This window comes from Streptomyces sp. M92 (assembly GCF_028473745.1).
GTDB lineage: Bacteria > Actinomycetota > Actinomycetes > Streptomycetales > Streptomycetaceae > Streptomyces.
The window spans coordinates 4,495,571-4,956,943 of the sequence record NZ_CP101137.1 but is presented as its reverse complement, the minus strand read 5'-3'; the positions used below and the strand labels follow the sequence as shown (position 1 = coordinate 4,956,943).

Annotated in this window: 373 protein-coding genes, 4 tRNA genes, 13 pseudogenes and 1 riboswitch (2 of these 391 only partly in view); of the genes and pseudogenes, 170 read left to right on the top strand and 220 right to left on the bottom strand. The window is 72.4% G+C overall.

Features of this window, described 5'->3' with window-relative positions; genetic code table 11:
- The 3 genes and pseudogenes from M6G08_RS22230 to M6G08_RS22220 form a co-directional block, all read left to right on the top strand.
- Positions 1–204, top strand: the 3' portion of a protein-coding gene (locus M6G08_RS22230; protein WP_272588913.1) for an ATP-binding cassette domain-containing protein. 684 nt of this gene lie to the left of the window's left edge; 204 of the gene's 888 nt are visible here — the last part of the coding sequence; its start codon lies beyond the left edge, outside the window; its stop codon occupies positions 202–204.
- Complete coding sequence (locus M6G08_RS22225) at positions 201–1,157, top strand: ABC-2 membrane transporter-related protein (RefSeq protein WP_272588912.1); 957 nt, start codon at positions 201–203, stop codon at positions 1,155–1,157. The genes M6G08_RS22230 and M6G08_RS22225 overlap by 4 nt, the downstream gene beginning before the upstream one ends.
- 62 nt (positions 1,158–1,219) lie before the next feature.
- Positions 1,220–2,019 (top strand): annotated as a pseudogene (locus M6G08_RS22220) (class I SAM-dependent DNA methyltransferase).
- Between the two features lie 21 nt (positions 2,020–2,040).
- Here M6G08_RS22220 and M6G08_RS22215 read toward each other — a convergent pair.
- Complete coding sequence (locus M6G08_RS22215; RefSeq protein ID WP_272588911.1) at positions 2,041–2,346, bottom strand: hypothetical protein; 306 nt, start codon at positions 2,344–2,346, stop codon at positions 2,041–2,043.
- 197 nt (positions 2,347–2,543) lie between these two features.
- On the opposite strand from M6G08_RS22215, the gene M6G08_RS22210 reads away from it, so the two are divergent.
- A complete protein-coding gene (locus tag M6G08_RS22210) occupies positions 2,544–4,205 on the top strand; it encodes an alkaline phosphatase D family protein (RefSeq protein ID WP_272588910.1) in 1,662 nt (553 codons plus the stop codon).
- A gap of 181 nt (positions 4,206–4,386) precedes the next feature.
- Positions 4,387–5,763, top strand: coding sequence for an alpha-lytic protease prodomain-containing protein (locus M6G08_RS22205; RefSeq protein WP_272588909.1), 1,377 nt, complete (start codon positions 4,387–4,389; stop codon positions 5,761–5,763).
- A gap of 68 nt (positions 5,764–5,831) precedes the next feature.
- On the opposite strand, the gene M6G08_RS22200 is transcribed toward M6G08_RS22205, so the two are convergent.
- The 6 genes from M6G08_RS22200 to M6G08_RS22175 all read right to left on the bottom strand — a co-directional run bounded on the left by M6G08_RS22200 (position 5,832) and on the right by M6G08_RS22175 (position 11,300).
- A complete protein-coding gene (locus M6G08_RS22200; protein ID WP_272588908.1) occupies positions 5,832–6,923 on the bottom strand; it encodes a serine hydrolase domain-containing protein in 1,092 nt (363 codons plus the stop codon).
- Positions 6,920–7,840, bottom strand: a complete 921-nt coding sequence (locus M6G08_RS22195) for a DUF6895 family protein (protein WP_272588907.1) — start codon at positions 7,838–7,840, stop codon at positions 6,920–6,922. The genes M6G08_RS22200 and M6G08_RS22195 overlap by 4 nt, the downstream gene beginning before the upstream one ends.
- A complete protein-coding gene (locus M6G08_RS22190) occupies positions 7,837–8,778 on the bottom strand; it encodes a DUF6895 family protein (protein WP_272588906.1) in 942 nt (313 codons plus the stop codon). Before M6G08_RS22190 ends, M6G08_RS22195 begins: the two co-directional genes overlap by 4 nt.
- Positions 8,775–9,482: a hypothetical protein gene (locus tag M6G08_RS22185; RefSeq protein WP_272588905.1), complete on the bottom strand. Its 708-nt coding sequence runs from the start codon at positions 9,480–9,482 to the stop codon at positions 8,775–8,777. The genes M6G08_RS22190 and M6G08_RS22185 overlap by 4 nt, the downstream gene beginning before the upstream one ends.
- Positions 9,483–9,503: 21 nt before the next feature.
- On the bottom strand, positions 9,504–9,689 hold the full coding sequence (locus M6G08_RS22180) for a hypothetical protein (protein WP_272588904.1): 186 nt from the start codon (positions 9,687–9,689) through the stop codon (positions 9,504–9,506).
- 144 nt (positions 9,690–9,833) lie between these two features.
- The gene (locus tag M6G08_RS22175; RefSeq protein ID WP_272588903.1) at positions 9,834–11,300 is read right to left on the bottom strand and encodes an aminotransferase class I/II-fold pyridoxal phosphate-dependent enzyme; all 1,467 of its coding nucleotides are present in this window, start codon (positions 11,298–11,300) and stop codon (positions 9,834–9,836) included.
- A gap of 174 nt (positions 11,301–11,474) precedes the next feature.
- Between M6G08_RS22175 and M6G08_RS22170 the strand changes: the two genes are divergently transcribed.
- Positions 11,475–12,665 carry an amidohydrolase gene (locus M6G08_RS22170; protein WP_272588902.1) on the top strand — a complete coding sequence of 397 codons (1,191 nt, stop codon included), beginning with the start codon at positions 11,475–11,477 and terminating at the stop codon, positions 12,663–12,665.
- A 40-nt stretch (positions 12,666–12,705) separates the two neighbouring features.
- Here M6G08_RS22170 and M6G08_RS22165 read toward each other — a convergent pair whose 3' ends face one another.
- Together M6G08_RS22165 and M6G08_RS22160 are read right to left on the bottom strand one after the other, a co-directional pair.
- On the bottom strand, positions 12,706–13,341 hold the full coding sequence (locus tag M6G08_RS22165; RefSeq protein WP_272588901.1) for a class I SAM-dependent methyltransferase: 636 nt from the start codon (positions 13,339–13,341) through the stop codon (positions 12,706–12,708).
- A 129-nt stretch (positions 13,342–13,470) separates the two neighbouring features.
- A complete protein-coding gene (locus M6G08_RS22160; protein WP_272588900.1) occupies positions 13,471–14,475 on the bottom strand; it encodes a mechanosensitive ion channel family protein in 1,005 nt (334 codons plus the stop codon).
- 214 nt (positions 14,476–14,689) lie between these two features.
- Between M6G08_RS22160 and M6G08_RS22155 the strand changes: the two genes are divergently transcribed.
- Together M6G08_RS22155 and M6G08_RS22150 are read left to right on the top strand one after the other, a co-directional pair.
- Positions 14,690–14,905, top strand: coding sequence for a hypothetical protein (locus M6G08_RS22155; RefSeq protein WP_272588899.1), 216 nt, complete (start codon positions 14,690–14,692; stop codon positions 14,903–14,905).
- Between the two features lie 124 nt (positions 14,906–15,029).
- Positions 15,030–15,452 (top strand): PPOX class F420-dependent oxidoreductase, encoded by a 423-nt coding sequence (locus M6G08_RS22150; protein ID WP_272588898.1) that lies wholly within the window; start codon positions 15,030–15,032, stop codon positions 15,450–15,452.
- A gap of 16 nt (positions 15,453–15,468) precedes the next feature.
- Here M6G08_RS22150 and M6G08_RS22145 read toward each other — a convergent pair whose 3' ends face one another.
- The 6 genes and pseudogenes from M6G08_RS22145 to M6G08_RS22120 form a co-directional block, all read right to left on the bottom strand.
- Positions 15,469–17,562 (bottom strand): MMPL family transporter, encoded by a 2,094-nt coding sequence (locus M6G08_RS22145; RefSeq protein ID WP_272588897.1) that lies wholly within the window; start codon positions 17,560–17,562, stop codon positions 15,469–15,471.
- Positions 17,563–17,764: 202 nt separating this feature from the next.
- A complete protein-coding gene (locus tag M6G08_RS22140) occupies positions 17,765–18,271 on the bottom strand; it encodes a MarR family winged helix-turn-helix transcriptional regulator (RefSeq protein WP_272588896.1) in 507 nt (168 codons plus the stop codon).
- A 65-nt stretch (positions 18,272–18,336) separates the two neighbouring features.
- Entirely contained in the window at positions 18,337–18,669 is a 333-nt protein-coding gene (locus M6G08_RS22135) for a DUF3140 domain-containing protein (protein ID WP_272588895.1), read from the bottom strand.
- Between the two features lie 6 nt (positions 18,670–18,675).
- The gene (locus tag M6G08_RS22130) at positions 18,676–18,906 is read right to left on the bottom strand and encodes a hypervirulence associated TUDOR domain-containing protein (RefSeq protein WP_272588894.1); all 231 of its coding nucleotides are present in this window, start codon (positions 18,904–18,906) and stop codon (positions 18,676–18,678) included.
- Between the two features lie 236 nt (positions 18,907–19,142).
- Positions 19,143–19,682: a DUF2269 domain-containing protein gene (locus M6G08_RS22125; protein WP_272591404.1), complete on the bottom strand. Its 540-nt coding sequence runs from the start codon at positions 19,680–19,682 to the stop codon at positions 19,143–19,145.
- Between the two features lie 210 nt (positions 19,683–19,892).
- A pseudogene (locus tag M6G08_RS22120) lies at positions 19,893–20,216 on the bottom strand (hypothetical protein); the annotation flags it as partial.
- Positions 20,217–20,329: 113 nt separating this feature from the next.
- On the opposite strand from M6G08_RS22120, the gene M6G08_RS22115 reads away from it, so the two are divergent.
- A complete protein-coding gene (locus M6G08_RS22115; RefSeq protein WP_272588893.1) occupies positions 20,330–20,677 on the top strand; it encodes a tetratricopeptide repeat protein in 348 nt (115 codons plus the stop codon).
- A gap of 69 nt (positions 20,678–20,746) precedes the next feature.
- On the opposite strand, the gene M6G08_RS22110 is transcribed toward M6G08_RS22115, so the two are convergent.
- Positions 20,747–22,168: a PepSY-associated TM helix domain-containing protein gene (locus tag M6G08_RS22110; RefSeq protein ID WP_272588892.1), complete on the bottom strand. Its 1,422-nt coding sequence runs from the start codon at positions 22,166–22,168 to the stop codon at positions 20,747–20,749.
- 140 nt (positions 22,169–22,308) lie between these two features.
- Here M6G08_RS22110 and M6G08_RS22105 point away from each other — a divergent pair, with 140 nt between their 5' ends.
- The gene (locus tag M6G08_RS22105) at positions 22,309–22,965 is read left to right on the top strand and encodes a peptide deformylase (protein WP_272588891.1); all 657 of its coding nucleotides are present in this window, start codon (positions 22,309–22,311) and stop codon (positions 22,963–22,965) included.
- Between the two features lie 296 nt (positions 22,966–23,261).
- Here the strand turns inward: M6G08_RS22105 and M6G08_RS22100 are convergent, their stop codons facing one another.
- Positions 23,262–24,698: a dihydrolipoyl dehydrogenase family protein gene (locus M6G08_RS22100; RefSeq protein WP_272588890.1), complete on the bottom strand. Its 1,437-nt coding sequence runs from the start codon at positions 24,696–24,698 to the stop codon at positions 23,262–23,264.
- A 120-nt stretch (positions 24,699–24,818) separates the two neighbouring features.
- On the opposite strand from M6G08_RS22100, the gene trxA reads away from it, so the two are divergent.
- Positions 24,819–25,217: a thioredoxin gene (trxA, locus tag M6G08_RS22095; protein WP_272588889.1), complete on the top strand. Its 399-nt coding sequence runs from the start codon at positions 24,819–24,821 to the stop codon at positions 25,215–25,217.
- Between the two features lie 7 nt (positions 25,218–25,224).
- Here trxA and M6G08_RS22090 read toward each other — a convergent pair whose 3' ends face one another.
- Entirely contained in the window at positions 25,225–26,259 is a 1,035-nt protein-coding gene (locus M6G08_RS22090; protein WP_272588888.1) for a LacI family DNA-binding transcriptional regulator, read from the bottom strand.
- A gap of 100 nt (positions 26,260–26,359) precedes the next feature.
- Entirely contained in the window at positions 26,360–27,028 is a 669-nt protein-coding gene (locus M6G08_RS22085; protein WP_272588887.1) for a TetR/AcrR family transcriptional regulator, read from the bottom strand.
- A 145-nt stretch (positions 27,029–27,173) separates the two neighbouring features.
- Here M6G08_RS22085 and M6G08_RS22080 point away from each other — a divergent pair, with 145 nt between their 5' ends.
- Positions 27,174–27,737: an NAD(P)H-dependent oxidoreductase gene (locus M6G08_RS22080; RefSeq protein ID WP_272588886.1), complete on the top strand. Its 564-nt coding sequence runs from the start codon at positions 27,174–27,176 to the stop codon at positions 27,735–27,737.
- Between the two features lie 65 nt (positions 27,738–27,802).
- On the opposite strand, the gene M6G08_RS22075 is transcribed toward M6G08_RS22080, so the two are convergent.
- Positions 27,803–28,768 carry a TerC family protein gene (locus tag M6G08_RS22075; protein WP_272588885.1) on the bottom strand — a complete coding sequence of 322 codons (966 nt, stop codon included), beginning with the start codon at positions 28,766–28,768 and terminating at the stop codon, positions 27,803–27,805.
- Positions 28,769–28,965: 197 nt separating this feature from the next.
- Here M6G08_RS22075 and M6G08_RS22070 point away from each other — a divergent pair, with 197 nt between their 5' ends.
- Together M6G08_RS22070 and M6G08_RS22065 are read left to right on the top strand one after the other, a co-directional pair.
- Positions 28,966–30,189 (top strand): polysaccharide pyruvyl transferase family protein, encoded by a 1,224-nt coding sequence (locus M6G08_RS22070; RefSeq protein ID WP_272588884.1) that lies wholly within the window; start codon positions 28,966–28,968, stop codon positions 30,187–30,189.
- Between the two features lie 32 nt (positions 30,190–30,221).
- The gene (locus tag M6G08_RS22065; protein ID WP_272588883.1) at positions 30,222–31,649 is read left to right on the top strand and encodes an FAD-dependent oxidoreductase; all 1,428 of its coding nucleotides are present in this window, start codon (positions 30,222–30,224) and stop codon (positions 31,647–31,649) included.
- A gap of 12 nt (positions 31,650–31,661) precedes the next feature.
- On the opposite strand, the gene M6G08_RS22060 is transcribed toward M6G08_RS22065, so the two are convergent.
- The 5 genes and pseudogenes from M6G08_RS22060 to M6G08_RS22040 all read right to left on the bottom strand — a co-directional run bounded on the left by M6G08_RS22060 (position 31,662) and on the right by M6G08_RS22040 (position 36,048).
- Positions 31,662–32,678: a sigma-70 family RNA polymerase sigma factor gene (locus M6G08_RS22060; protein WP_272588882.1), complete on the bottom strand. Its 1,017-nt coding sequence runs from the start codon at positions 32,676–32,678 to the stop codon at positions 31,662–31,664.
- A gap of 38 nt (positions 32,679–32,716) precedes the next feature.
- On the bottom strand, positions 32,717–33,061 hold the full coding sequence (locus tag M6G08_RS22055) for a DUF6343 family protein (RefSeq protein WP_272588881.1): 345 nt from the start codon (positions 33,059–33,061) through the stop codon (positions 32,717–32,719).
- Between the two features lie 32 nt (positions 33,062–33,093).
- A pseudogene (locus tag M6G08_RS22050) lies at positions 33,094–33,582 on the bottom strand (CBS domain-containing protein).
- Entirely contained in the window at positions 33,579–34,022 is a 444-nt protein-coding gene (locus tag M6G08_RS22045) for a PPC domain-containing DNA-binding protein (RefSeq protein WP_272588880.1), read from the bottom strand. The pseudogene M6G08_RS22050 and the gene M6G08_RS22045 overlap by 4 nt, the downstream one beginning before the upstream one ends.
- A gap of 55 nt (positions 34,023–34,077) precedes the next feature.
- Positions 34,078–36,048 (bottom strand): AfsR/SARP family transcriptional regulator, encoded by a 1,971-nt coding sequence (locus M6G08_RS22040; RefSeq protein WP_272588879.1) that lies wholly within the window; start codon positions 36,046–36,048, stop codon positions 34,078–34,080.
- A 162-nt stretch (positions 36,049–36,210) separates the two neighbouring features.
- On the opposite strand from M6G08_RS22040, the gene M6G08_RS22035 reads away from it, so the two are divergent.
- Together M6G08_RS22035 and M6G08_RS22030 are read left to right on the top strand one after the other, a co-directional pair.
- Positions 36,211–37,089, top strand: a complete 879-nt coding sequence (locus M6G08_RS22035) for an alpha/beta fold hydrolase (RefSeq protein ID WP_272588878.1) — start codon at positions 36,211–36,213, stop codon at positions 37,087–37,089.
- Between the two features lie 75 nt (positions 37,090–37,164).
- Positions 37,165–38,448, top strand: coding sequence for an MFS transporter (locus M6G08_RS22030; RefSeq protein WP_272588877.1), 1,284 nt, complete (start codon positions 37,165–37,167; stop codon positions 38,446–38,448).
- 141 nt (positions 38,449–38,589) lie between these two features.
- On the opposite strand, the gene M6G08_RS22025 is transcribed toward M6G08_RS22030, so the two are convergent.
- Both M6G08_RS22025 and M6G08_RS22020 read right to left on the bottom strand, forming a co-directional pair.
- The gene (locus M6G08_RS22025) at positions 38,590–39,678 is read right to left on the bottom strand and encodes a hypothetical protein (RefSeq protein ID WP_272588876.1); all 1,089 of its coding nucleotides are present in this window, start codon (positions 39,676–39,678) and stop codon (positions 38,590–38,592) included.
- Between the two features lie 82 nt (positions 39,679–39,760).
- Positions 39,761–40,189 (bottom strand): VOC family protein, encoded by a 429-nt coding sequence (locus M6G08_RS22020; protein WP_272588875.1) that lies wholly within the window; start codon positions 40,187–40,189, stop codon positions 39,761–39,763.
- A 162-nt stretch (positions 40,190–40,351) separates the two neighbouring features.
- On the opposite strand from M6G08_RS22020, the gene M6G08_RS22015 reads away from it, so the two are divergent.
- Positions 40,352–40,993 (top strand): LysE family translocator, encoded by a 642-nt coding sequence (locus tag M6G08_RS22015; protein ID WP_272588874.1) that lies wholly within the window; start codon positions 40,352–40,354, stop codon positions 40,991–40,993.
- 43 nt (positions 40,994–41,036) lie between these two features.
- On the opposite strand, the gene M6G08_RS22010 is transcribed toward M6G08_RS22015, so the two are convergent.
- A complete protein-coding gene (locus M6G08_RS22010) occupies positions 41,037–41,462 on the bottom strand; it encodes a PPOX class F420-dependent oxidoreductase (protein ID WP_272588873.1) in 426 nt (141 codons plus the stop codon).
- A gap of 83 nt (positions 41,463–41,545) precedes the next feature.
- Positions 41,546–41,723: pseudogene (locus tag M6G08_RS22005) on the bottom strand (NAD(P)-dependent oxidoreductase); the annotation flags it as partial.
- Here M6G08_RS22005 and M6G08_RS22000 point away from each other — a divergent pair.
- Positions 41,689–41,841 (top strand): hypothetical protein, encoded by a 153-nt coding sequence (locus M6G08_RS22000; protein ID WP_443048875.1) that lies wholly within the window; start codon positions 41,689–41,691, stop codon positions 41,839–41,841. The pseudogene M6G08_RS22005 and the gene M6G08_RS22000 sit on opposite strands and share 35 nt — an antisense overlap.
- Here M6G08_RS22000 and M6G08_RS21995 read toward each other — a convergent pair.
- Entirely contained in the window at positions 41,826–42,665 is an 840-nt protein-coding gene (locus M6G08_RS21995) for a TIGR02452 family protein (RefSeq protein ID WP_272588872.1), read from the bottom strand. The two genes, M6G08_RS22000 and M6G08_RS21995, sit on opposite strands and share 16 nt — an antisense overlap.
- A gap of 286 nt (positions 42,666–42,951) precedes the next feature.
- Here M6G08_RS21995 and egtA point away from each other — a divergent pair, with 286 nt between their 5' ends.
- From egtA to egtD, 4 genes are read left to right on the top strand one after another with little or no spacing between them, the layout of a single operon-like run.
- Entirely contained in the window at positions 42,952–44,253 is a 1,302-nt protein-coding gene (egtA, locus tag M6G08_RS21990) for an ergothioneine biosynthesis glutamate--cysteine ligase EgtA (RefSeq protein WP_272588871.1), read from the top strand.
- Positions 44,250–45,605: an ergothioneine biosynthesis protein EgtB gene (gene egtB / locus M6G08_RS21985; RefSeq protein ID WP_272588870.1), complete on the top strand. Its 1,356-nt coding sequence runs from the start codon at positions 44,250–44,252 to the stop codon at positions 45,603–45,605. Before egtA ends, egtB begins: the two co-directional genes overlap by 4 nt.
- Entirely contained in the window at positions 45,605–46,405 is an 801-nt protein-coding gene (egtC, locus tag M6G08_RS21980; protein WP_272588869.1) for an ergothioneine biosynthesis protein EgtC, read from the top strand. Before egtB ends, egtC begins: the two co-directional genes overlap by 1 nt.
- On the top strand, positions 46,402–47,364 hold the full coding sequence (gene egtD / locus M6G08_RS21975) for an L-histidine N(alpha)-methyltransferase (protein WP_272588868.1): 963 nt from the start codon (positions 46,402–46,404) through the stop codon (positions 47,362–47,364). The genes egtC and egtD overlap by 4 nt, the downstream gene beginning before the upstream one ends.
- A gap of 30 nt (positions 47,365–47,394) precedes the next feature.
- Here the strand turns inward: egtD and M6G08_RS21970 are convergent, their stop codons facing one another.
- Entirely contained in the window at positions 47,395–48,657 is a 1,263-nt protein-coding gene (locus M6G08_RS21970) for an extracellular solute-binding protein (protein WP_272588867.1), read from the bottom strand.
- 251 nt (positions 48,658–48,908) lie between these two features.
- Between M6G08_RS21970 and M6G08_RS21965 the strand changes: the two genes are divergently transcribed.
- A complete protein-coding gene (locus M6G08_RS21965) occupies positions 48,909–49,124 on the top strand; it encodes a dodecin (protein ID WP_272588866.1) in 216 nt (71 codons plus the stop codon).
- Between the two features lie 29 nt (positions 49,125–49,153).
- On the opposite strand, the gene M6G08_RS21960 is transcribed toward M6G08_RS21965, so the two are convergent.
- Positions 49,154–49,645, bottom strand: a complete 492-nt coding sequence (locus M6G08_RS21960; protein WP_272588865.1) for a phosphatase domain-containing protein — start codon at positions 49,643–49,645, stop codon at positions 49,154–49,156.
- A 59-nt stretch (positions 49,646–49,704) separates the two neighbouring features.
- Between M6G08_RS21960 and M6G08_RS21955 the strand changes: the two genes are divergently transcribed.
- Both M6G08_RS21955 and M6G08_RS21950 read left to right on the top strand, forming a co-directional pair.
- Positions 49,705–50,724, top strand: a complete 1,020-nt coding sequence (locus tag M6G08_RS21955) for an LLM class flavin-dependent oxidoreductase (RefSeq protein WP_272588864.1) — start codon at positions 49,705–49,707, stop codon at positions 50,722–50,724.
- 64 nt (positions 50,725–50,788) lie between these two features.
- Entirely contained in the window at positions 50,789–53,134 is a 2,346-nt protein-coding gene (locus tag M6G08_RS21950) for an ATP-binding cassette domain-containing protein (RefSeq protein WP_272588863.1), read from the top strand.
- Positions 53,135–53,177: 43 nt separating this feature from the next.
- On the opposite strand, the gene M6G08_RS21945 is transcribed toward M6G08_RS21950, so the two are convergent.
- From M6G08_RS21945 to M6G08_RS21920, 6 genes are all read right to left on the bottom strand, one after another.
- The gene (locus M6G08_RS21945) at positions 53,178–54,110 is read right to left on the bottom strand and encodes a PRC and DUF2382 domain-containing protein (protein WP_272588862.1); all 933 of its coding nucleotides are present in this window, start codon (positions 54,108–54,110) and stop codon (positions 53,178–53,180) included.
- Between the two features lie 72 nt (positions 54,111–54,182).
- Positions 54,183–55,001, bottom strand: a complete 819-nt coding sequence (locus tag M6G08_RS21940) for a lysophospholipid acyltransferase family protein (protein WP_272588861.1) — start codon at positions 54,999–55,001, stop codon at positions 54,183–54,185.
- Positions 55,001–55,774, bottom strand: coding sequence for a GNAT family N-acetyltransferase (locus M6G08_RS21935; RefSeq protein WP_272588860.1), 774 nt, complete (start codon positions 55,772–55,774; stop codon positions 55,001–55,003). The genes M6G08_RS21940 and M6G08_RS21935 overlap by 1 nt, the downstream gene beginning before the upstream one ends.
- Before the next feature lie 204 nt (positions 55,775–55,978).
- Positions 55,979–56,725, bottom strand: a complete 747-nt coding sequence (locus tag M6G08_RS21930; RefSeq protein WP_272588859.1) for a succinate dehydrogenase/fumarate reductase iron-sulfur subunit — start codon at positions 56,723–56,725, stop codon at positions 55,979–55,981.
- Complete coding sequence (locus M6G08_RS21925) at positions 56,722–58,671, bottom strand: fumarate reductase/succinate dehydrogenase flavoprotein subunit (protein ID WP_272588858.1); 1,950 nt, start codon at positions 58,669–58,671, stop codon at positions 56,722–56,724. Before M6G08_RS21925 ends, M6G08_RS21930 begins: the two co-directional genes overlap by 4 nt.
- Position 58,672: 1 nt before the next feature.
- Positions 58,673–59,344, bottom strand: a complete 672-nt coding sequence (locus M6G08_RS21920) for a succinate dehydrogenase (RefSeq protein WP_272591403.1) — start codon at positions 59,342–59,344, stop codon at positions 58,673–58,675.
- Between the two features lie 132 nt (positions 59,345–59,476).
- Between M6G08_RS21920 and M6G08_RS21915 the strand changes: the two genes are divergently transcribed.
- Together M6G08_RS21915 and M6G08_RS21910 are read left to right on the top strand one after the other, a co-directional pair.
- A complete protein-coding gene (locus M6G08_RS21915) occupies positions 59,477–60,361 on the top strand; it encodes a LysR family transcriptional regulator (RefSeq protein WP_272588857.1) in 885 nt (294 codons plus the stop codon).
- Between the two features lie 24 nt (positions 60,362–60,385).
- Entirely contained in the window at positions 60,386–61,687 is a 1,302-nt protein-coding gene (locus M6G08_RS21910; protein ID WP_272588856.1) for a hypothetical protein, read from the top strand.
- Positions 61,688–61,756: 69 nt separating this feature from the next.
- Here M6G08_RS21910 and rmdA read toward each other — a convergent pair whose 3' ends face one another.
- The 3 genes from rmdA to M6G08_RS21895 all read right to left on the bottom strand — a co-directional run bounded on the left by rmdA (position 61,757) and on the right by M6G08_RS21895 (position 65,888).
- Positions 61,757–63,901, bottom strand: coding sequence for a cyclic Di-GMP phosphodiesterase RmdA (rmdA, locus tag M6G08_RS21905; protein WP_272588855.1), 2,145 nt, complete (start codon positions 63,899–63,901; stop codon positions 61,757–61,759).
- On the bottom strand, positions 63,898–64,710 hold the full coding sequence (locus tag M6G08_RS21900) for an SAM-dependent methyltransferase (protein ID WP_272588854.1): 813 nt from the start codon (positions 64,708–64,710) through the stop codon (positions 63,898–63,900). The genes rmdA and M6G08_RS21900 overlap by 4 nt, the downstream gene beginning before the upstream one ends.
- A 227-nt stretch (positions 64,711–64,937) precedes the next feature.
- Positions 64,938–65,888, bottom strand: coding sequence for an SCO0930 family lipoprotein (locus M6G08_RS21895; RefSeq protein WP_272591402.1), 951 nt, complete (start codon positions 65,886–65,888; stop codon positions 64,938–64,940).
- 707 nt (positions 65,889–66,595) lie between these two features.
- On the opposite strand from M6G08_RS21895, the gene M6G08_RS21890 reads away from it, so the two are divergent.
- The 3 genes from M6G08_RS21890 (at position 66,596) to M6G08_RS21880 (ending at position 68,208) form a co-directional block, all read left to right on the top strand.
- A complete protein-coding gene (locus M6G08_RS21890) occupies positions 66,596–66,727 on the top strand; it encodes a hypothetical protein (protein ID WP_019330432.1) in 132 nt (43 codons plus the stop codon).
- A 16-nt stretch (positions 66,728–66,743) separates the two neighbouring features.
- Positions 66,744–67,508, top strand: a complete 765-nt coding sequence (locus M6G08_RS21885; protein WP_272588853.1) for a bestrophin-like domain — start codon at positions 66,744–66,746, stop codon at positions 67,506–67,508.
- Positions 67,509–67,695: 187 nt separating this feature from the next.
- Positions 67,696–68,208, top strand: a complete 513-nt coding sequence (locus M6G08_RS21880; RefSeq protein WP_272588852.1) for a hypothetical protein — start codon at positions 67,696–67,698, stop codon at positions 68,206–68,208.
- A 139-nt stretch (positions 68,209–68,347) separates the two neighbouring features.
- Here the strand turns inward: M6G08_RS21880 and M6G08_RS21875 are convergent, their stop codons facing one another.
- Positions 68,348–68,842: a hypothetical protein gene (locus M6G08_RS21875; protein WP_272588851.1), complete on the bottom strand. Its 495-nt coding sequence runs from the start codon at positions 68,840–68,842 to the stop codon at positions 68,348–68,350.
- 331 nt (positions 68,843–69,173) lie between these two features.
- On the opposite strand from M6G08_RS21875, the gene M6G08_RS21870 reads away from it, so the two are divergent.
- Positions 69,174–69,839 carry a class F sortase gene (locus M6G08_RS21870; protein ID WP_272591401.1) on the top strand — a complete coding sequence of 222 codons (666 nt, stop codon included), beginning with the start codon at positions 69,174–69,176 and terminating at the stop codon, positions 69,837–69,839.
- A gap of 30 nt (positions 69,840–69,869) precedes the next feature.
- Here M6G08_RS21870 and M6G08_RS21865 read toward each other — a convergent pair whose 3' ends face one another.
- The gene (locus M6G08_RS21865) at positions 69,870–70,706 is read right to left on the bottom strand and encodes a polysaccharide deacetylase family protein (RefSeq protein WP_272588850.1); all 837 of its coding nucleotides are present in this window, start codon (positions 70,704–70,706) and stop codon (positions 69,870–69,872) included.
- Between the two features lie 110 nt (positions 70,707–70,816).
- Between M6G08_RS21865 and M6G08_RS21860 the strand changes: the two genes are divergently transcribed.
- Together M6G08_RS21860 and M6G08_RS21855 are read left to right on the top strand one after the other, a co-directional pair.
- Positions 70,817–71,278, top strand: a complete 462-nt coding sequence (locus tag M6G08_RS21860; RefSeq protein ID WP_272588849.1) for a universal stress protein — start codon at positions 70,817–70,819, stop codon at positions 71,276–71,278.
- 170 nt (positions 71,279–71,448) lie between these two features.
- Positions 71,449–72,242: pseudogene (locus tag M6G08_RS21855) on the top strand (amino acid permease); the annotation flags it as partial.
- A gap of 60 nt (positions 72,243–72,302) precedes the next feature.
- On the opposite strand, the gene M6G08_RS21850 reads toward M6G08_RS21855, so the two are convergent.
- Together M6G08_RS21850 and M6G08_RS21845 are read right to left on the bottom strand one after the other, a co-directional pair.
- A complete protein-coding gene (locus M6G08_RS21850; RefSeq protein WP_272591530.1) occupies positions 72,303–72,815 on the bottom strand; it encodes a hypothetical protein in 513 nt (170 codons plus the stop codon).
- The gene (locus M6G08_RS21845; RefSeq protein ID WP_272588848.1) at positions 72,812–76,690 is read right to left on the bottom strand and encodes a polymorphic toxin-type HINT domain-containing protein; all 3,879 of its coding nucleotides are present in this window, start codon (positions 76,688–76,690) and stop codon (positions 72,812–72,814) included. The genes M6G08_RS21850 and M6G08_RS21845 overlap by 4 nt, the downstream gene beginning before the upstream one ends.
- A 290-nt stretch (positions 76,691–76,980) precedes the next feature.
- Here M6G08_RS21845 and M6G08_RS21840 point away from each other — a divergent pair, with 290 nt between their 5' ends.
- A complete protein-coding gene (locus M6G08_RS21840) occupies positions 76,981–77,508 on the top strand; it encodes a hypothetical protein (protein WP_272588847.1) in 528 nt (175 codons plus the stop codon).
- A gap of 316 nt (positions 77,509–77,824) precedes the next feature.
- Entirely contained in the window at positions 77,825–79,750 is a 1,926-nt protein-coding gene (locus M6G08_RS21835; protein ID WP_272588846.1) for an FG-GAP-like repeat-containing protein, read from the top strand.
- Positions 79,751–79,937: 187 nt separating this feature from the next.
- Here the strand turns inward: M6G08_RS21835 and M6G08_RS21830 are convergent, their stop codons facing one another.
- Complete coding sequence (locus M6G08_RS21830) at positions 79,938–81,098, bottom strand: CapA family protein (RefSeq protein ID WP_272588845.1); 1,161 nt, start codon at positions 81,096–81,098, stop codon at positions 79,938–79,940.
- Between the two features lie 232 nt (positions 81,099–81,330).
- On the opposite strand from M6G08_RS21830, the gene M6G08_RS21825 reads away from it, so the two are divergent.
- The 3 genes from M6G08_RS21825 (at position 81,331) to M6G08_RS21815 (ending at position 83,346) form a co-directional block, all read left to right on the top strand.
- Entirely contained in the window at positions 81,331–81,885 is a 555-nt protein-coding gene (locus M6G08_RS21825; RefSeq protein WP_073729034.1) for a sigma-70 family RNA polymerase sigma factor, read from the top strand.
- A gap of 141 nt (positions 81,886–82,026) precedes the next feature.
- Complete coding sequence (locus tag M6G08_RS21820; RefSeq protein ID WP_272588844.1) at positions 82,027–82,542, top strand: hypothetical protein; 516 nt, start codon at positions 82,027–82,029, stop codon at positions 82,540–82,542.
- Between the two features lie 150 nt (positions 82,543–82,692).
- Positions 82,693–83,346, top strand: a complete 654-nt coding sequence (locus M6G08_RS21815) for an anti-sigma factor family protein (RefSeq protein ID WP_272588843.1) — start codon at positions 82,693–82,695, stop codon at positions 83,344–83,346.
- A gap of 17 nt (positions 83,347–83,363) precedes the next feature.
- Here M6G08_RS21815 and M6G08_RS21810 read toward each other — a convergent pair whose 3' ends face one another.
- The gene (locus tag M6G08_RS21810) at positions 83,364–84,227 is read right to left on the bottom strand and encodes an Fpg/Nei family DNA glycosylase (protein ID WP_272588842.1); all 864 of its coding nucleotides are present in this window, start codon (positions 84,225–84,227) and stop codon (positions 83,364–83,366) included.
- A 58-nt stretch (positions 84,228–84,285) separates the two neighbouring features.
- Positions 84,286–86,376 (bottom strand): SpoIIE family protein phosphatase, encoded by a 2,091-nt coding sequence (locus M6G08_RS21805; RefSeq protein WP_272588841.1) that lies wholly within the window; start codon positions 86,374–86,376, stop codon positions 84,286–84,288.
- A 122-nt stretch (positions 86,377–86,498) separates the two neighbouring features.
- Here M6G08_RS21805 and M6G08_RS21800 point away from each other — a divergent pair, with 122 nt between their 5' ends.
- The gene (locus tag M6G08_RS21800) at positions 86,499–87,911 is read left to right on the top strand and encodes a lipase maturation factor family protein (RefSeq protein ID WP_272588840.1); all 1,413 of its coding nucleotides are present in this window, start codon (positions 86,499–86,501) and stop codon (positions 87,909–87,911) included.
- Positions 87,912–87,930: 19 nt separating this feature from the next.
- On the opposite strand, the gene M6G08_RS21795 is transcribed toward M6G08_RS21800, so the two are convergent.
- The 6 genes from M6G08_RS21795 to M6G08_RS21770 are packed head-to-tail and all read right to left on the bottom strand — an operon-like array spanning position 87,931 to position 95,529.
- Entirely contained in the window at positions 87,931–90,951 is a 3,021-nt protein-coding gene (locus M6G08_RS21795; protein WP_272588839.1) for an alpha-mannosidase, read from the bottom strand.
- Entirely contained in the window at positions 90,944–91,081 is a 138-nt protein-coding gene (locus M6G08_RS21790) for a hypothetical protein (RefSeq protein WP_272588838.1), read from the bottom strand. The genes M6G08_RS21795 and M6G08_RS21790 overlap by 8 nt, the downstream gene beginning before the upstream one ends.
- The gene (locus M6G08_RS21785) at positions 91,078–92,364 is read right to left on the bottom strand and encodes a glycoside hydrolase 5 family protein (protein WP_272588837.1); all 1,287 of its coding nucleotides are present in this window, start codon (positions 92,362–92,364) and stop codon (positions 91,078–91,080) included. The genes M6G08_RS21790 and M6G08_RS21785 overlap by 4 nt, the downstream gene beginning before the upstream one ends.
- Positions 92,365–92,405: 41 nt before the next feature.
- Entirely contained in the window at positions 92,406–93,332 is a 927-nt protein-coding gene (locus tag M6G08_RS21780; protein WP_443048873.1) for a carbohydrate ABC transporter permease, read from the bottom strand.
- A complete protein-coding gene (locus M6G08_RS21775; protein ID WP_272588836.1) occupies positions 93,329–94,234 on the bottom strand; it encodes a carbohydrate ABC transporter permease in 906 nt (301 codons plus the stop codon). The genes M6G08_RS21780 and M6G08_RS21775 overlap by 4 nt, the downstream gene beginning before the upstream one ends.
- Before the next feature lie 5 nt (positions 94,235–94,239).
- On the bottom strand, positions 94,240–95,529 hold the full coding sequence (locus M6G08_RS21770; protein WP_272588835.1) for an extracellular solute-binding protein: 1,290 nt from the start codon (positions 95,527–95,529) through the stop codon (positions 94,240–94,242).
- 217 nt (positions 95,530–95,746) lie between these two features.
- On the opposite strand from M6G08_RS21770, the gene M6G08_RS21765 reads away from it, so the two are divergent.
- Positions 95,747–96,793, top strand: coding sequence for a LacI family DNA-binding transcriptional regulator (locus M6G08_RS21765; RefSeq protein WP_272588834.1), 1,047 nt, complete (start codon positions 95,747–95,749; stop codon positions 96,791–96,793).
- A gap of 313 nt (positions 96,794–97,106) precedes the next feature.
- Here the strand turns inward: M6G08_RS21765 and M6G08_RS21760 are convergent, their stop codons facing one another.
- Both M6G08_RS21760 and M6G08_RS21755 read right to left on the bottom strand, forming a co-directional pair.
- Complete coding sequence (locus M6G08_RS21760; protein WP_272588833.1) at positions 97,107–97,589, bottom strand: GNAT family N-acetyltransferase; 483 nt, start codon at positions 97,587–97,589, stop codon at positions 97,107–97,109.
- Between the two features lie 44 nt (positions 97,590–97,633).
- Positions 97,634–97,810, bottom strand: a complete 177-nt coding sequence (locus M6G08_RS21755; protein WP_272588832.1) for a hypothetical protein — start codon at positions 97,808–97,810, stop codon at positions 97,634–97,636.
- A 487-nt stretch (positions 97,811–98,297) separates the two neighbouring features.
- Between M6G08_RS21755 and M6G08_RS21750 the strand changes: the two genes are divergently transcribed.
- Complete coding sequence (locus tag M6G08_RS21750) at positions 98,298–98,741, top strand: hypothetical protein (RefSeq protein WP_272588831.1); 444 nt, start codon at positions 98,298–98,300, stop codon at positions 98,739–98,741.
- A 204-nt stretch (positions 98,742–98,945) separates the two neighbouring features.
- Here M6G08_RS21750 and M6G08_RS21745 read toward each other — a convergent pair whose 3' ends face one another.
- The 6 genes from M6G08_RS21745 to M6G08_RS21720 form a co-directional block, all read right to left on the bottom strand.
- Positions 98,946–100,448 (bottom strand): SDR family NAD(P)-dependent oxidoreductase, encoded by a 1,503-nt coding sequence (locus M6G08_RS21745; protein ID WP_272588830.1) that lies wholly within the window; start codon positions 100,446–100,448, stop codon positions 98,946–98,948.
- 103 nt (positions 100,449–100,551) lie between these two features.
- On the bottom strand, positions 100,552–101,892 hold the full coding sequence (locus M6G08_RS21740; protein WP_272588829.1) for a wax ester/triacylglycerol synthase family O-acyltransferase: 1,341 nt from the start codon (positions 101,890–101,892) through the stop codon (positions 100,552–100,554).
- A 281-nt stretch (positions 101,893–102,173) separates the two neighbouring features.
- Positions 102,174–104,786 (bottom strand): PA14 domain-containing protein, encoded by a 2,613-nt coding sequence (locus M6G08_RS21735; protein WP_272588828.1) that lies wholly within the window; start codon positions 104,784–104,786, stop codon positions 102,174–102,176.
- 180 nt (positions 104,787–104,966) lie between these two features.
- Entirely contained in the window at positions 104,967–106,187 is a 1,221-nt protein-coding gene (gene glgC, locus M6G08_RS21730) for a glucose-1-phosphate adenylyltransferase (RefSeq protein WP_272588827.1), read from the bottom strand.
- Positions 106,188–106,236: 49 nt separating this feature from the next.
- Positions 106,237–107,412, bottom strand: a complete 1,176-nt coding sequence (gene glgA / locus M6G08_RS21725; protein ID WP_272588826.1) for a glycogen synthase — start codon at positions 107,410–107,412, stop codon at positions 106,237–106,239.
- A gap of 38 nt (positions 107,413–107,450) precedes the next feature.
- On the bottom strand, positions 107,451–108,293 hold the full coding sequence (locus M6G08_RS21720; protein ID WP_443049015.1) for a (2Fe-2S)-binding protein: 843 nt from the start codon (positions 108,291–108,293) through the stop codon (positions 107,451–107,453).
- 209 nt (positions 108,294–108,502) lie between these two features.
- On the opposite strand from M6G08_RS21720, the gene M6G08_RS21715 reads away from it, so the two are divergent.
- A complete protein-coding gene (locus tag M6G08_RS21715) occupies positions 108,503–109,606 on the top strand; it encodes a DMT family transporter (protein WP_272588824.1) in 1,104 nt (367 codons plus the stop codon).
- Here the strand turns inward: M6G08_RS21715 and M6G08_RS21710 are convergent.
- The gene (locus M6G08_RS21710; RefSeq protein ID WP_272588823.1) at positions 109,596–110,861 is read right to left on the bottom strand and encodes a transglycosylase family protein; all 1,266 of its coding nucleotides are present in this window, start codon (positions 110,859–110,861) and stop codon (positions 109,596–109,598) included. The genes M6G08_RS21715 and M6G08_RS21710 overlap by 11 nt on opposite strands.
- Before the next feature lie 278 nt (positions 110,862–111,139).
- Between M6G08_RS21710 and M6G08_RS21705 the strand changes: the two genes are divergently transcribed.
- Complete coding sequence (locus M6G08_RS21705; RefSeq protein ID WP_272588822.1) at positions 111,140–113,260, top strand: PQQ-dependent sugar dehydrogenase; 2,121 nt, start codon at positions 111,140–111,142, stop codon at positions 113,258–113,260.
- 267 nt (positions 113,261–113,527) lie between these two features.
- Positions 113,528–114,982 (top strand): NADP-dependent phosphogluconate dehydrogenase, encoded by a 1,455-nt coding sequence (gnd, locus tag M6G08_RS21700; RefSeq protein ID WP_272588821.1) that lies wholly within the window; start codon positions 113,528–113,530, stop codon positions 114,980–114,982.
- 486 nt (positions 114,983–115,468) lie between these two features.
- Here gnd (M6G08_RS21700) and M6G08_RS21695 read toward each other — a convergent pair whose 3' ends face one another.
- From M6G08_RS21695 to panD, 3 genes are read right to left on the bottom strand one after another with little or no spacing between them, the layout of a single operon-like run.
- Positions 115,469–116,107 (bottom strand): aspartate/glutamate racemase family protein, encoded by a 639-nt coding sequence (locus tag M6G08_RS21695; RefSeq protein ID WP_272588820.1) that lies wholly within the window; start codon positions 116,105–116,107, stop codon positions 115,469–115,471.
- Between the two features lie 33 nt (positions 116,108–116,140).
- The gene (locus M6G08_RS21690; RefSeq protein WP_272588819.1) at positions 116,141–116,485 is read right to left on the bottom strand and encodes a GNAT family N-acetyltransferase; all 345 of its coding nucleotides are present in this window, start codon (positions 116,483–116,485) and stop codon (positions 116,141–116,143) included.
- Between the two features lie 33 nt (positions 116,486–116,518).
- Complete coding sequence (gene panD / locus M6G08_RS21685) at positions 116,519–116,938, bottom strand: aspartate 1-decarboxylase (RefSeq protein WP_272588818.1); 420 nt, start codon at positions 116,936–116,938, stop codon at positions 116,519–116,521.
- A gap of 249 nt (positions 116,939–117,187) precedes the next feature.
- Between panD and M6G08_RS21680 the strand changes: the two are divergent.
- Positions 117,188–117,742, top strand: a pseudogene (locus M6G08_RS21680) (LysE family translocator); the annotation flags it as partial.
- Positions 117,741–117,986: pseudogene (locus M6G08_RS21675) on the top strand (GNAT family N-acetyltransferase); the annotation flags it as partial. The pseudogenes M6G08_RS21680 and M6G08_RS21675, both read left to right, overlap by 2 nt.
- A 375-nt stretch (positions 117,987–118,361) precedes the next feature.
- Here M6G08_RS21675 and M6G08_RS21670 read toward each other — a convergent pair.
- The 7 genes from M6G08_RS21670 to M6G08_RS21640 all read right to left on the bottom strand — a co-directional run bounded on the left by M6G08_RS21670 (position 118,362) and on the right by M6G08_RS21640 (position 124,351).
- A complete protein-coding gene (locus M6G08_RS21670) occupies positions 118,362–119,126 on the bottom strand; it encodes a non-ribosomal peptide synthetase (RefSeq protein ID WP_336299007.1) in 765 nt (254 codons plus the stop codon).
- Between the two features lie 291 nt (positions 119,127–119,417).
- On the bottom strand, positions 119,418–119,609 hold the full coding sequence (locus M6G08_RS21665; protein ID WP_272588816.1) for a hypothetical protein: 192 nt from the start codon (positions 119,607–119,609) through the stop codon (positions 119,418–119,420).
- A gap of 76 nt (positions 119,610–119,685) precedes the next feature.
- Positions 119,686–120,120: a VOC family protein gene (locus M6G08_RS21660; RefSeq protein WP_272588815.1), complete on the bottom strand. Its 435-nt coding sequence runs from the start codon at positions 120,118–120,120 to the stop codon at positions 119,686–119,688.
- Positions 120,121–120,149: 29 nt separating this feature from the next.
- Positions 120,150–121,172 (bottom strand): ABC transporter substrate-binding protein, encoded by a 1,023-nt coding sequence (locus tag M6G08_RS21655; RefSeq protein ID WP_272588814.1) that lies wholly within the window; start codon positions 121,170–121,172, stop codon positions 120,150–120,152.
- Positions 121,173–121,216: 44 nt separating this feature from the next.
- Entirely contained in the window at positions 121,217–121,990 is a 774-nt protein-coding gene (locus M6G08_RS21650; RefSeq protein ID WP_272588813.1) for an ABC transporter ATP-binding protein, read from the bottom strand.
- Entirely contained in the window at positions 121,990–123,105 is a 1,116-nt protein-coding gene (locus M6G08_RS21645) for a FecCD family ABC transporter permease (RefSeq protein WP_383143828.1), read from the bottom strand. Before M6G08_RS21645 ends, M6G08_RS21650 begins: the two co-directional genes overlap by 1 nt.
- A gap of 271 nt (positions 123,106–123,376) precedes the next feature.
- On the bottom strand, positions 123,377–124,351 hold the full coding sequence (locus M6G08_RS21640; RefSeq protein ID WP_272588812.1) for a LysR family transcriptional regulator: 975 nt from the start codon (positions 124,349–124,351) through the stop codon (positions 123,377–123,379).
- Between the two features lie 211 nt (positions 124,352–124,562).
- Here M6G08_RS21640 and M6G08_RS21635 point away from each other — a divergent pair, with 211 nt between their 5' ends.
- The 4 genes from M6G08_RS21635 (at position 124,563) to M6G08_RS21620 (ending at position 129,850) form a co-directional block, all read left to right on the top strand.
- Positions 124,563–125,078 carry an ATP-binding protein gene (locus tag M6G08_RS21635; protein WP_272588811.1) on the top strand — a complete coding sequence of 172 codons (516 nt, stop codon included), beginning with the start codon at positions 124,563–124,565 and terminating at the stop codon, positions 125,076–125,078.
- A gap of 26 nt (positions 125,079–125,104) precedes the next feature.
- Positions 125,105–126,526 (top strand): aminopeptidase P family protein, encoded by a 1,422-nt coding sequence (locus tag M6G08_RS21630; protein ID WP_272588810.1) that lies wholly within the window; start codon positions 125,105–125,107, stop codon positions 126,524–126,526.
- 83 nt (positions 126,527–126,609) lie between these two features.
- Entirely contained in the window at positions 126,610–127,317 is a 708-nt protein-coding gene (locus M6G08_RS21625) for a GntR family transcriptional regulator (RefSeq protein WP_272588809.1), read from the top strand.
- Positions 127,318–127,555: 238 nt separating this feature from the next.
- The gene (locus M6G08_RS21620; RefSeq protein WP_443048872.1) at positions 127,556–129,850 is read left to right on the top strand and encodes a M9 family metallopeptidase; all 2,295 of its coding nucleotides are present in this window, start codon (positions 127,556–127,558) and stop codon (positions 129,848–129,850) included.
- Here the strand turns inward: M6G08_RS21620 and M6G08_RS21615 are convergent.
- Genes M6G08_RS21615 through M6G08_RS21595 form a run of 5 tightly spaced genes read right to left on the bottom strand, consistent with a single transcriptional unit; the run spans position 129,840 to position 134,636 of the window.
- Entirely contained in the window at positions 129,840–130,841 is a 1,002-nt protein-coding gene (locus tag M6G08_RS21615) for a proline racemase family protein (RefSeq protein WP_272588808.1), read from the bottom strand. The genes M6G08_RS21620 and M6G08_RS21615 overlap by 11 nt on opposite strands.
- A 2-nt stretch (positions 130,842–130,843) precedes the next feature.
- On the bottom strand, positions 130,844–131,743 hold the full coding sequence (locus M6G08_RS21610; RefSeq protein ID WP_272588807.1) for a dihydrodipicolinate synthase family protein: 900 nt from the start codon (positions 131,741–131,743) through the stop codon (positions 130,844–130,846).
- A complete protein-coding gene (locus tag M6G08_RS21605; protein WP_272588806.1) occupies positions 131,736–133,220 on the bottom strand; it encodes an FAD/NAD(P)-dependent oxidoreductase in 1,485 nt (494 codons plus the stop codon). Before M6G08_RS21605 ends, M6G08_RS21610 begins: the two co-directional genes overlap by 8 nt.
- Entirely contained in the window at positions 133,213–133,473 is a 261-nt protein-coding gene (locus tag M6G08_RS21600; RefSeq protein ID WP_272588805.1) for a (2Fe-2S)-binding protein, read from the bottom strand. Before M6G08_RS21600 ends, M6G08_RS21605 begins: the two co-directional genes overlap by 8 nt.
- Entirely contained in the window at positions 133,470–134,636 is a 1,167-nt protein-coding gene (locus M6G08_RS21595) for an NAD(P)/FAD-dependent oxidoreductase (RefSeq protein WP_272588804.1), read from the bottom strand. Before M6G08_RS21595 ends, M6G08_RS21600 begins: the two co-directional genes overlap by 4 nt.
- A gap of 309 nt (positions 134,637–134,945) precedes the next feature.
- On the opposite strand from M6G08_RS21595, the pseudogene M6G08_RS21590 reads away from it, so the two are divergent.
- The 10 genes and pseudogenes from M6G08_RS21590 (at position 134,946) to M6G08_RS21545 (ending at position 150,603) form a co-directional block, all read left to right on the top strand.
- Positions 134,946–135,657, top strand: a pseudogene (locus tag M6G08_RS21590) (FadR/GntR family transcriptional regulator).
- Between the two features lie 183 nt (positions 135,658–135,840).
- Complete coding sequence (locus M6G08_RS21585) at positions 135,841–136,746, top strand: endonuclease/exonuclease/phosphatase family protein (protein ID WP_272588803.1); 906 nt, start codon at positions 135,841–135,843, stop codon at positions 136,744–136,746.
- A gap of 115 nt (positions 136,747–136,861) precedes the next feature.
- Positions 136,862–137,872 (top strand): LacI family DNA-binding transcriptional regulator, encoded by a 1,011-nt coding sequence (locus M6G08_RS21580; RefSeq protein ID WP_272588802.1) that lies wholly within the window; start codon positions 136,862–136,864, stop codon positions 137,870–137,872.
- Positions 137,873–138,113: 241 nt separating this feature from the next.
- Positions 138,114–142,403, top strand: a complete 4,290-nt coding sequence (locus M6G08_RS21575; protein WP_272588801.1) for a discoidin domain-containing protein — start codon at positions 138,114–138,116, stop codon at positions 142,401–142,403.
- 74 nt (positions 142,404–142,477) lie between these two features.
- Complete coding sequence (locus M6G08_RS21570) at positions 142,478–143,479, top strand: LacI family DNA-binding transcriptional regulator (protein ID WP_272588800.1); 1,002 nt, start codon at positions 142,478–142,480, stop codon at positions 143,477–143,479.
- A gap of 162 nt (positions 143,480–143,641) precedes the next feature.
- Positions 143,642–145,057 (top strand): ABC transporter substrate-binding protein, encoded by a 1,416-nt coding sequence (locus M6G08_RS21565; RefSeq protein WP_272588799.1) that lies wholly within the window; start codon positions 143,642–143,644, stop codon positions 145,055–145,057.
- Between the two features lie 67 nt (positions 145,058–145,124).
- Positions 145,125–146,084 (top strand): carbohydrate ABC transporter permease, encoded by a 960-nt coding sequence (locus tag M6G08_RS21560; protein WP_272588798.1) that lies wholly within the window; start codon positions 145,125–145,127, stop codon positions 146,082–146,084.
- Positions 146,085–146,101: 17 nt separating this feature from the next.
- Positions 146,102–146,977: a carbohydrate ABC transporter permease gene (locus M6G08_RS21555; RefSeq protein ID WP_272588797.1), complete on the top strand. Its 876-nt coding sequence runs from the start codon at positions 146,102–146,104 to the stop codon at positions 146,975–146,977.
- Between the two features lie 120 nt (positions 146,978–147,097).
- Positions 147,098–148,702 (top strand): glycoside hydrolase family 13 protein, encoded by a 1,605-nt coding sequence (locus M6G08_RS21550; RefSeq protein ID WP_272588796.1) that lies wholly within the window; start codon positions 147,098–147,100, stop codon positions 148,700–148,702.
- A 113-nt stretch (positions 148,703–148,815) separates the two neighbouring features.
- On the top strand, positions 148,816–150,603 hold the full coding sequence (locus tag M6G08_RS21545) for an ATP-binding SpoIIE family protein phosphatase (protein ID WP_272588795.1): 1,788 nt from the start codon (positions 148,816–148,818) through the stop codon (positions 150,601–150,603).
- A gap of 23 nt (positions 150,604–150,626) precedes the next feature.
- Here the strand turns inward: M6G08_RS21545 and M6G08_RS21540 are convergent, their stop codons facing one another.
- Positions 150,627–152,501, bottom strand: a complete 1,875-nt coding sequence (locus tag M6G08_RS21540; RefSeq protein WP_272591397.1) for an ABC transporter ATP-binding protein — start codon at positions 152,499–152,501, stop codon at positions 150,627–150,629.
- Positions 152,502–152,732: 231 nt separating this feature from the next.
- Here M6G08_RS21540 and M6G08_RS21535 point away from each other — a divergent pair, with 231 nt between their 5' ends.
- The 6 genes from M6G08_RS21535 (at position 152,733) to M6G08_RS21510 (ending at position 159,949) form a co-directional block, all read left to right on the top strand.
- Complete coding sequence (locus tag M6G08_RS21535; protein WP_443049014.1) at positions 152,733–153,632, top strand: lysylphosphatidylglycerol synthase transmembrane domain-containing protein; 900 nt, start codon at positions 152,733–152,735, stop codon at positions 153,630–153,632.
- A gap of 47 nt (positions 153,633–153,679) precedes the next feature.
- The gene (locus M6G08_RS21530) at positions 153,680–154,150 is read left to right on the top strand and encodes a GNAT family N-acetyltransferase (RefSeq protein WP_272588794.1); all 471 of its coding nucleotides are present in this window, start codon (positions 153,680–153,682) and stop codon (positions 154,148–154,150) included.
- Positions 154,151–154,281: 131 nt separating this feature from the next.
- Complete coding sequence (locus tag M6G08_RS21525) at positions 154,282–155,343, top strand: mechanosensitive ion channel family protein (protein ID WP_383146496.1); 1,062 nt, start codon at positions 154,282–154,284, stop codon at positions 155,341–155,343.
- Positions 155,344–155,512: 169 nt separating this feature from the next.
- Entirely contained in the window at positions 155,513–157,732 is a 2,220-nt protein-coding gene (locus M6G08_RS21520; RefSeq protein WP_272588792.1) for an NADP-dependent isocitrate dehydrogenase, read from the top strand.
- Positions 157,733–157,842: 110 nt separating this feature from the next.
- Positions 157,843–158,640 carry an N-formylglutamate amidohydrolase gene (locus M6G08_RS21515; protein WP_272588791.1) on the top strand — a complete coding sequence of 266 codons (798 nt, stop codon included), beginning with the start codon at positions 157,843–157,845 and terminating at the stop codon, positions 158,638–158,640.
- An 82-nt stretch (positions 158,641–158,722) separates the two neighbouring features.
- Entirely contained in the window at positions 158,723–159,949 is a 1,227-nt protein-coding gene (locus M6G08_RS21510; protein WP_272588790.1) for a cytochrome P450, read from the top strand.
- Between the two features lie 11 nt (positions 159,950–159,960).
- Here M6G08_RS21510 and M6G08_RS21505 read toward each other — a convergent pair whose 3' ends face one another.
- The 3 genes from M6G08_RS21505 to M6G08_RS21495 are packed head-to-tail and all read right to left on the bottom strand — an operon-like array spanning position 159,961 to position 162,511.
- Positions 159,961–160,431: a vWA domain-containing protein gene (locus M6G08_RS21505; RefSeq protein ID WP_272588789.1), complete on the bottom strand. Its 471-nt coding sequence runs from the start codon at positions 160,429–160,431 to the stop codon at positions 159,961–159,963.
- A complete protein-coding gene (locus tag M6G08_RS21500) occupies positions 160,428–161,069 on the bottom strand; it encodes an RNA polymerase sigma factor (RefSeq protein ID WP_198941395.1) in 642 nt (213 codons plus the stop codon). Before M6G08_RS21500 ends, M6G08_RS21505 begins: the two co-directional genes overlap by 4 nt.
- Before the next feature lie 8 nt (positions 161,070–161,077).
- Positions 161,078–162,511 (bottom strand): S8/S53 family peptidase, encoded by a 1,434-nt coding sequence (locus M6G08_RS21495; RefSeq protein WP_272588788.1) that lies wholly within the window; start codon positions 162,509–162,511, stop codon positions 161,078–161,080.
- Between the two features lie 179 nt (positions 162,512–162,690).
- Here M6G08_RS21495 and M6G08_RS21490 point away from each other — a divergent pair, with 179 nt between their 5' ends.
- Positions 162,691–165,318: a CHAT domain-containing protein gene (locus M6G08_RS21490; RefSeq protein WP_272591395.1), complete on the top strand. Its 2,628-nt coding sequence runs from the start codon at positions 162,691–162,693 to the stop codon at positions 165,316–165,318.
- Between the two features lie 252 nt (positions 165,319–165,570).
- Here M6G08_RS21490 and M6G08_RS21485 read toward each other — a convergent pair whose 3' ends face one another.
- On the bottom strand, positions 165,571–167,385 hold the full coding sequence (locus M6G08_RS21485; protein ID WP_272588787.1) for a LuxR family transcriptional regulator AbsR2: 1,815 nt from the start codon (positions 167,383–167,385) through the stop codon (positions 165,571–165,573).
- 94 nt (positions 167,386–167,479) lie between these two features.
- Here M6G08_RS21485 and absR1 point away from each other — a divergent pair, with 94 nt between their 5' ends.
- Positions 167,480–168,559, top strand: a complete 1,080-nt coding sequence (gene absR1, locus M6G08_RS21480) for a beta-glucuronidase AbsR1 (protein ID WP_272588786.1) — start codon at positions 167,480–167,482, stop codon at positions 168,557–168,559.
- 196 nt (positions 168,560–168,755) lie between these two features.
- Here absR1 and M6G08_RS21475 read toward each other — a convergent pair whose 3' ends face one another.
- Positions 168,756–169,703, bottom strand: coding sequence for a LysR family transcriptional regulator (locus M6G08_RS21475; protein WP_272588785.1), 948 nt, complete (start codon positions 169,701–169,703; stop codon positions 168,756–168,758).
- Positions 169,704–169,908: 205 nt separating this feature from the next.
- On the opposite strand from M6G08_RS21475, the gene M6G08_RS21470 reads away from it, so the two are divergent.
- Genes M6G08_RS21470 through M6G08_RS21460 form a run of 3 tightly spaced genes read left to right on the top strand, consistent with a single transcriptional unit; the run spans position 169,909 to position 172,567 of the window.
- Positions 169,909–170,769 carry a polysaccharide deacetylase family protein gene (locus tag M6G08_RS21470; protein WP_272588784.1) on the top strand — a complete coding sequence of 287 codons (861 nt, stop codon included), beginning with the start codon at positions 169,909–169,911 and terminating at the stop codon, positions 170,767–170,769.
- A gap of 47 nt (positions 170,770–170,816) precedes the next feature.
- On the top strand, positions 170,817–171,845 hold the full coding sequence (locus M6G08_RS21465) for an NADP-dependent oxidoreductase (protein WP_272588783.1): 1,029 nt from the start codon (positions 170,817–170,819) through the stop codon (positions 171,843–171,845).
- The gene (locus M6G08_RS21460) at positions 171,845–172,567 is read left to right on the top strand and encodes an NAD(P)H oxidoreductase (RefSeq protein ID WP_272588782.1); all 723 of its coding nucleotides are present in this window, start codon (positions 171,845–171,847) and stop codon (positions 172,565–172,567) included. The genes M6G08_RS21465 and M6G08_RS21460 overlap by 1 nt, the downstream gene beginning before the upstream one ends.
- A 25-nt stretch (positions 172,568–172,592) precedes the next feature.
- Here M6G08_RS21460 and M6G08_RS21455 read toward each other — a convergent pair.
- Positions 172,593–172,666, bottom strand: a tRNA-Pro gene (locus M6G08_RS21455).
- Between the two features lie 187 nt (positions 172,667–172,853).
- Here M6G08_RS21455 and M6G08_RS21450 point away from each other — a divergent pair.
- Together M6G08_RS21450 and M6G08_RS21445 are read left to right on the top strand one after the other, a co-directional pair.
- Entirely contained in the window at positions 172,854–173,210 is a 357-nt protein-coding gene (locus tag M6G08_RS21450) for a hypothetical protein (protein ID WP_272588781.1), read from the top strand.
- Entirely contained in the window at positions 173,207–173,554 is a 348-nt protein-coding gene (locus M6G08_RS21445; protein ID WP_272588780.1) for a cupin domain-containing protein, read from the top strand. The genes M6G08_RS21450 and M6G08_RS21445 overlap by 4 nt, the downstream gene beginning before the upstream one ends.
- On the opposite strand, the gene M6G08_RS21440 is transcribed toward M6G08_RS21445, so the two are convergent.
- Positions 173,551–174,207 carry a response regulator gene (locus tag M6G08_RS21440; RefSeq protein ID WP_272588779.1) on the bottom strand — a complete coding sequence of 219 codons (657 nt, stop codon included), beginning with the start codon at positions 174,205–174,207 and terminating at the stop codon, positions 173,551–173,553. The two genes, M6G08_RS21445 and M6G08_RS21440, sit on opposite strands and share 4 nt — an antisense overlap.
- Before the next feature lie 51 nt (positions 174,208–174,258).
- Positions 174,259–175,947, bottom strand: coding sequence for a sensor histidine kinase (locus tag M6G08_RS21435; protein ID WP_272588778.1), 1,689 nt, complete (start codon positions 175,945–175,947; stop codon positions 174,259–174,261).
- A gap of 135 nt (positions 175,948–176,082) precedes the next feature.
- Between M6G08_RS21435 and M6G08_RS21430 the strand changes: the two genes are divergently transcribed.
- The 4 genes from M6G08_RS21430 (at position 176,083) to M6G08_RS21415 (ending at position 180,399) form a co-directional block, all read left to right on the top strand.
- Positions 176,083–177,036, top strand: coding sequence for an ABC transporter ATP-binding protein (locus tag M6G08_RS21430; RefSeq protein WP_272588777.1), 954 nt, complete (start codon positions 176,083–176,085; stop codon positions 177,034–177,036).
- A 6-nt stretch (positions 177,037–177,042) separates the two neighbouring features.
- The gene (locus M6G08_RS21425) at positions 177,043–177,843 is read left to right on the top strand and encodes an ABC-2 transporter permease (RefSeq protein WP_272588776.1); all 801 of its coding nucleotides are present in this window, start codon (positions 177,043–177,045) and stop codon (positions 177,841–177,843) included.
- Between the two features lie 96 nt (positions 177,844–177,939).
- The gene (locus M6G08_RS21420; RefSeq protein WP_272588775.1) at positions 177,940–179,103 is read left to right on the top strand and encodes a Gfo/Idh/MocA family protein; all 1,164 of its coding nucleotides are present in this window, start codon (positions 177,940–177,942) and stop codon (positions 179,101–179,103) included.
- A gap of 291 nt (positions 179,104–179,394) precedes the next feature.
- Positions 179,395–180,399: a Gfo/Idh/MocA family protein gene (locus M6G08_RS21415; RefSeq protein ID WP_272591394.1), complete on the top strand. Its 1,005-nt coding sequence runs from the start codon at positions 179,395–179,397 to the stop codon at positions 180,397–180,399.
- A 30-nt stretch (positions 180,400–180,429) separates the two neighbouring features.
- Here M6G08_RS21415 and M6G08_RS21410 read toward each other — a convergent pair whose 3' ends face one another.
- The 5 genes from M6G08_RS21410 to M6G08_RS21390 form a co-directional block, all read right to left on the bottom strand.
- Complete coding sequence (locus M6G08_RS21410) at positions 180,430–180,843, bottom strand: VOC family protein (protein WP_272588774.1); 414 nt, start codon at positions 180,841–180,843, stop codon at positions 180,430–180,432.
- Between the two features lie 115 nt (positions 180,844–180,958).
- A complete protein-coding gene (locus tag M6G08_RS21405) occupies positions 180,959–181,861 on the bottom strand; it encodes a sugar phosphate isomerase/epimerase family protein (protein WP_272588773.1) in 903 nt (300 codons plus the stop codon).
- 1 nt (position 181,862) lies between these two features.
- Positions 181,863–182,798, bottom strand: a complete 936-nt coding sequence (locus tag M6G08_RS21400) for an ATP-binding cassette domain-containing protein (protein ID WP_272588772.1) — start codon at positions 182,796–182,798, stop codon at positions 181,863–181,865.
- A 5-nt stretch (positions 182,799–182,803) separates the two neighbouring features.
- Positions 182,804–183,880 carry an ABC transporter permease gene (locus M6G08_RS21395; protein ID WP_272588771.1) on the bottom strand — a complete coding sequence of 359 codons (1,077 nt, stop codon included), beginning with the start codon at positions 183,878–183,880 and terminating at the stop codon, positions 182,804–182,806.
- Entirely contained in the window at positions 183,880–184,902 is a 1,023-nt protein-coding gene (locus M6G08_RS21390; RefSeq protein WP_272588770.1) for a sugar ABC transporter substrate-binding protein, read from the bottom strand. The genes M6G08_RS21395 and M6G08_RS21390 overlap by 1 nt, the downstream gene beginning before the upstream one ends.
- Positions 184,903–185,141: 239 nt before the next feature.
- Between M6G08_RS21390 and iolC the strand changes: the two genes are divergently transcribed.
- The 5 genes from iolC to M6G08_RS21365 all read left to right on the top strand — a co-directional run bounded on the left by iolC (position 185,142) and on the right by M6G08_RS21365 (position 190,668).
- The gene (gene iolC, locus M6G08_RS21385; protein ID WP_272588769.1) at positions 185,142–186,104 is read left to right on the top strand and encodes a 5-dehydro-2-deoxygluconokinase; all 963 of its coding nucleotides are present in this window, start codon (positions 185,142–185,144) and stop codon (positions 186,102–186,104) included.
- 13 nt (positions 186,105–186,117) lie between these two features.
- Positions 186,118–187,005, top strand: coding sequence for a Cgl0159 family (beta/alpha)8-fold protein (locus M6G08_RS21380; RefSeq protein WP_272588768.1), 888 nt, complete (start codon positions 186,118–186,120; stop codon positions 187,003–187,005).
- Positions 187,006–187,067: 62 nt separating this feature from the next.
- Positions 187,068–187,979 (top strand): 5-deoxy-glucuronate isomerase, encoded by a 912-nt coding sequence (gene iolB, locus M6G08_RS21375; RefSeq protein WP_272588767.1) that lies wholly within the window; start codon positions 187,068–187,070, stop codon positions 187,977–187,979.
- Positions 187,976–189,850, top strand: coding sequence for a 3D-(3,5/4)-trihydroxycyclohexane-1,2-dione acylhydrolase (decyclizing) (gene iolD, locus M6G08_RS21370; protein ID WP_272588766.1), 1,875 nt, complete (start codon positions 187,976–187,978; stop codon positions 189,848–189,850). The genes iolB and iolD overlap by 4 nt, the downstream gene beginning before the upstream one ends.
- Positions 189,851–189,882: 32 nt before the next feature.
- A complete protein-coding gene (locus M6G08_RS21365; protein ID WP_272588765.1) occupies positions 189,883–190,668 on the top strand; it encodes a GntR family transcriptional regulator in 786 nt (261 codons plus the stop codon).
- Here the strand turns inward: M6G08_RS21365 and M6G08_RS21360 are convergent.
- On the bottom strand, positions 190,658–191,293 hold the full coding sequence (locus M6G08_RS21360; protein WP_272588764.1) for a class I SAM-dependent methyltransferase: 636 nt from the start codon (positions 191,291–191,293) through the stop codon (positions 190,658–190,660). The two genes, M6G08_RS21365 and M6G08_RS21360, sit on opposite strands and share 11 nt — an antisense overlap.
- Positions 191,294–191,308: 15 nt before the next feature.
- A complete protein-coding gene (locus M6G08_RS21355; protein WP_272588763.1) occupies positions 191,309–192,049 on the bottom strand; it encodes an NUDIX domain-containing protein in 741 nt (246 codons plus the stop codon).
- Between the two features lie 675 nt (positions 192,050–192,724).
- On the opposite strand from M6G08_RS21355, the gene M6G08_RS21350 reads away from it, so the two are divergent.
- Positions 192,725–193,141 carry an ankyrin repeat domain-containing protein gene (locus M6G08_RS21350; RefSeq protein WP_272588762.1) on the top strand — a complete coding sequence of 139 codons (417 nt, stop codon included), beginning with the start codon at positions 192,725–192,727 and terminating at the stop codon, positions 193,139–193,141.
- A gap of 84 nt (positions 193,142–193,225) precedes the next feature.
- Here M6G08_RS21350 and M6G08_RS21345 read toward each other — a convergent pair.
- Positions 193,226–193,299 (bottom strand) — tRNA-Pro (locus tag M6G08_RS21345).
- Between the two features lie 99 nt (positions 193,300–193,398).
- Between M6G08_RS21345 and M6G08_RS21340 the strand changes: the two genes are divergently transcribed.
- The 3 genes from M6G08_RS21340 (at position 193,399) to M6G08_RS21330 (ending at position 196,959) form a co-directional block, all read left to right on the top strand.
- Positions 193,399–193,953: a DUF309 domain-containing protein gene (locus M6G08_RS21340; RefSeq protein ID WP_272588761.1), complete on the top strand. Its 555-nt coding sequence runs from the start codon at positions 193,399–193,401 to the stop codon at positions 193,951–193,953.
- A 72-nt stretch (positions 193,954–194,025) separates the two neighbouring features.
- Positions 194,026–194,799 carry a precorrin-6A synthase (deacetylating) gene (cobF, locus tag M6G08_RS21335; RefSeq protein WP_272588760.1) on the top strand — a complete coding sequence of 258 codons (774 nt, stop codon included), beginning with the start codon at positions 194,026–194,028 and terminating at the stop codon, positions 194,797–194,799.
- Positions 194,800–194,886: 87 nt separating this feature from the next.
- On the top strand, positions 194,887–196,959 hold the full coding sequence (locus M6G08_RS21330) for an MDR family MFS transporter (RefSeq protein ID WP_272588759.1): 2,073 nt from the start codon (positions 194,887–194,889) through the stop codon (positions 196,957–196,959).
- A 41-nt stretch (positions 196,960–197,000) separates the two neighbouring features.
- Here M6G08_RS21330 and M6G08_RS21325 read toward each other — a convergent pair whose 3' ends face one another.
- From M6G08_RS21325 to M6G08_RS21310, 4 genes are all read right to left on the bottom strand, one after another.
- Positions 197,001–197,786, bottom strand: coding sequence for a cobalt-precorrin-6A reductase (locus tag M6G08_RS21325; protein ID WP_272588758.1), 786 nt, complete (start codon positions 197,784–197,786; stop codon positions 197,001–197,003).
- 45 nt (positions 197,787–197,831) lie between these two features.
- Positions 197,832–198,653, bottom strand: a complete 822-nt coding sequence (locus M6G08_RS21320; RefSeq protein WP_272588757.1) for a sulfite exporter TauE/SafE family protein — start codon at positions 198,651–198,653, stop codon at positions 197,832–197,834.
- A 73-nt stretch (positions 198,654–198,726) separates the two neighbouring features.
- Positions 198,727–200,238 (bottom strand): long-chain-fatty-acid--CoA ligase, encoded by a 1,512-nt coding sequence (locus M6G08_RS21315; protein WP_272588756.1) that lies wholly within the window; start codon positions 200,236–200,238, stop codon positions 198,727–198,729.
- A 61-nt stretch (positions 200,239–200,299) separates the two neighbouring features.
- Positions 200,300–201,487: a thiolase family protein gene (locus M6G08_RS21310; protein ID WP_272588755.1), complete on the bottom strand. Its 1,188-nt coding sequence runs from the start codon at positions 201,485–201,487 to the stop codon at positions 200,300–200,302.
- A 144-nt stretch (positions 201,488–201,631) separates the two neighbouring features.
- Between M6G08_RS21310 and M6G08_RS21305 the strand changes: the two genes are divergently transcribed.
- The 7 genes from M6G08_RS21305 to M6G08_RS21275 all read left to right on the top strand — a co-directional run bounded on the left by M6G08_RS21305 (position 201,632) and on the right by M6G08_RS21275 (position 207,824).
- A complete protein-coding gene (locus tag M6G08_RS21305; RefSeq protein WP_272588754.1) occupies positions 201,632–202,441 on the top strand; it encodes an alpha/beta hydrolase in 810 nt (269 codons plus the stop codon).
- A gap of 121 nt (positions 202,442–202,562) precedes the next feature.
- Positions 202,563–202,895: a DUF3140 domain-containing protein gene (locus M6G08_RS21300; RefSeq protein ID WP_272588753.1), complete on the top strand. Its 333-nt coding sequence runs from the start codon at positions 202,563–202,565 to the stop codon at positions 202,893–202,895.
- A 2-nt stretch (positions 202,896–202,897) separates the two neighbouring features.
- Positions 202,898–203,548, top strand: coding sequence for an HhH-GDP family DNA glycosylase (locus M6G08_RS21295; RefSeq protein WP_272588752.1), 651 nt, complete (start codon positions 202,898–202,900; stop codon positions 203,546–203,548).
- A 101-nt stretch (positions 203,549–203,649) separates the two neighbouring features.
- A complete protein-coding gene (locus M6G08_RS21290) occupies positions 203,650–204,510 on the top strand; it encodes a hypothetical protein (RefSeq protein WP_272588751.1) in 861 nt (286 codons plus the stop codon).
- A 101-nt stretch (positions 204,511–204,611) separates the two neighbouring features.
- Positions 204,612–206,012 carry a type I glutamate--ammonia ligase gene (locus M6G08_RS21285; RefSeq protein WP_272588750.1) on the top strand — a complete coding sequence of 467 codons (1,401 nt, stop codon included), beginning with the start codon at positions 204,612–204,614 and terminating at the stop codon, positions 206,010–206,012.
- A gap of 1 nt (position 206,013) precedes the next feature.
- Positions 206,014–207,216: an amidohydrolase family protein gene (locus tag M6G08_RS21280; protein WP_272588749.1), complete on the top strand. Its 1,203-nt coding sequence runs from the start codon at positions 206,014–206,016 to the stop codon at positions 207,214–207,216.
- An 80-nt stretch (positions 207,217–207,296) separates the two neighbouring features.
- The gene (locus tag M6G08_RS21275; protein ID WP_217254071.1) at positions 207,297–207,824 is read left to right on the top strand and encodes an NUDIX hydrolase family protein; all 528 of its coding nucleotides are present in this window, start codon (positions 207,297–207,299) and stop codon (positions 207,822–207,824) included.
- Positions 207,825–207,839: 15 nt separating this feature from the next.
- Here M6G08_RS21275 and mnhG read toward each other — a convergent pair whose 3' ends face one another.
- The 19 genes from mnhG to M6G08_RS21180 all read right to left on the bottom strand — a co-directional run bounded on the left by mnhG (position 207,840) and on the right by M6G08_RS21180 (position 225,262).
- Positions 207,840–208,205 carry a monovalent cation/H(+) antiporter subunit G gene (gene mnhG, locus M6G08_RS21270; RefSeq protein ID WP_272588748.1) on the bottom strand — a complete coding sequence of 122 codons (366 nt, stop codon included), beginning with the start codon at positions 208,203–208,205 and terminating at the stop codon, positions 207,840–207,842.
- The gene (locus tag M6G08_RS21265) at positions 208,202–208,519 is read right to left on the bottom strand and encodes an MrpF/PhaF family protein (protein WP_272588747.1); all 318 of its coding nucleotides are present in this window, start codon (positions 208,517–208,519) and stop codon (positions 208,202–208,204) included. Before M6G08_RS21265 ends, mnhG begins: the two co-directional genes overlap by 4 nt.
- Positions 208,516–209,115, bottom strand: coding sequence for a Na+/H+ antiporter subunit E (locus M6G08_RS21260; protein ID WP_272588746.1), 600 nt, complete (start codon positions 209,113–209,115; stop codon positions 208,516–208,518). The genes M6G08_RS21265 and M6G08_RS21260 overlap by 4 nt, the downstream gene beginning before the upstream one ends.
- The gene (locus tag M6G08_RS21255; protein ID WP_272588745.1) at positions 209,112–210,779 is read right to left on the bottom strand and encodes a Na+/H+ antiporter subunit D; all 1,668 of its coding nucleotides are present in this window, start codon (positions 210,777–210,779) and stop codon (positions 209,112–209,114) included. The genes M6G08_RS21260 and M6G08_RS21255 overlap by 4 nt, the downstream gene beginning before the upstream one ends.
- Positions 210,776–211,537: a Na(+)/H(+) antiporter subunit C gene (locus M6G08_RS21250; RefSeq protein ID WP_272588744.1), complete on the bottom strand. Its 762-nt coding sequence runs from the start codon at positions 211,535–211,537 to the stop codon at positions 210,776–210,778. The genes M6G08_RS21255 and M6G08_RS21250 overlap by 4 nt, the downstream gene beginning before the upstream one ends.
- Entirely contained in the window at positions 211,534–214,452 is a 2,919-nt protein-coding gene (locus M6G08_RS21245) for a Na+/H+ antiporter subunit A (protein ID WP_272588743.1), read from the bottom strand. Before M6G08_RS21245 ends, M6G08_RS21250 begins: the two co-directional genes overlap by 4 nt.
- Before the next feature lie 117 nt (positions 214,453–214,569).
- A tRNA-Pro gene (locus M6G08_RS21240) sits at positions 214,570–214,643 on the bottom strand.
- 105 nt (positions 214,644–214,748) lie between these two features.
- Positions 214,749–216,074: an MFS transporter gene (locus M6G08_RS21235; RefSeq protein ID WP_272588742.1), complete on the bottom strand. Its 1,326-nt coding sequence runs from the start codon at positions 216,072–216,074 to the stop codon at positions 214,749–214,751.
- A 164-nt stretch (positions 216,075–216,238) separates the two neighbouring features.
- Positions 216,239–216,607, bottom strand: a complete 369-nt coding sequence (locus M6G08_RS21230; RefSeq protein ID WP_272588741.1) for an MmcQ/YjbR family DNA-binding protein — start codon at positions 216,605–216,607, stop codon at positions 216,239–216,241.
- Between the two features lie 30 nt (positions 216,608–216,637).
- A complete protein-coding gene (locus tag M6G08_RS21225) occupies positions 216,638–217,171 on the bottom strand; it encodes a GNAT family N-acetyltransferase (protein WP_272588740.1) in 534 nt (177 codons plus the stop codon).
- Positions 217,168–217,737, bottom strand: coding sequence for a helix-turn-helix domain-containing protein (locus M6G08_RS21220; protein WP_272588739.1), 570 nt, complete (start codon positions 217,735–217,737; stop codon positions 217,168–217,170). The genes M6G08_RS21225 and M6G08_RS21220 overlap by 4 nt, the downstream gene beginning before the upstream one ends.
- A gap of 46 nt (positions 217,738–217,783) precedes the next feature.
- A complete protein-coding gene (locus M6G08_RS21215) occupies positions 217,784–218,686 on the bottom strand; it encodes a LysR family transcriptional regulator (protein ID WP_272588738.1) in 903 nt (300 codons plus the stop codon).
- 41 nt (positions 218,687–218,727) lie between these two features.
- Complete coding sequence (gene kbl / locus M6G08_RS21210; RefSeq protein WP_272588737.1) at positions 218,728–219,921, bottom strand: glycine C-acetyltransferase; 1,194 nt, start codon at positions 219,919–219,921, stop codon at positions 218,728–218,730.
- Positions 219,922–219,961: 40 nt separating this feature from the next.
- Positions 219,962–220,990, bottom strand: a complete 1,029-nt coding sequence (gene tdh / locus M6G08_RS21205) for an L-threonine 3-dehydrogenase, zinc-binding type (RefSeq protein ID WP_272588736.1) — start codon at positions 220,988–220,990, stop codon at positions 219,962–219,964.
- Between the two features lie 188 nt (positions 220,991–221,178).
- Positions 221,179–221,754 (bottom strand): GAF domain-containing protein, encoded by a 576-nt coding sequence (locus M6G08_RS21200; protein ID WP_272588735.1) that lies wholly within the window; start codon positions 221,752–221,754, stop codon positions 221,179–221,181.
- Positions 221,751–222,401, bottom strand: coding sequence for a GTP-binding protein (locus M6G08_RS21195; protein WP_272588734.1), 651 nt, complete (start codon positions 222,399–222,401; stop codon positions 221,751–221,753). Before M6G08_RS21195 ends, M6G08_RS21200 begins: the two co-directional genes overlap by 4 nt.
- Positions 222,379–222,753, bottom strand: a complete 375-nt coding sequence (locus M6G08_RS21190; protein ID WP_019330485.1) for a DUF742 domain-containing protein — start codon at positions 222,751–222,753, stop codon at positions 222,379–222,381. The genes M6G08_RS21195 and M6G08_RS21190 overlap by 23 nt, the downstream gene beginning before the upstream one ends.
- A gap of 2 nt (positions 222,754–222,755) precedes the next feature.
- On the bottom strand, positions 222,756–223,190 hold the full coding sequence (locus tag M6G08_RS21185) for a roadblock/LC7 domain-containing protein (RefSeq protein ID WP_217253603.1): 435 nt from the start codon (positions 223,188–223,190) through the stop codon (positions 222,756–222,758).
- Between the two features lie 98 nt (positions 223,191–223,288).
- Positions 223,289–225,262 (bottom strand): sensor histidine kinase, encoded by a 1,974-nt coding sequence (locus tag M6G08_RS21180; RefSeq protein WP_272588733.1) that lies wholly within the window; start codon positions 225,260–225,262, stop codon positions 223,289–223,291.
- A 455-nt stretch (positions 225,263–225,717) separates the two neighbouring features.
- On the opposite strand from M6G08_RS21180, the gene M6G08_RS21175 reads away from it, so the two are divergent.
- A complete protein-coding gene (locus M6G08_RS21175; protein WP_272588732.1) occupies positions 225,718–226,422 on the top strand; it encodes a hypothetical protein in 705 nt (234 codons plus the stop codon).
- Between the two features lie 171 nt (positions 226,423–226,593).
- Here M6G08_RS21175 and M6G08_RS21170 read toward each other — a convergent pair whose 3' ends face one another.
- On the bottom strand, positions 226,594–227,787 hold the full coding sequence (locus M6G08_RS21170; RefSeq protein ID WP_272588731.1) for an MBL fold metallo-hydrolase: 1,194 nt from the start codon (positions 227,785–227,787) through the stop codon (positions 226,594–226,596).
- 178 nt (positions 227,788–227,965) lie between these two features.
- Between M6G08_RS21170 and M6G08_RS21165 the strand changes: the two genes are divergently transcribed.
- Complete coding sequence (locus tag M6G08_RS21165; protein ID WP_272588730.1) at positions 227,966–228,553, top strand: carboxymuconolactone decarboxylase family protein; 588 nt, start codon at positions 227,966–227,968, stop codon at positions 228,551–228,553.
- A gap of 52 nt (positions 228,554–228,605) precedes the next feature.
- A complete protein-coding gene (locus M6G08_RS21160) occupies positions 228,606–229,283 on the top strand; it encodes a TetR/AcrR family transcriptional regulator (RefSeq protein ID WP_272588729.1) in 678 nt (225 codons plus the stop codon).
- Positions 229,284–229,415: 132 nt separating this feature from the next.
- Here M6G08_RS21160 and M6G08_RS21155 read toward each other — a convergent pair whose 3' ends face one another.
- Entirely contained in the window at positions 229,416–230,201 is a 786-nt protein-coding gene (locus M6G08_RS21155; RefSeq protein ID WP_272591393.1) for an SGNH/GDSL hydrolase family protein, read from the bottom strand.
- Positions 230,202–230,436: 235 nt separating this feature from the next.
- A complete protein-coding gene (locus M6G08_RS21150; protein ID WP_272588728.1) occupies positions 230,437–231,378 on the bottom strand; it encodes a M23 family metallopeptidase in 942 nt (313 codons plus the stop codon).
- A 2-nt stretch (positions 231,379–231,380) separates the two neighbouring features.
- A riboswitch (cyclic di-AMP (ydaO/yuaA leader) is annotated at positions 231,381–231,540 on the bottom strand.
- A gap of 422 nt (positions 231,541–231,962) precedes the next feature.
- On the opposite strand from M6G08_RS21150, the gene M6G08_RS21145 reads away from it, so the two are divergent.
- On the top strand, positions 231,963–232,760 hold the full coding sequence (locus tag M6G08_RS21145; protein ID WP_272588727.1) for a tyrosine-protein phosphatase: 798 nt from the start codon (positions 231,963–231,965) through the stop codon (positions 232,758–232,760).
- A gap of 9 nt (positions 232,761–232,769) precedes the next feature.
- Here the strand turns inward: M6G08_RS21145 and M6G08_RS21140 are convergent, their stop codons facing one another.
- The 20 genes from M6G08_RS21140 to M6G08_RS21045 form a co-directional block, all read right to left on the bottom strand.
- Positions 232,770–232,892, bottom strand: coding sequence for a DUF6126 family protein (locus M6G08_RS21140; RefSeq protein ID WP_272588726.1), 123 nt, complete (start codon positions 232,890–232,892; stop codon positions 232,770–232,772).
- Positions 232,889–233,524 carry a helix-turn-helix domain-containing protein gene (locus tag M6G08_RS21135; RefSeq protein WP_272588725.1) on the bottom strand — a complete coding sequence of 212 codons (636 nt, stop codon included), beginning with the start codon at positions 233,522–233,524 and terminating at the stop codon, positions 232,889–232,891. The genes M6G08_RS21140 and M6G08_RS21135 overlap by 4 nt, the downstream gene beginning before the upstream one ends.
- Positions 233,525–233,612: 88 nt before the next feature.
- Entirely contained in the window at positions 233,613–234,998 is a 1,386-nt protein-coding gene (locus tag M6G08_RS21130; protein ID WP_272588724.1) for an aspartate aminotransferase family protein, read from the bottom strand.
- Complete coding sequence (gene dxs, locus M6G08_RS21125; protein ID WP_272588723.1) at positions 234,999–236,915, bottom strand: 1-deoxy-D-xylulose-5-phosphate synthase; 1,917 nt, start codon at positions 236,913–236,915, stop codon at positions 234,999–235,001.
- Positions 236,916–236,942: 27 nt separating this feature from the next.
- Positions 236,943–238,097, bottom strand: coding sequence for a flavodoxin-dependent (E)-4-hydroxy-3-methylbut-2-enyl-diphosphate synthase (gene ispG, locus M6G08_RS21120; protein WP_272588722.1), 1,155 nt, complete (start codon positions 238,095–238,097; stop codon positions 236,943–236,945).
- 4 nt (positions 238,098–238,101) lie between these two features.
- Complete coding sequence (hpnH, locus tag M6G08_RS21115) at positions 238,102–239,124, bottom strand: adenosyl-hopene transferase HpnH (RefSeq protein ID WP_272588721.1); 1,023 nt, start codon at positions 239,122–239,124, stop codon at positions 238,102–238,104.
- A gap of 6 nt (positions 239,125–239,130) precedes the next feature.
- A complete protein-coding gene (locus tag M6G08_RS21110) occupies positions 239,131–239,772 on the bottom strand; it encodes a phosphorylase family protein (protein ID WP_272588720.1) in 642 nt (213 codons plus the stop codon).
- On the bottom strand, positions 239,772–241,829 hold the full coding sequence (gene shc, locus M6G08_RS21105) for a squalene--hopene cyclase (protein WP_272588719.1): 2,058 nt from the start codon (positions 241,827–241,829) through the stop codon (positions 239,772–239,774). The genes M6G08_RS21110 and shc overlap by 1 nt, the downstream gene beginning before the upstream one ends.
- Positions 241,830–241,946: 117 nt before the next feature.
- Entirely contained in the window at positions 241,947–243,011 is a 1,065-nt protein-coding gene (locus tag M6G08_RS21100) for a polyprenyl synthetase family protein (RefSeq protein WP_272591392.1), read from the bottom strand.
- A 68-nt stretch (positions 243,012–243,079) separates the two neighbouring features.
- Positions 243,080–244,516 (bottom strand): hydroxysqualene dehydroxylase HpnE, encoded by a 1,437-nt coding sequence (gene hpnE / locus M6G08_RS21095; protein WP_272588718.1) that lies wholly within the window; start codon positions 244,514–244,516, stop codon positions 243,080–243,082.
- On the bottom strand, positions 244,513–244,671 hold the full coding sequence (locus tag M6G08_RS21090) for a DUF6380 family protein (RefSeq protein WP_272588717.1): 159 nt from the start codon (positions 244,669–244,671) through the stop codon (positions 244,513–244,515). The genes hpnE and M6G08_RS21090 overlap by 4 nt, the downstream gene beginning before the upstream one ends.
- Positions 244,671–245,621: a presqualene diphosphate synthase HpnD gene (gene hpnD / locus M6G08_RS21085; protein WP_272588716.1), complete on the bottom strand. Its 951-nt coding sequence runs from the start codon at positions 245,619–245,621 to the stop codon at positions 244,671–244,673. The genes M6G08_RS21090 and hpnD overlap by 1 nt, the downstream gene beginning before the upstream one ends.
- Positions 245,618–246,520, bottom strand: a complete 903-nt coding sequence (gene hpnC / locus M6G08_RS21080; protein ID WP_272588715.1) for a squalene synthase HpnC — start codon at positions 246,518–246,520, stop codon at positions 245,618–245,620. The genes hpnD and hpnC overlap by 4 nt, the downstream gene beginning before the upstream one ends.
- Before the next feature lie 358 nt (positions 246,521–246,878).
- Positions 246,879–247,658 carry an ABC transporter ATP-binding protein gene (locus M6G08_RS21075; RefSeq protein WP_272588714.1) on the bottom strand — a complete coding sequence of 260 codons (780 nt, stop codon included), beginning with the start codon at positions 247,656–247,658 and terminating at the stop codon, positions 246,879–246,881.
- The gene (locus M6G08_RS21070; RefSeq protein WP_272588713.1) at positions 247,651–248,580 is read right to left on the bottom strand and encodes an ABC transporter permease; all 930 of its coding nucleotides are present in this window, start codon (positions 248,578–248,580) and stop codon (positions 247,651–247,653) included. Before M6G08_RS21070 ends, M6G08_RS21075 begins: the two co-directional genes overlap by 8 nt.
- 118 nt (positions 248,581–248,698) lie before the next feature.
- Positions 248,699–249,571, bottom strand: a complete 873-nt coding sequence (locus M6G08_RS21065) for a glycosyltransferase family 2 protein (RefSeq protein WP_073728144.1) — start codon at positions 249,569–249,571, stop codon at positions 248,699–248,701.
- Between the two features lie 8 nt (positions 249,572–249,579).
- A complete protein-coding gene (locus M6G08_RS21060; protein ID WP_272588712.1) occupies positions 249,580–250,359 on the bottom strand; it encodes a CDP-alcohol phosphatidyltransferase family protein in 780 nt (259 codons plus the stop codon).
- Positions 250,337–251,398: an iron-containing alcohol dehydrogenase family protein gene (locus tag M6G08_RS21055; RefSeq protein ID WP_272588711.1), complete on the bottom strand. Its 1,062-nt coding sequence runs from the start codon at positions 251,396–251,398 to the stop codon at positions 250,337–250,339. Before M6G08_RS21055 ends, M6G08_RS21060 begins: the two co-directional genes overlap by 23 nt.
- A complete protein-coding gene (locus M6G08_RS21050; protein ID WP_272588710.1) occupies positions 251,386–252,138 on the bottom strand; it encodes a phosphocholine cytidylyltransferase family protein in 753 nt (250 codons plus the stop codon). Before M6G08_RS21050 ends, M6G08_RS21055 begins: the two co-directional genes overlap by 13 nt.
- Positions 252,135–253,994: a DUF5941 domain-containing protein gene (locus M6G08_RS21045; protein WP_272588709.1), complete on the bottom strand. Its 1,860-nt coding sequence runs from the start codon at positions 253,992–253,994 to the stop codon at positions 252,135–252,137. The genes M6G08_RS21050 and M6G08_RS21045 overlap by 4 nt, the downstream gene beginning before the upstream one ends.
- Positions 253,995–254,468: 474 nt before the next feature.
- Between M6G08_RS21045 and M6G08_RS21040 the strand changes: the two genes are divergently transcribed.
- Together M6G08_RS21040 and idi are read left to right on the top strand one after the other, a co-directional pair.
- Positions 254,469–255,407 carry a cation diffusion facilitator family transporter gene (locus tag M6G08_RS21040; RefSeq protein WP_272588708.1) on the top strand — a complete coding sequence of 313 codons (939 nt, stop codon included), beginning with the start codon at positions 254,469–254,471 and terminating at the stop codon, positions 255,405–255,407.
- Positions 255,408–255,750: 343 nt separating this feature from the next.
- Positions 255,751–256,344, top strand: coding sequence for an isopentenyl-diphosphate Delta-isomerase (idi, locus tag M6G08_RS21035; RefSeq protein ID WP_272588707.1), 594 nt, complete (start codon positions 255,751–255,753; stop codon positions 256,342–256,344).
- A gap of 6 nt (positions 256,345–256,350) precedes the next feature.
- Here the strand turns inward: idi and M6G08_RS21030 are convergent, their stop codons facing one another.
- Entirely contained in the window at positions 256,351–256,803 is a 453-nt protein-coding gene (locus M6G08_RS21030) for an ATP-binding protein (protein ID WP_073728138.1), read from the bottom strand.
- A 205-nt stretch (positions 256,804–257,008) separates the two neighbouring features.
- Between M6G08_RS21030 and M6G08_RS21025 the strand changes: the two genes are divergently transcribed.
- Positions 257,009–257,776, top strand: coding sequence for an enoyl-CoA hydratase/isomerase family protein (locus tag M6G08_RS21025; protein ID WP_272588706.1), 768 nt, complete (start codon positions 257,009–257,011; stop codon positions 257,774–257,776).
- Here M6G08_RS21025 and M6G08_RS21020 read toward each other — a convergent pair.
- Positions 257,763–258,398, bottom strand: a complete 636-nt coding sequence (locus M6G08_RS21020; protein WP_272588705.1) for a DJ-1/PfpI family protein — start codon at positions 258,396–258,398, stop codon at positions 257,763–257,765. The genes M6G08_RS21025 and M6G08_RS21020 overlap by 14 nt on opposite strands.
- 58 nt (positions 258,399–258,456) lie before the next feature.
- On the bottom strand, positions 258,457–259,419 hold the full coding sequence (locus M6G08_RS21015) for a GlxA family transcriptional regulator (protein WP_272588704.1): 963 nt from the start codon (positions 259,417–259,419) through the stop codon (positions 258,457–258,459).
- A 124-nt stretch (positions 259,420–259,543) separates the two neighbouring features.
- Here M6G08_RS21015 and M6G08_RS21010 point away from each other — a divergent pair, with 124 nt between their 5' ends.
- The 3 genes from M6G08_RS21010 to M6G08_RS21000 all read left to right on the top strand — a co-directional run bounded on the left by M6G08_RS21010 (position 259,544) and on the right by M6G08_RS21000 (position 263,517).
- Positions 259,544–260,413 (top strand): SCO6745 family protein, encoded by an 870-nt coding sequence (locus M6G08_RS21010; RefSeq protein WP_272588703.1) that lies wholly within the window; start codon positions 259,544–259,546, stop codon positions 260,411–260,413.
- 511 nt (positions 260,414–260,924) lie between these two features.
- Positions 260,925–261,056 carry an LPFR motif small protein gene (locus M6G08_RS21005; protein WP_007389050.1) on the top strand — a complete coding sequence of 44 codons (132 nt, stop codon included), beginning with the start codon at positions 260,925–260,927 and terminating at the stop codon, positions 261,054–261,056.
- A 115-nt stretch (positions 261,057–261,171) separates the two neighbouring features.
- A complete protein-coding gene (locus tag M6G08_RS21000) occupies positions 261,172–263,517 on the top strand; it encodes a Tex family protein (RefSeq protein WP_272588702.1) in 2,346 nt (781 codons plus the stop codon).
- A gap of 112 nt (positions 263,518–263,629) precedes the next feature.
- Here M6G08_RS21000 and M6G08_RS20995 read toward each other — a convergent pair whose 3' ends face one another.
- A complete protein-coding gene (locus M6G08_RS20995) occupies positions 263,630–265,270 on the bottom strand; it encodes an ABC-F family ATP-binding cassette domain-containing protein (RefSeq protein ID WP_272588701.1) in 1,641 nt (546 codons plus the stop codon).
- A 59-nt stretch (positions 265,271–265,329) separates the two neighbouring features.
- Positions 265,330–266,367, bottom strand: a complete 1,038-nt coding sequence (locus M6G08_RS20990) for an oxidoreductase (RefSeq protein ID WP_272588700.1) — start codon at positions 266,365–266,367, stop codon at positions 265,330–265,332.
- Positions 266,368–266,432: 65 nt separating this feature from the next.
- Here M6G08_RS20990 and M6G08_RS20985 point away from each other — a divergent pair, with 65 nt between their 5' ends.
- Entirely contained in the window at positions 266,433–267,386 is a 954-nt protein-coding gene (locus M6G08_RS20985) for an FAD-dependent oxidoreductase (protein WP_272588699.1), read from the top strand.
- A 79-nt stretch (positions 267,387–267,465) separates the two neighbouring features.
- Here the strand turns inward: M6G08_RS20985 and M6G08_RS20980 are convergent, their stop codons facing one another.
- The 3 genes from M6G08_RS20980 to M6G08_RS20970 form a co-directional block, all read right to left on the bottom strand.
- Positions 267,466–269,196 carry a BCCT family transporter gene (locus M6G08_RS20980; RefSeq protein WP_272588698.1) on the bottom strand — a complete coding sequence of 577 codons (1,731 nt, stop codon included), beginning with the start codon at positions 269,194–269,196 and terminating at the stop codon, positions 267,466–267,468.
- Positions 269,197–269,276: 80 nt separating this feature from the next.
- On the bottom strand, positions 269,277–270,575 hold the full coding sequence (locus M6G08_RS20975) for a M14 family metallopeptidase (protein ID WP_272588697.1): 1,299 nt from the start codon (positions 270,573–270,575) through the stop codon (positions 269,277–269,279).
- Entirely contained in the window at positions 270,572–272,533 is a 1,962-nt protein-coding gene (locus tag M6G08_RS20970; protein ID WP_272588696.1) for a Xaa-Pro dipeptidyl-peptidase, read from the bottom strand. The genes M6G08_RS20975 and M6G08_RS20970 overlap by 4 nt, the downstream gene beginning before the upstream one ends.
- A gap of 199 nt (positions 272,534–272,732) precedes the next feature.
- On the opposite strand from M6G08_RS20970, the gene M6G08_RS20965 reads away from it, so the two are divergent.
- Positions 272,733–274,226: a M1 family metallopeptidase gene (locus M6G08_RS20965; RefSeq protein WP_272588695.1), complete on the top strand. Its 1,494-nt coding sequence runs from the start codon at positions 272,733–272,735 to the stop codon at positions 274,224–274,226.
- Positions 274,227–274,247: 21 nt separating this feature from the next.
- Here M6G08_RS20965 and M6G08_RS20960 read toward each other — a convergent pair whose 3' ends face one another.
- On the bottom strand, positions 274,248–274,733 hold the full coding sequence (locus tag M6G08_RS20960; RefSeq protein WP_272588694.1) for a macro domain-containing protein: 486 nt from the start codon (positions 274,731–274,733) through the stop codon (positions 274,248–274,250).
- A 42-nt stretch (positions 274,734–274,775) separates the two neighbouring features.
- Positions 274,776–276,242, bottom strand: coding sequence for an amino acid permease (locus M6G08_RS20955; RefSeq protein WP_272588693.1), 1,467 nt, complete (start codon positions 276,240–276,242; stop codon positions 274,776–274,778).
- 255 nt (positions 276,243–276,497) lie between these two features.
- Between M6G08_RS20955 and M6G08_RS20950 the strand changes: the two genes are divergently transcribed.
- Entirely contained in the window at positions 276,498–277,220 is a 723-nt protein-coding gene (locus tag M6G08_RS20950; protein WP_272588692.1) for a MerR family transcriptional regulator, read from the top strand.
- Positions 277,221–277,247: 27 nt separating this feature from the next.
- Here M6G08_RS20950 and M6G08_RS20945 read toward each other — a convergent pair whose 3' ends face one another.
- The 3 genes from M6G08_RS20945 to M6G08_RS20935 are packed head-to-tail and all read right to left on the bottom strand — an operon-like array spanning position 277,248 to position 281,870.
- Positions 277,248–279,431, bottom strand: a complete 2,184-nt coding sequence (locus M6G08_RS20945) for a 3-hydroxyacyl-CoA dehydrogenase NAD-binding domain-containing protein (RefSeq protein WP_272588691.1) — start codon at positions 279,429–279,431, stop codon at positions 277,248–277,250.
- Between the two features lie 55 nt (positions 279,432–279,486).
- A complete protein-coding gene (locus M6G08_RS20940; RefSeq protein WP_272588690.1) occupies positions 279,487–280,701 on the bottom strand; it encodes an acetyl-CoA C-acetyltransferase in 1,215 nt (404 codons plus the stop codon).
- 11 nt (positions 280,702–280,712) lie between these two features.
- Entirely contained in the window at positions 280,713–281,870 is a 1,158-nt protein-coding gene (locus M6G08_RS20935; protein ID WP_272588689.1) for a CaiB/BaiF CoA transferase family protein, read from the bottom strand.
- A gap of 205 nt (positions 281,871–282,075) precedes the next feature.
- On the opposite strand from M6G08_RS20935, the gene M6G08_RS20930 reads away from it, so the two are divergent.
- A complete protein-coding gene (locus M6G08_RS20930; RefSeq protein WP_272588688.1) occupies positions 282,076–283,254 on the top strand; it encodes a saccharopine dehydrogenase family protein in 1,179 nt (392 codons plus the stop codon).
- A gap of 34 nt (positions 283,255–283,288) precedes the next feature.
- Here M6G08_RS20930 and mmpA read toward each other — a convergent pair whose 3' ends face one another.
- A complete protein-coding gene (gene mmpA / locus M6G08_RS20925) occupies positions 283,289–283,438 on the bottom strand; it encodes a morphogenic membrane protein MmpA (protein WP_272588687.1) in 150 nt (49 codons plus the stop codon).
- Positions 283,439–283,619: 181 nt separating this feature from the next.
- Between mmpA and M6G08_RS20920 the strand changes: the two genes are divergently transcribed.
- Positions 283,620–283,814 carry a hypothetical protein gene (locus M6G08_RS20920; protein WP_272588686.1) on the top strand — a complete coding sequence of 65 codons (195 nt, stop codon included), beginning with the start codon at positions 283,620–283,622 and terminating at the stop codon, positions 283,812–283,814.
- On the opposite strand, the gene M6G08_RS20915 is transcribed toward M6G08_RS20920, so the two are convergent.
- The gene (locus M6G08_RS20915) at positions 283,802–284,503 is read right to left on the bottom strand and encodes an endonuclease V (protein WP_272588685.1); all 702 of its coding nucleotides are present in this window, start codon (positions 284,501–284,503) and stop codon (positions 283,802–283,804) included. The two genes, M6G08_RS20920 and M6G08_RS20915, sit on opposite strands and share 13 nt — an antisense overlap.
- 42 nt (positions 284,504–284,545) lie before the next feature.
- Here M6G08_RS20915 and M6G08_RS20910 point away from each other — a divergent pair, with 42 nt between their 5' ends.
- Positions 284,546–284,842 (top strand): YciI family protein, encoded by a 297-nt coding sequence (locus M6G08_RS20910; protein ID WP_272588684.1) that lies wholly within the window; start codon positions 284,546–284,548, stop codon positions 284,840–284,842.
- A 10-nt stretch (positions 284,843–284,852) separates the two neighbouring features.
- Here the strand turns inward: M6G08_RS20910 and M6G08_RS20905 are convergent, their stop codons facing one another.
- A complete protein-coding gene (locus M6G08_RS20905) occupies positions 284,853–285,182 on the bottom strand; it encodes a plasmid stabilization protein (protein WP_272588683.1) in 330 nt (109 codons plus the stop codon).
- 71 nt (positions 285,183–285,253) lie between these two features.
- Positions 285,254–286,363, bottom strand: a complete 1,110-nt coding sequence (locus M6G08_RS20900; protein ID WP_272588682.1) for a WD40/YVTN/BNR-like repeat-containing protein — start codon at positions 286,361–286,363, stop codon at positions 285,254–285,256.
- Between the two features lie 262 nt (positions 286,364–286,625).
- On the opposite strand from M6G08_RS20900, the gene ssgD reads away from it, so the two are divergent.
- A complete protein-coding gene (ssgD, locus tag M6G08_RS20895; protein ID WP_217253759.1) occupies positions 286,626–287,042 on the top strand; it encodes a spore wall synthesis regulator SsgD in 417 nt (138 codons plus the stop codon).
- A gap of 27 nt (positions 287,043–287,069) precedes the next feature.
- On the opposite strand, the gene M6G08_RS20890 is transcribed toward ssgD, so the two are convergent.
- Positions 287,070–287,747, bottom strand: coding sequence for a GOLPH3/VPS74 family protein (locus tag M6G08_RS20890; protein ID WP_272588681.1), 678 nt, complete (start codon positions 287,745–287,747; stop codon positions 287,070–287,072).
- A gap of 330 nt (positions 287,748–288,077) precedes the next feature.
- On the opposite strand from M6G08_RS20890, the gene M6G08_RS20885 reads away from it, so the two are divergent.
- The 3 genes from M6G08_RS20885 (at position 288,078) to M6G08_RS20875 (ending at position 293,372) form a co-directional block, all read left to right on the top strand.
- On the top strand, positions 288,078–289,700 hold the full coding sequence (locus M6G08_RS20885) for an ABC-F family ATP-binding cassette domain-containing protein (RefSeq protein WP_272588680.1): 1,623 nt from the start codon (positions 288,078–288,080) through the stop codon (positions 289,698–289,700).
- Between the two features lie 10 nt (positions 289,701–289,710).
- Positions 289,711–291,969 carry an ATP-binding cassette domain-containing protein gene (locus M6G08_RS20880; protein ID WP_272588679.1) on the top strand — a complete coding sequence of 753 codons (2,259 nt, stop codon included), beginning with the start codon at positions 289,711–289,713 and terminating at the stop codon, positions 291,967–291,969.
- 428 nt (positions 291,970–292,397) lie between these two features.
- Positions 292,398–293,372: an acyl-ACP desaturase gene (locus M6G08_RS20875; protein ID WP_272588678.1), complete on the top strand. Its 975-nt coding sequence runs from the start codon at positions 292,398–292,400 to the stop codon at positions 293,370–293,372.
- 115 nt (positions 293,373–293,487) lie between these two features.
- Here the strand turns inward: M6G08_RS20875 and M6G08_RS20870 are convergent, their stop codons facing one another.
- From M6G08_RS20870 to M6G08_RS20855, 4 genes are all read right to left on the bottom strand, one after another.
- Positions 293,488–296,385: a hypothetical protein gene (locus M6G08_RS20870; protein ID WP_272588677.1), complete on the bottom strand. Its 2,898-nt coding sequence runs from the start codon at positions 296,383–296,385 to the stop codon at positions 293,488–293,490.
- A 500-nt stretch (positions 296,386–296,885) separates the two neighbouring features.
- Complete coding sequence (locus tag M6G08_RS20865) at positions 296,886–297,125, bottom strand: WhiB family transcriptional regulator (protein ID WP_272588676.1); 240 nt, start codon at positions 297,123–297,125, stop codon at positions 296,886–296,888.
- 154 nt (positions 297,126–297,279) lie between these two features.
- Positions 297,280–298,329 (bottom strand): LacI family DNA-binding transcriptional regulator, encoded by a 1,050-nt coding sequence (locus tag M6G08_RS20860; protein WP_272588675.1) that lies wholly within the window; start codon positions 298,327–298,329, stop codon positions 297,280–297,282.
- Positions 298,330–298,416: 87 nt separating this feature from the next.
- Positions 298,417–299,430, bottom strand: a complete 1,014-nt coding sequence (locus tag M6G08_RS20855) for a multicopper oxidase domain-containing protein (RefSeq protein ID WP_272588674.1) — start codon at positions 299,428–299,430, stop codon at positions 298,417–298,419.
- A gap of 237 nt (positions 299,431–299,667) precedes the next feature.
- Between M6G08_RS20855 and M6G08_RS20850 the strand changes: the two genes are divergently transcribed.
- Together M6G08_RS20850 and M6G08_RS20845 are read left to right on the top strand one after the other, a co-directional pair.
- Complete coding sequence (locus tag M6G08_RS20850; RefSeq protein WP_272588673.1) at positions 299,668–302,145, top strand: ThuA domain-containing protein; 2,478 nt, start codon at positions 299,668–299,670, stop codon at positions 302,143–302,145.
- A gap of 14 nt (positions 302,146–302,159) precedes the next feature.
- On the top strand, positions 302,160–304,352 hold the full coding sequence (locus M6G08_RS20845; protein ID WP_272591391.1) for an OmpL47-type beta-barrel domain-containing protein: 2,193 nt from the start codon (positions 302,160–302,162) through the stop codon (positions 304,350–304,352).
- A gap of 12 nt (positions 304,353–304,364) precedes the next feature.
- On the opposite strand, the gene ligD is transcribed toward M6G08_RS20845, so the two are convergent.
- Both ligD and M6G08_RS20835 read right to left on the bottom strand, forming a co-directional pair.
- Positions 304,365–305,390 carry a non-homologous end-joining DNA ligase gene (gene ligD / locus M6G08_RS20840; RefSeq protein ID WP_272588672.1) on the bottom strand — a complete coding sequence of 342 codons (1,026 nt, stop codon included), beginning with the start codon at positions 305,388–305,390 and terminating at the stop codon, positions 304,365–304,367.
- Positions 305,391–305,487: 97 nt separating this feature from the next.
- Positions 305,488–307,182, bottom strand: a complete 1,695-nt coding sequence (locus M6G08_RS20835) for a TlrC/CarA/OleB/SrmB family ABC-F type ribosomal protection protein (RefSeq protein WP_272588671.1) — start codon at positions 307,180–307,182, stop codon at positions 305,488–305,490.
- Positions 307,183–307,372: 190 nt separating this feature from the next.
- Here M6G08_RS20835 and M6G08_RS20830 point away from each other — a divergent pair, with 190 nt between their 5' ends.
- Positions 307,373–308,440: an ATP-dependent DNA ligase gene (locus M6G08_RS20830; protein WP_272588670.1), complete on the top strand. Its 1,068-nt coding sequence runs from the start codon at positions 307,373–307,375 to the stop codon at positions 308,438–308,440.
- 10 nt (positions 308,441–308,450) lie between these two features.
- Here M6G08_RS20830 and M6G08_RS20825 read toward each other — a convergent pair whose 3' ends face one another.
- The gene (locus M6G08_RS20825) at positions 308,451–309,641 is read right to left on the bottom strand and encodes a zinc-dependent alcohol dehydrogenase (protein ID WP_272588669.1); all 1,191 of its coding nucleotides are present in this window, start codon (positions 309,639–309,641) and stop codon (positions 308,451–308,453) included.
- Between the two features lie 220 nt (positions 309,642–309,861).
- On the opposite strand from M6G08_RS20825, the gene M6G08_RS20820 reads away from it, so the two are divergent.
- Positions 309,862–310,854, top strand: a complete 993-nt coding sequence (locus tag M6G08_RS20820; protein ID WP_272588668.1) for a DUF3048 domain-containing protein — start codon at positions 309,862–309,864, stop codon at positions 310,852–310,854.
- Between the two features lie 12 nt (positions 310,855–310,866).
- Here M6G08_RS20820 and M6G08_RS20815 read toward each other — a convergent pair whose 3' ends face one another.
- Positions 310,867–311,331 carry a MarR family winged helix-turn-helix transcriptional regulator gene (locus M6G08_RS20815; RefSeq protein ID WP_272588667.1) on the bottom strand — a complete coding sequence of 155 codons (465 nt, stop codon included), beginning with the start codon at positions 311,329–311,331 and terminating at the stop codon, positions 310,867–310,869.
- A gap of 192 nt (positions 311,332–311,523) precedes the next feature.
- Here M6G08_RS20815 and M6G08_RS20810 point away from each other — a divergent pair, with 192 nt between their 5' ends.
- From M6G08_RS20810 to pcaDC, 7 genes are read left to right on the top strand one after another with little or no spacing between them, the layout of a single operon-like run.
- Complete coding sequence (locus M6G08_RS20810) at positions 311,524–312,279, top strand: CoA transferase subunit A (RefSeq protein ID WP_272588666.1); 756 nt, start codon at positions 311,524–311,526, stop codon at positions 312,277–312,279.
- Entirely contained in the window at positions 312,279–312,923 is a 645-nt protein-coding gene (locus M6G08_RS20805; protein WP_272588665.1) for a CoA transferase subunit B, read from the top strand. The genes M6G08_RS20810 and M6G08_RS20805 overlap by 1 nt, the downstream gene beginning before the upstream one ends.
- Entirely contained in the window at positions 312,920–314,122 is a 1,203-nt protein-coding gene (locus M6G08_RS20800; protein ID WP_272588664.1) for a thiolase family protein, read from the top strand. Before M6G08_RS20805 ends, M6G08_RS20800 begins: the two co-directional genes overlap by 4 nt.
- A gap of 18 nt (positions 314,123–314,140) precedes the next feature.
- Positions 314,141–314,914 carry a protocatechuate 3,4-dioxygenase subunit beta gene (pcaH, locus tag M6G08_RS20795; RefSeq protein WP_272588663.1) on the top strand — a complete coding sequence of 258 codons (774 nt, stop codon included), beginning with the start codon at positions 314,141–314,143 and terminating at the stop codon, positions 314,912–314,914.
- 5 nt (positions 314,915–314,919) lie between these two features.
- Positions 314,920–315,525, top strand: a complete 606-nt coding sequence (gene pcaG / locus M6G08_RS20790; RefSeq protein ID WP_272588662.1) for a protocatechuate 3,4-dioxygenase subunit alpha — start codon at positions 314,920–314,922, stop codon at positions 315,523–315,525.
- Entirely contained in the window at positions 315,522–316,850 is a 1,329-nt protein-coding gene (pcaB, locus tag M6G08_RS20785; RefSeq protein ID WP_272588661.1) for a 3-carboxy-cis,cis-muconate cycloisomerase, read from the top strand. The genes pcaG and pcaB overlap by 4 nt, the downstream gene beginning before the upstream one ends.
- A complete protein-coding gene (gene pcaDC, locus M6G08_RS20780) occupies positions 316,847–317,968 on the top strand; it encodes a bifunctional 3-oxoadipate enol-lactonase/4-carboxymuconolactone decarboxylase PcaDC (protein WP_272588660.1) in 1,122 nt (373 codons plus the stop codon). Before pcaB ends, pcaDC begins: the two co-directional genes overlap by 4 nt.
- A gap of 2 nt (positions 317,969–317,970) precedes the next feature.
- Here the strand turns inward: pcaDC and M6G08_RS20775 are convergent, their stop codons facing one another.
- Positions 317,971–320,649, bottom strand: a complete 2,679-nt coding sequence (locus M6G08_RS20775) for an ATP-binding protein (RefSeq protein ID WP_272588659.1) — start codon at positions 320,647–320,649, stop codon at positions 317,971–317,973.
- A gap of 273 nt (positions 320,650–320,922) precedes the next feature.
- Here M6G08_RS20775 and M6G08_RS20770 point away from each other — a divergent pair, with 273 nt between their 5' ends.
- The gene (locus M6G08_RS20770; RefSeq protein WP_272588658.1) at positions 320,923–321,990 is read left to right on the top strand and encodes a DUF2510 domain-containing protein; all 1,068 of its coding nucleotides are present in this window, start codon (positions 320,923–320,925) and stop codon (positions 321,988–321,990) included.
- Between the two features lie 145 nt (positions 321,991–322,135).
- On the opposite strand, the gene M6G08_RS20765 is transcribed toward M6G08_RS20770, so the two are convergent.
- On the bottom strand, positions 322,136–322,750 hold the full coding sequence (locus M6G08_RS20765) for a TetR/AcrR family transcriptional regulator (protein WP_272588657.1): 615 nt from the start codon (positions 322,748–322,750) through the stop codon (positions 322,136–322,138).
- 211 nt (positions 322,751–322,961) lie between these two features.
- Here M6G08_RS20765 and M6G08_RS20760 point away from each other — a divergent pair, with 211 nt between their 5' ends.
- Positions 322,962–323,765 carry a phosphatase PAP2 family protein gene (locus M6G08_RS20760; protein WP_272588656.1) on the top strand — a complete coding sequence of 268 codons (804 nt, stop codon included), beginning with the start codon at positions 322,962–322,964 and terminating at the stop codon, positions 323,763–323,765.
- Positions 323,762–324,721 carry a DMT family protein gene (locus M6G08_RS20755; protein WP_272588655.1) on the top strand — a complete coding sequence of 320 codons (960 nt, stop codon included), beginning with the start codon at positions 323,762–323,764 and terminating at the stop codon, positions 324,719–324,721. Before M6G08_RS20760 ends, M6G08_RS20755 begins: the two co-directional genes overlap by 4 nt.
- 483 nt (positions 324,722–325,204) lie before the next feature.
- Here the strand turns inward: M6G08_RS20755 and M6G08_RS20750 are convergent, their stop codons facing one another.
- The gene (locus tag M6G08_RS20750; protein ID WP_272588654.1) at positions 325,205–327,259 is read right to left on the bottom strand and encodes a phosphocholine-specific phospholipase C; all 2,055 of its coding nucleotides are present in this window, start codon (positions 327,257–327,259) and stop codon (positions 325,205–325,207) included.
- A 170-nt stretch (positions 327,260–327,429) separates the two neighbouring features.
- Between M6G08_RS20750 and M6G08_RS20745 the strand changes: the two genes are divergently transcribed.
- Complete coding sequence (locus M6G08_RS20745) at positions 327,430–328,725, top strand: MFS transporter (protein ID WP_272588653.1); 1,296 nt, start codon at positions 327,430–327,432, stop codon at positions 328,723–328,725.
- Positions 328,726–328,802: 77 nt separating this feature from the next.
- On the opposite strand, the gene M6G08_RS20740 is transcribed toward M6G08_RS20745, so the two are convergent.
- Positions 328,803–329,462 (bottom strand): MmyB family transcriptional regulator, encoded by a 660-nt coding sequence (locus tag M6G08_RS20740; RefSeq protein WP_272588652.1) that lies wholly within the window; start codon positions 329,460–329,462, stop codon positions 328,803–328,805.
- A 232-nt stretch (positions 329,463–329,694) separates the two neighbouring features.
- Here M6G08_RS20740 and M6G08_RS20735 point away from each other — a divergent pair, with 232 nt between their 5' ends.
- From M6G08_RS20735 to M6G08_RS20725, 3 genes are all read left to right on the top strand, one after another.
- Positions 329,695–330,351 (top strand): helix-turn-helix domain-containing protein, encoded by a 657-nt coding sequence (locus tag M6G08_RS20735; RefSeq protein ID WP_272588651.1) that lies wholly within the window; start codon positions 329,695–329,697, stop codon positions 330,349–330,351.
- Between the two features lie 32 nt (positions 330,352–330,383).
- Positions 330,384–330,923 (top strand): toxin-antitoxin system, toxin component, encoded by a 540-nt coding sequence (locus M6G08_RS20730; protein WP_272591390.1) that lies wholly within the window; start codon positions 330,384–330,386, stop codon positions 330,921–330,923.
- Between the two features lie 136 nt (positions 330,924–331,059).
- Positions 331,060–331,296, top strand: coding sequence for a hypothetical protein (locus tag M6G08_RS20725; protein WP_272588650.1), 237 nt, complete (start codon positions 331,060–331,062; stop codon positions 331,294–331,296).
- Positions 331,297–331,350: 54 nt separating this feature from the next.
- Here the strand turns inward: M6G08_RS20725 and M6G08_RS20720 are convergent, their stop codons facing one another.
- Positions 331,351–332,031, bottom strand: a complete 681-nt coding sequence (locus M6G08_RS20720; RefSeq protein ID WP_272588649.1) for a 4'-phosphopantetheinyl transferase family protein — start codon at positions 332,029–332,031, stop codon at positions 331,351–331,353.
- Positions 332,028–332,897: a metallophosphoesterase family protein gene (locus M6G08_RS20715; RefSeq protein WP_272588648.1), complete on the bottom strand. Its 870-nt coding sequence runs from the start codon at positions 332,895–332,897 to the stop codon at positions 332,028–332,030. The genes M6G08_RS20720 and M6G08_RS20715 overlap by 4 nt, the downstream gene beginning before the upstream one ends.
- A 281-nt stretch (positions 332,898–333,178) precedes the next feature.
- On the opposite strand from M6G08_RS20715, the gene M6G08_RS20710 reads away from it, so the two are divergent.
- Positions 333,179–334,336 carry an ATP-grasp domain-containing protein gene (locus tag M6G08_RS20710; RefSeq protein ID WP_272588647.1) on the top strand — a complete coding sequence of 386 codons (1,158 nt, stop codon included), beginning with the start codon at positions 333,179–333,181 and terminating at the stop codon, positions 334,334–334,336.
- 687 nt (positions 334,337–335,023) lie between these two features.
- Here the strand turns inward: M6G08_RS20710 and M6G08_RS20705 are convergent.
- Entirely contained in the window at positions 335,024–336,361 is a 1,338-nt protein-coding gene (locus tag M6G08_RS20705) for a 6-phospho-beta-glucosidase (RefSeq protein WP_272588646.1), read from the bottom strand.
- A gap of 502 nt (positions 336,362–336,863) precedes the next feature.
- Here M6G08_RS20705 and M6G08_RS20700 point away from each other — a divergent pair.
- The 4 genes from M6G08_RS20700 (at position 336,864) to M6G08_RS20685 (ending at position 342,709) form a co-directional block, all read left to right on the top strand.
- Positions 336,864–338,114, top strand: coding sequence for a sensor histidine kinase (locus tag M6G08_RS20700; protein WP_272588645.1), 1,251 nt, complete (start codon positions 336,864–336,866; stop codon positions 338,112–338,114).
- Positions 338,111–338,779 (top strand): response regulator, encoded by a 669-nt coding sequence (locus M6G08_RS20695; RefSeq protein ID WP_272588644.1) that lies wholly within the window; start codon positions 338,111–338,113, stop codon positions 338,777–338,779. The genes M6G08_RS20700 and M6G08_RS20695 overlap by 4 nt, the downstream gene beginning before the upstream one ends.
- A gap of 161 nt (positions 338,780–338,940) precedes the next feature.
- Positions 338,941–341,046 (top strand): MMPL family transporter, encoded by a 2,106-nt coding sequence (locus tag M6G08_RS20690; RefSeq protein WP_272588643.1) that lies wholly within the window; start codon positions 338,941–338,943, stop codon positions 341,044–341,046.
- Positions 341,047–341,311: 265 nt separating this feature from the next.
- Complete coding sequence (locus M6G08_RS20685) at positions 341,312–342,709, top strand: glycoside hydrolase family 16 protein (RefSeq protein WP_272588642.1); 1,398 nt, start codon at positions 341,312–341,314, stop codon at positions 342,707–342,709.
- Between the two features lie 78 nt (positions 342,710–342,787).
- On the opposite strand, the gene M6G08_RS20680 is transcribed toward M6G08_RS20685, so the two are convergent.
- Entirely contained in the window at positions 342,788–343,705 is a 918-nt protein-coding gene (locus M6G08_RS20680) for a helix-turn-helix transcriptional regulator (RefSeq protein ID WP_272588641.1), read from the bottom strand.
- A 157-nt stretch (positions 343,706–343,862) separates the two neighbouring features.
- On the opposite strand from M6G08_RS20680, the gene tkt reads away from it, so the two are divergent.
- The 7 genes from tkt to M6G08_RS20645 all read left to right on the top strand — a co-directional run bounded on the left by tkt (position 343,863) and on the right by M6G08_RS20645 (position 353,900).
- Positions 343,863–345,947 carry a transketolase gene (gene tkt / locus M6G08_RS20675; protein WP_272588640.1) on the top strand — a complete coding sequence of 695 codons (2,085 nt, stop codon included), beginning with the start codon at positions 343,863–343,865 and terminating at the stop codon, positions 345,945–345,947.
- A gap of 26 nt (positions 345,948–345,973) precedes the next feature.
- Positions 345,974–347,119 carry a transaldolase gene (gene tal, locus M6G08_RS20670; protein WP_272588639.1) on the top strand — a complete coding sequence of 382 codons (1,146 nt, stop codon included), beginning with the start codon at positions 345,974–345,976 and terminating at the stop codon, positions 347,117–347,119.
- Positions 347,116–348,894, top strand: coding sequence for a glucose-6-phosphate dehydrogenase (gene zwf / locus M6G08_RS20665; RefSeq protein ID WP_272588638.1), 1,779 nt, complete (start codon positions 347,116–347,118; stop codon positions 348,892–348,894). Before tal ends, zwf begins: the two co-directional genes overlap by 4 nt.
- A complete protein-coding gene (gene opcA, locus M6G08_RS20660) occupies positions 348,891–349,826 on the top strand; it encodes a glucose-6-phosphate dehydrogenase assembly protein OpcA (RefSeq protein WP_272588637.1) in 936 nt (311 codons plus the stop codon). The genes zwf and opcA overlap by 4 nt, the downstream gene beginning before the upstream one ends.
- The gene (gene pgi / locus M6G08_RS20655) at positions 349,819–351,477 is read left to right on the top strand and encodes a glucose-6-phosphate isomerase (RefSeq protein WP_272588636.1); all 1,659 of its coding nucleotides are present in this window, start codon (positions 349,819–349,821) and stop codon (positions 351,475–351,477) included. Before opcA ends, pgi begins: the two co-directional genes overlap by 8 nt.
- Before the next feature lies 1 nt (position 351,478).
- Positions 351,479–352,360, top strand: a complete 882-nt coding sequence (gene gnd / locus M6G08_RS20650; protein ID WP_073730672.1) for a phosphogluconate dehydrogenase (NAD(+)-dependent, decarboxylating) — start codon at positions 351,479–351,481, stop codon at positions 352,358–352,360.
- A 79-nt stretch (positions 352,361–352,439) separates the two neighbouring features.
- Positions 352,440–353,900 carry a membrane-associated oxidoreductase gene (locus M6G08_RS20645; protein WP_272588635.1) on the top strand — a complete coding sequence of 487 codons (1,461 nt, stop codon included), beginning with the start codon at positions 352,440–352,442 and terminating at the stop codon, positions 353,898–353,900.
- Here the strand turns inward: M6G08_RS20645 and M6G08_RS20640 are convergent.
- Positions 353,887–354,102, bottom strand: a pseudogene (locus tag M6G08_RS20640) (sugar phosphate isomerase/epimerase and 4-hydroxyphenylpyruvate domain-containing protein); the annotation flags it as partial. The gene M6G08_RS20645 and the pseudogene M6G08_RS20640 overlap by 14 nt on opposite strands.
- Positions 354,103–354,104: 2 nt before the next feature.
- Here M6G08_RS20640 and M6G08_RS20635 point away from each other — a divergent pair.
- Positions 354,105–354,371, top strand: a pseudogene (locus M6G08_RS20635) (MFS transporter); the annotation flags it as partial.
- A gap of 46 nt (positions 354,372–354,417) precedes the next feature.
- Here the strand turns inward: M6G08_RS20635 and M6G08_RS20630 are convergent.
- Positions 354,418–355,011, bottom strand: coding sequence for a TetR/AcrR family transcriptional regulator (locus M6G08_RS20630; protein WP_272588634.1), 594 nt, complete (start codon positions 355,009–355,011; stop codon positions 354,418–354,420).
- A 155-nt stretch (positions 355,012–355,166) separates the two neighbouring features.
- On the opposite strand from M6G08_RS20630, the gene M6G08_RS20625 reads away from it, so the two are divergent.
- Positions 355,167–356,051, top strand: coding sequence for an NAD(P)-dependent oxidoreductase (locus M6G08_RS20625; RefSeq protein WP_272588633.1), 885 nt, complete (start codon positions 355,167–355,169; stop codon positions 356,049–356,051).
- Between the two features lie 66 nt (positions 356,052–356,117).
- The gene (locus M6G08_RS20620; RefSeq protein ID WP_272588632.1) at positions 356,118–357,350 is read left to right on the top strand and encodes a serine hydrolase domain-containing protein; all 1,233 of its coding nucleotides are present in this window, start codon (positions 356,118–356,120) and stop codon (positions 357,348–357,350) included.
- 13 nt (positions 357,351–357,363) lie between these two features.
- Here the strand turns inward: M6G08_RS20620 and ribA are convergent, their stop codons facing one another.
- The gene (gene ribA / locus M6G08_RS20615) at positions 357,364–358,026 is read right to left on the bottom strand and encodes a GTP cyclohydrolase II (protein ID WP_272588631.1); all 663 of its coding nucleotides are present in this window, start codon (positions 358,024–358,026) and stop codon (positions 357,364–357,366) included.
- A 72-nt stretch (positions 358,027–358,098) separates the two neighbouring features.
- On the opposite strand from ribA, the pseudogene M6G08_RS36025 reads away from it, so the two are divergent.
- Positions 358,099–358,821, top strand: a pseudogene (locus tag M6G08_RS36025) (creatininase family protein); the annotation flags it as partial.
- Here the strand turns inward: M6G08_RS36025 and M6G08_RS20605 are convergent.
- From M6G08_RS20605 to M6G08_RS20585, 5 genes and pseudogenes are all read right to left on the bottom strand, one after another.
- Positions 358,707–359,838: pseudogene (locus tag M6G08_RS20605) on the bottom strand (lysylphosphatidylglycerol synthase transmembrane domain-containing protein). The pseudogenes M6G08_RS36025 and M6G08_RS20605 overlap by 115 nt on opposite strands.
- Positions 359,839–359,939: 101 nt before the next feature.
- Positions 359,940–361,034, bottom strand: coding sequence for a class I SAM-dependent methyltransferase (locus M6G08_RS20600; RefSeq protein WP_272591389.1), 1,095 nt, complete (start codon positions 361,032–361,034; stop codon positions 359,940–359,942).
- A gap of 506 nt (positions 361,035–361,540) precedes the next feature.
- The gene (locus M6G08_RS20595; RefSeq protein WP_272588630.1) at positions 361,541–362,746 is read right to left on the bottom strand and encodes a glycosyltransferase family 4 protein; all 1,206 of its coding nucleotides are present in this window, start codon (positions 362,744–362,746) and stop codon (positions 361,541–361,543) included.
- A 5-nt stretch (positions 362,747–362,751) separates the two neighbouring features.
- On the bottom strand, positions 362,752–363,150 hold the full coding sequence (locus tag M6G08_RS20590) for a 6-pyruvoyl trahydropterin synthase family protein (RefSeq protein ID WP_217253895.1): 399 nt from the start codon (positions 363,148–363,150) through the stop codon (positions 362,752–362,754).
- Positions 363,151–363,289: 139 nt separating this feature from the next.
- Positions 363,290–364,276 carry a zinc-dependent alcohol dehydrogenase gene (locus tag M6G08_RS20585; RefSeq protein WP_272588629.1) on the bottom strand — a complete coding sequence of 329 codons (987 nt, stop codon included), beginning with the start codon at positions 364,274–364,276 and terminating at the stop codon, positions 363,290–363,292.
- A gap of 122 nt (positions 364,277–364,398) precedes the next feature.
- Here M6G08_RS20585 and M6G08_RS20580 point away from each other — a divergent pair, with 122 nt between their 5' ends.
- Both M6G08_RS20580 and M6G08_RS20575 read left to right on the top strand, forming a co-directional pair.
- Positions 364,399–365,202, top strand: a complete 804-nt coding sequence (locus tag M6G08_RS20580; protein WP_443049013.1) for a CDP-alcohol phosphatidyltransferase family protein — start codon at positions 364,399–364,401, stop codon at positions 365,200–365,202.
- A 66-nt stretch (positions 365,203–365,268) separates the two neighbouring features.
- Positions 365,269–365,805, top strand: coding sequence for a hypothetical protein (locus tag M6G08_RS20575; protein WP_272588628.1), 537 nt, complete (start codon positions 365,269–365,271; stop codon positions 365,803–365,805).
- A gap of 24 nt (positions 365,806–365,829) precedes the next feature.
- Here M6G08_RS20575 and M6G08_RS20570 read toward each other — a convergent pair whose 3' ends face one another.
- The 12 genes from M6G08_RS20570 to M6G08_RS20515 all read right to left on the bottom strand — a co-directional run bounded on the left by M6G08_RS20570 (position 365,830) and on the right by M6G08_RS20515 (position 387,456).
- Positions 365,830–367,065, bottom strand: coding sequence for an MDR family MFS transporter (locus M6G08_RS20570; protein ID WP_272591387.1), 1,236 nt, complete (start codon positions 367,063–367,065; stop codon positions 365,830–365,832).
- Between the two features lie 5 nt (positions 367,066–367,070).
- A complete protein-coding gene (locus M6G08_RS20565) occupies positions 367,071–368,879 on the bottom strand; it encodes an ABC transporter permease subunit (protein ID WP_272588627.1) in 1,809 nt (602 codons plus the stop codon).
- A gap of 3 nt (positions 368,880–368,882) precedes the next feature.
- Complete coding sequence (locus tag M6G08_RS20560) at positions 368,883–370,388, bottom strand: ABC transporter substrate-binding protein (RefSeq protein ID WP_272588626.1); 1,506 nt, start codon at positions 370,386–370,388, stop codon at positions 368,883–368,885.
- A 99-nt stretch (positions 370,389–370,487) separates the two neighbouring features.
- On the bottom strand, positions 370,488–371,024 hold the full coding sequence (locus M6G08_RS20555) for a GNAT family N-acetyltransferase (RefSeq protein WP_272588625.1): 537 nt from the start codon (positions 371,022–371,024) through the stop codon (positions 370,488–370,490).
- An 80-nt stretch (positions 371,025–371,104) separates the two neighbouring features.
- Complete coding sequence (locus tag M6G08_RS20550) at positions 371,105–372,865, bottom strand: Hsp70 family protein (protein ID WP_272588624.1); 1,761 nt, start codon at positions 372,863–372,865, stop codon at positions 371,105–371,107.
- Positions 372,862–373,764 carry a hypothetical protein gene (locus M6G08_RS20545; protein WP_272588623.1) on the bottom strand — a complete coding sequence of 301 codons (903 nt, stop codon included), beginning with the start codon at positions 373,762–373,764 and terminating at the stop codon, positions 372,862–372,864. The genes M6G08_RS20550 and M6G08_RS20545 overlap by 4 nt, the downstream gene beginning before the upstream one ends.
- The gene (locus tag M6G08_RS20540) at positions 373,761–375,224 is read right to left on the bottom strand and encodes a hypothetical protein (RefSeq protein WP_272588622.1); all 1,464 of its coding nucleotides are present in this window, start codon (positions 375,222–375,224) and stop codon (positions 373,761–373,763) included. The genes M6G08_RS20545 and M6G08_RS20540 overlap by 4 nt, the downstream gene beginning before the upstream one ends.
- A gap of 266 nt (positions 375,225–375,490) precedes the next feature.
- A complete protein-coding gene (locus tag M6G08_RS20535) occupies positions 375,491–380,950 on the bottom strand; it encodes a DEAD/DEAH box helicase (protein ID WP_272588621.1) in 5,460 nt (1,819 codons plus the stop codon).
- A 2-nt stretch (positions 380,951–380,952) separates the two neighbouring features.
- On the bottom strand, positions 380,953–381,945 hold the full coding sequence (locus tag M6G08_RS20530) for a hypothetical protein (protein WP_272588620.1): 993 nt from the start codon (positions 381,943–381,945) through the stop codon (positions 380,953–380,955).
- Complete coding sequence (locus M6G08_RS20525) at positions 381,942–383,999, bottom strand: hypothetical protein (protein WP_272588619.1); 2,058 nt, start codon at positions 383,997–383,999, stop codon at positions 381,942–381,944. Before M6G08_RS20525 ends, M6G08_RS20530 begins: the two co-directional genes overlap by 4 nt.
- 424 nt (positions 384,000–384,423) lie before the next feature.
- Entirely contained in the window at positions 384,424–386,061 is a 1,638-nt protein-coding gene (locus M6G08_RS20520) for an RNase H family protein (RefSeq protein ID WP_272588618.1), read from the bottom strand.
- Between the two features lie 162 nt (positions 386,062–386,223).
- Positions 386,224–387,456, bottom strand: coding sequence for a DNA sulfur modification protein DndB (locus M6G08_RS20515; protein WP_272588617.1), 1,233 nt, complete (start codon positions 387,454–387,456; stop codon positions 386,224–386,226).
- 281 nt (positions 387,457–387,737) lie between these two features.
- Here M6G08_RS20515 and M6G08_RS20510 point away from each other — a divergent pair, with 281 nt between their 5' ends.
- The 4 genes from M6G08_RS20510 (at position 387,738) to M6G08_RS20495 (ending at position 399,466) form a co-directional block, all read left to right on the top strand.
- Complete coding sequence (locus M6G08_RS20510) at positions 387,738–389,918, top strand: N-6 DNA methylase (RefSeq protein WP_272588616.1); 2,181 nt, start codon at positions 387,738–387,740, stop codon at positions 389,916–389,918.
- Positions 389,919–390,081: 163 nt separating this feature from the next.
- The gene (locus M6G08_RS20505; protein WP_272588615.1) at positions 390,082–391,317 is read left to right on the top strand and encodes a serine/threonine-protein kinase; all 1,236 of its coding nucleotides are present in this window, start codon (positions 390,082–390,084) and stop codon (positions 391,315–391,317) included.
- 163 nt (positions 391,318–391,480) lie between these two features.
- Positions 391,481–394,372, top strand: coding sequence for a DEAD/DEAH box helicase (locus M6G08_RS20500; protein ID WP_272588614.1), 2,892 nt, complete (start codon positions 391,481–391,483; stop codon positions 394,370–394,372).
- Positions 394,373–394,396: 24 nt separating this feature from the next.
- Positions 394,397–399,466 (top strand): class I SAM-dependent DNA methyltransferase, encoded by a 5,070-nt coding sequence (locus M6G08_RS20495; RefSeq protein ID WP_272588613.1) that lies wholly within the window; start codon positions 394,397–394,399, stop codon positions 399,464–399,466.
- 72 nt (positions 399,467–399,538) lie between these two features.
- Here M6G08_RS20495 and M6G08_RS20490 read toward each other — a convergent pair whose 3' ends face one another.
- Both M6G08_RS20490 and M6G08_RS20485 read right to left on the bottom strand, forming a co-directional pair.
- Positions 399,539–399,745: a DUF397 domain-containing protein gene (locus M6G08_RS20490; RefSeq protein WP_443048864.1), complete on the bottom strand. Its 207-nt coding sequence runs from the start codon at positions 399,743–399,745 to the stop codon at positions 399,539–399,541.
- Positions 399,742–400,557, bottom strand: coding sequence for a helix-turn-helix domain-containing protein (locus M6G08_RS20485; protein ID WP_272588612.1), 816 nt, complete (start codon positions 400,555–400,557; stop codon positions 399,742–399,744). Before M6G08_RS20485 ends, M6G08_RS20490 begins: the two co-directional genes overlap by 4 nt.
- A gap of 622 nt (positions 400,558–401,179) precedes the next feature.
- Between M6G08_RS20485 and M6G08_RS20480 the strand changes: the two genes are divergently transcribed.
- On the top strand, positions 401,180–401,419 hold the full coding sequence (locus M6G08_RS20480; RefSeq protein WP_272588611.1) for a hypothetical protein: 240 nt from the start codon (positions 401,180–401,182) through the stop codon (positions 401,417–401,419).
- 12 nt (positions 401,420–401,431) lie between these two features.
- On the opposite strand, the gene M6G08_RS20475 is transcribed toward M6G08_RS20480, so the two are convergent.
- On the bottom strand, positions 401,432–404,740 hold the full coding sequence (locus M6G08_RS20475) for a type ISP restriction/modification enzyme (protein ID WP_272588610.1): 3,309 nt from the start codon (positions 404,738–404,740) through the stop codon (positions 401,432–401,434).
- Positions 404,741–405,096: 356 nt separating this feature from the next.
- On the opposite strand from M6G08_RS20475, the gene M6G08_RS20470 reads away from it, so the two are divergent.
- The gene (locus tag M6G08_RS20470) at positions 405,097–406,233 is read left to right on the top strand and encodes a hypothetical protein (protein ID WP_272588609.1); all 1,137 of its coding nucleotides are present in this window, start codon (positions 405,097–405,099) and stop codon (positions 406,231–406,233) included.
- A gap of 125 nt (positions 406,234–406,358) precedes the next feature.
- Here M6G08_RS20470 and M6G08_RS20465 read toward each other — a convergent pair whose 3' ends face one another.
- The gene (locus M6G08_RS20465) at positions 406,359–408,464 is read right to left on the bottom strand and encodes an Ig-like domain-containing protein (RefSeq protein ID WP_272588608.1); all 2,106 of its coding nucleotides are present in this window, start codon (positions 408,462–408,464) and stop codon (positions 406,359–406,361) included.
- 137 nt (positions 408,465–408,601) lie between these two features.
- Between M6G08_RS20465 and M6G08_RS20460 the strand changes: the two genes are divergently transcribed.
- The 3 genes from M6G08_RS20460 (at position 408,602) to M6G08_RS20450 (ending at position 411,091) form a co-directional block, all read left to right on the top strand.
- Positions 408,602–409,063: an ATP-binding protein gene (locus M6G08_RS20460; RefSeq protein WP_272588607.1), complete on the top strand. Its 462-nt coding sequence runs from the start codon at positions 408,602–408,604 to the stop codon at positions 409,061–409,063.
- A gap of 124 nt (positions 409,064–409,187) precedes the next feature.
- On the top strand, positions 409,188–410,423 hold the full coding sequence (locus M6G08_RS20455; protein ID WP_272588606.1) for an AAA family ATPase: 1,236 nt from the start codon (positions 409,188–409,190) through the stop codon (positions 410,421–410,423).
- Complete coding sequence (locus M6G08_RS20450; RefSeq protein ID WP_272588605.1) at positions 410,420–411,091, top strand: hypothetical protein; 672 nt, start codon at positions 410,420–410,422, stop codon at positions 411,089–411,091. Before M6G08_RS20455 ends, M6G08_RS20450 begins: the two co-directional genes overlap by 4 nt.
- An 18-nt stretch (positions 411,092–411,109) precedes the next feature.
- Here M6G08_RS20450 and M6G08_RS20445 read toward each other — a convergent pair whose 3' ends face one another.
- Complete coding sequence (locus tag M6G08_RS20445) at positions 411,110–411,535, bottom strand: hypothetical protein (RefSeq protein ID WP_272588604.1); 426 nt, start codon at positions 411,533–411,535, stop codon at positions 411,110–411,112.
- Positions 411,532–413,157, bottom strand: coding sequence for an AbeC-like domain-containing protein (locus M6G08_RS20440; protein ID WP_272588603.1), 1,626 nt, complete (start codon positions 413,155–413,157; stop codon positions 411,532–411,534). Before M6G08_RS20440 ends, M6G08_RS20445 begins: the two co-directional genes overlap by 4 nt.
- A 479-nt stretch (positions 413,158–413,636) precedes the next feature.
- Between M6G08_RS20440 and M6G08_RS20435 the strand changes: the two genes are divergently transcribed.
- The gene (locus M6G08_RS20435) at positions 413,637–420,536 is read left to right on the top strand and encodes a DEAD/DEAH box helicase (protein WP_272588602.1); all 6,900 of its coding nucleotides are present in this window, start codon (positions 413,637–413,639) and stop codon (positions 420,534–420,536) included.
- Positions 420,533–422,803, top strand: coding sequence for a UvrD-helicase domain-containing protein (locus M6G08_RS20430; protein WP_272588601.1), 2,271 nt, complete (start codon positions 420,533–420,535; stop codon positions 422,801–422,803). Before M6G08_RS20435 ends, M6G08_RS20430 begins: the two co-directional genes overlap by 4 nt.
- 36 nt (positions 422,804–422,839) lie before the next feature.
- On the opposite strand, the gene M6G08_RS20425 is transcribed toward M6G08_RS20430, so the two are convergent.
- The 5 genes from M6G08_RS20425 to M6G08_RS20405 form a co-directional block, all read right to left on the bottom strand.
- Positions 422,840–423,784 carry a serine/threonine-protein kinase gene (locus M6G08_RS20425; RefSeq protein ID WP_272588600.1) on the bottom strand — a complete coding sequence of 315 codons (945 nt, stop codon included), beginning with the start codon at positions 423,782–423,784 and terminating at the stop codon, positions 422,840–422,842.
- A gap of 217 nt (positions 423,785–424,001) precedes the next feature.
- Positions 424,002–425,957 (bottom strand): GmrSD restriction endonuclease domain-containing protein, encoded by a 1,956-nt coding sequence (locus tag M6G08_RS20420; RefSeq protein ID WP_272588599.1) that lies wholly within the window; start codon positions 425,955–425,957, stop codon positions 424,002–424,004.
- A gap of 135 nt (positions 425,958–426,092) precedes the next feature.
- Positions 426,093–427,124 (bottom strand): alpha/beta hydrolase, encoded by a 1,032-nt coding sequence (locus M6G08_RS20415; RefSeq protein WP_272588598.1) that lies wholly within the window; start codon positions 427,122–427,124, stop codon positions 426,093–426,095.
- A gap of 55 nt (positions 427,125–427,179) precedes the next feature.
- On the bottom strand, positions 427,180–428,811 hold the full coding sequence (locus M6G08_RS20410; protein ID WP_272588597.1) for a phosphodiester glycosidase family protein: 1,632 nt from the start codon (positions 428,809–428,811) through the stop codon (positions 427,180–427,182).
- Positions 428,812–429,000: 189 nt separating this feature from the next.
- Positions 429,001–429,498, bottom strand: a complete 498-nt coding sequence (locus tag M6G08_RS20405; protein WP_272588596.1) for a hypothetical protein — start codon at positions 429,496–429,498, stop codon at positions 429,001–429,003.
- A gap of 115 nt (positions 429,499–429,613) precedes the next feature.
- Here M6G08_RS20405 and M6G08_RS20400 point away from each other — a divergent pair, with 115 nt between their 5' ends.
- The 5 genes from M6G08_RS20400 (at position 429,614) to M6G08_RS20380 (ending at position 437,186) form a co-directional block, all read left to right on the top strand.
- Complete coding sequence (locus tag M6G08_RS20400; RefSeq protein ID WP_272591385.1) at positions 429,614–430,132, top strand: hypothetical protein; 519 nt, start codon at positions 429,614–429,616, stop codon at positions 430,130–430,132.
- Positions 430,132–431,535: a hypothetical protein gene (locus tag M6G08_RS20395; protein ID WP_272588595.1), complete on the top strand. Its 1,404-nt coding sequence runs from the start codon at positions 430,132–430,134 to the stop codon at positions 431,533–431,535. The genes M6G08_RS20400 and M6G08_RS20395 overlap by 1 nt, the downstream gene beginning before the upstream one ends.
- The gene (locus M6G08_RS20390) at positions 431,532–432,983 is read left to right on the top strand and encodes a vWA domain-containing protein (RefSeq protein WP_272588594.1); all 1,452 of its coding nucleotides are present in this window, start codon (positions 431,532–431,534) and stop codon (positions 432,981–432,983) included. Before M6G08_RS20395 ends, M6G08_RS20390 begins: the two co-directional genes overlap by 4 nt.
- Before the next feature lie 85 nt (positions 432,984–433,068).
- Positions 433,069–434,193 (top strand): ATP-binding protein, encoded by a 1,125-nt coding sequence (locus M6G08_RS20385; protein WP_073730650.1) that lies wholly within the window; start codon positions 433,069–433,071, stop codon positions 434,191–434,193.
- Positions 434,190–437,186 carry a DUF5682 family protein gene (locus tag M6G08_RS20380; RefSeq protein WP_272588593.1) on the top strand — a complete coding sequence of 999 codons (2,997 nt, stop codon included), beginning with the start codon at positions 434,190–434,192 and terminating at the stop codon, positions 437,184–437,186. Before M6G08_RS20385 ends, M6G08_RS20380 begins: the two co-directional genes overlap by 4 nt.
- Before the next feature lie 179 nt (positions 437,187–437,365).
- On the opposite strand, the gene fusA is transcribed toward M6G08_RS20380, so the two are convergent.
- Positions 437,366–439,411, bottom strand: coding sequence for an elongation factor G (gene fusA, locus M6G08_RS20375; protein WP_272588592.1), 2,046 nt, complete (start codon positions 439,409–439,411; stop codon positions 437,366–437,368).
- 427 nt (positions 439,412–439,838) lie between these two features.
- Positions 439,839–439,923, bottom strand: a tRNA-Leu gene (locus M6G08_RS20370).
- A 139-nt stretch (positions 439,924–440,062) separates the two neighbouring features.
- On the opposite strand from M6G08_RS20370, the gene M6G08_RS20365 reads away from it, so the two are divergent.
- Positions 440,063–441,394, top strand: coding sequence for a DUF2254 domain-containing protein (locus M6G08_RS20365; RefSeq protein ID WP_272588591.1), 1,332 nt, complete (start codon positions 440,063–440,065; stop codon positions 441,392–441,394).
- A 103-nt stretch (positions 441,395–441,497) separates the two neighbouring features.
- On the opposite strand, the gene M6G08_RS20360 is transcribed toward M6G08_RS20365, so the two are convergent.
- From M6G08_RS20360 to sucC, 3 genes are read right to left on the bottom strand one after another with little or no spacing between them, the layout of a single operon-like run.
- Complete coding sequence (locus tag M6G08_RS20360) at positions 441,498–443,075, bottom strand: aldehyde dehydrogenase family protein (protein ID WP_272588590.1); 1,578 nt, start codon at positions 443,073–443,075, stop codon at positions 441,498–441,500.
- Positions 443,072–443,983 (bottom strand): succinate--CoA ligase subunit alpha, encoded by a 912-nt coding sequence (sucD, locus tag M6G08_RS20355; protein ID WP_272588589.1) that lies wholly within the window; start codon positions 443,981–443,983, stop codon positions 443,072–443,074. The genes M6G08_RS20360 and sucD overlap by 4 nt, the downstream gene beginning before the upstream one ends.
- Before the next feature lie 14 nt (positions 443,984–443,997).
- Positions 443,998–445,128 (bottom strand): ADP-forming succinate--CoA ligase subunit beta, encoded by a 1,131-nt coding sequence (sucC, locus tag M6G08_RS20350; protein ID WP_272588588.1) that lies wholly within the window; start codon positions 445,126–445,128, stop codon positions 443,998–444,000.
- 143 nt (positions 445,129–445,271) lie between these two features.
- On the opposite strand from sucC, the gene M6G08_RS20345 reads away from it, so the two are divergent.
- The 4 genes from M6G08_RS20345 to M6G08_RS20330 all read left to right on the top strand — a co-directional run bounded on the left by M6G08_RS20345 (position 445,272) and on the right by M6G08_RS20330 (position 451,856).
- Positions 445,272–446,954 (top strand): thiamine pyrophosphate-binding protein, encoded by a 1,683-nt coding sequence (locus M6G08_RS20345; RefSeq protein ID WP_272588587.1) that lies wholly within the window; start codon positions 445,272–445,274, stop codon positions 446,952–446,954.
- Positions 446,955–446,964: 10 nt separating this feature from the next.
- A complete protein-coding gene (gene frc, locus M6G08_RS20340) occupies positions 446,965–448,206 on the top strand; it encodes a formyl-CoA transferase (protein WP_272588586.1) in 1,242 nt (413 codons plus the stop codon).
- Between the two features lie 4 nt (positions 448,207–448,210).
- Positions 448,211–450,355, top strand: coding sequence for an acetate--CoA ligase family protein (locus tag M6G08_RS20335; RefSeq protein ID WP_272588585.1), 2,145 nt, complete (start codon positions 448,211–448,213; stop codon positions 450,353–450,355).
- 121 nt (positions 450,356–450,476) lie between these two features.
- A complete protein-coding gene (locus M6G08_RS20330) occupies positions 450,477–451,856 on the top strand; it encodes an OFA family MFS transporter (RefSeq protein ID WP_272588584.1) in 1,380 nt (459 codons plus the stop codon).
- Positions 451,857–451,934: 78 nt separating this feature from the next.
- Here M6G08_RS20330 and M6G08_RS20325 read toward each other — a convergent pair whose 3' ends face one another.
- The 9 genes and pseudogenes from M6G08_RS20325 to M6G08_RS20285 form a co-directional block, all read right to left on the bottom strand.
- Positions 451,935–453,143: a sugar phosphate isomerase/epimerase family protein gene (locus M6G08_RS20325; RefSeq protein ID WP_272588583.1), complete on the bottom strand. Its 1,209-nt coding sequence runs from the start codon at positions 453,141–453,143 to the stop codon at positions 451,935–451,937.
- A 113-nt stretch (positions 453,144–453,256) separates the two neighbouring features.
- Positions 453,257–454,681, bottom strand: coding sequence for an alkaline phosphatase family protein (locus M6G08_RS20320; RefSeq protein WP_272588582.1), 1,425 nt, complete (start codon positions 454,679–454,681; stop codon positions 453,257–453,259).
- Positions 454,678–455,877: a metabolite traffic protein EboE gene (gene eboE, locus M6G08_RS20315; RefSeq protein ID WP_272588581.1), complete on the bottom strand. Its 1,200-nt coding sequence runs from the start codon at positions 455,875–455,877 to the stop codon at positions 454,678–454,680. The genes M6G08_RS20320 and eboE overlap by 4 nt, the downstream gene beginning before the upstream one ends.
- Positions 455,878–455,880: 3 nt before the next feature.
- The gene (locus M6G08_RS20310; RefSeq protein WP_272588580.1) at positions 455,881–456,729 is read right to left on the bottom strand and encodes a TatD family hydrolase; all 849 of its coding nucleotides are present in this window, start codon (positions 456,727–456,729) and stop codon (positions 455,881–455,883) included.
- The gene (locus M6G08_RS20305; protein ID WP_383139740.1) at positions 456,729–457,481 is read right to left on the bottom strand and encodes an EboA domain-containing protein; all 753 of its coding nucleotides are present in this window, start codon (positions 457,479–457,481) and stop codon (positions 456,729–456,731) included. The genes M6G08_RS20310 and M6G08_RS20305 overlap by 1 nt, the downstream gene beginning before the upstream one ends.
- A complete protein-coding gene (locus tag M6G08_RS20300) occupies positions 457,478–458,464 on the bottom strand; it encodes a sugar phosphate isomerase/epimerase family protein (RefSeq protein ID WP_443048860.1) in 987 nt (328 codons plus the stop codon). The genes M6G08_RS20305 and M6G08_RS20300 overlap by 4 nt, the downstream gene beginning before the upstream one ends.
- Positions 458,461–459,546 carry an SCO3242 family prenyltransferase gene (locus tag M6G08_RS20295; RefSeq protein ID WP_272588579.1) on the bottom strand — a complete coding sequence of 362 codons (1,086 nt, stop codon included), beginning with the start codon at positions 459,544–459,546 and terminating at the stop codon, positions 458,461–458,463. Before M6G08_RS20295 ends, M6G08_RS20300 begins: the two co-directional genes overlap by 4 nt.
- A 395-nt stretch (positions 459,547–459,941) precedes the next feature.
- Positions 459,942–461,096: pseudogene (locus M6G08_RS20290) on the bottom strand (inositol-3-phosphate synthase); the annotation flags it as partial.
- A 175-nt stretch (positions 461,097–461,271) separates the two neighbouring features.
- Positions 461,272–461,373 carry the end of a ThuA domain-containing protein gene (locus M6G08_RS20285; RefSeq protein WP_272588578.1) on the bottom strand. Its footprint extends 3,612 nt past the window's final position, so 102 of the gene's 3,714 nt are visible here — the last part of the coding sequence; its start codon lies beyond the right edge, outside the window; the stop codon is at positions 461,272–461,274.

Sequence of the window (461,373 nt, the reverse complement as noted above, 5' to 3'; positions counted from 1 at the left end):
CTGGTCACCGGGCACGCCGACGAGGCACCCGGACTGCGGCGCCACGAAGTGGTGCGGCAACGCACGCACGGACGGCAGCTGACCGCGCTGATACGCCCCCGGGGCCCGCTCGGCGGCGACTGGCACGTCGAGCGGCCCGGCCTGGAGGAGATCCTCCTCGGCCATCTGCGCTCCGGCGCCGAGGGCAGCGAGGAGGCGGCGTGAAGGGCACGCTGTGGCTGGCCTGGCGCCAGCAGCGGGTGCTGGTCGGCTGCGGCGCGGCCGTCCTGGTCGTCGCCGCCGCGCTCGCCACGTACTTCCGCTCGGGCATGCTGGACGACCTGCACAGCGGGCTGTTCGACCACTGCGATCCCGGCCCGCTGTTCTGCAGCCGGCCCGGTGACGGGCTGCCGCAGTTCCTGGACGTCGAACCGCTCAAGCTGCTCGGCGCGCTCAACATCGCCCTGCCCACGCTGGTCGGCATGTTCTGGGGCGCGCCGCTGCTGGGCCGCGACCGGGAGCTGGGCACGCACCGGATGGTGCTGGCGCAGGGCGTGAGCCGGGCCCAGTGGTTCGCCTCCCGCCTCGTCCTCGCCGCGGTGGGCACCGTGGCGCTCTCCGGATCGCTGGCCCTGCTGTTCCGCTGGTGGTGGGAGCCCGCGGCCAACCACAGCTACGGCGTCTTCTGGTACGAGGCCACCGCGCTCACCGGTTCCGGTCCCGCCGCCGTCGCCGCCGCGCTGTGCGGCCTGGCCGTGGGCACCCTCGCCGGGCTGCTGACCCGCCGGGTGCTGTCCGCCATGGCGTGGACGCTGCTGGTCACGGCCGCGGTGACGGCACTGGTGCAGTGGACCCACCGGGCCCGGCTCCTGGTCCCGCCGCACACCTACGTCAGCGACGGGTGGCGGCCCAAGCCGCCGATGGGCGAGAAGTGGTCCACCGGGCACTACGGCCTGATCACGGCGTCCGGCCGCCGGGACGACGTCCTGGACTGCCCCTACCCGTCCGGGCGCGAGCTGAAGGAGTGCATGACGCAGCACGGTTACGTCGCACGCTTCTACGAGGCGAACCCCGCAGGCGACTACTGGGCGTTCCAGTGGACCGACACCGCGCTCCTCGGCGGCCTCGCGCTCGCACTCGCCCTCGTCACGGTCCTGTTGCTGCGCCGCCGGATCTGACACTCTCTGCGGCACCTCCCGCACCGTCCCACCTCAGCCCCTCACCCGGAGGTCGAACCGTCATGCCCAAGGACGCCAAGTCCCCGAAGAAACTGCGCAGCAACCGCGCCGCGCTCACCCACAAGGTCGGCTACGCGCTGCGCCACCCCGACGTGTCGGCCCGTACGTGCGCCGGGCCGGCCGGGACGCGTGGCTGCGGTTCAAGCACCCGGACCACGTCGGCTACTACCGGGCGGTGATGGCCTCCGACGCCCGCCGCAGCCCCGAGGCGGCGGTCGGCAGCCGGACCCACGACCGCTGGCTGGCGCTGGGACAGATGCAGTTCGACTACCTGATCGAGCACGGACTGCGCCCGGAGCACCGCATGCTCGACATCGGCTGCGGCAACCTGCGCGGCGGCCGGCACTTCATCGACCACCTCGACACCGGCCACTACTACGGCATCGACATCTCGCCGGACATACTGATCGCCGCGAAGCAGACGGTGACCGAGCACGGCCTCCAGGCCAAGCTGCCCCACCTGACCATCACCGGGGACCTGAAGCTGGAGTTCCTGCCGGACGGCCACTTCGACGTCGTCCACGCGCACAGCGTCTTCTCGCACTCGCCGCTGAGTGTCATCGACGAGTGCCTCGCTCACGTCGGCCGCGTCCTGACCGACACGGGGTTCTTCGACTTCACCTTCGACCGCACCGAGGGGACGGAGCACCAGGTGCTGCGCGAGGACTTCTACTACCGCACCGACACGCTGCTCACACTGGCGGCCCAGCACAACCTGCACGCGCGGTTCATGGAGGACTGGGAGAAGCGGCCGCACGGCCAGTCCAAGATCCGGGTCAGCCGCACACCGCTGCCGTCCTGACCCGAGGCCCGCGCCCCGGTCTCAGGGGCGCGGGTTCACCCGTCGCCAGCCCGGCCGGTCGCCCGCTGTCCGGCGGCCGGCCACCGCCGCGCAGCGCGGGCAGACCCGGCGGACGGCGTCCGCCGCGCCGCCGGACTCGGGCAGCACATCGCTCCAGCCGACGGCCGCGAACCGGGCCAGCCGCGAGCGGTGCAGGGACAGTCCGCACACGGTCTGGTTCGTGCCCTGCTCCCACGCGTGCACCTCGCCGGCCGGCAGCCAGCGGTTGTCCTCCTCGTCCCACCAGCGACCGGAGGCCGCCACCTCGTAACGCCGGGTCCTGGCCATCGGCTCCGCCCACCGCCTTCCTCTCCCTGCCCTCTCCACCCGCGTCCGGGTGCCCCCGGGGCACGGCGTCCACACGCGCGTACGTCCTCCTGTGTGATCACTCCGCAAGCCCTGCCGGTTTCGGACGTTTTGTCTGCTTAGCATGCGGGGTCCGCGCATCCCGGGCAGGACGCCCGCCCCGTACGAGAGGACACCAGATGGCGCCCACGGGCCGTCACCGCCGACTGGCCGAGCACGCCTTCTCCCCGCACGACGCCGTGCTGGGCGCCGCCGCGCGCCACCTGGCCCGCCGGCGTTTCCTCACCGTCACCGCGGCCGCCGCCGCGCTCGCCTTCTCCACCAACGCCCCGGCCCGCGGCGCGGTGGCCGCGCCCGAGCGCGCCGCCCGGATCACCAAAGACCCGTTCACGCTGGGCGTCGCCTCCGGTGATCCGCTGCCGGACTCGGTGCTGCTGTGGACCCGGCTCGCGCCCGAGCCGTTCCTGGAGGACGGCGGCATGGGCACGGAGCGGGTCACGGTCGAGTGGGAGGTGGCCCTCGACGAGTACTTCGCGGCCGTCCTGTTCCGGGGCACCGCCGACGCGCACGCCGAGTACAACCACAGCGTGCACGTCGACGTGCGGGGCCTGACGCCGGGCACCGTGTACTACTACCGGTTCCGGGCCGGTGCCTGGATCAGCCCCGCGGGCCGCACCCGCACCGCGCCGCCGGCGGGCAGCGCCGCCGCCACGCTGAGGCTGGGGGCCGTCGCCTGCCAGGCGTACATGGACGGTTACTACACCGTACTGCGGCACCTGGCCCAGGACGACGTCGACGTGGTCTTCCACCTCGGCGACTACCTGTACGAGTACGCGGTGAACCCGTCGGGCGGCGAGCGCCGCTACACCGACCGCGTGCTGCCCGACGTCTTCAACCGCGAGACCATGACCCTCGCGGACTACCGGCTGCGCTACTCCCTGTACAAGAGCGACGAGGACCTCAAGGCGGCCCACGCCGCGCACCCCTTCGTGGTCGCCTGGGACGACCACGAGACCGAGAACAACTACGCCGACGACATCCCCGAGAACGGCATCCCTCCGGAGGAGTTCCTGCTGCGGAGGGCGGCCGCCTACCGCGCGTACTGGGAGAACCAGCCGCTGCGCGCCGCCCAGCTGCCCCAGGGCCCGGACGCCCGGCTCTACCGCAGGCTGCACTGGGGCACGCTCGCCCAGTTCGACATCCTCGACACCCGGCAGTACCGGTCCGACCAGGCCTACGACGACCGGCCGCACGCCCCCGGACCGGAGTCCGACGACCCGGCGCGCACCATCACCGGCGCGGCGCAGGAGCAGTGGCTGCTGGAGGGCTGGCGGAACTCGACGGCGCTGTGGAACGTGATGCCCCAGCAGGTCTGCTTCTCCCAGCGCAAGTTCGACGTGACCGCCGACGCCGCGCTCTCCATGGACGCCTGGGACGGCTACCGCGCCTCCCGCGACCGGGTGGTCGCCGGGGCGAAGGCCGCCGGCGTCGAGAACTGGCTGATCCTCACCGGTGACGTGCACGTGGGGTACGCCCTCGACGTCAAGGAGGACTTCGACGACCCGGCGTCGGCCACCGTCGGCACGGAGGTCACCTGCACCTCGGTCGCCAGCGGCCGGGACGGCGTGGAGCAGCCCGCCAACTGGGACCTGTACATGCGGGCCAACCCGCACATGAAGTTCTACAACGGCAAGCGCGGGTACGTCCGCGCCGAACTCGGCCGCCAGGCCACCCGCCTCGACTTCCGGACGGTCTCCGCCATCAGCACGCCCGGCGCCCCCGTCACCACGGCCGCCTCCTTCGTCACCGAGGCGGGCAACCCGGGACTGGCCCCCGCCTGACGCCCGCCGGCGTACTGCACTTGGCACCCGCCGCGTCCCCCATCGCGCGAATGACGCCCGGCGCGGACATGGCCGCGGACCCCACCGGCAAGGACTGTGACTTCGCCGGACCCGCACCACGACCCCGTGGTCACCCACCGACACCCGCTGTCTCGCACAGCCCTCGAAGGAGGCACATCGCATGGTCGGCAGACATGCCGCGCGCAGCCGCCGCGCAGCCCTCACCGCGCTCGGCGCCCTGGTCCTGACCGCAGTCCCCGCCGCGGCGTCGGCCGCCCCGCCGCCGGCTCCTGGACCGGTGTCCGCCGCCGCGCGGACGCTCGGCGCGGACACACCCGGGGCGCAGGTGCTGCGCGCCATGCAACGGGACCTGGAACTGACGCCGGCCCAGGCGTCGGCCCGGCTGGTCAACGAGGCCGAGGCGGGCACCCGCGCGGGCATGCTGCGCAACACGCTGGGCGACCGCTTCGCCGGGGCCTGGGTGAGCGGCGCGACCTCCGCCGAACTGACCGTCGCCACCACCGACGCCGCGGACACGGCCGCCATCGAGGCCCAGGGCGCCGAGGCGGCGGTCGTCGAGAAGGGGCTGGCGGAGCTCCGCTCGGTCAAGGAGAAGCTGGACGCCGCCGCCGCGCGAACCGGGACGCACGAGACGCCGGTCTGGTTCGTCGACGTCAGGACCAACCGGGTCGTGGTGCAGGCCACCAGCGAGTCGGCCGCAGCGGACTTCGTCGAGGCCGCCGGGGTCGCCGGCCAGGACGTCGGTGTCCGGGTCTCGGCCGACCGCCCCCGGGTGTTCAAGGACCTCGTCGGCGGCGACGCCTACTACATCGACGGCCAGGCCCGCTGCTCCATCGGCTTCTCCGTCACCAAGGACCAGCAGCAGGGCTTCGCCACGGCCGGCCACTGCGGCGAGCCGGGCGCGACGACCACCGGAGTCGACGAGACCGACCAGGGCACCTTCCAGGCGTCCACCTTCCCGGGCAAGGACATGGCCTGGGTGGGCGTCAACGCCGACTGGACCGCCACCCCGGACGTCAACGGCGAGGGCGGCCAGAGGGTGCGGATCGACGGCTCGGTGGAGGCGCTCGTGGGCGCGTCCGTCTGCCGCTCCGGCTCCACCACCGGGTGGCACTGCGGCACGGTCCAGCAGCACGACACGAGCGTCAGCTACCCGCAGGGCACCGTGGACGGCCTGACCCAGACCACGGTGTGCGCCGAACCCGGCGACTCCGGCGGCCCCTTCGTCGCGGGCACCCAGGCGCAGGGCACCACGTCCGGCGGCTCCGGCGACTGCACGAACGGCGGAACCACCTTCTACCAGCCGGTCAATCCGCTGCTCAGCGACTTCGGCCTCACCCTGAGGACGACCTCCGCCGAGTCGGGCACGCCCGCGCCGCAGGACAACGCGGCGGCGGACGCGTGGACCGCCGGCCGGGTCTACGAGGCCGGAACCACGGTGTCCCACGCGGGGCTGCGCTACCGGTGCCTGCAGAACCACCAGGCGCAGGGCGTCTGGTCGCCCGAGGCCACGCCGGCCCTGTGGCAGCGTGTCTGACGGAGGGTGAGCCGTCCTGCGGCTCGGGCGCGGGGCCGCTGGTGCGAGGCGGCGGCCCCGCGCCCTCGTCATGGCCCGGCGAGGAGCGCGTAGGCGGTGGCGATGAACGGGTCCCGGGCACGGAAGCGGCGGGTGCAGACCGCGGCCAGCGCCGTGCCGGTGTCGGGGCGGAAGCCGAGGAACGCCTGCTGGCCGAGGGTGGCGCCGCTGTGGAAGTACATCGGCCCGCCGTCGGTGGGGTGCCGGAACCACGCCACCGTGTGCACGTGCCGGTGCCCGAGCCCGCGGCGGAGCACCGGCACGCGTACCGCCCGCAGCGCGCCGGCCAGGGGTGAGCGGGCCGGGTCGAGGTGGGCCTCCAGGAAGGTGAGCAGGTCGTGCGGGGTGGACCGGACGGCGCCCGCCGCCTGGAAGCCGCCCGCGTCGAAGGCCGGGACCGGGGTCCGGCCGTCCCTGCGGTGGCCGGTTGCGTCGGTCTTGTCGTCCTCCGCGCGCAGGGCGGTGCCGCTCATGCCGAGGGGGCGCAGGACCTGACCGGTGAGCAGGTCGTCCCAGGTCCTGCCGGTGGCCGCGGCCAAGGCGTGGCCGAGGACGGAGACGCCGTAGTTGGAGTAGTGCCAGCGGGTTCCGGGGCGGTGGCGCGGGCCGTGGCGCAGGAAGGCACCGGTCAGCCGCTCGGCCGGGTAGCGGGCGTAGGGGTTGGTGCGCCAGGCGGGCAGGGCGCGGGGGACGAAGTCGGCGGGCAGCGCCGGGAGCCCCGAGGTGTGGGTGACGAGGTGGGCGAGGGTCACGGGGTGCGGGCCCACCGGGTGGCCGGGATCCAGGCAGGCGGCGGCCGGTTCGGCTCCGGTGAGCACGCCGCGCCGGATGAGCAAGGTCAGCAGCAGTCCGGTGAGGGTCTTGGAGGCCGAGCCGATCTCGTAGCGCAGGTCCTGGCGGGGGACGTCGGGCGCTGTGGCCGTGCCGCCGCTGTGGAGGGTGCGCCGGCCGTGCCGGGAGACGGCGAAGACGGCGTCGGGCGCGTCGGAGGCGTCGACGGCCTCGGCCAGCCGGTCGAGCAGGGCCCTCTCGTCGGACGGCCCGGGGGCTGCGGCCGGGGGCTGGGCGTGCCCGGCCTCGTCGCGGAGGTCGCCCGGCCAGGGCGCGCGGCGGGCCGTCATGAGCTGCTGTGCGCCAGCTCGCTGAGGGCGCGGGAGGTGGCCAGCACGGAGGCGTAGGCGGCAACCAGCGTCGGGTGGTAGACGATGTCGAACACCGTGTCGGGGTCGCCCTCGGGCATCGCCCGTACGGCGGGCATGGCACCGTCGGACTGCTGCGCGGCGGCGAAGGCCTGCCACGCGGGTTCGTCCAGGGTGGGCCGGGGCAGGCAGGCGTCCACGACGAGGAGTTCGCCGAGCAGGTCCCAGCGCTCCAGGTCCACCCAGTCGTCGATCCAGACCGGCAGCCAGGTGGCGAGGTAGTCGGCGACGGTCTCCGGCAGGCCGTCGGGCCGCTCGCCCCAGTCGGTGAGGTGGAAGACGGTGTGGGTGATGTCGTAGGCGGTGTGGCCCTCGACCGTCCAGGGTTCGGGGGTGCCGGCCAGCCAGGTGGTGCCCACCAGGTCGGCCTCGGGCGGCCGGGCCGGCAGGCCGAAGCGGCGCTGGAAGGCGGACAGACCCAGGCGCCGGGTCGGGGTCACCGGGAACCGCGTCCAGCTGTCCAGGCGGTGGTTGAGCACGGTGGCTCGCTCGATCTCGGGCTGGCTGTAGCCCAGCTCCTTGAACGGCAGGTACACCTCGAAGGGCACGGGTGAGAACGGTTCGACGCGCTGTCCGCGCACCAGCATGCGGCCGCCGTCCAGCGTGTCCCGCCAGACGTGGTCGAGCAGTTGGCGGGCCAGCTGGGCCTGCCGGGAGCCGGCGACGCCCTCGCGGAAGAGCACCTTGCAGATCAGGGCGAGCTCCCCGATCGGCTTGAAGCGCTCCAGGAAGCCGATCTCGGGGTCGACGTCCGGCTCCAGACGGAAGCCGTCGCGGTGGGCCCAGAGCCACTCCAGGGCGCCCGCTCCGACGCGGTGGATCAGTCGGGTGTCCGTCATCCGGGCACTCCTTGTCCGGCGTGGTCCGCGTCGCGCACCCGGGCCGTGGTGAGGGCCGCGGCGAACACCGCCATCAGGGTGGAGTGGTAGCAGTCGCTGAAGGCGTAGGGGTCGTCCCGCCCCGGTGGGGCGGCGTCCTGGAGGGCGCCCTCCTCGGGGACGGCGCCGCAGGCGTGCTGTGCCGCCGTGACGCGGTGCCAGGCGTCCTCCAGCACGGTCGGCTCCGGCGGGTCCGGGAGGCTCGCCGCCACCGCCAGCAGCTCGCAGCTCAGGTCGTACATGCGGGCGTCCAGGCAGGTGTCCAGCCAGGGCGGCAGCCAGTGTCGCAGGTAGTCGGCCAGGTCGGGCGGCAGGCCCTGCGGGGTGCGGCCCCAGTCGGTGAGGTGGAAGACGACGTGGGTCAGCGCGTACCCGGCCGCGCGTTCGAAGGTCCACGGTTCGGGCAGGCCGCCCAGCCAGGTGCGGTCCAGCGCCTGCGGCACTCCGCCGTGCGGGCGCAGGCCGCTGCGCCGCTCGGCCTCGATGACGCCGAGCCGCCGGGTGGGGTACTGCTCGGTCAGGCGCCAGCCCCGGGTGCGCGCCACCACGGCGGCGGACGCCTCGTAGCCGGGGTGGCGGTAGCCGGCCGAGGCGAAGGCCGCGTAGACCTCCAGCGGGTAGGTGGCGAAGGGTTCCAGCGACTGCATCAGCGGGAACATCTCGCCCTCGCGGGTCTGCTGCCAGGCGAAGTCCAGCAGCTCGGCCGCCGGTGCGTGCAACGGGTCCGAGGCCGGGGTGCGGGCCGACACGGAGGCGCACACCTGGGCCAGTTCGCCCAGCGGCTTCCAGGTGCGGTTGACCTGGCCGTCCGCCGCGAGCGCGTCCTCGCCGAGCGCGAAGCGGTCGCGGTGCGCCCGTACCCAGTCCAGGGCGGCCGCCCCGGCCCGCCGGGCGCTCACAGGAGCACTCCGGCCGGCATCAGCCGCGCCGCCTCCAGCTGGAGGGCCACCCGTGGGTCGCCGCCGCCCATGAGCCGTACGAAGTCGAGGCCGGCCTCCAGGCCGAGGGTGACGGGCACCCCGTCCAGGAGGGTGAGCCAGCGTCCGGCTCCGGCCGCCTGCTGCCAGTCGCGGCGGCGTACCGCCCGTACGAAACCGCGGGCGACGTCCACCGGGCGGCGGCGGGCGGCGCGCATGACCGCGTTCTCCTCGCCGGGCAGGGCGAGCGGGGCGAGGACGGCGAGTTGATGGGTCAGATACTGCCAGCCGGCGTCGTCCAGCCAGCCGGCGTCGGGTTCGGCACCCGCCTCGCCGGCGAGCGGGCCGTTCGGGGTCTGTCCCAGCCGGTGCAGGGCCCGGGTCATCGCCCAGTGGCTCCACGCGACGGCCGGGGCCGCGTCGGGGCGTGGCCGATGGGCCGCCACGGCCTCCTGGAACACGGCGAGTTGACCGGGGCCGGGTTCAACACCCAGCAGGGTGGTGGGCAGCAGCAGGTCGGCGCCCAGGACGCGTACCGCCGCGCGTGCGACGCCGTCGCCCGGTCCGCCCGCCGCGAGGGTGCCCCCCGCTCGTACGTGGTCTCCGCTCCGAAGAGCGGAGACCACGTCGGAAGCGAGGTCCAGCACCGTTCCCTGGAGAAGGGCTGACGTGCTCGACTGCTCCATCTCACTGCTCCCGTCGGTCCGTCAACCCTTCTTGGGGCGCGGGGTCGGCGGCGAAAGCAGCAGGGTGGTGCCTCCGGACTGCAGGGCGAGCGCGGCGCACTCGCGGCTGTCGCGGAAGACTCCGTCGGGCTCGGTGGGGTCGAGTACTGCTTCGATGTCGATGTTCTCGGTGCGGACTTCCTCGAGCACCTTGTCCTTGGAAGGCATTTCACCATCTCCCTCTGGTAGCCAATGGCCTTCACACCACAGGTGTCCGGGAAGTCACAAAGCATGCCTCTCTTCTCAAAAAACTCAGGAGGTCACTTCTTCAACAAATCGGACAGTCGTCGGACGGCGGAGGCCCTCTCCCGCTCAGTGCGGGGTGCGCACCACCCGCAGGGTCCGCACCGACGGATCGGCCGCGTCCGGGATCAGCACGCCGTGGTCCGCGCCGCTGCGCAGGTAGTCCACGACCTCGTCGGTGATGACCTCGCCGGGGGCGACCACGGGCACACCCGGCGGATAGGGGCTGATCATCTCCGCGGAGACGCGCCCGGCGGCCCGTTCGGCGGGCACGTGGTCCACCGGGGCGAAGAACGCCGCGCGCGGCAGCATGGCCTGTTCCAGTTCCAGCGCGGAGGGCTCGGGCAGCCGGACCGGCGGCCTGCGTCCGATCGGTCCGGCCCCGTCGACGAGCGCGCGCAGGGCGTCCAGCAGCACTTCCTCCGTCCGGTCGTCGTCGGCGTGGGTGATCGAGGCGCTGATGCGGCAGGTGTCGGAGCCGCCGAGGTCGACGTGGCAGTGGTCGCGCACCCATTCGGTCGCCTGCATGCCGCTGACGCCCAGTTCCCTTACGTCGATCACGATCTTGAGCGGGTCGTAGGCGGCGGCGAGCCCGGCGTCGACGACCTCCTGTCCCATGGGGCGCAGCCCCGGCATGGCGGCGACCGCCGCGCGGACGCGTTCCGCCCGGCCGAGCGCGGCACCGAGCAGTTCGCGGCCCTGCTCGACCATCTGCCGGCGCCAGCCGTCGAGCGTGGCGAACACCAGGGTCGAGGCGCTGGTGGTGCCCAGCAGGTCCTCGCGCTGTCTGAGCACCTCGGGCGAGACCCGGTCGTACTGGAGATGGAAGACGGAGCTCTGCTCGATGGCGCCGCCCATCTTGTGGACGCTGGTCACCACCAGGTCGGCCTCGGTGTCCATCCCCCAGGCGGGCAGGCCGGGGTGGAACGGCAGGTGGGCGCCCCAGGCCTCGTCCACGATGAGGGGGATGTCGAACTCGTGGCAGACCCGGGCCACGCCCGCGATGTCGGCGCACGTCCCCCAGTCGGTGGGCGTGATGAGCAACATGCCCTTGGCGTCCGGGTGTTCCGCCAGCTTGCGGCGTACGTCGTCCGGCTCGGGCGGGTGGGCGAGGTGTCGTTCGGTGTCGAACTTCGGGTGCACCCAGACGGGTTCGACGCCGTTGACGACGACGGCCGCGACCACGGCCTTGTGCGCGTTGCGCGAGATCAGCAGCTTCTCGCCGGGGCCGGCCACGGCCAGCATCGCGGTCTTGACCGACAGGGAACTGCCGCAGGTGGAGAAGAAGGCCTGGTCGGCGCCGACGGCGTCGGCCATGAGCTCCTGCGCCCGGCTCACCACGCCCTGCGACTGGCGGCGGTCGTCCAGTCCGTTGAGGGAGAGGACGTCGGAGCGGAAGACGTCCATGCCGACGATCTCCGCGACCCGCGGGTCCACCCCCCGTCCCTGCTTGTGTCCCGGCGGCCCGTAGGCGATGTCCCCCCGGCGACGGAAGTCCTCCAGCGCTTCCAGTACGGGCACCCGCGAGTGATCCATCGTTCCTCCCACGTCGGTTCGGGGCGCGCCGTCCGGTTCCGTGGGCTCACGGCCGCGCGGCGCATGGAACGTATTGCACCCGCCCCGGCGCCGAAACCGGGCGGGTGTCGCGGCACCCGGGCGGTGGAACCCGGGAACGGCACGCATTCGGAGCATCCGACCCGAGGAGGCCGCGTGACCCGCACGCTCGACGACGTCCACGAGGACATCCGCCGGGAGGTGGCCGGGCGGGCGGGGGCTCTGTGGGACGTCGCGCTGCGGCTGCACGCCGACCCCGAGTACGCCTTCGCCGAGCACCGGGCGGCGGCCCTGCTCTCCGGCGAGCTGGAACGTGCCGGCTTCGCGGTGGAGCGGGGCGTCGCGGGGATGCCGACCGCGTTCGCGGCGTGCTCGGGCCGGGGCCGTCCGGCGGTGGCGCTGCCGCTGGAGTACGACGCCCTGCCGGGCCTCGGCCACGCCTGCGGCCACAACCTCATCGCGGCGGCGGGCCTGGGGGCGGCGCTCGCTCTCCACGCGGTGCTGGGCGGCTCGGCCGGACGCGTCCTGGCCGTGGGCACGCCCGCCGAGGAGGGCGGGGGCGGCAAGGCCCTCGAAGTGGACGCCGGGGTGTTCGACGAGGTGGACGCGGCGCTGATGTTCCACCCGGGGGTGCACGACTGGCGGCGGGCGCCGCTGACCGCGCAGGTGCAGTACCGGGTGGCCTTCCACGGGCGGGCCGCGCACCCGACGGGCAACCCCACCGAGGGCGTCGACGCGCTGGCGGCCCTGGTGGAGCTGTTCAACGTACTGGGTGCGGTCGGCCGGCGACTGCCGGAGGCCTCGCACGTGCAGGGCATCGTCACGCACGGGGGGACGGCCACCAACATCGTGCCCGAGTACGCCCAGGGGCTGTTCGGGCTGCGGGCGGCCACCTCGCGGGCGCTGGACGAGCTGGTCGGGCAGCTGGGCGAGTGCGCCGAGGGTGTGGGCCGGGCCACCGGCACGCGGGCCGAGGTGGAGCGAGCCACGGTCCGCTACGACCACTTCCGGGACAGCGGGGTGCTGTCCGACCTGTTCGCGGCGCACCTGTCCGGGGCGGGGATCACGCTGACGCCGCCCGTGCCGGGCGTGTACCTGGGGTCGTCGGACATCGGCAACGTGAGTGTGCGGGTGCCGGCCGTCCACCCGTTCGTGGCGATCATGGGCGAGGACGGCTCCGACCACACTCCCGAGTTCGCCGAGGCCGCCGCTTCGGAGCGGGCCCGCGAGGTGACCGTCGCCGCGGCCACGGCCCTGGCCCGCACCGCGGCGGACGTCCTGCTCCGCCCCGGGCTGCGCGCCGAGGCCTGGGCGGCCCATCACACGGCGGAGGCCGCGGAGCGCTGATCCGGCCGGGCCGGGAGGGGGGTACGCGGGCGCGGGCGCCTCATGCTCGGCGCAGGCGCCACACGTGGTCCTCGCGGAAGCCGTCGGCGCCCTCGGGGGACGTGCTCGGCCGGCGGACGGTCTCCTTGGTCTCGACGGTCCACTCGCCCTCCGGCAGGGCCAGTTCGGCGAGGACTCCGTCCAGGGTGGGGAAGACGGCGTCGAACGGCGGTTCGGTCTGCCAGGAGGGCCAGCCGGCGTGCAGGACGAGCAGCAGGGTGCCGCCCCGCGCCACGGCCCGCGCGGCGGCGCGCAGGACCGTCTGCTGGTCGAGCTCGACCGGGGACTGCAGGTAGTGGGCGCTCACCAGGTCGAAGGAGCCCTCGGGGAACGACTTGCCCAGCTCGTGGCGTTCCCAGGCGACGCGGTCGCCGACCCCGGCGTCCGCGGCGTGTCCGGCGGCGCGTTCGAGTGCGGTGCCGGAGATGTCCACGCCGGTGACCCGCCAGCCGCGCGAGGCCAGCCACACGGCGTCCGCGCCCTCGCCGCAGCCCAGGTCCAGTGCCGTCCCGGGGACGAGGTCGCCCGCCTCACGGACCAGCAGTTCGTTGGGGCGGCCGCTCCAGACGCGGTCGGTGTCGCGGTAGCGCGCTTCCCAGAACTCCGCCGCGGGAGCCGTCGCGGGTGTGTCGGTCATGGTGCCTCCTGGGCGGACGGGCCGGCTGCCCGGCCGGGCGCGAGACGGTCCCGCGTCCTGCGTGCAGGCTGCACCCGCGGAAGCCGGAACGACAAGGATCTTTGCCGTTCCGGCAAGCCGGGCCCGGCGTCAGCGCGCCAGGGCGTCGGCCTCGGGCTTCCCGTCGTCCGTGCGTACCCACACGGTCCGCTGCGGGAAGGGGATGTCGATGCCCGCCTCGTCCAGGGCGTCCTTCACCCGGCGGCGCAGCTCGCGGGTGACGCCCCACTGCTGGAGCGGCACGGTCTTGACCGCGAGCCGCACGAGGACACCGTCGGCGTCCAGGGACTGCACGCCCCACACCGCCGGGTCCTCGAGCAGTACGTCCGCGAAGTCCGGGTCCTGGCGCAGGGCGCGGCCGGCGTCCTCCAGGACGCGGTGGACCGTGTCGAGGTCGGCGTCGTAGGCCACGGCGACGTCCAGGACGGCACGCGCCCATTCCTGGCTGTCGTTGCGGACCCGCAGGATCTCGCCGTTGCGGATGTGCCACAGTCCGCCGTTGAGGTCGCGGACGTGCGTCAGTCGCAGACCGACGTGCTCCACCTCGCCGACGGCCTCGCCGAGGTCGACCGAGTCGCCGACGCCGTACTGGTCCTCGACCATGATGAGCAGGCCGGACAGGTAGTCGGCGACCAGGCTCTGCGCGCCGAAGCCGATCGCGAGGCCCACCACTCCGGCGCTGGCCAGCAGCGGTCCCAGTGCGATGCCGACCTGTTCGAGCACCATCGCCACACCCACCATGAAGAGCACGATGGTCACGGCGCTGCTGAGGACGGAGCCGATGGTGCGGGCGCGCTGTTCGCGGCGCTGCCGAGCCCGGGAGCGGTCGCGGTGCAGTACGGCGGCCCCGCGGTTCGTACGCCGGGGTGGCCGGCCGCTCTCGGTCTCGCCGGGCGACGGTTCCAGCACACGCTGGACGACCCGGGTGATGGCCCGTTTGGCCACCGCGCGCAGCACCAGCAGGATCACGACGATGAGCGCGATGCGCAGCGGGATCCCGATCAGTGCCTCGGTGTGGTCGCCGATCCAGTCCGACCACGAGGCCGCCAGCTGCGCCTCCGTGCTCGGTCCGGTGGGTGGTGCGGTGTGCGACATCGGCTGGGGTGCTCCGTTCTCGGGGATGGGGTTCGCCGTCGGGCCCCCCTACCCACGGACACCCCGAACATGACGCCCGGCGCACTCATCACCCTTGCCCCACTTGCCCCCTATGTCCGATCGTTGCACCATCCTCACTCGCCGCCGGCCCATCACCGGCGCGGGCCCGGGCACCCGGACCGGAGTCGTCCACAGCGGAGGGGGGACCCGCGGCGTGGTTACCGTTGCCGTCCTGCTGCTGCCCGGCCTGGGGCTGCTGTTGTTCACCATGACGTACCTGGAGGACCGGCTCTTCGGCGATCCGGAGCCACCCCGGCACGCCCGGCGCCGGCATCTGCGGCTCCTCCCGGGCGGCAGGGACGAGGCCTCCGAGGCCCGGCGTCCGGGGGAGACCGGGGAGCACCGCCCGCCGGGCCGGCACGCCGCCTGACGTCCGCCGTCCGGTGCGGCGGGGCCCGCGGACGCGCCGCGCGGGTGCGTCGTAGGGTGGGTGCGGGCCCGGGGCGGACGCAGCGCGTGACAGCGGTCGCGCGCGACCCGGGCGAGGAGAGCGGATGGACACCGGGGAACTGCCCGACGAGGACGCCGAGTTCGTGGCCTTCTGGCAGGAGCGCCGGGTGTGCCTCCTGTCGACGCGGCGCGCCGACGGCACCCCGCACCTGGTCCCGGTCGGGGTGACGTACGACCACGCCACCCGCACCGCGCGGATCATCACCAGCCGGGGCACCGCGAAGGTGCGCAACATCGAGCGGGCGACGTCCCCCGTCGTGGCCGTGAGCCAGGTGGACGGCAGGCGCTGGTCCACCCTCGAGGGCGTGGCGACCGTGCGGTACGACGCCGAGGCGGTCCGCGACGCCGAGACCCGGTACGCGGAGCGCTACCGCCCGCCCCGGGCGAACCCGGAGCGGGTCGTCGTCGAGATCGCCGTACGGCGCTGCCTCGGCACCGTGCACCCCGCGAGGACCGTGGAGGCCTGACCCGTCGCCGGGTCCGTCACCCGTTCCGGACCGGTGTGCGGCGGCCGAGGCGGCTGGGCCACCACGCGACGGCGCCGATGTCCCGGGCGAGCGCCGGCACCAGCAGCGAACGCACCACGAGCGTGTCCAGGAGCACGCCGAACGCCACGATGAAGGCGATCTGCGCCAGGAACGCCAGCGGGATCACCCCGAGGGCCGCGAAGGTGGCGGCGAGCACGACACCGGCCGAGGTGATGACGCCACCGGTGGCGGTCAGCCCGCGCAGGATGCCCTCCCGCACGCCGTGCTCCAGCGACTCCTGCCGGACCCGGGACATGAGGAAGATGTTGTAGTCCACGCCCAGGGCGACCAGGAACACGAACCCGTACAGCGGGACGGAGGCGTCGGTGCCGCTGAAGCCGAACACGTGGGTGAAGACGAGCGCGGAGACGCCCAGGGTGGCCACGAAGTTGAGGGCCACCGTCGCCACCAGCAGCAGCGGCATCAGCAGGGACCGCAGCAGGACGATCAGGATGACCAGGATGATGGCGAGGACGACGGGGACGATCAGCGTGCGGTCGTGCGCGGCGGTGCGCTGCGTGTCGTACTGCTGGGCGGTGTAGCCGCCGACGAGCGCGTCCGCGCCGGGCACGTCGTGGACGGCCGTCCTGAGCCGGGCCACCGTCTCCTTGGCCGCGTCGCTGTCGGCCGGCGCCCGCAGCGTCGCGTCGATCCGTACCCGCCCGTCGACCACCTCGGGTTCGCCGCCTCCGGGACGGCCGGAGGCGGTCACCGCGTCGGCGGACGCCACGCCCTCGGTGTCGCGGGCCGCGTCGAGGACGGGGTCGAGCCGGTCGGCGTCCGCGATGATCACCGCTGGGTTGCCGGAGCCGCCCGGGAAGTGCCGGGCCAGGGTCTGCTGGGCCGCGACCGAGGGGGCGTCGTTGACGAAGATCTCGTCCAGCGGCACGCCCCTGGCGGTCAGGGTCGGCGCGAAGGCCGCGCAGGCGACCAGCGCGGCCAGGGAGATCGCCCAGATGCGGCGGGGGGCGCGGTCGACCCGTTCGGCGACGCGGTGCCACAGGCGGTGGCCGGCCTCCGGGTCGCCGGCGCGGACGGGCTTGGCCGGCCAGTAGGCGGCCCGGCCGAGCAGGACCAGGACGGCGGGCAGGAAGGTGAGCGTACTCAGGACCGCGCAGACGATGCCGATGGCGCCGACCGGCCCGAGCGCGCGGTTGTTGGTCAGGTCGCTGAGCAGCAGGGCCAGCAGCCCGAGGGCGACGGTGGCCGCACTGGCCACGACGGCTCCCCAGGAGGCCCGCAGCGCGGCGAGGGCGGCGGCGAAGCGGTCCGGATGGCGGGGCAGTTCCTCGCGGAAGCGGGCCGTGAGCAGAAGCGCGTAGTCGGTCGCGGCGCCGATGACCAGGATGGAGAGGATGCCCTGGACCTGCCCGTCGACGCGGACGACGTCGCGGTCGGCGAGAGCGTAGACGACGGCGCAGGCCAGGCCCAGTGCGAACACGGCACTGATGATGATCACCAGGGGCAGCAGGACGCTGCGGTAGACGAGCAGCAGGATGACCAGCACCGTGACCAGTGCGACGCCGAGCAGCAGCCCGTCGATGCCCGAGAAGGCGTCGGAGAGGTCGGCCTGTGAGGCGGCCGGTCCGGCGAGCTGCGCCCGGGTGCCGGGCACCTGCCCGGCGGCCTCCTCGATGCGCTCCAGGACGGCGGGCAGGCGGTCGCCGAGACCGGGTTCGACCTGGACGACGGCCTGCAGGGCCTCGCCGTCGCGCGAGGGCACGGCCGGGGAGGCGGGACCGACGATGCCGGGCTCGCCCTCCAGGCCCGCGACCGAACGCGTGGCCGCGTCCCGGTGACCTGCGGCGGCGCCGCCGTCGTCCGCCGTCCACACGACGATCACCGGGAGGGTCTCGTCCTGCTGGAAGGCCCTCTGCGCGTCGATGACCTGCGTCGACTCGGCGCTGCGGGGCAGGAAGGCGGCCTGGTCGTTGGTGGCGACCTCGCCGAGCTTCCCGGCGTACGGGCCGAGCGTGCCGCCGATGCCGAGCCAGACCAGGAGCAGGACGAGGGGGACGAGCCAGCGGGCCCGTCGGGAGGGGTTGGCCATCGGGTTCAGGTCTCCTGGTCTCAGGTCTCGGGTCTCGGGCTCAGGGCTCAGAGCTCAGGGCTCAGCTCTCGACTCTCAGCGGCCGAAAGTAGCTCGATCATAAACAATCTCAATGATTGAACTAATCGCGGGTCGCAGTCCGTGTCGTGACATGCCTACTACTGCCCGGGCCCGCCCTCCGGATGCGCCACGCGCCGGGAAATCAGCGGTCCTCCGACCGCACCAGGCCCAGTTCGTCGTTCATCGCCGCCAGGAAGCGGAGCACGACGGCCAGTTCGGCGTCGTCGAAGCGCGCGCGGGCGGCGGCCGCCGCGTCGGCCAGCGGGCGGAAGTACGTGCGGGCCGCGGCGCGTGCGTCGGGCACGTAGTGCAGGTGGACGACCCTGCGGTCGGCGCTCTCCCGTACCCGGCGGACGTGCCCCGCGCGCTCCAGCCGGTCCACGCACGCCGTCACCGCGCCGGAGGTGAGCCCCAGGTGCTCGCGCAACCGCCCCGGCGTCATGGGCCGGCGCGCGTCGAGGATCGCCGCGAGCGCCTGGACGTCGGTGGCGTGCAGACCGTGGGTACCGGCGAAGCTCTGCACGAGGCGGTTGATCTCGCCGTTCATCCGCCTCAACTGCACGGCCAGGGCCTGGAGGTCGCCCGTCTCGGGCCCGGTGCCGGCCCCCCGCTCGCTCGCGTGCTGTCCGCGCTGGTTCGCTGTCGCCACGCGATCAGCGTATAGAAGGGCCATGAGGTCGCCGTGCGGACCGCCCGGGACGCCGGGTGTTCCGGTCAGGCCAGCGGGTCGTGGCCCCAGTTCATGAGCGAGTACCGCCAGCGGGTGTCCTCGACGTCGCCCGAGGGGCGCTGGGCCAGGTGGCGGCGGATGTAGCCGACGACCTTGCGCATGTGCCGGTGGTCGTCGTCCGAGAGGTCGCTCTTCTTGGTCCGCAGGATGTCCACGATGCGGCGTCCGGAGGCGTGCCCGGTGGACTCCTGGCCGTCCTTGTGCTGACCGGCGTCCCGAGACCGGTCGGAGGCAAGCCACTTCTCCAGGTCGGCCGGTGTCATGTTCACCAGCTCGCGGAACTCGTCCCAGGTCTTCTTCCGCTCATCGGCGTCCACGGCGCCTCACTTCTTCTTCCTGAGCGCGGACGGCTTGTGCACCGCCGACTTGCCCGACTTGTCGCTGCGGACCTGGTACTGCGGGTCGTCGGAGGAGGCGTCGACGGTGCGGCCGGCGGCCTCGGTCCGCTCCGTGATCTTCTTCTCCACCTTGCCCTCGGTCTCCGTGCCGTGGGTACTCCAGGCGACCTTGTCGCCCTTCTCGAGTCCGTCGCCGTCGTCGCGGTTCTTCGCCATCTCGGTGCTCCCTCGCTCGCGGTGCCCGGTGCTCGCCGTGCGCGCTTGGCCCGGCTCCTCCCCAGCGTGGGCCCCGTGCGCGGGTCGCACCACTCGGACGGGACGGGCGTCACGGGGGCGCCGGAACCGTCGTTCACGACCGAACTGTCCTGGCCCCGGTGCCGCCGTCCACCGCCTCGCCCGTCACCGCCGCCGTTCCAGGAGCAGCCCGTTGAACACCAGCACAGCCACTCGTGCTACGAACGGGCCGGGAGCCTCGCAGCCCGCCGGCCGGCGGGTGTGGCCGCCGCGCGCAGCCTGCGGCCGCGCCGGGTGAGGCCCCAGGGCTTGAGGAGCGAGATCACCGTCATGAAGACGTAGGCGGACAGCGAGACGACCGGCCCGAACAGCACGTCGCCCGCGTCGGGGAGCGCCCCGCCCGCGGCGACCTCGGTCACGGCCGCGTTCACCCCGGGGCGCAGCGCGAAGACGGTGGCGGTCGTCGTGGCCAGCGTGAGCCAGAACTTCGTGACCACCCACCGGTGCCGGGCCAGCCCCCAGGGGGTCCCCAGGGCCAGCACCACACCGCTGACGAGGGTGAGGAAGGCGAGCGGCAGCAGGAGCCAGTCGGCGAAGAGCTTCATGGCGCGGACACCTGCCTCCACGGCCACCGGGGAGGAGGTGGTGGCGGCGGTGAGTCCGAGCGCCAGCAGTCCGAGCGAGAGCCCGAGCCAGCCGGCGGAGGCGACCACGTGGACGACGAGGAAGACCCGGCGTGCGGGGCGGCTGAGTTTCACACCGCCCACGGTGCCGGGCGCGGTCCGCCCGGGCGTCCCGCGACGGGAGTAACCGCGTATACCCACGCGGGCGCAGGACACGGGGCGGCACGTACGTCCGGCGCCGTGCCCCGCCCTTCCGGCCGACGGCAGAGCGCGGGCGCCCCGCCGCACGGTGATGCCGTTCCGCTCGAACAGCGCGGCCGTCGCCCCGTCGCCCGGCACCGGTTCCGCGGTGAACGAACCGTCGTACACACCGGCCCGGCCGCACGAGGGGCTGTGGGGCATCAGCAGGGCCTCCGCGCAGCCGTTGCGCCCCGCCGCCTCGGGTGCGCGGCGCGCTCGGTCGACGAACTGCGCCGGGGCGTGGTGAGCCCGCCCGCGACCTCCGGGCAGAAGGACACGACCGTGCGGCCGGCCACCGCCTCCTCGACTGCCGTCGGCACCCTCGGGCACGGCAGAGGGCGATTCCCGCCTGTGGCCACGGACGCTCCCTCCTGAGGAGTTCGGCGGCACTGAACGGTCTCTCCCCTGCCCGGTGATCCACCGGGACATGTCCTCGCACACCGCGATCGGCGGCGGACCGCCCGGCGAGCCCGCCGCCCCCCGTGCGTTGATGGAATGTTCAACCATTGGTTTCGGTTGCAGCAGTCCGAAGGAGGTCACGAGTGGACACGACGTACTACGACCACGGAACGCCGGCGGAGCGCTGGGAGCGGGCGGGCAAGTTCTTCGACGCCAAGGACTACGCCGCCGCGGCGCGGGTCCTCGGCGGGCTGGTCGAGGAGGTTCCCGAGCAGAGCGGACCGCGGCTGCTGCTGGCACGCGCCTACTACCACTCGGCCCAACTGCGGCGCGCGGAGGCCGAGCTGAGGATCCTCGTCGAGCGGGACCCCGTCGAGCAGTACGCCCGGCTGATGCTGGGACGCACGCTCGAACGGCAGGGGCGGCAGGAGGAGGCCGACAGCCACCTGCGGATCGCCGCCGCCCTGTCGGGCGACTTCGCGGGACTCTGAGCGGCCGCTCCGCGGGGAACGGGTCGGAGCGGTGAGTACGGTGCCGTACTCACCGCTCCATCCGTCCGCTCAGCTCTTCGCCGCCGCGCTGCCCTTCCCGGTCCGGCGCCCCCGCCGGTGGGCGATCTCGCCCAGCACCACGTCGACCGCGACGAACACGGCCAGTGGTATGCCGAGCAGCGGCACGAACCAGCCGAGGACGGCCACCGCCGCCAGCAGCGGGACGAGCAGCGCCGGCGGGACGTGCTGCCACGCGCCGCGCGGGATCGGGCGGCCGAAGGCGGAGCCCCGGCCGCGCTGCCACCACATGCGGTAGCCCCAGACGATGAGCAGGACCAGACAGGCGGCCAGCAGCATCAGGGCGATCTGGTTGGGCAGCCCGAACAGGATGCCGGTGTGCAGGTCGATGCCCCAGCGGCTGAGCTTGGCGAGCACCGGGTAGTCGGCGAAGCGCAGTACGTCGGTCACCTCGCCGGTCGCCGGGTCCACGGCGACCGAGTCCTGCTTCTCGGGCCAGCTGCGCTGCACCTGCTTGACGACGTAGGCGGAGGACGCGTCGGCGGGCGGGACGATCTCCACGGGGTCGCCCAGACCCTCGGCGCGCACGGCGGCCAGGACCTTGTCCAGTCCGACCCCGTGCGCGGCGTCCCCGCCGGTGCCCGCCGCCGCGCCGTGGCCCGCGTGCTCGCCGCCCCCGGCGGCCGACGCCGACACGGACGGGGTGGTCTGGCCGAGCGAGACGCGCAGCTCCTCGATGTTGGCTCCGGCATACGTCGACCAGGTCAGGCCGGTCGCCGAGAGGAAGACGAAGCCGGCCGCGACCCAGGCGCCGACCGTGCCGTGCAGGCCCAGGGTGCGGCGCCGGCCGCTGGTGCCGCGCAGCTTGCGCCGGGCCCGACGGCGGGAGAACCAGAGCACCAGACCACCGCCCGCGATCACCCACAGCCAGCTGGCGGCGAACTCGCTGTACAGGCGGCCCGGTTCGCCCAGGTGCAGGTCCCGGTGGAACTCGTCGATCCAGGTGCGCAGCGGCAGCGCGCCGGTCGAGCCGTACTGCTCCAGCGCGCCGCGCACCTCGGCGGTGTACGGGTCGACGAAGACCGCGAGGGTGTGATCCGGGTCCACGCCGGGGGCGCCGGACAGCAGCACCCTGGTGGTGGCATCGGCCTCGGGCGAGGGCCGCACGGCCGACACCGTGCCCTCGGGGTGGGCCTCGCGGGCGGCGGCGACCTGTGCGGAGACGGGCAGCTTGCGGTCACCGACGTCCGGGACGGTCAGTTCGTGGGCGTAGACCAGCTTCTCGGCCTGGAACGAGGCGGCGTAGAGGAAGCCGGTGGCCGCCGCGACCAGCAGGAAGGGGGCCACGAACAGGCCCGCGTAGAAGTGCAGGCGCAGCACGAGCGGACGCAGCGTGGACCATCCGCCGGGTCTCGGCGGCGGGGTCGCCGGTCCTGGGGCCTCGTCCGTGGGGGTCGGGGAGGTGGTCGTCATCGATGGCGCTCCGGGGCGTCGTGGGGGACGGGGTGGTCCCAGTGGTCGGAGCCGGAGCGCGTGAGGTTCCCCAACGGTGATGTGATGCGCGTCACAGCCGCGGTGACGGTGGGTGGTGTGGGCCGTGGCATGCTGGCGCGATGGGAACTCCGAGTGACCGCACGCCTCTTGCCGAGCGCGTGGAGGAACTGCTGTCCGCCGGTGGTCCGTTGCCGATCGTCGAGGCCGGTGACCCCGTACTGCGGCGCCCCGCCGAGCCGTTCGACGGGCAGTTGGCGCCGCCGCTGCTGGCCCGGTTCGTCGAGGCGCTGCGGCTGACCATGCACGCGGCACCGGGGGTCGGGCTGGCGGCGCCGCAGGTGGGGGTGGGGCTCAGGATCGCGGTGATCGAGGATCCGGCGCAGGTGCCCCAGGAGGTTCGGGTGGCGCGGGGGCGGGTGCCGCAGCCGTTCCGGGTGCTGGTCAATCCGTCGTACGAGCCCGTCGGGGACGTCCGGGCCGCTTTCTTCGAGGGCTGTCTGAGCGTGCCGGGCTGGCAGGCGGTGGTGGCGCGGCACGCTCGGGTGCGGCTGCGGGCGCGGGACGAGAGGGGGCTGGAGGTGGACGAGGTGTTCTCGGGGTGGCCGGCACGGATCGTGCAGCACGAGACGGATCATCTCGACGGGGTGCTGTATCTGGACCGGGCGGAGATGCGGTCGTTGGCCTCGTCGCGGGCGATGGCTAGGTGGTGGGGGCAGGCGACGCCGGAGCGGGCGGCTGGGGAGCTGGGGTTCGGGCTGCCGGGGGCGGGGGTTTGAGGCACGGGTGGGGCGGCTGGGCGTGACGCGGCCCGGCGCTGGGCGGGGTGCCTCCCCCACGCTCGGCTTCCCCCACTCTCGGCTTCGCTCGCGCGGGAGGGGCCCCATGAGCGGGAGGGGCCCCCATGAGCGGGAGGGGCCCCCATGAGCGGGAGGTGCCCCCCACCGCCCGCCCTCCCCCACTCTCGGCTTCGCTCAAGCGGGGGGACCCCCATCGCCCTGGGGGGCACCTCCCAGGCCGTTCAGGCACTGGAGGAGGCACGACTCTGCCCGCAGCTACGCGGGGAGCCGGGCGGTCAGTTGTCTCGGTAGGCCTCCAGCAGGCGCAGCCAGGCCTCGCTGATCGTCGGGTAGGACGGTACCGCGTGCCACAGGCGGCTGATCGGTACCTGGCCGGCGACGGCGACGGTCGCGGAGTGGATCAGTTCCCCGACTCCGGGCCCCACGAAGGTGACGCCCCGGACGATCTCGTCCTCCAGGTCGACGACCATCCGGGCGCGCCCCTTGTAGCCGTCGCCGTAGAGGCTCGCGCCGGCCACCGTCGCGAGGTCGACGTCGACGGCGCGGACCCGGTGTCCGGCCCGCTCGGCCTCGGCGAGGGTGAGGCCGACGGACGCCGCTTCGGGGTCGGTGAACACCACTTGGGGCACGGCGTCGTGGTCGGCGGTCGCGGCGTGGGCTCCCCAGGGGTCCGACTCCAGGTCCGGTTCGCCCGAGGCACGGGCGGCGATGGCGGCTCCCGCGACGCGGGCCTGGTACTTGCCCTGGTGGGTGAGGAGCGCACGGTGGTTGACGTCCCCGACGGCGTAGAGCCAGTCGTGGCCCTCCACCCGGAGGCTGTCGTCGACGGTGAGCCAGGTACCGGGTTCCAGGCCGACGGTCTCCAGGCCGATGTCGGCGGTGCGGGGCGCGCGGCCGGTGGCGAAGAGGATCTCGTCGGCCTCGACACGGTCGCCGGTGTCGGTGACGGCGACGACGGTGCCGTTCTCGCGAACCACGGACTCCACGGAAGTGCCGGTGCGGATCTCGACGCCCGCCTCGGTGAGCGCGTCGGCGACCAGTTCACCGGCGAACGGCTCCATGCGGGCGAGCAGCCCGTCGTCGCCGCGCACCAGGAGCGTCACCCTGGAGCCGAGGGCCTGCCAGGCCGCGGCCATCTCGACGGCGACGACTCCGCCGCCGACGACGATGAGCCGCCCCGGCGCGCTTTCGGCGCTGGTGGCCTCGCGGCTGGTCCAGGGGCGCACTTCGGCGAGGCCGGGCAGGTCGGGGAGGGCGGCGCCACTGCCGGTGCAGACGGCGACGGCGTGCCGGGCGGTCAGCGTGCGGCGGGTGCCGTCGGGCGCGGCCACCTCGACCGTGCGCGGTCCGGCGAGCCGCCCCTGCCCGCGGTACAGGTCGGCGCCGATGCCCTCGACCCACTGGACCTGACCGTCGTCCTTCCAGTGGGAGGTGAACCCGTCGCGGCGGGCGAGGACGGCCGTGGCGTCCAGCGGCTCGCGGGCCGGCCCGCCCAGGCCGGGCAGGCGGCGGGCGTCCGCGCGGGCGATGACGGGGCGGAGCAGGGCCTTGCTGGGCATGCACGCCCAGTAGGAGCACTCGCCGCCGACCAGTTCGCTCTCCACGATCGCGGTGGTCAGTCCGGCCGCGCGGGTGCGGTCGGCTACGTTCTCCCCCACGGGGCCCGCGCCGATCACGACGACGTCGTACGCGATGGAATCCGTTTGCGTCATGGGGTCAGTCTGGTGGGTGGTGTGCGACGTGGCCACATGGGTACGTGCGCGGAATACCCACCAGGTCGGCAGTGTTGTGCCGACGGTTTACGCACCCGAACCCAGGAAGAGGGTCACACCATGAGCAGCACCGTGGAGCTCACCAAGGACAACTTCGACCAGACGGTCACGGACAACGAGTTCGTCCTGATCGATTTCTGGGCGTCGTGGTGCGGTCCGTGCAAGCAGTTCGCGCCGGTCTACGAGAAGGCCGCTGAGGCCAACCCCGACCTCGTGTTCGGCAAGGTGGACACCGAGGCGCAGCCGGAGCTGGCGCAGGCCTTCGGCATCCAGTCGATTCCGACGCTGATGATCGTCCGGGACCAGGTGGCCGTGTTCGCGCAGCCGGGCGCGCTGCCCGAGGAGGCGCTGACGGACGTCATCGGCCAGGCCCGGAACCTGGACATGGACGAGGTCCGCAAGGCGGTCGCCGAGCAGCAGGCGCAGGCCGGCGGGCAGGACGGTCAGGCCGGCCAGTAGGACACGGTCAGCTCGACTCCCGGTGGACCACCGCCGCGCCCAGCACCTTGTGGCGCTCGGGCGCGGCGCCGGGGTCGTGGACCGCGCGGTCGACCAGCGCGGCCAGGTCGCGGCCGGAGGGCAGCTCCAGGTGGACGGTGCTGAGCCGGGGCCGCAGCAGACGGCCCAGCATCAGGTCGTCGGCGCCGATCACGGCGGTGTCGCCGGGGATGCGGACGCCCTCGTCCTGGAGGGCTCGCATGAGCAGCATCGCGTACTCGTCGTTGTAGGCGAACACGGCGTCGAGGCCGAGTGACTCCCAGCGGGCGGCCAGCCGGGCGGCGGCCCCTTCGTCGTAGGCGAGGGGCAGCTCGGTGACGGCGGCGTCGGTGTCGCGCACGGCGCGGCGGGCGCCGGCCAGGCGCGGCGCCGAGAAGACTTCCAGGCCGTGCTCCGCGGGCACGACGACGCCGATCCCGCGGTGTCCGCGCTCGCGGAGGTGGCGGACCGCGCGGTGCCCGACGATCTCGTGGTCCATCAGCAGGGCGTGTGCCCCCTCGACGGCCTCGGGGCCGAGGGTGACGACCGCGCGGACGCCCGAGCGTTTGAGGATCTCCACACCTCGCGGTCCCAGGCCGGCACCGGGTACGAGGACGGCGACCGGGCGGAGTTCGGCCCAGGCGCGGGCCGCCTCGTCGCCGTACCGGCCGTCGCCGCCGTACTGCACGACGGTGTAGTCCAGGCGGCCGAGGGCCCCCTGGAGTTCGCCGAGGAAGCGGCTGTAGAGCGGGCCCGCAGGGAAGGACGGCGCGGGCATCAGGACGGTCCTGCTGTGTCCCGCGCGCAGGGAGCGGGCGGCGGCGTGCGGTACGTATCCGATTTCCCTGGCGGCCTCGTGGACGCGGCGGCGGGTGGGCTCGCTGATCCGGACGGCGCTGGTGTTGTTGAGGACGTAGGAGACGGTCGCGCGCGAGACGCCGGCCAGGCGGGCCACATCGGCGCTCGTGGGGACGGAGCGCGGTGCGAGGGACTCGGGGGCGGGCGGTTTCGGTATCTGCACCATGACGTACGGCATCTTGGCAGAGGCCGCGCGGGGCGTGCCGGGCGGGGCGGGATCGTCCGGACCGGACGAACTCCCGTGCCGGGGCGGGCCGGTGGCCTGCTCAGGCCGGGGTCTCGGTGCGGGTCACCCGTGCGACCAGGTCCAGCCAGCCCTCCCGCAGCCGCTGCGGGGGCACCCCGCACTGTTCGGTGAGGTGGTGGACGAGGGCGGCGTCCAGGTACGCCAGCAGGGTGTGGGAGAGCAGCTCGCTGTCCGCGTCCGGAGCCGCCTGCCGCAGCAGCAGCGCCACGTGGCCGCGCAGGAAATGGCGCGGTGCGGACGTGTAGCGGCGTTCGGCGCTCGGCTCCGCGGCCAGCTGGAGTTCCAGTTCGTCGATGGAGCGGCGCAGCATCGCGCAGCCGAAGGCGCGCAGCCGCTCGACGGGCGGGGCGCCGGGCCCCAGGGGCGGCGGGCCGCCGAGGAGCGCGGCCTGGAACTTCTTCTCGGAGTGGTCGAGGAGCGCCATCAGCAGACCGGTGCGGTCGCCGAAGCGGCGGAAGACCGTGCCCTTGCCCACCGAGGCGGCCGCGGCCACCGCCTCCATCGTGACGGCGGCGGCGCCGTGCTCGGCGACCAGCCGTGCGGCGGCCTCCAGCAGCCGTGCCCGGTTGCGCGCGGCGTCGGCGCGCAGGCAGGGCTCGTCCGCCTCGGCCTCCGTGCCGAGCTGCAGCAGCTCGGCGGGGCCGACGGTCTCCTCGGGCTTCGGGAAGGGCGGCAGGTCGGCGGACATGAAGCCAGCGTAAAGCATCGGGAAGAAAACTGGACCGCGGTCCGTTTGGGATGTTAGAAATTAAACGGACCCCGGTCCGGATCGTTACGGCAGTGTTTCAGCAGTGTCTGCGCCCGCAGCGCCTGCGTCATCAGTGGGAGTACTCATGTCTGTCCGCATCCTTGCGCTCGTCGGCAGCCTTCGCGCCGGTTCGCACAACCGCCAGCTCGCCGAGGCGGCCGCCAAGTTCGCGCCGGAGGGCGCCGAGGTGCAGCTGTTCGAGGGACTGGCCGACATCCCCTTCTACAACGAGGACATCGACGTGGAGGGCAGCGTCCCGGCCGCCGCCGTGAAGCTGCGCGAGGCCGCCCAGGCCGCCGACGCGTTCCTGTACTTCTCGCCCGAGTACAACGGCACCATCCCGGCCGTCCTGAAGAACGCCATCGACTGGCTGTCCCGTCCGTTCGGCGCCGGCGCGCTCGCCGGCAAGCCCGCCGCCGTCGTCGGCACCGCGTTCGGCCAGTACGGCGGCGTGTGGGCGCAGGACGACACCCGCAAGGCCGTGGGCATCGCCGGCGGCAAGGTGATCGAGGACATCAAGCTGTCCATCCCCGGTTCGGTGACCCGCTTCGCCGAGACCCACCCGGCCGACGACACCGAGGTCGCCGCCCAGCTGACCGAGGTCGTCGCCCGGCTGCTCGGCCACGCCGGCGAGGCCGTCGCCGCCTGACGGCAGCACCGCACGCCACGGGACCGGAGCCGCGCACGGCTCCGGTCCCGACGTGTGTCCGGGTGTCAGCCCTCGGGCCCCGCACGTTCCTCCTGCCTCCTCGCCGCCACCAGGCTGGTCACCGTGGTGACCGCGAGGACGAGCACGATGAAGCCCAGGGAGAACGGGATGCCGATCTCGGGGACGTGGACCCCGGACTCGTGCAGGGCGTGCAGCACCAGTTTCACGCCGATGAAGCCGAGGATGACCGACAGTCCGTAGGAGAGGTGGACCAGCCTCTTCAGCAGGCCGCCGATGAGGAAGTACAGCTGGCGCAGGCCCATCAGGGCGAAGGCGTTGGCCGTGAACACGATGTACGGGTCCTGGGTCAGACCGTAGATCGCGGGGATGGAGTCCAGGGCGAACAGGACGTCGGTGGAACCGATCGCCAGCATCACGACCAGCATCGGAGTCATGACGCGCTTGCCGTTCTCCTCGATCCACAGCTTGGTGCCGTGATAGCGGTCGGCGACCCCGAAACGGTGCTCGATCGACTTCAGCAGCTTGTTCTCCTCGTACTCCTCGTCGTGTCCGCCCTTGCGGGCGTCCTGGACGAGCTTCCAGGCCGTCCAGATCAGGAAGGCGCCGAAGATGTAGAAGACCCAGGAGAAGGCCGAGATGATCGCCGCGCCCGCCGCGATGAACGCGGCGCGCAGCACCAGGGCCACGATGACGCCGACCATCAGCACCCGCTGCTGGTACTCGGAGGGCACCGCGAACTTGGCCATGATCAGGACGAAGACGAAGAGGTTGTCGACGCTGAGCGACTTCTCGGTGATGTAGCCGGCGAAGAACTCGCCCGCCGGGGCGCCCCCGGCGGCCACCCACAGTCCCACGCCGAACAGACAGGCCAGGACCACCCAGACGGCCGTCCAGATCCCCGCCTCCCGGATCGACACGTCGTGCGGCTTGCGGCCGATGAAGAAGTCGGCGGCGACGAGGACGCACAGGCCCGCGACGGTCAGCAGCCAGACCGTGAGCGAAACGTTCACTGGTGCTCCTGATGCGGTGGAGGAAGAAAGCGGGGGCCGGACCACGGACAGGTTCTTGGACAGGGTGTTTCCGCGAGGCGGCGCAGGCAACCCGGCACCGTGCCCGATCTGCCTGATCCACCCGATCCGCGCGAATCGCGCGCACCGCGCACCGTGGCCGGCGGGCCGGCCCACTCCGATCCGACGGGAGCCCCCGGATGACCACTGCCCCCTCCCCTCCGCAGCCCGCCCCGCCGGGCCCGCGCATCGGCGTACTCGGTTCCTACGGCGGCTTCAACACCGGCGACGAGGCGATCCTCACCTGCGTCCTGAGCTGTCTGCGCGCCCAGCGGCCCGGCGCCCGCCTGGTCGTCCTGAGCCGCGACGCGGAGCACACCCGCGCCCACCACCCCGACGCCGACGAGGTGGTGCCCTGGGAGGGCGTCAGCCGCAACCACGTCCTGGACGTGCTGCCCGGCCTGGACCTGCTGGTGCTGGGCGGCGGCGGAATCCTCTACGACGGCGAGGCGCGGCGCTATCTGCGGCTCGTGCGCGCCGCGCAGACCCGGTCCGTACCGACCTTCGCGTACGCCGTCGGCGCCGGGCCGCTGACGGACGCCGAGGACCGGGACGCGGTGCGCACCGTACTGGCGGACATGGACGACGTCGTGGTGCGGGACGAGGAGTCCCGGCTGGTGCTGGAGGAGGTCGGGCTGGAGCGCGAGGTCACGGTCACCGCCGACCCGGCCCTGCTGCTGGGGCCGGAGGCGTTCACCGAGGCCATGATGCGCGACGAGGGCATCCCCTCGGGCGCCCGGCTGGTGGGGATGTCGGTGCGCGAACCGGGACGGGCCGCCGAGAAGCTGGACGAGGGCGACTACCACGCGCTCCTCGCCGACGTCGCCGACTTCCTGGTGCGGCGGCTGGACGCGCACGTGGTGTTCCTGCCGATGGAGCGGCACGACGTACGGCACGCGCACGCCGTGCTGTCCCACATGACGGCACCGGACAAGGGCCGGATCCTGCACGGCGACTACAGCCCGGGGCAGGTCCTCGGCTTCATGCGCCACCTGGACGTGGCCGTCGGTATGCGGCTGCACTTCGTGATCTTCGCGGCTCTCAGCGGGGTGCCGGTGCTGCCGCTGCCGTACTCCGGCAAGGTCTTCGACTTCGCGCGCCGGCTGGGCGCCCCGGCACTGGTGGGCGTGGCGCGGGAGCAGGCCGGGCTGCTGCTGGCGGAGGTCGACCGGATGTGGGACGAGTACCCGAACCGCCGGGACGACCTGCGGTCGCGGATGCGGGAGCTGTCAGCGGCCGCCCGGGAGACCTGCGTGCGCTGCGGCTGTCTGCTCGACAGCCTCGGCGAGGGCGGGGCGCCGGCGGGCTCCCGGGCGGTCGGGTACGCGCCGTACGCCGTCGAGCCGCGCCCCCTGCACGCCTGAACCCACACGAAGCGACACCCGCGAGGAGAGCGATGCCGGTCCTGGAAGAGCCCCGCGAACCACGTGAGGTCACGCTGCCGCCGCGGTCCGCCCGGCACGGGGGCCGGTGCGACGTGCTGGTGGTGGGCGGCGGCCCCGCCGGGTTCGCCGCCGCGATCGGCGCGGCCGACACCGGGGCCGACGTGGTCCTGGTCGAGCGGTACGGGTTCCTCGGCGGCAACGCGACCGCGGCGCTGGTGATGCCGCTGATGTCCTTCCACAACGAGCACAAGCAGGCGGCGTTCACCGAGGCCGGGGACACCTCGCGGCTGCTGCCCACCGACCACGGCGAGGGCGAGCCGGTCGTGGCGGGCGTGCTCTGGCAGCTGCTCGACCGGCTGATGGGGCGGGGCGGCTGCCTTCCGCCCTCCCCGAAGACCGGGTACACGGTCCCCTTCGACCCGGAGCTGTTCAAGTTCTCCCTGCTGGAGATGATGGACGAGGCGGGGGTGCGGATGCTCTTCCACTCGTTCGCGTCCGGCGCCCTGCCGCTGGACGACGGCTCCGGCTGGCGGGTGGTGTTCGAGACCAAGTCGGGTCCGGTGGTGATCGACGCCGGGGTGGTCGTGGACGGCACGGGCGACGGCGACGTGGCGACCGCCTGCGGGGCGCCGTACGAGATCGGCCGGCCCGAGGACGGGCTGGTGCAGCCGATGACGCTGATGTTCCGCGTCGCCGACTTCTCCCGGCCGGACTTCGCCGACTACGTGCGGGACCACCCCGACCAGTGGCGCGGTGTGCACGGCCTGTGGGACCTGATCGAGGAGGCCAGGGCCGCCGGCGAGCTGCGGCTGCCGCGCGAGGACATCCTCTTCTTCGCCACCCCGCACCCGCGCGAGGTCGCGATCAACAGCACCCGGGTCAACCGCGTGCTGGGCACCAGCGTCTGGGACCTCACCCGCGCCGAGTACACGGCCCGGCGCCAGCTGGCCCAGATCGACCGCTTCCTGCGCACCCGGGTGCCGGGCTTCGAGGAGTCGTACGTGGTGCAGAGCGGCACCCACATCGGGGTGCGGGAGAGCCGGCGCGTCCTCGGCGACTACCAGCTGACCGGCCACGACATCCTGGCCGCGCGCACCTTCCCGGACGTGATCGCGCACGGCGCCTACCCGGTCGACATCCACAACCCGCGCGGCTCCGGCACCGTCCTCAGACGGGTCCCGCAGGGCAGCTTCTACGACATTCCGCTGCGCTGCCTGGTCCCGCGCGGCACCGAGCGGCTGCTGGTGGCCGGGCGCTGCATCTCCGGCACGCACGTGGCGCACTCGTCGTACCGGGTCATGCCCATCGCGATGGCGACCGGTCAGGCGGCCGGGGTGTGCGCGGCGCTGACCGTCCGGCACGGTCGCGGGCCGCGCGGCCTGCCGTACCGGATGGTCCAGCACGAACTGCTGCGGCAGGGGGCGCGGCTGCGCACCTGACGCCCCGCGCCGTCAGCTCGCCCAGTCCAGCAGGCGGTCCCGGGTCTCGGGGGCGCGCAGGTGGTCGAGGGAGGCCTTCTCCAGCTGGCGGACGCGTTCCCGGGTCAGGCCCACGTGCTGGGCCACCTGGTGCAGGGTCCGCGGGCGGCCGTCGTGCAGGCCGTAGCGCAGGCTGAGGATCATCGCCTCGCGGGGCGCGAGGGTGCCGACGGCCTCCCGCAGCTCCGCCGCCAGCGCCTGGAACTCGGCGACCTCGGGGGCCTGGAGCACCTCGCTGTCGGGGATGAGGTCGCCGACGACGGTCTCCCCGGTCTCGTCGACCGGGGTGTCGAGGCTGACGGCGTCCCGTCCCACGCGGCGCAGCCAGACGACCTTGTCCCCGTCGATGCCGCTCTCGGCGGCCACCTCGTCGGCGGTCGGTTCGCGGTCGAGGCCCGCCCTCAGCTTCCGTTCGACCTTGGCGAGCTTCTGCAACTGCTCCACGACGTGCACCGGCAGCCGCACCGTACGCGCGTGCGTGGCCAGGCCCCGCTCGATGGCCTGGCGGATCCACCAGGTGGCGTACGTGGAGAACTTGAAGCCCTTGGTGTGGTCGAACTTCTCCACCGCCCGGATCAGGCCGAGGTTGCCCTCCTGGATGACGTCCAGCAGGGGCAGTCCGCGGTGGGCGTGCCGTTTGGCCATCGACACCACGAGCCGCAGGTTCGCCCGCACCATGTGGTCCTTGGCGGCCTGGCCGTCGCGGACGGCCTCCTCAAGGGCGCGGCGCCGTCCGGGGGCGGGGGCGGGCTCGCCGGTGTCGGCCGACTCCAGTTCCTCCATGGCCCGGACGCCGGCCTCGATGCGCTTGGCGAGCCGTACCTCGTCCTCGGCGGTCAGCAGCGGGGTGGCGCCGATCTGCGCCAGGTACTGGCCGAGCAGGTCGGGTTCCTCGTCGGGTTCGGGGATGCGGCTGCGCAGCCGCGCGGTGCGGGCGGGGGCGCGGCGGTCCTCGGTGCCGGCCGCGGGGGTTCGTGCCAGGGGGGCCATGTCGCTTCCTCCTCCGTCCCCTCCTCGGGTTTCCGGGGTCAGTGCGGGACCTTCCCGGCGCGCTCGTGCCGCATCCTGCGCAGGACGACCATCAGGTCCGCAACCGCCAGCAGTGCGAGCGCCGCGCACACGACGGCGAGGACGACCAGGCCGCCGCGTCCGGGACTGTCCCCGGGACCCGCGTCCGCGGCCCACACCCCGAAGTACGCGGCGCCGGCCAGGAACAGCGGCAGGAAGACGGCGGACAGGACCAGGCGGAGTCCCAGCGGGCTCTGTGCCGTGACCGGTTCGGTGCCGGTGCGCGGGTGGCGGCGGCCGAACGCGCCGGACCGCGCCCGGGAGGCGGGGTCCGTGGTCCCGCGGGGGTGACGTCGGTCGTTCATGCCGTGCCTCCTGCGTGAGGCGGTCCGGTGAGTCAGTGGCCGGGTGCGGCCCTGCTGATGTCCGCCAGGGCGGAGTGCGGGTCGTCGGCGGCGGCGAGGTCGCCGAGGGTGACCACGCCGACCGGGACGCCGCCGTGTTCGACGCGGCCGGGAGCCGCCGGACGGCGTGGTGGCGCATCAGCTCGGCCGCGCGGTCGGTCGTGTCGTCCGGTCCGAGGCCCTGTCGTCAAATTCCCGTCGTCCGCCCGCCGGGCAGGCGGAAATTTGACGACAGGGCCTCGGGTGACGACGGGCGGCGGCGAGCACACCGAACCGACCGTGGTGGCGTCGGGGTCGTGGCCGTCGGCGACGCCCCGGAGCACGATGTCGCGGTCGGTGAGCACACCGAACAGGTCGCGGTCGTAGGTCACCAGGACGTCGCCGACGTCCTCCTCACGCATCAGCCCGGCCGCCCGCGTCACCGTGGTCATGGGCTCGACGGCCACGGGGGCGGGTGACATCACGTCTCGTATCCGTGTCATGGTCGCGCCTCCAGGTCGATCAGGGCCAGTCCGATCTCGGGGCGGTGGGTCTTGGCCAGGTCCGCCGGGCTGTCCCGGACGACGACCTCCAGCGTCGGCCAGACCCGGCCGGACAGCAGGTGTCCGCCGCGGGTGGAGCCGTCGGACAGGCCCAGTACGGCGTGCAGGTGGGGGGCGGGTCCCTCGTCGGCGACGGCGATGTCCCCGATCAGGGACAGCACCTCGCACTGCTCGTCCACCGGGATGTGCCGGTAGTCCTTGGCCTGCCGGTCGAACCAGCCGACGACCGCCTCCGAGAAGGCGCCCACGGCGGTCACCTGGGACGCTCCGAGGGACCGGTCGCGGGCGAAGGCGGTGAGCTCGGTGACCGCGTCCTCGCCGGGGTCGAGCACCACCACGTACACCGCGGACGGTCCGTCCTGCACCTGTCGCCACTTCATGCCCGCCGGGTACCCGACGCGCGTCGGGAAAACCCGGGCTGCGGGCGCGACGTACTCACGCGTCGAGTGCCCGGCGGATCGCCGCGAGCCACGTGCCGACCGGCCCGAAGGTGAGCAGCCCGCTGCCCGCGCCGGCGATCTCACCGGCGGCGGGCAGCAGCCGGTCGTACGTCCGCTCCAGGACGGCGCGGTCACCGAGTTCGAGGGCGAGCGCGGCCTCGGCGCAGCACAGGGCCTCGTACAGCAGGTCGGGCGGCGGCTCGGCGAGGGACCGCAGGGCCGTGCGGGCCTCGGTCTCGCGGCCGTCGGCGAGGAGGGCGAACGGTTCGGCCCAGGGCCGGTAGGGGCCCCAGTCGGTCCGCGGGTCCACGCCGGCCGGCCGGCCGCGGGACAGGCGCAGGCCCAGCAGGGCGAGGGGAAGCAGCCCGCGTTCCAGGCCCGGCATGCCCGCGCCTTCGAGACGTGCGGCGGCGGACCGGTAGGCGGCCGCCGTACGGTCGTACGGGCTGCCGGTGACGGCGTGGCGCAGGGCGCGGTACCACTCGGTGAAGACGCCCGCCAGCGGCCGTTCGTGCCGCTCGGCCAGCCGGTCCACGGCGGCGGCGTGCTCGTCGGCGGTGGTGAGGTCGGCGAGGGCCGAGCGGGCCTGGAGCCGGACGAGGTGGCCGAGGACCAGGTGGTTGACCAGGCCGTGCCGGGCGGCGAGCGAGACGAGTTCGGCGCCGATCGCGTCGCGGCGCGGGGCCAGTCCCGCGGTGGTGCAGGACTGCATGAAGGCGCCGTTGAGGGCGAAGGCGAGCAGCGCGGGGTCGTCGAGGCGGCGGGCGATGCGCTCGGCCTCGCGCGCGGCCCGGGGTCCGCCCGGGGACCGGACGCCGCGGGACTCCAGGGCGACGGTGGCCAGCAGGCGGCAGCGTGCCGCGTCGGCGGTGGTGTCGTCCGGCAGCGCGGTCAGGGTGCGTTCGGCCGCCTCGACGATCCGCCGGGCCGACTCGGGGTCGTCGCCGCGGGTCCAGTTGGCGGGCACGTCGTAGGCGCCGATGACGCGGGCCGTCAGCTCCGCGTCGCCCGTCTCCTCGGCCGCCGCGACCGCCGCCAGGCGCTGCTCCCGGGCCGCCTGGAGACCGCTGCCGCCGGTGACCGCGAGGCCGCGCAGCAGGCCGACGGTGGATTCGAGGCGGGCGTGGGCTCCGGCGGCGACCGCGCGGTCGTACGCCTCGGTCGCGCGGGCCCACAGCCGGGCGGCCGCCTCCGCCGGTTCGCCGGGCGGGTCCAGCTCCGGGTCCTGGGCGAGGACGCGGGCCTCCAGGCGGCGCAGCCCGGGTCCGGGGTCGACGCCCAGGTGGGCGGCGAGCAGGTCGCGGGCCCGGCGCAGCACCGCGAGGGAGTCCGCCTGGCGTCCGGTCCGGTACAGGGCCAGGGCGAGCAGCCGCCAGGCCTCCTCGCGCCAGGGGTGTTCGGTCAGGTGCGCGTCGAGGTCGGGGACCGCCTCGGCGGCGCGGCCCGCGTCCACCAGGATCTCGGCCCGGCGCTCGACCGCGCGCAGCCGCAGTTCGGTGAGCCGGGAGCGCTCGCCGCGGGCCCACTCCGCTCCGGCGAAGTCGGCGTACGCCGGCCCCCGCCACTGTCCGAGCGCGGCCCGGATGCGCTCCGGGGCCCGGTCGGCGGGCAGCCGGTCGGCCTCGGCGACGGCCGCTTCGAAGCGCCAGGCGTCGACGGCGTCCGGGGCCGCGCGCAGGGCGTACCCGGGGCCTTCGGTGACCAGGAGCCGGGCCGGGGTGCGCGGCGGACGGCCGGGCTCCAGGGCGCGGCGGAGGTCCCCGACGAAGGTGCGCACCGCGCCCACGGCCCTGGGCGGCGGTTCGTCCCACAGGTCCTGGACGAGGCGGTCGAGCGGGACGACCCGCCGCCTGGCCAGCACCAGCCGCGCCAGTACGGCGCGGTGCCTGGGGCCCTTGAGGGCGAGTGGGGCGCCGGCGCGTTCGGCGGTGACCGGTCCCAGCACACCGAAGGTGACCGCTTCCACGTTCCGCCCGCTCCGTTCCGCACCGCTGCCCGCCGCTTCCCACGGTACGCGTGCCGACGGTGCTGATCCGTTGCTGATCCGGGCCCGGGAGGCTGGGAGCAGTCACCGGTACGCCGTCGAAACGGCACGGCGTGCGACGAGACGAAGGACACGGAGCAGCCCATGGCACCCACCATTCCCGACTTCACCTACGACCGCGTCGCGGTCGCCGACGGCGTCGCCCTGAACGTGGCCGTCGGCGGCTTCGGCAGCCCGCTGGTCCTGCTGCACGGTTTCCCGCAGACCCACCTGATGTGGCGGCACGTCGCCGCCGACCTCGCGGCCCGCCACACGGTCATCTGCCCGGACCTGCGCGGCTACGGAGCCAGCGACAAGCCGGCCGACCCCGACGGCACCGCCTACGCCAAGCGGACCATGGCCGCCGACGTCGTCGCCCTCGCCCGCGCGCTCGGACACGAGCGGTTCGCGCTGGCCGGACACGACCGGGGCGCGCTGGTCGCGGTGCGGGCCGGGCTGGACCACCCGGAGGCGGTGACGCACCTGGCCGCGCTGGACGTGCTGCCGACCCTGGACATGTGGGACGTGCTGCACGGCACCTCGGCGGCGGTGGGCTTCCACCTCTACCTGATGGCACAGCCGCCCGGGCTGCCCGAGCAGCTGATCGGCGCCGCGCCCGACGCGTTCTTCGGCCACTTCCTCGACGTCTGGACCCGCGATCCGGACGCTCTGCCCGCCGACGTACGCGCCGCCTACCTGGACGCGTCCCGGGCGGCGGTGCCGTCCATCGTGGCCGACTACCGGGCCTCGGCCGGCATCGACGTCGTCCACGACCGGGCCGACCGCGAGAGCGGGAACCGGCTGCGGATGCCGGTGACCGTCCTCCAGCAGGACTGGGGCGCGGCCCTCGGCTACGACGCCGCCGCGCTGTGGCGGAGCTGGGCCCCGGACCTGAGCCACGAGACCGTCGGCTGCGGTCACTTCATGGCGGAGGAGGCACCGGGCGAGGTCGCGGGGGCGCTGCGGACGCTGCTGGAGCGCTAGCGGCCCGGCGTACAACCGCCAGTTGTACGGTGTGCTCGGCCCGTTGTTTGATCCGCGGGCGCCGTGCTCGCTTGGATGTCGGGCGTGTCGGTGTCGGGCGTGGTGAGTGGCGGCAGGTCGCTGGGGCGGCCGTTCGGGTGGCTGTGGGCGGCGTACGCCGTCAGCGCCTTCGGCACCCGGCTCGCCTTCGACGCCTTCCCGCTCATCGCGGTCGTGGTGCTGGACGCCGGACCGCAGCAGGTGGCGGCGCTCGCGGCGGCCGGGCTCGCGGCGGGCGCGGTGGTGGCGGTGCCGCTGGGACCGTGGGTGGAGTTCCGGCGCAAGCGGCCGGTGATGGTCGCGATGGACCTGGTCCGGTGCGCGGTGCTGCTGAGCGTGCCCGTCGCGTACGCGTGCGGCCGGCTCTCCTTCGCCCAGCTGCTCGTGGTGTCGGTCGTCATGGCCGCGGCCGACATCACGTTCCGGGCCGCCGCCGGTTCCTGTCTCAAGGCGCTGGTACCCCCTCAGGACCTGCTGCGGGCGAACGGCCGGTTCGAGGCGACGACCTGGACCGCGACGATGCTCGGGCCCCCGGCCGGCGGCGCGGCGATCGGGCTCTTCGGCCCGGTGGTCACGGTGACGGCCGACGCGGTGAGCCATCTGCTGTCGGCGCTGGGCGTCCGCGCCGTCGGCGGCGGCGAGCCGCGTCCGGTGCGCACCGGCCCGGCCCGGTCGCGGGCGGGTGACCTGGCCGCCGGCTGGCGGTACATCCTCACCTCGCCGGGACTGCGCCCGCTGTTCCTCAACACGCTGCTGGTCAACGGTCTGATCATGGCCACGGCGCCGCTGCTCGCCGTTCTCATGCTGGGCGAGCTGGGCTTCGCGCCCTGGCAGTACGGTCTGGCCTTCGCGCTGCCGTGCGCCGGCGGGCTGCTCGGTTCGCGGCTGGCCGGCCCGCTCGTGACGCGGTTCGGGGAGCACCGGGTGCTGGTCGGCAGCGGGGTGCTGCGCGTGTGCTGGTCGGTGGGCCTGGCCTTCGTCGGCCCCGGCACCGGCGGACTCGTCCTCGTGATGGCCGTCGAGTTCGGTCTGATCGCCAGTGCCGGCGTGTTCAACCCGGTGTCCGCCACGCGCCGCCTCGATCTGACGCAGGCGGACCGGGTCGCCCGCACCCTGACCGCCTGGACCGTCAGCGCCAAGCTGTCGACCGCGGCCCTGACCGCGCTGTGGGGCCTGCTGGCCGGCCTCACGAGTCCGCGTACGGCGATCGCGCTGGCGGGAGTCCTCCTGCTGGCGACTCCCCTGCTGCTGCCCCGGCGGAAGCATCCGCTGGGCCGGGCGCCGTCGTTCGGGTCAGGTCGCGGGGAGGGACGAAGCTGATCAACGCGGTCTGCGAGGGTCTGTTGCGTGCGGCCGCGAGGCGGGGGTGGGCGCCGGGGCGGTGCCCTGGCAACCGACGGCAAGCGCGCCGCAGGGGCGCCTGCCGGACGCCGCGTCTGCGTCGTGATCCGGACGACAGCCCTAGATTCTGCCCGGTCCCCGGGCCGGCGGTGTGTCCCGGACGAGGGCCGGGAAGCGGCGGCGGGCCTCGGCGAACAGCGCCGGGTACCCGGGGCCGTGGGTGACCGCGGCGGCGAAGAGGGCGCCGAGAGCGGCGCGCAGCGGGTCCGGTTCGGCCGCGGCGAGGAGGGCGGGCAGGGCTGTGGTACGCCGCAGCGGGTTGCCGCTCCCGTCCGGCTCGGCGGCCTCGGTGCGCCGGGTGCGGGCGTCGGCGAAGAAGCGTCCCCAGGCCCGCTCCGGGTCGTCGAACGGGTCGGGCAGCGGATCCCCGCGGTCGAGTGCGGCCAGCGCGGGCGTGATCCAGTCGATGCCGTCGAGCCCCGCCTCGGTGAGGGCGCGGTGGGCGGCCCAGCGCGCGAGGCACCGCTGCGTCCTCGGGCACACGGCGTCGACGGCGTCGATCAGTTCGCGGTCGAGCGGGACCAGTCCGCGTGCGTCGCCGCCGGCCTCCCTGACGCGCCGGCTGGGCAGTCGGCCGCCCCAGGAGCGGGTTTCCGGGTCCCCCGGCACGGTCTCCTTGCCGGCCGCCGGGAGACTCCGGGCGTGCCGGTGCCAGTACGCGGCGCTGCCGGAGGTCTGCCGGACGACGACGTCCGGGGCGGGCGGGGCGGGCCAGAACTGCAGCAGATAGTGGTCCACCGGCGCAGCCCCCTCCAGCACGGCCAGCTCCTCTTCCCGTCCCCGGTCCATGCCGCGCCCGCAGTAGCGCACCCGGTGGTCGGTCGGAAGCAGGTCCAGCGTGCACAGCGGACCGTCTCCCCACGGCAGGACCACCGCCGGGGCGCGGGCCGGCCGGAAGGACGCCTCCACAACCTCCTCCCAGGCGTCGTCGAGCGGCGGGGCCGCCCCGTGCACCTCGACGGTCAGACCGACCCGGCCGGTGTGCAGGCCCGTGACGAGGAAGAGGTGGCCGGGGACGGCCGCGCCGCACAGTCCGTTGCTCTGCCCGGCGCGCGCCGCCCACGGTGCCGGGCCGTCGTCGTCCCGTCGGCTGTCCACGTAGAACTGCCCGTAGCTGACGTGCAGTTCTCCGCTGTAGACCGTGCGCACGGCAACCCCCTCCTCACGTCCGGCTCTCCCAAGGCCACCAGTATGGGGAGGGGCTCTGACAACGGTCCGCCGGCGACCGCGGTCAGCGGGCGCCGGGGACGTCCTCCGTGACGCCGTTGAGCGGCGAGGACGGGTCGCTTCCGTAGGGGCGGGTGAAGGCTTCCATGCCGTGCCCGGACGGGTCGCTGAAGTACACGCCCCGGCCGCCGTCGTTGCGGTTGACGCGGCGGGGGTGCCGGCCGTGCGGGTCGGCCTGGATGGGGACGCCGTCCGCGACGAGGCGGGCGAGGATCGCGTCGAACTCGTCGTCGGAGACGAGGAACGCATAGTGCTGCACAGGGATGTCGATGTCGACGGTGGCGAAATCGAGGGTGACGCCGTTCGCGGTCGTCACGGGCAGGAACATTCCGGCGGGCTCACCGACCTCGAGCCCCAGGACGGTGGCGAGGAAGTGGGCGGACTCCTCCCGGCTGCGGGAGAGAACGATGGTGTGGTTGAACTCGACTGACACGGGCAATGCCTCCACGGGCATCTCCGCGGCGCCTCCATGCCTCACCCGGACGGTGACCGGCACGCGATGCCGCGCCGTGGATCTTAGACGAGGGCCGGGCGGGTGTCGACGCCCGGCGAAATCCCGTGGTACGCCGCGCGGGCGCCGTGCTTGCATGACCCCATGGTGTCCGCCGACCGTCTTCTGGCCTTCGCCGCGCTGTCGTTGCTGATCATCGTGGTCCCCGGCCCCAGCGTGCTGTTCGTGGTCGGCAGGGCGCTCGCGCGCGGCCGCCGCGCCGCGCTCACCACGGTGGCCGGGAACACGCTCGGCTCCTACGTCTTGGTCGTCGCGGTCGCCCTGGGTGTCGGGGCGGTCGTGGAGCGGTCGGCCGTCGTCTTCACGGTGCTGAAGCTGGCGGGCGCCGCCTACCTGGTGCACCTCGGGGTCAGGGCGTGGCGCGAACGCCGCTTGCCGCGGGCCGCGTTCGCCGGTGGCGCCGGCTCGGACGAGGACCGGCGGCGCACCTTCTGGGAGGGCTTCGCCGTCGGGGTGACCAACCCCAAGACCATCGTGTTCTACGCCGCCGTGCTGCCGCAGTTCGCCGACCGGGACCGGGGCGGCGTCGCCGTCCAGATGCTGCTGCTCGGCCTGGTCTTCAACGTCATCGCGCTGGCCTGCGACAGCGTGTGGGGCCTGCTCGCGGCCACCGCGCGCGACTGGTTCGCGCGGTCACCGCGCCGGCTGTCCGCGGTCGGCGGCGCGGGCGCTGTGGCGATGATCGGCCTCGGCGTCACGGTGGCCGTCACCGGGCGGAAGGACTAGCCCCCCCGGCGACGGCCTGGGGACACGGCGTCGCGGCCGTCGCTCAGGTGGAGGCCTGGTCGCTGTCCTTCATGGCGCCCCAGCCGTGCCAGCGCTCGACCTCGACCCAGGCGCTGACCCGGGGCCGGACGCGGTCCGGGTAGGGGTTGCCCGTGTACTGCCGGGAGAGGCGGTCGATGCCGGAGAGGTCCTCGTCGTCGCGGATGTCGGTGACGCGGCCGATGAGGGTGACGTGCGTGTACCAGTCGTCGTCCGCGAGGACCGTGAGGGTCACCCGCGGGTCGCGGCGCACGTGCTTCAGGCGCACCCGTCCGGCGTCGAAGTTGATCAGCACCCGGCCGTCGTCCTCCCACAGGTACCAGGTGGCCGTGGAGACGGGGGCGCCGTCCGAGCGGACGGTGGCCATGACGCACGGGTTCGGGCGGCGCAGCAGTGCGACGGCCTCGGGCGGCAGCGGGGGCTTGGACATGATGGCTCCTTGGATCCTGGTCTGTGCCGAGGCTACGTCGGCGTCCGGCTTCTCGCGCTCCCTCACCGGTACCCCGGGCGCGGTCAGTCGGACGCCTTCTCCTCGAAACCGGCGAAGCAGGCCGCCGCCATGTGCTCGTCGCCGTGCCCCAGCGCCGCCGCGCGCGCCAGTCGCCCGGCGCCGGCGGCGGCCGGGTCCGGGCGGACGCCGTTCGCCTGCCTCGACGATGAGCCGGGCGTCCTTCGCGGCGGCGGTGACCGCCGTCGACCGGGTGCCGCGGCTGCACGACGCCGGGACGCGCCGTGAGGCGTGCGGCCAGGACCGGATGCGGTCCGACCTCGTGCGGCGGCGGCTGCGGGAGCGCTACGACTGGAGCTGACCGGGGCGGTCCGCACCCTCGGGGAAGGCGCGCGCGAACGCCTGGCGGACCGTGCCGCCCGGCGTGCGGTCCAGGATGCCGAACGTCACCCGCTCGAAGGCCGCCGAGAAGCGTCCGCCGGGCCCCAGCAGGGTCCGGAAGGCGCCCGCGACCTGGGCGGGGTCGTTGCGGAACACGCCGCAGCCCCAGGCTCCGAGCACGAGCCGCCGGTACCCGTGGGCCGCGGCCGTCTCCAGTACCCGCTCGGCACGGGCGGTCAGGGCGGCGGGCAGTCCGGCGGCGCGCTCGGGGGCCGTGCGCAGCACCACGCCCGCGTTCGGCGCGGCCGAGGTGAGGAAGCCCGCCGTGTACGGCTCGTCGAGCAGGCCGCCGCGGTCGTCGCGGAAGACGGGGACGGCCGGTGAGTGGATGACGCGGTCGGTGTAGAACGGGTCGCGGTGGGCGCGATGGTGATCGTAGAACTCGCGGGCCCGCAGCAGGCAGGTGTACAGCGCGGAGGCCCGGCACAGGGCCTCCTCCTGCGCCTGGGCGCCGTTGAGGTAGCCGCCGCCGGGATTGCGGGCGGAGGCGAAGTTCAGCACGGCGACCTCGCCGCCGAGTCGGCGGGCGGCCTCCAGGCTGCTCTCGCCGGTCACTTCGAGGACCGTCCGCGCCGGGGCCCAGGCGGCCGGCTCCACCGGGTTCGGTCCGTGCGTCCGGGTGCCCTCGCGTGCGGCGGCGACCGCGGCCGCGACGGACACCTCGCGTCCGCCGGGCGTGCGGTAGTACCCCGCCGTCACGATCTGCTCGGTCCGCTGTGCGATGCCCCGCAGGCGCGCGCTCACGGCGACACCCCCGTGGCCGCCGTGGCCGCGCGCCGCGCGGTCTCCCCCGTCGTGCTCATGTGGTGATCCTGGGTGATGCTGGTGCTGCGGTGCAACGGAGTTTCCCGGCCGGGGAACGCCGGGGAAAGCCCCCGGGAACGGACGGGCCGCGGAGATCTCCGAGCCGGAATGTCCCGCTGTGCACCCTTGTGCGGAGCCGTACGAGGGTCTTTGGTGGGACGAGTGTGCCGACCCGGCCCACCGTGAACGGGTCGGCGACATGGTGGAATCTCAGGAGGATCCCGACATGTCCGAAGCGGTAGGTGGCTGTATCCGGCCACGCACCACTGTCACCGAAGCGGAGGTCGAGGCGCTGGTCCACGGCATCTGCTTCAAGACCGGCCCGCCCCGGCGCCTGGGCGTCGAGGTGGAGTGGCTGGTCCACGACACGCACGCGCCACGGCTCCCCGTGGCACCCGAACGGCTCCGGGCGGTCTACGCCGCCCTGCGGACCGTGCCCCTCAGATCCGCGCTGACCGTCGAACCGGGCGGCCAGCTGGAGCTCAGCTCGCTGCCCGCCGCCTCCCTGACGGAGTGCGTCGGCGCCGTCTGTGCCGACCTCGACGCCGTACGCGCGGTCCTGCGCGAGGACGGTCTCGCCCTCGTCGGCCTCGGCCACGACCCCTGGCAGGCGCCCCGCCGCTTCCTGCGGCAGCCGCGCTACGACGCCATGGAAGCCTGTCTCGACCGCACCGGCCCCGCCGGGCGCTTCATGATGTGCACCTCCGCCTCCGTACAGGTGTGCCTGGACGCCGGGCACGAGGAGCCCGGCCCGCTCGGGCACGTGCGCCGCTGGTGGCTGGCCCATCACCTGGGCGCGGTCCTGCTGGCCGCGTTCGCGAACTCCCCGCTGGCCGGCGACCGGCCCACCGGCTGGCGGTCCACCCGTCAGCTGCGCTGGACCCAGATCGGCACCGGGCGGGCCGGCGGCCCCGCGCTGGACTCCGATCCCCGCCGCGCCTGGACCCGGCACGTCCTGGACGCGCCGGTGATGTGCGTGCGCCGGGACGGCGGGCCCTGGGACGTGCCGGAGGGCATGACCTTCCGGGAGTGGACCCGGAACCGGACGCCCAGAGCGCCGACGCGGGAGGATCTGGACTACCACCTCACCACGCTGTTCCCGCCCGTCAGACCGCGCGGCCATCTGGAACTGCGCATGATCGACGCGCAGCCCGGGGACGACGGCTGGATCGTGCCGCTCGCCGTGACGGCGGCGCTGTTCGACGACCCGGAGGCCGCCGAGACCGCCTACCGGGCGGTGAAGCCGCTCGCGGAGCGCACGCTCGGCCTGTGCGCCCCGCACAACCCGCTGTACCAGGACGCGGCCCGCCTCGCGCTCACCGATCCGGAGCTGCGCGAGGCCGCCGTCGCGTGCTTCACCGCGGCGCTCGGCGCCCTGCCCCGGATCGGTGCCACGCCCGCGATCACGGCCGCCGTGGCCGGGTACCTGGAGCGCTATGTCCGCAGGGGCCGCTGCCCCGCCGACGATCTGCTGGAGATGCCGGACGGCGCGAGCCGTGGCCCGCACGGGAGGGAGACCCGCCCATGACCGACCCCGCCATGGACACCGCCACCGACACCACCGCCGTACCCCCCGTCGACGCCGAGAGCCTGCGCGAGCGGGCCCTGTCCACGCTGGTCACCGCCCGCGACCGCACCACGCTGCTGACCAGCTGCGTGGAGGGTCCCGACCTGACCGCGCAGGTGTCGCCGCTGATGTCCCCGCTGGTGTGGGACCTGGCGCACATCGGCAACCAGGAGGAGCAGTGGCTGCTGCGCGCCGTCGCCGGGCACGAGGCGATACGCCCCGAGATAGACAGCCTGTACGACGCCTTCGAGCATCCGCGCGCCGACCGGCCCAAACTGCCCCTGCTCCCACCCGATGAGGCCCGCCGGTACGCGGCCGACGTGCGCGGACGGGCGCTGGACGTGCTGGAGTCCACCGCGTTCCACGGGACGAGGCTGACGGAGTCCGGCTTCGCCTTCGGGATGATCGCCCAGCACGAGCAGCAGCACGACGAGACCATGCTGATCACGCACCAGCTCCGCAAGGGCCCACAGGCTCTGACCGCGCCGGACCCGGACCCGGTGCCGCTGTTCACCGGCCCGGCGGAGGTCCTGGTGCCCGGCGGCCCGTTCGTGATGGGCACGTCGGCCGAGCCGTGGGCGCTGGACAACGAACGCCCCGCGCACCGGCGCGAGGTGGCGTCCTTCCACATCGACACCACGCCGGTGACCAACGGCGCGTACCAGGCGTTCATCGACGACGGCGGCTACGACGACCCGCGCTGGTGGACCCCTCAGGGCTGGGACCACATCCGCCGCCACTCCGTCACCGCCCCGCTGTTCTGGCGCCGGGACGGCGGGCAGTGGCTGCGGCGGCGCTTCGGCGTCACCGAGGTGGTGCCGGCCGACGAGCCGGTGGTGCACGTGTGCTGGTACGAGGCCGACGCCTACGCCCGCTGGGCCGGGCGGCGGCTGCCCACCGAGGCCGAGTGGGAGAAGGCCGCCCGGCACGACCCGGCGGGCGACCGCGCGATGCGCTACCCGTGGGGCGACGCCGACCCCGGCCCGGAACACGCCAACCTCGGCCAGCGGCACCTGCGTCCGGCGCCCGCCGGCAGCTATCCGGCCGGTGAGTCGCCGCTCGGCGTGCGGCAGTTGATCGGCGACGTCTGGGAGTGGACGTCGAGCGACTTCGCCCCGTACCCGGGTTTCCGGGCGTTCCCGTACAAGGAGTACTCGGAGGTGTTCTTCGGGCCCGACTACAAGGTGCTGCGCGGCGGTTCGTTCGCGGTGGACGCGGTGGCCTGCCGGGGCACCTTCCGCAACTGGGACTACCCGATCCGGCGGCAGATCTTCTCCGGCTTCCGCACCGCCCGTTCGGCGGAGGGCTCCTGATGTGCCGTCACCTGGCCTACGCGGGCCCGGTGGAGCCGATCGCCCGGCTCCTGGTGGCTCCGCCGCACGGGCTGTACCGCCAGTCCTGGGCGCCGCGGCACCAGCGGTACGGCACGGTCAACGCCGACGGGTTCGGCGTCGGCTGGTACGCCGAGGGCGACCCGGTGCCGGCGCGGTACCGGCGGGCCGGACCGATCTGGGCGGACCAGTCCTTCGCCGACCTGGCCCGGGTGGTACGGACCGGCGCGCTGCTGGCCGCCGTGCGGGACGCGACGCTCTCCGGCGCCGACGCGGAGGCCGCGGCCGCCCCGTTCGCCGCCGGGACCTGGCTGTTCAGCCACAACGGCGCCGTGGCCGGCTGGCCCGGAACGCTGACCTCGGTGGCGTCGTCGCTGCCGCCCGGCGACCTGCTGGCGCTGGAGGCCCGCAACGACTCGGCGCTCGTGTGGGCGCTGGTGCTGGCCCGGCTGCGCGCCGGGGACGACGCGGGCCGGGCGCTCGCCGAGACGGTGGCGGAGGTCGCCGACGCGGCCCCGGCCTCCCGGCTCAACCTGCTGCTGACCGACGGCGCCACCGTCACGGCCACCACCTGGGGCGACACCCTGTGGTACCTGACGCGGCCCGGCGGCGGCACGGTCGTCGCCTCGGAGCCGTACGACGACGACCCGCGCTGGCAGGAGGTCCCCGACCGCACGCTGCTCTCGGCGAGCGGCACGGACGTCCTGCTCGCCCCGCTGAAGGACCCGGGCGGCGACGCCCTCGCAGACGCTTTCGTCCCCCCTAAGGAGCCCCGCACGTGAGCCAGTTCCGTCTCACCCGCACGCTGCCCGAGGACGCCACCGACGCCGCCCTGCGCGACGACGTCCTGGCGGGGCTGACGAGCGCACCGAAGTGGCTGCCGCCGAAGTGGTTCTACGACGCGCGCGGCAGCGAACTGTTCGAGGAGATCACCGCGCTGCCCGAGTACTACCCGACCCGGGCCGAGCGGGAGATCCTCGTCGGCCGGGCCGGCGAGATCGCCGCGGCGACCGGCGCCCGCACCCTGGTGGAGCTGGGCTCGGGCTCCTCGGAGAAGACGCGGTTCCTGCTCGACGCGCTGACCGGGCTGCGCGGCTACGTGCCGGTCGACGTCAGCGAGAGCGCCCTCACCCAGGCCGGGCAGGCGCTCGTCGCCGAGCGGCCGGACCTCCAGGTGCACGCGCTGATCGCCGACTTCACCTCGGGGCTGACGCTGCCCGAGACACCGGGCCCCCGGCTGGTCGCGTTCCTCGGCGGCACCATCGGCAACCTGCTCCCCGAAGAGCGCGCGGCGTTCCTGACCGCCGTGCGGAAGCTGCTCTCCCCCGGCGACGCCCTGCTGCTGGGCACGGACCTGGTGAAGGACGAAGGGGTGCTGGTGCGGGCGTACGACGACGCCGCCGGGGTGACGGCCGCGTTCAACAAGAACGTGCTGTCCGTGATCAACCGGGAGCTGGCGGCCGACTTCGCGCCCGCCGCCTTCGAGCACGTGGCGCTGTGGAACGCCGAACGGGAGTGGATCGAGATGCGGCTGCGCTCGCGCACCGCGCAGACGGTCAAGGTCCAGGCGCTCGACCTGGCCGTGGACTTCGCGGCCGGGGAGGAGCTGCGCACCGAGGTGTCCGCGAAGTTCCGGCAGGACGGGGTGCGTGCCGAACTGGCCGGGGCCGGGCTGGACCTGGCCCACTGGTGGACCGACGGCGAGGACCGGTTCGCGCTGTCGCTGAGCGTGGTGCGCTGAACCGATGCGTCCCGGTCCGGGCCGCGCGGGTCAGCGTGCGTCCAGGTCCAGGAGTTCGGTGATGCGGTCGGAGGCCTTGGCGGCCTCCGACTCCGCGTCGCCCCCGGTGAGCACCTTCGTCATGTACTCCTTGATCGGGTTGTCCGCCTCCACCGCGCCCCACCGGGGTGTGCCGGGGGTCGCCCGGCCCTGTGCGGCCCCGGCGGCCATGGCGGCGACCGCTTCCTCGCCCGCGACGGCCTCGGCGAGGGACTTCTTGTTCGGGACGTAGTGCATGGTGCGGGCCAGGTCGGTGTTCCACTTGGTGCCGACCAGCGCCTCGACGACGGCGAGGGCGCCCTCGTGCTGGTCGGTGTTCTTCGGTACGACGAGGTCGGAGCCGCCGGTGAAGACGGCGCCGGGCTTGTCGGCGGTCTTGCCGGGCACCGGGAAGAAGCCCAGCTTGCCCTTGAGGCCGGGGTTGTCCCGCAGGATGCTCTGGGCGACCGCCGGCACGGCGACGATCTGCGCGACGTCCCCCTCGGCGAACACGCCGGCCTGCGGCGGGTGTTCCTCGTCGGCGTCGACCGGGCCGTCGCCCAGGGCCTGCAGCTCGCGGTAGAAGTCCATGCCGCGCAGGGCGGCCTCGGAGTCCAGGGCGCCCCGCCAGGTCCCGCCCTCCTCCACGGCCAGTTCGCCGCCCTCGTCCCAGATGAAGCCGGAGAGCGTGTACCAGTCCTGACCGGCCAGGTAGATGCCCTGGTCGCCGCCGGAGTCGAGCTTCTCGGTGGCGGTGAGCCACTCCTCGCGGGTGCGGGGCGTATCGGTGATGCCGGCCTGCTCGAACAGGTCCTTGCGGTAGATGACCACGCGGTTGGCGGCGTACCAGGGGATGCCGTACTGCTGGGACATCCACTGCCCCGGTTCGGCGAGGCCCGGCAGCCAGTCCTGAAGGCCCCAGTCCCGCATCGACTCCAGTGTCAGGTCCTGGAGCCGGCCGCCCTCCGCGTACTGCGGGACCTGGGTGTTGCCCACCTCGATGACGTCGGGCCCGTCGGTGCCGTCGGCCTTCAGGGCCGTCTGCACCTTGTCGCCGATGCCGGTCCACTCCTGGATCTTCAAGTCGAGTTCCAGGCCGGGGTGTTCGCGCTCGAACTCCTCGGTGAACCGCTTGAGGAAGTCGTCCGAGGCGCTGCCCTTCATCAGCCAGAGCGTGACCGCACGCCGCTCGCCCTCGCCGTCCTGCGACATCAGGCCGCAGCCGCTGAGCAGGGAGGCGGACACGCAAACAAGGGCGAGGAGGCGACGTCTCACGGAGGGTCCTTCTGTCTGACGAACAAGGTGCGGGCGCGGACGGGGAAGTCCTGCGCATGCGAAGGGAGACCCGACGTGGGGGAACGAGCCCGGAGCTCGAACGGGTGGCAGCCATGTTGGTATGGACCAATGCCGAGGTCAAGGGGTGACGGCCGGTTGCTCCGCCGGGGCTCCCGACGCCTCGCGCCACGTCCCGGCTTGGGGCACGGTGGAGTGACGGCACACCGCCGCCCGCGGAAGGGAGCACCCGCATGTCGAACCACACCTACCGGGTCACCGAGATCGTCGGCACCTCGCCCGACGGCGTCGACCAGGCCGTCCGCAACGGCATCACCCGTGCCTCCGAGACCCTGCGCAACCTGGACTGGTTCGAGGTGACCCAGGTCCGCGGCCAGATCGAGGAAGGGCGCGTCGCGCACTGGCAGGTCGGCCTGAAGCTCGGCTTCCGCCTGGAGGACACGGACTGAGCGGACCGGGGGCCCGGGGGCCCGGTCGCTCAGGTGCGGCCCTCACGCTCCTGCGCCACCCGCAACTCGGCCGACCGCGCCGCCCAGCGGGCCCGGACGACGGTGAACCCGGCCCGTTCGGCGTCGTCGCAGACCAGTTCGTCGTCGTCCACCAGGACCCTGACCTCGCGGGTCCGGGCGAGCCGCCGGAGGATCTCCAGCTTGGTGCGCCGGGCCGGCCGCCGGTCGGCGTTGCCCCGCATGTGCACGGGCCCCCGGGGCAGGCCGTGCGCGGCGAGCCAGTCGAGCGTGTCGCGCCGGCAGCGCTCGGGCCGCCCGGTCAGATAGACGATCTCGCACTCCTCCGCGCTCTCCCGCACCAGCGCGATGCCCTCGGCGAGCGGCGCGTCGTGCGGCGCGGCGGCGAAGAAGGCGTCCCAGTCGCGGGGCCGGCGCTCCAGGAACCGCTGCCGGTGCGCGGTGTCGGCGAGGGTGTTGTCCAGGTCGAACACGGCCACCGGGAGTTTCTCGCTGTCGGTCACCCGCCCACCCTAGAACGCGCTGCCGGGAATCCTGGCGCCGCGCAGGCGTTGAACCCGGTGTGAGCTCAGTGATCGCCTCCACCCGCTTCTCCGTCCTCGACCGCTCCCGCATCCGCGAGGGACACACGGCCGCCGAGGCGCTGCGCGACACCGTGGCGCTGGCGCGGGAGGCCGAGCGGCTGGGTTACCACCGGTTCTGGGTGGCGGAGCACCACGGCGTGCCCGGTGTGGCGGGCTCGGCGCCGACCGTGCTGGCCGCCGCCGTCGCCGGTGCCACACACCGCGTCCGGGTCGGCACCGGCGGCGTGATGCTGCCCAACCACCGGCCGCTGGTCGTCGCCGAGCAGTTCGGCGTGCTGGAGTCGCTGTTCCCCGGGCGGATCGACATGGGGCTGGGCCGTTCGGTGGGCTTCACCGACGGCGTGCGCAGGGCGCTCGGCCGGGACAAGGACGACGCCGACGACTTCGACGCGCAACTGGCCGAGCTGCTGGGCTGGTTCCGGGGCACGTCCCCGACCGGGGTGCACGCCCGCCCGGCGGAGGGGCTGACGGTGCCGCCGTTCGTGCTGGCCATCGGCGAGGGCGCGGCCGTGGCCGCCCGGGCCGGTCTGCCGATGGTCATCGGCGATCTGCGCGACCGCGACCGGATGCTGCGCGGCATCGACCGCTACCGCGCCGGGTTCCGTCCCTCCGAGTGGGGCGGGGAGCCGTACGTCGTCGTCTCCGGCACCATCGCCGTGGCGGGCAGCGCCGAGGCGGCCCGGCGGCTCCTGGTCCCGGAGGCCTGGTCCATGGCGCAGGCCCGCACCCGCGGCTCCTTCCCGCCGCTGCCGCCGGCCGAGGAGGCCGAGGCCCGGACGATGACCGCCAAGGAGCGCGACCTGTACGAGTCAGGGCTCGCCGGACACCTCGCGGGCACCGAGGAGCAGGTCGCCGAGGAACTGGAGACCCTGCTCCGGGACACGGGCGCGCAGGAGGTGCTGGTCACCACGAGCACGTACGACCGCGAGGCCCTGCTGGACTCCTACCGGCGGCTCGCCCGCGTCACCGGCACGGCGGCGGCCACCGCGTCGGCGTAGAATCGCGGGGTTTGTCCCCCTCCCCGGAAGCGACCGGGCCGAAGACCGTACGGAGTTTCCCGCGATGCACAGTCCCCACGACCCGTACGTCCGGGTGCGCGGCGCCCGTGAGCACAACCTCAAGGGCGTGGACGTGGACATCCCCCGGGACGTGGTGGCCGTGTTCACCGGGGTCTCGGGGTCCGGGAAGTCGTCGCTGGCCTTCGGGACGGTGTACGCGGAGGCGCAGCGGCGGTACTTCGAGTCGGTCGCTCCGTATGCCCGCCGGCTGATCCACCAGGTCGGCGCCCCGAAGGTGGGCGAGGTCACCGGACTGCCGCCCGCCGTGTCGCTCCAGCAGCGCCGCACGGGACCGACGTCCCGTTCCTCGGTCGGCACGGTCACCAACCTCTCCAACTCCCTGCGGATGCTGTTCTCCCGGGCCGGCGACTACCCGCCGGGCGCGCCGCGGCTCGACTCGGACGCCTTCTCGCCGAACACGGCGGCCGGGGCGTGCCCGGAGTGCCACGGCCTCGGGCGGGTGCACCGTACGACGGAGGAGCTGCTGGTCCCGGACCCCTCGCTGTCGGTCCGGGACGGCGCGATCGCCGCGTGGCCGGGCGCCTGGCAGGGCAAGAACCTGCGGGACGTCCTCGACGCGCTCGGGTACGACGTGGACCGGCCCTGGCGTGAGCTGCCCGCCGAGCAGCGGGAGTGGATCCTGTTCACGGACGAGCAGCCGGTGGTCACCGTGCACCCGGTACGGGACGCCGGCCGCATCCAGCGACCGTACCAGGGCACGTACACGAGCGCCCGGCGGTACGTGATGAAGACCTTCTCGGACACGAAGAGCGCCACGCTGCGGGCGAAGGCGGAACGCTTCCTCACCAGTGCGCCCTGCCCGGTCTGCGGCGGCGGGCGGCTGCGGCCCGAGGCCCTGGCGGTGACCGTGGGCGGGCGCACCATCGCCGAACTGGCCGCGCTGCCGCTCACGGAACTCGCCGGCGCGCTGCCGACGGACGGCGAGACGGCCCGCGTGCTCACCGAGGACCTCGCCTCGCGGATCGGGCCCGTCGTCGAGCTGGGCCTCGGCTATCTGAGCCTGGACCGCTCGACGCCCACGCTGTCGGCGGGCGAGTTGCAGCGGCTGCGGCTGGCGACGCAGCTGCGGTCGGGGCTGTTCGGGGTCGTCTACGTCCTGGACGAGCCGTCGGCGGGACTGCATCCGGCGGACACCGAGGCGCTGCTGACGGTGCTGGAGCGGCTGAAGGCGGCGGGCAACTCGGTGTTCGTGGTGGAGCACCATCTCGGCGTGATGCGCGGCGCCGACTGGATCGTGGACGTGGGCCCCCGGGCGGGCGAACACGGCGGACGGGTGCTCTACAGCGGTCCGGTCGACGGGCTGGCCGGCGTCGGCGAGTCCGCGACGGCCCGTCACCTCTTCGACCGCTCCCCCGCGCCCGCCCGTACGCCGCGTGCGCCGCGCGGGTCGGTGACGGTCGGCCCGGTCAGCCGGCACAACCTGCGCGAGGTGACCGCCCGCTTCCCGCTGGGCGCGCTCACCGCGGTGACGGGTGTGTCCGGCTCGGGGAAGTCGACGCTGATCGGCGAGATCACCGAGGAACTGCCGGGGGTGGGCCGGCTCGTCTCGGTCGACCAGCGGCCGATCGGACGGACCCCGCGCTCCAACCTCGCCACGTACACGGGCCTGTTCGACGTGGTGCGCAAGGTCTTCGCGGCCACCGGCGAGGCGCGCGAGCGGGGTTACGGCGTCGGCCGCTTCTCCTTCAACGTGTCCGGCGGGCGCTGCGAGACCTGCCAGGGCGAGGGGTTCGTCAGCGTGGAGCTGCTGTTCCTGCCGAGCACGTACGCGCCGTGCCCGGACTGCGGCGGGGCGCGGTACAACCCGGAGACGCTCGAAGTGGCGTACCGGGGGCGGAACATCGCCGACGTGCTGGACCTGACGGTGGAGGAGGCGGCGGAGTTCTTCGCGGACACGCCCGCGGCGGCCCGCAGTCTCGCCGCGCTGCTCGACGTCGGGCTCGGCTACCTCCGGCTCGGTCAGCCGGCGACCGAGCTGTCCGGCGGGGAGGCGCAGCGCATCAAGCTGGCGAGCGAACTGCAGCGGGGACGGCGCGGCCACACCCTGTACCTCCTCGACGAGCCGACGACCGGTCTGCACCCGGCCGACGTGGAGGTGCTGATGCGCCAGTTGCACGGGCTGGTGGACGCCGGGCACACGGTGGTCGTCGTCGAGCACGACATGGCCGTGGCGGCGGGCGCCGACCACGTGATCGACCTGGGGCCGGGCGGCGGCGACGCGGGCGGCCGGATCGTGGCCGAGGGGTCGCCCGCCGAGGTGGCACGGGCGGCCGGGAGCGCCACGGCGCGGTATCTGGCCGAGGCGCTGCGCGGCGCGGGGCGCCGGTAGAACCGTCACCGGCGCCCCGCCCGGCGGTGAGTGGCGCGGAGGGTTACCCGGGACCCGGCCTCCTCTTGTCGTCCAGGCGCGCCGCGTCGTCGTCGAACCGCGCCGCGTCGTCGTCGAAGCGCTCGGTCTCCGCCTCGATCCGCTCCTTGCGCACGCGGCCTCGGACGACCTCGTCCTCGGTACGCTCCTCCGTGACCATCCGGACGCGCTCCACCGGGACCGTCTCCGTCTCCACGACGGGGCGTTCCTCGTGCAGCGTGACCTCGTGCTCGGCCTCGCTGATCTCCGGTCCGGCCAGCGCGTCCCCGCGGTTGGCCTCGGTGATCGGTTCGCGCTCCACCCGGACTTCCTCGTGGCTGACCGGAACGGTCTGCTGGACCTCTTCCGTGACCACGTACTTGCGCAGCCTGGCCCGGCCGGACTCCCGCCGCTCGACGCCGACGTGCATCTGCTCCTCGGAGCGGGTCATGGCGTCGTCGTCGCGCATGCCGGTGCGGTCCGTGCCCGCCTCACGGCCGGCCATGCCGCCCGTCGTGCCGGCGGTGCCCGCCATTCCGGCCGTGCCCGCCGCCCCCGCCGCTCCGGCGGTGCCCGCCGGTCCCGGGCCGGCGGCGAAACGGCCGTCGTCGGTGCGCTCTGCTTCCGAGAGCACGCTGTCCCAGTTGATGCCGTAGTAGTCGTAGAGCCGGTGCTCCTCCGACTCGGACAGATGGCCGCCCGCATCGACGTCGACGTTGGGTGCGTCCTTGACCTGGTCCTTGAGGTAGGGCACCTCGAGGTGGTCCTGCACCACCGCGGCGTCACGGATGGGGATGAAGGACTCGTTGGAGCCGAACATCCCCGTCTTGACGCTCACCCACTCGGGGCGCCCTGTCATGTCGTCGAAGAAGACGTGCTTGGCGTCGCCGATCTTGTTGCCGTCCCCGTCGTAGACCGGATGGTCCAGGACGTTGGCGATCTCTTCACGGGTGATCATCTGGCATCACCCTCCTTCCGGAGTGCCTGCCTTCCGGATGTCCGCATCAGCCGTACGAAAACGGCACATACGTCACAAAGTGCGCATACTTTTCGAATGTGCTTCCCCGGGGTGGCCGTGCTCCGGCCCGGCGGCAGCGGCCAGGGTGCGGCGGTCGTGGTGGCGGCCGGGCGGGAGCACGGGGCGCACCTCGACCTCGGCGGTCAGTCCCCGTACCGACGCCACCCGCCACAGGGAGGCGAGCAGGGTGTCCTCGCCCACGAACGCGGCGGCCGTACCCACCGCCCGCTCCCCGCTCCAGTAGCGGATGCGCACCGGCTGGACCGGCACCTCCGCGTCCAGGGCGGCCTGGAAGACGGCCCGGCTGAAACGCCCGCGGGCGCGTCCGCACCAGGTGCTGCCCTCGGGGAAGACGGCGACCGCGGCGCCCGTGCGCAGTGCCCGCGCGACCGCGGCGACCGTGCCGGGCAGGGCCCGCAGCCGGTCCCGTTCCAGGAAGAGCACGCCGGCCCGCGCGGCCAGCGGGCCCGCCACCGGCCAGCGCCGCACCTCGCTCTTGGCCAGCATCCGGGCGGGCCGCACCGCGGCGAGGAGCGGGATGTCGAGCCAGGAGACGTGGTTGGCGACGAGGAGCAGCCCGCCCTCGGGCGGGGCGGCGCCCGTGACGCGCACCCGGACACCGGCGGCCCGCACGGTCCAGCGGCACCAGCGCCGCACCAGGACGGCGGGGACTCGGGTGCGCAGCGGCGTGAGGACGACCGCGACGCCGGCGAGGAGCAGCACGGCGACCGCCGTGAGCCGCAGTACGGCGCGCGGCAGGGCCCGCGCGGCCGGGCGCGGCCCCACGCACGTCCCCGGGGTGCAGGGCGCGGTGGGCAGCCAGGCGCTCATCAGGCCGGGACGAGCGAGAGGAAGTGCCGCAGATAGCGCGGGTCGACCCGGTTCATCGGCAGCAGCACGTACAGGTCGGCCACGCCGAAGTCCACGTCGTGCGCGGGCTCGCCGCAGACCCAGGCTCCTAGGCGGAGGTAGCCACGCAGCAGCGCCGGGAGTTCGGTGCGGCCGGCCGGCGCCGCCGAGGCGCGCGGGACCCAGGGGAGCAGCGGCCGCACCCGGTACTCCTCGGGCGCCAGGTGCTTGGCCCGCACCCGGTTCCAGGTACCGGCCGCGAGGGCGCCGCCGTCGGCGAGCGGGACGGAGCAGCAGCCGGCCAGCCACTCGTGGCCCCGCTCGGTCATGTAGCGGGCTATGCCGGCCCAGATGAGCCCGACGACGGCGCCGTCGCGGTGGCCGGGGTGCACGCAGGAGCGGCCGACCTCGACCAGGCCGGGCCGGATGGCGTCCAGCGCGGTGAGGTCGAACTCACTCTCCGCGTAGAGCCGTCCGGCGACGGCGGCGCGCTCGGGCGGCAGCAGCCGGTAGGTGCCGACGACCTGCCCGGTCGTCTCCTCGCGCACCAGCAGGTGGTCGCAGTACGCGTCGAAGGGGTCGACGTCGTGTCCGGGCTGCGGGCTCGCCAGCAGGGCGCCCATCTCCCCGGCGAAGACGTCGTGCCGCAGCCGCTGCGCGGCCCGCACGTCCTCCTCGTCCCGGGCGAGGCTGACGGTGTAGCGGTGGGGCGCGGCGGGCTTCGGGGGGCGGTCTGCGGTCAGTACGCCGGTCATGGGTGCTCTCCTGGTCACGGGGCGGGTCCACTGGACGCGGGGCGGTCCGCCACAGTTCTTCCGACGCCGGCTGTACTGCGCGTGACCAGTGCCGGGAGAGCGGGTGTGCGCTTGCTGAATGCCGGGGGCGCATGCGAGACGGGGCCGGGATGAGCACCTCTCCCGGCCCCGCCCGTCCGCACCTTCCGGCGAACGTCCGTGGGGCTACCTGGCCACCTTGCGGGTGGCCCGCAGCCACTCCTTGTTCATGCTGGTGATGGAGACCAGCTCAATGCCCTTCGGGCAAGCCGTCGCGCACTCGCCGGCCAGCGTGCACCCGCCGAAGCCCTCGTCGTCCATCTGCGCCACCATGTCCAGCACCCGCGTCTCCCGCTCGGGCGCCCCCTGGGGCAGCACGTTCAGGTGGTTGACCTTCGCGGACGTGAAGAGCATCGCCGCGCCGTTCGGGCAGGCGGCGACGCACGCGCCGCAGCCGATGCACTCGGCGTGCTCGAAGGCGAAGTCCGCGTCCGGCTTCGGCACCGGCGCGGCGTGGGCCTCGGGGGCCGCACCGGTCGGCGCGGTGATGTAGCCGCCGGCCTGGATGATCCGGTCGAAGGCCGAGCGGTCGACGACCAGGTCCTTGACGACCGGGAAGGCGGCGGCCCGCCACGGCTCGACGTCGATGGTGTCGCCGTCCTCGAAGGACCGCATGTGCAGCTGGCAGGTGGTGGTGCGCTCGGGCCCGTGGGCATCGCCGTTGATGACCAGCGAACAGGCGCCGCAGATGCCCTCGCGGCAGTCGTGGTCGAAGGCGACCGGATCCTCGCCCTTGAGGATGAGCTCCTCGTTGAGGGTGTCGAGCATCTCCAGGAAGGACATGTCGGGCGAGATCCCGTCCACCTCGTACGTGGACATGGCGCCTTCGGCGTCGGCGTTCTGCTGCCGCCAGACGCGCAGGGTGAGCTTCATGCGTAGCTCCGCTGGGTGGGGTGGACGTACTCGAAGACCAGGTCTTCCTTGTGCAGGGTGGGGGCCTCGCCGGTGCCGGTGAACTCCCAGGCCGCCGCGTAGCCGAACTCGTCGTCCTTGCGGGCCGCCTCGCCGTCCGGGGTCTGCGACTCCTCGCGGAAGTGGCCGCCGCAGGACTCGGCGCGGTGCAGCGCGTCCAGGCACATCAGCTCGGCGAGCTCCAGGTAGTCGACGATGCGGTTGGCCTTCTCCAGCGACTGGTTGAACTCCTCGCCGGTGCCCGGGACCTTGATCCGCCGCCAGAACTCCTCGCGGATCTGCGGGATGCGCTCCAGGGCCTTGCGCAGCCCGGAGTCGGTGCGGGCCATGCCGCAGAACTCCCACATCAGCTCGCCGAGTTCGCGGTGGAAGGAGTCCGGGGTGCGGTCGCCGTCGACGGAGAGGAGCAGGCCCAGCCGGTCCTCGGTCTCGGCCAGCACCTCCTGCACGGCGGGGTGGCCGTCGTCGACCTCGTCCTTGTGCGGGTTGCGGGCGAGGTAGTCGTTGATCGTGGCGGGCAGGACGAAGTAGCCGTCGGCCAGGCCCTGCATCAGGGCGGAGGCGCCGAGCCGGTTGGCGCCGTGGTCGGAGAAGTTGGCCTCACCGATGGCGAACAGGCCCGGGACGGTGGTCTGGAGGTCGTAGTCGACCCACAGCCCGCCCATCGTGTAGTGCACGGCGGGGTAGATCCGCATCGGCACCCGGTACGGGTCCTCGTCGGTGATCCGCTGGTACATGTCGAAGAGGTTGCCGTACTTGGCCTCGACCGCCTTGCGGCCCATCCGCTCGATGGCGTCGGCGAAGTCGAGGTAGACACCCTGGCCGCCGGGGCCTACTCCCCTGCCCTCGTCGCAGACGTTCTTCGCGGCGCGGGAGGCGATGTCACGCGGGACCAGGTTGCCGAAGGACGGGTAGACGCGCTCCAGGTAGTAGTCGCGCTCGTCCTCGGGGATCTTGTTCGCCGGGCGGTCGTCGCCCTTGGCCTTGGGCACCCAGATCCGGCCGTCGTTGCGCAGCGACTCGCTCATCAGCGTCAGCTTGGACTGGTGGTCGCCGGTGCGCGGGATGCAGGTCGGGTGGATCTGCGTGAAGCAGGGGTTGGCGAAGTAGGCACCGCGCCGGTGCGCCCGCCACACGGCGGTGGCGTTGGAGTTCATGGCGTTGGTGGAGAGGTAGAAGACGTTGCCGTAGCCACCGCTCGCCAGGACCACCGCGTCCGCGAAGTACGTGTCGATCTTGCCGGTGATCAGGTCCCGGGCGACGATGCCGCGCGCCCGCCCGTCGACGACGATCAGGTCGAGCATCTCGGTGCGCGGGTGCATCTCGATGTTGCCGGCCGCGATCTGCCTGCTGAGCGCCTGGTAGGCGCCGAGCAGCAGCTGCTGGCCCGTCTGGCCGCGGGCGTAGAAGGTACGGGAGACCTGGACGCCGCCGAAGGAGCGGGTGTCGAGCAGGCCGCCGTACTCGCGGGCGAAGGGCACGCCCTGCGCCACGCACTGGTCGATGATCTCTACGGAGATCTGCGCGAGCCGGTGCACGTTGGACTCACGGGAGCGGAAGTCGCCGCCCTTGACGGTGTCGTAGAACAGGCGGTGGATCGAGTCGCCGTCGTTGCGGTAGTTCTTCGCGGCGTTGATGCCGCCCTGCGCGGCGATGGAGTGGGCCCGGCGCGGGGAGTCCTGGTAGCAGAACTGGACGACGCGGTAGCCCTGTTCGGCGAGGGTCGCGCCGGCCGAGCCGCCCGCGAGGCCGGTGCCGACGACGATGACGGTCTGCTTGCGCCGGTTGGCGGGGTTGACCAGTTTCGCCTCGAAGCGGCGGGTGTCCCAGCGCTCGCCGACGGGCCCGGCGGGGGCCTTGGTGTCGGCGACCGGCGCACCGGTCGTGTAGTCGGCGTAGGTTGTCATGTCAGCTCACCACTCCGGTCATGACGCCCACGGGTACGGCGATGAAGCCCACCGTGAGCAGCAGCGCGAGGACGCCTGCGACGGTCTTCAGGGCACGGTCGCGGGTGCGGCTGCCGGCGCCGAGGGTCTGGGCGGCGGACCAGAAGCCGTGGCGGATGTGCAGGCCGAGGGCGAGCATCGCGACGAGGTAGATGACGTTGCCGTACCAGGTGGAGAAGGTGTCCACGACGTTCTGGTAGGGCTTGCCCGTCTCGAAGCCGCCGGAGTGCACGGTGCCGGTGGTCAGGTCGAGGATGTGCCAGACGATGAACAGGCCGAGGATGATCCCGCCCCACCGCATGGTGCGCGTCGCGTAACTGGCCCGCTTCCTCTTGTGCACGTAACTGCTGGGCCGCGCCTTGATGTCGCGGCGGCTGAGCTGGTACGCGGAGACGGCGTGGGCGACGACGGCGACCACGAGCACCACGCGGATCAGCCAGAGCGTCCACTCGTAGTGCATGAACGGCTCGCCGACCGTGCGCAGCCAGTGGGCGTACTCGTTGAACTCGGTCGTTCCGAAGAAGATCTTCAGGTTCCCGATCATGTGGGCGACCAGGTAGAGCAGCATGACGAGTCCGCTGACCGCCATCACCGTCTTCTTGCCGACGGTCGAGTCCCACACGGTGCGCGCCATGGACGGCCGTCGGTCCGTCCGCGTTGCCAGAGCCATGCCACAAGACGCTACGTGGGCGGAGCGGCATCGGTCCAAGACATGGTCTGCCTCGTTTCCATAGGCTGTGGCTATCGTGGGCGTAGGGTGGGTCTCATGCAGTTTCAGCAGCTCCAGTACTTCGTCGCGGTCGCCGAGACCCGGCACTTCACCCGGGCCGCGGAGACGGTCCACGTGGCGCAGCCCTCGCTGTCGCAGCAGATCAGGGCGCTGGAGCGGGAGCTGGGCGCCGACCTGTTCCAGCGCGCGCGGGGCAACATCACGCTCACCGACGCCGGCGAGGCGCTGCTCCCGCTGGCCCGGCGCATCCTCGCCGACGCGGACACCGCCCGGCACGAGGTGCTGGAGCTGGTGCGGCTGCGGCGCGGGCGGGTGCGGCTGGGCGCGACGCCGAGCCTGTGCACCGGGCTGCTGCCGGACGTGCTGCGTGCCTTCCACGACCGGTACCCCGGCGTGCGGCTCATGATCGAGGAGGGCGGCTCGCACGACCTGGTGCGGGAGCTGGCGCGGGGCGCGCTGGACCTGGCGCTGGTGGTGCTTCCGCTGCCCACCCCGTCGCCGGCGCTGACGACGGTCGAGCTGCTGCGGGAGGACCTGGTGGTGGTGTCGTCGCCGGAGGCGCCCCGGCCGGGCGGCGGCCGGCGCGCCGTACGCATCGCCGACCTGGAGGGCGAGCGCCTGGTGATGTTCCGGCACGGCTACGACCTGCGGGAACTGACGGTCGCCGCGTGCCGCGCGGAGGGCTTCGAGCCGGACTTCGCCGTGGAGGGCGGCGAGATGGACGCGGTGCTGGAGTTCGTGCGGGCGGGGCTGGGGATGGCGGTGGTGCCCCGGATGGTGGCGGCGCGGTCGGGGCGCGGTCTGCGGGTCACCCCGCTGGCCCGGCCGGGGTTGCACCGGACGATCGCGCTGGCACACCGCAGTGATGTGGCTCCTCCTCGGGCGGCGCGGGAGTTGCAGCGGATGCTGCTCGAGCGGTGATCGCCATGACCATATGATCACGCGATGCGCGAACTCTCCTCACTGAACCGGACTTGGCCCGGCAGGGCGGTCGCCGCCGCCGCGTCGGCACTGGGGGCCTTGGCGCTCCTGGTCGCGGCGCCCGGGCCGGCGGCGGCCGCCACCCCCCTGACACCGATGGACGCGTCCGCGATGAAGCTGACCGCCGACGACTTCCAGAGCCGGTGGGACGCCATAGCCGACATCGAGGCCGGCGGCGAGGTCACCAGCTACTTCGATCCCGCCGAAGACGCCCTCGGACCTTTGCTCGACGGACGCGGCCACACCGGCAGCCGTGGCCTGTGCCACGCGACCGATCTCGACCCGGCCTACTCCGTCGACGGGTTCTGCTGGAACAACGCCGACGACACCTCCCGCGAGTGGGTCCCCCAGGGCCTGACCGGCTCGCACGACGCCGCACCCGGCGGCACCTGGCTCGGCAAGTACGTGTACATCGCCTCCTGGCACTACACGGACAACGAGTTCGCTCGCATCACCGTGGTGGACAACTCCCCGGGGCAGCCCACCACTTACAATCACGTGCTCCTGGTAGACCCTTACGGCAGCGGCGCCTCGGCCGACTTCCGCGCGGTGGGCGACCCCGCCTCCACCCGGTCACCCAAGCCCGGTGCGCACGCGGACGGCATCTCCTGGTACGGCAACAAGCTGTTCCTGGCGACCGGCCATCAGATTCAGGTCTACGACCTGCGGCACCTGTGGAAGATGAGTGACAACGGCTCCGCCGCCGTCGGCGTCCACGACGGCAAGTCCTCGGCGCGGTACCACAATTACGCCCTGCCCATGATCGGCCTGTATCACAACGGCTCTCCCGGCGCCGCCTGCACGGACAGCGCGCCTTGCCTGACCTCGCTGAGCCTGGACCGGACCGGCGGGGACGGGCTGATCACCTCGGAGTTCCACGCGCGCGGCGGGCGGCCCGTGGTCCGCTGGCCGCTGTCCGGCAACGGGCTGCTGGAGACGGACACGGCGTCCAACAGCACGGGGACCGTGCGGGCGGAATCGGCCTTCCGCGTACCGGTCTGGAGGGTGCAGGGCGCGGCCTTCGACGGCGAGCACTACTACTTCAGCGGTGAGTGCCCCGAGTACGCCGGGGGCAGCGACCCGAACGTTCCGTACTGCATCCACTGGGCCCGGCCGGGCGGCGAGCCCCATGTGCTCACGTACGCACCGCCGTTGACGCAGAACCTGTCGTGGTCCCCGGTGGCGGGCCGCCTGTGGGGCATCAACGAGCGTGCGGACTACACCACCGGCAAGCGGGTCGTCTTCTCGCTCGACCCGCCGAGCTGATCGGACGACCGGTCCGAACGGTCCAGGCGGCCGGGGCGGTGCGTCGTCCCGGCCGGAGGGCGGCCCGGCTCAGCCCGTGGCGTCCACCAGTGCCAGTTCGTGCAGCCGCTCCGGTGGCCCCGGGCGGGCGTAGTACCAGCCCTGGGCCGTGTCGCAGCCGAGTATGCGGAGTTGTTCGGCCTGGGCGCCGGTCTCCACGCCCTCCACGGTGACCTTGAGGTCGAGGCTGTGGGCCAGGGCGACGATGCCCTCGACGATCTTGAGGTCGACGGGGTCGGCAGGGAACCGCTGCATGCTCTGGGTGAAGGAGCGGTCCAGCTTGAGGACGCTCACCGGGAGCCGGCGCAGGTTGGCGAGGTTGGAGTAACCGGTGCCGAAGTCGTCCAGGGCGATGTCCACCCCCAGCTCGGCCAGCCGGCGCAGCGGCTTGAGGAGGTCGTCGTCGGCGCCGATGAGGGCCGACTCCGTCACCTCCAGGCAGAGCGCGTCCGGGGTGACGCCGGCGCGCTCCAGGATGTCGACGGTGTCCTGGACCAGGCCGGGGTGGGTGAGCTGGCAGGGCGAGAGGTTGACGTTGATGCGCAGCGGACCGGCGGAGGCCGTCACGCCGTACCGTTCCCGCCAGGCGCGGGCCTGCCGGACGGACTGCTCCAGGACCCAGCGGCCCAGCGGCACGATCAGCCCGGTGTGCTCGGCGAGCGGGATGAAGCGGTCCGGGCCGAGGACGCCGTGCTGCGGGTGCAGCCAGCGCACCAGTGCCTCGGCCCCGTGCACGCTGCCGTCGCCGAGGTGGACCAGCGGCTGGTACTCGATGAAGAACTCGCCGCGCTCCAGGGCCGCGGGCAGCGCGGTCGTCAGACCGTGCCGGGTGATGACCCGGGCGTCGGCCTCCGGGTCGGCCAGCTCGAAGCGGTTGCCGCCCGCCGACTTGGCCCGGTACATGGTGATGTCGGCGCTGCGCAGCACCTCTGCCGGGCTGCGCTCGCCCGCCGGGCCCTCGACGACGCCGATGCTGCCGCGCACGGTCAATTCGCGGCCGTCGACGCTGATCGGGGCGAGCAGCGCGTTCATGATGCGCCCGGCGAGCTCGTCGACCTCGTGCGGGGTGTCGGGCCCGGTGGTCAGCGCCACGAACTCGTCGCCGCCGAGCCGGGCGACCATCTCGCCGGGCGCCGTGGCGCAGGCCTGCAGCCGGTCGGCCACCTCGACGAGGAGACGGTCGCCGGCCGCGTGGCCGAGACTGTCGTTGACGGTCTTGAAGCCGTCGAGGTCGAGGTAGCACAGGCCGAAGCGCTGTCCGGGGCCCGCGTTCAGGGCCTTCTCCAGGCGTTCGAAGAAGAAGCTGCGGTTGGGCAGGCCGGTCAGCGCGTCGTGCGTGGCCTCGTAGCGCAGCCGGAGGTTGAGCAGCCGGCGCTCGGTGGTGTCCTCCATCAGCGCGAGCTGGTACTGCGGGGTGCCGTCGGCGTCGCGCAGGAGGGAGACGGTGAGGTTGGTCCACAGGACGGTGCCGTCGGGCCGGTAGAAGGCCTTCTCCACGTGGTAGTGCTCGCGCTCGCCGCGCACCAGCTCGTCGTAGAGCCGCCAGGTCTGGGGCGCGTCGTCGGGGTGCGACCACTCGCAGACCTTGCGGCCGCCCATCGTGCGGTCGGTGATGCCGAACATGCGCATCAGCGCGCCGTTGACCTGGAGGACGTTGCCGTTCAGGTCGGCGATGCCGATGCCTATGGCGGCGCCCTCGAAGACGGCGCGGAAGCGGGCCTCGCTGGCGTGCAGGGCCTCGGCGACCACGCCCTGGGCCTTCAGGGCGGCCTGTGCGATCGCCTCCTGTTCGGCCAGGGTCCTGGCCCGCAGGGCCCCGGCGAACCCGGCCGCCATGGCGTGCTGGAGCCGGGCCGAACGGGCCCGCAGGTGCTCGGGGTCGCCGTCCTCGCCGCAGTAGAGCACCAGGTAGGCGTCCACGCAGTCCAGGGTCCGGGTGAGCGCCTCGGGGTCGGTGCAGTGCGCGTCGACGAGCGCCACGCCGACCGCCCGGGCCTCGTCGGCGTCGAAGCTCCGGGCCCGCAGCACCCCGCACAGCCTGCGGGCCAGCGGCAGCAGCTGTTCCTCGAACTCGGGCCGGGTCGACGACGTCGAGGTCACCGGGAAGACCGCCCGGCTCCAGATGGTCGCGAACCGGCGCAGTCTGTCCTCCGGCCCGCCCGGCTGTGCCGTCACGCCGTACGCCCCACGCCGGCGAACCCGGAGAAGGCGTACGGGTCCTCGTCCTCCGGCGCCCCCTCCGGCCGCCAGCGCGGCATCGGCACAAGTCCGGGTTCCACCATGTCGTACCCCTCGAAGAACCGCGCGATCTCGTCGCGCGAGCGCATGATCAGCGGGTTGCGGATGTCCTTGTACACGTCCACCGCGCCCCCGGCCCGCTCCGCGGGCAGCGGAATCCCCTCGAACGAGGCATGCGTGAGGACGAGCATGCTGCCCGGCGCGAGCGCGTCGCTCAACTCGGCCACCGCACCGTAGGGGTCGTCCGCGTCTTCCACGAAGTGCAGTATGGCAACCAGCAGCAGGGCCACCGGCCGATTCAGGTCGATCAGCCGCTCCACCTGGGGACTGGCGAGGATCTCCCGGGGCTTGAGGAGGTCGGCGGCCACGACGCCCGCGTCGTCGTTGCCCGCCAGGACCGCCTCGCTGTGCGCGACCGCCACCGGGTCGTGGTCGACGTAGACGACGCGGGAGCCGGGGCGGCTGCGCGCGGCCACCTCGTGGACGTTGCCGAAGGTGGGGATGCCGGAGCCGATGTCCAGGAACTGGTCGATGCCCTCCGCGGCCGCGAAGCGCACCGCGCGGCGCATGAACGCCCGGTTCGCCTGCATGGTCTTGGGGAGTCCCGGCATGAACTCCATGGCCTTGCGGGCCGCTTCCCGGTCCACCTCGAAGTTGTGCGAACCGCCCAGGTAGAAGTCGTAGATCCGGGACACGCTGGGCACCGAAATGTCGATGCTGCGGGGGGCCCAGGCGGGACGCTCCATCTAGCTCTCCAAGGCATAGGCGATCCGGTGTTCGAGCAGAGGCTACTGATCGCCCGCCAAACGGGCGAGTCCAACCGGAAATTGACCGTCCGTTCCCGGTCACTGCCCGCGGCACGTGCCACGCGCCGAGGTGGGCCGGGGCACGCGAACGGGGCCGTCCCCTCCGCCTGGGTGCGGAGGGGACGGCCCTCGGGTCGCGCGCGCCGGAAGTGGCGGGCGTCAGGCCGCTACTTCTTCGGCGCGCCGACCGGCTTGCCGTCGGGCGACACGGCGTACCAGGTGCCGCCGACGCCCTGGCCGTTGGTGTCGCCGGGCTTCTTGTCACCGGCGAAGGTGTAGATCGGCCAGCAGTCGACCGTCTGCTGCTCGGCCCCGTCGGGGCGGGTGAAGGTCATCAGGTCCTTCTTCACGACGCCCTCGGTGTCGTTCGGTTCCACGGGCGCCACAATGGGCCACTTCTCCAGGCACTCGCCGGTGCACGCCGACACGGGCTTCGGCCAGGCCTCGTCCTTCATGAAGCGGTAGACGGTCATCCCGTTCCCGTCGACGACGATCTCACCGAGCTTCGGGTCGTCGCGGGTGGACAGTCCGGGCGCGTCGTCCGCCTCGGCCTTCTTGCCGTCGGCGGCCAGCGCGTACCACTTGCCGCCCACACCCTGGCCCTTGGCGTCTCCCGCGGCGGTGTCCTTGGCGTAGCGGTAGGCCGGCCAGCCGCCGATGGTGAGCTGCTTGGTGCCGTCGGGCCGGGTGACCTCGCCGAGCAGCTCCTCGTCGATGCCCTCGCCGGCCAGCGCGTCGTCGGCGGCCACGGGCGGCCAGGCGGTGGCGCAGTCGTTCTCGCAGGTCGTCTTGGGCGGCTTGGCGGTGTCCGCGTCGAAGCGGTAGAGGGTACGGCCCGCTCCGTCGGTCACCAGTTCGCCGATCTCGGCGTTCGTGGAGACCGACAGCTTGCCCGCGGGCTGCGGCGCGTTCGCCGACGCCTGGGCGTTCGCGCCGGTGCCGCTGCCCAGTCCCTCGCCGGCCCCGGTGCCGATGTCGCCGACGTCTCCGGGCGCGGCCGTGGCGCCCACGTTCTGGCTGCCGGTGGCGCCGCCGCCGTCCTGGCCGCACGCCGTCGTCAGCGCCAGCACCACCGCGGCGCCCACCACGAGTGAGGCACTCCGCCAGGAGGTCTTCATCGTCAATCCCCGATCGTCACGAAGGTTCCGGGACGGCCGCGCGCCGCCGCACGACACTGGGTACGCACGCGGACGCCGGTCGTGTTCAACCGGGGCACGGTTTTCTTTTCCGGGCCCGAGCCATGCCGCGCCGGTCAAACCGCCGACCGCCCCGTGTACCTCCTTCGGGCCAATCGTCCGGTAATCGGGACTGTCCCGGCCCACGCGGGCCTCATGATCTGCTCGTGCATGGACCCGAACCGACCCGATCCGCCTGTGCCGGACGGGTGTTGGCCCTGGTGACGCTGACGTTCACGCTCGTCGGCGCGCCGGTCGGCCCGGCGCGGGCGGACGCCTGCGCGTACGCCTCGACGGGACCGGGCGGCGTCGACGCCGTGGCGGTCGCCGGGAGCGGCACCTGGCCCACCTTCCCGGCGTGCCCCGAGCCCTCCCCGACGCCTCCGCCCGCTCCGCCGCCGACGCCCGCGCCGCCACCGCCGAAGCCCACTCCCCCCCGCCACCGCCCGAGCCGGAACCCGAACCGTCGGCCGCCGCCCCCCGAGACCCGAGCGCCGCCTCCCGCGCCGCCCCCGCGACCGGCACCGGAGCGGCCCGCGCCGACCCCGCCCCCGGCCCCTCCGCCGGCGCCCACCCCCGTACCGGACCGGCCGGCGCCCCCCGCACCCTCCCCGTCCGTCACGCCCACGCCCCGGCCGTCGCTGAGTCCGGTGCACTACCCGCGCTACCGCGCCGCCCGTCCGCAGCAGCGGTCCTCCCGCGGGGCCACCTCGCCGCTCGTCTTCGTCCTGCTCATCACGGTGCCCGCGGTGGTCGCCGTCGCCGCGCTCCGTGCGCGCTGATCCCCTGGAGCCTGTCTTGCCGGAATGGCTTGTTCTCACCCTCGCGATGGTGGCCGCCGGTGTCGTGGTGGTCATCATCACCTTCGTGCGGCACCGCCGGGCGTCCGACGACGAGGACATCACCGAGACCCCGGACGTCATCGAGTACATGACGATGTGGATCGGTGTGGTGTACGCCATCGTCCTGGGCTTGGCCATCGCGGGTGTCTGGGAGGCGCGCAGCGCCGCCCAGGACCACGTCCAGGCGGAGGCGGTCGCGCTGCACGAGATCTCGGAACGCGTCCGCGTCTACCCGCCCGACGTCCGTGACCGCATCCGGGAGGATGTCAACGCCTATGTCGGACACGTCGTCACCACCGAGTGGAAGGTGATGGCCGACCGGGGCGAGGTGACCGAGCGCGGCACCGAGCTCCTCGACCGCGTCCGGGCGGACGTCACGGACTACGAACCGAGGACGGACTTCGAGGCCCAGGCGTACCAGCCGCTCGTCGACCAGGTGACCGCCGCGGACCAGGCCCGCATCGCCCGCGCGGAGTCGACCGGTGCGACGATGCCGGGCGTGGTGTGGTTCGGCCTCATCACGGGCGGTGTCGTCACGGTCGGAATGGTCTTCGCCCTGCAGATCCGGCGCACGGCCCGTGAACTGGTCCTGGCCGGGCTGTTCTCGGCGCTGATCGCCTTCCTGCTCTTCCTCATCTGGGACTTCGACGCACCGTTCAGCCGCGGTGTGGCGGCGTCGACGGACCCGTTCCTCAACCTCTTCCCCGGAGCACGGGACTGAGGTTCCCCGCGCCAGGGGGCGCCCGACACGCCGTCGGCGTCCCCTGAGCGGCCCACACGGCTGCCCCATTCGCGCGACTGCGATCGCGGCGGACCTTCCGGGTTCCTAGCGTTTCGGACATAGAGGTGCATTCCTGGCGTGAGCGGAACAGGTCCGCCCGCTGCTCCTCGGGACCCGGAGGATTCACATGCGCGCGATACCCGCCGCCTCGGTCGCACTGCTGGGCGTCGCCGCCCTCTCCGCCTGTGTACCGGCCCACGGTTCGACGTTCGGCTTCACCCTCAGCCCCGCCACCGTCGCGCCCGGCGGGGAGGTGACGCTGGGGGTGGGCCGCGGGGCCGGGGGCTGCGAGGGCCGCGTCACCGTCTCATCGGCGGTGTTCGACACGGTCACCATCCCGCGGCGCGAGCACTCGGCGACGGCGGAGGTCGACCAGGATGCCAGGCGCGGGGCGGTCTACGAGGTGAAGTTCGCCTGCGACGGCAGGACCGAGACCCTGGACCTGACCATCGCGGGCGGCCACTCCGACCGTCCCACGCACCAGCCCCGCCACCCCGACAAGGGCGTCCACGCCGGCGAGGGCGGCAGCGTCGCCGGGCTCGACATGACCGAGATCGGGCTCGGCGCCCTGCTCGTCGCGGGCTCGGTCGGCGCGGCGTACCACCTCTCGCGCCGCCGGTCCGGCGAGGACGCGGCCTGAGCCTCCACCGACGGGAGTTCGCCCCGGACCCTTCGCGGGTCCGGGGCGAACTGCCGTCGAACTGCCGTGTCGGTGCCGAAGGGGTCCGGACGGGTCCGCCCCCGAAGGCGGAGCCCGTACGGCGGCCTGCGGGGACGGGTCAGTAGCGGCGCTCGGCGCGGCGGCGCATCCAGAACAGGCCGCCACCGGCGACGGCCGCGGCGACGAGTCCGCCGCCGATCGCGATGTCGGTCGGGGTGGCCCCGCTGGTGCTGCTGCCGCCGATGCCGCCGCGGACGCCGCCGATGACGGTGAAGGCGGCCGGACGCGTCAGGCGCCGGCCCGAGCAGTTGACGGTGATGTCGTACGAGCCCGGGCGGGCGTCCTCCTTGATGGTGGCGGTGCCCTTGGACGTCTCGTTGGCGCCCTTGACCGGGGTCAGGTGGGTCGTCCGGAAGGCGTCCGAGGTCATCGTGCCGCCCTGGGGGCAGCCGTCGACCGTGACGGTCATCTGGCCGCCGCGGGCGATCACACTGGGCAGGGCGACGATGTTGCTCGGCTGGTGGTGGTCGCCGCCCGCGGTGGCCGTGGGGGCGGCCAGCCCGAGGACAGCGACCGCGGCGCCGGCGGCCGCGAGGGCACGAGTGTTGCGCATGTGATCCTCCGCGAAAGACGCCCCGGGACCCGTCCCCGGTCGATCGGCGAGAAAGCGTCTCCCAGAAAGACCCTCAGTTGCCCTGCGCGGGGCCGCATTTCGGGAATGGTCCGTCCTGGTGAGGGGCGTACCCGGCCGGAACCGCGGGAGCCGATATCGCCGCAGGTCACGGACTGTCGGGCCATTCCGTCCGGCCGCGTCCCGGATGGCTCACCGCCGGGCGGCCCCGCCACCCGTTCGCCACCGCCCCGATGCCGGTCGCCCGCGCGGCGCTTAGCGTGCCCGTATGCGCGAACGACACGGCGACGGCCGGGTCGAGAGGGGAAGGCCAATGGACGCGTCCGAGTGGGCCGAAGAGGAGGAGCGGCGCAGGAAGCGCGCTCCCTGGGGCGTGATAGCGCTGGTGCTGCTGACCGGGCTCGCGCTCATCCGGAACGGTTCGGGGGAGTTCGACCAGGGCCCGCCGCAGCCCGCGTCGGCCGCCGCCTCGGACGCTCGCGCCGCTGACGAGGCCGAGCCCGCCACGGGACTCGCCCCGCTGTCGTACTCGGTGCCCGACCGGGTCGGCATCCCCGCCATCCAGGTCGACGCGCCCGTCATGCCGGTAGGCCTCGACGCCGAGGGCTGGGTCGACGCGCCGCCCGCCGAGGACCCGAACCTGGCAGGCTGGTTCACCGGCGCGGTCACCCCGGGCGAGAAGGGCACGGCGGTCGTGGTCGGCCACGTCGACAACCAGCAGGGCCCCGCCGTCTTCTACGGACTCGGCGCCCTCAAGAAGGGGAACGAGGTCGAGGTGCACCGCCAGGACGGGAAGACGGCGGTCTTCGAGATCTACGGCATCGAGGTGTTCGCGAAGGACGACTTCCCCGGCGACCGGGTGTACGCGTCCAAGGGGAGCCCCGAACTGCGGGTCATCACCTGCGGCGGGGGTTTCTCCAAGCAGAACGGCTACGAGGGGAACGTCGTCGCCTTCGCCCGGATGACCGAGGTCCGCTGAGCGGGCCCCGGTCCTCGGGCGAGGCGGGCGTCAGACGAACCGGCGGCGCGGGACGGTGAGGTGGTAGCCGGAGTCCAGCAGCTCGGGCAGATACCTGCGCAGGGCCCGGACGCTCTGCGAGCGGTCGCCCCCGGCGTCGTGCGAGAGCACCACGACGCCGGGGGCGGCGCCGTCCTCGACCCGCTCGACGATGGTGCCGGTGCCGGGGGTGGTCCAGTCGAGGGTGTCCACGGTCCAGGCCAGCGGTTCCATGCCCAGCTCCGCGCCGAGCTGGAAGGCTGCGCGGTTCCACGCCCCGTAGGGGGCCCGGAACCAGCGGGGCGCCTCCCCGTAGGCCTGCTCGACGACCTCGCACGTGCGCTCCATCTCGGAGCGGATGCGGCGCCGGGTCAGCCGGGTCAGCAGCGGGTGCGACCAGGTGTGGTTGCCGACGACGTGTCCCTCGTCGGCCATCCGGGACAGCAGGTCCCGGTTGTGGTCGGCCATCTCCCCGCAGACGAAGAACGTCGCGCGCACGTCGTACTCGGCCAGTGTGTCCAGGATGTCCGGCGTGTAGCGGGCGTCGGGGCCGTCGTCGAAGGTGAGCATCATGATCCGGCCCCGGCCCGACACCCGCAGGATCGGCTCGCTGCGCACCGGGGGCTGCCGGGGCGCGTCTCCGGGCGCGCCGTACCCGGTCAGGGGCTGGAGGCGGTAGGCGGACGGCTTGAGCGGGCGGCGTGCCGCGGGGCCCGGGGCGGGCGCGGCCGTCGGGGCCGGTCCGCCCCCCGGACCCACCGCCAGTACGCCGGCGGTGCCGACCGCACCGGCGGCCGCGACACCGGCCAGCAGGGCGCGGCGCCGGATGAGCAACTGATCCTTCTGCATGACTCATCAGTCGCCCGGCAGGGGTCCGGCGCACCTGAGAAACACCGGGGCGGCGGCACGGAACCACCCGCACGGAGCAGGGTCGCGAGCGCCTCCGATAGCCTCGCCGCGTGACGGAACAGCACGCCCAGCGGTTCGAGCGGGGCACGGACGGACCCAAGGTCATCGTCGTCGGGGTGGACGGCTCCGACTCCTCGCTGCGGGCGGCCGCCTACGCCGGCGGCCTGGCCCGGCGGCAGCGCGCGCTGCTCGCCGTGGTGTACGTGCAGCCGGTGCTGGCGGCGGGTGCCGCGCTCGGGGCTCCGGTGGCGGAGACGACCGACGAGATCGCCGAGGACCTGGTGGCCCGGATCCGGGAGGCGACCGAGCGGGCCAAGGGGATATTCGACGTGCGCTGGGAGTTCCACACCTTCCGCGGTGATCCGTACAACGGACTGGTGAAGGCGGCCGACGAGCTCAAGGCCGACGCCGTGGTCGTGGGCGCCTCGGAGCAGGCCGGGCACCGGATCGTGGGGTCGGTCGCGGTGCGGCTGGTGAAGGCGGGGCGCTGGCCGGTGACCGTGGTGCCGTAACCGGCCTCGGTGGCGAGCGCGTCGTGGCCTCCGCGACGGGCGTGTACGAGTCATCGTGACTCACCGTCAGCCGTTCGCCGTTCGCCGTTCGCCGTTCGCCGTTCGCCGTTCGCCGTTCGCCGTTCGCCGTTCGCCGTTCGCCGTTCGCCGTTCACAAAGAGGTGAGGCGCATGGCCGGGTTCCGTATGGGAGAAGGCGTTCTCCGCCGCGAACCCATCGAGCAGATCCAGGACACGGACGGCGGCGAGGGCGCCGGCCTGCGGCGGACGCTGGGGCTGTGGCAGCTGACCGCGATCGGTGTGGGCGGCATCATCGGGGCGGGGATCGTCCCCCTGGACGGCACGGTGGCCAGCGGCACGGCGGGCCCGGCGGTCCTCGTCTCCTTCCTCATCGCGGGCGTCGCGAGCGCGGCGGCGGCCCTGTCCTACGCCGAGTTCGCCGGCATGATCCCGAAGGCGGGCTCCGCCTACACCTACGGGTCCTCGGTGAGCTGGCGAGCTGGTTCATCGGCTGGGACCTGCTGCTGGAGTACACGGCGATCGTGACGGTGGTCGCGCTCGGGATCTCGGGCTACTTCAGCTTCCTGGTAGGGGACGTGGGCGCCGACATCCCCAACTGGATGCTGGGCGCGGCCGGTACCGGAGAAGGCCACCGGGGCCACCTGTTCGCCGCGCTGCTGTGCCTGCTCATCGCGTTCCTGCTGAACCTGGGCATCAAGAACGCGGCCCGGTCCGAGAGGGTCGTGGTGGTCCTGAAGGCGCTGGTGGTGCTGCTGGTGATCGCGGTCGGCGTCTTCCACATCGACACCTCGAACTGCGACCCGTTCTTCCCCTACGGGGTCGGCGGGGGGGGCACCGGCGCGGCGACGGTCTTCTTCGCGGCCTTCGGCTACGACGCCATGTCGACGGCCGCCGAGGAGTCCAAGGACGCCCAGCGGCACATGCCGAAGGCGATCGTCTACTCGACCCCGCACCAGCACAGAGGGCCCGCCAACAAGCTGACGGGCCCTCATGTCGCATCGGGGCTAGGGCATGAATTGCGGAGACATGATCTCCAGACTCCAAAGATCACCGTCTGCCGGGTAGACCCCGCGAGTCACCTCAGGGTCCTTCACCACGTACGCGGAGACACCAGTGGAGCGAGCCGAAACTACCCGGTAACCGGAGTAGTCAAGCTGGGGCTCCACCAGCTCGACGTCCCCGTGCCCCTTGAGCTCACCTGCCACTTCCTGCCAGCTCGTATAGGGCTCGCAGTCGATCTGCAGGTTCTCGGAAACGGCACGGCGAAGGTCCGGGAGGGAAGCCAATCTGTGCATCTGCACGGATACCGTCTGCACGACCCAGTCAGACGGCTGCCCGCAGGTGACTTCCAGTATGCCGTAGTCCCGCCGGAGCACCTTGTCCTTCCCTCGCCCCTGGACGTCGTCCACGTAATCAAGGGGCAGACTCAGCGTTGCTTCCTCCAGTCGGGTGCCGACGCCGAAACCCAGCGCGGAACCTGTTCGGATGACCTCTGCAACGAAGACTCGACCTTTCATCCCAGCTTCTCCAAAGCCTTGATCAGGTACTGCAGTTCAAGGGCGCGGTTCTTGGTGTTGCCCCAGTTGTGCTTGTTCATTTCGGTCTGCGCGGCACGGGCCTTCTGGATCAGGTCCTTGCGGAGTTCAGGGCTGCTCTTCAGCGTGTCGAGAACTTTCTGGACACTCTTGTTGGACGCCCACCCGTGTGACATACGAAGCGGCTTGGCTCCGATCCCGCCGACCTCGTCACCGAACACGCGGACCTCATCCGCACCTACGTGCAGGTGCGCGCCCTTCGTTGCCCAGTCAGGAGCCATGGGAGACACCCGGACGCCGCAGACATCATTGTGCACCAGGACTGGCGTATCGCCGGCCAGCACATAGAAGGTGTGCAGCGCCTCGACGGTGAGGTTGTATGTCCGGGCCTGGTCGATGAACGGCCGGTTCTCCTGCACCGTGGCCGGAGATCCGTCCAGCGTCCGCAGAGTCGTTCCCGGCTGAAGGTCACCGGCCTCGACCCACTCCGCACGCGACGGGGACCAGAAGGGGTGCTCATGGGTTGCGGTCAGCGTCTCGGATCCGCGACTCGTCGAGATTTTCAGCGCGCTGAAGGACTGGTCCTGATCCGTGACAATGAGATCCTCGACGACGCGGGCTTCTGTCTGCCCAGTAACCGGGTCAGTGGCGGTGACTGTCTCACCTGGCCTGATCGACTCGATGTTCTTGCGGGAACCGTCCGCCATTAGCACCTTGGTCCCGGCAAGGAAACATGTCGCGCACTTCACCACCCGTCCCGCGCGCGACTTCTCGATAATATCCTTGATCTTATCGATACTCTTGACCGACTTGATCTTCCCGGCGGGAAGCACGGTCACTGTCGCCCACAGGCAGTCACTCAGGGTCGGGTCAGTAGCGCATCGCTTGATGTCGTTGAGACCCGTCAGTTCCCAGAATATCTCGGTCGTAACCTCGTCGACCTTGGGAATGACGATCTCTCCACCGCTCATCATGCAGGGCGGGAGAGTATCCCGGTAGATGTTGATGAAGCACTTCGGCTTCTCTTCTTTTTCCCGCTCCGCCTTACGCTGCTCGGCAGCCAGCCGACGTTCCTCGGCCAGTTCGGCTTCCCGCTTCGTGACGACGTCATCCCAGGCTGCCTTTGCGTCGGCTTCGGCTTCGTCGGCACTCTTTCCCGCATCGAGCGCTGCCTGGTGCGCATCGTCAGCCGACTTGCGGGCCATTTCGGCAGACGCCCGCGCATAACTCGCTGAGAATGCGGCGTCCGCAGCGGACTCTTCGGCGTTGACAGCGTCCTGTTGGGCGCGGTTGGCCGCGTTGCGTGCGGTGGTGGCGGATTCCTGGGCATCCGCGGCGCTGGCTTCGGCGCGGCCAGCAGCTTGGTCGGCCTGGGTCGCGTAGCCGTCTGCTTCCTTGGCGCTCGCTTCGGCAGCGAGGCGTGACCTTTCGGCGTCGTCGGCGGCGTTGTTGGCGATGTGTGCGGCCTGGGCGGCCCGGTGGGCGTCCTCCCGGGCCTTTGTGGCGATCATCTCGCCTTCCGCGATGAGCCGGTCGACCTGGGCGATGTGAGTGTAGGCGAGTTGGTCCTTGCGATCGGCCATGTACTGGCCGGCCTGGATGAAAGTGTGGAGCTCGTTGGCGGGTGCGTTCAGCGCGATCTTTGCGGCTGCCCTGACCTCGGGACCATCGTCGTTGAAGAGCTTCGACGCTGCGGCTCGCTCATCCGTGTTGCGAGCGGAGTACTGCGTTCTGTTCAGGAAGGTCCGCAGGGCGGGGATGCTGCCGTCCAGCAGCGCCGCCTTCGCCTTCTCCTTCGTACTGGTGCCGCCCGTGTTGTAGATCTTGCTGATCTCGGCGCGGTAGTCCGCCTCGGCCGCTTCGTACTGGCCGGTCAGGTAGAAGTCCCGCACCTGCTCGTCAGTACCCTTCAGCGCCTCGACCGCCGCGGTGCGGACCTTGTCGTACGGACTCGTGGTGGAGAGGTCGGCGACTTGCTGACGCATCTCGTCCGCCACACCGGACTGCCAGCCGGTGCGCAGATATTCGAGCACAGCGTCATCGGACCCGCTCAGGGCCTGGGCGGCGGCGTCCTTTCGCCAGGAGCCGTAGTACTTCATGGCTCGCAGCGCTATCTCGCGGCCCTGCTCGGCGATGGCGGTCTTGTCGGCATCAGGCTTGGCGAGCTCGGCGGCCAGCGCCTTCGTGTCGTCTTCGATCGCCTGACCGTCCGCGACCGACTTGGCCACGTCCCGGGTGAACTCGTGAGTGACGGCCTGCTGCGTCTTGGCGCGTTCGATGGCTGCGTTGGTGCGTGCGGCGAGGTCTTCGGCTTCGGTCTGCCGGGCTAGGGCAAAGGTCGTCTTCGCAAGGGTAACGGCCTGCTCTGCGCTGTCGGCCGCCGCGTCGGCGAGCTTGGCCTGTGCCGTGGACTTGGCTGCCTGCTCGGACGCCTCCCAGGCATACTTGGCCGCGTCTTCGGCCGCGTCCGCGGCCTTGTCGGCATGTTCCGCCGCCGAGTTCGCGGCGTCACGCGCTGCGTTCGCGGCCGTGGCCGACTTACGCGCCAGGGACTCAGCGGCATTCGCCGCACGGTTCGCCTCATTCGCGTGCCGACGCGTTTCCGCCGCAGCTGCACGTGCTTCCGCTGCGGAGCCTCCTGCTGCTTCAGCGTATCCGGCTGCGGCGTCGGCGGCGTCGGCGGCGTTGTTGGCGTTGCCGCTCGCGGACTTCGCCGCGCCGACGGCTTCGGCAGCCGCCAGTGATGCCAGTCCGGCCTGTTCGGCGGCCTTCGCGGAACGCCGGGCGAGTTCACCGGCCTTACGCGCCTCAGCCGCACGGTCGCGGGCCGCGTCCGCCTTGTCCCGGTCCTTTCCGGCCGCGATCGCCGCCTTCGACGCACGCGCGGCCGCATCGGCCGCCGCGACGGCCGCGTTGGCGGTCTGTGCCGCCGCGAGAGCGGCACGGCGGGCGGAACGGTTGGCAGCGTTGGCGGCACCGATCGCGGTCTGCGCCGCGTCGGCCGCAGCGCGGGCCGCGTCGGCGGCCTGCTGAGACTTGACCGACGCGCGCTGCGCGTCGTCCTTGGCGGCCTCGGTTTCCTTCGCCGCGCGCTGCGCAGCCTCCTCGGCCAGCACCCCTGCGGCAACCGCCTTGGCGGAAGCCTCCTCAGCCTTGTCGGTGGCCTGCTCGGCCTGCTTGCCAGCGGTTTCGGCCTGCTTGATCAGTTGTTCGATCGTGGCATGCTCCTGGTCACGGTTGCGTGCCACGAACTGGCCGACATCCAGGAATTCCAGGACGTCCTCGTAGGTGCCCAGGAGAGCGAGCCTGGCAGCCGCCTTCACATTCGTGCCGCCTGAGTTGTAGATCCTGGAGACTTCGGCCCGGTCGTCGGACTCCCGCTTGTCCCACTGCTCGACCTCGAGGAAGTGCGTCACATCCTCCGGCGTGCCCTGCAGAGCGGCCTTGCCGGCTTCCTGCACGGCCGTCCCACCGAAGTGAATCACCTTGGCGGCTTCTGCCCGCTGGTCCGCCTCATACGGTGCCTTCCAGCCACCGGCCAGGAAGGCCTCCACGTCCGCGGGCGTACCGAGGAGAGCCTTCTTCGCGGCCTCCCGAACCGACGTACCGCCAACGTTCACCACTCGGGCGACATCGACCCGGTCATCGACCACCTGCAGCGCAGGCATGTCCGTGAGGAACGCCCGAATGTCCTCGTCCGAACCGAGCAGTGCTTGCTCAGCCGCTTCCCGGATGCCGGTTCCCCCGGTTTCCCACAGCTCTACGACTTGACTGCGGAGTGCGGGAATCTCCGGGTCTTCCTGTGCCGCCGCTGGTGACGCCGACAGCAGTCCGAAGCACAGCGTGGTGGCCAGCATGGACGCGGAAGCGGCCCTGAGGCCGAACCGTCTGCCCTTTGAGGTTCTGGTTGTTCGCCTCAGCGGTATGAGGCGAGAGCGGTGTTTCACCTGACGATCCTTCTCGAAGTACGCAGACGTGAACATGCGTGAGTGCTGGGGGGGTTGAGGTGGGCCAGACCACCGTGTAAGCCCTGGTGGACGAGGGGGGTCACGCTGGATGGATCTTACATCTGCTTTACTTTTGTGACCCTGATGGGTTTGACTCCTCCCGTTTCCTTCACATGCTCAACTTCTTCTGAGAGGTCCTCATGGCGACATTTCCTGCCCGGAAGCTGATACTGGGTGGCGCAACGGCTGCGCTGGTGACGGGTCTTGGCGCAACCGCGCTGGCCGCGCCCCAGGACGCTGCTCCGGCCGCTGAGCGTGCGGCCGCCGAGATGCCGGTGGCGGTCGAGGACTTCAACTACCCGCAAGCCGACAAGATCCTGGCGGAACGGGGCATCACACTGAAGCGCGGTGACGGGCACATCACGCTCACGTCGATCACCGACCCTGGTGAGTGCATCGCGGACCCGTCGAACATCCTTGTCGAGGCCCACGCAGGCAACTACAAGTTCTGCTTCCACTCCAACGCCAAGACCGGCTTTCTGACGATGGAGATCCGGGACACCTTCACTCTCTGGACCGGCGAATCGGCTGTGAAGGCGACCCTGACACCCAACGGTGGCGGGGCACAGGAAGTCGTCAACATCCCGGCCAACGACTTCCAGCCCGTCGGCGAGTCCGGTGACTCCGGCGTGCGCTCCACCCTTGTCGAGATCCGCCTTCAGGGCTGACCCTCGCGGGCCCGGCGCCAGGACGTTCCAAGCACTGCACGGCCGCGGCAATCGCCTGGTGCCAAGTGCCTCGGCCTCGGCGGCTCGCGATCACGTCCGGGCCCGGCAACCACGCTGAGCGTCGAGGTCATCATCTGAGAGTGCCACGGCAGCGCCGGCCAGGAGTGAGACCGGATCTGGCCGGCCTCCACCGTCACCCTGCCCCTGCATACAGTCACGAGAGGGACGACCGCGGCCTGTGCCTCCGGTGTGGCGCTGTGCTCCGCCCGGGGCCGTCGACTGTCCAGAACCACTGAATGATGTAAGGGACATCACCATGATCAACAATCCTCGGCGCGCGACGCCGGCCAGTGTGGCTTCGCGTGTGCGCAGGACGGTCACGAGTGCCACGCTCACGGCGGCCGTTGTCTCCGGCGTCCTCGTCGGCCCTCCCGCCCAGGCCGTTGTCGGCAGCCCCGTCGACAACGGTGACTTCACCTACACGGCGCGGATCGTCGTCGGCGAGCATGACCGTGCCTGCTCCGGTGCGCTCGTGGACCCGCAGTGGGTCATGTCCGCGGCCAGTTGCTTCTCCGTCGACGGAAGACCGGCCATCGGCAAGCCGGAGACGGCCACCACGGTCACGATCGGCGGAACGGACCTGACACAAACCGGTGACAGCGTCCAACAAGCCGTTGACCTGGTGCCCCACCCCGACCGCGACCTCATTCTGGTCCGGCTCGCCCAGGCGATCACCGCCCCGGCCATCAAGCCGGTCAAGCTGGCCACCACTCCGGCCGTCGCAGGCGAGAAGCTGACCAAGGCCGGCTTCGGGCGCACCGAGACCGAGTGGGTTCCAGGCAAGCTCCACACCGGCACGTTCACCGTCGCTTCCACCACCGCCACCGATGTCAACCTGAACGGCTCGGACACCGCGACCGTGTGCCAGGGCGACGCCGGCGGGCCGGCCCTACGCTCTGTCGACGGCGTCCCCGAGCTCGTCGCGGTCAACGCGCGCTCCTGGCAGGGGGGCTGTCTGGGCACCGATCCCGCCGAGACTCGCACGAACGCGGTCGACACCCGGGTCGACGACCTGGGAGGATGGGTCGCGATGGTGACTGGCGCGCGCTGGGGCCAGGCGGGCGAGAGCGCCGCCGCGTCGCAGGAGCTGTCGGGCGACTTCGACGGTGACGGCAGGACCGACACAGCGACGCTGCACAAGTACGCACCGACCTCGAGCGGGGCCAATCACACCGCGCTGTGGAAGTTCACCAGCACCACGTCGGCGTCGTACAGCCCAGTGCGCGGGTGGGACAGCGTGGCGGCAGGGTCGGGGTCGTGGGACTGGGAGCGGTCCAAGGCTGTCGCGGGCGACTTCAACGGGGACGGCAAGGACGACGTAGCGGTCCTGTACAAGTTGTCTCCCGCGGCCGACGGTCGCAATCGGACCGCGCTGTGGACCTTCCTCAGCAACGGCCCCGGTTTTGACGCGCCGGTCGTGAAGTGGAACAGCACCTCCTCGTGGAACTGGGACCGCTCCAAGCCGATTGCGGGCGACTTCGACGGTGACGGCAAGACGGACGTCGGTGTCCTCTACAACAACGGCCAGAACGCCGACGGCCGCAACGTCACCACGCTGTGGACGTTCACCAGCAACGGCACGGGTTTCGGAGCACCCGACGCGGAGTGGGCCTCCACCTCCTCATGGGACTGGGACCGCTCCAATCCCGTGACGGGCGACTACAACGGCGACGGCAAGACCGATGTCGCCATCCTCTACAACAACGGCCAGAACGCCGACGGCCGCAACCAGGTCCGACTGTGGACTCTGAGCAGCAACGGTCCCGGCTTCGACGCGCCGGTCGACCAATGGTACTCCGGCACCACGTCCTGGGACTGGAACCGGTCCAAGCCCGTCGCCGGCGACTTCAACGGTGACGGCAAGGACGACATCGCCATCCTCTACAACAACGGCCAGAACGCCGACGGCCGCAACCAGACCAAGCTGTGGACCAGCAACGGCGACACGTTCGAGGCGCCCGTCACCAAGTGGGAATCCGGCACCGGTTCCTGGGACTGGAACCGGTCCAAGCCCGTCGCCGGCGACTTCGACGGCGACGGCAAGGACGACGTCCACGTCCTGTACGACTACGGTCGGCAGGCCAACGGCTCCTACCGCTCCGCCTGGTGGCGCTTCAGCAGCACCGGGAACGGCTTCGACAACCCCTACCGCGTCTGGGACAGCAGCAACATCGCCCCTTGACACAACCACCCGTCAAAGCACGGGCTTGTTCGGGCGACGCCCGAAGGGGCGTGGACGGCGGTGTCGATGCCCGTGCCGCCGGACGGCCCGGGCACAGGCCGTCCGGCGCCGACCTCACCGCCTGTCTCCGGGGCTCGGCGCCATGCTGGACGCCCTCGACCACGTGGAGGTCGGCTGACCCCTGGGGCTACTTCCCCATCACCAGCCCGTCCTCGGCCGCGCCCCGGCTCAGCACGACGTCGCGGACGCGGTCGCGCACGGCCTTCACCTCGGCGCCCTTGTCCAGCGCGCGGTTGAGGTTCACCACCCGGCCGGCGTCGACGTCGAACAGCTGCGGGACGAACTCGGCCTTCGTCACCCGCCAGCGCTCGCCGGGCCGGTCGGGCGGGGCGAAGGTGAAGCGGCCGATGGACGACTGGTTGCCGCGCGGGTCGCGTTCGCCGTCGCCGTTGATCATCTCGCCGGCGATCTGGTCGCCCATCCCGTAGACCACCCAGGTGCCGTTGACCTTCTCGTACGCCTGGGGCACATGGGCGTGGGTGCCGAGGATCAAATCGATGGCGGGGCGCTCGCCGGCGCGGGCGGCGGTCAGGCTCCGGGCCAGCGTCAACTGGTCCTGGTCGGGCTCGTCCTGCCATTCGGTCCCCCAGTGCAGGGACACCACGACGACGTCCGCGCCCTCCTCACGGGCGGCCCGGGAGTCCGCGACGATCCGCTCCTCGTCGATCATGTCCACCGCCCAGGGCTGCCCGTCGGGCAGCGGGTGGCCGTTGGTGTGGAGGGTGTAGGCGAGGTGGGCGACCTTCGCCCGGCCCGCGCGCAGGACGGTCGTGGTGCGCGCCTCGGCCTCGGAGCGCGCCGTCCCCGCGTGCCGCACACCGGCGCGGTCGAGGGCGTCCAGGGTCCGGCGGATGCCGTCCGCGCCGTCGTCGACGCTGTGGTTGGAGGCGGTGGAGCAGCCGTCGTAGCCGGTGGCGGCCAGTGCCTTGGCCACCTCCGGCGGGGACTTGAACAGGGGGTAGCCGCTGTAGTCGCCGTTCGCGCCGTACACCGTCTCCATGTGGCACAGGGCCAGGTCGGCGCCGGAGACGACGGGGCGGGCGCCCGCCAGCATGGGGCGGAAGTCGTAGCCCGTGCCGCCCGCGTCGAAGCGGGCCCGGTCGATGATCGAGTCGTGCGGCAGCACGTCGCCGGAGGCGACCAGGGTGAAGGCGCCGTCGTCCGCGGCGGACGGGGCCGGGGCCGGTGGCTTCGGCTTCGGTGGTTCGTGGTCGCGGGCCTGGCAGGCCGCGCCCGCGGCGAGGAGGGCGGTCAGGGCCAGGGCCACCTGCCGACTGCGTGTGATCATCCGTTCACTCCGCTGGGGTCGCACACACCGAGGAAAAGTCACATTTACTGACAAACAGGTAATGGGTTCGCTGTGGCCCCGGGCGGCTCCGACACGCTCATTAGCCCGTCCGGCGTGCGCGAACAGGGTGCGCCGACCGTTCGTCGAACCGTTCGTCGACACGATCGACCGTCCGTCGCACACCCGTGCGCGTGCCCTGTCCCCCGACGGCACCCTGCGATGCCATACGGCCATGACGGCCGGAATCACCCTGATGGACAGGACCAGCGAGACGACCGCCGAGCACGAGCTCGCCGCACTCCAGCGCGAGCACGGCCGGCCGCTCTTCGCGCTGCTGCTGCGGCTCAGCGACGGGGACCGGCAACGCGCCGAGGACCTCGTGCAGGAGACCCTGGTGCGCGCCTGGCAGCACCCCGAGGCGCTGCGCGCCGACGACTTCGACTCCGTACGCCCCTGGCTGCTCACCGTGGCCAGGCGCCTGGCGATCGACGCGCGGCGGGCCCGGCAGGCGCGCCCCGCCGAGGTCGGCGACGCCGTGCTGGAGAACGCGCGGGTCTGCGCCGATCACGCCGAACGGGCCGCCGCCGCCCTGGACGTGCGCGAGGCTGTGAAGACTCTCACCCCCGAGCACCGTGAAGTCCTGGTGCTGGTGTACTTCCAGGGGGCGAGTGTGGCGGAAGCCGCGGCAGCCCTGGGCATCCCACCCGGTACCGTGAAGTCCCGCGCGTACTACGCGCTGCGCGCCCTGCGCAGGGTGCTGCCGGGATACGCCGCCGACCTGCGGTGAAACCGACCGGATGGTCAAGCCTCCGTAAAGCGCCTTGCCCAGGACCCCGGTTGAGTAATCGGCTGTCCTCATCCGTGTTCCGGACGGGGGCCCATGACCCGGGTCGGGCGACGCGCACGCACCGGAGGAAGGCAGGAAGGGATGCTGCACAGAGGTCAAGAGAGCACGGACGGCGCCGGTGGAGGCGAACTGACCGTCCCCATGGCGTGGTTGTACGCCGAGTACATCGCCGACGAGCTGCTGCGGACCGGCGACCTGATGCCGCCGACGTCCTTCGAGTTCCGCGCCGGACGCGACGCGCTGGCGCTGACCGTCTTCCTGTCCGACACCGAGGACGAGCTGAGCGGCATCCGGGTCGTCACCCGGCTGGAGACCTGGCTGTCGCTGACCGCCTACGACCAGCCGTGGCAGGAGTGGGTGCGCGTGCGCCTCGCCGAGGTCACGGCCGACGCCGTCGCCGCCGGCCGGCACTCGCCGGACCTGGACATGGCGCGGGCCGCCTGGCGCTGGCTCGAGGAGACCGAACTGCTCGCCCCGGACCTGAACGCGGTGCCCGGCGGAGCGCCGGTGACCGGCGAGGACGAGGGACCGAAGGTGTGGACGCCGGCCTGGCAGCTGGGTCTGCCGCTCGGCCACCTCGCCATCCATCTTTTCTGATTTCCCCGAGCAGGGACCAATCCGCCGGCCCCGCCGCTCCGAACCCCTTGGTCGCGATTCCGTACGTGGCTTGAGTGATTCGGCGGTCCGGTGCGTACGGGTGGGAGCACCGAGTAACCCCACCCGCACCCAACGGCACGAGGATTCGGCATGAGGTCCCTGGAAAGCCATCGTGACGTCGGCGCCTACGCGCTCGGCGTGCTGGACGAGGCGGACGCGTTCCGCTTCGAGGACCACCTCATGGAATGCCCTCGGTGCGCGACGCGGGTGACCGAATTCGGTCCCGCCACCCGACAGTTGATGCTGTACCGGCAGGCGACGCCCCGCTCCGTCCACCCCGTGCCCCGGCCCGGCCCGCGCCTGCTGGACCGGCTGCTGGCCGAGGTCGCCGCGCTGCGCCGGTCGGGCCGCAGGCGTGTGCTGTACGCCGTGGCCGCCGCCGTCGTGTGCGCCGTGGCCGGTCCCGGTGCCGTCCTCTGCACGGGCCAGGCGGACGCACCGGCGGTGCGGCTCACCGCGACCGACGAACGGTCCGGGGTGTGGGCGCAGGTCTCGGCCGAGGGCCGGGCCTGGGGCACCGGAGTGGAACTCACCGTCAAGGACGCGGCGGGCCCGCGGCCCTGCCGGCTGGTCGCCGTCGGCCGCGACGGCACCGAGCAGACGGTCACCAGCTGGATGGTCCCCGGACACGACGCCCGGCCGAACACCATGCGGGGCGGGGCCGCCCTGCACCCCGACCAGATCGCCCGCTACGAGGTGCGGACCGCGGACGGGAAGCGTCTGGTGACGCTGCCCGCCGGGTGACACCGCGCCGGGGACCGTCACTTCAGCAGCCGGGACAGCCTCCGGTCGGCCAGCGGCTTGCCGCCGGTCTGGCAGGTCGGGCAGTACTGGAGCGACGAGTCGCTGAAGGAGACCTCGCGGACGGTGTCGCCGCACACCGGGCAGGGTTCGCCGGCGCGGCCGTGGACGCGCAGCCCGCTCTTCTTCTCGGACTTCAGCCGGCCGGCCGCGACGCCCCGGGAGCGCTCGACGGCCTCGGTGAGCGTGGTGCGCAGGGCCGCGTACAGCCGCGCGGTCTCCTCGTCGGTGAGCGAGGCGGCCAGTTTGAACGGGGACATCCTCGCCGCGTGCAGGATCTCGTCGCTGTACGCGTTGCCGACGCCCGCGATCAGGCTCTGGTCGCGCAGGGCGCCCTTGAGCTGCCGCCGCTCGCCCCGGAGGAGGGCGGCGAAGCGCGCCTCGTCGAAGCCGTCGGCGAGCGGGTCGGGGCCGAGCCGGGCCACGCCCGGCACCTGTCGCGGGTCGGCCACGACGTACACCGCGAGCCGCTTCTGCGTGCCCGCCTCCGTCAGGTCGAAGCCGGCCCCCGTCTCCAGGGCGACGCGCAGGGCGAGGGGTCCCTTGCCGGGGCGGGGCGGGCCGCTGGGCAGGCTGTCCTTCCAGTGCAGCCAGCCCGCGCGGGCCAGGTGGGTCACCAGGTGCGGGCCGTCGGCGGTCTCGACGTCGAGGAACTTGCCGTGGCGGTGCACGGCGGCCACCTGGTGGCCCTCCAGGGCGGTGAGCGGCGGGTCGTACGTCTTCAGGACGCTGATCGCCACCGGCAGGACCCGGACGATCTCGCGGCCGGTCAGGTGTTCGGTCAGGAAGTCCCTGAGCGCTTCGACCTCGGGCAGTTCTGGCATACGTCCAGGGTGCCACCGGGGACCGACAGTGCCAGTGGGACGGCCCGGACGCCGTGACTCAGGCCGTGCGGTGGGACACCAGGAACTCGGACCACACACACTTGCCACCGCCGCGCGACTCCACGCCCCACACGTCGGCGAGCGTCTCGACCAGGAGCAGCCCGCGTCCCGAGACGCCGTCGTCCCCGGCCTCGCGGCGGCGCGGCAGCGCGCTGGAGGAGTCCTCGACCTCGACCCGCAGCCTGCGGTCGGTGCCGGTGAGCAGCCGCAGGGTGACGATCGCCGAGCCCTCGGTGTGCATGAGGGCGTTGGTGACCAGTTCGTCGGCGACCAGTTCGATCTCGTCGCTCTGTCCGGAGGCGCCCCAGGCACGGACGGCGGCGCGGATCATGTGCCGGGCCTCCGTCAGCGCCTCGGGGTCGCCCGGCGACACGTGCTGCTGGAGCCGGCCGAAGGTCCTCGGGGTGCCCGTGCCGTGGCGGCGCAGCAGGAGCAGCGCCACGTCGTCGTCGCCGCGGCGCTCCTCGGCCACGTCGATGAGCCGGTCCGCCAGGTCCCGCACGTCCTGCGGGCCGGAGGCGACCAGCGCGGTCAGCACCTGGACGCCCTCGTCGAGGTCGGCGCCGGGCTGCTCGACCAGGCCGTCGGTGCACAGCAGCAGGGTGTTGCCCGGGTCCAGCTCCACGGTGGAGACCGGGTAGGCGAGGCGACCGAACTCGGCGGACAGCCCGAGCGGCAGCCCGCCCTCGACCGGGACGCGGCGGCAGCTTCCGTCGCCGGAGCGCAGCAGCGGGTCGATGTGCCCGGCGCGGACCACCTGCACCACCCCGGTGGCCAGGTCGGCCTCCGCGTACAGGCAGGTCGCGAAGCGGTCGGTGTCGAGTTCGTGGAGGAAGACGGAGGCCCTGGCCATCACCGTGGTCGGCGGGTGCCCCTCGGCGGCGTAGGCGCGCAGCACGATGCGGAGCTGGCCCATGACGGCGGCGGCGTGCGTGTCGTGCCCCTGGACGTCGCCGATGACGGCGCCGACCCGGCCGCCGGGCAGCGGGATCAGGTCGTACCAGTCGCCGCCGATGTCACGGCCGAGGGAGCCGCCGATGGAGGCCGCGCGGTAGCGGACGGCGACGTCGCAGCCGGGCACGCTGGGGATGGTGCGCGGCAGCATCGCCTGCTGCAGGCCCTCGGCGAGGTCCATCTCCTGCTCGTAGAGCATGGCCCGCTGGAGGCTCTGCGCGATGCCGCTGCCGAGCGCGACGAGGACGTTGCGATCCTCCGGGGAGAAGCCGTGCCGGTCGCTGTAGAGCAGCCCGATCGCGCCGATCGGCCGGGCCTGGGCGATCAGCGGCAGGTAGGCGGCCGCGGTGATGTTCAGGTGGGTGATGCTCTGCCAGAGCAGCGGGTAGCGCTCGGCGAACTCCTGAGGCGACTCGATGAAGCGGGGGCTGAGCGTCCGTACCGCCTCGCTCATCGGGTAGGGCTCGTCGATCCGGGTGACGCGGGTGCCGGGGACGAAGCTGTTGCCGGGCCCGTCGGCGACCAGCCGGATGCGGCCGGCCTCGACCAGGCCCATGACGAGGCTGGTGGCGCCCAGCCGGGTGAGGCCGTGGGTGTCGCGCAGGACCTCGATGACCTCGTCCACGGTGCGGGCGTGCGCGAGGGCGGCCGTGGCGAGCTGGACGACGTTGGTGAGCCTGCGGCGGGCCTCGTCATGGGCGGCCTGCTCGCGGCGGGACTCGATGTCGGCGACCTCCTGGGTGGCGTCGCGGACGATGCCGATGATCCGGCGGGGGCGGCCGGTCTCGTCCCGGCGGATGTAGCCCTGGGTACGGGTCCAGCGCAGGGTGCCGTCGCGGCGGCGCAGGCGGAAGTAGGTGCCGTAGTTCTCGCTGCCGTCCTTCATGGCGCGGGCCACGATGGCGTCCAGGCGGCTGCCCTCGGCCGCGGGAACGCGCACCGACAGCGACTCGGGACGTCCGTCGTACTCCTCGGGGCGCAGGTCGAACACCTCGTGGGCCTGGGCGTCCATGTGGAACAGTCCCGTCTCCAGGTCCCAGTCGAAGCTGCCCATGCGGTTGAGCGCCAGGATCGGGTCCGGGTGGGCGGGCCAGTCCTCCGGGAGTGACGGGGCACTCGCTCCCCGATCAGCCATGGGCCCTACCTTGCCAGGATTCACCCGATTCTTCGACTCCTGCTCCGCCGCCCGGGGCGTCGGGCGGGGGCGTCCGGCCGGCCGGGGTACACAGGGCGTGACCGGACGAGAGGAGCGCGGCCGTGGAGTGGTTCACCGCACCGGAGTACTGGACGGCCCGGCTGGTCTTCCAGCGGGGTCTGGCGGTCATGTACCTGGTCGCGTTCCTGACCGCGGCCCTGCAGTTCCGCCCGCTGCTGGGGGAGCGAGGTCTGACGCCGGTGCCGCGCTTCGTGGAGCGGGTGCCGTTCAAACGGGCGCCGAGCCTGTTCCAGCTGCGCTACTCGGACGGTCTCTTCGCGGGTGTGGCGTGGACGGGCTGCGCGGTGTCGGCGGCCCTGGTGGCGGGGCTGGACTCGCTGCTGCCGCTGTGGGGCGCGATGCTGCTGTGGCTGGTGCCGTGGGTGCTGTACCTGTCGGTCGTCAACGTCGGGCAGACCTGGTACTCCTTCGGCTGGGAGTCGCTGCTGCTGGAGACCGGGTTCGTCGCCGTGTTCCTCGGCAACGACGAGGTCGCGCCGCCGGTCGTCGTGCTCTTCCTGCTGCGCTGGCTGCTCTTCCGGGTGGAGTTCGGGGCGGGGCTGATCAAGATGCGGGGCGACGAGTGCTGGCGGAAGCTGACCTGTCTGGACCACCATCACGAGACCCAGCCGATGCCGGGCCCGCTGAGCTGGTTCTTCCACCACCTCCCTGGGCCGGTGCACCGCGTGGAGGTGGCCGCGAACCACGTCACGCAGCTCGTGTTGCCCTTCCTGCTGTTCGCCCCGCATCCCGTGTCCACGACAGCCGCGGCGGTGATGATCGCGACCCAGCTCTGGCTGGTGCTCTCGGGCAACTTCTCCTGGCTGAACTGGATCACCATCGTGCTGGCCCTGTCGGCGGTCCGGTTCCCGGCCGATCCGCCGTCCGCGGCCGGCGCGCCGCTCTGGTACGAGGTGGTGGTCCTGGCGGTGGCCGCGCTGCTGCTCTTCCTCAGCCACCGGCCGGTGCGCAACATGATCTCCCGGCGCCAGGTGATGAACCGCTCCTTCGACTCGCTCCACCTGGTCAACACCTACGGCGCCTTCGGCTCCGTCAGCCGGGTGCGCTACGAGGTGGTCATCGAGGGCACCACCGACGAGGTGGCCCGCGCGGACGGGGACTGGCGGGAGTACGAGTTCAAGGGCAAGCCCGGTGATCCGCGCCGCTGGCCGCGCCAGTTCGCGCCGTACCACCTGCGGCTGGACTGGCTGATGTGGTTCGCCGCGCTGTCGCCGTCGTACGCCGGGTCGTGGTTCGGCACCCTGGTGGAACGGCTGCTGGAGAACGACCGGGCCACGCTGAGGCTGCTGCGCCGCTCGCCGTTCCCTCCCGACGCGCCGCCGCGCTTCGTCCGCGCCCGGCTGTACCGGTACCGGTACACGACATGGCGCGAGCTGCGGGAGACGGGCGCGTGCTGGGAGCGGACGTACGTACGCGAGTACCTGCCGCCGACCCGGCTCACCGCTTCCTCGTGAGCCGGGCCCGCGACAGCCCCTAGGCGCGCTTCAGCCGCAGGGTCATCAGCTGGAACGGACGCAGGCTCACGGCGATCCGGTCGCCGTCCGGCCGGGGGGCCTCCGCGTCCGCGAGCGGGCGTTCCAGCAGGTCGGTCACCCGCACGTCCGCGACCGCGAACCCGGTGGTGAGCGTGGCCCGCGCCCGGCCGCCGTGGGCCTCGTGGAAGCGGACCACGACGTCGCCGCTGCCGTCGTCGGCGAGCTTGACGGCGGTGATCACGACCGCCTCCCGGTCGGCCGAGACCAGCGGCGCGACCTCCCCGGCGCCCGTGAGGTGCCGCTCGGGCAGGTTGATCCGCCAGCCCTCGCGCACGGCGTCGCCGATGCCCGCGCCCGGCACCAGAGCGTGCCGGAAGCGGTGCACGCCCTGGTCGGTCTCGGGGTCGGGGAAGCGCGGGGCCCGCAGGAGGGAGACCCGCACGGTGGTCGTCGTTCCCTGGTCGCCCTCGCCGCGGACGGTGCGGGTCACGTCGTGGCCGTACGTCGAGTCGTTGACGACGGCCACGCCCCAGCCGGGCTCCTCCAGGTGCAGGAAGCGGTGGTTGCAGGCCTCGAACTTGGCCGCCTCCCAGCTGGTGTTGGTGTGTGTGGGCCGGTGGAAGTGCCCGAACTGGGTCTCGGACGCGTACCGCTCGGCGTGCACGTCGAGCGGGAAGGCGAGCTTGAGGAACTTCTCCGTCTCGTGCCAGTCGACCTCGGTGTCCACCTCCAGCCGCCGCTCCCCCGGCGCCAGCGTCAGCACCTGGGTGACGCGGGAGGAGCCGAAGGAGCGGGTGATCCGCACCGAGGCACCGTCGTCGCCGGGGACGACCTCGTCGGCGTCGGTGAGGTCGGTGCCCGTGTTGCGGTAGAACGCGTCGACGTCCCAGGCGTCCCACATGTTCGGGAAGTCGGGGTGGAGCTGGAGCAGGTTGCCCGCCGCGCCCGGCGCGATGGTCTCGCGGTCGGCGGCGAGGTCGTACGCCGACACGACCAGTCCGCGTCCGTCGATCTCGACGCGGAGCAGACCGTTGTCGAGGACGTGCCCGCCGCCCGGACGCGGGGTGAGGGCGGTGCGGCCGTCGGTGGCGGGAGCGGCGGCGGCGCCCGCCCGGACACCGGACCGGGTGTGCGGGGCCGAGTTGAAGACCAGCGGCGTGTCGCCCTCGCCGGCCAGGGCACGCTGGGCGGCCTCGATGATCCCGTCGAGTTCGGCGGCGACCTTGTCGTAGGTGGCGCGGGCCTCGCGGTGCACCCAGGCGATGGACGAGCCGGGCAGGATGTCGTGGAACTGGTGCAGCAGGACCGTCTTCCAGATGCGGTCCAGGTCGTCGTACGGGTAGGGGAACCCGGCGCGGACGGCCGCTGTCGCCGCCCACAGCTCGGCCTCGCGCAGGAGGTGTTCGCTGCGGCGGTTGCCCTGCTTGGTCTTGGCCTGGCTGGTGAGGGTGGCGCGGTGGAGTTCGAGGTAGAGCTCGCCGACCCAGACGGGCGGCTGCGGGTTCTCGGCCTCGGCCTTCTCGAAGAAGGCGTGCGGGGTCTCCCACTCGACCGTCGCCGAGCCTTCGAGGTCGCGCATCCTGGCCGCCTTGGCGACCATCTCGCGGGTGGTGCCGCCGCCTCCGTCGCCCCAGCCGGTGGGGGCGAGGGAGTGCCGGGCGACGCCCTTGTCCTTGAAGTTCCGCGCCGCGTGGGCGATCTCGCCGCCCTTCATGGAGCAGTTGTAGGTGTCGACGGGCGGGAAGTGGGTGAAGATCCGGGTGCCGTCGATGCCCTCCCAGCGGAAGGTGTGGTGCGGGAACTTGTTCGTCTGCGACCAGGAGATCTTCTGCGTCAGCAGGTACTTGGCGCCGGCCGCCTTGATGATCTGCGGGAGTCCGGCCGCGAAGCCGAAGGTGTCCGGCAGCCACGCCTCGTCGTTCTCGACGCCGAACTCGTCGAGGAAGAACCGCTTGCCGTGCACGAACTGCCGGGCCATCGCCTCCGAGCCGGGCATGTTGGTGTCCGACTCGACCCACATGCCGCCGGTGGGCACGAACCGCCCGTCCGCCACGGCCTTCTTCACCCGCGCCCACACCTCGGGCCGGTGATCGCGCACCCACGCCCACTGCTGGGCCTGCGACATGGCGAAGACGAAGTCCGGCTCGTCCTCCAGGAGGGCGGTCATGTTGGAGGTGGTGCGGGCCACCTTGCGCACGGTCTCGCGCAGCGGCCACAGCCACGCCGAGTCGATGTGCGCGTGGCCGACGGCGCTGACGCGGTGCGCGGAGGGGACGGCGGGGGCCGACAGTACCTCGGTGAGGCGGGAACGGGCGGCTTCCGCCGTGCCGTTCACGTCCTGGAGGTCGATGGCGTCCAGGGCCTTGTCGACCGCGCGGAGGATCTCCCAGCGGCGCGGCGACTCCACCGGCAGCTCGGCCATCAGTTCGCCGAGAACCTCCAGGTCGAGCACGAGGTTCCACACCGTCTCGTCGAGGACGGCGAGGTCCATGCGGGCGAGGGTGTACTGCGGTTCGCCGCCCGCGGTGTCCTTGTCGCCGAGCCGGGTGGGCACGAAGGGGTGGTAGTCGAGGATGACGGGGTTGGAGGCCGCCTCGACGTGCAGGCGCACCTCCTCGCCGCCCTCGGCGGGGGCGCCGATCCGCACCCACTGGTTGCGCGGGTTGAGGCCCTTCACCGGGGTGCCGTCGGGACGGTAGACCAGGCCCTCGCACTGGAAGCCGGGCATGTTCTCGTCGAAGCCGAGGTCGAGGATCGCCTCGACGGTCCGGCCGGCCCACTCCTTCGGCACGGTGCCGGTGACGCGGAACCAGCTGGTCCCCCAGGGCGCGCCCCAGCGGGCGCCCACCGCGATGGGCTCGGGGTCGGCCGCGAGTCCCTCCTCGACCGGCACGGGCTCGCCGGGCGCGTTCCAGACCGCCACGTCCAGTGGCACGGACTCCGGGTACACGGCGGGGCGGACGCGCTCGTCGAGGACGCGCTTGAGGCGGGCTTCGACCAGGTTGCGGTCGTCATGCATGCGGGTGCTCCTGGTTGACGGGGCGGGTGCGGGCGGTGTGGGGGGCGTACCAGGTGTGGGTCGCGGTGGCGGGCTGGGACGTGGTGTACAGCTCCCCCGCCGCGCGTGGTTCGAACCGTGCGGAGGTCACGGGCGGGCGCCTGTCCGGCGGACCCGGAGTCCGTGCGGGGTGGGCGACACCTGGTCGGGCGTGACGACCTCGGTGATGCCGCGGGCCGAGAGGTGCCCGGTGTCGGCGGCGCGGGTGTCCAGGACGGTGGTGGGGCGGGCGCCGTCGGCGACCAGGTGGAAGAAGGCTTCGAAGACCGGGCCGCCGGGGGCGCAGGCCGAGCGTGCCGCCGGGTCGGCGGGGACCGCGAGGGCGGTGGTGCGCGGGGCGGGGGCGGCGTGGGTTGCCTCGCGGGCCGCGCGAGCCGCCCCGGCCAGGACTCGGGCCGTGTCCTTCGGGCGGCGGTCGTTGGTCAGCAGCCCGAGTCCGTACTCCAGCTCGGGGAAGTCGGCCAGGGACCGGGACACGTCGTGGGAGCACCACCAGGTGACGCCCCACAGGCCGGGGCAGTCCAGCGCGTTGGTGATGGTCGCCTCGGTGAAGGCGGCGGCGTGCTCGGCGGGGACGAGCGGTGCGGGGGCGCCGACCTCCTGGAGCCAGACCGGGCGGTCCGGGTCGTCGGCCCAGGCCTTGCTCAGCTCGATCAGGTAGGCGGCGTGGTGCTCGCTGGGCACGGAGGCGCGGCCGTGGCGCTGGGCGGTGCCGTTGAAGACCCAGGAGTGCACGGCCGTCACGGCGCCCCGCCGGGCGGCCTGGGCCGGGGTGAAGGGCTGGTCGTCCTGGTACCAGGTCGCGTCGTACTCGGCGTGCAGGTGCGTCCGGCCCGGGGCGCCCTCCTCGCAGGCGGCCAGCATCCGCTCCAGCCAGGCGTCGATCTGGTCGCCGGTGGCCCGGTCCGGGTCGGGGTGGGGCCCGGCGGAGAACTGGTTGACCTCGTTGCCGAGGGTCATGCCGAGGAAGTTGGACCGGCCGGCGAGGGCGCCGGCGAGGGTGCGCAGGTAGGTGGCCTGGCCGTCGATGACGTCGGGGTCGGTGAACAGGTTGCGACGGTGCCAGGTGCGGGTCCAGGCCGGCAGGTAGTCGAAGCTGCTCAGATGACCCTGGAGGCCGTCCACGTTGACGTCGAGGCCGCGTTCGCCGGCCGCGTCGACCAGGGAGACCAGGTGCTCGAGGGCCCGCTCGCGGACCAGGGAGCGGTTGGGCTGGAAGTAGGGCCACAGCGGGAAGACGCGGATGTGGTCCACGTCCAGTGCGGCGACGGAGTCGAGGTCGGCGCGTACGGGGTCGAGGTCGAAGTCGAGCCAGTGGTGGAACCATCCGACGCTCGGGGTGTAGTTGACGCCGAAGCGCACGGGAGCAGGCATGCGGTGTCCTTCAGTGTCCTGGTGAGGGGGAAGTGGGCGGGTCAGCCCTTGACCGCGCCCTCGCCGACCCCGCGGAAGAAGTACCGCTGGAGGCAGGCGAAGAGGACGATCAGCGGCGCGACGGCGATGATCGTGCCCGCGGCGACGAGGCGTTCGTCGTTGGCGAAGGTGCCGTGCAGGTAGTTGAGGCCGATGGTGAGCGTGAAGTTCGACGGGTCGCTCAGCACGATCAGCGGCCACAGGAAGTCGTCCCAGGCGCCCATGAAGGCGAAGATCGCGACGACCGCGAGGGTGCCCTTCACGGCGGGCAGGGCGATGCGCAGGAACCGCTGCCAGACGTTGGCGCCGTCGACGAAGGCCGCCTCCTCGATCTCGTAGGGCAGGTTGAGGAACGCGTTGCGCATCAGCAGCACGTTGAGGGCGCTGACGCAGCCGGGCAGCAGAACGCTGACCAGGGTGTTGTTGAGGCCGAGCTCCCGCATGGTGGTGAACTGGGCGATGATGATGCCCTCCACCGGTACGAGCATGGTCAGGATGAAGACCAGGGTGGCGACGCGGCGGCCGCGGTAGCGCAGCCGGGCCAGGGCGTAGCCCGCGAGCGCGGCGCCGACGCAGTTGGTCACGACGTTGGCGGCGGCGACCTTCAGCGAGTTCAGCGCGTAGTCCCAGACGGGGATGGTCTCGGCGACCCGCTCGTAGTTGTGCAGGGTGGGGTCGGCGGGCAGGAACTTCGGCGGGGAACCGAAGATGTCCTCCGTCGGGCCCTTCAGCGAGGTCGACAGCTGCCACAGGAAGGGGCCGATGGTCAGGGCGAGCACGCCGAGCAGGAGCAGGTAGCGCAGGGCGAGTTCCCAGACGCGGACCCGCCGGCCGTTCTCGTCGGTGATCCGGGGTTCCCGGGTGCGGGCCGGGGACGGCGCCGGCTGCTGCGCGGCGGGGCGGACCTGGACCTTCTCCGTGACGCTCACGACTCCTCCTTCCGGTCGGCGCGCAGCACGAGCAGCATCAGGACGACGGTGACGGCGAAGACGACGACGGAGATGGCCGAGGCGTAGCCGACGCGGCCGGTGAGGCCGGTGCCGGTGCGCTGGACGAGCATGACGAGAGTGGTGTCCTCGCCCGCCGGGCCGCCGTCCGGGCCCGCCATCAGGTACACCTCGGCGAACACCTTGAAGGCGGCGACCGAGGCGAGGGCCGCGACCAGGACCATGGTGGAGCGCACGGCGGGCACGGTGACGGTGAGGAAGCGGCGGACCGGGCCCGCGCCGTCCACGGCGGCCGCCTCGTGCAGTTCGCGGGGCACGTTGGCCAGCGCCGCCAAGTAGATGATCATGTAGTAGCCGAGGCCCTTCCAGACCGTGACGGCCATGGCGCTGAGCAGGATCAGCCACTGGTCGCTCAGGAAGCCGATCCGGCCGACGCCGATGGTCTCCAGCACCGCGTTGACCAGACCGCGTTCGTCCAGCATCCACACCCAGATCAGCCCGACGACGACGATCGAGGCGACGACCGGGGTGTAGAAGGCGGACCGGAAGAAGGTGATGCCGGGGATGCTCTTCTGCACCAGCAGCGCGAGCAGCAGCGGCAGCAGGACGAGCGCGGGCACGACCCCGAGGACGTACAGGGTGCTGTTGCGCAGGCCGATCCAGAACATGTCGTCGTGGAGCAGCTCGCGGAAGTTGGCCAGGCCCACGAACTCGCCCGGGACCAGGGTCCGGCGGTCGGTGAAGGAGTTGACCAGCGTCGAGACGAACGGGTAGAGGATGAACGCGCCGGCGATCAGCAGCCCGGGTGCCGCGAACAGCCAGGGACTGGTGGGCAGTTGGCGCCGCACCCGGCGCGTGCCGGAGGACACGGTGGAGCTCGCCATGACGCTCAGCCCTGCTGCTTCAGGAGCCGGTCACAGGCCTTGACAGCGTTGTCAAGAGCTTCTTCAGGGCTCTGCTTGCCCTGGAGCGCCTTGGCCACCTCGTTGCGCAGCTCGGTCTTCATCTGCTCGCTGAACAGCACGGGCGTGTAGTTGACGGCGGTCTTCAGCGACTTGGCGGCGGCCACCCGGACCCGGGTCTCGTCGGTCCCGTCCTCCTCGGTGAAGTACGGGGCGTCCAGCGAACCGGCGCTGCTGGGGAAGACGGCGACCTGCTCGGCGAACGACATCTGGTGGGCGGCGTCGGTGACGAAGCGGGCGAAGGCGACCGCGGCGGGCTTGCGGTCGCTCCGGGAGTTCACCAGCAGGCCCATGACGTACATGTTGACGTGGCCGGTGCTGGTGATCTGGTCGGTGATGCCGATGTTCTCGTACAGGCTCGGGGCCTGCTTCTTGAAGTTGGCGAGGTCGAGCGCGCTGCCGGGGTTCATGGCGACGGCGCCGGTCAGGAACTTCTTGCCGGACGACTCGGGGGTGGCGGTGAGCGCCTGGGAGTCCAGGCCGCCGGCGTCGTACAGTTCCTTGTAGCGGGTGAGGAGTTCGACGCCCTTGGCTCCGTTGAAGGCGAAGGCCGTGCCCTCCTCGTTCATGAGCGGCACGCCGTAGCGGCCGAAGTCCTCGATGGTGGGCACGTTGGCGAGCGTGGCCACCTCGCCGTCGGTCTTCCGCGCGATCTCGAGTGCGGTGTTGAAGAGTTCGCCGTAGGTCGTCGGCGGCTTCTCGGGGTCGAGACCGGCCTTCTCGAACAGGGACTTGTTGTAGAACAGCGGGCCGGTGTTGAGGTACCAGGGGAACGCGTAGGTCCCCTCCATGCCCGGCACCTGCTGGCTGGCCCAGGCGGCCTCCAGGTAGTCCTTCCGGTACTGCCCGGCGGCCTCGTCCAGGTCGAGGGCGAGACCGGCCTCGGCGAGCGGGGCGGCGAGGTCCGGGGAGACGTTGACGACGTCGGCCAGGGTGCCGCCGGCGGCGTCGGCGCTGATCTTGTCGGCGTACCCCTCGGCCGGCTGGTCGACCCACTTGACGTCGGTGCCGGGGTACTTCTTCTCGAAATCGGCGATCAGGCCCTCGAAGTAGTCCTTGAAGTTGGCCCGCAGGTTCCAGGTCTGGAAGGTGATGTCGCCCTCGACCTTGCCGGAGGCGTCGGACGAACCGCCACCGTCTCCCGACCCGCAGGCGCCGAGCGGCAGGACGAGGGCGGCTACGGCTGCGACAGCGAGGCTTCTGCGCGATGTGGGCACGGTGACACGTCTCCCTGGAGGACGTCGGCGGTGGGATGACGATGACCATGCACGCCACGTTCGGAAAAAGTCAATGGATTCACGGGAACTAATGCGACGAAGGCGGCATTAGTGCAGGTCAAAGCCGCTCGGTGCGGTCACTTGCCAGGCCCACTAATGCGGTTTAGGATCTCTCCGCTCAAGCGCTTTAGCTGATTCTTTGGAGAAAGGAACGCGCATGTCGGCCAGACGGCCCGCCGCGCGCCGGCCGACGATGAAGGACATCGCACGGCGGGCCGGGGTCTCCGAGAGCGCGGTGTCCTTCGCGCTGAACGACCGGCCGGGGGTCTCCGAGATCACCCGCGACCGGGTGCGCCGGGTCGCCGAGCAGCTGGGCTGGCGGCCCAGTACGGCGGCCCGCGCGCTGTCCGGCGAGGGCGCGGCGACGGTCGGCTTCGTGCTGGCCCGCCCCGCGCACACGCTCGGCGTGGACTCGTTCTTCCTGCAACTGGTCTCCGGCATCCAGGAGGTGCTGGCGCGGCGCCATCTGGGGCTGCTGTTCCAGGTGGCCGAGGACGTCGACGAGGAGTGCGGGGTCTACCGGCGCTGGTGGGCCGAACACCGCGTGGACGGCGTCCTGGTGGTCGACCCGCGCACGGACGACCCGCGCCCGGACCTGCTCGACGAACTCGGGCTGCCGGCCGTGGTGATCGGCGGGGCCCCGGACGAGCGCCACCCCCGGCTCTCGACGGTGTGGGCGGACGACGCGGGCGCGATGGCCGCACTGGTGGACGGGCTCTGCGCGCTCGGCCACCGGCGGATCGCGCACATCGCCGGGCTGCCGGGGCTCGCCCACACCGAGCGCCGGATCCGGGCCCTGCGCGCCGAGGCGGAGCGGCGGGGCCTCACCGAGGTGCAGTCGGTGACCACCGACTACTCCGACGCGGAGGGCGCCGCCGTCACCCGCCGTGTCCTGGAGAGCGCCGCTCCCCCGACCGTCCTGGTCTACGACAACGACGTGATGGCCGTCGCCGGGGTCGCCGCGGCGGCGGAACTCGGCTTCTCGGTGCCGGCGGACGTGTCGGTGGTGGCCTGGGAGGACTCGGCGCTGTGCCGGATGGTCAAGCCGTGGCTGTCCGCTCTGTCCCGGGACAGCGTGGAGTTCGGCCGCACGGCGGCGACGGAACTGACCGCCCTCCTGGACGGCGGTCCGGCCCGGACGGTCCGGGTTCCGGTGCCGCGGCTGATCGAGCGGGACAGTACGGGACCGGCCCGGCCGGTCTGAACCGCTCCGCGCCGGTCCACGGCTGCCGCACTCTCGACGCGAGGGTGCCCGGACGGGCGGAGTGCCTCCCGCGTACTCGCCAGTAGTCCCGTCCCACCGCACGCACCCCGGGGAGCGGCCCCCCGTGACCGGCTGGGCCGGCCGGCGTGCCGGTGGCGGTCAAGGACGACCTCGCCGTGCGGGGCGGGACGCCCCCGCGGCCGTACGGCTGGCGGGGCGCCCGGGGGTCGGAGGCGGCGCCGCCGGAGCCGGCGGAGTGGATCGAGGCGCCGCGTCCCCGGCGGCGGACGGCGCCCGTGGCCCGACCGGCGTTCTACAGCGCCCGGTACATGATGTGCAGGCCCACCCGCCCGTGCCGGGGGTGGTCGAAGGCGTCCGGCACGGTGCCGAGGACCGTGAAGCCGAGAGACGTCCACAGGCGGACGGCCGGGTTGGTCTCGACGACCGCGTTGAAGACCATGCCGCGGTATCCCTCGGCTTTGGCGGCGGTCAGGACGTGCTCGGCGAGGGCGCGTCCGATGCCGCGGCCCGCCCGGTCGGGGTCGACCATGAAGCCGGCGTTGGCGATACGGGCGGCGGGGCCGCCGTAGTTGGGGGTCACGTAGGCGGTGGCGACGACGGTGCCGGTGTCGTCCTCGGTGACGTAGACGCGTTTGGCGGGGTTCGTCCACAGGGCCCGGGCGTCCTCCTCGGAGGTGTCCGGGTCCCAGGCGTAGGTCTCGCCGGCCGCGACGACGCGGTGCCAGAAGGGCCAGATGTGCGGCCAGTCGCCGGCCGTCGCTTCCCTGATCAGCATGGGCGTGAGTCTCGCACGCCCATGCTCGCGTCACGCCCCGTGGGTCAGTCCACGCTGGGCAGGATGTGCGGCTCGGCGAGGTCCTCCTCGTAGCCCGCGAGTCGGATGGGGGCGGACCTGGCCCACACGTCGAGGCTGCCGATCTGGCCGGACCGGCGGCCCGCGCGCTCGGCGCGTTCCTCGGGGCGTTGCTCTGGGCTCGTCGTCGTCTCCGGTGTCACCGCGCACTCCTTATGTGTCGGGTCACCCTCGGGGCCTGTCGGCCAGTCTGCCGTCCGGCGCCTCGGCGTCCGCTCGGGTGTGGGTCGAATGCAGTTCGGACGCGGTGGCGCCGGCAACTCGTGCGAGAGCGGGCCGCTGTGAACGGGCTCGTCCCGTGACGGGCCTTGGGTGTGGGCCTCGGGTGTGGGTAGGACCCTGTGCTGCCGCCCGTCCGCTCCAGATTAACCAAATGAGCGAGGGTGCGCTCTATGGGGCTCAAAACATGGGAGAACCATTGCCCTTCATTCTCGGGACAGTTGACCCGTATATACGCCGTTTCGCCCACCTTTGCACCGCAGGTAACTCACCCGTTCGGCCCACATCGGCGACCACACCTTCGAATGCCGACGGCGGCGGGTCGGGCAGTTCAGTTGCCGTTGGCTGCGGCGCAAGCTCGCCATGGTCTGCTGCCGGTCGGCAACGGCTGTCTCGTGGGAGGACCGAGGCATGGAACTGCGCAGCGTCGAGGAGCTGATGGACCTGCTGTACGCCTGCCGGGGCGAACGGCCCCTGGCGGGGTGCGGCAGCGGGCCGGTGGACCCGTACGGGCACGCGCTGCGCACCGCCGCACTGCTGCGCCGGCGCCACCCCGCCGACAAGGAACTCCAGGTGGCCGGTCTGGTCTCACCCGTGGGCCGGCTGCTGTGGCCGGGCGGCCCGGCCGGACGGACCGCCGAGGCGGTGCGCCCCCTGCTCGGCGCCCGTGTCGCCCGCCTGCTGCGCCGTCACGCCCGTCCGGAGGCGTGGGCCCACGACGACGACGTGGTCAGTCTGCGCCAGGCGGACGACGAGGCCCGCACGGCGGTGTTCGACGCCGGGGTCCTGGAGGACTGGCGCTCGGTGCTGGAGCTGACGGCGGCGCGCAACTCACGGCTGAGGACCGTCGACTGAGACACGCACGCGACCGGACGCGCGGTGTGCCCGAGATCCAGGAGGCCGCGCGGTGCCCCCGACGGGCGCAGGCCCTCGGGCGGGCCTGTACGGGGTCGAACCACGAAGTACGCGTGACCGGCGCACCGGGCGCACCGGCGCTCGCCCCACGGTGGCCGCGGCCCGGGCGGGCGGGCGATCGACGCCGCCCGCCCGCCGCCGCGCTCACCACTTGCCGGGCGCGTAGTCCTTCAGGAAGACGCCGTACAGGTCCTCGCCCGCCTCTCCGCGCACGACCGGGTCGTAGACGCGGGCGGCGCCGTCGACCAGGTCGAGCGGTGCGTGGAAGCCGGCCTCGGCCAGGCGCAGCTTGTCGTAGTGGGGGCGCTCGTCGGTGATCCAGCCGGTGTCGACCGAGGTCATCAGGATGCGGTCGGTGTCGAACATCTCCTGGGCACTGGTCCGCGTCACCATGTTCATCGCGGCCTTGGCGGCGTTGGTGTTCGGGTGGCCGGCCCCCTTGTAACCACGGGCGAACACGCCCTCCATCGCCGAGACGTTGACGACGTACGCGCGTCCCGACGCGGCCCGGCGCGCGGCCTCGGCCATCGCCGGGCGCAGCTTGCTGATGAGGATGAAGGGCGAGGTGTAGTTGCACAGCTGGGTCTCGAGCAGCTCGACCGGGGAGATCTGCTCGATGGTCTGCACCCAGGTGTTGGTGTCGACGACGTCGGGGACGAGGCCGCCCGCGTCGATCGCGGTGCCCTCGCGGTGCCGGACCACGCTGGCGTTGCCGGCGACCAGGGCGAGGTCGGCCACCCTCTGCGCGTCGAGGCCCGAGGTGCCGAGGGGCAGCGCGGCCAGGCCGTCCACCGCGCCGGAGTTGAAGGCGCCGATGACGTGGTGGGCGGGCAGTTCGCCGGCCGGCAGCGGGGCGCTCTCCCCCTCGACGAGCGCGGCGTAGGCGGAGGGAAGACGCCGAACGGTCTGGGTGGCGTTGTTGATCAGGATGTCCAGCGGGCCCTGCTCGGTCACCTGGTCGGCCAGCGCCACGGCCTGGGCCGGGTCACGCAGGTCGATACCGACGACCTCCAGGCGGTGGATCCACTCCGCGGAGTCGTCCATGGCCTTGAAGCGGCGGATGGCGTCTTTGGGGAAGCGGGTCGTGATGGTGGTGTGCGCGCCGTCGCGCAGCAGCCTGAGCGCGATGTACATGCCGATCTTGGCCCGGCCGCCGGTGAGCAGCGCGCGCTTGCCGGTGAGGTCGGCGCGGGCGTCGCGGCGGGAGCGGTTCTCGGCGGCGCAGTCCCGGCAGAGCTGGTGGTAGAAGTAGTCGACCTCGACGTAGCGCTGCTTGCAGACGTAGCAGGAGCGGGGGCGCTGGAGTATCCCCGCGATCGTGCCCTCCTCGGTGCGGGAGGAGGGCAGGATGCCCTCGGTCTCGTCGTCGATGCGCTGGGCGGAGCCGGTGGCGGTGGCCTCGGTGACCGCCTTGTCGTTGGCGGTCTTGGCGGCCCGGCGCTCCTGGCGGCGGCGCTGCTTGACCATGCGGTAGATGTGCGAGGTCGCCCGGCGGACCGTGATCGCGTCGGGGTGGTCGACGTCCAGCTCGTCGAGTTCCTTCAGCACGTCGAGGCAGACCGCGAGCCGTTCGGGGTCGATGCCGGGGCCGTACTCGGACGCCGCCACCTCGTCCGTGGTCGCCGAACCGTCCTGTGTCACCGTCATCGCCGTCGCCGTTCCCTGATCACCGTCGCGGCGCTCCGGGAGGCGACCGCTGTCGAACAGCGGATTTTATTCAGCGCCGGGCCCGGATCCAAACCCGCCGGGGTCAGGGACGGCAGGCCGTGAGCAACGTCTCCACCTCCTCGGTCAGCGCCCGGGCGAACCGGTCGAGGTCCGGCACGGCCTTCGCGTCGGCGACCAGGCCGTAGTGGACCTGTCCCCGGTACGTCGAGACGGCCACGGCGAGGGCGTGGCCGCGGGCCAGCGGCGCCAGCGGGTAGACCTCGGTGAGCGGATGGCCGCCCAGGCGCAGGCCGAGGCTGGGCAGGGGGACGCTGGTGACCAGGATGTCGAACCAGAGCCGCGCGGCCCCGGAGACCAGCGGCCCGCCGAGCCGGTGGCCGAGGGCCGGGACGTGGTCGGCGAGCAGGGCGACTGCGCCGGCGCCCCGGCCGGGTCCGGCGTCCTTGTTGCGGTCCATGGCCGCGCGGACCGTGCCGAGGCGGGAGAGGGGGTCGGGGTCGCCGACCGGAAGCCGTATCAGGTAACCGGAGAGCCGGTTGCCCTGTGGGTGGGCGGTGCGCGGGCGGCGTTTGGAGACGGGGATCAGGGCGCGGGGCGCGACGCCCTCGCTGCCGTCGCCACGCTCGTCCAGCCAGCGGCGCAGGGCGCCGGCGACGACCGCGATCAGTACGTCGTTGACGGTGCCGCCGGTGGTCTTGCGCACGTGGTGCACGTCGTCGAGGTCCACGGCGACGCCCGCGGTGCGGCGGGTGCCGGAGGAGGAGGCGGTGAGCGCGGGCGAGGAGCGCACATCGAGGGTGGACAGGGCCGCGGCGGCGCCGATGTCGAGGGCGCGGCCCGCGTCGGACAGGGCGCCGCGCAGCCGCTCGGGCAGGGCGCGCACGTCCGGCAGGAGGCCGCGCGGCGGCGGCTCGGGGCGGGACCGGGGAGCGGGGAGGTCCATCGGGTCGAGGACGCCGGCGGCGAGGGTGAGGGCGCGCAGGCCATCGGCCAGGGCGTGGTGGAACTTGAACAGCACGGCGAAGCGGTCCCCGTCCGCGCCGGGCAGCACGTGCGCCTCCCACGGCGGCCGGCCGCGCTCCAGGGGACGTTCCATGAGGCGGCCGGCGCGGGCGTGGAAGTCCGTCGTCGGGGCGTGCAGCCGGACGTGGTCGAGCGGGTCGAAGTGGGGGTCGGGTTCGCGGGTGGCGCCGCCGAAGGCGAACGGGCGGCGCAGCGCGAGCGGCGCCTGCCAGGTGTCCCGGATCCGCATCCGCAGGCCGGGCACCGCGGGGGCGCGGGCCGCGAGCAGGTCCGCGGCGTGCGCGCCCGCGGTGGGCGAGAGCGCCGTGAAGAGACCGAGCGCGCCGAGGTGCAGGGGGTGCTCGGCGGACTCGATGTTCCAGAAGGCCAGGTCGAGGGGAGCGAGCGGATCGGAAGTCAAGGGCGTGCCTCGCAAGGACGTCGGGTGGACGAGCAGGACGTCGGATGGACAAGCAGTCAATCGCTCTTCGCCGATTACGGTCAAGTACGATCAGGCTACGCACAGTTAACAGCAGATTAAAGTCCCGCCCCGGTGTGAAGGGCGGGACGGTGGTGAGACATGGGGTGGCTGTGCTCACGGCGGCGCGTGCGGTGCCGGCCGCGGCGGCGTTCCCCACCCGGACGGCTGCGGGCCGACCGTGGACCGAGCGTGCCGGTCCACGGCCGGTCGCTCCCGGCCGCTCAGGCGGTCGGGCAGCCCGCGGGGGTGGGCTGGGACGCGTCGTGGAGCAGGGCCTCGTGGGCGGCCCTCACCCGCTCGACGTCCGGCTTGAGGACCTTGCGGTCGTAGGTGGTCAGGCCGTTCAGCTCGCCCTCGACGTCGGATATCTGGGTGTAGACGGCGCCGTTGCTGCCCCGGCAGACCAGCGCCCGGACCTCGTCGAGCTTGGTGAGGTAGTCGTCCGTGTAGGTCTCGGGGTCGACGTCGACGTACGACTGCTGCACCGACCAGGCGTGTCCGGGCACCGCGAGGCCCAGTCCGCCGTACTCGCCGGTGACCAGGGCGCGTTCGCCGTCCGGGGAGGGCGGCAGGGCGGGGCTCGGGTAGCCGTGCTCGTCCATGATGTCGCCGGCGCCGCCGTCGGCCCCGAGGTTGAGGCCGGACTGGTTGTTGACCAGGCGGGTCGGGTCCCAGGCCTTGGCCTGCTCGGCGACGCGCGCGATGTCGTACTGGCCCCAGCCCTCGTTGAAGGTGACCCACATGATGATCGACGGGTGGCTGACGTGTTCGTCGATCATCTCCTTCATCTCCCGCTCGAACTCGGCCCGGGAGGCGGCGTCCGGGTTCACCCCCGGGGTCATGGACGGCATGTCCTGCCACACCAGCAGGCCCAGCTTGTCGGCCCAGTAGAACCAGCGGTCCGGCTCGACCTTGATGTGCTTGCGCACGGAGTTGAAGCCGAGCCGCTTGTGCAGCTTCAGGTCGTGGGCGAGGGCCTCGTCGGTGGGCGCGGTGTGCAGGCCGTCCGGCCAGAAGCCCTGGTCGAGGGTGGCCATCAGGAAGACCGGTTCGCCGTTGAGGACCGTGCGCGGCACGCCGTTCACCTTCTCGACGGCGATGGAACGCATCCCGAAGTAGCTCTCGACGCGGTCGCGGCCGACGGTGACCTTCAGGTCGTACAGGAAGGGGTCGTCGGGCGACCACAGGCGCGGGTCGTGGATCCTCAGGGTCAGCGGCTCGCCGGTGCGTCCGCTCGCCGTGGCGACCTTGCGGTGTCCGGCGTACGCCGTCGCCCTGACCCGTACGCCGTCGCGCACGCCCTTGGGTTCGACGGTCAGCGTGCCGGCGTCGACGTCCGGGGTCAGCTTCAGTGAGTCGACGTGGTCCCGGGCGACCGGCTCCATCCAGACCGTCTGCCAGATGCCGGAGCTGGGCGTGTACCAGATGCCGCTCGGGTCCAGGCTCTGCTTGCCGACCGGCGGGTTCTCGGCGCCCCTCGCGTCGGTCGGGTCGTAGACGCCGACGATCAGCTCCTGGGTGCGGCCGGGCTTGAGCGCGTCGGTGACGTCGGCGCTGAACTTGTCGTAACCGCCCTTGTGGCCGGCGACCTCGACGCCGTTGACGTACACCTCGGACTGCCAGTCGACGGCGCCGAAGTTGAGCCTGAGGCGCTGGCCGCCGCCGATGTGCCAGTCCCGGGGCACGGTGAAGGTACGGCGGTACCACATGCGGTCCTCGTGCCGCTGGATGCCGGAGAGCTGGGACTCCACCGGGTACGGAACGAGGATGCGCTCCTTCAGGTCCTTGCCGAACGGGGGCTGCTCGCCGGCCTCGGCGGCGGCGAACTGCCAGCGGCCGTTGAGGTTCTGCCAGTCGTCGCGCTTCAGCTGCGGGCGCGGGTACTCCGGGAGGGCGTTGTCCGGGCCCACCTCGTCGGCCCACTCGGTGCTCAGCTCGTAGGTGGACTCGTTGCCGCCGCTGCTCCAGAAGGCGTTGACAACGTTGCCCCCGGCGTCGGAGAGGCCGCCCTCGCCGTCGTAGCGGACGTCGGCCGTGCCGGGCGCGTCACCGTCCTTGTTGCCGACGACCGGCTGGTCGAGGCCGACGAGGAGGGCGGTCGGGTCGGCGGGGTCGACCTTCGCCTCGCCGAGCGGCCACCGGGCGCCGCCGATCACCGCTTCGAAGTGGTCGGTGAGGCCGGCGGGCGCCGCCGCGAGCGGGCGGGGGAAGTCGAGCCTGAGGGTGCGGCCGGCGCCGAGGACGGTCGTCGCGGTGGCGCCGTCGTAGTCGAAGCCGTCGGGCAGGCGGAACGCGGACTGCGGGACGGGCTCCTTGGCGCCGCCGGGTTCGGTCCAGCGCAGGTGGAGGTTGGAGCCGCCGTAGTGCTCGAAGTACTCCAGTTTGATGTCGTAGGACCGACCCGCCGTCAGCTCGACGGGCTCGGCGAACTGTTCGCGGTCCCAGTCGTCGACCCAGTGGTCGATGGCGAGCCGGCCGTCGATCCAGAGGCGGAAGCCGTTGTCGCCGATGATCGAGAAGGTGTGGGCGCCGGTCTTCTCCGGGACCAGCTTGCCGGTCCAGCGGACGCTGACGTCGTCCGACTGCCCGGTGGCGAAGCTGAGGCGCGGCTCCAGCGTGCCGAAGTCGAGCTGCGGGTCGAAGCCGGTCGCCTTGAGCTCGTGGAAGTCGAAGGCGCCCGGGGCGGACTGGGTGTAGTACTCGCCCTTCAGGCCGTGGATCTCGGCGGCGTCGTCGGCGGCCGCGCTCGCGTTCGGCACGGCGGCGAGTGAGCCGACGCCGAGTGCGGCGGCGAGCAGTAACGCCAGTCGGTCTCTGAGTCGTTTGGTGCGCACGGACCCTCTCCTCGAGAACGGGTGGTGGCTCTGATGGCTCAGGACATCGATGTCATACATCGATGTAACACAGAGGTGCACAGGCATGACAGCACGGATTCCCCTGGGCGTCCAGGGACATGACAACGGCCCCGGAACTCAACGCGCGTCACACGGGGGGCCGGGGCCGTCATCCGTCCGTCACGGCACCCGCTGCCCCTTCCCCAGCGCGATCACGCCGCCCTTGGAGACGGTGTACAGCTCGGCGTCCCGCTCCGGGTTGACGCCGATCGTCGCGCCCGGCGGCACGTCCACGTTCTTGTCCAGCACCGCCCCGCGCACGACCGCGCCCCGGCCGATGTGCACGTTGTCGTGCAGCACCGACCCCTGCACGACCGCTCCGGGGTCGACCACCACGCCGGGCGAGAGCACGGACCGGGTGACCTGCCCCCGCACCAGGCAGCCCGCGCTGACGATCGACTCACTGGCGATGCCCCCGGCGTTGAAACGGGCCGGGGAGAGCTGGGCGGAGTGCGTGTAGAGGGGCCAGTCGCGGTTGTAGAGGTTGAAGGCGGGCCGCTCGGCGATCAGGTCCATGTGGGCGTCGTAGTACGCGTCGAGCGTGCCGACGTCCCGCCAGTAGCCCTGATCGCGGGTGGTCTCCCCCGGCACGTGGTTGTCACTGAAGTCGTACAGCGCGGCCTCTCCCCGGGCGGTGAGCCGCGGCAGGATCGAGCCGCCCATGTCGTGCACGGAGCGCTCGTCCTCGGCGTCCCGGTGCAGGGCCTCGACGAGGGCCTTGGTGGTGAAGACGTAGTTGCCCATCGAGGCGAAGACGCACTCGGGGTCGTCGGCCAGCCCGGGAGGGTCGGCGGGCTTCTCCAGGAAGCCGGCGACGGTCCGGCCGTCGGAGCCCGGGGTGATCACGCCGAAGGACGAGGACTCGGTGCGCGGGACCCGTATCCCGGCGACGGTCACACCCGCGCCGGACTCGATGTGCTGGGCGAGCATCTGGCGCGGGTCCATCCGGTACACGTGGTCGGCACCGAAGACCGCGACGTACTCGGGCTGTTCGTCGTGGACGAGGTTGAGGGACTGCAGGATCGCGTCGGCGCTGCCCAGGTACCAGCGCGGGCCCAGGCGCTGCTGGGCGGGGACCGGGGTGACGTAGTTGCCGAGCAGGCTGGACATCCGCCAGGTGGTGGTGATGTGCCGGTCCAGGGAGTGCGACTTGTACTGGGTGAGGACGCAGATCCGCAGGATGTCGCCGTTGACCAGGTTGGACAGCACGAAGTCGACCAGCCGGTACGTGCCGCCGAAGGTGACCGCGGGTTTGGCGCGGTCCGCGGTCAGGGGCATCAGGCGCTTGCCCTCCCCGCCCGCCAGCACGATCCCGAGCACCGAAGGACCTCCACGACGCATGGCCGCTCCCCTCACCCTCGTTCACCCCGGCCGCCCCGGGCGGGGCGGCCTAAGCCTGCTTGAGGATCTCCTCGTAGAGCCGGACGGTCCGGCGGGCCACCGCGTCCCAGCCGAACTCCTCCACCGCCCGGGCCCGGCCCGCCTCGCCCATCCGCCGCGCGGTCTCCGGGTCGCCGAGGACTGAGTCCAGGGCCCGGGCGAGGCCCGCCTCGAAGTCGCGGTCCCCGTCCCCCGTGTCGTCCTCGTCCCTGGGGACGAGCACCCCCGTCTCACCGTCCGCCACGACCTCGGGGATGCCGCCGACCCGGGAGGCCACGACGGGCGTGCCGCAGGCCATCGCCTCCAGATTCACGATGCCGAGCGGTTCGTACCCGGACGGGCAGACGAAGACGGCCGCGTGCGTCAGCAGCTGGATCACGTCGGGGCGCGGCAGCATGCGCGGGATCCAGTGCACGCCCTCGCGGGCCCGGCTCAGCGCGGCGAACAGGTCCCGGAACTCCTGGTCGATCTCGGGGGTGTCCGGGGCGCCGGCGCACAGCACGACCTGCGCGGCCGGGTCGATGGCACGGGCGGCGCGCAGCAGGTGGGGCACGCCCTTCTGGCGGGTGATGCGGCCGACGAACAGGACGTACGGTCGGGAGCGGTCGAGGCCGATCCGGTCGAGGGCGTCGGTGGCGGGGTCGGGCCGGTAGAGGCCGGTGTCGATGCCGTTGTGCACGACGTGGACCCGGTCCTCCGCGACCGCCGGGTAGCAGGCGAGGACGTCCTCGCGCATGGCGCCGGAGACCGCGATCACGGCGTCGGCGGCCTCGACCGCGGTCCGCTCGGCCCAGCTCGACAGGGCGTAACCGCCGCCCAGCTGCTCGGCCTTCCAGGGGCGCAGGGGCTCCAGCGAGTGCGCGGTCACCACGTGCGGCACGCCGTACAGGAGTTTGGCGAGGTGGCCGCCGAGGTTGGCGTACCAGGTGTGGGAGTGGACCAGCTCGCGGCCCTGGAGGGCGGCGGTCATGGCGAGGTCCACGGAGAAGGTGCGCAGCGCGTCGTTGGTGCCGTCCAGGGCGGGCCAGGAGCGGTGGCGCAGCACGTCCTCGGTGCGGCCCTCTCCCCAGCAGTGCACGTCCAGGTCGACCAGGCGGCCGAGTTCGCGGGCGAGGAACTCCACGTGGACGCCCGCGCCGCCGTAGACGTCCGGCGGGTACTCGCGGGTCAGCAGTCCCACACGCACCCGGAACCTCCCGTGCTCGGCGGCTGGTTCCCTCATGGTCACCCGGACGGGGCGTCTGGGGAAGGGGGCGGGGGCGGCGGGGACGACGAGGACGACGGTGGGGACCGGGGAGGCTCGGGCGGCCGCGAGAAGCAGCAGTCGCCGCAGACGCCCGAACCCGGCGCCCGGTAGTACAGGCAGCAGCTGCGGCGCCGGAAGGCGGTGCCGGTGAGGGTGCCGGCTCGGGCGAGAAGCGGGTGGGCGAGGAGCTCGGCGGTCAGAGCGCGGGCGCGGTCGGCGGTGTCCGTGCGGCCGTTGCGGCGGGCCCAGCGGTCCAGTTCCCGGCCGGCACCCGCGAGCGCGGAGGCGGCGTTGCCCCACAGCAGTCCGCTGGCGACGCGGTACCGGTCGTGCACGGCCGCCGTCAGCGGGACGAGGTGGGCGCGGAGCACGGTGTCGGCGATCGTGCCGGCGTCGCCCGGCAGGGGGCTCACTCCGGAGAGCCACAGGTCGTCGGGGGCGGCGGCGTCGGGGTCGTAGTGGAGCAGCCGCGGGGCGAGGTCCGGGACGCGGCCGTGGAGCGCGGCGCACCCCAGCGTCACCGACCACAGGCGGGCGGCGAGGCCCTGCTGGGCGACGGAGGCGGCGACCCGCGTCTCCGGGACGCGGAGGGCGGCGGCGACCTTACGGACGCGGAAGCCGAGCGGGTCCGTCGCGAGCCGTGGGCGGGGGCTCGGGCCCGGGGCCCCGTCCCCGGGGGCGTAGGCGTCCGCGAGGGTGGGAAGCGGCCGGGACGGCAGCGGTCGCGACGCGTGGAGGAGGAAGAACCCGCCGAGCGGGCGGAGGGCGGTCAGGCCGGGGTCGAGGTCTGGAGTCGGGGCCACAGGAAGCAGTAATACCAGGGCCCTTAGGGGTCGGGTCAGGGGCCGGGGTCTTCCGGTCGCCCACCCAGGGGAGGACGGCGCCGCCTCCGTACTCCATCGGCAGTATGACCCAATGAGTGCTCAGGGACGACGACGGGAAGCTCCCGGCACGGCATCGTGTTGTTCATGGATGACGACCGTTCGCCGCGCCGGGCCCAGCGCCCCCGCCTCACGCAGAGGAGCAGCCGATGAGCGCCCTCGCGTTGTCCGTGCTGCTGTCGCTCGTCTCCGCCGTGGCGTACGCGGGCGGAGCGATCGTGCAGGAGCAGGTGGCGGCGTCCTCCCCGGGTGCTCAGTACGCTCCGCTGCGCCGGCCAGGCTGGTGGGCGGCGGTCGCGCTCAACGGCCTCGGCGGCCTGCTGCACGTCGTGGCGCTCGCCCTCGGCCCGCTGAGTCTGGTGCAGCCGCTGGGCGCGCTCACCATCGTCTTCGCGCTGCCCATGGCCGCGCTGTTCGTGGGCCGCAAGGCGGGCAGGACGGCCTGGCGGGGCGCACTCATGGCGACGGTCGGTCTCGCGGGTCTGCTGTCGTTGGTCGGCGCGTCCGACACCCAGTCGCTGGACACGGCACAGCGGGTCTTCACGGCCTCCGTCACCGGAGCGGTGATCGTCGCGCTGATGATCGCCGGCCGGGCCGCTCACCGGCACCCGGCGGTGCGCAGCATCCTGCTGGCCATCGCGTCCGGCATCGCCTTCGGCATGTCCTCGGTCTTCACCAAGACGGTCGCGGTCGACTGGGCGGGCGGGGTGTCGGTCGCCGACGTGCCGTCGCTGGCCGTGATCGGCGTGCTCGCCACGGCCGGCATGCTGCTGTCGCAGGCCTCCTACCGGGGCGCGGGTCTCGCCGCCCCACTGGCCACGCTGACGGTCGTGAACCCGGTGGTGGCGGCGGTGGTCGGCATCACGATGTTCGGCGAGACGTTCCGGTACGGCACGACCGGTACCGTGCTCGCCCTGAGCTGCGGCGTGGTGGCCGCGGGCGGGCTGATCCTGCTGACGACGGAGCGGATCGCGCGGGAGGCCGCGGAGGCAGGGGCCGCGGAGGCGGGGACCGCGCCGCTCGGGACGGAGGCGGCGCCGCCCGCTCCGCTGCCCGAGAAGGTGTTCCTGCCCGCCCCGGGGGCGGCGCAGGGCCCGGAGACGGTTCCCGCCGAGGAGCCGTACGACGTACCGGGACCGGCCCGGAGCGTCCTGCCCGGACTCGTCCCGCAACTCTCGTACGGCCCCGTCCACGGTGGCGCGTTCGTCCCGCCGCCCGTGCTCGACCGGCACCGGGTGCGGATCAGATCCTGACCCCGCCGGCCCGCAGGTACGCCACCGGGTCGACGTCCGAGCCGAAGCCGGGCCCCGTCCGCACCTCGAAGTGCAGATGCGGGCCCGTGCTGTTGCCGGTGGAGCCCGAGCGGCCGATCCGCTGGCCGGCGCCCACGGACTGGCCGTCCTTCACGGAGATCGCCGAGAGGTGGGCGTACTGCGAGAAGCGGCCGTCGTCGTGCCGGACGACCACCTGGTAGCCGTAGGAACCGCCCCACCCCGCGCTGACCACCCGGCCCGCCGCGACCGACTTGACCGAGGTCCCGGTGGGCACGGGGAAGTCGACGCCGGTGTGGTAGCCCTTCGACCAGGATGATCCCGCCTGCCGGTAGGGCGTGCCGGTGGAGGCGTCGACGGGGGCGACGACGGCTTGGCGGGTGGTGGTCTTGGCGGCCTTGGCCGGCTTCTCGGTGCCGCTGCCGGGGGACGACTTCTCGGGTTGCCGCTTTGGCTGTTTCTTCTGTTTCTGCTCCTGCTTCGGCTGTTGTTTCTGCTTCTGCTTCTGCTCCTGCTTCTGCTGTTGCTCCTGCTCGGGTTCGGCGCGGGGCGCTGTGGTCCGTTCGCCGCGCAGCGCGAGGCGCTGGCCGGGCATGATCAGGTCGGGGTCCGCTCCGATCTCGGCGCGGTTGGCCTCGTACAGGCCGTGCCACCCACCGCGCACCCGCTGGGCGTCGGCGATGCCGGACAGGGTGTCGCCGGTGACCACCGTGTACATCCGGCCCTTGCCCGCCCGGGACTGTGGCGTGGTCTGGGGCTTGACGTCCTTCACCGAGTCGGACTTCGCGGTCCCGGATTTCGCGACCCCTGACTTCCCGGTGGACGGGGCGGAGGACGGACGGATGTCGGGCACGGCACCGTCCCGGGTCAGCCCCGCCCTCTGGGAGCACACCGGCCAGGCGCCCGGGCCCTGCCCCTCCAGCACCTTCTCCGCGACCGCGATCTGCTGGTCCTTGGTGGCCAGGTCGGCGCGCGGGGCGTACTCGGTGCCGCCGAACTCCTCCCAGGTGGACTGGGTGAACTGCAACCCGCCGTAGTAGCCGTTGCCGGTGTTGATGTCCCAGTCGTTGGTGGACTCGCAGGCGGCGACCTTGTCCCAGGTCTCCACGTCGGCCGCGTGTGCCGTGCCGGTGCCGACGAGCGGGAGCGCGAGGCCCGCGCCGCCCGCGGTGACGGTCAGGGAGGCGCGGTTGATCCTGTTCGGCTGATACCGGCGGTGCCGGCCGCGTACGGCCATGGAGGTCCCCCTCGACATTGCGTCAGGAGGGGCAAAAATAAGCGCCGGTAACAGGCCATGACAAGACGGCAATCGGCCGGTTGGCCATGTCAAGTGGCGCGGATCGCACGGTCGTCGCGGCTTCCGAGGCCTCAGAGGCGTCGTACTTACACGAGAAACTTTCCCCAAGGAAGTTGAAACTTTGTCCTTGACGGGTCGAAAGTGCACGCCTTAGCGTCCAACCGACTTGTTCCGCACGGGCTTTCACCTGGTTTCATCCCAGACCGAAGGAGTTCTCGGTGCGTATCAGACGGTTCGCCACCTTCGTGGGGGCGGCAACGCTGGCAGGGGCCGTCGGGCTCCTTCCACTGTCCCCGGCCCAAGCCGCGAAATCAGACCCCACGCCGCCGGACCCGGCGGCCTTCCAGAAGGTCACCCTCAACGACCGTCCGGGCGAGCCCATGGCCCTCGCCGTCCTGCCCGACTCGCGGGTGCTGCACACCGCACGCACGGGAGAGGTCCGGATCCACGATCCGAAGAGCGGTGTGAACTTCCTCGCCGCCGACATGAAGAAGAGCCCCGCGGGTCTCTACCAGCATGACGAGGAGGGCGTCCAGGGGATCGCCGTCGACCCCGGCTTCCGCAAGAACCACTGGGTCTACCTCTACTATTCGCCCCGCCTCGACACCCCCATGGACGACCCGGACACCCCCGGCGTCAACGAGGGCGACGCGCCGGAGTACGGCACGGCCGCGGACTTCGCCGAGTACAAGGGCGTCACCCGGCTGTCGCGGTTCAAGCTCGAGGGCAACAGGCTCGCCTTCGACACCGAGCAGAAGATCCTCGACGTGCCGGCCGACCGCGGCATCTGCTGCCACGTCGGCGGCAAGATCGACTTCGACCGCAAGGGCAACCTGTTCCTTTCGACCGGTGACGACTCCAACCCGTTCGCCTCGGACGGCTACGCCCCGCTCGACGACCGCGCCGACCGCAACCCGGCCTTCGACTCGCGGCGCACCTCGGGCAACACCAACGACCTGCGCGGCAAGGTCCTGCGCATCAAGGTCAAGCCGGACGGCGGCTATGTGGTGCCCCGCGGCAACCTCTTCAAGCCGGGCACCCCGAAGACCCGCCCCGAGATCTACGCCATGGGGCTGCGCAACCCCTTCCGCTTCGGGGTGGACGACAAGACCGGCGACGTCTACGTCGGCGACTACTCGCCCGACGCCAACGAGGCGAACCCCGACCGCGGCCCGGCCGGCCACGGCCGCTGGATGGTCATCGACCGGCCCGCCAACTACGGCTGGCCGTTCTGCGTGACCCGGGACATGCCGTACCAGGACTACGACTTCGCCACCGGGAAGTCGAACGGCGCCTTCGACTGCACCGAGCCGGTCAACGACTCGCGCCACAACACCGGTCTGAGCGAGCTGCCACCGGTCACCGACGCGGAGATCGTCTACGGCTACGGCGCGTCCGAGGAGTTCCCGGAGCTCGGCACGGGCGGTATCGGCCCCATGGGCGGCCCCGTGTACGACTACGAGAAGCGCAACAAGGCCCAGAACCGCTGGCCCGAGTACTTCGACGGCAAGCCGCTCTTCTACGAGTGGACCCGCGACCAGATGAAGGCCATCACCCTCGGCAAGCGGAACAAGGTCGAGAAGATCGAGGACGCGATCCCCTCGATCAAGACGGACGGCCCGATCGACGCCGAGTTCGGCCCGGACGGCGCGCTGTACGTCCTGGAGTACGGCACCGGGTACTTCGCGGAGCTGCCCGAGGCCCAGCTGTCCCGCATCGACTACACGCGCGGCAACCGCACCCCGGAGCCCAAGGTCGCCGCGGACGTCGTCAACGGCACCAGCCCGCTGACGGTCCGGTTCTCCAGCGCCGGAACCAAGGACGCCGACGGTGACGCCCTCAGCTACGCCTGGGACTTCGACGCCGACGGCAAGGTGGACTCCCGGGAGGCGAATCCGGAGCACACGTTCACCGACGACGCCGTCTTCGACGCCACGCTGAAGGTCACCGACAGCACCGGCCGCTCGGCCTCCGCCTCGGTTCCGGTCGTCGTCGGCAACAAGGCGCCGGTCGTCTCGCTGACGACCGACCCGTCCCCGCACGGCGGCACGGAGTTCCACTGGGGTGACACGGTGACGTGGGAGGTCACCGTCACCGACGACCAGCCGGTGGACTGCTCGAAGGTCAGTGTCTCGTTCATCCTCGGCCACGACACGCACGGACACCCGCTGTCCACGAGCACCGGCTGCTCCGGGTCGTTCGAGACGTTCGTGGACGGCGGTCACGCCGGTGCGGACAACCTGCGGGCGGTCTTCAACGCCAGCTACCAGGACACGCCCCCGGACGGCCTGCCGGCCCTCTCGGGCAGCGACGAGGTCGCACTGGTCCCGGCCGGCTGACCCGGCTGGACACACAGCCCGCCGACCGGCGCGGCACGCACTGCGACGGGGGCGCCACCCACGGAGGTGGCGCCCCCGTCGCCTTTCCGGGGACGGAGACGGGGGGGCGCGGACTGGGCGGGGGACGGGGACTGGACGGGGACTGGGCGGGGGACGGGAACTGGGCGGGGGACGAATCACGACACCCCGCCATTCCCCGTCCTGTCCCCCGTCCGCCGACTAGTCTCAAAAGCCACGGTGCCCGACAACCGATCGAAAGAGGTCCGGATGAAGACCAGCCAAGCCGCCAACATCGGTGTCGTGGGGCTGGCGGTGATGGGCTCGAACCTGGCTCGCAACCTCGCCTCCCGCGAGGGCAACGTGGTCGCCGTCCACAACCGCACCTACGCCCGCACCGAGAGCCTCCTCGCCGAGCACCCGGAGGCGGGCTTCATCGCCGGCAAGTCGATCGACGACTTCGTCGCCTCGCTGGCCAAGCCCCGCACCGCCGTCATCATGGTGCAGGCGGGCGCGGGCACGGACGCCGTCATCGACCAGCTCGCCGAGCGGTTCGAGCCGGGCGACATCATCGTCGACGGCGGCAACGCCAACTTCCAGGACACCATCGCCCGGGAGAAGCGGATCGCCCCCACCGGCATCCACTTCGTCGGTGTCGGGATCTCCGGCGGCGAGGAGGGCGCGCTCAAGGGCCCGTCGATCATGCCGGGCGGCTCCGAGGAGGCCTACCGGACCCTCGGGCCCGTCCTCGCCTCGATCGCCGCGGTCGTCTCGGGCGAGCCCTGCGTCACGCACGTGGGCGCCGACGGCGCCGGTCACTTCGTCAAGATGATCCACAACGGCATCGAGTACGCCGACATGCAGCTGATCGGCGAGGCCTACGATCTGCTGCGCACGGTGGGCGGGCTGCGGCCGGACGCCATCGCCGACGTCTTCGCCGAGTGGAACCGGGGCCCGCTCGAGTCGTACCTCGTCGAGATCACCGCCGAGATCCTGCGCCATGTCGACGGGGCCACGGGTCAGCCGTTCGTGGACGTCGTGCTGGACCAGGCCGGCTCCAAGGGCACCGGCGTGTGGACCGTGCAGAACGCCCTCGACCTGGGTGTGCCGGTGGGCGGGATCGCGGAGGCCGTCTTCGCGCGGGCGGTATCCGGGAAGGCCGAGCAGCGTGCCGCGGTGCGCCGGCTGACCGCCGGCTCCCGGCCGCGGGTCCAGCAGGCCTCGCCCTCGTTCGCCGAGGACGTGGCCGCGGCTCTCTACGCCTCGAAGATCGTCGCGTACGCGCAGGGCTTCGACGCCATCACCGCGGGCGCGGACAAGTACGGCTGGGACATCCACAAGGACCGGATCGCCAAGATCTGGCGCGGCGGGTGCATCATCCGGGCGCGGTTCCTCGACCGCATCGCCCAGGCGTACACCGAGCACCCGGACATCACCACGCTGCTCGAAGCCCCGTACTTCGCGCGGGCCGTCGCCGACGGCGAGGCCGCCTGGCGGCGGGTGGTCTCCACCGCCGCCCTGTCCGGCGTACCCGTACCGGGCTTCAGTTCCGCGCTCAGCTACTACGACTCGCTCGCCGCCGAACGCCTGCCCGCCGCGCTCGTCCAGGGGCAGCGGGACTTCTTCGGCGCGCACACCTACCGGCGCACCGACAGAAACGGCGTCTTCCACACGCTGTGGTCCCGCGACCGGTCCGAGACCGAGGCCGACGGGAACGGCCACTAGTCTCCTCCTCCCCCCGGTCTCCGCGCGGCTCTCCCGTACGACGGCCACCGGTATTCGCCGGTGGCCGTCGCTCGCGGTTCAGGTCAGCGGTGGTCCCGGTTCCGGGTTGGGCACCGGCTCCGGCCCCGGCGGGACCGGTGACGGGGAGGGTTCGGGCGGGCCCGGGTGCGGGGGCGGCGGGGTCGGCTGCGGACCGGGGCCCGGGGGCTGGGGCGTGGGTTCCGGGCCGGGGCCCGGCGGCGGAGGCGGGGCCGGTTCCGGACCGGGGGCCGGAGGCCGGGCCGGGTCCGGGGGCGGCTGCGGGGGCTCCGGGCCGGGGCCCGGGGTGGGTCCGGGCGGGACGGGATCCGGATACGGGTTCGTCATGGCACTGTCCTCCGGCCAGTCGGTCGACGTCGGCTCTGGACTTGTCCCCCGCCTACCCGGGGGCCGCCTCCCCAGTCACTCCCCCGCGTGACGGGACGGGCCCAGGTGGCCCGGCCGGGATCACCCGGTGCCCGCTGCCGCCACCCCGGCCGCCAGTCCCGGCGCGGGACTGGCCAGCACCGGAACCGTGGTCCGCGTCGCCGCCCTCGCAGGTGCCATGGAGGCCTGGGCCAGGACGATCACGTCTGCGCCGGTGACGGCATCGGCCGCCTCGGCCACGAGCCGCAGGTAGCCCACGGTGTCCCCGGCCTCGAACCGCGGCCACGCACCATCGACGAGGCGTACGCGCACCTCGACGGAGCGTCCGGCGCACCGGGCCTCCTCCTCGATCAACGCGGCCGTCGGCGCGAACGTGCTCTCCAGGGCGGCGAGAACGACGACACTCGGACCGGCGGCCACCGCGGCGGCGGCCATCGGCCGGTCGACCCGCAGCACCCGCACCCCGACCTCGGCCGCGGCCGCCTCGGCGACGCCGCCGATGGTCGAGCAGGTGCACACGACGGCCCGTGCCCCCTCCGCGACGGCCCGCCGCAGCACGGCCCGGACGGCGCCGGCCACCGCCTCCGGCCCCTCCCGGCGCGCCCGGTCAAGCAAACCGACATCGACGTGATGCCGCAGCTCCAGACCCGGGTGCGCCTCGTCCCGCAGGGAGTCGAAGACGGGGACGTGCACGGGCGAGGTGTGCAGCAGCGCCAGCACGCGTACTCCCCTTCTCCATACCCTCTGTCCGCGTCAGAACCGCTCCGGATGCGCCGCGAGCCACTCCTTCGCCGCGCGCAGCAGTTCGGGGCCGGCGGCGGGAGCCTGGTCCGGGTGCCGCTCGGCCCACTTCACGACGTAGGGGCACAGCGGGGCCACCACGACGCCCTCGCGCCGGGCGACGGCGTACAGCTCGCGCGCCAGCGAACCCGCGATGCCCCGCCCCTCGTGGGCCGGCTCGACGACGGTGTGCACGGGGACGAGGGCGCGCTCGGGGGCTTCCAGGAGGAAATACTCGACGCGGCCGACGACCTCGCCGCCACCGATCGCCTCCAGGCGGCCGGCCGCCCGGTCGTCACGGATCTCGATCTCGCTCACGGCCACGCTCCTCGTCCGTGCGGATGGGCTACGTCAGGCCGACACGGCCTGGGGGCTGCGCTCCTGGTCCGACCCCGGCACCGGCTCGGACGCGTCGGTGCCCAGGGCGACGATACGGTTGTCCGCGTCCACGTGCACCACCCGCGGCCGCAGGGACCGCGCCTCGGCGTCGGTGACCTGGGCGTAGCTGATGAGGATCACCAGGTCGCCGGGGTGCACGAGGTGAGCCGCGGCCCCGTTGATCCCGATCACCCCGGACCCCCGCTCGCCCTCGATGACGTAGGTCTCCAGCCGGGCCCCGTTGGTGATGTCCACGATGTGCACGAGCTCGCCGGGCAGCAGGTCGGCGGCGTCCAGCAGGTCGGCGTCGATGGTCACCGAGCCGACGTAGTGCAGGTCGGCCTGGGTGACGGTGGCGCGGTGGATCTTGGACTTGAACATTGTACGCATCATCGAGGTACTCCTGGACCTAGGCTCCCTGCCTGCGTTTTTGCAGGTCAAGGGCGGTTTCCCTACCATACAACGAGTCGCATGTCCGGCCAGCCGGCTTCGCCGGCCCTCCTGGCCCTCACCGCGACGACTGCACAAGCCTACGCAGCAGCCTCCGAAGAGTGTCCGTGACCACGGTCACTCTGGCGGTCTGTGGGCCTGCCTGCCACGAGAAAGGCCAGTTCAGAGAGAGCTGTCGACCGGGCCTCAGCGGACATGGCCGTCGTGACCAAGCGGGCCGTCGGTTCCGGCTGGCAGGACGGGCTATGGGCAGTGGGCGGGATCGCCGCGGGTCTGCTGGTCTGGGGCGTGCTCGCGGTGGCCGGCCTCGCCGCTGTCCTGGCCGCGTCCACCACCGCGTACACGGTGGTCAAACTGGTCGGCGCCGCCTACCTCGTCTTCCTCGGTGTCCAGGCGCTGCGCCAGAGCCGTCGCGACCGGTCGCAGGTGCCGGCAACGGCCCTCGCCCTGCCTCGCGGCAACCCCTGACGGACCGGTCTGGTGGGCAACGTCTTCAATCCCAAGATCGCGGTGTTCTACACGGGTCTACTGCCCACGCCGGCCCCGGCCGGGCTGTCTCTGCACAGCGGCATGGCCCTGCTGGTCGTCGTACACGCGGTGCTCACCGCGGTCTGGCTCGGCACATACGTCCTGCTGCTCTCCGAAGCTCGCTCCTTCTTCGAGAAGCCGACCGTACGCCGGGGCATGGAGCGTGCCACTGGGGCCGTACTGATCGGATTCGGACTGGAAGTCGCCACGACGCGATGACGACGACTCGGTTCTCGACGACCCGGTAGGTCAGTCGCTCGGCGGTCGGCACGCGCATCTCGCCCGAAGGCTCGGCCGGGCCGCCACCTGTCAAACCGAAGTGGCGACCTTCTCCTCCGTGTCCGCCGACCCGGACGCCGAGGACTGGGCCGACCTGGCCGCCCTACTCGGTCCGGGCGCCTTCGCCGACATGTTCAGCTGTCCGGCCGTTCCGCCGTCGAGTTGGGAACCGGTCTTCAGTCTTGGGCGTGTTCTCTGAATCACGGCATAGGCGCCGTGTGTGAGTGGCGCGTGCCGCCAACTCGGGCAGAGGTTGGGGTGGTAGCGGGGCAGCCGGGCCGGGGGGCGGCCCTGGAGGATCCGCTTCTCGGTGGCCAGTTCCTCGGGCGTGGGCCGGGAGGCCGGGGGGGGCCGAGGTGCCACCGGCTTGCCACCGGCGCTTGGTTGCGGCGGAGAAGCAACGGCCCGCCGGCGAAGCTGTCGTGCACGGTCGCCGACCCCGGCCGCGGGTGCAGCCGGGTCGCCGTGCGCGCCAGCGGGGCCAGTTGGGGGAAGAGCGCGGTCGCATCGACCGGCCGCGGTGGAGTGGTGAGACTCCTGTCGTCCCCGGGCGTGCCGGTCACTGGACCAGCTCGATGTGGGGGTGGGACGGGTCGGCCGGGCAGGCGTGGAGCTGGAGGGTGGAACCGCGGGCGATCCCGATCAGGGTGAAGTTCGCCGGCGGGGTGCCGGGGAGGAGCGGGGTCGGGAGCGTCCTCTCCTCCTCGGGCGCCCAGCTGTCGCTGCCGGCGTCCCATTCGAGGGTGGCGATGGTGAGGAGCGGGAGCGCCTCGGTGCCGCATTCCGGGCAGCAGCGGGGCGCGGGGTCGGCCATTCCCCAGCGCGACCAGCCACCGGTCTTCCAGCCGGGCGAAGTGGACAGGTCGTTGTCGTAGAACTCCTGCGGGGCCACGGGGCAGGAACGGCCCCAACGGATCGGGTCGCCCAGCTCCTGCCGCAGCTTCTGGTCCAGCTCCCTGAAGGCGGGGTACTCCGTGACCCGCTCCGGTGCCAGCACGGACGGCTCCGGGAGGTAACCCTGAGACTTGATCGCGGGCGGTTCGGGCGGGGCGCCGAGGATGTCGGGGACGGTGCCCGCGGAGCGCCAGAAGACCGCGGTACGGGGGTGGGCCGGGTGGTCGAAGGGGCACCACAGGATCTGGAGGAGGTCGGCCCCGGGCGGGCTGAAGGGAAGGGGGACGTCGCGGGCGTACAGCTGGGCGACGGGGAGCAGGGGGACCGGGCCCTCGGGCCAGGGGCGGCCCTGGAGGATCCGCTTCTCGGTGGCCAGTTCCTCGGGCGTGGGCCGGGAGGCCGGGGGACCGAGGTGCCACCGGCTTGCCACCGCCGCTTGGTTGTGACGGAGGAGCCGGATGTCGTCGGGGGACAGAGCCCTGCGCGTCGCACCCCTCTCGTGCGGTCCTCCGCAGTACGGCCAAGGCTCGTCGGCGGGCCACAGCAGCGGCCCGCCGACGGAGCTGTCGTGCACGGTAGGCGACCCCGGCCGCGGGTGCAGCCGGGTCGCCGTGCGCGCCAGCGGGGCGACTTGAGGGAAGAGCGCGGTCACGTCGAGTGGCCGCGGTGGGGTGGTGAAACTCATGTCGGCTCCCGATGGCGCAATGGGGGGATCAGTCGATCAGTTACCGAGGTTGAACAGCAAAGTGTCATCCTTGGTCAGGTCCTGCGCCTCGGACTCGAAGCTCCTCATGCTCGGCGTGCCGGTCTTCATGCCCACCTGCCAGCAGGGCACGACGTTGTTCTGGCCTCCGTCCAGGGTCCGGCCCTTTCCGCCGAGGATGTTCGCGATCAGGGGCTTCGCCTGAGTCACTCGACGGGAACGGCGCACCTTCCGGTGCCCGGCCTCCCGGCGTGACGTCGTCCTGCGTGCCGAAGCCCCGGCGGTCTCAGTCGAGACAGAACTCGTTGCCCTCGATGTCCTGCATCACGACGCACGACTCGTTTTCCTCATCGGCGACCATCGTTCGCACGTGCACCGCGCCGAGCGCGACCAGTCGTGCGCATTCGGCCTCCAGGGTGGCGAGGCGCTCCTCCCCGACGAGTCCGATGCCGGCCCGCACGTCGAGATGCACCCGGTTCTTGACGACCTTGCCTTCGGGGACACGCTGGAAGAGCAGGCGCGGGCCCGCCCCGGAGGGGTCACTGCACGCGAAGTAGGGGTCCTGGTCCTCGGGCGGCAGCGAGTCGTGGTAGCCCTCCCAGGTGGCGAACCCCTCCGGGGGCGGCGGCACGACGTAGCCCAGCACCTCGCACCAGAAACCGGCGAGTCGTACGGGTTCCGCGCAGTCGAAGGTGACCTGGATCTGCCTGATCGTTGACATCGGCGCACCTTAGCAGGGGGCTTTGCGGTTCAGGGGGCGAGGCTCCTCAAGGCCGCCGCGAGTGTGGCGATGGCCGCGGGGTTGCGCGGGCTCTCGACGAGGTCGACGTAGTCGAGGACGACGATCCGGTCGTTCTTGACGGCGGAGACGTTCGCGAGGGGCGGGTAGGACTTGAGGAACCTCCGCTTCTGTTCGGCGGTGGTGTCCCCGTAGTCGTTGATCACGATGACCTCGGGGTCGCGGGCGACGACGGTCTCCCAGCCCACGGCGGTCCAGCTGTCCTTCAGGTCCTTCATGACGTGGTCGCCGCCGGCCTTGGTGATGATGTCGTGGGGCCCGGCGAAGGCACCCGATGTGAACGGCTTGTCCTCGCCGCTGTCGTAGAGGAACACCCGCGGCCGGTCGGCGCCCTTGGGGGCCTTCGCCTGTGCTTCGGCCACCTGCTCGCGGAAGGAGGTGATGAGCTTTTCGGCCCGGTCCTCGACGTCGAACACCTTCCCCAGGTTCCGCAGGTCCGTGTAGAGCGCGTCGAGCGGCGCCATCACGCCGCGCGCCTTGCCCTGTCCGTTGCGGCACGACTCGCTGAGCAGGTAGGAGTCGATGCCCACCTTGCGCAGTGCGTCGGGCGTGAATCCCTCGCCCTCGCTGAAACCGTAGTTCCAGCCGGCGAAGACCAGGTCGGCGCGGGCGTCGAGGACCAGTTCCTTGTTGATCCGTTCCTTCGACAGCCACTTGGTCTTCCGGTACCCGTCCTTCCACGGCACGGCCGTGAGGTCGCCCTTGTCGTCGGGCATGACGTATCCGGCCATGTGGTCCGCCAGGCCGAGGGCGAACATGATCTCGGTGATGCCCACGTCGTTGGTGACCACGCGCTGCGGGGCCCGGTCGAAGGTGCGCTTCTCGCCGCAGTTCTCGACCGTGACCGGGTAGTGGCCGCCGGACCGCCCGGCGTCGTCCGTCTTCCCCTCCGGTGACGAGATGTCCGCGCCGCAGCCGGTGGCGGCGAGGACCAGGACGACGGCGAGGGCGGCGGGGCGTACGAGGTTCGGCATGGGGGGTGACTCCTTGGAGGAGGACAGGTTGGGGGCGAGGCGGACTACGGGGTGGGGAGGCGGTCGAAGAGGAGTTGGACCGCGCCGGTTTCCGGGTGGGGGACGCGGTGCGCCCGGACCCCGAAGACGTCGGCCAGCAGGGCGGGCGTGAGGACGTCGTGGGGAGCGCCGGAAGCGACGATCCGCCCCTCGTCGACGACGTGGATCAGGTCGCAGTGGAGCGCGGCGAGGTTGAGGTCGTGCAGTGCGGTGAGCACGGTCGGTCCGGCGGCCCGCACCAGGGACAGGACCTCCAACTGCTGGGCGATGTCGAGGTGGTTGGTGGGTTCGTCGAGCACCAGGACCCGCGGTTGCTGGGCGAGTGCGCGGGCGATCAGGACCCGTTGCTTCTCGCCGCCGGAGAGGGTGAGGAAGCCGCGGCCGGCCAGGTGTCCGGCGTCCACCCCGGCCAGTGCGGCGGCACAGGCGTGCCGGTCCTCGTCGGTCTCCCGGGCCACCGCGCCCTGGTGCGGGAGTCTGCCCATGGCCACGACCTCGGCCACGGTGAAGTCGAACTCCGCGGCCGACTCCTGCGGGAGGGCGGCGATCCGGCGGGCGCTTTCGCGCGTGTTCATGGTCAGCAGGTCGTCGCCGCCGAGGCGTACCGCACCGGCCGTGGGGCGCAGGGCCCGGTAGACGCATCGCAACAGGGTGGACTTGCCGCTGCCGTTGGGTCCGACGAGCCCCACGAACTGGCCGTCGCCCGCCCGCAGCGAGACGTCCTCGACCAGCTTCGCGCCGCCGATCTCCACGGTGACCGCGTCGATGTCGATCCGCATCACGCGCCTCCGAAGGTGTAGGTGCGGCGGCGCATGAGCAGGACGAAGCACGGCACGCCGATCGCCGCCGTCAGTACACCGAGCGGCAGTTCGGCGGGGGCGAGCAGCACCCGGGACAGGATGTCGACCCAGATCAGCAGCACGGCACCGGCCAGGGGCGCGACGGCCAGCAGCCGGCGGTGGCCGGCTCCGACCAGCATCCGGGCGGCGTGCGGAACCATCAGGCCCACGAAGCCGATCGCCCCGCTGACCGCGACGACCGTCCCGGTGACGGCGGCGGCGGTGACGAAGAGCTCCTTGCGCAGCCGCCCGGCGTCCACGCCCAGCGCGGCGGCGGTCTCGTCGCCCATGGCCAGGGCGTTCAGGCGCCGGGCCGACCAGCCGAGGTGGACGAGGCCGGCGAGCACCGCGCCCGCGGCGATCGGTACGGAGGACCAGCTCGCACCGCCCAGACTGCCGAGCAGCCACATCATCGCGGACCGGGCCGCCTCGCCGTGTTCGGCGGCGAACACCATGAACGTGGTCACGGCCGAGAAGCCGTAGTTCATCGCGGTGCCGGTCAGCACGAGCCGGAGCGGGGTCAGCCCGCGTGAGGTCCGGGCGACCGCGTACACCAGCGTCATGGCCGCGAGCGCGGAGACGAACGCCGCCGTGGACAGCGCCCAGACACCGAGCGCGCCGAAGGCGCCGAAGATGAGCACGGCGTTGGCCCCGACGGCCGCACCGGAGGAGATGCCGAGGACGAACGGGTCCGCGAGCGCGTTGCGGACCATGGCCTGGACGGCGACGCCGACGGCGGCCAGGCCCGCGCCGACGACCGCGGCGAGCACGGCACGCGGGAAGCGCAGTTCCCACACGATGACGTACGAGGGAACCTCGTCCGGGGCTATGGAGGCGCCGGTCATGCCCGCCCAGAGAAAGTGCAGCGTCTCGCTCCACGAGAGTCCCGAGGCCCCGAAGCCCGCCCCGCAGGCCAGGGAGACGGGCAGCGCCACGCACAGGCCGGTCACGAGCAGGGGCAGGGACACCCGGTGGGCCGGTGGGGGTCCGGTGCGCGTACCGCGCCGCGGTCGCGTTCGTGGTGGGGCGGGTTCGGGGTCACGGAGCTTGGCCACCGGCGGATCACCTTCGCCTCGGGCCGTGCACCTACGTCGGCGAAGGAGCGGCTCCGGGCGCGGGGCGCCGTGGGCAGCACCCTCTCGCAGTCCACGGCGATTGACAGGAGCGTCACCACCGCGGGTGATCGGGCTCACGGAGCAGCACTCCGTCTACCGTTGCGGGTCAGCGCCGGACTTCGACCGGACTTCCCCCGCGGGGCGCTTGCAGCTTAGCGCCTGTGCCACGCCTTCCGTCGCGGCCGTCCCGTCCCGCCGTACCCGGCTCGTCTCACCGCCGCTTGTCCGGCAGGCGTGCGGCCGTGTAGGCGCGGGCCACCCAGCTCTGCAGGTGCGGGGCGCGGGCCAGCAGGTTCCGGTAGACGCGGACGGCGTGGTGGTGCAGTGCCTCGGCCACCGCCGGTTCGACGGTGTCCCGGCGCCAGACGAGGAGGTGGCGCTGCCAGAGCGGGTCGCCGACCAGTGGCTTGACCAGTACGCCGTCGACGGGGCGGATGGTGGGCTGCACGACCGCCACTCCCAGACCCATGGCGATCATCGCCTGCAGCTGTTCGAGGATGTGGAGCTCGTGCGTACTCGCGGGGGTGAAGCCCGCGGCCTGGCACGCGTCGTAGAAGGCGCCGGGCCAGCCCACCCCGTCGTCGGAGGAGACGAACCAGGTGTCCTCGGACAGCTCCTGCAACGGCACCTCGACGCGGTGTGCGAGCGGATGTCCGGAGTGCATGGCGACGAAGACGGGGACGGTGTTGATGGCGCGGTGCGCCAGGTCGGCGGAGTGGCGCAGGGGCAGGCCGGGGTAGTCCATGCCGAGTGCCGCGTCGAGCTCACCGGCCTCCAGGAGCCTGATCAGCTCACCGGTGGCGTAGACGCTGCTGACGGAGACCGCGAGGTGGGGGCAGCCTTCACGCAGGTTGCCCAGCAGCTCCGGCAGCACGGGGGTGTTGGTGACTCCGAGCCGGAGGGTGCGGGTCGCCGCCGCGGGCGTGCCGTTGCCGTGGCGTCGGCCGAGGGCGTCGGCGCGGGCCAGGATGTCCCGGGCCTGGCTCACGACCTCCACACCGTACGCGGTCAGCTCCACGCCGGTGCTGCGACGCACGAACAGCCCCTCGCCGAGCAGCCGCTCGATGCGGCGCAGCTGAGTGCTGAGGGCGGGCTGCGTGAAGCCGAGCGCGGCGGCGGCCCGCCCCACGCTGCCGGAGTCCGCTATCGCGCACAGCACCCGCAGATGACGCAGCTCGAGTTCCACAGCACACACCTCGCCGCTCGGGAAGCCGGACCATTGTGCGACAGCCCGGCGCGTGCGGGTCCGGTCGGGGCTCAGACGTTATGCCTCGTGCGCCGGTTCTCCTATGGCCGGGTCGGTTGTCGCCGTCGTCACGGTCGTGGAAGCCTCCACCTGCGCGCCCCGTCCGGCGGGAGTGACCGCGCGCTCCCACCGCCTTGTGAGGAGACACAGCATGTCCGCCACCAGGGTCCGCTTCACCGTCGAGGCGACCGCGGCCGCGGTACGCGGCGCCCGCCGCCGGGTCTCGGCGACCGTGCGTTCGTGGGGCGTGTCCATGGCCGACGAGTCGCTCCTTCCCGTGGAAGTGCTGGCGTCGGAACTCCTCACCAACGCGCTGGTGCACGCGGGCGGCGGTGCCATGATCGTCGAGGTGTCGCTCGACCAGGGGCTGGTGGTCATCACCGTCCTCGACGGCAGCACGGAGGTGCCGCGGGCCCGCGCGGCGGACCCGGACCAGGAAGGAGGGCGCGGCCTCGTCCTGATCGACGGCCTCTGCCTCCTGCACGGCGTGGAGCGCACCGCGCACGGCAAACGCTGCTGGGCGGTCGTTCCGGTGGCGGCGGTGGCCGGGTCGGCTCCCGGAGCGGACCACGCGGGCGTCGAGGGCGGCGCCGGTCCGGCGTACGACGGGGTCTGGTCGCTCACCGGCGGGGGCGCGGAACTGCTGAGCAGGTTGCTGACGACGTGAACCGAACGCATGGAGGTCCACCGCTGATGGAACAGCACGACGGCGGGGGTACGGCCCCGCACCCCGATCCGTTCCGGGGAGGTTGGGCGGAAACGGAGCGGAGACTGCCGGCGCTGACCGGGGCGGCGTGGGCGGCCAAGCGGCGCTCGGCGCTGTCCGAGCGGTTCCCCGGTGAGCGGATCGTCGTCCCGTCGGGCGGGCTGAAGGTCAGGAGCAACGACTTCGACCACACCTTCCGTCCGCACTCCGCGTTCGTCCACCTCACCGGTGAGCAGGGAACACACGCGGTCCCGGACAGCGTCCTGGTCCTCGAACCCACGGGGAGCGGGCACTCGGTGACGCTCTTCACCCGGCCGCGGTCGCCGCGTGACGGCGGGCCGGACGGCGCGGAGTTCCACAGTGACCGGCGGTACGGGGAGTTCTGGGTCGGGCGGCGCCGGACCCTGGCCGAGACGGCGGACGCCCTCGGCATCGAGGCCGCCGCCCGTGACGGACTGCGGCCTGCCCTCGCACGCGAGGTACCGACCCGGGTGGTACGCGGCGTCGACGCGCTCGTCGACTCGCTGGTGGCGCCCGCTCGCCGGGCCGAGGCGGAGCTGGAGGGCTTCCTGGCCGAGTCGCGGCTGGTCAAGGACGAGTGGGAGGTGGACCAGCTCCGTGCGGCCGTGGGCAGCACGGTCGCCGGATTCCACGACGTCGTGGGCGAGCTGGACCGGGCCACCCGCCTGGCGCGGGGTGAGCGCTGGATCGAGGGCACCTTCAACCGGCGGGCCCGGCTGGACGGTTACGGCCTGGGATTCGAGACGATCGCGGCGGCCGGGGCGCACGCCTGCGTCCTGCACTGGATGAGCAATGACGGTCCGGTGCGCGACGGCGACCTGCTGCTGCTCGACGCCGGCGTCGAGGCCGACACCTTCTACACCGGGGACGTCACCCGGACCCTGCCGGTCGGCGGACGCTTCACCGACGTCCAACGGCGGGTCTACGACCTCGTGTTCGCCGCCCAGTCGGCCGGCATCGCCGCGCTGCGGCCCGGCGCGCGGTACGGCGACTTCCACGAGGCCGCGATGCGCGTCATCGCCGAAGGGCTCGACGGCTGGGGTCTGCGGCCGCCCGGCGCGACGGCGTCGACCCCGGTGTCCGGCCTGTACCGCCGGTACACGGTGTGCGGTTCGGGCCACATGCTCGGGCTGGACTGCCACGACTGCGCGAAGGCCCGCGACGAGACCTACCTGGGCGGGACGCTCGAGCCCGGCCATGTCCTCACCGTCGAGCCCGGCCTGTACTTCCAGCCCGACGACCTGACGGTCCCCGAGGAGCTGCGCGGCATCGGCGTACGGATCGAGGACGACTTCGTCATCACGGCCGACGGGGCGCAGTGTCTGTCGTCCGGGCTGCCGCGCGGCGCGGACGAGGTGGAGGAGTGGGTGGCGTCCCCGTCCAGCTGAGCGGGTCCTGTTCGTCCCCGTTTCAGAACAACGTGACATTGTATAGTGGGAGGTGATCGGACCGAGGGCTCGGAGGAGCACACATGCCTCATCTCACGTCGCAGGTGATCTCGGTCCAGACACATCTGCGGGACCAGGTGGCCGACGCCGTCCGGGCCGCGCTCATCGCCGGTGAACTGCGCCCCGGCGTCGTCTACTCCGCGCCGACGCTCGCCGCGGAACTGGGCGTCTCGGCCACCCCGGTCCGCGAGGCGATGCTCGACCTGGCCCGGGAGGGCCTGGTGGAAGCGGTCCGCAACAAGGGGTTCCGCATCACCGAGATGACCGACCGGGACCTCGACGAGTTCACGGACATCCGCACCCTCATCGAGGTTCCCACCGTGGGCCGGGTCGCCCGGACGGTGCCGGCCGAGCGGCTGGAGGAACTGCGCCCGCTGGCGCGGCAGATCGTGACGTCGGCTCAGGAGCACGACGTCCTCAAGTACCTGGAAGCCGACCACCGCTTCCACCTCGAACTGCTGTCGCTCGCCGGGAACCAGCACCTGGTCGAGGTGGTGGCCGACCTGCGCAAGCGCTCGCGCCTGTACGGGCTGGGCGACCTCAACGAGTCGGGGCGCCTGGTGGCTTCGGCGCGGGAACACATCGAGCTCCTCGACCTGATCGTGGCAGGCCGCGCGCAGGAGGCGGAGGACTGCATGCGCCGCCACCTCTCGCACATCCGCACCCTGTGGGCCGACGGCGCGGACGGTGCGGAGGACGGCGAGCAGGCGCTTCGGACCGGCGACCGGTAGCCCTGCCCACGGGGCACTCTCCCGGCCCACCAGGGAAGTACTGAGTTCCCTCCGGCGCCTTCCCCAAGTCATGTCACCTGTGCAATGGTACATGTCACAGGTTCAGTCATGACCATGCCAAACAGTCCCAGCCGGCTCTTCTCTCAGCCGAGGCGCATGACCCGTTGCCTGACTCCCCGACCTGTTCCATCCCATCGGCCACGCCCGTCGCGTGGCCCATCCCCTCATGGGAGGCTCAGTGAGAACCACGTTCGTACGCCGAAGTCTGGGCGCGGTGCTGCCCCTGGCCCTGACGTGCGCCATGGGCGCCGGCCTGCTCGCTCAACCGGCCGCCGCCCTGCCCGGTGCCTCCGCACCGGCCGCGCGCACCGTGGCGCCCGGAGGGACGGACAGCGGCCCGGCACCCACGGCACAGACCGCCACCGCCGACAGCGCACACGTCGGCAAGGGGCGGCAGAAGCCGTCCCGCATACCGCCGTTGGCGGCGAGCAAGGACGCGCTCCGGCAGGACGGCGGGAAGCACAGCGCGAAGAAGCCGGCGGACGTCGCCGCCTGCGACGCCTCCGACTTCACCGGCCGCACCGGCAACGCGCTGGTCCGGCAGATCAAGGCGTCCACGACCGACTGCGTCAACACCCTGTTCGAGCTGACCGGCAGCGACGCCCACGGCGCCTTCCGGGAAGCCCAGATGACCTCCGTCGCGTACGCGGTCCGCGACAGTTCGGCGTCCTATCCCGGCGATCCCAGTACCGGCATGCCGCAGCTCGTGCTCTACCTGCGGGCCGGCTACTACGTCCAGTACTACTACCCGGACGCCGTGGGCGCGTACGGCGACGCGCTGCGGACCGCGATCCGCTCGGGCCTGGACGCCTTCTTCGCCAGTCCCCGCTCCCGGGACGTCACCGACGCCAACGGCGAGACTCTCGCCGAGGCCGTCACCCTCATCGACAGCGCCGAGGAGAATGCCCGCTACATCCACGTGCTGCGGCGGCTGCTGGCGGACTACGACGCGTCGTGGAACGCGTCGTGGTCGATGCTCAACGCGGTCAACAACGTGTACACCGTGACGTTCCGCGGCCACCAGGTGCCCGAGTTCGTGATGGCCGTGCGGACGGACCCCGGCCTGCTCGACTCGCTGTACCGCTTCGCCTGCGACCACCACGCGCTCCTGGGGACCGGCCAGTCCTACCTCACGTCGAACGCCGGACGTGAACTCGGCAGGTTCCTGCAGCACTCCGCGCTGCGCGCCGAGGTCCGCCCGCTGGCGTCCGGCCTGCTCGACGCGAGCTCGATCACCGGTGCCACTGCGCCGCTGTGGGTCGGCGTCGCCGAGATGACGGACTACTACGACAGGTCCAACTGCTCGTACTACGGCACGTGCGACCTCCAGGCGCAACTGGCGCGGGCCGTACTGCCGGTGACCCACGCATGCGGCCCGGCCATCACCATCAGGGCGCAGCAGATGACCCCGGGCGAGCTGTCCGCGAGCTGCGCCGGCCTGCGCGCACAGGACGCCCACTTCCACGAGGCCGTCAAGGACGACGGTCCCGTCGCCGGCGACCGCAACGACACCATCGAGGTCGTGGTCTTCGACTCCAGCACCGACTACCAGACCTACGCCGGTGCCATGTACGGCATCGACACCAACAACGGCGGCATGTACCTGGAGGGCGATCCGGCGGCCGCCGGCAACCAGGCCCGCTTCATCGCCTACGAGGCCGAGTGGCTGCGCCCGGACTTCCGGATCTGGAACCTCAACCACGAGTACACCCACTACCTCGACGGCCGGTTCGACATGTACGGCGACTTCGCCGCCAACGTCGCCACCCCGACCGTCTGGTGGATCGAGGGCTTCGCGGAGTACCTCTCCTACTCCTACCGCGGCATCGTCTACGAAGAGGCGGTGGCGGAGGCCGGCAAAGGCACCTACGCCCTGAGCACCCTGTTCGACACCAATTACAGCCACGACACGACGCGCGTCTACCGCTGGGGCTACCTCGCCGTCCGGTACATGCTGGAGCGGCACCCCGCCGACATGGCGACGGTGCTCGGCCACTACCGCTCCGGCGACTGGAACGCGGCGCGCGACCACCTCACCCGCACCATCGGCACGCGGTACGACGCCGACTGGTACACCTGGCTCGCCGGCTGCGCCGCGGGCGGCTGCGGCTCGGTGCCCGAGTGCGCCGCCCCGGACACCCGGGTGCTGGACCGCGACTGCCGGCGCGGCGACCGGTCCGGCGCCGCGGGGGCCGACGACTATCTGTACCTGCACCTCCCGTCCGGCGTGAACCGGCTGGAGATCACCGTCTCCGGCGGCACGGGTGACGCCGACCTGTACTACAGCGACAGCGGCTGGGCCACCCGCACCAGCCACACCAGCGGCTCGACCGGTGCGGGCAACAGCCACACCCTGACCGTCACCGATCCCCCGGCCGGCTACCACTACGTCACCCTGCACGGGGCGGAGAGCTTCTCCGGCGTCACCGTGGCCACCCGGTACGAGACGGGGGCGAGGCCGCTCAGAGGGTGAAGCCCGCCGGGTAGGGGTCCGACGGGTCGAGCAGGTACTGGGCGGTTCCGGTGATCCAGGCGCGTCCGGTGACCGACGGGAGGACGGCCGGGCGGTCCCCGACCGTCGTCTCGCCGATGATGCGGCCGACGAAGCGGGAGCCGATGAACGACTCGTTGACGAAGTCCCGGCCGGCCGGCAGGAGACCGCGGGCGTGCAGTTGCGCCATGCGTGCGCTGGTGCCCGTACCGCAGGGCGAACGGTCGAACCACCCGGGATGGATCGCCATGGCGTGCCGGGAGTGCTCCGCGGTCGATCCGGGCGCTTCCAGGTAGACGTGGTGGCACGTGTCGATCCCGGGGTTCTCCGGGTGGGCCACCGGGTTCCGCGTGTTGATCGCGTCCATGATGGCCAGCCCGGCGTCGAGCATGCGCTGCTTGTGGGACCGGTCGAACGGGATCCTCAGGTCCTCCAGCCGGACGAAGGCGTAGAAGTTGCCGCCGTAGGCGATGTCGTAGCGCACCGGCCCGTACCCGTCGACGTCGACGACCTGGTCGAGGGCGTGGCAGTACGAGGCGACGTTCTCCAGGGTCACCGATTCGGCGCGGCCGTCGCGCACCCGGACCCGGGCGGTGACCAGTCCGGCGGGTGTGTCGAGCCGTACGGCCGTCTCCGGTTCGGCGGCCTCGACCATCCCCGTCTCGACGAGGACGGTGGCGACGCCGATCGTGCCGTGCCCGCACATCGGCAGGCAGCCGGAGACCTCGATGTAGAGGACGCCGAAGTCGGCGTCCGGGCGGGTCGGGGGCTGGAGGATGGCGCCGGACATCGAGGCGTGCCCGCGCGGTTCGCACATGAGCAGGGTGCGCAGATGGTCGCGTTCCGCGACGAAACGCTGCCGCCGCTCGAACATCGTCGCCCCGGGGAGGACACCGACACCGCCCGTGATCACGCGGGTCGGCATGCCCTCGGTGTGGGAGTCGACGGCGTGGTAGCAGACCTTCGAGCGCATCGTCAGTCGGTCCCGGCGTCGATGAGGGCCTGGGTGGTGGCGCGCACGGCGGCCTCCGTCTGCGGGGTGAGCGGCTGCCTGGGCGGCCGGCACGCACCGCCGCGCCGGCCGGTCATGTCCTGGCCGAGCTTGATGGCCTGGACGAACTCCGTCCTGCTGTCCCAGCGCAGCACCGGGTGCAGTCGGCGGTAGAGCGGCAGGGCGGTGTCGAGGTCGCCGGCGAGCGAGGCCTCGTACAGCGCGAGGCAGGCACGGGGGAAGACCTGCGGGTATCCGGCGACCCAGCCCTTGGCGCCGGCGATGGCGACCTCCAGGACCGTGTCGTCGGTGCCGATCATGAGGTCGAGGCCGGGGGCCAGTTCGGAGATCTCGTAGCAGCGCCGGACGTCGCCGGAGAACTCCTTGACGCCGACGATGAACCCCTCGGCGTGCAGTTTGGCGAGCAGCTCGGGGCGCAGGTCGACCTTGGTGTCGATGGGGTTGTTGTACGCGGTGACGGGGAGACCGGCCGAGGCGACCAGTTCGAAGTGTTCGAGGACCGCGCGGTCGTCGGCGCGGTAGGAGTTGGGTGGCAGGCACATGACCGCCTGGCAGCCGGCGTCCCTGGCGAACTCGGCGTGCCGCCTGGCCTCCGCGCCGCCGTAGGCCCCGACCCCGGGCATGACGGTGAACCCTTCGGGGGCGGCGGCGAGGGCCGTCTCGACGACGCGGTCGCGCTCCTCGTACGTCAGTGTCTGGTACTCGCCGAGCGAGCCGTTCGGCGCGACTCCGTGCAGTCCCTCCTCGGCGAGCCGGGCGACGCTCCGCGCGTAGGCGCCGTAGTCGACCGTGAGATCGGCGTTGAAGGGCAGGCTCGTGGCGACGACGACGCCGTGCCAGGGCTTGCGGTGCTGCTCACTCATGTGCTGCTCCTTCTGTTCCTTCCGGGGTCCGGCCGGCCTGGTCCAGGTCGGCGAGGGCGCCGAGGGTGACGGGGGTCGCGATGAGCCGTTCGGTGGGTGTGTAGGCCTGGTGCGGTGCCACGAGGCAGTGCACCGCGGGACCGCAGATCCGGCCCTGGCACCACCCCATGCCGACCCGGGTGAGTTGTTTGACCTGGCGGTGGTCGTGGGCCCCGCCGTCGGCGCGGGCGGCGCGGACGGCGCCCGCGGTCACCTCCTCGCACCGGCACACGACGGTGTCGTCGGTCAGCCACCGCGACCAGGCCTGCGGGACCGGGTGGGCACGGCCCATGGCCCGGGCGAAGGCTCGCTGCCCGTTCACCGTGGCGCGCACCGCGGCCAGGCGCCTCCTGCCGAGGGCGGGCGCGGCTCCCCCGTCGGCGAGGACCGACTCGGCGGCGAGCCGGCCCTCGGCGAGCGACAGGCGCGCTCCGCCCACCCCGCACACCTCCCCCGCCGCGTAGAGCCCGGGCACGGTGGTGCGCTGTCCGGCGTCGACGGCGACGACCGCGTTGCCGTCGTCGGAGTCGGTGAGGTCGCAGCCGAGCGGGAGAAGCAGGTCGAGCTGGGGTGCGAAGCCCCATCCGACGCCCACGGTGTCGACCTCGACTCGGCGTTCGGTGCCCGGGCGGGGGCTGCCGTCGGGTGCCAGGGAGGCGATCCGGACGCGGGAGACGCGGTCGGTGCCCTCGGCGGCGACGATCGCCGTGCGCGGGCGGATCCGGACGCGGTGGCGGGCGAGCGTGGCGCCGTACCGTGCCCCTTCGGCCCACTTGGCGGGGTTGCGCAGCAGCGGACCGGGCGAGCGCAGCCAGGCCCGCGGGTCGGCGGCCTCGCACACGGCGGCCACTTCGGCGCCGCGGGCCGCGAGTGCGGCGGCCACCGGCAGCAGGAACGGCCCGGTGCCGCCCAGGGCGACGCGGCTGCCCGCCACCACCGCGCCGCCCTTGAGCAGCGCTTGCAGGCCGCCGACGGTGAGCACACCGGGCAGGTCCCAGCCGGGGAAGGGCAGCTGCCGGTCGTAGGCTCCGGTCGCCACCAGCAGGCGGGGCGCGCGCACCACTACGGCGGTCTCCTGCGGCGCCCGGCGCCGGTCGACGGCGTGCACCGTGAAGCCGGCCCCGGCCCCGCCGTCTTCGCCGTCGCCGTCGCGGGTCACGCACCAGACGTGGTGGGCCAGGCGCAGGTCGAGCCGGCCCCGCGCGCCGGCCGCCGACAGCGCCCGGCGCAGGGCGCGGTACTCGCGCAGCCCGTGGTGGAGGCCGGCGGTGGGGATCGTCCGTCGTGCGTGGTCCGGCGGGTGCCGCCAGTACTGGCCGCCCACGGCTGCGCCCGAGTCGACGAGGGTGACGCGCAGGCCCCCGGTCAGGGCGGTGGCCGCCGCGGCCAGGCCGGCCGGCCCCGCTCCCACGACGACGAGGTCCGCCGTCTCACTCATCGCCGTCCTCCTGGGTCCGTGTCGTGACGGTCAGGCCCGCGCGGGCCGGTATCAGGCAGGCCCGCTGCCCGCCCACTCCGTCGACGGTCACCAGGCAGTCGAAGCAGACGCCGATCCCGCAGAAGACGCCGCGCGGACGGCGCCCGACGCGGGTGGTGCGCCAGGCGACCCGGCCCGCGGCCACGAGGGCCGCGGCGACGGTCTGTCCCTCGACGAACCCCAGCGGTTCGCCGTCGACGCTGAACCGGCTCACTGGGCAGCACCTTTCGGGGTGAGGAAGCGGTCGGGCAGCAGTGCGGTGTGCGCCGCCGGGTCGGCTCCCCGCCAGGGACGGCCGAGCAGCTGGGCCGTCACCAGGGCACCGGTCGCGGGGGCCAGCCCGATGCCGGCGCCCTCGTGGCCGCAGGCGTGGACGACGCCCGGGGCGCGCGGGTCCGGGCCGACGACCGGCAGGTGGTCCGGGCAGTACGGCCTGAATCCGCGGTAGGTCCGGATCAGGTGGGTGTTCCGCAGGAAGGGGAAGAGCGCGCACGCCTGTGCGGCGAGGCGGGTGACCACGGCGGGGTTCAGCGTCGTGTCGAAGCCGACGCGTTCGCGGCTGGCGCCGATGAGGATCGTGCCGCCGCGGGTTCCCTCGACGACGCACGAGGTCTCCAGGCCGGCGTCGGAGGAGGCGACGTTCGCGACGTAGTCGGCGGAGTAGACCTTGTGCCGGACCATCGGCGGCATGGGTTCGGTCACGAGGACGAAGCCGCGGCGCGGCAGTACCTCCACGGACGCGCCGAGCCGGCGGCCGACCTCGCCGCCCCAGGTGCCGGCGGCGTTGACGACGGCGTCGGCGGGCAGCAGGTCACCGGCGGCCGTCCGGACGCCGGTGACCTCGCCGTCGCGGCCGGTCACCGCGGCGGTGACCTCGGCCGTCCGCGTGCGGGCTCCGCGCTCCACGGCCCCGCGCAGCAGGGCCGCCGCCGCCAGCACGGGCTGCACCTGGGCGTCCTGCGGGTAGTGGACGCCGCCGGGGATGCCCGGGGCGAGGTGGGGTTCGAGTTCGCGGACGCGGTCGACCGGCTCGACGCGCACGCCTGCCGCCGACTGCCGTGCGGCGAACCCGCCGAGCGCCGCGAGCCCTTCGGTCGTACGCGCGACGACCAGGCCTCCCTTGGGCTCCAGTTCGAGGGAGTCGGCGCCGAGTTCGTCCCCGGCCTCGTCCCACAGCGTGCGGCTCAGGCGGGCCAGGTCGAGTTCGGGTCCCGGTTCCTTGTCGGAGAGCAGGACGTTTCCCTCACCGCGGCTCGTGGTCCCGGCACCGACGGGCCCGCGGTCGACGACCGTGACGTCCAGGCCCGCCGAAGCGGCGTGGAAGGCGCAGGCGGCACCGACCACTCCCCCGCCCACGACGACGACCTTCAGGGCCATCGACCCCTCCTCGGTAAAATGTCACATGCCATCGATCAGGCTATCCATCCGGCCTGCTGGAACACAACGGCTCGTCAGCGTCCGTGAGCGGCCGGAGCCACGGACTGGCCCCGGCCGACCGTCTGGCCGTGCGGTCACCGCCGGCGCCTTCGCGGTCGCCACCCGGGGTGCCTGGGAGTGCCTGCCGCACCGCGCCGGACCGGCCGTGCTCAACGCCCCGCCGGGCGGCGCCGTATGCCCGAGTCCACCGAGTCCCGGCGAGCGATCCCGCGAACCGCTTCACCCACGAGTCACTCCCGGGAGCGCCGCATGGCGTCCTACTCCGGCCGCGACGTGCACGGACAGGTCGTGCACCGGCTGGGCGCACGCATCGTGGGCGGCGAGATCGCCAGGGCGAGATCCTCGACATCGGCGCGCTCGGGGCGGAGCTGGACGTGAGCCTGGCGGTGACGCGGGAGGCGCTGAAGGTGCTCGCGGGCTAGGGGCTGACCGACGCCCGGCACAAGCGCGGCACCTTCGTCCGGGAGCGCGCACACTGGGACCTCCTGGACGCCGACGTGATCCGCCGCCGGACGGAGACCGGAGACGCCGGTCCGCCGCTGCGCGGCCTCGCCGACGTACGGTCCATCGTCGAGCCCGCCGCCGCGCGCCGGGCCGCCCCGCACCGTACGGACGCCGACCTGGCGGCCCTGGAGAGCGCCCTGGGCGCCATGGGCCGGACCGGCCTGGGCCCCGCCGCTGCCGCCGAGGCGGACGCCGCGTTCCACCTGGCCCTGCTGGCCGCCACCGGCAACGAGCTGCCGCGCAGGATGGACATGCTCCTGGAGCCGGGGCTCAGGGAACGCGACCGGCTGGTCCACGCCCACGAGACGCCGACGACCCGGTCCCGAGCCACCGCGCGGTCCTGGACGCCGTCCGGGACCGGGACCCGGCGCGGGCCGAGACCGCGATGCCGGCCCTGCTCGCCAAGGCCGCGGCGGACCACGACCACCTCACGCGCGGCCCGCGGAACGACACCTGACGGGAACTGATCCACTGGGCGGCTCGTCCTGACGGGGGAGGACGAGTGGACGGAAGAGGCATGGTGGAGCAGGCGGAGACACGGCCGCGACCGGGGCCGATGGCGCGGGCACGGGACCTGGCGGCACGGGTGCGGAGTCGGGCCTCCCGGGCGGGGGGCCGACCGGCCCGGTCGCGGGGCCGCGTGGTCGCGGCGGCCGCCGTGCTGACGGCCGCCCTGCTCGTGTTCCACGACGCGGTCCCCAACGCGGCGCTCGGGCTGGGCAGTCTGCTGGAGACGTTCCTTCCGTGGCTCGGTGCGGTGGTCGTGGTGCTGCTCGTCCTGGCGCTGGTACGCCGGTCGCCGCTCGCGCTGGCGGCCCTCCTGCTGCCGGCCACGGCCTGGACGTACCTTTTCGGTCCGCTGCTGCTGCCCGCGCCCGAGCCCGGCGCCGACGACCTGCTCGTGGTCCAGCACAACGTCAGCGACGAGAACGACGATCCCGCGGGCACCGCCCGCGCCCTGGCCGGCGCGGAACCCGACCTCATCGCCCTCCAGGAGCTGGTGCCCCCGGCGCTCGACGTGTACGCGCGGACCCTCGCCGCCGACTATCCGTACCGGGCGGTCCAGGGCACGGTCGGACTCTGGTCGAAGCATCCGCTCGCCGACGCCCGGCCGCTCGACATCAAACCGCCCGGCATCACGGAGGAGTGGAGCCGGGGCCTGCGGACGGTGGCCCGCACACCGCACGGCGAGATCGCGGTGTACGTCGCCCACCTGCCCTCCGTCCGGGTCGGCGCGGGCGGCCTGGCGTCGGCCTGGCGGGACGAGAGCGCCGGGCTGCTGGGCGATGCCGTCGCGGCCGAGGAGCTGCGCCGGGTGGTGCTGCTGGGCGACCTCAACGGCACGGTCGACGACCGCGCCCTCGACCCGCTGGCCACGCGGCTGGACGTCGCCGAGCGGGGCGTCGCGTTCAGCTTCCCCGCCGCTTTCCCGGTGGTCCGGATCGACCAGGTCATGGCCCGCTCCGCGACCGTCGGTCACATCCGCACCCTGCCCGCCACCGGCAGCGACCACCTCCCGGTCGCCGCTCGGATCACGCTGGGCTGAGGCGCATCACGCCGGACCGAAGGCCCGTACGCCCGCACGATTCACCTGCCGGACGGAACTGCCGCGATCCGGTACGAGAGCAAGCCGCTTGCGGGGCTTGCGTTAGCCTTTCGTTGTGACGCGACGACTTGCTCAGGTGGCGAAGAAGGTTGGGGTCAGCGAGGCCACGGTCAGCCGGGTCCTCAACGGCAAGCCCGGGGTTTCGGAGGCGACCCGGCAGTCCGTGCTGAGCGCGCTGGACGTGCTGGGCTACGAGCGGCCGACCCAGCTGCGGGGCGAGCGGGCGCGTCTGGTGGGGCTGGTCCTGCCCGAGCTCCAGAACCCGATCTTCCCGGCGTTCGCCGAGGTCATCGGCGGTGCGCTGGCCCAGCAGGGGCTGACGCCGGTGCTGTGCACGCAGACCAAGGGCGGCGTCTCCGAGGCCGACTACGTCGAGTTGCTGCTCCAGCAGCAGGTCTCCGGGGTCGTCTTCGCCGGCGGGCTGTTCGCCCAGGCCGACGCCCCGCACGACCACTACCGGCTGCTCGCCGAGCGCAACATCCCGGTGGTGCTGATCAACGCGTCGATCGAGAACCTCGACTTCCCGTGCATCGCCTGCGACGACGCCGTCGCCGTCGAGCAGTCCTGGCGACACCTGGTCTCCCTCGGGCACCAACGCATCGGCCTGGTCCTCGGCCCCTCGGACCACATCCCCTCGCGCCGGAAGCTGGCCGCCGCCCGGGAGGCGGCCGGCGCCATGAACGCCGAGCTGCCCGAGGAGTTCGTGGAGCGCTCGATGTTCTCCCTGGAGGGCGGCCAGGCAGCCGCCTCCCGCCTCATCGACCGCGGCGTCACCGGCATCATCTGCGCCAGCGACCCCCTCGCCCTCGGCGCCGTACGCGCCACCCGCCGCCGCTCACTGGCCGTACCCCACGACATCTCCGTCGTCGGCTACGACGACTCCGCCTTCATGACCTGCACCGAACCACCCCTCACCACCGTCCGCCAGCCCATCGAGGCCATGGGACGCGCCGCCGTCGACCTCCTCTGCGCCCAGATCCAGGGCACCGAAGTCCCGCACGGTGAGCTGCTCTTCGAACCGGAACTCGTCGTCCGCGGCTCCACCGCACAGGCCTCCGCCGAGTAGCGGCACAATTTTCTCCGCAACTTCTTGCGGTAACTGACATTGGCTTGCGACGGTCTGACGTAGCTCGCGAAAGCCCCTGCTCCAAGGCTCGCTCCGGCTCCCTCCACTGTCCCACGGGACTCATCAGGGTTACAGGCATGTCAATTTCCGCTGCTCTAGCCGTGGACGACCCAACAATTCTCTGCAACTCTCTGAGCGCTCAACGTAAATGACAGAGAACCGAGGCGGAGATCGGGGACAGATGAGAATCCGGAACTGGAGATCACGTGCCCTGTGCACGGTGGTCGCGACCAGTCTCCTGGCGTTGGGAGGTCCGCTGCTGTCGGCCACGGCAGCCGGTGGCCCCAACATCGCCGTGGGAGACCCCACGGCGGCGAGCAGCTCGCACGGCGAGTACGGCGCCGCCAACATCACCGACGGGAACCAGGGTTCGTACTGGCAGAGCGGCGGCGGCAGCCTCCCCCAGTGGGTGCAGACCGACCTCGGTGCCACCGAGCGGATCGACGAGGTCGTCCTGCGGCTGCCCGCCGGCTGGGAGAGCCGCGACCAGACGCTCTCCGTGCAGGGCAGCGCGGACGGCACCGGCTTCAGCACGCTGAAGAGCTCGGCGAAGTACACCTTCAGCCCGGCGTCGGGCAACACGGTCGCCGTGAGCTTCCCCGCCACCCGGACGCGCTACGTACGGATCGACGTCACCGCGAACACCGGGTGGCCGGCGGCCCAGCTCTCCGAGCTGGAGGTGCACGCGGCCGGGGAGTCGTCCGCGAACCTCGCCGCCGGTCGCACGCTGACGGCGAGCAGCTCCACCGGGCAGTACGCCCCCGGCAACGGCAACGACGGCAACAAGGCCACCTACTGGGAGAGTGCCAACAACGCCCTGCCGCAGTGGCTCCAGGCCGACCTCGGCTCCTCCCGCCGCGTCGACCGCGTAGTGCTGCGGCTGCCGGACGGCTGGCCGGACCGCAGCCAGACCCTGAAGATCCAGGCGAGCGACAACGGCGATGACTTCACCGACCTGACCGCCGCCAAGGCCTACGCCTTCGACGCGGCGGGCGGTCAGTCGGCCACCATCGCCTTCGACGCCGCCACCACGCGCTACGTGCGCGTCCTGGTGACGGCCAACACCGGCCATCCGGCCGCCCAGGTCTCCGAGCTGGAGGTCTACGGCCCGGCGACCGGTGACACCCGGGCCCCGAGCGCACCGGCGAACCTCGCCCTCACCGAGCCCGCCACCGGCCAGATCAGGCTGACGTGGGACGCGGCCAGCGACGACACGGCCGTCACCGGCTACGACGTCTACGCCGACGGCGACCTGCTGACCTCGGTCGCCGGCGACGTCACCACCTACACCGACACCCGGCCGTCCGACACGACCGTCACCTACTTCGTGCGGGCCAAGGACGCGGCCGGCAACCAGTCGGGCAACAGCAACTCCGTGACCCGCCGCGCGGACACCGGCGACACCCAGGCGCCCACCGCGCCCGCGAACCTCGCCCTCACCGAACCGTCCACCGGGCAGATCAAGCTGACCTGGGGCGCCTCCACCGACAACAAGGGCGTCACCGCCTACGACGTCTACGCCGACAACCGGCTGCGCAAGAGCGTCGCCGGTGACGTGACCACCTACACCGACACCCAGCCCGCGTCCGCGAACGTGACCTACTTCGTGCGGGCCAAGGACGCGGCCGGCAACCAGTCGGCCGACAGCAACTCCGTGACCCGCACCGGCACCGGGGACGGCTCCAACATGGCCGTCGGTAAACCGATCAGCGCCTCCTCCGTCATCCACACCTACGCCGCCGAGAACGCCAACGACAACAACACGTCCACCTACTGGGAGGGCGCCGCGAACAGCTATCCCAACACGCTCACCCTGAAGCTGGGCGCCAACGCGGACGTCGACCGCGTCGTCCTCAAGCTCAACCCCGACACCAGCTGGTCGAAGCGCACCCAGCGGATCGAGGTGCTCGGCCGCGAGCAGGACGCGTCCGGCTTCGCCGGCCTCGTCGCCGCGAAGGACTACGTCTTCGACCCGGCGAGCGGCGGCAACAGCGTGTCCGTACCGGTCGGTGAGCGGGTCGCCGACGTGCGGCTCAGGTTCACCGCCAACAGCGGGGCGACGGCCGGGCAGATCGCCGAGTTCCAGGTGATCGGCACGCCCGCGCCCAACCCCGACCTGGAGGTGACGAAGCTGACCACCTCGCCCGCCTCGCCGGTGGAGTCGGACGAGATCACCGTGTCCGCCACCGTCCGCAACAGCGGTGCGGCCGACGCCCCGGCGGGCGAGGTCGTCGTGCGCCTGGGCGACACGGAGGTCGCCACCGCGGCGGTGGGCGCGCTCAAGGCCGGTGCCGAGGAGACGGTCAGTGCCTCCGTCGGGGCCCGGGACGCCGGGTCGTACGAGCTGAGCGCGGTCGCCGACGCGGCGGAGGCGATCACCGAGCAGAACGAGTCCAACAACACCCACACCCGGCCCGAGCCGCTGGTGGTCAAGCCGGTCCGGAGCTCCGACCTGGTGGCCGCCACGGTCACCACGTCACCCAGCAGCCCGGCCGCCGGTGACGACGTGACCTTCAAGGTCGCGCTGAGGAACCAGGGCACCCAGGACTCGGCGGGCGGCGGCCACGAGGTGAGGCTGAGCCTCCTCGACTCCGAGGGCGCCACCGTCAAGACGCTGACCGGCGCGCACGACGGCGTCATCGCCGCCGGTTCGACCAGCCCCGCGGTGAGCCTCGGCACCTGGAAGGCCGCCAACGGCTCGTACACCCTGAAGGCCGAGGTCGCCGGCGACGCGAACGAGCTGCCGGTCAAGCGGGAGAACAACACCTCCACGCAGCCGCTGTTCGTCGGGCGCGGCGCCGGCATGCCGTACGACATGTACGAGGCGGAGGACGGGACCGCCGGCGGCGGCGCGCAGGTGGTCGGTCCCAACCGGACCATCGGCGACATCGCGGGAGAGGCGTCCGGGCGCAAGGCCGTGCACCTCGACGAGACCGGTGAGTACGTCGAGTTCACCACCCGGGCCGAGACCAACACCCTGGTGACCCGCTTCTCGATCCCGGACGCCCCGGGCGGCGGCGGCATCGACTCCACGATCAACGTGTACGTCGACGGCGTCATGAAGAAGGCGCTGCCGCTCACCTCGAAGTACGCCTGGCTCTACGGCGCCGAGGCCTCCCCCGGCAACTCGCCGAGCGCGGGCGCGCCGCGGCACATCTACGACGAGGCGCACATCATGCTGGGCGAGACCGTCCCGGCGGGGAGCAGGATCCGGTTGCAGAAGGACGCCGCGAACACCACCGACTACGCGATCGACTTCGTCAACCTGGAGCAGGTCGCGCCGGTGGCCAACCCGGACCCGGCGGCGTACGCGGTGCCCGCCGGATTCACCCACCAGGACGTGCAGAACGCGCTCGACCGGGTCCGGATGGACTCCACGGGCAAGCTCGTCGGCGTGTACCTGCCGCCCGGCGACTACCAGACGTCGAGCAAGTTCCAGGTGTACGGCAAGGCGGTCGAGGTGGTCGGCGCGGGACCGTGGTTCACGCAGTTCCACGCGCCCACGACGCAGGACAACACCGACGTCGGCTTCCGGGCCGACGCGAGCGCGAAGGGTTCGTCGTTCGCGAACTTCGCCTACTTCGGCAACTACACCACCCGCATCGACGGGCCGGGCAAGGTGTTCGACTTCTCCAACGTGTCGGACATCGTGATCGACAACATCTGGAACGAGCACATGGTGTGCCTGTACTGGGGCGCCAACACGGACCGGGTCACGATCAAGAACTCCCGGATCCGCAACACGTTCGCCGACGCCGTCAACATGACCAACGGCTCGACCGACAACCTCGTCTCCAACAACGACGCCCGGGCCACCGGTGACGACAGCTTCGCGCTCTTCTCGGCGATCGACGCGGGCGGCGCGGACATGAAGAACAACCTCTACGAGAACCTGACGTCGACACTGACCTGGCGCGCGGCGGGGCTGGCCGTGTACGGCGGCTACAACAACACCTTTCGCAACATCCACATCGCCGACACCCTGGTCTACTCCGGCATCACCATCAGCTCGCTGGACTTCGGCTACCCGATGAACGGCTTCGGCACCGATCCGACGACCTTCGAGAACATCTCGATCGTCCGGGCCGGCGGGCACTTCTGGGGCAATCAGACCTTCCCGGGCATCTGGGTGTTCTCGGCGTCCGAGGTGTTCCAGGGCATCCGGGTCAACGACGTGGACATCGTCGACCCGACCTACAGCGGCATCATGTTCCAGACGGACTACGTGGGAGGTCAGCCCCAGTACCCGATCAAGGACACGGTCTTCACCGACGTCACGGTCTCCGGCGCGCGCAAGAGCGGTGACGCGTTCGACGCCAAGTCCGGCTTCGGGCTGTGGGCCAACGAGATGCCGGAGGCCGGGGAGGGTCCGGCGGTCGGCGAGGTCGTCTTCAACAACCTGACGCTCGAGGACAACGCCGTGGACATCAGGAACACGACGTCCACGTTCAAGATCGTTCGCAATCCCTAGACCTGCTCTGACCTTGTCGGACAGGTTGACGACTGGCGCAAGTCTCTTGCGAGACTTGCGCTAGTCTTGCACATGTGACGCGACGACTTGCTCAAGTAGCGAAGAAGGTTGGGGTCAGCGAGGCCACGGTCAGCCGGGTCCTCAACGACAAACCGGGGGTTTCGGAGGCGACCCGGCAGTCCGTGCTGAGCGCGCTGGACGTGCTGGGCTACGAGCGGCCGACCCAGCTGCGGGGCGAGCGGGCGCGTCTGGTGGGGCTGGTCCTGCCCGAGCTCCAGAACCCGATCTTCCCGGCGTTCGCCGAGGTCATCGGCGGTGCGCTGGCCCAGCAGGGGCTGACGCCGGTGCTGTGCACGCAGACCAAGGGCGGCGTCTCCGAGGCCGACTACGTCGAGTTGCTGCTCCAGCAGCAGGTCTCCGGGGTCGTCTTCGCCGGCGGGCTGTTCGCCCAGGCCGACGCCCCGCACGACCACTACCGGCTGCTCGCCGAGCGCAACATCCCGGTCGTCCTGATCAACGCCTCCATCCCGGACCTCGACTTCCCGTGCATCGCCTGCGACGACGCCGTCGCCGTCGAGCAGTCCTGGCGACACCTGGTCTCCCTCGGGCACCAACGCATCGGCCTGGTGCTGGGCCCGGGCGACCACATCCCCTCCCTGCGCAGGCTCCGGGCCGCCGTACAGGCCGCGGGCGGCTCGATGGCCGAGGAGTTCGTGGAGCGCTCGATGTTCTCCCTGGAGGGCGGCCAGGCAGCCGCCTCCCGCCTCATCGACCGCGGCGTCACCGGCATCATCTGCGCCAGCGACCCCCTCGCCCTCGGCGCCGTACGCGCCGCTCGTCGGCGCTCACTGGCCGTACCCCACGACATCTCCGTCGTCGGCTACGACGACTCCGCCTTCATGACCTGCACCGAACCACCCCTCACCACCGTCCGCCAGCCCATCGAGGCCATGGGACGCGCCGCCGTCGACCTCCTCTGCGCCCAGATCCAGGGCACCGAAGTCCCGCACCGGGAGCTGCTCTTCGAACCGGAACTCGTCGTCCGCGGCTCCACCGCACAAGCGGCCGTCAAGTAACCGGCGCTCAATCGGTTCTCAACATCTACGGCGAACTGTCGAGCAATTACGAAATCAGCGTGAGATATTGCGTTCACTTGTTCACGGTGGTTGAGTGAGCGGCGCCCCACAACGCATCGGCGGTGGGGCGCCTTCCACGTTCATGCCCGAAGGGGACCACCCATGAGAAGTGCTCGGTTCCGCCGTACCCGTCGTGCCGGCGCCATCACGCTCGTCTCCGCCCTCACGCTGACCGCCCTGGCCGCCTGCGGCACGAGCAGCAGCGACGACGGCGGCGGTTCCGAAGGCGGGAGCGGGTCCTCCGACCCGGCCGCTCCGCTGGACCCGAAGACCAAGGTGACCATCACCATCGACTGCATGCCCCCGGCGGCGAAGGCGGCCGAGCTGAAGGAGTGGAAGGAGGACGTCGCCGAATTCAACGAGAAGTACCCCAACGTGACCATCGACGGCCGCTCCACCCCCGGTCAGTGCCTGGAACCCCCGCGATTCACCGCGATGCTGAAGGCCAAGTCGCAGCCCGACGTCTTCTTCACGTACTTCACCGACCTGCCCCAGGTACTGGACCACGACGGCGCCGAGGACATCACCGCGTACGTCAACGACAAGACGGTCCCCGCCCTCGAGGACATCGACCCGGACGTCCTCGGCCAGCTCAAGCACGAGGACAAGCTGTACGGCCTGCCGACCAGCAACTACACGATGGGCCTGCTGATCAACCGCAGCCTCTTCGAGCAGGCCGGACTCGACCCGGACAACCCGCCGCGCACCTGGGACGAGGTCCGCGCCGCCGCCAAGAAGATCTCCGACCTCGGCGACGGCATCGCCGGCTTCGGCGAGTACAGCGCGGGCAACACCGGCGGCTGGCACTTCACCGCCCAGATGTACAGCCTCGGCGGCGACGTCGTCGACGCGAGCGGCAGGAAGGCGGCGTTCAACGACGAGCTGGGCAAGCAGGTCGCCGAGAACCTCCACGCGATGCGCTGGGAGGACGACAGCATGGGCAAGACCCAGCTGCTCAAGTGGGGCGACCTGCAGAAGCAGATCGCCACTGACAAGCTCGGCATGTTCCTCGCCGCGCCCGACGACATCACGTACATGGTGCAGCAGCTCGGCGCCGACTACGAGAACTTCGGGATGGCGCCGATCCCCGGCGGAAAGAACACCCTCGCCGGCGGCAACAGCTACATGATCAAGAAGGGTATCTCCTCCGACAAGATCAAGGCCGCCGTCGCCTGGCTCGACTTCCAGAACCTCACCGTCGGCGAGGGACAGTTCAACTGGGAGCGCAAGAAGAAGGACGACCTGCCGGTCGGCCTCCCGCAGCCCAACTTCTGGCTGAACGAGTCGAAGAAGAAGGACGACGCGGCCCGCATCGAGCACGCCACCATGCCGGTCGAGAACTTCAAGCCGTTCATGGACTCCCCGGTCCCGGGCAAGGCCGAGCCGCCGAAGGCGCAGGAGGTCTACAAGGTCCTGGACAACGTGATGTCCGGCATCCTGACCAACGAGGACGCCGACATCGACAAGTTGCTCGACACGGCCGAGCAGCAGGTCAACCAGGTTCTGGCCACGCAGTGACCGGCTCCCTCGGGGGGCGGGCCGCACCGCCCCCCGGGGCCCATGAGATCAGTACCGAGGAGCGACGATGTCCGCCCCCAGCCTCACCCCGAGCAAGGCGGCGAGAGCCCGCCACGCCCAGCCGCCGCCGGACGGCCCGCCCCCGCCCGGCGGGTCCTTCGCCCGGAGCCTGAAGCGCAACCTCACCGCGCACGGCTTCCTGATCGGCGCGGTCCTCTGCTTCGCGTTCTTCTCCTGGTACCCGATGGTCCGGGAGTTCTTCCTCGCCTTCCAGAAGACGGAGCAGGGCGAGGTCTCCTGGGTCGGCCTGGACAACCTGCGCACGGTCCTCAACGACCCGGCCTTCTGGCAGGCCTGGCGCAACACCCTGCTGTTCACCGTGCTGGCCCTGGTCTTCGGCTTCGCGGTGCCGTTCGTCGTCGCGCTCGTCATCAACGAACTGAGGCACGGCAAGGGGTACCTGCGGCTGCTGGTGTACCTGCCGGTGATGCTGCCGCCGGTCGCCGCCGTCCTGCTCTTCAAGTACCTGTACGACCCCGGCTACGGCCTGCTCAACGAGTTGTTCGGCACCGTGGGTCTGCCCGAGCAGCAGTGGCTGCAGGACCCCGACCTCTCCATGCTCTCCGTGGTGATCGCGTCGACCTGGATGAACATGGGCGGCGCGGCCCTCATCTACCTCGCCGCGCTCCAGGGCATCCCCGGGGAGCTGTACGAGGCGGCGGAACTGGACGGGGCCGGCCTCCTCCGCAAGATCTGGCACGTGACGATCCCGCAGACGCGGCTGATCCTGTCGCTGCTGCTGCTGATGCAGATCATCGCCACCATGCAGGTCTTCGTGGAGCCCTTCCTGCTCACCGGCGGTGCCGGCCCCGAGGGCTCGACCACGACGGTCGTCTACCTGATCTACCAGTACGCCTTCAACTTCAACGACTACGGCGCCGCGGCGGCCCTCGGTCTGCTGCTCCTCGTGCTGCTCGCCGGTTTCTCGGCGGCGTACGTGAAGCTCAACCGCGCCGAGAACGAGTAGGCCGGGGGAATCCGACGATGTCCACACGCACGCTCATCTCGCCGGCCCAGCTCGCCCGGCCGCGCGGCAAACGCCTGTACTGGCTGACGTTCGCCCTGGTCGTCACGGTGTTCACCGTGGTCTTCCTCGGCCCGATGTACTGGATGGTCTCCAGCGGTTTCAAGGACACCCAGGAAGCGGTCGCGACCCCGCCGACGCTGGTCCCCGAGTCCTTCCAGCCCGACAACTACTCCCAGGCCTGGACCGTCATGGACCTGGCCGGGCTGCTGGGCAACACGCTCTACTACGCGTTCGGCGCGCTCGCCTTCCAGCTGGTGCTGGACGTGGCGGCGGCGTACTCGCTGTCCAAGCTCCGCCCGGTCTTCGGCAAGGCCATCCTCGGCATGATGCTGGCGACGCTGATGATCCCGGCGACCGTGCTGGTCGTGCCGCAGTACCTGACGGTGCTGGACGTGCCGGTCTTCGAGCGCAACCTGCTGAACACCCCGTGGGCGATCTGGCTGCCCTCGGTGACCAACGCCTTCAACATCTTCCTGCTGAAGCGGTTCTTCGACTCGATCCCGAGGGAGCTGCTGGACGCCGCGTCCATGGACGGCGCCTCGCCGATGCGCACCCTGTGGTCGATCGTCCTGCCCATCTCCCGGCCGATCCTCGGCGTGGTGTCCATCTTCGCGATCGTGGGCGTCTGGAAGGACTTCCTCTGGCCCATGCTGACGCTGCCGGACCCGGCCAAGCAGACCCTGAACGTCGGCATCTACTCGCTGTCCAACGGTGTGCCCGTCAACGTGCTGATCGCCGCGCTCACCATGGCCTCGCTGCCGACCCTGATCATCTTCCTGATCTTCCAGCGCAACATCATGAGCGGACTCACCGCCGGCGGGCTCAAGGGCTGAGGCGCCCCGCGCCGCCCCTTCCCCGGCTCCGTCCCCGTCAGCCTTCGCCGCCGGCCCGTCCGACGCCCCGCCCTGTCCGGGCCGGCGGCGAAGATCCGACCTGCCCGAAAGGACCGCCACGTGGCAGCCCCCAACTCGCACCGCACCGCCGACTGGTGGCGCGACGCCGTCATCTACCAGGTGTACCCCCGCAGTTTCGCCGACGGCGACGGCGACGGCACCGGTGACCTCGCGGGCGTGAGGGCGAGACTGCCCTACCTCGCCGAACTCGGCGTGGACGCCGTGTGGTTCACCCCCTGGTACGTCTCGCCGCTCGTCGACGGCGGCTACGACGTCGCCGACTACCGCACCATCGACCCGGCCTTCGGCACCCTCGGCGAGGCCGAGAAGCTGATCGCCGAGGCGCGGGAGCTGGGCATCCGCACCATCGTCGACATCGTCCCCAACCACGTCTCCGACCAGCACGCCTGGTTCCGGGCGGCGCTGGCCGCCGGCCCCGGCAGCGCGGAGCGCAAGCGCTTCCACTTCCGTCCCGGACGCGGCGAGAACGGCGAGCTGCCGCCCAACAACTGGCCCTCCCAGTTCTCCGGCAGCACCTGGACCCGGGTCCCGGACGGCGAGTGGTACCTCCACCTGTTCACCCCGGAGCAGCCCGACCTGAACTGGGCCCACCCCGAGGTGCGCCAGGAGCACGAGGACGTGCTGCGCTTCTGGTTCGAGCGCGGGGTGGCGGGCGTACGCATCGACTCCGCCGCCCTGCTCGCCAAGGACCCCGCGCTGGCGGACTTCGAGGAGGGCGTCGACCCGCACCCCTACATCGACCAGGACGAACTGCACGACATCTACCGCTCCTGGCGGGCCGTGGCCGACGAGTACGGTGGTGTCTTCGTCGGCGAGGTGTGGCTGCCCGACGCCGAACGTTTCGCCCGCTACCTGCGCCCCGACGAGCTGCACACCGCGTTCAACTTCAACTTCCTGTCCTGCCCCTGGGACGCGGACCGGCTGCGCCGCACCATCGACGACACGCTCGCCGAGCACGCCCCCGTCGGCGCCCCCGCCACCTGGGTGCTGTGCAACCACGACGTGACCCGCACCGTCACCCGGTACGGCCGCGAGGACACCGGCTTCGACTTCGCCGAGAAGGCCTTCGGCACGCCCACCGACCTGACGCTCGGGACGCGGCGCGCCCGGGCCGCCGCGCTGCTGACGCTGGCCCTGCCCGGGTCCGTCTACCTGTACCAGGGGGAGGAGCTCGGTCTGCCCGAGGCCGACGTCCCGCTCGACCGCATCCAGGACCCGATGCACCACCGCTCCGGGGGCGTCGATCCGGGCCGGGACGGCTGCCGGGTGCCGCTGCCGTGGTCGGCCGACGCGCCGTACTGCGGTTTCGGCTCGGAGACGGAGCCCTGGCTGCCGCAGCCGGCGGGCTGGCCGTCGTACGCCGCGGACCGCCAGAGCACCGACCCGGCGTCGATGCTCGCCCTCTACCGCGAGGCGCTGCGCCTGCGGCGCACCACCGGCGGCTTCGGCGACGGTCCGTTCGACTGGCTGCCCGCGCCGGACGGCGTCCTCTCCTTCCGCCGCCCCGGCGGTCTGACGTGCGTCGTCAACCTGTCCCCGGGGCCGGTCGCCCTGCCGGAGCACGGCACGCTCCTGCTGGGCAGCGGGCCCCTGGACGGGGACGGCCGGCTGCCGCGGGACACGGCGGTGTGGCTGCGCGACTGAGGCAGGACCCCGGCGGCGCCGTGGGCTCCCGGCCCATCCGTCACGGCGCCGCCGTCGCCGCCCGTCCCGAGGCGAGGCAGAATCGGGGCAGGAGGCGTGGGAGGAGGCGACGCGTGCGGGAGCGACCGTGGCGGCGTGAGGTGCACCGTCCTGCGAAAGCGCTCGTCGGCGGGCGCCGGGCGCTGCGGGGAGCGCTGCGGCCGATGACGGAGGCACTGGGCGCGCGACGCCGGCTGGCCTGGCTGAACGAGGCCGGTACGTGGATCGGCACCACGCTGGACCTGCGGCGCACGGCCGAGGAGCTGGCCGCGTTCACCGTCCCGGAGCTGGCCGACGGCTCCGCGGTGGACCTGCTGGACACCGTGCTGCGGTTCCAGGAGGGGGACCGCGTCCGGGGCAGCGAACCCCCGCGGCTGAGGGCCATGGCGGTGGCGGAGATCGACGGCTTGGACCTCGCACCGGACCCGGTCGGCGAGCTGTCCGTGCACAGCGCCGACCGGCTGGGTCTCAGGTGCCTGACCACGCGCGAACCGGTGCTGATCGCCCGGATGACGCGGGCGGACTACGGCGTCGTCGCCCCGACCGCCGAGTCCGCCGACGTCATGCGGCGGGCGGGGGTCCACTCCTACCTGGTGGTCCCGCTGGTCGCCCGCGGTGTGCTGCTGGGGCTGGCGGACTTCGTCCGGGCCGGCAGCCGGGCACCGTTCACCGAGGGCGACGTGGCGCTGGCCATGGAGCTGGCGTCCAAGGCGGCCGTGTCCATCGACAACGCCCGGCTCTACGGGAGGGAGCGCGAGCACGTGGTCACGCTGCAGCGCGCGCTGCTCCCCCGGTCCAGCCCCAGCACTCCGGGGCTCGCGGTCTCCTCGTGCTACGACCCGGCCGCCGACCCGGCCGCCGTGGGCGGCGACTGGTTCGACGTCGTGGCGCTGCCCAGCGGGCGCACCGCGCTGATGGTGGGCGACGTGATGGGACGCGGGCTGGCCGCCGCCGCGACCATGGGACGGCTGCGCACGGTGGCCCGCACGCTGATGGCGCTGGACATCGCGCCCGAGCGGCTGCTGGCCCGGCTGGACCTGGCCGCCCGTGACCTGGAGGAGGACCAGTACGCCACCTGCCTGTGCGCGGTCTACGACCCGTACGGCTCCGCCTTCCGCATCGCCAGCGCCGGTCATCCGCCGCCGCTGCTCACCGGCGCCGACGGAACCGCCGCGTATTTGGACGTGCCCGCCGGGGCGCCGCTGGGCGCCGGGGTGATCCCGTACGACCCGGTGGACGTTCCCGCGCCCGGGGGAAGCCGCCTGACGCTGTACACGGACGGCCTGATCAGGTCGCGCACCGCCGGGCTCGCCGACCGGATGGAGCGGCTGCGCGAGGCGGCCGCCGGCACCGTGCCCGAGGACGGCGCGGTGTGCCGGGCGGTCACCGAGCGGGTGGGGAGCGACCGGTCCGACGACGCGATCGTCCTGGTCGCGGGGGCCCGTCCGCTGGGTCCGGACGGTGACGTGTTCGTCCGGACGCTGCCGCCGGACGGCAAGGCCGCCGGGCAGGCGCGGACGACGGTGCGCGAGCAGTTGGTGAAGTGGGGACTGGAGGAGCTGGTCGACACCACCGAGCTGGTCGTCAGCGAGCTGGTGGGCAACGCCCTGCGGTACGGGAACGCCCCGGGCGAGCTGCGGCTGCTGCGGGACGAGCGGCTGTCGGTGGAGGTCTCCGACTCCGGGCCCGACCTGCCGCAGATCCAGCACGCGGACGTGAGCGACGAGAGCGGGCGCGGGCTCCAGCTGATCAACATGCTGTGCCGGCGCTGGGGTTCGTGCCGTACGCCGTCGGGGAAGGTGGTCTGGGCCGAGCAGGACCTGCCCGTGCGGCCGGGTGCTCCCCGGCCGCACGGGCGGTAGCGCCCTGGACCCCGCTCCGTCCGCTACGCCGCCTTCTCCATCGTCCGCCGCCCGAACTGGGTGCGGTGGAGCTGGGCGTAGCGGCCGCCGGCCGTGAGGAGTTCGTCGTGCGTGCCGCGCTCCACGATGCGGCCGGCCTCGACCACCAGGATCTGGTCGGCCGCCCGGACGGTGGACAGCCGGTGGGCGATGACCACGGCGGTCCTGCCTTCCAGGGCCTCGGTCAGGGCCTCCTGGACGGCGGCCTCGGAGGTGTTGTCGAGGTGGGCGGTGGCCTCGTCGAGGATGACGACGCGCTGGCGGGCGAGCAGCAGCCGGGCGATGGTCATGCGCTGGCGCTCCCCGCCGGAGAGCCGGTAGCCGCGCTCGCCGACCACGGTGTCGAGGCCGTCGGGCAGGGACCGTACGAGGTCGGTCAGGCGGGCGCGGCGCAGCGCTTCCCACAGTTCGGTCTCCGAGGCCTCCGGCCGGGCCAGGAGCAGGTTGGCGCGGACGGTGTCGTGGAAGAGGTGGCCGTCCTGGGTGACCATGCCGACGGTGTCGCGCAGGGCGCGGGCGCTGAGGTCGCGGACGTCGACGCCGCCGATGCGCACGGTGCCGCCGTCGGTGTCGTACAGGCGCGGCAGGAGCTGGGCGATGGTGGACTTGCCGGCGCCGGAGGAGCCGACGAGGGCGATGGTCTGGCCGGGTTCGGCGCGGAAGGAGAGTCCGTGCAGGACCTCCTCGCCGCCCCGGGTGTCCAGTGCGGCGACCTCTTCGAGGGAGGCCAGGGAGACCTTGTCGGCGGACGGGTAGCCGAAGCGGACGTCGTCGAACTCGACGGCGACGGGGCCGTCGGGGACCGGCCCGGCATCGGGCTTCTCGTCGATGAGCGGCGTCAGGTCGAGCACCTCGAAGACCCGCTCGAAGCTGACGAGGGCGCTCATGACCTCGACGCGGGCCCCGGCGAGGGCGGTGAGCGGCGCGTACAGGCGGGTCAGCAGCAGCGCCAGCGCGACGACGGCGCCCGCGTCCAGGGTGCCGCGCAGGGCGAAGAAGCCGCCGAGGCCGTAGACGAGGGCCAGGGCGAGGGCGGAGACCAGGGTGAGGGCGGTAATGAAGGCCGCCTGGGCGGTGGCGGTGCGCACGCCGATGTCGGCGACGCGGCGGGCGCGGTCGGCGAACTCGGCCGACTCCTCCTCGGGGCGGCCGAACAGCTTGATCAGCGTGGCGCCGGGTGCGGAGAAGCGCTCGGTCATGCGGGTGCCCATGGCGGCGTTCAGGGTGGCGGCCTCGCGCTGCATGCGGGCCATGCGGCGGCCCATGCGGCGGGCCGGGAGCACGAAGACGGGGAGCAGGACCAGGGCGAGCAGGGTGATCTGCCAGGACAGGGTGAGCATCACGGCGAGGGTGAGGAGCAGTGTGACCAGGTTGGTCACCACGCCGGAGAGGGTGTTGCTGAAGGCGCGCTGGGCGCCGATGACGTCGTTGTTGAGACGGGAGACCAGGGCGCCCGTACGAGTGCGTGTGAAGAACGCGACCGGCATGCGCTGCACATGATCGAACACAGCCGTGCGCAGATCGAGGATCAGGCCCTCCCCGAGCATCGCCGACAGCCTCCGGGAGAGGATGCCGAGGCCCGCCTCGGCGACCGCGATCAGCGCGATCAGCAGGGCGAGGCGGACGACCGTGCCCTCGTCGCCGTCCGACACGATCGTGTCCACGACGCGTCCGGCGAGTACGGGGGTGGCGACGGCGAGGAGCGCGGTCGCCACCCCGAGCAGGACGAACCGGGCGATGCGCCGGCGGTGGGGACGGGCGAAGGCGCCGATGCGGCGCAGCGTCGCGCGGGCGAGGGGGCGGCGGTCCTGCTCGGCGTTCATGACGCTGTGCAGCTGGGTCCAGGCTGTGGTCTCCATGCTCATGCGAGTGACGGTAGAACCTCGAGTTTCCTTGAGGTCAAGCGTCGAGGAGCGGACCGGCCGCCCGCGGTCCGTAAACCGTCGTCCGCGCGTCGGTCATCCGTAGTTGGCGCGGCTCGGGGAGTCTGTGGTGGTGTGACAGCGGTGGAGATTCCCCAGGAGTCCGTGCCCGTGCCCGCCCCCGTCCGGCCCCAGGGCCGTGCCCGGCTGGTCCGGCGGGTGTGCTGCGTGCTCCCGCTGCTGCTGGTCGGCGTGGTCGCGGTGCGGCACCGGTCGGTGCTGGCCGAGGGTTTCGGTCATCTGGCGACGGCCCGCTGGCCCTGGCTGCTGGCGGCGGCCTGCGCCACCTGTCTGACCTGGGTCGCGGCGGCCTGCACCCGGCAGGGCGCCGTGGTCCGGCGGCTGCCCCGGCGGCGGCTGCTGGCCACGCAGTTCGCGGCGGGCGCGGCCAACCACCTGCTGCCGACGGGGCTGGGGGCGAGCGCGGTCAACCTGCGGTTCATGGCGGTGTGCGGGCTGCCGCTCGCCCGTTCCTCGGCCGCCCTCGCGCTTTACCTGCTGGCGGAGAGCGTCGGCCGCGTCGCGCTGCTGGGCGCCCTGCTGCTCGCGTTCCCCGGCGCGCTGCGGCCCGGCACCCTGCTGCCCGACGGCGCCGTGGGGCCGCTGCTGGTCGCGGCGGGGGTGGTGCCGGTCGTCGCGGCGGGTGTACTGGCGCTGGTGCCGCGGCTGCGCGGCGCGGTGGAGTCCTTCCTGCGTACGGCGCTCGGCGAGGCCCGCTCGGTGCACGCCCGCCCGGCGCGGGCGCTGGCGCTGTGGGGCGGGGCGCTCGCCTTCCCGGCGCTCCAGACGGCGGCGCTGGTCATGGTGGGCAAGTCGCTGGCGCTCGACGTGCCGGTCGGGCACATGGCGGTGGCGTACCTGGCGGCGACGGTCGCGGTCGCGCTGGTGCCGACGCCGGGCGGCATCGGTTCGGTCGAGGCAGCGCTGGTCGTGGCGCTGGTGGCGGCGGGCGGCCCGGCGGCCGTGGCCACGGCGGTGGTGCTGGCCTTCCGGCTGCTGACCGTCTGGCTGCCGTTGCTGCCGGGGGCCCTGACGCTGGCGGCGCTGGTTCGGATGCGGGTGATCTGAGGCGGGTGCGAGGATCGCGGGAACCGGACCTGACTGGGGAGGGGCAGATGGACGTGCTGTTCAGGCCCGCGAGGGCCTCGGAGGCGGAGCCGCTCAGCGAGCTGGCACTGCGGTCCAAGGCGCACTGGGGTTACGACGCCGGGTTCCTGGAAGCGTGCCGCCAGGAGCTGACCGTGCGTGCGGACGAGGTCGCACGCCGACGGGCCCTGGTGGCCGACGCGGGCGGCCGGGTCCTGGGTTTCACGACGCTCGAGGGAGAGCCGCCCGTGGGGGTGCTCGGCATGATGTTCGTCGAGCCGCGGGTGATTGGCCGGGGAGTCGGCCGCCGACTGTTCGCGCACACCGTCGCCGCCGGACGGGACCTGGGCTTCGCCCGGCTCACCATCGACGCGGACCCGAACGCCGAGCCCTTCTACCGTGCGATGGGCGCGGTGCGCGTGGGGCAGGTCCCCTCGGGTTCCATCGCCGGCCGGGTGCTGCCGCGACTGGCGCTCGCCATCGAGCGCCGGGCGGCCTGACCCCTCGGCGCGGTACGGAGCACCGCCCGGAATGCGGCAGGATGAACGCTCGCCCCGGTCGAACTGCCTTGCGGACCGGGGCAGTCATGCAGACCGACTTCCCGAGGTGACCGGTGACCGAAGACCTGACCATGGACCACCTGGTGCCCGCCGGCATCTGGCTGGCGGCCGGCCTGGTGGCGGCGTTCCTGCTGCGCTTGCTGCTGCGCTGGCTGGCGGGGCACGCCGGGCGCACCCGCTGGAGCGGCGACGACGTGATCGTGGCCGCGCTGCGCACGGTGGCGCCCTGGGCCGCGGTCGCGGGCGGCGTGGCGGGGGCGGCGGCGGCGCTGCCGCTGACGCGGACCGTGCAGCACAACGTCAACCAGGTGCTGACGGTCCTGCTGATCTTCGTGACCACCGTCTCGGCGGCCCGGGTGATCGCCGGTCTGGTGCGGACGCTGACCACGTCCCGCTCCGGGGTCGCCGGGTCGGCCACGATCTTCGTCAACATCACCCGCATCCTGGTGCTGGCCATCGGCTTCCTGGTGATGCTCCAGACGCTGGGCGTCTCCATAGCCCCGCTGCTCACCGCACTCGGCGTGGGTGGTCTGGCGGTCGCGCTGGCCCTCCAGGACACGCTGGCCAACCTCTTCGCGGGCATCCACATCCTGGCCTCGAAGACCGTGCAGCCGGGCGACTACATCCAGCTCGACAGCGGCGAGGACGGCTACGTCGAGGACATCAACTGGCGGCAGACCACCGTCCGTGAGCTGTCCAACAACCTGGTCGTGATCCCGAACAGCCAGCTCGCGAAGTCGAACATGACCAACTTCATGCGGCCCGAGCAGAAGCTCACCATCCTGGTGCAGGCCGGCGTCGCCTACGACAGCGACCTCGACCATGTGGAGCGGGTCACGACGGAGGTGGTCGCGGAGGTGATGACGGAGATCGCCGGGGCCGTCCCGGACCACGAGCCCGCCGTCCGCTTCCACACCTTCGGCGACTCCCGGATCGGCTTCACGGTCATCCTGGGCGTCGGCGAGTTCAGCGACCAGTACCGGATCAAGCACGAGTTCATCAAGCGCCTGCACAAGCGGTACCGCGCGGAGGGCATCCGCATCCCGGCGCCCACCCGTACGGTTGCGCTCCAGCAGGGCGGCGCCGCGTTCCCGCAGCAGCGCACGGGTGCGGACGCTCCCGCGCACCTGTGATCGCACGCGTGCGAACGCACACCTTTGATCGCACAGCGTAATCGTCCACGTATGCGACGGGGTCGCCCGGCCGGTTGTCCGGAATCTCCGTGCGGCCCCTGTCGAGCCCGGGTCGATCAGGAGATATCTTGATGTCGAGCAATGTTGCAGACGTGGAGCGGAGCACCCGGTGACTGACTCGACCATCATCTATACACACACTGACGAGGCCCCGGCCCTGGCGACGTATTCGTTCCTGCCGGTGATCCGGGCGTACGCCTCGCCGGCGGGTGTCGCCGTCGAGACCCGCGACATCTCGCTGGCCGGCCGGATCATCGCCGTGTTCCCGGAGTACCTGACCGAGGACCAGCGCATCCCGGACGCCCTCGCGGAGCTCGGCGAGCTGGCCAAGACCCCGGCCGCCAACATCATCAAGCTGCCGAACATCTCGGCCTCCATCCCGCAGCTCAAGGCCGCCGTCGCCGAGCTGCAGGCCCAGGGCTACGCCCTGCCGGACTACCCGGACGACCCGAAGACCGACGAGGAGCGCGACATCCGCGCCCGCTACGACAAGGTCAAGGGCTCCGCCGTCAACCCGGTCCTGCGCGAGGGCAACTCCGACCGCCGTGCCCCGGCCTCGGTGAAGAACTACGCCAAGTCCCACCCGCACCGCATGGGCGCCTGGACCGCCGAGTCCAAGACCAACGTCGCCACCATGGGTGAGAACGACTTCCGCTCCACCGAGAAGTCCGTGGTGATCGCCGAGGACGGCGCGCTGCGGATCGAGCTGGTCGGCGACGACGGCACCACCACGGTGCTGCGCGAGTCCGTCCCCGTGAAGAAGGACGAGGTCGTCGACGCCTCCGTGCTGCGCGTCGCCGCGCTGCGCGAGTTCCTGACCGCGCAGGTCGCCCGTGCCAAGTCCGAGGGCATCCTGTACTCGGTGCACCTGAAGGCCACGATGATGAAGGTCTCCGACCCGATCATCTTCGGCCACGTGGTGCGCGCCTTCTTCCCGAAGACCTTCGCGAAGTACGGCGAGGCGCTCGCCTCGGCGGGCCTGACCCCGAACGACGGTCTGGGCGGCATCTACAAGGGCCTGGAGTCCCTGCCCGAGGGCGCCGAGATCAAGGCCTCCTTCGACGCCGAGCTCGCCGAGGGCCCGGAGCTGGCGATGGTCGACTCCGACAAGGGCATCAGCAACCTGCACGTGCCCTCGGACATCATCATCGACGCCTCCATGCCGGCCATGATCCGCACCTCCGGCCACATGTGGGGCCCGGACGGTCAGGAGCACGACGCCCTCGCGGTCATCCCGGACTCCTCCTACGCCGGTGTGTACCAGGCCGTCATCGACGACTGCCGCGCCAACGGCGCCTACGACCCGTCCACGATGGGCTCGGTCCCGAACGTCGGCCTCATGGCGCAGAAGGCGGAGGAGTACGGCAGCCACGACAAGACCTTCGAGATCCCCGTCACGGGCACGGTCCGCCTGGTCGACGCGGCCGGCAACGCGGTGCTGGAGCAGACGGTCTCGGCCGGTGACATCTTCCGCGCCTGCCAGACCAAGGACGACCCGATCCGCGACTGGGTCAAGCTGGCCGTCACCCGTGCCCGCGCCACCGGCGACCCGGCGGTCTTCTGGCTGGACGAGGGCCGCGCCCACGACGCCAACCTGATCGCCAAGGTCGAGCAGTACCTGCCGGAGCACGACACCGAGGGCCTGGACATCCGCATCCTGTCCCCGGTCGAGGCGACCAAGCTGTCGGTCGAGCGCATCCGCCGCGGCGAGAACACCATCTCCGTCACCGGCAACGTGCTGCGCGACTACCTGACCGACCTCTTCCCGATCCTGGAGCTGGGCACCAGCGCCAAGATGCTGTCGGTCGTCCCGCTGATGGCGGGCGGCGGCCTGTTCGAGACCGGCGCCGGCGGCTCCGCGCCCAAGCACGTGCAGCAGCTGGTCAAGGAGAACTACCTGCGCTGGGACTCCCTCGGCGAGTTCTTCGCCCTGGTGCCGTCCCTGGAGCAGTACGCGGCGGCCACCGGCAACACCAAGGCCAAGGTCCTCGCCGACACCCTCGACCGCGCCACGGCGACCTTCCTCAACGAGGACAAGTCCCCGACCCGTCGCGTCGGCGGCATCGACAACCGCGGCAGCCACTTCTACCTGTCCCTGTACTGGGCGCAGGAGCTGGCCGGGCAGACCGACGACGCGGACCTGGCCAAGGCCTTCGCCCCGCTCGCCGAGAAGCTGACCGCCGACGAGCAGCGAATCGTCGACGAGCTGAACGCCGTCCAGGGCAAGCCCGCCGAGATCGGCGGCTACTACCAGCCCGACCCGGCCAAGGCCGCCGAGGTCATGCGCCCGTCGGCCACCTGGAACGAGGCGCTGGCGTCCCTCGCCTGATCCTCACCGGGCCCGCGAAGGCCCGTTCGTGACACCCCGTCTCCGTCCGTCGGAGGCGGGGTGTCCGTCTGTCCTGCCCCAACGTCCCTCACGCACATTGCGAGGCACCCATGACCGACGCCCCGGCCTCCTTCGAGCTCGTCCCCGGCTCCCCCGCCTCCCCCGTGATCCTCCACGTGCCGCACTCCTCCCGGCACATCCCGGCCGACGTCCGCCCCGGCATCGTCCTGGACGACGCCGCCCTGGAGCGGGAGCTGGACCACATCACCGACTCGCACACCGCTCGGATCGCCGAGGCGGCGGCCGGGCTCGCCGGGCTCACCCCCTGGCGGTTCGTCAACCGGGCCTCACGGCTGGTCGTCGACCCGGAGCGGTTCCCGGACGAGCGGGAGGAGATGACGGCCGTCGGGATGGGCGCGGTCTACACGCGGACCACCCACCGGGAGGTCCTGCGGTCCGACGGCACCGACCCCGAGCCGCTGATCGAACGGTACTTCCGGCCGTACGCGCGGGCGATGACCGAAGCGGTCGCGGACCGGCTCGCCGCCACCGGCCGGGCGGTGATCGTCGACGTGCACTCCTACCCGACCGAGCCGCTGCCCTACGAGCTGCACGCCGAGGGCCCGCGCCCGCCGGTCTGCCTCGGCACGGACGGCTTCCACACGTCGCCTCAGCTGCTGGCCGCGGCCCGGGAGGCGTTCGCGCCGTGCGGGGAGACCGGGCTGGACAGCCCGTTCGGCGGGACGTACGTGCCGCTGGACTTCTACGGGAAGCGCGCCGAGGTCGGCGCGCTGATGGTGGAGATCCGCCGGGACACCTACATGAGCGAGCCCGGCGGACCGGCCGGCCCCGGGCTGTCCCGCCTCGCCGCGTCGCTGGCGGCGCTCGTCGACGCCGTGTCCGGCTGACCGGGCACCTCCGGGACCCGCGCGCCCACCGGCTGGAGCACTCCCGCGCGACAGCCGCCGGGCGCGCGGCGAGGGTGGGTGCATGACGCAGGAGACCACCACGCTGACCGGCCAGTCCCCGCCCCCGGTACGGGACTGGCCCGCCCTCGACCTGGACGGCCCGGAGTTCGACCCCGTCCTCGCCGGGCTGATGCGCGAGGGGCCGCTGACCCGCGTACGGCTGCCGCACGGCGAGGGCTGGGCGTGGCTGGCCACCCGCTACGAGGATGTGAAGGCCATCACCAACGACCCGCGCTTCTCACGCGCGGAGGTGACGAAGCGCCAGGTCACGCGGCTCGCCCCGCACTTCAAGCCGCGCCCCGGCTCGCTCGCCTTCGCCGACCAGCCCGACCACAACCGGCTGCGGCGCGCGGTCGCCGGGGCGTTCACCGTGGGCCGGGCGAAGGCGCTGCGGCCGCGGGCGCAGGAGATCCTCGACGGGCTCGTGGACGGGGTCGTGCGGGACGGGCCGCCCGCGGACCTGGTCGAGCGGGTCCTGGAGCCCTTCCCGATCACTGTCGTCAGCGAGGTGATGGGCGTACCGGAGGCCGACCGGGAGCGGGTGCACTCCTGGACCCGGCAGATCATCTCCACCTCCGGCGGCGCCGAGGCCGCCGAGCGGGCCAAGCAGGGCCTGTACGGGTGGATCACCGAGACCGTCCGCGCCCGCGCGGGCAGCACCGGTGACGACGTCTACTCGATGCTGGGCGCCGCGGTGGGCCGGGGCGAGGTCGGCGAGACGGAGGCGATCGGCCTCGCGGGTCCCTTGCAGATCGGCGGCGAGGCCGTCACGCACAACGTCGGGCAGATGCTCTACGTACTGCTGACCCGGCCGGAGCTGCTGGCCCGGATGCGCGACGACCGCCCGGCGGTGCGGGGCGCCCTCCTGGACGAGCTGCTGCGCTGGATCCCGCACCGCACGTCGGTGGGTCTTGCCCGCATCGCCCTGGAGGACGTCGACGTGCACGGGGTGCGCATCGGCGCCGGCGATCCCGTGTACGTCTCCTACCTGGCCGCCAACCGGGACCCGGAGGTCTTCCCGGACCCGGACCGGATCGACCCGGACCGCGACCCCAACCCGCACCTGTCCTACGGCAACGGGCACCACTACTGCACGGGTGCCGTGCTCGCCCGGATGCAGACCGAGCTGCTGGTCGACACGCTGCTGGCGCGGCTGCCGGGGCTGCGGCTCGCGGTCCGGGCCGAGCAGGTCGAGTGGCGCCGCAAGACCATGATCCGCGGGCCGCGCACCCTGCCCTGCGCCTGGTGAGCCGGGCGCTCTCAGGCGCGCAGCCACTCCGTGACGACCACGTCCGCGCCGGTCCGCAGCCGCAGTGCGAACGGGCCGGTGGGCGGGGCCCCGCCGGTGAAGCGGCCCAGGTCGTCCGCCGTCAGCAGGGCGTGGGCCCGCGGGCCGCTCAGCACCTCGACGTCGGCCGGCCCCGGCGGCAGCAGCTGGCCGATCAGGCCGTCCTCCGTCACCTCGACGTCGACGGTGACGTCGTCCGCGCGGAAGGTGAGCATCCGCGGCGGCTCCGTCGCTCCCCTGACCGGGACGGCGTCGACCAGTGAGTCGAAGGTCAGCTCGGCGACGCGGGCGTCCAGGTCGTGCAGCGCGAAGGCGTCGACGGCGATCCGCCGCAGCTCGGCCGGGACCGGGTCCAGGATCGCGGCGGCCTGCCGCAGTTCCTCCTCCAGGAGATCCGTGCCGAGTTCGTCGTTCCCGAAGGCCTCGTCGTGCGTGTCGCTCATGTCGTCGTCCCCCGTGCCTCTAGCCGGGCCCGCAGCCGGCGCAGACAGCGCTGGCGCATCGGCCCGATGCTGCCCACCGCGATTCCCAGCGCGGCGGACACCTCCTGATAACTGGGCGGTGGCGAGGAGATCAGTACCCGCAGCAACTGGCGGCACCGCTCGCCCAGTTCCTCGAACTCCTGCCACAGCCGGCGCACGCGCTCGGTCTGCGCGGCGGCCTCCTCGGAGTCGAGCACCGACTCCTCGGGCGTACGGTCCTCGCTCGGCCGGTCGAGCAGCTGCGGGTCGTCGGTCGGGGTCCACCGCTTCGACGCCTTCAGCAGCTTCAGGCACTCGTGCCGTGCCGTGCTGGCCAGCCAGGAACCCGTCTTCTCCGGTTCGCGGATCCGCCCCAGGTGCTGGGCGAACCGGAACCAGGCGGTCTGGTACACCTCGTGCGCGTCGGCGTCGGACAGCCCGTGCGAGCGCGCGACGGACCACACCAACGGGCCCAGCCCGTCCACCAACGACTTCCAGGCGGCCGCGTCCCCGTCGGCGGCCAACTGGACGAGCACCCCGACATCTGCACGGTCCACGGTCCCACCCCTCGTGTACGACAGGCCATCGTACGCCGTGGAGTGGGTGGTTCCGACGGGCATCGGGCCGCTCACGCCCCGCCGGCCGGCATCTCGACGGTGACCGGGCGCCAGGTGGGTGGCAGCAGCGCCGGCACGTGCGCCCCGCGCACCTGTGCGTACTCGGTGTTGGCGGCGAGCAGGTCCCTGCGTGCCGCACGCGGGTCCCGCTCCTTCGTCTCCGTCATGTGCGAGGCGACCATGCCCGCGACGACGGGGGTGGCGAAGGAGGTGCCGCTCCACTGCGCATGCCCCTCGAACATGACCTGGTCCGGCTTGGCGGGTGCCTCGCCGGGCTCGCTGAGGACGCCGTTGTGCCTGGGGTACTGGCAGGTGCACGCGTAGCCGAAGCCGTACCGGCACGCGTCGTAGGTGGAGTGCTGGTAGACGTACGGCACCGGTGACCCGAATCCGGTGAGGGCGCTGGTGAGTCGTTCGCCCGGGGCGTAGGCCTTCACCCAGCCGCCGTGGTTGCTGAAGCAGGCGCCGAACTCGCCGTCGCCGCGCAGCGCGCCGACCGACAGCACCGAGTGCTCCCAGCCGGGGAGTTCGGCGTAGGCGGCGGGCCAGAAGGGGGTGGCGCTGCCGTTGTTGCCGGCGGCGGCGACCAGCAGGGTGCGCTGGTCGCGCAGTTCCTCCATGAAGGCGTGCACCCCGAGCAGGCCGTCGGTGCGGCCGTTGGAGGTGCCGGCGGAGAGGCTGAGGATCTCGGGCCAGCCGTCGCGGTCGACGGCCTCGAAGAGCTTCTCGCCGAGTTCGGACTCCAGGATGGCGCCCGCGTCGTTGAGGGTGTTGCGGACGGTCACGTGGGTGTTGGGGGCGACGGCGGCGACGAGTCCGGCGATGAAGGTGCCGTGGCCGACGTACTGCTGGAGGACGCCGTCCTCGTCGCACTCCCTGATCTGGGCGTCGCCGTCCGTGCGGGCGAGCAGCGGGTAGGCGCGGTAGTCGTGCATGAGCCCGGTGTCGATGACGAGGACGCCGACGGCGGTCCCCGCGTCGTACGGCGTGCCGGCGGCGGCCGGGTTCGGCGGCTCGCTGAGCGGGACGGGCACGGGCTCGTCGCCGGGGCAGGCGTTGACGGCGATGGAGACGACGTGGTTGCGGCTGATCAGTCGGCGGCCCGCGCGGCCCTCCACGGTGCGCAGGGAGCGCAGGGCGTGGGCGACGTCGGGGTCGCCGCCGCCGTCGCCCGCGCCCGGGTCGCCTACCTGGATGCGGGTGATGCCGGTGCGGTTGGTCTCGGGGCTCGCCCGGCGCACGTGGTCCGGGGTCAGGCCCGCCATCGTGGTGAAGTGGTCGCGCACGGTGTCCTCGACGAGGCGGGCCTCCTCGCCGTCCCGGGCCAGGACGACGCCCTTCTCGTAGAAGAACTCGGCGGAGTCGTCCGGCCCCATCACCAGGGGGACGCCGGGCATGGAGCGCTGTATCTGGTCGAACTGCTCACGGAATCGCTGTGGTGCCATGGCGTGTCCTCCACTGGGGCGGCGGTGACGACGGTCGTGACCACGGTGGTGGCGACAGTCGTCAATCAGAGTCCGGGGGTGGCCGATTGATACAGACCCGAATCTGTGGGGCGTGGTTCCGGACCACTACCATCCGTGGGGTGACAGCGGGACACGACTCGGTTCTCCAACTGCTGCCGATGGTGTTCGCCGCCCCCGGCGAAGCGCTGGCCCGTGCGGAGGAGCTGCTCGGGACGGATCCCTCACCGCTGCACGCCTCGGTCGCCCACCAGGTGATCGGCATCTGGCAGCGGGACTTCGGCGACACCCGGCGGGCGCTGGCCCATCTGCGGCGCGCCCGCGAACTCGCGGCCCGCGCGGACTCGGCGGAGCGGGAGGCGGACGTACTGGCCACACTCGGCGTGGCGTTGGTGCACGCCGGTCGCACCCGGGACGGTCTGGCGGCGTTCGAGCGGGGCGTGGCGCGCGGCACCGGGCACACCAGGGCACGGGTGCTGTTCCGGCGGGCGTACGTCTGGTGGGTGCTGGGGCGGCACGGCGAGGCGCTGGAGGACGTACGGCGGGCGGTCCCGGTGCTGCGGCAGGCCGACGACGTGATCTGGACGGCGCGGGCGCTGACCCTGCGGGCGACCGTGCACCTGGCGCTCGGCGCGGTGGACCGGGCGGACGCCGACTTCACGGCGGCGGAGGCGCTGTGGGACACCACCGGCCAGGAGCACGACAAGGCCGACGCGGTGGAGAGCCGGGGGCTGGCGGCGTTCCGGTCGGGTGACGTGCCGGCGGCGCTGAGGCTGCTGGACGAGGCGGAGGAGCGGTACGCCAAGCTGGGCACGCCGACGTTCATGCTGACCATCCGGCGCTGCGAGGTGCTGATGGCGGCGGGGCTGGCCACGGAGGCGCTGGCCGAGGCGGACGGGGCGATCGCGGCGCTGGACGGGATCGGCGGGCAGTCCACCCGCAAGGCGGAGCTGCTGCTGGTGGCGGCGCGGGCGGCCCGGCTGGCGGGCGACCCGCAGACCTCGCTGGCACGCGCGGCCCTCGCGGTGCGGCTGTTCGCCGGGCAGCGGCGCACCTGGTACGAGACGCACGCCCGGCTGGTGCTGCTGGAGGCGCGGGTCGCGACGGGACGCGCCTCGGGCCGGCTGGTGGCGGACGCGGCGTCGGTGGCGGAGCGGCTGGCCGCCTTCGGTGCGCCGGCCGCTCCGGAGGCGTCTTTGCTGGCGGGACGGATCGCGCTGGGCCTCGGCTGGACGGCGGACGCGGAGCGGCATCTGGCGGTCGCCGCGCGCAGCCGGCACGGCGGGCCGCCGCTGGCGCGGATGACGGGCTGGGCGGCGCAGGCGCTGCGGGCGCGGGCGGCGGGGTCGACCCGTGGGGTGCTGGAGGCCTGCCGGCGGGGTCTGGACGTGCTCGACGACCACCGGATGACGCTGGGGGCCTCGGAGTTGCGGGCGCGGGCCACCGCGCAGGGCGCGGAGCTGGCCGCGCTGGCACAGCGGGCGAGCCTGGTGTCGGGCGGACCGCGGCGGCTGCTGGTGTGGAGCGAGCGGTGGCGGGCGACGGTGCTGTCGGCGCCGCCGACCCGGCCGCCGGCCGATCCGGTGCTGCTGAGCACCATGACGGCCTTCCGGGAACTCGCCGCCCGGGCGGACGAGGCCCGCACGGACGGCGGGCGCCCCACCCCCGCGCTGGAGCGCGAACAGCGGCGCCTGGAACGGGAGATCCGCTCCCGCACCCTGCACATGCGGGGCGAGGGGCCCGGTGACGGGGACCGGTTCGACGTCGGGCGCCTGCTGGACCGGCTCGGTGACGACCTGCGCCTGGTGGAGCTGGCCGTGCTCGACGGGCGCGTGCACGTACTGCTGTGCGGGCAGGGGCGGGTGCGGCGGTTCGAGGCCGGGCTGCTGGCCGAGGCGGAGCGGGAGGCCGAGCACGTACAGGCCGGTCTGCGGCGGTTGGCGCACCCCGGTGGCGAGGCCCGGCTGCCCCTGGTGGAGGCGGCGGGCGCCCGCCTCCAGGAACTCCTCCTCGGTCCCGCCGCGGCCCACCTGGGCCACGGCCCGGTCGTCGTGGTCCCGCCGGGCCGACTGCACCGCGTGCCGTGGGCCCTGCTGCCCGCGTTGCGCGAACGGGTCCTGAGCGTCTCGCCGTCGGCGGTCAGCTGGCTGCGCGCGAAGGAGACCGCCCCGCCGCCCGGCGGCCGCCAGGTCCTGGTCCGCGGACCGGGCCTGGCCAGCGGCGGCGCCGAGGTCCCGGAACTCGCCGACCGGTACGGGGCGGTTCCGCGGCCGCGGGAGGGCGGCGGGGCGGGCGCGGGCCCCGCCGCGGACGGCCGGCCCACCGTGCTGGAGGGGGACGAGGCGCACGTGCCCCGGGTGTTGCGGGAGCTGGACGGGGCGGCGTTGGCGCACATCGCCGCGCACGGGGCCTTCCGGGCGGACAGCCCCTTGTTCTCCTCGCTGCGGATGGCGGACGGGCCGCTCATCGTGCACGACTTCGAGCGGCTGGACCGCAGCCCGTACCGGATCATCCTCTCCTGCTGCGACACCGCCCGCTTCGCCTCGGTCGGCGCGGACGAACTGCTCGGACTGGTCACCGCGCTGCTGCCGCTGGGCACGGCCGGGGTGGTGGCGTGCAGCGCGCCGGTCAACGACGCCGCGGTGGTGCCGTTGATGCTCGCGCTGCACAAGGGCCTGGACTCCGGGCTGTCCCTGGCGGAGGCGCTGCGCGACGCGCGGGCGGCCCTGCCGGACGACGCGGTGCACCGGGCCACGGGGTGGGCGTTCTCCGCGTTCGGGGCGGCCTGACGTGCCGGGCTCGTGCGGCGCCGGGGGCGCGGCCCGCCCTCGTCGCCGGAGTCGGCGAGCACTCTGGAAGCCGCGGCGGGTGCTCCCCCACCGCCCCGGCAGGCCGCGCGGAACCGGACGCCGCGCGACGCCGCGTGCCACGCACGGCGGAGTCACCCGTGCCCGGGGGCTGCGCCCGCGCGCCGACCGAACACCGCACACCACGCGCGCGTGAAGATCGCCGCGCCCGCGGAGCGGCCCGGGCGGCGGGTGTCACGCCGGCTGGCGCTCGGGCAGCGCCATCAGCCAGGGCAGGGCGCCGCGGTCGCCGGCGCCGAGGCGGGTGTAGGCGCCGTAGAGGTGGTTGCCGACGGTGCGGACGGAGAGGGTGAGCCGCTCCGCGATCTGCCGGTTGCTCAGGCCGGCGGCGGCGAGCGTGACGATCTGGCGTTGACGGGCGGTGAGTTCGCCGAGGACCAGCCCGGACAGGGCGGGGGTGCGGGCGCCCTCGCAGTGCCGGGCGAGGGCGGCGGCGCGGGTGCGGGCGGTGCGGGCGGCGCTCGGGTCGCGGTGGGCGCGTGCCGCCTGGGCGTGCGCCTCGGCCGCGAAGAGCCGGAAGCCGCGCCGTTCCAGCTGTCCGGCCACCTCGTCCAGTGCCGGTCCGTCGCCCCGCGCGAGGGCGTCGGCGTGCGCGGCGAAGACGCCGGTCAGCCGGCCGGCCGCCCGCTCGGGCGCGCCCAGGCGGACGGCGTCGTACGGGTCGCCCCCCTCGGCGGCCGACCGGACCGCCTCGTCGAGGTCGCCGTGTGCGGCGGCGATCCAGGTGGCGACCGCTCCGGCGGGTTCCGCCCGCTCACCGTCCCCTGCCGTCGCGTCGCCCGACTGGGCGGCGGCCAGCGTGAGTTCGTCGCGGCAGGGCCCGTCGTCCGGGTTCGCCCGCAGGCCCTCGCGAGCCCATGCCGCCGCCTCGGACAGCTGCCCCCGCAGGCGGGCGAACCGGGCGCGCAGTGCCGCGTACCGGGCCGGCAGCGGCACGCCCTCGGCCGCCAGCCACTCCCCCACCGGCGCCGCGGGCTCCCGTAGGTCGTGCCGCTCGACGCGGTGGGCCAGGGCCGCCCGCTCCGCCGCCAGGGCGGGCTCGTACCGCTCGGGCCCGCAGGCCAGGCGCCGGGCCCGCAGCCGGCCCGCGGCGGCGCGCAGCACCGGCCCGTGCAGAGGGTGGGCGAGCCGGGTGGCGCCCCGGTCGTCGACGGCGACCAGGTCCTCGGTCTCCAGGCGCTCCAGGACCCGCACGTCGAAGGCGTCCAGGTCGAGGGGCAGCGGTTCCGCGAAGGCCAGGCGTTCGAGCGTCTCGCGCTCCTCGGAGCACACCCGGTCCAGTACGCGGGCGGTGCGTTCCCGCACGGCCGCGGTGACCGGCACGGGCCCCCGCCAGGCCCACAGCCCCGTGTCCGCGACCGGCGTGAGCAGGCCCCGCTCGCGCACGGCGGTCAGCAGCTCGCGCAGCAGTCGCAGGTCGCCGCGGCACAGGCGGTGCAGCCGGTCCACGGTGAGCGGGTCGAGGGCGACGCCCGCGCCGGCCGTGAGCAGTTCGGCGGTGTCCTCGCGGGGCAGCGGCCCGAGCGGGAGGCGCGGCAGCAGCTCCCCGGTCCACAGCCGGGACACCGCGCCCGGCACGGGCACGCCCTCCGTAGCGACGACCAGGAGCCGGGTGCGGCCGTGCACGGCGAGCTGGTGCACCAGGGCGGCGGAGGCGTCGTCGAGCAGGTGGGCGTCGTCGACCAGCAGCAGCCGTACGCCGGACAGGAGCTGCACCGCGCGGTGCAGGGTGACGGTCCCGGGCAGCAGGTGGGCGAAGGCGGCGAAGGGGATGTCCCGGGTCTCGGGCGTCCCGGCGGCCCTGGCGCAGTCCGTGCCGCGGACCGCCTCGGTCACGAGCCGGGTCCTGCCGCAGCCGGCCGGGCCGGTCACCACGATGCCGCCGCCCTTGCCGGCCACCGACCGGCGCACCAGCTCCAGTTCGTCCGTCCGCCCGGTGAACGGCCAGGGCGTCCGAAGTGTCCTCACATCCCGCGGAGAAGTCGTCACGGCAATAGGAGTCCGCGTACTCAACCCTGATACAGGCGACTTGAGTACCCCTCGACTCAGGCGCCCGCACCGCCCGGACGGCATTGTGGGGGCCATGACCGCACGTTACTGCTCGCTCGCGCGGCAGCCGGCTCCCGTGCTCGCGCCGGGACTGGCCGCCGAGCGCGTCGCCGCGCTCGTCGGCGGGCAGCGGATGTGGGTCAACGGCACCGTGCTGCACTACTGCTTCCTCGGCGGGGACACGGACTCCTCCGTCGTGCCCATGCCGGGTACCGGGCGTCCGGCGCGGGGGGCGTGGGTGGGGACCGAGGAGCAGCGGGAAGTGGTCCGCGACTGCTTCAAGGAGTGGCAGGACCTCGGTGTCGGGCTCGACCTGACCGAGGTCGGCGACCGCTCGGAGGCCGAGCTGCGCATCGGCTTCCAGCCCGGCGACGGGTCGTGGTCGGCGGTGGGCAGGGACGCGCTCGGGGTCGGCCTCAACGACCGTACGATGAACTTCGGCTGGGACCTGACCGCACCCGGGGAGCGCGCCACGGCCCTGCACCAGATCGGGCACGCGCTCGGGATGCTGCACGAGCACCAGAGCCCGTACTCCGGCATCCTCTGGGACGACGAGGCCGTCTACGCGGAGCTGGCGGGCCCGCCGAACCACTGGAGCCGGGAGCGGACCTTCCACAACATCCTGCGCAAGCTCGACGGCGACGAGGCCAACGGCCCGGTCTGGGACCCGCAGTCGATCATGGAGTATCCGTTCCCGTCGGGGCTGATACTGGAGCCGGAGCACTACCGCTCGGGCCTGCACCCGCCCGGTACGCTCTCGGCCGCCGACAAGGAGTTCGCCCTGCGCTGGTATCCGCCCACCGGCCGGCCGGGCCCGCTGGTGCCGTTCCGTTCGGTGCCTCTGGGGCTCGGGCCGGGCGAGCAGGCCGACTTCCGCCTGGACCCGCCGGAGACCCGCGAGTACACCGTGGGCACCTTCGGTGACAGCGACGCCGTCGTCGTGATCTTCGAGGTGCGGGACGGCAAGCCCCGCTACCTGGCCGGACACGACGACGGGGGAACACCCCGCAACGCCACGATCAGGGCCCGTTTCGTCAAGGGCCGCCGCTATGTCGTCCGGGTGCGCCTGTACTCCTCGTGGGGTGCGGGCGAGACGGCGGTCATGTGCTGGTGACCGCACGGCTTCCAGACACCCGGGCGCCGCGGCCGCAGTCCGGCGCCGGGGGCGGCCGAGGACGTCACCTTCGGGGGACGGTGTCGCTCTGACACCGGGTGACGTCCCGGCCCGCCGGGCCCGCTTCTTCGGGGGAGGAAGCGGGCCCGGCCTTTGGCTTCGTCGGCTCCGGGGCCGCCCCGGCCGGGAGGCCGGGTCACACTGCCCCCCGGGTGTCGTCGGTCAGCGAGGCCAAGGCACGGTCGGGTCCGCCCCGCGCCGCGACCTCCGCTTGGGCGGCGCGGACGAACGCGCCCAGGAGCTTGGTCGAACGGGCCTTCGGCCACACCAATCCGTACTCCAGCGGCGGGGCGTCGGGAACGGGGACGTAGGCCACGCCGGTATGGGTGTAGTAGCGCGCCGCGGCCGAGGACAGGGGGCACACGGCCTGGTCGGCCCGGATCACGGTCATGGCGTCTTCCCAGTACAAGACGGCCGGGCCCCGGGGAACGGCACGCCCCGAGGGGGTGTGCGTCGGGAACAGGTGGTCCAGCCAGTACTGCGGCGCGTGCCGTCCTCCGACGGTCAGCATCCTGCAGTCGGCCCAGTCCTCGATGCTCACCGTCTCGCGCCGCGCGAGACGATGCCGGTCGGAGACCAACAGCGCCCGCGGTTCGCGGATCAACACCGGCCCGACGGACAAGTCAGGTTCCTCCACCGGCCGTTCGGTGACCTGCACGTCGACGTCACCTGCTCGCAGGGGACCGAACGGGTCGAACAACTGGATCTGCTGGAGGTGAAACTCCACGCCGGGGTGGCGGTGCTCGAACAGCTCGGTGATGTGCTGCACCAAGTGCCCGGTGAACGCCCCGGAGAAGCCGATCCGCAAGGTACCCGTGATGCCGCGGCCTGCCGCCACGGCCTCGGCGATCTCCTCCTGGATGCGCCGGTAGGGCGTCTCGATGCCTTCGCGCAGCTGCTTGCCGAGCGGAGTGAGCGCCACGCGGCGGCTGGTGCGCTCGAACAGGTCGGCGCGGAAGCGGCGCTCCAGCTTCTTGACGGTCTGGCTGACCCGGCCCTGGGTCAGGCCGAGGCGCTCGGCGGTACGGCCGAAGTGCAGCTCGTCCGCCAGGGTCAGGAAGACCTCGATCTCATGTCGTTCCACGGCATCCCTCATTCATTACCCGGCCTAATCGGGCTCTTCTCCAAAGCGTCATTGTTCCAGCTCCAGGCCCCGTACGAGAGTGGTCGGGAACGCGAGGGGTGATTGACGGGAGCAGGCAGGCGGCCGGCCCCGGAGGTGCCTCTCCCCCTGTCCCGGCCGGGGCGGCGCAAGGCCGCGGGCGGCCCGTGAAGAGGATGTGCATCCAGTGGAGAACCAGCTGTACGACTACACCCCCGTCATCGAGCGGGAGCCGATCCGCTGGCCCGGCGGCGCTCGGGTGGCCTTCTACGTCGGACTGAACGTAGAGCACTTCCAATTCGGCGTGCCGTCCACCAGTTTGTACGAGGCGACGGCAGCCCTGGTGCCCGATCCGCTCAACCACGGCTGGCGGGACTACGGCCCACGGGTCGGCATCTGGCGGGTGGCCGAGATCCTCGACCGCCACGGCATCCGGCCCAGCGTGCTGCTCAACTCGGCCGTCTGCCGACGGTATCCGCAGATACTGAAGGCCGGCCGGGACCGGGACTGGGCGTGGCTGGCGCACGGGCGCGACAATTCCACCCTGCACACGGACATGTCCGAGCAGGACGAGCGCCGGTGCCTGAGCGAGGTCGTGGAAACCATCGAGGAGGCGACCGGCCGCCGTCCACGCGGCTGGCTGGGCCCGGCGCTGACCGAGACCCCGCGCACCCCGTCGCTGCTCGCCGAACTCGGACTGAGCTACGTGCTGGACTGGACCGCCGACGACCAGCCCTTCCGGCTGAACGTGCCCGGGATGCTGAGTGTGCCGTACTCGGTGGAGCTCAACGACCTGGGCCTGTTCACGTCGCAGGGCATGTCCGGGCCGGACTTCGTGCGCGTGGTCACCGACCAGTTCGACCAGTTGTACGACGACTCCGCCGACAGCGGCCGGGTGATGGCCCTGGCACTGCACCCCTTCGTCATCGGCCAGGCCTTCCGTGCCCGCTACCTCGACCAGGCGCTGTCCTACATCGCCGGCCGTCCGGGGGTGTGGATGACCACCAGCGACGAGATCGCCGAGTACTACTCGAGCACCGTTTCGTGAGCCCCCGCCGGGCCATGCGGCCGGTACCGACTGTGGAGGAGATTGCCATGACTGCGTCCGCTGTTCGTTCCCGGGAGATCCGCCTCGTCTCCCGCCCTTCGGGCGAACCGGGCCCCGAGAACTTCGAGTCGGTCGTCTCGGAGGTCCCCGAGCCCGACGAGGGCCAGATCCTGGTGCGCAACACCTGGATGTCGGTGGACCCCTACATGCGGGGCCGGATGAACGACGCTCCGTCCTACATCCCGCCGTTCGAGTTGGGCACCGCCCTGGAAGGCTCCGCGGTCGGGACGGTCGTCGCCTCGCGCGCCGGTGGCGCCCCGGTCGGCTCGACCGTCTCGCACTTCCTGGGCTGGCGGGAGTACGCCGTTATCGACGCCGCCGCCGCCACCGTCGTGGACACCCGGCTGGCCCCCGCCGAGGCGTACCTCGGCCCACTGGGCATCACCGGCCTGAGCGCGTACGCGGCACTGACCCGCACCGCGCCGGTCCGGGAGGACGACACGGTGTTCATCTCGTCGGCGGCCGGGGCGGTCGGCAGCGTCGCCGGTCAGCTCGCCCGCAAGCTGGGTGCCGCACGTGTGATCGGCTCGGCCGGGGGGCCGGACAAGACCAGGAAGCTGCTGGAACGGTTCGGCTTCGACGCCGCCATCGACTACCGGGAGGGCGACCTGGCCGGACAGCTCGCACGGGTCGCTCCGGACGGTATCGACGTGTACCTGGACTCCGTGGCCGGCGACCACCTGGTCGCGGCCCTGGACGCGATGCGGCTCGACGGCCGGATCGCCATGGTCGGTGCGATCAGCACCTACAACGCCACCGCGCCGATGCCCGGTCCGCACAACCTGTTCCGGGCCGCCTCCCGGCAGGTGACGCTGCGCGGCATGCTGGTCGACTTCCACCTGGACCTGTTCCCGGAGTGGATCGAAACGGCGGCACCCTGGCTCGCCGACGGTTCGCTGCGCACCGAGTCGACGGTCGTCGACGGTCTGGACCGGGCCCCGGAGGCGTTCCTGGGTGTCCTGCGGGGCGCCAACACCGGCAAGATGCTGGTCCGCCTCGTCCACCAGGACGCTTGATGGGCGGCACGACGGAATCGTCAGCGGCGTGCGCCGCCGTCACCGCCGGGTCCGGGCGCGCCCTGATCGTGGTGGCCCACCCACGGCCGGACTCGCTCACCGGCGCGGTGGCCGACCGTGCCCGGGCGGCTCTGGCCGGTACCGGACGGGCCGTGGACGTTCTCGACCTGCACGCCGAGGGGTTCGACCCGCGGATGACCACCGCCGACGAGCCCGACTGGAACGACCCGTCCAAGGAGTACTCGCCCCGGACCCGCGCCGGGATGCGTCGCCTGGCCGAGGCGGACTCGGTCGTGGTGGTCTTCCCGGTGTGGTGGTTCGGCCTCCCCGCGATCCTCAAGGGCTGGGTGGACCGGATCTGGAACCACGGGTTCGCCTACGGCGCAAGGGGCGGCGGGACCCGCTTGTCCGGCAAACGCCTGCTGTGGTTGCCGCTGAGCGCCTACACCGCCGCGTCGTTCGCAGAGTTGGGGTGGACCGACCACATCACTCGCACGCTCGATGTCGGCATCGCCGAGTACTGCGGGATCACCGACTCCACCGTCCATGTCCTTCACGACTCCCTGGGGGACCCCCGGGGGGTGCTGGCCTCGGCCGACGCCGCCCTGGCCACCTTCACCCACCCGACGGTCGACGCACTGCGCTCACCGCACGGAGCACAGGTGCGTGCGGCCGCTCCCGCCCCGAACACGCCGAAGGGGCCACCCGATGATGACCCCTGAGCTGTGGGAGGGCCCCACGTAACCGTCGGGACGACAGGATTTGAACCTGCGACCCCTTGACCCCCAGTCAAGTGCGCTACCAAGCTGCGCCACGTCCCGGTACGCGATCCGCGTCTTCCGTGATCGCGCTCGTCAAGCCTACCCCATCCGCACGGCCGGCAACGGCCACGCGGTCGCCGGTCTCGGCGACCGTCCACCCCTGCCGGTCTCCGTAGCGACGGTCTCCACCGTCGTAGCCTCCGGTGACCCGCCTCTGACGCTGCTGCCGACCGGCGAGAACCCGCCGGTGGACGCCGGGTCCGTGGTCACCGACGTCCTCAAGACGGTGCGGCTGCCGGCGGGACGGTACGTGGAGCGCGCGCTGCCCCGGCTGTCGGCGGTGACGATCTCGGTGATCGTGGCGGTGGTGGTGGCGGGCGGCGCCGGCGCCATCAAGCCGGCCGCGGCGGTGGTGTTCCTCGCCCTGGCCCTGCACAACGGCCACGGGCTGGCGCCCGGTTACGGCGCGGGGCGCCTCGGCCGGCTCGGCGAACCGGCCGGCCGGAGACGACCGGCGCCGACAAAGTGTCCGCGGACACCCCCGGATACGCCACACCCTGTCGCCCCCGAGGCCTCCTCGGTCCCGGATAGCGTCTCCGCATGACCAACAGCTTCGTCGTCCACGTCCCCGGCACCGAGCTCGAACCCGAGCCGCTCTCCCCCGAGCAGATCGTCTCCGGCTCCCCCGAAGTGACCGGCAAGGTGGTCTGGGAGTCGGCGGACGGCCGCCAGGTGCGCGGGGTCTGGCAGATCACCCCGGGCGTGGTCACCGACACCGAGGCGGACGAGATGTTCGTGGTACTCAGCGGCTCGGCCACCATCGAGGTGGCGGGCGGCCCGACACTGACGGTCGGACCGGGCGACCTGGCCGTACTGCGCGAGGGCGACCGTACGACGTGGACGGTGCACGAGACGCTGCGCAAGGCGTACGTGATCAACCAGGCCTAGGCGTCCTGGACCAGTCCCGCCTCGTAGGCGACGATCGCCGCCTGCACGCGGTTGCGCACCCCCAGCCGCTGGAGGATCGCGCTGACGTACGCCTTGACCGTGCCCTCGACCAGATGCATGCGCCGGGCGATCTCGGCGTTCGACAGGCCGGCTCCCAGCATGCCCAGGACCTCGCGCTCCCGGTCGGACAGCACGGCGACGCGCTCGCCGGAGGCCGCCGAGCGGGGCGAGGGCGCCCTGCGCAGCTCGGTCATCAGCCGTCGGGCGACCAGCGGGGACAGGCACGCTCCCCCGGCGGCCACCGCACGCACCCCGGAGATGAGGTCCCGGGGGTCGGACGCCTTGAGCAGGAACCCGGCGACCTGCTGGTCCAGGGCCCGCTCGATGTAGCGGTCCTCGCCGAAGGTGGTGAGGACGATCACCGCGGTCTCCGGGTTGGTGGTGCGCAGTTCGCCCGCGGCCGCGAGGCCGTCCAGCTCCGGCATCCGGATGTCGAGCAGCGCCACGTCGGGACGGTGCCTGCGGGCCAGCTCGACGGCCTCGCGCCCGTCGGCGGCCTCGGCGACCACCTCGATGCCGGGTTCGGTGGTCAGGATGGCGCGGACGCCGGCCCGCACGATGGTCTCGTCGTCGGCGACCAGTACGCGGATCATCCGGTCCTCTCGGAGTGTGGCGGTGTGGCGGTGGTGCGTCGGTGACGGCTGTCAGAGTCTGTCCTTGGCCGTCAGCACATCATCCGTGAAGCACAGCCGGTACATCGTGCCGGTGAAGTCGAGCAGGCTTTGGCTCGCCCGGTAGTACTCGCATGCGGCCCCCGGCGGGGCGGCCGGTTCCGACAGGGCCGGCGGCGGCTTCCCGATCCGCCGCGACGGGAGGACGGTCTCCAGTTCCGCACGTGTCTCACCGACCCGGATGCGCCCGTAGTCCGCGGGCGTGACCGATGTGGTCGCCGAGGTCGCGGCGTACAGGCCGGTGAGGAGAGCCGCGATCGCCGCGCCGAGCAGCACCGGCAGGAGCGCGGCCCGCCGGGCGTCGCCGCGCAGTCGGGCCCTGGCGCGCAGCAACGCCGTCCGCGACGTGCTCCGGCCCGGCCGGGCCCCGGCCCGCGCGTCCGGGGCCGTGCCCGCGGCCTCGTCCGTACCCGCGCCGCCGACGGGCCAGGGGGGAGCCGCCGTGTCGTACCCGGGCGGAATCGGCGCCCTCGGTGGTGCCGCCCCCGGGGTGTGCGGCAGCCGTGCGTGCACCCCGAAGCCGCCCCGGCTCGGGCCCGCCCGCAGGGTGCCGCCCGCCAGACGGACGCGTTCGTCCAGGCCGATCAGACCGGCACCGCTGCCGGTGGCGGACGGGCTCCCGCCGTTGCGCGGCCGCTCGTTGACGACCGACACCACCGTCTCGTCCGGCCGGTGGTCCACCCGTACGGAGACCGGAGCGCCCGGCGCGTGCTTGGCCGCGTTGGTCAGGGCCTCCTGCACCACCCGGTAGGCCGCGAGGCCGGCCAGTCCCTGAGCACCCGGCACGGGCGCCGCGCCCTCCTCCCGGAAGTCCACCGGCGTGGCCGCCCCGCCGAACCGGCGCACGAGCTGGGCGATCGACTCCTGGGCGGGCACCAGAGAGGGTCCGGTGTCCTCGCGCAGCAGTCCGACGGCCTCGTGCAGCCGCTCGGTGGCGAGGGTGCAGCGTTCCCGCAACCGGCCGGCGGTGGCGCGGTGTTCGTCGGACAGTTCTCCGGACAGTTCCAGTCCGCCGGCGAGCAGCGCCATCACGCTCAGCTCGTGACCCAGGGAGTCGTGGATGTCCTGGGCGATGCGGGCCCGTTCCCTGCGCCGCGCCTGTTCGGCGACGTAGCGCTGCCGCCACTCCAGTCGCTCGGCGTGTTCCCAGCCCGCGTGGGCCAGCGCGGCACGCTGCCGACGCCAGTTGCCGGCCCACCACGGCAGCACGCAGGAGGCGAACTGAAGCATCAGCAGGCTCAGCCCGTCCTTCACCTCGGCGACCGCGCCGACCAGGACGATCCCGGCCGCGGTGGTACAGACGAACACCAGCTGGGCGGGCCAGACCCGGGGCAGCCGCCTGCCCGCACCCCAGCTCAGCACCGCGGCCGCCACCGCCGGCCAGGCACTGGCGCCGGACCACGGAAGGAAGAGCGCGAGCAGCGCCGCGAGCAGCAGGGACGTCAGCGGTGCCGCACGCCGTACCGCGACCGCGACCGCCACGACCAGGCACGCGGCCAGCCACACGGCCGGGGCGACGGCGGGCAGCTCCGTGTCGAGGGCGGAGGGGGACAGCAGCACGAGGAGCAGCACGTGGTCGACGGGCCGGGTGAAGGGCCGGTCGGCGGCCACGTTCCGCAGGAGCTGCACGGTGAGCCGGCGTATGTCCTGCCATCTGCGCATGCCGGAACGCTACAAGAACGCTTCCCGGCTCAGGACCTGCCGAAAGTCGATGCGGTCGCTGCCTTTCGCCAGATGCCCCCGCCCCGCCCGGCTCCCTAGCGTGCCGGACATGCTGTGGGAAGGAGCGACCTCGAAATGATCACGTCGGATCGGCTGACCAAACGGTACGGCGGCAAGGCAGCCGTCTCGGACCTCTCGTTCACCGTCGCGCCGGGGAAGGTCACGGGCTTCCTCGGGCCGAACGGCGCCGGAAAGTCCACCACCATGAGGATGATCGTCGGACTCGACACGCCGACGTCCGGGCGGGTGCTGGTGGGCGGGAAGCGCTACGGGGAACTTCGCCGTCCGCTGCGCGTGGTCGGCGCGCTCCTCGACGCGCGGGCCTGCCATCCCGGCCGCTCGGCGCGCCGTCATCTGCTGGGGCTGGCCCGCAGCAACGGCATCCCGGCGTCCCGGGTCGGTGAGGTCCTGGAGACCGTCGGGCTCACGGAGGTCGCCGGCAAGCGGGTCGGTTCGTACTCGCTCGGAATGGGCCAGCGGCTGGGCATCGCCGCGGCGCTGCTCGGCGATCCGGAGGTGCTGCTCTTCGACGAGCCGGTCAACGGCCTCGATCCGGACGGTGTGCGGTGGGCGCGCGAACTGATGCGTTCCCTGGCGGCTCAGGGGCGGACGGTGCTGGTCTCCAGCCACCTGATGAGCGAGATGCAGGAGACCGCCGACCACTTGCTGGTCATCGGCCGGGGCCGCATCCTGGCCGACGCCCCCATGGAGGAGGTGATCGCCGGCAGTTCACTGAACGCCGCCCGCGTCCGGACTCCGGAGGCCGACGCGCTGGAGCGGGAACTGCGCCGGCACGGCCTGCGGGTGGACCGGGGCGCGGACCTGGAGCCCGACGAACTCATCGTCGTCGGCGCCACCCTGCGGGAGATCGGTGACCTGGCCTTCGCCCACCGGGTCCCGGTCCACGAACTCAGCATGCGCCGGGCCAGCCTGGAGCAGGCGTACATGGAACTCACCGCGGACAGCGTGGAGTACGGCTCACCGGCCCTGTCCCAGATCCTGCAGACCCCCGACACCCCGAAGGTGTGATCCGGCATGACGACGACAACGGCGCCCAGTCCCCCACTCACCGGTCCTGTCAAGGGCGGCGGGTTCAAGGGGGCCCTCGCCTTCGAATGGACGAAGCTGTGGAGCGTGCGGGCCACGTGGTGGAATCTCGCCGTCGGTCTGCTGCTCACCGTGGGCTTCGCCGCGATGGTCGGCGCGTCGGCCGACGCGAGTGCCAAGAAGGGCATCGACGTGGCGATGCCCGCTCCGCACCACGCGTCGCAGGCGTTCCTCGTCTCCCAGCTCACCGTCGTGGTCCTCGCGACCCTGGCGCTCACCGGCGAGTACTCCAGCGGCTCCGTGCGCACCACCCTGCAGGCCGTCCCGGCGCGTGGCCGGATGCTCCGGGCCAAGACGCTCGTCGTCACGGCCGTCGTGGCGGTCGCGGGGTGCGTGTTCAGTGTGCTCGGCACGCTGGTCGCGGCTCCACTGATGAGCGGTCACGGTGACTACACCGGCGGCCAACTGCTCGGCACCGCCCTCGGTGCCGGCGTGTACCTGGCCGCCCTCGCGGTGATGTCGGTGGGGATCGGCAGTGTGCTGCGCAGCGCCGCGGGCACCATCACGACACTCATCATGGTGCTGCTCGCGCTGCCCCAGCTGATGGGCGTCGTCGGCGCGCGATGGCTGGAGACCGCCTCCGACTACATGCCGAGCGTCGCCGGCACCGTGCTGCTCACCGAGGACCACGACCCCTACGGCGGTGGCGCCGCGCTGCTGGTGCTCGCGGTGTGGTCGGCGGCCTGCTACGCCGCGGGGTCCGCGGTGCTGCGCCGCCGTGACGCCTGAAGCCACGATGCTTTGTCCTGTCAAAAGGTTGACAGGACGCCGACCGCCGCACAGGGTGGGCTGGACAGCACAGGGACCGTCCGAAGAGGGGCTCTCATGGTGGACGCACTCGGTGTCGCCGTCGTCGGTTTCGGCTGGATGGGCCGGGTGCACACCCGGGCGTACGCCCGGGTCCGCCACCACTATCCGCAGCTCGCCCTCCGCCCCGAACTGGTGACGGTCGCCGAGGAGGTGCCGGGGCGGGCCGAGGAGGCCGCCGCGCAGTTCGGCTTCGCCTCGACGGCCCGTGACTGGCGCGAGGTGGCCGGGGACCCGCGGGTGCACGCGGTCAGCATCACCGCGCCGAACTTCCTGCACCGCGAGATCGCCGTGGCGATGGCCGAGGCGGGCAAGCACATCTGGATCGAGAAGCCGGTCGGCCTGTCCGTCGACGACGCGCAGGCCGTCGCCGACGCGGTCGCCAAGGCGGGTGTGCAGGGCGCCGTCGGCTTCAACTACCGCAACGCGCCCGCCGTGGAGGCCGCCCGCGATCTGATCGCCGCCGGGGAGATCGGCACCGTCACCCATGTCCGCGTCCGGCTTCTCAGCGACTACGCCGCCCACCCCGAGGCAGCGCTGACCTGGCGCTACGAGCGGGAGCGCGGCGGCAGCGGGGTGCTCGGCGACCTGGCCTCGCACGGGGCGGACCTGGCCCGGTTCCTGCTCGGCGACATCGCGTCGCTGACCGCCGACACGGCCGTCTTCCTGCCCGAGCGAGCCCGCCCCGCCGCCGCGACCGCCGGTCACGCACGGGCGGCCGGCGGTGAGTCGGGGCCGGTCGAGAACGAGGACTACGTCAGCTGTCTGCTGCGCTTCGCCTCCGGCGCCCGCGGGGTCCTGGAGGCCTGCCGGGTCTCGGTCGGTGAGCAGAACAACTACGGCTTCGAGGTGCACGGCACCACGGGCGCGGTGTTCTGGGACTTCCGCCGCATGAACGAGCTGGGCGTCAGCCGCGGCACGCAGTACCAGGACCAGCCGGTGAGCGCGGTCTACGTCGGTCCGGCGCACGGCGAGTTCGCGGCCTTCCAGCCGGGAGCCGCGAACGCCATGGGCTACGACGACCTCAAGGTGGTGGAGGCCCACCGTTTCCTGCGCTCGATCGCGGAGGCCACCCCGTACGGCGCGACCCTGCCGGACGCCGTGCACAGCGCGGCCGTACTGGAGGCGATGGCGCGGTCGGCGGAGCGCGGTACCTGGGTCAGTTGCGGGATCTCCGGGTGAGGGCGTCGCGGCGGGCCCGCCGGCTCCCACCTGCTGCAGCTCTCCTCCGCGTCGGTCCGCGCGGTGGAGAGGGTGGACCGGGGGGCGGCGGCGAACGCCGTCTTCCCCGCGCTGACGAAGCGCGAGGCCGAGGGGGCGGGCCGGCTGGAGAACGTGGTCGCCGCGAGCGCCGGGGGCTGCCCGCTCCCCACCGGCCTGGACGGCGATCCGCCGGTCGACGGCCTGGCTCCGCACGGCAACCGCGCACCGCGGACCCGGCACGGCAATCACGCACAAGGAGCAACGAGAAGCATGCGCATCGCAATCCTCGGCCTCGGCCGCATCGGCGCCTTCCACGCCGAGACCCTCTCCTGCCTGGACGCCGTCGACTCGCTGGTCGTCGCCGACCCGTTCGCGGACGCCGCGAGGGCGGCCGCCGAGCGGTTCGGCGCCGAGATCGCGGACTCCCCCGAGGCGGTGCTGGCCGCCGGGGTGGACGGTGTGGTGGTCGCGGCGGCGACCGACGCCCACCCGGACCTCATCCTGGCCGCCGTCGAGGCGGGCGTGCCCGTCTTCTGCGAGAAGCCCGTCGCCCGCACCATGACGGAGGGCGTCGAGGTGCTCAAGGCGGTCGCGGGCCATGACGTGCCGGTGCAGATCGGCTACAACCGCCGCTTCGACGCCGCCTTCGTCGCGGCGCGGGCGGCCGTGCGGGCGGGTGAGCTGGGCAAGCTGCACACCGTGCGGTCGACCACGCTGGACCCGGCGCCGCCGCCGGCCGCGTACATCGCCGCTTCCGGCGGCATCTTCCGCGACTGCGCGGTGCACGACTTCGACGTCATCCGCTGGGTGACGGGCCGCGAGGTGAGCGAGGTGTACGCCGTCGGCGGCAACCGCGGTGCCGACTTCATCCGGGAGGCGGGCGACGCGGACACCACCGGCGCGGTCCTCACGCTGGACGACGGCACGATCGCCGTGGTCTCCAACAGCCGTCACAACGCACGCGGTTACGACGTCCGCATGGAGATCCACGGCTTCGCCGACTCCGTCGCCGTCGGCCTGGAGGACAGGCTGCCGCTGCGCTCGGTCGAGCCCGGCACGGCCTTCCCCGCCGGTGTGCCGCACGACTTCTTCATGGACCGCTTCGCCGCCGCCTACCGCGCCGAGCTGACCGCGTTCACCGAGGTCGTCGCGGGCGCCCGCCCCTCCCCCTGCACGATCGAGGACGCGCTGGAGGCGGGCTGGATCGCCGAGGCGTGCACCCTGTCGCTGCGGGAGCACCGCCCCGTGACGGTGGCGGAGGTCAGGCGGGGCTGAGGCCGGTCGGAACGGGCCGGTCGGGCGCGGTCAGCCCGCCGGCTCGCTGATGTTCACCATCCAGGGGACGCCGTACCGGTCCGTGCACATGCCGAAGACGTCCCCCCACATCTGCTTCTCCAGCGGCACGGCGACGGAGCCGCCGGCGGACAGCTTCTCCCAGTAGCCGCGCAGCTCGGCCTCGTCGTCGCCGCTGAGGCTCACCGAGAAGTTGGTGCCCGGGGTGCAGTCCATGCCGGGCGGGGTGTCCGAGGCCATCAGGGTGAAGCCGCCCGGTGTCTCCAGCATGGCGTGCATGATCTTGTCGGTGTAGGCGCTGTCGGGCATGCCGGACTCGCCGAAGGTGTTCAGCGACAGGGTGCCGCCGAACACCTGCTCGTAGAACTCCATCGCCTGTCGGGCGTCGCCGTCGAAGCTCAGGTACGGATTGAGACGCGAGGTCATGACTGCCTCCCGGAACGGGACGAAGGGTCAGTGCTCCGCACGCTAGCGCGCGCCACTGACAACGGCCCGCCGAGCGGCGCGCCGGCGGGACCGTGTCCCGCCGGCGCGACCGGGGTCAGGCGCCGCAGGAGCGCAGGAACTTCCGGGTGCGTACCGCGATGGGCAGCGGCTTGTCCGGCTCGCACGGGTACATGTCCTGCTCGACGATGGCGAACAGGTCGACGCCGAGTCCCTGGGCCGCGGTGAGCACGGGTCCCAGCTCGGGCACTCCGGCGGGCGGCTCGCACATCACCCCGCGCTGCACGGCCGGCCCGAACGGGACGCCGTTCGCGCGTACGTCGGCGAGGATCTCCGGGTCGACCTGCTTGAGGTGGAGGTAGCCGATGCGCTCGGCGTAGGTCTCGATCAGCTTGACGCTGTCGCCGCCGCAGTAGGCGTAGTGGCCGGTGTCCAGGCAGAGGCTCACCAGGTCGGAGTCGGTGGCGTCGAGGAAGCGTTCGACGTGCTCCTCGTTGTCGATGTGGGTGTCGGCGTGCGGGTGGACGACGATGTCCAGGCCGTAGCGCTCCCGTACCTCGTGGCCGAGGCGTTCCATGCCCTTGGTCAGGTGGGACCACTGCTCGCCGGTCAGCTCCGGCGGCTCCAGGATCTCGGCGGTCTTGTCGTCGCGCCAGAAGGACGGGATGACGACGAGGTGCTTGGCGTCCATCGCCTGGGTGAGGGCTGCGACGCGGCTGACCTGTTCCCAGGTGGCGTCCCATTCGGAGGGGCCGCGGTGCAGGCCGCAGAAGATGGTGCCGGCGGAGACCCTGAGGCCGCGCCGGGTCACCTCGTCGGTGAGGCGGGCGGGGTCGGTGGGGAGGTAGCCGTAGGGGCCGAGCTCGATCCACTCGTAGCCGGCGTCGGTGACCTCGTCCAGGAAGCGTTCCCAGGGGACCTGCCGCGGGTCGTCGGGGAACCAGACGCCCCAGGAGTCGGGGGCCGAGCCGACGCGGATGCGGTCCAGGGCGGTGGGCATGTCAGGCCTTCCCTTCGGCGGGTGCGACGGTGCCGGACGGGGTGGTGTCGTCGGGCGCGGGAGCCTCCGACTCCTCCGGGAGCGCCGCCACGTCCACGCCGCCGGCCTGTGCCAGTTCGTGCTTGAGGGCGGCCAGTTCGGCGCCGCCCGCCATGTGGTTGGTGAGTTCCTCGAGGGTGATGTCGGCGCGGGCGGCGCTCAGTTCGAGGGTGCCCAGGCGGAGCACGCTGAAGTGGTCGCCGACCAGGTAGGCGTGGTGGGGGTTGTGGGTGATGAAGATGACGCCGAGTCCGCGTTCGCGGGCGGCGGCGATGTACTTGAGGACGACGCCGGACTGCTTGACGCCGAGGGCGGCGGTGGGCTCGTCGAGGATGAGGACGCGGGCGCCGAAGTAGACGGCGCGGGCGATGGCGACGCACTGGCGCTGTCCGCCGGAGAGGGTGCCGATGGGCTGTTCCAGGTCGTCCAGGACGATGCCCATGTTGCGCAGTTCCTCGTCGGCGGTCCGCTTCATGCGGGCGATGTCGAGACGGCGGACGGGCCAGGGACCCCTGGTCATCTCGGAGCCGAGGAAGAAGTTCCGCCACACCGGCATCAGCGGGATGGTCGCGAGGTCCTGGTAGACGGTGGCGATGCCCCGGGCGAGGGCGTCGCGCGGCGTGCTGAAGCGCACCGGTTCGCCGTCGACGAGGAACTCGCCCTCGGTGTGCTGGTGCAGCCCGGAGATGATCTTGATGAGGGTGGACTTGCCGGCGCCGTTGTCACCGAGGACGCAGGTCACCCGTCCGGGATGGACGGCGAGGCCGACGCCGTGCAGGGCGCGGATGTTGCCGTAGGCCTTGCCGGCGCCGCGCAGTTCGACGATCGGCCGGCCCTCCCGCTCGGGTGCGGGGTCGGCGAGGACGGCGCCGTGGGTGCCGGGGGTCTTGCTGGTCATCGCGGTCACCTCCGGGTCGCCGCGCGGCGGACGTACAGGTTGATGAGGACGGCTCCGAGCAGCATCACGCCGAGGAAGGCCTTGAACCAGTCGGGGTTCCAGCCTGCGTAGACGATGCCCTGGTTCACCATGCCGAACATGAAGGCGCCGAAGACGGGGCCGATGGCGGAGCCGTAGCCGCCGGTGAGCAGGCAGCCGCCGATGACGGCCGCGGCGATGTAGATCAGCTCCTGGCCGACGCCCTCGCCGGACTGCACGGTGTTGAAGGAGAAGAGCTGGTGCATGCCGACGAACCAGGCGCCGAAGCCGACCAGCATGAACAGCGTGATCTTGGTGAAGGTGACGGGGACGCCGACCGCGCGGGCGGACTCCTTGCTGCCGCCGACCGCGAAGATCCAGTTGCCGTACTTGGTCCGCAGCAGCACCCAGGTCGCCAGCGCCGCGAAGGCCAGCCACCACACGACCGTGACCTTCACCTGGACGCCGCCGACGTCGAAGGACGAGGCGAAGAGGGCCTTGGCCTGGTCGAAACCGTCCATGTCGCTGATGTCGTCGGTGGCGACGTTGCCGGTGACCAGCTTGGTGACCGCGAGGTTCACGCCCTGGAGGATCAGGAAGGTGCCGAGCGTCACCAGGAAGCTCGGCAGGCCGGTCTTCACCAGCACCCAGCCGTTGAAGGCGCCGACCGCGAGGGAGACCACGAGGGCGACGATCACGCCCACCCAGACGTTCATGGTCAGCTGGTAGCTGAGCATGCTCGCGGTGAGCGCGGAGGTGACGACGGCGACACCGGCGGACAGGTCGAACTCGCCGCCGATCATCAGCAGCGCCACCGGCAGCGCCATGATGCCGATGGTGGACGACTGGTACAGCACCGTCGCCATGGAGCCGCCCTCGCGGACCGTGGGCGCGGCGATCAGGAAGAAGACGAACACGGCGACGGCGCCGAGGAAGACCCCGACCTCGGGCCGGGCGAGCAGGCGCAGCGTCAGGGAGCGCTGCCTGGTCCGTCCGTCGGTCTCCTTCGGGCCGGGGGCCGGCGGTGTGTCCACCGCCGGCTCAGCCTGTTGGGTCATGCCCATCACCGGGTGCCCTTCGCGGCGAACTCGGCGACGGCCTTGACGTTGGACTCGTCGACGAAGGCCGGGCCGGTCAGCACCGGCTGCTCACCGCCGCCGCTGTAGTTGCCGTTGTTCTTGTACAGCCACAGGCCGTCGACGGCGAGGTAGCCCTGGAGGTACGGCTGCTGGTCGACGGCGAACTCGATGTCGCCCTTCTCGATGGCGCCGGTCAGCTCCTTGTTGAGGTCAAAGGTGGCGACCTTGGCCTTGCTGCCGGTCTCGTCCACCGACTGCACGGCGACCATGGCGAACGGGGCGCCGAGGGTGACGACGTGGTCGATGTCGCCGTCCTCCTGCAGTTTGGCGGTGACCGTCGCCTTCACCGAGGGCTTGTCGGCGCCGTTGACATAGAGGTTCTCCACCGAGCCCTCGAAGGTCTTCTTCAGGCCGTCGCAGCGCTGGGTCAGGCCGACGTTGCCCTGTTCGTGGATCACGCAGAGGGCCTTCTTCGAGCCCACCTCGTTCAGCTTCTTGCCGAACGCCTCGCCCGCCACGCTCTCGTCCTGGCCGAAGAACTCCAGCAGGCCGAGCTCCTTCCAGTCCGCCAGACCGGAGTTGAGCCCGACGACCGGTATCCCGGCCTTCTCCGCCTTGCCGAGGACGCCGCGCAGGGCGTCCGGCTTGGCAAGGGTGACGGCGATGCCGTCGACCTTCTGGTCGATCGCGTTCTGCACCAGGTTGGCCTGGTTGCCGGCGTTCGGGTCGGCGGAGTAGACGAGCTTGATGTTGTCCTTGGCTGCGGCGGCCTCGGCACCCTTGCGGACGATGTCCCAGAACGTGTCGCCGGGCGCCTGGTGGGTGACCAGGGCGACGGTCATGCGCGGGGTGTTCGCCTTGCCCGCGGAGGCGCCCGGGCCCCCTTCCTCGTCGGCCTTCTTCCCTCCGGAGCCGCTGGAGCAGCCGGCGAGGGTCAGGGCCGCGGCGGCGGCGAGGGCCACGGCGGGGGCGAATCCGCGGGGGCGGGCGTGCGAAGAGCGGTCCATCTTTCCTGCACCTCACTGTGCGACTGTGCGACGGGGAAGCCGTGTGCCAGACCAGAGAAGAACGGCTGTTGCTGCGCTGGGTCCGGATACAAGTCCTTGGGACGCCCGCTGTCAATACTTTGTCAAGACATCATTTCACTCGCAGGTCCGAATGTAAGTACAAAGTATTGACATGGTCGTCCGGGAGTCATACACCTGGGAGGCGGCAGGCCACCCGCCCAGCCCGAGGAGCGTCGCACATGGCCGAGTCAGTCCCGCGTTTCGATCTGATCACGATGGGCCGCATCGGGGTCGATCTCTATCCCTTGCAGACGGGCGTACCCCTGGCGGAGGTTGAGACCTTCGGCAAATTCCTCGGCGGTTCGGCCGCCAACGTGGCGGTCGCCGCCGCCCGGCTCGGCCGTGCCACGGCCCTCATCACCCGCACGGGCGAGGACCCGTTCGGCGGCTTCCTGCACCGGGCGCTGAAGGAGTTCGGCGTCGACGACCGCTGGGTCACCCCGGTCGCCGCCTACCCGACCCCCGTCACGTTCTGCGAGATCTTCCCCCCGGACGACTTCCCGCTGTACTTCTACCGCCGCCCGAAGGCCCCCGACCTGGAGATCCACCCCGAGGAGCTGGACCTCGACGCCGTCCGCGCCGCCTCCGTCTTCTGGATCACCGGCACCGGGCTGAGCGAGGAGCCGAGCCGCACGGCGACCCTCGCCGCCCTCGCCCACCGCGCGAGGTCCGGCACCACGGTCTTCGACCTGGACTGGCGCCCGATGTTCTGGACCGACCCCGACCAGGCCCGCCCGTACTACGCCGAGGCGTTGCGGCACGCGACCGTCGCGGTCGGCAACGTCGACGAGTGCGAGATCGCCACGGGCGTACGCGAACCGCGCGCCTGCGCCGAGGCGCTGCTGGCGGCCGGCGTCGAGCTGGCCGTGGTCAAGCAGGGCCCGAAGGGCGTCCTCGCCGTGCACCGCGACGGCCGCGACGCCGAGGTGCCCCCGGTGCCGGTCGAGGTGGTCAACGGCCTCGGTGCGGGCGACGCGTTCGGCGGCGCGCTCTGCCACGGTCTGCTCTCCGGCTGGGACCTGGAGCGGACCATGCGGTACGCCAACGCGGCCGGCGCCCTCGTCGCCTCCCGTCTCGCCTGTTCCTCCGCGATGCCCACCGGGGCGGAGGTCGACGACCTCCTCGCGCGAGCCACTCCCTGAACGGAGCAACGCCTTGTCCCTCAGCATCCCCGACCTCACCGCGGTCAGAGCCCGCCACCCGGAGGCGATCGCCGAGGCGGCGGCCCGCCGGGTACGCCGTCCGCTGATCGGCGGCTCCGGCCGCCTGATGATCGTGGCCGCCGACCACCCGGCGCGCGGCGCGCTCGGTGTCGGAGACCGCGGGCTGGCCATGGCCAACCGGGCCGACCTGCTGGAACGCCTGTGCACGGCGCTGTCCCGGCCCGGCGTCGACGGGGTGCTCGCCACCGCCGACGTGCTGGAGGACCTGCTGCTGCTCGGGGTGCTGGACGACAAGGTCGTCATGGGCTCCATGAACCGCGGCGGCCTCGCGGGGGCGGCCTTCGAGATGGACGACCGCTTCACCGGTCACCGCGCGGAGGATCTCGCCCGGCTCCGCTTCGACGCGGGCAAGCTGCTGCTGCGCATCGACTACGACGATCCCGGCTCGCTGGCCACCATGGAGGCGACCGCCCGCGCGGTGGACGCGATGGCCGCGCGGGAACTGCCCGTGTTCGTCGAGCCGTTCATCTCCCGCCGCGTCGGGGACCGGGTCCGCAACGACCTGTCCGCCGAGGCCGTCACCCGGTCCATCGCCATCGCCTCGGGACTGGGCGGCACGTCGGCCTACACCTGGCTGAAGCTGCCCGTGACGCACGACCCGGACGACATGGGCGAGGTCCTGGAGACCTCCACGCTGCCCGCCGTCCTGCTCGGCGGCGACATAGGCGGTTCCCCCGGGGACCAGACCGCCGCCTACGAACGCTGGCGCAAGGCGCTGCGGCTGCCCACCGTGCAGGGCATGGTCGTCGGCCGTTCGCTGCTCTACCCGGCCGAGGGCAGTGTGGAACAGGCGGTGGACACGGCCGTCGGGCTGCTGTGACCGAAGCGGACACGACGAGACACGACGAGAGACGACGAGAGACGACGAGAGGGGAAGAGGAGATGACGTACCACCTCCCGGCGGGCAACCACCTCCCGGCGGGCAAGGCGGCGTACGGTGTGCCGACCGTCGACGTGACGCCCGAGAAGGCCGGCTGGGGCCACGCCGCCCTGCGCGTGCTCGACCTGCCCCCCGGCGGCAGCCACACCTTCGACAGCGGGGACAGCGAGTGGATCGTCCTGCCGCTCAGCGGCGCGTGCACGGTCGCCACGGCCGACGACTTCGGCCGGGACACCTTCGAACTCGCCGGCCGCGCGGATGTGTTCAGCGGCGTCAGTGACTTCGCGTACGTACCCCGCGACGCCCGTACGACCGTGACGACCGCCGCCGGGGGCCGGTTCGCCCTCACCGGCGCCCGCTGCGCCCGCCGCCTGCCCGCCCGCTACGGGCCGGCGTCGTCGGTGCCGGTGGAGCTGCGGGGCACCGGGAACTGCTCGCGGCAGGTCAACAACTTCGGCGCGGCGGGGGCGTTCGAGTGCGACAAGCTGATCGCGGTCGAGGTCATCACCCCCGGCGGCAACTGGTCGTCCTTCCCGCCGCACAAGCACGACGAGCACCGTCCCGGCGAGGAGTCCGTGCTGGAGGAGATCTACTACTTCGAGTTCGCGGCCCACGACGGCACCCCCGGCTTCGGCTACCAGCGCGTCTCCCCCTCCGGGCACGGGCAGGGCACGGACGTTCTGGCGGAGGTGCGCGACGGAGACGTCGTACTGATCCCCGACGGCTGGCACGGACCGTCGATGGCGGTCCCCGGGCACCACATGTACTACCTCAACGTCATGGCCGGCCCGGAGGCCGAACGCGCCTGGCTGATCCGCGACCACCCCGACCACGCCTGGATCCGCGACACCTGGCCGGACCAGCCCGTCGACCCCCGACTCCCCCTCTACACCGCACCGGAGAGGTCCGCATGAGCGCCGCCGCCACCCGCCGACTGACCGCCGCCCAGGCCCTGGTGCGCTTTCTGGCCGCCCAGCACACCGAACGCGACGGCGTACGGCGCCGCCTGATCGCGGGCACCTGGGGCGTCTTCGGCCACGGCAACGTGGCCGGGATCGGCCAGGCCCTCGTCGAGTACGCCGACGTCATGCCGTACCACCAGGGCCGCAGCGAACAGGCCATGGTGCACGCGGCCGTGGGCCACGCCCGGCACCTCAACCGCCTGTCCGCGCAGGCGGTGACGACGTCCATCGGCCCCGGCGCCACCAACCTGGTCACCGGCGCCGCCCTCGCCACGATCAACCGCCTCCCGGTCCTCCTGCTCCCCGGCGACTACTTCGCCTCGCACGCCGCCGACCCGCTGCTCCAGCAGCTGGAGCACCCGGTCGAGGCCGACGTGTCGGTCAACGACACCCTGCGCCCCGTCTCCCGCTACTTCGACCGGATCACCCGCCCCGAGGCCCTCGTCGCCTCCGCGCTCCAGGCGGTACGGGTGCTCACCGACCCGGCCGAGACCGGCGCCGTCACCCTCGCGCTCCCCCAGGACGTGCAGGCGGAGGCGTACGACTGGCCCGAGGAGTTCTTCGCCGACCGCGTCTGGCGGGTGCGGCGTCCGGCGCCCGACCCGGTGGAACTGGCCGAGGCGGTCCGCGCGGTCCGCGCCGCCGAACGCCCGCTGATCGTCGCGGGCGGCGGCGTCCACCACAGCGAGGCCGAGGAGGCGCTGCGGGCGCTGGCGGACGCCACCGGCATCCCGGTCGCCTCCACCCAGGCCGGCAAGGGCGCCCTGCGCCACGACCACCCGGCGGACCTCGGCGGCATCGGCCACACCGGCACCACCGTCGCCGACGACCTCGCCCGCACCGCCGACCTGGTGATCGGCGTCGGCACCCGCTACTCGGACTTCACCACCGCCTCCGGCACCCTCTTCCAGCACCCCGGCGTCCGCTTCCTCAACCTCAACATCACCGCCTTCGACGCCCACAAGCTCGCCGCCCGCACCCTGGTCTGCGACGCCCGGACCGGGCTCACCGCGCTGGCGGAGGGACTGTCCGGCCACCGCGTGGACGCGGCGTACGAGTCCGAGTACCGCGCGGGCAAGTCCCGCTGGGAGGGGGTCGTACGGGCCGCCTACCACGCCGACGACGACAGCGCCGTCCCCACCCAGACGCAGGTGCTGGGCGCGCTGGACGCGGTCGTCGGCGACGAGGACGTGGTGATCAACGCGGCCGGTTCGCTCCCGGGCGACCTGCACAAGCTGTGGCGGGCCCGCTCCCCGCGCCAGTACCACCTGGAGTACGGCTACTCCTGCATGGGCTACGAGATCCCGGCCGCGCTCGGCGTCCAGCAGGCGGCGCCGGGCACACCCGTGTGGGCCCTGGTGGGGGACGGCACGTACCTGATGAACCCGACGGAGATCGTCACCGCCGTGCAGGAGAACCTGCCGGTGAAGATGGTCCTCGTGCAGAACCACGGCTACGCCTCGATCGGCGGTCTGTCCGAGTCGGTGGGCGCCGAGCGCTTCGGCACGGCGTACCGCCACCGGGTGGCCGACGGCTCCTTCACCGGCGCTCCACTGCCCGTCGACCTCGCCGCCAACGCGGCCAGCCTCGGTATGGAGGTGCTGCGCGCCAAGACCGTACGGGAGCTGCGCGAGGCCCTGCGGACGGCCCGCGCGTCGGACCGGCCGACGTGCGTCTACGTCGAGACCGATCCCACGCCGACCGCTCCCGCCGCCGAGGCCTGGTGGGACGTGCCGGTGGCCGAGGTGTCCGCCCGCGAGGCCGCAACCGACGCCCGCGCGCAGTACGAACGCGCGGTCGCCGACCGCCGCCGCCACCTCTGAGAGCCCGTCACCGACGCAAGGGAGGTACGTCCATGGCGAGAACCGGCGACCGGGTACGTGCCGTGACCGCCCCCGCGCTCAGCACTCTGGACTTCGCCCTGGACCGGAGCAGTCCGGTGCCGCTGTACTACCAGCTCGCCCAGCAGCTGGAGGCGGCGATAGAACACGGCGTCCTCGCCCCGGGCAACCTCCTGGGCAACGAGGTCGACCTCTCCGTCCGCCTCGGCCTGTCCCGGCCCACCGTCCGCCAGGCCATCCAGTCCCTGGTCGACAAGGGGCTGCTGGTCCGGCGGCGCGGGGTGGGCACGCAGGTGGTGCACAGTCAGGTCAAGCGCCCGCTGGAGCTGAGCAGTCTCTACGACGACCTGGAGGCGGCCGGGCAGGGACCCACCACGCACGTGGTGCGCAACGAGACCGTCCCGGCCCCCGCAGACGTGGCGGCGGCCCTCGGCATCGCGGAGGGCGGCGAGGTCACCGTCCTGGAACGGCTGCGCCTCACCCATGGCCAGCCCGTGGCGCTGCTGTGCAACTACCTGCCGACGGGGCTGCTGGAACTGGACGGTGCCAGGCTGGAGTCGACGGGCCTGTACCGGATGATGCGCGCGGGTGGCATCACCCTGCACAGCGCCCGCCAGACCGTCGGCGCCCGCACCGCCGACCGCGAGGAGGCCGCGTGCCTCGACGAGAAGGAGGGCGCCGCCCTGCTGACCATGCGGCGCACGGCGTACGACGACACCGGCCGACCGGTCGAGTACGGGACGCACGTCTACCGGGCGTCCCGGTACGCCTTCGACTTCCAGCTCCTGGTCAGGGGCTGACGGGCCTGCGCGCCCAGAAGAGGGCGTGCCCGGTCCCGCCGTCACCCTCCGGCGCGTACTCCTCGCGCTCGACGGTCAGTCCGGCCCGGGTGATCCACTCCCGGTAGCCGGCGGCGTCGGTGTGGCTCCACCACATCGGGGCGCCACCGCCGAGCCAGTCCTCGTCGGTGCCGGTCCAGGCGCCGTGCCCGGTGGTGGCGACGAACCGGCCGCCCGGGCGCAGCCAGCGGGCGACCCGGCGCAGCAGCGGCGGCTGTTCGGCCAGTGGGAGGTGGATGAGGGTGTAGAAGGAGACGACCGCGTCGAAGGAGCCGGGCTCGAAGGAGACGTCCGCGACGTCGGCGCGGTGGAACTCGGCGCCGGGCACCCGCTCGCGCGCCCTGCGGATCTGCACCTCGCTGATGTCGACGCCGGTGACCGGGTGCCCGGCGTCGGTCAGGGTGCGGGCGACCGGCACACCGTTGCCGCAGCCGAGGTCGAGGACGGTGCCGCCGGCCGGGAGCAGCCGGCGGAGTTCGTCGAGCCAGGGCCGGTACTTGGTGTCACCTCCGAACGCCTCGTCGTAGCGCGCCGCCAGGGCGTCGTAGCCGCGCCGCACGATGTCCTTCGGGTCCGTGGTGTCCACACCGGGTGACGGTAGTCACCGCAGACGGGGCGGGCCATCGCTTTTCCCGTCCCCGCCGTCCCCGGTGTCCCCGGTGTCCCCGGTGTCCCGGCCGAGGCCGGCGAACGGGCCGTCCAGTGCCGCCCACTGGAGCAGCATGATGGTCTTCGCGTCGGCGATCTCGCCGGATCGGATCATCTCCAGGGCCCGGCGGAAGGGCAGTTCGAGGGTTTCGATGTCCTCGCCCTCCTCGTCGAGACCGCCGCCCTCGTGGGTGCGGGTGGCGGGGCCGTAGGCGGCGGCGTAGAAGCTGACGCGCTCGGTGACCGAGCCGGGGCTCATGTAGACGTCGAAGACGTGCCGGACCTCGCCGACGGTGTGCCCGGTCTCCTCCACGACCTCGCGGCGTACGGCGACCTCGGGGTGCTCGTCCTCGTCGTCGAGGAGCCCGCCGGGGGTCTCGATCAGCATGCCGTCGGGGTGGCCGTTGACGTAGACGGGGAGACGGAACTGGCGGGTGAGGAGGACGGTTCCGCGTTCGGTGTCGTAGAGCAGCACGGTGGCGCCGTTGCCGCGGTCGTGGGTCTCGCGTTCCTGGGTGCTCCAGGTGCCGTCGGCGCGCTGGAAGTCGAAGGTCGTGGTGCGTTCGACGTACCAGTGGCTGGAGAGCAGCCGTACGTCCGTGATCTTGACCCGGGGGTTGCCGGTCAGGTCCTGGCCGGCCCGGTCGAGTCCGGTGCGGCCGCGGCGGTCCGGGGTGTCGATGCCGGCGGTCACGGGCGGCCGTCCAGGGGTACGGGGTGGGGCGAAGTGGTCATGTCCGCTTCTATCACGTGGCGTGGCGGGCACGGGTGTGCGGGGCTCTCACTGTGATCCCGTGCGGGCACTGGTGGCCGGGCAGGAGGGGTCACGTCGTACCTCTCGGACACGGTGGCGAACTCGTGCGGCCCGGGTACGAACGGGCGCTGCGGCAGACCGAGTTCGCAGGCCCCTACCCCGCCTCGACCCGCGGCCGCCTGATCCGCACGACCGCGCGGGGCGCCCGCGTCCACCGGCGGGCCCAGGAGACCCTCTCCGTCATCGAGGGCGTCCTCCGCGGCGCGGGCCGGGTGAGGGACGCCGTGGGAGGCCGCGTGCAGACGAACGTCGGCGGCATCGAGAACGTCACCGAAGCGGGCGGGCGCCACCGGGCGCGCCGCCTGGCGCACACCTCCACCAGAGCCATCCCCTTGAGCAGCGGTCCGACGGCGATGTCCCGCAGGCACGCCTTCGGACCGCCGGTGACGGCGGTGCGCCCCTTCAACACCTGCGGCCCGGCCTGGCGGACGGTCTGCGCCGGACCTCGGGGTGGGCCGAGCAGCACCTCCACCCGTTCGCCGCGGAGTGGTACCAGGCCTGGCCAGGGTCCGAACGTGCGGGCGGCGGCGCGGCCGGCGGCTATGCTCGACGCCCGTGAACAGACGACGGAGGAAGAAGCTGTCGGAGCGGCTCGTCACGGCCGTACTGGTCGGCGACCCCGCCCAGGTGCGCGCGCTGCTGCGCTCGGGGGCGCCCGCGGAGACGGCCGACTCCGCCGGCACCACGCCGCTGTACCAGGCGTCCGTGAACGGGGCCGCCGACATGGTCCGCGTGCTGCTGGCCGCCGGGGCCTCGCCCGACACGGAGAGCGGGACCGGCTCGGAGGGCACACCGCTGTGCGGGGCCGCCTGCTGGGGACACACCGAGGCCGTCCGCGTCCTCCTGGAAGGCGGCGCGGACCCGGACCTCCGGGAGGACCACGGCACGGGCCGGACCCCGCTGGACTGGGCGAGGCACGGCTCGCACGGCGAGACCGCGGACCTCCTGGTCGCCGCGGGGGCGCGGGCGTAGGCGTAGGCGGCGGCACAGCACAGGACACGACGAAGGGGCCTTCGCGGGCTGTCGGCCCGCGAAGGCCCCTTCGTCACGTCACCGTCGGGACGACAGGATTTGAACCTGCGACCCCTTGACCCCCAGTCAAGTGCGCTACCAAGCTGCGCCACGTCCCGGTGTGCTCACGCGCGGTGCACCGCGCGATCATGCGGACAGCACTCTACCTCACCCGCCGAGTCACGCCCAAACAGCGCCGGCGAGGGACAATCGGGCCCATGGACAGCCCTGCCGACACCCCCATGGACAGCGCGACGACGGACCGTGCGGCCTCCGGCCGGCCGGCGGACGCGCGGGACCGCGACGACGAGGGGCGGGCGCGCAACGCCAGGCCCCGGGACGGGCTCGGCCGCCCGTTGCCGTACGGCACCGACGGTGTCCCCCGCCAGCCGGAGGGGGTCGTGCGGGAACCGCAGGAGACGGTGGCCGAGGCGCAGCGGCTGCTGGACGAGGGGAAGCCGTTCCACGCGCACGAGGTCTTCGAGGACGCCTGGAAGTCGGGGCCCGGGGAGGAGCGGGAGCTGTGGCGGGGGATGGCCCAGCTGGCCGTCGGGCTCACCCACGCGGCGCGCGGCAATGTGACGGGCGGCGCCAGGCTGCTGCGGCGCGGCGCCGGGGCCGTGACGGACTGGGCGGGGTCGGGGGCCGGGCGGGAGCGGCCGTACGGGATGGACCTGGGCGGGATCGCCGCGTGGGCCCGCGCGCTGGCGGGCGAGGTGGAGGGCGGTGCGTCCGTGGACGCGGAGGCGCGGGCGCCGCGGCTGCGGGGCTGAGGGAGCCACGGCGGTGCGGCCGAGGGGCGGCCCGGCGGGGGCGGTGTCAGTGGCGTGCGGCAGACTCTTGGCGTGCGGACAATTCATGTGATCGGTATCGGCGCGGGCGACCCCGACCAGCTCACCCTGCAGGCGGTCGGGGCACTGCGCGGCACGGACGTGTTCTTCGTCCTGGACAAGGGCGAGGTGAAGGCCGACCTGGTGCGGCTGCGCCGGGACATGCTGGAGACGCACGTCCCCGAGGGGACGTACCGGATCGTCGAGGCGCGCGACCCCGAGCGGGACCGGCGCGCCGGCGGCGCGGACTACTCCCCCGCCGTCGGCGACTGGCGCAGCGCCCGCGCCGGCATCTACGAGCGGATGATCGCCGAGGAGCTGGGCGAGGACGAGAGCGGGGCCTTCCTGGTGTGGGGCGACCCCGCGCTGTACGACAGCACGCTGGGCATCCTGGAGGAGATCCTGGAGCGCGGCACGGTGGCGTTCGAGTACGACGTCGTGCCGGGCGTCAGCAGCGTCTCCTCGCTCGTCGCCCGGCACCGCACCGGGCTGAACCGGGTGGCGCGGCCGGTGCAGATCACCACCGGGCGGCGGCTCGCGGAGGGCTTCCCGGAGGGGGTGGACGACGTCGTGGTGATGCTCGACGCCCACCAGGTCTTCCGGCAGTACGCGGACCAGGACATCCACATCTACTGGGGCGCCTACATAGGCACCCCGGACGAGATCCTCGCCTCCGGCCCGATCGCGGAGGCCGCGCCCCGCATCGAGCGGCTGCGCGCCGAGGCCCGGGAGCGCAAGGGCTGGATCATGGACACGTACCTGCTGCGGCGCAACCCCGGCGACGGCTGACCGGGCGGGGCGCGGCCCGGCCGTCGGCCGTACCCGGGCGGACCGCCCCCGCATGCGTGCCCCGTGCACCGGTGTGATCGTGACCGTGTGACAGTCGCCGAGGAAGCACACCGGACCGCGGCCGCCCAGCCGCCCGTGCTGGACAAGCGCCGCCGCAACGTCGTCTTCGTCACGATCATGCTGGGCATGCTGCTCGCGGCCCTGGACCAGACGATCGTCGGCACCGCGCTGCCCACGATCGTGTCGGACCTCGGCGGCGGCGAGCACATGTCGTGGGTGGTGACCTCGTACCTGCTCGCGGAGACCGTGGCGACGGTGCTGGTCGGCAAGTTCGGCGACATGTTCGGCCGCAAGGTGGTCTTCCAGGTCTCGGCGGTCGTCTTCATCACGGGTTCGTTCCTGTGCGGACTGGCCACGAGCATGCCGCTGCTGATCATCTGGCGGGCTATGCAGGGCGTCGGCGCGGGCGGTCTGATGGTCACGTCGATGGCGCTGATCGCGGACGTCATCCCGCTGCGGGAGCGCGGCAAGTACCAGGGCGCCATCGGCGCGGTGTTCGGGGTGGCGACGGTCATCGGGCCGCTGCTGGGCGGGCTGTTCACCGATCACCTGTCCTGGCGCTGGGCGTTCTATGTCAACGTGCCCATCGCGATCGTCGTCGTCATCGCCGCCGCGCGCACCATCCCGGTGGTGAAGTCGGCCACCCGGCCCGTCATCGACTACCTGGGCATCGCCCTGGTGGCGGTGGGCGCGAGCGCGCTGATCCTGGCGACCAGCTGGGGCGGCAACGAGTACGCGTGGGGTTCGGCGGTCATCGTCGGTCTGTTCGCGGGCGGGCTGATCGCGCTGGGCCTGTTCTGCTGGGCGGAGACCCGCGCGGCCGAGCCGATGCTGCCGATGCGGCTGTTCTCCAACCCGGTGTTCACGGTCTGCTCCGTCCTGAGCTTCATCGTCGGCTTCGCAATGCTCGGCGCGCTGACGTATCTGCCGACCTATCTGCAGTACGTCGACGGCGACTCGGCCACCGTCTCGGGCGTGCGGACGCTGCCGATGGTGGCCGGGCTGCTGATCGCCTCGGTCTTCAGCGGCAGCGTGGTCAGCAGGACCGGGCGGTACCGGCTGTTCCCCATCGTGGGCACGCTGGTGATGGGCGTCGGCCTGTACCTGATGTCCCTGATGGAACCGTCCACGGGCGCGTGGCTGGAGTCGCTGTACATGTTCGTGCTGGGCACGGGCATCGGCCTGTCCATGCAGGTGCTGACCATCGCCGTGCAGAACACCGTCGACTACGCCGACCTCGGCACCGCGACCTCCGGCGTCACCTTCTTCCGCACGCTGGGCAGTTCTTTCGGCACGGCTGTCTTCGGCACGATCTACGCCAACGCCCTCACCCCCAACCTGCGCGACGGCGTCGCGGCCGCCGCGGGCACCGGCGCCGCCGATCCGGCCGTGATCGGCAGGGCGGCGACCAGCCCCGAGGGCGTGCACCGGCTGCCGCCCGAGGCGTCGGCGCCGATCGTGGGTGCGTACGCGGACACCATCCAGACCGTGTTCCTGTGGACGGTGCCGGTGGCGGCGCTCGGCCTGGTCGTCGCGCTTTTCCTCAAGCAGGTGCAGTTGCGCGACAGCGCCCGGCTGGGCTCCACCGACATGGGCGAGGGTTTCGCCTCGCCGCACGACGCCGACAGCAGGCGGGCGCTGGAGGCCTCCGTCGGCAAGATCATCGGCAGTACCGAGCTGGACACCGCCCGGCGGATCATCGCGGACAGCGACACCCGGCTCGATGTCGCCGGGGCATGGGCCGTGATGCAGGTCGAGCTGTTCACACGGCTGGTCGGGCACGCCAGCCTCGGGCTGATCGCCGCCCGCCGCCGGGTGCCGCCCGAGGTGCTGCTGCCGGTCTTCGACCGGATGGTGGAGGAGGGTTTCCTGACCCGTCACGGCTCCCTGCTCTCGCACACCGAGGCGGGCGCCCGCGAGGCCCTGGTCATCGGCCGGGCCTGGGCCGCTTGGCTGGAGGACCGGCTGGAGCAGGACGTCGGCCGGCCCACCGACGCGGACCTGCGGGCCGCGGTCGACTCCATCGCCAAGCGTCTGCTGGTCGAGGACCTGAGCAGCGGCCTGCCGGAGCGGGTGCGGCAGCCTGCCGCGGCCCGCTGAAGGGGACGGGCCCGCTGAAGGGGACGGGGACGCCGGCCGGGTCACGGCCCGGTGAGGCCCAGCCCTTCCAGCCGGCCCAACCGGCCCAGCCGCTCCAGCACCGCCCGGACGTCGGGCTCCGCCCACACGCCGTCCGGCAGCGGGGGCCTGCGGACGACGACCACCGGCAGGGCGAGGTCCCGGGCCGCCGTCAGCTTGGCCGCGGTCGCCGCTCCCCCGCTGTCCTTGGTGACCAGCACGTCGATGCGGTGCTCGCGCAGGAGGGCCGTCTCGTCGGCCACCGTGAAGGGGCCGCGGGCGGTCAGGACGCGGATGTCCGGCGGCCGGGGCGGCTCGGGGGGCTCCACCGAGCGGACGAGGAAGTGGAGCGCGGACAGGTGCGCGAAGGCGGCGAGGCCCAGCCGGCCGGTGGTGAGGAAGACGCGGTCGCCGAGGTGCGGCAGCAGGCCGGCGGCCCCGGTGAGGGAAGCGACCGGGTGCCAGTCGTCGCCGGGGCCCGCCCGCCAGCCCGGGCGGCGCAGGAAGACGGCGGGGGTGCCGGTGACCGCCGCGGCCTGTGCGGCGTTCGACGTCATGCGCTCGGCGAAGGGATGGGTGGCGTCGACGAGGGCGTCCACCCGCCGCTCCCGCAGCCAGTCGGCCAGTCCCTCGGGTCCGCCGAAGCCCCCGGTCCGCACCTCCCCGGCGAGGGCGCCCGGGCGGGTCACCCGTCCGGCGAGGGAGGTGGTGACGCGGAGGCCCGGCCGTGCCGCCAGGTCGGCGGCCAGGCGGCGGGCCTCGGTGGTGCCGCCGAGGATCAGCACGTGCGGGGTCGGACGACGGGACATGGGCCGAGAGTACGGCCCCTCGACCGGGCCGGGACCGCGGGCCCCTCAGGGCAGCAGCAGCTGGACCCCGCCCACCACCGTCGCCGCGATGACCAGGCGCTCGAACAGCCGCTGGTTGATGCGGCTCACAGCCCATTTGCCGATGAACGCGCCGGGCACCACGAACACGACGAGCGCGGCGTCGAGGAACAGCGAGCGGCCGTCGATCAGGCCCAGTCCCGCGCTGAAGGGCAGCTTGGACACGTTGACGATTAGGAAGAAGAAAGCCGACGTGCCCAGGAAACCCAGCTTGCGGAAGCCCGCCGAAAGGAGATACATCGACATCACCGGGCCGCCCGCGTTGGCGACCATGGTGGTGAAACCGCCCAGGACGCCGTACGAACGGGCCTTGACGCGCCCGGCCCGCGAGCCGCTCGCCTCGGGCTGCCCGGCCCCGCCGCCGTCCCGCCGGACCTTCCCGTCCCGCCCGCCCCGCCCTTCCGCGTCGGCCTGCCGCCGGCGCCACACCGTCACCCCGGCCATCACCAGCAGGATCACGCCGATCGACGTCCTGACGAGCGCGTCGTCGGCCCACACCAGGAACACGGTGCCCACGACCACGCCGGCCCCCACCGCCGGGAACAGCCGCCACAGCGTGGGCCAGTGCGCGTGACGCCGGTAGGTGAGGACGGCGAGGACGTCGCCGGCGATGAGCACCGGCAGCAGGACGCCGGTGGAGGCGCGGGCCGGCAGGACCGCCGCGAAGATGGCGAGGCTGACCGTGTTGGCGCCGCTCACGGCGGTCTTGGAGAAGCCGACGAGGAGGGCGGCGAAGGCGAGGGCGGCGAATTCCCAGCCGGTGAGGTGCCAGAGCGTCATGGTGTCCATTGCGGGCACCGATGCTATGCGCACCCCACCGGCACCGTAAGCACCGTCTCGTCGTACGGACCTTAACGGGCCGTCAGCGGGGCGCGTACCGCGCCCGCAGTTCCCGCTTCAGCACCTTCATGCTGGGCCCCAGCGGCAGCTCCGACGCGAACTCCACGCGGCGCGGGTACTTGTACTTGCCGAGGCGGTGCTTGGACCACTCGACGACCTCTGCGGCCTGCGGTGCCGCGCCGTCGGCGGGGACGACGACGGCGCACACCTCCTCGCCGTGCAGCTCGTCCGGGAGACCGATGACGGCGACCTGCGCGATGCCGGGGTGGCGCACCAGCACCTCCTCGACCTCGCGCGGATAGACGTTGTAGCCGCCGCGGATGACGACGTCCTTCTTCCGGTCGACGATCCGCAGGAAGCCCTCGTCGTCCTTGGTGCCGAGGTCCCCGGTGCGGAACCAGCCGTCGACCAGCGCCTCGGCGGTGGCCTCGGGACGGCCGAGGTAGCCGGAGAAGACGTTGTGGCCGCGTACGACGACCTCACCCAGCTCCCCCGGCGGCAGCAGCTCGACGCCGTCCTCGGCCTCCGCGCGGGCGATCTCCACGTCCACGCCCCACAGCGGGTGGCCGATCGTGCCGGGCCTGGCACCGAACACCGGCTGGTTCACGGCCGCCGCCGGGGAGGTCTCCGACAGTCCGTACCCCTCGTAGATCTCGGCGCCGAACGCCTCCTCGAACCGCTCCAGCACGGCGACGGGCAGCGAGGCGCCGCCGGAGACGCACACGCGCAGGCCGGGCAGGTCCTCCGCGTCGGCCGCGGCGGCGGCGAGGGCGACGAACATGGTCGGCACGCCGTGGAAGGTGTTGACCTTCTCCGCCACCATCAGCTCGATCGCACGTGCCGCGTCGAAGCGGGGCAGCAGGACGAGGGTGGCTCCCGCGCGCCAGGTGGAGTTGAGGGAGACGGTCTGGCCGAAGGCGTGGAACAGCGGCAGGGCGCCGAGCGCGATGTCGTCGGGCCGGATGTCGTTGGCGTCGAAGGCGTTGACGGTCGCGTTCATCACCAGGTTGAAGTGGCTGAGCACGGCGCCCTTGGGGACGCCCGTGGTGCCGCTGGTGTAGAAGACGACGGCCGGGTCGTCGGCGTCGCGGGTGACGTAGGAGGGCAGCGGCTCGGCGTCGGCGGCGAGTCCGCCCAGTTCGTCGCCGAGGGTGATCATGCGTACGCCCGTCTCCCGCGCGGCGGCGGCTCCGGTCTCGGCCTGGGCCGGGTGGCACAGCAGCAGGGTCGCGCCGCTGTCGCGCAGCACGTGCTCGACCTCTGGCGGCGACAGCAGCAGGTGGACCGGTACGACCACGCCGCCGGCCGCGGCGATCGCGTAGTACGCCTGCGGGAACTCGGCCGTGTTCGGCGCCATCAGGGCGACCCGGTCCCCCGGCCGCACGCCCAGGCCGGTGAGGGCGCCGGCCTGGGCCCGGGCCCGCCGCCACACCTCGGCGAAGGTCAGCCGCAGGCCGCCCTCGACCAGTGCCTCCTTGTCCGGGCGGCGCCGGGCGTTCTCGGCGAGGATGGCGGCGACGGAGAGGGTTGCCATGGGATGTTGCTCCGTTCCTTGCTGCGGCTCTGCGGAGGGGTGGGTGGCGGCGGGAGGACGGCTAGTGCCGCTCGACCAGCAGCGCGCTGCCCTGTCCCACGCCGACGCACATCGTGGCGAGCCCGCGGCCCGCGCCGGTGCGGCGCATGCGGTGGAGCAGGGTGGTGAGGATGCGGGCGCCGGAGCAGCCGAGCGGGTGACCCAGCGCGATGGCGCCGCCGGTGGGGTTGACCAGGCCGGGGTCGACGCCGAGCTGGTCGACGCAGGCGAGGGCCTGCGCGGCGAACGCCTCGTTGAACTCGGCCGTCTCGAGGTCGTCGACGCTCCAGCCGGCGCGGGCCAGGACCCTGCGGGTGGCGGGGACCGGACCGATGCCCATGACGTCCGGGTGCACACCGGCGGAGCCGCCGGCGACGTACCGGCCCAGCGACTCCAGGCCCAGTTCGTTCAAGACCTCCTCGCTGACCAGGAGGAGGCCCGCGGCGCCGTCGTTCATCGGGGAGGCGTTGCCCGCGGTGACCGTGCCGCCGGGGCGGAAGACCGGCTTGAGGCGGCCCAGCTTCTCCAGGGAGGTGTCCTCGCGAACGCACTCGTCGGTGTCCACGACGACGCCGTCGGGGCGCTCGACGGGCAGGATCTCGTCGTCGAAGTGGCCGTTCTTCCGGGCCTCGGCGGCCAGGCGGTGGCTGCGCAGGGCGAAGTCGTCCTGCCGCTCGCGCCCGACGCCGTACCGCTCGGCGACCTCCTCGGCGGTCTCGCCCATGGCCAGCAGACCGTGCAGGTCCTTCATCGCCGGGTTGACCAGGCGCCAGCCGAGCCGGGTGTCGGCGGTCTCGACACGGTGCGGCAGGGCCTCGTCGGGGCGGGGCAGTACGAAGGGGGCGCGGCTCATCGACTCCGAGCCGCCGGCGAGCACGATGTCGGCCTCGCCCGCGGCGACGGTGCGGGCCGCGGTGGTGACCGCTTCGAGGCCGGATGCGCACAGGCGGTTCACCGTGGCGCCGGGGACGGAGTCGGGCAGCCCGGCGAGCAGGGCGGCCATGCGGGCGACGTTGCGGTTGTCCTCGCCGGCCTGGTTGGCGGCGCCCCAGTAGACGTCGTCGACGCGGGCGGGGTCGAGGGCTGGGACGTCGGCGACCAGGCCCCGGATCACGGCGGCGGCGAGGTCGTCGGGGCGCACGGTGGACAGGGCGCCGCGGAGCTTGCCGATCGGGGTGCGGCGGGCGGCCGCGAAGTGGACGGGACGCACGGGGGACTCCTGACCGTCGCTGGGCCGCCGCGAGGCGGACCGACAGGTACGACTTAATTAGCACTGCTAGTTTTGGACTATAGACCGCCGGACGCCTCCCTGGGAAGATCCCCCGTGACCGTCACCGACGCAGCCGGAGGAGACATGACCGAGGTCCGCGAGCACGACCTGGCCGGAACGCGGGGACGGCTCACCGCCCGAGAGTGGCCCGCCGGACGACCCGCGTACGTGGCCCTGCTGGTCCACGGCTACGGCGAGCACACCGGCCGCTACGGGGAAGTGGCCGGCGTACTGACGCGGCACGGGGCGGCCGTGTACGGCGTCGACCACCTCGGCCACGGTCGCTCGGACGGGGAACGGGTGCTGATCGAGGACTTCGAGGACGTGGTCACCGACGTGCGCACCCTGGCGGAACGGGCCCGGGCCGACCACCCGGAGCTGCCGGTGGTCATGGTCGGGCACTCGATGGGCGGCCTGATCGCCTCCCGCTACGCCCAGCGCCACCCCGGCGAGCTGACCGCGCTGGTGCTGTCCGGGCCGGTCATCGGCGACTGGGAGCTGCCGCGCACCCTGCTCGCCCTGGACGAGATCCCCGACAAGCCGATCAGCCCGTCCGCCCTCTCCCGGGACCCGGCGGTCGGCGCGGCGTACGCGGCGGACCCGCTGGTCTGGCACGGGCCGATGAAGCGGCCGACGGCCGAGGCGTTCCTACGGACCCTGGACACCGTGGCCAAGGGCGGGGACGTCGGCCCGCTGCCCGTGCTGTGGGTGCACGGCGACGACGACCGGCTGGTGCCGCTGCCCGGCAGCCGTCCCGGCGTCGAGGCGCTCGGCGGCGGCGGCCTCACCGAGCGGATCTACCCCGGCGCCCGGCACGAGCTGTTCAACGAGACGAACCGGGCCGAGGTCTTCGCGGACGTCACGCGCTTCCTGGACGGCGTGCTCGCCCGCTGAGCGGCCGGGCGGCCGAGGGGGCCGGGGGGCGCCGCAAGCTGCCCACCGGGGCGTTTGCCCCGTTGCCCGATGGGCACCCGCGCCGCGTACGCAGGCACCACGACCGACGGAGGGGCACCTCATGGCCGACGCCCTCGAACTCGACGCGCTGTGGGAAGACTTCCACCGCGTGGTGAACATGACCTCCGCGGAGCTCGCGGACTGGCTCCGGGTGCGTGACTCCGGCGAGCTGACCGAGCCGCTGCCGGACGACGCCGGGCCGCCGCTCGGGCAGCACGTGCTGGCGATCCTGCAGAAACGGCGCACGGACCTGACCGAGGACGATCTGCGCGCGATGCGCAAGGTGGTGGACACCGTGACGTCGCAGACCGACCTGGAGAACGAGCCGCAGGCCGACGACAGCCGCCTCAGGCACCGCCTCATGACGGTCGGGCACGACCCCCTGAAGCCGTAGCCGTGGGCCGGGACCAGGAACGCGTCGTACGGGAACTGGTCGACGCGCACGGGCAGACGTACGCGGAGGAGGCGGGAATCTCGCTGAAGGACACCCCGCAGCCGCTGTACCGGCTGCTGGTCCTCGCCCACCTGCTCAGCGCCCGCATCCGCGGCTCGGTCGCCGTGGCCACCGCCCGCGCCCTCCAGGAAGCCGGGCTGAGCGACCCCCGCCGCATGGCCGGCGCCGACTGGCAGGAACGGGTGGACGCGCTCGGCCGGGGCGGCTACCGGCGTTACGACGAGCGCACCGCCACGCAGCTCGGCGAGGCCGCGGAACTGCTGACCGAGCGGTGGGGCGGGGACCTGCGCCGACTGCGGGAGGAGGCGGACGGCGAGGTCCGCGAGGCGCGACGGCTGCTCCAGGAGTTCCCCGGGGTGGGACCGACCGGCGCGGACATCTTCCTGCGCGAGGCCCAGCGGGTCTGGCCCGAGGCGGCGCCCTACCTGGACCGCAAGGCCCTTCAGGGCGCGGAGCGCCTGGGGCTGCCGAAGGACCCCGACCGGCTGCTGGACCTGGCCGGCGAGACGGAACCCGCGGTCCTCGCGGCGGCGCTGGTGCGGGCCTCGGTGGACAAGGACGTCGCCGAGGACACCCTCGACCGCGTCGGCTGACCGGCCGGCGCCGGGTCACCCGAACACCCGCGTGCGCTGGTGGCACGACGGGGGCGGTGATGCCCTGAGGACACCGTGCAACGTCCCAGGAGGCACCCGCGATGAGCCGTCGTCCCGTCCCCCCTCTCCGTCTCGTGGCCTCCGCCCTCGCGGTGGGCGCACTGCTCACCACCGCGGCCTGCTCGGACGGCGGCGGTGGTTCGACGGCGGCCGCGGACACCGCCGCCGAGCAGGCCCGCGCCGCCGAGGAGGACGTGGCGAAGCAGCCCCCGACCAACTCCCGCAACCCCTCCCCCAGCGCCTCCCCCTCCACCCTCACGGAGTCCGGTGCCAAGGCGGCGCTGCTCACCGAGGCCGATCTGGAGGGCGACTGGAACCAGGTCGCCGACGCCGAGAAGTGGCGCGAGACCCTGCTCGTCGGCGAGGTCGACGTCTCCGACTTCCTCACCGCCAGGACCGACGCCGCCGAGTGCCAGCGGCTACTCGACCGCCTCTACAGCCAGGACCTGCTGGGCAAGCCGTCGGGCGCTTCGGCGCTCACCGGCTTCGAACAGGGCGACTCCCGGCTGCTGGAGCAGGTCGCCGCGTACGACCGGGCGGCCCTGGACGACGCCCTGAAGTGGATGGACTCCCTGCCGGTCGACTGCGACCAGTTCACGGCGACCGGCGAGACGGGTGAGAAGCGCACCGTCCAGGTGACCGAGGCCTCGGTGCCCGACCTGGGCGACGCACGCGAGGGGCTGCACGTGACCGTGCGGGGTCCCGCCGCCGGCAACCCGGCCACGCTCACCCTCGACATCGCCGCCGTACGCGTCGGCGGTTCCGCCCTCACCGTCACGGGCGGCGGCCTGGACGGCGGCGAGCTCTCCTACGTCGAGCAGGGCGCGCGCCAGGGCACCGAGCGGCTGAAGACCGTCCTGGACGGCGGGACGCCGTCCCCGCAACCCACCGACCTGGACTGACCCGCGAGCACTTACGGCATCTGCGGCGAAACCCGGACAGGGTGATCACCGGACGGCACAATGGTGCGCGGCGGACGGCGCACGCGCGAAGGAGCCGAGACGTGATCGATGGCGGCCCCGTTCCCGGCGGGCGTCCGGGTGAGGTCGAGCGGGCCACCGCGCTGAGCGCGGAGCTGACCGGGCAGGACGTGCACGGGGTGGTGCTGGCGTACGTCGACACGGCGGGCATCGGCCGGGTGAAGACCGTGCCCACCGCGAAGCTCGCCGCGGCCGCGGCCTGGGGCGTCGGCATGTCCCCGGTGTTCGACACGTTCCTGGCGAACGACGCGATCGTCACCACGGACGTCCTCGGCTCCCCCGACGGCGACCTGCGCCTCCACCCCGACCTCGACCGGCTGACCGTACTGTCCGCGCAGCCCGGCTGGGCGTGGGCGCCGGTCGACCGGATCACACAGGAGGGCGAGCCGCACCCGGCCTGCGGACGCACCGTGCTGCGCCGGATCGTCGCCGAGGCCGCCCGGTCGTACGGGCTCTCGTTCAAGGCCGCCGTCGAGATCGAGTGGGCCGTGGGCCGGGGTGACACACCCGGTGACGACTTCGTCCCGGCGGTGTCCGGACCGGCGTACGGCGCCGTCCGGCAGGTCGAGCTGAGCGACTGCGCCGCCGACCTGCTGGCGGCGCTCGCGGCGCAGGGCGTGGACGTGGAGCAGCTGCATCCCGAGTACGCGGCGGGGCAGTTCGAGGTCTCGGTCGGTGCCCTCGACCCGGTGGCGGCGGCCGACCGCAGCGTGCTGGTGCGGCAGACGATCCGGGCCGTGTCCCGGCGGCACGGGCTGCGGGTCTCCTTCGCCCCGGCGGTCCTCGGCCAGGGCGGCGGCAACGGCGGGCACCTCCACCTCTCCGCCTGGCGCGACGGGCGGAACCTGCACGCGGGCGGTCCGGGCCGGTACGGGATGACGGCCGAGGCCGAGTCCTTCGTGGCCGGGGTGCTGGACCATCTCCCGGCGCTGACCGCGATGACCGCGCCGAGCCCGGCCAGTCACCTGCGGCTGCGTCCCTCGCAGTGGGCGGGGGTGTTCACCGCCTGGGGCCGGGAGACCCGCGAGGCCGCCCTGCGGGTCGTCACCGGCACCACCGGCGTGCGTGACCGGGCGGCGAACCTGGAGGTCAAACCGGTCGACCTGGCCGCCAACCCCTACCTCGCGCTCGCCTCGGTGATCGCCGCCGGGCTGGACGGGCTCGCGTCGTCCACGCCGCTGCCCGAGGAGACCAGGGGCGACCCGGCCCGGCTCGACGCCGCCGACGCCGCGGCCCGGGGGGTGCGCCGGCTGCCGGTGTCCCTGGCGGAGTCGGTCGGGGCGTTCCGCGCGGACGGTGTGCTCCGGGCCGCGCTGGGGCCCGTCCTGGCCGACGCCGTGATCGCGGTGCGACGGGGGGAGATCGACGCGGTCGACGGGCTCGACGACGACCGGGTGGCGGCGGCCTACCGCTGGATGTACTGACGTGGCGGCCGGCCCCGTGGAGGAGCGGCTCGCCGTGCTGGAACTGGTCGACCACCACTGCCACGGCGCGGTCACCCACGACCTGGACCGGGCGGGCTTCGAGTCCCTGCTCACCGAGGGCGAGGCGTGGCCCGGCGTCTCCCCCTTCGACAGCCCCGTCGGCCTGGCCGTCCGCCGCCACTGCGCTCCCCTGCTGGACCTGCCGCGCCACGCGCCCGCCGACGTGTACCTGGCCCGGCGGGCCGAACTGGGCGCCGAGGAGGTCAACCGGCGGTTCCTGCGCGCGGCGGGCACCGGGGTGTTCTGCTTGGACACCGGGTTCGCCCCGGACCCGGTGACGACACCGGAGGAACTGGCCGGTGCCGCGGGCGCGGTGGCGTACGAGGTGGTGCGGCTGGAGTGCGTCGCGGAGGCGGTGGCGGCCCGGGGCGTCGAACCGGACGCGTACGCGGCGGCGTTCCGGGCGGCGGCCTGGGAGGCGGTACGGCGGCCGGGCGTGGTGGGTGTCAAGTCGGTGGCGGCCTACCGCACCGGCTTCGACCTGGACCCGGCGTGTCCCTCGCCGGCGGAGGTCACCGAGGCCGCCCGGCACTGGCTGGCCCGCGGCGGCCGGCTCGACGACCCGGTGCTCGTACGGCACCTGCTGTGGACCGCGGTCGACCTCGGGCGCCCTCTGCAACTGCACACCGGGTTCGGCGACAGCGACATCCGCATGCACCGCGTGGACCCCACCCACCTGACCGACTGGCTGCACCTGACCGCCGGCACGATCCCGGTCCTGCTGCTGCACTGCTGGCCCTACCAGCGCCAGGCGGCCTATCTGTCGGCGGTCTTCGAACGGGTCCACGTCGACGTGGGCCTCACCCTGCACCACGTCGGTCCCGCCCGGGCGGGCGCGATCCTCGCGGAGGCGCTGGAGATCACACCGTTCCGCAAGCTGCTGTACAGCTCCGACGCCTACGGGGTGGCCGAATTCCACCACCTGGGGGCGCTGGCCTTCCGGCGAGGGCTGGGCAGGCTGCTCGGGGAGCGGGTGGCCGCCGACGAGATGGCCCTGCCGGACGCGCTGCGCATCGCCCGCTGGGCGGGGCGCGACAACGCGCGCCGGGTCTACGGGCTGCCGGGCGGCCCGCGCGAAGAAGCACCGGACGACGAGGCTCCGGGCGGAAAGGCTCCGGGCGACGAGGCCCCGGACGACGGCTGAGCGGCGTGGCGCCCATCACAGTCCCGGAGCGCCGCCCGGGAAGCAGGAACGGCTGAAAGTATGATCAAGCGATGTCTGACATGACCGAGACCACGCCGGGCTGGCTGACGACCGACGAACTGGAGATGGCACGCGCCCGCATGCCGATCCTGTACGTCGAGGCGGTGCCCGTGCGCGTCGACGACAGCGGCGAAGTCACCAGCGTGGGCCTGCTCCTGCGCATCGGCCCCGACGGGACGGTCAGCCGGACGCTGGTCTCCGGGCGGGTCCTGCACCACGAGCGGGTCCGGGACGCCCTGCTGCGTCACCTGGAGAAGGACCTCGGCCCGGTGGCGCTGCCGCGGGTGCCCGCCTCGCTCCAGCCGTTCACGGTGGCCGAATACTTCCCCACGCACGGGGTGACGCCGTACCACGACCCCCGGCAGCACGCCGTGTCCCTTGCCTACGTCGTGCCCGTCGCCGGCGACTGCCGGCCCCGGCAGGACGCGCTGGACCTGGTCTGGTTCGATCCGCGCGAGGCGCTGTCCGAGGCGGTGCAGAGCGAGATGCCGGGCGGGCACGGGGTGCTGCTGAAGCAGGCGCTGGCGCACGCGGGCTGCGTGGTCTGAACGGCTGCGGCGGGGCTACTCCCCTCGCTGCTCCCCGTCGCTCAACTGCGGGTCCAGGTCGTCCCGGAGCAGGCCCCGGGACCCGGTCTGGCCGGTGCGGTAGGCGGATCGGGCCACCAGGTGGGAGGCGACCGGGCTGGTGAGGAACTGGAAGAAGACGATGAGCGCGAGGGTGCCCATGTCGATGCTGTGCCGCAGCCGCAGCGTCACCCCGGCGAGGACGAGGAGGATGCCGAGCGTCTGCGGTTTGGTGGCGGCGTGGCTGCGGGAGAGCACGTCGGGGAGGCGGAGCATCCCGATCACTCCGAGCAGGCACTGCAGGCAGCCGAGGAAGAGCAGTACGACCCCGATCAGGTCGGCGGCCTCGGTCCAGGCGTTCACCGGTGGTCCTCCGTGCCGTCCGCCCGCCGCGTTGGCCGGTCGCGTACGGCGATGAACCGGGCGATGCCCACCGAGCCCGTGAAGCCGAGGAAGGCGAGCACCAGCATCACCGGGAAGTAGAAGGAGTCGCCGTCGTGGGCGGCCTTGACGGCGATGCCGGCGATGATGAGCGCCGCCGCCACGTCCAGCGCGACCGCGCGGTCCAGCATCGACGGGCCGTACCAGATGCGGTACAGCAGCAGGGCGCCCGCGACGAGGATCATCACCAGCGAGGCGACCAGCACGGCCTCCTCGACGTCGTGCAGGGTGGTCACGGCGAAGGGTTCCCTTCCGGTACGGGACGGGCGGCGCGGGCGATGTCCTCGACGGTGCCGAAGGCGCGGGCGACGAGTGCCTCCACGCGCCACACCTGCCGCCGGGCCCGCTCGATCTCGCCGGGGTCGTCGGCGTCGAGGACGTGCAGGAACAGGGTGGCCGTCGACCGGCGCACCTCGATCACGGAGCCGCCCGGCACGTTCGAGACGGCGACGGTGGTGGCGGTGAGCATGAGGTCGCTGCGCACCCGCAGCGGCACGGCGACGACCGCGGCGCGGTAGGGGCCCTTGGCGAAGATCTGCCGGGTGACCGCGACGCTGGAGGCGAACATGTCGTACAGCAGGTAGGCCGCGAGCCGCAGGATGCCCAGCGGGCGCAGCCGCAGGCCGAGGTCGACGGCCGGCAGCGGGAAGGCCAGGCACAGGGACACCGCGACGATGACGCCGTTGACGAGGTTGGCCCAGGACAGGGTGCCCCACAGCAGGATCCAGATGACCGTGAGCCAGGCGACGAGCGGCAGGTCGAGGATGCGTCTGCCGCCGCCGATGCGGAACGACCAGCTGTAGGGGGAACGGTCCCGCCAGAGGTCGCTCATCGGCCGAGCACCGCCTCGATGTAGGGGGTGCGGGCGAGCAGTTCGGCGGCGGCTGCGTCGGTGAAGGTGGTCAGGGGACCGCCGAGCACGGTGTAGAGCAGGCCGAGGGCGACGGCGGCGCCGGTCGCCACCAGCATCGGCCAGGGCAGCCGCTTGGTGGTGGTGATGGACTGCCCCAGGAATCCGGCGGAGACCACGGCTCCCGCCGGTACCGGCAGGCTCCGCCCGGCCCCGGTCGCCCTCGCCTCCTCGTCCTCGCCGTTGTCGCCGTTGTCGTCGTTGTTGTCGTCGCCCGGATCGTCCTCGGCGGACTCCAGCACCCTGCCCTCGCCCTCGGTCCCCGGCGGCGCGTCGCGCCAGAAGGCGAGGTTCCAGACCTTCGCCATCACGTAGAGGGTGAGCAGGCTGGTGGCGGCGGACGCGGCGACCAGCGCCCAGGCCCAGCCGCCGCCGTCGTCGACGCCCGCCCGCATCAGGCCGAGCTTGCCGATGAACCCGGAGAGCGGCGGGATGCCCCCGAGGTTCATGGCGGGCACGAAGAACAGCACGGCGAGCAGTGGCGCGGACTTGGCCAGGCCGCCGAGCCGGGTGAGTTCCGTGGTGCCGTCGCGCCGTTCGACGAGCCCGGCGACGAGGAAGAGGGTGGTCTGCACGGTGATGTGGTGGGCCACGTACACGATCGCGCCGCTGATCGAGCCCCGCCCGGCGAGCGCGATGCCGAACACCATGTAGCCGATGTGGCTGATGAGGGTGAAGGACAGCACCCGTTTCAGGTCGGTCTGGGCGACCGCGCCGAGGATGCCGACGACCATGGAGGCGAGGGCGGCGAGCATCAGCACGTCGCCGAGGCGGTGGCCGGGGAAGAGCAGGGTCTGGGTGCGCAGCATCGAGTACACGCCGACCTTGGTCAGCAGACCGGCGAAGACCGCGGTGACCGGCGCGGGGGCGGTCGGGTAGGAGTCGGGCAGCCAGGCCGCGAGCGGGAACACCGCCGCCTTGATGGCGAAGACCGTCAGCAGCATGGCCTCCAGCAGGGTGCGCGCCCCGGCCGGCACCTCCTGCAGCCGTCCCGCGAGCTGGGCGAAGTTCACGGTCCCCGCGACCGAGTACGTCATGGCGATCGCGACGAGGAAGAGCACCGAGGAGAACAGCGAGATGATCACGTACGTCGACCCGGCGCGGATGCGGGTCGCGGTGCCGCCGATGGTGAGCAGGACGAAGCTCGCGACGAGCATGATCTCGAAGCTGACGTAGAGGTTGACGAGGTCCCCGGCGAGGAAGGTGCAGGAGACGCCGGCCACGAGGATGAGGTAGGCGGGGTGGAAGACGCCGACCGGTGTCTGGTCGTCGCGGTCGGCCATGCCCTGGCCGAGCGAGTACAGGTTGACGAGCAGGGTGACGGCGCTGGACACGGTGAGCATCAGGCCCGCGAGCCGGTCGGCGACGAGGGTGATGCCGATGGGCGGCGCGAAGTCGCCGAGGTGCACGCTGAGCGGGCCGTGGCGGTCGGCGGCCACCATGAGGATCACGGAGAGCACGAGGACCGCGGCGAGCACGGCGAGGGTGATGAAGCGCTGGAACCGCTGGAGCCGGGGTCCGATGGCCAGCTTCAGGCCGGTGACGCACAGGGGCAGCAGGACGGGGAGGGGGACGAGCGCGTTCACCTGGTTCCTTCCGTGCCGGCGCCCCCGGGGTCGTCGGGCTGGTCGGGCGGTGGGTGGCCGGAGTCCTCGCCGGGGTGGGAGTCGGGCTCGCGTCCGGACTCCTCGGGGTCGTTGGACGGCCCGGCGACGCGGGCGGGCGCGGGTCCCGGGCGGCCCGTCGCGTCGGTGGAGCCCAGTTCCCGGCCCTCGCGGTAGTCCTCGGGGTCGGCACCGAGGATGTCGTTCCAGATGTTGCCGGAGACGTCGTTGGCGCGGGCCTGGTAGGCGCGTTCCTCGCGGACCCGGCGGCGCAGCCGTCTGCGCGCGGCGCGGTAGCGGGCGCCCAGTTCGGGGTCGGTGCCGGGTTCGGCACGGGCCTCGCGGTAGCGGTCGCGCAGTTCGCCGCGCCGGTCGAGGAACTCGGCGCGCAGGGCGACCAGCCGGTCCTCGGTGTCGTCGCTGATCTCGTCGGAGCCGGTGACCTGGTGGCTGCGGTAGGCCATGGCGAGCAGGAACGCGGTGGTGGCGAGGGTGATGACGATCGCGGTGAGGGCGATGGCCTGGGGCAGCGGGTCGGTGACCCGGTTGCGGATGACCTGCGGGTAGAGCAGCGGCGGGGCACCCGCACTGCCGGTCGAGCTGAGGACCAGCAGGTTGACGCCGTTGCCGAGGACCACCGCGCCGAGCAGGATCCGGGTCAGGGACCGGGTCAGCAGCAGGCTGCCGCCGGCTGCGCAGAGGACGGCGGCGGCCACCAGGAGGGAGAGGCTCACGGTCATGCGGGGCCCGCCTCCCCGCGCGGGGCCGGCCGTCCGGCGGCGGCCCGTTCGATCTGCCGGTCGATGCGGGCGCCGAGGGCCCGCACGATGTCGAGGACCACGCCGAGGACGAGGAGGTAGACGCCGCAGTCGAAGAGGACGGCGGTGGACAGGTGCGCGTCGCCCCACACGGGCAGGTGTCCGTGCCAGGTCCAGCCGTGCAGCACCGTGCCCTCGGCGAGCCCGCCCAGCGCGACCCCGGTGGACAGGAACATGCCGAGGCCGGTGAACAGGCCCGGCTTGGCGGGCACGGCGTCGGCGAGTTCGTGCCGTCCGCCCGCGAGGTAGCGGGCGATGAAGGCGACACCGGCGGTCAGGCCCCCGACGAAGCCGCCGCCCGGCAGGTTCTCCGCGCACATCAGCAGGTACACGGAGAGGACGAGGATCGGGTGGAAGATGAGGCGCGCGACCGCTTCCAGGACGACGGAGCGGCGCTCCGGGGCGAGGGTGGAACTGGCCGCGAGCCAGGTCCGCTCCGGCGCGCCCTCGTCGCCGCTGGGCAGGCCCGCCGATTCGTACGACGTCGCCCGCCAGGCGGTGCGCAGGGCGGCGTGCGGGTGGTCCCCGGGCAGCGGCAGTACGGGCTGCTCGGCGGCGTCGGTGCGGCGGTGCAGGTAGATGAGGCTCGTGACGCCGATCGCGGCGGCGACGAGCACCGCTGACTCCCCCATCGTGTCCCAGGCCCGCAGGTCGACGAGGATCGTCGCGACGACGTCCTTCAGGCCGTGGTCGGCGGTCTCCTCGACCATCGCCGCCCCGGCGCTGTCGGCCCGGCGGTGCCCCGCCATGATCCAGACGACGAAGGCGACGGCGGCACCGCCCACGAGCGCCACCGGCATCCGCAGGGCGCGCCGGGCCCGGCTGTAGGTCTCCTCGAAGTGCACCGGCATCCGGCGCAGCACCAGCACGAAGACGATCATCGAGACGGTCTCCACGCAGAACTGGGTCAGCGCGAGGTCGGGCGCGCCCTGCGCGACGAAGAGCAGCGCGGTGCCGTACCCGGTGAGGCCGGCGAACACCACGGCCTTCATCCGGCGCCGCACGCCCAGGCACAGCAGGGCGGCGGCGCAGGTCAGCAGCGCGACACCGGCCTGGGCCGGGTGGTCCCACAGCCGGGGGGCTGGCACCGAGGTCCAGGGTTCGTCCACGATCAGGACGGCGAGCTGTCCGGCGAGGACCACGCTCATCGTCGTCACCAGGTACACCGACAGCGAGCCGCGCTGCACGAAGCCGGTGGTCTGCAGGGCGGTGCGTTCCAGGGCGAGCAGCAGCCGTCCGAAGTTGCGGTCGGCGGAGCGCCAGGCCAGGAGGTGGCCGATCCGCTGGACGGGGCCCGCGGCGAGGAAGAGCAGCACCCCGCCCGCCCAGGAAGCGCAGGACAGGCCGAGGGCGAGGCCCGCCCCGTGCCACAGCGCCAGGTGGTACGGGTGTGCGGGCGCCGGGAACTGCTCGGCGTAGGTGCCGAGGAGCCCTTGGAGCCAGGGCACGCCGGGTCCGAGGACGAGGCAGGCCAGGGCGAGTACGGCGGGCGGGGCGAGGAAGGCCGGTGACACGGTGTGCGCCTCGGTGTCCGGGACGCCGGGCTTGCGGGCGAAGGCGCCCCACAGGTGCCGCAGGGTGTAGGCGGTGGTCAGGGCCGAGCCGACGACGGTCATGGCGAGCGCCCAGCGGTCGGCGGCGTCGCCGTCCAGGAGGGACTGGAACGCGGCTTCCTTCGCGGTGAAGCCGAGCAGCGGCGGAACGGCGGCCATGGACAGCCCGGCGACGACGGCGACGGCGCACACGGCGGGCAGCCGGCGCCCCAGCCCGGAGAGCTTTCGCAGGTCACGGGTGCCGGTGGCGTGGTCGACGATCCCGGTGACGAGGAAGAGCGGGGCCTTGAACAGGGCGTGGGCGAGGATCATGGCGGTGGCGGCGACGGCGGTGTCATGGCGGCCCGCGCCCGCGAGGACGGTGAGGAAGCCGAGCTGGCTGACCGTGCCGTAGGCGAGGACGAGTTTCAGGTCGTTGAGGCGCAGCGCCCGCCAGCCGCCCAGCAGCATCGTCGCGGAGCCCAGGACGAGCAGCAGCGGCCGCCAGGGCGTGACCTCCGCGAGGGCGGGGGCGAGCCGGGCGATGAGGTAGACGCCGGCCTTGACCATGGCGGCGGCGTGCAGATAGGCGCTGACCGGGGTGGGCGCCGCCATGGCGTTGGGCAGCCACAGGCTGAACGGCCAGATCGCGGACTTGGAGAGGGCGCCGACGAGGATCAGCACGACCGCCGTGGACAGCGCCGCCGACGCGGGCGGCGGGTCGGCGAGGATCGCCGAGATCCGGTAGGTGCCGGCCTCGTGACCCAGGATCAGGAAGCCGACGAGCATGGTCAGTCCGCCGAGGGTGGTGACCGTCAGGGCCTGCAGGGCGCTGCGCCGGTTCCGCTTGTGGTCGCTGGTCTGGCCGATCAGCAGGTAGGAGAAGACGGTGGTCAGTTCCCAGAAGATGTAGAGCAGGATCAGGTCGTCGGCGAGGACCAGACCGAGCATCGCCCCGGCGAAGGCGAGGAGGTTCCCGGCGAACCTGCCGAGCTGCCGCGACCGGTCGTCGAAGTAGGAGACGCAGTAGACCAGGACGAGGGTGCCCACGCCCGCGGCGAGCAGCACCATGAGCTCGGCCAGGGCGTCCAGCCGCAGCGCCCAGTCCACCCGGTAGGCGGGCAGCCAGGCCCACTCGGCGGTGTCGGCGCCGCCCGCGGCCGTGGTGCTCCACCGGGTGGCCGCCCAGAGGACCGTCGCGGCGGGCGGCAGGGCCAGCAGGAGGAAGACACGGGTCCCGCACCATCTCACCAGCGGCGCGGCGAACAGCGCGAGCGCGAAGTGGCAGAGAATGAGCACGGACACCCGACAGTGATATATCGGGCATCTCGCCTGAGCGTCCAGGCACGCCGCAGGGAGAACAATCGAGGGGCGGTTCCGGATCTCTCCGGAACCGCCCCTCGTTCAAACGACTGTCTCCAGTCGGGACGACAGGATTTGAACCTGCGACCCCTTGACCCCCAGTCAAGTGCGCTACCAAGCTGCGCCACGTCCCGTTGCCCGCCTGACCTGGGGTTTCCCCCGGCCGAACGCGCAGGAAAACCATACCGCACTCGGGCCGGTGGTCGCGCATCGCTTTTCCGGGGACCGGAACCGGCCGGTCAGCGCTTCTCCGCGCGGGACGGCTCGGGCGCCCCCGCCGTCCGCTCCGAGGCGGCCGCGGTGGCGTCGACCCGCACCAGTCCGCGGACCGCCGGTATCAGCAGCAGGGCGGCGCACACCCCGAAGCTGGTCACGCCGGCGACGAGGAGCACGTGGTCGGCGCCGAGGGCCGCGGCGGCCGGGCCGGCGAGGGCCTGCCCGACGGGCATCATCGCCAGCGAGCCCGCGACGTCGTAGGCGTGGATGCGGTTGAGGACGTCCGGCGGGACCTGGGTCTGCACGCTGGTCGCCCACATCACGCCCCAGAAGGACATCCCGGCCCCGGCGACGGCGGCGCCGGCCGCCATGGCCGGCACGCCGAGCCCGGCGCCGACGCTCGCGGGGAACGCGGCGAAGCCGACGAGGGCGATCGCGCCGGCGCGGAGCATCCGGCGGGGCCGCAGCCGCAGCGCGAGGAGACCGCCGACCACGGTGCCGGCGCCCAGGGCGGAGTTGACCAGGCCGTAGGCGCGCGGTCCGTGTTCCCGCACCACCTCGGTCGCCACCAGGGGGACGGTCGGCCCCCAGACGGCGATCATGTAGACGCACCAGACGGCGATGACGCCCCACAGCCACCGGCGGGCACGGAACTCCCGCCATCCCTCGACCAGGTCGGCACGGAACGCCTTGGAGCCGCGGCCGGCCACGGCCCGGCGGCCCGGCGCGAGCGGGGGCAGCCGGAGCAGCAGCAGGCACAGGGCGCTGATCGCGTACGTGGTGGCGTGGGCGGCGAAGACACCGCCGGGCGAGGCGAAGCCGACCAGGAGGCCGGCGACGGCGGGCCCGGCCAGCTGGGCGGCGGACTCGGCGACGCGTATCGCGCCGTTCGCGTTCTGGACGTCGGAGGCGAGCCGGGGCACGGTGCTGGCGACACCGGGCTGGAAGACGGCGCCCGCGACGCCGTTGACGAACCCGATGGCGCAGATCTGCCAGAGCACGACGTGGCCGGAGAAGAAGAGGGCGGCGGCCAGGGCCTGGGTACCGAGCCGCACCAGGTCGGCGCCGATCATCAGCTTGCGGGTGCTGAAGCGGTCGGCGAGGACTCCTCCGAAGACGACCAGGCCGGCGAAGGCGGCGGCCGTCGCGGCCATGGCGAGGCCGACCGCACCCGCCCCGTACCCGTGCTGGAGCAGGCCCGCGGCGAGCGCGACCGGGAGCATGGTGTCCCCGAGCCGGGCGATCGCCCGGGCGGTGAAGAACAGCGCGAAGTCCCGCGACCAGACGGCCCGCGCCGCCTTTCCGTCTGCCGCCCGCTCCTGCCCGGTCTGCGACGACCCACTGGTCATCCCGCGCCATCCCCTCCCCGGCCGGCTCCGCCGGCGTCCGCCCCGTGCGGCCTCCGCCCGTCCCCACGTCTCGTGCTCCTGACAGCCGGAGCCCCCCTCCGGCCCCGGCTGCCACGCGTGTCCTCGGATCATGCCACGGGGCACTGACAACGCCCGAGGGATTTTCAGCCCCCGGACCCCCCGGACGGCAGCCCCAGCCGGGGATGGGCCTCCAGCAGCCGGGTCGGCGCCGCCTGGCGCCAGGAGTCGGCGAGGATGTCGCGCAGCTCCTCCTCACCCTCCAGCGCCCCGAGGCGGGCCCGCACCCACGCGAACTGCGCCTCGTGACCGGCGATCCAGAACTTGTCCGGCTCGGCCAGCACCAGTTCGTCGCGCTCCTCCTTGGGGCAGCGCACTGCGATGGAGGTCTCGTCCTCGGGCAGCGTGGCGAACATCTTCCCCGCCACCCGGAAGGTGGGCATGCTCCAGGCGGTCTTCTCCGTCGTGTCCGGCAGGGACAGGGCGATACGGCGTACGTCTTCTGCGTCCGGCATGTCAGGCACCGTAGCCGCCGGCACTGACAATCACCCGGCGACGGAGGAGACGCCGACCTGCTTGAAGTACAGGGTCGTCGGCCGCAGCCCGCCGCCCGGGCCGGCGGCGTAGTCGGGGATCGTCCCGGCCCGGGTCCAGCCCGCCGAGCGGTAGAGGTGTTCGGCGGGGCTGCCGCTCTCGGTGTCCAGGTGGAGGAGGGTGAGGCCGGCCGCCGCTGCCGCCTCCTCGGCGGTGGTCAGGAGGGCGCGGCCCACTCCCCTGCCGCGGGCCTCGCGGGACACCATGAGTTTGACCAGCTCCGCGCGGTGGCGGCCGTTGGGCATGTCCGGCAGCGCGAGGCTCACGGTCCCGGCCACCCGCCCGCCCTCCCGCGCCACCCACACGGCGAGCCGGCCGGCGGCCACCGCGGCGGCCCGCCCGCGCCACCACGCGGCGGCCTCCTCGTGGCCCAGCGGTGCGAGGAAACCGACGGAGGCGCCGCCGGCGACCGTGTCCGCCAGCAGACCGGCCAGCCCGTCCAGCCGCGCCGTCAGTCCGTGCTCGTCGACCCGGCTCACCCTCACGGCAGCACCACCGCCAGCGCGTAGCGCACGTGCGCGGGACCGGCGCACCGGAACCGCGTCGGCCCCCACACCCGCATCCGCAGGCAGTCCCCGGTGGCGAGGTGGTGCGCGACGTCCTGCGCCGTGATCTCCAGGGCACCGTCCAGGACCCAGACGTGCTGTTCGAGGCCGGGTACGGGCGGACGGTCGTAGGCGATGTCGGCGCCCGCGGCGAGGCGGCCCTCGACGAGTTCACCGCGCAGTCCGGCGTTCGGCGGGGACACCGAGCGGCGTACGAACCCGGCCGGCCGGTCCTCCCACACCGGCTGTTCGGCGGCCCGCACCAGCAGCGCGGGTTCCGCCTCGACCTCGCTGAGGAGCCGGGACATGGTCCGTCCGTAGACCGCGCACAGCCGGTTGAGGAAGGAGGCGGTGGGGCTGGTCTCGGCCCGTTCGGTCCTCGACAGCGTGGACCGGCTCAGCCCGGTGCGCTCCGCCAGCTCCTCCAGGGACCAGCCGCGCTCGGTGCGCAGTTCGGCCAGCCGCGCGGCGAGGCGGGCGTCCACGGAATCGACGTCGTCTCTCATGTCCGGGAAGCTATCCCGCGGATGAGACGTCCGCGTTACGGAAGTCTCACGCCCGCGCCGCCTCGCCGAGCGCGTCCAGTACCGGGCGGATCAGCGGGTGCTCCTCGGCGCCCCGGCGTACGGCGGCGAAGACGCGGCGGGTGGGCGCGACGCCGTCGACGGGGCGGACGACGACGCCGGTGAGGTCGGTGCCGTGCAGCGCCGAGCGCGGGACGAGCGCCACGCCGACGTCTGCGGCGGCCAGGGACACCACCGCGCGGAAGTCGTCCGAGGAGTGCTCCATACGGGGCTGGAAGCCGGCGTTCTCGCAGGCCAGGACCACGACGTCATGGCACGGGTTGCCCGGGTAGGGGCCGATCCAGGCGTCCTTGGCCAGCTCGGCGAGCGGGACCTCGGCGGCGTCGGCGAGCCGGTGGGCGACCGGGACGACCGCGTCGAAGGGCTCGGCGTAGAGGGGGACGTGGGTCAGGCGGGGGTCGTCGGCGGGCGGCGCTCCCCGGTACTCGACGGCGACCGCCACGTCGACCTGCCGGTCCAGGACCATCGGCAGGCTGGCGTCGCCCTCCGCGTCCTGGACCCGGATGCGGATGCCGGGCGCCGACTCGGCGAGGCGGGCCAGCGCGGGCGCGACGACCAGGGCGATGCCGGTGGCGAAGGAGGCGACCGTGACCGTGCCCGCCTGTCCGGAGCTGTACGCGGCGAGCTCGGCCTCGGCGCGCTCCAGCTGGGCGAGGACGGCGTTGGTGTGGCTGAGCAGGATCTCCCCGGCCGGGGTCAGCCGTACGCCCTTGGCACCGCGCTCGACCAGACGGTGCCCGGTCTCCTGCTCCAGGGCGGCGAGCTGCTGGGAGACCGCCGAGGGGGTGAGGTAGAGCGCGGCGGCGGCCGCCGTCACGGTGCGGTGGTCCGCCACCGCCCGGAGGATGTGCAGCCGCCGCGCTTCGATCACGGGATCGATTCTCTCACCGGTGCGTACGGGTCACGCACGCGTCAGGCGTCCAGCTCCGCCCGCGCCGCCACGAAGGCGTCCACCGCGCGGTTCACGTCCTCGGTGGAGTGGGCGGCGGACAGCTGCACGCGGATGCGGGCCTGGCCCTGCGGGACGACCGGGTAGGAGAAGCCGATCACGTACACGCCGCGCTCCAGCAGCAGCTCGGCCAGCCGGCCCGCCCTCGACGCGTCGCCGATCATCACCGGCGCGATGGCGTGGTCGCCGGGGAGGATCTCGAAGCCCTCCTCGGTCATCCGGCGGCGGAACAGGGCGGTGTTCTCGGCGAGCCGCACGCGCAGGTCGTCGGCCGACTCCAGCAGGTCGAGCACCTTGAGGGAGGCGGCGGCGATCACCGGGGCGAGGGTGTTGGAGAAGAGGTACGGGCGGGAGCGCTGGCGCAGCAGGGCGACGATCTCCGCGCGGGCGGCGACGTAGCCGCCGGATGCGCCGCCGAGGGCCTTGCCCAGGGTGCCGGTGATGATGTCGACGCGGTCCATGACGCCGTGCAGCTCGGGGGTGCCGCGTCCGCCGGGGCCGACGAAGCCGACGGCGTGCGAGTCGTCGACCATCACCATGGCGTCGTAGCGGTCGGCCAGGTCGCAGATCTCGGCGAGCGGGGCGACGTAGCCGTCCATGGAGAAGACGCCGTCGGTGACGATCAACTTGCGGCGGGCGTCGCCGGCGGCCTTGAGCTGGGTCTCCAGGTCGGCCAGGTCGCGGTTGGCGTACCGGAAGCGCTTGGCCTTGGACAGGCGGATGCCGTCGATGATCGAGGCGTGGTTGAGGGCGTCGGAGATCACCGCGTCCTCGGGGCCGAGGAGGGTCTCGAAGACGCCGCCGTTGGCGTCGAAGCAGGAGGAGTAGAGGATCGTGTCCTCCTGGCCGAGGAACGCGGAGAGCCGGGCCTCCAGCTCCTTGTGGACCTCCTGGGTGCCGCAGATGAAGCGCACGGAGGCCATGCCGTAGCCCCAGCGGTCCAGCGCCTCGTGGGCGGCGGCGACGACCTCGGGGTGGTCGGCGAGCCCGAGGTAGTTGTTGGCGCAGAAGTTGAGGACCTCGCCGGGGCGGCCGCCGGCGGTGACGTTCACGGTCGCGGACTGCGGGGTGCCGATGACGCGCTCGGGCTTGTGCAGGCCGGCGGCGCGGATCTCGTCGAGGGTGGCGCGCAGGTCGTCGCGCACGGAGTCGAACATCTTGGAAGCTCCTAGGAATACGTACGTCGGACGCGGTGTCTCACGCGGTCCAGTCGAGGATGACCTTGCCGCCCTTGCCACTGGCGGCGTCGGCGAAGGCGGCCTCGAAGTCGCGGTGGCTGTAGCGGCCGGTGATGACGGGGGCGAGGTCGAGGCCGCCTTCGAGCAGCACCGACATGGCGTACCAGGTCTCGAACATCTCGCGGCCGTAGATGCCCTTGAGAGTGATCATCGAGGTGACGATCCGGGCCCAGTCGACGGGGAACTCCTCGGCGGGCAGGCCGAGCATCGCGATCCGGCCGCCGTGCGTCATGTTGGCGATCATGTCGCGCAGCGCCTCGGGGCGGCCGGACATCTCCAGGCCGATGTCGAAGCCCTCGCGCAGGCCCAGTTCGCGCTGTCCGTCGGCGACGGACGCCTTGGAGACGTCGAGGGCGAGGCTCACGCCGACCTTCAGGGCGAGGTCCAGGCGCTCCTGGCTCACGTCGGTGATCATGACGTTGCGGGCGCCGGCGTGCCGGGCGACGGCGGCGGCCATCAGGCCGATCGGTCCGGCGCCGGTGATGAGGACGTCCTCGCCGACCAGCGGGAAGGACAGGGCGGTGTGCACGGCGTTGCCGAACGGGTCGAAGATCGCGGCGACGTCGAGGTCGACGGGGACGCGGTGCACCCACACGTTGGACGCGGGCAGGGCGACGTACTCGGCGAACGCCCCGTCCCGGCCGACGCCGAGGCCGACGGTGGCGCGGCACAGGTGGCGCCGTCCGGCCAGGCAGTTGCGGCACTTGCCGCAGACGAGGTGGCCCTCGCCGCTGACGCGGTCGCCGGTCTTGATGTCGGTGACGTCGCGGCCGGTGTCGACGACCTCGCCGACGAACTCGTGGCCGACGACGAGCGGGGTGCGGATGGCCTGCTGCGCCCAGCCGTCCCAGGCCCGGATGTGCAGGTCGGTGCCGCAGATGCCGGTGCGCAGCACCTTGATGAGTACGTCACCGGGTCCGACGGCGGGCTCGGGCACGTCCGCGAGCCACAGCCCGGGCTCCGCCTTCTCCTTGACCAGCGCCTTCAACGCTACGGCTCCTGACGGGGGTGAGGTCCCGGCGCCGGGCACGCCGAAGCCGCCCGCGTCCGGGATGGGGAGGGGAATCGCACAGCAATCTGCCGTACGAGACCGCCCCGGGTCCATCGAGCCTTTCTTAAGCCCGACCGCAGCTTTCCTTCACGCCGCCCGCCCCAGGCGTCCGGTTGCCCTGCGATTCACAGCGGCAGCCCGTCCTCCGCGCTGCGTTCGATGCGTCGCACCAGGTCGGCCGCCGTCGACTTGATCGTGGCCAGGCCCGTCGTTCCCCAGGTGCGGGGCCGCACGTCGGACGCGGACACCGTGCCCAGCACCGTCCCCGTGCTGTCGATGAGCGGGGCCCCGAGGTAGGAGCGGATGCCGAACGCGTCGACCACCGGGTTGCCCGCGAAGCGCGGGTAGTCGCGCACGTCCTCCAGGACCAGCGCCTTGCGCCGGACCACGACGTGCGGGCAGAAGCCGTGGTCGCGGGGCTGGACGCGGCCGAACTCGGGGCTGGTGCCGTCGTCGCGCGTCACCGGCGGTATCTCGGGCACTCGCAGGCCCGCGAAGAACTGCCCGCCCTCGACCAGGAAGTTGACCATCGCGTACGGCGCCTCGGCGAGACCGGCGAGGTGGGCCGCGAACGTGTCGAGGGCCGGGTCCGGGCGTTCCACCAGGCCGAGTCGTCGCAGCCGTCGCACCCGGGCTGGCGCCTCCCGGTCCTCGGGGGTGAGCAGCAGGCGTCCGACCGGGCGCGGCGGGTCATAGCTCATGGGCGGGCTCCGGCCCCGTACCCCGTCGTGGAGGCCGGGGTGTGGTCGATGAGGTGGCGTACGAGGGTGAGCAGGGTCTGTACGCCGGAGCTGGAGATCCGGGCGTCACAGCGCACGATGGGGATCTCGGGGTGGAGGTCCATGGCGGCACGCACTTCCTCGGGGTCGTAGCGGTGGGCGCCGTCGAACTCGTTGACCGCGACGATGAAGCCGAGTCCGCGCTCCTCGAAGAAGTCGACGGCGGCGAAGGACTCGTCGAGCCGCCGGGTGTCGGCGATGATCACGGCACCGAGCGCGCCCTCGCACAGTTCGTCCCACATGAACCAGAAGCGTTCCTGGCCGGGCGTTCCGAACAGGTACAGCACGTGTTCCGGGTCGAGGGTGATGCGGCCGAAGTCCATGGCCACGGTCGTCTCGAGTTTGTTCTCGATTCCGTCGAGGTTGTCGGTGGCGGCGCTGACCGTGGTGAGCAGTTCCTCCGTGCTCAGCGGCGCGATCTCGCTGACCGCGCCGACGAAGGTCGTCTTGCCCACGCCGAACCCGCCCGCCACCAGGATCTTCAGCGCGGTCGGGAAGGGATCGGTGGTGTCGTGGCCGGATCCCGGTCCGGATCCGCGGCCGTAGTCAGAGCTGTCGTCGTAGTCCATCGAGCACTGCCTCCAGAAGGGCCCGGTCCGTTGGGTCGTGGTGGAACGCGGCGGGGGGTTTGGTGGTCAGCGCGCCGCAGTCCACGAGGTCCGACAGCAGCACCTTGGTGACTGCCACCGGAAGCCGCAGGTGAGCGGCGAGCTCGGCGACCGGGAGGGGCGCCCGGCACAGGTCGAGTGCCTGCGCGTGCTCCGGACCGAGGTAGCCGAGGGGGGTCGCCCCCGTGGCCATCACCTGGGACATCAGGTCGAGCGCGACGGTCGGCCGGGTACGGCCGTTGCTCACGGTGAAGGGGCGCACCAGCCGTCCGGCCGCGTCGTCGAGCCAGGGCCCGTCGCCGGCCGCGGCCACCCTCAAGGCCTCATCGCCGGTGGTTCGACGGCGTACTGCCGGGGAGCGGTGACGAGGTAGGGGCGGACGCTCTTGACCAGCATCGCCATCTCGTAGCCGAGGACGGCCGCGTCGGCCTCGCGGTCGGCGAGTACGGCGAGGCAGGTGCCGGAACCGGCGGTGGTGACGAACAGCAGGGTCGAGTCGAGTTCGACGACGACCTGCCGTACGTCGCCGCCGTCGCCGAAGCGGACGCCGGCGCTGCGGCCGAGGGAGTACAGGCCGGAGGCCAGGGCGGCCATGTGGTCGGCGCTGTCCGCGTCGAGGCCGTGGACGGACTTGACCAGTCCGTCGGCGGACAGGAGCACCGCGCTGGTCGTGTGCGGTACGCGCTGGACGAGGCCGCTCATCAGCCAGTCGAGGTCGGACACTTGGCCGGTCGGCGCATCGCTCGCCATGGTGGATCGACTCCTTGGGGTACGAAGGTCTGCGGGAGCGCTGGTCGTGGGAGTGGGGGTGGGGGTGATCGTGGTCGTGGTCGTGGGGGAGGTCGCCGTCATCCGGCGGGGTCCCTGCGGGTGGGTTCCATCGGTGCCGGGGCCATCGGCGCCGAGTCCGTCGGTGCCGGGTCCGTGGGGCCCGGCTCCGTGCGGGGTGGTTCGGCGGAGACCGGACTGAGAGGGGTCGGCTCGGCGGGGACCGGCTCCCTGCGCTGCTGGGCCTCCGCGAGGCCGATGCCTCGTTGGAAGGCCGCCATCAGGCCGGGGTCGTGACCGGCGTGCTGCTCGGGTTCCTGGCGCGGTGCGGGGCCGCCGCGCAGCTGCGGGGCGATGTGCTCCTGGGCGCGGCGCCGGGGCAGTTGGGGCTTGCCCATGGTGCCGCGCACCGCGCTGTGGCGCGGGACGGGCGGGGTGGCCGCGTGCTCGGCGATCACGCCCCGGTCGGCCGGCCGGACTCCGGGCACGGCGGCGGCCGGCGTGGGCCGGTCCTCGCGGGCGCCGCGCACGGGCAGCGGCGCCGGCTCGCCCCTGCCCGCCCGAGGAGCAGCGGGCGGTGCGACGGAGGCGGACGCGGGACCGGGAACTTGACCAGGACCGGGACCGGGAACTGATACGGCCGAACCGGGCGCGGAGAGACCGGGCGCGGTGGGAGCCGGTCCCGTGGCGGCGGGCACGACGGGCCAGGGAACGACGGAACCGGGGCCGTCGGCCGGAGCCGGTGGCACCGCGGGGGTCGCCGACCGCGGCTGCCGCGGGGGCGGCGGCACCGCCTGCGTCCCGGCGTCCTGCTCCGACCGGGCCGTCCCGCCGGACAGCATGCCCGGCTCCGCTCCCAAGAGGGCCTGCGGCACGACCAGTACGGCCTGGACACCACCGTAGATGTTGGTCTGCAGGCGGACGGTGATGCCGTGCCGCTTGGCGAGCTGGGAGACGACGAACAGCCCGATGCGGCCGTCCGCGAGGAGGCGGGCGACGTTGACCTGGTCGGGGTCGGCGAGCAGGGCGTTCATCCGGCTCTGCTCCGCGACGGGCATGCCGAGCCCGCGGTCCTCGACCTCCACGGCGAGCCCGGAGGTGACGAGGTTGGCCCGCATCAGCACCTGGGTCTGCGGGGCGGAGAACAGCGTGGCGTTCTCGACGAGTTCGGCCAGCAGGTGGATGACGTCGGCGACGGCGTGGCCGCGCAGGGTGCCGTCGATCGGGGGGACCAGCCGGACCCGTGAGTACTGCTCGACCTCGGCGATGGCCGAGCGCAGCACCTCGGTCATGTCGACGGGGTTGCTCCACTGCCGGCGGGAGACGGCACCGCCGAGCACGGCGAGGTTCTCGGCGTGGCGGCGGATGCGGGTGGCGAGGTGGTCGACGTGGAAGAGGCCCTTGAGGAGGTCCGGATCCTCGATCTCGTTCTCCAGCTCGTCCAGGATGGAGATCTCCCGGTGCACCAGGGACTGCAGGCGCCGGGCCAGGTTGACGAAGACCTCGAGCTTCTGTTCGCTGCCCGCCTGGCTGGAGAGCTGGGCGGCGCGGACGACGGCGGTGACGGCACCGTCGTGGGCGCGGGAGAGGTCGGCGGCGAGCAGCTCGAAGTCGTCGGCGTCGTCCGGCGGTCCACCGCGCGGCTTGCGCTGGGGCGGGGTCTCGCCACGGCGCAACGCCTCGACCACGGCACGCAGATCGCCCTCGCCGCGCGCGGTGCTGCGCCGCAGGGCGCCGACGCGGTCGTGCACGGAGCGGGCGGCGCGGCCGGCGGCCACGGCGGCGATGGCGACGGCCACGACGGTGACCGAGACCGCCCCGGCGAGCACGCCCCACAGGACCAGGCCGGGCCGGACGCCGGTGGACCGGATGGTGAACAGGACGACCGCGCAGGCGCTGAGGGCGACCGCGACGGGCGGCAGTACGGCGAGGCGCAGGAGCTGGGGCCGTATGTGGGTCTCGGTCAGTGCGGGGGCGGTACGGGAGGCCGGCCGGCCGTGCCGCCCGCCCTCGCGGCGGTCTGCTCGCGCGGCCGGGGCGCGGAGGTGAGACATCGGGGTCCTCGTACTGGTCCGTTGGTCCGTCGGGCCTGGGATGCGCGCGTCGGACGGACGCCACGCGGACAGGCGACCTACGCCGCCCGACGGACACTGACAGTAGTCGCCCGAACGGCATGCGCGATGGGCAGTTGCCAAAGTCCCTCGGACAACGTCCCGCTCTGGTATGAGGCCTCGTACGACAGACCGATAAGCCGGTGAAGGTTCTGTTCCAAAGAGGCCGGAGAACGATCGGGAGCCACCCAGAAGAGATCAGAAATGGTCACTGTCGGTAGCGGTCGCTTGAGTCCTGGCCGCGTGCAACCGCCGGCTCACACGCTCCAGGGCAGACATCGCGCGGAGCACAACAGCCGAAGAGCCACGCCGCCACGCCACCTTCGCGCCTGCGCCGGCCCCAGGGGGTGAACCCCCCTGTCCCGGCCCGGCTTTACCCCGGCTTTACAGTAAGAGGCATGCGCATACGCAAGATCGCCCCAGTCGTCGTGGCCGCGGTTCTGCTCACCGCGGGATGCGGGTCCGACGGAGACGGCGACAACGGGGACAACAACAGCCAGAACTCGGCCGGGAGCGGCTCGCAGCAGCAGGAGCAGAAGCCGGAGAGCAAGCCGCTCGCCGTCGAACTCACGCAGGCCCAGGCCGAAGTCGTCCAGGACAACGACGACCTCAAGACGCCGCAGCCCGAGCCCGACAGCGGCTCGGAGTTCACGGAGAAGGTGGAGCACAGGCTGCGCAAGGACCTGCTGCGGGCCGCGAAGGTGAACGGGAAGACCACCGCCGACTGTCCGGCGGGCGTCACCCTCGAGGCTTCCGCGGCCAGCACGTGCACGGCCTCCTACGAGGGCGTCGAGATCCCCTTCACGGTGAAGATCGCCGACGACTACGGAGCCGGCGACTTCCTCATCCGGTACGACGCGCAGCAGGAGAAGGACCTCCTCGTCGCCAAGCGCGTCTACCAGGAGTTCTGGGAACGTCACGAGGACAGCGGCGGCTACGAGCAGAAGCTGACGTGCGACGAGATACCGGCCGTCAAGGCCGTCGAGAAGGGCGCCGACACCGGTTACAAGTGCCAGGTGTGGCACGAGGCCGGCAACCGCACCACGAACTTCTCGGTGGTCATGGACACCTTCGGCTACTCGTTCACCCCCGTCGACAACTGAGCGACCCGCCCCTCAACGCCACCGGCCCGTCGCACCGTACGACGGGCCGGTGAAGGTCTGAACTGCCGAGCGGGCCACCACCAGCACCCACGAGCCCGTCCGCCGCCTCCTGGGCGCGCGGAGGACGCCGCGGCATCCGAACCGCCCGCTGCCGCCGGTCCACGACCGGCCTCACCGCTCGCCCGCGAGGTCGAGATCGCCGCTGCGCGTCTCGGCCGCCTTCTCGGCACCTCGGGCGCGGTGCCACGGGCGCGCGATCGGCTGGGACACCGCCCGCCACCACGGCTCCACCGGCAGCTCCCCCGCCGGCTCGAACGGCTCGCCCGGCCGCGGAAGGGCCACCGTCTGCCCGACCTCCTCGGCAGCGTCCCCCGTCCACTCCGCCGGCTCCGCCCACGCGTGCGGCGCGAGGTTGAAGGTCCCCCAGTGGATGGGCAGCAGGGCGCCGCCCGGCCGTCCCTGCTGCAGGTCCAGGTGGGCGCGGACGCCCTCCTCGGGGGTCATGTGGATGTCCGGCCAGAACTCGGCGTACGCCCCCAGCTGGATCATCGTGGCGTCGAAGGGTCCGTGGGCGGCGCCGATGTCCTTGAAGCCGTCGAAGTAGCCGGTGTCCCCGCTGTGGAAGACGCGGTGCTCCGCACCGGCCACGACCCAGGACGCCCAGAGGGTGTGCTGGGTGTTGCGCAGGCCGCGTCCGCAGAAGTGGCGGGCCGGGGTGGCGGTGAGCGTGAGGCCGCCGACGCGGGTCGACTCGTGCCAGTCCAGTTCGCGCAGCCGGCCGACGGGGACGCCCCAGTGTTCGAGGTGGGCACCGACGCCGAGCGGCACCGCGAAGAGGGTGTCGGTGCCGGCCAGCGCCTTGATCGTGGGCAGGTCCAGGTGGTCGTAGTGGTCGTGGGAGATGACGACGACGTCGACCGGGCCGAGGGCGGTGAGGGGCACCGGGACCGGGTGCAGCCGTTTCGGCCCGGCGAACGGGACCGGGGAGCAGCGCTCGCCCCAGACGGGGTCGAAGAGGACCCGCTGGCCGTCGATCTCGGCGAGCACGCTGGAGTGGCCCATCCAGGTCAGGCGCAGTCCGGTGGCGGGCGGCCGGGCGAGGTCGGCGAGTGTGGTGGCGTGCACGGGGACGGTGCCGCGCGGCGCGCGGCCGAGCCGTGACTCCTTGTCGAAGTAGATCTTGGCGAACTCACGGGCCGACCCGGAGGGCCGGGTCCGGGCGGTGCCCCCGGGGTTCTGGAAGACGCCGTCGCGGAAGTTCGGCGAGCGGCGGATGCGCGCCATGCGCGCGCCGGTGGGCTCCGCGCCGAAGGCCGCGGGCAGCGGCAGGCGGAGCCCCTGGTTCGGGGAGCGGAAACCGGCCACGGTACCTCCAGGTGAAGTGGATCGGGCTCTCCATTGTCGTCTCGTGCGACTCTCGCCCGACGTCACTCGAACGACCGATGTCACATCCGTGTTCCCTGCGTCCGTCGTACCGGTGTGGGCGCCCCGCAGGAGCGCCCGGAAGCGCACGGCACGACCGACGGACAGGAAGGTGGCCCCCATGGCCCGCGTATCGCTCACCCCGCCCCGCACGATCTTCTTCCGCGTGATGGAGTGGTACTCCCGGCGGACGTACGGCAAGGTCCTGGACCCCGGCAAGGCGCTCGCCCACAATCCGCGGGTGCTCTGGGGCGACCTGCGCTTCGAGCAGTCCGTCGCCAAGTGGAAGAGGCTGGACTCCGACCTGAAGGCGCTCGCCGTGATGGCCTCGGCCGCCTCGATCGGCTGCTCGTGGTGCATGGACTTCGGATACTGGGAGAACGCCGAGCGCGGCATGGACCGGCGCAAGCTCCACGACGTGCCGGTGTGGCGGGACAGTGACGTCTACACGCCGCTGGAGCGGGACGTCATGGAGTACGCCGAGGCGATGACGGCGACGCCGCCGACGGTCGGCGACGAACTCGCCGCCCGGCTGCGCACGGCGCTGGGCGAGCCGGCGTTCGTGGAGCTGACCGCCATGGTCGCCGTCGAGAACCTGCGCTCCCGTATCAACGCGGCGCTCGATCTGACCAGCCAGGGATTCAGGGACTCGTGCGAGGTGCCCGGCGCGAGGCCCACGGACGCGGCCGCCCCGGCGACGGCGGACTGAGCCTCCCGGCGGCTTTCGCCGCAGGTCCGGGCACCTGTATAGGGTGACGGGCGTGGGGAGAGTCCGGTTGAGTGTGGCGCAGCGGCGCGAGGAGCTGCTGTGTGCGGCCGTGGAGCAGATATCGGCGCGGGGCGTGGCGGCGTTGCGGATCGCCGACGTGGCCGCCGCGCTCGGGGTCAGCAACGCGCTGGTGCTCTACCACTTCTCCACGAAGGAGAAGCTCGTCGCCGCCGCGTTCACGCACGCCGCCCAGGACGATCTCGCGCGCCTGCACAAGCTGCTCGGACGGCGCACGTCGGCGCTGCGCCGGCTGCGGGCGGCCGTGCGGTGGTACGCCCCGACCGGGCAGGCCAAGGGCTGGCGGCTGTGGATCGAGGGCTGGGCGGCGGCGCTGCGCGAACCCGCGTTGCGGGAGGTCACCCGGGACCTGGACCGGCAGTGGAAGGCGGCGCTCTCGGGGGTCATCGCCGAGGGCGTGGCCGCCGGGGAGTTCCGGTGCGCGGATCCCGACGGCGCCGCCCTGCGCCTGACCGCCTTCCTCGACGGACTGGCCGTGCAGCTGACGTCGTACGCGGGAGCGGTGCCCCGGGCCCGGGCCCGCGAGTGGACGGACGAGGCGCTCGCGCGGGAGCTGGGCCTGGCCCGGGAGACGGTGACGGCGTCGGGAGGCCGAGGCCGTTCCGGCGGATCGGGCCGCGGGGACGCGGCGGCTCCCCGTCAGCGCCGGTGAGGCGGAGCCGGAGCGTCCGTGCCGCATGGCCGGGAGTGGCGTCTGCCGGGCCCCACGTCCTCGGTACGGCCGCCGCACAGACCCCGGGTTCCGGCCCCGCCCGTGAAGTCTCGCCGTTTTCCGGCGGGTGCGTCAGGCCACCGACGCGATCCGCATCTTGATGTCGTCCGCCGACAGCGTCCCCTTGGCGCTCACGTGGTCGCCCGAGGACTCGCCGCGCAGCCGGCGTCCGATCCACGGCACCAGGTACTCGCGGGCCCAGTGCACGTCGTCCCTCCGGACGTCCAGGGTGCCGCGGGGCGGCAGCGGCGGCCAGGGCTGGTCCGGGTCGGCGGGGACGGGCAGGCCGAGGACCTGGCCGGCGCGCAGCGCCACCCGCGTGTGGCCCTCCGGCGACAGGTGCAGCCGGTCGGCGTCCCACGCCCTGCGGTCCTGGACCGTGCGCAGCGACCACAGGTCGAGCACGGGGCAGCCGTAGCGGTCGGCGACGGCACGGACGTGTCCGTTGTACGTGGCGATCTTGCCGCGCAGGTGCTTGAGGACGGGCACCCCGCGGGTGTCGAATCCGGTCGTCACCAGGACGGTGCCCGCGACGGCGGTCAGCGCGGCCACCGCCCGCTCGAACCGCTCGGCCACCTCGTCGGGGTCGGTGCCGGGCCGGATGATGTCGTTGCCGCCGGCGCAGAACGAGACCAGGTCCGGCGCGAGTTCGACGGCCCGCGGCACCTGCTCGGCCACGATCTGGTCGAGCAGCCTGCCGCGTACGGCGAGGTTCGTGTACGTGAAGTCGCCCTCGGGGCGCCGGTCCGCGAGCAGTACGGCGAACCGGTCGGCCCAGCCGACGAACGCCCCGTCGGGGCCGGGGTCGCCGACGCCCTCGGTGAAGCTGTCCCCCACCGCCACGTACGACCCGATCACTGTTCTGCTGTCACTCTTCGAATCGTCTGCCACATCGGCCCATCATTCACCTCGGAATGTGACCTACGCGACCGTAGGAAAGGGTTGACGGCCGGTGAGAAACACCACGCCTAAAGTGTTCACCAATTCAGGAATACGTCGGCGGACGGACGGGCCGGAGTGCGGACAGGCCGAAGGCCGGACCCGGGGATCCGGGTCCGGCCTTCGGTGGCGCGGGGCCGCGCCGGAACGGCTGTCAGAGAGAGACGCCGTGCGAGCGCAGGTACGCGATCGGGTCCACGTCCGAGCCGTAGTCCGGGGTGGTGCGGATCTCGAAGTGCAGGTGCGGGCCGGTCACGTTGCCGGTGGCGCCCGACAGGCCGATCTGCTGACCCGCCGTCACGGACTGACCGGCCGAGACGGAGAGGGAGGACAGGTGGGCGTACTGGGCGTAGTGGCCGTCGGCGAGCTGGATGACGACCTGGTTGCCGTAGGCGCCGCCCCAGCCGGCGGAGACGACGGTGCCCGCGCCGACGGCCTTGAGGGAGGTGCCGGTCGGCACGACGAAGTCGGTGCCGGTGTGGTAGCCGCTGGACCACATGCTGCCCGACTGGTGGTACGGGGTGCCGATGGTGCCGCTCGGGACCGGCGAGGTGAAGCCGCTGGTGGTGCCGGCGGACTGGGTGCTCGTGCCGGAGGAGCCGGAGTCCGAGGAGGCCTTCCCGGCGTCCGAGGACTTCTCGGCCTCGGCCGACTCGGTCTTCTCGGCGGACGGCTTCTGCTCGGTCTGGGCGGGCTTCTCGGCAGCGGGCCGCTCGGCCTTGGCGGCCTGTCCGCCGAGCGTGAGCTCCAGGCCCGGGTGGATCAGCGACGGGTCGGACCCGACGGCCTCGCGGTTGTCCGCGTAGAGCTTCTTCCAGCCGCCGTCGACGTCCTGCTCGTCGGCGATCTTCGAGAGGTAGTCACCGCTCTTCACGGTGTACGTGCGCGAGTCGGAGTTCTTCTCGGCGGCGGCCTTCTTCGCCGACGTCGGAACGGACTGCACGGCCTGCTCGGAGACGGACTGAGCGGGGGCGGCCTGGGCGCCGGCGGCACCCATCAGCGGGAGCGCCAGCGCGGCGCCGCCGGTTCCGGCGACGGCGATGGCACGGGTCAGGCGCATGGCCTTGGTACGGCGGTGCTTACCCTTCGCGGGCATGGCGAATTCCTCTCCGGCGCCTGCGAGGTGAGCTGTCGGGTTCGGGCTGGAGATGCCCGGCCGCGCCGAGACGCGGCTTTACCCCAAGCCGTTCCGGGAACCGGAACAGGCGGTGTTACCTGTGGGTCCCCCGCTCCTGCCGTGTACGGGTGGTGGATGAATGCGGGCTCCGGTCGGCGGCAGGATTAGGCGTCCGTCCGGATCGGTGGTGAACGTAAGGGACCAAGACGCACAGGGACAAGCGAGGGGTTCCGTCGACGGGTGTTCCGGTTGATCCATTACCGGGAGCGGCCGTCACACTCCGTCGATTCCCGAGGAGCCGTTTCCCGTGAACGGCCCTGGAAACCAGCTGGATTACGTGAACATGACGGGCAACGCACCGTCACGGATATGACGCTGCTCACGCGTGTCTCCCTCAGCCCCTTTTATTCCGGACCGAGTTGGGATTAAGGCTCTATTTCGGGCAGAAGGCCCAGACGTGGCCCAGTCGGTTCACTTCGCCCCTGCGTCTCCGCACCGTGCCGTATCGTCGAGTGGCACCCGTCGGCGAGTGGCGCAGGCGGGGCGGAGTGGGAGGAGCCCCCGTGACGCAGCAGGTGCCGTCGACCGAACCCGAGCTGGCCGGGGTGCGCAACTTCCGCGACGTGGGCGGGCTGCCGACCGTGGACGGACGGAGGGTGCGGCAGGGGGTGCTGTTCCGCAGCGGCCACCTCGCGCACGCCACCGGGGAGGACGCCGCGTTCCTGTCCTCGCTGGGTCTGCACACGATCTTCGACTTCCGCAACGCCGCCGACCAGAAGCTCGACGGCCCGGACGTCGAGCTTCCGGGCGTGCGCAATGTGAACCTGCCGCTGAGCGACCCGGCCGACGGCGCCGAGTTCTGGAAAATGGTCCGCGACGGCGACCTCGACCAGCTGCGCGAGATCCTCGCGGACGGCAAGGGCGCCCAGCGAATGATCGACTCGTACCGCATGATCATCAAGGAGCGCACGGCGGAGCACTCCCGGGTGCTGCACGCGCTCGCCGAGGACAGCGTCCCCGCCCTGATGCACTGCGCGGCCGGCAAGGACCGCGCGGGCCTGTCGATCGCGGTCACGCTGCTCGCCCTCGGCGTCGAGCGCGACGCCGTCGCCGAGGACTACCTGAAGTCGAACGCCACGCACCGCCGCTACAAGGTGCGCCGCAGCAGCACCGCCGCCTCCGCCTACTCCCCCGAGGTCATGGAGCTGCTCAGCCCCCTCTTCGACGCCCGCGCCGAGTACCTGGCGGCGGCCTTCGAGACCGTCGAGCAGACCTGGGGCGGCGTCGACGCCTACCTGGAGAAGGGCCTGCGGATCACTCCGCAGACCCGGGAGCGGCTGCGCGAGCGGATGCTGGACTGAGGCGGCCACTCACCCGCTGTTGGCACCCACCTCGAAGAGCAGGTAGATGAAGGCCGCCAGCACGTGCCCCACGACGAGGTAGATGAAGAGCCGCACCCAGACCGCGCGCGGCCACTTTTCCTGCATGTTCATGATGTCTCTCCAGGGAAGGGGTGGCCCGGCGTGGTGGCCGGTCCCAGGCACAGCGCCGCCGTCGGGCTCTGGAGCAGCGTGTGGACGAAGAGGAGGTCGACCCCGTCGGCGTCCCGGGCGGCGATGCGGTGCGGGGTCAGCGAGTCGAAGTGCGCGCTGTCGCCCGGGCCGAGCCGGTGCACCGCGTCCCCGAGCCGGAGTCGCAGCCGGCCCCGCAGGACGTGGATCCACTCCTCGCCCGGGTGCACCCGCACGATGTCGCCCTGGGAGCCGTGCGGCACGTGCACGCGCAGGGCCTGCATGCCGCGGCCGGCCCCACCGGCCTGCCAGTACGTCCAGCCGCCGGCGAAGGTCGGTTCCATGGCGTCGGCCCGCACGACCGCCTCCCGGTCCGCGGCCGTCTCGCCGAGCAGCTCCGAGACGGTCGTACCGTAGACACGGGCGAGGGACAGGAGCATCGGCAGCGAGGGCTGGCGCTGCCCGGTCTCCAGCCGGGAGAGGTGCGCGGGCGACAGCCCGGCGGCACGGGCCGCGGCCTCCAGGGTGAGGGCGGCCCGGCGCCGCAGGGCCCGCAGCTGCGGCGCCACGACGGACACCGCATCGGCCGGGGGACCGGACTCGTGGGAGGTCATGCCTCCCATTCAGCCCGAACATTGCCCGGCAGGCAATTTTCTTGCCTGTGAGGCAAAGAGCCTCGGGCGGCGCTTCCGCCGCGGCCCCCTAACGGTTGGCGACCGCCTGCTTGACCAGCGTCTTGCCGAAGTCCCACATCAGGCCGCCGCCGTTGTGCGCGTCCTCCATCACCTCGGTGAAGGCGTCCACGAACCGGTCCGCGTCCGCCATGTCGATGATCAGGGGCGGGATCAGTTTGATCACCTCCAGATGGTCGCCGGACACCTGGGTCAGGATGTGGTGGCGCTGGAGCAACGGCACCACGACCATCTGCGCGAAGAGCCCCTTCCGGGCCGCCTGGAGCATCGTCCAGCGGCTGCGCAGCTTCAGGGACCGGGGCCGGCCGAACTCGATGCCGATCATCAGCCCCCGGCCCCGGACGTCGGCGAGCAGCTCGTAGCGGTCCACCAGCGCCGCGAGCCGGGACTTCAGCCGCTCACCGACCGCGGCGGCGTTCGCGACGATCTCCTCGTTCTCCATCACGGACAGGACCGCGAGCCCGGCGGCCATGGCCTGCGCGTTGGACCCGAAGCTCGCCGAGTGGACCTGGACCCGGTCCATCGAGGAGTACACCTTCTGGAAGATCCAGTCCTTGCCCAGCGTGGCCCCCACGGGCACGTACCCGCCGGACAGCGCCTTGGCCACGCACACCAGGTCCGGCTCGACGCCGTCCTCGTGCTGGAAGGCGTAGAACCTCCCGGTCCGGCCCAGCCCCGTCTGCACCTCGTCGGCGATCAGCAGGGCCTTGTGCCGGTGCAGCAGTTCCTGCGCGGCGCGCAGATAACCGGGCGGTGCCTCGTGCACGCCCTTGCCCTGCACGGGTTCCACGATCAGCGCGGCCACGTCGCCCTTCTTCAGCTCCCGCGCCAGTGCGTCCACGTCCCCGAGCGGGACGGAGGTGTCGGGCAGCAGCGGTGCGAAGCCGTCGCGGAAGCTGTCCTCGCCGTTGACGGAGAGCGAACCGGTGGTCAGTCCGTGGAAGGCGTGCGCGCAGTACAGGATCCTCGGTCTGCCGGTCGCGTACCGGGCGAACTTCAGCGCGGTCTCCACCGCCTCCGTGCCGCTGTTGCCGAAGAAGACGCGGTCCAGGTGGGGACTGTACGACAGCAGCTTCTCGGCCAGCAGTCCGGGCAGCGGCGGGCAGTCGAAGCGGGTCAGGTCGGCGAGCGAGGCGTCGAGGACGTCGTGCAGTGCCTTGCGGACGACGGGGTGGTGGCGGCCCAGGCCCATCACCGCGAACCCGGCGAGCATGTCCAGGTAGTCGTTGCCGTCCGCGTCCCAGAAGTGCGCGCCCTCGGCCCGCTCGTAGACCTTGTCGAAGCCGATGGTGCGCAGCATGCGCGGCTGCTGGTGGTTGAGGTACTTGCCGTGCAGCTCGTACCGTTCGGCTCCGCGCTCGGCCAGGAGCGCGGTGAGGTCGAACTCCTTGGTCATTCAGTTCTCTCCTTGCACTGGCATGGCGGTGGGGCCGTGACCGGTCTGTCCGGCGACGGCCAGGCTCGCGCCGATCCGGCCGGCGATCTCGACCGGGGTGAGACCGATGTCGGCGAGCACCTCGGCGCGCTTGGCGTGCGCGAGGAACTGCTCGGGGATACCGAAGCGGCGCACGGGTACGTCGACCTCGGCGTCCCCGAGCGCCAGCGCCACCGCCGAACCCACCCCGGCGGCCCGGCTGTTGTCCTCGACGACGGCCACCAGGCGGTGCCGGGCGGCCAGGGGCGCGAGCGCCGGGTCGACGGGTTTGACCCAGCGCGGGTCGACGACGGTGCAGCCGATGCCGCGGGCCTCGAGCAGCTCGGCGGCCCGGAGGCACACGGGCGCCATCACCCCGACGGCCACGAGCAGCACCTCGGGGCGGTCGGCGGTGTGCAGGACGTCCAGGCCGCCGATCCGGTCCACGGCCGGTACGGCCGGACCGACGGACTCCTTCGGGAAGCGCACCAGGGTCGGCGCGTCGTCGACGGCGACCGCCTCGCGCAGCTGGGCACGCAGCTGGTCGGCGTCGCGCGGCGCGGCGATGCGCAGCCCCGGGACGACCTGGAGGACCGACATGTCCCACATGCCGTTGTGCGAGGGCCCGTCGGCGCCGGTGACGCCGGCCCGGTCCAGGACGAAGGTGACGCCGCAGCGGTGCAGGGCCACGTCCATCAGGAGCTGGTCGAAGGCGCGGTTGAGGAAGGTGGCGTAGACGGCGACGACCGGGTGGAGGCCGCCGGTGGCGAGGCCTGCCGCGGAGACGGCGGCGTGCTGTTCGGCGATGCCGACGTCCCAGACCCGGTCGGGGAACCGCTCGGCGAAGGGGCCGAGGCCGACCGGGTGCAGCATCGCCGCGGTGATCGCCACGACGTCGTCGCGCTCCTCGCCGATCCGCACGATCTCCTCGCCGAACACCGAGGTCCAGGACGGCGCGTCGGAGGGGGTCAGCGGCGCGCAGGTCAGCGGGTCCATGGCGCCGACGGTGTGGAAGTGGTCCGCCTCGTCGCGCAGCGCGGGCTCGTAGCCGCGGCCCTTCTCCGTGAGGCAGTGGACCAGTACGGGCCCGTGGAAGCGCTTCGCGCGCCGCAGCGCCGACTCGACCGCCCCGGTGTCGTGTCCGTCGATGGGCCCGACGTACTTCAGCCCCAGGTCCTCGAAGAGTCCCTGCGGGGCGAAGGCGTCCTTGAAGCCCTTCTTCGCGCCGTGCAGGGCCTCGTAGACGGTGTTGCCGACCACCGGCGTGCGCTGGAGCACGTCCTTGCCCCAGGCCAGCATCCGCTCGTAGCCGTCGGTGGTGCGCAGGGTCGCCAGGTGGTTGGCGAGACCGCCGATGGTCGGCGCGTAGGAGCGCTCGTTGTCGTTGACGACGATGATCAGCGGCCGGTCCCGGGCCGCCGCGATGTTGTTCAGCGCCTCCCACGCCATGCCGCCGGTGAGGGCGCCGTCACCGATGACGGCGACGACGTGCCCCCGCTCCCCGCGCACCTGGCGGGCCTTGGCGAGGCCGTCGGCCCAGCCGAGGACGGTGGAGGCGTGACTGTTCTCGATGACGTCGTGCTCGGACTCCTCGCGCGAGGGATAGCCGGACAGCCCGCCCTTGCCGCGCAGCTTGGAGAAGTCCTGACGTCCGGTCAGGAGCTTGTGCACGTAGCTCTGGTGGCCGGTGTCCCACAGGATGCGGTCGGCCGGTGACTCGAAGACCCGGTGCAGGGCGACGGTCAGTTCCACCACCCCCAGGTTCGGGCCGAGATGTCCACCGGTGCGGGCGACCGCGTGCACCAGGAAGTCCCGTACCTCGTCGGACAGTTCGCCGAGTTCCGCCTCGGACAGCGCCTTCAGGTCGCGTGGTCCCCGGATGTTCTCCAGCATCGTCACGTTCGGGCCCCCTTCGGTCCGTGCTGTTCAGCTCACGGTGACGGCCGGCTCCCCCGACGCGCCGTCCTTCTCCATCTGCTCGGCGATCCGGGCCGCCTCGTCGATCAGCGTCTCGACGATCTTCGACTCGGGGACGGTCCTGACGACCTCGCCCCTGACGAAGATCTGGCCCTTGCCGTTGCCGGAGGCGACGCCGAGGTCGGCCTCGCGGGCCTCGCCGGGGCCGTTGACGACACAGCCCATGACGGCCACGCGCAGCGGGACCTCCATACCCTCCAGGCCGGCCGTCACCTCGTCGGCGAGCTTGTACACGTCGACCTGGGCGCGACCGCAGGACGGGCACGAGACGATCTCCAGTCGGCGCTGCCTGAGCCCCAGCGACTGGAGGATCTGGAGCCCGACCTTGACCTCCTCGGCGGGCGGCGCGCTGAGCGACACCCTGATGGTGTCGCCGATGCCCTGCGAGAGCAGCGCGCCGAAGGCGACGGCCGACTTGACGGTGCCCTGGAAGGCCGGGCCGGCCTCGGTGACGCCGAGGTGGAGGGGATAGTCGCACCGGGCGGCGAGCTGCCGGTAGGCCTCGATCATGACGACCGGGTCGTTGTGCTTGACGGAGATCTTGAGCTCGCGGAAGTCGTGCTCCTCGAAGAGCGACGCCTCCCACAGGGCCGACTCGACCAGCGCCTGTGGGGTCGCCTTGCCGTACTTCTCCAGCAGGCGCCGGTCCAGGGAACCGGCGTTCACGCCGATGCGGATCGGCGTGCCGTGGTCCTTGGCCGCCTTCGCGATCTCGCGCACCTGGTCGTCGAACTTCTTGATGTTGCCCGGGTTCACGCGGACCGCCGCGCAGCCCGCCTCGATCGCGGCGAACACGTACTTCGGCTGGAAGTGGATGTCGGCGATCACCGGGATCTGCGACTTCTTCGCGATCACCGGCAGGGCGTCCGCGTCGTCCTGCGTCGGGCAGGCCACGCGCACGATCTCGCAGCCGGACGCCGTCAGCTCGGCGATCTGCTGGAGCGTCGCGCCGACGTCGGACGTACGGGTGGTGGTCATGGACTGCACCGACACCGGGGCCCCGCCCCCGACGGCCACCGGCCCGACCTGGACGCGCCGCGACAGGCGCCGCTCGGCGACCGGCCGGACCGGGACCTCGGGAACGCCCAGGGGGATGGCGGTCACGACGTCACGGCCGGTTCGAGGAGACGGTCTCGCGCATGGCCCGCAGGGACTCCTTGAGGGAGCCCATGGTGGCCAGGACGGCGGTGGGCTCGTAGCCGCAGTGCGCCATGCAGTTGGCGCAGCGCGGGTCCTTGCCCCGGCCGTACTTGTCCCAGTCGGTCTCCTCGATCAGCTCCCGGTACGTCGGGACGTAGCCGTCGCTCATCAGGTAGCAGGGGCGCTGCCAGCCGAAGAGGGAGTAGTTCGGGATGGCCCAGGCGGTGCAGGGGAAGTCGACCTTGCCTTCGAGGAAGTCGAGGAAGAGCGGGGAGTGGTTGAGCCGCCAGCGGGCCCGGTTGCCGCCCGAGAACGCCTTCTTGAACAGCTCTCGGGTCTGCTCCACGCCCAGGAAGTGCTCCTGGTCGGGCGCCTTCTCGTAGGCGTAGGCGGGCGAGATCATCATCTCGTCGACCTTGAGGTCGTCGTTGAGGAAGTTGAGGACCTCGACGATGGTCTGGGGGGTGTCGGTGTTGAAGAAGGTCGAGTTGGTGGTCACGCGGAAGCCGCGCCGTTTGGCCTCCTTGATGGCCTCCACGGCCTCGTCGAACACACCCTCCTTGGCCACGGACTCGTCGTGCCGCTCGCGCAGCCCGTCGATGTGCACCGCGAAGGCGAAGTAGGGCGAGGGCTTGAACTTGTCCATCTTCTTGCGCATGAGCAGGGCGTTGGTGCAGAGGAAGACGTACTTCCTCTTGGCGACCAACTGGCGGACGATCTCGTCGATCTGGGGGTGCATCAGCGGCTCGCCGCCGGCGATGGAGACCATCGGCGCGCCCGATTCCAGCACCGCCCCGACGGCCTGCGCGACCGGCATGCGCTGCTTGAGCACCCCGGCCGGGTGCTGGATCTTGCCGCATCCCTCGCACTTCAGGTTGCAGGCGAAGAGCGGCTCCAGCTCCACGATGAGCGGAAACTTGTCCCGTCGGCGGATCTTCTGTTCGGCCAGGTATGTAGCGACCTTGACGGACTGACGCAGCGGCATGGCCATCTGGGCTCACCTCCGGGGGAGCGGCAAAGAACGGTGCCATTCGAAGAATGCGGGAAGAACTGATCGAAGAACGCGGAAAGCCGATATTCCACCGCGCAAGGTGCCGATCCGGACGAGTTCGTGTTCCGGAGCGTCCACGACCACCCGTACGGCCGCAACGGGGCGCGCGCCCGTGCGGACGGCGCTCAGGAGCGTGGCCGTGGACTCCATGTCGACGGCGATCGCGCCGGTCGCGAGCAGGTCGGCGCGTTCGGGGCCGCGGACGACGTGGTCGGAGCCGGTCAGCGGACCCCGGTGGACGGTGCGCCTGGGCAGGGCGCGCGCGAGTTCCTTCACCAGCCGGTCGGTGCCGGCGCAGGCGACCGTCCCGCGCGGGTCCCGGGTCTCCTCGGCGACGACCAGGTCGCCCGGGTGCATGCCGGGGGCGAGCCCCGCGCAGAAGCCGGTGGCCAGCACGGCGGCTCCGTCGAGCGCCGGGTCGGCCAGGACCCGGGTGACCGAGCGCTCGGCCGCCTTCGGGCCCATGCCCGTACGCAGGACGGTGACCGGCCCGTCGGCGCCGGCCCGGTCGCCGGTGCGCAGGGCGAGGTGCTCGATGCCGAGCGCGCAGGCGATCAGCAGCGGGGACGGGCCGGTCTGGGGGGTCATCAGCTGCCCTTCACCTCGGCGGCGGACGTCTCGGCGGAGGGCCGGCCGGCGCCGGGCTTCCCCGCGCCGGACTTCTTGGCGAAGGGCTCCCCGTGCACGTACCGGCCGAGTGCGGTGAGCGGGAAGACCTGCCGGTAGAGGTGGTAGTTGATGGAGAAGTCCCAGGGGAACCCGGTGCCGGTGAAGTAGGGCTCGTCCCAGGAGCCGTCCTCCCGCTGGGTGGCGGCGAGCCAGGCGATGCCCCGCTCGACGGCCTTGGACTCCCGCTCCCCCGCCGCCAGCAGCGCCATCAGGGCCCAGGCGGTCTGCGAGGCGGTCGAGGCGCCCCGGCCGCTCCACTCTTTCACGTACCGGTAGGAGCGCAGGTCCTCGCCCCAGCCGCCGTCGTCGTTCTGGACGGACTGCAGCCACGAGACCGCACGGCGGATCGCGGGGTGCGAGGCGGGCAGTCCGGCGGCGGTCAGCGCGGGCACGACGGAACCGGTGCCGTAGACGTAGTTGACGCCCCAGCGGCCGAACCAGGAGCCGTCCGCCTCCTGCTCGGCCAGCAGCCACTGGATGCCGCGCCGGGTGCGCGGGTCGTGGGTGAGGCCCTCGACGGCGAGCATCTCGACGACGTGCGCGGTCACGTCGGCCGAGGGCGGGTCGATGACCTCGCCGAAGTCGCAGAAGGGCAGCCGGTTGGGGAAGGCGCTGGTGTTGTCGACGTCGAACGCGCCCCAGGCGCCGTTCTTCGACTGCATGCCGAGGTTCCAGCGCACCCCGCGGCCGATCGCCTGCTCCACTCGCTCCGGGTCGTGGTGCCTGACGCGGCGCAGGGCGAGGACGACCTCGGCGGTGTCGTCGATGTCGGGGTAGTTGTCGTTGTGGAACTCGAAAGCCCAGCCGCCGGGCGGGAGTCCGGGCCGCTTCACCGACCAGTCGCCGGGGCGGACGATCTGCTCGCCGAGCATCCAGTCGGCGGCCTTCACCAGCTGCGGGTGGTCGGCGGGCACGCCCGCGTCGGCCAGCGCGATGGTCGCCAGGCAGGTGTCCCACACCGGGGACTGGCAGGCCTCGATCATCCGGGCGCCGTCCTCGCGCCACACGGCGAAGCGGTCCAGCGACTCCAGACCGGCCCGCATCACGGGGTGTTCGAGGTCGTAGCCGAGCAGGTAGAGCGCGATGACGGAGTACACGGCCGGGGGCTGGATGCCGCCCCAGCAGCCGTCGTTCTCCTGGCGCTCGATGATCCAGCGGGCGGCCGTGTTCATGGCGGCCCGGCGCAGCCGGCGCGGGGCGATCCTGCGGTAGGCGTGCAGGGCCTTGTCGATGCGCTGGAAGGCGCCGTCCCAGCTCCTTGCCGGCGCCAGGGGCCGCGGCGGGCTGGGACGGTGCGGGTCGGTGTGCAGTTCGTCCAGCGGGAAGGGCGCGGGGCGCACCGGGCGTTTCGCCGAGACGACGGTCAGCGGCACGATGGTCTGCCGGGCCCAGCAGCCGAAGTCGTAGATGTTGAGCGGCACCCAGGTCGGGAAGTAGATCAGCTCGGGCGGGAGTTCGGGCAGGTCGTCCCACTTCCACCAGCCGAAGAGGGCGAGCCAGATACGGGTGAAGACGCGGGCGGCGGCGATGCCGCCCCGGGAGCGGATCCACTCGGCGGCCCTCGCCATGTGCGGGGCGTCGGGCGCGTCGCCGGCCAGCCGGAGGGCGACGTAGGCCTCGATGGTGGCGGACAGGTCGCCGGGACCGTCGTAGAAGGTGGCCCAGGTGCCGTCCTCGCGCTGCTCGCCGCGGATGAAGAGGGCGGCGGCCCGGGTGGTGTCCTCCTCCAGGATGCCGAGGAACTGGCGCAGCAGCAGGTCCTCGGCGTCCATGGTGACGTTCGTCTCGAGGTCGCCCTTCCACCAGCCCTGGGCGTCCTGCCGGGAGAGCAGGAAGTCCGTGGCGCGCCGGGTGGCGCGGGCGGCGGCTTCAGGTACCCCGGCCGCCGGGTCGGGGATCGTGATGTCGGTTTCGCTGGCCGCGGCTGCCAGGGGCTTCAGGGTGGCCCCGGTGCTTCCGTCGGTCGTCGCTGTCATGGCTTCCCCTTCGTGCAGTAACAAGTGGCGCTTCTGCTGTGGGTCCGCCGTCGGCCGGTGCTCGTGTACCTGCGGCACCGGCCGGCGACTACGCGAGGGCTATTCGACCGATAGTGATCATCTCTTTCGTACGACGACGAAGTCCGCGAGCGCGGTGAACATGTCCCGCACCCGGTCGGGCATGTCGACGGCGTCGAGGGCTTCGATGGCGATGGTGTGCTGGCGGCGCGCCTCGTCGGCGGTCCACTCCCGCCCGCCCGCTTCCTCGATGAGGGCGGCGCGGGCCGCGAACTCCTCCTCGGAGAAGTTCGCGAAGTCACTGGTCTTGGCGTCGGCGGCGAGGATCTCGCCGAGCCGTTCGGAGGCGGGGCCGCCCGCGGCGAGGGCGGCGACGACCGGCAGGGACTTCTTGCGCTGGCGCAGGTCGCTCCAGGTCTGCTTGCCGGTGGCGTCCGGGTCGCCCCAGATGCCGAGGAGGTCGTCGACGGCCTGGAAGGCGAGGCCCAGGTGGTAGCCGTACCGCTCCAGCGTGTCGGCGGTGCGCTCGTCGGCGCCGCCGAGGACCGCGCCGATGGAGCTGGCGGAGGCCAGCAGGGCGCCGGTCTTGTTGCCCTCCATCTCCAGGCACTCCTCGACGCTGACGCGGTCGCGGTGCTCGTAGGAGATGTCCTGGGCCTGGCCGTCGATCAGGGCGCGGGAGGCCTTGGTCAGGCGGCGGGTGGCGCGGCCGGCCTCGACGGTGCCGAGTTCCAGCAGCACCTCGTTGGCCAGGGCGAACAGGGCGTCGCCGACCAGGATGGCCTGGGCGGGCCCGTGCACCTTCCAGACGGTGTCGCGGTGGCGGCGCTGCTCGTCGCCGTCCATCAGGTCGTCGTGCAGGAGGGAGAAGTTGTGCACCAGTTCCACGGCCACCGCGCCGGGGACGCCGACCTCGGGCGCGGCTCCGGTGACCTCGGCGGAGAGCACCGCGAGGGCGGGGCGCACGGCCTTGCCGCCGTCGCCGTCGGCGGGCCTGCCGTGGGCGTCGATCCAGCCGAAGTGGTAGGCGGCGACGGTGTCCATGGGAGGCGCCAGGCGGTCGACCGCCGCCCGCAGGACCGGCGTGGACAGGGTCCGGCCGCGCTCCAGGAGCGCGGTCACGTCCACCGTGGTCCGTGGATCGGCCTTCGTGGCCGGGGGCACAGTGGGCACAGTCTTTCCTCCAGTTGCGGTGCCGAGAGCGCCGGCGTCGGTGCCACGCGGATCGGTTTTCACGCCGCCTCCTCGAAGAAGTCGGGGAGGAGGCCGCGGGACCGGCCGAGGGCGCCGAGTGCGGCGCCCGCCGCCCCGACACCGCTGCGAACCGCGCTCTCCATGGTCGCGGGCCACCCGGTGGCGGTCCACGCTCCGGCCAGGTAGAGGCCGGGTGCCTTGGTGCGGGCGCCGGGCCTCAGACGGCCGACGCCGGGGGCGGGAGCGAAGGTCGCGGTGCGCTCCCTGGTCACGAAGAAGTCCTTCACCCCGGCACCCCGGGCCAGGGGCAGCAGCCGCTCCAGCTCGGGCAGGTACCGCTCGCGCAGCGCGGCCACGGGCTCGTCGATCTCGTTCTGGGCCGTCGACTGGGACAGCGCCAGGTACTGGCCCTGCCTCAGCCCGGAGGCCTCGGTGCGGTCGAACACCCATTGCACCGGGGTGCCGAGCGCCGTGAGGAAGGGCGCGGCGAGCACCTTCCGGTCGTAGATCACGTGGACGTTGAGGATCGGCGCGGTGCCGATCTCCAGGAGGTTGTCCGGGGCGTCGAGCGCGCCCGCGGGCAGCAGTCCGTGCGCCTCGCGCTGGGGTACGGCGAGGACGACCGCGTCCGCCTGGAGCGTCTCGCCGGGAACCTGGACGCTCCAGCCGCCGTTGTCGTTCTCACTCACGGAGGTGACGCGTGTACGGACCTCGGTGCGCACGCCCGCGGCGTCGAGCTCATTTCGGGCCAGCCGGTCGTGCAGCTCGCCCAGCGGGACCCGGGCCCAGCCGATGTCGGCAGCGCCCGGGTCGGACAGCAGACCGGTCTTGAACACCATCGCGGCGAGCCCGAGCGAGGCGTCGCCCGCGACCGCGTTGAGGGTGGCGACCCCGACCAGGTCCCACAGGGCCTCGACGGCGCGCGCCGACTGGCCGTGCGCGGCCAGCCAGCTGCCGAAGTCCTGGGTGTCCAGGGCCGGATCGGCGGGGTCGAGCCCCTTCAGCGCGAGCGCGGCCCGCCCGACGCTCGCGCGTTCGGCGAGCGAGAGGTGCGGGTACGTGGCGAGGCTGCGCCCCAGGTGGAGGGGGACGGGCAGCGCGTCGCGGCGCAGTCTGCCGAGCCGCCGTCCCTCGGGCCGGCCGAGGTCGACGACGGGCACGTCGAGACGTTCCTGCACGGGAGCGAGCGCCGTCCCGCCGATGCGGTCGAGGAACCAGCGGTAGGCGGTGCAGCAGCGCAGGTAGACGTGCTGGCCGTTGTCGACGGTGAGGCCGCCGCGCCGGAAGGAGAAGGCGAGCCCGCCCAGGCGCGGCCGCCCTTCGAGCAGGGTGACGCGCACACCGGCGTCGGCGAGCGCGAGCGCGGCGGTGACGCCGGCGAGTCCGCCGCCGACCACGACGGCGTGTCCGCCGGGGCGGACGGCGGAGACGTCCGCGAGCCGCCCGCCCTCGCGCGTGCCGTTGCCGTGCGTCATGGTGCGCCCTTCCCTGTCCGGTCGCCGCGGTGCTTGAACGGCGTACGGCAGACCGTCTCAGTCTGGGACGCCGCCCGCCAGCGGAGGGTTGCCCGCCGCTCTTCGCCGGCCGCCTCGTGCGGGTCCGGAGTGTCGAGTGTGCCGGGTGTGTCCATCAGGCGCGCCTCCTGACGGCCCGCCGGGTGACGTGCCGGGTGTCGAGACCCGACAGGCCGCGCACCGCAACGTACGCCTTCTCGCGTCCGGGGAGCGAGACCCGGCCGCGCAGCACCGCCTCCGGGTCCCGCTCGATGCGGTCCAGGAGGCGGCGGTAGATGCCGGCCATGGCGGCCACGCAGGCGCCGCTGCGCCGGTCGAGCATGGGCAGCAGCCGGTAGCCCTCGGCGAAAAGGGAGCGGGCCCGACGCACTTCGAAGTGCACGAGACCCGCGAAGTCGGAGCCCTCGGGCGGTTTCGGCCCGTCGAACCCGGCGGAGCAGCCGAACTTGGCGAGGTCGTCGGCGGGCAGGTAGGTCCGCCCGCCCTCGGCGTCCTCCCGGACGTCCCGCAGGATGTTGGTGAGCTGGAGCGCGAGGCCGAGCGTGTCGGCGTACTCGGGCGCGCGCTCGGCGCCGCGCGCCCCTGGTTCGGTGCCGAAGACGCCGAGCGAGAGGCGGCCGATGGCGCCGGCCACGCAGCGGCAGTAGACCTTCAGGTCGTCCCAGGTCTCGTAGGTCTCGCCGCGCAGGTCCATCTGGACGCCGTCGATGAGTTCGTCGAGCCCGCCGAGCGGGATCGGGAACTGCCGGGCGGCGTGCGCGAGGGCGACGGCGACCGGGTCGGTGTCGTCCTCGTCGACCTCGCCCCCGTGGATCCGGGCGAGTGTCGCCCGGGTCTCCTCCAGCCGGGCGACCTTGACGTCCCCGGCCAGCTCGCCGTCGCCGATGTCGTCGACGCGGCGCGAGAACGCGTACAGCGCCGACATCGCCCGGCGCTTGGGCGCCGGCAGCAGCCTGATGCCGTAGGCGAAGTTGCGGGCCTGCTGTCCGGTGACGGTCTCGCAGTAGCTGTAGGCGGCGAGTACCGGTGCCGACGCGTTCGTTGACGACTCCACGGTCCCGATCACCCCTCTCCTCGCAGGGTCGGGCCCACCTCGCGCAGCAAGCGGGCCTTGCCGGGCTTGGGCGGGCCGGGAAGTACGTCGTACTCGGCGGCGGCGATCGCCCCGAGGGCCGCCCTGCCACCCGCCACGAACCCCGCGAGCAGCAGGCGCAGCCGGCCGCGGACGCTGCCCACCAGGGGCGCGCCCTCGCTCAGCAGGTCGCGGGCGCGCTGGGCCTCGAAGGCGACCAGGGCGCGCACCGACGCGCCCGCGGTGGGCGCGGCGAGGTCCGCCTCCTGAACGTGGAAGCGCTTCATGTCCTCGGCGGGCAGGTAGATCCGGTCCCGGGCCAGGTCCTCGGCGACGTCCTGGAGGTGCTCGACGATCTGCAGGGCGGTGCAGACCGCGTCGGAGCGGCGGACCCGTTCGGGTGTCGAGGTGCCGGTGACGGCGAGGACGAGCCGGCCCACCGGGTTGGCGGACAGCTCGCAGTAGGCGAGGAGGTCGTCGTAGGTCTCGTACCGGCCGACCAGCTGGTCCTGGCGGTTGGCGGCGATCAGGCCGAGGAAGGGCTCGGGGGTGAGCGAGCGGCGGCGCACGGTCGGCACCAGGCGGCGCAGCAGCGGGTGGCGGGGGGTGCCGTCGAAGACCCGGCGCAGGTCCTCCTCGAAGGCGTCCAGCATCAGCAGCCGGTCGCCGGCCCGGTCCTCGGGGACGCCGAGGAGGCGGGCGTCGGCGCCGCCGGGGGCCAGGTCGCCGTCGCCGATGTCGTCGACGAGGCGGGCGAAGCCGTACACGGCCATGAGGTCGGTGCGCCAGTCGCGGGGCAGGAAGAAGGGGGCGACGGGGAAGTTCTCGTCCGCTGCCTTGGCGAGGGTGCCGCGTGCCGCGTCGGCGGCCGGTGCCGGGCCGGTCGCCGTCATCGCGGGCTGCCTTGTGCGGAGACGGCGCACGCTTCGCGGAGGTGGGGAGTTTCCGTCGCCATTGCCGTCACATCTCCCGTTCTACACTGCCGACCCAATTCACACTATTTCGGACACGCCGCCCGGCCGCCCGTACGGCGGGCCCGCTCGAAGGTGTCGGGCATTATCGCCCCATGTGCCGCGTTTCGGGACCGGTCCAGCTTACGTTGTACAACGCACGGAGGTCCGCCGGGGTCCTCCGCGCATCACGACAACACACCGATTCACATCAAGATTCCTGAAAACGCCAGGAGTTGACGTTCCCTTTGCCGACGCGGGCCCCGCCGGAACGGTTCCGGCGGGGCTCCGGCGTGTCGGGCTACTTGCCCGTGAACTTCTCGTACTCCTTGAGCACCTCGTCGGTCGGGCCGTCCATGCGCAGCTCGCCGCGCTCCAGCCACAGCACGCGGTTGCAGGTGTCCCGGATCGACTTGTTGTTGTGGCTGACCAGGAAGACGGTGCCGGCCTCCTTGCGCAGCTCCCGGATGCGTTCCTCGGAGCGCGTCTGGAACTTGCGGTCACCGGTGGCCAGCGCCTCGTCGATCATCAGGACGTCGTGGTCCTTCGCGGCGGCGATGGAGAACCGCAGGCGGGCGGCCATGCCGGAGGAGTAGGTGCGCATCGGGAGGGTGATGAAGTCGCCCTTCTCGTTGATCCCGGAGAAGTCGACGATGTCCTGGTAGCGCTCCTTGATCTGCTCGCGGGACATGCCCATGGCGAGGCCGCCGAGGATGACGTTGCGCTCGCCGGTCAGGTCGTTCATCAGGGCCGCGTTCACGCCGAGCAGGGAGGGCTGGCCGTCGGTGTAGACCTTGCCGCGCTCGGCGGGCAGCAGGCCGGCGATGGCCCGCAGCAGGGTCGACTTGCCGGACCCGTTGGAGCCGATGAGGCCGATGGCCTCGCCCCGGTAGGCGGTGAAGGAGACGCCGCGCACGGCGTGCACCTTGCGCACGCCCCGTTCCTCGCCCCGTCTGATCATGCGGCTGAGGGCCGCCGTGGCACTGCCCTTGCCGGTCTTGGCGCCGTTGACGCGGTAGACGATGTGCAGGTCGTCCGCGATGACCGTCGGGACCCGCGTGCCCTGCTGCTGCTCAGCCACGGCCGTACCTCTCCTCAGCCTTCCAGAAGTACACGAAGCCGCCCACGGCGAGGGCCACGGCCCAGCCGAGGGCCACCGCCCACACGTGCGGCGGCAGGTTCTCGGAGCCGTAACCGTCGATCAGCGCGAAGCGGGTCAGGTCCATGTAGACGGCGGCCGGGTTCCACTGGAGCACGTCGGCCAGCCAGGCCGGCTTGTCCTCCAGCATGATCGGGATGGAGAACATCACGCCGGACCCGTACATCCAGGTCCGCATGATGAACGGCATCAGCTGGGCCAGGTCCGGCGTCTTGGCGCCCATCCGGGCCACGATCAGCGCCAGTCCCATGTTGAAGAGGAACTGCAGGACCAGTACCGGGAGGATCAGCAGCCAGGACAGCGAGGGGTAGCTGCCGAAGCCGATCACCACCGCGAACATCACGATCATCGACGCCAGCAACTGCTGGAGCTGCTGGAACGCGAACGAGATCGGCAGCGAGGCGCGCGGGAAGTGCAGCGCCCGCACCAGGCCGAGGTTGCCGGAGATGGCGCGCACGCCCGCCATCGCGGAGGACTGGGTGAAGGTGAAGACGAACACACCCGTCACCAGGAACGGGATGTACACGTCCTTCGGCATGCCCTTGCCCGCGTTCAGGATCAGGCCGAAGATCAGGAAGTAGACAAGGGCGTTCAGCAGCGGTGTGGCCACCTGCCACAGCTGGCCGAGCTTGGCCTGGCTGTACTGGGCGGTCAGCTTCGCCTGGGAGAAGGCGAGGATGAAGTGGCGCCGCCCCCAGAGCTGACGGACGTACTGAGCGAGGGACGGCCGGGCACCGCTCACGGACAGCCCGTGCCTGGCGGCGAGCTGGGCCGCCGTGAGTCCCTCGTCGGGCGACACGGGCTTGGTCATGGCGACCGTACCGTCGTGCGTTGTCTCACTCACTAGTGGATTACTTTCGTCTTCGTCCGTGCGCGGCCGGTACGGGTGCGGCACGGTCCTGTCGGCCTCGGAGGGTCGGTCGGACCCGGGTTGGGGCCACCAGCCCCCGGGTACGAGCTTGTCAGATCACCGGGGGCCGGCCCAGCCGGGTCAGGCGCCACACCGTACGCCACCGCATGGGCCGGCGGGGACCGCAGGGGGTGGCCCAGCCCTCGCGGAAGCCGCCGAACCAGGCCTTCAGGGCCGGGCGCGAGGGGCGGCGGAGCAGGGTGAGCAGCATCCACACCCCGAGGTAGACCGGGACGAGGAGCGCGGGCAGGTTGCGGCGGGCCAGCCAGACGCGGTTGCGGGCGACCATGCGGTGGTAGACGGCGTGCCGGGACGGCGCGGTCGTGGGGTGGTTCAGGACCATGTCGGAGCGGTAGTCGATCATCCAGCCGGCGTCGAGGGCCCGCCAGGCGAGGTCGGTCTCCTCGTGGGCGTAGAAGAACGCGTCGGGCAGGCCGCCGACCTGCGCGAGGACGCGGGTGCGCACGGCGTTGGCGCCGCCGAGGAAGGTGGTGACCCGGGAGGAGCGCATCGGGTCGGAGGCGCGCAGTCTCGGCACATGCCGGCGCTGGGTCTCGCCGGTGTCCGGGTCGGCGATGCGGAAGCTGATGATGCCCAGGTCGTCGTCGGCCGCGAAGGCCTGCCGGCACAGCTCGGCGGTGTCGGTGCGGGCGAGCAGGCCGTCGTCGTCGAGGAAGAGCAGGATGTCGACGTCCTGGCCACCCGGTCCGAAGGCCTCGATGCCGACGTTGCGGCCGCCGGGGATGCCCAGGTTCTCGGGCAGCTCGACGGTGCGCACGCCCGCCGGCACCTCCGGGACGGGTGAGCCGTTGCCGACCACGACCACCTCGACGGGGTCGCCGTCCTGCTTGGCCACCGAGTCGAGCAGGGCCCGCAGCTCGTCGGGGCGGTTGCCCATCGTGATGACGACCGCCCCGACCTTCATGGCCGCGCTCACTTCAGCCTGCTGGAGGCGAGGACGGACACGAGGTGCAGCAGGGTCTGCAGCAGCGCGATGCCGGCGAGTACGGCGGTGCCGAGCCGGGTGAAGAACAGGTCACCGCGGCTCGCGTCGACTATGGCGAGGACCAGGATGAGCAGCGACGCCTCGATGCCGAGGATCAGCCGGTGGAACTTGAGCGCCCCGGCGGCCCGGCGGGCCAGCGCCATGCCGGAGGAGCGGGGCTCGGACGCGGACTCCTTGACGGGGGGCATGCCGGCCTGGTGCCGGGCGACGCCCACCAGGTCGGTCTCGGCCTTGATCAGGATGGCGCCGAGCGCCGCCAGGGTACCGAGGAAGGCCCACAGCCAGTCGATGCGTCCGGTGCCCCAGAGGTCGGCGGCGCGCAGGCCGAGGCCGACCAGGACCGCGGCGTCGGTCAGGTAGGCGCCGACCCGGTCGAGGTAGACGCCGCCGAGGGAGTACTGCTTCTTCCAGCGCGCGACCTCGCCGTCGACGCAGTCCAGCAGCAGGTAGAGCTGGACCGCCACGACGCCGAGCACGGCGCCCGTGATGCCCGGCACCAGCAGGGCGGGGGCCGCGAGCACGCCGCAGACGGTCATCAGGTACGTGAGCTGGTTGGGCGTGATCCTGGTGTTCACCAGGTAGCGGTCGATCCGCAGCGAGACCTCACGCATGTAGAGGCGTCCCGCCCAGTGCTCACCGCTGCGCCGGTCCTTGACCCCAGCGGGGTGGACGACCGGACGTAGTTCAGCTACCGATGGCCTTGACATAGTCGGCGTACAGGTCCTTGATCTGGTCGGTGGTGAGGTCGAGGTGCTCGAGGATCGTGTAGCGGCCGGGCCGCGTCTGCGGGGCGAACTCCACGGCCCGGACGAACTCGTCCGGTGTGAACCCGATCTCCTCGGGCAGCACCGGCAGCCCGTGCCGGCGCAGCACTCCGGCCATGTGGGCGGACTCCTCGTGGGCGCCGCGCAGGTACATCGCGAAGGCCGCGCCGAGGCCGCACTGCTCGCCGTGGGCGGCGGCGCGCTGCGGGTAGAGCAGGTCGAAGGCGTGGTTGATCTCGTGGCACGCCCCGGAGGACGGCCGCGAGTCGCCGGACACCGACATGGCGATGCCGCTGAGCACCAGCGCCTCGGCGAGCACCTGGAGGAACTCGTTGTCCCCGATGCCGCCCGGGTGCCGGAGCACGGCCTCACCGGCCTGGCGGGCCATCGCGGCGGCCAGGCCGTCGATCCGCTCGCCCTTGACCCGGTTGGCCAGCTCCCAGTCCGCGATCGCGGAGACGTTGGAGACGGCGTCGCCGATGCCGGCCCGCACGAAACGGGCCGGCGCCGCGCGGATCACGTCGAGGTCGATGACGACCGCGATCGGGTTCGGGACACCGTAGGAGCCGCGGCCCGCGTCGTTGTCGAGGGTGGCGACCGGCGAGCACAGACCGTCGTGCGCGAGGTTCGTGGGCACGGCGACCAGCGGGAGGCCGACGCGCGCCGCGGCGAACTTGGCGCAGTCGATGATCTTGCCGCCGCCGAGGCCGACGACCGCGTCGTAGTGGCCGCCCTTCATGGCGCCGGCCAGCTTGATCGCGTCGTCCAGGGTGCCGCCGCCGACCTCGAACCAGTCGGCGCCGGGCAGGGACGGGGCGACGCGCTCGCGCAGCCGGGCGCCCGAGCCGCCGCTGACGGCGACGGCGAGCTTGCCCGAGTGGGAGATGCGCTCGTCGGCGAGCACACATCCCAGGTCGTCGAGGGCACCCGCGCGGATGTCCACGACGACCGGCGACGGGATGAGCCTCGTCAGTACTGGCACGCGATCTCCCTGCCCTTGGCGAGGTCGTCGTGGTTGTCGATCTCGACCCACCTGACGTCGCCGATCGGCGCCGTGTCGATCTTGAAGCCGCGGTTGACGAGCTCCTGGTAGCCGTCCTCGTAGTAGAGCTGCGGGTCGCGCTCGAAGGTGGCCTTCAGGGCGTCGGCCAGGTCGGCGGCGGCCTCGCCCTCGATGAGGGTGACGCCGATGTACTCGCCGGTCGCCTCGGCCGGGTCCATGAGCTTGGTGATGCGCTGGACGCCCTTGTCGGGGTCGACGACGACCTTCATCTCCTCCTCGGCGAGGTTCTTCACCGTGTCGAGGGCGAGGATGATCTTCTTGCCGTCGCCGCGGGCGGCGAGCAGGGTCTTCTCGACGGAGACCGGGTGCACGGTGTCGCCGTTGGCGAGGATCACGCCGTCCTTGAGGGCGTCACGGCCGCACCACAGGGAGTAGGCGTTGTTCCACTCCTCGGCCTTGTCGTTGTCGATGAGGGTGAGCTTGACGCCGTACTTGCGCTCCAGCTCCTCCTTGCGGTCGTACACGGCTTCCTTGCGGTAGCCGACGATGATCCCGACCTCGGTCAGGCCGACCTCGGCGAAGTTGGCCAGCGTCAGGTCCAGCACCGTGATGCTGTCCTCCGCCCCTTCGGGACCGACCGGCACCAGTGCCTTGGGCAGGGTGTCGGTGTAGGGGCGCAGACGCCGGCCGGCGCCGGCGGCCAGCACGAGGCCGATCATGCGGGTTCTCCTTCGTCGTGTACGGCGGGTGCGCCGCCCTTGTGGGCGGCGACCCAGAAGCGGATGCTCTCGGCGAGCACCACGAGTGCCACGGCCACGGCGAGCACCGTGAGCGCGAGCGTGAACTGTGTGGCGGTGAGCAGCACGGCCAGGGCGGTGACCACCAGCGTGCGGCCCTCGTGCCCCCCGATGGTCCGCACCAGCCACCGCGGTGGCGCGCCCGCACCGCCGCGGATGCGGTAGACCGTGTCGTAGTGATGGTAGGCGACCGCGGCCACCAGCCCGAAAGCCGCCGGAAGCGCCCCGTTCACGTCCGCGTTGGCCGCGAGCCCCAGGACGGTGCCGTACTCGGCGGCGCGGAAGAAGGGCGGGACCAGCCAGTCGAGGGCGCCCTTGAGGGGGCGGGCGACGGCGAGGGCGGAGGTCAGGACGTAGACGAGCGCGGCGACCGCCGGCCAGGGAGTGCCGAAGTCGGTGAGGGCGGCCGTGGCGACGACGGCGAGGCCGCCGAGGAGGGCGACGACGGGGGCGGTGAAGCCGGGCAGGCGGCGGGCGGGCTTCGCGAAGCCCTTCGCGACGGTCTCGGCGAGCGGGCCGGAGTCGGCGAGGTCGGCCAGGGCCGTCGCGGCCCGGTCGGTCCGCGTCGCCTTCCGGGTCAGCGAGCGCAGCACCCGGCCGGCCGTGGTGTACGTCGCGGCGAAGGCGCAGCCGACCAGCAGCGCGTAGAAGGTGATGCGGGGGGTGGCGACGGCGGTCAGGACGGCGATCATGGCCCAGCGTTCGCCGATGGGCAGGACGATCATCCGGCGTACCCAGACGGTCCAGCCGACGCTGTCGAGCCGGTTGGAGAGCGCGGCGGTGGGGCTGGTGTTGGCGGCGGCGGCCGTGCTGTCGGCGTTCGCCTCGTTGAAGGAGAAGTCGACGACGTGCCGGCAGGTCTGGAGGACCATCGCGCCGAGGGCGAGGGCCCACACGTCGTCGCCGCCGCGGGCGGCGCCCAGGGCGAGGCCCGCGTAGTAGGCGTACTCCTTGGCCCGGTCGAAGGTGGCGTCCAGCCAGGCGCCGAGCGTGGAGTACCGCAGGGAGTAGCGGGCCAGCTGGCCGTCGGTGCAGTCGAGGACGAAGGAGGCGATGAGCAGGACGCCGGCGGCGACGAAGCCGCCGCGGGTGCCGGTGGCCGCGCAGCCCGCCGCTATGAGCGCGGTGATCAGCGAGGCGGTGGTGACCTGGTTGGGGGTCAGTCCGCGGCGTGCGCACCAGCGGGCGATGTAGCGGGAGTAGGGGCTGACGAGGAAGGTGGTGACGAAGCCGTCGCGGGCCTTCACGGCCGACTTCAGGCGTACCGCCTCGTCGTCGACGACCGAGACCGCCTGCCGGGCCTCGTTGCGGGCCTGCGGGTCGGCGGGGACGGCGGCGACGAGGCTGCCGAGCTCGGGGCGGTGCACGTCGGCGCCGTCGGCGTCGAGGGCGGCGGTGATCCGGTCGGCGAGTCCGTCGAGACCTTCCGCGTCCGGCTTCGCGGGCGCGGCGCCGGCGTGCGCGGTGGCGCCGCTCGCCGAGTGCTCCCGGGCCATGGCGCGGGTCAGGGTCTGGCGGGCCTCCGGCCGGGCGGTCACGGCGCCCGGGATCGCGGCGAGTGGGAAGCGGGGGTCGGTGAGACCGAGGCGCAGGGCGTGCACGTGGCCGACGAAGCGGGCGTCGACCACGGCGACCCGCTCCCCGGCCGGCACCCGCGCCAGCAGCGTCTCGGCGCCGGCGGCGTCCGGGGCGATCTCGACGTCGAAGCCCAGGGACCGCAGCTCGCTCTCGATCGACGAACCGGGGACCAGCTGACCGGTGAGGATGGCGGTCGACAACCGAACTCACTCCCTGGGTGCCGACGCCTGGGCGCCGGGCCTGTGCATGGTGGGGCGCCCGCGCCTGCGGCACCCGGGCGGCATGTCGGCAGAGGTTATCGGATGCCTGGAACGCCGTGTTCACCGCCCGTTTCACGGTCGGTCGACGCCACGTGCACCCGCCTTGGCCTCGATCATCATCGTGGATGCGGGGCCCGCCCCACAAACCGCACTCCCAGACCGGACATCGCGGACATCGCACAGGGTCGACGGGCATGCGCCCTGCGTCAGGACCATCTCGCCGCCACCGTCCGTCGAACTCCTCCGGACGGACTCCCGAGCCAGCTCGAACGCCCTGACCTGCACAGCGTTTCCGCAGGTCAGGGCAGATGACAACGGTGTTCAGTGCCGCGTTGCCCCATACCCCCTACCCGTAGTTGACTGTGGTCCGGACGACGGACGCCGGACGACGGACACACAGGGAGGCGGCTTCTCATGGGGGCTGGGCACGATCACGGGCATGCGCACGGGGCGCGCGGCGGCGGGACGGCGAGCGCCGCGTACCGGGGCAGGCTCCGGGTGGCGCTGGCGATCACCGTCTTCGTCATGGTCGTCCAGATCGTCGGCGGCCTGCTCGCCGACTCGCTCGCCCTGGTCGCCGACGCGGCGCACATGGCCACGGACGCGCTGGGCCTCGGCATGGCGCTGCTGGCCATCCACTTCGCGAACCGGCCGCCGAGCGACCGGCGGACCTTCGGGTACGCCCGCGCGGAGATCCTGGCCGCCCTGGCCAACTGCCTGCTGCTGCTCGGCGTCGGGGGCTACATCCTGTTCGAGGCGGTCGAGCGGTTCATCACGCCCGCCGGCACCGACGGCGGGCTGGCCGTCGTCTTCGGTGTGATCGGCCTGGTCGCCAACATGGTGTCGCTCACCCTGCTGATGCGGGGACAGAAGGAGAGCCTCAACGTGCGCGGCGCCTTCCTGGAGGTGGCGGCGGACGCCTTGGGCTCGCTCACCGTGATCGTCTCCGCGCTGGTGATCCTGGCCACCGGCTGGCAGGCGGCCGACCCGATCGCCTCGCTGGTCATCGGCCTGATGATCGTGCCGCGCACGGTGCGGCTGCTGCGCGAGACGCTGGACGTGCTGCTGGAGGCCGCGCCCAAGAACGTCGACATCGCCGAGGTCCGCGCCCACATACTGGCGCTGGACGGCGTCGAGGACGTGCACGACCTGCACGCCTGGACGATCACCTCGGGCATGCCGGTGCTGTCGGCGCACGTGGTGGTCAGCGGTGAGGTGCTGAGCGCGATCGGCCACGAGAAGATGCTGCACGAGTTGCAGGGCTGCCTGGGCGACCACTTCGACGTGGAGCACTGCACCTTCCAGCTGGAGCCCGGCGGGCACGCGGAGCACGAGGCCAGGCTCTGCCACTGAGACGCACGTGTACCCCCTGAGCGGGCGAGGGGGCGCGCACTCAGGGGGTACGCGCCGCGGAGTGCGGCCGCCCGCCGCCCGAGCGGGTCCAGCCCCTGCGCCCGAGCGCGTCCCGCCCTCCGCCCGTGCGCTCCCGTCCTCCGCTCCACCCTTTCCGGCCACGTCCCCGACGGTTCCAGGGCCGCGCCGCCGGGAATGATCAACCTTCGGGCCCCACTCGGCGTCCGACCGGTCAGACCGCGGGCCGCGCCGCCGCGCGGGACATGCGGAGTGCCGGGAAGTGCCGAGAGTGCCGGATTCGTACGGCACACTTGGGGCGCGAGGACCGAGTTGAAGGATGGGTATGCCGATCACTCCTGCCACCGAGACGCACAGTTCGTCGAACGGCACCGCAGACGCGATCTTGCTGGAACTGGTCGACGAGAACGGGGCGACGATCGGCACCGCGGAGAAGCTCTCCGCACACCAGCCGCCGGGACGGCTGCACCGCGCCTTCTCCGTGTTCCTCTTCGACGAGCGGGGCCGGCTGCTGCTCCAGCAGCGGGCGCTGGGCAAGTACCACTCCCCCGGTGTGTGGTCCAACACCTGCTGCGGTCACCCCTACCCCGGTGAGGCGCCCTTCGCGGCCGCGGCCCGGCGGACGTACGAGGAGCTCGGCGTCTCCCCCTCGCTGCTCGCCGAGGCGGGCACCGTTCGCTACAACCACCCCGACCCGGCCTCCGGGCTGGTGGAGCAGGAGTACAACCACCTCTTCGTCGGCCTCGTGCAGGCCGGGCTGCGGCCCGACCCGGAGGAGGTGGCCCAGACGGCCTTCGTCGACCCGGCCGAGCTGGCCGAGCGGCACGCGAAGGACACGTTCTCGGCGTGGTTCATGACGGTGCTGGACGCGGCCCGGCCCGCCGTCCGCGAACTGACGGGCCCCTCCGCCGGCTGGTGAGCCCGCCTACCTCGGGGCGTGCTTGAGCGGCAGGGCGGCCCAGATCACCTTGCCGCCGCTCGCCGTGTGGGCCACGTCGCACGCCCCGCCCGCCTCCCGGGTGATCTCCCGGACCAGGAGCAGTCCGCGCCCGCCCGTCTGCCCGTGGTCGGCCTCCAGGGCGGTCGGGCGGTAGGGGTGGCTGTCCTCCACGGACACCCGCACCCACTCGGGCCCGACGGCGACCTCCACGGCGAGCACCGGCGACAGCACCGCCGCGTGCCGGACGGCGTTGGTGACCAGCTCCGAGACGATCAGCAGCAGTCCCTGCGTCACGTCGTCGGAGACCGGCACGCCCTGGCGCACCAGCAGGTCCCGCACGGCGTGCCGCGCCTGCGGGACCGACGCTTCCACGGCGGGGGCGGTGAACCGCCAGACGCCTTCGTACGGCAGCGGCCCGGCGGGCCCGGTCTCGTCCATCGTCCGGTCGCCACCCCTGGGCTCGATTGTCACCACACCCCTGAGTGTTGGGAACGCGTCACTCCCCTCCGGATGACTGAACGCAAGTCAGCTGGTATCGAACGGTTCTGATCGTTGGCGTATGGCACGGTCAGTTGTGGGACCGTTCCTGTTCCGCCCCCACCGTCCGTACGAACCCGACGGGTCGGCGGATAGCATCCGGCGCATGGAGCCCCAGCTGCTGCACCGGGTCGACGACTCGGTCGCGACCGTCGTCGTCCACCACCCGGCCAAGCGCAACGCCATGACGGCGCGGATGTGGCGGGCGCTGCCTCCGCTGCTCGACGCCCTGGCCGACGACCCGGCGGTGCGGGCGCTGGTGCTGACCGGTGAGGGCGGCACGTTCTGCGCCGGGGCCGACATCTCGACCCTGCGGGAGTCCGCTCAGGAGGCGCAGGGGCTCGCCGTGCGCGCCGAGGAGGCTCTGGCGGCCTTCCCCAAGCCGACGCTTGCGGCGGTCCGCGGTCACTGCGTGGGCGGCGGGACGCAGCTGGCGGCCGCCTGCGACCTGCGGTTCGCCGAGGAGTCGGCGCTGTTCGGGGTGACTCCGGCCAAGCTGGGGGTCGTCTATGCGGCGTCCTCGACCCGGCGGCTCGCGGCGCTGACCGGGCCGGCCACCGCGAAGTACCTGCTGTTCTCCGGTGAGTTGATCGACGCCGGGCGGGCACTGCGCACGGGCCTGGTCGACGAGGTGCTGCCGGAGGGCGGACTCGGCAAGCGGGTGGCGGAGTTCACTCGGATCCTCACGTCCCGCTCGCAGCTGACGCAGGCCGCGGCGAAGGAGTTCGTGGACGGGCGCACCGACCGGGACGCGTACTGGACGGCGCAGGCGCGCGGCAGCGGCGACCTCGCGGAGGGGGTCGCCGCCTTCCTGGAGCGCAGGCAGCCGGAGTTCGGCTGGCGCGTCCCCGGGAGCGCGCCTACGTCAGGGTGAACCGGTTGCGGGTGTGGAACTCCTCGACGAGGTGCGCGGGCGCCTTCTCGGGGGACCCCGCGTCGTAGGGCGGCTGGGGATCGTACTCGGTCAGCAGCTGAACGGCCTGGGCGTGCTCGTCGCCGGCGATCCGGCCGACCAGGGTGAGGCCCATGTCGATGCCTGAGGAGACGCCGGCCGCCGTGACGTACTTGCCGTCGGTGACCACCCGCTCCCCGGTCGGCTCGGCGCCGAACCGCTTCAGGTGGTTCAGGGCCAGCCAGTGCGAGGTGGCTCGGCGGCCCTCCAGCAGGCCCGCGGCGGCGAGCAGCAGGGAGCCGGAGCAGACCGAGGTGGTCCAGGTGCTGGTGGCATCGGCCGCGCGGAGCCACTCCAGGAGGGTCGCGTTGTCCATCTGCGCGTGCTGTCCGGGGCCGCCGGGCACGACGACGACATCCGGGTGCGGCGCGTCGGAAAGGGTCCGGTCGGCGGTCAGCGCCAGGCTGCCCGTCTCGTTGCGGACCGGACCGGTCCGCTCGGCGACGAACACGGTCTCCGCGTCCGGGACGCGGCTGAGGGTCTCGTACGGCCCCACCGCGTCGAGGGCGGTGAAGCGGTCGAAGAGGACGATGGCGATCTGCACGGGTTTCCTTCCGGTCGGTGTCGTGGTGGTACGGGACACGGGATATGGGGGGTGTGGGTCACTGGACGGGTGCCGGGCGGAAGCGGCGGCGGTACTCGGCCGGTGAGGTTCCGAGGGTCCTGACGAAGGCGCGCCGCATGGCCTCCGGCGTGCCGTACCCGCTGGCCCGGGCGATCCCCTCGACGCCGTCCGTCGTGTCCTCCATCAGCCGGCGCGCGTGCTCCAGCCGCACCCGGTCGACGTAGCGGCCCGGTGTCGTGCCCGTCTCCGCCTGGAAGGCCCGGGCGAAGTGGCGGGGCGAGAAGCCGCTGCGGGCGGCGAGCGACTCGACGCTCAGGTCGGCCCCGGGGTGCTCGGTGATCCACTGCTGGACCTCGCGCAGCGGCTCGCGCCGGGCGGTCTGGGCGGCCAGCTGGGCGCTGAACTGGGCCTGGTTGCCGGGCCGGCGCAGGAACACCACCAAGTGGCGGGCGACGGTCAGGGCGGCGTCCCGGCCCAGGTCCTCCTCGACCAGGGCGAGGGCGAGGTCGATGCCGGAGGTGACACCGGCGGAGGTGGCGACATGGCCGTCGCGGATGTAGATCGGGTCGGGGTCGACGTCCACGGCCGGGTGGTCGCGGGCGAGCCGGTCCGAGTACGCCCAGTGGGTGGTCGCGCGGCGGCCGTCCAGCAGCCCCGCCCGCGCGAGCAGGATCGCTCCCGTGCACACGGAGACCAGGCGCCGGGCGCGGGGGCCGTGTGCGCGCAGCCACTCGATCAGGTTCCGGTCGGGGTGGCGGGTGCCCTGGCCGCCCGGGACGACCAGGGTGTCCGGGCCCTCCGAGTCCGAGGTGAGGGCCTGGTCCGGTACGACGGTCAGACCGCTGGAGGTACGCACGGCGGCGCCGTCCAGCGAGGCCGTACGGATGCGGTACGTCCCCGGCGTGTGCTTCTCCGCGCCCGCGAAGACCTCCACGGGACCGGTGACATCGAGGCTCTGGACGTCGTCGAAGAGGACGACGAGGACGGTTCGCTGCGCCATGCGTCGATTCTTCGCCCGCGCCTCGGGCGTCTGCAATGACGCGTATCCCACCTTTCCTGCCATGCCGTACGCGTACGCGAAGCAGCCCTGGATGACGTACTGAGCGGTTGGTAACGTGCCGGGCATGACCACTGCCGCCCTCGACGCACGCGCCGGCCGTCGCTGCCACAACGCGCTCAACTCGCTGCACTCGACGCACTACTTCTCGCCCGACACGGGCCGGGAGCTGAGCGCCCTCGGGGTCACCGACCCCCGTGCGGTCAACTTCGCGGTGCGCGCCGCCGCGCTCGGGCCGGTCGGCGCCGGCGCGGTGACGGCGGCGTTCTACAACTACAAGCACGACCTCGTCGCCCGGCACGTGCCCGCCGTGTGGGAGACCGTCACGCCTCAGCAGGCGCTGGCGGCCCGGGAGCGTGCCGTCGACGCGACGCTGCGCCGGCTGCTCGGCGAGGAGGCCGTGTCGTCGGCGCAGATGTCGGAGGCTGCCGCCCTGGCGCTGCGTGCCGCCGAGGCCTGTTCGCGCGGTGCGCGCCCGCTGTACTCGGCCCACGCCGACCTGCCCGTGCCCGACGCGCCGCACCTGGCGTTGTGGCACGCGGCGACGCTGCTGCGCGAACACCGGGGCGACGGTCACCTCGTCGCGCTGGCGGCGGCCGAGCTGGACGGTCTGGAGGCGCTGGTGACGCACACCGCGACCGGCCGGGGTCTGACGCCGAAGTGGGTCTTCAGCACCCGTGGCTGGACCCGGGAGGAGTGGGACGCGGCGGTGGACCGACTGCGCGGGCGCGGTCTCGTCGACGAGGCCGGAGAGCTCACGGAGCGCGGGGCGGCCCTGCGCGACGGGATCGAGCAGGAGACGGACCGGCTCGACGCGGCCCCCTACGCCCACCTGGGGGCGGAGGGTGTGGCGCGTCTGACGGACCTCGTGTCGGCCCTCGCCCGCACGGCGGTCGGCGCGGGCGCCTTCCCGGCGGACCTGTTCCGCAGGCGCTGAGGGACTCGTACGGCACACGCCGCCCGTCGCGGACCCCGCTCTGCGGACGCGGGGACGTGGGCCGTGGGTCGCGTGCGAAGACGCGCGGCGCGGGTGCGGCGGGGCGGGAGCACCGCATCCCGCGTCGCGGACCGCGCGTCGCCGACCCCGCACCGCGCACCGCCGGGCGCGCGGTGTCGCGTCGGGGGCCGCACAGCGCGGTCGCGGCGGGGCAAGCCCCGCACCGCGCGCAACGGACCGCACGCCGCCGACCCCGCTTCACAGGCCGCCGGACACGGAGCACGCGGTGGCCCGTCCGAGGCCGCACAGCGCGGTCGCGGCGGAGCGAGGGCGTCTCATCGCTCGTCGCGCCCCCATCCCGGGTCGCCGATCGCGCGTCCGGGGCCTTTGGGACGGGGGGCGCGTCGGCGCGAGTTGCGGATCACGGGGCGTGTGCGAGCATGCCGCGCCGATGCGGAGGTACCCGTACTCTCCCCGGCCGGAGGGGCCGGGGAGACGAGAGGGGCTTTTCGTGTTCCGTGCCATCGCAGACGTACTGCGCCAGATCGGCGGCGCCGTCGCCACCGTCGTGACGCTTCCCTTCCGGGCGCTGGCCCGGCTCTTCGGCGGCGCCTCGTCCGCCACCCGCGGCCGCAGGGTCTGATGCCGGCCTCGGTGCGACCCGGCCGCGACGGGCCCGGGTGCCGCCCTGATCCCCGATTGTCGGTGCCACCTGCCACAATTGCCGCGCAACCTCAGTGAGAAGGCGGTACGGGATCGTGACGACACCCGGGTCCAGCGCGTCCAGCGACGTGAGGTCCATCGAAGGCAGGATCGCCGAGGAACTCGGCGTACGGGAGCGGCAGGTGAAGGCCGCGGTGGAGCTGCTCGACGGCGGCTCGACGGTGCCCTTCATCGCCCGCTACCGCAAGGAAGCGACCGAGATGCTCGACGACGCGCAGCTGCGCACGCTCGAGGAGCGGCTGCGTTATCTGCGGGAGCTGGAGGACCGGCGCACGGCGATCCTCGACTCGGTGCGCGAGCAGGGCAAGCTCACCGAGGAGTTGGCGGCGCGCATCCGGGCGGCCGAGACCAAGGCCCGGCTGGAGGACATCTACCTGCCGTTCAAGCCGAAGCGGCGGACGAAGGCGCAGATCGCGCGCGAGGCGGGTCTCGAGCCGCTGGCCGAGGGCCTGCTCGGCGACCCGTCCGTGGACCCCCTGGCCGCCGCGGCCGCGTTCGTGGACCCCGACAAGGGCGTGGCGGATCCGCAGGCCGCCCTGGACGGGGCCAGGTCGATCCTCACCGAGAAGTTCTCCGAGGACGCCGACCTGATCGGCGAGGTGCGGGAGCGGATGTGGGCGCGCGGGCGGCTCGCCGCCAAGGTCAAGGAGGGCAAGGAGGAGGCCGGCGCCAAGTTCGCCGACTACTTCGACTTCGCCGAGCCGTTCACCGAGCTGCCCTCGCACCGGATCCTCGCCATGCTGCGCGGCGAGAAGGAGGACGTGCTCGACCTCGTCCTGGAGCCCGAGGAGCCCACCGACGGTCCGTCGTCGTACGAGGGGATCGTCGCGGGCCGGTTCGGGATCGCCGACCGCGGCAGGCCCGGCGACAAGTGGCTGGCGGACACGGTCCGCTGGGCCTGGCGCACCCGCATCCTGGTGCACCTCGGCATCGACCTCAGGCTGCGGCTGCGCACGGCCGCCGAGGACGAAGCGGTGAACGTCTTCGCCGCCAACCTCCGCGACCTGCTGCTGGCCGCCCCGGCGGGCACCCGCGCGACGCTCGGCCTGGACCCGGGCTTCCGCACGGGTGTGAAGGTCGCCGTGGTCGACGCCACCGGCAAGGTCGTGGCCACCGACGTGATCCACCCGCACGTGCCGGCCAACCGGTGGGACGAGGCGATCGCCAAACTGGCGCGACTCGCGAAGGAGCACACCGTCGAGCTGGTCGCGATCGGCAACGGCACGGCGTCCCGCGAGACCGACAAGCTCGCCGGGGAACTCATCGCCAAGCACCCGGAGCTGAAGCTCACCAAGGTGATGGTGTCCGAGGCCGGCGCATCCGTGTACTCGGCCTCCGCGTTCGCCTCGCAGGAACTGCCGGACATGGACGTCTCGCTGCGCGGCGCGGTGTCCATCGCCCGGCGGCTCCAGGACCCGCTGGCCGAGCTGGTGAAGATCGACCCGAAGTCGATCGGCGTCGGCCAGTACCAGCACGACCTGTCCGAGGTGAAGCTGTCCCGCTCCCTGGACGCGGTCGTCGAGGACTGTGTGAACGGCGTGGGCGTGGACGTCAACACCGCGTCGGCGCCGCTGCTCGCCCGGGTCTCCGGCATCACCTCCACACTCGCCGAGAACATCGTCGCCCACCGGGACGCGAACGGGCCGTTCTCGTCGCGGACCGAGCTGAAGAAGGTGTCCCGGCTCGGTCCCAAGGCGTACGAGCAGTGCGCGGGCTTCCTGCGCATCCGGGGCGGCAGCGACCCGCTGGACGCCTCCAGCGTGCACCCCGAGGCGTACCCCGTGGTGCGCAGGATGGTGAAGACCGCCGGGCAGGAGGTGGCCGGGCTGATCGGCAACACGTCCGTGCTGCGGTCGCTGAAGCCGGCGGACTTCGTGGACGAGACGTTCGGTCTGCCGACGGTCTCCGACATCCTGCGGGAGCTGGAGAAGCCGGGGCGCGACCCGCGGCCCGCCTTCAAGACGGCCACCTTCAAGGAGGGCGTGGAGAAGATCTCCGACCTGTCGTCGGGGATGGTGCTGGAGGGGGTCGTCACGAACGTGGCGGCCTTCGGGGCGTTCGTGGACGTCGGTGTGCACCAGGACGGGCTGGTGCACGTGTCCGCGATGTCGAAGACGTTCGTGAAGGACCCGCGGGACGTGGTGAAGCCCGGGGACATCGTGAAGGTGAAGGTGCTGGACGTCGACATTCCGCGGAAGCGGATCTCGTTGACGCTGCGGTTGGACGACGAGGCTGCCGCCCAGGGGGAGCAGAAGAAGGAGCGTGGGGGAAAGCCGCCTCGGCAGCGCAAGGCCACCGGCGGCAAGGGGAGGGCCTCTGCGGCGCCGGCGCCTTCCAATGGGGCGATGGCCGACGCGTTGCGGCGGGCCGGGCTGGCGTAGGCGCCGAGGTGGCGGACGCGGCCGCTGCTAGGGCTGTCGTTCGGATCATGCCGCAGACACGGGGTCCGGCAGCGTCTCTTCCCTCCGACCTGATCCGAACGACAGCCCAGAGCTAGCGCTCCGCCACCTTGCCGTCCGTCACCTCCAGGCGGCGGGTCACCCTGATCGCGTCCAGCATGCGGCGGTCGTGGGTGATCAGGAGGAGGGTGCCCTCGTAGGCGTCCAGGGCCGATTCCAGCTGTTCGATGGCCGGGAGGTCGAGGTGGTTGGTCGGCTCGTCGAGGACCAGGAGGTTGACGCCCCGGCCCTGGAGGAGCGCGAGGGCGGCCCTCGTGCGTTCGCCCGGTGACAGGGTCGCCGCCGGGCGCATGACGTGGTCCGCCTTCAGGCCGAACTTGGCCAGGAGGGTGCGGACGTCCGCCGGTTCCGTGCCCGGGACGGCGGTGCGGAAGGCGTCCAGCAGCGGCTCGGGCCCGTGGAACAGCTCGCGGGCCTGGTCCACCTCGCCGAGCAGGACGCCGGAGCCGAGTGCGGCGTGTCCGGCGTCCAGCGGGACGCGGCCCAGCAGGGCGCCGAGGAGCGTGGACTTGCCCGCGCCGTTGGCTCCGGTCACCGCGACCCGGTCCGCCCAGTCGATCTGGAGGGAGACGGGGCCGAGGACGAAGCCGCCCCGGCGGACCTCGGCGTCGCGCAGGGTGGCGACCACGGCGCCGGAGCGGGGCGCGGAGGCGATCTCCATCCGCAGTTCCCACTCCTTGCGCGGCTCCTCGACGACCTCCAGACGCTCGATCATGCGCTGGGTCTGGCGGGCCTTGGCGGCCTGCTTCTCGCTGGCCTCGCTGCGGAACTTGCGGCCGATCTTGTCGTTGTCGTTGCCCGCCTTGCGCCGGGCGTTCTTGACGCCCTTGTCCATCCAGGCGCGCTGCGTCTGCGCCCGGTCCTGGAGGGCGGCGCGCTTGTCGGCGTACTCCTCGTACTCGTCGCGGGCGTGACGGCGGGCGACCTCACGCTCCTCCAGGTAGGACGCGTACCCACCGCCGTAGAGGTTGATCTGCCGCTGGGCGAGGTCGAGTTCGAGGACCCTGGTGACGGTGCGGGTGAGGAACTCGCGGTCGTGGCTGACGACGACGGTGCCGGCGCGCAGGCCGGTGACGAAGCGTTCGAGTCGCTCCAGGCCGTCCAGGTCGAGGTCGTTGGTCGGCTCGTCGAGGAGGAAGACGTCGTAGCGGGACAGGAGGAGGGAGGCGAGGCCGGCGCGGGCGGCCTGGCCACCGGACAGCGACGTCATCGGCTGGTCGAGGCCGACGCTGAGGCCCAGCGCGTCGGCGGTCTCCTCGGCGCGTTCGTCGAGGTCGGCACCGCCGAGGGCCAGCCAGCGCTCCAGGCTCGTCGCGTACGCGTCGTCGGCGCCCGGGGCCGCGTCGACCAGGGCCTGCGTGGCCTCGTCCATGGCCCGCTGGGCCTCGGTGACGCCGGTGCGGCGGGCCAGGAAGGCCCGGACGGTCTCGCCGGGCCGGCGTTCCGGCTCCTGCGGGAGGTGGCCGACGGTGGCGGTGGGCGGCGACAGGCGCAGTTCGCCCTCTTCCGGAGCGGTCAGCCCGGCGAACATCCGCAGCAGGGTGGACTTGCCCGCGCCGTTGGCTCCGACGAGACCGATCACGTCGCCGGGGGCCACGACGAGGTCGAGTCCGGTGAACAGGGAGCGGTCGCCGTGGCCGGCGGCGAGGTTCTTGGCGACGAGGGTGACAGTCATCAGACCGTCGATCCTAGCGGCGTTCCGCCGCACGCTCAGCCGGGTTCTCCGCGGGGTTCTCAGCCGGGTTCCGGTGGCGTCACCGCCGTCACCAGCACACTTCCCGGAGCTCGGGCCACCAGGTAGGACTCCCCCTTCACCGTCGCGGCGTCGAGGGCGACGCGGTGGGTGCCCGCTCCGAGCACCCCGTCGAAGACCTCGTGGACGCGGGTGCGGTGGAGGCGGTCGACGCGGTACGCCGTGAGCCGTACCCGGCAGGGCGAGGTGACCTCGACGTCCGCGGCGGCACCGGTCGCCGTCAGCCGGGTCAGCCGGCGTCGCCCGGCCGGTCCGTCCTCCAGGGCGTGTTCGATCTGGGCGACGAGGAGCGGGACGATCGGGGCGAGGCCCACGACGTGGGGCACGTCCACCCCGGCGTCCGCGAAGGCACGGCGCACGGCCGACCGCTGCTCCTCGTCGGCCCCGGTGCCGAAGGCGACCACGCCGTAGGCCCGCAGTTCCCCGGCCGGTACGGCCCCGGCGTCCCCGGTGATGTCGGCGCCGACACCGATGGTGCGCAGCGCGGCGGCGAGTCTGGCGAGCAGGGCGACGCGGGCACCGATGAGCAGGACCCGGCGCCGGGCGTGCGCGGCGCGGTCGTCGTCGAGCAGGGCGGCAAGGGCGGCCCGGTACTCGGCGCCGGGGAAGCGGTACGGGCCGATGCCGTGGTAGCCGTTGAACTCCAGGTCGGCCTGTTCGCCCGTCTGCCAGGCGAAGTCCCGCCAGACGAAGTCGTCGCCGTCCCGCACGATCACGGCGGTCACCGCGCCGCAGGCGAGGTTCGCGCACTCGGGGCAGCCGTAGATGACGTACCGGCCGCCGGACAGGGGCGCCGCGGTCTCCAGGAGCAGGCCGCGGACCTGCTCGGTGAAGATCGCGGGTGGCACGTCGGAGGCGAGCGGGGAGACGGCGTCGAGGTCGGACAGGCGGTACAGCAGGGGGCGTCCGTCGACGATGAAGTCCATGAAGTCGCGGTGGACCTGGTAGTCACCGTCGGCGAGGACCCCGCCGGCCCGCGTCGCCGGTGCCAGGCCGAAGGTCGCGTACTCGGCTGCCATGCGGTGAGTATTCCCACCGCGGGCCGGTCTGCGCACGGCACGGCATGTTCCGTTAACGTCCCCGGATGGAAACCGGACTGGGTGACGAAGTCGTCGTGGTCGGTGGCGGGGTGGTCGGCCTGACGACGGCCGTCGTGCTCGCCGAGCGCGGCAGGCAGGTACGGCTGTGGACGCGGGAGGCGGCCGAGCGGACCACCTCGGCGGTCGCGGGCGGCCTGTGGTGGCCGTACCGCGTCGAACCGGTGGCGCTGGCGCGGGCGTGGGCGCTCCAGTCGCTGGACGTGTACGAGGAACTGGCGGCGCGGCCCGAAGCGACCGGCGTACGCATGGTCGAAGGGGTGCTGGGCGAGACGGGCCTGGACGAGGTGGACACCTGGGCCGCCGCCCGGCTGCCGGGGCTGCGCGCGTCGACCGCCGAGGAGTACGGCGGGACGGGGCTGTGGGCGCGGTTGCCGCTCATCGACATGCCCGCGCACCTGTCGTGGCTGCGGGAGCGGTTCGCGGCGGCGGGCGGGGTGCTGGAGAACCGCGCGGTGGACCGTCTGGACGAGGCCGAGGCGCCGGTGGTGGTCAACTGCACGGGCCTGGGCGCCCGGGAGCTGGTGCCGGATCCGGCGGTGCGGCCGGTGCGCGGGCAGCTGGTCGTGGTGGAGAACCCGGGCGTCGACACCTGGCTGGTCTCCACCGACCCGGTGTCCGGGGAGGTGACGTACTTCCTGCCGCAGCCGGGCCGGCTCCTGCTCGGCGGCACGGCCGAGGACGACGTGTGGGCGGAAGAGCCGGACCCGGCGGTCGCGGAGGCGATCGTGCGGCGGTGCGCGGCGCTGCGGCCGGAGATCGCGTCGGCGCGGGTGCTCGGTCATCTGGTGGGGCTCAGGCCGGCGCGGGACGCGGTGCGGCTGGAGCGCGAGTCGCTGCCGGACGGGCGGGTGCTGGTGCACAACTACGGTCACGGCGGCGGGGGCGTCACCGTGGCCTGGGGCTGTGCGCGGGAGGCGGCCGAGCTGGCGTCCGGCTGACGGCACGGGAAGGTGACCCGATGGGGAGGGGCCGGCACGCGATGCGTGCCGGCCCCTGTCCGTTCACTCGTCCCCCGGGTCAGTGGTGCTTGCCGATCGGGTCTCCCTCCACGTCCGGGCCGGTGCCCGGGCCGATGCGGATCTCGAAGTCGCCCTCGTACTGCTTGTGGCCCTCGATGACGGCCATCTCGACGGCCTCGGAGGCCATCTCGCCGCGCACGATGAGGGGGTCGCGGCGCAGGTCGCGCATGAGGGCGACGCACATGCCGATCATCACGATGACGAAGGGCGCCGCCGCGAGGATCGTGAGGTTCTGCAGTCCGGTCAGCGCGTCCCCCTCGCCGCTGCCGACCAGGAGCATGATGGCGGCGACCGCGCCGGTCACCACGCCCCAGAAGACGACCACCCAGCGGTTGGGCTCCAGCGCGCCCTTCTGCGAGAGGGTGCCCATCACGATGGAGGCGGCGTCGGCGCCCGAGACGAAGAAGATGCCGACGAGGATCATCACCAGCAGGCTGGTGGCGGTGGCGATGGGGTACTCCTGGAGGACGGCGAAGAGCCGGCCCTCGGGGGTCGTCTCGCCCCCGAGCCGGTTCTGCTCCTGGAGCCGCATGGCCGAGCCGCCGAAGATGGCGAACCAGATCAGGCTGACCGTGCTGGGCACGAGGATGACGCCGCCGATGAACTGGCGGATGGTGCGGCCCCGGCTGATGCGGGCGATGAACATGCCGACGAACGGCGTCCAGGAGATCCACCACGCCCAGTAGAAGACGGTCCAGCTGCTCAGCCAGTCCGCGACGCCCTCGCCGCCGCTGATCTCGGTGCGGCCGGCCATCTCGGGCAGGTCGCCGAGGTAGGTGAAGACCGAGGTCGGCAGCAGGTCGAGGATCAGGATGGTCGGGCCGGCGACGAACACGAAGACGGCCAGGAGCAGGGCCAGCACCATGTTGGTGTTGGACAGCCACTGGATGCCCTTCTCGACGCCGGAGATCGCGGAGGCCACGAACGCCACGGTCAGCACCGCGATGATGCCGACCAGCAGACCGGTGCTGACCTTGTCCATCCAGTCGAGCTTCTCCACGCCGGAGCCGATCTGGAGGGCGCCGAGGCCGAGGGAGGCCGCGGAGCCGAAGACCGTCGCGATGATGGCGAGGATGTCGATGACCCGGCCACCGGTGCCGTTGGCGTGCTTGGTGCCGATGAGTGGGGTGAACACGGCGCTGATGGTCTGCCGGCGGCGCCTGCGGAAGGTGCTGTAGGCGATGCCGAGGCCGACCACCGCGTAGATCGCCCACGGGTGGAGCGTCCAGTGGAACAGGGTGGTGGCCATGGCCGTCTCCATGCGGTCGCCGGAGTCGGCGGGAGAGGTGCCGGGCGGAGCGGTGTCGTAGTGCGCCAGCGGCTCGCTCACGCCCCAGAACATCAGGCCGATGCCCATGCCCGCGCTGAACATCATGGCGACCCAGGACACCGTGCGGAACTCGGGCTCCTCGCCCTCGGCCCCCAGGTGGATGCGGCCGTAGCGGCTGGCCGCGAGCCAGAGGGCGAAGACGACGAACCCGGAGGCCGCCAGCACGAACGCCCAGCCGCCGTTGTGCATCAGCCCGCCGAGCATGGTGCCGGAGGCGTCCTCCAGCGAGTCGGTGCCGACGGCGCCCCAGAGGACGAAGGCGAGGGTCAGGACGGCGGTGACGCCGAAGACGACGCGGTCGGTCCGCGGCTTGTGCTCCTGTCCCGGCAGGCCCGCTTCCGAACCCGGCAGCGTTCCTCTTTCGTGGTGTTCCTTGTCGCTTGGTCGGTCCTGCGTCACAGGCGGCACCTTTCAAGTCGGTGAGGCTGAAAATACTCCTCCGCTATGCCCATACCACCTGCGACGCGGAACTCACCCTTTCAGCAGCGGGTGTCGGGTTCACCCACCGTCAAGTGGTACGTCGCCCGCTCGTCGAGGAGCAGCGGCACGAGGGCGCGCAGTGGCTGGCGCAGCGGTACGTAGGCGCCCTTCTCCCCGGCCGAGCGCGCATGTACACCGTGCAGGACCAGTTCGTCCCGGATGTCCGTGTATTGGGCGGTGGTCAGCCGGTAGCCGCAGGGCGGGTCCTGGATGACCTCGGTGGTTTCGGCCGGGTCGTTGTCCGCCCCGCCGACGTACACGGGGCCCGTGTCGGTCAGCCCGGACCACCGGGCGGTCGCGGTGGCCGCCTCGACGTGGCCGCGCCGCCGGTCCGCGTGGCGGAACAGGCCGTCCAGGGCCGCGAGCTGCGAGTTCACCCGGCGGCGGTTGTTCAGCGCCTCGTCCTCGCGTTCGGCGTCGGTGAGCGGGTCGACGCGGCTCTCGATGAGCAGACCGACCGAGTGCTTCACGCCGGACATGTTCCGCAGGATGCGTTCCTGGCCGTCGCCGGCGGTCTGCTTGACGGGGTCGCCGGTCTCGGGGTCGGTCCAGATTCCGTAGGTGCCGGTCGAGTATCCGGCCTCGCCGGCGGCGGGACGGACGTACTTCCCGGAGAGCGTCCGCGCCGCGTCGTGGACGCGGGTGTGGGTGTTGAGGTTGCGGGGCCACAGGTCGAAGAGGTCCTTGGCGTAGTACGGGGGTGTGGCGCCGTACTCGTGCAGGTCGTAGAGGACGTCGGGGCGCCGGTCGCGGACGACGGCGGCCAGGGCGCGCGCCTCGGCGGTCCTCAGGGCGAGGTGGTCGCGGTTGATGTCGACGCCGTCGCCGTTGCCGCGGGTGTTCGCGGCGCGGCCGTCGGGGTTGGCGGTGGGCAGGACCAGCACGGTGGTGCGGTCGAGGAAGTGCCGGGTGCGCCGGTCCTCGGCCCAGGCGAGGTCGCGGACGGTGGACAGGCAGGCCTCGCGGCCGGCGGGCTCGTCGCCGTGCTGGCTGCACACGAGGAGCACCTTGTTGGGGGCGGTGGGCCTGCCGATCGTCACCAGCTGGAGCGGCCGGTTCTGTTTCGTGGTGCCGATGCGGTCGACGTCGACGCGGTCGCTCGCCCGGTCGGCGGCGGCCAGCAGCGCCTGTTCCTCGGGCTGGGTGGTCCAGCGGGCGCCGTGTGTCTTCTCGAAGCCGGTGCGGGGCGGCTCGTGGGCGGTGGTGGCGGCGTGGCCGGCCGGGGCGGTGAGCAGGGACGCGGCGAGGGTCGCGGTGGCCGCGGCGGTGGTCACGGTGAGGGTGCGCAGGCGGTTCATCGGGCTCCCTTCGGGACGCGGTGCGTGGTGTGCGGGGCGTTCACGCCGTCGAGGGGCGCGGGTGCGGGGGCGATGGTGGCCGTCCCGGCGGTGGCCCGGGCGAACGCGGCCGTGCCGCCGACGAACGGTACGCGTGCCGACGTGCGGGAGAGGTCCAGCGCGAGGGTCGGCGTGTCGGCGGGCGGGTCGATGAGGTCCTTGTCGGTGCCGGCGACGATCAGCGCGAGACGGTGGCCGGCCGGTACGACGTGGTCGGTGGCCGCGAGGTCCAGGGTGACGGTGTACGCCTTGCCCGGGGTGAGCGGGCGTCCGTGCCACTTGGAGGCGTGGTTGCCGAGATCGGCCCAGCCGCGGCTGACGACCGTGTAGTCCACGTCGGTGGTCTTCGCCGCCGTCTCCAGGTAGCAGGAGCTGTCGCCCGGAGTGCTCGGACCCCAGCAGGTGCGGTCGGTGCGGGTGGTGACGCCCTCGCCGCGGTCGGCGTAGTCGCGAATCGTGTCCGGGCCGAGGTCGACGAGTACGGCGGACAGGTGGGCCGTCGGGGCGGTGGAGCGCGCGGTGACGGTGACCTCGGAGGTACCGGACAGGCGCAGGTCGCGGGTGAGCGGGCCGGTGACGAAGCCGGCCTTCCCCGGGGTCGGCTCGTCGATGTGCGCGGCCCAGTCGGTCTCGCTGAGGGCCGGGTCGTCGGTGAAGGTCTCGGTGCCGCGGTCGCGGCGCAGTCCGAGGGTGCCGACGCCGTCCTGTGAGCCCTCGGCGGGGCGCAGGGTCGTGGCGGACGTGGAGCGCGGCGGCCAGGTCCGGGAGGTCTCCCACTGGTCCGGGTGGCGTTCGATGTCGGCCATCGGTTCGCGGTCGATGCCGTTGTCGTAGCCGAGGAGTTCGTGGTCGAACCAGCGGTGCAGGGTGTCGACCCACTCGGCGCGGCGGAAGTCGAAGGGGTCGACGTGACCGGTCTGGGAGAGCCAGATCTTGCGGTCGACGCCGTTCTTCGCGAGGGCGTCCCACCACGGGCCGACGTGCTGCATGCGGACGTTGAGGTCCTGCATGCCGTGGACGAGGAAGACGCTCGCCCTCACCTTGCTCGCGGCCTTCACGTAGTCGCGCTCGGACCACAGCCGGGTCCAGTCGCCGGTGCGCGGGGCTCCGTCGACGAGCCTTCGCTGCACGCCGTCGCACTTGGCACGCGCGTCCGGGCTGTTGACGTAGCCGGAGAGCCAGTCGGGGCCGGAGTCGTAGAGCGGGGCGCCCTGACTGAAGTAGTAGTCGTACCAGGAGGAGATGGCGGCGATCGGGACGATGGTCTCCAGGCCCTCGACGCCGGTCGCGGCCACGCCGTTGGCGATGGTGCCGTCCCAGCTCTTGCCGATCATGCCGGTCCTGCCGTTGGTCCAGTCGGCCTCGGCGCGCTCGCCGCCGGTACGGGTGGTGTACGCCTTCGCGCGGCCGTTGAGCCAGTCGACGACGGCCTTGGCAGACCGGATGTCGGAGTGTCCGCCGACGTCGACACAACCGTCGGAGCGGTTGGTTCCGGCCAGGTCCACGCCGACGAAGGCGTAGCCCCGCGGCACGAAGTAGTTGTCGTAGTACAGCGGCATCCCGACGACGTTCCCGTCGGCGTCGTAGGTCTTCTTCTGGCTCTCGTTGCCGCGCCCGCAGCAGGAGTAGTACGGGCTGGCGTCCATGATGACCGGGATCTTCCGGCCCTGTGCGGCGGGTTCGCGGGGACGGACGATGTCGACGGCGACGCGGTCGTCCTCGCCGTCGCCGTCCCCGTCGTACCCGGTGTCCACCCAGACGGCCTCGCGGATGGCGTCGTCGTAGGAGTGGACCGGTTCGCTCTGTCGCGGGGTCGCGGGGTGTGCCGTGGCGACGGGCGTGAGGAAGGTTGCCATGAGTGCGGCCGTGGCCGCCGTCGCGAGCGGTCTCCAGGTCGTGAAGCGCGTGCGTATCGGCATGCGCGGACGGTACATCGGTCAACTCCCGTGCAGAAGAGGGCGTTCGGGGGCGCGTGACGGCCGCGGGCCTCGTGACGGCAGGGGGTCTCATGTCGGCCGGATGGCGATCGTGTGACAGGGGTGGCCGTGGACATGACCGGGCGCACCGGAGCTGAATAGGCTGCGAACAGACTTCGAGACCCTACGACTTGGAGCTTTCGTGCACCGCAGAATCATCGTGCCGGGCGCACTGGGCGCCGCCTCCGTCCTGCTGGCGATCCCGGCCTCGGCGGCGGCCCACTCCCCCGGCGCGCCGGGCATCGGCGACCCCTACTACCCGGCCTACGGCAACGGCGGATACGACGTCTCGCACTACGACCTGCGCCTGAAGTACCGGCCGGACTCGGACCGGCTGGAAGGTACGGCGACGATCCTGGCCCGGACCACGGAGGACCTGTCGCGGTTCAATCTGGACTTCCTGCTGGACGTCGGCGAGGTGCGGGTCAACGGCGCGAAGGCGTCGTTCACGACCTCGGGCGAGCACGAGCTGGAGATCACCCCGAAGCGCCCGCTGGCGAAGGACAGCCGGGTCACCGTCGTGGTCCGGTACAGCGGGGTGCCGTCCTCGAAGGAGGCGTACGGCTTCACCAGCTGGCACCGCACCCCGGACGGCGGCGTCGCCGCTAACGAGCCCGAGGCCGCCTGGTGGTGGTTCCCCAGCAACGACCACCCGCTGGACAAGGCCACCTTCGACGTGTCGGTGCAGGTGCCGGACGGCACCCAGGCCATCTCCAACGGCACGCTCCAGTCGAAGCGCTCACGGCTCGGCTGGACCCGCTGGAACTGGCGGTCCGACAAGCCGCAGGCCACCTATCTGGCGACGCTGGCGGTCGGGCGCTTCGACCTCACCACCGGCACCACCGAGAGCGGCATCCCGGTCGTCAACGCCTACAGCGAGGACCTGGGCGCGAACGACGGCGCGGCACGGGCCAGCGTGGAGCGGACCGGGGAGGTCGCCGACTGGCTGAGCGGTTACTTCGGGCCCTACCCGTTCAACGCGCTCGGCGGGTACGTGCCGAACACGGACACCGGGTACGCGCTGGAGACGCAGACCCGGCCGTTCTACAGCCCCCGGCAGTTCGCGAACGGTTCCAACGTGTCCGTCGTCGTGCATGAGCTGGCCCACCAGTGGTACGGCGACCTGGTCTCCGTGCGCGGCTGGAAGGACATCTGGATCAACGAGGGCTTCGCGCGATACGCCCAGTGGCTGTGGTCCGAGCACGAGGGTGAGGGCACGGCCCAGGAACTGGCCGACTACACGTACGCCTACCACCCGGCCGACGACCCCTTCTGGTCGGTGCGGCCCGGTGATCCGGGGCCCGAGAACCAGTTCGACATCGCGGTCTACGACCGGGGCGCGCTGGCCGTCCACGCGCTGCGCAACGAGGTCGGGGACGAGGACTTCTTCGCGATCCTGAAGGGCTGGCCCGCGAAGTACGCCCACGGCAACGCGTCGGTCGCCGACTTCCGGCGGTACGCCGAGGAGGTGTCCGGCGAGCCGCTGGCCGCGCTGTTCGACACCTGGCTGTTCCAGCCGTCGAAGCCGGGCGCCCCGGCAGCGCGCGCGGCGTCCCTCACGAAGGCGGCGGACACGCCCCCGCAGCCCCGGTCGTGGCGGAAGATCGCCGCGACGAACGACGTGCACCGGCACTGACCGGCGGGGTCAGGGGGTGGCTCAGGCGGTGTCCCCGTGGTCGTAGACGGTCACGGGGATGCCGCGATGGGCGAGGCGGTCGGTGATCAGTGGTTCGATCCGGGACCACTTGCCGCCGGCCAGGCCGCAGCCTATGCGGGGCATGTGCACGGACGCGTCGAGCTCGGCCGCCCTGTCGGCGAGGCGGCCGAGCGCGGTGTCGATCGCCTCGTAGCGCACCGGGGCGCCCTTGCTGCCGGTCCGGGTACCGCGCTGGCCGATCATGTTGGCCACCCAGACATACGGCTCGACCTGGACGAACTGGGCCGCGCCGAGCCCGAAGTCGTTGGACGCGCGGTCGCGGTGCCAGGCTCGGTAGGCCGCCTCGGGCTCCGGCCAGCGGCGCGATACGGCGAGGACGAAGCCCTTGCCCCAGCCGCCGAGGTCGTTGCAGACGTGGGCGATCACCTTGACGCCCTTGACCGACGGGACGGTGGCGTCACCCCGGACATACCTGATCTCCGACATGGCACCACCGTAGGAGCCACCACTGACAGTGACCCGGCGTCGCTACTTCCTCAGCGCCGACGGCTCCTGCTCGGCATTGCGCGCCACCCGGCGCCGGACGCCGAACCAGCCGGCCACCAGCATCACCGCGATCACCGGCACCAGCAGCACGGTCTTACGGCCGACCTCCTCGTCGTTCCACATCAGGCCGATGACCGCCAGCAGGAAGGCGATCGTGACGATCTCCGTGACGGGGCTGCCGGGCAGCCGGAAGTGCGGCCGCTCGACCAGGCCCGCACGCGCCCGGCGCACGAACACCAGGTGGCAGATCATGATGATCACCCAGGTGCTGATGATGCCCAGGGAGGCGACGTTCAGGACGATCTCGAAGGCCTTGTTCGGCACCAGGTAGTTCAGCCCGACACCGAGGACGCAGACCGCGCAGGTGAGCAGGATGCCGCCGTAGGGGACCTGGCTGCGGCTCATCACACCGGTGAACCTGGGCGCGGAGCCCGACATCGCCATGGAGCGCAGGATGCGGCCTGTGGAGTACAGGCCGGAGTTCAGGGACGACATCGCGGCGGTGAGGACGACGAGGTTCATCACGTCACCGGCGGCCGGCACGCCGATCCCCGACAGCACCGTGACGAAGGGGCTCTCGTCGCCCGAGTAGAGCGAGCTCGGCAGCAGCAGGGCCAGGAGGACGACCGAGCCGACGTAGAAGAGGGCGACCCGCCACATGATCGAGTTCACCGCGCGGGGCACGATCCTGTGCGGTTCGGCGGTCTCCCCGGCGGCGACGCCGACCAGCTCCAGGGCGGCGTAGGAGAAGATCACGCCCTGCATGACGAGGACCACGGGCATCACGCCGTGCGGGAGGATGCCGCCGTGGTCGGTGATCATGCCCGGACCCGGGGTCTGCCCGGCCACCTCGTGCTGGGTGGCGAGCAGGAAGATGCCGATCAGCATGAAGGCGACGAGGGTGGCGACCTTGACGATCGCGAACCAGAACTCCATCTCGCCGAAGATCTTCACCGAGATGAGGTTCACGGCCAGGACCACCGCGAGGGCGATCAGGGCGAGCACCCATTGGGGGATGCTCGTGAACATGCTCCAGTAGTGCGTGTAGAGCGCGATCGCGGTGATGTCGGCGATGCCGGTCGTCGACCAGTTCAGGAAGTACATCCAGCCGGCGACGTAGGCGCCCTTCTCACCGAGGAACTCGCGCGCGTACGACACGAAGGATCCGGACGAGGGCCGGTAGAGCACCAGCTCGCCGAGCGCCTTGACGACGAAGAAGGCGAAGACGCCGGCCACGAGGTAGGCGATCGCGAGCGCCGGTCCGGCGTCGCGCAGGCGCCCGCCGGCGCCGAGGAAGAGGCCGGTGCCGATCGCGCCGCCGATGGCGATCATGTTGACGTGGCGGGCCTTGAGGTCCTTGCTGTAACCGGCGTCGCCCGCGTCCGCGGGTCGTTCGGCCGCCGGTGGGTGGGCGGCGGCCGGTGCCGTGGCGACGGCGTCCTTGCTCACGGGTGGTTCCACTCTCTGGTGCGCCCGGGCGGTATGTGCCCAGGTCGTCCGTACAGTGCCAAGGCCCGCACCACCCTCGCGGCACAGACCGACGCAGCACCTTCCCACAACGCTGCGTAGACATGCGGTGTCTCATGTCACACAGCGTGACTTCTCACATGATCCACCAGCGGTCTCCACCTGACGCACCAGTGGTGCACAGGTGTGGTGCACGGGTGGTGTCACAGCATTGGTGAGACAGCGATACTGCTGCACATGACGACGAGCGACACCGAGGCGGCCGACACCGGGGAGCAGTCCCTCACGATCGACGAGCTGGCCGCGCGGGCCGGTGTCACGGTGCGCACGGTCCGTTTCTACGGCACCAAGGGGCTGCTGCCGCCGCCGGTGATCGGCCCCCGCCGGGTGGGGCGCTACGGCGGGGAGCACCTGGCCCGGCTGGCGCTGATCGAGGAGCTGCAGCACCAGGGCATGACGCTGGCCGCGATCGAGCGGTACCTGAAGCAGCTGCCGCCGGACCTGAGCGCCCACGACCTGGCGCTGCACCGCGCGGTGGTGGCCTCCTGGGCGCCGGAGACGGTGGAGCGGGTCACCCGCGAGGAGCTGGGCAGGCGGGCGGGCCGGCCGCTGACCGACGCGGAGGTGGACCGGCTCGGCGCGATGGACGTCGTGGTGCCCGACGGCGACGGCTACCGCGTCGACGCCGGCCTGCTCCGGCTCGGTGTCGAACTGCTCGACGTGCCCTTCTCCCCCGAGACGGTCCTCGCCGCCCGCACCGCCCTCCTCGAACACTCCCGCGCCGCCGCGCGGGAGCTGTCGCGGCTGCTGCGCGACGCGGTCGCCGAACGCGACGCGCGGGACGTGCGGTCCCTGTCCGCCCACATGCACCCGCTCGTGGTGCAGGCGCTGCTGACCACGTTCCAGCGGTCACTGCGCGAGGAGCTTCGGGAGTGGCTCGACAAGGAGGCCGGTGCATGATCCGGCCTCCTCAGCCGGACAGGCGGCTCAGCGGCCGTCGGTGAAGACCTCCCCCTTCTCCGCCTTCTCCACCAGCAGCGCGGGCGGCGTGAAGCGCTCGCCGTAACGGTCGGCCAGCTCACGGGCGCGGGCGACGAAGCCGGGCAGGCCGCCCTCGTAGCCGTTGACGTACTGGAGGACGCCGCCGGTCCAGCCGGGGAAGCCGATGCCGAGGATGGAGCCGATGTTGGCGTCGGCGACGGACGTCAGTACGCCCTCCTCCAGGAGTTTCACCGTGTCGAGCGCCTCCGAGAAGAGCATCCGTTCCTGCATGTCCGCGAAGGGGATCTCGTGGCCCGGCTTCGTGAAGTGCTCGCGCAGGCCCGGCCACAGACCGGCGCGCTTGCCGTCCTCGCCGTACTCGTAGAAGCCGGCGCCGCCGCTGCGGCCGGGGCGCCGGAACTCGTCGACCATGCGGTCGATGACGGCCTCGGCGGGGTGCGCGGTCCAGGTGCCGCCGGCCTCCTCCACGGCCCGCTTCGTCTCGCCCCGGATCCTGCGGGGCAGGGTGAGGGTGAGTTCGTCCATCAGGGACAGGACCTTGGCCGGGTAGCCGGCCTGGGCCGCGGCCTGCTCGACGGAGGCGGGCTCGACGCCCTCGCCGACCATCGCGACGCCCTCGTTGATGAAGTGACCGATGACCCGGGAGGTGAAGAAGCCCCGCGAGTCGTTGACCACGATCGGGGTCTTGTTGATCTGCCGGACCAGGTCGAAGGCCCGCGCCAGCGCCTCGTCCCCGGTCCGCTCACCCTTGATGATCTCCACCAGCGGCATCTTGTCGACCGGCGAGAAGAAGTGCAGTCCGATGAAGTCGGCCTGCCGCTCGACGCCCTCGGCCAGCGCGGTGATGGGGAGCGTGGAGGTGTTGGAGCACAGCAGCGCGTCCGGGGCGACGACGTCCTGGATCTCCTGGAACACCTTGTGCTTGAGCGAGGTGTCCTCGAAGACCGCCTCGATGACCGCGTCACAGCCCGCGAGGTCGGCCGCCTCCGCGGTCGGGGTGATGCGGGCGAGCAGCGCGTCGGCCTTCTCCTGGCTCGTACGGCCCTTGGCCACGGCCTTGCTGCAGAGCTTCTCCGAGTAGCCCTTGCCCTTGAGCGCCGACTCCAGCGACACGTCCTTCAGGACGACCTCGATGCCCGCGCGGGCACACGAATACGCGATGCCCGCACCCATCATCCCCGCGCCCAGGACAGCCACCTTGGTCACCTTGCGGGGCTCGACGCCCTGAGGGCGGTTGGCGCCGGAGTTGACGGCCTGGAGGTCGAAGAAGAACGCCTGGATCATGTTCTTCGACGTCTGTCCGGCGGCCAGCTCGACGAAGTAGCGGGCCTCAATTACCTGGGCGGTCTCGAAGTCGACCTGGGAGCCCTCGACGGCGGCGGCCATGATGTTGCGCGGCGCCGGGTAGGGGGCGCCGTTGGTCTGCTTGCGCAGGTTGGCCGGGAAGGCGGGCAGGTTGGCCGCGAACTTCGGGTGGGACGGGGTGCCGCCGGGGATGCGGTAGCCGGGCCTGTCCCAGGGCTGGACGGACTCGGGGTTGGCGTCGATGAAGGCGCGGGCCTTGGCGAGCATGTCCTCGCGGCTGTCGGCGACCTCGTCGACCAGGCCGTTCTCCTGGGCGCGGCGCGGGTTGTACTGGGTGCCCTGGAGGAGCACCTTGAGGAGCGCGTCGGTGATGCCGAGCATCCGGACGGTGCGGACGACGCCGCCGCCCCCGGGCAGCAGGCCGAGGGTGACCTCGGGGCAGCCGATCTTGGAGCCGGGGGCGTCCAGGGCGACGCGGTGGTGGCAGGCGAGGGCGATCTCGTAGCCGCCGCCGAGGGCCGCGCCGTTCATGGCGGCGACGACGGGCTTGCCGAGGGTCTCGATGCGGCGCAGGTTCCGCTTGATCGCCATGCCGCCGTCGAAGAGGTCCTGCGCGGTCTCGGGGGTGACGCGGATCAGGTCGCGCAGGTCGCCGCCGGCGAAGAAGGTCTTCTTGGCGGAGGTGAGGATGACGCCGCGGATGTCGTCCTTCTCGGCCTCCAGGCGGTCGGTGATCGCCGCGAGCGACTCGCGGAACGCCTGGTTCATGGTGTTGGCGGACTGGTCGGGGTCGTCGAGGACGAGGGTGACGATCCCGGTGTCGTCCTGTTCCCAGCGGATGGTGGTGGACTCGGTGGTGGTCATGAAGGTGTGCTCCAGGTGATCCGTCTTGGTCCGTCGGGGTCCGTCGGGAAGGGGGTCAGACGCGTTCGACGATGGTGGCGATGCCCATGCCGCCGCCCACGCAGAGGGTGGCGAGGCCGTACCGCTTGTCCTGGCGCTCCAGTTCGTCCACGAGGGTGCCCAGGATCATCGCGCCGGTGGCACCGAGGGGGTGACCGAGCGCGATCGCGCCGCCGTTGACGTTGACCTTGTCCAGGGACAGGCCCATGTCCTTCACGAAACGCAGGACCACCGCCGCGAACGCCTCGTTGATCTCGACCAGGTCGATGTCGTCGATCGTCAGCCCCGCCTTGGCCAGCGCCTTCCGCGTCGCCGGGGCCGGCCCCGTGAGCATGATCGTGGGCTCGGACCCCGAGACGGCGGCGGACACGATCCGGGCGCGGGGCCGCAGCCCGTAGCGGTCGCCGACCTCCCTGGACCCGATGGCGACCAGGGACGCGCCGTCCACGATCCCGGACGAGTTGCCCGCGTGGTGCACGTGGTCGATCTTCTCCACCCAGTGGTACTTCTGCAGCGCCACCGCGTCGAACCCGCCGAGTTCACCGATGTCGGCGAAGGACGGCTTGAGCTTCGCCAGGGAGTCGGCGGTCGTGCCCGGCCGCAGATGCTCGTCGTGGTCCAGGACGGTGAGACCGGCGCGGTCCTTCACGGGCACCACGGACCGCTCGAAGCGGTTCTCCTTCCAGGCGGTGGCCGCGCGCTCCTGGGAGAGGGCCGCGTACTCGTCGGCGTCGCGGCGCGAGAAGCCCTCGATGGTGGCGATCAGGTCCGCGCCGATGCCCTGCGGCACGAAGTTGGTGGCGAGGTTGGTCATCGGGTCGTTGAACCAGGCGCCGCCGTCCGAGGCCATGGGCACCCGGGACATCGACTCGACGCCGCCCGCGAGGACCAGGTCCTCCCACCCCGAGCGGACCTTGGCGGCGGCCAGGTTGACGGCCTCCAGCCCCGAGGCGCAGAAGCGGTTCTCCTGCACGCCCGCCACGGTGTCCGGCAACCCGGCCGCGATCGCCGCGATGCGGGCGATGTCGGAACCCTGGTCACCGACCGGCCCCACGACACCGAGCACGACGTCGTCGATCGCCGCGGGGTCCAGGTCCGGGAAACGGGCGCGGATCTCGTGGATCAGACCGACGACCAGGTCGACGGGCTTCGTGCCGTGCAGGGCGCCGTTCGCCTTGCCGCGTCCGCGCGGAGTGCGGATCGCGTCGTACACGTACGCTTCGGTGCTCACTGGCAGGCCTTTCACTGAGGGTTTCGGGATGAGGGGGCGAGCCGGGGGACGTCCCAGTCGCGGGCCACCGCCTCGGTGTCGGCGCCCGGCAGGGCGGGCCCGGTGCGGACGGTGGCGGGAGTCGCGGAGAAGCGGGGCGCGGGGGCGGGCTGGGTGGTGCCGCCGTGGTCGGTGAAGGTGGCGCGCGCGGCGAGGTGCGGATGGTGCGGGGCCTCGCGCAGCGTCAGGACGGGGGCCACACAGGCGTCGGAGTCCGTGAACACGGCCGTCCACTCGTCGCGGGTACGGGACTTGAAGCGGGCGGCGACGGCCTCGCGCAGTTCGGTCCAGCGGGCCATGTCGTCGCGGGCCGGGGCCTGGTCGGGGATACCGAGGAGCTCCATGAACGCGGCGTAGAACCGCTGCTCCAGGGCGCCGACCGCCATGTACCGGCCGTCGGCGGTCTCATAGGTGCCGTAGAAGGGGCAGCCGCCGTCGAGGAGGTTGGCGCCGCGCCGGTCCTGCCAGGTGCCGGCGGCCAGCATGCCGTGGATCATCGAGGTGAGGTGGGCGGTGCCGTCCACGATGGCGGCGTCCACGACCTGCCCGGTGCCACTCTCGCGGGCGTGGTGCAAGGCGGCGAGTACGCCGACGACCAGGTAGAGGGAACCGCCCGCGTAGTCGCCGAGGAGGTTGGCCGGTACGGCCGGCGGCGTGTCGGGGGCGCCGATCATGCCGAGGGCGCCGGTGAGCGCGATGTACCCGATGTCGTGCCCGGCGCGCTGGGCGAGCGGGCCGTCCTGGCCCCAGCCGGTCATGCGGCCGTAGACGAGGCGCGGGTTGCGGGCGTGGCAGTCCCCGGGGCCGACACCGAGCCGTTCCGCGACGCCGGGGCGGTAGCCCTCGATCAGCACGTCTGCGCGTTCGGCCAGGTCGAGGACGCGGGCCGGACCGTCGGCCGCCTTCAGGTCGACGATCACGGACCGCTTGTTGCGGTTGGTGACGTCGTGCGCGGGGTCGATCGCGAGGCCGGGGCCGCCGGGGCGGTCCACGCGGACGACGTCGGCGCCCAGGTCGGCCAGGAGCATGGCGGCGAAGGGTCCGGGGCCGATGCCGGCCAGCTCGACCACGCGCACACCGGTGAGCGGGCCCGCGCCCGGTGTCCGACCCGCCGTCCCTGCCTGCGACATGGAGCCCCCAGCTCTGTGACACAACTGATGTAACACCAGTGATGCTAAGAACGTGTTCCACTGGGCACAAGACCCGAGCGAGCAAGCGCTTAGCCAATTATGGGGCGACCCCTCTTCGGGCCGGCGGTCCTCACGCTAGCCTCGGCCACCGGCGACGGCGCGCGTTGCGGGCCCAGGGGTTGCCGACGGGTGACGAAGGGGTGTCATGAGCAGGCAGAACAAGGCCGAGAGGCCGTACGACATCGTGCTCTTCGGAGCGACGGGTTTCGTCGGCGAGCTCACCGCGCGCTACCTCGCCGCGCACGCGCCCGAGGGGCTGCGCTGGGCGATCGCCGGCCGGAGCGAGGAGAAGCTGCGCAGGCTGCGGGACCTGCTGCCCGGCGCGCCGGACGTGGGGATCCTGCGCGCCGACGTGTCCGAACCGGCCACGGTGCGCGAACTCGCCGGACAGGCGCGCGTGGTGGCCACCACGGTGGGCCCGTACGTCCGGTACGGCGACGCGCTCGCCGGCGCCTGCGCGGAGGCGGGCACGGACTACCTCGACCTCACGGGTGAGCCCGAGTTCGTGGACCTGACGTACGTCCGTCATGACGCACGCGCGCGGGAGACCGGGGCGCGGCTGGTGCACGCCTGCGGTTTCGACTCCGTTCCGCACGACCTCGGCGTGTACTTCACCGTGCGGCAGCTGCCCGAGGGCGTGCCGCTGAGCGTGGACGGCTACGTGAGCGCCGACGCCGCCTTCTCCGGCGGTACGTTCGCCTCGGCGCTGGGCCAGTTCGCGCGCGGCCGGCAGCTGCGGGCCGCCGCGCTGGAACGGCGGCGGCACGAGCCCCGGCTGGTGGGCCGCCGCGCGGTGACGCCGACGGGCGCGCCCCGGTACGCCGGGGAGGTGGGCGCCTGGGCATTGCCGCTGCCGACCGTCGACGCGCAGATCGTGCGCCGTTCCGCGAAGGCCCTGGACCGCTACGGCCCCGACTTCCGCTACCGTCACTACGCGGCCGTGCGGCGGCTGCCCGTCGCGGTGGGCGGCGTGGCGGCGGTGGCCGCGCTGGTGACGGCGGCGCAGGTGCCGCCCGCGCGGCGGTGGCTCTCCGCCCGGCTGGAGCCGGGGGACGGTCCGAGCGCCGAGAAGCGGGCGAAGAGCTGGTTCTCGGTCCGCTTCGTGGGCGAGGGCGGCGGCCGGAAGGTGTTCACCGAGGTCGCGGGCGGCGACCCCGGGTACGACGAGACGGCGAAGATGTTCGCCGAGGCGGCGCTCTCCCTCGCCCTCGACGACCTGCCCCCGACCTCGGGGCAGGTCACGACGGCCGTGGCGATGGGCGACGCCCTGACCGGGCGCCTGCGGGCCGCGGGCCTCCGCTTCCGGGTGGCGGCCACCCGCTGACGCGGCTGCCCTCAGGGGCCCTCGCGACGGGTTTCTAGCCCGACCACCCGACGATCGTGTAGATCATCCCGCCGGCCCAGGCCAGTCCCGCGCCCACGGCGAGCACCAGCCCGGCGACCACCGCCCGCTCGCTGCGCGGTGCGGGCCGGCGGGCGGACTGCTCGTGGGCGCGGTGCTTCGTCATGCCCTCCACCGTGCCGCCGTCGGCGGGACGGGCACATCCGTACGGATACTCAGCCCGCTCCTGAGCACCGGCGCCCAGCGGTCGCCACGGCGATTTGGGACTTCGGCCGCCAACGGACGCCTGGACCAGCGGTCGAGTACGGAAAAGTCCCAAGAAGGACTTCAATGAAACCCTTGAAGGCATGAAGTTCCTTCTCGAAGTCACCATGGACGAGGGCGCGCTCGCCGAGGACCCCACGGGCGAGTTGCAGCGGATCCTGCGGTACTGGGGCGGCAACCTGAAGCACTACGAGCTGCGGCCCGGCGACACTGCCGGGATCTACGACTCGGCGTACCGGGAGGTGGGCCGCTGGAGCGTCGAGGGTCAGGCCGGGTAGGTGGCCGCCCGCAGGGCCTCGCGGCACAGGGCGTCGGCCCTGCGGGTGGTTTCCGGCAGCCGGTAGGCCGGGGCGAGCGCCAGGGTGTGGGCACAGGCGTTGTCCAGGCTCACCCGGTGGCCGACGGAGACGAAGACCGGCTTGACGCCGTCGCGCGTGCGCACGGCCCGCCCGACCTCCTCGGCACCGTCGAGCAGCGGCGACGTGCTGCCGTGCGGTGCGTCCGGTTCGTCGTGGGTGAAGGTGAACGGGTTCTTGGCGACGCCGATCGTGGGCAGGCCGGTGAGCACCCCGAGGTGGCTGGCGAGACCGAAGCGGCGCGGGTGGGCCAGGCCGTAGCCGTCGCAGACGACCAGGCCGGGCGGGCAGGGCAGCGCGTCCAGGGCGGCGAGGACGGTCGGGATCTCGCGGAAGGCGAGCAGACCGGGCACGTACGGGAAGGAGATCCGCCCGACGGCCGTGGACTCGGCGACGACGCCGAGGGTCGCGGCGTCGAGGACGACGGCGGCCGCGGCGACGACATCGCGTTCGTCGTCGTAGGCGACGTCCACACCGGTCACCCGGCCCGTACCGGGCGGCGGCCCCGGCTCGTCGAGGACCGCGCGGGCCCGCAGTTCGTCCTGGACGGCACGGGCCCGCTCCTCGGTCGCGGGCCAGTCGGCGGGGGTCTGCGCGGTCACGGTCCTCATGGTGGCCGCAAGCCTACGGGACCCCGGAGTACGCTCGCGATCATGTTCGTACTGGAACTGTCCTACACCGCCCCGCTGGAAGCCGTCGACGCCGTGCTGGAGGAGCACGTGGCGTGGCTCGACGAGTTGTACGCGCGGGGAGTGGTCCTGGCGTCCGGGCGCAAGGAACCCCGCGACGGCGGAGTGATCATCGCCGTCGCGGAGGACCGCGCGCGGGCCGAGGAGATCACGGTGGGCGACCCCTTCGTCAGGGCGGGCGTGTGCGCCTACCGCGTCACCGAGTTCGTCGCCACGAAGACGGCACCGGCGCTGGAGCCGTACCGGGAGACCCCGGGTTAGGGCGCAGGGCTCACTTGCCGAGCGCGCGCCGCAGCTCGCCCTTGTTCATGTTCGAACGGCCGCTGATGTCGCGGCGCTTGGCCTCCTGGTACAGCTGCTCCTTGGTCTGCCCCTGCGGCCCCTGGCGGTTGCCGGACCGCTCGCCGCCCCGCTTGCTCGGCGACTTGTCCCGCGTGGACGTGCGGCTGGCGGTCTTGGACTCGCCGGACTGCGCGCGCTCCTTGTTCACCGTCCGGGCCGCGATCTCCTTGGCGCGCCTGGTGCTCGCGCCACGGTCCTCGGCGCTGTCCTTGATGTGCTCGTACTGCCGCTCCCGCTTGGAGCTGGAACCGCTCGGCATGTCCGCTCACTCCTCTCACGTTCGGTGAACGGGTACCCACGTTACGGAGGAGCACCCCGCCCCGCGCGGCGTCAGGGCTCCAGCCGGGCGACCCGGCCCTGCTCGCCGGCCGCCCAACAGCCCAGGTCGGCGGTGCAGTCCACGGTGTCGTACGAGCCCGTGTCGACCGTCCGCCAGGTGCGGCCGCCGTCCGTGGTGAGGTCCGTGCCGGTGGGGCCGACCGCGAGGGCCGCGGTGCGGCTGTGCGGGAGCCAGGCGACGCCGGAACGGTAGGCGCCGGGCGAGCGGCCGGCGGACCGCCAGGTGCCTCCGCCGTCGGTGGTCCGCGCCGCCGCCCTCGGGGAGGTCCGGCCGGGGCGGAAGTCGCCGCCGACGGCGAGCCCGTGGACGCGGTCGCGGAAGGCGAGGGCGAAGACGCCCCGGGCCGGGTCGCCGGCCGGGACCGGGGCGTCGGCCGTCGTCCAGGTGAGTCCGCGGTCGGCGGAGTGCAGCACGCGTGCGCGTGCCGCGCCGCCGGTGGCCAGCCAGACGTCCTTCGGTCCCGAGGAGACCAGGCACTGGCCACTGGCCGCGAACCCGGCCTCGCCGTTCTGCGCGGCCGGCATGCCCCGGCTGGGCAGCACCTTCCAGGAGCGTCCGCCGTCGCTGGTCGACAGGATCCGGAACTTCCCGTCCACCGGGTCGCTCATGGCGAGGCCGTGCCGGCGGTCGAAGAAGGTGAGGCAGTCGTAGAAGGCCCGCGGGTCGGTGTTGCGGAAGGACTCGGTCCAGGTGGCCCCGCCGTCGTCGGTGCGGTAGACGCGGGACGCCTCGCCCTCGCCGATGGCCAGCACCACGGCCCGCCGGGCGTCGAACGCCTCGACGTCGCGGAACTCCAGCCCTCCCGCACCCGGTGGCGAGACGTTCCGCCATGTGTCGCCGCCATCGGTGGTGCGCAGGACGGTGCCCCGGCTGCCGGCCACCCAGGCGGTGTGCCGGCTGACCGCCGCGAGGCCGCGGAAGCGGACGTCGAACGCCCCGGCGGCGCCGGTGTCCTTCAGGTCCCAGTGCGGTCGCTGGTGCGCCTGCGCGGGGGTCGCCGCCGTCAGGACGGCGAGGGCGGCCGCGGCCACCGTCCCCGCGATCACCGCCCGTCCCGTGCGCCCGCCGCCGGTGCGGGCCGGCCGTGCCGTGCGTCGCATGCTCCCCAAGCGCCTCATGGCGGGCGAAGCTAGCCCACCGCTTCCGCTCCGTCCAGAGGACCGGCGACGGCACGCGCGCCCGCGCGCGAGTGGTCCAAGTGCCTTGCGCGGCACGCGAGGAGAGTCCGGTCACTCCCGTGCATGAACGCGGTGACAGAGGTCACTCGCTCATCGTGTGCACGGATTGGCTGATTCCGTCGTCTCTTCCAGTGCCCGGCCCAACCACCCCCCGCCCGTCCAGCCGTCACGAGGGAGCAAGGCGTTGTCCACCGTCATCGAACAGCCGGTCGAGGCGCGTCTCGTCGCCGCCGCGCCGCGTATGCCGAGCATTCCCGCCACGCTGCGCTACGACCGCAGCGATCCGTTCGCCGTCCGCATGACCTTCCCGGCCCCGGCCACGCTCGAAGGCGTGGAGGTGTGCTGGACGTTCTCCCGCGAGCTGCTCATCTCGGGCATGCAGGAGCCGGACGGCCACGGCGACGTGCGGGTGCGGCCCTACGGGTACGACCGCACCGTGCTGGAGTTCCACGCGCCCGAGGGCACCGCCGTGATCCACGTCCGCTCGGGCGAGCTGCGCCGGTTCCTCCAGGCCACCGGAGAGCTGGTGCCGGTCGGGCTTGAGCACCTCCAGCTGGACCTGGACCACGACCTGGCCGAGCTGATGCGCGGCACCTGCTGAGAGACCCCCGGGCCCTGGCGGACCGCCTCAGCCGCCGCCCGGCGACGTCGCGGCGGCGTCCGCCGTCTCCGCGCGCAACGCGCCCCGCACCTCGAGCAGGATCTCGCGCAGGCCGGGCACCGACGCCGCGCCGCGTTCGGTCAGCTCCGCGACCCGCGCCTCCCGGCCGGCTCGGGTCGCGGCGGCCCCGGCGTCTCGCGGCTCCGCGGCCGCCGCCAGCACGGCCACGACCGCGTCCCGCTCGGAGACCTCACCGGCCGGCACCGCGCCCTCCAGGACGGCCCGCGTCCGCGCGCTCAGCGTCCGCGCCGCCGCGCCGCGTGCCAGGACGTACTCCACCGAGGGGAAGACGCCGAGGACCCGCCTCCGCTCGGCGCGCAGGCAGCCCTCGGCCACCAGTTGCTCCCGGGCGGCGTCGAAGGTGACCCGGGCGTACCGCCGCACCCAGGTCCGCCACCTGTGCGGCAGGGACTCGCGGACGAGCTCGAGCAACCCGTCCAGGACGGCGTCCCCGGTGCGGGAGTCGAGGTCGACGGGGACGGCGATGCCCTCGTCGTCGGTGAGCAGACCACGCCGTGCCAGCTCGGTGAGCGCGCCCGCGCGCACGAGGCGGTGGACCCGGGCGGTGTCGGTGGCGCCGGGCCTCGTGGGGTCCCAGGCCAGCAGGCAGAGCCGGGCCGGCAGGGAGAGCGAGCCGTCGGGCACGGGGTGCCTCCTAAGGGCCGTGAGACCGAATCTACGGAAAAACGTTGACAGTCGGACCGGTCTCTCATACTGTGTACGACGCTTCTGTTGCCGCCGATTGGAGAAGGACGTTGCTCGTCTGAGGTCCTGAGACACCGCGTCACATGTCAACGCATGCCACATGTGTACGCCGCGTGCGACCTCGGCGTTCGAGCCGTCCTTGCGGAGCAGGGCTTTTTTCGTGCCCCAGCACTCCCCGGGACCCTCCTTCCCCGCCCGACGGCGGTCGCCGCCTCCCGGTGTCTCGATACGCGTTTGCCCCTGACGGCTTCAAGCAACCGCGGAGACCGTATGTCTATTTCGATCACCTGCACGTCCCTCTCCTTCGCCTGGCCCGACGGCACCCCCGTCTTCGAGGGACTGGACACCTCCTTCGGTACCGGACGCACCGGGCTCGTCGGTGTCAACGGGTCGGGAAAATCGACCCTGTTGAAACTGATCGCCGGTCGGCTCAGCCCGGCCGAGGGCCATGTCCGCCTGGTCGGCGAGGTCGGCTACCTGCCGCAGAACGTCACGCTCGACACCACGCTGCGGGTCGACGAGGCGCTCGGCATCGCCGCGCAGCGCGCCGCACTGCACGCCATCGAGGCCGGTGACGTGGCCGAGGAGCACTTCGAGACGGTCGGCGACGACTGGGACGTCGAGGAACGCGCCCTCGCCGCGCTCGGCGAACTCGGACTGGGCCATGTGGGCCTCGACCGCACCGTCGGCGAGGTGTCGGGCGGCGAGTCGGTGCTGCTGCGGCTGGCCGCGCTGCTGCTGCGCCGGCCCGACGTCCTGCTCCTGGACGAACCGACCAACAACCTCGACCTGTACGCGCGCCGGCGGCTGTACGCGGCCGTCGAATCCTGGCCCGGCGTCATGGTCGTGGTCAGTCATGACCGGGAGCTGCTGGACCTGGTCGACCAGATCGCCGACCTGCGCTCCGGGGAGATCACCTGGTACGGCGGCAGTTTCTCGGCGTACGAGGAGGCCCTCGCCGTCGAGCAGGAGGCGGCCGAGCGCATGGTGCGGGTCGCCGAGTCCGATCTGCGCAAGCAGAAGCGCGAGCTGACCGAGGCCCAGATGAAGCTGGCCCGCCGCAAGCGGTACGGCCAGAAGATGTGGGACCAAAAGCGCGAGCCGAAGATCGTCATGGGGGCACGCAAGCGCGCGGCACAGGAGTCCGCGGGCAAGCACCGCATCATGCACGAGGAGAAGCTCGCCGAGGCAAGGGAGCGGCTCGACGACGCGGTCGAGGCCGTACGGGACGACGACGAGATCCGCGTCGACCTGCCGTACACGGCCGTGCCTCCGGGCCGGTCCGTGCTCACGCTGAGGGACCTGGAGCTGCGGCACGGGGCCCGAGTGGGTGGGCTGGACCTGCACGGCCCGGAGCGGATCGCGCTGATCGGCCGCAACGGCGCGGGCAAGTCCACGCTGCTGCGGACCGTCGCCGGCGAGCTGGAGCCGGTGGCGGGCGAGGCGACGGCGCACGTGCCGTTGCGGTTCCTGCCGCAGCGCCTCGACGTCCTCGACGGCGGGCTGTCCGTCGCGGAGAACGTGGCCCGGTTCGCGCCGGGCGCCACCAACAACCGGATCCGGGCGCGGCTGGCGCGCTTCCTGTTCCGGGGCGCCCGTGCCGACCAGCCGGCGGACACGCTGTCCGGCGGCGAGCGCTTCCGGGCGACGCTGGCCGCACTGATGCTGGCGGAGCCCGCCCCGCAGCTGCTGATGCTGGACGAGCCGACGAACAACCTGGACATGGCGAGTGTCCGGCAGCTCACCACGGCGCTGGAGTCGTACGAGGGGGCGCTGATCGTGGCCAGCCACGACATGCCGTTCCTGGAGTCGATCGGCATCACCCGGTGGCTGCTGCTGGAGGAGGGAGAACTTCGGGCAATCACGCCAGAGGCTGTCGGGTATCCCGCCTAGCGTCGCCCGCATGAGCGAGTTCATCACCATCACCGGAGCCAGGGAGAACAACCTCCAGGACGTCACCCTCCGCATCCCGAAGGGCCGGCTGACCGTGTTCACCGGCGTCTCGGGGTCGGGGAAGTCGTCGGTCGTGTTCGACACGATCGCGGTCGAGTCGCAGCGCCAGCTGAACGAGACGTTCACCTGGTTCGTGCGCAACCGGCTGCCCAAGTACGAGCGCCCCCACGCGGACGCCCTGGAGGACCTCTCCCCCGCGATCGTCGTCGACCAGCGGCCGGTCGGCGGCCACTCGCGCTCCACCGTCGGCACCATGACCGACATCCACTCGGCCCTGCGCGTGCTGTTCTCCCGGCACGGCACGCCCAGTGCCGGGGCGGCGACGGCATACTCGTTCAACGACCCGTCGGGCATGTGCCAGGGCTGCGACGGGCTGGGCCGCACGGTGCGCCCCGACTGGGGCCGCATCCTCGACCCGGCCCGGTCGCTGGCCGACGGGGCGGTCCGCTTCCCGCCGTTCGCCGCGGGGACCTGGCAGGGGCAGGCGTACACCAACAGCGACGAACTGGACCCGGACAAGCCCGTCGGCGACTTCACCGACGAGGAGCGGGCGTTCCTGATGCGCGGCCGGCCCGGCAGCAAGGTCACCGTGAACGGCACGAGCGGCACCTGGACCACCGAGTACGAAGGGCTCGCCGACCGCTTCGAGCGGCTCTACCTGAAGCGGGACCTGTCGGCGATGAGCGAGAAGACCCGGCACCTGGTGCGGGAGTTCCTGGTCGAGGGCGACTGCCCTGACTGCGGGGGCGCCCGGCTGAACGCGGCGGCGCTCGCCTCCCGGATCGACGGGCACTCCATCGCCGACTGCTCCCGCATGCAGGTCACCGACCTCATCGCCGTACTGCGGCGGATCGACGACCCGGTGGCCCGGCCGGTCGCCGGGGCGGCCGTCGCCGCGCTGGAGCGGATCGAGGCGATCGGCCTCGGCTACCTCAGCCTCGACCGGGAGACCGCCTCCCTCTCAGGCGGCGAGGGGCAGCGGCTGAAGACGGTGCGGCACCTGGGCTCCAGCCTGACCGGGATGACGTACATCTTCGACGAGCCCAGCGTCGGGCTGCACCCGCGCGACGTCGGGCACCTCGGCGACCTGCTGCTGCGCCTGCGCGACAAGGGCAACACCGTGCTGGTCGTCGAGCACGACCCGGACGTCGTCGCGCTGGCGGACCACGTGGTCGACATGGGCCCGCGGGCGGGAGCCGGCGGCGGCCGGGTGGTGTTCGAGGGGACGCCGGGCGAGCTGGTCGCGGCGGACACGCTCACCGGCCGCTGTCTCGGACGCCGTACGACGGTGAAGGCGGAGTCTCGGACGCCGACCGGTGAGCTGTGGGTGAAGGGCGCCGACCGGCACAACCTGCGGGACGTGACGGTGGCCTTCCCGACCGGCGTGCTGACGGCGGTCACGGGGGTCGCCGGGTCGGGCAAGAGCACGCTGGTCGCGGAACTGGTCGCCGGACATCCGGACACGGTGGTCGTCGACCAGTCGTCGATCGGCGTCTCGGCGCGCTCCACCCCGGCGACGTACCTCGGGATCATGGACACGGTGCGGAAGATCTTCGCGCGGGAGACGGGCGCGGAGGCGGGCTGCTTCAGCTTCAACTCGGCGGGCGCGTGCGGCACCTGCGAGGGGCGCGGGATCATCTGCACCGACCTGGCCTTCATGGACCCGGTGACGACCGTCTGCGGCGACTGCGAGGGCCGGCGCTTTGGGGAGGAGGTGCTGCGGCTGACCGTCGGCGGCCGCTCCATCGCCGACGTGCTCGGGATGACCGCCGAGCAGGCCCTGGACTTCTTCACGGACACCGGCGTACGGCGGCGGCTGCGCGCCCTGCACGACGTCGGCCTCACCTACCTCACGCTCGGGCAGCCGCTGTCCACCCTCTCCGGCGGCGAGCGGCAGCGGATCAAGCTCGCGACCCGCCTGCACCGCACCGGCGCGGTGTACGTCCTGGACGAACCGACGACGGGGCTGCACATGTCGGACGTGGCGGGGCTGCTCGCCCTGCTGGACCGGCTGGTCGACACCGGCAACACGGTCGTGGTCGTCGAGCACAACCTGGACGTGGTCGCGCACGCCGACCACGTGATCGACCTCGGCCCGGACGGGGGCCGCCGCGGCGGCCGGGTGCTCTTCGAGGGCGCTCCGCGCCTGCTGCTCACCGCGCGGAACTCCAGCACGGCGGAGCACCTCAGGAGGGCCACGGGGCACTGACGGGGTTTCGTCCGCGCTGGACCGCCCTGCATGATGGCCGGCCGAGGGGCTGGTCACCCACGTCGAACGCGGCCGGGGCTCCCGGGTGGTCGCCGCGATCGGGCACATCCTCGACGACGGACGTGCCGTCGCTGGTACCTCGGGCGAGTTCGAGCAGGTCGAAGGCTGTGTGACGTGCCTCTCGCTCCGGCTGCGGGACCTGTACGTCTGAGGGACGGGCACGTCACCCGTTCGACCCCGGGACCTGCGGGTCTCGGGGTCTTCGCATGCCCTGCCGAACGGGTGCTGATCAGCGACCTTTACAGTGCGTTTAACCTACGCCCTCGTAACCTACGGTTTCGTAGCCTACGATCCCGTAGGTTCCGTTCGCCGGCCCGCTCGCCGGTTGCTCTTCCGCTCTGTTTGTCGCACGTCCCCTGGAGTTCTCCGTGACGATCGTCTCCCCGCACCTCGGCAGTTCCGCCGAATGGACCGACGCCCGGCTGCTGTACGCGCTGGAGGAAGTGGTCGAGAAGGAGCTGAACCGGCATCTGACGGTCGCCAAGGACTGGATGCCGCACGAGTACGTGCCGTGGACCGACGGACGGAACTTCCCGGGCCTCTTCGAGGACGGCGAGGCCTGGGAGAAGGACCAGTCCAAGGTCACCGAGATCGGCCGGATCGCCCTCGTGGTGAACCTCCTGACGGAGGACAACCTCCCCAGCTACCACCACGAGATCGCGAGCCTCTTCGGGCGCGACGGCGCATGGGGCACCTGGGTGCACCGCTGGACCGCCGAGGAGGGCCGGCACGGCATCGTCATGCGGGACTACCTGCTCACCTCCCGGGCCGTCGACCCGGACAAGCTGGAGCAGTTCCGCATGGCCCACATGAGCGAGGGCTTCGAGTCGGACAACCGGCACTCGATGCTGCACTCGGTGGCCTACGTCGCCTTCCAGGAGCTGGCCACCCGCATCTCGCACCGCAACACGGGCCACCAGTCCGGCGACCCGGTCTGCGACCGGATGCTGGCCCGCATCGCGACCGACGAGAACCTGCACATGGTCTTCTACCGGAACCTCCTCAAGGCCGCCTTCGAGCTCGCCCCGGACCTCACCATGCAGGCGGTCCGGGACGTGGTGGTGAACTTCCGGATGCCCGGACACGGCATCCCGGGCTTCGAGCGGGCCGCCGCGCAGATGGCGATCGGCGAGGTCTACAACCTGCGCATCCACCACGACGACGTGATCCAGCCCGTGCTGCGCTTCCTGAAGATCATGGAGATCGACGGGCTGGGCCCCGAGGGGCAGCAGGCCCAGGAGGAACTGGGGCTGTTCATGGGCGGCCTGGACTCGGAGGCCGCCAAGTTCGACGAGAAGCTGGCGGCGCGCAAGGCCCGGATGGCGACCCGCGCGGCGCACTGACCCGCGCCCGCCACCCGACGCCGGTGGCCCGCCGACGCCGCCCGGATCCCCGGGCGGCGTCGGCGCACGCGGGCGCGGCCGGGCCCCGTCGACAGCCGTCAGTCGTAGGCCGTCGTCACTCGTAGGCCGTCGTCTCCTCCAGTGCCGCATCCCGTACGTCGGCGACCGGGTGGCGGCGCAGGGTCCGCAGCAGTGCGCGCCACGGCGGCGGCCAGTCCTCTCGGCCGCCCAGCGCGCCGGTGACCGCGACGGCCATCAGTCCCTCGGCGGGTCCGCCGTGGTCGGCCAGTGCGACGGCCTCGGCGAGCAGGGCCCCGGGGTCCGCGGCCTCTCCCCGGCTCTCCAGCCGTTCGCGCACCGTGTCGGCGACCCGTGCGGCGAGCGCGGGGCGGCCTGGACCCGCCAGGGCGGTCACCCGGTCCAGACGCGGCGGTACGGCGGCCAGGTCGGCGCAGGCGGCCGCCAGCCCGGCGGCCTGCGCGGCGTAGGCGTCGTACCCGCCGAGGAGTTCGGCTGCCGCCAGCGCGGCCGGCCGGCGGGCCGCCACGGTGCCGAGGCCGGACCCGCCGAGCTGCTCGACGAGCGCCACCACGCGCTGCCGTGCCGGACGGTCACGGCCCTCCCCGGCGTCGTCGTCCTCGTCGGCGGACGAGCCGGCCAGCGTGCGCAGCGCGTCCACCAGTCCGGCCAGTCCGTGCGGCGAACCGGACGCCGCTTCCGTCAGGGCACTCGCCGCACAGTGCCACGTCTCGCGGTTCGAGAGGTCCGTGAGCGCCTCGACGAGCACCCCGGGCGCCTCGGCCGCCCATGGGGTCCAGCGGGCCAGCGCGCGGAAGGCGCTGAGGGCGGTCGCGGTGTCGTCGGTGGCGGCGACCGAACGCACCAGCCGCGCGTACCGGGCGCGGTGGGCCTCCGGCAGGTCCAGCGGAAGGACCCGCAGCACCGCCGTCCGCAGCACCGGCGCACCGGCCGCGGCGTCGTGCAGCAGCTCCCAGACCTCCTCGTGTTCGAGCAGCGCGCCGGCGGACGCGACACAGGCGGCGCGGACGTCGGGGTGGGCGCCCGGGCGGGCGTACACGTCGGTGACCAGGGCGGCCGCTTGCGGCCCGGGGAGCCTGGCGGCGGCGAGCCGGACCGCCTCCTTGCGGCTGGTCACCTTGGCGTCCGGTGCCCGCAGTACGTCCCGCAGGTGGCCGGCGAGTCGCGACGGCGGTACGTGCCGGGACGCCTGGGTGGCGGCGTACACGGCGACGCGGGCCCGGTCGCCGCCCGCGTGGGCGAGCAGTTCGGGCAGCACCTCGGCGGCCCGGTCGGTGCGGGCGAGGGCGGCGAGCGCGGCCTCGGCGATCTCGACGTCCGGCGACGCGGCCCAGCGGCGTGCGACGTCGGCACCGCCGTCGGGCACACCGGCGGCCTCCGTGACGGCCTCGGCGCGCTCGTGGCTCGGCAGCGAGGTGTCCGCGGCCCGGGCCGACAGGCTCCGCAGCAACCGCGCCTGCTGACGCGGTACCCAGCGCCGTACGTCCGCGGCCTCCACCCACACGGTGAGCTGCCTGCCCTCGGGCAGGAACCGGCCGTGCGGCGGCGTGTCGGCGAGCAGCACGCCGAGCAGGTCGGTGCGGCGCCGTGCGAGCAGCCGCCACACCACCGGCAGGTCGGCCGCCGACGGGTCGTGGGCCAGCACGCGCGCCACCCGTTCGTCGCGGGTGCGGACCGGCTGGAGCCACGCGAGCAGCGCGCCGCTCGCGGCCGTGACGTCACCGTCGCGGAAGGCCCGCCACAGCAGTTCCTGCAAGTCGGTCATGTCTTGCGCACGCCGGCCGGCGGACTCGGCGAACGCCAGGACCGGACGGTGGTCGCCCTTCGCGGCACAGGCCTGAAGCCACGGCCGCAGCGCCTCGAACACCAGCCGTTCCTGACCGCGCCGCAGGGTGCGGTCCAGGCGGCCCAGTTCCACGCGGCCGGTGCTCTCGGACAGGCGGACCAGGCTGCGCAGCGACCAGTCGACCAGGGCGCGCGGGCCCGTCGCCGCGTGCTCGGCCAGCACGGCGAGCGCCAGGGAGATCAGCGGCCGGCGGGTGCCGGCGGAACAGTCGCGTGCCTCGACGGCGTCGGTGACGACACGGTCCAGGTGTTCGGCGGACTCCTCGCTGAGCAGCGCGGCGCGGGTACCGGCCAGCGCCCGCAGGGCGGCGGCGCGCACCGGGTCCTGTTCGTTGCGCAGCCGTGCCATGTCCCGCAGGACGGCGGTGACGGCGGCCGGGTCGCCGGAGCGCGCGGCGTTGCCGATCAGCAGCGACCAGGCCCGGCTGCGGTCCTCGGCGTCCGGGCGCCCGGTGGCCGCCAGCAGCCGGTCGCGGACCTCGGCCACGGGCAGGAAGGACTCGGCAGTGAGGACCGTGATCGCGGGGGCTCCCCGCTCACGCGCGCGTGCCGCGGTCTCACGGGCCTCCTGTATCGCGTGCCGGCGGGGCAGCGCCTCCAGCAGCCCCGTGTCGACGGCGGCCTCCGCGGCTCCCCGCCCCTCGCGGACGGCCGTGTACAGGGCGTGGCGCCGGGCGGGCGGGAGCGCCCTCAGCAGGCGCGGGAAGTCGCCGTACGGCAGCCGGGTCCTGCCGTAGGCGACGAGTTCCGGCGAATCGGTGCGGGTCAGCCGGTACAGCGCCGTGCGCCCCAGCCGGTGCACGCCGGCGACGCCGGACCACGCGGGTGTGAGCAGCAGCCGCAGTACGCGTCGCGGGTCGGCGGCGGCGAGGGCGGGGAGGTGGGCGCGCAGCCCGTAGGGCAGCCGGCTCGGACCGTGGCGGTCCAGCAGTCCGAGCACGCGCGCCGGATCGAGAGGGGTCAGCGCCGTCACGGCCTGCGCGTACCGGTGCCACCAGGTGTCGCGCAACGCCTCGGGCAGCCCGGTCAGTTCCTCCTCGAGGACGTCCAGCAGTGTCGCGGGGTGCCGGGTGGCGAGCGCGCGCCACGCCCGGACGGCGTGCAGCAGGCCGGGCAGCAGCCGCGCCACCACCGGCGCGGTACAGCCCGGCAGCAGGCGGGCCGCCTCGGTGTCGCCCCAGTCGCGCCGGACCCCTTCGACCAGCGTCGGCGAGGGCGGCGCGGCGGTCGGCCACGATCGCGCGCAGCAGGTCCCGGCGGGCCGCCTCGGGCGCGTCGGCGAGCGCCGCCTCGAAGGCCGCGTCCGGTGTGCGCGGGCCGCGGGCGACCCGCAGGGCGTGACCGCGCACGCACGGGTCGGGGTCGGCGATGCGGTCCGCGATCCACCCGGCGTCGCCCGTGGCGGACGCGGCGATCACGGCGAGCCCGCGCCCGTGGGCTCCGCGCCGTTCCAGTTCGACCAGCACGGGCCGTGGGGCGGTCCATTCCCGCGCACGGCTGACGAGTTCCCGCGTGCGCCGCGGGTGGTCGAGCGGGTCCAGGGCATGCAGCAGGCTCTCGGCCTCGTGCTGCGCGACGGTCGGCGACATGTGGGGATTGTGCCTGCCGTGACACGCGTGCCCCAGCGAATTATCCGCGCCGCAGGGCCAGTCGCTCCTTCTCCGACAGTCCGCCCCACACGCCGAACCGCTCGTCATTGCTCAGCGCGTACTCCAGGCAGAGCGTGCGGATCGGGCACAGGGCGCAGATCCGCTTGGCGTCGCGTACGGAGCTGCCGGGCTCGGGGAAGAAGAAGTCGCCGCCGGTCTGTGCGCACAACGCCTCCTGCTGCCAGGCGAGGTCGGGCGTCGCGGTGGTTTCGATGTGCATGGCAGGAGCGTGCCGGGCGGCGAAAAACGTTCGATCAACGCGGGATCAACGCCGTTCGGTGGACCTCCGGCCACCCCGATGGTCCTCCGTCCCGCGCCGGGGTGCACGGCGGCGCGCGGAAGCGAGTAGCGAGTGGCGGTGCGTCCACGTCGCCTCACGCGCTCGCGCGGCGGACCAGGGTGGTCGGCAGCACGACTCCCGACGGTGCGGCCGCCGGGGACGGCGCGGTGTGACCGGCGCCCGGGTCGCGGTCCAGGCCGCGCAGGAGCATGCGGGCCATCAGCCGGCCCATCCCCTCGATGTCCTGACGGACCGTGGTCAGTGGCGGGTCGGTCTCCTCGGCGACCGGCAGCATGTCGTCGAAGCCGACCACGGCCACGTCGTCGGGCACCCGCCGTCCGCGCTCGCGCAGCACCCGGAGGGCGCCCGCCGCGGTGAGATCGTTGGCGGCGAACACGGCGTCCAGGTCGGGGCGGCGGTCCAGCAGTTCCCGCATCGCCCGCTCTCCGCCGCCCGAGGTGAAGTCCCCGCGCGCGACCAGCCCCTCGTCGGCGTCCCCCCGCACGTCGCGGAAGCCGGCCAGCCGGTCGGCGGCGGAGGTCTGGTCGAGTGGACCGGTGATGTGCGCGATGCGGGTGCGGCCGAGGCCGGCGAGGTGGCGCACGGCGTCGCGGGCGCCGCCGCGGTTGTCGCTGTCGACGTAGACCACGCCGTCCCGGCCGTCGTCCCAGCCGGGGCGCCCGCCGAACACGGTCGGCACACCGGCGCCGCGGACGAGGCCGGGCAGCGGGTCGTCGAGGTGCAGGGAGAAGACCAGCGCGCCGTCGACATGGCCGCCGGCCAGGTAGCGGCCGACGCGCGCGTGGTCCTCGCGGCCCTCGGTGAGCAGCAGCACCAGTTGGCTGTCGTGGGCGGTCAGCTCCTTGCTGATGCCGCGGAGTTGCTGGGCGAAGTACGGGTCGGCGAAGACCCGGGTCTCCGGCTCGGCGGCGACCACGGCGACGGCGTCGTGGCGTCTGGTCACGAGGGAGCGGGCGGCCTGGTTGGGCACGTACCCCAGCTCCTCCACCGCGCGCCGGACCCGCTCGGCCAGCGCCTCCCGCACCCCGTGCGCCCCGTTGACCACCCGGGAGACGGTGGCCCGCGAGACCCCGGCCCGCTCGGCCACGGCCTCCAGCGTGGGACGTGGCGCTGTGTCGGTCACTTCTGGGCTCCTCGTCGGCGGCTGCGGCCAGGATAGCCGCAGCCACCGGACGGGAGAGAGCGCTGTCGTCACCGTCCGCCGGGCCCGTCAGTGCCGGTGCGCGGGCGCCTCGGCGGTCTGCTCGCCGTCGCCGCTCCCGTGCGCGTGCTCGTGCGGGTCGTAGCCGGGGATGGTGCCGTCCGGCTTCTTCACCAGGAACAGCCCCACCATCCCCATGTCGGAGTGGCTCTGCACGTGGCAGTGGTACATCCACGCCCCGGCGCCCACCCCCTCCCCCGCGATGATCTGGAAGCCGAAGGAGTCCGCGGGTCCGGTGATCTTGTTGTCGATGACCTGGCTCGGGTCGTCGGGGCCGGTGAGCATGCCGGTGCGGTTGTCGGCCCAGCGGTGACCGTGCATGTGGAAGGTGTGGTAGTACTCGCCGTGCGTGATCATCACGATCTCGACGCGGTCGCCCACGGTGGCCTCGAAGTCCGGGCCGGTGTGCGGGTCGCGGTTGTTGATGAGCATGTCGTTGAAGACGATCGTGTGGGTCGCGTCCGGCAGTACGTCGCCCTTGCGGCGTACGATCACCGGGCCGTACAGGCCCTTGCGGATGCCTCCCGTGCCGTGCTCGGTGCCGACGACGTGGTCGTGGTAGTGCCAGTAGCCCGCACTGCCCGCCCGCCAGGTGCCGTCCGAGCGGCGGCCGGGCTTGTGGGTGCGCCAGGTGTAGGTGCGGGTGCCGCCGGGCTCGACGTCGCTCTTGTTCATGGCGGTGCCGTCGCTGGAGATCTCGTAGTCCAGGCCGTGGACGTGCAGGCTCGCCCGCACGTCCATCGTGTTCGTGAACTCGATGTGCAGCGTGTCGCCCTCGTTGAGCTCGATCAGCGGGCCGGGGATGGACGCCTTGCCCTTCTCCAGGCCGTAGCCCATCTGGCCGTCGGGCAGCTTCTCGGCGTACATCTTGATGTGTCTCACCTCGCCTCCGGCAGGTGCCGTCGGCGCCGTGACCCCCTTGCCCTCGGCCACCGCGCCCGCGGCCTCCGGGGCGATGGACAACGATGTCGCGACGGCCGCGCCGCCCAGCAGTACGCGTCGGTTGAAGCCTCGCCTGTCCATGCCGAACTCCCCACGCCGATACGGAATTTGCGGAGACGCAGCCAATGGATCGTCGGATCGTCCTGATTGGCTGTAGTGAACCTGATGGGCTGTGATGAACCTGTGGGACGGTACCGGCTGCCGACCGGTTTATCCACACTCAGGACAAAGTTCGTTGGATCCCGGTCATACCTATTGGCGTACCGCGCAAAGAGGTCTAGCTTCCTTGGCGCTGCTGCCGTGACCTAGGAGGTGCCCATGCCCTTAAAAGGGTTGAGCGCGAGAAGCAGAGGCTGGGCGGCGTTCGCCACCGCCGGTTTCGTCGCCGCGGGACTGCTGGCCGGCCCGGCCGCCAGTGCGCGTCCGGCGCCGGAACCGTCCCTGACAACGATGTCGATCAAGTCGCCGCCCGGCGGCGCGAACGTACGGGTGCTGATCTTCTACGGGTCCGCCGCGGCCGGCGACGAGTCACCGGTCGTGAACGCCGGTATCTCGGCCATCGAGCGGATCGGGCTGTCCGGCCCGGCGAAGGAGCGCTTCCGGGTCGAGGCCACGGACAACGCCGGCGTCTTCACCAACGACAAGCGGCTCAGCCGCTTCAACGCGGTCGTGTTCCTGACCGGCGGCGGCGACGTCCTGACGCCCGCGCAGGAGGCCGGCCTGGAGGCGTACATGGAGGCCGGCGGCGGGTTCGTCGGCATCCACGACGCGGCCCGCGCGGAGCCGTACTCGGACTGGTTCACCGGTCTGGTCGGCGCCCGCCCGGCGGCCTCCGGTCCCACCAAGGTCCAGCGGGCCGTCGTCGAGGTCGGTGACCGGCGCCATCCGGCCACCAAGGACCTGCCGATGGAGTGGAAACGGCCCGACGAGTGGCTGAACTGGCAGAAGAACCCGTCCGGCGAGGTCCACACCGTGGCCCGGGTGCGCGAGTCGTCGTACGCGCCCGGGGCGAGCGCCAACGGCTGGGACCATCCGGTGAGCTGGTGCCGTGACTACGACGGCGGCCGGTCCTTCTACACCGGCATGGGCGGCACGGTGTCGTCGTACGACGAGACCGACTTCCGCGCCCATCTGCGCGGCGCCCTGCTGTGGACCACGCGGCTGGCCCAGGCCGACTGCAAGGCCACCATCACCGGCAACTACAAGGCCGAGCGCCTGACCGAGCCCAACCAGCCGGGCCACAACGACCAGATCGGCGAACCGCACGGCCTGGTCACCGCCCCCGACGGCCGCGTCTTCTACATCGGCCGGGGCGGCGCGGACGCCTCCCAGCCCGTGGTCACCGACTGGAACGACCCGGACATCGGCAAGGGCAAGGGCGAGATCCACGTCTGGGACCCGAAGACGAAGGAGGTCACCCTCGCCGGTGAGCTGACCGTCTTCGGCAACAAGGGCGGCGGCGACGAGCTGACCAAGGTCGAGGAGGGCCTGCTCGGTATCGAGCTGGACCCGGAGTTCGAGGAGAACGGGTGGGTGTATCTGCACTACACACCCCACTCCGAGATCAACCGCGAGACCCACATGGCCGAGCGGCGCGTCTCCCGCTTCACGCTCGACCAGGCGACCGACAAGCTGGACCTCGGCAGCGAGAAGGTGCTGCTGAAGTGGCCGGTGCAGATCCACAGCTGCTGCCACGCGGGCGGCGGGATGGCCTGGGACTCCAAGGGCAACCTGTACATCGCCACCGGTGACAACAACTCCAGCGGCTTCAGCGGCGGTTACTCCGGCAACAACCCGGAGCCCAACTACAAGGGCGTCTCCTTCGCCGACGCCCGCCGCACCGCCGGCAACACCAACAACCTCAACGGCAAGATCCTGCGCATCCACCCGGAGCCGGACGGGACGTACACGCTCCCCGAGGGCAATCTGTTCACCGGGAAGGAGACCGCCGAGGGCGGCGGCAAGACGCGCGGCGAGATCTACGTGATGGGCGTCCGCAACCCGGCGCGCATCTCCGTCGACAAGAAGACCGACGTCCTCTACGCGGGCTGGGTCGGCCCGGACGCCGGCGCACCGTCGCCGACGTGGGGTCCGGCGAAGTACGACACCTTCGCCGCGATCACCGAGGCCGGCAACCACGGCTGGCCGTACTGCATGGGCAACAAGCAGCCCTACCGGGACCGGAACCTGCCGGACCCGTCGAAGCCGCTGGGCTGGTACGACTGCGACGCCCCGAAGAACGAGTCGCCGAACAACGACGGCCTGGTCAACCTGCCGCCGGTGACCGGCAACAACATCTGGTACTCGCCGCAGGGCGGCGGCCCCGACTTCCCGCGCGACGAGAACGGGATCCCGTCGTACGAGCAGGACGAGGCCACCTACAAGCTGCCCTGGCTCAAGGGCGGCGGCCAGGCCGCGATGAACGGCCCGGTCTACCGCCACGACGCGGCCGGCGACAGCAAGGTCGCGTGGCCCGCGTACTGGGACGGCAAGTGGTTCGTCGGTGACTTCTACGACGCCGACCAGCCGCGCAACGCGGTGCTGATGGACCCGGAGACGATGGGCGACGGCGGTCTGCCGGTGCACTCGGAGTCGCTGAAGAAGATCGTGCCGGTCGGCAACGACGGCATCAAGAACCTGATGGGCTGGAAGTTCGGCCCGGACGGCGCGCTGTACGTCCTGGACTACGGCCGCGGCTTCTTCACCTCGGACTCCAAGTCGGCCCTGTGGCGGGTCACCTACGAGGGCGGCGGCCCGACGCCGGCCGCCGAACAGCTGGCGAGGGGGACCGAGTGATACGCCAACGAAGAGTGTGGGCCGCGCTGCTGGCCGGCCTGCTGATGATGCTCGGACTGCAGGCGACGTCCGCCTCCGGGCAGCCCAGGACCGAGGCGAAGGCCGCCGCGGCGGACCAGGTCCTCACCTGGACCGCCGGCAACGACATCACCAAGTACACGTCGGCGCCCGAGACGGCGGTGGCGGGTCCGGCCACGATCGTCTTCGAGAACAGCGAGGCGACCGGCAACACCACCGGCATGCCGCACACGCTGACGTTCGTGACCAGCGACCCCGAGTACAACCAGGACGTCCAGCTGAACATTCTGGCCAACCCCTTCGACGACCAGGGCGGCAAGCACACCGCCGAGGTCACCCTCACCCCCGGCCGCTACCTCTACCACTGCACGATCCCCGGCCACGGGGAGATGAAGGGCGTGCTCGTGGTGACCGAGGGCGGCGGTGGCGAGGACACCACGGCGCCCGCGACCTCGGCGGAGGTCGGCGGCACGCAGAACACCGACGGCGCCTACGTCGGCTCCGCGACCGTGACGCTCGCCGCCACCGACGAGGGCGGCTCCGGCGTCGAGCGCATCGAGTACGCCATCGGCGTCGACGGCGCCTGGCAGCCGTACACCACGCCGGTCGTCGTCGACCAGGTCGGCGAGCACACGGTGCGATACCGGGCGTTCGACAAGGCGGGCAACGCCGCCGAGGAGAAGAGCGTCACGTTCGCCGTGGCCGCCCCGGACACCGACGACACGACCGCGCCGGAGACCTCGGCGACCATCAGCGGTGAACGGAATCCGGACGGTGCCTACATCGACATGGCGACGGTGACCGTCACCGCCTCCGACACCGGTTCCGGCGTCAACACCATCGAGTACGCCCTCGGCGCCGACGGCGCCTGGCAGCCGTACACCGCGCCCGTCATGGTGCACGAGGTCGGCGAGCACACGGTGCGCTACCGCGCCACCGACAAGGCGGGCAACGCGGCGGCGGAGAAGAGCGTCGCCTTCACCGTCGTCGCCGCTCCCCCCGAGGACACCGTCCCGCCCGTGACCGGCGTGACCGTGGAGGGCAGCAAGGACTCCGACGGCGCGTACGTCGGCAGCGCGAAGGTGACCGTCAGCGCCACCGACGAGGGCGGTTCCGGGGTGGCCGGCGTGGAGTACTCGCTGGATGCCGGGCCCTACCTGGCGTACACCGGGCCGGTCGTCGTCGACCGGGTGGGCCGGCACACCGTGGCCTACCGGGCCAGCGACAAGGCGGGCAACACCTCCGAGCCGCTGACCGTGAGCTTCACGGTGGTCTCGGGCCAGGTGCCGCCGCCGCCCTGCCCGGAGTACGACGAGCGCCTCACGGTGATCGTCGGCACCGTCGACACGGGTGTGCCGAACCGGGTGACCAACAACCGGTGCCGGATCAACGAGCTGATCGAGGACGAGAAGGACTGGTCCTCGCAGCAGCTGTTCCTCAAGCACGTCCGCGAGGTCGTCGAGGCGCTGCGGGACGAGGGCGTCATCGACCGGCGGGAGGGCCGGGCCATCAACAAGGCCGCGCGTCAGTCGAAGATCGGCGTGCCCGGCCAGACCGAGGGCTACCGGGCGATTCTGGACGGCTCCCAGGAGTCCTTCGCCAAGTGGCAGCAGGTGGGCGGCGGTTCGTTCGCGCTGAACGAGGACGGCTCGATCACCTCCAGCACCAGCACGCCCGGCATGGGCATGCTGTGGTTCCCGGAGCGCAAGTACGGTGACTTCTCGCTGAAGCTCCAGTGGCGGGACGACGCGCCGGGCACCGCGAACACCAACGGCGGCGTCTTCGTGCGCTTCCCGCAGGTCCACGACCACCCGGAGGAGTCCCGGCCGGAGTGGGTCGCGATCAAGTACGGGCACGAGGTGCAGGTGTTCGACAGCCCGACCGGCGACATGTACAAGTCGGGGTCGGTCTACGGCTTCGACCGGGTGGGCCTGGCCGGCGCCGGGGTGACCGAGAAGGGCACCTGGAACGACTACGAGATCCGCGTGGTCGACCAGCACTACTCGATCTACCGCAACGGCAAGCTGATCAACGAGTTCGACAACACCGGCGGCCAGGACTTCTACCCGCCGCGCTCGGACGACCCGGGCACGGACGGGCGGCGTTACGCCTCCGGCTACATCGGGCTCCAGGTCCACGGCACCACGGATGTGGTGTCGTACCGGGACGTGAGGATCAAGGAGCTGTAGCCCAGCTCCTCCTCAGCTCTTCTGAGGGCGCGGCTTCTTCGCGCGGCTCGGCTGTACCCGGCTGGGTTCCCCCGGCATCTTCGGATACTCGGGCGGGTACGGCAGATCTCCGAGCCCGTGGTCGTGCTCGTCCTTCGTCGCCAGTTCCAGCAGGGCGTCGAGGGAGTACCTCGTGTCGTCCATGCCCGCGTGCACGTCGCCGAGTTCGGCGAAGCGCGCGGGCATGGTCGTGATGTCGAAGTCCTGCGGGTGCGCGACGCCCACCTCGTCCCAGGTCAGCGGCGCGGAGACGGGCGCGCCGGGGCGGGGCCGCACGGAGTAGGCGGAGGCGATGGTGCGGTCGCGGGCGGTCTGGTTGTAGTCGATGAAGATGCGCTCGCCGCGCTCCTCCTTCCACCACTTGATCGTGACCCGGTCCGGCATCCGACGTTCCATCTCGCGGCCGACGGCGATGGCGGCGCGCCGCACCTGGGTGAAGGTCCAGCGTGGCTCGATCGGCACGAAGACGTGGATGCCGCGTCCGCCGGAGGTCTTGGGCCAGCCGCGCAGACCGCCGAACTCCTCCAGCACGGCACGGAGTTCGTGGGCGGCGCGGGCGGCGTCGTCGTAGTCGGTGCCGGGCTGCGGGTCGAGGTCGATGCGCAGTTCGTCGGGGTGGTCGACGTCGTCGCGGCGCACCGGCCAGGGGTGGAAGGTGAGGGTGCCGTACTGGGCGGCCCACAGCACCGCCGCCTCCTCGGTGGGGCACATCTCGTCGGCGCTGCGGCCGCTGGGGAAGGTGATGTGCGCGGTGGGGATCCAGTCGGGCATGCCCTTGGGGGCGCGCTTCTGGTAGAACCACTCGCCGGTGATGCCGTCCGGGTAGCGCTGGAGGGTGGTGGGCCGCTCGCGCAGGGCGCGCAGGATGCCGGGGGCGACCGCCTGGTAGTACCGGGCCAGGTCGAGCTTGGTGTAGCCGTCCTCGGGGAAGAAGACCTTGCCCGGGCTGGACAGCCGCACGGTCCGTCCGCCCGCTTCCAGTTCCACCGCTTCCGCCATGCGAGCCACGGTAGGCGCACCCGGGTCGCCTCGCACATCAGGCGGGCGGGCCGCCCGGGGCCCGCGGGTCAGCGGACGTCCCGGGCGGCGCGGGGCGCTACTCGGCCAGTGACCCGTTGCTCATCCTGACCCGGCGGCCGGTGAACCGCCGGGCGACCATGCGGTCGTGGGAGACCATCACCAGGGCGCCGGCGTAGAGGTGCAGGGCCTCCTCGAAGTCCTCCACCAGCGCGGGTGAGAGGTGGTTGGTGGGCTCGTCCAGGAGCAGCAGGTCCACCGGGTCGCGCAGCAGCCGGGCCAGCGCCAGCCGGCGGAGCTGCCCGGTGGACAGGTCGCCGACCGCCGTCCCGAGGTCGGGGAGGCGGAACAGGCCGAGGCCCAGCAGTGCCCCGCGGTGCTCGGCCGGAGCGCCGGGCAGTCCGGCCGCGTAGGCGTCCAGCAGGGTGCGCCGCGGGTGGGTGACCGGGGTCTCCTGGGGCAGCCAGCCGACGCGTTCGGGGCGGGCGCACGTGCCCCGGTCGGGGTGCAGGTCGCCGGCGAGGACGCGCAGCAGGGTGCTCTTGCCGGCGCCGTTCGCGCCGGTGACCAGGATGCGCTCGCCCGGGTCGACGGTGAAGTCGTGGACGGCGAGCCGGCCGCCGACGGCGACCCGGTGCAGGTCGGCCAGCGGGCCGTGGTGGTCGGCGTCGCCGCCCTCGACCCGCACCCGGAAGCGCAGGGGCGCCGGGGGCGGCGGCACCGGGTTCTCCTCCAGGCGCCGTACCCGTTCCTTCGCCTGCCGCACGCGGGCGGAGATCTGCTTCTCCACGCTGCGCTGGTGACGCTGGCCCTCGCGGTCGGCGTTGGCCCGGCGCCGGGGGCCCGCGGCCATCGTGTCGGCGGCGCGGCGGGCCAGGGCGCGCTGTACGGCCAGCTCACGCTGCCAGTCCGCGTACTCCTGTTCCCAGCGGCGCCGGGTGCCCGCCTTGGCGCGCAGGTATCCGGCGTAGCCGCCGCCGTGCCGGTGCACGGTGCGGCGCTCGCCGTCCACCTCCCACAGGGCGGTGGCGACGCGTTCCAGGAAGACGCGGTCGTGGGAGACCGCCAGGACGCTGCCGCGGTGGGCGCGCAGGTGCTCCTCCAGCCACTCGACGGCCGGTACGTCGAGGTGGTTGGTCGGTTCGTCGAGCAGCAGCAGCTGGGGTGCGGCCGCCAGCAGGCAGGCCAGGCCCAGGCGGGCCTGCTCTCCGCCCGAGAGGCTGCCGAGACGCCGGTCGGGGGTGATGTGGCGCAGGCCCAGTCCGTGCAGGGCGGACTCGACCCGGGCGTCGACCGCGTAGCCGTCGCGGGCCTCGAAGGCCTCCAGCAGCTCGCCGTACGTGGCGAGCAGGCCGTCCAGTTCGCCGGGGCCGGCCTCGGTCAGCGCCTGCTCGGCCCGGCGCAGGGCGCTCTCCAGGGCGCGCAGGTCAGCGAGGGCGTGGTCGACGGCGTCCTGGACGGTGTCGTCCGGGGGCAGGTCGGGGGTCTGCGGCAGGTAGCCCGCGCCGCCCGGGGCGTGGACGCGGACGTGTCCGGCGTCGGGTTGGTCGGTGCCGGCCAGCAGGCGCAGCAGGGTCGACTTGCCGGTGCCGTTCTCGCCGACGACGCCGATGCGCTCGCCGAGGGACACCGACTGGTGCACGCCGTCCAGGAGCGGCCGGCCTCCGGGGGCACGGACGACGTCGTCCAGGACGACCTGGAAGGCGCCCGAGCCGGGCGTGGACGTGGCAGGGGTGGTGGGGCAGGTGGGGGCGTCAGAGGTACGCCGGTGCATGGGTGATCCGCCATATCGGAAGAAGTGAACAGGTGACCGATACGGAGCGGGGCAGCCGGAATCACGCCGCTTGCGCGCGGCGGCATCGGCGCCCGGTCTCCCGGGGCGGTATCAGATGTAGAAGTAGTAGAACCTGATCACCGGGCAAGCTTAACAGGCGGGGCACACGGGCCGCTCATACAGTCGGAGCATGGATCTGCCCGTCATGCCCCCCGTGAAGCCGATGCTCGCCAAGTCCGTGGCGAAGATCCCGCCGGGCATGCACTACGAGGCCAAGTGGGACGGCTTCCGGTCCATCGTCTTCCGCGACGGTGCCGAGGTCGAGCTCGGCAGCCGTACGGGCAAGCCGCTGACCAGGTACTTCCCGGAGCTGGTCGCGGCGGTGCGGGAGAGGTTGCCCGAGCGGTGCGTGGTGGACGGCGAGATCGTGATCGCGCGGGAGGGACACCTGGACTTCGACGCGCTGACCGAGCGGATCCACCCGGCGGACTCCCGGGTGCGGATGCTGGCCGAGAGGACGCCGGCCTCGCTGGTCGCCTTCGACCTGCTGGCCCTGGACGACGAGTCACTGCTCGACACTCCCCTCGCCGACCGGCGGGCCCTGCTGGTCCGGTCGCTGTCCGGCGTGACGCCGCCGGTGCACGTGGCTCCGGCGACGGACGACATCGAGGTGGCCCGGCAGTGGTTCGAGCAGTACGAGGGGGCCGGGCTGGACGGGATCGTCGCCAAGCCGCTCGACCTGCGCTACCGCCAGGACGAACGGGCCATGTACAAGATCAAGCACGAGCGGACGGCGGACGTGGTCGTCGCCGGGTACCGCCTGCACAAGAGCGGCCCCGTGGTCGGCTCCCTGCTGCTCGGCCTCTACGACGACAAGGGCGCCCTCCAGCACGTGGGCGTCAGCGCGGCGTTCACGATGAAGCGGCGCGCCGAACTGGTGGAGGAGCTGGAGCCACTGCGCATGGACGACGTCCGGGGCCACCCGTGGGCGGCATGGGCCGAGGAGTCGGCGCACGAGTCGGCGCGGCTGCCCGGCGCACCCAGCCGCTGGTCGGGCAAGAAGGACCTGTCCTGGGTGCCGCTGCGGCCGGAGCGGGTGGTCGAGGTGGCGTACGACCACATGGAGAACGGGGCGCGCTTCCGGCACACGGCCCGCTTCCGCCGGTGGCGCCCGGACCGGACGCCGGAGAGCTGCACCTACGCCCAACTGGAGGAGCCGGTCCGCTACGACCTGGCGGAGATCCTGGGCGGCCCCTGAGAGAGCGGGATCAGGGTTTCATGAGCACCTTGACCGCGCCGTCCTGCTTCTTCTGGAACATCTCGTACGCGTGCGGCGCGTCCGTCAGCGGCACCCGGTGGGTGGCGAAGTCGTCGACGCCGAGGGGGTCGTCGTCGGTGAGGTACGGGATGATCTCGTCGCTCCAGCGGCGTACGTTGGCCTGCCCCATCCGCAGCTGGATCTGCTTGTCGAACAGGGTGAGCATCGGCATCGGGTCGGCCATGCCGCCGTACACGCCGGACAGCGAGATCGTGCCGCCGCGCCGGACCAGGTCGATGGCGGTGTAGAGGGCGGCGAGCCGGTCGACGCTGAACCGCTCGGCCAGCGGGCCGCCGATGGCGCGGGGCATCACCGCGGCGGCCTGCTGCACCATCTTGGCGGCGGCGCTGCCGTGTGCCTCGGTGCCGACCGCGTCGATCACGGCGTCCGGCCCGCGGCCGCCGGTCTCGTCCTGGATCGCCGCGACGAGTTCCTTCTCGTTGTCGAAGGAGCGCAGGTCGTAGGTCTCCACGCCCCGCTCGCGGGCCCGACGCAGCCGCTCGGGCACCAGGTCGATGCCGAAGACCCGTGCGACGCCCTTCGCCTTCGCGATCCGGCAGGCCATGTCGCCGATCGGGCCGAGGCCCAGCACGGCGAGGGTGCCGCCCTGCGGGACGGCGGCGTACTCGACCGCCTGCCAGGCGGTGGGCAGCACGTCGGAGAGGTAGACGAAGCGGTCGTCGGCCGGCCCCTCGGGCACCTTGATCGGTCCGTACTGGGCCTGCGGCACGCGCAGGTACTCGGCCTGGCCGCCGGGGACGGCGCCGTACAGGCGGGTGTAGCCGAACAGCGGGGCGCCCATGCCCTCGCCGGTGACCTGGGTCGTCTCGCACTGGGTCGGCAGTCCGGTGCCGCACATGAAGCAGTGCCCGCACGCGATCTGGAACGGGACGACGACCCGGTCGCCCGGCTTCAGACCGGTCACCTCGGGTCCGACCTCCTCCACGATGCCCATGGGCTCGTGTCCGAGGATGTCGCCCGGCGTCATGAACGGCGTGAGCACCTCGTACAGGTGCAGGTCGGAGCCGCACAGTCCGGAGGACGTGACGCGGATGACGGCGTCCGTCGGTTCCTGGATCTTCGGGTCGGGCACCTCCTCCACCCGCACGTCCCGCTTGCCCTGCCACGTCACTGCCTTCATGGCCTCGCGCTCCCTCCGTCGCCCGTACGCGTCGGTCTTGCGTCCGCCGCCGGGTACCCGGGCGCTCGTCGGCCGAACCGTGGACCGTTTCGTCCGAACAGCGGATTATGCGCCCGTCCCCGCGTGCCGTATCAACTCCGGCCAGGTATCGCACTAAAAGCTCTTAATAGCTTCAAAGAGCGCACAATCGATGACAGAGGATGGGTGGCGGGTGGTCGGAATGCGACGAAGGACGCACAGGTGGCGGGGCGGTGCGTTGCTGACGGCGGCGGTGGCGGTGTCGCTGGCGGCGGGCTGCACGACCGGGCCCGGGGCGCGCGAGGACGGACGGGCGCCGAGCCCGGAGAGCTCGGCCAGTACCGAGGCGGGCCGTCAGGGCGGCTCGGTACTGGCCGTGAAGGTGGACAACGTGCGCCAGGCCCGCCCGCAGACGGGCCTGGCGGCGGCGGACGTGGTCTACGTGGAACCGGTGGAGGCGGGCCTGAGCCGTCTGATGGCGGTCTACGCGACCGAGCTGCCGGAGTCGGTCGGGCCGGTGCGCAGTGCCCGCGAGTCGGACCTCGACCTGCTGCGCCAGTTCGACCGGCCGACGCTGGCGTTCTCCGGCGCGCAGAGCAAGCTGCTGCCGCTCATCGACGAGGCGCCGCTGCGTGCGGAGCCGCCGGGCGAGGACTCCGACGCCTACGTCCGCGACGCGGACCGGCCGGCCCCGCACAACCTCTACGTGCGTCCCGGCCGGCTGCTGTCGGGGCCGCCCGGCGCCGACGCCCTGACCACGGATTTCCGCTACGGCGAGAAGACGCCCGAGGGCGGCCGGGAAGTGTCGTCGCGCACGGTGCGCTACCCGTCGGCGTCCTTCACCTTCACCTGGTCAGAGAGCCGTGACCGCTGGCTGGTCGGCATGGACGGCGACCCGGCCCGCACGGCCGACGGCGGGCGCCTGGCGCCGGCGACGGTCGTCGTGCAGCACGTGGACGTGCGCGAGTCCGACTTCCGGGACTTCCGGGGCAACTACTCGCCCTACGTCGAGTCGGTCGGCTCCGGCAAGGCGGAGGTGCTGCGTGACGGGCGGGTGTACGACGCGGCCTGGAAGCGCGGCACGGCGACGGACGGCACCGCCTTCACCGCCCGGAACGGCACGCCGCTGGACTTCGCCGAGGGCCAGGTGTGGGTGGTGTTCGTCGACTCGACGAACACCACGGACAAGTCCTGATCAGCAGGCTGATCACCTCGGCGCGTCAGCGGGTTCGGCCGGGTTGCGGAGCCCCTCGGCGGCGTCCGCGACCCGGCGGATGAGGTCGAAGAACACGGTCTGCTCGTCGGCGGAGAGCGGGGCGAGGAAGACCTGGTTCATGCGAGCCGTCCGTACCGCCAGCTTGCGGTGGACACGCCTGCCCTCGTCGGTCGGGCGCAGCAGGAAGCGGCGGCCGTCCCGCGGGTCACGGACCTTGTCCAGCAGCCCGCGGCGGCCGAGCCGGGTGATCACCTCGGCGATGGTGGACCGGTCCAGGCCGACCCGCTCCCCCGCCGTGCGCTGGTCCAGTCCCGGCTCGGCGACCAGGGCGTTGAGGACCGCGAACTGCGGCGAGGTGGTCTCCTCCGAGACCATCGTGTTCCACAGCAGGTAGTGCGCCTGCTGCAGCCGCCGGGCCAGGTGCCCGGGATGGGTGGTCAGGTCGACCGCGGCCATGTGCACTCCTGTGGTCATTTCGTTGGTGCACTGACGATACATCGGCCGCACTCCGGCTGTCCGTAGCCACTCCAGGCGATCCACCTCCTGTTTTTCCAGGTCTTGACGGTCTGGTCGTCCAGTGGGAGCGTGTGGGGAACCTCGCTGAAATACTCAGTGCCCTGATTAATTTGAAGAGATGGGGCTTCTCGGATGGACAAGGTGGTGGCCACGGCCGCCGAGGCGGTGGCCGACATACCGGACGGCGCGTCGCTCGCCGTGGGCGGCTTCGGTCTCAGTGGTGTGCCCAACGTGCTGATCCAGGCGCTGTACGAGCGCGGTACCGGTGGACTGTCGGTCGTCTCCAACAACTGCGGGGCGATGGAGTCCGGGCTGGCGGTGCTGCTGGCGGCGGGGCGGATCGCCCGGGTGACCGGTTCCTACATCGGGGCGAACAAGGAGTTCGCGCGCCAGTACCTCGGCGGTGAGCTGGAGGTGGAGATGATCCCACAGGGCACGCTGGCCGAGCGGCTGCGGGCCGGCGGAGCCGGGATCCCCGCCTTCTACACCCCGGCCGGGGTGGGCACACAGGTCGCCGACGGCGGGCTGCCCTGGCGCTACGACGGCTCCGGCGGGGTCGCGCTGGCGTCGCCGCCGAAGGAGGTCCGCGAGTTCGACGGCACGGAGTACGTGCTGGAGCGCGGCATCCGCACCGACTTCGCCCTCGTCCGTGCGGCCAGGGGCGACCGGCACGGGAACCTGGTGTTCAACAAGTCGTCCCGGAACTTCAACCCGCTGGCGGCGACGGCCGGCCGGGTGACGGTCGCCGAGGTGGAGGAACTGGTCGAGCCGGGCGAGATCGACCCGGACGCGGTGCACCTGCCGGGGATCTTCGTGCAGCGGGTGGTCGCGCTGACGGCCGAGCAGGCGGCGGACAAGAGGATCGAGCGGCGGACGGTGGGTTCCTGATGGCCTGGACGCGTGAACAGATGGCCGCGCGGGCGGCCCGGGAGCTGCGGGACGGCCAGTACGTCAACCTCGGCATCGGTCTGCCGACGCTGATCCCGAACTACCTCCCCGAGGGCGTGGAGGTGACCCTGGAGTCCGAGAACGGCATCCTGGGCACCGGCCGCTACCCCACCGAGGAGGAGGTGGACCCGGACCTGATCAACGCCGGCAAGGAAACCGTCACCGTCCTGCCGGGCGCCTCCTTCTTCGACTCGGCGCTCTCCTTCGGCATGATCCGCGGCGGGCACATCGACGTCGCGGTCCTCGGCGCGATGCAGGTGTCCGCCATGGGCGACCTGGCCAACTGGGCCATTCCCGGCAAGATGATCACCGGGATCGGCGGGGCGATGGACCTCGTCCACGGCGCCCGCACCGTGATCGTCGTGATGACCCACACCGCGAAGGACGGCTCGCCCAAGATCCTCCAGGAGTGCGCGCTGCCGCTCACGGGCAAGGCGTGCGTGAACCGGATCATCACCGACCTCGGCGTCCTGGACGTCACCGGCGACGGCCTCGTCCTGGTCGAGTCCGCGCCGGGTGTGACCGTCGACGAGATCACCGCCCGCACCGATGCCGAACTGACCCTCGCGGAGGACCTGAAGTGAAGGACGTCTACGTCGTCGACGCGGTCCGCACCCCGTTCGGCAAGTACAACGGCTCCCTCGCGGCCGTACGCCCGGACGACCTGGCCGCGCACGCCGTCCGTGAACTCCTCGCCCGCACGCCCGGGCTGGACCCGTCCCGCGTCGACGACGTGTACTTCGGCAACGCCAACGGCGCCGGCGAGGAGAACCGCAACGTCGCCCGCATGGCCGCCCTCCTGGCCGGCCTGCCCACCACCGTCCCCGGCGTGACCGTGAACCGGCTCTGCGCCTCCGGCCTCGAAGCGGTGATCCAGGCCGCCCGCGCCATCGCCGTGGGCGACGCGTCGATCGCGCTGGCGGGCGGCGTGGAGTCCATGACCCGCGCCCCCTACGTGCTGCCCAAGTCGGACCGGCCCTTCCCGGCCGGGCACACCGAGCTGTACTCGACCACCCTGGGCTGGCGCATGGTCAACCCGCGGATGGACCCGCAGTGGACGATCCCCCTCGGCGAGTCGGCGGAGCTGATCGCCGACAAGCACGGGATCTCCCGCGATCAGCAGGACGAGTACGCCCTCGCCTCCCACCACAAGGCGGCCCGCGCGCAGGCCGACGGCCTGTTCGACGGGGAGCTCGCGCCCGTCCCCGTGCCGCAGCGCAAGGGCGACCCGGTCGACTTCGCCGCCGACGAGTGCGTACGCGCCACCGCGTCCCTGGAGGCGATGGCGAAGCTCAAGCCGTCCTTCCGCGAAACCGACGGCACGGTCACCGCCGGAAACGCCTCGCCGCTCAACGACGGCGCCGCGGCGCTGCTCCTGGTCGACGAGGAGGGCCTGAAGGCCACCGGCCGCGAACCCCTCGCCCGGATCTCCGCCACCGGCGTCTCGGCGACCGACCCGCACTGGTTCGGGCTCGCCCCCGTCGAGGCCGTGAACCGCGCCCTCGCCAAGGCCGGCCGCACTTTCGCCGACCTGGACGTCCTCGAGCTCAACGAGGCGTTCGCCGCCCAGGTGCTGGGCTGCGTCGCCGAGTGGCCCGAGTTCGACCCCGCGATCCTCAACCCCCAGGGCGGTGCCATCGCGCTGGGCCACCCGCTGGGCGCCTCCGGTGCCCGCCTCGCCGGCACCGTCGCCCACCAGCTCGCCCGCAAGGGCAGCGGCACGGGCGTCGCCACCCTCTGCATCGGCGTCGGCCAGGGCCTCGCCCTCGTCCTCGACCGCTAGTCACCCACGGGACCTCCTATGACTCTCACCCAGCACGACATCGACGCGGAGATCGCGGCCGAGCACGCCGCGTACGAGAAGCGGGTCGCCGACGGCGGGCCCGTCGAGCACCACCCGCGCCGCGACTACGTCCCCTACCGCTCCTCGGTGCTGCGCCACCCCAAGCAGCCGCCGGTCGCCATCGACGTCACCAAGGACCCGGAGCTGGTCGAGCTGTCCTCCCCCGCCTTCGGGGAGCGGGACATCACCGAGATCGACAACGACCTGACCCGGCAGCACACCGGGGAGCCGGTCGGCGAGCGGATCACCGTCTCCGGCCGCCTGCTCGACCGCAACGGCAAGCCCGTGCGCGGCCAGCTCGTGGAGATCTGGCAGGCCAACTCGGCCGGCCGCTACGCCCACCAGCGCGAGCAGCACGACGCCCCGCTGGACCCGAACTTCACCGGGGTGGGCCGCACCCTCTCCGACGACGACGGCTTCTACCGCTTCACCACGGTGCAGCCCGGCCCCTACCCGTGGCGCAACCACGTCAACGCCTGGCGCCCGGCCCACATCCACTTCTCGGTGTTCGGCTCGGCGTTCACGCAGCGGCTCGTGACCCAGATGTACTTCCCGAACGACCCGCTGTTCCCGTACGACCCGATCCTGCAGTCCGTCACGGACGACGCCGCCCGGCAGCGACTCATAGCGACGTACGACCACAGCCTGTCCGTGCCCGAGTTCTCGCTCGGCTACCACTGGGACATCGTGCTCGACGGCCCGAACGCCACCTGGATCGAAGAAGGACGCTGACCACCATGACGAAGACCGACACCAGCGGTCCGGAGAACGTGCTCCCCACGCCGTCGCACACGGTCGGCCCGTTCTACGGGTACGCGCTGCCCTTCCGCGGCGGCGAGGACGTCGCGCCCGCCGGCCACCCCGACACGATCACCGTCCACGGGTACGTGTACGACGGCGAGGGCAACCCGCTGCCGGACGCGCTGCTGGAGGTGTGGGGCCCGGGCCCGGACGGCGAGCTGCCGACCGCCGACGGCTCGATGCGCCGCGACCCGGCCTCCGGCGGCTTCCTGGGCCGCAACGGCGTGGAGTTCACCGGCTTCGGCCGCATCCAGACCGACGCGAACGGCCACTGGTACGTGCGGACGCTGCGCCCCGGCGCACGGGGCGACAGCGCGCCGTACGTCAGCGTGTGCGTGTTCGCGCGCGGGCTGCTGGTGCACCTGTTCACCCGGATCTACCTGCCGGGCGACCGGGCGGTGCTGGCCGCGGACCCGCTGCTGTCCCGCGTGGACGCCGGGCGCCGCGACACGCTGGTCGCCGCGGACGAGGGCCACGGGACGTACCGTTTCGACATCCGCCTTCAGGGCGAGGGCGAGACGGTCTTCCTGGAGTTCCAGTGACATCAGCTGCCGACACGGGCCTGCTCGCACCCGGCTGGGCCGGCTCCCCGGCCGACGGGGCGACCGGGGACGGCGCGGTCCTGCGGGCGCTGCTGGACGCCGAGGCGGCCCTGACCCGGGCGCAGTCCGGGCTGGGGCTGGCCCCGGCCCCGGCGGCGGACGCGGTGACCGAGGCGGCCGACCCCGCCCGCTTCGACGCGCGCTCCCTGGCCGAACGCGCCCGCGCCGGCGGGAACCCGGTGATCCCGCTGGTGGCCGACCTGACCAAGGCGGTCGGCGAGGAGTACGGGCCGTACGTCCACCGGGGGGCGACCAGCCAGGACATCCTGGACTCGGCGCTGATGCTGGTCGCCGCCCGCACCCTGGACCTGCTGCTCACCGATCTGGCCCGCACGGAACGGGCGCTGGCCCGGCTCGCCGCCGAGCACCGGGACACTCCGATGCCGGGCCGGACGCTCACCCAGCACGCCGTGCCGACTTCCTTCGGGCTGAAGGCGGCCGGCTGGCGCGCGCTGGTCCTGGACGCGCGGGACCGGATCACCGCCGTACACGACGGACTGCCCGCCCAGCTCGGCGGCGCGGCGGGCACCCTGGCGGCCTTCGGGGCGTACGGGGCCGCGGAACCGCTCGCGCTGCCGGCGGCGTACGCACGTGAACTGGGCCTGCGAGCACCGCTGTTGCCCTGGCACACCCTGCGCACCCCGGTGGCCGACCTGGCCGGCTGCCTCGCCTTCGCCGCCGGGGCCCTCGGAAAGATCGCCACGGACGTGCTGACGCTGTCCCGCACCGAGATCGGCGAGGTCGCCGAGGGCAGCGGCGGCGGCTCGTCGGCGATGCCGCACAAGGCCAACCCGGTACGGTCCACGCTGATCGCGGCGGCGGCCCGGCGGGCGCCGCAGCTCGCGGCCACGCTGTACGGCTCGCTGGCCGCCGGGGACGAGCGGCCGGCCGGGGCCTGGCACGCCGAGTGGGAGCCGCTGCGGGACCTGCTGCGGCTGACCGGCGGTGCGGCCCGGGACGCCGCCGAGCTGGCCGAGGGGCTGCGGGTGCGTCCGGACGTCATGCGGGCGCACCTCGGCCTGACGCACGGGCTGATCGTGTCCGAGCGGCTCTTGGCCGAACTGGCGCCGGTGCTCGGGCGGGCCCGCGCCAAGGAGCTGCTGACCGAGCTGGCCCGGCAGGCGCACGCCGAGGACCGCACTCTGGGTGAACTCCTGGCCGAAACACCGGAGTTGAAGGACGTCGACCTCGGCCCCCTGACCGATCCCGCCCGTTACACCGGCTCCGCGGGAGCCCTGACCGACCGTGCTCTGGAGCGACGTTGACCCTCCTCAATCACCTGACCGAAGGCCCCGCCTCCGCTCCCCCGCTGCTGTTGGGGCCCTCCCTGGGCACCTCGTACGCCCTGTGGGACCAGGTGGCGCCGGAACTGTCCATCGGCCACCGGGTGGTCCGCTGGGACCTGCCCGGGCACGGCGGTTCGGCGGCGGAACTGATCGGGCCGGGCGCCACCGTCGGCGACCTCGCCCGACTGGTGCTCGCGCTCGCCGACTCGCTCGGGGTGGAGCGGTTCGCCTACGCGGGCGTGTCGCTGGGCGGCGCGGTGGGGCTGCACCTGGCCGTGCACCACCCGGAGCGGGTGTCGTCGCTCGCCGTCGTCTGCTCGTCGGCGCACTTCAACGGTGCCAAGGCGTGGGAGGAACGGGCCGCGACGGTGCGCGCCGAGGGGCTGGCGAAGCTCGCGGAGGGCGCGGACGGACGGTGGTTCACGCCCGGGTTCACCGTGCCGCGGCTGGTCCAGGACCACCGGGACACCGACCCGGAGGCGTACGCCGCCTGTTGTGACGCGCTGGCCGCCTTCGACCTGCGGGACCGGCTCGGCGACATCGGCGTGCCGACGCTGCTGGTCGCGGGACGCGAGGACCCGGCGACGCCGCCCGCGCACCTGCGGCAGATCGCCGACGCGGTGCCGGGCGCGACGCTGACCGAGCTGCCGGGCGCCTCGCACCTGGCGCCGGCGGAGCGGCCCGAGGCGGTGCTGACCGCGTTGCGGGCGCACTTCGACGGCGGCGCCCGGCGCGGCATGGCGGTGCGGCGCGAGGTGCTGGGCGACGCGCACGTGGACCGGGCGCAGGGACGGCAGACCCCGTTCACGGCGCGTTTCCAGGACTTCATCTCGCGCTACGCCTGGGGCGAGATCTGGACGGACGAGACCCTGTCACGCCGCGAGCGCAGCATGATCACGCTGACCGCGCTGGTCGCGCACGGCCACTACGAGGAGCTGGCGATGCACGTGCGGGCGGCTCGGCGCAACGGGCTGACGCCGGACGAGATCGGCGCGGTGCTGCTGCAGACGGCGGTGTACTGCGGCGTGCCGGCGGCGAACTCGGCGTTCGCGGCGGCCCAGCGGGTGCTGGCCGAGGAGGACGGCGCGGCCGGCTGACCTCAGCCCACGTGCCCCGCCGCCAGCGCCTCGCGGGCCCGTGCCACCAGTCCGTCGGCGCCGCACGAGTCCGCCAGGGCCAGACCCCGGCGCAGCTCGGCCTCCGAGCGGGCCGCGATGCCGTACTCGACGCGGGCGGCGGCGTGCTCGTACTGGCAGGGTGACGCCTCCAGGTAGGCGACGGCCTGTCCGGCGAACCGGACCGCGCGCTGACCGGTCTCCAGCGCGGCGGCGCAGCGCAGGGCCTCCCCTATCGCGGTGTCCGTGCCGAAGCGCTCGGCGTGGCGGCGGGCGTCGGTGACGAGCCGGGCGGCGCGGCCGGGGTCTTCCGTGGCGAGGGCGCGGGCCAGTTCGGTCGTCCAGGGGTGCACCACCGGGTTGTGCCGGCCGCGGGCGGCGGCCGCCTTCTCGGCGGTCTCCAGCTCGTTGACGCCTTCCTTGGCGCGGCCGGTGGCGAGCAGCAGCCGGGCCCGTACGGGGCGCGGGTCGGGCAGCACGATGGTGGACGGGTAGGGCGGGTCGAAGCCGTACCGGTCGGCGACGGACCGTGCCTCCTCTACGTGGCCGCGGGCGAGCAGCGTGTCGATGAGGTTGCAGACCGCGGACCAGTACAGGGGCAGTCCGCGGCCGACGCGTTCGGCGATGCGCAGCGATTCGCGCAGGGACTTCTCGGCCTCCCGCAGCCGGCCCCGCCTGCGGTGGCCGAGGCCGACGTAGGTGTGCGCGAGGGCGAGGTGGCCGCCGCTCCAGCCGGCCGTCTCATACGTGTTCAGCGCCTCGGTGAACAGCGCCTCCGCCCGGTCGAGCCGGTCGGTGTAGGCGTAGGAGGTGGCCAGCATCATCGGCAGTTCGAGGCCCCACTCGGTGTCGGTCCAGCCGAGCCCGGGGGCGAGGCGGCCGTTGACGAGGGCCCGGTCGCACAGCTCGACGACCTCTTCGGCGTTCTCGCCGCGGGTCATGGCGTCGAAGCCGCGCAGGATGAGCAGGGCGCGTTCCGCGTTGTCGCGGCCGGTGCAGGTGGCGGCGAGTTCGGCGAGACGTTCGGACCGTCCGGGTGAGGGGGTCTCGCCGGGGTGGATGCCCTCCCACATGTACTGGACGGCCTGGAGCCGCAGCCGCACGGACGGGTCCGGATTGCGGGCGGCCTCCGCCTGGACGGTGCGGACGGCCTCTTCCAGCTGGTCGTTGTGGAGCAGGGCCTCGGAGAGCCGGAAGACCGCGTTCACGCGCTGCTCGCCGTCGAGGCCGGGCATGGCGAGGGCGGTGCGCAGGTGGCCGATGGTCGTGGCGGGCGCGGTGAGCAGGGTGGCGCAGCCCAGTTCGTAGAGCACCTTGGCGTGGATCTCGGGCAGCGGCGGTTCCTTCAGGGCCCGTTCGAGGCAGCGGCGGGCGGCTTCGGGGGCGCCGACGGCGAGGTGTTCGCGGGCGGCGTCGCGCAGCTGGCCGACGACTTCCGGGTCGTCGTCGGGGTACACCTTGAGGAGATGGCGGGAGGCGGCCGCCGCGCCGAGCCCGGAGTCGGCGACCAGCTGGGCCGCTATGCCGTGCATCGCCGTGCGCAACGCGCCGGGGATGGAGTTGTAGACGGCGGTGGCGATCAGGGGGTGGACGAACTCCAGGTCGTCCGCGTCCGGCCGGCCCGAGGCGGGGTCGGGCGCGGTGAGGATGCGGGCGCCCCGCAGCAGTTCGGCGCAGCGGGCGGCGTCGGCGCGGTCGAGGGTGAGGAGCCGCGCCACCATGTCCACGGTGATGCCGTCGCCGAGGATGGCGGCGGCCCAGGCGAACCGGGTGGAATCGGCGCCGAGTTGCTCCAGGCGGGCCACCAGGCCGCCGCCCCGGGCGGAGCGGTTGAGTTCACGCAGTTCGGCGGCCTCCGACTCGACCGGCTGGAGTTCGCTGTCCTGGACCTTGGCGAGGAGTTCGACGGTCTCGTACGGGTTGCCGCCGGTGACGGCCCAGACCTCGCGGCAGAACGCGGCGTCCGCGTGGTCGCCGAGGGTGGCCCGGGTGAGGCCGGCGGTGGCGTCGGGGCTGAGGACGTTCATCGGGAGGAGCGGCCGGCCCGCGGCGGCGGCCGCGTCCAGGTGGCGGGCGCTGTCGCCGCTGACGTCGCCGGGACGGCGGGCGACGGCGACCAGGACGGAGGTCTCGTCGAGGCGTTCGGCGAGCGCGGCGAGCCAGCGCAGGGTCTCCTGGTCGGCCCAGTGGGCGTCGTCGACCGGCAGGACCAGGGGCCACTCCCGGCGGGCGAGCCGGCGCACGGCGGCGACCAGGCCGTCGCACACGCCCTGCGGGTCGGCCTGCCGCTCGCCCGGCTCCGCTATGCCGAGGGCGGGGCCGGCGATGCCGTACCAGTCGCCGAGGTACTCGCGCGCCTCCTCGGGGAGCATGGACACCAGCGCGGGCTGGAGCAGTTGGCGCACCACGTTGAAGGGGACGGACCTGAGGGTCTCGCCGCCGCGCGCCGACCAGACGGTGCAGCCCCGTGCCTCCGCGATGCGGCGGGTCTCGGCGAGGAGCGCGGTCTTGCCGAGTCCGGCCTCGCCCCGGGCCACCAGAAGGGTGCCTGGGGAGGACCGGTCCGCGCACAGGGTGTCGACCGCCCGCGTGATGGTGGCGATCTCCTCGTCGCGCTCCCAGAGGGAGGCCGAGGCGGCGGCCGTCCGTCCCACCTCCGTCATCCCGCTACCTCCCCAAGTCGCCCGAATGACGTACAGGGCTCGAGCCTATCCGCCCGGCGGCCCGAACGGTGGGCTGTCCGGGCAGCAGTTGCCGTGTCGGGTGACATGCGGTAAAGCGCGGGCGACGCGCCGGGTCCGTCATCAGGGGCGGGGCGGGCGGTCTGCGTCAACTCGTCGCGGCGGCACCGTCGGCCGTCGGGCGGCCCTCCCGCCGGGTCCCGGCGCGGCGGGGCCTCTCATCCGGCTTTCACCGACGCCTCATACGGTGGGCCCATGACGCAGGTGACTCCTCCCGGGTGGTACCCGGACCCCGGACAGAAGCAGGACGGTCCCGCCACCGAGCGCTGGTGGGACGGCAAGGCGTGGACGGACCAGGTCCGTGCCGCGGGGCCGGCCGCCGCGGCGGGGCCGCCGCCCGAGCAGCCGTCCGCGCCGTCCCCCACGCCGCCGCCCGCACAGCCGGCGGCGCCCGGGGCCGCGGCCGGGCCGTATCCCGTGTCGCCCGGCTATCCCGTGCACCCCGGCTATCCCGGGTTCCCCGTCCAGCCGCCGTCCGCGCGGCGGCGACGGCTGCGGACCGGCATAGCCGTCGCGGCGGCCGTGGCGGTGCTGGCCGGGATCGGGATCGGCGTGTACGTGCTGACCGACGACGGTTCCGGCGGCAACAGCGCGTCGTCGCAGCAGGACCGGCGCGGTCCCGGTGGCCAGAACGACCCCTTCGGCGGGGAAGGCGGCGGGGGCGGCGAAGGCGGCAACGGCGAGTCGCCCGCGCCCGAATCGCCGGACGGGTCGGAGCCGCCCACGATCGACAGCGGATCGGTGACGGACCCGGTCAACGACATCAGCCTGCCCATCCCGGACGGCTGGTCCGGCCAGCAGTTCCCGGTCGGTGCGACGGTGACCTCGGACGACAGCTACGAATGCCCCGGCGACCCCGCCGAGACCTGCACCAAGGGCGGCGCGTACTCGGCACCCCAGGAGGTGCTGGAAACGAAGGGCGGTACCGCCGAGGAGGTCGCGAAGGCCGACATCGAGGCGAACGCCAAGGAGTCCTACGGCGACGCCTACGGCGGGATCACCTCGCACGAGGAACTGGCGTCGAAGGCGGTCACGGTCGCCGGGCAGAAGGGGTACCTGGTCCGCTGGAAGGCGGTCACCAAGGAGGGCTCCGACGGCTACGTCGAGTCGCTCGCCTTCCCGGCGCCCGCCGATCCCGAGCGCATCGTCGTGGTCCGCTTCGGCGTCGACGTCGAGGAAGGTGTGTCAGTCATCGACGAGATAACCGAGGGCATCGAGGTGGACTCCTCCGGTGGCGGGGGCGGCACCGGCCAGGACGTCTGACCGGTCCCGTGGAAACGGTCGGCCGGGCGGGGCGCCCCTCCGCTCAAAGGGGCCCCGCCCGGCCGGGGGTGCGCGCCGCCCCCGTCCCCACGGTGCGGCGCGGGCAGGCCACCGTCCAGTCATCCCGTGGACGGCGGCCTGAGTCTCAGGGGAGGCCGAGCGCCGGCAGCACGACGGCCTCCACGAACCCGACGAGGTACTCCCCGTCGGCCTGCTCGCCCTCGACGACGGGCCGCATCCGCAGCATGCCGAAGAGCTGCGCCGGCACGTACTCGAGCGCCGGATGGCCGGCCGGGACCTCGCCCCGGGCGACGCCCCGCTCGAGGATTCCGCGGAGCGCGGCGATCTCCGGCTCGACGAGCGCCTCGCGCAGCGCGCACTTGAGCTCCGGGTCCTCCATGACGGCGTGTCCGAGCGCCTGGAGCAGCCCCGTGTCCTTGCCCGCTCCCCCGCCCGCGGCCCAGGCGGCCTGCCGCAGGTCCTCGGCGAGCGAGCCCGTGTCGATCTCGGCGAAGCGCACCCGGCGGTGGGAGCGCAGCGCGGCGGCCACGAACTGGGGCTTGGTCTTCCACTGGCGGTAGAGCGTGGACTTGCTGCACCGCGTGCTGGCCGCGATGCCCTCCATGGTGACGGCGTCGTAGCCGCAGGACCGGATCTGTTCGATCACGGCGTCGAAGAACTCCTGCTCACGCTCGGGCGTGATCTTGGAGCGGCGCGAGGCGCCGGCCGTGTCCGGTCGGTCCGCGTCCTGCGACGTCATCGGCTCTGCTCCTCACCAGGTTCAGCGGCACTAGGGGGAGGCTCGAGGGCCCCGTGGTCCAGTGTGTCGAATGTCTATCGATACGCCAGTGTACCGGTACACCACCGTATCGGTACACTGGCGTATCGGAACGGGGTCGTATCGATGAGAACCGTCACACGGCCCCGCACCTGTGAGCCACACGCACCACCGTCAGCGAAGGGGCCGGGGGATGAATGCCCGCACCGAGCCTGCACCAGCGGGACCGGGCACGCCCGCGCGCCCGCCGCTCGTCCGTGAGCTCCTGCTCGTGGCAGGGCTCTTCCTCGTGTACAAGTTCGGCCGGCAGCTGGCGACGGGACACACCGCCGAGGCCTTCCGCAACGCCCACCGCGTGTGGGACTGGGAGCGCGTGCTCCGGATGCCCGACGAGGGCACGGTGCAGTCGCTGCTCCTGCACGGCGACAGCCTGATACACACGGCGAACACCTACTACGCCGTGGTCCACTTCCCGGCCACCGCGGCCTTCCTCGTCTGGCTGTACCTGCGCCGTCCGGCGCACTACGTCTGGGCCCGGCGGGTACTGGCCGCGCTGACCGGCGCCGCGCTCGTACTGCACCTGGTCTTTCCGCTCGCCCCGCCGCGCATGCTGGGCGCCACCGGCCTGATCGACACGGCGCGGGTCTTCGGCCCCTCGGTCTACGGCCCGCCGAGCACCGACGCGTTGTCGAACCAGTTCGCCGCGATGCCCTCGCTGCACTTCGGCTGGGCCCTGATGGTGGCGATCGGCCTGATCGTCACGACGCGGACGCGCTGGCGGTGGCTGTGGCTGCTGCACCCGCTGCTGACGCTGCTGGTGATCGTGGGCACCGCCAACCACTACTGGCTCGACGTGCTCGTGGCGGCCGTGCTGCTCGGTCTCGCCCTGGCGGTGCTCCGCCTGCCGCACGGGCCGCGGTGCGCCATGCCCCGTCGCCGCCCGGAGCCGCGGCGCCGGGCGGCGGAGCGGCACGAGCCGGTCGGGGCGGGCCGGTGAGCGCCGCGCTGCTCGCCGTCCTGCTCTCCCTGGTCTCCGCGTGCGCCTACGCCGCCGCGGCCGTGGCCCAGGAACGGCTGGCCGCCCGCGACTTCGGGGCGGGGGCGTTGCGACTGCTGGCCTCCGGCGCCTGGTGGTGGTCGGTCGCGCTCAACGCCTCGGCCGCGCTGCTGCACGTCGTGGCCCTCAAGTACGGGCCGCTGACGGTGGTGCAGCCGCTCGGCGCGCTCACCCTGGTCGTGGCCGTCCCCCTGGGGGCGCGGCTGGCGGGACGGCGGGTCGGCGCGGTCGAGTGGCGGGGCACCGGGCTGACGCTGCTCGGTCTCGGCGCGCTGCTGCTCACCGCTACCGGCCCCGCGCCCGACGACGTGCTGAGCGTGCCGGAGGCCCTGGCGGTGTCCGGCGCCACGGCGGCGCTGATCGGGCTGCTGTCCCGACCCGGCGCCCGGCCCGGCCTGCGGCACGCGACGGCGTCGGGCATCGCCTCGGGGGTGGCGTCGGCGCTGACCCAGACGGTGACGGTGGCCGCCACGGACCGCTCGGGGCCGCTGCTCAGCGTCCAGGTGATCGGGGTGGCGGTCCTGGTGGCGGCGTTCGCGGCGGGCGGGCTGCTGCTGTCGCAGACGGCCTACCGGGGAGGCCTGGGCGCCCCGCTGGCGGTGGTGACCCTGGCCAACCCGGTGGCCGCCGCGGTGATCGGGCTCTCCCTGCTGGGCGAGCGACTGCGGGGCGGCGCGGCCGGCGTGCTGCTCGCGCTGACCGGCGCGGCGCTGGCCGCCTGGGGCGTGGTCCAGCTGAGCCGGGCGACGCCGCGCCCGGCCGACACGGCCGGCCCGGCCGCGGCCGGGCCGGCGCTCGTCCCCGAGCAGGCCGAACCGCGACCGCGACCGCCGGAACCGGAGCCTGTGGGCCCCGCCCCGGCTCGGTCCGGACCGGCCTGGCCCGGGCCTGCTTGACCGGGACGGCCAGGAACCGGACGGGCCGGATCCGGACCGGCGGCACCTGCATGGGCCGCTACGCCCCGGACAGGCCGGACACGAACCGGAGGGCCCGGACCGGCCGGGTCCGCACCGACCGGACCTGGACCCGGACCGGTGAAGCCTGAACCGGCAGAGGTGCCGCCCCCCTGCACGCGAGTCCGGCCACCACGGGAGCCAGACCGGATCGCCCGGACGACGGGGCCCGGACGGGCGTTCCCTGCCCGCGGGCTGTAGCCGGCAGGACCCGCACACGCGTGACCGAACCGCCGGGCTCCGGGCGCCCGGACCGGCTTGGTTCCTGCGGCCGGACGGCGACCGGGAGAGCTCCTGCACGCAGGGACAGAACCGCGAGAGCCAGACCGGATCCGCCCGGACCGACGGGACCCTGGTACCACCGACGGTGTCCCGGCCGGGTTGGGCCGGGACACCTCGCGCGGCCGGGGCCGGTCGCGGGCGCCGTCAGTCCGTGACGATCGCCGGGTCACTCACCCCCGGCCGCCCGTTCTCCACGTGCCCGGCGAGGCGGCGCAGGAATGCCGGGTCGGACTCGGAGGTCACCGTCACGTCGTACCAGCGCCGGCTGCGCGCGAGGTCGACGGTGTGGTGCACGGTGGCGCCGGGGCGCACGGTGACGGTCCGGGTCCGGCTGCCGTAGCCGTCGGTGACGCGGAGGCGCGCGGTGCCGCTCCCGGCGTTGGTGAGGGTCAGGCGGAGGTCGTCGCCGGTGTGGCGGGCGGTGACCTCGCATCCGGTGACCTTGTTGGGGCCCCGGAAGGCGCGCAGGAAGCCGTTGGGTCCGTGCACGGTCAGGTCGTACGAGCCGTCCGAGTACGCCGAGTTCCACGTGTCGGCGATGCTCTTGCCGGCCTCGGTGGTGTACGTCCAGGGACCGTCGGTGCGGTTGCCGGAGGTGACCAGGAAGGCGGCGCCCGCCCGCGGGCCGGAGGCGAAGGTCAGCGTGAACCTGCCGGCCGCCGCGTCCACGGCACCGTCCACGTGCGGGGCGTACCGCAGGGGGCGGGCGGGGCGCAGGCCGCGTTCCTGGCGCGGCATGTCCGGGTCGGCGGGCGGCGTGGGACGGTAGTCCGGGTGGCGCTCGCGGTCCGGCGGCTCGTAGGCGTCGGTGTCCGGCAGGCGGGCCGGGCGGCTGTCCTTGCGGGAGAAGTCGAAGGCGCTGGTCAGGTCGCCGCAGATGGCCCGCCGCCAGGGCGAGATCTGAGGTTCGCGGACGCCGAAGCGGCGCTCCATGAAGCGGATGATCGACGTGTGGTCGAAGGTCTCGGAGCAGACGTAGCCGCCCTTGCTCCAGGGCGAGACGACCAGCATGGGCACGCGCGGGCCCAGCCCGTAGAAGCCCTCCCGGTGCCTGGCGCCGCCCTCGAAGACGTCCAGCGAGACGTCGACGGTGGACCGGCCCCGCGCGGCCGACTTCGGCGGCAGGGGCGGCACGAGGTGGTCGAAGAAGCCGTCGTTCTCGTCGTACGTGATGAACAGGGCCGTCTTCGCCCACACCGCCGGGTTGGAGGTGAGCGCGTCCAGGACCTGGGCGATGTACCAGGCGCCGTAGTTCGAGGGCCAGTTGGAATGCTCGGTGAAGGCCTCCGGGGCGGCTATCCAGGAGATCTTCGGCAGCCGGTCGGCCTTGACGTCGGCGCGCAGGTGGTCGAAGTAGCCGTCGCCGTGCTTCACGTCCGTGCCGGTGCGGGCCTTGTCGTACCAGGGGTCGCCGGGCTTCGCGTTCCGGTACCTGTTGAAGTACAGCAGGGAGTTGTCGCCGTAGTTGCCGCGGTAGGCGTCGTCGATCCAGCCCCAGTGGCCGGCCGCGTCGAGGCCGTCGCCGATGTCCTGGTAGATCCTCCAGGAGACCCCGGCCTCCTCCAGCCGCTCGGGGTACGTCGTCCAGTCGTAGCCGAGTTCGTCGTTGCCGAGGACCGGGCCGCCGCCCGTGCCGTCGTTGCCGGTGTGGCCCGACCACATGTAGTAGCGGTTGGGGTCGGTGGAGCCGATGAAGGAGCAGTGGTAGGCGTCGCAGACGGTGAAGGTGTCGGCGAGCGCGTAGTGGAAGGGGATGTCCTCGCGGGTCAGGTACGCCATGGTGGTGGTGCCCTTGGCGGGCAGCCAGCGGTCGTACTTGCCGTTGTGGTAGGCGTCCTGGCCGTCGGACCAGCCGTGCGGCAGCCCTTCCAGGAACTGCATGCCGAGGTCGTCGACCTCCGGGTGGAAGGGCAGCACCTCCGTGCCGTCGCCCTTGCGTTGATGCCACACCGACTTGCCGCCGTCCAACCGCACCGGGTGCGGGTCGCCGAAGCCGCGGACGCCGCGCAGCCTGCCGAAGTAGTGGTCGAAGGACCGGTTCTCCTGCATGAGGACGACGATGTGCTCGACGTCCTCGATCGTCCCCGAGCGGTGGTTCGCGGGGAGCGCGGCGGCGCGCTCGATGCTCGCGGACAGTGCGCTGAACGCCGTGGTGGCGCCCGCGAGTTGGAGGAATCTGCGCCGGTTGACTTCGGCCATGGGGTGACATGCCTTTCGCCTTGGGGGGTTCAACCGGCCGGACGGCGCCGGATGATGACGTAATGCGCGCGAAAGGAGTGTTCCAGGAGCAGCAAACGTCAGGGAAGGGTCCGGTGGCTCCCGTGTGAAAGTCCTCCGTACGCGAGGTGTGACGGGCCCGCCGCCCGGGGATGGTCGCGATCATGACACGCATGCACGTGGCGGCCCCGCCCACCCGCCGGCCCGTACGGCAGCTCCTCGCCGCCTCGGTGGGCAACGCCGTGGAGTGGTACGACTGGTACGCGTACACCTTCCTGGCCACCTACATCGCCGACCAGGTGTTCCCGAAGAGCGCGGACAACTCGCTGGTGCCGCTGCTGTCGACGTTCGCCGTGTTCGCGGTGGGGTTCTTCATGCGGCCCGTCGGCGGGCTGCTGATGGGGGCGATCGCCGACCGGCGCGGACGGCGCGCGGCCCTGACGGTCACCATCCTGCTGATGGGCGGCAGCAGTCTGCTGGTCGGCCTGACCCCGACCTACGCGGCGGCCGGTGTGCTGGCCCCGGTGGTCCTGGTCGCCGCGCGGCTGCTCCAGGGCCTGTCGGTGGGCGGCGAGTTCGCGGCCTCGACGACCTTCCTGGTGGAGTCGGCGGGGCCCGGTCGGCGCGGGCTGTTCTCCAGCTTCCAGTACGTGTCGACCACGGCCGGGCAGCTCGTCGCGTCGGGTGTGGCGACGGTGCTGGTGAACACGCTCAGTGAGGACCGGATGAACGGCTGGGGCTGGCGTGTTCCGTTCGTTCTCGGGGCGGTGCTCAGCCTGGTCGGCTTCTGGATCCGGCAGGGCGCCGCGGAGACCCGCAGCGCGGAGCAGCGGCGGGCACCGCGTCCCGGCCTGTTCGAGGCGCTGCGGCGCCATCCGCGCGAATCCCTGCTGATCGGCGGCATCACGGCGGGCGGCACCATCGCCTACTACACCTGGACGTCGTACCTGCCGACGTACGCGGAGCTCAACACCGGGCTGGACAAGTCGGACGCGCTGCTGGCGGGCACCCTCTCGCTGGCCTTCTTCGCGCTGCTCCAGCCGCTCGGCGGGATGCTGTCCGACCGGTTCGGCCGCCGTCCGCCGCTGCTGTTCTTCGGTGTGGGCTTCGCCCTGCTCAGCGTGCCGATGCTGCACGCCCTGCGCGACTCGTTCGCCGTGCTGCTGCTCGTGCAGTGCGCCGGCATGGTCCTGCTGACCGGCTTCACCTCGATCAGCGCGGCCGTCAACGCCGAGATCTTCCCGCCCCGGGTGCGGGCGGCGGGCATCGGCTTCCCCTACTCCCTCACCGTCGCCCTGTTCGGCGGCACGGCTCCGTACGTGGGCACACTGTTCAAGGACCTCGGCCACGCCGGGCTCTTCCCCTGGTACGTCGCCGTCCTCTGCCTGCTGTCCTCGGTGGTGTACCTGCGGCTGCCGGAAACGGCGCACAAGGAGCTGGAGCGCTGACGCGCGGGGCGGCACCGGATGCGCACCCTGGTGGCCCCGCGCTTCGCCGAGCCCGCCACGGCAGTGACCGCCCTCGGTCACTCGGTGGAGGAGACCACTCTCAGGTGCGCCGAGGCGCGGCGGGGCCGCGCGAGCCGGGACGGGGTGCGGCGCGGCTCGCGCAGGACCAGCGTCAGACGGCTGTAGCCCAGCTCCGCCAGGACCCTGGGCGTCTCGACCACGACCCGGCACTCGGTGGTGCCCCGGCGCGGGTCGGGGTGGTGCAGCGGCCGTACGGCGCCGTCGTGCTCGACGGCCTCCGCTCCGACGGCACGGATCCAGTGCGGCAGGCCCTGGCGGTAGGCGGCCTCCATGATCGGGTCCTGGGCGATGTCGCGGCGGACCGCCTGGAGGCCGGGATCGTGGCCGTACCGCTCCAGGGCGGAGCCGAAGTGCGCCAGCATGGGCAGGCACCAGCTCGACTCGTGGTCGCCGAGCACCCCGGACGCGTCCGGGTGGAAGAGGACGAACCGGAGGAAGTTGTCGCCCGGCATCGCCGTCGGGTGCGGTCCGGCGCCCTGGAAAAGTGTCCGGAAGGCGCCGTTGGTCAGCACCACGTCCCAGCGGTGGTCGACGACGAAGGAGGGGAAGGGGACGGCCTCCAGGAGCGCCGTGTAGTCCTGGAGATACGCCTGGACCTCGGGGGTCGCGGGAGCGGGCCGCGGCGCCGGCCGCTGCCCTCCTGCCTGAAATGCCATCGGGAGGTCACCCCTCTTGCCTATGCGGCCTTCTCGCGGCGTCCCGATCCTGGTGCCCCGACGCAAGGCGTGTCAACTATCGTGGCATTTCATGCCTGTTGACGGCTGAAATAGGCCACAGTTGTGGCGATACCTGGATGTGAGTTCGAGCGGCAGGTTACTCTCCGGGAAGTTCACGGCAACCGCTTGTGAGAAGCCTGTGAGGCCTGTGAGAGACGTAGGAGAGCTGTCGGTGACGGATGGCTTCGAGGGTCCGGGCGCCCTGCCGACGGCCGTGCTGCCCGCCGTCGTCGCCCGCGTCACCGCACTCGCGGACCGGCTCGGCGTGCCGCCCGCGGAGGTCTTCGACATCGGCCGCCTGTCCGCCGCCTCCGGCGTTCCCGAGCCCGTGGCCGCGGCGCTGCTGAGCGGTCGGTCCGCCGGGGAACCCGATGTGCAGACCCGCTTCGTGCAGCGCCTGGATCTGCTGCGCCGCACCCGGCTCAAGCCCAACGGCCGCAGATACACCCAGCAGGAGATCGCCGACGGCGCCGGCATGTCCCGGCAGCAGGCGGGCGCCCTCATCAACGGCGACCGGCGGCCCACCATGGAGCACTGCGACGCCATCCAGCGCTTCTTCCGGGTGCACGCCGGTTTCCTGACCGCCGAGGACCCCGAGGCGCTGGCGGTCGCTCTCCAGCACACCGAGCAGGAACTGCTGCAGCAGCTCGCCGACCGGGAGCGGGCGGCGACGGCCGCCGCCGAGGACCCGCTGGAGCGGCTGCTCCAGGACCACGGCGTGCGCGGCATCGCCTGGCGGGCCGCCCAACTCCCCACCGACCAGCACCGCGACAAGGTCGCCGAGTGGCTGGACATGCTCCTGGAGAGCGTCAAGCGTCCCGAGTCGTGACTGTGGGGAGACACGTGGGCATCGGCAAGGAGATGCGCCGCCTGTGCGGTGAGCTGGTCGAGGAGCTGACGCTCCCCGCCCCCGCGCCGCCCGCCGAACTGTACGCGGCGCTGTGCGGGGCGATGAGCAGGCGCCGGGGCCGTCCGGTGCTGTTCCGCGCGGCCGCTTTCCCACCGGGAACGGCCAGCGGCCTGTGGCTCGACATGGCCGAGCAGGACCTGGTCGTGGTCGAGGAACGCACCGCTCCCGACCACCAGTTGGTGATCCTCGGGCACGAGTTGTGGCACATGCAGGCCGGGCACCACGGGCACGACTTCGAGGACGGCGTGGTCGCGGCCCGGCTGCTGGACGCGGGCGGCCAGGAGCCGGACGAGGAAGCGTTGCGCGCCACCGTGCGCGCGGTCGCCGCACGCTCCCGCTTCGACCTCGCCGAGGAGAAGGAGGCGGAGTCCTTCGGGCTGCTGCTGGCGAGCAAGTGCCGGACGTGGCTGGACGGTTCGCCGCTGCGCGGGCCGGTGCAGCGGGATCACCTGGCAGGCCGGATCGGCGCGTCGCTGGGCTACCCGGGCTGATGCCCCGATCGGCTCCTGCCGGGCCGCACGGGCGCGGCTCGGCACGATTGTCAGTGGTGGGCGGCAAGCTGGGAATGTGCCGCCGCCGGGGGCGGGGGCGCGTGACCGCTGACGTCGTTGTGGGGAGAGCCGACCGATGACCACCGCCGTACTGACCGACCACGAGCGCACGGCCGTGCAGGCCTACCTGCGGCTGCTGCACACCGTGCGGGCCGCCTTCGACGCCACGCCGGGACCGTCCGGTGCGCCCCTGCCCGCCGTCGTACCGCCGTCCGTGCTGGCCGAGGCCGAGCAGGCGCTGCGGGCCGCGGGGCTGGCGGGGAACGAGGAGGCGTTCTTCCGGCTGCTGCGGAGCTGGTGCCCGACGCGCTGACGGGCCGGAAGCGCGGGCACCCTGACCGGCCGGAAGCGCGGGCACCCTGATGGGTCAGGCGGGCGGGACCGTGACGGCCGTGGCGACCAGGCCTTGCCGGGCCGTCCAGCGGCCGTCGAAACCGGACAGACGCCGGCCGCCCACGGTCGGTCCCGGCACCAGGAGCGAGGCGCGCAGGGCGCCGCGGCGCGGATCACCCGGGTCCACGGTGATCTCGATGTCGGCCTCGGTGAAGTCCAGCCACCGCCCGGTGAGCGGGAACCACGTCTTGTAGACGGACTCCTTGGCGCTGAACAGCAGCCGGTCCCAGTGGACACCGGGATGGTCCCGGGCCAGCAGGCGCAGCCGATCCGCCTCCGTGGGCAGGGAGACGGCGGGCAGGACGCCGTCCGGGAGCGGTCCGTCCGGTTCGGCGTCGATGCCGAGGGAGGCGAGATCGGTGACACGGACCAGTGCGGCGGCGCAGTAGCCGTCGCAATGGGTCATGCTGCCGGTCAGGCCCTCGGGCCAGACGGGCGCCCCGCGCTCGCCGTTCAGCACGGGCTGCGCGGGCACGCCCAGCTTCTCCATGGCCCGGCGGGCGCAGGACCGCACCACGGTGAACTCCCGGCGGCGCTTGGCGACCGCCCGGGCCACGAGCGGCTCCTCCTCCGGGAAGAGGGGCAGGTGGCCGGCGTCGCCGCCGCCGTGGGCCTCCACGGAGACGACCGTGGAGGGCAGCAGTTCCTCGATCACCGGGCCGCCTCCTGACGGGCCGGCGGGGGCAGGATGCGGCGAAGCTCGCCCGGCGGTCGGCTCCGTCCGCGCCATTCACGAGGGTAACCCACCGAAACCTCCTCGAAGCGGACCCCCTCGTGCCAGGTGGTCCGGGGGATGTGCAGATGACCGTAGACCATGGCGTCGACCCGGAACCTGCGGTGCCAGTCGGCGGTCAGCCGGGTGCCGCACCACATGGCGAACTCCGGGTACCACAGGACCTCGGTGGGGTGCCGGTCCAGCGGGTAGTGGTTGACGAGGACGGTCGGCAGGCCGGCGGGGAGCTCGGCGAGCCTGCGCTCGGTCTCGGCGACGCGGGCCCGGCACCAGGCGTCACGGCTCGGATAGGGGTCGGGGTGCAGCAGGAACTCGTCGTTGCACACGATGCCGGTGCCATGGGCGTAGGCCAGTCCCTCGTCCTTGGTCGCGCACCCGGCGGGCAGGAACGAGTAGTCGTACAGCAGGAAGAGCGGCGCGACCACCGCCGGGCCGCCGGGCCCCTCCCACACGGGGTAGGGGTCCTCGGGCGTCGTCACGCCCAGCTCCCGGCACACCTCGACGAGGTGCTCGTAGCGGGCGGCGCCGCGCAGGGTGACGGGGTCCTTGGGGTGGGTCCACAGTTCGTGGTTGCCGGGGGCCCACACGACCCGGCGGAAGCGTTCCGCGAGGGTGCCCAGTGCCCAGCGGATGTCGGACACGGTCTCCGCCACGTCGCCGGCCACCAGGAGCCAGTCGTCGTCGGAGCCGGGTCGCATCCCCTCCACGAGTGCGCGGTTCTCCGGGTACCCGATGTGCAGGTCGCTGATGGCCCAGATGCGCCCCGGGCCACCGGTCGCCGACGTCATACCCACCCCTTCCGGAAGCGCGTTCGACGCCACGAGATCACATCCCGGCACCGGTCACAAGCGCTTCCCGCCGGGTCCGGCCCGGGGCGTGTGGCCGCCGCGCCCAGGCGCTGTGGCGTCCGGGTGGCGCACTTTGCACTCGCAGGCGTGCGTACCCCTATGATCGCCCCAACACCACCGCCCCGATTCACCCTTCACGCAGGGCGGCTCGGTGTCCCTCCAACCCCCTGGCCGGGCACGGCCCGCTCCGCCCTGCCCGCGAACCGTGAAAGGCGGCCTGCATGGTTTCTCCCGTACGCGTCTGGCTCAACCGCACGTACGCGGAGAACGTCTTCTTCATGGATCAGCTGCGGCGAAATCCCGCCGACCGGGCGGTCGAGATCCACGCCACGCACGGCGACCCGGACTCCCCGGTACTGGCCGCCGCCGACACCGCCGACCTGGAGCCGGAGGGCCTGTCCGCGGCGGGCTACGTCGAGTTCGCGCTGGACCAGTGCGCGCGGCGCGGCATCGACGTGTTCGTCCCCCGTCTGCACCAGACGGCGGTCGTCGCCCACCGCGCGGAGTTCGAGGCGGCCGGCACGGCCCTGCTGGCGCCGCCGCCCGAGGCGGTGGCGGTCTTCCAGGACAAGGTGATCGCCTACGAGGCGGTCCGTGCGGTCGGTGTGCCGGTGCCACCGTGGTGGCGGGTGCGTACGGCCGACGAACTCGTCGCCGCGGTCGAGGAGTTGGAGGCGCACGGCCATCAGGCGTGCTTCAAGCCGGCGTCCGGCGCGGGCGGTGTGGGCTTCCGGACGGTCACCCGGGACCCCTTCTCCCTCACGCACCTGAACGGCTTCCCGAGCCCGTACGTCCCGTTGCCCCTGGTCGTCGAGGCGCTGCGGACGGCCGAGGAACCCGTCGACTGGCTGGTGATGCCGCGGCTGGAGGAGCCGGAGGTGTCGGTGGACTGCCTCACCGGCCCCGACAACCGCGTGCGCATGGCCGTGGGCCGCACCAAGAACGGCCGCCGCCGCGGGTTCACCCTCCAGGAGCAGTGGCTGGCCCCGGCCCGGCGGATCGCCGAGGCGTTCGGGCTGCACCACCTGTCGAACGTGCAGTTCCGGATGTACGGGGACCGGCCGGTGCTGATGGACGTCAACACCCGCCCGGCCGGGGGGCTGCACCAGCTCGCGCTGTGCGGGATCAACGCGCCGTGGGCGGCGGTCCGGCTGGCCCTCGGGGACGATCCGGGCGAGGTGGCACCGCCGTTCCTGGGCCAGGACTACTCGGTGGTGTCCGGGCCGCGTCCGCTGCGCCCGGTCCCCGTGCCCCACCCGCGCACCGACCTCGCCGCCGCGCCGGCCCCGGCGCCCGCGACCCGCCGGACGCCGGGCGCGCCCCGCACCACCCCGGTCGGCGCGGTCGCCCCCGACCCGGCGGCCGGCGCCCCCGCGTAGGCGCTTCGCGCGGGGACGAGCAGCCTTTAGGCTCAGAGCCCCCGGGTAACCGGCCCTCAAGCACCGGGCGACTGGCTGGCAACCCACAGGATGCCTCGCCCGCGAGCACCAAGTAGCCCGACCGCAAGCGCCGGATGACTCACCCCCGAGCACCGAGTGACCGGCGGGCAGATGCCGGGCCCCCGCGCGCAGGGTCCGACGGCCCGCCACGCCGCCTCCCGCAGCCGTACGCCATCAGGACGTCCGGCACCGGACGTCGCCATCCCGGCCTCCGGGGCGGCACGATGCTGCACCGCCTCCCTCCGCCTCAACACGGAGGCGGGCGGTGGGGCATCACGACGCCGCCGCACCGGCCCACACAGGCGAACCCACACACCCGACCCCGACCACTGCCACCCTGCCGGGAACACCCGCACAACCGACGCGCACACAACACCACGGCCGACGGTAAGGCGCCACAACACCACCCCACCCGCCCACACAGGCGAACCCACACACCCGGCACCAGCCGCTGCCACCCTGCCGGGAACACCCTCGGAAACGGCGCGCACACGACACGACGGCCGACAGCGAGGCGCCACAACACCGCCCCACCGGCCCGCACCGGCGAACCCACACACCCGGCACCGGCCGTGGCCCGCTCCAGGGACGGCTGTGGGGCCCGGCCGGAACCGGCGCACCGAGGCCCTACCGCAGGTAGGCCAGGCCCGGATGGGCCGCCGTGTAGCCGTCGACGAGCCGGCGGGCGACGTTGACCGAGTCGACCAGGGGGTGCAGGGCGAAGGCGCGGACCGCCGATGCGCGGGAACCCGAGTCGGCCGCCGCCAGGACTTCCCGTTCGACCGCCTTGACGGCGCAGACCAGACCCGTGGCGTGACCCGGCAGCGGGTCCACGGCCACCGGGTGGGCGCCGTTCGCGTCGACCAGGCACGGGACCTCGATCACGGCGTCGGCGTCGAGGGCGGACAGCGTGCCGCGGTTGCGGACGTTGAGGATCAGGGTGGCGCGCTCGTCGCGGGCGACGGCCCGCATCAGCGCCAGCGCCACCTTCTCGTAGCCGCCGGACAGGTCGTCGGCCTCGCGCTCACCGGCGCCCGCCGTCTCCCGGTTCTCGGCCATGTAGGTGGCCTCGCGCTCGTGGCGGGTGCGGTCCCAGGTGGCCAGCGCGGGGGCGTCCTCGTGGCGCATCCGCTCGTAGAAGCGTGCCTGCTGGTCGCGGAGGAACGCGCCGCGGGTCCGGTCGGCCTCCTGGTAGGCGCGGACGGTCTCGCGGTTGAAGTAGTAATAGTGCAGGTACTCGTTGGGGACCGCGCCGAGCGAGCGCAGCCACTCGTGGCCGAAGAGCCGGCCCTCCTCGAAGGAGCCGAGCAGCGCCGGGTCGGCGAGCAGCCGCGGGAGTTCGTCCCGGCCGGCGACGCGGAGGCCGCGGACCCAGCCGAGGTGGTTGAGGCCGACGTAGTCGATGAAGGCCCGGTCCGGGTCGGCTCCCAGCACGCGGGCGATGCGGCGGCCGAGCCCGACCGGCGAGTCGCAGATGCCGATGACACGGTCACCGAGGTGCCGGGACATGGCCTCGGTGACCAGACCGGCCGGGTTGGTGAAGTTGATGACCCAGGCGTCCGGCGCCAGCCGGGCCACCCGGCGCGCGATGTCGACGGCGACCGGCACGGTCCGCAGCCCGTAGGCGATGCCGCCCGCACCGACCGTCTCCTGCCCCAGGACGCCCTCGGCGAGCGCCACCCGCTCGTCGTCGGCCCGCCCTTCCAGGCCGCCGACGCGGATCGCGGAGAACACGAAGTCGGCACCGCGCAGCGCCTCGTCCAGGTCGGTCGTGGCGGTGACGGCCGGCGCGTCCGGCACCCCCGCCGCCTGCTCGGCCAGCACCCGGGTCACCGCCGACAACCGGTCCCCGTCGAGGTCGTGCAGGACGACGTCGGTCACCCTGCCCCCGGCGCGGTCCCCGAGCAGCGCGCCGTACACGAGCGGCACCCGGAATCCGCCGCCGCCCAGAATCGTCAACCTCACGCCCGTACCCCTCCGTCGCCGGCCCATGTGCGTCCGGCGCCGATCATGGCACGTCCGGCCCGGCTGCCGGCCGACCTCGGCGCCCCCGTACGGACCGTACGCTCCGCCGAAACGCTGCTCCGCCCCTCCCTGAGCCGGCTGCTGTCCGCGCTCGCCGCGTTCGGCCACGAGCGTCCGGCGCTGCGCCCGCCCCGCTCGGTCTCGCCCTGCGGCAGGAGGGCCGCCGTCTCGGACGTCGTCCCGTACGCGGGAGCGCGGGTGCGGGCGCCGGTGCCCGCACCTGCCGTCCGGTCAGCCGGTCGGCGAGGGCCGCCTGGCGGATCGACCGTTGCCCGGCCGAGCGAGGGCCGCCTGGCGGATCGACCGTTGCCCGGCCGAGCGAGGGCCGCCCCGGATCGACCGCGTACCGGACGCCCCGGCACCGAAAATCCCCCGCACCGGTGAGGACGCGCCCCCGGGGGCCTCCCGATACTGGGACGGCCCTTGTCACGAGGAGCCGCCCATGCCCGCCCGGTCCCCGTTCCACCGGTCCCCGTTCCACCGGTCCCCGCTCTCCCGGTACCCGTTCACCTCACTCGCCCCCGTCGTCGCCCGGCTGCGCACGACGCGTCCGTACACCGTCGACGCGGCCGTCGCCGCGCTGGCGCTGTTCGCCGTCTCCTTGCAGTGGCTGTTCCCGGACGAGGGGGACGACCCGCTCTCCTGGCAGGGCTGGCTGCTCGGGGCTGCCACGGCGCTGCCGTTGGTGTGGCGGCGCGCGGCGCCCTTCGCGACCGCGTGTGCCGTGTCGGTGGCCACCCCCGCGCAGGCGATGTACCACGCGCCGCCGCCCGACCTGATGTACGGCGGGTTCGTCGTCCTGTACACGCTGGCCGCCCTCGGCCGGCCCTGGCAGCGGCGGCTGATGCTGGCGGGCTGGCTCGTCGGGGTGGCCGTCACCATCCGGCACAACGAGGACGCCGAACCCTTCGAGTACGCCTTCCAGCTGCTCAGCATCGTGGGCGCGTACGCCCTCGGCGTGCTCGCCCGGACGCAGCGCGCCTACACGGCCGAACTGGAGGACCGGGCCCGGCGGCTGGAGCGTGAGCGGGCGGCCGACACCGCGCGGGCCACGGCGCAGGAACGCGCCAGGATCGCCCGCGACATGCACGACGTCCTGGCGCACGCGGTGAGCCTGATGGTGGTGCAGGCCGAGGCGGGTCCGGTGGTGGTGCGCAGTGATCCCGCGCGGGCGGAGGCCGCGTTCGACGCGATCGCGGGCACGGGACGGGACGCCATGTCCCAACTGCGGCGCATTCTCGGCGTGCTGAAGGAGGAGCGGCCGGACGCCGGGCCGCGGCTGCCGCAGCCGGGCGTGGACGGGCTGCGGGGCCTGGTCCGGCAGGTCGCCGAGTCGACCGGTCTGCGCGTGGAGCTGCGCGTGTCGGGCGAGCCGCGGCCGTTGCCGCCGGACACCGGGGTCGCCGCCTACCGGATCGCGCAGGAAGCACTCACCAACACGGTCAAGCACGCGTACGCTTCCTCCGCGACGGTCGGACTCGACTGGGGGGACGACGAGGTGACCCTGACGGTGACGGACGACGGGCGGGGGCCGGCCCCGGGGCCCGGGGGCGGCGGGCACGGGCTGATCGGCATCCGGGAGCGGGCCGCCGCCTGCGGGGGCGACGCCGTCACCGGCGGCGGACCGGACGGCGGCTTCCGCGTCGCCGTGCGCCTGCCGGTCGGGGCCGGACGGCGGGCGGCGCTCGGGTGAGCATCCGGGTGGTCGTCGCCGACGACCAGGAGCTGGTCCGCAGCGGGTTCAGCATGATCCTTCAGGCGCAGCCCGACATCGAGGTCGTCGCCGAGGCCGGGGACGGCGCCGAGGCGGTCGCCGCGGTCGAGGCGCGGGCGCCCGACGTACTGCTCCTGGACATCCGCATGCCGGTGATGGACGGCCTGGAGGCGGCCCGGCGGGTGTGCGCGCGGTCGGCCTGCAAGGTCGTCATGCTGACCACGTTCGACCTGGACGAGTACGTGTACGAGGCGCTGTACGCGGGTGCGAGCGGCTTCCTGCTCAAGGACGTGCGCCGGGACGACCTGGTGCACGCGGTGCGAGTGGTCGCGGCCGGCGACTCGCTGCTGGCGCCCGCGGTGACCCGCCGGCTGGTGGCGGACCTCGTGCGCCGCCGGCGGCAGGAGGCCGTCCCCGACGCCACCCCGCGGCGTCTGGAGGCGCTGACCGCCCGCGAGGTGGAGACGCTGCGGCTGCTGGCGCGCGGGCTGTCCAACTCCGAGATCGCGACGACCCTGTTCGTGAGCGAGCACACCGTCAAGACCCATGTGAGCAACGTGCTGGGCAAGCTCGGCCTCAGGGACCGGGTGCAGGCGGTGATCTGCGCCTACGAGTCCGGCCTGGTCGCCCCGGGCTCCCCCTGACGGGCGAGGCGCGCGCCCGTCTCCCTCGAACGGGCGAGCCGAACAACCGCTCTCCCCGGCGATCCGGCGGCACACCTCCCGGCACCAGTCTGTCGGCGATGCCGCCGACGCGTCGCGCGTCGGACGCGTCCCGTGCCGTACGACCACCGCCGGGAGGAACCGTGCTGTCCACACTCGCCCGGGCGGCGACCCGCCGTCCGCTGACCGTGATGCTCCTGTGGGGCGTGTTCCTGCTGCTCGGCTTCGGCCTCGGCACGGGCGTCTTCGGGAAGCTCTCCGACGACGTGCCCGACGTCCCCGGCACCGAGTCGGAGGTGGCCGCCGAGTACCTGGACGGCCTCGACCCGTCCGGCGCGTCGATCACCGCCGTCGTCGAGGCCGCCGCCGTCACCGGCCCCGGGGTGCGCGACGAGGTGGGCCGGGCCGTCGCCGACCTGCGGGAGCTCGCCGGCGTCGCCGCCGTGCCCGACCCGTACGCCACGCGTGGTCTGGTCGCCGAGGACGGGCGGGCGCTGATCGTTCCCGTCGAGTTCGAGGGCGGTCTGGGGGACGAGGCCGAACAGGACGCGGTGGCGGCGGCGGCCGGGCGGCTGCACGGCATCGACGCCAACGCGGTCCACGTCAGCGGCGGACCGCTGCTCGGCGAACAGCTCGGGGAGCGCGCCCAGGAGGACGTGAAGAACGCCGAGTTGATCTCGCTGCCGGTCGTACTGGTGCTGCTGCTGGTCGTCTTCGGCGGGCTGCGCGCGGCCGGGCTGCCGCTGCTGGTCGCGGTGGCGGGCATCGCGGGCGCCTTCCTCGGCCTGTTCGCGTTCAGCCAGTTCACCGACATCTCCGTCTACGCGATCCAGGTCACGACGATGCTGGGGCTGGGTCTGGCCGTGGACTACGCCCTGCTGATGCTGGTCCGCTTCCGCGAGGAGCGCCGGGAGGTGGCGGACGTGGTGGAGGCCGTGCACCGCACGGTCGCGGCGGCCGGGCGGACCGTGCTGTTCTCCGGGCTCACGGTGGCGGTGAGCCTGGCCGGGCTGCTGGTCTTCCCGAGCACCTTCCTGCGCAGCATGGGCCTGGCGGTGGCCGCGGTGGTCGTCGTCGACATGCTCGCCGCGCTGACCCTGCTGCCCGCGCTGCTGGCCAGGTTCGGCGGGCGGATCGCCCCGGCCAAGGTCCGGCCGGAGGGCGAGGAGGGCCGGCTCTTCGCCCGCCTGGCCCGCTTCGCCGCCCGCCGGCGCGTGGCCGTCCTGGCGGTGACGGTACCGGCCCTGCTGGTGCTGGCGCTGCCCGTCACGGGGATGCGCGTCAACATCGGCGACGCGCGGCAACTGCCCCCAAGCACCGAGGCACGGCAGCTGTACGACGCCGTGGAGGCGCACTTCCCGCCGGGCACGGGGGTGTCGCCGGTCACCGTGGTCCTGCGGCCCGGTACCGACGCCGCGACGGCCGACCGGATCGGCGCGCTCGCGCCGGGCACCGAGCGCCGTGAACTGCCCGGTGGTACGACCGTGCTCGAACTGCGCCCGGCCGGCACGGTCGACGGAGCCGCGGCCACCGCACTGGTAGAGCGGGTACGCGACCTGCGCGGCGAGGCGCCCGTCCAGGTCACCGGCACCGCCGCCCAGTTGGTCGACTTCCGGCAGATGCTGGCCGACCGGGCGCCCTGGGCCGCGCTGACCGTGCTGGCCGGGATCCTCGTGCTGCTGTTCGCGTTCACCGGGTCGGTGCTGCTGCCGCTGCGCACGATCGCGACCACGCTGCTCAGTCTCGCCGCCGCGCTCGGCGCCGTGGTCTGGGTGTTCCAGGACGGCCATCTGGCCGGGCTGATCGGTGCCGAGGGGCTGGGCGCGCTGAGTCTGACGGCACCGCCGCTGATCATCGCGATCGCGTTCGGACTCGCCATGGACTACGAGCTGTTCATCCTGGCCCGGATGCGGGAGGTCCGGGAGCAGGGCGGCGACGACCGGGAGGCCGTGGTGACCGGACTGCGCCGCTCCGGCCGGGTGGTGACCTGTGCGGCGCTGCTCCTGGCCGTGGTGTTCGGTGCCTTCATGACGGGCGGCTTCTCCCCCATCCTGCAGATCGGGCTCGGTCTCACCCTGGCGGTGCTGATCGACGCGACGGTCGTGCGGATGCTGCTGGTCCCGGCGAGCATGGCGCTGCTCGGGCGGCACGCCTGGTGGGCGCCGAAGCCGCTGCGCCGGGCGCACGAGAGGTTCGGGGTGCGCGAGGAGGCCGCCGCCCCGCGGACGCCGGAGCCGGCACACCGCTGAGCGGCCGCCAGGACGACGACGCCGTGGCCCCCTTCCGTCGAACGGAGGGGGGCACGGGCGCGAGCGCGCTTGGGCACTTTCGCGTCGTTCGTGGTGTTCACGGGGTGAACTCCCGTGCCGCGTACGGAGTTTCTCGGCTTCACCTCTTGACGACCGGGATACCCCGGAGCACATTGGCCGCACTGAGAGCGCTCTCACCAGCACGGCCGGGAACGCGCTCGGAGCCCCTCCCGCTCCCCACCCCGCACCGAGAGGCGACCCCCACATGAGAGAAACCCCCGGCAACCCGCCCGGGCGACGGCGACTGCGGCGGGCCCTGGTGGCCGTCGTCGGCACGCTCGGTCTCGCCGCGGCCGCCACCGCCGTCACCGGGCCGTCCGCCAACGCCGCGGTTCCCCCGCCGCCGTCCGGCTGGACCCAGGTCTTCGCCGACGACTTCGACGGCGCCGCCGGCTCCGGCGTGAACACCGCGAACTGGCAGTACGCGACCGGCACCGGCTACCCGGGCGGCCCCGCCAACTGGGGCACCGGCGAGATCGAGACGATGACCTCCTCCCCGGACAACGTCTCCCTCGACGGCGCCGGCAACCTGCGCATCACCCCGCGCCGCGACGCCGCCGGTCACTGGACGTCGGGCCGCATCGAGACGAAGCGCACCGACTTCGAGCCCCCCGCCGGTGGCAAGCTGCGCGTCGAGGCCCGCATCCAGGTACCGAACGTCACCGGGGCGGCGGCCAAGGGCTACTGGCCGGCGTTCTGGATGCTGGGCGCTCCCTACCGCGGCAACTACTGGAACTGGCCCGCGGTCGGCGAGATCGACATCCTGGAGAACACCCAGGGCCTCAACACGGTCTGGGCCACCATGCACTGCGGCACCTCGCCGGGCGGCCCCTGCAACGAGACCAGCGGCATCGGCGGCAGCACCGCCTGCCCCGGTGCCACCTGCCAGGCGGCCTTCCACACCTACCGGATGGAGTGGGACCGCTCGACGAGCGTCGAGCAGATCCGCTTCTACGTCGACGGCTACAACTTCCACACGGTGCGCGCCGACCAGGTCGACGCGACGACGTGGGAGAACGCCACGAACCACGGCTACTTCATCATCCTCAACGTGGCGATGGGCGGCGGCTTCCCGGACGCCTTCGGCGGCGGCCCGGACGCCGGCACCCAGCCCGGCCACTCGATGCTGGTGGACTACGTCCAGGTGCTGTCGGCCGGTGGGAGCGGCACCACGCCGCCGACCGAGGGTGACCGGGACGCGTACAGCGCCGTCGAGGCGGAGTCGTACGACGCCCAGTCCGGCACGATGACCGAGGCCACCTCGGACTCGGGCGGTGGCCGGAACCTCGGGGCGCTCGCCGACGGCGACTGGGTCCAGTACAAGGGCGTGAAGTTCGGTTCGAGCCCGGCGACGCAGTTCAGGGCGCGGGTCGCGAGCGGCGCGCCCGCCGGTGTCAGCGGCCTGGTGGAGGTGCGCCTGGACAGCCGTACCAGCACTCCGGTCGGCAGCTTCGCGGTGGGCAACACCGGTGGCTGGCAGTCCTGGCGGACGATACCGGCGAACATCGGCGCGGTGACGGGCACGCACGACGTGTACCTGACCTTCACCAGCGGGCAGCCCGCCGACTTCGTGAACGTGAACTGGTTCAGCTTCGCCCGCTGAGCGGCCGGCGACCGATACCCCGCAGGAGGACGGAGGGGCTCCACGCGCGCGTGGGGCCCCTCTTCCCTGCGCGCGCGGTCAGCGCAGCTCCGCCCGGAACGCCGCCGGCGTCTGGTCCGTGTGCTGCTGGAAGAACTTCGAGAAGTTCGCCGCGTCCGGGAAGCCGACCGCCGCGCCGACCCGGCCGATCGGCATGTCCGTGTGAGCGAGGAGCCGCTTGGCCTCCAGGACGACGCGCTTGTCGATGAATCCCTTGGGCGTCTGGCCGGTGGCGGCGCGCACCGCGCGGACGAGGGTGCGCCGGGAGTAACCGAGCGCGTCCGCGTAGGCGCTGACACTGTGGTTGGTGGGGAAGCCCCGCTCGACGGCGTCGCGGAATAGGGTGAACGTCGTGTCCCCGGCCGCCGACCCCGGGCTCGCCTCCTGCGCGGAGCTGGCCGCGAGGTGCGCGAGGCGCAGCAGGAACGCGGAGAGGGTGTGGCGCAGTACGGCGGTGTGCAGGCTCAGCGGCAGGGTGGTGGCGTCCTCGTACTCGCGGCGGAGCTGGTCGAGGGAGGCGGTGAGCCCGGCGAGCCGCGCCTCGTCGGGGCGGAGCAGGGGCGGCAGGTCGTAGCGGTAGAGGCCGGTGACCTCCACGGTGGAGCGGGGCAGGAAGCCGGGCTGCATGGTCAGCACCGTTCCGCGGTACTCGCTGTCCGGCGAGAAGCGGTGGACCTGTCCGGGCCGGATCCACAGCAGTTCGCCGGCCGTCGCCTCGTACTCGGCGAAGTCGATCATGTGGCGGACCGGGCCGCCGGTGAACAGCATGACGACGTGGAAGTCGATGCGGTGCACGCGGTGCAGGGGGGCGTGCGCGTGCCAGGTGCGGCCGGCGCCCATGGGGCCCACCTGCATGCCGACGCCGAGGAGGCTCAGATCGACCGGGAAGGGGAACGTTCTGATTCCGTCGCCGCCCTCCGGGCCACCGCCGCCGTCTTGTTGGTTTTCGTCCGCCATGTCCTTCTCGTACCGTCCCGCCCGTGCGCCGGCGCGCCGGGGCGTGTCCCAGTTTCACCAAAGGCTGGCACACCACGACCTTCACTCTCAAAAGTCAGACTTTTAAGTTTGAACACGTCAGACCAGCTTTCCGGCTCCGATCGAGGATTTCTTGAAGATGAGCACGCACACAGTGGACAGCGCGGACCGCTTCGAATGGACCGAACTCGACCGGCGTGCCGTCGACACCGCCCGTGTTCTGGCGGCCGACGCGGTGCAGAAGGTCGGCAACGGCCACCCCGGCACGGCGATGGCCCTCGCTCCGGCCGCGTACACGATCTTTCAGAAGGTGATGCGGCACGATCCCGCCGACCCGGAGTGGACCGGCCGTGACCGCTTCGTCCTCTCCCCCGGCCACACCTCGCTGACCCTCTACACCCAGCTCTACCTCGCCGGGTACGAGCTGGAGCTGGACGACCTGAAGGCCTTCCGCACGCACGGCTCGAAGACGCCCGGCCACCCCGAGTACGGGCACACGGCGGGCGTGGAGACGACGACCGGCCCGCTCGGCCAGGGCGTCGCCAACGCGGTCGGCATGGCGATGGCCGCCCGTTACGAGCGCGGACTCTTCGACCCCGGGGCTCCGGACGGCGAGTCCCCCTTCGACCACACCGTCTGGGCGATCGTCTCCGACGGCGACCTCCAGGAGGGCGTCTCCGCCGAGGCGTCGTCCCTCGCCGGACACCAGAGGCTCGGCAACCTCGTCTTCCTCTACGACGACAACCACATCTCCATCGAGGGCGACACCGCGACCGCGTTCTCGGAGGACGTGCTGAAGCGGTACGAGGCCTACGGCTGGCACGTGCAGCGCGTCGAGCCCGCCGCGAACGGCGACATCGACGTGCACGCCCTGTACGCGGCCCTGACGGCGGCGAAGGCGGAGACCGGGCGCCCGTCCATCATCGCCATGCGCACGATCATCGCGTGGCCCGCCCCGAACGCGCGGAACACCGAGGCCTCCCACGGCTCCGCCCTCGGCGAGGAGGAGGTCGCCGCCACCAAGCGCGTCCTCGGCTTCGACCCCGAGAAGTCCTTCGAGGTCGCCGACGACGTCCTCGCCCACACCCGCCGTGCCCTGGACCGGGGCGCCGAGGCGCACGCCGCCTGGGAGAAGCGGATCGCCACGTGGCGCAGCGACCGGCCCGAGCACGCCGCGCTGTTCGACCGCGTGGTCGCGGGCCGGCTGCCCGAGGGCTGGGAGGACACCCTGCCGGTGTTCGAGACCGGCAAGGCGGTCGCCACGCGTGCCGCGTCCGGCAAGGTGCTCCAGGCGCTCGGTCCGGTACTGCCGGAGCTGTGGGGCGGCTCGGCCGACCTGGCCGGGTCGAACAACACGACGATCGACAAGACGTCCTCCTTCCTCCCCGAGGGCAACCCGCTGCCGGAGGCAGACCCGTACGGCCGCACCGTGCACTTCGGCATCCGCGAGTTCTCGATGGCGGCGGAGATGAACGGCATCGCCCTGCACGGCAACACCCGGATCTACGGCGGCACCTTCCTGGTCTTCTCCGACTACATGCGCAACGCCGTACGCATGTCGGCGCTGATGCAGCTCCCGGTGACGTACGTCTGGACACACGACTCCGTCGGCCTGGGCGAGGACGGCCCGACCCACCAGCCGGTCGAGCACCTGGCCGCCCTGCGGGCCATTCCGGGCCTGAACGTGGTCCGCCCGGCCGACGCCAACGAGACCGCGATCGCCTGGGCCGAGATCCTCAAGCGGCACTCCACCCACCCGGCCCCGCACGGTCTGGCCCTCACCCGGCAGGGCGTGCCGACGTACGAGCCGAACCAGGACGCTGCGCGTGGCGGCTACGTCCTCGCCGAAGCCTCCACGGGCAGCCCGGAGGTGATCCTGATCGCCACCGGTTCCGAGGTCCAGCTCGCCGTGGCCGCGCGGGAGGCGCTGGAGGCCGAGGGCACGCCCACGCGGGTGGTGTCGATGCCGTCCGTGGAGTGGTTCGAGGAGCAGACCCGCGAGTACCGCGACAGCGTGCTGCCGCCCGCCGTGCGGGCCCGGGTGGCCGTGGAGGCCGGGATCGGCCTGACCTGGTACCGCTTCGTGGGCGACGCCGGCCGCATCGTCTCGCTGGAGCACTTCGGCGCCTCCGCCGACGCCAAGACCCTGTTCACCGAGTACGGCTTCACCGCCGAGCACGTGGTCGCCGCCGCCAGAAAGTCCCTGGCCGCCGCCCGCGGCTGAGCCGGACGCACAAGCAGAAAGAGAAGATGATCACTGTGACCGAAGCAACCGCGACCGCGGGAGCACTGCGACGCCTGTCCGAGGCGGGCGTCTCCATCTGGCTGGACGACCTGTCGCGGCGGCGGATCGAATCCGGCAACCTGGCCGAACTGATCGGGACGGAGCACGTCGTCGGCGTCACCACCAACCCGTCGATCTTCCAGGCCGCCATCGGCTCCGGCGAGGGCTACGAGGAGCAGCTCGCCGACCTCGCGACCCGGGGCGTCACCGTCGACGAGGCGGTCCGCATGATGACCACCGCCGACGTCCGCGCCGCCGCCGACGTGCTGCGCCCGGTGTACGAGGCGACCGGCGGCCGGGACGGGCGGGTCTCCATCGAGGTCGACCCGCGTCTCGCCCACGACACCCGGGCCACGGTCGCCGAGGCGCGTCAGCTGGCCTGGCTGGTGGACCGCCCCAACGTGATGATCAAAATCCCGGCGACGAAGGCCGGTCTCCCGGCGATCACCGAGGTCATCGGCGCCGGCATCAGCGTCAACGTCACTCTGATCTTCTCCCTGGAGCGCTACCGCGAGGTCATGGACGCCTACCTCGACGGTCTGGAGCAGGCGCAGGCGGCCGGGCTGGACCTGGCCGGCATCCACTCCGTGGCCTCCTTCTTCGTCTCCCGCGTCGACAGCGAGATCGACAAGCGGCTGACGGTGCTCGGCACGGAAGAGGCCCTGGCACTGAAGGGGAAGGCGGCGCTGGCCAACGCGCGGCTGGCCTACGAGGCGTACGAGAACGTCTTCGCCGGTGGCCGTTTCACCGCGCTGGCCGGGGCCCGCGCCAACGCCCAGCGTCCCCTGTGGGCGTCGACCGGGGTGAAGGACCCGGCATTCCGGGACACCCTGTACGTGGAGGAGCTGGTCGCTCCCGGCACCGTGAACACGATGCCGGAGGCCACCCTGCGCGCCGCCGCCGACCACGGCGACGTGCGGGGCGACACGGTCACCGGTGGTTACGCCCAGGCCCGGGCGGACCTCGCGGCCGTGGAGCGGCTCGGCATCTCGTACGACGAGGTGGTGGAGCAGCTGGAGCAGGAGGGCGTGGCCAAGTTCGAGGTGGCCTGGCAGGACCTGCTGGACGCCGTGACGAAGTCCCTCGACAGCAAGGGAGTTGACGGGGAATGAGCGAGGACCTTCCCGCCGAGACGGTCGGCGAGACCAAGGCGACGAAGGAGGCCAAGGAGGCCGAGGCCGCCCGGGAGGCGGCGGGGCCGCTGCACGCCCAGGAGGCCGAGGAGTCCCGCGCGGCCGGGGAGCCGAAGGCGGCCAGGGCGTCCGGGTCCGGCCGGGGCCGGAAGAAGACCGGGGCCGCCGGTGCCGCGAAGGGCGCCGAGGCGGCGGAGACGGACGAGAAGCCCGTCGAGCCGGTCGCGCCCCTCGACTGGAGCAACCCCCTGCGCGATCCCCAGGACCGCCGCCTCCCCCGGATCGCGGGCCCGTCCGGACTGGTCATCTTCGGCGTCACCGGCGACCTCTCCCGCCGCAAGCTGATGCCGGCCGTGTACGACCTGGCCAACCGCGGCCTGCTGCCGCCGGGCTTCTCCCTGGTCGGCTTCGCCCGCCGCGACTGGGAGAACCAGGACTTCGCGCAGGTCGTGCACGACGCGGTCAAGGAGCACGCGCGCACGCCGTTCCGCGAGGAGGTCTGGCAGCAGCTCGCCGAGGGCATGCGCTTCATCCCCGGCGACTTCGACGACGACGAGGCGTTCGAGCAGCTGCGCAAGGCCGTGCAGGAGCTGGACACCTCGCGCGGGACCAGCGGCAACTACGCCTTCTACCTGTCGGTGCCGCCGAAGTTCTTCCCGAAGGTCGTCCAGCAGCTCAAGAAGCACGGGCTGACCGACGCCCCGGACGGCTCCTGGCGCCGCGCGGTGATCGAGAAGCCCTTCGGGCACGACCTGGGCAGCGCCCGTGAGCTGAACGCGCTGGTGCACGAGGTCTTCGACCCGGAGCAGGTCTTCCGGATCGACCACTACCTGGGCAAGGAGACCGTCCAGAACATCCTGGCGCTGCGCTTCGCCAACCAGATGTACGAGCCGATCTGGAACCGGTCCTACGTGGACCACGTGCAGATCACCATGGCCGAGGACATCGGCATCGGCGGCCGGGCCGGCTACTACGACGGCATCGGCGCCGCCCGCGACGTCATCCAGAACCACCTGCTCCAGCTCCTCGCGCTCACCGCGATGGAGGAGCCCGCCTCCTTCGACGCGCCGTCGCTGCTCACCGAGAAGCTGAAGGTGCTCAGGGCCGTGCGGCTGCCCGACGACCTCGGCGAGCACACCGTGCGCGGGCAGTACCAGGGCGGCTGGCAGGGCGGCGCGCAGGTGCCCGGCTACCTTCAGGAGGAGGGCATCGATCCGGCCTCCGCCACCGACACCTACGCGGCGATCAAGCTGGCCATCGACAACCGCCGCTGGGCGGGCGTCCCCTTCTACCTGCGCACCGGCAAGCGCCTGGGCCGCCGGGTGACGGAGATCGCGGTCGTCTTCCAGCGGGCCCCGCACTCCCCCTTCGACACGACGGCCACCGAGGAGCTGGGCGAGAACGCGATCGTCATCCGCGTCCAGCCCGACGAGGGCATGACGGTGCGGTTCGGCTCGAAGGTGCCGGGCACGTCGATGGAGATCCGGGACGTGTCCATGGACTTCGCGTACGGCGAGTCCTTCACGGAGTCCAGCCCGGAGGCGTACGAACGGCTGATCCTGGACGTCCTCCTGGGCGACGCGAACCTGTTCCCCCGTCACCAGGAAGTGGAAGAGTCCTGGCGGATCCTCGACCCGATCGAGGAGTACTGGGACACGCACGGCAAGCCCGCGCAGTACGCCTCGGGCGGCTGGGGACCCCGGGAAGCCGACGAGATGCTCGCACGAGACGGACGGAGCTGGCGCAGGCCATGAGGATCGACCTGACCGACACCACGGCAAGCAAGATCAACAAGGCGCTGGTCCAGGGCCGCCGCGCCATCGGCACCCCGGCGGTGGGCATGGTGCTCACCCTGGTGATCGTCACGGACGAGGAGAACGCCTACGACTCGATCAAGGCGGGCGAGGAGGCATCCCACGAGCACCCCTCGCGCACCCTGGTCGTGATCAAGCGGCACCCGCGCAACCTGCGCGACCGCACCCGCTCGCACCTCGACGCCGAGGTCCGGGTGGGCTCCGAGGCCGGCACCGGCGAGACGGTGGTACTGCGCATGTACGGCGAGGTCTCCGAGCACGCCGACTCGGTCGTGCTGCCGCTGCTGCTGCCGGACGCCCCGGTCGTCGTGTGGTGGCCGGTGGACGCACCGGACGACCCCGCGGGAGACCCGCTGGGCGCGCTGGCCAAGCGCCGCATCACCGACCTGTACGCGGTGGAGCGCCCGATGGAGACCCTGGAGCGCCGGGTCCGCACCTACGCCCCCGGCGACACCGACCTCGCCTGGACCCGGCTGACGCTGTGGCGTTCCATGCTGGCCGCCGCCCTGGACCAGGCCCGGGTGCCGGTGACCTCGGCGACCGTGGAGGCCGAGGCGGACAACCCGGCGGCCGAGCTGCTGGCCCGCTGGCTGGAGGCGCGGCTGCACGTCTCGGTCGACCGTGTGATCACCGACGGCCCGGTCGTCACGGCCGTACGCCTGGGGACCGCGAACGGGGAGATCGTCATCGACCGGCCCGAGGGACCGATCGCCACCATGACCCTGCCCGACCAGCCTCCGCGCTCCCTCGCGCTGAAGGTCCGCTCGACCGCCGAACTCATCGCCGAGGAGCTGCGGCGCCTCGACGCGGACGATATGTACGCCATCGCCCTGCGCGGCGAGGCCGGCAAGGAGACCCCTGTCCATGTCTGACACCGACACCCCGAAGCTCGACCGGCGCCCCGAGTGGACCGCGTTGGCGGACCACCGCAAGGACGCGCTGCCGCGCCCGGACCTGCGCGAGCTGTTCGCCGACGACCCCGGACGGGCCGAGCGGTACGTCGTGCGCGTCGGCGACCTGCGCATCGACTACTCCAAGAACCTGGTCACCGACGAGACGCTGGCCCTGCTGCGGGAACTGGCCGCCGCGACCGGCGTGTTCGAACTGCGCGACGCCATGTTCCGCGGCGAGCGGATCAACATCACCGAGGACCGGGCGGTCCTGCACACCGCGCTGCGCGCCCCGCGGGACGCGGTGATCGAGGTCGACGGCGAGAACGTCGTCCCCAAGGTGCACGCCGTGCTCGACAAGATGGCCGACTTCTCCGACCGGGTCCGCTCCGGCGAGTGGACCGGCCACACCGGCAAGCGCATCAAGAACGTGGTCAACATCGGCATCGGCGGCTCCGACCTCGGTCCGGCGATGGCGTACGAGGCGCTGCGGGCGTTCACCGACCGCTCGCTCACCTTCCGGTTCGTGTCGAACGTGGACGGCGCCGACCTGCACGAGGCGGTCCGGGACCTGGACCCGGCCGAGACGCTGTTCATCGTGGCGTCCAAGACGTTCACGACGATCGAGACGATCACGAACGCGACCTCGGCGCGCTCCTGGCTGCTGGCCGGCCTCGGCGGCGAGGAGAAGGCGGTCGCCCAGCACTTCGTCGCCCTGTCGACGAACGCCGAGAAGGTCGCGGACTTCGGCATCGACACGGCCAACATGTTCGAGTTCTGGGACTGGGTCGGCGGCCGCTACTCGTACGACTCGGCGATCGGCCTCTCCCTCATGATCGCCATCGGCCCGGACCGCTTCCGGGAGATGCTCGACGGCTTCCGCATCGTCGACGAGCACTTCCGCAACGCCGAGGCCCCGGCCAACGCCCCGCTGATCCTGGGCCTGCTGGGGGTCTGGTACGGCAACTTCCTGGGCGCCCAGTCGCACGCCGTACTGCCGTACAGCCACTACCTGTCGAAGTTCACGGCCTATCTCCAGCAGCTGGACATGGAGTCCAACGGCAAGTCGGTCGACCGCGAGGGGCGGCCGGTTCAGTGGCAGACCGGGCCGGTGGTCTGGGGCACGCCGGGGACCAACGGGCAGCACGCCTACTACCAGCTCATCCACCAGGGCACCAAGCTGATCCCGGCCGACCTGATCGGCTTCGCCCGGCCCGTCGCCGAACTGGGCGACGAGCTGAAGGCCCAGCACGACCTGCTGATGGCCAACCTGTTCGCCCAGGGGCAGGCGCTGGCCTTCGGCAAGACCTCCGACGAGGTCCGCGCGGAGGGTGTGCCCGAGGAGCAGGTGCCGCACCGCACCTTCCGGGGCAACCACCCGACCACCACCGTCCTGGCCACCGAGCTGACGCCCTCCGTCCTCGGCCAGCTGATCGCGCTGTACGAGCACAAGGTGTTCGTACAGGGCGCGGTCTGGAACATCGACTCCTTCGACCAGTGGGGCGTCGAACTCGGCAAGGTGCTGGCCAAGCGCGTCGAGCCCGCCCTGACCGAGGGCGCTGACGTGCCCGGCCTCGATCCGTCCACGGCCGCGCTGGTGGCCGCCTACCGTGAACTGAAGGAAGTGCGCTGACATGCAGATCGGTCTTGTGGGTCTCGGCAAGATGGGCGGCAACATGCGCGAGCGCCTGCGCAACGCCGGCCACACGGTCGTCGGATACGACACCGATCCGGAGAAGGCCGACGTGGGCAGCCTCGTCGACCTCGTCGAGCAGCTGGAGCGGCCGCGCGCGGTGTGGGTGATGGTGCCGGCCGGCGCCGCGACCCAGGGCGTCATCGACCAGCTGGCGACCCTGCTCAGGCACGGCGACACCGTCATCGACGGCGGCAACTCCCGCTGGACGGACGACGAGAAGCACGCCGAGGAGCTGGCCAAGCACGGCATCAACTTCGTCGACGCCGGTGTCTCGGGCGGCGTGTGGGGCCTGAAGAACGGCTACGCGCTGATGGTCGGCGGCGAGAAGGAGACCGTCGACGACCTCAAGCCCATCTTCGACGCGCTCAAGCCCGAGGGCCCCTACGGCTACGTCCACGCGGGCAAGGTCGGCGCCGGGCACTTCTCCAAGATGGTCCACAACGGCATCGAGTACGCCATGATGCAGGCCTACGCCGAGGGCTGGGAGCTGCTGGAGAAGGTCGACTCCGTGGACAACGTCCGCGAGGTCTTCCGCTCCTGGCAGGAGGGCACCGTCATCCGCTCCTGGCTCCTCGACCTGGCCGTCAACGCCCTTGACGAGGACCACCACCTGGACAACCTGCGCGGCTATGCGGAGGACTCGGGCGAGGGCCGCTGGACCGTCGAGGCGGCCATCGACAACGCGGTGCCGCTGCCCGCGATCACCGCTTCGCTCTTCGCACGGTTCGCGTCCCGGCAGGACGACTCGCCGCAGATGAAGATGATCGCCGCGCTGCGCAACCAGTTCGGCGGCCACGCGGTGGAGGCGGCCAAGAAGTAGGCGCTCTCCGGTCGCCCACCGGGGCGATCCGGAAAGCGCGTTGACGTGATCGGCCGGTTCGGGTCAGAGTCCATCCCTGATGGAGATCAACGACCTGACACCGGCCGAGACGCGCGTCTGGCGGGCGTTCGCCACCGGCTCCCTCGTGGACTTCCGCGCGGCCGACGACGAGGACCCCTCCGACGGCGACACCTGGGGCTTCGAGCGCACCGTCCGCGCCCACGTGTTGAGGGCGCTGCTGCTGGACGGCCCACGCGCGGAGGGCGAGGTGCCCGCGCTCAATCTGGCGGGCGTGCGCGTCACCGGTGTCCTGGAACTCCAGTACGCGACGGTCGACCACCCCGTGCGGCTGCGACACTGCCACTTCGAGGACGTGCCGCGCCTGTACGGTGCGCGGTTGCGCGAGGTGAACCTGAGCGAGTCCGTGCTGCCCGGTTTGGTCTCGCACGCCGTCCGGGTGGAGGGTGTGCTGCGGCTGACCCGCGCCCGGTTCGGAGGGATGGTGCGGCTCGGGGGCGCGGAGGTCACCGGGAGCCTGTATCTCGAGAGCACGCGGATCCACGCGCCGGACACCGAGGGGTCGGTGCTCCAGCTCAACCAGGCGGTGCTCGGCGCCGACCTGTGGGCACCGGGCCTCGAGGCGCGGGGCGAGATGCGGCTCGACGGCGCCCGGGTGGCCGGGACGGTCAACCTCACCGACGCGGTGCTCGACCGGCCGGGTGGCACCGCGCTGAAGGCCGAGACACTGGCGGCCGAGTCCGACGTGCTCATGCGGAACGCCGAGGTGCGGGGCCGGCTGGAGCTGCGCGGCGCGCGCATACCCGGCCGGCTGGACCTGTCGCACGCTCGCCTGGCCAACCCGGGCGGGACCGCGCTGCGGGCCAGCAGCTGCGTGATCGGCGAACTGTGGCTGCGCCAGTGCCCGAGGGCGGAGGGTGCCCTCAATCTGCGCCGCTCCCAGGTGGACGTCCTGTTCCTCGAACCGGAGGCCGTACCGGCCTGGGTCCAGCTCAACGACCTCACCTACACATCGCTCATCCCGCACGAGCCCGCCGAACGGCGGCTGCCGATGCTGGAGAAGGGCGACAGCTATCTGCCCTTCATCTACGAGCAGCTGACCGCCTCCTACCGCAGGATCGGCGACGACGACGCGGCCCGCAGGGTACAGCTCGCCAAGCAGCGCCGGCACCGGCGCACCCTGCCCTGGTACGGCAGGCTGTGGGGACACCTCCAGGACGTCACAGTCGGCTACGGCTTCCGTCCGCTGCGGGCGGGCGGCTGGCTGCTGTCGCTGCTCGCGGTCGGCTCGGTGGCGTACGGGCTCCACCACCCGCCGCCGCTCAAGCCCACCGAGTCCCCCGACTTCGACCCCGTCTTCTACACCCTGGACCTGCTGCTGCCGGTGATCTCCTTCGGGCAGGAGAGCGCCTTCGCCCCCGAGGGGGGCTACCAGACGCTGGCGTACGTCCTCATCATCACGGGGTGGATCCTGGCCACGACGGTGATCACGGGTCTGACCCGCACCGTCAGCCGCCAGTGAACCCGCGCGCCGCGTGCTGCGCCGCCAGCCGGACGCGGGCGTTCGCCGCGCCGTAGCCCCGGTAGCCGCCGTCCCGCTGGACGAGTTCGAAGAAGAGCCGGCCGACGGTGTGCGTGTAGCGGCGCCGGAAGGCGCCGTGCGCGTCGCGGTCGCAGAGGATGCCCAGCTCCCGGTACGTCTCCAGCGCCCCGCCGGCGAACTCGGATGTTCTCCGCCCGGGTCCGCCCGTCCGGCGTGGCGATCGGCACGCAGACCGGCTTCGCGGTGGCCGGGTCCGCGGTGACGTTCGCGGCGCGGATCGCCGGTCCGGACGGTGCCGACTGGTGCGCGGTGGCACTGTTCACGGCGGCGCTGTGCGTACCGCCGGTGGTCGCCGCGCTGTCGGCCCGGGAGACCCACCGGGTGCCGACGGAGGAACTCGGTGGGCGGGTCCCGGCTCAGAGCGCGCGGCCGGAGACGGTGACGGCCTGAGCCGGTGGCCGCCGGCCCGCCGCCCGGGATGCGGCCGCCGGCGGCTTCACGCGGGCACGACGGCGGCGTCCAGCAGCGGCCCCAGTTCGCGGGCGACGGTCGTCAGTGCCCGTACGTCCCGCTCGGCGCGGGCGATGACCACCGCCCCCTCCAGGGCGCTGATCATCAGCGTGGCGAGCGGCTCGGACCTGGCCGCGGGCACGCCCATGCCGGTCAGCGCGTCGGCGACGGGCCGGGTCCAGGCGGCGAAGGCGTCGGCGGCCGCCTCGCGGGTGGCGTCGCTGCTCCCGGCGCAGTCCACCGTCGCCGCCGCGACCGGGCACCCGGCGGCGAAGCCGGCGGTCTCGTACTCGTCGGTCCACTGGCCCACCATCGCCGCGAACAGCCCACTCGGCGTCGGCCGCTCCATCGCCGCCAGGAACCGGTCGACCCGCTTGGCCGCGTACCGTCCCGCCCACCGCAGGGCCTCGCCGACCAGTTGTTCCTTGCCGCCGGGGAAGTAGTGCTGGAGCGAACCCCGGGGCGCCCCGGCGTGCGCGGCGACGTCGCGCATCCCGGTCGCCCCCACGCCGTCGCGGCGGATCAGCTGGGCGGCGCTGAAGACCATCCGCTCCCTCGGTCCCCGCTCGGGCCTCGCCATCGCCGGCCTCCCTGCACCCTCGCGCACCGTCCACCGCGCCCGCGGCGGCGCGACCACTCTATGACCGCCGTCATAAACGGGGCTACTATGACGAGTGTCATAGCCCGAGGGTCCGCCGAGTGGCGTGCCCGTGGCGGACGGACGGGTGGTGCGTCATGCGGGTCGGTTTCATCGGTCTCGGCGTCATGGGTCAGCCGATGGCGCTGCGCCTGGCGGACGCCGGGACACCGCTCGTGGTGTTCAACCGCACGGCCGCGCGGGCCGAGCCCCTGCGCGCGGCCGGTGCCGAGGTGGCGGCCGGTCCCGCCGAGGTCTTCGAACGGGCCGGCACGGTGCTCCTCATGCTCGCCGACGAGGCGGCGACGGACGCGGTGCTGGCACGCGGGACGCCGGGGTTCGCGTCCCGTATCACCGGGCGCACGGTCGTCCACATGGGCACCACGTCACCGCAGTACTCACGCCGTCTGGAGGCCGACGTCCGCGCGGCGGGCGGACGCTACGTCGAGGCACCCGTCTCCGGCTCCCGCGTACCGGCGGAGAACGGCCGGCTGGTGGCGATGCTGGCCGGTGAGGAGAGCGCGGTGGCCGAGGCGGCGCCGCTCCTCGCTCCCCTGTGCCACGAGTCGTTCGTGTGCGGCCCGGTGCCGGACGCGCTGCTGACGAAACTGTCGGTGAACCTGTTCCTGATCACTCAGGTGACCGGCCTGGTCGAAGCCTTCCACTTCGCCGAACGCCAGGGTCTGGACCGCGCCCGCTTCCTCGACGTGCTCGAAGCCGGACCCATGGCCAGCGCCGTCTCCCGCATGAAGGCGCCGAAGCTGCTGGCGGGCGACTTCAGCGTGCAGGCCGCGGCCCTGGACGTACTGAAGAACAACCGGCTGATCGCCGAGGCCGCCCGCGGGGCGGGCCTCGCCTCTCCCCTCCTCGACGCCGCCCACGCCCTGTTCGAGGAGACGGTGGCCCTCGGGCACGGCGGCGAGGACATGGTGGCGGTGCTGCGCGCGATCGAGGCACGTACCGGCGCGCGCGGCGGGTCCTGAGGTCTATAGGCGCCCCCGCGGGGTATGCCGGACGGCACCTCGGTGAACGACAGGGAGGCGATGGGCATGGCAGCGCTGCGGCAGGAGACCGACGCGGACGCGGCAGGACTGGACGCGAAGGCGCTGGACCGGCTCGACCGGCACTTCGCCGGGCAGGTCGCCGAGGGGCGGCTGCCCGGGTTCCTGGTGGCCGTCGCCCGCGGCGGACGCGTCGCCCACCTGACCGTGCACGGCCTGCGGGACGTCGCGGCCGGACTGCCCGTGACGGCCGGCACGCTGTGGCGGATCTACTCCATGACCAAACCGGTCACGGCGGTGGCCGTGCTGATGCTGGTGGAGGAGGGACGGCTGTCGCTCGACGACCCGGTGGAGCGGTACCTCCCGGCGTTCGCCGAGCCCCGGGTGTACGTGGAGGGGCCCGCGGACGACGCGGTCACCCGGCCGGCCGCCGGCCCGGTCCTCGTCCGGCACCTGACGACCCACACCGCCGGACTGACCTTCGGCTTCTACCACGCCCACCCGGTCGACGCGCTGTACCGGGCGGCCGGCCTGGAGTCGTCGGTGCGGCCGGGCGCGGACCTGGCCGAGACCGTCGACCTGTACGCCTCTCTGCCGCTCCAGTTCGAGCCGGGCACCCAGTGGAACTACTCGGTGGCCAGCAATGTGCTCGGGCGGCTCGTGGAGGTGGTGTCCGGGCAGCCCCTCGACGCGTTCTGCGCCGAACGGATCTTCGGCCCGCTCGGCATGACGGACACCGGCTTCCAGGTGAGCGACGAGCGGGCGGACCGGCTGGCCGAGCTGTACGGCGAGACGGACGACGGCGGCATCGAGCCGGTCCCCGGACTGCCGCTGCGGGGCGGCCGGCCGCGGTTCCTGTCGGGCAGCGGCGGCCTGGTCTCCTCTGCGTACGACGTGCACCGCTTCGCGGAACTCCTGCGGCGCCGGGGCGAACTCGACGGTGCCCGCCTGCTCGCCCCCGCGACGGTGGACCTGATGACCCGCAACCACCTGCCCGGCGACGCCGACCTGCGTGCCTTCGGCAGCCGCCCGGCGCACGACCGGCCCGGCAACGACGGTGTGGGCTTCGGCCTCGGGGTCTCCGTGGTGATCGACCCGGGCCGCACCCAGGCACCCTCCGGGCTCGGCACGTACGGCTGGAGCGGGGTGGCGACGACCACCTTCTGGGTCGACCCGGAGCACGACCTGACGGTGCAGTTCATGACGCAGGTGCGGCCGAGGTCCTCGCACTCGGTCTACCCGGACCTCAAGCGGCTGGTGGCGGCCGCCGTGGTGGACTGACCCGCCTTTCGGCTCAGGACGACAGGTGTGCCACCGCGTCGAGGTGGGGCAGGTGGTGGTCGAGCCGTTCCCGCTTGGTGCGCAGGTAGGTGATGTTGCTCTCGCACGGCGGTATCAGCAGCGGCACCTGCTCGGTGACCTCGATGCCGTGCCGCACCAACGCCTCCCGCTTGCGCGGGTTGTTGGACATCAGGCGCACCGAACGCACCCCGAGGTCGGCCAGGATGCGGGCGGCCGCGCCGTAGTCGCGGGCGTCCACCGGCAGGCCGAGCGCGAGGTTCGCCTCCACGGTGTCCAGGCCCTCCGCCTGCAACGCCATCGCACGCAGCTTCGCGAGCAGCCCGATGCCGCGCCCCTCGTGCCCGCGCAGATAGACGACGACACCACTTCCGGCGGCGGCCACCTCCCGCAGCGCCGAGGCGAGTTGGGCGCCGCACTCGCAGTGCCGGGAGCCGAAGGCGTCGCCCGTCAGGCACTCGGAGTGCAGCCGGGTGAGCACGCCGTCGGTGCCCGGATCGCCGTGGACGAGGGCGACCTGCTCGTCACCGCGCTCGTGGTCGACATACCCGTACGCCCGGAATTCCCCGTACACGGTGGGCAACGGTGTCACCACGACGCGCTCCACGTCCGTGCGCTGCGCCGCCTTTTTGCCGAGTACACCAATTTTTTCGGTCATGATTCTCGCGTTCCTCAACAGATGCTCTAATGGCTCAACAGTTTCCCGACCGAGACGAAAGGCCGTGCGGAAATGGATGTCTCACTGGTGCCGGCGGACACGACCGAGGACGTGCGCGGGCGGGGCGCCGGAGCGCCGCGCCAGGTCGCGGTGCTGCCGGTGGGCAGTTACGAGCAGCACGGGCCGTACCTGCCGCTGGCGACCGACACGCTCGTCGCCTGCGCCATCACCCGCGGCATCGCCGCCGCCTACCCGGTGCACCCGCTGCCGCCGGTGACGATCGGCTGCTCGCACGAGCACGCGGACTGGCCGGGCACCGTCAGCGTCTCCGCGGTGACCCTGCACGCGGTGGTGCGGGACACAGCGGACTCCCTGCGCCGCTCGGGCGTCGACGCCCTGGTCGTGGTGAACGGCCACGGCGGCAACTACGTCCTGGGCAACGTCGTCCAGGAGGCCTCCGCGCGCGGCGAGCGGATGGCGCTGTTCCCGGCCGCGGAGGACTGGGAGACGGCCCGGGAGCGGGCCGGGGTGGCCACCTCGCTGCTCACCGACATGCACGCGGGGGAAATAGAGACCTCCGTTCTTCTGCACACGCATCCCGAATTGGTCCGGCCCGGTTACGAGACGGCCGATTTCGTCGCGGACGACCGGCGTCATCTACTCTCCCTCGGTATGTCCGCCTATACCGATTCCGGTGTCATCGGACGCCCGTCGCTCGGTTCGGCGGAAAAGGGGAAGGAACTGCTGGCGAGCCTCGCGGATTCCTTCGGGGCGTATTTCTCGGTCCTGACGGCGGCGGACGTGCCCCGGCAGGGGGGGCGAACGCGGGTAGTGCCCGTTGGGGTCGCCCTCGGCCGGCGCCGGCCCCGCGCGCATCCCGCCGTACCGCCGTACGACGAGGACGACGGCGCCGGGCAGGCTCGCCACGAGGCTGAGCACCCCGTACACCGCCGCCACGCCCAGTCCGGTGCCGGCACCGAGCCCGGCCGCACCGAACGCCCAGGCGGTGACGCCCTCCCGGGGGCCCCAGCCGCCGACGTTGAGCGGCAGCGTCATGGCGAGCAGCGCGAGCACGGCCAGCGGCGTCAGTGCGGCGACGGGGGCACCGCTGCCGGCGACGCGGGCGGCGAGGACGAACATCGCGAGGTACCCGGCCAGGACGACGGCCGACGACACCGCGACCCACGGCAGGTTCCGCCGGGACAGCAGCGCTGCACGCGCCTCGGCGAGCAGCGCCCGCAGCGCCCGCCGCCACCCGTGGGAGGGCGCCCGGTTCACGCGCAGGGCGAGGACGACGGCGAGCGCCCCGGCCAGCGCCAACCCCACCAGCGGCGCGAACCGCCGGGCCCCGGCCAGCACCGGGGACGGCATGGTGAGCAGCACGACGACCGCGACGAGAGTCAACGCCACCTGACCGGCGGCGCGTTCGAGGACGACGGACCGCACTCCACGCCCCAGGTCACCGGCGCTCCGCCCGTACCGCACCGCGCGGTGCACGTCGCCGAGGACGCCGCCGGGGAGGGCGGCGTTGAGGAAGAGCGCGCGGTAGTAGTCGGCGACGGCCGGTCCGAGCGGCAGCCGGATGCGCAGCCCCCGGGCCACCAGGGCCCAGCGCCAGGCGCTGAACACGGTGGTGACGAGCCCGATGCCGAGCGCCGCCAGCAGCGTGGGCCCGTCGATCCCTCGCAGCCCGCCCAGGAGGGGGCCGGTCCCCGTCCGCCACAGGAGCACGCCGAGGATCAGGAGTCCGGCGAGAGTGCCCAGTCGGGTGCGCAGGGGGGCCCGGCGGCGGGGCGGTGCGCCGTCGGTGATGGTGGTGGGGGTGCTGGTGGGGGTGGTGGGGGTCGTGGGGGTCGTGGGGGTGCTGGTGGGGGTGGTCAAGGGGTTCCGGCGCGTCGGCACCGCCGCCGCGCTCACGCCGTACCGCCCGTCGGCCGGCACAGCGCCAGCAGGTCGGTGTGGTGGACGACGACGCGCAACTCCCCCGCGGCACAGGCGGCGAGACGCTCCCCCAGGTACCGGCGGGCCGGCTCGCCCAGCTCCGGCCGCTGCTCCACGGCCGCGCCGACCCAGCCGCGCAGCCACTGCTCGGCGAGCGCTGCCTCGTCCGCGCCCAGCCGCCAGTCACTGGGGTGCGTCCGTACGGTGGCGCCGTGCGCGGCGAAGGTCTCCGCGGCGCAGGTCACCGCGTCCGGGCCGAGCATGCCGGTGCGCCGCTGGTGGTCGTTGAACGCCTCGGTGATCTCGGCGTCCAAGGGGTGGGCCGGGGTGAGTTCGACCCGCCCCGCGACGGAGAGCGTCAGCAAAGCCGGGCAGCCCGCCGCGGCACAGGCGGCGGCCAGGATGCCCACCTCCTCGGCAGTGAGCACGTCCAGCAACGCGGACGCCGTGACCAGCCCGGCACCGGCCAGCGCGTCCGGCGTGAGCCGGGCGAGGTCGCCGCGCCGGGTCTCGACGGTGACGCGGCATCCGTCCGCCGCCGAACGCGGTGCGCCGACGGCGGCGAAGTGCAGGAGGTAGGGGTCGCGGTCGTGCAGCACCCAGTGCTGGGCGCCGTCGAGCAGCGGGGCGAGCCAGCGCCCCATCGAGCCGGTGCCGCAGCCCACGTCGTGCACGACCAGCCCGTCCGCCCGGCTGGGCAGGTTGGCGAGGCGGATGCGGAGCGGGTCGAGCAGGTCGTGCGCCCGAGCGGCGGCGTCGGCGGGCTCACGGAGCCGCAGCCACTCGGGCGCGTAGCGCGGCGGGTCGTCGGTGTGGCCGGGGGTGGTGGGGGTGGTGGGTTCGGTGGGGGTGGCGGGGGCTCCGGGGACGCGGTCGCGGCGGAGGCGGAGGGTGCCTCGCTCGGTGGCGGGCGGGGCGGGGCCGTCGGTGAGGCGCCGTCCGGTGGCCGACGGGGCGGGGCCGTCGGTGGGCTGCCCTCCCGTGGCCGACGGGGCGGCGGGAGCGGTGGGGGCGGTGGGGCTGTGGGCGAGTGTTCCGGCCCGGTCGGTGCCACTGCCGTCCGTCAGCCCCTCGCCCTGCCGTTCCTCGCTTCGGCCGGGACCGTCCTCGCTCCGCGTGTCCACCGGCGCCGCGTGCTCGCTCGACCGTCGGACGGCCCAGGCGGTGGGCCAGCCGGTGGAGGCGGTGGGGACGGCGGACGTGGTGGGCTCGGCGGGCCCGGCGGCTCCGGTGAGCCCGGCAGGCCCGGCGTCGCTGGTGAGCCCGACAGGCATGGCGTCGCTGGTGAGCCCGGCAGGCCCGGCGTCGCTGGTGAGCCCGGCAGGCATGGCAGGCCCGGCGTCGCTGGTGAGCCCGGCAGACCCGGCAGACCCGGCAGACCCGGCAGGCGAGTCCGCGCTCCGCGCCCCCTGTCGGCCCCCGGTGGAAACCCCCCACGGCTGCTCCGCCGGTCGTCGCGTCGGCCGGCCGCCGGCCGGTCCGGCGCCGGGGAGCACACCGTTCGTGGACTCGGCGGCGTCCTGCGGACCGGGCTGGGCGGGGATGGCTCCCGTGATCGGTGCCGTCGGCTTCCTCATGACGCCCTCCGGGGTTCGTCCGTGAGCCGGTGCAGTACGCCGGCCAGGCTCCGGGCCGTGGCCGCCCAGCCGTTCAGGGCCGCGCGGCGGCCTCGTGCCGCGGCCTTGAGCCGGCGTCGTACGTCCGCCTCGCCGAACCATCCGCGCAGTTCGGCGGCGAGCGCGGCGGGCTCCTCCGGCCGGACGAGGATGCCGGGCACCCCGCCGTCGGGCGCGCGCCCCACCGCCTCCGGCAGGCCGCCGACATCGGTGGCCAGCACGGGGATGCCGCGCGCGAGGGCCTCCGTCACGGCCATGCCGTACGTCTCGGCGTAGGAGGTGAGGACCAGGAGGTCGGCGGTGGCGTAGGTGGCGTCCAGTTCCGCGCCGGAGCGCGGTCCGGCGAGCACCAGCCGTTCCGCCAGACCATGCCCCGCGATCCGCTCCCGCAGCCGGTCGACGTACTCGGGGTCGTGCCCCAGCCCGCCGACGCACACGCAGCTCCACGGCAGGTCGGCAATGGCCGCGAGCGCCTCCACCAGCCGGTGCTGGCCCTTGCGCGGGGTGACGGCGGCGACGCACACCAGCCGGGAGACGCCGTCGGTGCCGGGCGCGAGGGGCGCGATGTCGGCGCCGGGCGCGGCCACGTGGACGCGGGCCGGGTCGAGCCCGTGGTGGGAGACGAGCCGGCGCACCGCCCAGTCGCTGGTGGCGACGACCGCGGGGACGGCACGCAGCACCGCGCGCTCGCGGGCGTCCAGATCGGCGGCGACGGCGGCATCGAGGCCGGTCTCGTCGCCGAGCGGGAGGTGGACGAGGACGGCCATGCGCAGCCGCTCCGCCTCCGGGACGACGATCTCCGGTACGCCGCAGGCGACCAGCCCGTCGAGCAGTACGACGGCTCCGTCCGGCAACCGCCGCAGGGAGCGCGCGAGTTCGGCGCGCGCGGACTCGTCCGGCCGTGGCCAGGCCCCGTCGACGGGCAGCCCGCGCACCCGCCAGCCGAAGCCGGGCAGGTCCAGCCGCACGCGCCGGTCATAGGCGTTGCCGCCGCTGGGCGCGGCCGGGTCGTCGACCCCGCCGGGCATGACGAAGTGCACGGAGCGCAGGGACATGGGGACGATCCCGCCGTTCCTCGGGGCGGCCGTCGTCTGTGCGGGCACGTACGTGAGACGAGCGCGTCCCGGAGTCGGCGTCGGGGGAACCGCCGGTTCGGTCGACATGCCCGTCACAGCGCACGCTCGTAACTCGCCCAGGCGACGTGCGACTCGTGCAGGGTCACGGTGAGGCCGGCCAGGCCCCTGGCCCCCTCGCCGAGCGCGCCCTTGCGCACGCGCTCGGCGAGCCGGTCGGCGACGACCTTCGCCAGGAACTCGGTCGAGGTGTTGACGCCGGCGAAGTCCGGTTCGTTGTCGAGGTTGCGGTAGTTCAGCTCGCTGACGACGGCGGCCAGCTCCCGGGTGGCCAGTCCGATGTCGACGACGATGTTGTCGTCGTCCAGCTGCTCGCGCCGGAAGGTGGCGTCCACCAGGAACGTCGCTCCGTGCAGGCGCTGCGCCGGCCCGAAGACCTCGCCGCGGAAGCTGTGGGCGATCATGATGTGATCGCGGACGGTGATGCTGAACAACGGACGACCCTCCAGGTGTGGCACGTCTGGTCCCCCGCCTGTCGCTGCGCGGGGTACCGTCCTTTACGGCCGGGTGCCTCCCCGTGTTCAGCGGCCGCGTCTCTTTCTCAAGGTCAGGCGCCGATGACTCGGTGCGGCCTCAGTCGTCGTCCCCGGCGTACCTGATCCGGTGGCACAGGGCGGGGATCTCGCCGGAGGCCAACTCCGGCATGATGTCGGGCAGTTCGCCGAACGAGGACTCGCCGGTGACGAGCGCGTCCAGCGCCGGGTCGGTGAGCAGGTCGAGGGCGAGGGCGAGCCGGTCGGCGTAGGTGCGGGTGGCCGCGCGCGCCGGGGAGACGGTGCCGACCTGGCTGCTTCGCAGGGTCAGGCGCCGGGAGTGGAAGGCCTCGCCGAGCGGGAGGGCGACGCGCCGGTCGCCGTACCAGCTGAGTTCGAGGACGGTCCCCTCGGGCCGCAACAGCTCCATGGACCGGGCGAGCCCCTCCTCGCTCGCGCTGGCGTGCACGACGAGGTCGAGGCCGCCGAGGGCGTCGGCGGGGGACGCGAAGCCGACACCGAGCGCGTCCGCCACCTCGGCACGGTCCGGGTCGGCGTCGACCAACTGGACACGGACGCCCGGGAAGCGGGCCAGCAGCGCGGCCACCGAGCAGCCGACCATGCCGCCGCCGACCACGGCGATCCGGTCCCCGACCAGGGGCGCCGCGTCCCACAGCGCGTTCACGGCGGTCTCCACGGTGCCGGCGAGCACGGCCCGCCCGGCGGGAACGTCCGGGGGCACCGGGATGGCGGCGGCGGCCGGGACGACGTACCGCGTCTGGTGCGGGTACAGGCAGAAGACGGTCCGGCCGACGAGGTCACCGGGTCCCGCCTCCACCACCCCCACGTTGAGGTAGCCGTACTTCACCGGCCCCGGGAAATCGCCCTCCTGGAACGGCGCGCGCATGGTGCCGTACTGGCTCTCGGGCACCCGGCCGCCGAAGACGAGCGTCTCCGTGCCCCGGCTGACCCCGCTGAAGAGCGTACGCACCAGTACCTCGTCCGGCCCCGGCTCGGGCAGCCGCACCTCCCGGATCACGCCACGGCCGGGCGAGTCGAGCCAGAACGCACGTGCGGTGCCTGTCATCGGATGTCCTCCTGAACGATCGCGAAGCCCCCCACGTACCGAGGGATGCACGAGCCGCGCACAGTAGCGGCGTCGATCGACTCTGTCACTCGGCCGGAGGGTGTTCGGTGGCCCTGAACAACCTGAACAACCTGAACAACACGTACGACGCTTATGACACTTATGACGCTTACGGAACTTATGGCGCGAGGCACGTTCAGCAGGAGACCGCGGTGGGGGCGGCCGCGCAGATCCTCCTGCTCGCGCTGCTCGGTACCGCGGTCGGCATGGGCACCGCGGGCTGGCTGACCGGCCTGGCCTTCGCGCTCGCGTCATGGGCGGTGCTCTCCCGGGCCCTGCAGCGCTCCCGGCTGCCGTCGTTCGGCCCGGCCAACCGGGTCACCCTCGGACGGACCACCCTGGTCGGCGGCGTGACGGCACTGGTCGCGGACTCCTTCAGCGGCACACCGCCCGTCTCCCTCCTCGTCGGCCTGACGGCCGTGGCCCTGCTCCTGGACGGCGTGGACGGCAAGGTCGCCCGCCGCACCGGCACCTGCTCCCCGCTCGGCGCCCGCTTCGACATGGAGGTCGACGCGTTCCTGATCCTGGTGCTCAGCGTGTACGTCGCGACGGACCTGGGCCCGTGGGTACTGCTCATCGGCGGGATGCGCTACGTATTCGTCGCCGCGGCCCGCGTGTGGCCGTGGCTGACCGCCCCGCTGCCGCCGAGCACGGCCCGCAAGACGGTGGCCGCGCTGCAGGGCGTACTGCTGCTGGTGGCGGGCGCCGACCTGCTCCCGCGACCGGCCAACGCGGGTGTGGTGATGCTGGCGTTGGGGCTGCTGGCGTGGTCCTTCGGCCGGGACGTGCTGTGGTTGTGGCGGACGTCACGGGTACCGCGGACGACACTGGCGCGGGCGGCGGTGCGGGAGCCCGTCGCCCGGTGAGCCGGGTCGCGGAACGTTCGCCTCGTTCGCCGTCGGCAGCTTGCTGTTCCGCCTAGGGTGTCGATCATGTTCAAGTCAGGGGTGGGGTTCCTCGCGTTGTTCGGGCTGGGCTGGTGGCTGCTGGCCTCGAGTGCGTTCGGCGGCTCGGTGCGGCCGGCCGGGGTCGTGGCCGGCTGTGCCGTCGCGGTGGGGCTGATGCTCACCGCGCGACGCGTTCTGCCCGCGTCGGCGGGTGGTCCGTTCCCCGCCGACCGGCGCCGGCGATTCCTCCAGATCAACGTTCTCCAGTGGCTGTTGATCCTGATCACCGCCCAGGTGTGCGCCCGCGCCGGGGCTCCCGCACTCATTCCCCCGCTGATCGCGATCGTCGTAGGACTGCACTTCCTCCCGCTCGCGGCGGTGTTCGAACAGCCTCGGCTGCGCGTACCGGCGGCCCTGTTGAGCGCGGCCGGAGTGTCGGGCGCGGCGGTGTGGCTCATGGACGGACCGGACCGGACCGTCCGCCTCGTGGTGGGCCTCGTCTCCGCACTCTCCCTGTGGGGCATGGCGATCTGGACGGTCACGGGCGCGGCGTCCGCCGCCGGCCGTGACGTGAAGGGGTGAGAGTTCCGGCAGCACCGGAGGGACTCAGTGCCGCCGGGGCAGCAGCCCCGCCGCCGCCAGCGGTACGGCGGCCAGGACAAGCCACGGCACGGCGCTCGGCAACCCGGCGTCCAGCAGCAGCCCGGTCGCGGAACTGCCGACGAGCACGATGAGCCCGGAGACCGAGGACAGCGCCCCCGTGTACAGCCCGAGCCGTCCGTCCTCGGCGAGGTCCGGCACCCAGGCTCGGGCGACGGGAGCGACCAGCATCTGCCCGAGGGTGAGCAGGACGACGAACCCGGCGGCGGGCACCAGCCCACCCGCCCCCGTCCACCCGGCGGGCCGCGCGACCGCGACGACACCGAACCCGGCCGCGACGAGCACCAGCCCCGCCACCATCGACCGGCGTGGCGCCAGCCGCTCCCCCGCCCACCGCGTCACCGGCAACTGCGCGGTCACCACCAGCAGCGAGGACAGTGCGAACAGCCAGGCCAGCGGTGCCTGTGAACCGGCGGCCCGCTCCACCTCGGCGGGCAGGGCGAGGTAGAGCTGGTTGTAGGCGAGCAGGTAGGCGCCGTACGCGCAGCACAGTGCGAGGAAGCGCCGGTTGCGCAGCAGCAGCCGCGCCCCGCCCTTGACCCGGACCCGCGCCCGGCCAGGAATGTGCTGCGGCAGCAGCCAGGCGTGCCCGGCGAGGACCAGCACGAAGACACCGGCCCCGGCCAGGCAGGCGGTACGGAAGTCGACGGCCAGCAGCAGCGCGCCGAGCAGCGGTCCCACGAAGGCCCCCGCCTGCCCGGCGACGGTGAACAGCGCGAGCACCCGGGTCCGGTCCCCGCCGCCCGCCTCCTCCCACGCCACCGCCTGCCGGGCCACCTCGGACTCGACGGCCGGAGAGAAGAGCGCGGCGGCGAACCCGACGAGCAGCACGGCCGCCACCACGGCCCAGGTCCGCTCCGCGAACCCGAGCCAGACGAACCCGGCGATCCGCAGCACGCACCCGGCGAGTACGACGGGCCGGACGCCGTACCGGTCGGCGAGCGCCCCGCCCACCACGAACAGCCCCTGCTGGCTGAAGGTCCGCAGCCCGAGCACGAACCCGACCAGCCACCCCGCCATGCCGATGCCCTGCCCCAGATGCTCGGAGAGGAAGGGCAGCACGGCGAAGAAGCCGATGTTGAAGGCGAGCTGGGTGAGGACGAGGAGCCGCAGCAGCGGCCAGAGCGGCGCGGCCGCGGCGCCGGCGGTGCCTGGCTTCCGTCCGGTGAACAGCGAGGTCATCGAGGTCATCGGGTTCCGACCAGTTCCTTGTCCACGTCCTCGTCCTCGTCCTCGGCGGGCTGTCCGGCGACGACCGGACCGGCGCCTCCGCGTCGCCACCGGGGCCGGCGCAGTCCGCCCGCCGCGGTGACGGCGAGGGCGCCGAGCAGGGCGAGGACGGCGGCGGGGGCGAGGACGGCCCAGGGCGCGCGTTCGGCGTACGGCTGGTTCTCGGCGAGGAGCAGTCCCCACTCGGGCGACGGCGGCTGGGCGCCCAGCCCCAGGAACCCGAGCGAGGCGAGGGAGAGGGCGACGGCGGGCAACCGCAGCAACGCGTGCCGCAGGACGGGCGGCAGCACGGCCGGCAGCAGTTCGCGGCGCAGCAGGTACCAGCGTCCCGCCCCCAGCCCCCGGGTGGCGGTGATGTGCAGGGTGGCGCGTTCCTGGCGCAGCAGCGCGGAGGTGTGCGCGGCGAGCGGCGCCCAGGCGACGGCGCCCACGGCGAGGGCGGGCGTGGCGGTTCCGCTGCCCGCGACGGCGGTGACGAGGAGGGCGACGAGTACCGGCGGCACGGCGTTGACGGTGTCGACGAGCGGCCCGGACACGCGGGGCACGAGCCCGAGGAGTACGCCCGCGAGCAGGGCGGCGGCGCTGATGGCGGAGGCGAGCAGCAGGGTGTCGAGCGCGCCGTGCCCGACGCGGGCGAGCAGGTCGCGCCCGAGGGCGTCGGTGCCGAAGGGATGGTCGAGGGAGGGCGCCAGCAGCCGCTCCCCCGTGTCGAGGGCGAGCGGGTCACGCGTCAGCCCCACCCCCACGACGGCGAGCAGGACGGCACCGTAGACGAGGGGGAGCGCGCCTCCGGCGGGCGGGGCGGGCCGGTGCAGGGAGGACAGGGCGCCGTCGCGCAGGGCGGGTCCGGTGAGCCGCCGGGCGGCGAGGCGGGTGGCGCCGGTGGCGAGCGCGGCGAGGATGACGAGAGCGAGGGTGCCGGCCTGGAGGACGGGCAGGTCCTGGGCGAGGGCGGCCTGGAGGGTGGTGCGCCCGAGGCCGGGAATGTCGAAGACCTGCTCGACGGCGACGGCACCGCCGGTGAGCCCGACGACGAACAGCCCGAGGTTGGGCAGCAGCGCGGGCACGCACCGCCGCAGCGCCTGCCGTGCGATGCGCCGGCCCGTCAGCCCGCGGGCGGCGGCGGCCAGCGCCCAAGGCTCACCGAACGCGCCGGGCAGCAGATCGTCCAGCAGCCGCCCGATCACAGCCCCGGCGGGCAGCCCGAGGGCGAGCGCGGGCAGCACGGTCCACCGGGGCCCGTACCACCCCAGCGCGGGCAGCCACCCCAACTGCACCCCGACGACGGTGGCGAGCACGGAGGCGACGAGGAACTCGGGCAGCGAGGCGATCACGGCGGACCCGGTCCCCCCGCGTCGCCGCCCACCGAGCCGCCGCCGGGCCCCGAGCCGCAGTGTGCGGGCACAGATCAGCCCGGCGGTGAGGGCGGCGACGACGAGCGCGACGGACATGAGCAGCAGCGACGCCCCGAGCGCTCGCAAGACGTCGGGCAGGACGTCGCTCCCGGAGATCCACGACTGCCCGGCGTCCCCGCGCACCAGCCCGCCGAGCCACCGCCCGAGCAGGTGCAGCGGCCCGCCGTCGAGCCCCAGCTGTGCGCGTATGCCGGCGAGCACCTCGGGTGTGGGCTCACGCTCGGCGGACCGCGCCTTGAGCACGGTGTACGCCGGATCGGTCTGCGTAAGCCACGGCAGCAGCCCGATCCCGCACACCAGTCCCGCCGCCAGCACGACCCGCCACACCACGGTGGCCACCCGCTGCCGCACGGCTCAGCGCCGGGTGCCGGTACCGACGAGGGTGCGCTCGTACGGGTCGAGGATCACGCCCTGTACGGAGTCGGCGACGCCGGTGATGATCCGCTGGTGCACGAGCGGCACGACGGCGTCACTGCCGAGGATGCGGGCCTCGGCGGCCATGGCGGCGTCCTGCCGCTTCGCGGTGTCGGCGACCTTCTCGGCGTCGGCGACGGCGCGGTCGACGTCCTTGTCGCAGAGCTGGGCGATGTTGAACCCGCCGTTGCAGGTGTAGTCGCTGGCGAGGACGGCGACGGGGTCACCGGTGTCGAGGAGGGTGTTGCGCGCGAGCACGAAGGCGTCGAACTTGCCGTCCAGGGCGTCCTGCTCCAGCCGCGAGTACTCCCGCACGGTGAGCTTCACCTTGAACCCGGCCTTCTCCAGCTGCTGCTTGACGACCTGTGCGACCTCGGGCAGCTCGGGCCGGTTGTCGTAGGTGGCGAGGTCGATGGTGCCCCCGCGGGGCTCGGCCGCCTCCGCCCGCCCGACGGGCGCGGTCCGCTTCCCCTCGGCCCAGGTCACGGCGGGCCCGTAGATCCCGGCACTGGGGTCGGCGTACCCCTCGTACACGTCCTCGGCGAACACGGAGGTGTCGACGGCGGCACGCGCGGCGGCCCGCTGACCGGCGTCCTCGAAGGGCCCGGAGGAGGCGTTGAGGAGCAGGCTGGTGGTCCGGGTGGTGGCGGTGTCGCGCCGCGTCTTCTCGTCGAGCGTCGCCGCCTGAGCCACCGGGACGGCCTCGGCGATGTCGAGCTCTCCGGTGCGCAGGGCGTTGGCGCGCGCGGTGCCGTCGGCGATGAAACGGGCGTCGATCCCGGAGGCCTGGGCGCGCCCGCCCCAGTAGTCGTCGAACCGGTCGAGGGAGGCGGAGGTGGCCCCGTTGACCTCGGTCAGCTCGAAGGGACCGGTGGCGTGGCCGACGGGGTCGACACGGCCGTTCCCCTTCTCATAGGCCTTCGCGGAGAGGATGGCGAGACTGGGGCTGGACAGCCGCAGCGGCAGTACGGGGTCGGGCTCGGCGGTGGTGATCCGGACCACCCGCTCCCCCTGCGCCTCGGCACTGAGGGTGACACCGGCGAGGGCGGCGGGCGCGGGCTCGGCGTCGGTGGCGTGGGTGAGGGAGTCGGCGACGGCGTCGGGGGTGACTTCGCCGCCGTCCTGGAAGGTGGCGTCCCGGAGGGTGAACTCCCAGGTCTTCTCGCCGTCCCTGCGCCAGGACTCGGCGAGTGCGGGGGCGGCGGAGCCGTTGGCGTCGAGGGCGGTGAGGCCCTCGGTGACACCGAGACGGCTGAGGAGGGTGGCGTCGGCGCCGTACGGGGAGAGGCTCTCGGCGGGCGGGAAGGCGAGGGCGACGCGGAGACGGGCCCCGTCCCCGCCGTCACCGTCCCCGGAGCCGTCACCGCCTCCGGAGGCGAAGCAGCCGGCTATCAGCGGGGCGAGCATGAGGGGGGCGAGCAGCCGGGAGCGGCGGTGGGAGCGCATGGTCCTCGGATCGGTCGGGGGGCGTGGGGGGTTGGCGGACTGGAGCGGCAGCGACCAGGATCCTACATGACAATCATTTCCATGATCGCGGCCCCTCCTTCACGCCATCGGCACATCGAAGTGCACGATCCCCTGCCCGCCCCCCGCATCCTCCCGCTCGTCGTGCACGACCTTGGCGAGCGACCGCCAGAACGGCTCGGCGCCGGTGACGGCGGGGTCGGTGTGCAGGTACACGGCCCGGTACCCGCCATCGGCGGCGGCGAAGGCGAGCAGCTCGTCCACGAGCCGCCGCGCGAGCCCGCGCCGACGGTGCTCGGGCCGGACGTACACACGACGCAGCTGCGCGGTGACGCCGGAGGGGTAGCGGTCGGCGACGTGCGCGGGGTTCGGGGGGTGTGCGGGGCCACGGGAGTCGAGCGCCCCGGTGGCGACGACCTCGCCCTCCTCATCGACGGCGACGAGGAGGGTGTGCCGCTCGGGGGTCACATAGGCCCCGGCCAGGTCGATGATGTCGCCGTGCCAGCGGGGGACGTAGCCGGTACCGAAGTCGCGGTAGACGGTGTCAAGCATGACGGCTCGGGCGGCGTCCTGGTCGGCGGGGGTGGCGGGGCGGAGGGTGTAGTCGGTCGTACGCACTTGCACATTGTACGCAATAAGGAAACCTGCTGGTCTTCACGCCCCGCCGGCCCAACGGCTGCACAACCGTCGACGTCCGTTCAAATACCTTCCGTCACTGCCGCCTGCGGCTCACCGTTGACCGTGACCGCGGGGTCGGCCTTGATCACACGCAAGGACATGTCAATCGGTGCGGGACGGACGTTCGCTGATTCGGCTGCCGAGAGATGACGGACGTTCGAGGAGCCGTCGGCGAACGGCCGCACGGTGTGGGCCAAGAGGCGCGTCAGTTCCTCCTCAAGGCCGTGCTGAAGTGGTGTGCCGTCCGGACCGAAGGAGTCGATCTCGCGCTCGGCGAGTTGCCTGCCGGTCGCCGTGTGGGTGGCGGTGAAGCGCAGGATGCCGCTCTCGTTGTAGCGGAACTTGATCTCGATCGTGTTCCGGCGGATGTCCTGTTCGCGGGTCGGAAGTTCGACCTCGATGTTGGCCAGGGGGAAGGCCCGGTCGCTGTCAGCCGAGTAGCCGACCTCGCCCTCGATCACCGGCACGCGCACCGAGGAAGCACTCGGCGTATCAGGATAGAAGTTGGCCGAGCCTTCCGCGGGGAGAGTGGCGTTGCGTCGGATGATGGCGCGGAAGCCCTTCTGCTCGCCCGCACTCACGGCTGTTCCCAGGTCGTAGCTGGTCACGAGGGAGAAGTCACTGTCGTCACCGAGTTCTCCGTCAAGGGATGCCGCATAGATGGCCGCGCCTCGAGCGACGGCGGTCATGGGTCGGCACAGGCCGCTGTCGACAATGCGGTCGTGGCCGAGGAGTTCACCCAACGCGTGACGTACCTGAGGGATCTGCGAGGTGCCCCCGATCATCAAAACCGAGTCAATGGCATCGGAGGTGATGGCCAGGTCTTCCAGAGCCTGCTGGACCGCCTCCAGGGCACGAGTGATGAGCGGGGTGATCGCCTCGGTGTACTCGGCCCCGGTGATCCTGACCTCACGCTTCGAGATCGAGGGGGCGAGACCGACAGGGAGATCGAAGAAGAGAGCGTCGTCCAGCGGCACGGAGGACAGGGCGATCTTCGTCAGCTCGACCGACCGGCGCCACCGGCGTCGTTCGGCCTTGGTGAGCTGGTCCGCGGCCAGGCCGATCTTCTGCTGGATCAGCCGGGCCAGGGCGTTGTCGAACTCAAGACCTCCGAGGGCGGTGATGCCGCGGGAGGTCTGCTCCTCGAAGAGGCCGTCGTCGTATTCCAGGACGGTGACGTCGATGGTGCCGCCGCCCCAGTCGAAGACGAGGAAGCGACCGGGGATCGGGACGTCGCGGACGTACGAGATCGCAGCCGCGGTGGGCTCGTTGAGGAGGGCCCGGACCTTCACTCCGCCGAGCGCTGCCGCGGCACGGGTGCGGTAACGGGCGCCGCCCGTCGCCTTGGCGGGGACGGTGACGACCGCGTCGGACAGGTCGAGCAGCTGCGCGGAGACGCCTTCCTTCATCCGACTGAAGAGAGAGGCGGCCGCGACCGTGCTGTGGAACTTCTCCGAGCCGACCCAGGCGTGGTGCTCCTCGAGCTGTGCAGCGACCTCGAGGCCATCGACGTCGCCGTCCTGCTCGGCACCGGAGCGAGTGCCGAGCATGCGCTTCACGGCATCGAGCGGCTCGGTGGTGCCGGTTTTCGCTTCCCAACCGAAGCAGAGAGTGCGCTGGAGGTCGCGGACGGACAGCACGGACGGGAAGAGCTGCTCGAACTCCGACATCCGCCACTGGGCGGGCACATTGTCGCCGTCGACCGGCAGCACTTCTGCGGTGTGCCCGTTCCAGTGGGCCACCACGGAGTTACTAGTGCCGAAATCGATACCGAAGGTCATCGTGTCCCCCTTTGCTTCATCCGGCGGCCCCCGCTGTCCTCAGCGCGAGTGCGCGACTCGCCAGTTGGCGCCGCCGTGTCCCTCTGCTGTTTATCGGGGTCCTGCCCCCGGTGATGCTTCTTTCTCTCCGGCTTCGCGGGGGCGTCCCTCTGCGACTGCCGACCGGCTTCTGCATGATTCGCCCGGCGTTTCTGCCCCGGCGTCATTTTGCGGGGCTTTTGGATCGGAGCCTCGGCCACGGTCCGTAGCCAGCCGCGTTCGACGAGTTTCCCGGACTCCTTGTCCACGTAGGCCGGCACCATGAGTTCAAAAGCGACAGGCTCTCGCTCCACCACGGTTGGCTCGTCTTCCACGACGTTGAACAGCGACAAGTCCTCTGTTTCACTGACAATTCGCAGACCTGCCTTCGCCACCTCGTGGTCGATGCGTCTCAGTGCCGCCGTCAGGTTCTTAGCCTCCAGCGCCTGACGATGCAGGACAGCCATCTGGGCCAGGTGCATCTGGCGCGTGTGCATGCCCTCCAGCACGCCCTTGCGTACCGCCTCGGTGAACTGAGGAAGTACTCGGCGCATCAGCTCGGACCGGAAGGCGGAAACCAGTTCGGCGTCGGTCTCCTTGCCGTCCAGAGCTGCGACCAGGCTCCGTGCCGCCTCCTCCAGCTCCATATCCACGACCGGCAGAAGCGTCTCGTTGACCGATTTCAGGATCGCGGCGGCATCCAGGGTCCCCGGAGTGAACTCCGGGATACCGCTGTCGGCGTGCCTCCAGGGCCTCTTCTTCGCGGCCCTGGCTTCACCGAGGCTCCGGACGCTGCCATCCGTCGATTCATGTCTCTTGGTCTGCTTGGCCTCGTCACGCTGACTGGAACCGCTGTCACTTTTACCGGCTTTGTTGCTCACGATGTGCTGCTCTCTGGATCTTCAAGGGCTGCGGCGTTTTGAGCAGCCGGGGAAAGACGCTCTGTCGCACTGGTGATTATTTCGCGGGCCGCCTCGGTGCGGGACCACGCACGGTCGCTGGCCGTCGGCGGCCCGGTGAGCCTCTGCAGGGGCTCGGGCGGGAGTTCCAGGCGGTGGCTCGTGCCGGTGGGCTCCTTCCAGCGGTGCGGGGCGAGCGGGACCGCGAACCGGGGTAGCTCCTGCTGCTCGCGCTCGGCCGTTTCAATCATGTCCTTGGCACGGTTGATCCGAACGCGGCCGCTGTCATCGAGCCTCTTTCTCAGAGCCCGCCAAGCCTTCTTCCAGTCGTCCGCCCCGTCGGGCACGCCCAGCACCAGGTATGGGTTGAGCGGCTGGTCGCGTCCTCCGGAAGGCCGATCTTCGAGGAAGCTCCGGTTCTTCCGCAGCATGGCCACGACGCCTCCGCCGAGCTGGTCCCGCACCGGGGGACGGCCTTCAGCATCCTGCTCCAGGAGGTCGAAGTGCTCGATCATCCCCTGGCCGGCGTGCAGGTAGGCCTGGATGTTCTGGGCCTCCCAGCGCACCGGCTGCGAGTGATGCCGGAGCCTGGCCGCCACAGCAAGCGCCGTCTTCCTCCGCTGTTCCGCCGTCTCGCCGTCTCCGTGGAGGAGGGCTCGATGCATCTGCCGCACGGCCCTGATCAGGGTCCGCACTCCGATCCAGCCGTTGAACTTCTTGTTGCTCGCGGTGCGCACGCCGGGATGGATCCGTTCCAGGAGAACCCACAGCCGCTCGTCGGCGACAAGATCCTCCGGGACATTCGCGGTCCGCCGCACCTCGCGGAGCGCGTCGAGAAGCTTCTGGGTCGGTGGCAGGAGGTCAGTCCACTCCTCGGCGATGGCCTTGGCGTCGTTGGCCTGCAGCCTCACCAGCAGACGCCAGTCCGGCGGCCAGTCACGTCCAGGGTCTGTGTCCGGGGCTGCCTCCCGCCGCTCCCGTTCCAGAGGCCAGGCCAGCAGGTCCATCTCCTCGTCGGTGAGGGACACCGGGTCCAGGCGGGCGCGGAAGTAGGCGGCACGGGAGGTGCCGTCGCACTCGGGGGCCGCGCCGATCCACTCCTCGTCGATGTAGTCGTCGAGCAGGGGCCGGGGAAGGTTCGCCAGGAGCGCCCTCTGCCGAGGGGCCGGCAAGTTGCTCTCCATCAGGCGACGGTCGTCCTGGTAGATCTGCCACATACTGCCCGGCTCTCCCGGGAGCGGCAGCGGCTGGTCCTCCAGCAGAGCGTGGGCGCGGTCGCTGAGCTGGCCGGTGAGGACATCCAGCCCGTGGTCCTGTGCCATGACGAGCAGGGAGACGCCCGTGACCGGGTTGTCCTGCCGGAAGGCCGCGTCGGCCGCGGCCCTGGCCAGCTTCTGCGCGGAAAGCGTCCTCGTCTGCGTCTTCAACACCTCGGGCAGCATGATTTCGGCGAAAAGGCGGGCGCGCTCCCAAGCCTCCCGGTCTGCGAATCCTTCAGGGACCGGCTGCGACGTGACCGGTTCCTGCTCCGGCTGCTTCTGCGACGAAACGGCCGGAGCAGGGTCACCGACGGCTTTCGTGGCCGGCGGTGTTTCCCCGAGTGTCCGGGCCTGACGGAGGGCGAGGCGGCGGGCGATCTCGCGCTGCCGGAGTTCCTCCAGCCGGCCCTGCTCGCCCTGGCCCGCTCCCAGCGGGGTTCCTGACGTCATCAGAGCTCCTCCGCGAAGATGTACACCTGCTCGATCACAGCGGCAGGGGTCCGGTCCAGGCTGTAGGAGTCGGCGAAGGCGATCCTGGTGGCAAGGCCACTGGCACGGACTTCGCTGCGCAGGGCTCGGAGCCGTTCGTTCCCGCACTGCTCGTCGGCGGACTCCAACGGGTGCTTGACGGCGACCGCGACAGGCTCGCCGGTGAAGTCCGAGGTGAAGAGCGCCACCGGCCCGGCGGTGGTTTCCTTCAGGCTGACGGTGGGCTCCTCGTCCGCCCACCCCCGCAGCAGCACGGTGTGTTCATCCGGGGCGACCTGCAGTTTCCGGCCACGCAGGGCGTCGGTCAGGTCACGGGCGAGCCGCCAGTCGTACAGCGGGTGGAGGCGCATGTTGGAGTAGTCGCGCAAGCAGGCGTAGCAGGAGCTGCGGCAGCTCCGCGCGTGATGGTCCGCCTCCAGGTCGTGCACGTATTGGTCGACCGCCTGGAGGAACTCCTCGATGTGTTCCTTGGAACCGAGGTAGGTGCTGAAGCCCGCGCCGTTGTCCAGGCTGTCCGCCAGATAGGCCATGACGGGAGCGGCCACCGGAGCGTCCGAGCCGTGGATGCCGCTGAGGAGTTCCTCCGGTTGCACGTCCAGGTGCGGGGCGGCTGCGCGGCGAAGCAGAGCCGCCAGTGAGTACCAGGCTGCGCGTCGGCCGTGGTAGGCCTCTGGGAAACCATCGATCTGCTGGGCCTTCGAGATGTCGAAGCGGAGGCCTCGGGTCGTATCGAATGCTCCCTTGGCCCCGATGAACAGCATGTCGGTGTGCTGGGTGGCGCCGAGGGCGATCTCCAGGTCCGCTTCGGCCTTGGGATGGTCCAGAGCTACGTATCCGCGCCACGGGCCGGAGTTCTTGACGAACCGGAAGAGTTTTCCCGCATTGGTGTTGACGATGTAGCGGTCGCCGCTGCCGGTGTGGACGGCCATCCAGTCGTCGGCGGCGCGGTGGATACGCGGGGCGGTCTTCTCCAGGTCGGTGGCGGTCCGTGCGCTGGTGGCGTTGGAGCCGAGCTCCCGGTAGCCGTCGTAGTCCCGTGCCTCGTGGGCGGCCCGGAAACCTGCGGGCTCCCGGAAGGGGACAGCCTTGTAGTACTTGCTCTCCGCTCCACAGGCGGGACAGGTGCCGGCGCTCCCGGTTTCCGGGTCGGTCTCGGCCTGCGGATCCACATGGGAGCAGATCCGGCACATGGCGACCAGCTGTTCCGGTCCGAAGGGATCTTCGGCGGCCTGTACTCCGCGGCCGCTCGGGACGAGGGAGACCACTCCCCTGGAACGGAGCAGACGGCCGTCCTGCGGCGTTTCGCTGCCCGGTGCGAACTTGCTGAGGGCGATGGCCAAGTCCCGGTTGACGGAGTCGGCCGGCGGCCACGGGAAGGTCTTCTGCGGGATGCTCCGGTAGAGGAGGCGGGAGCGGGTCGGGAAGCCGAACATGGGCAGGAGACCGGCCTGTGCGAGGCGCTGGCTGAGGTCGGAGTGGCCGACGGTCCGGGACGCCACCTCGTCGACCTGGCCGAGGAGTTCGTCGACGGCGGCCACCGGATCGATGGCGGCGATGCTCTCCGGTGTTCCGGCACTGAGGGCGGCAGCAGCATCTGTGATGCGGTCCGGGTGCTCGTCGATCCAGCGGCGGACGGCAGCGCGATGCGTCGGCCAGTCGGCGGAGAGACCGAACTGTCCGTGGACGTTGGTCGTCATGTCCGGGCTCTTCCGGCGCCCCTCCGGCTGCAGGGGTTCGAAAGCCTGGCGCAGAATCTCTCCCAGCAGGACCCGCCGGAAGACGGAGACCATGCCGAGGACCAGGTAGGGCGGCGGAGTGGGGTCGTTGGTGATGGCTTCCGGCCGGGCGAAGTAGTGCTCGTCGTGACTACGTCCGCGGCAGACGGTGAGGGCCACGGCGACGGGGCTGTTGCGTCGGCCCGCACGCCCCACCCGCTGCTGGTAGTTGAAGCGCGTGGGCGGCATGTTGGCCATGATCACGGTGTTGAGGGGGCCGATGTCGACACCGGCCTCCATCGTCGTGGTCACGGAGAGCAGTTCCAGGCCGTCTGCCTGCGGGACGTCGTTGTCGCCGAGGAAGACGTCCTGGAAGAGGCTCTGCCGACGCTGGGCCTCCAGCCGGTCCGTCTGGCCGGTCAGCTCCGCGGTGCGCAGGGGGAAGTCACCGGTGCGGTGGGCGGCCTTCCACGCGTAGTAGTCGTCTTCGAGGACTCCGCTGTACTGCTGGGACACGGCGGGCAGCGGGGACAGGCACTTGGTGCACAGCCCCGCGCCCGGGTGAAGGTGCGGGCGGTGGCAGGTGCGACATGTCCAGGTCTTGTTCTCACCGGGGCGCAACGCCACCTTTTCCGGCTTGATGACGTAGTCCACCACGGCGTCCTTCCAGACGCCGAGCACCCGGTCCTCAATCGTCTGCAGGTCGGAGCCCTGACGTTCGGCGCTCTGCTTCCAGAAGCGCTTCAGAGGCGCGGGCGGCCTCTGCAGAGAGGCGCGTATCCGGGTGAAGCGCCGCATGAGTCCGAGAATGCGCAGACTGGCACGCGCCACGGCCTGATCGCTGTCCGGTGCGGTCTCCAGGGGCGAACGGTCATCGCGCAGGCAGAGCCAGCCGAGCCCGAGCGATTCGAAGTCACGGCCGCCCCCGGAGAAGAGGCTTCCGATGGTCTCGAGGCGGAGGCGGGAGCGCAAGCGGTTGAGGAGTTCCTCCTGAGCCTGGGTCTCCACCACCGCTTCCCTGTCCCCCTTCCAGTTGTAGAGCGCTGACCAGGGTTGTCCGGCCGAGGTCTCCTGGAGCGATGCCGCGGGGCCGGCGGGGTTGGTGCCGTACGTCAGCAGCATGCCCTCGAGGTCGGAGGCGAGGTCGTCCAGCGAGGGCAGGGCGGAGAACTTCCGCTCCAGGTCGGGCAGGAGTTCCGGTTCCGCGTCGAGGTCGTCGGCAAGGACGGCCTTCAGGCGCCCCCAGTCCGCCGGATTACGGTCCCGCAGCCGTTCCATGGCGGCACGGGCGTCGGCCCGGTCGACAGCTTCCCCGGCGTAGTGGCCCTTCACCAGTTGGAGGTCTCCGAACGGGTCCCCCTGGTTCTCGACGGCCTGGGCGCTGAGGAGTCGTAGAAGGTCCTGGTGGTGGCGGAGGGCGAGACCGCTGGCGAGTTCGGAGGCATCGTCACGGCTGTCGGAGAAGGCGATGGCCTTGCGCCGGCCGTGGGGAAGGTGACCGAGGGCCTCGGTCACCAGCACCTGGTTGATCTTGTAGAAACCGGTACGCATCCGCCGGACCGGCGCGTTGCGCAGTCGGTCCGGGGACTCCAGCGGGACGAAACGGCCGTCCCTGTCGTACTTGATCTCCCAGTCGTCGCCGCAGGCGGGGCAGCGGGTGGGGAAGGCCTGTAGCCGAGCCGGGTCGTAGGCCGGCTTCTTGCTCTCCTTGTCCAGGGGCACGGAGATGTGGAACGACCATCCGGTGTGCCGGACGTCCCGGTTCTGCAGGCGGCCCGTGGCGGGCTGATAGGCGCTGCGGCGGAACTCGAACTCGACCTGAGGCCCGCCGTCGGACAGGCCCGCGTACCAGCCGGGGTCGTCGAGGCCGAGGCCCTTGGTACGCGGCCAGTACACGACGTAGTTCGCCGCCGTCGGTGCGCCACTGGCCTCGTCAGGGAGCAGGTCCAGGTCCGGGAAGTCGGTGTGGAGGGCACCGGTGAATCTGCGCCGCTGGGTGGCCTTGGGGCTGGCGTACCCGCCGAGCATGAGGTCACCGCAGGCCTGGCAGGAGAGAAGCTCCAGCACCCGAGCTCCGCAGGTGCAGCGGGACGTGGGCTCGGCGAAGAGCCGGCCGACCCTGCGTTCGGGGCCGCGCTCCACGGGTGTGTCGGGGCAGTTGGGGTCGGAACAGGCCCAGATGCCCTCGATGTTACGGAAGAAGAAGTGGGCGCGTAGCTGGGGAAGTCCGGCGTCCTGGGCGGAGCCGAGTATGCGCAGGACGCCGTGGAGAGCCTCCTGGCGCTGTTCCTCGGGGGCGTCCGGGAAGAGGTTCTTCGCCAGTTCGGGGGCAGGCAGGGCACGTGGCTTGCCGCCGGGAGTGAGTGCGCGCTGGAGCGCCGGGCCGAGGCGGGTCTCCCGGGCCAGGGCGACGGCTTGGTCCTGGGTGACCGGGGCCTTCGCGGCCTGGGCGAAGCGATCAGTGTGTGCGGCCAGGTCGCCCGCGCCTCGGATCTCCTTCGCCTTTCCAGGGATGATGACGCGCCGGGAGCCGGGCAGGGCGAAGAACCCGTCGAGGAACTCGTCGTCCCGGCCGGCCTCCAGGGAAGCGGAGGCGGCGAGCACCCGCAGCTTCTCGGGGTTCTTGTCGAGGCCGAGGCGGTGACGGAGGTTGCGCAGCAGGTAGGCCACCTCGGTGCCGGCCGTGCCCCGGTACATGTGGAGCTCGTCGAGGATCAGGGTGAAGCGGGCGTCCGGGGTTTCCTCCAGCCACTTCCTCGTGGCGCTGAAGATGTCCTCCTCCTGTTTGCGGAGCAGCATGATGTTCAGCATGGAGTAGTTGGTGACCATGATGTCCGGCGGCGCGGCCTGCATGTCCCAGCGGGCGTGCATTTCCGCTCCGCCGAGGCGCGGGACGAAAGGCCGCAGCTCTGCGCCGAGCTTTTCGTCGGCCTTGCGCTGCCGTTCCTGAACCTCCCGCAGGTACTGCCGGAGACGGAAGTTCGCCGGCTCCGAATCGCGGGGGCCGGAGACGGGGGTGGCTCCGGTGTAGCGGCCGAAGTAGTAGCGGTGTCCGTTGCGCTTGAGGTCGAGCCATGCATGGGCCTCCCGGCTGTCCAGCGACTTCCGGAGCCGGACCATCTGGTCGTCGGCGAGGGCGTTGGTGGGATAGAGAATCAGTACGCGCATGGCGGCGGGGTGCCCGTGCTCGCTCTGTCGGCTGGGCACGTAGTCGTGGTCTGACTGCCACCATTCCCGCTGCACCGCACGGGTGCCCTGCCAGCGGGCGGACTCGGCCACCAGGTCGGCGAGGACCGGTAGAAGGAAGGACTCGGTCTTGCCGGAGCCGGTTCCCGCGGTGACCACGAAGTCCTTGCCCGCGCAGGCGGCGACCAGGGCGTCGTGCTGATGCTGGTAGAGGCTGGTCACGCCGTCAGGAAGAGTGAAGCGGGCGAACTCGGCCGCGTCGGGGTGCGCCCCCGCTTCGGTGAAGGACTCCGCGATGCCGCCGCCCCGGGAGGCGTACTGCGGGCGCAGCTCGATCAACGGGTCGCGCCAGGCGCCGTTGTCCCGGTCCAGGAGGTTGCGCCGTTCCTCCATCACGGAGCGATCATCGACGCCGAACGGTGTGTCGTAGTAGCGGAAGAGCGCGCTGCGCAGGTCACCGAAAGTGCCCATGACGTCTTGGACGTCGGTGTTCGTCACCGCTACTGCCTGCTGCTCCACGCTCACTTGCTCCTCCCGCTGGTGGCCGCCACCGGTCGCGGCATGGTTTCCAGGTTCTGCCGCAGTGAGACAGCGATGGCCTCGGCGACCGTCCTCGGCACGTTGTCGTACACACGAGTCTGCGTCTGCTGGCCCACTGAGGGCGGGAAACCGCTGCACAGGACGGCCGCACGCTCATGCAGAGCAGGCAGGGGCGCGTACCGGTCGACGAAGAGCCGGCCGATGCCGGCACGGCCCTTGCCGGATTCCGGTCGCCAGCGCACCGCAGGGGTGCGGTGGCGGGAGAGCTCCAGGTAGACGCCCATCTCGCGTTCCACCACGTGGAAGACGCCATTGCTGCGGACGCGGGTCAGACGTGCGTAGTCGGCTCCGCGCCACCGGTACAGCCCGTCCTCGTCATCCCCTGCCACGGGTACGAACCGCCGGAGGCGCACCTCGTACTTCTCCAGCGTGTTGGCGGTGCTGCCACCGGGCGGCGCGGATTCGGGGCCCGGCGCCGCCTGCGGAAGCAGCTTCGCCAACTCCAGTGCCGCGCAGGGAACGTAGCGGACCCCGAGGAACTCCGCGGCTTCTCGCAGTATCCGCAGGTCCTCGTACTGGATCAGGAAGGTGTCGGGCAGCGGGGCTTCACCGGCTTCCGGCTGGTGCGGGACGGTGATCAACTCCATCCACTCCTGCGCCGCCCCCTCGACACGCGCGCTGATCCGCGCGGTGCGCGCACCGGTCAGCACCGCGAGACCGTCGGCATGGGGCAGCCTGGTCAGCACCGGCGGGGCCGCCGACCAGCGGTCGGCGCGCAGGTCCACATCGATGAAACCGAGAGCGGCGGCCTTGCGCATCCAGTCCCAGTCGGCGTACTCCTTCAGCGCCAGGCCCCAGGCCCGGCCCTGGCCGCGGACCCCGTCGCGGAGTGCGGTCGCCTTGCCGCTGCGGCTCTCGCTCAGCCAGCGCAGGAGGATGCCGCCGAACTCGGTGTTGCTCGTCGGTCCCTTCATCGGTCCAGCTCCTTCGCTGCCTGCACGTACGCGGCCCATGAGGGCTCGGCGGACACCTGCTGGGCGTTGAGGACGGCGCGGGCCCAGGCTCGCGGCTTGCGGGCGCTCTTCGGATTCGGCGTTCCGGGGTTCACCGGCCGGCCCTTCCAGCGCCCGTTCCGGCGCTCCAGGAGCCAGCCGCCGATGCCGTGGAAGTCGGCCTCGAAGCGAAGAGGGGCAGGGGTGTCGGGGAGTCGTTCCGACCACCAATCCGGTTGCTCCGGGGCCTCCAGCGTCCAGAGCCGTCCGTCGGCCGCCGCGAACAGCACCTCGTCCGCGTCCCGACGGCACAGTTCCGTGACGGCTGCCGCGTCCTGGCTGGTGGCGCTCGTGCAGTCGACACCGGTGATGCCGGTCGGCAGGTTGTGCTCGACGAGGAGGGAGGGCGACGGGGAGGCCTTGCCGTCGACGACGGTGAAGCCGCAGACCTTGGTCGTCTTCGGCTCGACAACCTGGTCCGCGGTGGCGAAGGCGATCTCCACACCTGCGTAGCTCACCGTGTGTCGGCCAGGCTCCAGCCGGAGCACGGCCAGGGGGACGGGGCGCCCCGCAGCAATCCCATTCCTCAACTCAGGCCGCTCCTTTCCGTCGATCAGAAGGGTGTCTGTGCCCTCCGTGGCGTCCGGGAGGACCACCTGGGGCTCGCCTCCCCGCAGATACAAGTAGGGATCGAGCGAGGGGGCGAGCTTCAGTCCGCCCTCGAGGCGGAGCTTGAACTGGGCGGGGGGCTGCAGGAGACCGACCGCGCCCTGGACCTCCTGGAGCGCCCGGCGCAGGGTGACCGCGTCGTCGAAAGTGACGGGCTTGTGCAGGGACCAGCCCCGCGGCACCCAGGCCAGCTTGCCGGTGTCAGCGCTTCGGCCCGTCGTCGCGGCCTTGTCCAGCAGCCGTTGCACGTCCCGCTGCGCGGTCGGGGCGGCGAGCACCACGTGTGCCTCGCCCGGTCGGAAACCGTCGGTACCGGCCCACACGCCGAGCACGTCGTCCCGCGCGAGCACCAGGACGGAGGAGGAGGGGCGGCTGAGCACCAGGTTGTCCCCATCGCGCCGAATGCCCCTGACGAGGGTCTCCGCGCTCGGGGCGGGCAGGCCCGTCACTTCGTAGTAGGCGGTGTCGCCGAGCTGTTCGAGGACGACGCCACCCTTGAGCTCGATACGCGCGTTGTGTTCCGCGGACCGCAGGCGCGCCACCCAACTGAGGCGCCCCGCGTCCAGCCGCACCAGGAGTTCGGCCCGGACGACACCGGTGGGCACCAGCTCGTCCGAACCGTCCCAGGAAGCGGCGTAGTTGCCGATCAGCTTGGCGAGGAAGGGGCGAAACTCCTCCTCCCGCAGAGCGTTGCGGAAGCCCTTGGAGAAGTGCTGCTCCATGCCCCGTATCTCGACCTGGGCCAGCAGCGTCTCCCCCGGAAGGGGCCAGACAGTGCCGTATTCGCGCAGCGACCGGAAGAACCTCGGCAGGAAGGACCGATCCGCGCCGCTGAGGAGCGACTGGGACTGGGCAAACCCGATCATGCTGCGGTTGGAGGGCAGGTCGGCGGGGACGGGAAGGGTGCACAGGCCCCGCGCGCCCTTCTGGCCGTGCTGCCAGGAGGCCAGCACCTGCCACATGCGGGAGACGGGCTCGTAGTGCTGGCTGCGCAGTTGTCGCTCGTCACCGGTCAGCAGCTCGGAGAAGCGGGCGTGGTAGGCGGTGGCCCGATGATTTCGGTCGTTCACCATCCGCGACGCTGCCATCACCGAGCAGGCCAACAGCGGCAGGAAGGCCGGAACGCCGTCCTTGTCCTGCTGCCGCTTGCGCCAGCGATAGTCCTCCAGCGCGCTGTACGGTTCCGCGGTCCCCGCACGCAGGAACCTGCCCACGCACTGAGCGAGGGGCTCCTCCAAGCCGTATCCGTGCCTGAGTTCCTGCTCGACGTCGTCGTCGACGTAGAAGAGCGTCGGGTGGCCGGCGTGCTGCCGTCCGAAGAATTCCTCGGCCAGCACTTCCTGCCACTCCTGATAAGAATGGTCCACTCTGTCCCCAATAGAGAGGTTCCGATGCCCCGTTCATGAAAAGCCCCCTGGGCACGGAACGGTCTTGCCCACAATCCGAGCCCGTCATGGACGAATGGGTTGCGGCCCAACGCCCCCTGACGCCGATCTCCTCGCCCGGCCACCCTTGACGTCACCCTCTGGCACGCTTAACGCCGTGCGACGGGCGAAGACACATCCCCTCATCCCCACCACTTTCACAAGCGGTTCATCACCGCGTCCGCACGCCGAGCCGGAAGCCGGACATCAGGTGCGGGTTTCCTGCCATCAAAGGCTACCTGTGAAGGGAGTGTGGATGTTCCAAGGGGATTGCCGACTTTTCTGCTGTCCGTGCGGCACTGTCCCGCGGTCTGGCGCTCCAAAGGGCTCCGCCCGCTCCGTCGGCTTGCCGCCTCACGTCGTGGCCTCACGCGGCGACCGCGAGAGAGCCACGCCCGGAATCGATCGAGCGCAGTATTCGCGCCTCCTCCTTCCGCGCCATGGAGGGAGCGACGCGACCGGTGGCGCGGCGTAGTGCGAGGCGGGCCAACGCGTCGGCGGTTTCGTTGAGGTCATGACCTACGTGCCCTTTGAGCCAGCGGACCTGGACGCGATCACGGTGACGCACAAGGCGGTCCATCAGCTGCCGGCTCTCAGGGAAGAGGAGCGTGCGGTGGGCGGCCGTCGGGTCGGCGGCGTGCAGAGCTGTGTTGACCGCCCTGACCGCCTCGACGCTGTCGCACAGGAGGACCACGAGTGCGTCCTCGTGGCGCTCGAGCAGGCTGAGTGCCGCCGTGCAGATACCGATGACTTCGGCTTCGCCGCTGCTCGAGGCCAGGGAATCGCCGTGTCCGGCGGTCCCGTCTTCGACAACCCAGCCGTAGCCGCACAGCGTGGACTCGTCACCGAGGGCGGCGTCGGCGACGGCCACGACGGCCGTGTCGGGGAGATCGGCGAGCACGGCGTAGCGGTCCTCCTCGCCGGCCGAGAGTGTCACCGTCGGAAGTTCGCCGTCATCGTCACCCTCGTCCAGGTCGGTGGGCTGGGCCTCGGTGAGGACAGTGGCGAGAGCACGGTGACAGTGCGGGCAGCCTTCGGCCTGTTCGAGACAGCGCTCCCGGTGCCTCGCGGTCAGCTCACGCACGCTGTGCCACAACTCCGGCTCGGCGTCGGCGAAGCGCACCAGAGCCGCGGCGCGACACTGCGCGATGAGCCCCGCGAAGGAACCGGTCGCCGCATTGGCCCGCATCCGGTCACGGAGTTCCGTGAGCAGCAGCAGGGCTTCACGACAGCGGGCGGCGAGAACCGCGGTGTCCTGGTAGGCGTCGTCCAGAGCGTCGAGCCGGGTACGCCGCTCGGAGGAAGGGGAGTCGAGTACGTCCCGTTCGGCCCGGCCGATCGCGTAGCGGCCCCAGGCCAGCGCGGCACGGGCATGCCGGCTCCACCGTTCGACCACCGCGTCGTGCGGGAGGTACGGGTTCTCTTCCTCCCGGGCATCACGCAGCAGGGCCTGGACGAAGGCATCGTCGTCACAGTCCCGTAGCGCGCGCACCGGTGCGGGCAGTTCAACGTCCGTCGCCTTCCGGTCCCAGGCCCACTGGGCGAGGCCCGCCTCCGGTGCCTGCGGTGTGCCGTCCGGCAGCTCCCTGTCACGAAGTTCTTGTCGCAGGCACTCGGCGAAGGACGCAGGAGACACCACGCGTGCCACCCGCAGCTCCAGCGAGTCCACCGGCCGGGCGAGGCCGGCGAGGCGGCGGGCACGCTGCTCCTTGCACGCGGAGTCCGCCTGCGACCGGGCCCGTCGCACCTTGCGTGCGTGTACTCGCAACCTCCGCAGCCGTTCGGGGGGCACAGCCGAGAGTTCCGCGCGCCGAACCGCGCCACAGGCGAGGACCTCGGCGTGGGCGAGAGCGAGGATGATGGGACCGGCGAGCGAGGTGTGCTCCAAGGCCGCAGCGACCTCCGGGGCGCAGATGCCGTTCATCCGCGCGAGAACCGCCTCCTGCAAGGCGGTGAAGTCGTCGGCGAAGTGAAGGATCAGTTCGGTGCGCTCGGCGATCGTCATGATGACCTCCCATGTCGCGGATGGTGGTGAGCGGTGCCGTGGACGGGGTGCGACCGCGCGCTGTGGGCAGCACGGGCCGCGGCCTGAGCCACGACCGCGCTCCTCCGGACAGGGGCGTCGGCGAGCAGGTCGAGGCACCGACGGACCCAAAGCGCGGACTGTTCAGCTCCGCCGCCCCCGGATCTTCCGGCCCAGTTCGCTGTGCGGATCGAGGAGCGCGCTCGCGACGCGGCCGGTGGAGTCCTTCACCCCGCCGCTGAAGTTGAGCCGGCCGGTGGAGCCGACGCTGGCGCAGACGCCGTCCCAGTAGGCGGGTTCGCGTTCCCAGCGGACGTCGGCGAGCAGGTGCTCGACCGTCTCGTGACTCATGGTCTGGCCGGGATCGCACCAGGGAGTGGTGCGGTGCAGCAGGATGCCGAGGCCTGCCATCACGGCCGGTGCGGTGATCGCGCTGCGCCGGGCGAAGTCCGGGAAGCGGCCCCCGATCAGCCGGGACACCAGCCGTACGGTCAACCTCTCCACCTCGTCGGCGTCGGTGTTCGGCGGCAGGTCTGCCTCGTGGACGTTCGCCGCCGAGTACTGAACACCCCTGGTGCCGAAAATCGTGGTGACGATCAGCGTCCGCAGCGCGGACAGGGTGACGATCTCCTTGTCGGCCCTGGTGAGCTGCCGCTTGCCGGAGTTGACCAGCTTGCCGAACGGCATCCGCTGACCGTTCGACTCGACCTCGAGCTTCTCGCCCACGAGGTGGGCGAGGCGGGTGGCCAGGTCGCGCTGGTCCATCGACATGGCCAGGTTCTTGGCGACGTCGATGCCCTTGACGTTGCGGTCGTAGAAGATTTGCCGCGCGTCCGCCGGGGAGAGCCCCAGGTAGAGCTCGAAGGGAATACGGACCCGTCGGCTCAGGTCGTCGTAGGTGAGCCCGAAGGATTCCGGAGCCTGGTAGAGGTCGTGCCAGGCAGTCGTCTGGGTCTCGCCGTCGATGGCGATCACGATGGCGTCAGGAGCGACGGTCAGCGTCCGCAGGCCCGAGTCGGGGACCAACTCGTCGCTCATCGCGACGATCTGCCCCGCGTGCCACAGCGTGATCGGGGGCGTGGACCAGGCGGAGCCGTGCTTGCCGAGAACGCCCGCGGCGATGTACTCGGCGTAGGCCGAGATGTTCTTGCCCTTCTGGGACTTCAGCGTCCGCTGCACGGTCGAGCGCAGCTCGGCGTGACGCCGGTCGTGCCCGGACGCGGCCTTCAGGGCGCGAGGGTCCTCCTCCTGACGCGGCGACGGTACGAGACGTACGAGCGTCGCGAGCGACATGGTGCCGATCACCGCGTCCTCGCGGAACGGCATGACGGTGAGCGGGATTCCTTCCGGCGTACCGCTCGGCATGGTCAGGCGCACGTGCTTCCCCCTGGATGGTGGTCGATCGGCCGCCCCGCACCCTGCTGCGGCCGTCTTCACCTTCCCCGCCAGAGGTGGTGGGGAAGGACAAGGAGAGGGCCTGTAGGGCTTGAAGGACATGGCTGTGGCAAGAATGTCGAGCTCCACGCCGGGAAGCCACGCTCACCGCCGGAAGCGGTTTCATGAAAGCAGAAGCGTGAAAGCAGTGTCAATCAGCATGGCAGCGTTGAGTCGTGCTGTACGCTGTGACCACCTCGATCATCGGAGCCAGGACCACCTCCATGCCTCAGCAACCCACACCGTCCGCTCAGGTGACCGCCGCCGAGATCTCCCGTATCGCCGGCGTCACGCGTGCCACGGTCAGCAACTGGCGTCGGCGGCACGAGGACTTTCCCGAGCCGTCCGGCGGCACGGAGAGCAGTCCGCTGTACGACCTGGAGGCGGTGCGCTCCTGGCTCGCCTCGCGCGGTCACGTATCAGCGGCGAGCCCGTCGGAGGAACTACGGACAGTCCTGCGTCTGCAGACGCAGAGCGACAGCACCGCGTCAGAGGGCCTGCCCCTCCTGGTCCTCGCGGCGGCGGGCCGTTCACCGGAGGAGCTGACAACCGTCGTCCAGTCGCCGGACGCGGATCTCGTCGCCCACGCTCAGCGCGAGGCGGCGTCGGTGGCCGGTGCCGTGCCGCCGGCCGGCGCCGTCCGATTCGGGCCGACCGACGCGGCGGCGCTGCGCGCGCTGTACGCGTGTGTACGCGACGAGGGCCCCCAGACGGCGCTCGGTGTGCTCACGGAGCGGGAACTGGAGGACAGCGCCGCGTCCGGCGCATACCGGACCCCTGCCCCACTGGCGGACCTGCTCGCCGCCCTGGTCCCTGCTTCCCCGACCCGCGTCCTGGACCCGGCATGCGGCAGCGGCACCTTGCTGGCGGCCGCCGCACGCCGAGGAGCGAGTGAGCTGTACGGCCAGGACACGCTCGCCGTACAAGCCCGGCGCAGCGCGGTGAGTCTGATACTGACGGCTCCCGATACCACCGTCGTCGTTCACACCGACGACAGCCTCCGCGCGGACGCCTTCCCCGAACTGCTCGCCGACGCGGTGCTGTGCAACCCGCCGTACGGCGTCCGCGACTGGGGCCACGACGAGCTGGCCTACGACCCGCGCTGGGCATACGGCGTCCCGGCCCGCGCCGAGTCGGAGCTGGCCTGGGTGCAGCACGCACTGGCCCACCTGGCTCCGGGCGGGTACGCGGTCCTGCTGCTACCGCCCGCCACGGCCGGTCGCGCCTCGGGGCGACGCGTACGCGCGGAGCTCGTACGCAGCGGCGCCCTGCGCGCGGTGGTGGCGCTGCCGGCCGGCGCGTCGGTGCCGCTGCACGTGGGGCTCCAGGTGTGGGTACTGCAACGGCCCCGGCCGGACGGCCCCGAGCGCAAGTCGGTGCTGTTCGTGGACACGGCGGCGGGGACGGTGACGACGACTGGAGGCGGCGGGACAGCGGCGACCTCGCGGGCGCGGGGCGGCAGCCGGTCCGCAGCCCTGGACTGGGAGGCGATCACTGCGCGCGCCTTGGGCGCATGGCGGGCGTTCACGCAGAGCCCGGACACGTTCGAGGGCGAGCCCGGTGTCGCACACGCGGTCGGCGTGGTGGATCTGCTGGACGACGTGGTGGACCTGACCCCGGCACGGCTCGTCCGGGCGTCACGGGCCGGGGTCGACCCGTCGGCGCTGTCGGCCGAGACCGACTCCACGCGCCGGAACCTGGTCGAGGCCGCGAAGTCCCTCGCGCACACCGCCGGCCAGGCGAGCTGGAACGCCGCGGGCTCCTCGGCCCGCGAGTGGCGTACGGCGACGGTGTCCGACCTCGCGCGCGGCGGGGCGCTCACCGTGCTGCGGACAGCGCCGGACAGCGCGCGCAGCCGCACCCAGGCCGCGGACGGCGGGTCCGGCGGTGACGGCAGAAGGCCCGGGACGCGGGCGGTACTCACGGGCTCGGACATCGCGACTGGGTCGGACCCCACCGGCGACCCGACCGGGCTGCACGACGACACGGCGCCGGTGATCGCTGCCGGAGACGTACTCGTACGGGCGCTCGCGAGCGCGGAGGGCCCGATGGCCCGGGTCGCGTCCGAAGTGGACGCCGGGGCGCTGCTCGGCCACCAGGTCCACCTGTTCCGGCCGGACCCGGCCCGCCTGGACGCCTGGTTCCTCGCCGGCGTCCTGGGAGCGGAGGACAACATCGCGGGCGCGTCGACGGGCAGCACGGTGCTGACGGTCAGCCCGGGCCGGCTGCGCGTGCCGCTGCTGCCCCTGGAGGAACAGCGGCGGTACGGGGAGGCGTTCCGACGCGTGCGGGAGCTGCGGGCGGCGGCTGCGCGGGTCACGCACCTGGCGGAGGAGACGGCGCGGCTGCTGGCGGGCGGGCTGTCAGGGGGGCACTTGGTCCCGTCCCCCACTCCCCCGAGGTAGGCCGCTCCACCCGATCCCACCCTCCACAGACCCTGCACCTCAGGTGGTCGACATCTCCATCCCGCCATACGTGCCCCACCCGATCGCCACTTCCACTACCGTGTCTCCAGGCGCGCATCGCCGCTGATCAGATGCTCGCCAGGACCGAATGCCGAGGACCCACGTGCAGATCACGCCCCTGAATCCCGAGGACCCGCTCGTGCTGGGCGACTTCGAACTCCTCGGCCGGGTCGGCCAGGGAGGCATGGGTCAGGTCTTCCTGGGAGAGTCGCCGGGCGGTGAGCCCGCCGCGGTGAAGGTGATCAAACCGTCGGTCGTGGACTCCGAGTCCCGGCTGCGCTTCGCGCAGGAGATCGAGGTACTGAAGACCATCTGGGGTCCGCGCATCGCGGCGTTCCTGGGGGCCGACCCGGAGGCGGAACAGCCGTGGCTGGCCACCGAGTACATCGACGGGCCCGATCTCGCCCGGCACGTCAAGACGCACGGACCGCTCCCGTCCGTCCTCGTCGCCGCGCTCGGCGCGATCCTCGCCGAGGCCCTGTCGGCCGTGCACGCGCAGGACCTGCTCCACCGCGACCTCAAGCCGGCCAACGTCCTGCTCGGTCCCAACGGTCCGAAGGTCATCGACTTCGGCCTGGCCGCCTTCACCGAGTCGACCATCTCCCTCACGGCACCCCACCAGGTCGTCGGCACCCCGGTCTGCATGGCTCCCGAGCAGGCCGCCGGCGTCAAGCCGCTGACCGCGGCCGTGGACGTGTACGCGCTGGGCGCGATGCTCCTCTTCGCCGCTACGGGTCACTACCCGCACGAAGCGGCGACCCCGTACATGGTGTTCCATCTGGTCACCGACCCCGGTACGGCACCGGACCTGTCCGGTGCCCCCGACGATCTGGTGCCGCTCCTCACCGACATGCTCGCCCACAACGCCGAGGACCGGCCGGTGCTGACCGAGGTGGTGCAGCGGTGCCGCTCGGTCATCGAGGCGCAGGGCATGAAGATCGCCCAGGCGCGTCGCAAGCTCACCGCGCACACGGCGGAGCAGCGGCGCAGGCCGGCGTCCACCGCCGACTCCCCCACCGTGACCTGGCCCGCCCCCGCGCTGGACACCCCGGCCACGGAGATCACCCCGGCCGACCTGGACACACCGCCCCCGGACGATGTCCCGGCGCCCACTCCCACCCTGGTGGCCCCCGGCCCGCCGGCCCCGGCGCCTCCGGCCCGGCCGACTCCGTCCCCCCGCCCCCCGCGCGAACGGCCGGCGTCGAGCCGTCCGCCCACGGCACCTGGACCCGGACCCGGACAACCCAAGGCGGCGACGCCCACCCTGCGGCACTCCGTACAGGCCCGCAGGACGGCGGAGCGGCTGCGTGCCGCGTATGCGGCCAAGGCCCCTTTCTGAACCCCGCCCGGGCCCGGTCCCAGCCCTCCCTCCCCGTCCCACCACTCCCAGCCGCACGTCCACTCTCCAGCGCCGCGTCCCGCCGATCCGGATGGCCGTCCCTCGGCCACCCGCCCCCGGGACGCAACCACACCACTGACACGAACGCCCAGGAGGCACCCGCGTGACCGCCGACTTGAGCACCACTCCCACGGCGAGTGGTGAGGACGCCCAGTTCCCGCCGGGCGCCCAGATCCTCGTACGGGACGAGGTGTGGCTGGTCCGCAACGCGACCCGGACCGAGCACGACGGCGCCCGGGTCGAGGCGGTGGGCGCCTCGGAGTTCGTCCGCGACCAGGAGGCGGTGTTCTTCACCGGCCTCGACCGGATCGAACTGCTCGACCCGAAGCGCACTCGCCTGGTGCGGGACGACTCGCCGAACTTCCGCCGCTCCCGCCTGTTCCTCGAAGCGGTCCTGCGCAAGACGCCGCTGCCGCAGGCCGAGCGCGGCCTGGCGCTCGCGGACTCCTTCCTCCTGGACGCCCTCCCCTATCAGCAGCGCCCCGCGCAACTCGCTCTGTCGGGCCGCAACCTGCGCCCCCGCATGCTCATCGCGGATGTCGTCGGCCTCGGCAAGACCCTGGAGATCGGCCTCACCCTCGCCGAGCTGATCCGTCGCGGCCGGGGCGAGCGCATCCTCGTCGTCACCCCGCAGCACGTCCTGGAGCAGTTCCAGCACGAGCTGTGGACGCGGTTCGCGATCCCGCTGGTACGCCTGGACTCCGTGGGCATCGAGCGGATCCAGCGGGAGATCCCAGCGGGCCGCAACCCGTTCACGTACTTCAAGCGCGTCATCGTCTCCATCGACACGCTGAAGAACACCGACCAGTACAAGCACCACCTGGAGCGCATCAACTGGGACGCGGTCGTCATCGACGAGTCGCACAACCTCATCAACAAGGGCTCCCTGCGCAACCAGCTCGCCCGCACCCTCGCCCCGCACACGGACGCCCTCCTCCTGGCCTCGGCGACCCCGCACAACGGCGACGCCCGCTCCTTCGCCGAGCTGATCTCCCTGCTCGACCCGGCTGCGATCCGCGACCCGGAGCACTACCGCGCCGACGACATCAAGCACCTGTTCATCCGCCGTACGAAGGTCAGCCCCGAGGTGCGGGAGCAGATGAAGGGACAGTGGGCGGACCGGGGCCCGTCCCGTTCCGTCCGGGTGACGGCCACGCCCGCCGAGGAGAAGATCTTCGAGGAGCTGGCCGCGGTCTGGCTGCCGTCGGACGGCTCGAAGTCGGTCAGTGACGTCCCCCTGTTCCCGTACACGCTGCTGAAGTCCTTCCTCTCCTCCCACGCGGCGCTGAAGGCCACGGTCAGCACGCGCATCAAGACCCTGGAGAAGAAGGACGACCAGGATGCGACGGCCGCCGAGCGCGCGGCCCTCCACCGGCTCCTGGAACTGGCCTCCGGCATGACGGAAGCGGACTCGGGCAAGTTCGGGGCCTTGGTGGAGCAGTTGCGGCGGATCGGGGTCGGGCCGAAGTCCGACACCCGGGTCGTGGTCTTCTCCGAGCGCGTGCAGACCCTGGAGTGGCTGGCGCGGACCGTGCCGGCGGCCCTCGGCTTCAAGGGGAAGGCCGCCGAGCAGGCGGCGCGGGTCATGCACGGCGGCCTGTCGGACGAGCAGCAGATGCAGTGCGTGGAGGACTTCGGCCTCGCGGACACCCCCGTACGCATCCTCTTCACAGGCGACGTCGCCTCCGAGGGCGTCAACCTGCACCGCCAGTGCCACCAGCTCGTCCACTACGACGTGCCCTGGTCGCTGATCCGCATCGAGCAGCGCAACGGCCGTATCGACCGCTACGGGCAGCCGCACCAGCCGCAGTTCCGCGCGCTGATCCTCACCAGCTCCGTCGACGGCGCCAAGGACGACACCCTCGTCTCCGAACGCCTGCTGGAGCGCGAGGCCGAGGCCCACCGGTCGCTGGGTACGGCGGAAGCGGTGTCCGGCCTCTACCGGGCGGAGGCCGAGGAGAAGTCCCTCATCCAGGATCTGCTGCGGGGCCGTGACGTGGACGAGTCCCTGGACGCCGACCGGAGTTCCGGCGGCGGTGACGAGGCCGTGGACGACTTCCTCGCCGACTTCTTCGGCGCGGTGGGCGACGAGCCGGAGGAGGACGCCGGCGCCTCCGCCGCGGGCGACGGCACCGGGACTGTCCCCAGGGCGCACGTGCCCCACCTGTTCACCTCCGCCCGCGACTTCCTCGACGAGGCGCTGCGCGAGGTCTACCCGGACGCTCACACCCGGCTGGACCTGTCCACCGACCCCGAGACCGGCCTGCTCTCCTTCGTGCCCCCCTCCGACCTGGTCCACCGCCTCAAGGCGCTGCCCCCGGAGTACGTCCGCGAGCAGGGCCTGCGGGACCGCCTGAAGGTCACCTTCAACCGGCGGCTCGCGGACCACAGCCTCACGCGCGCCCGCGCCTCGGCGACGTCCAGCTGGCCCGACATCTCGCTGCTGACCGATCTGCACCCGGTCATGGAGTGGCTCACGGACAAGGTCCTGATCCGCCTGGACCGCCAGGAGGCCCCGGTGCTGACCGCCGACGTGCCGGAGCCCACGTACCTCGTCCAGGGCATCTACTCCAACGCCCTCGGCCGCCCGACCGTCGTCAAGTGGATGGCGGTCACCACGGACGGCGAGGTCGACGACGACATGGTGGCGGTCCTGAGCCGCGCGAAGGTCGGCCCGACGATGGCGAACCCGGGCCTCGCCCACGACACGGCCCGCCTCGCCGAGGCGATCCCCGGCGCCCTGGACATCGCGGAGTCCTTCCTGGAGCGGCACCGCGAGGCATGGGACGAACCGCTGCGCGCGCCCATCGAGGAGTACAAGGCCCGCCTGGGCTCGTGGGAGCAGCCGACGCTGGCAGCGGGTGACGGTTCCGCGCCCACAGCACCCCCCTCCCCCCGAGACCGTCTCGCATCCCTCGCGGACTCCCTCCTCACCACCGGCCGCCCGATGCTCCGCGTCCTCGCCGTCCTCGCCCCGGCCCACGCCGCCGCCTGACCCATCACCCAGAGGTTCACCACGATGACGTTCGACTCCCTGGTCAACCGCGGCGACTACTTCTCCGCGCACTACCTCGCCGAGGTCCTCCCCAAGGACCTCAAGTCCGGCCTGCTCGCCGAGTGGAAGCAGCGCGAGGAGGACGCCGCCGGCACCGAGCGCCCCGAGGGCGCCCTGCCGATCACCCCGCGCGCCGGCCTGCGGGCACTGCGCCGCCCGTACTTCTCGGCCCGCTCGTACTTCACGATGGACGAGGAGCGGGCGGCGACCGGTGACGACGCCTTGACGTACGAGGCCCCCGAGTGGCGCGACCGCGTCCACGCGCTCAACGCGGAGGTACTGCGCGCCCTCGGCTTCGACGCCAAGCCGGGCCCACTCACCGTCGTCCGCGCCGACCAGTCCCACGAGGTGACGGTCGCGCACGCGGAGAAGGACCTCGTCGCCCTGGACTGCGGCTGGTCGGCCGAGCCGGACGACGCGCTGGACCCGGACGGTGCGGGGCGGCTGCTGGAGGAGTTGCGCCTGGACGGCCAGCACACGGTCAGGACGGGCTCCAAGCTCGCCTCCTTCCTGTTCGCCTGCGAGGACGCCCCGCGCTACGTCCTGCTGCTGGTCGGCGGCGTCGTCGTCCTCGCCGACCGGGCCGCGTGGGGCGAGGGCCGCTACCTGGCGGTGTCGCTGGACAGGGTGCTGGAGCGCAACGACACCAAGGCGGGCGGCGAGATCGACACGGTGGCCGCCCTGTTCGGCGCGGACTCGCTGCGCACGCCTGAGGAGGGCGGCGAGAACCCCCTCGCCACCCTCCTCGACAAGTCGACGAAGCACGCGGTGGGCGTCTCCAGCGAGCTGCGCGACGGCCTGCGGCTGAGCGTCGAGCTGATCGCCAACGAGGTCCTGGACCGGCTCCGCGAGGCCGCCGTCCGCCCGGAGGAGGTCAAGGAACTCCCCGAGCTGGGCCGCCAGCTGACCCGCGAGTCGCTCCGCTACCTGTACCGCGTCCTGTTCCTCCTGTACGCGGAGGCCCGCCCCGAGCTGGGCATCCTGCCGTCGGACTACCCCGAGTACCAGATGGGCTACGGCCTGGGCCGCCTCGGCGAGCTGATCGCCGAGCGGGACCTGGTCGACGAGAAGTCCCGCCAGGGCTTCTACCTGTACGAGTCTCTGGACCTCCTCTTCCGCAAGGTCCAGGAGGGCCACCGCCCGCGCCGCACACACGGCGTGGACGCGGAGCCGGCCGAGGCGGCGGGTGCGAAGACGTCGGAGGACATGGGCCTGCGCTTCGAGCCGCTGCACTCCAAGCTGTTCGAGCCGGAGGCGATCCGGCTGATCGGCCGGTACGCCGTCGCCGACCCGCGCGTGGATGGCGAGGCCGAGGGCGGCGAGCGCTTCATCGACACCCGGCTGCGCAACGAGACGCTGTACCGGGTGCTGCGGCTGCTGATGCTCACGCGCGGCAAGAAGCGGGAGCGCGGCGGCTTCATCTCGTATGCCCAGCTCGGGATCAACCAGCTCGGGGCCGTGTACGAGGGCCTGATGTCCTACTCGGGCTTCGTCGCGGGCGAGGAGCTGTACGAGGTCGCGAAGAACGGCGACCCGAAGGACGGCTCCTGGCTGGTCCCGGCGACGAAGGCCGACGAGTACCCCGACGAGGTGTTCGTCCGGCACAAGGACGAGGACACGGGCGTGGAGGAGCGCGTGCGGTACGCGCCGGGTGCGTTCGTGTACCGGCTGTCGGGGCGTGACCGTCAGACGTCGGCCTCGTACTACACGCCGGAGTCGCTGACCCGGGTGACGGTCCAGCTGGCGTTGCAGCACCGGCTGGACCAGGACGACACGGTGACGGAGGCGCGCGAACTCCTCGACTGGAAGATCTGCGAGCCGGCGCTCGGCTCGGGCGCGTTCCTCAACGAGGCGATCAACCAGGTCGCGGCGGAGTACCTGCGGCGCCGCCAGGACGAACTGGGCGTCGCGATCGACACGGAGAAGTACGCGGTCGAACTCCAGAAGGCCAAGGCGTACATCGCCCTGCACAACTCCTACGGCGTGGACCTCAACAACACGGCAGTGGAGCTGGCGGAGGTGTCACTGTGGCTGAACACCATGCACCCCGGCATGGAGGCCCCGTGGTTCGGCCTGCACCTGCGGCGCGGCAACTCGCTGATCGGCGGCCGCAGGGAGATCTACTCCGCCGAGCGCCTGAAGAAGGGAGGCTGGCTGGGCACGACGCCGGAACGCTTCCCGCTGTCGGAGGCGCTGGCGGGCGCGACGCTGCCCCAGGGCGCGGTGCACCACTTCCTCCTCCCGGCGAAGGAGTGGGGCGCGGTCGCGGCCGAGAAGGAGGCCAAGGCCCTGGCCCCGACGGAGGCGAAGGCGCTGGCCACTTGGAGGAAGGCGATCACCAAGTCGCCCAACGCCACGCAGACCAAGCGGTTGCAGGGCTTGGCGCGTCGGGCGGAGTACCTGTGGGGGCTGGTCGTGCGCCGGCTGGAGATCTCCGAGCGGGAGATCTCGCGCCGCATCGACGTATGGGGCACGGAGGACGGCTGGCTGCGCTCTCCCGAGGTCGCGGTACCGAGGGAGAAGGTCAAGGCGGACCTGGAGGCGGTCGACACCCCGTACTGGCGCCTGAAGACGCTGATGGACGCGTGGTGTGCGCTGTGGTTCTGGCCGGTGCAGGACGCTGCGCTGCTGGACGGCTCGCACGAGTCGTACGCGCGGGCGGCGGAGGTCGCCTCGCAGTCGGCGGGGTGGACCGTGTCGACGACGCCGTCCCCGCTCCCGGCCCAGTCGGGTGCGCCGACGCGGGAGACGTACGAGTCGGAGGACCTGTTCGGCGACGTCCAGGTCGTCGAGGTCAAGTCGAAGGGCGCACGGGGCGGCAGCCGCAAGGAACAGATCCGGGGCGAACGCCGCCCGGTGATCCCGCTGGCCTCGCTGGACGACTGGCTGGACTTCGCGGAGTCGCTGCTGGGCACGCAGGACGTGGCCGCGGACTCGCTGGTGGCCCAGTTCGACACGCTGGATGAGCTTGAGCGGTACGAGGACGAGCTGCCCGAGTGGATGGGCATGGAGCGGTTCACCTCGCTGGAGTCGCGGTATCCGTGGGCGGGGGTCGCGCGGGATGTGGCTGAGCGGCAGGGGTTCTTCCACTGGGAGTTGGAGTTCGGGCAGGTCTTCGGTGCACGGGGCGGGTTTGACCTCCAGGTGGGGAATCCGCCTTGGGTAAGGCCTCGATGGCAGGAGGACCTGGTTCTGGCCGAGCTAGATCCTTGGTTTGCACTCGCCGAGAAGCCAAGTGCAGCCGAGTGGCGCCTACGCAAAGAGGAGATCCTAGAGTTCGAGCACAATTCTTCTTATTTCCTGGAAGAGCAAGCAGCAAATTCCGGAATTGTATCAATTCTGGGCAGTGGAAACCAATACCCACTGCTTGCGTCAACCCAACCAAACCTCTATCGCGCCTTCATGTGCCAGGTATGGAATCACAACACGCAGTCCGGTACGGCTGGCCTAATCCATCCTGACACGCATTTCTCAGGCACCAAGGAGGGTCCGCTCAGGCGCGCCACATTCCAACACCTACGACTCCACGCGCACTTTATGAATTCGCTAATCCTGTTCGACATTAGGGACAGGAATGAGTTCAGTATCAATATCTACGGAGAGCGCCGAGCTACAGAATTCCAGCATCTGAGCTGGCTGTTCTCTCCAGAGACTCTGCCAGAGTCATTGGAACATGACGGACGCGGCCTTCTTCCCGGAATCAAACATAAGGGGTTCTGGGACATGCGTCCACATCGCGAGCGGATCGTGACCGTAAACCGTGAACGGCTGGCAGGCTGGCTAACCCTGTTTGGAGCTACAGGGAACGCCGAAGAGGCTCCGTTGCTGTACCCTGTCCAGCAAGCCGAGCAAAATGCCATTGAGGCTCTGGGGTCCTTCGCAGTGCGACTTTCGTCCTTTACTCCCCGGATTAGCAGTGGATACCACGAAGCGACAGGGAAGAGGGACGGCTTCATTCGCTGGGGTAACCAACCCGTAGCCACGCTCTCCGACGTCATCCTCCAGGGACCTCACTTCGCAGTAGCTACCCCATTCAACAAGCAACCAAATATTCCTTGCCTGAACAAGAATGACTGGTCTTCTTGGAACTTTCCTAACATCCCTGCAGGTCTAATCCCTGCCTCTAATTACATTCGCGCAGCGGATCTTGGTCGCTATAACTCAGCTCAAGATATCTGGGATGGCCGTCGCTACACTGAGTACTACCGTCTCGCGTGGCGAGTCATGATTCCCTCGGCTAACGAACGCAGTCTCTTCGCTTCTCTCATCCCACCCGGCCCTGCACATGTCGATGCTGTAAATTCGATGGCCTTGAAAGACAATCGCCTGACCACTCTCAATGCGGGATTCTGGGCTTCACTACCGCTCGACTACCTTTTGCGCATCACCGGCCGCTCGCACCTCCGGGTCGCTGAGGCCCACAATATGCCCGCTCCCGTCCCGGACCATCCTCTAGCCCACGCCCTCCTTCTCCGCACCATGCGCTTGAATGCCTTGACTGTTGCCTACGCGCCCCTTTGGGAGGAGCTTTTCGACCCAACCTGGCCAGGCTATGAGGGCTGGGCCAACCCTACTTGGATGAATCTCAAACCACTAGCTGCGCACCTCAAGCACACCTGGGAATACGACACACCTCTGCGCACGGAGTACGAGCGCCGCGCTGCACTCGTGGAGCTCGACGCCCTCGTTTCCGTCTGGCTTGGCATTACCGCTGACCAGCTGGTGGCGATCTACAAGTCCCGATACCCAGTCCTCTTCGACTACGAGTCAGAGATGTATTTTGACGCAAAAGGCCGCAAAATCGCCGCGAACCACAATACGTACGGATACGGCCAAACCAAGCAGGATTACGTTGACCTCATGGCCTACTTGGATACCCCAGAGACCACCTCACCCCCGGCCGGCTACACCGCCCCCTTCTACAAGGCGGACCGCGAGGCCGAGATGCGTGCCGCGCACGGTCACTTCCAAGCTCGCTTGGACAAGGAGATCGCCGCTGGTCGCTGGGCTCCGCCTGCAAGCCGTGAGGCCTGACACCTGTTCCTCATGACAACGGTCGGCGCTCTCCCGAAAGGGGCGCCGACCGTCGCGAGCAGTAGCACAATTTCACATTGTTCCAAGCAACGCCGTCCATGCCGCCTGCCCTACCTTCAGCTCCGGCCTTCCTTCCACCGCCAGCTTCGAGTCCCGCACGTGGACGGTGACGGCATCAACAGCAACTTCCACGCACTCACCGCCCTCCTCGCTGCTGTAGCTGCTCTTGAACCAGTGCAGGGGGGCACCCATTCGCGGCCATGTCTTCTCGGTGCTCACAGCTCTCCTAACAACTTCTCGACGTACGCGAGTGATTCGCGAGGCGTCAGCGCCTGAGCACGCAGCGTCCCGTACTTGGCTTCCAGAGCCCGGACGGGCTCACGCTCGCTGTGCACCCGGCTGACGTTCTGAACCTCCACGTACGCGATCCTGCGCTCTCCCTTCGTCTCGATCAAGGTGAAGGGACCGGCCATCCCTGCGTTCTCGTCACGATCCAGAGGCATGACCTGCACTTCGACGTACCGCATGTGGCTGATGAGCAAAACGTGCTCCAACTGTCCACGCAGCACGGAACGCCCACCCAGGGGACGGCGCAGCACCGACTCATCGATAACGAAGCTCATCAGCGGAGGTGGCTTGCGGTGGAAGATCTCCTGTCGCGCCAGCCTCGCGGCAACGCGCTCGTCAACTACCGCGTCATCCAGAGGAGGCCGCAGCACCCCGAACACCGCCCGCGCGTACTCCTCCGTCTGCAACAACCCCGGCACGGCCTGGTTGGCGTACACATGCAGCTCAACCGCCTCCGCCTCCAACTGCGCCGCATCCCGGAAAAACGCCGGATACCGCGCCCGCGCCACCTCCTCCTTCATTACCGTCAGCAGCCCGCCGGCCTCCAGCACCGCGTCCGCCCGCTCGATGAACTCCGGCCTCGGAATGCGCCGCCCCAGCTCCACGGACGTCACCATGTCCTCGCCGTACCCGAGCTTCGCGCCCAGCTCCGCCCGCGTCAGCCCCCGGCTCGTCCTCAGCAACCGCACCTGCTGTCCGAAACACCGCAGGATGCCCGCCTCGCTCTCACCATGCGCCGCCATGGCAACCTCACCTCACCCGCTGCCCGGAGGCGCCCGACCCACCGCAGGCGCCACACCCGACCGCCACTCACAGCACACTCTAAAGACACACAGCGTCGCCACGATGCCGCTTCGCTCGCTTGCCCCCATACCGGGTACACCCGCTGGCCTTCCCGAAAGGGTGCTCCTATCTCCTTCAAGGCGGATCGCCGAGCCTCGGCGCGAGCCGCGCGCGTGACCAACGTGCCGTTGCTGATGCCCTGTTGGCAGACACTGCCCGCCCTGCCTTTATCCGACCGAACTCCGGTCCGACCGCCCACGCACAAGATCGGAAGGCAACCGCCCCTCAGGGCTTCTGCAAGCCCTTCGACGGTGCACTGGCGCCCATCCGTCCGACCTGTTGACATCACGTTGGCGCGCCACGCCGATGGACTTCCCGCTACGCGCCCGTGTCGCTCCACGCACGGAGCGGCATGCTAGGTATTGGCACATGGTCGTTCCGGACGTCGCTCTCACCCCGACCCAGTACTCCCTCCTCAGGGAGCTGATGTTGGCGCCCCTCCCCCTTCCCATGTCAGAGGCAACGGTTGCGCGGGGGCTTTCTCCTGATCAAGTTGCCGCAGACGCCCCAGCACTCGTCTGGATGGGGCTGGTCAAGAGGATCGGCGAGACGCTGGAAGCCACCGCACTGGGGGCCGCGTTCTTCCACCGAGCCGAGCATGAAGAGGCGATGGTTCTCCTGGCCGAGGTGGTTGCGTTTGCTGAGGCGTTGGATGCCGAGGAAAGAGTCGTGGACCAACGACGGATTGCAGCTGCCCTGCGCAGGCTTGCGCAGGGCAGCTGCAACCTGCAGGAAGCCATCGGCAACACCCGTGCCGCTTGATCCCGCATCTGGTCAATCGCCATCGAGGGTGCCGAAAAGGCCCTCCTTGAGCGCGCTCGGACGCCGAGCCTTACGTGCGGCCTCCTGGACAGGCAGGATGCCTTCCTTCCGTAACTCGCCCTCCGTGACAACGGGGTCGGCCAGAACCTCGGCCAGCAGGTCTCGCTGGGCGGGAAGAAGATCGGTCAGGCGGCGCAAGACCGAGAGTAACTGGACAAGTTCTTCCGTCCACTCACTGGGCCAAGATTCGACGTGTATGTCGTCCAGCGGACTTGTCCGCTTGCTGTTCGGTGAGGCCTTCCTGTAGCCGAACCACTTTCTGATCACCGGCATCCCGCCGACGTCGAAGTTCCACACCGCTTCCGGGACGGGACTGAACGAGCCCTCGCCCACGTACAGGGTCTCGGTCTCGGCGTCGTAGCGCAGCCTGTCAGGAAGCGTCGCCCCGATGTGGGTCACGTAGCGCACTTGACGTGGATCGCCTGGCTGGAATTCCACATGTTCGGCGGGACGTGCTGCTTCGGGTGCGACGGCACGTTCACCGTAGGTGAGAGCCCAGATGGCTTCGGACCCAAGGGTTACCGCCTTCAGCCAGATCTCGGCGGCTCGAGTAAGGGGAACCCGCACTCCGGGTGTCAGCAGTTCTTCCGTGAACTGCGCAGTGAAAGCTGAATGGCCGGCAACTGCCACCATGTACGCGGCTAAGTCCTGGACCGTGACCTCGTCCAGCCCTAGGACGGCACTGAGGTGGGCAAGCAAACCCGCGGGGACGTTGGCCGAGCCGTCCGGGTGGAGAATCGGTATGTTGCGGCCACCGCGCCCGTTGAAGTGGTCGGTGTCCGGTATGAGCGCAGTGGCCATGACCGCGGGCCCCGACTCGATCACATGGGACGACTGCTGGTTCAGGAAGAGCTGTGCCTCGCCCATCGCATCCCAGAGGCCGCGGCGCGGAAAGTCGATGACCCGGCTGTCAGCGATGAGCCATTGCCTGTCGAAGCTGCGCCGCGCAATTCGGCCCAGGTGAGGCTGGATGGCGGTCTCCCCCGCGATGGTGCCACTCGCGGGCCGGCCCGGGAGTGGGGCCACGCGACGGTCGAGCGTGCGGTCTCGCGTTTCCTTCAACAGTTCAGCCTTCGCCGCTGCCTCTCCCTCCCTGATCAGGCGGACCCAACGGCGGCGCAGCGTCTCGGCAGACGGCGCACTGACCCACGACCGATTCGACGTCACCCCGAGGCTTCCCCAAGGAAAGAGGTCAGCAAGTGCCGGAAAGTCCTCCCAGCCCGACTGAGTAACCGGCGTGAACGGCCGCGCATCGGCCTCGTGGGTGTCCCGCCACCCCTCATCGTCCAACCGGACCTGCTTGAGTTGCTGGAACTTCTCCTGCCGCTTCCCCGAGAGCGCCCGGTAGTGAATGCGAGCCGGCCGGTCGGAATCCGTGTCGGATCGCCGGACGAAGATGCAAATCGCCAGTGGCTGGGCAACGCCCGGGAAGACCCGCGTGCCCACATCCGCGCGCTGGCCCTCGGGGCTCAGATTGATGATCCACCCCTCGTCGGAGGTCCGGCGCAGGTAGTCACGCATGCCGCGCCCGCCGGGCCCCGTAGCGAAGCCGGACGGTGTGATGAAGCAGATCACGCCGTGCTGATCGGCCTCGTGGGCGTCGAAGACCTTCCAGGTGGCCCAGCGCCAGAAGTACACGTACATGTTCTTCAGGACATGCTCGTACCGGCCGTTTCCCGGGTAGCGGAAGGTATCCAGCAACGGAGGCTCCTGGCCCTTGGGGCGCTTCTCCACCCACCCGCCGCGGTTCTCCGCCTTGTCGTCGTACGGCGGATTGCCGATGACCACAGTGACCGGCGTTTTCCCCTTCACCTCGTTCGCGCGTCGACGGGAGATAGAGAGGGCCTCGTACGTCGAGGCCAGCTCCTGTTCTTCCACGTATGGGTTGTCCAGGGTGTCCGTGACGAAGAGGTTGAGGCCGCGCTCGGGAAGCGGGGCGTTGTGCCTCCTAAGCAGGTCCGAGGCGCGCATCTCGGCGACCGCGAAGGGACCCATCTGCAGCTCGAAGCCGAACAGCCGTCGGGCGAGCCGGGCTATGGCGTCCCTCGCCATCGCCGGTCCACTCCGTTTCGCGGCCTGCGATGCCACGCGCTCGATGATCGTGTGGAGGAACGTCCCCGTCCCCATGGCCGGGTCCACGATCCGCACGTCGTCCTCGGCGTAGCCCTTCGCCTTCCCGAGGCGGCTGCGCAGCACGTCCTCGGTGAGGCGGGTCATCTCCTCGACCACTTCGCGGGGTGTGTAGTACGAGCCGCTCTTCTGTCGCAGGCCCGCGTCGTACACGGTGAGGAAGTCCTCGTACAGGTGGAGATACGCGTCGCGGTTGCCCCGGCGGATGGTCTCCCAGTCGACACAGCTGATCGTGCGCCGCAGCAGGTCGAGGGTCACGTCGAAGCGCTCGTTGACGTTGCCGGTCAGGAGCTGAAGCGCCCTGCCCATCAGTGCGTGGCCGGCGTCCAGCTTGCGGCCGATCTCATGGAGGCCGACCTGTGTGAGGTCGATGCCCTCCGCGCGGGCCAGGAGCAGTGCGAAGGTGACGGTCTGGGCGTATCCGTCGGCGAAGGTCGCGTCGTCCGCGGAAGGGAAGAGCAGTCTGCGCCAGTCGCTCTTCAGTCCGGAGAAGGGGCGGGCGTGCGTGAGGCCGTCCTCGTCGCCCGACTTGGCCTCGGCCTCGAGCTGTTCGAGCACGGCACCCCGGAGGAGCCGGCACAGCGGGGCAACGTGCTGGACCAGTCGGGACACCTGTCGGATGGGAGGAGGCGCCCAGAGCAGGAAGACCTGCATCATCGTGTCGAAGGCGGCGGGGTCGGCCGGCGCGAGCGTTTCGCCGGCGGTCTTCAGTGACCCTACGAAGTGGACGGTCTCGCCGAGCTGCACGCCGTGGCGGAACAGGCGCCACTCCGTGCCGTTGGAGTACAGGAGGTTGGGCAGGTCGCGGAGGTTCTCCCACTGCTCCCGGTTTCGACGGGTGAACGTCCCGGGATCTACGCTCAGTCCGGGCTTTTTCAGTTCGATGTAGCCGTTGACCATCCCGTCGACGCGCACGGCGTAGTCCGGACGCACCCCGAGGTCGCGGAGTTCGACCTCATCGTGCCAGGTGACTTCGGAGATGGCGTGGTGGCTCCCCACGGCCGCCAGCAGATTCTCCAGTGGGCCACGTATCGCGGCCTCCTGTCCACCGTCACCGGCGAGCTTCGTCTTGCATGCGCTGCCGAAGTCCGAGACTGCTCGGACCAGCCAGCCGTACGTGCTGAGTGACACGGTCCCCCCTGGAAGTGTCATGAGATCACCTGGTTGTACCAGGCAACTGACACCTCGTCACGTACGGAAACCCGCCTTTCATGGCGGAATTCCGCTCCCGACCGCTCTGTCCGTTCGGGAATGAGCACGAAGTCGCTGAGGAGGCACCGCCCTCACACGTACAGGGTCCGCTTGTACACCCGCGGCCCCGTGTCCACCACGGCACGGATCATGCGACTGGACGCTAAGGTTGCGCCTCAAGGGGAGAACACCGGGCGGCCTTCGCGCCGCTCGCGGAATCAGCACGCGAAGACGGCAGCCGGGGCGCCCGCGCCCCGCGGCTCGGGCGGTCGCAGAACAACTGGGGGGAATGCGCCATGACGGACACAACGGCACACGCTGCCGACACCGGCGCGGACGACGCCGACGACACCACCGCCGCCGACCGGAAGGTCGTGGAGCAGGAGCAGGCCGCGATCAGGGACTTCGTCAAAGGGCTGAGCGCGGACGACATCAAGTCGGGCAACTGGTTCACCAAGCTCGCCACTCATGCCATGAACGCGTACACCGAGAAGGTCGACTGGCAGTACTTCCAGGACCGGTACGCGGGTGTACCCGCGGATGCCATCATCGATCAGCGGATCAAGATGGCGGCCCGGTACGCCGCACTCGAAGGCGGTCTCTCCGCCGGGGCTTACACGGCGACGGTCGCCGCCACCATCGGGAGCCTCGGGGGCGCCTCACCGGCGACCGTCCCCGCCGCCGTGGCGACCATGATGATCGACGTCGCGTTTGTCACCCAGCTCCAGCTTCGCCTGGCCTACGACATCTCCGTGCTCTACCGGGTCCCGCTCGACGTGCACGACCCCGAGGACCTGTGGAAGCTCATCCGTGTGGCCTTCACGATCAAGAGCGGGGAAGCGGCCAACAAGACCGTGATCAAAGCGGTCCCGGTCATGGTGCGACCGTTGGTCAAGCGCTTCTACTCGAAATCGGTACTCGCCGCCGGGAAGGCGCTCCCCGTCGTCGGGAAGCACCTCCTGCAGCGCAACGTCATCAAGATCGGTATCCCCCTGGTCGGCGTCCCCCTTACCGTGGTGCTGAACCGCTACACCACGCTGCTGGCCGGCCGACACGCGCGGGCCGTCTTCCGGAACGAGGCGCGGGTGATCGAACTCGCCGAGCGTCTGAGCAAGGAGAGTCAGCACCCTCAGTTGATGCTGTGGGTCGCATGGCTCGTCATCATGGCGGACAGCAAGATCGCCGATGACGAGGCGCTGTTGATGCGGCACCTGGTCAGGGTGGTCCGGGAGCAGCACCAGGTGGTCGACGAACAGCTCGCGCACCTTGTCGACATCGACCCCGCCGAGGTGTGGAAGCGCGTGGACGCCGAGCCGGGGGATCTGAGCTACCTCCTCGACGTGGCCGACCGGGTGGCCACGGTGGACGGTGACGTCAACGCCAAGGAGAAGGCGGTCATCGCCGAGCTCCGCGAGCGCTGTCGGCGAGTCTGACGCCGAGTACGGCCGCGAGGCGGTGCTGGGCCGGACCCGCTGGCTGGCCGCTTGCGAGAAGGCCGCGCATCGGGCGGTGCAGGCCCCGGCCGTGTACCTGCCCGTGTGCGGCCTCCGGCCGCGTGTCAGGCAGTGGACTGTCCCGAGAGCTCGGTTTCGGGGGTGCGGGGCGGTTCCGGGCGGGTGGCGGCGTGGGCCTCCAGCTCCCGGCGCGTGCGCCGCACGATCTGCTCCCGGGTTCCTCGGTGGTCGGCGAGGGCCAGGGCGATGACGAGCCGTACGCGACGCGCCTCGAGAACCGGATAGGCGATACCGGACGCCTTCTGCCGGTTGGACACCATGATGACGGTGGCGCCCTGCGGAAGATGCTCGTGGTCGAGCCAGCGCGCGTAGTCCCACTCCCTGCGCTTCGCCGGCCCCGCGAAAAGGACTCGGCGGTCGGTGACAGCGACCTCGCCTCGCTCGGTCTCCTCCAAGCTGATCACGCCCTGCCTGTTGCGCACCTCGACCAGGCGGGCGGTCAGCACCAGAAGGACGCGTTCGTCCTTCTTCCGGCGGCCCCAGCGGAACCGGTCCGCCTCGTAGGCCTCACTCTTCGGATTGCGTGCCAGGTCGTGCAGCTCGGACAGCACACGGTGCTCGGCACGCCAGTCGGTCATGTCGCGCTCGTACTGCTCCTGCTCGCGGCGCAACTGCCTCTCCCGAGCGGCCTGCGCGCGCAGCGCGACGGCGGCACGCGCGGCCTCACGGCGACGCTCCCACCAAGCGCTGATGGTGCGCCGGCCGCGCCACAGCAACAACGCCGTCACTCCGGCCACGACTGCGATGGCCAGTACCCACAGGACGGTCCGAACGATCTCAGCCGTCGTCATGTCGTCCCGGACCGTGATCAGGAGATCGTGGGTGCGTTTGTTGCCCGCCCGGTCCACCGCCGAGACGGTGAGCCGATGACGCCCCGGCCGCAGGTCCGCGGTGAGTCGGACGCTCTCCCGTGCAGAGGACAGGCGGCCCGCCGCCATCGGCACGCCGCGTTCGCTCAGACTGATGTCCGTTCCCGGTTCGCTGGTCACCGTGATCGCCGCGGTGCCGTGCCGGGCGGCCTCCTCGTCGTACACGGCCGTCAGCGCGGGCGCCCGCGTGTCCACGAGGATGGGTTCTCCGCTGACCGTGCCGTGCCGCCCGAAACGGTCGACGAGGTCGGCCTCCGGGTGGTAAGTGCCGTCCGGCAGATCGAAGGCGAGGACAGCGGAGCCGCCCTTGTCCAGCGTGACCTTCCGGGTCATGCCGCCCACTCGTACCTCGCCGACGGCTTCGGGCGGTCCGTCGACGGGCAGCAGAACCCGGGACTCACGCGACACGTCTTCATGCCCCAGCTTGGGCTTCAGGGAACTCAGTTCCACGGTGGCGGGCTCGGTGCGCCGGGTCACGTTGCCCACGGCGTCCATGACCGCGACGGTGATCTTGTGGTCACCGTTCGGAAGCCACAGGGATTCGGTCACCGTCGTGCCGCCTACGGCTTCACCCGTGATCTTGTCCTTGCGGCCGGCGACGGCCAGCTCGTAATGGCCGTACTCACCGCTCAGGAATGTGACTTCGACGGCGGCGTTGGTCGGGTCGGCGGCCTTGACCTCGAAGGACTCCAGGTCGGGTGCTTCGGCATCGGACTTGATGGTGAACGTATCGCTCGGGACGCTCACGTTGTCGGCGGCGTCGGTCACCGTGACCGTGTAGGTACGCTCGCCGTCTCCGGCCTGGAAGGTGAGGGTCTGCTCGGCGCCGGTAGCGGTCGCCCGCGCCACCTCGTCACCGTACTCCTCGCTCACCACGATGGTGGCGCCTCGTTCGGCGCTGACCGTTACGGACGCCTTGCCACCAGGCCGTGGCACGGGGTTCTTGACCTCGGGCTCAGAGGGTGCGACCAGGTCGACGGCCCCCTCGTCGAACCCTCGGCCCAACCGACCGGATGCGCACATCGAGGCGTCACCCTTGTCCCCGCAGACGTAGGAACCGGTGTCCGACTCGCAGGAATGCCGGGCGTGGCACGGGTGTCGGTGCGCCGAGGCCGGAACCACGGGAATCAGCACGGTCGCGACGGCGAGACAGACGACGGTCACCGCCCGCAGGGCAGGCCGAAGCGCTGCAGAGATGAACAAGAAACAATCCCCCCACAGGACCCTGACGTTGCTTACGCCAGAAACGCGCAGTCTGATGCCCCGTAAGGGGTCTGTCAAATGCCCCCGTCGTATACCGCGCCCGCCCTCCCGGCCTTTCCCCGCGCCGCGCGCCGGCGTCCTCGCCGCCGTACAGCAACCCGTCGTACAAGCCATGACGCTGGTGGTAGGCCGGGCGACGCCACAACGCTGGGCCCATGCACAACTCCCTTCGTCCTCCGCTGCATCCCGCGGACTCCCCCGAATTCGCCATGGCCTTCACCTCCACCCCGCGCGGCGCCCGCCTCGCCCGGCTCTTCGTCGTGCACTGTCTGAACGCCTGGGGCCACCCCTACGACGGCCACGTCAACGAGACGCTGACGCTGATCGCCGCCGAACTGTGCGCCAACGCCGTACAGCACGGGCGGGTTCCCGGCCGGGACTTCCACGTCCGGTTGGCCGTAGCGGGAGACGGCAAGTTGGTGCGCTTGGAGGTTTCCGACACCCGGGCAGAACGTCGGCCCGTCGTCACCGGTCCGGCGGAGCCCGACGCCGAGAACGGGCGCGGCCTCCTCCTCGTCACCGCCCTGGCCGGCGACTGGGGCGTCACGGACCGCCGAGGCGGTCCCGGCAAGACCGTGTGGGCGACCCTGGGAACGTATCGGCTCCCGGCGCGATGACCACGCCGAATCCGCGAACCGATGTCGGCCCGCCCGGCTACGCTGAGCCACGAAATTCCACTCGCGGTCGGAAACGTACCGATCGCGAGCGGAACGCCCACCGCACCCACCCGATAGGTTCCCCATGCCCGGCCGCCTCCTGGAACTGCACGTCGAGAACTTCCGCAGTCTGCGCGACGTGACCGTGCCGCTCGGCCCCCTCACGGTGTTGGTGGGCCCGAACGGCGCGGGCAAGTCCAACGTGCTCAAGGTGTTCGACTTCCTTGCCGACATCATCCGTACCGACCTCCAGCCGGCGCTCGACACGCGCGGCGGGTTCGACGAGGTGGCCTTCTGGGGCGGGCACAAGCCGCCGACGTCCATGCGCATCCACCTGAGGGCGACCTGGACCAGTAACGCGACGCTCAATGCTCCCGATGAGTACGACCTGACCATTCGACGGCGCTCCCTGCCCTCCAATCGGGATGGAAAGCGCCTGACCTACGCCCTCTCCCGAGTGGAGAGCTTCGCGTTCAAGCGCAGGCAGGGTCGCGGCCGACGCATCACCATCTCCGGCGAGGAAGCGCGCGTGATCGATGAGCGGGCCGGTCAGACGAAGGACAGCGGAAGCTTCGGCATCCGCAGGCTCAGCAGTGGGCTGTCCACCCTTCCCCGGCTCGGTCCCGCGGACGGCGGGGACGAGGTGACCCGGGTCGCCGACCGGTTGTCGTCCTTCCGGGTCTTCGACGTCGACGTGGCCGCGGCCCGGCAGCCGACCCGTCTGCGCGGCGCCGACTTCGCCGCCCTCTCCCCGCACGCCGAGAACCTGGCCGGATTCCTGATCCACCTCAGCGGCCGCGAGGAGGTCTGGGACGATCTGGTGGCCGACGCCCGTACGGTCCTGCCCCAGCTGGAGAACATCGAGTTCGAGGAGGTGGGCGGAGCCACCGACCAGCTGACCGTCGTGCTGCGTGAGCGCGGTCTGCGCCGCCTGACCCCGCTCGCCGACGCCTCATACGGGACGGTCCGACTGCTGGGACTGCTCGCCCTGCTCTACGACCCCAATCCTCCGGCGTTCACCTGTATCGAGGAGATCGACCACGGGCTGCATCCGCAGGCCCTGGAACTCGTCGTGCAGCGACTGCGCGAGGCCGCCGAGCGGACGCAGTTCATCGTCGCCACCCACTCCCCCGCCCTCGTCAACCGTTTGTATCCGGAAGAGTTCGTCGTGTGCGACCGCGACGATGACGGCGCATCGATCATTCCGGCCCTCACCGTCGACGAGGTCAAGGACATCGTCGAGGAGTCCGGCGAACAGCCGCTCGGGGAGCTGTGGTTCTCCGGCGTGCTGGGCGGCGACCTCACCGGGGGTGAGCTGTGACCCCGAGAGGGCGGCAGGGCGGCGGGCGTACGTCCCGGGCGCAGGAGCGCGGCGTCATCGTGCTGGCCGGCGAGGACCAGAACGACTGCGAGATCCTGGCCGCGCTCATACGCGCCCACCAGCCCGACGTCGACGCGACGGCCAAGCTGGTCCGCATCAACGACCCGGTCCGGCTCCGCAAGAAGACCGGCCCGGATCTTGCCGCCGCCGTGAAGGCCCTCGCCGGCAAGGCGCGGGCCAAGGCGCGCCAGCAGCGCGCCGAGTTGCTCGGATTCGTCGTCCACGAGGATCTGGACGGCTACACCGACGCTCAATACGACCAGGTCCGCAAGACACTCGCCGACGAGTTCACCCGCCAGTGCCAGGAGTTCCGTACGGCGCTCGCACTCGCCGCCTGGGAGAGCGAGGGCTGGCTGTTGCTCTTCCCGGACGCCTTTCCGTACGTGCGTCCGCGCTGGAAGGTCCCCGGCCGCCTGCTCGACAGGGACACCGGTCGGCTCAAGGACGCCAAGGAGGAGCTGAAGCGGGGGCTCGGCTCACCGGTATTCCGGGAGAGCGACGGCCCCGCGGTTGCCCGCGAGGCGTTGAAGCATCGGCTGATTCCTTCCCCGCGTGGCAGCAACCGCTCGTACGAGGACTTCGTCGACGAGCTGACCGCCTGGACCTGATTCCCGTACGGCTCGCGCTCAGGCCGGTGCCAGACCCAGCAGCGCCAAGGCCGTGCTGATCACGGTCAGGACATTGCTCGCGTCGCCGCAGAAGGTCGTCAGTTTGTGGAGCATCGCCCCCGCGACGCTGCGGTCCGGTTCCTGGGTGACCTGCTGGTCGCGGAGCAGCCCGACCAGAGCCTCGCAGGTCGCGGGGTCGGTCACCTTGTCTCGCTCTGCCGCGAGGGCGTCCGTGAGCTCGTCCATCGTGCGTGCCCAGCGGTCGGCGGACTCGGGTTCCGAGGCAGCCACCATGCTTTGGTGGGAGTTGTGGGCATGCGGCTGGTTCTGGATGTTGCCCGCGGACCCATCGTTGATGACGCCTGAGTTGCGACTGTAGGCAGGCGGCTCGGTGTTGCCCGCTTCGTTCTCGAACCTGTCGTCACGGCGGCGGAACATGGTCACGATGCTTCTCCTTGGACCGGTGGTGTCCGGGTCATGGTGGTGGTGGAGTTTCGGGCACCGGGCTGGTTCTGTACGTCGCCCATGACACCCGAGTTGATGACGCCGCTGTTCTGAAGGATGTACGTGGCCTGCTGCACGAAGGCGCTGATGTCGGCGTTGTGGTCCTGGAGGAATCCGAGGACGGCGCGGAAGACGCAGCGCTGCATCCAGTCCACGTACCTGCGCGCGTCGTCGTACTGGAGCATGTCGTCCATGAAGTGTGAGGCATAGACCTCACGCAGACTCACCGGCCCGTGCCCGGGGTCCATCGGAGGGCGGCGCGACCGCAGGGGCGCGCGCAGACGGTCGAGGAGTGCGAAGGCGTCCAGCAGCGCGTTGAACGCCGTGCGAGCGTGCCAGGCACCGCCGCCGCGTCGTGTCGCCCTCACACCTTTGCGAAGCGTGGGGTGGACGGGGTTGATGACCTGGGAGCGCAGGGTCAGGCGCAGGAAGTGGTGTTCGTAGGCGAAACTCACGTACAGCGCCGCCACGAGTTCGCCGTCCCAGGACACGATGCGGGTGCACAGCATCCGGCGGGCCTCCTTCGGGGCCGCGCTGGCGCCATCGGCTCCGGTGCCCTGTCGGGCGAGGACGAGGAGGGACTCCCATTCGGCGTCGGTGATCTCCTCCCAACGCTCCGCCGAAACGGCGGCCACGTCGAAGACGTCGAGTCTGTTTTCCGGATGGTAGGCGGGCCGTTTGTCGAGCAGTTCCTTCAGTTCTCCGGCGACGTGACGGTGCAGTTCGTCGGGGGTGAAGTCGGTGAAGGCGTGGCCTGCCCTCCCGTGCATGATCTCGTCGACGCTTCGAAAGGTGCGGCGGACGACCTTCTCCTCCTCCGTCTCGTCGCGCGCGGCATTGGGATCGTCGGCCGCCATGACGTCGATGCCGATGGCGTCGTCGGACCACAGGGTGCCGGCGCCCACGAGGTGGTGCAGAGGCTCGGTGCCGCCGCGCAGACGCAGCGCGTAGGGCACCACGAGTCCGTCGCGCTCGGGCGGTTCGCGGCGCAGCACGCGGCGGCGTCGGGGCCCCACCCACCAGCGCAGGTCACGGGCCGGCCGCCGGTTGGTCCAGTGGGCCCGGCGAAATCGCGTGTAGGCGTACAGACGGTCCGCGTAGCAGACGGCCCACGTACCGAGGGCGAGGACGGGCAGGACGAGGGCGAAGCCCGTGGTCCAGCCGGTGACGGTCGCGCCGGCCAGGACCGCGGCGAGCAGCGCCCTTCTGATGAGGGTGAGGCTTTCCGCGCTGGCCGCGCTCTGCAGCACCGGCGTGAGGTGGAAGCCGTGTGGCGGTACGGGGTGGCCTCGGGCGACACGGCGACGCACCCACCGTGCGTAGTCGTGTCCGAGGAACACCGGCCACTGGGTGTCCGTCGGGCGCAGGTCCTCGAGGACCGCCCGCAGCGCGCGTTCTCGCTTCTTCCGGTCACGCCGGGTGAGGAAGATCCAAGCCAGGCGTGGGACAGCGGTCGCGTACCGCGAGACCCAGCGGGCCAGCTTCTCGGCGTGGTCGTCACGGAGGTACGGGGCGGCACAGAACCAGTCGGTGACGTCCGAGGTGTCCGGTCGGCTCGGCACGCTCTTCTCGTGGGGCGTGCCCTCCGGCGCAGCTCCACGCCGTACTGAAGCAACGTCCGGCAGTGGCATGACCGGATCCTTGCGCAAGGAGGCCCACCCCCGCTTTCGGGGAGGGGGTGGGGAAAGTGGCTTTCCGACCGGTTCTCCGGTGTTCTCCTCCACACGCTCGAAGTCGGTCCCCAGTCCCAACGCGCACGCCCTCCTCGGCTCCCCACCCCACGGTGGAGACAGAGTGGTGGTTGACCGGCCACGGGGAAAGACCGCAGGTGATCCGAGAGCGCGTTTCCAGCCATCGGCATCCCCGAACTCAGCTCCGCCCCCAACGGGCGCACCGCGGCCGAAGCCCGGAATTCGACCAGGTGGGTACCGATGTCCGAGGTCGGCGGTATTTTTGACGCTGATCGTCACGGCGCCTTCGCCGGCTGTCACGGCGTCACGTGCCCGGCGGTCGTGGTAACCGTCCTGCCCGAAAGGTCCTCGTGAAGCCCACCCTGGCCGCCGCACAGCTCCGCGGCAGTCTCACGCAGTACCTGACGACGACGTACGCCCTCGCCGACGAGGACACGCGGCTCTCGCTGGAGCGGTTCCTCGGTGATCCGGAGACGGGGATCTTCCGCGGGCCGTATCTGCGGATCAGGACGCCGTTCCATCCCGCCGGTGACGGATGGCAGAGGGCACTGGAGTGGCAGCCGTCGTTCACACCCTGGCGGCACCAGGCCAAGGCGTGGGAACGGCTGAGCACGTACAAAAGCGCTGCCGAGCCCACGCTCGTGACGACCGGCACCGGGTCGGGCAAGACCGAGTCGTTCCTGATCCCCGTACTCGACCACTGCCGGCGGCAGAAGGCGCTGGGGAGGCGCGGGGTGAAGGCCGTCCTGCTGTATCCGATGAACGCGCTCGCCACCGATCAGGCCGGTCGTATCGGCGAGTACCTGGCGCAGCCGGAGCTGGCGCAAGTGACGGCCGGCCTCTACATCGGCGATAAACCGGACACGGACTTCCGGCGGGTGATGACGCGGCGCGAGGAGATGCGGCAGGCGCCGCCGGACGTGCTGATCACCAACTACAAGATGCTGGACCTGCTCCTGCAGCGGGCCGAGGACCGGCCGCTGTGGGAAGGCGCGGACCCCGCGTACGTGGTGCTGGACGAGTTCCACACCTACGACGGCGCGCAGGGCACCGATGTCGCCATGCTGCTGCGGCGGCTGGCCTCGGCCGTGGGTGCCTCGAAGCCGGAGCGGCCGCTCGGCTCCATCTGCCCGGTGGCGACCTCGGCGACCCTCGGTGAGGGCGGAGGCGACGGCAGTGGCATCCTCGCCGTCGCCGAGCAGGTGTTCGGCGTGCCGTTCGGTCCGGACTCCGTGATCGGTGAGGAGCGGCTGAGCGCCGACGATTTCGTCGGGGACATCGATTACGAGCTGCCGGAGCCTCCCGACCCGAAGGAGGTCATCGACGTTTCGGGCGGGCCGGGTGTCGAGTCCGATCCGGACCGGCTCGACCTGGACGGGCTCGCCGAGCGGCTGTTGGGCCGACGCGGCATGGACGCCTTCCAGATCGGGCGGCTGTTGCGGAAGCACGACTTCACCCACGGGGTGCTCGCGCTGCTGAACGGCGATCCGCTCGACGAGTGGGGTCTGCGGGACCGCATGGCCCGCTTCGGGTACGCGTGGGCGCGCACCGCACGGGAGAACCCGCGGCTCGCGCTGGAGGCGTTGTCGCGGTTCGTGGCGTTGCTGTCGTCGGCGCGGGACCCGGAGTCCGACGAGCGCCGGCCGCGTCCGCTGCTGCACATCGAGGCGCACCTGTGGGTGAGGCCGGTGGGGCGGGTGCTGAGCGGGGTGGGCGCCCGGCCGGAGTTCCGCTGGTACGAGGACGAGCGGACCGTCGCCCGACGCTCCGCGCTCACCGCGGCGTCCGCGTCCGAGGAGTCGTCCGACGGCGACGAGTGGCCGACGACGGACTCGCGGCGGCCCGAGGCGCTGCCCGGTTCGGACACCGTGCAGCGGCCGGCCCAGGCTCACCTGCCCGCGGTCTACTGCCGGGTGTGCGGTCGTTCGGGCTGGGCTGCACTGTCCCCGGAGGCCGATCCGCAGAAGCTGGAGACCGGGCCGCTGAGGATCTGGCAGGCCGCGGTGGGGCGCGACAAGCGTCGGCTGCGGTACTTCATCTCCGCGACGCCCGCCGAGGCGCGGGAGGCGCTGGCGGCGCTCACCGGTGGCGCGCCGAAGGCAGTGGGGGGCGTGGACCCGCAGTCCGTGGTCGTGCTGGACGGGGCGGAGGGCACCTACCGCATGCCCGTCGCCGAGGACGGAGAAGGGCTGCAGGACGCCTGGTTCGCGCGGGCCGTGCTGGACAAGAAGACCGCCGACCAGGCCGCGAAGGACGACACGTGTCCCGCGTGCAACACCGACAACGGCATCCGGTTCCTCGGCACCGCGCTCGCCTCCCTGGCCTCCGCCACGGTCACCCAGCTCTTCACCGGCGGCCAGGAGATCGCGCTGGCGCCGGAGGAACGCAAGACGCTGCTGTTCAACGACTCCACGCAGGACGCGGCACATCGGGCCGGATACGTCGCCAACGCCTCTTACAAGTTCTCGCTGCGCTCGCTCCTCGCGCACCGGCTGGACGACAACGGTACGCCGCTCCCGCTGAACGACCTCATCGGCGATGTCCTGGACTCCGTCGACGACCCGCAGACCTTGGCCGCCGTCGTCCCGCCGGACCTGCACGACGAACCGGGCGTGGACCGGCTGCTGTCGGGGCGGGGCACGGGGGACGCGCGGACGTGGAAGCTGATCGGTGAGCGGCTCGCGTTCGCGACCGTCATGGAGTTCGGGCTGCGCTCGCGGCTGGGGCGCACGCTGGAGCTGACCCGGACCACGGCCGCGGAGGTCGTGATCGCCGAACCGGAGCGGATCGTCGGGCTCGCCAGGGACCTGCACCTCGCGCTACCGGGCCAGCTGGGCCTGGACGGTGGGCTGCCCACGCCGGACCGGTATCTGGCGTACGTGCGGGGGCTGGTGGAGCGGATGCGGCTGCGCGGCGGCGTCCGGCACCGGTGGCTGGACACGTGGATCAAGGAAGCGGGTGTCAACCAGTACCTCATCTCGGGACGGCGTCCTGAGGGGATGCCTGCCTTCCCCGAGGGATACGTAGCACCGCCCAGGTTTCTGCTCGCCGGCCCCAAGGAGAAGACCAAGTTCGACACGATCACGGGCCGGGGGAACTGGTACCAGGACTGGACGCGACGCTGTCTCGGCCTCGACGCGGCCCAGGCGACCGAGTACCTGCGCCGCCTGCTGCCCGTCCTCGCGGACGAGGGTGTGGTGTCGGCGCGCACCGCGAAGGACCGCACCACCCGCGTGTACGGGCTGCAGCCGGGCCACGTCCAGGTGCGGCTCCTGGCGGACGACCTGGTCAACAAGGCGTTCGTGTCCTGTGAGGAGTGCGGCTGGCAGCAGGTCGTACCGCCCGAGCGGCGCACCCGCTGGTACGGGCATCCCTGCCCGCGCTGGCGCTGCACCGGAGTGCTCACGCCTCCCCAGTACGGCATGTCGTCGACCGGGGCGGGGAGCGGCGGCTTCGGCGGCAAGCTGGAGCGCGACTACCGGGCGGACTACTACCGCCGTCTGTATCTGACCGGCGGCACCTACCGGGTCGTCACGGCGGAGCACACCGGCATGCTGACCCGGCCCGAACGGGAGGGTGTGGAGCGGGCGTTCCGGCAAGGCGCCCACTACACCGACCCCAACGTGCTGTCGTGCACGCCCACGCTGGAACTGGGCATCGACATCGGCGACCTGTCGGCGGTGCTGCTCGGCTCACTGCCGGGCGGACCGGCGAACTACGTGCAGCGTGCGGGACGCGCCGGGCGCCGGACCGGCAACGCCCTGGTCGTCGCCTTCGGCGGTCGCCGCGCCCGCGACCGCTACTACCTGGACGATCCGACGGAGATGATCGCGGGTGACATCGTGCCGCCGGGGTGCTACCTGTCGGCCGTGGAGATCCTGCGCCGCCAGTACACGGCGCACCTGCTGGACCGGGCGGCGCGCGGCGAACTGACCACGGCGGACGGAGAGCCGCTGATGCCGGTGCCCCGTCTGTCGTCGGCGCTGTTCGGCACGACCGGTTGGTGCCAGGACCTGTCGGACGCGGCGCTCACCCACGGAGTCCTTCTGGTCGAGGAGTTCCTGGCGCTGTTCCCGCAGGCACCGGGTGGTCCGGACGACGACCGGGGAGTGTCCCCGCACGCCGCGGACGAACTGCGCGCGTACGCCACCGGCGGCATCGCGCGCACGCTGGCCGAGGCGGAGGAGGAGTGGACGGCGCGCCGCGAGGAGCTGCGCCGTCGTATCGCCGCCATCGACACCGCGGTGGACGGGCTGCTCGCCGATGACCGTGAACAGGGTGCCGAGCGACGCGAGTTGCTCGCCGAGCGGCGTGCTACGGGCGAACTGCTGCGTCAACTGAGCCAGACCAGCGCCCACGGCGCCCTCGTGGAACTGGGCCTGCTGCCCAACTACAGCCTCACCGACACCACGACGTCGTTGGAGGCCACGCTCTATTGGAAGGAGGCTGCGGGCGGCGACGAGGGCGCGGAGGCACCGGACGGCGACGAGGAGCGCCGGGAGTGGGTGCACCGCAGCGAGATGCGCGACTACGAGCGGTCCCGCAAACTGGCGCTGACCGAACTGGCGCCCGGCAACAGCTTCTACGTCAACGGCTACCGGCACGTCGTGCGTGCCCTCGACATCGGCAGCCCGGAGCGGCGCGCATGGTCGGTGTGGCGCCTCTGTCCGGCCTGCGGGTACGCCCGCACGCACGGCGACCCGAAGAACGACACTTCCCCGTGCCCGCGCTGCGGTTCCCGGGAGATCGCCGATGCCGGCTGCGTGCACCGCGTACTGGAGCCCCGGCGTGTGACGTCTCGGGACAAGCGGGACGACGCCCGGGTGCGGGACGACCGCGACGAGCGGGACCGCAGGCGGTACGCGGTGCTCACCACCGTCGACATCGACCCGGCCCACCTGGCGACCGGTTCGTGGCGGCATGACGGCGCGGTCTTCGGCGCCGACTTCACGCGCAAGGCGGTCGTGCGCACCCTGAACCTCGGGATCGACCGGCAGGACGGCAGCAGCACCGTCCCGCTCGCGGGAGACGACGTACGCCTGAACCCGTTCTACGTGTGCACGAGTTGCGGCGGTGCGACGGCCGACGGGCAGCCGGTCGTCGACCAGTCGCAGCATGCGCTCACCGCGTCACTCGCTCGCTCCACCCGTGCGAGCGCCCACCATCAGCTGTGGTGCCCGCGCCGTCGGCTGCGCGGTGACGGGGAGGAGCAGGGCGCCGGGGAGGACGTGCCGCTGCTGCTGGCGCACGAGCTGACCACGGAGGCCGTGCGCATCCTGCTCCCGGCGTCCGTGGCGCGCGCCACGGAACGGCTCGCCTCGTTCACCGCCGCACTGTTCGCGGGCATAGCGGCGCGCTACGGCGGCGATCCCGACCACATCGACATCACCGCCGCGTCGATGCCGGACGGTGAGGACCGCGACTGGCCGCGCCGGTTCCTCGTGGTCTACGACCGGCTGCCAGGCGGCACCGGGTACCTGCACCGTCTGGCGAACTCCGACGGCTTCCGCGAGGTCCTGCTGAAGGCCCGCGAGGTGATCGAGGGCTGCGGCTGTCTGGAGAAGGGCCTCGACGGCTGCCACCGCTGCCTGTTGCGCCGCGTCCCGCCGGGTGACTACGACAAGGTCAGCCGCAACGAGGTCCGGCAGATGCTGGACGAGTTGCTCGGCGCGGACGGCGAGCGCTGGGCCACCTCGCCCGTCGCCACGACCCAGCACATCCCGATGCACCAGCAGGCCGAGAGCGATCTCGAGGTCCTGTTCATCGACACGCTGCGGGAGTGGGCGCGGCTGCCCGAGAGCGGTGCCGGCGGCGACGCCTACATCACGCCCGCCGGCACCCACGCGCTTGACCTGCGGTTGTCCGCTGCCGACGGCACCACGCTGAGCTGGCGGGTGTCGCAGCAACGGGTCCTCGACGGAACCCGTCCCGACGTGCTGTTCGAACGGCTCGACGCACCCGGTCCGCGCGTGGCGCTCTACCTGGACGGCTACGAGTTCCACGCCGGCCGGGAGCACAACCGGGCCGGGGACGACGCCGACAAGCGCACCGGGCTGCGCGCGGAGGGCCTCCGGGTCTTCCAGCTCACCTACGGTGACGTGCGGGACTGGCGGCGCCGCGTCCAGGACACCGGAAGCGGCGGCTCGGGGCCGGCCGACCCGGTGTGGGAGCCGTACGGCGACCGGGCCCGCGGCAAAGCCCGTGACTACTACGCCCAGGTGCGGGGCGGCCTGCCCGGGGAGCTCGCAGAGACGGTGTGGGTCAACCCGGCCGTGCAACTCGTGGAGTACCTGCGCCGACCGGACGCGCAGCTCTGGCAGTGGCGTGCGGAGGCGGCACTGGCGGGCTTCATGGGCGCCGGAGCCCGCCCGTCCGCGCTCGCCCCGACCGTACTGGGCGAGCAGATCACGGCGGCACTACGCGGTACGACGCCCACCGGGCCGCGCGGCCCGGTGCAGTTGTTCGCGGTGACCGACCGCTCGGGGCTGCCGCTGGTGTTCGCTGCCGACAGCCGGGCCAAGCCGCCCGCGTGGACCGGCATCGTCCTCCTTGACGACGCGTCCGGCGTCCACGCCCTGGAGGAGGCTCACAAACGCCGCTGGCAGGCATGGCTCTACTGGTCCAATCTGCTGCAGTTCCTGGACTCCGGGGGCGGCGACGCCGTCCAGCTCACGACCGGCCGCCTCGACGGGTTTCCCGTGGAGATGCTGGCGGTCACGGGCGGCGGCGGGGTCCTGGAGAGCGTCCGCGCCACGCTCGTCGCCCCCGCCGACCGCACGCCCGCGCAGGCGAAAACCCCGACGCCGGTCGTGGCGCCCGCAGAGGTGCCGGCCACGAACAGCACACCGGCTGCCCGGGACACGGCGTGGGACCGGGTCGTCGAGTACCTCGACCCGGACGAGCCCGGCCTGCTCGTGTTCGCCGAGGCACTCGCCGCCCGCGGCGTCCCGGTGCCCGAGGACGGTTACGAGCTCGACTCGAACGGCTGGCTGGCCGAGCTGGCCTGGCCCGCCGCACGCGTAGGCGTCGTCCTCGCCGCGCGCCCGCCGGAGGGCGAGGACGAGGACCCGGAGGCCGTGGACCGGGACCGGGCGTTCGCCGAGGCCGGCTGGGAGGTGCGGCCCGCCGCCGACTGGGCCGTCGACGCCCTCGCCGACCGCCTCGGCGCAGCACAACCATCCGATGACCGCGAAGGTCGTAACCAGCCAGACGGCACCACCAAGGACAACGGGGGGAACGAACAGCCGTGACCGGCAAGAACGTCACACTGCGCCTGCTCGACAAGGCCGACCGGGAGATCCTCAAGCTCCCCCGCCCGGTCAAGGGCGCCATCTACGACTTCCAGCACAAGTTCAAGACGAACCCCGACTCCGCGGGCCTGCGCCTCAAGCAGTTGCAGGGACACGACAAGCTGCACTCGGCGCGCGTCAACGACGAGTACCGCGCGCTGCTGCTGCGCCTGGCCGACGACGACTGGCTGATCGTGTCGGTCAAACACCGCAAGGACGTGTACGCGCATCTGGACCGTCTCACGTACTCGGTGAACCGCGTCACGGGCGGCATCGAGTACGTGGACCTGCAGGTCGTGCACGAGTCGGTGCTCCGTCCCGCGGTCCCGTCGCCCCCCGCTCCTCCAACCGAGCCCGTCGCACCGGCCCCGCTTGCCGAACCGTTCGCTTCCCGGCCGTTGTTCGAGCAGTGGTCGGAGGAACAGCTCACCGACCTGGGGGTGGCGCCGTCCCTCGTCCCGGTGGTCGCCGCGCTGACCACCGAGGACCAGCTCCTCGGGCTCGTCGAGTACGCCCCGCAGCTCACCGGCGAGGTGCTGTTGGCGCTGTATGACGGCAAGGCGTATGACGACGTCCTGGAGCAGGTGACCGCCCCTGTCGCGGCGCCGGACCCCGTGGACACCGAGGACTTCCAGGCCGCCGTCGAACGCCCCGCCACCATCGTCACCACGACCGACGACGCGCTGCGGGAAGCACTGGAGGGCGAGGACTTCGGCCGTTGGAAGGTGTTCCTGCACCCGACCCAGGCCAAGCTGGTGGGGCGGGACTACAGCGGCCCGGCGCGCGTCGGCGGTGGTCCCGGCACCGGCAAGACGATCGTGGCGCTGCACCGGGTCAAGCACCTGGTCGAGCGGCTCCCAGCGGGTCGGAACAAGCCGGTCCTGCTGACCACCTACAACAAGAACCTCGCCGCCGACCTGCGTTCACGGCTGCTCGCCCTGGGCGGCGAGACGTTGCTGTCCCGTGTCGAGATCAGTCACGTCGACCAGCTCGCGCTGCGCGCCGTGCGGGAGGCCGAACCGGGCAACCGGAAGCGGATCGTCGACGAGGCGCAGGCGGTCCGCGAATGGCGTTCGCTCCTCGACGAGCTCGGCGAGGGCGGTTGGGACGCGGAGTTCCTGCACGACGAGTGGACGCAGGTGATCCTCGGCCAGGCGGTCACCTCCCGCACGGACTACTTCCGTGCCCGGCGCGCCGGTCGCGGACGCACGGTCAGCCGGGCCGAGCGCGCCGAGATCTGGCAGCTCGCGGAGCGGTTCACCCAGCGGCTGGACCGGCTGGGAGTACAGACGTGGGACCAGATCGCGGAGCGGGCCGCACAGTTGGAGGTGGCGCGAGCCCGGCGCATTCAGGCCATCGACCAGCAGCGGGACGAGGCGGGCGGCCTGGACAATGTCCACGCGGCCGACGGTTCCGGGGGCTGGCTGCGCTACCGGTACCGGCACATCGTGGTCGACGAGGCGCAGGACCTGCGGCCCGCGCACTGGAAGATGCTCCGTGCGATGACCGCCCCAGACCGCAACGACCTCTTCCTCGTCGGTGACACCCACCAGCGCATCTACAAGAACCAGGTGACCCTCGGCAGTCTCGGCATCAACATTCGGGGCCGGTCGTCCAAGCTGTCGTTGAGCTACCGGACCACCCGGCAGATCCTGCGCTCCGCATTGAACGTGCTCGGCGAGGAGACGTACGACGACCTCGACGGGAGCAGCGAGACACTGGCCGGGTTCCGGTCGGTGCTCAGCGGTGGGGTTCCGGACCTGCACAGGTTCGACGACTGGCACAGCGAGCGAGAGGCCGTCGCCGCGTTGATCGACTCCTGGGGACAGGTGCCGCACGAGCAGATCGCGATCGCCGTGCCGACCAATCAGATGGCGAGCGAAGCCGCGTACACGCTGGCCCAGCACGGCATCAGGGCTCTGGAGATCGGACCCGACGGACCCCGGGGCGACAGCGGAGTCCACATCGGCACGATGTTCCGTTTCAAGGGACTCGAGTACCAGCACATGATCATCGCTGGGGTGACCGACGGTCTCGTGCCCCGCGCGAACGTCCAGCAACGACGGACCACGGACCCGGCGCGCTACCGGGCGGAGATGCAGCGCGCCCGGTCGCTGCTGTTCGTGGCGGCCACGCGCGCCCGGGACAGCCTGGACGTCTTCTGGCACGGAGAACCGAGCCCCTTCCTCACGGAGCTGATCCAGGCCCGGCCACCGGTCGCTGTCTGACCGGAGCCCTAGGGGTTGTGCCGCGGTTGCTTTCGGTCAACGCGGCACGACCGGGCCCTGGGGAACCAGGAAGGGGCGCCTGGGGTCCTCCGGGGGGAGTCTGCGGGCGGCGAGTGCCGCATCCGGGGTCGGCAGGTGCGGGGCAAGGGCCGCGTACACCTCCGCTGCGTTTCCGGGTCGGTCCTCCGGGCGCTTCGCCAGCAGTGCGTGCACCAGGTCCTGCAGCACGTACGGGGCGTCGACGCCATGATCGGCCAGTCGAGGTGGAGGCTCGGCGAGGTGCCCGGTCACCAGTTCGGCGATGCGTTCGCTGTGGAAAGGAGGGCGGCCGGTGAGCATGTGGTGCAGCAGGCACCCCACCGCGTACAGGTCTGCACGGCTGTCCAGCGGCACGTCGCCGGTGAGGAGTTCGGGAGAGGCGTAGGCGGCGTTGCCGAGCGTCTCGCCCGTCATGGTGAGCCGCGGGTCGGTGTTCGAGAGAACCTTGACGAGACCGAAGTCGAGGATCTTCACCAGTCCGCTGGTACGGACCATGACGTTCTGGGGTTTGAGGTCCCGGTGCACGAGGCCGGCCGCGTGCGCTGCGGACAGCCCCGAGCACAGTTGCGCGGCGGCGGCGACCGCCGCCGGCACGGGCAGGCGGCCGTCGTCGGCGCCGTCGATGACGTTGTCCAGCGTCGTCCCGTCCACGAGCTGCATCACCAGGCAGCAGACGTCCTCGGTGACGGCCGCGTCGTACACGGTGGTGATGTTGGCATGGTCCAGACGAGCGGCGGCCTTCGCCTCCCGCTCGAAGCGCGCCAGGGCGGTGCCGCGCCAGTCGGGCAGGGCGAGGAGATCCGCGGCGACGGTCTTGACCGCAACGGGACGCTCCAGGTACACGTCCGTCCCCCGCCAGACGTGTCCCATCGCCCCCCGGCCCAGAAGCCGCTCCAACCGGTATCTGCCGCGCAGAACCTTGCCCGCAGCGAACTGCTCCACGTTCACTTCCCTCGATACAGCCAAGCGGCCCGTCCGGGCACGAACCACCCAGTGGTTCCGCCTCCGACAGCCCCGACGGAAGCAGTCAACCAGCCTTCGGCGCTTCTGGGCGCATCGCGCGGCGCGGGCACTCACAGGCCGGGCTCGCCGTGGTGGCGGCGGTCCAAGAACGTCCGGCCAGGGGCGCCGGAACACCACTGCTCGGTGATCGGCGTCGCTATCGGATGCTCTGCAGCAGTTGTCCCGTGGCGGTCACGGTCCAGAACGACCATCCGTTGCGATTCGGATTGACGTGCGGATTGAGGGTCTGCACCACGGACACCGCCGCCCCGCTGGGAGTGTCGTACTCTCCACGTCCCGGCCCCGAGGGAATGGTCACCGTCCGGGAGGACGGGTCGTAGAAGGCATCGGTCCGCCGACCCTCGTAGAGCGCGTGGACCGCCACGCCCAGCTCTGTACGGAGCTGGTGGGCGTCCGCACCGATCAGTGTGGGCGCGGACGGCTCCTCTGCAAGCACCTGCTCGTCGGCGGGCAGTTCATCGGTGTCCTGATGGGCGGACTGCCCATCGTACGAAGGGAGACCCAACAGCTCGTTGAGGACGTTGGCCAGTGAACGCCTGCGGGCGGCCAGGAAATCCGGGAAGCGCTCGAGGGACCGCAGTTCCGGATCTTCGGGGATCCACTGTTCCGCGAGGCGCTCCCGCGCCACTTCCGCCATGTACTGGGCGGGCAGTCGGGAGGAGATCATCTTGTTGGTCTGGCCGGTGATGTAGGCCAGGTTGGCCAAGCTGTTCCACTCCTCCTTCGCGTATGCGCCCTGGACGCGGGCTCGCGGGAAGACGTGATGGAACTCGATCCTGGCTCCGCTGTTCATCGGCTGGTCGCTGATAGCCATGTTGGTTGCCCAGTCCCGCGCCGTACCGCGCAACGCGGCGATGTAGAGCAGCTTGAAGAAGGGGTGCGTGGAGTACTTCTGCTCGAGGTCCCTCGGGTGGAGGGCACTGTCCAGAGACCGGGTGCCGGAGGCGCGGCGGATGAGCTCGGTGAACAGGTCCTCCCCTGCTCGCGATTTGATCAGCCTGGCCTCCGCGTCGAGCTTGCCCTCGACCTGCAGCGAGTAATGGCTGAACGCCATCGCCGTGTATACCCAGCGGCGCAGCAGCTGGGCCTCTCCCGGGCGCAGTTTGCCGTCCCGGTGGTGCAGGAGCAGGGCCGGCACGATCGCGACGTTCGGCGACGAGAGAATCTCGGATCGAGGGATCGAGCACTCGCCCTTCAGGAAGTCGATGGCGAAACGCAGGGCACGCTCGGTCGCCTGCCAGGCCTCTTTCAGAGCGGCCTCGTCCACGTCCGTCCCAATGAGCTTGATGTGATGGGCGCCGGTGCCCGCGAGCAGGCTCATGAGGCGCAGGACCGCTTCCCGGTTGAGAGGGAAGTTGCCGTCCTGCAGTTCCTGGTGGAAGGCGTCCATGGTGTCCAGGCCGTCGGCCCAGCGCGCGGCGATCGCGCTGTACACGAGGTCGCCCTTGGACAGCCGCCGACCGCCCTTGTTGAGCCGGGCGAAGAGCTCGGCCACCTCCTCGTAGTCGTCGGACTCATAAGTGATGACAGCGATCTGGTGCTGCCGGATGTTGTTCACCTTCTGCAGTCGCTGAACCCACAGGTCGAATTCCGGATCGTCGATCGACACGCCGGCCTTGCGCAGAACCTGGTAGAACTGCACGTTTTCCTGCAACAAGGTCGACACCGGGACCAGCAAAGCATCCTTGCGCTGCACGGCACTCGGGTTGACAAACTCTTCGGTGCGCACATCGAACCGCAAGTCGATGAGTCGGCCGTCGGCCTTCGACTCCGGCCGGTATACCCAGGCGAGGGAGGTCAAACGCTGCTGCCCGTCGAGAAGATAGACGGGCTGTTGCTCCGACTTCTGGGCCTGGACAACGGCGGCAGTCTTGAAGGGGACGGCCATGTTGGTCTTCCACAGCAGCAGGGCACCGACCGGGTAGCCCCGGTAAAGAGAGTCGAAGAGATCGCGTACGTCCGGCCTCATCCAGACGAAGTCGCGTTGGATGGAGGGAATGACGACCCGGCCCCGCAGCAGGTCCTCGACCTGAGTGATGATCTTGTCGTTTGCCAGCCCCATGCTGCCCCCAGCTTGCGAGATACGTGCCACGGACACCATAGCCACCACCAGTGACGGCCAACTGGCCATCAGCGTCAGAAGGGATTGATCGGTGCGCTGATCAATGGCTACACGCGGACAACTCTGGGAGCGGGCTGAGCGTCGGGCGATCCGACCCGCGTCGGTTCAGGCGGCGTCCGCGTCCTTCAACTCACTCAGCAAGATCGGCAACGAAGCATGCAGCTCCCGCTCCCAATACGCCCACCCATGGGTCCCGGGCCCGTAGAAGTTGGTCGTCAGGTGCCGCGCCCCCACGCGGCGCAGTTCCGCGGCGAGCGCATGGTTCTGCCGATTGAAGTCGGCCTCGAGGGCACTGGTGGCACCCGGCGCGTCCAGCGGCCCCGTCGTCCCGTCCCCGCAGGAGAGGTACACAGGGATGTGGCGGAGCCGCTTCGCGAGGTGGAAGGGGTCGTGCGCCTCCCAGATCCGGCGTTGGTCGACCGGGTCTCCCCAGACCCTCAACGGGTCGTTGTCCTGGCCGGCGAAGAAGCCCAGGACGCGGTTGACCGACTCCTCGTTGAGGAGGGGGTGGGCCGAGCCGGAGTAGGAGGCCGTCGCCTTGAACATGCCTGGGTGGCGGGCGGCGTACAGGAGGGCGCCCTGGCCGCCCATCGAGAGGCCGGCGACGACGCGGTCGCGGCCGGCGCCCCAGTCGCGTTCAAGGAGGTGGCGCAGTTCCTTGGTGTGGAAGGTCTCCCAGGCGGGGTCGCCGCCCCGGCCGTGGTTCCACCAGTCGCTGTACCAGCCGTTCCAGCCGGCCTCCGGCATGACGACGAGGACGTCGCGGAGGGCGTCGGTCTCCGCGACGTCCGTCATCGTGGTCCACGACGTGTAGTCGCCGCAGCAGCCGTGCAGGAGCCACAGGGTCGGCCAGTGCTGTCGTGGTCGGTCGTCCGGGTTCCAGCCGTCGGGGGTCAGGAGGCGGACCTTGACGGTGCGGCCGCCGAGGGCCGTTGAGCGGATGGAGAGGTCGACCTGCCGGTCGGCGACCTGGGTGACGGCTACGACCTCCGCGCCGTGGGAGGAGCCCGAGGGGTGGGCTGCCGCCAGGGCCGGGGCGGTGGGGGTCAGGGTGGTGAGCAGTACGGACAGGACGAGTAGGACTCGGGTTCGTAGGGTTATTCGTGGGGTCGGGGCGGTGGGCACGTTCGCGAACACGGCGGCTCCCTGGGTGGGTTGCGGTTCTCGCGTGCGGGGCGGGGATCTGCCGGCGTCAGTGGTCATGCCTGCGGGGCAGGACCAACAGCGCGTCGCCGACCGGGCGTTCCCCGGCTGCGTCGGACGGGTCGTTGATCGGCGTGCCGCCCGTCACCATCGTCGTGGAGCCGCCGCCGTCGAGGTTGACTGCGTCGCGCAGGCCCAGGGACTTGGCGACCTCGGCGCTCTCGACGATGCTCAGGCCGAGGGACTCGGTGCTGCGGCCGTCGGCCGTGACGAGGACGGTCCGGCCTGCCGCGTCCACGCCGGCCAAGGTGCGCGGGTTGCGCTTGTGGACCCAGCCGTAGTACCAGCTCGGGTCGTCCGGGTGGACCATGCCGTCGGTGGCGGGGGTGACGTGCGGGCGTCCGTCGCGGACCAGTTCCGGGCCCGCGTTCAGGATGTCCGTCTTGGGTGTGGGCTGGACGCGGTGGCCTCGCTCGTCCAGGAGGGTCGTGGTGATGCGGAGACGGTCGCCGGTGTGCGCGAGGGCGGTCAGGTCGGCGACGCGTCGGCCGGTCGCCTGGACGGAGCTGCCGCCGGGCGGGAGGGTGCCGCCTCGGGGTGAGCGCAGTTCGACTACCCGGTCGTGGGCGTCCAATACGGCTTCCATTCCGTCGCCGGGTGGTGTGGTGTCGCCGTACTCGGGGGTGAAGGTGACCAGTTCGTCGGGGTTGGTGCAGGTGACGTCGTGGAGGGGCAGAGATGTCGGGGGGTCGCCGGGGGCGCCGCCGCAGTTCCTGATCAGGCCGGGGACTCGGTTGATGCCGTTCAGGGGCAGGGAGGCGGTTCCTGCGCTGACGCTGCCTCGCCAGGTGAGGCGGGTGACCTGCGTGCGTCTGCCGTTGTCGTGGAGTACGAGGCCGGGGCGTCCGGCGACCGGTTCGCTCAGGAGGCGGCCGTCGTAGACGCCCACGCCTGCCGGGTCGCCGGGGGCGCCCGCCTTGGGGTCGAGGACGAAGAAGCCGGCGTTGACCGCGGCTGTGGCGCCGGCCGTGGTGGACAGGTCGCTGGTCGTCTCGCGGTTCTCCAGGTCGGGGCCGTAGGACGCGTCGAGGCGGCCGCGGAACTTGCGCGGGTCGATGGTGAGCACGTCCACGTGCCATGGGCCGCGGGCGTCGGCGTCGCCGTCCCAGCCGGTGTAGACGGCGGATCCCGTGTGGCCGGCGGCCCTCAGGCGTGTTCGTTCGGCGGTCGCGGCGGACTGGGAGTCGAACGTGCCTACGCGGACCCGCCAGCCGAGGGTGCCGCCCGCGTAGTCGGCCGTGCGCGGTGTCCTGACCTGCTCCGCGCGGGCCTGGAAGCCCTTCGCCCTCAGCTCGGTGGCCAGTTCGTCGGCGCTGGCCCGGTCCTTGAGGGTGGTCGGCGGGGCGTCGGGGTCCGGTGAGGTTTCGCCGCCGGGGATGGAGACCTCGACCGTCCAGTGCGGGGCGGAGTCGGCGGTCTCGCCGCCGCCTCGCACGATGCGGGTGAGGGTGACGCCGGGCTGGAGGGTTGTGGTGGTGCGGGTCTCGGTCAGGTCGGCGGGGCCGAGGGGGAGCGTGTGGCGGGTCGGCTGAGCGGCCGGGGTGGATGCCTGGGACGGCAGTGCGCTCGTCGTGACGAGGACGCCGAGGACGGCAGCCGCGCCGCACAGTCTCTTCTTCATCTGCACCGCCTGGGAGGGATGGGCCGGAGGGGAGGGGCTTGACGGATGCGCTCGATGACCTGGGGTGGGGCGGTCGTTCGCCGTCCATCCTCTCCGCTCACTCATGACGCGGACGTGGACAGCCGTCCAACGCTCACTGCACAAGTAGTGGCCCCTTCGGGGGCACCGTCAAGGTCGCGGCCTTCTCCGTCAGAGCCCGGCGACCGCCTCGGCGAACGTGCCGACGACCTTGTCCCCCCGGAGGACGAAGCAGCTCACCGCTCCCCTCGCCGCTCCCTCCGCCGCTCCCTCCGCCGCTTCCTCTGCCGCTTCCTCCGCCGCTTCCTCCTGAGCGATCAGTACGTCGGGCACAATGGACTCGTAGAAGCGGAGGTAGCCGATCGCTCCCCGGCTCGTCGTGCGTGCGCTCAGCCACTCCACCAGCCTTCGGATGTCGTCGGACTCGTCCGGGTGCACTTCCTGTCGGACGGTCAGAGACCAGCCCCTCCCGTTCGGGCACAGCTCTCCCACCAGGGCGCCTTCGATGCGGTGCGCCGGCCCTCGGGCCTTCAAGAGCGGGTAGTCGTACGCGTCCCCGTCGCATCGGCCGTTCTCGTGGCCCAGGTGCCAGCGGAGCAGGTCCGCTTCCTCGCTCGGGAGGGAGCCGGGCAGGTTGAGCGTGAGCTGGAGTTCGTAGAGGTCGGCCATGGCCGCCAGGCTACGAGGACGGCTTCCCGGCGTCCGTCGGGGACCTCGTTGTCAGTGGTCGCCGATAGATTCGATCTCGTTCCGCCGAGGTGGCGTGGACGCCCCCTTCGCCTGCATGGGAGATGGTGCGTTGTCGGTCTGGGAGAAGTCGAGCACGGTTCGGGTGGTGCCGTCCGCGCGGCCGCGGAAGCTCGCCAAGGTGCCGTTCGTCGAGTTGGCGGACGGGCGGTTGCAGGGTGTGGTGTCCAGTGGGTCGGACATCGGGCGCGTGTACGTGTCGTCGATCGCGGCGGGGTCGTACGCGTACTCGTGCAGTACGAACAACAACCGTCCGTGTGGTGGGGCGCGGGGCTCGTTCTGCAACCACATCCGGGCGCTCGTCGGTGAGGCGGTGCTGCAGTACGGGGCCGAGCGTGTGGGCCGGTATCTGAAGGTCGACGCCGAAGAGGCTGCCGACGCGCATGTCCTCACGTCCGCCATGACGGCCACGCGGCCGGGGACGGACGACGGGTCGGCCGCGGCGCAGGTGTTCAGCCGGTTCCTGCGGCATCTCGCCTACCTCGAACTGCCGACCAGTACCGACCCGTTGCCGGAGATGCAGTGGTTCCCGACGGGCGGGGCGGTGGCGGCCTGATGCGTGCTGACCTGCTTGCCGATGTCGTGGACGGGCTCGACGAGGCGCTTGCCGCGGTGGACGGTTTCGATGCCGTCCTCGTGGGTGGGCTGCTGCGTCCGCAGCCCGCGCAGGCCGAGGGGTTGGCGGGGCTCGCCGACGCCGTCGCGGGGACGCCGCTCGCGTCGCGGGTGGCCGAGGCCGCCGACAAGACGGCCGCCGGGGCCGGTGACGAGGGGCACTTCGTCGCGCTCGCCGCGGCTCGTACGGCGCTGTTCGGGTCCGTGCACGACGCGCTCGTCGCCCGGGTGGAGGAGGCCACCGGGCGGTCGGGGGTCGTGGCCGACACGGATGGCGGCTCGGTCGCCGGTGAGGAGCACGCGGGCAACCTCTGTGCCGCCGCGCGCAGTTGGCTGTGTGATCTGGCGCGGGCCGGCTGGCAGGGCATTGATCACGACCTCGTCGGCGGTGCCGCGTCCGTTGTCTCCGCGATGCTGCCCGACCCGGCGCTGCGCCGGCTCGCGACGCTGCTCGACGGGTTCGCCGCCGAGCTGGCCGCGTCCTGTCCCGGGGCGTCCCTGGAGCGGGTGCCGCTGCGTCGCTGGGCGGATCTGTGGTCGCGGGCCCTGTTGCTGACGCTGCCCGGGGCGGGTTCCGCGCCCGCGGTGGGTGAGGTGAGCGGGCGTCTGCTGCCGCTCGGCGTCGACGTCCAGGAGCACGCCACCGCCGTTCAGGCGCAGGTGCACGCGGTGTTCGAGCCGTCGGACGGGGGTGCGTCGCGGCTGGTGCGGGCGTCGGTGTCCGCACCCAAGCCCGACACGGTCGTCGGGGCCGGTCTGTGGCAGTTGCTGCGGCCGCACATGTCCCTGTTGGGGGCCGTGAGCGAAGGACGCTCCATGGAGCTCGACGCGATGCCGGTCACCGCCGAGGGCGACCTCATATGGGACGACGCCCGCGCCCGGGCGGGCGAGCCCGCCGACGCGTTCGTCACCGCCCGGGTGGCCTTGCCGGCCGCCGCCGCGTTCGCCGTGTCGCCGCTCGACCGGCATCCGGCCCGGGTCGCGGTGCCCGTCCTGCTGGAGGGGTACGGCGTGGAGGAAGCCGAAGGGGGCGGCGGGCTCGTGTTCGAGGTCGCCGGGTGCCGCATCGGGGTCGACGCCGGGCGGGTGCCGGCCGCCGGGCCGCTGACGCCGGAGGTGGTCGCCTCGTCCGGGGCCTGCCTCGGGCTGCTGCGCTGGGACGCCGGGGCGTTCCTGCTCCAGCCGCTCGCCGTGGAGCGGACGGTGCGGAAGAAGGCCGTCGCCGTGCACGCCGGGGCCTGGGCCGGGGGTACGACCGACAAGGCGGGGGTCCGGGCCGAGAAGGCCGCCACCGACGCCGTCAAGGTACTGCGCGAACGCGCGGGGAAGCTGCTGCGGAAATGACCCACCAGACTGGCGAACACGGAGCGGGCGCGGACGCCGCGGCCGGCGTCCCCGACGCGGACGACAACCGTCGGCAGGTGCTCTACTGGCGTCTGCTCGCCCGCCTCTTCGACCACGAGGAACAGCCCGCCCTGGAGTCGGCGAGTCTCGCCGTCGTCGAGGACATCGGCCTGCCGTCCGCCCTGCTCGACCCGGGGGCGTCCGTCGGCTCCGTCGTGCAGCGGCATCCGGAGCTCGCCGCCGAGTTCGACGGATTGATGACGCCCGAGCCGGAGGAGGACGGTGAGCGTGACCGGGCCGCCGAGGTGCGGCGCGCGGCGCTGGCGTCGAAGGTGCTGCTGAACGTCTTCGCCTCCAGCCCCGGCACGGTCACCGCCGAGCAGCTGGCCCGCTGGCAGTCGGACGCGGAGTGGCTGGAGCGGGCCCTCGGCTGCCGGCCCGGCGAGCTGCGGGGCGGGCGGGGCAGTGCGGGACGGGCGGGTGCCGGGGGCGGTGCCGGTGTCGTCCCGACGGGCACCGGCGTCGTCGGGCCCACGCCCGACCTCAGCCGCCTGATCCCCGCGATCGGTCCGGAGCTCGGCTCCATCGAGGCGGGTCTCGTCAAACGCATGCACCTGCGTGAGGTGCTGGCCGATCCCGCGCTGGCGGCGCGGCTGACGCCGAGCATGTCGCTGATCGAGCAGTTGCTGCGGGACAAGGACAATCTGTCCGGGGTGGCCCTCAGCAACGCCAAGGCGTTGATCCGGCGTTACGTCGACGAGGTCACCGAGGTTCTGCGCACCCAGGTGGAGAAATCCACGGTCGGCGTGCTCGACCGGTCCGTGCCGCCGAAGCGGGTCTTCCGTAACCTCGACATCGACCGCACCATCTGGAAGAACCTGACCAACTGGAGTCCGGAGGAGGAGCGGCTCTACGTCGACCGGCTCTACTACCGGCACACCAGCCGCAAGACGACGCCCCAGCGGCTGATCGTCGTGGTGGACCAGTCGGGGTCGATGGTCGACTCGATGGTCAACTGCACCATCCTGGCGTCGATCTTCGCCGGGCTGCCGAAGGTGGACGTCCACCTGATCGCGTACGACACTCAGGCGCTGGACCTCACTCCGTGGGCGCACGACCCGTTCGAGACGCTGCTGCGCACCAAGCTCGGCGGCGGCACCGACGGCACGGTCGCCATGGCACTCGCCCAGCCGAAGATCGCCGAGCCGCGCAACACCGTGGTGGTGTGGATCTCCGACTTCTACGAGTGGCGGCAGCAGGAGCTGTTCGACAGCATGGCCGCCGTCCACCGCTCCGGCGCGAAGTTCATCCCGGTCGGGTCGGTGACCAGCTCCGGACGCGGCAGCGTCAACCCTTGGTTCCGGGAGCGGTTCAAGGACCTCGGCGCACCGGTGATCTCCGGCCACATCAAGAAGCTCGTGCACGAACTCAAGACGTTTCTCGCCTGATCACCGAGTACATCTCCTTCGTCTCCTGCACCCCCTTCCTCTCCTTCGTCTCGTATTGATCACCGTACGGAAAGGCCCTTCCCTCATGTCCGACCTGCTGCGCGCGCCCGCCGAGATCAAGTACGCCGAGGAGCTCGACTGGCTGGAGTCGATCGACGACAACCCCAAGCCGTTCTCGTGGCGTCTGTCGCCGAAGATGGTCCGGCTGTTCATCCTCGGTTCCGAGCGGTCCGACGGTCTGGACCGGGAGGTCTCGCAGAAGTGGTTCGGTGACCGCAGTTTCGTGGAGCGGTCGATCGTCACCCTCGCCTCCGACCGCGGGCTGCTGCTCATCGGCGACCCCGGCACGGGCAAGAGCTGGCTGGCCGAGCTGCTGTCCGCCGCGATCTCCCGCAACTCCACTCTGGTGGTGCAGGGCACGGCCGGCACCACCGAGGACCACATCAAGTACTCGTGGAACGTCTCCATGGTCATCGCCAAGGGGCAGTCGCGCGAGTCGATGATCCCCTCGCCGATCATGACCGCGATGGAGGCCGGTTCCATCGGGCGGTTCGAGGAGCTGACCCGGTCGACCAGTGACGTCCAGGACGCGCTGATCTCGATCCTCTCCGAGAAGTACATCTCCGTTCCCGAACTGGAGAGCGGCGGCGGGGACGACAACATCGTCTTCGCCAAGCCCGGCTTCTCGATCATCGCCACGGCCAACAGCCGCGACCGGGGCGTCAACGACCTGTCCTCCGCGCTCAAGCGCCGTTTCAACTTCGTACGCATCCCGGTCGTGACGAACAAGAAGAGCGAGGCGGAGATCGTCCGCTTCCGCACGGAGGAGCTGCTGCGCCGGCACTCCATCGACCTGGACGTGCCGCCGACCCTGCTGGACGTGCTCCTGCAGAGCTTCGCCGACCTGCGCGCCTCCGCCGCCGCGGCCGGCAGCGACGACGAGAAGCTGGAGTCCGCCCTCTCGACGGCCGAGCAGATCGGCGTGCTGGAGGACGCCGTCCTGCACAGCAACTTCTTCGGCGAGCGCGCGCTGACCGCCCGTACGCTCGCCTCGTCGCTCGTCGGTTCCCTCACCCGCCGCGAGCCCGAGGACCTGGCCATCCTCAACAAGTACCTGCACGGCGTCGTCGAGCCGCGCAGCAAGGAGGAGGGCGGCTCCTGGCCCGAGTTCCTGGAGGGCGGCCGCGACGCGATCGCCACGCTGTCATGAGCGGGCCCCGGGAGAGCAGGCCAGAGAAGAGCGGCCCCCAGCAGAGTGGCCCCCAGGAGGACACGTCGTTCGCGGCGCTGCGCGGGCAGTTGCAGGAGGCCGCCACCACCTTCGCGGGCGGGCCGGACGCGCTGGAGGGCATCCTCCTCGGACTGGTCGACGACGTCGACCGGGCGGTGCGCGAGCCGCTGGAGATATTTCCCGTCTGCCACCACTCCCCCGCCTCGGCGACCGCCATGGCCCGCCGGCTGCGCGAGAAGCAGCCCAAGGTCGTGTACCTGGAGCTGTGCGAGGACATGGCGCCGCTCCTGACCGAGCTGCGCAACTGCCGGCTGCCGGTGGCGGTGCAGGCGTTCGCCGGTGACGTCGACGGCTTCCCCCAGGAGTGGGCACCGTTGTCGGTCGTCGCGCCGATCACCGAGGCGTCCGCCGAGTATCAGGCGATCGCGTACGCCCTCGACACCCCGGGCGTGGAGCTGGTCCTCGTGGACCGGTCGGCGGACCACGTCTTCCAGTGGGACAGCAGGGGCGAGACGCCCGCCGAGGGCGGCGAGACCCCCCAGGCGCCGGAGGAACCCGAGGCCGCCCTGCACGGCGAGGCCGTCGGCGTCGAGATCGGCGACCTGCGGCCGCGCTTCGCGGAGCTGGAGGAGCACCTTCTGCGCCACGGCAAGGTGCGGCACTGGTCGGAGTGGTGGCACCAGTACGTCGAGGTGCCGCTCGGCGACAGCGCGGCCGACCACGACACCTACCGCCAGGTCATGTTCCTCATCGGCAGCCTCTTCCGGCGGCTCGCCCCCGGTGACGGGGCCCGGGTCCGCGTGGACGAGGACCGCGAGCGGTACATGTGGACGCGGATGCGCGAGCACATGAGCGCGACCGGGACCGACCCGGCGGACGCGCTGTACGTGTGCGGGGCGTTCCACGCGGCCAGCCGGGTGGACGAGTTCGGGGTGGACGGCAGCGACACGTTCACCGTCTCGCCGCGCACCGGCACGACCTGGCAGTACGGGCTGATCCCGTCGAGTCACGCGGCGATCGAGGCGCAGTTCGGCCTCGCCGCGGGTTCGGTGTCGATCGCGGCGACGGAGTGGGCGAAGAGCCTGAAGCGCACCCGCGTGCGGGCGTACCGGCTGGAGGGGCAGGCGGGGGCGAAGAAGCGCACGGCCAAGAAGGCGGTGGCGGCCCGGCCGGCGCAGCCCTCGCCCGCCGCGGCGCCGGACTCCGCCGCCGGGGACCGGCTGTCCGGGTTCCTGCGGCGGCCGCCGGTGATCGACACGCTGGACGAGGCGGAGCTGCTCGGCTGGTCCGTGGACATCGTGCGGGCCGCCCGGCGGGCCGGCTACCTCGCCTCCACCGCCGACGCCATCGCCGTCTTCGAGACGTCGATCCTGCTCGCCGGCATGCGGGACCGGGCCAAGCCGACGCCGTACGACTTCCAGGACGCGGCGGTCACCTGCATCGAGAAGGACGTCGTACCCGGGCGGCGGGACGTGCGGCGGCTCGTCGAGATCATGATGGGCGGCGACCGGATCGGCCAGGTCGGCTACGAGGCGCTGCCGCCGCTCGCCCGTGACGTGCACGACCGGCTGGCGCCGCTCGGACTGAAGCTCCAGCAGCGCGGGGTGCAGCGGGCGCTGCTCGACATGGCGTCCCGGCCGGAGCTCGAGGCGTGTTCCGACGTGCTGTGGATGCTGCGGCGCCTGATGCCGCACGGCACGGCGCGGCCGATCATGGGCGAGCGCAAGCTCGGCGAGCGGTCGATCCAGGAGTCCTGGGACCTGGCGCTCGGCACCCATCAGCGGGCGCTCATCGAGCTGGGCTACGAGGGCGTCAGCATCGAGCAGGTCCTGGAGCAGCGGCTGCGGCGCGACGCCTACGGGCCGCGGGCGACGACGGCGACCGTGCTGGCCGCCGTCGAGGACGCGACCCTGTACCTGGGCAGCCGCCGCCTCGCCGACGAGCTCGGCACCCACGCGCTGAAGGTGCTCGCCACCGAACGCAGCGTCGACGGCGCGCCGGAGGTGCTGCGCCGGGTGCGCGCGCTGCTGGCGTACTACCGGACCGGCGAACCGGTGCTGCCGGCGTGGATCGAGTCGTTCGTCAAGACCGGGTACGCGCACTACTGCACGCTGCTGCCGACGGCGTTCCGGGACGAGGACGCGGCGGTCGGGCAGGTCGCGGCGATGCTGGGCTTCCTGTTCAGCATGGAGGGCCTCGCCCTGTCGCTGGGGTGCGACCGCGCCCAGCTGGAGCTGGCGGTCGCCCAGTCGCATCCGGAGGACCCGTCCAAGACGGCCCTGTTGTGGGCGGCACAGGTGCAACTGGGCACGCTGTCGCGGGCCGAGCTGCGGGCCCGGTGCGACGAGTTGCTGGACAACCCGCTGGTGGTGCCCTCGTATCCGCGCTATCTCAGCGGCTTCGTCCACGCGCTGGAGCCCGTTCCGGGGCTGGCGGACGTGGTGGTGGAGGCGGTGTCGAACGCGTTCGGGCGGCTGCCGGACCAGGTGCTGCTGCCGTGGCTGCCGCTGCTGATCACCACCCTGCGGTCCGGCGCCGCGGAACTCGCCCCGTTGCTGATCCGCGAGGCCGGGCGGATTTTCCCCGGCCGGCTGGAAACGCTGGACGCGTGGGTGCCGCCGTGGCGGACGCCCCCGGTCACGCCGTCGGCGCGCCGGGCAGGCGCCGGGGAGGAGCGCCCCCGGGGCGCGGCGCTGCTCCCGGCCCATCCGGCGACCTGCGACGCGGTGGCCGGCCTGCTGGGCTGTACGGAGGAGTGGGCGAGCCCCGGGGACCCGGCCGGGGCGGCGGCTCGGCCGGGAGTCGAGCTGCTGGTAGCTCATCCGGCGGCCTGCGACGCGGTGGCGGAGCTGCTCGGCTGCGACGGGGAGTGGGCGGCACCGGCGGGCGGCGCGCACGCGACGGGTGCCGTGCTGACGCGCCGGCATCCGGTGGCGTCGGAGGCGCTCGAGTCGCTCCTGACGGGCGTGTGACGGGCGGGCGGCAGCCAACAGCGCCTTCGGCCCGCCGAGTTCTCGCTCGGCGGGGCGAAGTGCCGCCGGGGGTGACGTACGGTCGCGGCCCCGGGTCTTGCGGCCCGGCGACCGGCGTCACGCAGGAGCCCCGGTTGCGTCAACGGCGTCGCGGGAGTGCGCGGGGACAGCCCCGTGCGCTACCGCGCCGGCACCGCGGCCGGCGCCGGTGCGTAGCCGGTCGGGCGTGCCGTGAAGGTGCCGCGGCCCTGGGTGCGGCTGCGCAGCCGGGTCGCGTAGCCGAACAGTTCGGCCAGCGGCACGGTGGCCGTGACGACCGCCGCGCCGCCCCGCGTGTCGGAGCCGGTGACCCGGCCGCGGCGGGCGGCGAGGTCGCCCAGTACGCCGCCGACCGCGTCCTCGGGCACGGTGACCGTGACCTCGACGACCGGCTCCAGCAGGACCATCGCCGAGGCGCGCAGGGCGTCGCGGAGACCGAACCGGCCGGCGGTGCGGAAGGCGGTGTCCGAGGAGTCCTTCACATGGGTCTGGCCGTCGGTGAGCGTGACCCTCAGGCCGGTCACCGGGTGGCCGCCGAGGGGTCCCTCGGCCAGGGCGTCCCGGCAGCCCGCCTCGACGGCCCGCACGAACTCCTGCGGCACGCGCCCGCCGACCACCGTGGAACGGAACTCGAATCCGCCCTCCTCCCTGGGCTCCACGTCGAGGACGACGTGCGCGAACTGTCCGGCCCCGCCGTCCTGCTTGACGTGCCGGTGGACGAACCCGGTCACGCCCTCGCCGACCGACTCGCGGTAAGCCACGCCCGGCCGTCCGACGGTGACCTCGAGGCCGTGCTCGCGGCGCACCCGCTCCACCGCGACCTCGAGGTGCAGTTCGCCCATGCCCGACAGGACGGTCTGCCCGGTCTCCGGGTCGGACCGCACGGCCAGCGAGGGGTCCTCCTCGGTCAGCCGTGCCAGCGCCGAGGCCAGCCGGTCGGTGTCGGTGGCACGCCGGGCCTCGACCGCGACGTGCACGACCGGCTCGGCGACGCCCGGCGGTTCCAGGACGAGCGGAGCGCCCGGCGCGCACAGGGTCGAACCGGCGCGGGCGGCCTTCAGTCCGATCACCGCGACGATGTCCCCGGCCACCGCGCGTTCCAGCGGGTCGTGGCGGTCGGCCCGCACCCGCAGGAGGCGGCCGACGCGCTCGGTGCGGCCGGTGCCCGTGTCCCGCACGGTGTCTCCCTTCTCGATCGTGCCCGAGTACACCCTCAGGTACGTCAGCCGTCCTGTCGGAGTGGCGTTCACCTTGAACGCCAGGGCCGCCATCGGTGCCGCCGGGTCGGCGGGCCGTTCCTGCTCCGTGCCGTCGAGGGTGCCTCGTACTGGAGGTACGTCCAGTGGGGACGGCAGGTAGGCGACCACGGCGTCCAGCAGCGGTTCGACACCGCGGTTGCGGTAGGCCGAGCCGCACAGCACCACCACGCCGTCGCCTTCGCGGGTCAGGTCGCGCAGTGCGCCGGCGAGGGTGTCCGCGGTGAGCGTCTCCCGGTCGCAGAACTCCTCCAGCGCGGCCGGGTGCCGTTCCGCCACCGCCTCCACCAGCAGGCGCCGCCTGCGGGCCGCCTCTTCGCGCAGGGCGTCGGGCACCGGCCCCTCCTCGGCCGTCTCCGCACCGTCCGTCCACACCAGGGCCCGCATGCGCAGCAGGTCGACGACGCCGGTGAACTCGTCCTCGGCGCCGATGGGCAGCTGCACGACCAGGGGGACCGGGTGCAGCCGCTCGCGGATCGAGGCGACGGCGGTGTCGAGGTCGGCGCCCGCGCGGTCCATCTTGTTGACGAACGCGATCCTCGGCACACCGTGCCGGTCGGCCTGCCGCCACACGGACTCGCTCTGCGGTTCCACGCCCGCGACGGCGTCGAACACGGCGACCGCCCCGTCCAGTACCCGCAGGGAGCGTTCGACCTCGTCGGCGAAGTCGACGTGCCCCGGGGTGTCGATCAGGTCGATCCGGTGGCCGTCCCAGGAGCAGCTGACGGCCGCGGCGAAGATGGTGATGCCGCGGTCGCGCTCCTGCGGGTCGAAGTCGGTGACGGTTGTGCCGTCATGGACCTCGCCGCGTTTGTAGGTGGTGCCGGTGGTGTAGAGGATCCGCTCGGTGACGGTGGTCTTGCCGGCGTCGACGTGGGCGAGGATGCCCAGGTTGCGGACGGTGGTGAGGGGGTTGGTGCTGGTGCGCACGGCCCGTGGCCTTTCGCTGTGGGTGAGCAGGGCGGCGCGATTCCCGGGAGGAGGACGGAGCGAGGACGGGGCTCGCCGCGCGGCGGCGGGAGCGGTCGCTCGTCAGATGCTCGTCGCGGGCTTCCGGTGCCGGCCGCGCTGCGGACACCGGACGGCCCGGGACACGAGGATCACCTCGTGACGGGACGGGGGAACGACGGCAGCGGTGCGGATGCGCACGGCCCGGCTCCCCTCACTCGTTCTCGATGTCGTGATGAGTGTAGGGAAGCGGGGCGGGGCACCGCAGCGCATTTTCGCGGCACCGGCTGCGTCGTCCGCACCCCACGGCGCCGTACGGCGCGCACAACGCGAGATGCCGACCGGGATCTCTCCCGGCCGGCATCTCGTTCGACCTGATCTGTTGATCTGTTCTGTCGTTCTGTTTCTGTGTCCGAGGGGGGACTTGAACCCCCACGCCCGATAAAGGGCACTAGCACCTCAAGCTAGCGCGTCTGCCATTCCGCCACCCGGACTAGGTGTCTGCCGCTGCGCGGGCTTCCCTCGCGGCGACATGGACAACCATACCAAGGTTTCGCAGTGCCTTTCACCTGCGTTTCCTTCCCCTGAGCGCCGGTCCGGGGCCAGCGGCCCCATTGCGCCTAAGGTCGCACCATGAGTGACTGGTCGGTTACCCAGAGCCCGCTCCCGGGTCGGCGGCCGCGCGCGTTGTCGCCGCTCAGGGAGCATCTGCGGGACACGTTCTGGTTCGCGCCCACCGCCGCCATGGTGGGTATCTTCGCGGTGTGGCTGGTGGCCCAGGAGCTCGACGCCGCCCTCGTCCGGTCGCTGCAGGACGACGGTGACTTCGAGACGGTCGCCGAACTGCTGCGGTTCGCGGACGACGCGAAGACGGTGGTGTCGGCGGTCGGCTCGGCGATGATGACGTTCATCGGTGTGGTGTTCAGCATCTCGCTGGTGGCCGTGCAGATGGCGAGCGGGCAGTTCACGCCGCGGGTGGTGCGGCTCTTCGTGCGCAGCCGGATCACGAAGGCGACGTTCGCGGTCTTCCTCGCCACCTTCGTGCTGACGCTGCTGGTCCTGACGAGTTACGACAGCACCCCCGATCCCCGGGCCACGTCCTCCGTCCCGCTGGTGCAGTCGGTGCTCACGCTCGTCATGGTCGCGCTGAGCCTGCTGCTCTTCGTGATGTACGTGAACGGGACGCTGCGCCTGATGCGGGTCAGTCATGTGATCGCCCGGATCGCCGCGGAGTCCTTCCGGGTGGCGGCGCTGATGCCCGCGCCGGCGGAGGACGGGCGGGGGCACGCTCTCGGGCCGGTGACCGCGTGGGTCGACCACGGAGGGCATGCCGGTGTGCTGCGGGACGTGCACATCCCGCGTCTGGTGCGGGTGGCGCGCAAACACGGGGTGGTGCTGCGGCTCGTCCCGCGCATCGGTGACTTCCTGGTGCCGGGCACCCCCGTTCTGGCGGTGTACGGCGGGCAGGCGCCCCCGCGCCGGGTTCTGCGGTACGCGCTGAGTGTGGGGGTGGAGCGCACCTTCCACCAGGACCTGGCGTTCGGGCTGCGCCAGCTGTCCGACATCGCGCTGCGGGCCCTGTCCAGCGCGGTCAACGATCCCACCACCGCCGTCCAGGCCCTGGACCGGATCGTCCAGATCCTGGCCTCTCTGTCCCGCCGGCCGCTGGACGCCGTCGCGCACCGGGACCGGCGCGGAGCCGTCCGGCTGGTGCAGCCCGTGCCGGGCTGGGTGGAACTGGTGGACCTCGCATTCACCGAGGTCCGGTCCTGCGGGGCGGGGAACGCGCAGGTCACGCGGCGGATGCTGGCCGGGCTCGACGATCTGCTGCGGCTCGCCCCGCCGGAGCGGCGCGAGCCGCTGTGGCGCCACCGCGAGCTGCTGCGGCAGGCCGTCGAGCGGAACGCACCGGCTCCGGCGGACCGGGCCTTCGCCCTGCTCCCGGACCGTCAGGGCATCGGCTGACCCGCGAACGCCCCGCGCGGAGCCCGGGACCGGGCCCCGGGCACGCGGCGGTGCTGCGGGGCACCGCGCGCCGGGCAGCTGCGGGCAGCGCGGACGGTGGACGTCACGGCATGAGGTGGTGGTCCGGGAAGTTCCCCGGCAGCCGCTCCCCCGCCGGGCCCCGCGTGACGGCGCGCACCAGCAGTTCGCCGCCGACGAAGGCGCCGCGCCAGGACCCGCCGTGTCCGCCGAACAGCTCGTCACGGTCGCCCCGGGAGCGGGGAACGCCGTGGCCGACCTTGAACGCCCGGATCTGCGGCGCCAGCCTGTCGAACGTCGCCCGGTCGTCCGTGGAGAGCGTGGCGACCAGCGCGCCGTTGGAGGCGTTCATCGCGGCGAGCAGCTCGGCCTCGGTGTCGACGAGGACGACGGTGTCGACCGGACCGAACGGTTCGGCGTGGTGCAGCGGTGAGGACCGCGGCGGGTTCAGCAGCGTGACCGGCTGGATGTAGGCGGAGGTGTCCTGGCCGGGCAGGAACCGCGCGTCGGCCGCGCTGCCGCGGTGCAGGGGTACGGCGCCGCGCTCGACGGCATCGGCGACCTGGTCGCCCAGCTCCTTGGCCTTGGCCGCGTTGATCACCGGCCCGAAGTCCAGCTCCGGGTACGGGTCGTCCGGTGCCGCGACGGCGAGCGGGTGGCCGACGCGCAGTGTGCGGACCGCCGGGAGGTACGCCGCGAGGAACGCGTCGAACAGGTGCCGCTGGACGACGAAGCGCGGGTAGGCGGTGCAGCGCTGCTTGCCGTAGTCGAAGAGCTTGGGGATGACCGCGGCGAGCGTGGCCCAGTCCGTGAAGTTCCAGATGCCCCAGGTGTTGAGTCCTTCCTGTTCGAGGATGTGTCGCTTGCCGAGGTCGGCGAGGGCCGTGGCGACGGCGGCGCCGGTGTCGCGGCCGCCGACGAAGGAGACGCAGCCGATCTCGGGCGCCCGGACCAGCGCCTGGGACAGCTCGCCCCCGCTGCCGCTGACGAGGGAGACGGGTATCCCCTCGCGGGCGGCGAGTGCGCAGGCCAGGGTCAGACAGGCGACGCCGCCGTCGGTCGGGGTCTTGGCGATGACCGCGTTGCCCGCCAGTGCCTGTACCAGCAATGCGTGAACGAGCACGCTCATCGGGTAGTTCCAGCTGGCGATGTTGGACACCGGCCCGTCCAGCGGCGCGCGGCCCTCGGTCATCCGGCCGATGCCGTCGGCGTACCAGCGCACGCCGTCCACCGCGCGGTCGACGTCGGCCTGCGCGAGCCGCCAGGGCTTGCCGATCTCCCGGACGAGGAGCAGCGCGAGGAGTTCGCGGTGCTGGGCGAGGGCGTCGAGGGTGGCGGTGACGCGGGCACGGCGTTCGGGCAGGGGTACGTGGCGCCAGGCACGGTGCTGGTCGAGGGAGGCGCGTACGGCCCGGTGGGCGGTGGCCCCGTCCAGGCGGGGCGGGCCGGCGACCGGGGTGCCGTCGACGGGGCTGGTGGCGGGCAGGACCCGGCCGTCGGCCCGCCACCGGGCGTCCCAGAGGTTGAGGACCCGGTCGTCCCGGAACGCCTCGGGGGCGACGGCGAGGCAGCGGCGCCAGAGGTCGGCCCAGGAGGTGCCGGACTTGAGGGTGAGGGCGGCGGGTCCGGCTCCGGTCGTGGTGCGGGGGTGTCGTGCCGTCACACGGGGGCTCCTTCCCGTGTCCCGCCGCCGAGGCCGGCGAGGACGGCGAGGACGTGCCGCGCCGTCTCGGTCGGGGTGGAGCCGACCAGCACGCCGGCGGCCTCCAGGGCTTCCTTCTTGGCACGGGCGGTGCCCGAGGAGCCGGACACGATCGCGCCGGCGTGGCCCATGGTGCGGCCCTCGGGGGCGGTGAATCCGGCGACGTAGCCGACGACCGGCTTGGTGACGTGGTCGCGGATGTGGGCCGCCGCGCGTTCCTCGGCGTCGCCGCCGATCTCGCCGATGAGGACGATCAGTTCGGTGTCGGGGTCCTCCTGGAAGGCGGTGAGGCAGTCGATGTGGGTGGTGCCGGCCACCGGGTCGCCGCCGATGCCGACGCAGGTGGAGAAGCCGGTGTCGCGCAGTTCGTGCATGAGCTGGTAGGTGAGGGTGCCCGACTTGGAGACCAGGCCGACGGGGCCCGGCTTGGCGATGTCGGGCGGGATGATGCCCGCGTCGGACTGCCCGGGGCTGATCAGGCCGGGGCAGTTGGGGCCGATGACCCGGGTGCCCCTGGCCCCGGCGTACGCGGTGAACGCGACGGAGTCGTGGACCGGGATGCCCTCGGTGATGACGACGGTGAGGCCGATGCCCGCGTCGGCGGCCTCGAGGACCGCGGCCTTGGCGAAGGCGGGCGGTACGAAGACGACGGTCACGTCCGCGCCGGTGCGCTCCACTCCTTCGCTCACCGAACCGAAGACGGGGACGGATCGTCCGTCGAAGGTCACGGTGCGGCCGGCCTTGCGCGGGTTGACGCCGCCCGCCACGTCGGTGCCTGCGGCCAGCATCCGGCGGGTGTGCTTCATGCCCTCGGCTCCGGTCATGCCCTGGACGAGGACCCTGCTCTCCTTGGTGAGGTATATCGCCATGTCGGTCTGTCTCCTCACGCCGTGGTGGCGAGTCGGGCGGCACGGCGGGCGGCGCCGTCCATGGTGGTGGCCTGTTCGACCAGAGGGTGCGCGCGTGCGTCGAGGAGGGCCCGGCCGCGGGCCGCGTTGTTGCCGTCGAGGCGCACGACGAGCGGCTTCGTCGGCCGGACCTCCTCCAGGGCCCGGACGATGCCGTCGGCGACGGCGTCGCAGGCGGTGATGCCGCCGAAGACGTTCACGAGGACGGACTTCACGGCGGGGTCGGAGAGGACGACCGACAGTCCGTCGGCCATGACCCGCGCGGAGGCGCCGCCGCCGATGTCGAGGAAGTTGGCGGGGTGGGCGCCGCAGCCGGCGACCACGTCGAGCGTCGACATGACCAGTCCGGCGCCGTTGCCGATGACACCGACCTCGCCGTGGAGCTTCACGTAGTTGAGGCCCTTGGCGGCGGCCCGCGCCTCCAACGGGTCGGCGGACATCGCGCGTTCGTCCTCCCAGCGCGCCTGGCGGAAGAGGGCGTTGTCGTCGAGGGTCACCTTGCCGTCGAGGGCCATCGTCCTTCCGTCGGCCGTCCGGACCAGGGGGTTGACCTCGACGAGCAGGGCGTCCTGGCGGACCAGGACCTGCCAGAGCCGTACGAGGGCGTCTACGGTCTGCGGGGGCAGTCCGGCCGCGTCCGCGATGCGTACCGCCGTGGCCGTGGTCACCCCCACGGCCGGGTCGACGGGGATGCGCACGACGGCCTCGGGCCGTTCGGCCGCAACCCTCTCGATCTCGGTTCCGCCCTCGGCGGAGGCGACGGCGAGGAAGCGGCCGGCCGCGCGGACGAGGACGTAGGAGACATAGAACTCGCCCTCGACGTCGACCGGTTCGGCGACCATGACCGTCTCGGCCGTGTGGCCCTTGATGTCCATGCCGAGGATGTGCCGGGCGGCCTGCTCGGCCTCGGCCGGGTCGGCGGCGAGCCGCACTCCGCCCGCCTTGCCGCGCCCGCCGGTCTTCACCTGCGCCTTGACGACGGCACGTCCGCCGAGGGCGCGGGCGATCTCGCCGGCGCGTGCGGGCGAGGCGGTGACCTCGGCCCTCGGCACCAGAATGCCGTGCTCCTCGAAGAGTTCCCTCGCCTGGTGTTCGTACAGGTCCATTCCGGCTCCTGTCTGAAAGTGCCGCACGCCCCCTGGACACCACCCACCGGATGCGGGATAACAACCTTCATACAGTATTCGTCGACTGTATGCAATCTACCGCGAGAGCGCTCCAACCCCTCGTGAAGGGACAGGACTTCGCCATGCCCGACGACACCCAGGACGTCATCTCCGGCGGTCACCTCGTCGCCAAGGCACTCAAGGCCGAGGGGGTCGACCGCATCTACACCTTGTGCGGCGGCCACATCATCGACATCTACGACGGCTGCGTCGACGAGGGCATCGAGGTCGTCGACGTACGCCACGAGCAGGTCGCCGCGCACGCCGCCGACGGCTACGCCCGCGTCACCGGCAAGCCCGGCTGCGCGGTGGTCACCGCGGGACCGGGTACGACCGACGCCGTCACCGGTGTCGCCAACGCCTTCCGCGCCGAGTCACCGATGCTGCTGATCGGTGGTCAGGGCGCGCACACCCAGCACAAGATGGGATCCCTCCAGGACCTGCCGCACGTCGACATGATGACGCCGATCACCAAGTTCGCGGCGACCGTACCGGACACCGCGCGGGCGGCGGACATGGTGTCGATGGCGTTCCGCGAGTGCTACCACGGCGCGCCCGGCCCCTCCTTCCTGGAGATCCCGCGCGACGTGCTGGACGCCAAGGTGGCGACGGACCGGGCCCGGGTGCCGAAAGCCGGGGCCTACCGAGCCTCGACCCGCTCCCCGGGCGACCCCGACGCCGTCGAGCGGCTGGCCGATCTGCTGGTCCACGCCGAGAAGCCGGCCATCCTGCTCGGCAGCCAGGTGTGGACGACGCGCGCCACGGAGGCCGCCGTCGGACTCGTCCGCACGCTGAACGTCCCGGCGTACATGAACGGCGCCGGACGCGGCACCCTGCCGCCCGGCGACCCGCACCACTTCCAGCTCTCGCGCCGGTACGCCTTCTCCAATGCCGACGTCATCGTCATCGTCGGAACACCCTTCGACTTCCGCATGGGCTACGGCAAGCGACTCTCCCCCGACGCGACCGTGGTGCAGATCGACCTCGACTACCGCACCGTCGGCAAGAACCGCGACATCGACCTCGGCATCGTCGGCGACGCAGGTCTCGTGCTCAAGTCGGTGACCGATGCGGCGTCGGGACGGATCAACGGCGGCGCGTCGAAGCGCAAGGAGTGGCTGGACGAACTGCGCGCGGCCGAGCGGACCGCCCTGGACAAGCGGCTGCCGCAGCTCAGGTCGGACGCCTCCCCCATCCACCCGTACCGGCTGGTCAGTGAGATCAACGACTTCCTCACCGAGGACTCGGTCTACATCGGCGACGGCGGCGACATCGTCACCTTCTCCGGGCAGGTCGTGCAGCCCAAGTCACCGGGCCACTGGATGGACCCGGGTCCGCTGGGCACGCTCGGGGTCGGCGTCCCCTTCGTGCTGGCGGCCAAGCAGGCCCGGCCCGACAAGGAGGTCGTCGCCCTCTTCGGCGACGGCGCCTTCTCGCTCACCGGCTGGGACTTCGAGACCCTCGTCCGCTACGGCCTCCCCTTCGTCGGCATCGTCGGCAACAACTCCTCCATGAACCAGATCCGCTACGGGCAGGCCGCGAAGTACGGCAAGGACCGCGAGCGGGTCGGCAACACCCTCGGCGACGTCCCGTACGACCGGTTCGCGCGGATGCTGGGCGGCCACGGTGAGGAGGTCCGCGACCCCGCCGACATCGGACCCGCGCTGCGCCGGGCCCGCGAGTCCGGCAAGCCGTCGTTGATCAACGTCTGGGTCGACCCGGACGCGTACGCCCCCGGAACCATGAACCAGACGATGTACAAGTGAGGTGGAACCCATGACGGGAACGCCAGCGAAGGCTCTTGAGGGCATCCGCGTCCTGGACATGACGCATGTGCAGTCGGGCCCCTCGGCGACCCAGCTGCTCGCCTGGCTCGGCGCGGACGTGGTCAAGCTGGAGGCGCCGACCGGTGACATCACCCGCAAACAGCTGCGGGATCTGCCGGACGTCGACTCCCTCTACTTCACGATGCTCAACTGCAACAAGCGGAGCATCACGCTCAACACCAAGACCGAGCGCGGCAAGGAGATCCTCACCGAGCTGATCCGGCGCTCGGACGTCATGGTCGAGAACTTCGGGCCGGGCGCGGTCGACCGGATGGGATTCACCTGGGACCGCGTCAAGGAGATCAATCCACGGATCGTCTACGCCTCCGTCAAGGGGTTCGGCGAGGGCCCGTACACCGACTTCAAGGCGTACGAGGTCGTCGCGCAGGCCATGGGCGGATCGATGTCCACCACCGGTTTCGAGGACGGGCCGCCGCTGGCGACGGGGGCCCAGATCGGGGACTCGGGCACGGGCGTCCACGTCGTGGCGGGCATCCTCGCCGCGCTGTACCAGCGGGAGCGCACCGGACGCGGTCAGCGGGTGAACGTGGCCATGCAGCACGCGGTGCTCAACCTCTGCCGGGTGAAGCTGCGCGACCAGCAGCGCCTGACCCATGGTCCACTCGCCGAATATCCCAACGAGGACTTCGGCGAGGAGGTTCCCAGGTCCGGCAACGCCTCCGGCGGCGGGCAGCCCGGCTGGGCGGTCAAGTGCGCGCCGGGCGGCCCCAACGACTACGTGTACGTCATCGTCCAGCCGGTCGGCTGGCGGCCGCTGAGCGAGCTGATCGGCCGGCCCGAGCTGGCCGACGACCCCGAGTGGGCGACTCCTCAGGCACGGCTGCCGAAGCTGAACAAGATGTTCCAGCTGATCGAGGAGTGGTCGTCCACCCTTCCCAAGTGGGAGGTGCTGGAGCGGCTGAACGCCCACAACATCCCGTGCGGGCCGATCCTGTCCACCAAGGAGATCATCGAGGACCGGTCGCTGGCGGCCAACGAGATGATCGTCACCGTCCCGCACCCCGAGCGGGGCGAGTTCGTGACGGTCGGCAGTCCGCTCAAACTCTCCGACTCACCGGTGGAGGTCACCAGTTCCCCGCTGCTCGGCGAGCACAACGAAGAGGTCTACGTCGGCGAGCTGGGCCTCGGCGACGAGGAGCTGCGCCTGCTCAAGTCGAACGGGGTGGTCTGAGGTGATGGCCGAGGACCGCGCGCAGCGGGTGCGCCGGCTGCTGGACTCCGTGCGCGCCGACGGACGCACCGCCCTGACGGCGCCGGAGGGGAAGGTGCTCGCCGACGCCTACGGGATCGCCGTGCCGGGCGAGGAGCTGGCGCGGGACGTCGACGAGGCGGTGGCGTGCGCGGCGCGCTTCGGCGGGCCGGTGGTGATGAAGATCGTGTCGCCGGACATCCTGCACAAGTCCGACGCCGGCGGGGTGGTCGTCGGGGTGGAGGGCGCGGCGGACGTGCGGGCCGCGTTCCGCCGGATCGTCGGCAACGCGCGGGCGTACGACGCCTCCGCGCGGATCGAGGGCGTGCAGATCCAGGAGCTGCTGCCACCGGGGGTGGAGGTCATCGTCGGCGCGGTCACCGATCCGACGTTCGGGAAGGTGGTGGCGTTCGGGCTCGGCGGAGTGCTGGTGGAGGTGCTGAAGGACGTCACCTTCCGGCTCGCCCCCGTGGACGCCGGCGAGGCGCTGTCCATGCTCGACTCGGTCCGGGCGGCCGAGGTGCTGCGCGGGGTGCGCGGGCGGGCCGGCGTGGACCGGTGGGCGGTGGCGGAGCAGATCCGCCGGGTCTCCGAGCTGGTCGCCGACTTCCCGGAGATCGCCGAGGTGGACCTGAACCCCGTGATCGCCACTCCCGAGGGTGCGGTCGCCGCCGACACCCGGGTGATCCTCGCGACCGGTCTGCCGAGGGAACGGCGCCGGTACACGCGCGAGGAGATCCTCACCTCGATGCGCCGCCTGATGCAGCCCTCGTCGGTCGCGGTGATCGGTGCGTCGGGCGAGATCGGCAAGATCGGCAACTCGGTGATGCGCAACCTCGTCGACGGCGGTTTCGCGGGCGAGATCCATCCGGTGAACCCCAAGGCCGATGACATCTTGGGCCGCAAGGCGTACAAGAGTGTCACCGACGTTCCCGGCGAGGTGGATGTGGCGGTCTTCGCGATCCCCGCGCGGTTCGTGGCGGCGGCGCTGGAGGAGGTGGGGCGGAAGAGGATACCCAACGCCGTGCTGATCCCCTCCGGGTTCGCGGAGACCGGTGAGCACGCCCTCCAGGAGGAGATCATGGCGGTCGCCGAGCGGCACGGCATCCGCCTGCTGGGGCCGAACATCTACGGCTACTACTCCACCTGGCAGGACCTGTGCGCCACGTTCTGCACGCCGTACGACGTGAAGGGCGGCGTCGCGCTGACCTCGCAGTCGGGCGGCATCGGGATGGCGATCCTGGGCTTCGCGCGGGCCACGAGGACCGGCGTGTCGGCGATCGTCGGCCTGGGCAACAAGTCGGACCTGGACGAGGACGACCTGCTGACCTGGTTCGCCGAGGACCCGCGCACCGAGTGCGTCGCGATGCACCTGGAGGACCTCAAGGACGGGCGCGCCTTCGTGGACGCCGCGCGGGCGACCGTGCCGAGGAAACCGGTCGTGGTGCTCAAGGCCGGGCGCACGGCGGCGGGCGCCAGGGCCGCGGGCTCGCACACCGGGGCGCTCGCCGGGGACGACGCCGTGTACGACGACGTACTCAGGCAGGCCGGTGTCATCCGGGCGCCCGGGCTCAACGAAATGCTCGAGTACGCGCGCGCGTTGCCGGTGCTGCCCGCCCCGGAGGGCGACAACGTGGTGATCATCACCGGGGCCGGCGGAAGCGGGGTGCTGCTCTCCGACGCGGTGACGGACAACGGGCTGTCGCTGATGGAGATACCGCCGGACCTGGACGCGGCGTTCCGCGCGTTCATCCCGCCGTTCGGGGCGGCGGGCAACCCGGTGGACATCACCGGGGGCGAGCCGCCGTCGACGTACGAGGCGACGATCCGGCTCGGTCTTCAGGACCCGCGCATCCACGCGCTGGTCCTCGGCTACTGGCACACCATCGTCACGCCTCCCATGGTGTTCGCCGAACTCACCGCGCGCGTGGTGGCCGAGTTCCGCGAGCGCGGGATCGAGAAACCCGTGGTGGCCTCCCTCGCGGGTGACGTGGAGGTGGAGGAGGCGTGCCAGTACCTCTTCGAGCGCGGGGTCGTGGCGTACCCGTACACGACGGAGAAGCCGGTGGCCGTGCTGGGCGCGAAGTACCGGTGGGCACGGGCCGCGGGGCTGCTGGGGGGCGGTTCATGAGCTGAGGCAGCGAGGGACCGGCCGACGGGTGCGCGTCGGCCGGCCCGGGACCCGCGCGCGCACGAAAGGCATTGGACAGGGGGCGCTGGCCAGAACTTTCGACGCTAGGGGTGCAAACGACATGACAACCACCGATGCCACACGGGTCACCGCCTACCGGGAGGTGACCGACAGGAACGGGCGCGTCTACCGCGTGGGCGAGTCCGACATCGACATCATGGGGCGCAAGCGCAAGTGGATGGTGATCCTGCCGTGGGTCGGCATGATGGGCATCTCCTCCGCGGAGTACGCGTTCGCGTCCGCCGAGGACACGCTCCACGAGGCCCACCACTGGTCCAGCGGCAGCATCTACTGGATGATGACCGCCTGGGTGTTCTGCCAGGCCGCGGTCGCCTTTCCGGCGGGGCGGCTGCGGGAGAGCGGCAGACTGCCGGCGCGCTGGGCGATGATGCTGGGTTCGGTCGGCACCCTGCTCGGCTACCTGTCGCTGGCGTTCGCGCCGCACGTCACGCTCGCCTTCATCGGGTTCGGCGTGTTCAGCGGCATGGGCGCGGGCATGGTGTACGCGACCTGCGTCAACATGGTCGGCAAGTGGTACCCGGAGCGCAGGGGCGGGAAGACCGGCTTCGTCAACGGCGGTTTCGCCTACGGCTCGGTGCCGTTCGTCTTCATCTTCCACGGCTACATGGACACCTCCAACTTCCGTTGGGTGCTCGTGTCCGCGGGTGTCTTCCTCGCCGCCACGGTGGCGGTCGCCGGGTTCTACTTCCGGGACCCGCCGAAGAACTGGTGGCCGGCGGCCGTCGATCCGCTGAACCCGCCGGCCGACCCCCGGGCCCGGCGTTCGCTGGAGAAGAATCCCCCGGCCGTCAGGCAGTACTCCCCCATGGAGGCCTGGCGTACCGGCCGGGTGGCGCTGATGTGGTTCTGTCTCGCCTGCACCTCCGGCGTGAACATCTTCGGCATCGCCTTCCAGGTGGACATCGGTGAGGATGCGGGCTTCGCGGCCGGCATCGTGGCCACCGCGATGTCGCTGAAGGCGATCGTCAACGGCACCGGGCGCGGCGTCATCGGCTGGCTCTCCGACCTGTACGGCCGCAAGCAGTGCCTGCTCTACGTGTGCGCGATCCTGGGCCTCGCCCAGTTCGGCATCATCTGGTCGGCCGAGATCAAGAACCTGCCGCTGTTCCTGGTCTTCTCCGCCGTCTCCGGATTCGGCGGCGGTGCCATCTTCCCGATGTTCGCGGCGCTGACGGCGGACTACTTCGGCGAGAACAACAACGCCACGAACTACGGCATGGTCTACAGCTCGAAGCTCGTCTCCGGGCTGGGTGCGGGCACGGGCTCCGTGGTCGTCGGTGCCTGGGGCTACAACGGCGCCTTCACCCTGGCGGGCTGCATCTCGATCTTCGCCGGCTTCATGGCCCTGTTCCTGCGGCCTCCGGGCCGCCCGAGGACCAAGCGCGTCACACCCAACCCCCGGCCACTGGGCGAGGGGTGAGACGACGGCGCCTCCTCGCACGGACCGGGCGGCCCCTCCGTCAGCATGCGGGAGGGGCCGCCCGGTCTGTGTTCCAGGTCAGCGGCAACGCCTGCGCAGGGCCGCCAGGTTGTCGTAGCTGATCTTGGCTTCGCGCAGTGACTGCGCCGGGTCGGTGGCGCTCGGGGAGTTGTCGTCCTCGACCATCGGGTTGTGGTAGTTCCGCTGTCCGACCCGCGAGAAGAACGTCGTGTAGTCGATGACGCCGGTCCCGAAGGGCACCATGTCGTAGCCCATGCCGTTGGTCGTGCTGACGACGCCGTCCTTGGCGTGGAACAGCGGGTAGCGCCTGTTGTGGCGGGCGACGAGACCGGCCGGGTCGAAGACGTTCCTCCGGGTCGAGCCGTCGTGGGCGGTGTAGGTGTGGAACTTGTACTGGGCGACGTGCGCCCAGAAGATGTCCATCTCCAGCCAGACCAGCCTCGGGTCGGTGACCTTCAGGAAGTACTCGAGCTTGCGGATGCCCGAGCTGCGGGTCGGCCGGCCCTGGTCGTCCAGCGGGCCGCCGTCGAGCAGGAAGCCGTAGGCGCTGTCGTGGTTGTGGGTGTAGAGCTTGATGCCCTCACGGCGGGCTATCTCACCGAGCGCGTTCCACTTGTCGGCGGCGACGTCCCAGTCGGCGCGGTAGGAGCTGCCCGTGGGGTCGCCACCGGTGCCCATGTGGTCCATGCCGATGATGTTCGCGATCTCCAGGTGCTTCTTGAAGGTGTCCTTGTCCGCCGTGGTGAGCGGCCAGGAGGGCGGTATGAAGCCGTGGTTGCCCTGGGCGCGCAGCCCGTAGTCGTCGAGCCAGCGGCGGAGCAGCCTGGCGCCCTCGACGGATTCCAGACTGGCGCCGCCGGGGGCGTTGGCGTGCTGGCGGTAGCCGGCGAACTCCACCTGGCGGTAGCCGTGGCGGGAGAGCTGCTTGAACACCTCGCGGAAGCCGGAGGGCAGGTGGGTGGCGAGGGGGTCGCGGCCGGTCGCGTCGCGGACCGTGTAGAGGATGATGCCGCGCTTGTCCGCCGGGACGAGTACGTGTCCGCGTCCGTGGTCCCGGTCGTGGTCGTGGTCTCTGTCCCGGTCGTGCGCCAGGGCCGGTGCGGCGCCGAATACGGGCGCCGCGACCGCCCCGGCGGCTACGGCGGTGCAGGTGCTGAGGAAGCGGCGCCGGCCCACTCCGAGGGTGCGGCGCAGGCCCTCGTCCGGGCCGTCGGCGGACGGGTCCGCGGTGGCGCCGGTGCGGGCGGGGTCTGAGAACAGGGTCACGGGTGCCTGCCTTCTGGGTCGTGGCCTGCTCCGATGCGGCTGGAGCGGGCCGTTGTCAGTGCCGTGTGTTTCACTCTCAGTAGTCGGATCTCGGCGGGTTGCCGGGTGGTGCGTCAGCCGAGTCCGGCCAGCCGGAGCAGGAGTTGTTTCACGTCGGTGGCCGCGACGCGGTCTCCGACAGCGCGGGGGGTGGAGCAGATGAGGAGCGGACCGTCGTCGTCGCTCGCTGGGAGGCGGCCGTGGCTGCCTCGAATGGGTGAGGCGTCCAGGGGCACGACCGCCATGCGGTAGCGCATGCCGAGCTTCTTGCGGGCCAGAGCGGTTGCCGCCTTGACCTTGACGTAGGGGTCGAGCGGATCCATGAACAGCTCGACCGGGTCGTAGCCGGGTTTGCGGTGGATCTCGACGAGTTGCGCGAAGTCGGGCGCTCGGTCGTCGTCGAGCCAGTAGTAGTACGTGAACCAGGCGTCGGGCTCCGCGACGGCGACGAGTTCGCCGGAGCGGGGGTGGTCGAGGTCGTGGGCCTTCTTGCCCTCGTCGTCGAGGAGTTGCTCGATGCCCGGCAGCCCGTCGAGGGCCGCCCGGGTGGCGTCCAGGTCCTCGGGGCGCCGGACGTACACGTGGGCGATCTGGTGGTCGGCGACCGCGAAGGCGCGGGAGGCCATCGGGTCGAGGTACTCCATGCCGTCCTGGGTGTGCACCTCGAGCAGTCCGGCGCGGCGCAGGGCGCGGTTGATGTCCACGGGCCGGCTGACGGGGGTGATGCCGTACTCGGACAGTGCGACGACGGTGCGCCCCTCGGCGCGGGCGTCGTCGAGGAGGGGGGCCAGGGCGGCGTCCAGGTCGGCCGCCGCCTTCAGGGAGCGCGGGTCGTCGGGGCCGAAGCGCTGCAGGTCGTAGTCGAGGTGAGGGAGGTAGCAGAGCGTCAGGTCGGGGTGGCGGGTCGCCATGATGTGGCGGGTGGCGTCGATGATCCACTGGCTGGAGACCAGGTCCGCGCCGGGTCCCCAGAAGTGGAAGAGGGGGAAGGTGCCGAGTTTTTCCGTGAGTTCGTCGTGCAGGGCCGCAGGGCGGGTGTAGCAGTCGGGTTCCTTGCGGCCGTCGGCGTAGTAGACGGGACGGGGGGTGACGGTGATGTCGGTGTCGGCGCCCATGGCGTACCACCAGCAGATGTTGGCGACGGTGTAGCCGGGGTGGGCGCGGCGGGCGGCGTCCCAGAGTTTGTCGCCGGCGACGAGTCCGTTGTGCTGGCGCCACAGCAGGACGTCGCCGAGTTCGCGGAAGTACCAGCCGTTGCCGACGATGCCGTGCTGGGAAGGGCGGGTTCCGGTGAGGAAGGTGGACTGGGCGGCGCAGGTCACGGCGGGCAGGACGGTGCCGAGCGGGGCCCGGGAGCCGGACTGGCCGAGCGCCTTGAGGTGGGGCATGTGGTCGAGGAGACGGGGGGTGAGGCCGACGACGTCGAGGACGAGGAGAGGGGTCGGTTGCCCGGAGGGTGCCGGTGTGCCGGAGGAGGTGGTGGAGGTGGTGGAGGTCATGGCAGTTCCTTGAGGCCGAGGTCGGTCAGCAGGTCGCGGGCGAGGGTGAGCTCGGCGGCGATGCCGTCGGTGAGCTGGGCGCGGGCGCGGGGCCGCAGCTCGGGCGGGAGGGCCTGCCAGGTGTAGGTCTCGACCTCCAGGTGGCGGGTGAGCGGGTGCGGGCCGCCGACGAGGCGGGTCAGCGCGGCCTTGAGCACGGACAGGGTGGAGGTGAGGGGCGCGGCGGGCGCCGCGTGCAGGGGGACGTGGAAGTGGGCGCGCCAGGGCGCGGTGGCGGGCAGCGGGCTGTCGTCGGCCAGGGCCTCGTCGAGGTCGTCGGTGCCGCGCAAGCCGGCCGTGGCCGCCGTGGCGGCGGGGTCCGTCGGGGTGACGGTGCGGGTCTGGTGCAGGAAGCGGGGTTCGGCGAAGGCTGCGAGGGCGTCGCGTACTTCGGGACGGGAGGGGTGTTCGGCGTGCAGGGCGGCGGAGAGCTGGGACTTGACCACGGGGACGCGGGCCGCGGTCAGCGCGTCCAGGGCGGTGCGCGGGTCTTCGAAGGAGGTGGCGAGGTGGCAGGTGTCGACGCAGATGCCGATGCGGTCGTGGGCGATCGCGGTCAGCGGGGCGATGGCGTCGCGGGTGGTCTCGACGACACAGCCGGGTTCGGGTTCCAGGCCGACGCGGATGGAGCGGCCGGTCAGATCCTGGAGGGCGTCGAGGCGTTCGGCGAGGGTGACCAGGGCGGCGCGGGCCTTGTCGGCACGGGTCTCGTCGTAGGCGGTGCGCCAGGCGAGCGGCAGGGTGGAGAGGGAGCCGTCCGTGACGTCGTCGGGCAGCAGTCCGGCCAGGACACGGGCCAGGGAGGTGGTGTGCTCGAGGCGTTCGGGGTCGGCCCAGTCCGGCTTGTAGACGCGGTACTTGACCTTCTCGGCGCCGAAACCCTCATAGGGGAAGCCGTTGAGGGTGACGACCTCCAGGCCGCGCCGGTCGAGTTCGGAGCGCAGGCCGCGCAGCGCGGAGGGGTCGGTGACCAGGGCGTGGGCGGCGTCCCTGGCGAGCCACAGCCCGATGCCGAGGCGGTCGCGGCCGAGGCGGCGGCGGACCGGCTCGCAGTGGTCGCGGAGCTGGGCGAGGACGCCGTCGAGGGTCTCGGCGGGGTGGACGTTGGTGCAGTAGGCGAGGTGGACGGTGGAGCCGTCCGGGTGCCGGAAGCGCATCGCTCACTCACCGCCGCGCAGGATGGAGTTGCCCTCGTGCGTGGCGTCCTGCGAGGTGACGTCCAGGCTCAGGCGTCCGCTGAGGCCGTAGAAGGCGACGGGATTGCGCCACAGCACGCGGTCCACGTCGTCCTCGGTGAAGCCCTCGTCGAGCATCAGGTCGCCGACCTTTCGGGTCTTGAGCGGGTCGCTCCTGCCCCAGTCGGCGGCGGAGTTCACCAGGACCCGTTCCGGGCCGTACTCGCGCAGCAGGGCGACCATGCGGGCCTCGTCCATCTTGGTGTCCGGGTAGACGGAGAAGCCGAGCCAGGCGCCGCTGTCCTTAGCCTCCTTCACGGTGGTCTCGTTGAGGTGGTCGACCAGCACCCGGTCCGTGGGCAGCGCGGACTCGCGCACGGCGTCCAGGGTGCGGCGCAGGCCGGCGAGCTTGTCGCGGTGCGGGGTGTGCACGAGGGCGGGCAGGCCGTGGTCGGCGGCGAGCTGGAGCTGGGCGGCCAGGGCGGTGTCCTCGGCGGCGGTCATCGAGTCGTAGCCGATCTCACCGACGGCCACGACGCGGTCCTTGACGAGGTAGCGGGGCAGTTCGTCGAGGACGGGGGCGCAGCGCGGGTCGTTCGCCTCCTTGGGGTTGAGGGCGATCGTGCAGTGGTGGGCGATGCCGTACTGGGCGGCGCGGAAGGGCTCCCAGCCGAGCAGGGCGTCGAAGTAGTCGCGGAAGGAGTCGGGAGAGGTGCGGGGCTGGCCGAGCCAGAAGGAGGGTTCGACGACGGCGCGGACACCGGCGGCGTGCATGGCCTCGTAGTCGTCGGTGGTGCGGGAGGTCATGTGGATGTGGGGGTCGAAGATGCGCATCAGGACTCCTTGCCGTGGGGGTCGACCGGGCCGGGAGCCGGAGGCTCGGACTCGGTCAGGGCCAGGACGCGGTGGAGGTCTTCGGGGACGGCGCGGCCGGCGGCGGTGCGTTCGGCGGCGTAGTCGGCGAGCATGCGGGCGAGTTCCGCGTCGGCGGCGGCCCGTCGGTCGAGGTCCGCCACGTGGTCGACGGGGACGCCGGTGAACAGGCACTTGAGCACGGCGTGCCGCCACTGGTGGGCGTCGAGGTGCCGGGCGGCGTACGGACCGAGTGCGGCGGCGACCAGCCGGGTGTCGTTGGTGCGCAGGGCGTCCTCGACGAGCGCGAGGGCGTCCGGGCCGGGGACGAGGTGCGGCAGGGCGTGCAGGACGGCGCGGCGTTCGTCGGCGGTGCCCTGGGAGTAGACCCGGGTCAGGGCGTCGGTGCCGGCGCGGGCGGCGTGCAGGACCAGGACGCGGGCGGCGTCCGCGTGGGCGGGACCGCAGCGGCGGCCGGCCTCGGCCAGGCGCAGCTCCCACACCGAGATGGGGCCGTGGGTGCCGGGGTGGGCGGCGGCCTCGTCCAGGGCCTGGTCCAGCCAGGCGCGGGCGGCTGGGTCGAGTACGGCGGTGAGGGCGGCGCGCAGGTCGGCGGGCGGGGTGTGGGCGGGCGACATGTGGGCGAGGGTGGTGCCCTGGGGGTTCCGCTCGTCGAGGGGGCCGTCCGCGGACCGGGTTCGTGATGTGCCGTGGGTGGCGTGTGGCTGCGTCATGGATGTGGCTCCCTTCGGTGGGTGGCGGCGGGCTCGCCCGAGCGGCTCGTGCGGGGTGCGGGGGCGGCGGCCCGGTGGAGGAAGGGGAGGGAGCGTTCGGCGAAGTGGGGGCCCGCGTGGGAGTGGCGGGGCAGTTCGACGACGGTCAGGCCCTGGTAGCCGGTGGCGGCGAGGGCCTCGAGGACGGGCGGGAAGTCGATCTCGCCGTCACCGAAGGGAAGGTGTTCGTGGACGCCGCGGCGCATGTCCTCGATCTGGACGTGCCGCAGCCAGGGAGCGGCGGCGCGTACGCAGTCGGCGGGAGAGAGGGGTTCGAGGCACTGGCAGTGGCCGATGTCGAGGGTGAGACCGAGGGGCTCGGGGTCACCGAGGGCGCGCCGCAGCCGGTGGAAGCCGTCGAGGTCGGCCAGGAGGTGCCCCGGTTCGGGCTCCACCGCGAGCGGGACGCCGGCGGCTTCGGCGGCGGCGAGGACCGGGGTGAGGGCTTCCGCCAGGCGCTTCCAGGCCGTCTCCTCGTCCGTCCCGGGCGGGGTGATGCCGCTGAAGCAGTGCACGGCGTGCGCACCGAGGTCGGCGGCGACGCGCACGGCTCGCAGCAGCAGGTCCGTGCGGAGCGCCCGGTCCCCGGGGTCGGGGTCGAGGAGCGAGGGACCGTGCTTGCGGCGCGGGTCGAGGACGTAGCGGGCGCCGGTCTCCACGGTGACGCCGAGTCCGAGCTCCGCCAGCCGGTGCGCGACCCGCCGGGTGCGGGCGGCCAGGCCGGGAGCGAGCGGGTCGAGGTGCATGTGGTCGAGGGTCAGGCCGACGCCGTCGTAGCCGAGGTCGGCGAGGAGGGCGAGGGCGTCGTCGAGACGGAGGTCGGCCAGTCCGTTGGTGCCGTAGCCGAAGCGGAGGGCGTGCGTGGGGTCCCCGGCCCCGTCCCGGTTTGTTCGCGGGCCGGGCGCCGTCCGCCCCTGCGGTCCTCGAGCGGGGTGCGTGCTCACGTGATGCTCACCTTCCTCATGCCGGCCCTTCGCGCGAACATCCGGCCCGCCGGGGCCAGTGCGGCGACCAGCAGGGAGGTGACGGGCGCGCCGGAGCGGGCGGCCAGTGCGGCCTGGAGCGGGACGGTGGCCCGGATGCCGCCGCCGACGGCGCGTTGGGTGAGTGGGGGTGAGGGGTTGAGCGTGGCGTGGAAGTAGGGGCGGGCGGCGGTGGCGGCGTAGGCGGCGGCCAGTGCGGTGGTGAGGGCGCCGGTGGTCCGGGACGGCCGGGCGGCCGGGGTCGGGCCCGGCAGGCCGGGGGCGGCTGCTGCCCGCCGGCCTGCCGGGAGTCGGATGCGGCCGTCGGTGACCAGCCGGGTCAGCGCTCCGGTCGTCGCCAGGGCCGCGAGCGGGGCCAGGACCGAACCGCCGGTCGTCTCCCGCCGGGACACGGCCGTGACCGCGAGGGTGTGGCTGCCGAGCAGCGCGGCGGACGGCAGTGCGGCGCGGGTGCCGCCCCCGGTGGCGGCGGCGCCCAGGAGCAGGTCCAGTCCGCGGGCGGCGGCCATGGCCGCCGGTCCGGCGGGAGTGCGCTTCAGGGCGAGGTCGTAGGCCCAGACTGTCGCCGCCAGGGGCGCGGCCACCGCGAGCGCGGGGCGTCCGGCACCGGCGGCCAGCGCCAGTCCGGCGCCGGTGAGGGCGCCGGCCGCCGCGAGGGCGGCCGGCGGGCGGATGCGGCCGGACGGCAGGGGGCGGTGCGGGCGTTCCACGGCGTCCTCGGCGCGGTCCGCCCAGTCGTTCAGGGCCATGCCGGCCTCGTACAGGCACAGGGAGGAGCCGATGGCGAGCAAGGTCCGGGGGCTCGGCCGCGCACCGGCCGCCGCCGCGCCGGCCAGGGCGTCGCCGGGGACGGTGAACAGGGCGGGCAGGCGGAGCAGCTCGGCCCAGGCGCCGGCGCCGCCGTGTCCCGGGCGGTGGCGGGAAGCGCGGGACAGGGCGCCGGCCGAGGCCGTCGGGGTGACGGCGCCGGACGTCGGGCGCTGCCCCGGAGCGGACGGGTCCGCCGCGACCCCGGCCCGCGCCGCGGCTGCCGTGCGGCTCATCGCTGCTCCCCGCGCTCGGCGGCGCCCGGCCGGGATCCGCCGGCCCCCGCGTCCGCCCCCGGGTCTCCGGCCTTCCGGCCGCCGGCCCCACCGTCCCCGGACACGCCGTCGCGGGGCGTGCCGTCCCCGGACACACCGTCCCCGAACGCACCATCGCGGGGCGTGCCGTCCCCGGACACACCGTCCCCGAACGCACCATCGCGGGGCGCGCCGTCCCCGGACACACCGTCCCCGAACGCACCATCGCGGGGCGCGCCGTCCCCGGACACACCGTCCCCGAACGCACCATCGCGGGGCGCGTCCCGGTACGCGTCGGTCCCGGCGGCACCCAGGGCCCCGGCGGCGCCCCGGACGTCCGAGCCGTCCCCCTGGACGCCGACGTCGTCCGCCCGCACGCCCGCGCCGTCCCGCAGGCGCCCGGCGAAGCGTTTCAGCTCGGCGTACTGCCCCGCCAGCGACGCGGGGCCGTCACCGACCGGGTCCTTGAAGTAGAAGCCCAGTCCGCCCAGCGGACCGGACAGGCCCCGCTCCCGGGCGCGGGCCGCCAGCCGGGCCAGGTCGAGGACGAGCGGGGCGGCGAGCGCCGAGTCGCAGCCCTGCCAGGTGGTCTGGAGGATCATGCGGGCGCCGAGGAAGCCGTCGAAGGCGATGTGGTCCCAGGCGGTCTTCCAGTCGCCGAGCGAGGGCACGTCGTCGATGTGGACCTCGCCCTCGGGCACGGCACCGAGGGTGTCGGCGAGGACGCGTTCCTTGCCGGCGTTCTTCGCGGCGGCCGCCGCCGGGTCGGCGAGTGCGGCACCGTCGCCGCCGCCCAGCAGGTTCGTGCCCGACCAGGCCCGGACCGTCAGCGCCCGCTGCGCGAACATCGGGCCCAGCACCGAGCGCAGCAGGGTCTGCCCGGTCTTGCCGTCGCGGCCCGCGTACGGCAGGCCCGAGGCCTCGGCGAGCGGGGCCAGCGCCGGGTGGTGCAGGCCCGTGGAGGGGGTGAAGTTGACGTAGGGGCAGTCGGCGCGCAGGGCCGCCGCCGCGTAGAGGGAGCTGGGCGGCAGCGAGCCGTCGGTGGGGGCCGGCTCGGTGGAGGCGACGTTCACCACGACGGCGCCCGTGAGGTCGTGACGGCGGACGAAGTCGCGGATGTCGGCCGCGAACACGTCGATCCAGTCGTCGTCGGTGCGGGCGGGCCCGCCGTCCAGGTCGCCGGGCAGGGGGCCGCCGGGCCTGATCTCCCGGTCGGCGGCGACGAGTTCGGCGTGGACGGCGGAGGGCAGGCCGTGCGGCAGCACACCGCCGGCGGCGAGGTGCTCGGCACGCTTGGGCAGCGGGCAGTCGAGGGTGTCGTGACCGCCGAAGACGAGGGACGACAACGATGGCAGACCGCACCCGGCGAAGTCCGGGGTCTCGGTGACCATACCGGTCGGCGGGTGGAGCCCGGCGGCGACGGCGGCACAGCCCGCGATCGCGGTCGTGGCCACGGAGCCGCGCGCCCCGATGAGCCAGACGCCGAAGCGCGGGGCCGTGGAGGGGACGGGCGGGGACGGTTCGGCGGACATGGGCAGCCTCCTTGTCGTACGCGAACCCGGTGCGAGCGCCGGAAGAGGGGGTGCCGGGCGCGGTGGCCCCGGCGGGACGGCGGGCGGAGGTCCGGCGTCCTCCGCCCGCCGCCGTTCCGGTTGCCCCGAGGGGCGATTACCCCGGAGGGCGGTTGCCCCGAAGGGGCGGGCAGCCCTAGGAGGGCAGTTCCTTCAGCTGGATATTGCGGAAGGAGACCTGGTCGTCGGCGCCGTGGTTCTGCAGGCCGATGTAGCCGTCGGTCAGGCTCCGCTCGGG

Bases quoted from the DNA above. Each gene is read 5' to 3' on its own strand.
- M6G08_RS22215 (WP_272588911.1), bottom strand. From the start codon at position 2,346: ATGGCCAGGACCCGGCGTTACGAGGTGGCGGCCTCCGGTCGCTGGTGG.
- M6G08_RS22210 (WP_272588910.1), top strand. From the start codon at position 2,544: ATGGCGCCCACGGGCCGTCACCGCCGACTGGCCGAGCACGCCTTCTCC.
- M6G08_RS22205 (WP_272588909.1), top strand. From the start codon at position 4,387: ATGGTCGGCAGACATGCCGCGCGCAGCCGCCGCGCAGCCCTCACCGCG.
- M6G08_RS22200 (WP_272588908.1), bottom strand. From the start codon at position 6,923: ATGACGGCCCGCCGCGCGCCCTGGCCGGGCGACCTCCGCGACGAGGCC.
- M6G08_RS22195 (WP_272588907.1), bottom strand. From the start codon at position 7,840: ATGACGGACACCCGACTGATCCACCGCGTCGGAGCGGGCGCCCTGGAG.
- M6G08_RS22185 (WP_272588905.1), bottom strand. From the start codon at position 9,482: ATGGAGCAGTCGAGCACGTCAGCCCTTCTCCAGGGAACGGTGCTGGAC.
- M6G08_RS22180 (WP_272588904.1), bottom strand. From the start codon at position 9,689: ATGCCTTCCAAGGACAAGGTGCTCGAGGAAGTCCGCACCGAGAACATC.
- M6G08_RS22175 (WP_272588903.1), bottom strand. From the start codon at position 11,300: ATGGATCACTCGCGGGTGCCCGTACTGGAAGCGCTGGAGGACTTCCGT.
- M6G08_RS22165 (WP_272588901.1), bottom strand. From the start codon at position 13,341: ATGACCGACACACCCGCGACGGCTCCCGCGGCGGAGTTCTGGGAAGCG.
- M6G08_RS22160 (WP_272588900.1), bottom strand. From the start codon at position 14,475: ATGTCGCACACCGCACCACCCACCGGACCGAGCACGGAGGCGCAGCTG.
- M6G08_RS22150 (WP_272588898.1), top strand. From the start codon at position 15,030: ATGGACACCGGGGAACTGCCCGACGAGGACGCCGAGTTCGTGGCCTTC.
- M6G08_RS22145 (WP_272588897.1), bottom strand. From the start codon at position 17,562: ATGGCCAACCCCTCCCGACGGGCCCGCTGGCTCGTCCCCCTCGTCCTG.
- M6G08_RS22130 (WP_272588894.1), bottom strand. From the start codon at position 18,906: ATGGCGAAGAACCGCGACGACGGCGACGGACTCGAGAAGGGCGACAAG.
- M6G08_RS22110 (WP_272588892.1), bottom strand. From the start codon at position 22,168: ATGACGACCACCTCCCCGACCCCCACGGACGAGGCCCCAGGACCGGCG.
- M6G08_RS22105 (WP_272588891.1), top strand. From the start codon at position 22,309: ATGGGAACTCCGAGTGACCGCACGCCTCTTGCCGAGCGCGTGGAGGAA.
- M6G08_RS22100 (WP_272588890.1), bottom strand. From the start codon at position 24,698: ATGACGCAAACGGATTCCATCGCGTACGACGTCGTCGTGATCGGCGCG.
- trxA (WP_272588889.1), top strand. From the start codon at position 24,819: ATGAGCAGCACCGTGGAGCTCACCAAGGACAACTTCGACCAGACGGTC.
- M6G08_RS22090 (WP_272588888.1), bottom strand. From the start codon at position 26,259: ATGGTGCAGATACCGAAACCGCCCGCCCCCGAGTCCCTCGCACCGCGC.
- M6G08_RS22085 (WP_272588887.1), bottom strand. From the start codon at position 27,028: ATGTCCGCCGACCTGCCGCCCTTCCCGAAGCCCGAGGAGACCGTCGGC.
- M6G08_RS22080 (WP_272588886.1), top strand. From the start codon at position 27,174: ATGTCTGTCCGCATCCTTGCGCTCGTCGGCAGCCTTCGCGCCGGTTCG.
- M6G08_RS22070 (WP_272588884.1), top strand. From the start codon at position 28,966: ATGACCACTGCCCCCTCCCCTCCGCAGCCCGCCCCGCCGGGCCCGCGC.
- M6G08_RS22065 (WP_272588883.1), top strand. From the start codon at position 30,222: ATGCCGGTCCTGGAAGAGCCCCGCGAACCACGTGAGGTCACGCTGCCG.
- M6G08_RS22060 (WP_272588882.1), bottom strand. From the start codon at position 32,678: ATGGCCCCCCTGGCACGAACCCCCGCGGCCGGCACCGAGGACCGCCGC.
- M6G08_RS22055 (WP_272588881.1), bottom strand. From the start codon at position 33,061: ATGAACGACCGACGTCACCCCCGCGGGACCACGGACCCCGCCTCCCGG.
- M6G08_RS22045 (WP_272588880.1), bottom strand. From the start codon at position 34,022: ATGAAGTGGCGACAGGTGCAGGACGGACCGTCCGCGGTGTACGTGGTG.
- M6G08_RS22035 (WP_272588878.1), top strand. From the start codon at position 36,211: ATGGCACCCACCATTCCCGACTTCACCTACGACCGCGTCGCGGTCGCC.
- M6G08_RS22030 (WP_272588877.1), top strand. From the start codon at position 37,165: ATGTCGGGCGTGTCGGTGTCGGGCGTGGTGAGTGGCGGCAGGTCGCTG.
- M6G08_RS22015 (WP_272588874.1), top strand. From the start codon at position 40,352: ATGGTGTCCGCCGACCGTCTTCTGGCCTTCGCCGCGCTGTCGTTGCTG.
- M6G08_RS22010 (WP_272588873.1), bottom strand. From the start codon at position 41,462: ATGTCCAAGCCCCCGCTGCCGCCCGAGGCCGTCGCACTGCTGCGCCGC.
- M6G08_RS22000 (WP_443048875.1), top strand. From the start codon at position 41,689: ATGAGCCGGGCGTCCTTCGCGGCGGCGGTGACCGCCGTCGACCGGGTG.
- egtA (WP_272588871.1), top strand. From the start codon at position 42,952: ATGTCCGAAGCGGTAGGTGGCTGTATCCGGCCACGCACCACTGTCACC.
- egtB (WP_272588870.1), top strand. From the start codon at position 44,250: ATGACCGACCCCGCCATGGACACCGCCACCGACACCACCGCCGTACCC.
- egtC (WP_272588869.1), top strand. From the start codon at position 45,605: ATGTGCCGTCACCTGGCCTACGCGGGCCCGGTGGAGCCGATCGCCCGG.
- M6G08_RS21965 (WP_272588866.1), top strand. From the start codon at position 48,909: ATGTCGAACCACACCTACCGGGTCACCGAGATCGTCGGCACCTCGCCC.
- M6G08_RS21950 (WP_272588863.1), top strand. From the start codon at position 50,789: ATGCACAGTCCCCACGACCCGTACGTCCGGGTGCGCGGCGCCCGTGAG.
- M6G08_RS21945 (WP_272588862.1), bottom strand. From the start codon at position 54,110: ATGATCACCCGTGAAGAGATCGCCAACGTCCTGGACCATCCGGTCTAC.
- M6G08_RS21940 (WP_272588861.1), bottom strand. From the start codon at position 55,001: ATGAGCGCCTGGCTGCCCACCGCGCCCTGCACCCCGGGGACGTGCGTG.
- M6G08_RS21935 (WP_272588860.1), bottom strand. From the start codon at position 55,774: ATGACCGGCGTACTGACCGCAGACCGCCCCCCGAAGCCCGCCGCGCCC.
- M6G08_RS21930 (WP_272588859.1), bottom strand. From the start codon at position 56,725: ATGAAGCTCACCCTGCGCGTCTGGCGGCAGCAGAACGCCGACGCCGAA.
- M6G08_RS21925 (WP_272588858.1), bottom strand. From the start codon at position 58,671: ATGACAACCTACGCCGACTACACGACCGGTGCGCCGGTCGCCGACACC.
- M6G08_RS21920 (WP_272591403.1), bottom strand. From the start codon at position 59,344: ATGGCGCGCACCGTGTGGGACTCGACCGTCGGCAAGAAGACGGTGATG.
- M6G08_RS21915 (WP_272588857.1), top strand. From the start codon at position 59,477: ATGCAGTTTCAGCAGCTCCAGTACTTCGTCGCGGTCGCCGAGACCCGG.
- M6G08_RS21910 (WP_272588856.1), top strand. From the start codon at position 60,386: ATGCGCGAACTCTCCTCACTGAACCGGACTTGGCCCGGCAGGGCGGTC.
- M6G08_RS21900 (WP_272588854.1), bottom strand. From the start codon at position 64,710: ATGGAGCGTCCCGCCTGGGCCCCCCGCAGCATCGACATTTCGGTGCCC.
- M6G08_RS21895 (WP_272591402.1), bottom strand. From the start codon at position 65,888: ATGAAGACCTCCTGGCGGAGTGCCTCACTCGTGGTGGGCGCCGCGGTG.
- M6G08_RS21880 (WP_272588852.1), top strand. From the start codon at position 67,696: ATGCGCGCGATACCCGCCGCCTCGGTCGCACTGCTGGGCGTCGCCGCC.
- M6G08_RS21875 (WP_272588851.1), bottom strand. From the start codon at position 68,842: ATGCGCAACACTCGTGCCCTCGCGGCCGCCGGCGCCGCGGTCGCTGTC.
- M6G08_RS21870 (WP_272591401.1), top strand. From the start codon at position 69,174: ATGGACGCGTCCGAGTGGGCCGAAGAGGAGGAGCGGCGCAGGAAGCGC.
- M6G08_RS21865 (WP_272588850.1), bottom strand. From the start codon at position 70,706: ATGCAGAAGGATCAGTTGCTCATCCGGCGCCGCGCCCTGCTGGCCGGT.
- M6G08_RS21850 (WP_272591530.1), bottom strand. From the start codon at position 72,815: ATGAAAGGTCGAGTCTTCGTTGCAGAGGTCATCCGAACAGGTTCCGCG.
- M6G08_RS21845 (WP_272588848.1), bottom strand. From the start codon at position 76,690: ATGCTGGCCACCACGCTGTGCTTCGGACTGCTGTCGGCGTCACCAGCG.
- M6G08_RS21840 (WP_272588847.1), top strand. From the start codon at position 76,981: ATGGCGACATTTCCTGCCCGGAAGCTGATACTGGGTGGCGCAACGGCT.
- M6G08_RS21835 (WP_272588846.1), top strand. From the start codon at position 77,825: ATGATCAACAATCCTCGGCGCGCGACGCCGGCCAGTGTGGCTTCGCGT.
- M6G08_RS21830 (WP_272588845.1), bottom strand. From the start codon at position 81,098: ATGATCACACGCAGTCGGCAGGTGGCCCTGGCCCTGACCGCCCTCCTC.
- M6G08_RS21825 (WP_073729034.1), top strand. From the start codon at position 81,331: ATGACGGCCGGAATCACCCTGATGGACAGGACCAGCGAGACGACCGCC.
- M6G08_RS21820 (WP_272588844.1), top strand. From the start codon at position 82,027: ATGCTGCACAGAGGTCAAGAGAGCACGGACGGCGCCGGTGGAGGCGAA.
- M6G08_RS21815 (WP_272588843.1), top strand. From the start codon at position 82,693: ATGAGGTCCCTGGAAAGCCATCGTGACGTCGGCGCCTACGCGCTCGGC.
- M6G08_RS21810 (WP_272588842.1), bottom strand. From the start codon at position 84,227: ATGCCAGAACTGCCCGAGGTCGAAGCGCTCAGGGACTTCCTGACCGAA.
- M6G08_RS21805 (WP_272588841.1), bottom strand. From the start codon at position 86,376: ATGGCTGATCGGGGAGCGAGTGCCCCGTCACTCCCGGAGGACTGGCCC.
- M6G08_RS21795 (WP_272588839.1), bottom strand. From the start codon at position 90,951: ATGCATGACGACCGCAACCTGGTCGAAGCCCGCCTCAAGCGCGTCCTC.
- M6G08_RS21785 (WP_272588837.1), bottom strand. From the start codon at position 92,364: ATGCCTGCTCCCGTGCGCTTCGGCGTCAACTACACCCCGAGCGTCGGA.
- M6G08_RS21775 (WP_272588836.1), bottom strand. From the start codon at position 94,234: ATGGCGAGCTCCACCGTGTCCTCCGGCACGCGCCGGGTGCGGCGCCAA.
- M6G08_RS21765 (WP_272588834.1), top strand. From the start codon at position 95,747: ATGTCGGCCAGACGGCCCGCCGCGCGCCGGCCGACGATGAAGGACATC.
- M6G08_RS21760 (WP_272588833.1), bottom strand. From the start codon at position 97,589: ATGCTGATCAGGGAAGCGACGGCCGGCGACTGGCCGCACATCTGGCCC.
- M6G08_RS21750 (WP_272588831.1), top strand. From the start codon at position 98,298: ATGGAACTGCGCAGCGTCGAGGAGCTGATGGACCTGCTGTACGCCTGC.
- M6G08_RS21745 (WP_272588830.1), bottom strand. From the start codon at position 100,448: ATGACGGTGACACAGGACGGTTCGGCGACCACGGACGAGGTGGCGGCG.
- glgC (WP_272588827.1), bottom strand. From the start codon at position 106,187: ATGCGTCGTGGAGGTCCTTCGGTGCTCGGGATCGTGCTGGCGGGCGGG.
- M6G08_RS21715 (WP_272588824.1), top strand. From the start codon at position 108,503: ATGAGCGCCCTCGCGTTGTCCGTGCTGCTGTCGCTCGTCTCCGCCGTG.
- M6G08_RS21710 (WP_272588823.1), bottom strand. From the start codon at position 110,861: ATGGCCGTACGCGGCCGGCACCGCCGGTATCAGCCGAACAGGATCAAC.
- gnd (WP_272588821.1), top strand. From the start codon at position 113,528: ATGAAGACCAGCCAAGCCGCCAACATCGGTGTCGTGGGGCTGGCGGTG.
- panD (WP_272588818.1), bottom strand. From the start codon at position 116,938: ATGATGCGTACAATGTTCAAGTCCAAGATCCACCGCGCCACCGTCACC.
- M6G08_RS21660 (WP_272588815.1), bottom strand. From the start codon at position 120,120: ATGTCAACGATCAGGCAGATCCAGGTCACCTTCGACTGCGCGGAACCC.
- M6G08_RS21655 (WP_272588814.1), bottom strand. From the start codon at position 121,172: ATGCCGAACCTCGTACGCCCCGCCGCCCTCGCCGTCGTCCTGGTCCTC.
- M6G08_RS21650 (WP_272588813.1), bottom strand. From the start codon at position 121,990: ATGCGGATCGACATCGACGCGGTCACCGTGGAGATCGGCGGCGCGAAG.
- M6G08_RS21635 (WP_272588811.1), top strand. From the start codon at position 124,563: ATGTCCGCCACCAGGGTCCGCTTCACCGTCGAGGCGACCGCGGCCGCG.
- M6G08_RS21630 (WP_272588810.1), top strand. From the start codon at position 125,105: ATGGAACAGCACGACGGCGGGGGTACGGCCCCGCACCCCGATCCGTTC.
- M6G08_RS21625 (WP_272588809.1), top strand. From the start codon at position 126,610: ATGCCTCATCTCACGTCGCAGGTGATCTCGGTCCAGACACATCTGCGG.
- M6G08_RS21615 (WP_272588808.1), bottom strand. From the start codon at position 130,841: ATGCGCTCGAAGGTCTGCTACCACGCCGTCGACTCCCACACCGAGGGC.
- M6G08_RS21610 (WP_272588807.1), bottom strand. From the start codon at position 131,743: ATGAGTGAGCAGCACCGCAAGCCCTGGCACGGCGTCGTCGTCGCCACG.
- M6G08_RS21605 (WP_272588806.1), bottom strand. From the start codon at position 133,220: ATGAGTGAGACGGCGGACCTCGTCGTCGTGGGAGCGGGGCCGGCCGGC.
- M6G08_RS21595 (WP_272588804.1), bottom strand. From the start codon at position 134,636: ATGGCCCTGAAGGTCGTCGTCGTGGGCGGGGGAGTGGTCGGTGCCGCC.
- M6G08_RS21575 (WP_272588801.1), top strand. From the start codon at position 138,114: ATGAGAATCCGGAACTGGAGATCACGTGCCCTGTGCACGGTGGTCGCG.
- M6G08_RS21565 (WP_272588799.1), top strand. From the start codon at position 143,642: ATGAGAAGTGCTCGGTTCCGCCGTACCCGTCGTGCCGGCGCCATCACG.
- M6G08_RS21560 (WP_272588798.1), top strand. From the start codon at position 145,125: ATGTCCGCCCCCAGCCTCACCCCGAGCAAGGCGGCGAGAGCCCGCCAC.
- M6G08_RS21555 (WP_272588797.1), top strand. From the start codon at position 146,102: ATGTCCACACGCACGCTCATCTCGCCGGCCCAGCTCGCCCGGCCGCGC.
- M6G08_RS21540 (WP_272591397.1), bottom strand. From the start codon at position 152,501: ATGGAGACCACAGCCTGGACCCAGCTGCACAGCGTCATGAACGCCGAG.
- M6G08_RS21530 (WP_272588794.1), top strand. From the start codon at position 153,680: ATGGACGTGCTGTTCAGGCCCGCGAGGGCCTCGGAGGCGGAGCCGCTC.
- M6G08_RS21525 (WP_383146496.1), top strand. From the start codon at position 154,282: ATGGACCACCTGGTGCCCGCCGGCATCTGGCTGGCGGCCGGCCTGGTG.
- M6G08_RS21515 (WP_272588791.1), top strand. From the start codon at position 157,843: ATGACCGACGCCCCGGCCTCCTTCGAGCTCGTCCCCGGCTCCCCCGCC.
- M6G08_RS21510 (WP_272588790.1), top strand. From the start codon at position 158,723: ATGACGCAGGAGACCACCACGCTGACCGGCCAGTCCCCGCCCCCGGTA.
- M6G08_RS21505 (WP_272588789.1), bottom strand. From the start codon at position 160,431: ATGAGCGACACGCACGACGAGGCCTTCGGGAACGACGAACTCGGCACG.
- M6G08_RS21500 (WP_198941395.1), bottom strand. From the start codon at position 161,069: ATGCCCGTCGGAACCACCCACTCCACGGCGTACGATGGCCTGTCGTAC.
- M6G08_RS21495 (WP_272588788.1), bottom strand. From the start codon at position 162,511: ATGGCACCACAGCGATTCCGTGAGCAGTTCGACCAGATACAGCGCTCC.
- M6G08_RS21490 (WP_272591395.1), top strand. From the start codon at position 162,691: ATGGTGTTCGCCGCCCCCGGCGAAGCGCTGGCCCGTGCGGAGGAGCTG.
- absR1 (WP_272588786.1), top strand. From the start codon at position 167,480: ATGACCGCACGTTACTGCTCGCTCGCGCGGCAGCCGGCTCCCGTGCTC.
- M6G08_RS21465 (WP_272588783.1), top strand. From the start codon at position 170,817: ATGACTGCGTCCGCTGTTCGTTCCCGGGAGATCCGCCTCGTCTCCCGC.
- M6G08_RS21460 (WP_272588782.1), top strand. From the start codon at position 171,845: ATGGGCGGCACGACGGAATCGTCAGCGGCGTGCGCCGCCGTCACCGCC.
- M6G08_RS21445 (WP_272588780.1), top strand. From the start codon at position 173,207: ATGACCAACAGCTTCGTCGTCCACGTCCCCGGCACCGAGCTCGAACCC.
- M6G08_RS21440 (WP_272588779.1), bottom strand. From the start codon at position 174,207: ATGATCCGCGTACTGGTCGCCGACGACGAGACCATCGTGCGGGCCGGC.
- M6G08_RS21435 (WP_272588778.1), bottom strand. From the start codon at position 175,947: ATGCGCAGATGGCAGGACATACGCCGGCTCACCGTGCAGCTCCTGCGG.
- M6G08_RS21430 (WP_272588777.1), top strand. From the start codon at position 176,083: ATGATCACGTCGGATCGGCTGACCAAACGGTACGGCGGCAAGGCAGCC.
- M6G08_RS21425 (WP_272588776.1), top strand. From the start codon at position 177,043: ATGACGACGACAACGGCGCCCAGTCCCCCACTCACCGGTCCTGTCAAG.
- M6G08_RS21420 (WP_272588775.1), top strand. From the start codon at position 177,940: ATGGTGGACGCACTCGGTGTCGCCGTCGTCGGTTTCGGCTGGATGGGC.
- M6G08_RS21415 (WP_272591394.1), top strand. From the start codon at position 179,395: ATGCGCATCGCAATCCTCGGCCTCGGCCGCATCGGCGCCTTCCACGCC.
- M6G08_RS21410 (WP_272588774.1), bottom strand. From the start codon at position 180,843: ATGACCTCGCGTCTCAATCCGTACCTGAGCTTCGACGGCGACGCCCGA.
- M6G08_RS21405 (WP_272588773.1), bottom strand. From the start codon at position 181,861: ATGCCCACCGCCCTGGACCGCATCCGCGTCGGCTCGGCCCCCGACTCC.
- M6G08_RS21400 (WP_272588772.1), bottom strand. From the start codon at position 182,798: ATGACCAGCAAGACCCCCGGCACCCACGGCGCCGTCCTCGCCGACCCC.
- M6G08_RS21395 (WP_272588771.1), bottom strand. From the start codon at position 183,880: ATGGGCATGACCCAACAGGCTGAGCCGGCGGTGGACACACCGCCGGCC.
- M6G08_RS21390 (WP_272588770.1), bottom strand. From the start codon at position 184,902: ATGGACCGCTCTTCGCACGCCCGCCCCCGCGGATTCGCCCCCGCCGTG.
- iolC (WP_272588769.1), top strand. From the start codon at position 185,142: ATGGCCGAGTCAGTCCCGCGTTTCGATCTGATCACGATGGGCCGCATC.
- iolB (WP_272588767.1), top strand. From the start codon at position 187,068: ATGACGTACCACCTCCCGGCGGGCAACCACCTCCCGGCGGGCAAGGCG.
- iolD (WP_272588766.1), top strand. From the start codon at position 187,976: ATGAGCGCCGCCGCCACCCGCCGACTGACCGCCGCCCAGGCCCTGGTG.
- M6G08_RS21365 (WP_272588765.1), top strand. From the start codon at position 189,883: ATGGCGAGAACCGGCGACCGGGTACGTGCCGTGACCGCCCCCGCGCTC.
- M6G08_RS21340 (WP_272588761.1), top strand. From the start codon at position 193,399: ATGGACAGCCCTGCCGACACCCCCATGGACAGCGCGACGACGGACCGT.
- M6G08_RS21325 (WP_272588758.1), bottom strand. From the start codon at position 197,786: ATGTCCCGTCGTCCGACCCCGCACGTGCTGATCCTCGGCGGCACCACC.
- M6G08_RS21320 (WP_272588757.1), bottom strand. From the start codon at position 198,653: ATGGACACCATGACGCTCTGGCACCTCACCGGCTGGGAATTCGCCGCC.
- M6G08_RS21315 (WP_272588756.1), bottom strand. From the start codon at position 200,238: ATGGCAACCCTCTCCGTCGCCGCCATCCTCGCCGAGAACGCCCGGCGC.
- M6G08_RS21305 (WP_272588754.1), top strand. From the start codon at position 201,632: ATGACCGAGGTCCGCGAGCACGACCTGGCCGGAACGCGGGGACGGCTC.
- M6G08_RS21300 (WP_272588753.1), top strand. From the start codon at position 202,563: ATGGCCGACGCCCTCGAACTCGACGCGCTGTGGGAAGACTTCCACCGC.
- M6G08_RS21290 (WP_272588751.1), top strand. From the start codon at position 203,650: ATGAGCCGTCGTCCCGTCCCCCCTCTCCGTCTCGTGGCCTCCGCCCTC.
- M6G08_RS21275 (WP_217254071.1), top strand. From the start codon at position 207,297: ATGACCGAGACCACGCCGGGCTGGCTGACGACCGACGAACTGGAGATG.
- M6G08_RS21260 (WP_272588746.1), bottom strand. From the start codon at position 209,115: ATGAGCGACCTCTGGCGGGACCGTTCCCCCTACAGCTGGTCGTTCCGC.
- M6G08_RS21250 (WP_272588744.1), bottom strand. From the start codon at position 211,537: ATGACCGTGAGCCTCTCCCTCCTGGTGGCCGCCGCCGTCCTCTGCGCA.
- M6G08_RS21235 (WP_272588742.1), bottom strand. From the start codon at position 216,074: ATGACCAGTGGGTCGTCGCAGACCGGGCAGGAGCGGGCGGCAGACGGA.
- M6G08_RS21230 (WP_272588741.1), bottom strand. From the start codon at position 216,607: ATGCCGGACGCAGAAGACGTACGCCGTATCGCCCTGTCCCTGCCGGAC.
- M6G08_RS21220 (WP_272588739.1), bottom strand. From the start codon at position 217,737: ATGAGAGACGACGTCGATTCCGTGGACGCCCGCCTCGCCGCGCGGCTG.
- kbl (WP_272588737.1), bottom strand. From the start codon at position 219,921: ATGTTCGACTCCGTGCGCGACGACCTGCGCGCCACCCTCGACGAGATC.
- M6G08_RS21200 (WP_272588735.1), bottom strand. From the start codon at position 221,754: ATGAGCTATGACCCGCCGCGCCCGGTCGGACGCCTGCTGCTCACCCCC.
- M6G08_RS21195 (WP_272588734.1), bottom strand. From the start codon at position 222,401: ATGGACTACGACGACAGCTCTGACTACGGCCGCGGATCCGGACCGGGA.
- M6G08_RS21185 (WP_217253603.1), bottom strand. From the start codon at position 223,190: ATGGCGAGCGATGCGCCGACCGGCCAAGTGTCCGACCTCGACTGGCTG.
- M6G08_RS21180 (WP_272588733.1), bottom strand. From the start codon at position 225,262: ATGTCTCACCTCCGCGCCCCGGCCGCGCGAGCAGACCGCCGCGAGGGC.
- M6G08_RS21175 (WP_272588732.1), top strand. From the start codon at position 225,718: ATGCGCATACGCAAGATCGCCCCAGTCGTCGTGGCCGCGGTTCTGCTC.
- M6G08_RS21165 (WP_272588730.1), top strand. From the start codon at position 227,966: ATGGCCCGCGTATCGCTCACCCCGCCCCGCACGATCTTCTTCCGCGTG.
- M6G08_RS21150 (WP_272588728.1), bottom strand. From the start codon at position 231,378: ATGCCCGCGAAGGGTAAGCACCGCCGTACCAAGGCCATGCGCCTGACC.
- M6G08_RS21140 (WP_272588726.1), bottom strand. From the start codon at position 232,892: ATGAACATGCAGGAAAAGTGGCCGCGCGCGGTCTGGGTGCGGCTCTTC.
- M6G08_RS21135 (WP_272588725.1), bottom strand. From the start codon at position 233,524: ATGACCTCCCACGAGTCCGGTCCCCCGGCCGATGCGGTGTCCGTCGTG.
- M6G08_RS21130 (WP_272588724.1), bottom strand. From the start codon at position 234,998: ATGACCAAGGAGTTCGACCTCACCGCGCTCCTGGCCGAGCGCGGAGCC.
- hpnH (WP_272588721.1), bottom strand. From the start codon at position 239,124: ATGGCCATGCCGCTGCGTCAGTCCGTCAAGGTCGCTACATACCTGGCC.
- M6G08_RS21110 (WP_272588720.1), bottom strand. From the start codon at position 239,772: ATGACCCCCCAGACCGGCCCGTCCCCGCTGCTGATCGCCTGCGCGCTC.
- shc (WP_272588719.1), bottom strand. From the start codon at position 241,829: ATGACAGCGACGACCGACGGAAGCACCGGGGCCACCCTGAAGCCCCTG.
- hpnE (WP_272588718.1), bottom strand. From the start codon at position 244,516: ATGACGCACGGCAACGGCACGCGCGAGGGCGGGCGGCTCGCGGACGTC.
- M6G08_RS21090 (WP_272588717.1), bottom strand. From the start codon at position 244,671: ATGGACACACCCGGCACACTCGACACTCCGGACCCGCACGAGGCGGCC.
- hpnC (WP_272588715.1), bottom strand. From the start codon at position 246,520: ATGACGGCGACCGGCCCGGCACCGGCCGCCGACGCGGCACGCGGCACC.
- M6G08_RS21065 (WP_073728144.1), bottom strand. From the start codon at position 249,571: ATGAAGGTCGGGGCGGTCGTCATCACGATGGGCAACCGCCCCGACGAG.
- M6G08_RS21060 (WP_272588712.1), bottom strand. From the start codon at position 250,359: ATGTCAAGGCCATCGGTAGCTGAACTACGTCCGGTCGTCCACCCCGCT.
- M6G08_RS21050 (WP_272588710.1), bottom strand. From the start codon at position 252,138: ATGATCGGCCTCGTGCTGGCCGCCGGCGCCGGCCGGCGTCTGCGCCCC.
- M6G08_RS21040 (WP_272588708.1), top strand. From the start codon at position 254,469: ATGGGGGCTGGGCACGATCACGGGCATGCGCACGGGGCGCGCGGCGGC.
- idi (WP_272588707.1), top strand. From the start codon at position 255,751: ATGCCGATCACTCCTGCCACCGAGACGCACAGTTCGTCGAACGGCACC.
- M6G08_RS21030 (WP_073728138.1), bottom strand. From the start codon at position 256,803: ATGGACGAGACCGGGCCCGCCGGGCCGCTGCCGTACGAAGGCGTCTGG.
- M6G08_RS21025 (WP_272588706.1), top strand. From the start codon at position 257,009: ATGGAGCCCCAGCTGCTGCACCGGGTCGACGACTCGGTCGCGACCGTC.
- M6G08_RS21015 (WP_272588704.1), bottom strand. From the start codon at position 259,419: ATGGCGCAGCGAACCGTCCTCGTCGTCCTCTTCGACGACGTCCAGAGC.
- M6G08_RS21010 (WP_272588703.1), top strand. From the start codon at position 259,544: ATGACCACTGCCGCCCTCGACGCACGCGCCGGCCGTCGCTGCCACAAC.
- M6G08_RS20995 (WP_272588701.1), bottom strand. From the start codon at position 265,270: ATGACTGTCACCCTCGTCGCCAAGAACCTCGCCGCCGGCCACGGCGAC.
- M6G08_RS20990 (WP_272588700.1), bottom strand. From the start codon at position 266,367: ATGGCAGCCGAGTACGCGACCTTCGGCCTGGCACCGGCGACGCGGGCC.
- M6G08_RS20985 (WP_272588699.1), top strand. From the start codon at position 266,433: ATGGAAACCGGACTGGGTGACGAAGTCGTCGTGGTCGGTGGCGGGGTG.
- M6G08_RS20975 (WP_272588697.1), bottom strand. From the start codon at position 270,575: ATGAACCGCCTGCGCACCCTCACCGTGACCACCGCCGCGGCCACCGCG.
- M6G08_RS20970 (WP_272588696.1), bottom strand. From the start codon at position 272,533: ATGCCGATACGCACGCGCTTCACGACCTGGAGACCGCTCGCGACGGCG.
- M6G08_RS20960 (WP_272588694.1), bottom strand. From the start codon at position 274,733: ATGTCGGAGATCAGGTATGTCCGGGGTGACGCCACCGTCCCGTCGGTC.
- M6G08_RS20950 (WP_272588692.1), top strand. From the start codon at position 276,498: ATGACGACGAGCGACACCGAGGCGGCCGACACCGGGGAGCAGTCCCTC.
- M6G08_RS20945 (WP_272588691.1), bottom strand. From the start codon at position 279,431: ATGACCACCACCGAGTCCACCACCATCCGCTGGGAACAGGACGACACC.
- M6G08_RS20935 (WP_272588689.1), bottom strand. From the start codon at position 281,870: ATGTCGCAGGCAGGGACGGCGGGTCGGACACCGGGCGCGGGCCCGCTC.
- M6G08_RS20930 (WP_272588688.1), top strand. From the start codon at position 282,076: ATGAGCAGGCAGAACAAGGCCGAGAGGCCGTACGACATCGTGCTCTTC.
- mmpA (WP_272588687.1), bottom strand. From the start codon at position 283,438: ATGACGAAGCACCGCGCCCACGAGCAGTCCGCCCGCCGGCCCGCACCG.
- M6G08_RS20920 (WP_272588686.1), top strand. From the start codon at position 283,620: ATGAAGTTCCTTCTCGAAGTCACCATGGACGAGGGCGCGCTCGCCGAG.
- M6G08_RS20915 (WP_272588685.1), bottom strand. From the start codon at position 284,503: ATGAGGACCGTGACCGCGCAGACCCCCGCCGACTGGCCCGCGACCGAG.
- M6G08_RS20910 (WP_272588684.1), top strand. From the start codon at position 284,546: ATGTTCGTACTGGAACTGTCCTACACCGCCCCGCTGGAAGCCGTCGAC.
- M6G08_RS20905 (WP_272588683.1), bottom strand. From the start codon at position 285,182: ATGCCGAGCGGTTCCAGCTCCAAGCGGGAGCGGCAGTACGAGCACATC.
- M6G08_RS20900 (WP_272588682.1), bottom strand. From the start codon at position 286,363: ATGCGACGCACGGCACGGCCGGCCCGCACCGGCGGCGGGCGCACGGGA.
- M6G08_RS20885 (WP_272588680.1), top strand. From the start codon at position 288,078: ATGTCTATTTCGATCACCTGCACGTCCCTCTCCTTCGCCTGGCCCGAC.
- M6G08_RS20880 (WP_272588679.1), top strand. From the start codon at position 289,711: ATGAGCGAGTTCATCACCATCACCGGAGCCAGGGAGAACAACCTCCAG.
- M6G08_RS20865 (WP_272588676.1), bottom strand. From the start codon at position 297,125: ATGCACATCGAAACCACCGCGACGCCCGACCTCGCCTGGCAGCAGGAG.
- M6G08_RS20855 (WP_272588674.1), bottom strand. From the start codon at position 299,430: ATGGACAGGCGAGGCTTCAACCGACGCGTACTGCTGGGCGGCGCGGCC.
- M6G08_RS20850 (WP_272588673.1), top strand. From the start codon at position 299,668: ATGCCCTTAAAAGGGTTGAGCGCGAGAAGCAGAGGCTGGGCGGCGTTC.
- ligD (WP_272588672.1), bottom strand. From the start codon at position 305,390: ATGGCGGAAGCGGTGGAACTGGAAGCGGGCGGACGGACCGTGCGGCTG.
- M6G08_RS20835 (WP_272588671.1), bottom strand. From the start codon at position 307,182: ATGCACCGGCGTACCTCTGACGCCCCCACCTGCCCCACCACCCCTGCC.
- M6G08_RS20830 (WP_272588670.1), top strand. From the start codon at position 307,373: ATGGATCTGCCCGTCATGCCCCCCGTGAAGCCGATGCTCGCCAAGTCC.
- M6G08_RS20825 (WP_272588669.1), bottom strand. From the start codon at position 309,641: ATGAAGGCAGTGACGTGGCAGGGCAAGCGGGACGTGCGGGTGGAGGAG.
- M6G08_RS20820 (WP_272588668.1), top strand. From the start codon at position 309,862: ATGCGACGAAGGACGCACAGGTGGCGGGGCGGTGCGTTGCTGACGGCG.
- M6G08_RS20815 (WP_272588667.1), bottom strand. From the start codon at position 311,331: ATGGCCGCGGTCGACCTGACCACCCATCCCGGGCACCTGGCCCGGCGG.
- M6G08_RS20810 (WP_272588666.1), top strand. From the start codon at position 311,524: ATGGACAAGGTGGTGGCCACGGCCGCCGAGGCGGTGGCCGACATACCG.
- M6G08_RS20805 (WP_272588665.1), top strand. From the start codon at position 312,279: ATGGCCTGGACGCGTGAACAGATGGCCGCGCGGGCGGCCCGGGAGCTG.
- pcaH (WP_272588663.1), top strand. From the start codon at position 314,141: ATGACTCTCACCCAGCACGACATCGACGCGGAGATCGCGGCCGAGCAC.
- pcaG (WP_272588662.1), top strand. From the start codon at position 314,920: ATGACGAAGACCGACACCAGCGGTCCGGAGAACGTGCTCCCCACGCCG.
- M6G08_RS20775 (WP_272588659.1), bottom strand. From the start codon at position 320,649: ATGACGGAGGTGGGACGGACGGCCGCCGCCTCGGCCTCCCTCTGGGAG.
- M6G08_RS20770 (WP_272588658.1), top strand. From the start codon at position 320,923: ATGACGCAGGTGACTCCTCCCGGGTGGTACCCGGACCCCGGACAGAAG.
- M6G08_RS20765 (WP_272588657.1), bottom strand. From the start codon at position 322,750: ATGACGTCGCAGGACGCGGACCGACCGGACACGGCCGGCGCCTCGCGC.
- M6G08_RS20760 (WP_272588656.1), top strand. From the start codon at position 322,962: ATGAATGCCCGCACCGAGCCTGCACCAGCGGGACCGGGCACGCCCGCG.
- M6G08_RS20750 (WP_272588654.1), bottom strand. From the start codon at position 327,259: ATGGCCGAAGTCAACCGGCGCAGATTCCTCCAACTCGCGGGCGCCACC.
- M6G08_RS20745 (WP_272588653.1), top strand. From the start codon at position 327,430: ATGGTCGCGATCATGACACGCATGCACGTGGCGGCCCCGCCCACCCGC.
- M6G08_RS20740 (WP_272588652.1), bottom strand. From the start codon at position 329,462: ATGGCATTTCAGGCAGGAGGGCAGCGGCCGGCGCCGCGGCCCGCTCCC.
- M6G08_RS20730 (WP_272591390.1), top strand. From the start codon at position 330,384: ATGCGCCGCCTGTGCGGTGAGCTGGTCGAGGAGCTGACGCTCCCCGCC.
- M6G08_RS20725 (WP_272588650.1), top strand. From the start codon at position 331,060: ATGACCACCGCCGTACTGACCGACCACGAGCGCACGGCCGTGCAGGCC.
- M6G08_RS20715 (WP_272588648.1), bottom strand. From the start codon at position 332,897: ATGACGTCGGCGACCGGTGGCCCGGGGCGCATCTGGGCCATCAGCGAC.
- M6G08_RS20710 (WP_272588647.1), top strand. From the start codon at position 333,179: ATGGTTTCTCCCGTACGCGTCTGGCTCAACCGCACGTACGCGGAGAAC.
- M6G08_RS20700 (WP_272588645.1), top strand. From the start codon at position 336,864: ATGCCCGCCCGGTCCCCGTTCCACCGGTCCCCGTTCCACCGGTCCCCG.
- M6G08_RS20685 (WP_272588642.1), top strand. From the start codon at position 341,312: ATGAGAGAAACCCCCGGCAACCCGCCCGGGCGACGGCGACTGCGGCGG.
- M6G08_RS20680 (WP_272588641.1), bottom strand. From the start codon at position 343,705: ATGGCGGACGAAAACCAACAAGACGGCGGCGGTGGCCCGGAGGGCGGC.
- tkt (WP_272588640.1), top strand. From the start codon at position 343,863: ATGAGCACGCACACAGTGGACAGCGCGGACCGCTTCGAATGGACCGAA.
- tal (WP_272588639.1), top strand. From the start codon at position 345,974: ATGATCACTGTGACCGAAGCAACCGCGACCGCGGGAGCACTGCGACGC.
- zwf (WP_272588638.1), top strand. From the start codon at position 347,116: ATGAGCGAGGACCTTCCCGCCGAGACGGTCGGCGAGACCAAGGCGACG.
- opcA (WP_272588637.1), top strand. From the start codon at position 348,891: ATGAGGATCGACCTGACCGACACCACGGCAAGCAAGATCAACAAGGCG.
- pgi (WP_272588636.1), top strand. From the start codon at position 349,819: ATGTCTGACACCGACACCCCGAAGCTCGACCGGCGCCCCGAGTGGACC.
- gnd (WP_073730672.1), top strand. From the start codon at position 351,479: ATGCAGATCGGTCTTGTGGGTCTCGGCAAGATGGGCGGCAACATGCGC.
- M6G08_RS20645 (WP_272588635.1), top strand. From the start codon at position 352,440: ATGGAGATCAACGACCTGACACCGGCCGAGACGCGCGTCTGGCGGGCG.
- M6G08_RS20630 (WP_272588634.1), bottom strand. From the start codon at position 355,011: ATGGCGAGGCCCGAGCGGGGACCGAGGGAGCGGATGGTCTTCAGCGCC.
- M6G08_RS20625 (WP_272588633.1), top strand. From the start codon at position 355,167: ATGCGGGTCGGTTTCATCGGTCTCGGCGTCATGGGTCAGCCGATGGCG.
- M6G08_RS20620 (WP_272588632.1), top strand. From the start codon at position 356,118: ATGGCAGCGCTGCGGCAGGAGACCGACGCGGACGCGGCAGGACTGGAC.
- ribA (WP_272588631.1), bottom strand. From the start codon at position 358,026: ATGACCGAAAAAATTGGTGTACTCGGCAAAAAGGCGGCGCAGCGCACG.
- M6G08_RS20595 (WP_272588630.1), bottom strand. From the start codon at position 362,746: ATGTCGACCGAACCGGCGGTTCCCCCGACGCCGACTCCGGGACGCGCT.
- M6G08_RS20585 (WP_272588629.1), bottom strand. From the start codon at position 364,276: ATGACAGGCACCGCACGTGCGTTCTGGCTCGACTCGCCCGGCCGTGGC.
- M6G08_RS20575 (WP_272588628.1), top strand. From the start codon at position 365,269: ATGTTCAAGTCAGGGGTGGGGTTCCTCGCGTTGTTCGGGCTGGGCTGG.
- M6G08_RS20570 (WP_272591387.1), bottom strand. From the start codon at position 367,065: ATGACCTCGCTGTTCACCGGACGGAAGCCAGGCACCGCCGGCGCCGCG.
- M6G08_RS20560 (WP_272588626.1), bottom strand. From the start codon at position 370,388: ATGCGCTCCCACCGCCGCTCCCGGCTGCTCGCCCCCCTCATGCTCGCC.
- M6G08_RS20550 (WP_272588624.1), bottom strand. From the start codon at position 372,865: ATGACCTTCGGTATCGATTTCGGCACTAGTAACTCCGTGGTGGCCCAC.
- M6G08_RS20540 (WP_272588622.1), bottom strand. From the start codon at position 375,224: ATGCTGCCCGAGGTGTTGAAGACGCAGACGAGGACGCTTTCCGCGCAG.
- M6G08_RS20530 (WP_272588620.1), bottom strand. From the start codon at position 381,945: ATGAAGGGACCGACGAGCAACACCGAGTTCGGCGGCATCCTCCTGCGC.
- M6G08_RS20520 (WP_272588618.1), bottom strand. From the start codon at position 386,061: ATGACGATCGCCGAGCGCACCGAACTGATCCTTCACTTCGCCGACGAC.
- M6G08_RS20510 (WP_272588616.1), top strand. From the start codon at position 387,738: ATGCCTCAGCAACCCACACCGTCCGCTCAGGTGACCGCCGCCGAGATC.
- M6G08_RS20495 (WP_272588613.1), top strand. From the start codon at position 394,397: ATGACGTTCGACTCCCTGGTCAACCGCGGCGACTACTTCTCCGCGCAC.
- M6G08_RS20485 (WP_272588612.1), bottom strand. From the start codon at position 400,557: ATGGCGGCGCATGGTGAGAGCGAGGCGGGCATCCTGCGGTGTTTCGGA.
- M6G08_RS20480 (WP_272588611.1), top strand. From the start codon at position 401,180: ATGGGGCTGGTCAAGAGGATCGGCGAGACGCTGGAAGCCACCGCACTG.
- M6G08_RS20470 (WP_272588609.1), top strand. From the start codon at position 405,097: ATGACGGACACAACGGCACACGCTGCCGACACCGGCGCGGACGACGCC.
- M6G08_RS20460 (WP_272588607.1), top strand. From the start codon at position 408,602: ATGCACAACTCCCTTCGTCCTCCGCTGCATCCCGCGGACTCCCCCGAA.
- M6G08_RS20455 (WP_272588606.1), top strand. From the start codon at position 409,188: ATGCCCGGCCGCCTCCTGGAACTGCACGTCGAGAACTTCCGCAGTCTG.
- M6G08_RS20410 (WP_272588597.1), bottom strand. From the start codon at position 428,811: ATGAAGAAGAGACTGTGCGGCGCGGCTGCCGTCCTCGGCGTCCTCGTC.
- M6G08_RS20405 (WP_272588596.1), bottom strand. From the start codon at position 429,498: ATGGCCGACCTCTACGAACTCCAGCTCACGCTCAACCTGCCCGGCTCC.
- M6G08_RS20400 (WP_272591385.1), top strand. From the start codon at position 429,614: ATGGGAGATGGTGCGTTGTCGGTCTGGGAGAAGTCGAGCACGGTTCGG.
- M6G08_RS20395 (WP_272588595.1), top strand. From the start codon at position 430,132: ATGCGTGCTGACCTGCTTGCCGATGTCGTGGACGGGCTCGACGAGGCG.
- M6G08_RS20390 (WP_272588594.1), top strand. From the start codon at position 431,532: ATGACCCACCAGACTGGCGAACACGGAGCGGGCGCGGACGCCGCGGCC.
- M6G08_RS20385 (WP_073730650.1), top strand. From the start codon at position 433,069: ATGTCCGACCTGCTGCGCGCGCCCGCCGAGATCAAGTACGCCGAGGAG.
- M6G08_RS20380 (WP_272588593.1), top strand. From the start codon at position 434,190: ATGAGCGGGCCCCGGGAGAGCAGGCCAGAGAAGAGCGGCCCCCAGCAG.
- M6G08_RS20365 (WP_272588591.1), top strand. From the start codon at position 440,063: ATGAGTGACTGGTCGGTTACCCAGAGCCCGCTCCCGGGTCGGCGGCCG.
- sucD (WP_272588589.1), bottom strand. From the start codon at position 443,983: ATGGCGATATACCTCACCAAGGAGAGCAGGGTCCTCGTCCAGGGCATG.
- sucC (WP_272588588.1), bottom strand. From the start codon at position 445,128: ATGGACCTGTACGAACACCAGGCGAGGGAACTCTTCGAGGAGCACGGC.
- M6G08_RS20345 (WP_272588587.1), top strand. From the start codon at position 445,272: ATGCCCGACGACACCCAGGACGTCATCTCCGGCGGTCACCTCGTCGCC.
- frc (WP_272588586.1), top strand. From the start codon at position 446,965: ATGACGGGAACGCCAGCGAAGGCTCTTGAGGGCATCCGCGTCCTGGAC.
- M6G08_RS20335 (WP_272588585.1), top strand. From the start codon at position 448,211: ATGGCCGAGGACCGCGCGCAGCGGGTGCGCCGGCTGCTGGACTCCGTG.
- M6G08_RS20330 (WP_272588584.1), top strand. From the start codon at position 450,477: ATGACAACCACCGATGCCACACGGGTCACCGCCTACCGGGAGGTGACC.
- M6G08_RS20320 (WP_272588582.1), bottom strand. From the start codon at position 454,681: ATGACCTCCACCACCTCCACCACCTCCTCCGGCACACCGGCACCCTCC.
- eboE (WP_272588581.1), bottom strand. From the start codon at position 455,877: ATGCGCTTCCGGCACCCGGACGGCTCCACCGTCCACCTCGCCTACTGC.
- M6G08_RS20310 (WP_272588580.1), bottom strand. From the start codon at position 456,729: ATGCGCATCTTCGACCCCCACATCCACATGACCTCCCGCACCACCGAC.
- M6G08_RS20305 (WP_383139740.1), bottom strand. From the start codon at position 457,481: ATGACGCAGCCACACGCCACCCACGGCACATCACGAACCCGGTCCGCG.
- M6G08_RS20295 (WP_272588579.1), bottom strand. From the start codon at position 459,546: ATGAGCCGCACGGCAGCCGCGGCGCGGGCCGGGGTCGCGGCGGACCCG.